The sequence below is a fragment of the Paenibacillus sp. JZ16 genome (assembly GCF_015326965.1).
Taxonomy (GTDB): domain Bacteria; phylum Bacillota; class Bacilli; order Paenibacillales; family Paenibacillaceae; genus Paenibacillus_AQ.
The window spans coordinates 576,715-1,038,087 of sequence record NZ_CP017659.1 but is presented as its reverse complement, the minus strand read 5'-3'; the positions used below and the strand labels follow the sequence as shown (position 1 = coordinate 1,038,087).

Sequence of the window (461,373 nt, the reverse complement as noted above, 5' to 3'; positions counted from 1 at the left end):
GCGTCGGCCAGTGATCCCCGGGGGTGGTTCTATACGGGAGCAGGCCGCTATTTTTATATTGTAGATCCGTTCACTCCAGCATTTGTTGGACAGCACCGGATTCCTGAAGGGGAAGAGGAAGCGGGATTTGCGTTTGCCGTTAAAGGGGATGGACGGGTTTACGCCACAACGTACCCGGGAAGCTATCTGGTTGAGCTCGACGCTTCGTCAGATTCATCACGTACCTTATGCAGACTGGATTCCGAGAGGAAGTATGCCATGACGCTTGCATGCGGAAGCGACGGGAAGATCTATGCCGGACTAGGCACGACATCGTCGGCCATCGTCTGCTTCCATGAGGAAACCGGCGAGCTGGAGATATTGCTCGAGGGCCCCCGGATATGCCCGGGAGCGCTGCCGTTCTCCAGGGCTGCAACAGCTCTGTCTACGGCTGGCTGCCTTCAGGAGAGAATGGAGACGGACGATGGTACCGGCTGGGCGAGCACGGGGCGGAGCCAGTGTCGGCGGAGGAAGTCGGTCCATCCCTGTATAAGGGAGCAGGTTACAACAAGCTGCATCTGGACCTTGACGGTGGCCGAACACTGCTGAAATGGCAGCTGTCCGACAGACAGGTCGTCATCATGGAAGCGGACGGGAGCTTGAGCCGGATTCCGCTTTCCTACAAGGGAGGCGGAACATCGCTCTCCCCGCTGTACGGAGGCCCGGACGGCATTCTGTACGGCACCTCCAATCACCCGCTGCATTTGTTCACTTATGATACCACAGCCGGGCGTCTGACCGATTGGGGAGGCGATATCGTGGAGCGGGGAGGCGGCGGCAATATCGCCGCTTATGCGGCTCAAGGGAACATCATCGTGGGTGCGGCATATGCAGGCGGCTTGGTCCATCTGCTGGATACGGCAAAAGATTGGAATACGGAAGAAGGACCCTGCCGGAATCCTAGGCTGATCTATGAAAATGCCGCTGTCCACAGGCCGAGATGTGCGGCCGCGCATCCGGACGGACGTCATGTTCTGTATGGCGGATTTCCCGGTTATGGTGCCGCAGGCGGCGGGCTCGGCATCGTGGATGTGTTGGCTGGTCAGGTGGAGATGCTAGAGCACCTGGAAATTGTCAGCGGGCAGAGCACGATTTCACTGGCGGCACTGCCGGACGGCAGGGTATTCGGGGGCACCAGCATTGAAACACCTGGCGGTGGGATCAGCAAGGCGGGGGAAGCGGCGATGTATGAGTTGAGTTGGCCTGACCGGAAAGTGATTCGGCGCTGGGTGCCGATCCAAGGAGCCAAAGAGATTGCCCAGCTGGCTCCCGGCGTGAACGGCGTCCTGTATGGACTGACCTCGGAATCGATATTTTTCGTTTATGATGCTGATCTGCAACAAGTGGTTCACCGGAGCGATCTTTCTTCATGGGGCCGTATTGTCCGGCAGGGGCTGCTCATGACCGAGCGGGAGGGCCGTCCATTCCTCTTGGGTCTGCTGAGCAGGGCTTTGTTCACCGTGAATCCTGTAAACATGCAGCCAGAGCTGCTGGACCGGCTTCCGGCTGAAGCGACCAGCGGGATCGCCTGCCTGAACGGAGACGTGTATTTCGGTTCCTTTGCTGAGCTATGGCGGTATCGGCTGGAAGAGGAGGGGAATTACGTTTATGAATCGGTTTAATGGGGACATGATGCCGCTGTTAGAGGGAATACATACCCTTGATGCTTGGATGGAGAAGAAGTCCAGACTGAGAGAGCGCTGGCTGCAGCTGTTGGGGGAGCCTCCGGGGCCGGTTGATTACAAGCCGAGTGTGGCCGCAAACAGCGGTGGCTTCCGGGTGATATCAGAGCATGACGAGGAAGATCACACAAGACATAAGATCGTTTACCATTCCCCGGAAGGGGATCCAATCCATGCTTATCTTCTGCTTCCACATGGAAAGCCAGCTGAGGGAGGTTATCCCGCTGTTCTGGCTCTTCATCCGACAACCGAGAACGGAAAAGACGATGTATGTCTGCCTTCCGGTCGGGAGAATCGGCGGTATGGTCTGGAGCTGGTTCAGCGCGGATTTGCCGTGCTGGCACCGGACTCCATCACGTTCGGCGACCGGGTCTACCCAGGGGAAGAGCCTTTTCAAACCGCTCCGTTCTATCAAGAGCACCCCGCGTGGACTGCGGTTGGTAAAATGCTCTCCGATCACATCACGGCGGTCGATGTGCTGTCCTCGCTGCCGCAGGTAAACTCCCACCGGATCGGCGTCATCGGCCATTCGCTGGGCGGCTACAACGGCTGGTTTCTGGCCGGAATGGATAAACGCATCAAGGCTGTCGTCTCGAGCTGCGGGTTTACGATGTTCCGCGGTGATCCGGAGCCGAACCGCTGGGGGCAGCGGGAGTGGTTTTCCCATATCCCTTCCATAACGGACAGCCTGAGTAACGGCTCCCTTCCGTTCGAGTGGCATGAAATCGCGGCGCTTGCGGCCCCGGTGCCCATGTTTATGTGGTGCGGGACGCGAGATCCGATTTTTCCGAACTGGCGTGAGATTGCATCGGGTCTTGGGGAACTGGATGGCTTGTATGATTTTCTGGGCGCTTCATCTGCTTTCGAGTGCTGGATCGGTCATGAAGGGCATGACTTCCCGAGGGATATCCGGCAGCGTGCCTATGCTTTTCTTGAGAAGAAGCTTGCAGAGTAAAATATATACGCGTTCTTTAAGCGGAGTGCATGGAATCCTGATGTTCCTCATGATATACTGATTGTTATAGACATGTATAGGAGCGGTATATATTGTTGCGTAGAAGAAATGAATTTCATGAGCGTTATGAACGCTTTGTCCAGGAATTGAGAAATGAAATCGTCTCCGGCGTTCTTCAGCCGGGTGAATTTATTTTGCCGGAAAATACGCTTAGCCAGAAGTATGAAATGAGCCGGGTATCGATCCGGAAGGCGCTGGATGAGCTGGTGAACGAAGGACTGATCGAGAAGATTGCGGGCAAGGGCAACCGTGTGAAGGAGCCGGATGAGGACAGAACGCCTGTCGTGCTGAAACTCGCCTGGTTCTCCTCCTCCTATGAAATTCCGATTATCGAGAAAATGATCGAAGCGTTCGAACGGAAGCATCCGTTCGTTCAGGTGGAAATGGTGCTGTACGCCGAGGACTTCTACACCGAGACCATCATTCGGTCCATTGATGACGGTCAGGGCCCCGATCTGTTTATTATGTCGGATCAGCATTTCCGGGAATGGACCGAAAGCGGGCGAACGAATCTGCTGACAGGATATGTTCCTCCTCGTCTCATGGAGGAAGGGGTCAGCTATCCGAGGGTGTTCGACCTGTTCAACGATGAGGGCAGCATGCTTGCGGCGCCGTTTGTGTTCTCTCCGGTGGTCATCTGCTACAACCGTTCGATCTTCCGTCAGCACGGCCTGCCTTACCCTATCAGTCTTGGCGACTGGAAGGAGCTGCTGGCGGCGGCCAAAGCCTGCACATCGGCCCCGGACGAAGACGGAATGACCGATCATTACGGCTTCTGCTTCTCCTCGTCTCCGAACCGCTGGCCGGTCTTCCTGCTTCAAAATGACGGCAGCATTATGGCTGCAGACCGCAGCCGGAGCACGATGGCGGATCAGCGGAATATCGAAGCTTTGGAGTTTTGCGTATCGCTTATGTACAAGGAGCATGTGTCGCCGATTTTCTCCCATGGCAGCAGCCATTTAGCCGAGAGCCTCTTTATGAAGGAACGGGTTGCCATGATCATGTCCACCTATTACTTCATGAATGAATTCCGCGATCATTCCATCGACTGGGATGTAATGACCCTGCCGAACGGCACCAAGCCCGCAACGATGCTGCTTGGAGGGGGGCTGTCGATCAACGCTGCGAGCAGTCATCGGAATATCGCTGAGAAACTCGTGGATTTTATGACAGGTGAGGAGGCGCAGACGCTGTTGAAGAAGCACGGCTGCACCATTCCGGCTTTGCGGTCGGTGGCCGAAGATGACCGTCTGCTGAATCCGGACATTCATCCGCAGCACTATAACCGTTTTCTGGAGGTGCTGCCTCACGCTTATCCGCTTCATACCCTCAACCTGAGCCAATCTGAAATATCGACGCTCCTGGATGAGCTGAATCTGCTGTGGGCCGGCATGGAAACCCCGGCGGATACCTGCACCCGAATTGAGCAGCTGTTCAACAGCCGTCTGGGCCTGACGGGCGCCGGTACGGGAATGGAGAAGTGAACGAAACTCTTATTCCGTCTCATTACGTCAGGTAGTTTGAGCGGTAATTAAATGTATGAAGAAACTTCATGGCAGGACGCCGAAATTGTCAGATGACTCAGATGACAATGACATATGGATTTTGAAAGCCGCATAAATTGCGGCTTTTTTCAGTTTGTAGTATTAGTTTTTTTCCTAATTGAACGACAAGAGCTTAAGACGAAGCTTGTTACATAATCACTCCATATTGATCTTGTCTGCACCCGATCTTGATTTCTCTATTCTATGATTAGTCCCAATATAGATTAGAGTTGTGTCTCAGATGACTACGTTTGTTTAGTATTTGAAAAAGTGTTACGATCCAACTGAAGTACACACTGGTGAGTATGAGGGGCTAATGCTCATAAAACTTGAGAGGTTGTCACATGTCTAAAACAATATTGATTGTAGAAGATGAGCATATTTTACGAGAAATCATAAAAGATTATTTGCTTGAAGAAGGTTATGAAGTGCTCGAAGCGGATGATGGCAGAAAAGCTTTGGGGCTATTCCAGGAACATGAGCTGGATCTGATCATTCTGGATATCATGCTCCCTGAATTGGACGGATGGTCCGTATGCAAACGCATCCGAAAAGTATCTAACGTTCCGATTATCATGCTGACGGCCCGTTCGGATGAGGATGATACCTTGATGGGTTTTGAACTGGGAGCCGACGACTACGTAACCAAACCGTACAGCCCTCCAATCTTGCTGGCACGGGCGAAGCGGCTTTTGGAGAGCAGACAGACTCGGGAACAAGAAGACGATACATTGTCCAGCAACGGTATTTCCATCCACTTTCCATCCCGAACGGTGGCGGTGGATGGGGAAAACTGCAGTTTGACGCATACGGAATTTGAAATTTTGGCTTATCTGATGAAAAACAAAGGAATTATTATAACCAGAGAACAGCTGATTACAAAAATCTGGGGGTATGATTTTGTCGGTGATGAGCGTACGGTCAACAGTCATATCCGCAATCTGCGTTCCAAGCTGGGAGAGCACGCCAAGCATATTGCTACGATCGTTCGATCAGGTTACAAGTTCGAGGACAAGTTATGAAACAAGGCATTGTTCTTAAGCTGTTTCTATTTACGACGGGATTATGCTTATTCATTCTTGCTGTTATCTTTACCTTGCAGACCGTATTTTTCAAACAGTATTATGTTCATCAGAAAGTGAAGGACGTGAGCGCGGCGCTTCAGGCTTACGAACAAGACTACCTGAATCAAACAACGGACACGCAGGAGACGGCAAAGCTGGAGCAAGATTTTTATCAAAAGCATAACATCTGGGTTACGACTGTGGACACCCAAGGTAATTTAAAGTACACCGATGATTTCTTCATGAAAGTCAAGCTAAGACATTCGGAAGAAACCATGTTTTCCAATAAAACGATGACCATTCCTCTGTATAGTGTGATCGACGTAGAGGACTTCAGCAGTGATAATCCGTTCCTCACGCCTTGGATTAAAGAAGGGGAAGAGATCGCCATGGAAGGTTTGATTATGAATGGCCAGCCGGTGATCCAGCGGATGGGAAGGGGTAATTCTAACCTAAGAGACGAAAGCAGGCTGGAAAATTCGCAGATGATAAGAAAAGAGTACGAGGTCGTCACTCGATTTGCGAGTCCGAACCAATACTTTGAGAAATATCCCACATTTCTGGTCGAGGGAACCATTATGAAGGTCCAGTTACCGGAAGGCGCAGGGGTCTCGCGTTATACCAATCACTTGTTGCTGGACCGCATCCAGGCTTTCCAAGCGGATTTATTGTACGGCGACTGGAAGGATAGCAGGAACCCCAATCAGATCGTAGATTATAAAGAAAATGACGTGAATTACAAAATTATCGTGAATCGCATCCAAGATCGCGACGGAAATCCCGCATATCTGTTCGCGATGGCGTCACTCCAGCCGGTTAATGAAGCCGCAGGGATGATCAAGGAATACTATGTGTACATCATTATTGCTACTCTGCTTCTCGTGGTGCTGGCATCGTTCTATTATTCTCGACAGATCACACGGCCGCTGCTGCGCATCAACCGTACCACACGGCAAATGGCAGACCTTGATTTTTCGGAGAAAATCCCCATTACAACGAAGGATGAAATCGGGGACTTATCACGCAACATTAATGAGCTCTCCGAGCGCCTGCACTCTCATATTCTTCGGCTTGAGCAGGATATCGAGAAAGAAAAGCAGCTGGAGAATACGAGAAAAGAATTTATATCCGGCGTATCCCACGAGCTGAAAACTCCACTAAGCGTTATTCAGAGCTGTCTGGCCATTATGAAGGACGGGGTGGCAAGCCATAAAAGGGATTATTACTTTAAGGCGATGGAGGACGAGGTCAAAAGAATGGATCTGCTGATCGTGGATATGCTGGAATTGGCCAAGTATGAATCCGGAACGTATACCATGGACATGGATTCCTTTTATATCGACACCGTTATCGAGCGGGTATGTACAAAATTGGCTGCGGACATCGAAACAAAGCAGTTACATCTTGATATGTCACTGAAGCCAGTCGAAGTGCTGGCAAATGAGCGGCGAATGGAGCAGGTCGTTGTCAATTTCCTCAGCAACGCGATTCGCTATACACCGGAGCAGGAGTCCATTCTTGTCAGTATCTTGGAAGATGGGGACACCGTTAAAGTATGCATCGAAAATAAAGGAGTCCACATTCAAAGCGAACAGCTTGAGAAGATCTGGGACCGGTTTTATCGCGGCGAGCCTTCCCGAAAACGGTCGACTGGAGGGACCGGGCTGGGCCTTTCTATCTCCCAAAAGATTCTGGAAATGCATGGTGTCCGATATGGTGTAACCAACACTCCTGATGGAGTCCTATTCTATTTTCATTTGAATAAGAAAGCGTAGAACCCGGTTCTGCGCTTTTTTAATTGAAGAGTTGTTCTTGAAGGTTCTTATGGACCTGTCAGGAACAGCTCTTTTTTGTTTGCCGCCGCCAAAGCCTATTACTCTATGAAAGTTTGATATCATCTGCACCTTATCTTGATCTCTGGCTACTACACTTTTATCAGGAGGAGGAGAGAACGTATGAGAAAAGGCAGCTCGATTATAATCACTCTTATGTCTGCGCTGGTGATCGTTCTGCTGTGTCAACTTGTTTCGAGGGAAGGGACGGCAAGCGACCGCAAAGCCGGCATGGATGTCCGCTCGGATAAGATAAGAACGCTAGAATACCGGTCAGAAACACCTTATAAGGTCGTGATTGATTCAGGACATGGCGGTAAGGATAACGGCGCAACGGGAGCCAGTGGTAGTTTTGAGAAGGATTTTACGCTGCAGCTAGCGCTAAAGGTAGAAGAACTGGCAAAACAAGAGCCGCAGATTGAAGTGGTTCTCACTCGATCAGAGGATCGCTTTATATCTTCGATTGACCGGGAACGGCCGGAAATCGCCAATCGACTGGGTGCGGATATATTCATATCCATTCACGGAAATACGTACGAAGACGCTAGTGTTTCGGGTACAGAAACCTACTATTATCATGAAGATTCCCAGTTCTTGGCGGAAATTATGCAAAAGCATTTGGTTCAGACCAGCGGATTTCGGGACCGGGGAGTAAAAAAAGAGGATTTCTTTGTCTTGAAGGATTCGAACATGCCGGCCGCTCTAATCGAAATGGGTTATTTAACGAATCCACAAGAAGAGAATGAAATGCTGACGGAAGATTTCCAATACCGGATGGCAAGCTCTATTCTAGACGGAATTAAAGAAGCTTTAAATTTAAATTAAAGAGAAAGAGAGGAACATGAACATGAAAAAAATAGTTGCAACCCTACTCCTTGGGAGTATTGCACTTGTATTGGCAGCATGCGGAAACGAATCCTCAAGCTCGAGTCCGCAGCAACCGACCACTCAAAACCAAGGACAGGCAACGGAATCAAAAGACTCCGTAGAAACCGAGTATCAAGCACTTTTCCAGAACAGCGTTTTTGTGGGGGATTCCATTACGGAGGGTTTATCATTTCATGATGTGCTTAAAGAGGAGAATGTTCTGGCAGGCGCAGGAAAAACGGCGGAGTTTGCACTTCAAGATATGGCTGAGTTGACTAAGCGGGATCCGGAACATGTCTTTATCCACTTGGGATCGGATGACATTTTGTGGCCAACGGATAACCCCAAAACCTATTCCTTGAAAAACTATGCGAAGTTGATCGGGATGATCAAGGAAAAGCTTCCACAAGCGAAAATAACTCTTTTATCGGTAACCCCGGTAACGGCAGAAGCGGAAGAGCTGGAACCAAGATATAAAAATATCAATGATTATAACCAAGGCTTAAAAGAGTTGGCGGAGAAAGAGAACATTGGATATGTTGATTTGTCCCCGATATTTTCAAACGGCTCAAATAATCTGTACGATTCGGACGGGATTCATTTTAAACCGGAGTTTTACGCAAGCATGCTGGACCTGGTAAAAGATCAAGTGGAATAACATGTTATGGATCAATCAACATGGAGGTGTGAGTATTGGTCTTTAGCAGCCTAATATTCCTGTTCCTCTTTCTGCCGGTCACCATTCTGATCTATTACGTTTCTCCGATGAATTTTAGAAATGCTGTCCTCCTTGTTGTCAGCCTGATTTTTTATGCATGGGGAGAGCCCATATACATTTTCATCATGATTTTCTCCACGGTCTTCGATTATATCAACGGGCTGCTGATCGATAAGTATAGACATCGGAAGCTGATGGCCAGATCGATTTTTATCGGCTCGATGGTCGGCAGTCTGGGTATTCTCGGATTTTTCAAATATGCGGATTTTGTCGTGGACAACATCAATCTGTTGTTTCACATGAATATCCAAGCAGACGATTTGCCGCTGCCTGTGGGCATATCTTTCTATACCTTTCAAACGATGTCTTATGTCGTTGACGTATACTTGGATAAAGTATCGGTGCAGAAGAATTTCATCTCTTTTGGGGCATATGTGACCATGTTCCCGCAGCTTGTAGCGGGTCCCATCGTCAAATACGGCGATATCGCGGAACAGCTCGTTTCCCGTAAGGTGTCGCTGGACCGTTTTGGCGAAGGGGCGGAGCTGTTCATCAGGGGACTTGCCAAAAAAGTGCTGTTGGCCAATAATATCGGATTATTGTGGGCGAGTGTTAAAGCGACGCCGATCGAGGAATTGAGCGTACTCTCCGCCTGGCTTGGCATTACCGCATTTACTCTGCAAATCTATTTTGATTTCAGTGGTTACTCTGACATGGCACGGGGACTAGGGAAAATGTTCGGATTTGATTTCATGGAAAATTTCCGATACCCCTACATCTCAAAAAGCGTAACCGAATTTTGGCGCAGATGGCATATTTCGCTCGGCAGCTGGTTTCGGGAGTACGTTTATATACCGCTTGGCGGTAATAGGTCAGGCTTTATGAAGCAGCTCCGGAATTTACTGGTCGTATGGTTTTTAACCGGATTATGGCATGGAGCCAGCTGGAACTTTATCATGTGGGGTTTGTATTTAGGATTCTTTGTGATCATCGAGAAACGATTTCTTTTGCAAAGTCTTGGACGTTTACCCGCTTTTGTCGGCCATGTTTACACGCTTCTGGTCGTTGTGATCGGCTGGGTATTGTTCGAAATGGAGCAACTGGCTTCCGCTTGGCGTTTCATCGGCGTGATGTTCGGTTTCGGCGGGCATGCTTTTGCGGATCAGCAGGCGCTCTATGATTTGTCTGCGAATGGTGTATTGTTTGTCGTGTTGGCAATCTGTGTTACTCCGCTTCCAGGAAAGATGTTATCCTGCATGAGGGAAAAATGGAGAATCGCCGGCGTGATTACCGTTCCGCTTATCTATTTTTTATTCATGATCCTGTCGACGGCTTATTTGGTCAATGAAACCTACAATCCGTTTTTATATTTTCGATTTTAAAAGGGGACAGCCATGGGATATTACAAAAATTTAAAAAATAAATTGCTGGCCTTATTGCTGCTCCTATTTATTAGCGTAATCGCAGTTCTTCATCTTTTGGCGGTGGATCGTTCATTTTCGGAGTCGGAAAACCGGATGCTGAAGCAGCTGCCGCACTTGTCGCTGAAAGCATTGCTGTCAGGAGATTTCACAGCCGATTTCGAAAAATATGTGTCCGACCAATTTGTTTTCAGAGACTTTTGGATCGGGGCAAAAACCGATGCGGACCGGCTCTTGGGAAAAAAGGAGAGCAACGGAGTTTACCTAGGAACAAACGGGTATCTGATTCAGGATGTTATTTCCCCGGCGGAAGAGGACTTGAGGGAGAAGCTCGAAGCCATTCATTCGTTTGACCAGGCCACGACGGAAATGAATAAATATGTGATGCTGGTACCAACGGCAGCCGCTCTATATAAAGACAAGCTCCCGAAATATGCGATCATCGGCGATCAAGAAGCATACTTGAAAAAAGTAAAGCAATGGCTGAATCCCAATATACGTTTTATCGATGTTTTTCCAAGTTTATATGCTGCGCGTGATCAACCTATATATTATAAAACCGATCATCATTGGACGACGAAAGGCGCTTATATCGCTTACCTGGAACTTTGCAGACAAATGGGGCTGACACCACAGGAAGAGGAAGAGTTTAACATCCAGCAAGTAACCGATGTATTTTACGGCTCGCTTTATTCAAAAAGCGGTTTCAGACATGTACAGTCCGATCGTTTGGAGCTTTATATGTCAAAGGATCAAGAGAAATATACCGTAACGTATGTCGATGAAGAGAAGACCACGGATTCATTGTATGCGATGGAGCAGCTGCTCAGGAAGGATAAATATGCGGTGTTTCTTAACGGTAACCATGCACGAATCCATATTAAAACGGCTAATCCGAGCGATAGAAAGCTGCTGGTGGTCAAAGATTCGTACGCTAACAGCCTGATTCCTTTCTTAATTAAGCATTTTAGCGAAATACATGTGGTAGACCTTCGGTATTATGATGAGGATTTAGCGTCTTTCGTGAACGAGCAGGGGATCCAGGACATGCTATTGCTTTATAATGCGAATACGTTTTTCGAGGACCCATCCATCAAAAATGTAACGGAGTGATTAAATGAAGAAACAATGGAGCGGGAAAAGGAGTTTTTACCCCGTTATGCTTGCATTCATCGTCGTAATTGGCGTATTGTCCGGTTGCGCAGGCAAGGATGACAAGACTTCAGAACAATTGACTGCCACCGAAATCGGAAAAAGTATCGAGCAGGCAGTTAGCCTAAAAGACATGAAAAAGCAGGATCTGAATAAGCTGCAGAAATTGTACAAGATGGATGCAGACAGCATGGATGATTTTATTCTTTATACGTCTACATCGAATGTAAAAGCTGATGAATTGGCCATTATCAAGCTGAAGGATGAGAGTCAGGCAGAAAGCGTCAAAGTGAATATGGAGCAACGAATCGAAGCACAGAAAATGAAATTCAAGGACTATCGCCCCGATGAATATTTTCTGGTCGATAATCACGTGTTAAAGACGAAGGGGCGATTTATTTTCTTCGCGGTTTCTAAAGACGCCGAATCAATGGAACGCATGTTTGACAGTGCTTTTTAACAGAAGCCCAGCTCAAATCCTAATTTTCCAAATAAGAATATTTCTCCACCATTTTATATAAATACTTTCGAAACTCTTCCACGTATGATTCAGGTTCTACGATTTCCAGATTCGTGCCGAAACCTGCTAAAAATTGAAATCCAATATGGTTTTGAGGTACATAAATGGTTGCCAAGAAATATTCAGAATTATAGTTTGAAATACTCTTTCGACCGTACCTTTCAATGAATTGATCTTTTATGCTTGGCGAAATCAATGCCTTTATAGCGACAAGTCGCGGTTGATAACGGGTTGTTTCTTGTTCTAATGCATAATCTCTCGGTTTAAAGGTTTCTTCATTCATATTGAGATTATCGATCCTGGATAATTTAAATGCTCTATAGCTCTGACGATGTAAACAGAATCCCTTCAAATACCAACTCGTCTCGCTATAATGAAGCTGATACGGCTCGACGATTCGATTCGTTATCATGCCATTTTTATCTATATAATCAAATGAAATTATTTTATTCCCTGAGATCGATTCCTGGCATGTCTTCAAGGTTTGAAGAACCTCGGACCGACCCTCCCAATCATAAAATGACAGTCGGACTGAACCTTTCAGTGACGTGGGGTGAACCATGGCTTCTATTTTTTTAATGGTTACTTCAACTTCTTCGCTAATTAGAATTTGTTCCAATCCGCCGAGCGCAGTCAATATATTCTCTAAGTCGGAGCTGCTTAAAAGACGTTTATCCACCTTGTATTCATCCATAATACCGTATCCGCCATGAATTCCATGAACAGAATAGATGGGGATGTTGGATAAACTCAGTGTTTCCATATCGCGAAGAATCGTTCTTTTGGAAACGTTAAATAATTGTGCGAATTCTTTTGTTGAAACGATATCTTTTTTTAGCAGTATCATGATAATCGATATTAATCTTTCAACCTTCTCCATAGCTGCCCCTCTTTTGGTACAAATTTTTAAATGGTGACATGCGTCTGTCACCACTAATAAATTATACTTCATTTATCAAAAGAAGGAGGTACAACTTTATGTCAGCTATAGCATATTTGAATTTTGATGGAATCGCCGAAAAAGCGATTGAATTTTATTCGGAGGCTCTCAATGCGAACGAGGTAAAAAAAGTGAAATTTAGGGATTTTCCGCAGGATCCAAATTATCCATTGCCAGAAAATGAATTAAATATGATCATGGAGTCTTCAATAGAATTTGCAGGCGGAAAAATCATGATGTCGGATATTTTGCCTTCCATGAAGGCGGTAACGGGTGAGTTGGTAAAAGGAAATAACGTGCTTATTAGTGTAGTCATGGATGATAAACAAACATTGGAAGACTACTTTAGCCAATTGTCTGTTGGCGGTCATGTCGTAATGCCGTTATCCAATACCCCTTGGTCTTCGTGCTTTGGCATGCTGGTTGATCAATTCGGAATTGCCTGGAAATTTAATAGCGACGCAGATAAGTTTCTTGATCGTGTCATTTCCAACAAACAGTAACTCATTCAAAACATGGCCTTCCAATGAAAGGCCATGTTTTTATATTCTCATTAGAAAGGAGGAGGGTGGGTTATAGCTATGAAAATTGAGAATGTCATTCCAGCAAAAACGAGAGAGGATTTAAGAATTTGGCTGCAGAACCATGGCAAGACCGAGAAGTCTTGCTTGGTCTTGGTAAGTATGACACCAGCCCCTGATATGTTGTTATATTTGGACGTCGTTGAGGAAGCCTTATGCTTTGGATGGATTGACGGAGTCAAAAAGAAAGTGTCCGAAACCGGGCTGGCCCAGAGACTGTCTCCTAGAAGTAAAAAAAGCACATGGACCGAATTAAATAAAGAACGTGTCCGCCGCCTCGAAAAGTTGGGGTTCATGAGTGACGAAGGCAGGAGGGTTCTTCCTGACATGGATCCCGGTTCTTTCAGAATAGATGGGGGCATCGAACAAAGGCTTAAAGAGGAAAAGCAAGTATATGAGAATTTCATGGCATTTCCGGATCTTTATAAAAGAGTTCGGATCGACACGATACAAAGCTATAAGAATCAGCCGGAATTATTTAAGAGCAGATTAGACAAATTCATAACCAACACGAGAGAAAACAAGATGTACGGTCAATGGAACGATAATCGCCGTCTTATAGATTATTAATATTTCCTGGGTCGAAGGCCAACAACCGTATTCACTCAATTTCTTATAGCTTTTGATTATTATTCTTGACAGACTGTACCATATCCTTCTAAAGCGCAATGTGCATTCCATATTTCGATGTGTATCGAATAGTACTCGGTTTATACTATATACAAAAGTACACCAGAATGTAGATGGGGAGGGTTATGGTATGGACATGACAAAACAGCTTGAACAGCTTGCCGCCTTTAAAAAGCTTCATTCCGATTTCTTTATTTTGCCTAATGCATGGGATGTTGCAAGCGCGAAAACTTTTGAGAAGTGCGGCTTCAAGGCCATTGGCACGACAAGTGCAGGCATTGCGGTTTCCCATGGGTATGCGGATCGGAATATGCCCTTTGATAGGATGCTGGATACGGTACGCAGGATTGTGCAAACCGTGGATACTCCGGTTACCGTGGACATGGAAGACGGGTATGGACAAACACCCGATGAAGTCGCAGAGTCGGTTAAGCAGGTGATCAAGGCAGGCGCGACGGGAATTAACATTGAAGACAGCAGAATGGACCGACAAGCGCCGCTGCTTGATATTCCGGTCCAGCAAAAAAAAATAGCCGTCATCCGGGAGCTGGGGAACGCCATGGCTTATCCTCTCTTTATCAATGCCCGGATCGATTCTTACTGGATCAGGTCTATGCCGCCTGCTAGGAGGTTTGAAGAGACGATCAAGCGGGCCCATGCCTACCAGGAAGCCGGGGCAGATTGTATTTTTGTTCCCGGAATCCAGGATATCTCCGACATCCAAACATTGCGTCATGAAATAAGCTGTCCGATCAATGTATTGGCCGGGCCGGGAATGCCTTCCGCAAATGAACTTGAAGCACTAGGGATTCAGCGCATCAGCACCGGTTCAGGACCTTTTCGCGCCGCACTATCGCTGCTGCATCGCATGGGCCAAGAAATTCTGGAGAAGGGAACTTTTGAGCATATGACTTCGAGAGTCCTTTCTTACGATGATTTATCCAATACTGAAACACCTTAATGGAAAATTAGCTTTGGTAACAATCAAAGAAGGTAGCGTCTCACACACAGATCTTCATTCCCGCAACGCTATGGCTGCTGGTAAAACGGCAGAGCGATGGAGAACAGTTAAAATGTATCCCTGGAGAGTGGGCTTGCCCCACTCCTTTTTTTATGGGCAGGGATTATAATCCATCGTGACAGAGAAAAGTCTGGATGGAGGGGGGAGTGAACGTCAGAAAGCGGGCTGCTTGCTTCCGGTAAAATGTTAGCGCCTTCACAAAAAAACTAAGCAAGAATACAACCGGGCGAACAGAAGTTGCGCCGCCTTATTATCATGGGGTGGATAGATAATCTTGAGGAGGTATTTATGCTTACCATTACAAGAAAAGCAGTTAGTCTGTTGGTGGTGCTTGCCGTAATGATCACAGGATTCTCACCCCGAACTGCGGGTGCCGCAGAAATCGATAGCTATTCCATTTCTTCAATGGATATGATGGATGCCGCTGATCCGGCCACGATACAAAATTACCCGATGCCATCCATCTATACAGCATCCAGCGTGTTTTCATTGAAAGCGAATAACGAAGCGATTCCTGTAATCAGTTATCTGGCTGATTATGATTATGCTCAATTTTCTTTTTCCGGGACGGTCCGTATCGAAGTTACCAACAATGTGCCGATTACATCATTCTCCATCAGTCCTCAGGCCAAAAACATCGAAGGCACGGTCAACGGGAACAAGCTAACCTTCTTGCTTTCATCCTCAACCTATGTGATCGTGAAAATCAATGACCAGAGGAAAAAGATGGTCATCGCGGCAGATCCCTTGGAGACGGATATTCCCCCGTCCACAGGTGCCGGGATTTATAATGTGACGCAGTCGCCATACCATGCGGATAACACGGGCACATCGCTGGCATCGGGTCCGATTCAGCAGGCGATCGATGACGCCCATGAAGCCGGCGGCGGCGTTGTATTCATTCCGGCAGGTGTTTATAAGAGCGGGAACTTGACATTAAAAAGCAACGTAACCTTTTACCTGGCCGGCGGCGCCGTCATTGTCGGCACGGGCAAGGGGGAAGACTACGTGATTGATTTTCGCAAGGATTCACGAAACGCGGATGGAACGTATTTTATTCGTACTGCCGTAGATTCCACCAATATTACAATACGGGGACGGGGAACCATTGATGGAAAAGGCATTGCGATGCGAGAGCGAAAGATGCCGGCGCCGAATAAGAATGAAGGGTTCCTCAATAACCTGCTCGTTCCGATCGCAACATCCAATTTTACTTTTGACGGTTTAATATTGCGGGATGGCGGTTTCTGGTCGTTTATGGTGGTTCGTTCCGACAATGTGACCATAAACAACCTTAAGGGATTCCAGGATTTATACAAAATCGAGAATGACGTTATCGATATTAATGAAAGTCAGAACGTGCTTGTTCAGCATTCGATTGCCATCTCGGATGATGACACGTATTCCACTAAAACCTGGCTGCAAACGGGGATGTCCAAAGACTGGCCGGGCGAGCTTGAACATTTGGAGAACGTGGTCTTTGATGACGCTTTTGCATGGACAAGATGCGCGGCTTTCAAGATTGGCATGGGTGTAGCCCAGCCGCAAATCGGCGTAACCATCCGAAATTCGTATGTGTATCAAAGCGCCAGAGCACTGCTTATTGATCATGGATACCAACTGAATACGCTCCCGGAGGAAGGTTACGCCCAAAATATTACGTTTGAGAATATCGATATCGAACGCGTCGGTATCAATCAATTCGGGAACTATTGGCTTGGAGTGTCCACCAGCACTTCCGGCGATGTAAGCAATGTTGTAGTCAAGAACATCAATGTTCGCGAGACCGGCACCCAGAAATCCAGAATTTCCGGGAATGCCACGAAAGGCGGAAGGGTTAACGGCGTCACGTTCACGGATGTTTATGTCGGAGGCAAGCTTGCAACAACCCTGGACGACTTGAATGTTACCGTCAATAACAATGTAAATGGTATCGTTTTTTCCAATTCAAAACCTCCGCTATTCAGCGACAATTTCGAAGACGGTAACACGGCGGGCTGGACGTCGATGTCCGGTGGCTGGACCGTCCCGACAGTCGGCACGAATCACGTGCTGTCCAGCGGGAACCAGACAACCACCTCCCTGATTACCGCTAACAGCGGGGGTTCATGGACGGATTACGTTTATGAAGCCAGATTGAGAATGCCCATCACCAATGCCAACGCGGGCTTGGCCTTCAGGGTGCAGAATGCAAACAATTATTATATGTATCGCATTCATTCATCGAATCAACAGCTGGAGTTGTACAAATCCGTGAATGGACAATTGACACTTGTAAACAGTACACCCTTCACGGCCATTGAGAAACAGTGGTATAAGGTTAAGGCGGTTATACAAGGGAACACGATTTCCTGTTACGTGGATGGAGAATTAAAGATGGAATGGACCAATCCTGTAACCGAATTGACGGCTGGGGGGATCGGATTCCGGACCACTTCAGCGGGCGTCCACTTTGACGATGCCGTGGTTAGTCTCCTCAATAAAGCGCCTGAGGAGATTGCCCTTTCACACAACAGTGTTGTTGAAAACACGACGGCGGGAGGTGTGGTCGGAACCTTTTCCACCAGCGACCCTGATGCGGAGGAAACATTTGCTTACATGCTGATAGCAGGGGCAGGGGATATGGACAACAACAGCTTCAGCATTTCGGACAATAAGTTGTATCTAGCCGTAACGCCTGATTACGAAGCTAAGGATAACTACAGCATCCGGGTAAGGAGTACAGACTCAGGCGGGCTGTATGTTGAGAAGACCTTTACGATCCAAGTCACGGACGTGAATGAATCACCCGTGAATCCGGATCCTACGGTCATCCGATTCAGCGACGATTTCGAAGATGGAAATGCCGGAGGATGGACGTCTGCTTCAGGTTCCTGGGATGTAACAACGGACGGCACAAAAACCTTGATTCAGAATCAAGCTGCCACTGCAGTCATTGCTGCCGGCGATTCCTGGACGGATTATACGTACGAAGCCAAAGCGAAAATGCCCATCACCAATGCCAACGCAGGCATTCTCTTCAGGGTACAGGATGCGGGTAATTTCTATATGCTCCGAATCCATTCCGCAGTCCAAAAGCTGGAGTTGTACAAATCCGTGGACAACGTCATGACTCTTGTATCCAGTACTCCGTTTACAACTCAGGCGAACCAGTGGTATACGATGAAGGCTTCCATTGAAAGGAACACAATAAAAGGTTATGTGGATGGAGAATTAAAAGTGGAATGGACCAATCCCGAGACGGAATTGACAGCAGGAAAAATAGGATTTCGGACCACTTCGGCAGGCGTAGCTTTTGATGATGCTGTGGTACTGGCACCTGGTCCGATCTAACTAGTACGGCCCCCGTACCATGTCAATAAGAGCCGATCCACAGGTCGGTCAGCGTTAATGGGATCATACGAAGGAGCTGCCCCTAAAGCCATGAATGGCTGCTTTGGGACAGCTTCGTTTTTTTGCATTGTCGTACAGGGGATGCAGTGACATAATCAAAGAATAGAATGTAACGGAAGGCGTGAAAAGCTTGGAGTATCTCCGCAGGCAATCGTTCCGCAACAAACTCAAGATCGCTTTTCTGGCTGTCATCGTGCTTTCTGTCCTGATGACCGGAGGATTGTCTTATTATATCTCGGCTGCCACACTGGAAAAGAATGCGCTGAAGCTCACGCAGGACACGGTGGTCAGGTCCGCACAGATCGTGGATGAGAAGCTGAATAAACTGATGCTGATTATGATGACGTTTATGATCAGCCAGCCTTTCTACGACATGCTGAGAGATGCCGCCTCCGGGGATGCCAGCAGATATTATACGCATCTGAATGATCTTGATAACGTTTTCTCGCAGGCGCGGATCGCCGAGCCGCTTATCCAATCGATCTACGTATTTACGCCGATTGGCGAATTTTATCCTTCTTCTATGAACCGCAATCGGCTCACCGCATTCGAGGATACCGTTCTATATGAGCGCATCGAACAGGAGAAAAAGAACCTGTGGGTGGAAGGTCACGAGGATATGCTCTTCTCCGGGAAGGAACGCGTCATTTCGCTCATTCTGGAGCCGATCTTTGACACACCGGTCAGCGGTGTTTATATTGTCGTGAATATCCGGGAGGACGGCTTCCGCAAGCTCGTGCAGGGAAACACCGCGGAAGGAGCGTCCAGCTTCTTGCTTAACGATGATGGAGAGACGGTTTACCCCGTGAAGGAACAGCTGATCAGGCAGGCGGTGGAGACGGGAGATTTGAATGGCATGATGAACCGCTCGGAGGGAAGTCAGGCTTTTGATCTGGACGGCCAAACCTATCTGCTTAATTATGCCCGTCTCGGCATAGCGGATTGGACGATGACCACCATCCGTTCCCGGGCTGACGTGCTCCAGGACATGGTATTCGTCAAATGGCTGATCGCCGGGGTTACGCTGGCTGCTTTTACCGTGACCACGTTGATTTCGGGCGCATTTTCACGCTATTTGCTAAAGCCGCTGCAAGGGCTTCTGAAGGTGATGAAGCGGGTCGAGAACAACGATCTGACCGCCCGTTTTGAGAGTGGCAGCGGAGATGAACTGGCTCAAGTGGGATTTCGGTTTAACCGGATGCTGGAACAGATTGTGGTGTTGATTGATGAGGTAACGGAAGCGCAGACGCATAAGCGAACGGCAGAGATCAAGGCGCTGTCAGCGCAGATGGACCCGCATTTTCTGTACAACACGCTCAACACCATCTACTGGAAATTGAAATTGAAGCAGATCGAACCGTCGCAGCAAATGGTCATGTCGCTCTCCCGCCTGTTCCAACTCGGGCTGAACAATGGACAGGAAATCACGATAATGTCGAAAGAGCTGGAACATGTGCGCCAGTATTTGGAACTGCAGTTAAGCTGCTATGAAGACTTATTCACTTATGAGATCCATGTACGCGAACCGGAGGTGTCATCGCTTTCGATTCCGCGAATCATTTTGCAGCCGCTGGTGGAGAACAGCATTTTGCACGGTTTTCGCGACCTGAAGAACGGCGGCCTAATCGAAATTGAAATTAGCGGGGATGAGAAATGCTGGACGATTACCGTACGTGATAACGGCAGGGGCATGGATGAGACCCAAGTGCGCGCACTCTTTTTGCTGGAGTCGAAGAAGGGATATGCGGTGTCCAATTTGATTCGGCGGCTCAGGCTCTATTATGGGGACGGTGCGGAGTTTCACGTAGACAGTGCCCCGGAACGCGGAACCGAAATACGGATTTCATTGCCCAAGAAAGGGGAGCATTTGGATGAGCAATCCTGAAGCGATCAGTCTTTGCATTATCGACGACATTAAAAGCGTGGTTGACGGGCTGACCGCGATGAATTGGGAAGAGCAGGGGATTCGGGTTGCAGGTGTATCGAGCAATGGGGAAGAGGGGCTTAAGCTGATCAACGGGTTGCGTCCGGATCTGGTTATTACCGATATCCGGATGCCGATCATGGACGGGTTGAGCATGCTGCGTTTGTTGCTGGAAGAGAACCCCAACTGCAAGGTCATTCTGATTAGTGGCTACGCCGACTTTGAATATGCGCAGCAGGCGGTGCAGCTGGGGGCGTTTGATTTTGTGGTGAAGCCCTTCACCGAAGAAGATATGATGTCGGCTGTTCTGCGAGCCAAAGCAGAGGTTATGGAAGAGAGGTCCAAACGGATAAGTTTGAGGGAAATGGAGAACAAGCTTCGCGAGAGCATGCCGGCGCTGCGGCAGGAATACTTTACGCTGCTCGTAAGCCACCGCACTTCATGGGAAGAGGCATCGGAACGATGGGAGTTTCTGAATATTGAGCTTGATCCGCACGGCTTCGTGGTGATGCTGATTGAAATTGATCGTTTTCGGGAGCAGGTTGCCGAGCAGTCCGTGAAAGAGATGGAGCTGATCCGGTTCTCGCTGTTGAATATTATGCAGGAGACGCTTGCCCATTATGCGCACAGCGTTCTTTTCCGTGCCCGTCATGATCAGTACCTGGCCGTACTGAACGTTTCAGGACCGTCCAGTCCGATCGAAATTGCCGAGCAGTGCTGCCGGAATATTGAACGATTCACCAAGTTTACGGTCTCGATCGGGGTCGGCGGCAGAGTGGAGGAGATCAGCGGGCTCCCGGATTCCTATCGCCAGGCTCATCAAGCGCTCTCCCATCACCTGTTCACCGAAGGCAATGCTGCCATTATGCATGACGATATCCATCAGAGCGGAAGACAGGAGCCGCTGGCATTGGAGTACAAGGACGAGCTCCTGCTGGCTCTTCGTTCCGGCAATGCTGTCCGGACGGACGCGATTCTGTCCGAGATTTCGGAAGCGCTGCAGAAACGGATCTCCCGGCAAAATCCGGATTATCTCCTCAGCCTGTACGATGAGCTGGCCGCTTCAGCAATCCGCACGCTTTACGAAATGGTTCCATATTCGGAGATACAGCCGATGATTCAGAAATTCAGAACGGTACAAGGGACGGCGGGGCTGCCGCTGGCCTCTTTGCAGCGTCATCTGCATGCCTTGTGCACGGAGGGAGCCGAGCTGGTTCGCCGGAACAGCTTATCCGAAGGACAGAAGGTTATCTATAATGCCATAGGCTATATCAAGGGCCGCTTGTCCGAGGATATTACCGTTGGCGAATGTGCCGCGTATGTGCATCTCAGTGCCAGCTACTTTTCCAGCTTATTCAAGCAAGTGACAGGGATGACGGTCACGCAGTTTATCACCTCGGAACGCATTCAAAAAGCGAGACTGCTGCTGGTGGAGGGAGCGCAGGTGCAGGAGGTGGCTGCGGCGGTAGGGTATGAGGAGCGCAGATATTTCAGCGAGATGTTTAAGAAGATCACCGGCCAGACACCGTCGGATTTCAGGGCGGGCTATCACATGGACCGGTCGGAGGCATGAGGCGAGTGCTGCAGGAGACCATAGAATTCTATCCCTTGAGAGTGAATTTGCCTCACTCCTTTTCCGAGAACGGGATTCTATAATTAAAAACGAGCTCACAATACAAACGTTAATCAAAGGGGTAGAATGTATGCGAAAAAAATGGTTAAGTCTCGGCTTGAGCCTCATTCTGGCCGCCGGAATCGCAGGCTGCGGCGGGAGCGACAACAACAATGGCAATGGCGGTACGACGAATGGCAAGTCTGACGGAGGAACGGCAGCACCATCAACCGAGACGGGCCAACCCGTACAGCTTAAATACTGGACTGACGACCGTCATGACCAGGAGTATATCAAGGAATTAATCAACAAGTTCAATGAAACTAACGGCGATAACATCCAGGTGGAATTGACGGTCATGTCCGAGAATTACGCGCAAAGCGTCGACATTGCATTTTCCAGCAACCAGGCGCCGGATGTGCTGCGTCTAAAGAGCGCCAATACATCCGGATTTGTCAAAAAAGGGTATCTCGCGCCGATTGACGAGTATTTTACCGATGACTTGAAAGCGAAGTTCGGCAGCCTGCTGATCGACGATGTCAACCGTTTTGATGGCAAGGTGTACTCGCTCGCCAATACCGGCCTCACCATGCGCCTGGTCTACAACAAGGATCTCTTTGCCAAAGCGGGCATCGAGAATCCTCCGAAGTCGCTGCAGGAAATGGTGGAGGATGCCAAGAAAATTACAGAAGTCAGCAAGGCCGAGGGCATCTATGGTTTTGCGCTGAACTTCAAAAATCCGAAGCAAGCATTTGACCGTTCCGTCCGGGAGATTCTTTCTTTGAGCGGTCATCAGGGACTAGGCTTTGATCTGAAAACAGGCCAATTCGATTTTGAACCTTACTCGCAGGTCATTGAATATTTCAAGCAAATGCATAAAGACGGAAGCATTCTACCTGGCGCGGAAGCGCTGGACATCGACCCGCTGCGCGCACAATTCGCCGCAGGCAAAATCGGGATGTATCTATCCTTCTCGACGGAGCCAGGCGTGTACATGGACCAATTCCCGACCGAAATCAACTGGGGGGCGCGTTGGCTCCAACGCTGGATGGTCAGATTAAGGGAACTTCCGAAATTGTGTCAGCCGGAACGTGGCTCGGCATCAGCGCCCAATCGGCCAATAAGGAAGCGGCTTGGAAGTTCATGCAGTATATGTACGGCGATGAGGTTCTGAAGACCTATCATGAAAAAGGCTTCGGTATTGCCATTGTGCCCAGCATTGTAGAACAGGCAAAAGATCCGGACATCAATGGCATGGAAGGCTTCCTGGTCGGGGAACACGACTCGCTCTGGCCTGCTTCGCCAAACGTTACTCCGGAGGGATCCACCTATGCGGATGCATTCTTCAAATATATGCTTAGCGATGAAGACCTGAAAGCGATTACGGAGGATTTAAACACAAGATACAACGCCGCATTGTCCAAAGCGGTGGAGAAAGGCGAGGTCAAAGTAACACCGAACCCTGCCTTTAATCCAACCAAACCGCAGGGAGAATAACAGGCAAGGATGGGGCTGCCGCACGCTTTTTTGGTGGATGCCCCTTTTCTTTCCCCGAAGGAGGAAGCAATCGTGAGTATTAAATGGAAACGGCTGGAGGAGAATGCTCTGTTTCTGTCCCCGAGCATCATTTTGACGGTGGCTCTGGGCATCTATCCCTTGTTATGGATGCTGCGTTATATGTTTTATGACTATGCGGGATATGGAGATGCGCTGTTCGTTGGTCTGGACAATTTCCGTCGCCTGATGCGCGATGCACTGTTCTGGGAATCGGTTGGCAATACCTTTATCTATGCCGGAGGCAAGCTGCTGCTGACGCTGCCGTTGTCCCTCCTGCTGGCAGTCATCCTGAACGGCAAGCTGCGGGGCGGAAAACTGCTGCGCGGGATCTATTTTATGCCGACGATCATCAGCACTGCGGTTATATCCGTAGTGTTCTATACGATCTTTAATTCCTATAACGGGATGGTAAACACTGTACTGATGAAGCTTCATCTTGTCTCGCAGCCCATCGACTGGCTCGGCCCAAAGCATGCGATGCTTACGGTCATTCTTGTGGCGGTATGGGGCGCGGTTGGTAACTATATGCTGCTGTTTCTGGCTGGATTGCAGAGCATTCCGCAGGATTTGTACGAAAGTGCGGCCATGGACGGCGCGAATGCCGGAAGACGGTTCTGGAGCATCACGCTTCCGATGCTGGCTCCGGTTGCCCAATTGGTCATTATGCTCGCGATTATCGCATCCTTGAAAGGCTATGAGAGCATTATGCTCATCACGGAAGGCGGACCGATAGGCAAAACCGAGGTCATGTATCTCTATCTATACAAACTGTTGTTCCCGGTATCCACGGGTTCTCCAGTGGAGCAGCAGCTTGGATACGGCAGCGCGGTAGGCTTCGCAACCGCTGTTATTGTGGGTGCGATTACGGGCCTGTATTTCTTATTAAGCCGTAAAATGAACAAGCTTTATTAGAGTTTCTATAAAAAAGTCCACTTCACGTGGTTTGTGAACATGTATTATAAGCAACATTCGACGCCAATTTAGCGAAGGCCCTTACGATTTGACAACAACGCCGTAGATCGATTGATCATTAGGCGTGCAGGAGGCTCAGAAGATGAACGAACAGGTATTACCCGAACAGCCGGATGCGCGCGGCAAAATCACCGCCTGCCCGCCTTCCGGTCACACAGGCAGAATTGTGGGCCGTACGGTGATGTGGCTGTTCTTATTGATTACGGCGATACTGACATTATTTCCGCTGTTGATGACATTGTCCGGTTCGCTCAAGACCGGCGCCGAAATGATGACCGGCGGCAGCCTGCTGCCGGCCAAGCTGCAGTTCGTCAATTACGCCGAAGCCTGGAAGCAGGCTAATTTTGCCCGCTATACCTGGAACAGCGCTTTTGTCAGCATTATGGTTACCGCTGGCACCCTGCTGGTAGCTGCCATGGCGGCTTATGTGGTGGACCGTCGCCAATTTCGAGGCAAATCCCTGTATGTGACGACGCAGGCGTCGATGATGTTTATATCTGTCGGTGCTATCGTGCTGCGCCCGCAATTTGATTTGATGGTCGCGCTGAACCTGAATACCACGCTGTGGGGCGTGATCCTGATTCTGATCAGCGCCCATTCCAGCACATTTTTTATGCTGCTGGGTTTCTTCAAAGCGATTCCCCGAGAGCTTGACGAAGCGGCCATGGTGGACGGCTCCGGCTTTGTCCGAACCTTCTTCCGGATTATTCTCCCGCTCCTGACTCCAGGGCTTGGCGTGGCCGGGCTGTTTGCTTTCCGCCATGTCTGGAACGAATACATTCTGCCGCTGGTGTTCACGATGACGAATCCGCAGCTGCAGACGCTCACCGTCGGGCTGGCGAATCTCCGTTACGGTTCTTCCGCGGCCATGCAGATCCATTTGATGATGGCGGGAGCATGCCTGTCGATTTTGCCGATGCTTCTCGCTTATATTGTGGCGAACAAATCCTTTATTCAAGTGACGGCGGGTTCAGTCAAAGGTTAATTTCATAATTCCATATATAAGGAGTTTGATGCATATGAGCGATATTATAGTGGGACCTTTGTTTTCCAACCCGATCATGACCCGGCATTCCGCGAATCCGATTCTGACTCCGGGTGATGTGCCCTACGGTCCGGCGATGGTCTTTAATGCCGGAGTCACCAAATTTAAAGGCAAATATGTGATGGTTTTTCGCAATGACTACGGTGATGAACTTAAAGGGATTGTTGCCCCTCATCATACAACGAATCTTGGGCTGGCCTTCAGCGATGACGGCATAAAGTGGGATGTGCAGCCGGAACCGTGCTGGTTCTGGCATGATGAAGAGGTCATCCGCGTGTATGACCCGCGTCTAACGGTAATCGGCGAACAATGTTATATGTGCTTTGCGGTCGACACCAAGCACGGGCTCCGCGGCGGCATCGCCGTCACCGAAGATTTCAGATCCTTCGAGGTGCTAAGCCTATCGCTGCCGGATAACCGCAACATGGTATTGTTCCCGGAGCGGATCGGGGGCAAGTACGTCCGGCTGGAGCGTCCGATGCCTGTATACAGCCGGGGCGGGATAGACCGCTTCGACATGTGGATGAGCGACTCGCCTGACCTGAAATACTGGGGAAACTCCAAGCTGCTGCTGGCGGTTGAAGATGTAGCTTATGCCAATGACAAGGTAGGCCCAGGCGCTCCCCCCGTCAAAACGGACAAAGGCTGGCTGACCCTGTTCCATGCCGTGGACATCGATCCCAGCAGAGGCAAGAACGGCTGGGAGGACAGCTGGAAGAAGCGTTATACGTCCGGGATTTTACTGCTGGATCTTGCCGATCCCAGCCGGATCATCGGCAGAGCCGAGACGCCGCTGCTTGCTCCGGAAGCCGATTATGAGACCGATGGGGGCTTCCGCAATCATGTTATTTTTCCTGGGGGCATGATTTTGGAAGATACCGGGGAGGTCAAAATCTACTACGGCGCTGCCGATACCGTAGAATGCCTGGCAACAGCGCATGTAGATGAATTGCTGCATCTTTGTCTGAAAGGCACAGTCCATACGTAATGATGACATGTTAAAGCTATACAGAATGGGGAGGTTTCTATGAAAGGACATATTACGTTGCCATCTGCCAGTATTCCAGTTGCCCGCGAGGTGGATGTGCTTGTCATCGGCGGAGGCGCTTCCGGCATCGCCGCGGCCATTGCCGCTGCGAAAGGTGGAGCGCAAACGATGCTGGTGGAGCAGCGAGGGTTCCTCGGCGGTATGGGTACGGTTGCGCTCGTTCCGGCTTTCTGTCCCTTTACGGATAAGCGGAAGCCGATTATCCGCGGTCTCGGCCTTCAATTGATGGAACGGATGAAGCAGGCATGCGATCCTCAGTACCGTGAGGAATATCAAGAAATGCTGGATTGGGTGCCGATCGATCCCGAAGTGCTGAAACGGGTTTATGACGATGCCATTCTGGAAAGCGGTGTGACGCCGCTGTATCACACCTTTGTTTATGATGTTGTCCGGTCAGAGGATCACCGGAAGGTTGATGGTGTCGTTATTGTTAACAAAACAGGACGTTCTTTCATCCCCTGCAGGTATATTATCGATTGCTCGGGAGATGGCGATATTGCCGCACTGGCGGGAGTTCCTTTTCAGAAGGGCGGGGAAGCGGGCGAACTTCAGCCCGGCAGCATGTGCTATCTGCTTGCGAATGTGGACCGTCCAACGTTCAGACGTTACCTGGAGGAGAGCGGGGATACGGGCCAACTGCACAAGACGGTGGAGCTGGCGATCGAGGACGGTGCGCTGCCGGAGGGCCGTAAGTCGATCTCCGGCCTTGCCTGGGTCAGCGACGATTTGGTAGGCGTCAACTTCGGCCATGTATTCGGCGTGGACGGCACCCTTGCCGAGGATTTGACGCGGGGGGCGATTGAAGGACGCCGCACAGCGGAACGCCAGTTGCAGTTTTTCCGCCGCTATGTGCCCGGCTTTGAGCGCGCCCATATGGTAGCGAGCGGTGAGCAGCTCGGCATCCGGGAGACGCGGCGGATTGAAGGAGACTATATCCTGACGGTCGATGACTTCCTTGCTGCGCGTTCCTTCCCGGATGATATTGCCCGCAACGCATACTACATCGATATTCATCTCGCCAACAGCAAAAGCGAGATGACCTTTAACCATCTGCCGCCCGGGGTTTCACACGGCGTACCGTACCGGATCATGCTGCCGGTTGGCATCGACAATCTTTGGGTTGCCGGACGCTGCGTATCCTCGGACCGAGCAGTGCAAGGCTCCCTTCGGGTGATGCCGAACTGCTTCTCCATGGGCCAGGCCTCGGGAACGGCAGCGGCATTGGCGCTGCGGGACGGCACCGGTTCTCGCGGCATTTCCGTAACCGAGCTTCAGCAGCGGCTGCTGGAGCAGGATGTATGGCTGGGAGAAGATTTCATTCCGGCTGAGAAGCAGAAGCAAAGGGGTGCACCGTGAGGCAGCTTCCATTAACGGATGAGTGGTTTCACGGTGCCGTGTCGCTCGAGCACCGGGAGGATGGTATCAAGCCATGGCGGATTCCTTACATGGATTACGAGCTGTACCCGCCTGCGGGAATCGATGGCAAAGCCGAGATATGTGCCGGTGTTCGCCTGCGGCTGCGGACGGACTCCACCGAGGTGGCAGTTTCTTTTGCACCGCTTTCGGACGCCGCCGCCATGGATTGCATGGCAGACGGGGAATTATGCCAGACGCTCAGCCTGCCCGTTGGAGCCACAGAAGCCTTGTTCAGCGGACTTAAGGACGGAATCAAGGATTTGGAGATTTGGCTCCCTCAAAATATAGGAATAACCGTCTCCGGCCTACGGATTGATGCCCATGCCGTCGGAGTCACACTGCAGGATACCCGTCCCCGCTGGATTACGTACGGGAGCTCCATTACGCAGTGCGTCGGGGCTTCCAGCCCCTCCCGCGCTTGGCCTGCCATTGCCGCCGAAGCCTGCGGCTTCAGCTTGACCAATCTCGGCTTCTCCGGCAACTGTCACATGGAACCTATGATCGGGCGTCTGATTCGCGACTTGCCTGCCGATTTTATCTCGATATGTGTTGGCGTGAACATCTATGGCGGGGGCACCATAAGCCCTCGCATGTTCAAGCCGCTGCTGATTGGCCTGCTGGCGACGATACGCGACAAACACAGGGATACCCCGCTGCTTGTCATTTCTCCGATTTATGGCACCGTCCGCGAAACGCAGCTCAATTCGCAGGGCTTCACCCTGCCCCTCATGCGGGAATTGATCCGTGAGACCGTGGAGCTGCTAAGGGATCGGGGCGATCGCCAGTTATACTATCAGGATGGCTTGAACTGGTTCGGTCCGGAGGATGAAGCCTTTCTGACGGATGGTCTGCATCCTGGAGCCGAGGGGTATGAGCTGCTAGGGCAGCGTTTCCGCAATCTTCATGAATTTGCGTTACGGGCTGTACATCGAAACGCGGAGTGACGGGTTTCTATAAAATTTGGGATTACCAATGGGAATCATGGCGGATCATTTTTGGACTTTGTTTTGATTGGACGAAAAGAACTTGAAGACCTTAAAGCCGCATCCTATGCGGCTTTTTTGGTATGAAGTATATAAATTCTTCACTGCACTGATTAAAAGATTAACTACTGTCAGGTGCCTTTACAACTTATTAAGCAACGGACGCCCCTTTATGGAATATATGATTTATTTAAGTTGATGAATTGGTATGCTAAACTATTTTTTCGACTGTAAATGAACTATTATACGCGTAAATTAGCGACTTCATATAGCAGCTATTAAATACTCCTATATACCAGATAGAAAAACTGAATTTATAGTCTGGGGAGAGCTGTCGGATTTTAACCATTGGATAATTATAACATTGACATCTGTAGGTTTTTCCAAAATAATAGAATGTAATTGAATACTGGTACCTTTAATTCAGTCCAGAGAGGCTGGCAAGGGCAGCGGATTTTTTATAATCACGCGAGGATCAGTGTGTATTCCGTCAAGGGATGCTCTGCGTCTTCGCGCGGGTTATGATGTGAAGAAGAGGCTACTTGTCAGTTAAGACTTGACGAGTAGCCTCTTTTTTCTGCTTCTTTGGTATCAGAACACTTTAACCTGGAGGTATTCTGATGAGCAAACAAGATCAAGAGTTTTCGTGGCAAGCGGTGCCGAACACGCAGAGAAACCATTTTTGGAAGACGTTATCCGTCATGTTAGGGTTCACATTCTTTTCGGCAAGCATGCTGGCAGGGGGGACGCTCGGAGTCGGCTTAACGTTCATGGAGTTCATTGGAATCGTGCTCGCGGGCAATTTGGCACTCGGCATCTATACAGGAGCGCTGGCGCATATCGCTGCCAAAACAGGCCTCTCCACGCATTTGCTGGCAAAATATGCGTTCGGTGAGAAAGGGTCGTACCTGCCATCGTTCCTTCTTGGCTTCACGCAGGTCGGATGGTTCGGCGTCGGAGTAGCCATGTTCGCGATACCCGTCGCCAAAGCGATGGGTTGGAACGTTTACCTGTTGATCTTCTTGTTTGGTCTCGCCATGACGGCATCAGCCATCTACGGCATGAAGTCGCTTGTCATTCTGAGTTATATTGCGGTTCCGGCCATTGCCATTCTCGGCAGTTATTCCATGTTCGAAGGCGCAGGCTCGCTTGGCGGCCTTCAAGGCTTACTCGATTACACGCCGGAACAGAGCCTCACAGCGGCAGCAGCACTGACCATTTGTATCGGCTCATTCATTAGCGGCGGGACCTTGACGCCGGATTTTGCACGGTTCTCCCAGTCGTCCCGGCAGGCGGTGACCGCGACGGTCCTTGCCTTCTTTCTTGGAAACTCGCTCATGTTCCTGTTCGGCGCAGTCGGCGCAATGGCGTACAACCTGGCAGATATCTCGGAGGTCATGTTCCTGCAAGGGTTGATGATTCCCGCGATCATCGTACTCGGGCTGAACATTTGGACGACCAACGATAATGCGCTTTATGCTTCAGGACTGGGCTTTGCCAACATTACTAAAATTTCAAAGAAATTCTTCGTCATCGTAAACGGCATCGTGGGTACCGTATTGGCCATGTGGATGTACAACAATTTCGTTGGTTTCCTGAATGTGCTGGGTGCGGCGATCCCGTCCATCGGAGCCATCATCATCGCGGACTACTTCTTTGTGAAGCGCAGAAACTATAAACCGTTTGCCGACATGACTTTCAAGAAGGTAAACTGGATAGCGATGGCGGCTTGGGCTATCGGCGTTGCTTTTGCCCAGCTGGCTCCGGGAATAACGCCATTGAACGCACTGATCGGTACGGCAGTGGCCTACATCGTGTTAATGCTGATCGTTCCTGCCAAAGAATCCAATGAAATGGGGAAATCAAATGATTATACAGAACGCAAAATTGCGGGGTAAAGAAGGTTTATGGAATATCGTCGTGAAAGACGGGAAGTTTGGGCAAATCACGCAGTCTCTGGAAACAACTGCGAATGAGGAAGTCATTGATGTGGGGGGCTCGCTGGTCCTGCCACCGTTCATTGAACCTCACATTCACCTGGACACAACATTAACGGCGGGCGAGCCGGAGTGGAATTTGAGCGGAACGTTGTTCGAAGGCATCCAGCGTTGGTCCGAACGCAAGGCGTTCCTGACGCATGAAGACGTCAAAACGCGCTCTAAAACTGCACTGAAGTGGCAGATGGCGCAGGGCATCCAGCATGTGCGCACGCATGTGGACGTCACCGATCCAAGCTTGACCGCAGTTAAAGCGATGCTGGAAGTGAAAGAAGAAATGGCACCGTACATCGACATCCAGCTTGTAGCATTTCCACAGGAAGGCATTCACTCCTACCCGAACGGTGCGGAATTGCTGGAAGAGTCGCTGAAAATGGGTGTTGACGTGGTCGGCGGTATTCCTCACTTCGAATTCACGAGGGAGTATGGCGTCGATTCGCTGAAGGTTGCGTTTGACCTCGCCGAAAAATACGACCGTCTCATCGATATCCATTGCGATGAAATCGACGACGAGCAATCCCGTTTCGTGGAAGTCGTCGCCAAAGAAGCATACGAACGCGGGCTGGGCTCCCGCACGACGGCAAGCCACACGACGGCGATGGGTTCATACAATGATGCATATACGTACAAATTGTTCAGATTGCTGAAGATGGCGGACCTCAATTTCGTCTCCAACCCTTTGGTCAACATCCACCTGCAGGGACGCTTCGACACGTATCCGAAAAGAAGAGGGCTGACTCGCGTCAAAGAGCTGCAGGAAGCCGGTCTTAATGTGTGCTTCGGTCACGATGACATCTTTGATCCATGGTATCCGCTAGGCACGGGCAACATGCTTCAAGTGCTGCACATGGGCATCCATGCTTCGCAGTTGCTCGGTTACGATCAGATCGTGAACTCGATTGATCTCATTACGAAAAACAGTGCAAGAACGCTGCATATCGAGGATGTGTACGGTATTGAAGAAGGCAAGCCTGCCAACTTCATCGTTCTTGAAGCAGAGAACGAATATGAGGCCATTCGCAAACAAGCCGCAGTGCTTTATTCGTTCAGAGGCGGCCGCAAAATCGCCGAAACGAAGCCGCGGGACACGTCGATCGTTTTTGAGGGCGGTTCAGAGCAGGTCACTTTCAATAAATAGTCTATTATGCATTAAATCCGCGGAATTCGCGGATTTTTTTGTTTTAGAAACTTTAGATCTATATCATCTGAAGAAGGCTGCCGACAGCAATAAATCGGCGGCCTATTTATGATATTTTCATCGCTCCCTAAACAGTATCACTTTTTGACATGATTAAAGAATATGATAAACCCATCAAGTAAAAAGAAAATTTAAGAAGACGACAGAGAAATCGGTGCCCGAAGCAACCCGAGGTATTCAGTTTCCTAAAGGGGAATACCTCGTAGTAAAAGGGGAAGGGAAGACGGCTGATGAGTTGAGGAATATGCTTGCTGGTGTTGCCTTTGGTCAAGTATTGCCGGTAGCCAAGAATTTCGCCTATGTTTAGCGGGCCAAATGCAACGGTTGAGATGGGTCAGCGAGACGACCTAGTTTTTGGTGAAATGTGGATTCCCGTTGTCAGGAAATAAAGAGATTAGCGGATGCTTTCGAAGCATGTTTTGCACGGAGTAGCATCATAGAATTATAGCTCACAAAACATTCAGGAGGGATAACAATGTCCAATATCATTGATTTTAAAAATGTATCTACCGTTGGTTTAGAATCTTCACCCGTAGCAGAAGCGCTTGCTGGTTTACGAGCGAATGAAGCCCGTTACTTTATGAACAAGTATAAGCATGAATTTACGGTTGTACCCGCCAGCGAGAGCCAGGAGACCCTTGAATATGTGAATCGAATATTGAAAGAAGAACGACATATTGAGTTTGCGGCTAAACCTTTAGAAACGTCGCGTTTTCAAGTGGATAACATCCAATTTGCCTATGTCTTTTATGAGAATGGTCTTGGACTCAATGTCATGTATACGGTTGATGACCCTAAGAAGCGAGCCGTTGGTTTTAAACTTTCGGAGGGGATGGAGGTACCAGAAGAATTAGAAGGGAAGTTTAAGTTTGCTAGGCAGAAGTCAAAATTAGCCGGAACCATTCGGGGCTCGTTCTTTGTAATTAAGAAAAATTATACTGATGAGGTGGGAACCCATGAATAAAATGACCAGTGTGGAAACAACTATGAAAGTAAATGCCCGTCCTGTCGGAAAAAAGGTAACTTATTGGACAGTCACATTGCTGCTTGCGGCAGCTATTATGTTAAGTGGTATCGGACAACTGATGCAATTTGGAGGAAACCTCGAGTTGGTGACGAATCTGGGCTACCCATTATACGTCCTAACCATTCTCGGGATTTGGAAAGTGCTTGGAGCCATCGCTCTCGTCGTGCCAGGTTTACCTCGACTTAAAGAATGGGTTCACGCTGGTATCTTCTTTTTAATGACGGGTGCGGCATTATCCCATGCATTTGCTAACGATTACGGTGACTACGGGTTTAATCTGATCCTCCCGCTTTCATACGCTGCGTTAAACATCTTTTCGTGGGCGCTGCGGCCATCGAAGAGCCGCTTATAAGATTACAGAAAATGACGGCGTCATTATTCTGGAAGTAGAAAAGTCTATGACGGTAGCCGGATCGGCTGCCGTTATTGACGTACCAGGAGAATTTCGTTGTCCGTTGGGAATTCGACTGTGTCTCGACATCGATGAGAGCAGCTTGCCCTGGCAGCTGCTCTTCCTCTATATTTAAAAAGGAAATTTCTACTGAAAATCGATTCTTTTCATTATAGGGGGCATATCGATGGTCGGGACGATTATCATTTGTTTTTTGGTATTACACATCATCATGGCTGCCATCATGGCGGTTTTCGCTAGGGATGAAAGCATGAGAAATACCATCGGATTCCAAGCTTACACCTCCGAGCCAAAAACGGCTGGAGATTACATTTTTAATTTGCTGTTCTTTCTCCTTGCAGGTGGAGCTTATTATATGGAGTCGATCAATGAACGGATTGCGCAAAAGTTTTGGCTGGTCCGGATCGGCATCCGAATTGCGGTTCTATCCATTGCCATCATCGTTGTTTTTATCCTTGCCATCATCTTTTCATTTTGATTCATCCTTTGCCCTTAGGCTTGCTTTGTAAACACCCACATTTTTGATACATCTCGATAACCCATTTTTAGATATAAAGGATGTCCCATTTGACTAGCAACAAGAACGCTCTGGACAGCGCCTTCCTGCTGGGCATCACAAAGCATTTTTCGGCAAAGTGTTTTCGCTAATCCTTTACCTCTATGTTCTTTTGGTGTAAAGACATTATTCAAAAATGCGGTTTTATCTAGCAGTGCATAGCTTCCAAAAGATGCAGGATACCCGTTTTCCTCAGCAACGTAAAAATGCAGATTTGGATCATTGAATTTATTGATATCGATAACAGCCTTATTGAAATAATGATTGATACGTCGAGCTTCTGCCTCCGTTTTGACACACTTGATGATCTTGTTATCTGGTTCAAGAGACCAGTTATCCAGATATAAAATCATAAGAAACTCTGAACTTTTGATGTTATATCCCTCTGCCTCATAAATACGATGTTCTTCATCTGAAAACACGGTAAGCCAATAGTCTTTTTTTACATCTAGTTTATTTACGGTATCCATAACGTGTGCAAAATTAGAATTATATACGACAAACTCGTCCGTTCTGCCATCAACATGTGCACCAAAAGCAAGATGTTTTATAGAATCGTAATCATATACTTGGGATGCAGGTTGGCGACTACAGGTATATTCACCTCGAACGAAAAAATCAACAGCTTTTTTAAACTCCGTTTCTTTCCACATATAAAAATCCTCCAATTAGCAATATGGTCATTTTCATGCGCGAGATACTCAAGCTGACTATCCCGTTTATAATTGCCTTTAGACATCATTATAGGGATGGCATCAGATGAATAAAATGTATAATCCAATTGATAATTGTTTTATGCATAACACCGACTCACAGGTAAAAGCCGCGAGCCGCTTGATCAATGGGAGGATTAAACATGTGGGAGAATACTGGGCCTAATAAGTATAGAAGGAGGGAAAGAGCACTCTTCCATCGACTAATCGAAGGACAGGGCAGAACATATCCCTACTTCTCAACACGCCAATCTACCTTTTTTAAGATCAATATGATGGAAATCAGCGAAAAGAGCAAGAGTACAAGCGTGTTCCAGGCGACAGACCCGGACCAGCCCGAAATCAGCACCTCCCGCATAGCCTCGGCGGCGTAAGTGGTTGGGAAGAGATAAGAGAACCACTGCAGGATCGCAGGCAATTGATCCATATCCACCATGACTGGCGTCAAAAACGAGATGAACATCATCAGCGCCTGGACCAGCATGTTCGTCAATTGGTGGCTAGGTGACCAGAAGCCGATCAGCACACCTGCGCCAACCACGCTAAAGACGGTAAGCAGCAATACAGGGACAAGTCCCCAGCTGTAGTGGAATTGAATGCCGTAAGCCAGCTGACCTATCATCGCCAAGATGATAAAAGAGGGGGCGCTCATGATCAAACCGCGCAGCAGATTGGCAAAGATGAAGTTTACCTTCGCAATCGGCAGGGACGAATAGTACGTGAAGTGCCCTTGGTGCTTCTGATAAGATATCTCCTGAGCCATGGAATTGAGTCCCATGACAATTAAGCCGAAGAGCATATTCCCCGTAATAATACGGGTCATGACAGCCGGCGTTGGGTCGACCGTAAAGAATTTGAGAAACAGCAGCGTCGTTAATGGAAACATGCATGCCATGATGAAAATCCAAACCCATGCCTCGCGGATGATCGTGAATTGAATGCGGGCCAGGATCAGCCATTCTGTTATTCTGCGATGGATTACGCTCTGCTGCTCGTGCTCTTGAAGAAAGACCGCTTCTTGCAGTTGCAAGTCTTTGCTTTGCATAGATGGTTGAGTATTTTCCATGTTTAGATCACCTCCGTTTTGTCAGGATTATCCTGTTCGTCATCGATATGAAAATAGACATCTTCAAGATTCGGCGGGACTAAGGAATATTCTTCAATCGGTAAATGCTGCTTGGTTATGAAGTCAATCGCGTAGCTGGCGTCTTGCTTCTCGATCAGTGCCCGGATACGGTTTTCTCCCGTTTTGGTCCACTGTCCCAGCGCGATTAAGCTTCGGCATACATGATCGCTTTCACCAAAGGAAGTCGTAATTTCCAGCTTCATCCGCTGATCGACCCTTTGTTTTAATACGCTGACATGATCGATGGCGAGCAGCTTGCCGTGATTTACGACAGCTACTCTGTCCACGACCTGTTCGGCCTCCAGCACGTTGTGTGTCACCAAGATTACGGTTACTCCTTGCCGATTCCGTTCTTGAATCAGATCCCATACGAGTCTTCTCTTTTTCGGGTCCAGCTCGTTGGTCGGTTCATCCAGGATCATGACGGGGGAAAAGCCGATCAAGCAAGTTCCTATTCCGATTAAACGCTTCTGTCCACCGGAAACGTTCTTCAGCAGCTTATGACGAAGGTCCTGCATTCCAAAGCGTTCCAACAATTCCTCTGTTTGCTTTACGGCGGACTCTTTCGTCAACCCCCGCAATCTTCCCGTAAAATACAAAGCTTCCCACGTTTTTAAACTGGTCAGGGCGTGAGGCTCTTGCGAGTAGTAGGCTACCTCCTGGGCAACTTGCTTGGTTTGGGTCTTCACGCTGGTTCCTTTATAGCGTACTGTACCTGAGGTGGGAGCAAGGTGTCCTACCATCTGCTTGATTAGCGTGGATTTGCCTGCTCCATTCGGACCGAGCAAACCGAGAATTTCACCTTCTTGCACATCAAAGCTTATGTCATGATTGGCAACAACCTTTCCTTTTTTGTATGTTTTATTCACATGCTCTAATTGATAAATCAGCTTCATCCTTCTTGCCCCTTTCTGTTCGTACTTTGGTTTAAAGATATCGCATAGCTCTGCTAAGGAGTGACGGGCGGCAGAATGGTTTTCGTCTCCGTCTCAGGACGGAGACAGCATGCTGAGCTCCCATATCCAGGGCTTCGATCGGCGGAAAATCAGATCTGATAATAAAAAGTGAAGGGAAATAATTACACAAATAACATTTGCGTTTTGCAAATAATAAGTGTATAACTGAAGTAAGAGGTGAAGAGAACAAATGGAAAGCACACGTGAACTATTTCAGATTATGACACGCCGCTTCGGCTTATTGAACAAAAATTGCTGCACCGTAGGCGGTAACGACATTACGCCGGTTCAAAGCCATATCTTATTCGAAGTCGATCGTCAACATCATCCTTCTATTCAACAAATCGCAGACACATTGGGGACGGATATTACCACTTTTAGCAGGCAGGTACAGGCGTTAATCAAAATGAATCTAATTAAAAAGACACCAGATCCGACCGATCGCCGAGTTTATACACTTTCCTTAACCGCTGAAGGAAAATACGTTGCTACAACGATTGATCACCAGATGAATGCTTATTTTGACGATATTTTTTCGTCAATGACTGAGTTTGAGAAAGAAACCGTCCTGCGCTCAATCAGGTTGATGAATGAAGCCATGGCTAAATCGGATCATTGTTGCAAACCAATAATCGGGTAAAAAATTTTCTTCTCAATTACTTGCAAAATGCAAATAAATAGGGAGACTTGCTTAAAATAATGTCAATTGGCGCATCAGCGATTCGCTGTGAGTCATTAACATAAACAATTTTGAATGAAGGAGGATCCGGATGAATTACAATTATTACTATGCTGAGTACATGATGAAGGCACAAGAGATAGAGATACAAAAGAACGCTCGAGAAGCATGGAAATGGTCTACCGGTAAGTCCGATTCTAAACGGCATCGTATCTTAACCGGTTTTCGCCAACCAGAAGCAATACCGTGCTGTACGCAATCACTTCAGGCTTGCTGCTAAATCCGCAATGAATGCTGCTTGTATCGAAACCAATCCTAAGGAGTGTCTACCATGACAAAGTTAACGAATGATGAAATCCGCCAGAATGTACGAAGCCGATATAAGCAAGTGGCCGTTCAAGAAGCTAGTGCTGAATCGTGTTGCCATCCCAATATACAAGCAACCAGTTGCTGCACTACATCTTCTGATTTTAATACAATTTCAAGCGAATTAGGTTACTCAAATGAAGAATTAGACTCGGTACCTGATGGTGCAAATCTGGGGTTAGGGTGCGGCAATCCCCAAGCTATTGCATCGTTGAAGCCTGGTGAGGTGGTACTGGACTTAGGCAGCGGTGGTGGGTTTGACTGCTTTTTAGCGTCCCGGCAGGTGGGGGAGACAGGGTCAGTGATCGGTGTGGACATGACGCCTGAAATGGTTAGCCGGGCTCGTAGCAATGCAACTAAGGGGAATTTCGTGAATACAGATTTTCGTTTAGGGGAAATTGAGCATCTTCCGGTTGCCGATAACATGGTGGACGTCATCATCTCGAATTGTGTAGTGAATCTCTCGCCGGATAAGCAGCAGGTATTTCATGATTCCTTTCGCGTTCTTAAAAAAGGCGGCCGATTAGCGATATCTGATATTGTAACGACAGCAGAGCTTCCTCCAGAAATAAAGGACGATTTGAATGAACTGTATTCTGGCTGCATTTCAGGGGCATCATCAATCGACGAAATTGAGGCCATGCTCCGTCAAAGTGGATTTACAGATATCTCCGTTGAACCGAAGGATGAGTCCAAAGCTTTTATTAAAGATTGGATTAAGGGATCCAATATCGAGGATTACATCGTTTCAGCGGTAATCAAGGCAATTAAGCCTTAAATTAGGGTGCGGTTATGAGTATCTTAAGCCCCCCGTAACAGGCCGTATCCGCATCAATTATCCTAGGAGTTATATTTTGTTATCCATATGTGCGGGATCAGGGATCTTCACAGATTGGAGGATAACAAGATTTTATGGCGAATCATGGTAGAAGCAACAAAGTTGTATTACAGGAGGCTGTGACATGTTGAAACTGTTCGAGTATAACTGGCAAGTTCGCAAAGATTGGTTTGACTGGTGCGATACGGTGAGTGAGGAAGAACTGTTGAAAAGACGGACCGGGGGCATAGGAAGCATTCTCTATACACTCTATCACATCGTGACCGTTGAATATGCCTGGTTGTGCGGGGATTTACAAGGAAAAGAGCTGGACATCCCTTCGTTCGAGGATTGTGCCAGCGTACAGGGATTAAGAGATTATTCGGCACGATGCCATGCGGAAATTGCACCCTTCATCTACGCTTGGAATGATAGCTTGGAAGACCGCATCATGTATGATACAAACCAAAACGGAGAGCAGGAAAGCTTTACATTCGGTGAAGTGATGCGACACGTGATTGCCCACGAAATTCACCATATCGGTCAATTGTCAATATGGTCTCGAGAAATCGGAAAGACGCCGGTTACAGCAAACTTGATTCGTAGAGGGTTATTCGATAAGTCGCGGTAGAATGCTGAAACATGTCGCTATACAAGAATAAAGTACCATGCAAAGTCGCTAATTTAGCGGCTTTTTTTATGGTAACGATGTTTGTGCGCCGGAGTTGGAAAAGCAGATATGTATAGAATTGCTTTTCCAGGGAAATTTAATTCAATCCGTATGCGAAGGAGCTGAAGTAAAGAGTATGATCCATCCCAAAGACGACTATGGGGTATTAGGCAATAAAATCGAAGTGGATTCGGATGTGAACGAGGATCGTAATCGAGAAGAGCAGTTGGATGACTCCTTTGAGGCCTGGTATGGGGATATCAACGATCAGGTGAAGCAAAAGCTGGATCTCACGCGCGTTCCGCAAGACAGTGTTTTTGATTCTGCCGTTGGCATGGATGAGGATCCATCCCAGGATTAAGAGCTTAACCATGATAAACAGGGGCTGCCGCGGTTCCTTCTTCAAATAGACATCTTCCGGGTTTGATATGAACTGCAGTGCTTCATCAAAATGAAAGGTTCATCCACGTCATTATCGCCTCAGGAGCCGTGGTGACTAAGCATGTGCCGGACAACATGATGGTTGTTGGTGGTAATCCAGCGAAAGTGATTAAAGATTGAAGTATAAAAGATAGTAGTAAGGTCGAGGGACAAGTACATTGTCCCATTGAAAGTCGCTATATTAGCGGCTTTTTTTGCATTGAGGTACAAGATCTTGTTCAGAGGCTAGCTGGCAGAAGTAGAGGGCTTACTCAAGTGATCATGTGGGCAATCGCAGAAATGATTTGCAGCAAAAAAAGTGAAAAATTGCGCAAAAAAGATTGAATAATTTGCTAAATCAGTATAATATTTCAACAAAGGGGAGGTAAGCGCTTTCCAAAACTATAACAGACAGGTGTTATGCCGATATGAAAATAACTTTAAAAGACATTGCTGAGCATGCCAATGTATCTATTTCTTCGGTTTCGAGGGCTTTAAACAACGCAAACTCGCCAACACTTGTAAACGACAAACTCGTCTGCGAATTATTCAAGTTGCCAAGGACCTGGGTTACTATAAGTTTAAAAATAAACTGCAAAAAAACGAAAAATTTTCAGAGAATGAAAAGGTCCCAAAGAGAGTGGGACTTGTTTTATATGATGTAAAAGCTAAATACCAGGATCCATATTTTTCAGAAATTATATACGGAATCGAAAGTGAATTACTTGATCAAGAATGTATATTGGACTTTACATTTGAGGTGCAGGATATTTTCAATTTCAATTTATTTGGGGATATGAACGAGAGTGACTTAGGAGTTATTTGTATCGGACCGCTTAAGCATGATTTTATAAATGAGCTGAATAAGCGGGTTCCATTTGTTATATCGGTGGGCGGAATACCTAAGTTGGAAATGGATTATGTTACGGTGGATTTTCGTCATGCGGCAATGCAAGCAGTTCAATATTTGGTAGATCTCGGTCATCGAAATATTGCATTTATTGGCGGAAGCTCACAAGTTGGAATGCCGATTGACCAAGAAGAACGTTTCTATGGTTATAAAGAAGCGATGGAGTTGAACCATCTTAAAATTGTTCCGGAGTGGGTTCAAGACGGCTGCTTTGATCTGATCAAGAGCTATGAAGCCATGAAAAAAATTTTAAACACGCAGAGTCCGCCTTCGGCCGTATTCACAGCTAGCGACAAAATGGCATTCGGGGCGTATAAGGCAATTGGTGAATATGGGCTATCGATTCCCCATGATATATCTGTTGTTTCTTTTGATAATGTCGAAATGTCAGAATTCATTAACCCTCCGTTAACTACGGTACAGGTACACAAGGAGGAAATGGGGAGAATCGCAGTCAAATTACTGCTTCAGCGCATGGAAGGGGGGATACCTTTGCCATTGATCAGCTATTTGCCGACAAAACTTATTGTCCGCAGTAGCTGTACCGAGAAAAGCGAACTGAAAAAAATTTGAAGGTTTTGAGGAGGGGAAAATAATGAAAAAAGTAATGGCTTGTCTCAGTTTAGCAACTTGTATGCTTATCCCCCTGGTTGCTCCAGCGCACGCACAATCAGCACAAGGGGACACAAATGCATATGAAAAAAAACCAAAAGCAACCTTTCAAGTGATCAGTGACCTGCATATTAGGGATACATCGTTCTCTCATAACAAATTATTGAAAGCGCTTCAAGATCTTCATTCCGCTGATCCGCTGGTAGATGCTATGGTCATCAACGGAGATATAACGAATAACGGTTTTCCCGAAGAATATGCGAAGGCTCGCGAACTTCTTGATCAATCTCCTAAACCGAAGAATCTGTATATGACCATTGGGAATCATGAGTTTTTTAATGGAGAAGGAAATGAAGTGAACACAAGTCGGTTCGCAGACTTTATCGAAGAGGAGCATGTGTACTACGAGAAAATCGTGAAAGGCTATCCTTTTATATTTCTAGGCTCTGAAAGCTGGGGGCCCGTCGATTCTCCCACCAAAGACCATGCCTATCTGAGCGACGAGCAGTTGAATTGGCTGGAAGATACTTTGGAGAAGCGCAGTAATAGCGAGAAGCCTATGTTTGTTTTTCTTCATCAGCCTCTTTCCGCTGTACATGAAACAGCAGAAAAGCGTCTAACTGATCTCTTCTCGAAGTATCCGCAAGTTATTTTATTCACTGGCCATACTCATCGGGATATGCGACTTCCAAATATTAACCTAACGCAGAATAAATTTACGAGTATCAATACAGCTTCTGTTTATTATACAACCTTCGCACCAACAGTAAACTGGGATGAAAGCCAAGGATTGTATGTGCAAATTTACGATGACAGGGTCGTTGTCCAAGGACGCGACTTTTACCGTAAGCAATGGATTCCCGAAGTGCATTACACGATAGATGTTCAATCGGCAACAACTTTTTCTTATCGTAATAACTATGTTATTCCGGGTGAACCTACCCTATTAACCTCAACCTTTACAAATTATGGACAAAACACAATCGAGGCCATTCAATTGGACTTAACGGCCCCTGATGGTTGGAGCGTAGAGGCAGTAAATGATCCTCTGGTCACGAATCTTTCTCCTGGAAGTTCGATTGAAACGGATTGGCGTGTGACGCCCCCAGATACTGCTGAGCCTGGATTCGCAAATTTAAATGCCACCGTTTCATTTGAATATGGGGAAAATAATAAGCAATCAGAGTGGAGTGCCGACTCCATAGTCTGGATACCAGAACGGCTCCCAACTGAAGATTCTTATGTAAGTGGTGTGGAATGGATTCATTCCGCTAATCATTGGGGGCCCGTAGAACGGGATCAGAGTAACGGTGAAAAAGCAAAAGACGACGGAAAAACCATAACCATTGGCGGTGAAAAATATACGAAAGGCTTAGGTGTACATGCGAATGCTGAGATTGCTTATTATATAGGCGGCAACTTCTCAACGTTTGCCGCTGATATCGGAATCGATGATGAAGTGGGGAATAGAGGGTCGGTCGTATTTCAAATTTGGGCAGACGACGAGAAAGTATATGACAGCGGGCTTATTACCGGATCTGATTCCGTCAAAAAAGTTCATGCGGATATCTCCGGTGCAAACGTACTGAAGCTGGTCGTTACTGATGGCGGAGACGGCACTGGCTACGACCATGCGGATTGGGCAAATGCTCATATTGCTAGATCCGATGTAAACCGTTAGGAAGGCTAATATCCGCTGTTACAAAGGCTTAGTGCAAAACATATTTGAATTTGAACAACGGATAACAAGGATTTGACTATAATTGCCGGATACAAAACATGCTCCCGTTGAAAGTCGCTAATTTAGCGGCTTTTTTCCTTTAAGGGTGCAAGTTCTTGTCCCCATGGATTAACGGCAGGATAGTTGAAAACGTACAATCGACATCAGAACAAACGCTATTGACAATCCATCTACTGCGTGTTACTTTATAGCTGTAGTATGTATTACTTTATACCAGTGATACAGAATAGCAACGGGAAAAAATTAACGAGTTAAAGGAGATAAAATAATGAATTTTTGGGAGAAAATCACCGGCAGCGACATGACTAAGGAAATGAAAGCTTTTGAATTGAGAGCCAAAAAGTTACCACCTGATTATCAAGCGGCATGGGAAAAAATTAATGCGCATCTTTGGCCGCACTCAGATTTCACCGGTCGCAACCTCATGCCCATTCTTGACGGTGTGCTTGGCCTGCTCGAAGAAACGGCGGCAGACGGACAGAGTATCGAAGAGGTTTTGGGTGACGATATCAAAGGCTTCTGTTCAGCGCTGGCCGGCATCGATGAGGCAAAATCTTTTCGCGACAAGTGGCGCAAGCAACTCAACGACAATATCGCTAAAAAATTAGGTAAATAGGAGGATGAAAATGAGAATTCAAGATATCATTGAAGGCAAAAAAGAGTGGCGGGCGCACGTGGCGCGTGTCAAAGCGCTCCCGAAAGATTATCAGATTGTTTATAAAGAGATTCAAAAATATCTCTTTAAGGTCGGTCCTGTTGAGCTAACGGACGGGACGGGTTTGCTTTCGGGGATAATTGATCTTTTTGAAGAGGGTGCGGCCTTAAGGAAAGGCGTGCTCGAAGTGACGGGCAGTGACGTAGCGGCTTTCTGCGACGATCTAATCAAAGATTCAAAAACTTACGCTGACATCTATCAAGAATCTCTGGATCAAGAGGGTAACAAAGCCATAAAGAAGGATACGGATAAAACAAAGTAAAGTGGGATATCAGTCTGGAAACAGCAATTGAAGTGAAAGGTCATTTACAGATTTCCAACGGAAGAAGAATGTTCTTATCTTCTAACAGTATAATTCTATAATATGGTGTTCTGCTTACGAATCACATCGGGACATGAAACCGTCGAGTCGGTGAAGGAGGATTCTATGAATATTACGGGTATACAATCTGATTGGAAAGTGGAAAAGATCGAATTCGCCAAGTTAACGGGAGAACGAGCCAGAAGCGCGGGGGCCAATGGCAGGATCGGCATTCATGGCAAAAGCTGCACAGTGGATATCGCCAGAATAACGATCGATGGACAAACAGGGTACGGTAGCTCGATTCATATGACGCCGAAATGGGCCCAAGACATCATAGGCCGCCGATTGCTTGACTTATTCGATGACCGGGGCAGACTGCTCGAAGCGTATCGTTTGCAATTGGAATACCCAATGCTCGATTGGTTAGGAAAGAGACAAGACAAACCCGTGTATGACTTGGTGTCCGGTGGCCACATGGAAAGAGGAGTCCCATTGGTTGTTCCCTGCTATGATACCTCACTGTACTTCGACGATTTGCATTTGTCCGATGAGAGGACCGCTGTCGTGTTGATGCAGGAAGAAGCGATGCAAGGATATGCGAAGGGTCAACGTCATTTTAAGATTAAAGTTGGCCGTGGCGGACGCCATATGCCACTCTGGGAAGGGACGAAACGAGATATCGCAATTGTTCGGGGGATCTCGGAAGTGGCAGGTCCCGCAGGTAAGATCATGATCGATGCGAATAATGCATATAATTTGAACTTAACCAAAGAGGTCTTGGGGGCTTTAGCGGATGTAAATCTGTATTGGCTGGAAGAAGCGTTCCATGAGGATGATGCCTTGTACGAGGATCTGAAGGAGTGGCTCCGGCAACGTGGGCAGAATGTGCTTATCGCGGATGGGGAAGGGCTTGCCTCACCGCATCTAATTGAGTGGGCGACACGCGGCCTTGTCGATGTGCTGCAGTACGATATCATCAGACCCGGTTTCACGCATTGGATGGAATTAGGCGAGAAACTGGATGCCCATGGTTTGCGGACTGCGCCTCATTGTTACGGAAATGCCTATGGTATTTACGCGTCTGGACATTTGTCAGCCGCGGTGCAGAACTTCGAATTTGTGGAATATGACGACATTACAATCGAAGGAATGGATGTATCAGGCTATCGAATCGAAAACGGAGAGATTCATATTCCGGCCACGCCGGGTTTCGGAATCGTCTTCGACGATGAACTTGTAACTAACCTTATAAAGCGATCCGGCTGGTCCTGATGTCGAGGTACAACTGCATGGTTTTTATTGAAAGTCGCTATTTTAGCGGCTTTTTTATTTTATCGGTACAATTTCTTGTCTCGAGCCGGGGACAAGGAACTGTACCGATTACCGAAATGGACATAACTTATACGATTAGCTATCGAGTCATTACGTTCAGAATAGGGGGCCGGCGAATCCGTTTAAACGTGCTATGACGCCGATTTGACCGACATGGTACGACTCATGATCGAAAACATGATGGATAATCCATCGTAGCGTCGGCGGCGAAGGCGGTTCCCAACCGTCTGAAAAACGAGGGAGCTCTACAACTGGCTCGCGTTCATCGTATTCCATAAAGTCGAGTTTATGGTCTGTATGGTCTCGAATGTCGATATATGCCTGCAAAATTTGCTGAGGACGATCCAAGACTCGTTGAAGTCGTCGCTCTCCCTTAAGTACGATCACGTTAATCCATTCGTCTTCGCTGCGCGCGATGTGCTCAACGATCCAAGCGATCGAATTCGGATGATCTGGATGCCTTGCATGCCACTGTTCCTCAGTCAATTGATTTAAATAAGGGATCAATATCTTTCTTGCATCGTTTCGATAAGGAAAAAAGGTAGTGAGCTTCATAAAATCCTCCAAGAAAAATAGAGTTGTTACAGGTATTTACTACCATGTGTCATTGTAACTTATTTTTAGAGATGGGAACAACTGACGATTAAGTTTGGGGCAAAGCGCTAGAGTATTCGTGCTGGGTAGAGATGTCAAATATCACAAAATTGTTTTATAAATGATATATTTAGAAGGGGAAAGATGGGTTTTTGTTGAACATCCCATCTTAAGAAATAAAAGTTAATTCAATAGAGGAGAATGAGTTATGATTAAGAATTTATTTCAGCCAGAAACAAGAAAGAATTTAATGTGGTTAAATGAACCTGAACATTGGGAGTTTACAGCAGATGGCAGGCTAATCATTGATGCTCCAACGAATGCTGACTTTTTCAAAGACCCCGGAGGTAAACATGTTGCTCATTCTGCACCCTATCTGCACATCCAGGTGAATTCAACATTTCAGCTTATAACGCAGCTTCAGGTAGACATGAACGAATTGTATGATTCCGGGTGTCTGATGTTGATGGCAGATGAGAACAATTGGGCTAAGCTTTGTTTTGAGTTCAACGGTGAGTATGCTACGATCGTGTCTGTTGTTACGCAGAACGGTTTGTCCGATGATTGTAACTCTGAGCGTGTATTAGTAAGCAATCCTTATTTAAAAATAACGAAGAATGATCAACTTATTTCTTTTTATTACTCATCAGATGGTGAAGCTTGGAAATTGATTCGATACTTTGGAATGAACACCTCAGCACCGTTTACAGCGGGTGTGGTAGCCCAATCACCGAAGGGAGCAGGTTGTCGAGTCGAATTTCTGTCTTTGGTTTTATCCGAATCTGATGAAAGAAGCAGGTTTTAGAGTAAACGCATAATAAAGCAATCAGACAGTTCAGACTTAATCTAAAGCTTACTGTTCCTTCGCATAATTCAACCCTAAGTGATGAGCATGGTTAAGCAGCGTCTCATAATGCTTGGGATTGGATTCCAAGGTCTCGTATAAAAATTCAACCTTGGAATTGGATACACCGCAATAATCTGCAATTCCCACATTGAGCAAATGAGTCATCATTTCATCATAGTTACGCTTTTTCATCTGTTCTTTCGAAACGCCCGCCAAACCAATCCACAAGACATGCTGATGATGAAGCTGGTTCGAACCGTACGCAAACCCATTGTTCCATACACGGTCTATATAACCTTTTAGCATGGCAGGCAAATGCCACCACCAAATTGGAAAAATAAATGCCAAGGCATCGTGCTTCTTCATTCGCCTTATTTCCAGTTCTACTTCAGGGGAAAAGGACTGTTCCTCTGTTGACCAGTCAGGTTCATCTACTCCTTTTAAAACAGGGTCAAAACCAATCTCGTGTAAATCCAAGATCTCATAGTCGTGGCCCGCCGCAGTAAGACCTTTTACGAAATGATCGGCAACCTTAAAGGTCAGGGAATCTTTTCTTGGGTGGGAAACAACGCATAATACTCTCATACTTGTCTCTTCACTACCTTTCTCATTTCTCAACAGCTATCTTATAGCCACGATCAATGGCTGATGCTATTATAAACAGTAATAAAATTATCAGGAAGTACGCACTTTCAAGTTCTATAGGATGATACAGGTGCCCTAGAAACATCGAAGTGCCCTAGACAGTTGCCCTAGAAACTTACCTGAGTAACGGACTGAAATGAATCTTATGTTCCTAGAAAAACCAGGCTTTTAACGGGGGAATGAGAGATGACTGAGAAGAGGGAAAATAACGTTCAAAAGAAGTATAAAGTCGGAGTGGAGGCGGCATTAGAAGTAATGGGGGGGAAATGGAAGCCTTTAATCATCTATCATTTGATGACAGGACGGAAACGGACGTCTGAGCTTCGACGGTTAATGCCCGACATCACGCAAAAAATGCTGACCACTCAACTAAGAGGCCTGGAAAAGGACGGAATTGTTGCACGAAAGGTTTATAAAGAGATCCCACCTAAAGTGGAGTATGAGTTAACGGTCTACGGCTGGGGATTAAAACCCGCATTAGACCATTTATGCTATTGGGGAGAAGATCACCTGGAAAAGATTTATGGTGATAAATCCAAGGTTTTGGAGGAGTTTTAAGGCAATACACACAGGCAATTCATACACCTAAAAGAATGGGCATTTATCCTTTTAAGCTTCAATGATTGACTTGATTGTAGAGCTATCGTAAAATTTTGTTATGTCAATTATAGGTAATGCACTTACTTAAAAGTAAGGGGATGATTCAATAATGATTCATCAGCGCGAATGTCCAATTGAGACACTCATTGATGTTTTAGGCGGTAAATGGAAACCCATGATTTTATGGCACTTGATTGAATCCAAGAAGAGGTTCAACGATCTGGAAAAGCTTATACCTGATGCTTCACAAAAAATGCTTTCACAACATCTCCGAGATTTGGAACGAGAAGGCATAGTTGATAGAACGGTTCACCCGGTTATCCCTCCAAAAGTGGAATATTCTCTTAGTGAATACGGCAGAACATTGATTCCTGTAGCAGAAATTATGTGTTCTTGGGGAGAAAATCATAATAAGCGGAAATATGAAGAGCCAGCGTCATAAAGCCGGTTCATTGAACTTGTACACGAATTCAATCAACTCAAACAAAAAGCTGCCACGGGATTCCGGGCAGCTTTTTGTTTACCTACAGTGCACAATCCTGATATGAATGGATAACAATACTCCTATTACAGTAGAATTGCCGCCAAACTGTCTAAAATTCCCCCTTCCTCCCAACCTCCGCTAATATGTATCCCTTTCTGCATGCTTACTTTTAAGTAAGCACCCTACTTTAAAGTGGGTTCTTAACATCATTTTGAAGCGATGCTAAGCTTGAGTTATCCAAAATTTGGGACCCTAAAAGAGGAGGAACGAACAATGAGAATTATTGTTTTTGGAGCGACAGGGAATACAGGGAAAAGAGTGCTGGCACAAGGGATAAAAATGGGCCATGGAATGACCGCATTTGTGAGGAATTCCGAGAAGCTATATGATCAATTAGGTGAGCATTCCGCAAAGCATGTGAAGGTGATCGTAGACGATATAATGAACCCGGTAAGTGTCCGTCAGGCGCTCGTGAATCAAGACGCCGCTATGATTGCAGCAGGCCATGCAGGCCAGGGAGAAGAGTTTGTTCGTATCGTCGATAACATTATAAGCCAATGTCAATTGGAGCCTAGTTTCTCTGGGCGGGTATGGGTCATGGGAGGTGCCGGTTTACTGGATATTCCATATACCGAACTTATCGGCAACAATTTACCGGGGTTCCCACCTGAGTATAAAAATCACAACCGGAATTTCGAAAGGCTGCAACGGACTGGGCTCGATTGGTCCATGATGTGTCCGGGAACCATGATGGATTCAAGCGAGCATCCAGAGCCGGTTCATCTTCATGTAACAACGGATACCTTGCCCGTTCCGATGCCGGAGACGATTAAGGCATATTCCGAGGCAGAAATAGCCGGTCACTTGTTCAGCCGATTTCAAGAGCTGAATGTTGCTTATGACGATGTCGTAATGTGTATGTTGGACCATCTTGTGCTCGGAGGAGCGTTTAAGGGGAAAAGGGTCGGTCTAGCCTATCAAAGCAAGATATCGGTAAGCTGAGAAGAAGGGAGGGGCATGGATTTGTTTGGATTACTGCTCGTTTTGCATATATTAGCTTCGATCGCCATTATTGGCCCCGCTTTCGTGATGCCCATCATTCGAAGATCAGCAAGAACCGTCGGCCAGCTGCACTTTACTTTTGGTATATCGACCAAGCTTGCCATCATGCCAAAAATTGGCGGATTCGTACTTGTTAAGATCCTATCTGAAAGTCAAGAGCAGGGTAATGATATACCCGCCGAGTTCGGCCAGCTGATCAAAAAGATCGTACCCATCGAGACGGCAGCACAGCTGTTGATGATTGCCATATTGGTGCTCATGGTCGTTAAGCCATTTTAAAGAAGGCGATGGAGCGTCCTAACCCGCTTTTAGTCACATGATTGTGGTGCTATAATTAGGAAAATGCTGGGTCAAAGGAAAGTTGGTGATTGAAATAGGGATTTTAAAAGCGGGTTATGGTTTAGACCAAAATGGCTTTATTGTAAGCGATGTGAGTAAAGACAAAATTGCGGATGTCTATGCGACTTGCATTCATGAATCGATCGAGAGCCTTAAACATTTATTTCATCAACATTTGCATAGTGTTTATGTGTACGGTAGCGTAGCCAGAGGAGAAGCGATTGCAATTAAATCAGATTTAGACCTTATCGCTATGTTCAATACCAAATTAAGTTCTGATAAGTTAGCTGAATTAAAGAAACTTGCTGGAGAACTATCTAATAATTATCGTTTTATAGTTCGGGATGTTGGTATTGCTGTAGCCTATTATGAATATACGCTTGACCCCTCAAATTATTACGAAAATGCATTTCTTAAGGAACTCTGTGTTTGTGTATATGGAGAGGATCTAGGTGAACGATTTGGTCCTTATCAACTTACATCAGAGATAGCCATCCGTTTTAATGGTGATATTAATGAAGTTCTTAATCGGACGTTAACAAGGCTAACAACAGCTTCTGGAGAAGATTTCAAAAAAATTACACAAAGCTTCGCTCGTAAACTCATTCGAACATACTATTCAATGGTGATGGAGCGTTCTCAGATTTGGACGACACGACTTCACGAACAGTCTGAAGTCTTTCTTCATCACTTTCCAGAAAAAGAATCAATCGTTCGCACTCTGCTAAATTGGATAGATGAACCGCCTACAGACCATAAGGCTGTGTATGAGTTGTTTAAGATTGAGGGGGAATGGGCTGGCGCTAACTTTACAAATGAAGCCAACATTCCTTATAAAGCTAACGGGGGCTTTAGTTGAATAAGACAATACTACACAATAAAACTTCCAGATACTTGGAGGTTTTATTTTTTTTGTTTCTGCGAGAAGTGCTTGTTTATACAGGGCTATACGCGTCTTACCACTCGTTTGCCGACTTTGCACTTTCTTTAAAAATGCCGAAAAACGAGGCTTTTTTACTCTTCAAAAATGTCTCATTGCGGGAAAAGAAAGCGCTGCCGCATAATAAGGCCACACCGCTCGCGAGGTGATGAACGACATATGGAGGTGGAGAATGATGAAGCAAGCTACGGCTCAAAGGGATTTCCCGCAAACGTCCAAGCAGGTGGAGCACCGCACGAGCTTCGCGGCGAGGCTTCGCAGGGACAAATGGCTCTACCTGCTGCTGCTCCCAGGCTTGCTTTATTTTTTGGTTTTTAAATACGTGCCGATGTGGGGGGTCATGCTGGCATTCCAAAACTATCAGCCGTTTACCGGCTTTTTGAAAAGCGAATGGGTAGGCTTCGAGCATTTTCGGCTATTTTTTAACAATCCAGAGTTTTTAATGCTGCTGCGTAATACGCTGTTGCTATCGTTCTATAATCTCATCTTCTTTTTTCCCGCTCCGATTATACTGGCACTCTTGTTAAACGAAGTACGGCTTTCGTTCTTTAAGCGCACGATTCAAACGATGATTTACGTTCCGCATTTTATATCGATGGTAATCGTGGCAAGCCTGACGTACGTGTTCCTAACCACGGAAGGCGGCACCGTCAACGAACTGCTATTCCAATATACGGGGAACAAAATCCAATTTCTGTCCGATCCGTCTTGGTTCCGCCCCGTGATTATTTTGCAGACGATCTGGAAGGAATGCGGCTGGGGAACGATTATATTCCTGGCGGCGCTGGCGGCCGTCGATGTGGAACAGTACGAAGCGGCGACGATTGACGGGGCAAACCGTTGGAGACAAATCTGGCACATAACACTGCCGGCGATCCGCAGCACGATCGTAATTCTTTTGATTTTGCGGATGGGCAGCGTGCTGGACAACGGCTTCGAACAGATTTATCTAATGTTGAATCCGCTTAACCGCTCGGTAGGCGAAGTGTTCGACACATACGTATACGCGATGGGCATTACACAAGGCGCTTTTAGCTACAGTACGGCTGTCGGGCTGTTTAAATCGATTGTTGGCGTAACGCTGGTGCTCGGCACGAACTGGCTGGCGAAAAAGTTCGGCCAATCCGGGCTTTACTGATAAGCAAGAAAGGGGAATCAATCCATGGCCAAGCAATACAAATCCGCGGCCGGTGTCACGTTCGATGCTGCCAACTACATCGTGCTATCGTTGTTCGGGCTGGCTGCCGTGCTCCCTTTCGTCTACGTGATTGCGGGCTCTTTTGCCTCGGACGCGGAGCTTACGTCAAGAGCGGTATTTTTCATACCCAAAACATTTACATTAAACGCTTATAAGTTTATTTTTTCGACAGATACGATTATGAGAAGCATCGGCGTCTCCGTCTACATAACGGTCATCGGCACGCTCGTCAACCTGTTTTTCACGGTTACGATGGCCTATTCCTTAGCCAAGAGAGGGTTGTACGGCCGGAATCTGGTGCTGAATCTCGTCATCTTCTCCATGCTGTTTGGCGGTGGCATGATTCCGACTTATCTGGTCGTGAAGGAGCTGAACCTGCTCGATTCGCTCTGGGCTCTCATGCTGCCAGGGGCGATCAGCGCGTTTAATCTGATCATCGTCAAAAACTTTTTTCAGGAAATTCCGAAGGAGATCGAGGAGGCCGGCCGCATCGACGGCTGCTCCGAGCTTGGCCTCTTAGGGCGGATCGTGCTGCCGCTTTCAATGCCCGTCCTCGCTACGTTTACGTTGTTTTACGCCGTCGGGCATTGGAACGATTTCTTTGCGGCACTGCTGTATATTAACGATCCGGAAAAATGGCCGCTGCAGGTCATGCTGCGCCAGATCGTTCTGCTGTCGCAAGCGGCTGCAGGCGATTTGAACTCGATGGACCCTAATTTCGTGCAGCCGCCGGATCAATCGATCAAAATGGCCGTGATCGTTGTCGGCACGGTTCCGATCTTGTGTGTGTATCCGTTCCTGCAAAAGCATTTTGCCAAAGGCGTCCTGCTTGGCTCGGTCAAAGGCTAAAGTTTGTTATTCCAAATGTGTGATTCCGCTTAGGCTCTGTTGTTAATACCCGAGACACGCTGATTGATTTGCTTGGAGCTCATGCGGTTTGCAATATGATCTTAATGATAAAGGGAGGCTATTTAATGAAGAAAAAGACAATGAAGGCGAAACGTGCTTCCACATTTCTAATTCTAGGCACGGTTTGTATCGTACTGATGGCAAGCTGCTCGTCCGGTAAAAACAACGGTGGCACAGACTCTTCCAACAATTCGACGGCGGCTCCCCCTGCAAGCGCTTCCGCAGATACGCAAGAAGCGTTTAAGCTGAACATCATGCTCCCGATTTTTAAAACGAACTATCCGAAGGACGACAGTCCCGTAGCGGCTGAACTCGAGAAGCTGACCGGCACGGACATTCATTTCGAATGGGTGCCTAACGCTTCCTATGCGGATAAATTCAACATTACGCTTGCATCGGGCAATTTGCCGAAAATCATTTACGTGCCGGACTCAAAGGGCCCGAGTTTCGTTAGTGCGGTAAAATCGGGGGCGTTCTGGGATTTGACCGACAAACTCAAAAATTATCCGAACCTCAGCCAGGCCAGCGAAATCATTCTGAACAACTCCTCGATTAACGGCAAAACGTACGGCGTATATCGCGGGCGCGAGCTTGGCCGCAACGGCGTTTATTACCGCCAGGATTGGCTGGAGAACGTCGGACTTGAGCAACCGAAAACGATCGACGATTTTTACAACATGCTGAAAGCGTTCAAAGAGAAGGATCCGGACGGCAACGGTAAAGACGACACGTACGGACTGGTTATGGTCAAATGGACGGCCGGCTGGGGAGCGGGCTTCGACCAGATCAAACTGTGGTTTGGTGCACCTAACGTTTGGGGTGAAAGGGATGGCCAGCTCGTACCGGAGTTCGAATACGATGAATATCTCGAAGCGCTCAAGTTCATGAAAAAGCTGTATGACGAAAAACTCGTCAACCAAGATTTTGCCGTCATGGACTCGGCGAAGTGGACGGATCCGCTTGTTAACGGGCAAGCCGGCGTGATTATCGACGTCGTCGACGGAGCGGCTCGAGTCGACGACAAAATCAAGGCGGCGAACGCGGCGGCGGGCAATGATTCAAGGGAGCATTACATGGATGTGTTCGGTGCAGTAACCGGTGCGGATGGTCAAATTCGCACGCTGCCTACTTCCGGTTTTGCCGGCCTATTAGCCATTCCGAAGTCGAGTGTGAAGACTGAGGAGGAAGTCGACCGCATTCTGAAATTTCTAGATCAGCTGAACGAGCCTGACCTGCAAACGCTGACCAGCTTCGGCCTTGAAGGCGTGCATTATACCAAGATCGACGATACAACGCTGGAAAGAAGTACGGATTCCGTGCTGCTCGAGTCTGAAGTCGAAGGTCTTAACCAGATGGTACCTTACATTCCTGAAGGAAAAGGGCTGCAAGTGGCCCAGACACCGCTTCGCTTAAAACAAACAGAGGTTCAAATAAAAAACCGGGAAACCATCGTCGCCAATCCGGCGGAGCCGTTTATTTCTGAGGTGTATTCGCAAAAAGGACAACAGCTTGGCAATATTATTAATGATGCCCGCATTAAATTCATCGTCGGCCAAATCGACGAGCAAGGCTGGCGCGATGCAATCGAACTGTGGAAAAAATCCGGGGGCAACGATTACGTGAAGGAAATCAACGAGCTGTACGCAGCGTCCAAATCCTAGACGAAGTCAATTAGCAGTGATATTCAGCGGAAAAAAGAGGCCAACTGCCTCTTTTTTCTCTATCCGAATTTTTCTTCCGAGAGTCCCCACAAAGTGACGGTAGCTGCTCTGTAGCCAAGACTCCACGATGGCCGGTTTTTGGAATTCCTCTGTTTTTTAAACAATTTACTCTGAAAATATGCAGGTTTTATTAGTAGGACCGCGTTATGCTAATTAAGACAGTCGATTTTATTTCGCTGTTGCTATATTTGAATACGCTTACATATCTGAAAGGCAAAGGACCGCCTAACAAAGGAAGGCAAAACTAATTTTAGATATGGTTGGTGAGCTGACGATGAATGGATGGAAAATGTTATTGGCCCGCTTATCCGGCAGATCTGGCAGCTTCTATAGGAAAAGCTTAATCATGTTCCTGTTTGTTGCCGGAATTCCCGGCATTATTACCGGGGTTCTCGTATATTCGATGGCCGGTGGTAAGCTGGAAAAGGAGCTGCTGAAGCTCCATAACAACCAGATTGAGCAGCGGTCGCAGAACCTGAATAAACAGCTGTCCAATCTCGAAATGATGCTGGCGCATTGGGCGTTCGATACGAGCTTCGATTATTCGCTCGGCGAACGCGACTTCGTGCGTGATTTTGAGAAGACCCGCGATATTACGAATACGCTGCTCGTCATGCAGGGCTCCAATACGATGATTCGTAACGTCAGCCTCTATTTGCGCGGAAGCCAGCCGGTATTGTTTTATCCGGAATATTCCGCTTTACATGATGCAAGTGTCATCAAGTTATACAACCAACTGCTTGACGCAGGAAAAACGACGTATTGGACACAGCTAACGCTGGATCCCGATCAGCCGGGAAAACGGGAATTGACGTTTGTGCATCTCGTTCCCGGTGGCAGCCAAAAACCGATTGGAGCCTTGATCGTCCGCTTGGACAGCGATCAAGTCGCGGAAGCGCTGCAGACCATTACTCCTTATGCCGACGGCGAAAATTTTCTAACGGAGCCGAGCAGTCATCTATTCGTATCCGCCAACGGGAGCTCGATAGATTCGACGTTCGTAAAGGCAGTCAGAAGCGAGGTCGAGTCAAACGTGAATAAGGAAGGCTCGTTTCTTTATGAATGGAACGACAAGACCTATGCGGTCACGTACGGTTATTTCGCACGAATCATGGATAACTGGCTGTACGTGTCGGCTTCGCCGATCACCAATATAACTGCACCGGTCGTTTTTATATCCAAAGTCATTTTGACGGTCAGCTTGAGCGCTCTCTTGCTGGCAATAGGGCTTGCTTGGCTTGCATCGATCCGAATGTACTTACCTGTAAAAAGGCTAATGAAGGATTTGCTGCCAAGCGCCTCCTTATCGGGCGGAGGCCGGGAGGACGAGTTTACGCTCATCGAGCGGCAATGGCAGCATTTAAGCAGGGAGAGTCGGGAGCTGAACGCCAAGTGGCTCGAGCAGCTGCCGCATGTAAAGGAAAGCTTTCTCCATCAGCTCCTTCAGGGCTATTTGTACGCCTATACGGAGGAGGACCTGCGGTCACGGATGGAACGGTATAAATGGCAGGTGTGCGGCAAGCAATTTGTCGTGCTGTACGTACAGCTTACCGGGATCGCCAGCATGGAAGGGAAGTTCAAGTTTGGCGACGAGGGACTGGTTACCTTCGCATCCGTCAACATGATCGAAGAGCTGGCGGATTCGTATTTCGAGCAAAGCAGCACGATCAATTTCCATGATCTTGGATCAGGGGTGCTGCTCATCTTGCCGGAAGGGGAGCCATGTACAGAAACGATCAAATCGTTTTGCGAAAAGCTTGCGCAGACGGTTAACCGGTTGCTGAACATGGTGGTGACGGTGGCGATCAGCCGGGCTACCGGCCGTGTAAGCGACATACCGCTCGCATTTGAAGGCGTGAAACACGCAGCCAGCTTCCGCAAATTCGATAACGATAACCAGATTATCGAAATGGAGCAGCTGAATTTCGAGGATTCGTCCGAACCGCAGTATCCCTTTACGCTGGAAAGAGAATTTCTTCAGGCGCTTCGAACCGGACAGGAAGCGGACGCCAACGCCTTGCTCGTTGAATTCCAGAATGCGCTGTCCGTGCAGGAGGCAAAAGCGATAGATGTCCAGCAGGGGATGCTTCATTTGCTGGGTTCCGTCCAGCATGCGATTCTGGTATCCGGTATTCAGCCGAATCGTTTGTTCAAGGGCGCCAACCTGTATGAGCAGCTTTCCCAGATTAAAGAACCTGCTGGCGCCAAGGAATGGTTCCAAGTGAAGGTGATCGCCCCTTTCATGAAGGAGCTGACGACCCGAACGGATGGCCAGGTCAAACGGCTGATTGAGCATGCCATGAACTATATGCAGCAAAACTATATGCACGACATTTCGCTCGACAATTGTGCCGACCACATCGGCACGAACCCGTTTTTCCTGAGCAAATCATTCAAACAGGTCACCGGCAAAAACTTTATCGATTATTTGACCGAGCTGCGTATGGAAAAAGCGAAGGAGCTTCTTCGGGAATCGGAGATGAAAATTAACACGGTCGCCGAACAAGTCGGATATCGGCACAGCTATTTTAATCGGATCTTTAAAAAGCTCGAGGGCATGACTCCTACCCGTTATCGTGAACTTAGCCGGGCAGATTAGGAAGCAAGCTGCGATAAACAGATCGAAAGAAGCAGCCGGCAGCGGTTCATGATGTGACCGCTGCCGGCTTTATTGTGATGCGCAGGGCTGCGAAGCACCAGAAAAACCTTAACGTGCAATAAAGTGCAATTCTCGCGAAATCGTGCAATTTAGCCCGGCGGATGCCATCAAGAAAGTGCCATTGCCGGGAAAGCCGCAGCTGTCTACAATGAGGGCGTTGAAAGAACGGAAGCCAAGAAAACGTTTAGGAGATGATGCCATGAACGACACGCGAGTATCACTGCGTTGGTTAAAGGCAGCCGCTGATATTCCGGCCGGGCTGACTTGGGGAATGCCGTGGAAGGAGGGGGAGCTTTCACGGGACGACCGGCTGTCGCTGCACTTGGAGGGCGGGACTGCCCCTGCACTGCAAAGCTGGCCGACTGCATATTGGCCGGACGGCAGCGTCAAATGGACGGCGCATGCCGCCGCATTTCCGACTGGTGCCCCTCATGGGTATACCATCGTGAAGGGAGATTCCAAACATTCACCAACAGCGGCTTCATTGTCCGTACGTGAAGCAGAGGATGGCTTTACCATCGACACGGGCGTCATTTCCTTTCGGGTACCGAAAACAGGTAGCCAAATGATCGCTGATGTTCTACGAAACGGTGTCAGTATAAGCTCTTATGGCGAGTTGATCGCTATCAAGGAAAGCGTAAGCGAGCTGACCGGGAGCCGAACGATCCGGGAGGAACGTTATCAATCCCAAATCTACGAAGCGAAGGTGGAGCAAGCAGGTCCGGTACGAGCGGTCGTCAAGCTGACGGGCCGCCACCGTGCCGTGAACGGAACTGGTGAATGGCTTCCTTTTTCGCTTCGCCTGTATGCTTACGCGGGTCTGGAGTCGATCCGGATGGTGCATACGTTTTTTTATGACGGCAATCCGAACCAGGATTTCGTGAAAGGACTCGGCATCCGTTTCACCCTGCCGATTCGTGGGCCGCTGTACAACCGCCACATCCGATTTGCCGGTGATACCGGTTATTTAAGCGAATCGCCCAAAACGCTTCATTCGCGGCGCACAAAAGGCAGATATTTGGAGCTGTTCAAGCGTCAGCTCAATGGGGAAACACTGCCCGACGAAGAAATGGACGACGAGTACTTTATGAATCTGCTGCACGACTCCGCAAGCTGGGACGGCTTTAAGGTGACGCAGTTCTCAGCCGACCATTATCTGATGGCCAAGCGGACCAGGGCAGGCTGCAGCTGGATCAAATCCGGAGAAGGCCGGAGAGCGCGCGGTGTTGCATATGTCGGTGGGCCCGGCGGCGGACTGGCTCTTGCGATGCGCAATTTCTGGCAAAAGCATCCTTCGGGCATGGAGGCGCACGGCCTCACAGAGGACCAGGCGCAGCTGATCGCCTGGTTCTGGTCCCCGGAAGCGCCGGCCATGGACATGCGCCATTACGATACGTTAACGCATGTTGAATCTTCCTACGAAGGCGCGGAAGAGCTGCGGGCAACTCCGTACGGCGTCGGCAATACGAGCGAGCTGACGATTTGGTGCCGGGCGTTTACGCCGTCGCCAGTTGAGCTGGAGGCTTACGCGAGCTATAACGACTCGCCTCCGCAGCTTGTATGCGAGCCGGCTTATTTGCGGAGCCAAGGCGCTTTTGGCATTTGGAGCTTGCCGGACAGGGGAACGCCCGCCAAAGCCCGCCTCGAAGAGAAGCTGGACGGGATCATCGCCTTTTACCAAAGGGAGGTGGAGCAGAGGCGCTGGTACGGCTTCTGGGATTACGGCGATTTCATGCACAGCTACGACCCTGCGCGCCATGTCTGGAATTACGACCTCGGCGGCTGTGCTTGGCAAAATACGGAGCTGGTCCCGAACATGTGGCTGTGGCTGATGTACTTGCGCTCGGGACGTGAAGATATTTTCCGGATGGCGGAGGCGATGACGCGCCATACGAGCGAGGTCGACGTCTATCATTTCGGGGAATACGCCGGGCTCGGCTCCCGGCATAACGTCGTCCATTGGGGCTGCGGATGCAAGGAAGCCCGGATCGGGATGGCCGGGCTACATCGCTACTATTATTATTTAACGGGGGACGAGCGGATCGGGGATATGATGGACGAGGCGAAGGATGCCGACTATACGACCGTCCATATCGATCCGATGCGCGCCTATTTTCCCAAGGACGAGCATAAGACCCATATCCGGGTCGGCCCGGATTGGGCGGCTTTCAGCTCCAACTGGATGACCCGCTGGGAGCGCAAAGAGGATATGTTTTACCGCGATAAACTGCTTACCGGCATTCGATGCATTAAACAGGCGAATTACGGTCTGATCTCCGGTCCGACTTACGGTTATGATCCGAATACCGGCTTGCTGACGTCGATGGGTGACGACAACTGGGGGCGCCATCTGGCGTTATGCATGGGCGCGCCGCAGGTATGGTTCGAGCTGTCCGGCATGCTGAAGGATAAACAGTGGGACGACATGATGGCCGATTTCGGTGTTTTCTATAATCTTTCGCAGGAAGAAAAGGATCAAGTCACAGGCGGCGCCATCAGCACAAAGCGGTTTGAGCATCCAGTTCTGACGCTGGCCCTCGTCGCTTACGGCGCGTGGTACCGTAAGGACGGGCGTACAGCCGATGTTGCCTGGTCGACGCTGCTGGGACACCCTTTTGCAACCACAGACCTGGAAAAAGACGCCGTTGACGTTACGTACGTCGACAAGCTGAAGGAGATTGACTGGATGAATACGAATGAGGCGTCGCAATGGTCTTTGAACACGATCATCAGCCTGGAACTGATCCCAGATTCTTTACCTGACCATGTAGACTAAGGCCCGCCAGGAAGCTAATGTGTAATGCAGCTCGGTTATCGCTCGTCGCCCATGCGCGGTAACCCAGACATGGGAAGAAAGGAGCGTGAATACGATGACAACAGATCAACCAACCGAAACAGGGGTCGTGCATACTGCTAAAAGCCCGCTGATTCCCGAAAGTTGGCGTGCGATTTATGCAAACCCACTCTCCAAGCCCGAGCATGTCGCGGATTTTCGAATGGAGGGAGAAGGAGCCATCACGTTTCCTTTGGGACGTATGCGGCTCGAAAGCGTCCGCGACGAGGCGGAGGGGCAGCGAGCCAATTTCGTATTGTGGTGCCCGGAGAACTTTCCGGCGGACGCCGCCGTCTCATGGGATTTTTGGCCGGTACGCGAGCCGGGCCTGGCGATTATGTTTTTTAGCGCAAGCGGCACGGAAGGCCGGGATTTGCTCGATTCTTCCATCAAGCCACGGACTGGTGAATACGACCAGTATCATCACGGCGAAATGAACGCTTTCCACGTTTCTTACTTCCGGAGGAAGTGGGCGGAGGAGCGGAAGTTTCATACATGCAATTTGCGTAAAAGCTACGGTTTCCACCTGGTCGCGCAAGGTGCCGACCCGATTCCGGGTGTCATGGACGCAGTCGGACCATACCGGATGCTGATCGTTAAGAGCGGACATCGCATTACGTTTGCCGTTAACAATCTTCCGCTTTTCTCGTGGGAAGACGACGGCGTCACGTACGGGCTTCCAATCGCTGGCGGAAAGCTCGGTTTCCGCCAGATGGCGCCTCTCATTGGAGAATACGCGAATTTAACCGTATATGCCGAAAGTAAATCGTAGTAAACACCGTTAATTCCATAATTACTGTCAAAGCCTCTTCCATCTCAGTAGAGGCTTTGACCAAGGAGGCTTTGCAAATTGAAGTTAACTATTGCTAATGCCGATCTTAAGCAGGTTGTCGGGTGCGTTGCAGACTACACCTTCGGCATGGATCTCACTTGGGACTGGCCTTGCGGCGTCGCCTATTACGGGATCAGCCGTGCCTTTGAAGTGACTGGCGAGCAAGCATATTTGGAACGGATGATAGAGTGGTGCGATGAATATATCGAAGCAGGACTTCCGGGATGGACGGTCAACACATGCTCGATGGGACATATGCTGCTCACCCTTTACGAACAGACGAAGGATCAGAAATACCTCGATATCATCATGAGCAAGGTGGACTATCTGGAGAACAACGCCCTGCGTTTCGGTGACGGTGTGCTCCAGCACACGGTGTCGGCTAAAAACGATTTTCCGGAGCAATGCTGGGCGGACACTCTGTTTATGGCGGGATATTTCCTATTACGAGCAGGCGTGGTGCTTGGGGAGAAGCAGCTTATTGACGATGCACTTCATCAGTTTTATTGGCATATTAATTATTTGCAGGACGAGAATACCAGCCTGTGGTATCACGGATATAACCACCTTAATAAGGATCATATGTCAGGAATGTATTGGGCACGCGCCAACGCTTGGGCGGCCTATACGATGTCACGCGTGGGACATGTGCTGCCGCAAGCTTACCTGTACCCACCATTTATGCATATTATAAGCTCGCTGCGAGACCAGCTTGCCGCCATCAAAAAGCTGCAGAAGGATGACGGCCTCTGGGGCACCGTGCTCGACTACCCGGAAGCTTATGGCGAGGTGTCAGCCACGGCTGGCATTGCCGCGGCAATGGTGATGCAGAATAATCCGCTTCATGCCAAACATGTAGAGCGGGCGTTAAAGGGCGTGCTGGCTAATATTTCCGAACGAGGACGGGTGCTTAACGTATCCGGTGGAACCGCCGTCATGAACGACATCAGGGGTTATCTCGAAGTGGATAAAAAATGGGCCCAGGGCTGGGGGCAGGGACTTGCGCTTGCCTTACTTTCCGCAGTTATCGAAATGAACAACACGGGAGAACAGGATAACGGATAGATGTTCATATTAAGGAGGGGTGCCGATTTATGAAAACCGTCCATGAACAGCACAAGTTTGATGCACAGAAGACATCCGGGGTACAGATGGAATTTCTGGACCGGGGGTTGGTTGCAGCAGCGACAACAGAAGGAATTTTTCTCAGCTGGAGATTGCTCGGGAATGAAGTGACCGGTTATAGCGGTAACGGAATGATCGGCACCAATTTCAACCTGTATCGTAGTGGCGACTTTATCGCAGCTGTCCACGACACCACCAACTATTTGGACCCCAGCGGGACATTAACATCGGTTTATTATGTTTGTGCCGTTGTGGACGGACAGGAAGTCGACCGATGTGCCGATGTCACTCCCTGGGTCGGTCCGTACTATGAATTACCTCTTCGAAAACCGGCGGACGGCGTCACGCCAACTGGCCAAATCTATACATACGCGGCAAATGATATGAGCGTCGGGGATGTAGATGGCGACGGTGAGTACGAGTACTTTGTAAAATGGGATCCGTCCAATGCCAAGGATGTATCGCATTCCGGCTACACCGGTCCGGTATATATCGACTGCTATAAGCTGGACGGAACTCTCCTCTACCGGATTGAGCTTGGTGTGAACATTCGGGCGGGTGCTCACTATACACAATTTCTGGTCTATGATTTTGACGGAGACGGGAAAGCTGAGCTGATGTTCAAGACAGCGCCCGGTACGAAGGTCATAAGGTACGATCAGGAAGGTATAATGTCCTCCGAAACCTATATAACCATGCCTCCGGAGGATGTGGCTGCGGGGTATAGTCATCAGGACGACTATCGAATGTGCAGCGCGGACTACTATAGGCATATTGTCCATATGTTTATGAGCTGGCACTCGCATGAAGAGGTAGTGACCGGTCGTTGGCCCTCTACACTGGAAGAATGCTTCGGAATCGATCGTCGTTACAGTTATCCTTTGCTAAAGGAGGATGCGGAGCGGCTGGCCGATTATTTTCTTGACGTCTATGCTCCCAGCCGGAGCGGGCGCAACAACTTGCGATCATTCGAGGGCTTTATTCTTGAAGGGCCAGAATATTTAACTGTTTTCCAAGGACAAACAGGCGAAGAATTGGAGACGATCCCCTATAAGCCGGGGCGGCATGATGACGGTCTGATGTGGGGGGATTATGCTTGGAATCGCATCGAGCCCGGAAACCGCGTGGATCGATTCCTGGCAGGAGTTGCCTATTTGGACGGGAAAAAACCGTTTGCGATCTTTGCTCGCGGTTATTATACCCGGGCTGCCGTCGCAGCTTACTCCTGGGACGGAACGCACCTTAAGGAGCACTGGTTCGTTGACAGCGGTTGGGTTTCGATGAATAATCCTTTTCATGATACGCTCCGTCTGGAGGACGGCCGGAATGAGAACTTTGGCAGCCTCGCTAAACAAGGGGCGCATTCCTTAAGCATTGCAGATGTAGACGGGGACGGCTGCCATGAAATTATTTACGGGTCGGCGACCATCGATCATGACGGATCCATGTTATACAGCTCCCGAGGTGTAATGCCACCGGAAAGCAAGGCACCTGGAAAAATCGCCAAGCTGGGTCACGGCGATGCCCTTCATGTAGCGAACATTGATCCAGACCGGCAGGGATTGGAGATTTTCATGGTGCATGAAAGCGGTGACTCGGGACCTTACGGATTCACTCTGCGCGACGCGGCTACTGGCGAGGTATTGCACGGCGGTTTCGCCGTCGATGATGTAGGGCGCGGGATGATCGGACAGGTTGATCCGGCCCAAAAGGGGCTTCAAATATGGTGCAGCGAGGGTTATGAAAGCGATGAAGCATTCGGCTTGATGACATGTAGAGGAGACCAAATGGCAAAACAGATTCCGGGCACGAACATGAGCATCAAGTGGTCGGCCAACATGACAACACAGGTGATCAACGGAAGTTTCGACGAGCCTGTTACAATCGACGATTGGAAACAAGGCAGGCTGCTTACGGCAGAAGGTGCAGTTTCCAATAACGGAACGAAGGGAAATCCTTGCCTTGTCGCTGATGTTTTCGGAGATTGGAGAGAAGAGCTGCTAGTACGAACAAAGGATAGCTCGGCGATTCGGATCTACCTGAGCACCGAGGTAACCGACCGAAAATTGTATACGTTAATGCATGATGCCCAGTACAGAACCGGTGTCGCATGGCAGAATGTGGTCTATAACCAGCCCTGCTACACAAGCTTTTATTTTGCTTCCGATATCGATTGGGCGAAGGTCCCTACCCCAAATCTATATTTACCTCGTGTATGCATACGTGATCGCAACTGATGTTTCCGCGGGGGCCATCCATGTTTGTTGACTTTATTAATTGGGGCAAATGATCAGTTTAGTACTGGCCGCTTCTCAGTGAAACCAGGTTATCCGTCAGTTGCGCTCCGCTCATTGACGAAGGGAATTTGCAGTACGTCTGCTGTGGAGTATATACGCTAAGGAGGAAACAGGATGGCGAAAATTTTGATGTGCTTTCCGGAAGGGCGGCACAAAGCGTTAACGATGAGCTACGACGACGGCCGATTCGCCGATCGGCGGCTGGTAGACACGTTTAACCGAAATGGGCTTAAAGGAACTTTTCATATCAATTCCGGACTGGTCGGAACGCATGACAAGGTGGGTGCAGATGAGGTCAAAACGCTCTATACAGGTCACGAGGTGTCGGCACATACGCTGACTCACCCTACGATCGCTCGCTGCCCGAACGAGCAAATCGTGCACGAAATCATGGAAGATCGGCGAAATCTGGAACGTATCGTGGGTTATACGGTGCGTGGGATGTCGTATCCGAACGGCTCTTACAACCACAGAATCAAAGAGATGCTGCCAGGTCTCGGCATGGAGTATGCCAGAGTCGTTGACAGCACTGGACATTTCGGAATGCCGGACGATTTTCTGGAATGGAAGCCGACATGCCACCATAATCGTGACCTGATGAAGCATGCGGAAACCTTCGTCAGCTTGCACAAAAAGCAATATCTGTATCTGATGTACGTATGGGGCCACAGCTACGAGTTCGATAACGACGATAATTGGGAACTTATGGAAGAGTTTGGTGCCTATATTGGGGGCAATCCGGACATTTGGTATTGTACCAACATTGAGCTTGTCGATTACGCCAAGGCATTCGAAAGGTTGAAGTTTGCAGCTGACTTGGATTTTGTTTACAACCCTTCAGCGTTAAACGTCTGGTTGAACGTGGACGGAGAGATCGTCGAAGTGAAAGGCGGCGAGTTAATCAAGTTTTAATACGAAGAGAGGAATGGAGGGAAGTAGGATGAACCAAGGGATGACCAAAGAACCTATACTCATCGGCAAGCTGGATATACGGGCGGCAGGTCCACGCTGTAAAATGCTGCTCGGCGACTTAAACGGAGACGGCCGGATGGAGATGCTGCTCGTGCAGCCCGACAACCGCCAAGACGTGCGTTATATTCCCCATCAGGTGCAGTGCCTCACTGCGTTTGATCTAGAGGGGAATCTGCTCTGGCAAACGGGGAAGCCGGATCCGGGAGCAGGCAGCCAAGGGTCGGACTATCCGGCACAAATTGTCGATATCGACGGAGACGGCCGGTTGGAGGTGCTGTGCGTTATGGATAGCCGGCTCATCGTCATCAACGGGCACGACGGAAGCGTTAGGTCGTCCCATGAGCTTCCGGACCCTGAGGCGCACGACTGCATTATCATTGCGAATTTAGTAGGCAACCCGAATGGGCGAGATTTCATTCTTAAGGATCGTTATCATCGCATGTGGGCTATGGACCGGAACTTCAATTTGCTCTGGACCCACGAGGGCAACCCCGGCCATTTCCCTTGGGCATATGATTTGGACGGTGATGGATACGACGAAGTGATGGCCGGTTATACGCTGCTGGACCATGACGGCACGCCGTTATGGAGCTGCCGTGAATTGGATGATCACGCCGATTGCATTTGGATCGGTGATGTGAACGGCGACGGAGAGCCTGAGCTTGTGATCGGAGGGAGCGTAACGGTCATGTATGACCGTTACGGCAAGGAATTATGGCGCTACGAAGGCTCAATCGAGTCCCAGCATATAGCGCTCGGGCGCTTCCGAAGCGACTTGCCGGGAATGCAAATTGCCGGGCTGGATCGACTCGTGAGAGAGGACGACGGTAAGGGCTTAATTGGCAAGGACGCCTTGTTCCTGCTTGACAGCAGCGGACAAGAGGTGTGGAAGGAAGACCGGAAGACACCCGGCTGGCTTACGATTATCGAGCCTTTGAGCGGGTGGGCGGTTGGCGCGCCAGACTATATTTTGGCATACCGGCGCGGTGGGGGCATCTTCCCAACATTGTATGACGGTCATATGAACGCGGTCGTGGAGTTTCCTTCCGAGGGCTATGCCGTCCATGCTGACCTATGGGGCAGCCATACGGAGCAAGTCATTATATACAGCAGTGAAACCGCGTCCATATATTCGAGCATGCCTGCGGATCTGAGCGAGATCCCTTCGGGTATTCCGCTGTCGCAGCCGAAACGCTTGTCCTGCTCGACATTGTATCCGGGCGGGGAGGTTCCCCCAGCTATCTCATTAAGTTAACGCACAAGGATAGTTTAGTTATAAACGTACTTTCCAAAAAAAGTGTGGTAATCTATTCGAAATACGACACTTTAGAGGGTGATAAACTGTGGGAGAGTCTGTAGCTACGCAAGCAGAACGAATTGCAAGCGGTTTTCTTCATGAAGAAATAAAAACATCTTACCAGATCATAGGAAAAGGCATCGTAAATCAGGTTTTCGTAGTTGAAACCAAGAGTCGTAAAGTCGTAGTTCGCATGAACGACTCAGCTGCATTTCCAAGCTATGTGAAAGAAAAATGGTGTATTGAACAAGCTGCCGCGATTGGTATTCCCGGACCTGAGGTGTTGACCATTGGTGTAATTGATGAAACCGCATATATGATTCAAGCTTTCGTTGAGGGAGACAACGGGGTAGATAGTACGGCTCTCAAGACCGATGTTTGGAGGCAGCTTGGCAAATATGCCAAACTTATTCATTCGATCCCAGTGAAGGGATATGGGGAAAATCTAATAGATCCGGTCCATGGTGAGTTTCACTCCCCTTCTCATGCAGGATCGGACGGCAGTTGGCTAGGATATGTACAGTATAATATCAATAGTTTGACGGAGAATGATCGATTGATTGAGCTCGGAGTAATCAATCATACGAAATCGCAGAGAGTGCGAAAACTGTTTGAGAATTTGAAGAAAGAAAGGTTCCGTTTCGGTTTAAACCATGGAGACTTTTCATTGAAGAATACGATTATCAATCAGTCGGGACAAGTCATATTATTGGATTGGGGCAATGCAGAAGTAAGAACGGTACCGCATGGGGATATGATTTGGCTGATGCGGTGCCAAATGCTAGACGGAAATCCGAATACGGAAGAATTCAAAGCATTTCAAGACGGGTACGGCATAAGTGCAGAAAACCTAGCTGATATGAGACATTTGCAGCTATTAAGCGCGTTCGATAACCTTCGATGGGCCATTGATCGAAATCCGGATCTGATCGAATCCTATGCTGCGTTTGCAAAAAAAGTTGTTGATATGATGATGGACTAGCAGAGATTGAACGATGCTTATGTATCTCAGTTAAACAAGGTGAAGAAAATGATTGGATTAACGGGAAATGTTAGTTTAACAGATCGGAGCAGTTTGCCGGATGGTACAGGACTGCTAGACCAGATGATTCAACTTGAAATAAAGGAAGTGGATATCAATCAGAAACCTCGCCCCTACTTTGGTGTGGTTTTTTTTTTGCCTGGGGATGGTGGTATAGCCACGTATCCTCGCCTTCTATTGAATACAGAAGCCAATAACTCTGGCAATGAAAAACGAAAATCAATAAACATCAAAAAGGGGGTTGACAGCAAACGGATGATTGGATATATTTGTTACATACCAACCGAATGTATGAAAGGAGAGGGCAAGTGGCACGAAATAAATATCCGGAAGAAACCATCAACCAAATTCTAACCGTGGCGCTTAATCTGTTCATGCAAAAAGGATACGAGCAAACCTCCATTCAGGATATCATCAATGAACTGGGCGGGTTGACAAAAGGAGCGATTTATCATCACTTCAAGTCAAAGGAAGAGATCTGGCAGGCCGTCATCGATCACGCGTTCAAAGGCGTTGACGAGATGCTCTCCGGCATCCGGGATGACAATGGGCTGAACGGCCTGGAGAAGCTCCGGAAGATTTCCCAACTCTCTCTCGACAATGCTGCTCACAACGAACTGGCATCGGTGGCGCCGAACCTCTTGCGCAATCCGAAGCTGCTGGCGGCCCAGATCGAGAACATCTTTGAAAAAGCCGTACCCGTCTATATCCAGCCCATCATCGAACAGGGAATGCGAGATGGCTCGATTCGAACCGACTACCCAAGGGAGCTTAGCGAAGTCCTGGTGATTCTCACCAATATTTGGCTAAACCCGGAGGTCATTGAGGCTTCGCCCGAGATGATGCTTCATAAGGTAAGATTTTTCGATGAAATATTGAAAGGCCTGGGGCTTGATCTGTTCGATGAGCAAATGTATCAACGATACGAGGAATTGTTTCGAGTGTCAGCGAGAGATGTCAGCAAAGAAAACTAAACTGCCGAGAGGCAGCTTATTTTTACACCTATTCATACCAACGGTTGGTATGAATAGGTGATCCGGATTCAAAGTAATGGTGTTAGAAAACTAATTATAAGGGAGACGTGAATATTTATGAATCAAACCAAAACCTCTAACTCGCAGGAACGGCAAGTAGTGACAAACTTTAACGCAAGCAATCTGACGAAAAGCGACTTTGCAGGCGTTACGGCCCATAATGGACAGTTTAAAAGCAGCTCGCTCTCCGGTTCCGACTTTTCGGGCGCTGATTTGACCGGAAGTTCGTTTAAGAGCAGCGACGTACACGGTGCCCATTTTGACGGCACGAATCTGACGGACTGCAACCTGTCCACCCTTGACCTGGCCCATGCAAGCTTCAATAAAACGGTCCTTGTGCGCACCAACTTCAGTAAGTCGAGGTTGGCCGGCGCAAAATTCTTGGGCGCCAAACTGACCGACGTCAATCTGACGATGACCGATCTTAGAAACACCGTCTTTGAAAATTGTATGTTCGACGGGGTAGATTTCACAAATAGCGATCTGACTGGGCTGGTGTTTGACAGCCAAACCTTCATCGGCGTCAAGTTTGACAAAGCAGGGTTGAACGGCGTTTCGTTCAAGGGCGCGGTAATCAAGAATTCGTCTTTCCAAGGACCTTTGTTGTCCAAGAAGTATTACCGTGCCATCAAAACCATCTGCTTTGACGGCGCAACGATGGATAAGCTGACCTATGCGGCGCTTAAAGGCCTGGAGGCCGATTTGTCCAAGGTTACGGTTATTTAAGACAAATGGAAAACGCAAAGCCGGGCGAAAGTGTAGTTTAAAACAATGGGATTTACAAAAAAATTAAAGTGAGGGATATCAAATGAATAAGATTGCAATGGGACATAGCAACAAAGGATTCACTGAAAAAGGGTTGCGCAAAATGCACGACGTGCTGGCAAGGCATGTCGATTCCGGAAAGATTCCTGGGCTTGTCGCCCTAGTCAGCCGGAATGGTGAGACGCACGTCGAAGCGATTGGCACGATGCGCCATGACGGTGGCGCTCCTATGTGTCGGGACACGATCTTCCGGATGGCATCCACTACCAAGATGGTTGGGGCCGCGCCGGTGATGGTCCTGCTCGACGAGTGCAAGCTGCATCTGGATGACCCGGTAGATAAGTGGCTGCCCGAGCTCGCCAACCGGCAGGTGCTGAAGCGACCCGACGGCCCGCTGGACGAAACCGTGCCGGCACGGCGGCCGATCACCGTGCGGGATCTGTTGACCTCTACGTTCGGACTCGGAGTGGATATGACGTTAATGGGCTCCCCAATCCAAAACGCGATCTTCGAGAATGGTTTATTTGACACGCCAGGGCAGGAGATGCCGGAGCCGGATGAGTGGATGCGCCGCCTGGGTACGCTCCCGCTATGCTACCAGCCCGGAGAACGATGGCAGTACCACATGAGCAACGAAGTGCTCGGCGTACTCGTTGCGAGGGTTACCGGTCAGACATTCGAGACGTTCCTGCGCGAACGCATCTTTGAACCGCTGGGAATGAAAGATACCGGCTTCTACGTGCCCGAAAGCAAAATTGACCGGCTGCCTCCGGCCTACGTTCCCGATCCGCAGACCGGCGAGTTCATGGTATGGGATGAGGCGGCAGGCGGACGCTACAGTAAGCCGCCAGCGTTCCAAGCAGGCGGCGGTGGGTTGCTGTCAACCGTAGACGACTCTCATGCGTATTTACAGATGCTGCTAAACCAAGGGCTGCACGGGACCGAACGAATCCTGTCCCGGCCTGCTGTCCAGCTGATGACCACGAACCGCCTTACGCCCGAGCAGCAAGCATTCCGAGACGACTTGGCCAAAAACAATGTCCATTTGTCGCATGGCCAAGGGCAGCACGGCGGTTGGGGTTTCGGAATGGCGGTACGCACCTACCGCGGCGACTATGCTTCCATCGGCCAATTTGGCTGGGACGGCGGAAGCGGCACCTCGGCGTACGCCGACCCGGACAAACAGCTTACCGGAATCCTGCTCACTCAAGTCGGAATGTCCACCCCGGATTCGGCGCATCTTATCCACGACTTCTGGACTATGGTCTATCAGGCAATCGAAGACTGACTAGTACGTCTGCCATCACCCCACGACATCTAACGCTCAGCCGCCCTGGTGGCCGAACCGTCGATGTTTCCACCATTTCACAAAAATAAACTCGCTTAAAAAGCCGCGAAGCTGCGGCTTTTTGTGCTTTAACGATACATGTTCTTGTTAAAACCCATATACACTTAGTCGAAAATGATAAGAAGATATATGGTTAACCATAGACCTTTGGTACAATCGTAACAACAACAGACAAAAGCAGGGAGGAAGGCGGTAGAGAGGAATGACTGAGCAAGAATGGCCGGTAGTTCATAACGTCGGCGACATTATTATCCAGGCCGGTTTCATACTCGGCCCGAGAACCATTAACGATTACGAACTGGTTTACTTCCCCGACGGTTCTGGAACAGTCTATGAGATAGGCGGTCAAGCCTTTCTATTAGATGAGCCTTGTTTCATCTTCACTCGTCCAGGAGAACAGCATTCATATCGTTTCTGCTCGGAGAAAAATGTGCGGCATATGTTCGTCCACTTTGACTACGCAGCCCTTCGGGAAGAGAATGAAAGGTTCGAACCTCTTTTTAGCCAGGGCAATCGGTTTCTCTCCAACCAGCATACGCTTGTTGCTGGTATGATGCAGAAGATGCTTTGGATTGCGAATCACCAATCTTCTTATTGGCGGAGACGGCTGGCTGTGCTTGTTGCCGCTTCGCTTGAAGAATTGTCGTCTCATTCTGGATATACAGATGAAGGGAGCGTACTCTCCTTGCCAGTCCCGATTCAACGGGCACTGGAATTCATGGAGGAGCATCTGGCGGAGCCCATAACCATCGAAGAAATCGCGGCACGATCCGGATGGTCGCATGAGCATTTCACCCGCGTGTTCGTTGTGTCCCTGGGTATGACTCCGAAACGAATGCTGCTGGAAAGACGGCTGCGCCGCGCAGAGTTTTTGATGATGAGGGGAGCAGGTTCGGTCAAACAAATTGCCTTTTCGGTTGGCTTTGGGGATGAACACCATTTCTCCAAAATGTATAAACGGATTCGGGGGATTACGGCCTCTGATTATCTTAAACGCTGCAATGATCCATTATTTCGTCATACGGCCGACCTTTTGGATTCGCGCACGCCATACCCGGTTAATCGATATATCTTAGTCAAACCCTAGATCAAATAAACACATCGTTTTCCGGTTTCAGGCCATTGAGAGCACGATTCCAGCGCGGGTACAATGAATGTGCAGACATTCTTAATGACGGAGGGATTCAAATAATGGGTACATTTTATGTCCCGAAATCACGCGCAAGGGACAATCGTTATTTGGTTAGTGTGAAGGAGTATACGAACTATCACAAGGAAGGCTATCTGATTGTTAGAGGCTTGTTGTCAAAAGATGATATCGCCGAACTGTTTGAGCTGGCGGAGGATTCTAGGCTCAACCGTCTTAAGCCGGACAAGACGGCGGATGCTGACAGCACGGATCCACTCAAGGAAGAATTCGCGAAGGCGACACGGATTCATATGCTTTCCCGGGTGAATGTGGCGGCTGAGCGAGGTATGCTCCATCCACGTATTCTCGATGTGACTGAAGCACTGATCGGCCCCGACGTCTATGCTCTTCAGTCCATGCTCTTCCTGAACCCGCCCGGGAAGGGAGGACAGGGCTGGCACCAGGATTCCTGTTATATCAAGACGCACCCCGACACACTGATTGGAGCGTGGATTGCACTGGAGGAAGTGGATGAAGAGAATGGCTGCTTATGGGTCGTTCCGGGTTCGAACCACGAACCTGTGTATCCGCCTGATGGAATCGGTGGAGGGAACGTTCATGCAGTGGATGCGTTTGAGGATTTAAACAGCGTCCAGAACGTCAGCCATATAGACGATAATGTGAATACGCTTTCGAAGGTAGTCGCCGGCTATCCGCCGCCAATTCCTGTTATTTTGAGCCCGGGAGACGTGCTGTTTTTCCATTCACATCTGTTCCACCGCTCTTTTCCTAATCGAACTTCGGACCGTTACCGCCGATCTTATGTGTGTCATTACTGCAACGCCCGGTCATGGGTTCCTTGGGATCATGACGGATTCGAAGGAAACTCGGGTAATTACCGTCAAATTCTGGCGCGCGGAAGCACGCATCTGCCATATGCCGAGCCTGTATTCGGTACCGAGGTGTTTTTATCTGATGAGGAAGCAGAATCGAATAGCGTGACCATGATGGGAATGGACAATGGCATGATGATGCCGATGGGGATGACGAAGGACGATTAAATCTAGGGAGGATTATGATGGAGCTGCAATTATTTCATGCTTTTTGGGGCATGGAGGGGACATTAAGAGAGAAATTCGAGCGAGCTTATATGAACGGCTATCAAGGTATTGAAACAGGGCTTCCGAATGATGCTGACAAGAATGAATTTATGGAGCTGCTGCAAGAGTTCAAGCTGTTATATATCCCTCAGATATTCACTTATGGAAATCATAAGGAGGTTTATCACGAGCAATTGGAAAGTGCATTGGAGTTTTCGCCGATCTTCGTAAACTCCCATACCGGTAAAGATTACTTTTCTGAGGAAGAACAAGATTCACTTTTTGAGTTCGCTTTGAGCATGGAAAAGAAGCTGGGCGTTGACGTGGCGCATGTAACCCATAGAGGACGCGCCATGTTCACTCCTCGTGCAACCGTGAAGCTGCTGAAAAAATTCCCGGAATTGAAAATCACGGCGGATTTCAGCCACTTTACCTGTGTCTGCGAATCATTGCTGCATGATCAAGAAGAGGATATGGCCTTTATGATTAGGCGTACCCAGCATACTCATGGAAGAGTGGGATATGTTAACGGTACTCAGGTTCCTCATCCGGCAGCACCTGAATATGGGGAGGAACTGGCAAGATTCGAAGGCTGGTGGGAACAGATTTGGGCGCATTGCAGCCAAGCAGGCAAGCCGTACTTCACGGTAACCCCTGAGTTCGGTCCGGTCAGCTACATGCCTCGCATTCCATTTACAGGAGAACCTGTGGCCGATTTGTTTGAGATCAATCACTGGATCGCGGACCGCTTTAGGCAGAAATACAGCTAGACCAAGGGATTATGCAGTCAGAGAACTTTGAGACTTAATGGGCAGTGCGTGAACGGGGATCAGGTTAAAAATAGCCGCCAGGTTTAGACTGGCGGCTATTTTGTGTGTCATTTGACATTTTTGCTTGGGGTGCGGCATTATCCCATGCATTTGCTAATGATTATGGAGCGATCACGGATGTAAAGCTTTAATATGTGAAGCGAATAATATATCACTGATATGTATTTCTTGATATAGGAACACAGAATTGCGATTTAACATAGAATTTACGAGAATTTTACATATATATCATTGAATATGTCAGTGACATAACTTAACGTCAAATTAGATCCCTTGCGGATACGAGTCGACTCAATGATTTGAGGGATAATTTGATGAAAGATGTACGTTTGATTAAACAGAATCAATTATATCACCGGGTGGCTGATCAGGTGATCGAGATCATTAAGAGCCGCAGGCTGCGGCCCCATGATCCGGTTCCATCCGAAGGAGAGCTTGCCAAGCTGTTCGGCGTGAGCCGAATGACAAGCAAGCTGGCGCTTCAAAAGCTGGCCGAACAGGGATTGGTGTACCGCCTGCCCCGAAGAGGGACCTTCCTTGCCCAGCCTCAAGAAGGATTGATGGTCGATTCAGGGATTTCTACCCAGGGCACCGTGGCGGCGCCGGACGTGGAGAGGCCGTTCGGACAGATCGCGCTCATCTTGCCCCATTTGTCCGATTACACTTCCAGGATTATCGCCGCCGCCGAGGCTGAAGTGCGAAAGCACGGGTGCGACCTCATTCTGAAAATGACGAAGGATTGCGACGATGAGGATCTCTGTCTGGAGAGGTTGGCCGAAGGAGGAATTACCGGTATCATTCTGTTTCCCCAGGGGCGGAAGACCTGCAGCGATCAAGTATTGCGATTAAAGCTTCGCAAACTGCCGCTGGTGATCATCGACCGTATTTTTCATGAAGTGGAGATCGATTGCGTGTATCACGACCACTATATGGGCTCTTATCAAATGACCAAGTATTTGATCGAGAAGGGGCACCGGGAAGTCGGATACACTTCGAACGCGATCGATCATATCACAAGCAGGAAGGAGCGGTACCAAGGCTATATCCAAGCGCTGCTCGACCATAAAATTCCGGTCAAGTACCAGAACATTCATTTTCGAAGCGTCGCTTGCGATACCAGACGCATTAATGAGCTCGATCCGGAGCAGGAGCGGTTTATTCAGGACAACCCCCGGATGACGGCCATCATGTGCGGGGATGACCATGTCGCCATCTCGACCATTCATACCGCATTGCAGATGGATATTCCGGTTCCTGAAAAGCTGTCCATCGTCGGCTTCTCCGATATCCAGTTAGCGGCATATATTCCAACCCCGCTTACGACGGTTCGACAAGATACCGAGAAGCTTGCTCGATCGGCCGTTGATTTGCTGATGAAACGCGTTGGCAACTCCAACGAGAATCCAATCACCATTAAAATTCAAACATCGATTGTAGAACGACAATCCGTTCTGTCCAGGACCTAAAATGGATCACTACAGTTTGCATGGCAAGGAGAAATGACTTTGAAAATTCACTTTCTAGGAACCGCAGCCGCAGAGGGCTTTCCCAATGCATTTTGCCGCTGCGAGCATTGTACCAAGGCACGGGAGCTTGGTGGAAAAAATATCCGTACACGAACTTCGGCCATCATGGACGATGTCATCAAATTTGACTATTCCCCGGATTCCTATATGCAGGCGCTGCGGGACAATATCGATCTGGGGGCAATCGAGCACCTGCTCGTCACGCATTCGCATTCGGACCATTTCAATGCTGCGGATCTGGAATGCCGCAGGGAAGGGATTGCGCACGGCCTCCAGCATCCGATGCACATCTATGGGAATGGTACCGTGATGCATCACACGCGTGCCGCCATCGGCCGCTTTGAAGGTCAAAGGTATCAATTCCATCTGTTGCGCCCGTATGAGACCTTTGCTATGGGCGATGCAAGGGTAACGCCATTGTTGGCCGATCATGACCGGATGGAAACCTGTCTATTATACGTGATCGAAAAGGAAGGGAAAAAACTGCTGTACGGGCATGATTCGGGCTGGTTCCCGGATGCGACTTGGGCATGGTTAAAGGGCAAAAACCTGGATTGCGCCATCCTCGACTGCACGCATGGTTATACAGGGAATGCCCGCGACCGCAATCATATGTGCGTGGAAACGGTGCTGGAAGTCCAGCGCGAGTTCAAAAAAGAAAATATCCTGAAGCCTGAAGGCCAAATCATCGTCACACATTTCAGCCATAATTCCAAGCTGCTACATGAGGATTTTGTCCGTATCTTCAGCCCCGCCGGAATTGTACCGGCATATGACGGGTTGATCATCAACATTTAAACCAAACAAAATGACACGATCAAAGGAGAGTTAAGGGAATCATGAGAAAACTTTCAATGGCACTACTTCTCATTATGTGTGTGATTGTTTCGGCTTGCGGAGGCGGCAGCAATGCCGGCAATGCAAACGGTGGCACTTCGGAGTCCGGAGCGCCGGCCGGAACACCGGCTTCAACGGAATCGTCGTCTACGGAATCAGACCAGAATGAAAAGCTGATCGTGTACACGAACGCGAACTCTGACGGCCGCGGCGAATGGCTGATCGAGAAAGCGAAAGGTGCTGGATTTGACATCGAAATTGTCGGAGCGGGCGGCGCCGACTTGACGAACCGCTTGATTGCCGAGAAGAACAACCCGATCGCGGACGTCGTATACGGCTTGAATAATATGCTTTATGAGAATTTGAAAAAGGAAGACGCTCTGGCTAAGTTTGTTCCAAGCTGGGCCGGTGATGTTGAGCAGGGTTTAAATGATCCGGAAGGCTACTATCATGGTCTTGTGAAGCAAGCGATTCTCCTTGGTTATAACCCGAACGAATTCACGGCCGATACCGCGCCAAAAGACTGGACGGATCTTTATAAGAACGATGCGTACAAAGGGAAGTACGAAGCTCCTACGCTGCTTGGACAAAATACGCCTCGCCTTATTGTAGCGGGGATTCTGACCCGCTTCCAAGATCCGAATGGTGATCTCGGCATATCCGAGGAAGGCTGGAATGAAATTCAGCAATTGTATGACAACGGCGTCAGCGCAGTCGAGGGCGAAGATTTCTATGCCAATTTGGCCAGCGGTAAAACGCCGCTAGGAGCGCTCGTCTCCGGAACCCTGCAGCAGAAGGAAGAGCAATATAACGTGAAAGCAGGCATTGTCAGTCCGGAAATCGGCGTACCTATGGTCGTGGAACATGCGGCAATCGTGAACGGAACGAAGAAGCAGGCAACGGCGGAGCGGTTCGTGGAATGGCTCGGATCCAGCGAAGTTCAAGGGGGATTTGCGGCTGAGTTCAATGCCATGCCGGCAAATACGAAAGCGGTTGAGCAAGCCAATGAGTCCGTCAAGGAGCTGTTTACTTCATTAAAACCACAAGATTTCGATTGGGCTTTTATTGCTGAAAACATGGATCTGTGGGCGGAGAAAATCGAGTTGGAGATTATGCATTAAGTAACGGAATGGAGTCAAGCCGGCTGCATGTTGGGGATGCCAATATGCAGCCGTTCATTCAAGTACAACAAAAAGGAAGAGAATAATATGATTACATTCCAGAACGTTGATATTAAATTCGGTGAATTTCATGCGGTCAAAAACCTTAATTTGCATATTCGGGAGGGGGAATTCTTCACGTTCCTTGGTCCTTCGGGTTGCGGGAAGACGACGACCCTTCGCAGTCTGGTCGGGTTTATTATGCCTACGAGCGGACAGATCCTGCTGAAAGACGCCGACATTACCCGTTTGCCGATCGAAAAAAGAGAGATCGGGATGGTATTTCAAAGCTATGCGCTCTTTCCAACGATGAATGTGTACGAGAATATCGCTTTTGGCTTGCGAGTCAAGAAATTACCCAAGGCGGAATTGGATCAGAAGGTTCGGGACATTGCCCGGAAGGTTGATTTGAAAGATGATCAGCTGTTCAAGAAGGTATCGGAACTATCCGGCGGCCAGCAGCAGCGCGTTGCGATTGCCAGGGCGCTGGTTTTGAAGCCGAGCATCTTGGTACTGGACGAACCTTTATCCAACTTGGACGCCAAGCTGCGGGTACAGCTGCGCAATGAGCTGAAACAATTGCAGAAGAAATTCGGGATCACAACGATATATGTCACGCACGACCAGGAAGAAGCGTTAACGCTGTCCGACCGGATCGGAGTATTCAATCATGGAGTCCTGGAGCAAGTGGGCACGCCCATGGAAGTTTACAATCAATCCCAAACGGAGTTTGTGTGCAATTTCATCGGAGATATTAACCGGATCGATCCGCGAATGGTAGAGAACAGCCGGTTGAATGATGTTGTTCAGCCGGGGAATATCGCCTATATCCGCAACGAGAAGGTAAGTCTGCAGCCCCTGCAGGGTATCGATACGGTCCAATTGAAAGGCAAGATTGCGGACCGGGAATTTTACGGTTTATACAGCAAGTACGTATTGGAGATTGCCGGCGGCGGACGGTTAAAGACCATCGAAATAGAAAGCAGGCTCGTCCATCATGAGGTCGGCGACGATGTTGACATCTACCTCCCGACCCGCGATATTTTGCAATATCCGATGAGGGAGGGCGAAGCATGAATGCCCGGAACCTGAGCACCCGGCTGGCTTCCATAAACCCTGTCTCGATCCTTTTATACGGGTTGATTGTCTGGTTTGTCATTGCCTTTCTGATTTATCCGAACTTGAATATTTACGGCGAAATTTTCATGAAGGACGGCAAATTTACGCTGGAAGCGGCAGAGAAGCTGCTGTCGTCCGAACGCGCGATGCGAAGTTTATATAACAGCTTTATTCTCGCTTTTTCCCTAGTTATTACGGTAAATGTGGTGGGGATTACGCTGGTTTTGATTTCGGAATATTTCGATATCAAAGGCGCGAAGATTTTGCGATTGGGTTATTTTACGACCCTGATTTACAGCGGAGTCGTGCTGGTGTCCGGCTATAAATTCGTCTATGGCGAAGAGGGGTTTATGACCAAGCTCCTGGTTCAATTATTCCCTTCTTTTAATACGACATGGTTTCACGGCTACTGGGCGGTTCTATTCGTCATGACGTTCGCCTGCACGTCCAACCACTTCCTGTTCCTGAGCAATGCGATTCGCAAAATCGACTTTCAAACGGTGGAGGCCGCGAGAAATATGGGGGCGTCTACTTGGTATATCCTCCGGCGGGTCGTGCTCCCGGTCCTGAAACCTACGATCTATGCGCTGACGATTCTGACTTTTCTCACCGGCCTGGCTGCCACGTCCGCGCCGCTTATCCTCGGAGGCAAGGAATTCCAGACGATTACGCCGATGATTCTGACGTTCTCGAGAAGCATGACGTCAAGAGATTTGGCTGCGCTGCTGGCCCTTATTCTCGGAGTGGCCACACTGGTGTTGTTGACCGTGATGATCCGGTTCGAACGTAAAGGCAACTTCATGTCGGTCTCCAAAGTCAAATCGGAGCTGGTCAAACAAAATATCCGCAGCAAATCCGGGAATTTAGCCGCTCATATTTTGGCTTACGGCCTGTTTGTTCTCTACATCGTTCCGGTTGTGCTGATCATCATCTTTTCGTTCACCGATGCGGCCAGTATCTCTACCGCCACGTTGAATTTGAACAGCTTCACGTTGGATAATTACATTCAAGTATTTTCATCCATGTCGGCATTCAAGCCTTATCTCGTAAGTATTCTATATGCCGCAGCTGCCTCGGTCATTGTTGTCGCATTGGCGCTGGTTGCGTCAAGGATATTGCATAAATATAAGAACAAGTGGGCGCTTGCCCTGGAATACGCATTGCTGATTCCGTGGATTCTGCCGTCAACGCTGATTGCGATCGGACTGATCGTAACCTTTAACACGCCGAAGCTGATGATCGGGAATACGGTGCTGGTTGGCACGGTCTGGATGCTTCTGATTGCGTATGTCATCATCCATATTCCTTTTACCCTGCGAATGGTCAAGGCCTCCTTCTTCAGCTTGGACAGCAATTTGGAAGACGCTGCAAGGAATTTGGGTGCCAAACCGTTTTATACGTTCAGAAAAGTATTGCTGCCGATCATTCTGCCATCGACGCTAGCTGTTCTTGCCTTGAATTTCAACGGAATTTTGGCCGATTATGACGTAACCGTGTTCCTCTATCATCCTTTGTATCAGCCGTTAGGAATCGTCATCAAGAACAGCACGGATGCTCAGGCGCTAGCAGATACCAAAGCGTTGACCTTGGTTTATTCGGTGATATTGATGATCATGTCATCCGTTACTTTATATTTCGTATATGGAAGAAACAGCAGATCTTGAGTTGCCGGGTTAACGTGCCACATAGGGACTTGCCCGGCTTGCATTACCAAAAATAAACAAGGATCGAGTTGAATGACTTGGGAGCAGATGATGCCGCGGCAGCTGCTCCCTTTTCCATTAGAGGTAAGAGGGTAATAAATGAATATATCTATAGTTGGTGTATCATCGTTGTCTTCTTTTCAAATATGATGTTTGTGTATTATCTCTATGAATACATAACTAGGAGTGTGAGAAATGAATATTAAATCACTGCGCTCAGATCATATTTATCAAAAAGTTGCTCAAGCTTCGCCCGAGGAAAAGCTTGAAATGTTCAGAAACGAAATGATGGCTCCCTTTATGAAACAATGGCAGATTCAACAGATTCCTTTTAAAGCTGAAGAGGCGAATGGTTTTGACGTTCTTACGTTTAATAGTATGATGCATCGATCCCCAGATCAGATTACCCCTCAGATTTCGGCAGAGATCGAGCTGATTTCGTCCGAATCATTTTGGTTAGAGTGTGAGCATGCTGTGAAGAAAAGCTTGCATCTATTTGCAGAGCATGAAATTAACCTCCCTGTAACCGACTATTTGTTTACGATTCAACTAGGGAATCCGGAAAGCCGTGCTTTAGTAATAAACGAAGGTTATAGCGGCTTTGGGGGCATTCCCGGGTTTATCTGGGGTACACTCTTGCCAAATGAGTACACGATTCCTCGAATGAAGGCTTCGCTGGCGCACGAATGCAACCATAATGTACGTTATCAATTTATTCAGTGGGATCACACCGTTAATTTGGGCGAGCTCATTGTAAGTGAAGGATTAGCTGAGAACTATGCTACGTTCATGTTTGGAGAAGAATTGCTCGGTCCCTGGGTAACGAAAACTAACGCAGAAACGCTTAACACACGCATAAAACCTGTGCTTAGAGAGAAATTGCAATTAACGGGGTTTGATCAATTTGCTCCTTATCTTTACGGTGACGAGATCGCAAAACTTCAAAACTTTACACCGGTCAACATGCCTTATAGCGCCGGATACGCTTGCGGATATCATTTAATCCAATATTATTTACGAAAAACAGGAAGAACGATTTTCGAGGCCACAATAACGCCTGCTGCTCAAATCCTAGACGAAGTAAAAGAATTTTGGAATGAAGAAACCATGATTAGCTGTTAAAGATATTGTTCAAAATTTTAGCATTTAGCTTCAATACAATTCGTTATCCCATGCAACTGTCCGTATCAGGATGAATGGTTGAGAGATCAGCCACTAGAATGAGCGATACGATCAGCATATGCCATGATTCGTATTTCCAATACGTGATCAAGAGGATGTATGTAGGAGGGGGGATTTGATGGTTGATGTTTTTGCTGTAGCCGATGTCATTGTCAAACATATTAAGACCCATTACCCGCAAGATGTTGCGATTGTCGGATATTACGGATCCTATTTGCAGGGGAGGGCGACAGAGCGATCGGACTTAGACTTTTTCTTCATTCCGGCCACACCTAGAGGAAAACAAGTGGAATTACAGTTTATAATCGACGGTATTAGTTTTGATTTTTGGCCAATTGGATGGGATCGTGCTGAAAGAATGTCAGCTTCCGAAGATTGGAGTACGACCATTATTGCGGATTGTGAACTATTGTATGTGCGTTCCGATGAAGACCTGGCGAAATTCATGAAACTCCGTGAGACCATCTCTTCCATGGGGGAGCCGTCCAACACGTTAACATTGATCAATAGAGCTGAGGTTGTCGTGCGTGATTGTTTTACTAGCTTGATAAAGCTTCGTTTTGCCGGAGACTCCATGGATTTATCCTTTTGTCGGATACTGGCGCAAGAAATTGCCGCTACCATTTTTAAATCTCTTGCGTTGTTAAACCAAACGTACTATACACGCAGTTGGGGCCATTATCGCGAGCAAGTCAACAATCTTCCAATTAAGCCAGACCAACTGGATCTCTACCTTGATACAATGATGTTCAGCCATTCTAAAGATGAAATCATGACTGCTTGCGAGAAACTGACTGTAGACACCCTTCATATAATTTCAGAACGAAGAAACAAGCTCAAAGGATTACGTTCATACCATACTTGGATGAAGGGATACTATGAAGAGGAAAAAGGAATGCTTAACAAGCTCCTAACCGCTTGCGAAAAAGGCCACTATGAAACCGCGTTTTTCGTTGCTACAGGTCTACAAGATGGTTTGGCACGTATTTTGTACGCAGCCGAAACAGGACGCTGGCCTGCCATTTTCGATTTGGGGGAGTATCGGGAATATTATCATCGCTTCAGCTATCCGGATCTCACTGCGCTTCTGGATCCCGAGGATTTTGAACCATTGCGAATAGCTGTCCTGCAGCTGATCGAACAATTAGAGAATCATCTAAGAACAGAAGGTGTATCTTTGAACCAGTTCGACTCAGTTGCTGATTTCGAATCATTTTATGTAAGCAGAATTTGATTACTTGTCGTTTGTATGGTGTAAGTCATTCTCATGACAGCTTGATTTAATGGACGGACAGTTGAGCAGATCTCGACTGTCCGTTTATTTTGTGCGCCCCGCATGGACGATCGTCAATATGCGGCTTCTCTTTACGCTGTATATATTTTGACAAGAACATATAGACCATAACAACTGCAAGCAAGCATTTTTTTATTTTAAGTAATGGAGGAGCTGGGAGAACACATCCGATGCATTCTCCCGGCTCTACACAAACAAAGAAAGGATATGGAATAAAGCGCTTGCGCCATTCGTAATGTATATATTAAACATATTGAATGAAATGTGGTGATTCGGTTGAGCTCTACGGAAAGAATGCCGTTGTATCAGAGGGTTCAAGAGTATATACGCGACTTGATATCGTCGCAAGTATTGAAGGTTGGAGACCGTATTCCTACGGAAAAAGAACTCATGGAGCGTTTCGGAGTCAGCAAGATTACGGTCGTTAATGCCCTGGCCGGCTTGGTTAACGAAAAAATCATAACCAGAGTGCCCGGAAAGGGGACTTTTGTAAGTGAACCTGAATCTGAAATGTCGGCGACTTCTCCTATAAACGCCGTAAAGTCTATTCATAAAGCTGGCGGAGAAATGGGGACACGGTTAATAGGCCTGATTCTGCCCAGCATTTATGATTATTTTACGATTCGGCTTATACAAGGTATTCAGCAGGCACTCAACGAGAACGATTACCGCTGCGTCATCTATTTATCGGAGGGCAGCCTTGATAAGGAAAAAGAGGCAATCAAGACATGTTGTAAAATCGGAGTGGAAGGGTTACTGATTTTCCCGGTTGACGAGGAATTATTCAACGAGGAAATTCTAAGCATGAAATTTGCGGGGTTTCCGTTCGTTCTCATCGACCGTTACCTTCCAGGGGTCGAAACGCATTATATCGCATCAGACGGCAGGCTTGGCGTTAACATGGCTGTAAACTACCTGTGGGAGCTGGGGCATCGCGAAATCGCCATATGCTCCGATTCCCCCATACAAACCGTTACCGTTCAAGAGCGGATCGACGGATATATGAATGCCTTCAAGGAAAAGGGATCCCTCATTAATCCTGCCCACATCGTGACCGATTTTGAAATCGGAAGTTTGGAGCAAGCTGAAACCCATCCCCTGTACCGCTATATCCAAAATCGAATGGCAACCGCCTATATCACGCTAAATGGAAGTCTTGGCGTGAAAATCTACCAGATTGCGCGTCAAGCTGGATTGAAGGTGCCTGAGGACATTTCCATCATCAGTTTTGATGATCCGACTTCCATCATCGAAGGCTACAGCACGTTTACGCATGTTAAACAGTTTGAACGGGACATGGGCTACCGCGCGGCGTACACGCTGCTTGAAGTCATTAACAGTGATGACGGACAAGACGGAAAATACTTTAAAACCCTCGTGGAGCCGGAATTGGTGATTGGCGAGACGACGGGAAAAAACGTTCTCTTCACTTCATGATATTCCACACCCGCTTACCGCAACTTTCTCTCATGAAATCCTCCCATAATTATGTCCTACATCCATAACGAAATTCAGTAGAGGCTCTTCAAACCATTGTATAAATATATATTGAATATAATGTATCCTCGCCAAGGAATAAACGCCTCAAAAATATGGGCGGGAGAAGGGGGCTTACCCCGTTCATTTATAACCTAAAGAACATGAGCCTCCCCTAGGCTAACAGCAGCTTTCTTTTTCATGTACCCCCGATTCATTATTTTAAAGAAATCACCAATACTTTTTTTGACCCGAAGATTACTTTTATCCAAATGAAGAAATTATGGAATGATTCCTACAGTATATTGAATATATTTAAACTATCTTAATGAAACCGCTTGCAGTAAGGAGGGGGAGGCAGTCGATATATATCGTCGAAAATCGAAAACCGTTGGCAATGGCTCTGTACCTAGGCTATCGGGTATGGATTCGTAAAAATCCGATCCGACGATGATGGAGGAGGTGTTCGGAGAATGGTACCAAAAGGTGTTGTTATCCCTGGATTTGAGCAGTTAAAAAAGAATAAGAAATTAACGAAGATATGGCAATTTAGGCATATATATTTATTTTTGCTTCCTGCGATCATCTGGTTTCTAGTGTTTGCTTACTATCCGATGTACGGCATATTAATCGCATTCAAAGATTTCAAATTCAATCTGGGGATCTTGGGGAGTCCGTGGGCAGGCTTTAAATATTTCGAACAGTTTTTAAACGATTCCAGCTTTTACGATGTGCTCCGAAATACGTTATCCATCAGCGCCCTGAAACTAATTTTCGGATTTCCAGCTCCATTGATCCTGGCCTTAATGCTCAATGCCGTCATGCACAAGAGAATCAAAAGAGTGTTTCAGACGATTTCCTATCTGCCGCACTTCGTGTCGTGGGTCGTTGTCGTGACCTTGCTTCAAAAAATCCTGTCTCCGAACGTAGGGCTTATCAATGACATTCGGTACCAAATGGGTTTGGATCCGATCTTTTTCATGGGAAAACCGGAATTATTCTATCCATTGGTCATCATTTCCGACATCTGGAAAGGGGTAGGCTGGGGTTCGATCATTTATTTAGCCGCGTTAACGAATATCGATCCGCATTTGTATGAGGCAGCCGAAATCGACGGGGCTGGAAGGTGGAGCAAACTATTTAAGATCACGCTTCCATGCCTTACTCCAACGATCGGCATATTGCTTATCTTCTCCCTCAGCGGAATACTGAACGCGGGCTTTGATCAAATCTGGCTGATGCAGTCCCCAGCAACATTAAGCGTCTCGGAGATCTTGGACACCTATGTCTTAAAAACAGGCCTCCAACAGGGGCAATTAGCCTATTCCACGGCCATTGGATTATTCAAGTCAGCGATTTCGCTGCTGCTCATTGTTGCTGTCAATAATATATCCAGGCGTGTGAGTAACGTATCGTTATGGTAATCAGCTGGCACTCAAGATGAGGAGGTGTGTGTATGGATGCGAGAAGGCTGACGCCAGCAGATAAATTGTATATGACGCTCAACTATTCGGTGCTGCTTTTATTCTGCGCTACGGCACTTTATCCATTTATCTATTTTCTAGCCCTTTCTTTTAATGACGGCTACGATGCGATGAAGGGTGGAATCTATTTTTTTCCTAGAGTGTTTACACTAGAAAACTATGCAAAAGCTTTTAGCAACTCACTGATCTTAAATTCGTTTTATATTTCCGTAACCCGAACCCTTGTCGTTACGGTTGCCTCCGTATTTTTGACGGCCTTATTAGCCTACGCGCTTTCGCGGAAAGGACTGCCCGGAAGAAAATATATCGTATTCTTCTTTTTCTTTACCACCTTGTTCAGCGGAGGACTTATTCCTACATTTATCCTGTTCCGGCAAATCCACATTCTGGATACGTTTTGGGTGTTGGTGCTGCCGTCCCTATACAATTTCTTCAATGCGATTATCATGAAAACCTTTTTCGACGGGATCCCTGAAGGTCTGTCGGAATCGGCCCGAATCGACGGAGCCAGCGAGTTGTCGGTATTTGCAAGAATCATCCTGCCTCTTTCGATGCCGGTGCTTGCTACCATTGCCTTGTTTGTTGGGGTGGGCGTGTGGAATGACTGGTTTACCGGTCAGTTTTTCATACAGAATGAGAACCTGCAGCCTGCAGCCACGTTCCTGAACAAGATGATCAGCGAAGCGTCCTTCCAGTCGATGACGTCATCGTCGGGTAATAGCGGTTCTGCGATTCAAAACATGACCGAGACGCAGATGGAGCTGCGAGGCGTAACGCCGGAAGCCTTGAGGATGACGTTCGTTATTATTATTACGACCCCGATCATCTGTGTATATCCATTTCTTCAGAAGTATTTTGTAAAAGGCGTATTGGTAGGTTCTCTTAAGGAGTAGTTGGTATAAAAGGCTAAGCCTCTTATATAAAACTTCCAATGGAAGGGGATTGTAGGATGAGGAAGAACAAGCGCAGGAGTGTTCTTGGCATGATACTAATCGCTTTGCTGCTTTTCGTGACCATGACGGCATGCACGGGAACAGGCGGAGAAAAGGAGGCAGGCACGGTTGACACGGGTCCGAAGGAGTCAGGTACTGAAGAAATAAAACCGGTAACTTTGACTTTTCTCAGTGCTTGGAACGGTGGCGGAGCCGGTTTCCCTCAGGACCAGGAGAATAATCCCGTAGCCGGGCAGATCAGGGAGAAAACCGGGGTCACGTTAAAACTCGAATCCATCACAACAAGCGAAGTAGAAAAACTAAACACCATATTTGCTTCCGGTACGGTTCCGGATATCGTTAATGCACCTTTCTGGTCTACGACAGGAGGAGAAGGACAAGTCATCAAGAAGGCGGCCACGGAAGGACAACTTCTGGATTTAACCCCTTATCTCGATAAATACCCGAATGTTAAAAGACTTGTGACGACTGGGATTGCGAAGGATTTTGCCGAGTTCGATCTCAATAGTCCCGAATTTGAAGGCAAGACTTATCTCATTCCTACAGAAACCCCGGACGGAACCCCGGAGAGCATTCATAATTGGAATTACGGCCTTTTTGCCAGGGGAGATATCCTGAAAGCTTTAAATGTAAAAGCGGAGGATATTGATACGCAAGAAGAATTATATGATCTATTGGTCAAGATCCGAGACGGCGGTTTCAAGGATATTGGCGGAAAGCCGGTCATCCCGGCCGGAACCATGTGGAATGGATGGGATTACGGCCAATTCCTTGCCGGGTGGACGGATTACACGATTTCGGACTTCCGTGAAGTGGATGGAAAACTGATTCACTGGACGCAAACGAAGGATCATGAAGCCAGGTTGTTATACATGAGGAAGTTATTAACGGAAGGTTTGTTTGATCTTGAAGCCTTCAACAATACGAGTACAACAGCGAATGAAAAGCTGACGACGGGCAAGCTTGCCGTATTCGGAGCCCAGCCGATGTTAGCTGATTTACAAAAAACGCTGTATAAGACGAATCCGGAAATGCAATATGAACTGCTCGGGCCGATGAAGAATAAGAGCGGAAACATTCGAACGCAAGTGGAAAAGCCCGGTCGTTCCGGTTTCCCTGTCCTATTCTTAAGCGCGGACATCAAAGATCCGGATGCGGCATTGCGGTACATTGATTATGTCAACAGCGAAGAAGGCCGATTGCTTGCGAATTTCGGGATCGAAGGAACACACTACAACATGGAAAACGGGATACCCCAGTGGATTGCTGATGTAAAAAAACAATTTGATGACAACCCGGATCTGAAAAGAGACGCAGGACTCAATTATCTTCCGGGAAGGTTCATCGGCGCCTTCTCGTCTGAAGTCACCTGGCCTACGCCTGAAGATCAAAAAACGGAGTGGCAAAAGCTGGAGGAGAGTTTCTCGGCAAGAATGCCGATCAAAATCATAGACAAAGTAAGCGCAAGCTACCTTGCCAGAGAGTGGCCTAAATATCAGGAATATATCGATAAAACCAGCAGTTTGAATTTCGATGAAGAATTTAAGAAAGCATTTTTTGCAGCGTCCGACGAAGAGGCTCTAAATATGCTTCATAGTGTTCAAGAAAAATTTAGAGCGGCCGGCGTGGAGGAAATGGCGGAGTTCGTGGCTCAAAAAGCTGCAGAACGGGATGATGTAGGGTTCTAGTGAAGGAAGTTTGTGGGATGGTGTGGGTGATGTCACTCCATCCCCATTCATTTCTAACCTTATTTTTACCCACCTCCCTTTGAAGAGAACTCATATCTAGTGAAAAATATAATCGTTGGAGGGAAGACGCATGTTGAACGTTGCGATGTTAAGTAAGTGGCATGTGCATGCAGAGGATTACGCAAGAAAGCTGCAATCTCACGGTAACGTGAAGCTCACGGCCGTATGGGACGAACAGCCTGAACGCGGAAGCGAATGGGCTGCCCGCTTGGGAGTGGATTTTGAAGCAGATTTGGATGCGCTGCTGCAGCGGGAAGACATTGATGGCGTCGTGGTGGATGCCCCTACAAGCATGCACGCAGACGTCATGGTGGCTGCCGCTGAGGCCGGCAAACACATCTTTACCGAGAAAGCCATGGCTCTTACTGTTGAAGAATGCGATCGGATCTCTGCGGCGGTACGCAAAGCAGGCGTCAAGTTCTGCATTTCTTTTCCCGCCCGTACAAGGCCGCATCAATTGTTTTCGAAGCAGCTGATCGATGACCATGTATTAGGGGACATTACGCTGCTGCGTATTCGTAACGGTCACGACGGTGCTTTGAATAATTGGCTCCCCGATTACTGGTATGATGAGAAGCAAACCGGGGGCGGAGCCATGATGGATTTGGGCTGTCATCCGATGTACATCGCCAGTTGGCTGCTCGGTAAACCCAAAAGAATCACATCCATGTTTCATTACTTCACCAATCGGGCAGTGGAGGATAACGCACAATGCTCCATTGAGTTCGTCAACAATGCGGTCGCTCTGGTCGAAACCAGCCTTGTGACGTACAGAACCCCTTCTGCCCTTGAGATTTACGGTACGGAGGGCACTTTGATGATCTCAGACGATACCGTTCGAGTCATCTCGAAGAAGCTCGAGTTACCTTTTTCCGGATGGATCTCACCCGCTCAACTCCCTAAAGGGCAGCCCCTTCCGATTATCCAGTGGGCAGATGCATTGATTCACGACAAGCCGATGCCCTTCGGACTGGAGGACGGGACGAAATTGACGGAGCTATTGGAAGCGGCATACATCGCGCATAAGGAAAATCGAACGGTAGAGTTCAAATAACGCGGGGGAGGGAATACGATGAGGACCGTAAAAGTAGGGATTATCGGTTGCGGGATGATTGCGGGCGGGAAGCATATGCCGTGTTTGTCCAAGTTAGATAACGTACAGATGGTGGCCTTCTGCGATTTGAAGCCGGAACGAGCCGAAGAAGCCGCCCAAAAGTACGGCACGCCAGACGCAAAGGTATTTACAAATTATAAGGATCTGCTTGCCATGGAAGAGATTGAGGTTGTCCATGTGCTAACACCAAACAGCTCGCACGCAGCGATTTCCATTGATGCGCTTGAAAGCGGCAAACATGTCATGTGCGAAAAACCAATGGCCGTCACAGGTGCGGAGGCCAAAGCGATGTACGAAGCCCACTTGCGAACAGGCAAGAAGCTAACCGTCGGGTACCAGAATCGCTCCAACGCCAAGAGTCAACTGCTAAAAAAGATGATCGCCGATGGGGAGCTTGGAGATATCTATTTTGCAAAAGCGGTCGCTACCCGAAGACGAGGCGTGCCGACATGGGGCGTGTTTCTGGATAAAGAGAAGCAGGGAGGCGGTCCTATGATCGATATTGGAACCCACTCCTTGGATCTGATCCTATGGTTGATGGATAACTATGAACCGGAGAGTGTCGTCGGCAGTGTCTTCCATAAGCTGAAGTTTACCGAAAATGCCGCAAACGAATGGGGAGCTTGGGATCCAAACGAATTCGAGGTAGAAGATTCGGCGTTCGGGTATGTGAAATTTAAAAACGGAGCGACGGTCATCATTGAAACCAGTTGGGCCCTTAACATTGCGGAAGGTGGCGGCAACCTGCTGTGCGGAACGAAGGGCGGAGCGGATTTTGCTAAAAATGAACTGCGGATCAATGGCGAGCGGGACGGGAGTTTGTTCCTGAATAAAATCGAGGTGAATGCGAATGCGAGAGACCTTTTCAGGGGAGAAGAGATGACCGATTTCGAATATGAAGCCAAACAATGGATTCACAGTATCGTGAACAATACCGAACCCTTGGTTAAACCAAGAGAAGCGATGATTGTTTCACAAATATTAGAGGCGGTGTATATATCCGCAGATACAGGAAAAACCGTTTATTTTGATAAGGATTGAGGATGTGAAATAAAGAGCACTTTTCCGTGGTGCTTTCCCTTCATGATAGATAGTGAAAAAAAGAGTCCATCTGTCGGGGGACAAAAACATCTTCCCATTGAAAGTCGCTAATTAAGCGGCTTTTTTGTTTTATCCCGAAAAGGACGAGAACATGTTCCGAATACCGGATAGACGATATCTAACCATTCTCCAATCGCGATTTCATTAAGCTAGCTGGCAGGAAGAGGTAATAAATGAATAAATCCATAGTCCACCTTTCATCGTTGGCTTCTTTTCCAATATGATGATTATGCATAGGCGTTCCCATGTTAAAAAAACGATTGGAGGACTTCGTATTGAACGAAATAAAAGCTGAAACTCTAACACAGGTTTTAAACAAAATGCTCGGTACAAAAATAATCTGCACCGATTTCCAAACCAAACCGTTACATGGCGGTACAGTGGGTAATGTACAGCTTGTGACGGGTAATGTCAAAACCACTGACGGTGAGACATTACCCTATAAAATCGTATTAAAAACGCAGAAGAAATGGGAGCGCTACAACGATCCCGATTCATGGCGTAGGGAATATGATTTGTATAAATCCAATTTCGGCGCGCTGTTCTCTGAATCATTCCGTTGGCCTGAATGCTATCACGTCGAAATGAACGAAGAAGAAAACGAAACGCAGATATGGATGGAATATATCGACGGCATATCGGGTTTAGATTTGACCGGCGATATGTATGAACGCGCAGCCGAGGAATTAGGACGGTTCCAAGGCAAGTTATATGCCGAACAGCCAGCTGTCTTACAGAGCTTGACCAACCTGAGCAAAGCGGATTATATGAAAAATTTCTATCTTCATTATCGGTCATGGAATAGAGTGTACGATTATATACGCTCCGACGATTGCAAAATCCCGAAATACCTATGCCAAATGCTCATCGATATTGATGAAAACGCAGACGAAATATGGAGCCGTATTGAAAAGCTCCCCATCGTGCTGTGCCACAGGGATTTTTGGGTAGCAAACATATTCTATTCAGACGGCAAAACCATACTCATGGACTGGGATACCGCGGGGTGGGGCTATTTAGGTGAAGATATGGCAAGCCTTATCGCAGACGAAGCCGATGTTGAAGACATGGTTGAATACTACCGTAGATGTATCCCGGCGTATTATAAGGGCTTTTCGGAATATGCGGATATTTCACACATAACGGATAACTGCGTTTATGAGTTGATCCTACTTATGTTCGGGTACAGGCTTGTAGAGTGGTATATGGACGCAGGATCAGGTAACAAACTCCAAGAAACGGACGATGAAAGAACACTGCACATCCATACCCTGCAAAAAATCTTTGAGATAAGGAATGAACAGTGATTCCTCCGACAAAAATGTCGTAGGACAACAAAAGCACTTCATTGGTCGAACCAGGCGCTTAGACGGGAGCCGCAGCAAGAGCTGGCCTGGTATGTGCGGGTCAGCGTTTACTACGCTACGGATAAGGATCGGGCTTTCGAAGAAGCTCTGCAAGAGGCCTTACGAATAGATCCCTATGAGCCTTTTTATTATTATCTGCAAGCCAATATGCTGAACAAGAAGGGCAGGCCAAGCCAAGCGAAGACGGCACTTTCGCAAGCACTTGAACTGCGTCCGGAATCACCATTATATTTGGCTGTGTTAAGCTATACGGAAGCGTTGCTGAGAAACTTTGAGGATTCTGCTAGGCTGGAAAGACTCTCTCTCAAGCATAATATGGAATCGTCCGAAGTATATTTTTTCTCGGCTTGGCGGCTGGTCAGCGTGGGGAATACAAGCTTAAAGAGACGTATATACGGAATGCCGTTCGCTTAGATCCAGAGGACAAACAGTACCAGGATGAATTTCTAGAGGCGCTTCAGCATAACGAAATGTTATTTAAAATATTTTTGTGGCCAGTCAAATTTTTGCGGAAAATGAAGAATTGGCAGATTCTGCTCACCTGGGTTGTGGCAGTGCTCTTATTTAGGCCTTTGTTAATCCTGTTCATCGTGTTGTATGTGCTCTCGCATTGGGTAACCAAAGCCATCGTGCACGTCAAAGTCTTTGGCTGGGGACGTAGAGGCGTATAAGAATAGGGATAGAGGAAGATGAAATGAATAAAGACAAATTATGTTTGGAAATAAAAGAAGCAGAAGAATCCCAGTTGAGTTTCCTTGTTTCTCAGTTATCACCTGGTAATCCTATGTTTCAGTACAACCGATATGCTGCACAAAAGAGAGGTGAGGGACTATACTTAATCGCTTGGCATCATAACACCCCCGTTGGCCATTTCTTATTACGCTGGAGTGGTCCTAATGATGAACCTGTAACTAAATTAGTGGATATTATCCAAAGCGCTTTCTTAGAGGCTGGGTTAACAGTATATGAATATCGGAGACAAGGTATTGCAACGGCCATAATCCAAGAAGCCGAACGTTTAGCAAAAGAAAAGGGTTGTACGTGTATAGGATTAGAGGTGGGAATAAATAATCCGGAAGCCAAACGACTTTATGAAAAATTAGGCTATGTGGATTGGGGGCACGGGGATTTTTTAATCAGTTGGGAACAGATTGACGAAAATGGAAATAAAGGAATTGGAACAGAAGTTGTGATTTATATGCAAAAAAGTTTGATTAACTAAACGGGAAACGAACGCTCAATAATGAAAATAGATGGGGCTGTCTCGAAATTCATCAGTAGATGACGGAGGGATACCCTTTTTTTGTTATAAGCAGTCAAGTTCCTGACAACAGCTTTATTTAGGTAACGAGCAAAATGACAAGGAATGCAGCTGATATGATGCAGTCCTCATTTTTATATTGACTAAAGGTTCATTCAATAATAAAATAATACTAAAAATTCCAGTAGGCGCCTTCTATTATTGGGCCAGATTGGTTTGAGGATGATCAGAGATGGAAACACGTGTGAATCAAATTGAATTGAATGGACGCACTTTTCAATATCGAGAGAGTGGGGAACCTTCTGCACCGCCGATTGTTGCACTTCACGCGCTGGGAAAAAGCGCAGAATCATGGGATCAAGTCGCAGTTGTATTAGGAGAAAAATACCGCGTTTTAGCTTTAGATCAACGGGGTCACGGTGGGAGCGCAAGAATAGGTAAATACACTTTTGAACTGATGTGCGATGACTTGTTTCATTTTGCAAATGCTATGAATTTGGAACGATTTACGCTTCTTGGGCATTCCATGGGGGGAACAGTATCCTACCTTTTCTCGGAAACATATCCTTCGAGGATAGAAAAGTTGATCGTTGAAGACACTCCACCTCCCTTTCCGGATAAGCCGATCGAAGTTCCTGCCGAACCTTCTGATCCTATGCCGTTTGATTGGCTGGTAGTGCCTTCGATTTTACGGCAACTTAATGAACCTAATCCCGAATGGTGGCTGCGTCTTAACGACATCATCATGCCGACTCTTATTATAGGCGGTGGGTCCAGTCATATTCCTCAAAACAAATTGCAGGAAGTTTCTGAGCTTATTCCGAATTGCGAGTTGGTAATGATACAGGATGCTGGGCACTTTGTGCATGATGATAATTTACCAGCTTTCTTGTCTGCCGTAAAAAAGTTCCTTGATTTGTAAGTTTCCGAACGCTTCACATCCGATATGGCTATAGCGGATAGGAGACTGTGGGGGGAAATTAGCGTTGTGATATTGAAAGTCGCTATTTTAGCGGCTTTTTTGTTTTTTCGGTACAAGTTTGTGTCCTGAGTCTAGACGAATAACTTTTCATGGATGCGATTTCCTGAAAGGAAAAGACTCTTGCAAGTCACTCTTGCAAAGAGTCTTTTTTTGAAGATATAGTCACGCGTCGGCTCAGGCCGCTAAGACAAAGAGTATATTATTAAAGCTTGGTGAAGGGAGGGATTGTTATCTACAATAACCATGTCCAGAACATGATTACCAAGATCCCGGATGGAACGCTTGTCCACGATTCGGGCTCGGCTGTATTTTTGATTGAACACGGCCAAAAACGGCCCATTATGGATATCGACTCTTTTTATTTTTACAAACTGATGGCCAGGAAAATCATACCGCTTGAGGATATGCTGCTTAACCTGTATCCCCTTGGAGAAGGCGTGACGGTTACGGGACAGTGGGCGAAGTGCGCCCCGGCGACGCTATTCGTAAAGGGGGGTGGATCCGGGATCTTTTTGTGGATGGACAATTGTTTATTCCCGATCCAGTCTGGAGAAGTCTTCCAACGTTTGCGGTGTCAAATGGACGAAATCGTGCATGTCCCAGATTCCTTGGTTCAATCTTTGCAGATTGGACACACCATCGACGCCTCTTTTTTCTTCAGTACCCGGTGCTTAACGGACGCCTGTACAGCTCCCCGAGCGGTCATATTTATTACGGCGAACGACGAACGCTGCGAAAAGTGGAAGGTCCCTCCGTTTTTTCCTTCTTTCAATGGAGCGTACATCAGCTGATCTATTTAACCCAAAATGAATTTATAAAAAGTCCGATAGGAAAACCGGTACTTTCCTAACCGGGGTCAATACGCGGGTAGGAGGTTAAGATAACATGATACCGAAGGTAACGGTTATTATCCCTTTCTACAACTGTCTTTATGTTCAACAGGCCGTAGAGAGTGCTTTGGCGCAAACCTATCCCGAGATAGAGGTCATTGTGGTCGATGACGGGTCTACCGAACATATGGATCTCCTGAATCCTTATGTTGACCGCATCCGGTATATCCGAAAGATCAACGGGGGAACGGCTTCCGCCCTTAACGCCGGTATTCGAGAAGCTAAAGGGGATTATATTGCTTGGCTCAGTTCGGACGACTTTTATCTTCCCAACAAAACAGCAAGACAAATGTCGTTTATGCTGGAACGTGGGGCATGGATCAGCAGTACAAACTTCAACTTCGTCAACGATCGGAACTTAGTGCTCATGGAAGCCCCGAATTTTTCGTTTACTTCGAATCTGGAGCTGCTTGATCGATTGAAGAGGGAATGTCCAATTAATGGCTGTACCATCATGATGAAGCGGCAGCTCCTTGAACATGTCGGCATGTTCAATGAAGAGATTAAATACACGCAGGACTACGACATGTGGTGCCGGGTCGTGCTCGCCGGGTACGAATTTCATTATTTGCATGATATTCTTCTGCATTACCGATATCATCCGAACATGGGAACCTTAAAGCACAGAGACGCCCTTAAGCGGGAAATCGGGACCCTTCAGGCCATATACGGCGACAGACTGGAGCAGCGGAGACAGGTATTACTGACAGGAGGGTGGCAGCCTTGAAAATCTTGCTGGCTACCTTTTTTCAAATCCCGTACGTCGGTGGATTATGGAAATATATGTTGCAGGTGAAGCAGGGGCTTGAACGAGAGGGACATCAGGTGGATCTTTTTGGGAACGGACTGGATCGGTTTTATATTTTCAACAGTAATCAGGAGGTTCCGAAGGTTCATTTCAAGGAAATGTTCGATTACAAGATAACCCCTGCCACCGCGCCTTTGATTGCGGAGCATCCCTGGGTCAGGGAAGCGGAGACCGACAGGTATTGCATGGAGTTATCACTCGCCTTTATCGGTCTTGATCAATACGATATCATACACGCGCAAGACGTTCTTGCCGCCGCTGCCATAAAACGCATAAAACCAGGACAAATACCGTTAGTGACCTCCATTCACGCTTCTGCAGCTCTTACAGTACGGGATATGCTTGAGAACAACAAAACTTCTTCGGAAGACCCCACTAGCTCCTTGGTCTGGAAATACTATAAATCTATGGAATACTTGGGAAGTTCGGTAAGCGATAAAGTCCTTCTTGCTTCCGAATGGCTTAAAGAAGTGATGGTCCATCAATTTAGGGCTCCTTCCGATCGAATTGTCCTTATTCCTTACGCCCTCGACATCCCTTTTTTTCAAAGCAGCATGCGTAAGGTTTCCGGAAATCCGATCATGAAGCCCAAGGATAAAACCGTGATCATCAGCACATCGCGTCTTAGCTACGAGAAGGGGATTCACGTCTTGTTGAATGCCTTGTGCAGGCTGCACGTGGACCGCCAGGATTGGGAATGCTGGTTGGTCGGAGACGGTGATAAACGATATGAATACGAGGAGTTATGTCGCCAGATGGGTATTCAGTCGGCGGTTCGTTTCCTCGGAAGCCGGGAGGACGTCCCCTATTTGCTGAGTCAGGCCGAAATTTTCGCAATGCCCAGTTTGATGGAAACCCTGTCCTACTCCGTTATGGAAGCTCAGTTAGCAGGTCTGCCCATCGTATCATCCAGTGCAGGCGGATTAAAAGAAGCGGTACGGCATAATGTTGACGGATTGCTGTCTCCTCCGGGAGACGCGCATGTACTTTATCTGCATTTGGGTCAGCTGCTGTCGGATCCTTCCTTCCGGCGCAGGCTTGGGGACAATGCGCTGGAGTGGGCCTTAAAAAACCGGTCACTTCATACGATGATCAAACATTTGACAGGGGTTTATTCGGAGCAGTTGTCTCTAAAAAAACAATCCTAATTTAAAAAGGCGGTGTTTGTTATGAACATGCATCACGTTCCCGGGGATAGATACAACGGGTTGTTTTTAACCCAGCTTTCCCAGCCGCATATAGTTGTCAACCGACAGGTATGGGATCAGATTGCCGCCAAACTTCCTCAAGAGTACGCCATTCCAGATTTTCGCATCATCAATCTCATGATGAATGATGAACCATCGCCTCAACGAGAAGTGGGGTGGTAAGAACAATATGGGGACATCCAATTGGCAAAATATTTCGTATTGCGTGGAACTGCTCCGGCAGATATCGCCGTCCTCGGTACTTGATGTCGGCGTTGGATTTGGCCGCTGGGGCATGTTATGCCGCGAATTCCTCGATGTGTGGTCAGGGCGGGTATTTCGTAAGGATTGGAAGGTAAGGGTGGAGGGAATTGAAATATTCCCCAAAAACATTGACCGTTACCATGCGTATTTCTACGATAAAATTCACATCGCTGATGCTTTTGAATTTATTCCGTCAACTTCGCCCGGAGAATATGACGTCATGATTATGGGCGATGTTCTGGAGCATTTCGATAAGGATAAGGCGCTTACCCTGTTGAATGCCAGCATTGCTAGAGGCAAGCACGTTCTGCTTAACATTCCCATCGGATCGGAATGGCCGCAAGGCACGGTGTACGGCAATGAATTCGAGACCCACCGCAGCATCTGGACTACCGAGGAGCTTGATGCTTTCCCCGTTAAAGCCAAAAGGCATTTTAAAGACTATATTAACCGGGATTTTTCAACGTATTTATTTTCTTCGGAGTGATAAGGGTTTCGATGGAATAACAAATGTTTGCATTAGGCATTCATTTCCATCAACAGGCGTAGAGACAATAATGGTTGGGGTGTCCAGCAAATGCAGCAGCCGGGGTTATTCCCGGCTGTTTTTGTATTCAATTCATGACGGCACCAGGGACGGAGCCGACTGGCGTTAGACCATGAACGGCTGCCAACCGTATTTTGACGCTGCTGTCGGTCAGGCTCAGCTCGACCGCTGCCGCCAGAGCATATCCATATTGCAATCAGAAGCAGGAACCACCATGATAACATGTCTAAATCTCATAAGGGACTAGTGAGTCCACATGTTATTTACATGTATTTTACTTGTATACAAATAAAGGGATATGATAAGATGAGATCGTATTGAAAGCGTTTACTAAATGTGAAAAAAATTTATTCGTAAAGGGGAGAGTTTAGTGAGAAGAATGTGGAAGAGTCGGATTGCCGCAGTCCTAACGGTCATCATGATGTTCGCAATTATCCCGTGGGCCATGCCGATCACGTATGCCGCAGATGAAGAATTGACCAACGTTATGATCAACGGCGGCTTCGAGGATTCTGAAGTAAATGGACGTTTGCCGGGCTGGCAGCCCGATGAAGACAGAGCTGCCATTACCGTAAGTGAGTCCGTGTACGCAGATGGGAAACGAAGTCTTCAGGTGGAACGCCTGTCGCCCGATGCAGGCTCCGGAGCGGTCAGCGATGCATACGCCGTCCAGCCATTCGGCAATGTCATCATGACAGCAAGTGTGCTCTCGGATGAAGGTCAAGGCGGCAAAGCAGACCTCAGGTTTTATGATGCAGACGGAAAGCTTGTCTCCATGGTGAGCGGCCTGGTCGATGAACCATCGGTCCAATGGCAGAGTTTAAGAGTGGCTGCTGCGGCACCTAAAAATGCTGCAGAGGTCAAAGTCGCCTTCAAGTTTAATGGCGATCAAACCGGCAGGTATTTCGTTGACAGCGTCACATTGCAAACGCATGCGTCCTCACCGTACTTAACGAATTTGGGACCGCAATCGTCGAGTCTAACCCTGATGACGGCAGCCTTCGGTAAAGACAAGAATGGTCAGGATGCTTTGTTTACGGTCGCACAGGGTGATCCGGCACAATTCATCGTAATGGATGTTGCTTCGAAAGAAGTGAAATCCACTCATCCACTGGTTGCGCTTGACGGAAGCAACGTATCGGCAGCTTGGGCGATTGTGACAGCCTCCGACGGAAAGGTATACATCGGCAGTACGCCGAACGGGACGTTGTTTCAATATGATCCGGCAGAGGATACGTTGCGGACGATCGGCAAACCGGTTCCTACCGATACCGTGATCTGGACGCTTGTAGCCGGGGAAGATGGCAAAGTGTATGGCGGAACAGGATATTCCCAATCGCTGTTTGAATATGATCCCGCATCCGACCAGACCAGAATCCTTAAATCCTTCAAGACTTCTTCGAAAGAGTCTCATATCCGAAGCCTTGCTTACGATTCCGATCGTCAAGTGATCTATGTGGGGGGAGCCGATGTCGCCAAGCTTTATCAATACGATCTCGCAAGCGGAACATCCACCGCGCTTCATCCGCCTGAATTTAACGGCATGACTTCGGTTTATGATCTCCGGTATGCAGGGGGCAAACTTTTCGTGCGCGTGGATCCAGGACCCGTTATGTGTGTCTATGATCCCGATACCTCCAGCTGGATCGTAAATAAAAATACGGCCTATAATGCCCGGGGATTCTCACCAATATCGCCAGACGGCAAAACGGTGTTCTACACCTATTATGAGACTCTCCCGGGAGGCGGGCAGCAGTGGTCGCTTTATTCGTATGATGTGAATACGGGGGTTTACGGCTCGCTGGGCGTGGATGTCAAAGGAGCAGGCGTCGCTTTTGGTTATGTTCAGCTGGATCAGGCAAAGTATCCGGGCTGGACCTTGGTCGGATTGGCCGGAAATAGCGGCAGGGCATTTTATTACAATCTGGAAACCGGTTTGATTGAGACGCCGGAGCTTCCGTTTCCGGCACAGTTTGTGGAATTGTTTAATATCGGGAAGAGCACAGACGGGCAGATTCTGTCTTCGGGCTTCATTTCAGGCGGGGGAATGGGAATTTACTCGCCGACCCGTAACGAGACCAAGCATTATCCTCAAATCGGTCAAGTCGAAGGGTTCGGTTCATTGAACGGAAAGATGTATCTCGGCGTTTATCCTAGAGCGACCCTCTTTGAATACGATCCAGCCAAACCTTGGAACCGGACGGACCCATCAGAACCGAATAACCCGCTGCGGCTTGGTCAGTTGGGTTCGGAGCAAGACCGGCCCGTAGCCATGCTCGGGGTCGAGGAAGAAAACCTGTTATACATCGGTTCCTATCCAATTGCAGGCAAAACAGGCGGGGCACTTACCGTCTACAATCCTGTTACCGGAAAGTTTGATGTGAAGCGCGACATTATATCCGGTCATTCGATCAATTCGTTGCTTTACCAAAATGGAAAGCTGTTTATGGCCACCGGCGCGATGACCGGCGGAGAGGGGAAACTTGCCATTTACGATACAGCATCAGGCCGAGTAGAGCTGGAACAGGTACCTGTTCCGGGCAAAAAAGCAGTAACCTCTTTGATATGGGGCCCGGACGGTAACATATGGGGAATGGCGCTGGGGGCTCTGTTCATCTATGATACGGAACGCCAAGAGATTATTTACAGTGAGGATATGTTTCCTACAGCAGATTATGCACACAGCAATCCTCGATTGACCATTGGAACGGACGGCAATGTGTACGGTACCATTTATACGGGATATGTTGCTGACCATACTTATACGAGCAAGATGTTTAAGATTGACACAGCAAGCAAATCGCTGTCCATCTTGTTGGAGAGCAATGCGGAAAAGCTGGCGCAGGACGACTTTGGCAACTTCTATTTCAAATATGGCAGCGAGCTGATGAAGTATAGCGACCCGAATCTGGTCATGCCGCTGGACAAAGTACAGCTCGAGGCTGAATCGCTCCAGCTTCACCCCGGAGATGAGGTCGGTTATTCCTACGAAGTCTTCCTTGAGAGAGGAAGAACGACTAAGGAGTTATCCGGCGCTCACATTGAGTATTTGAGCAGCCGTCCGGATAAGGCGGTGATCGACCCCAAAGGAAAGATTATCGCCAAGCATCCGGGGCAAGCCGAGTTGTCGATTCGAATTACATTGAACGGGGTAACAGTTGAATCCAATAAAATCAAGGTGAAAATAACCGGACCTTTTTAAAACTGTTCATGACATATAGCAATATGAGGCCGTTGTCCTGGACAACGGCTCTTTATTTTATTATCCAGTGATCCATTAGACCGGGAACTTGAAGGATGGAATTACCAAGTGGGTTGAACTTATGAAAGTTTTCTGATCGGAAGCGAAATGTCCTTACCAGTTATAGATGGTAATTTAGTCCTGTTTGACAGGAGGCAAAAGTTATTGGACTTGATGATTCCTGCTGTCGCAATTAGGTCAATGGATATAGGAGTGAAGTTAAAAAATAGAACTATTTTCTTGATCAGCCATCATCTAATATCCAAGTAATTACAGAAAATCGCAGCCTTTCTTTTGAACAGAATAGCTTTAATACATAGTTAAGTGAAGTGTAGTGAAGGCGAGGAGTGGAAAAAATTAGTAAAGATTAACTATCACGACCTAGTGTTTCATGAGGGTTATCAATATCATCAAAACCATTCTTGAAAGACAATATTGAACAAAAGACCTATCGATTTTCATTTGGAAACAAGATACAGTAATTGTAAATCGAATACATAATATAATCATGGTTTACAATTTAAATACTATTTTTGTACGACAATAGCAAACCCACCGAAAGGTGGCGACGCAAAGCTATAGGGGCTAATGTGGGATCTACTGCGACCGCAATGCCAGCCAGTTGCCGAATACAACGGGAAACCTCCGTTTTATTCATTATTTTGAATTGAAGAAAGGGGTTTTTTTGACGTTCCAAAAAACAACGGTGGCTTCGCTATAAAAAACTAGTTTGGGGTTGAAGGGGGACATTACTTGATCGCAGAATGCGAAGAGGATTTTTCTGTTCGTTAACAATCAGACATTAATGAATCGATTATCCGGGAGGTTGATGGTCATGGAACAAACGACTTGTGATGTATCAATTGACGAATTGCCGAGGGGGGGATGGGCCGACGATGAAGGAAACCAGGTTCGTTTTTCCCTTGATTTTGCAACGACCCGAAAACTCCATGAACTTGCGTTCAATTTCGGAATAACTGTGGATATGGCACTTATGGCTTGTTATGCGATCCTGCTTGCCAAATATACCGGCGAGGATGATCCTGTAATTGGGTATCTGTTGGAAAGACAGATGTTTCCTATACGTTACTCTCCTACTGTACATAAGCCATTAGGTAAGTTTCTGATAGAAGTCAAGCATACCACGATGCAAGCACTCGAAGATCGGAATATGCGAAAGAATTTGAGCGGCAACCCGTTCATCAAAGCGGCGTTTACTTGGCAAAACGCCAATGCCACTCCTTATGAATCCGATCAGCTGGGGACGTTTGAGCTTGCTTTGACGGCTTTTAAGAAGGAATTTATCATGATACACCTTGAATATTCGGCCCGCTCCTACAGAAAAGAAACGATCGAGCAGATGAGCGGCCACTTGAGCCGAATCGTGCATGAAGTAGTTGATTTCCCCGAGAAGGTGATTGCCGACATACGTATGATGTCGGAAGAAGAGGAGAGACAGATTCAGGCTTTCAGCGGATCTAAGACGGACTATCCTTCCAGCCAAACGGTCCATTACTTGTTTGAGGAACAGGTCCGTTTAACCCCCGATCGCCCGGCGGTCATGACCGAGGACCATCAGATGTCCTATCGGGAATTGAACGAACGCGCGAATCAGCTTGCAAAAGCACTGCAGGATCACGGCATTAAGCCGGAGAGCGTCGTTGGGATTGTCGCGGATCGGTCTGTCAATATGATTGTCGGGCTTACAGCCATATTGAAAGCTGGCGGCGCTTATATGCCCATCGAAGCCGATTTTCCGTGCGAAAGAATCGAATATATGCTCAAGGACAGTCGAGCGGGATTTTTACTGGCTCCTTCCAGTTGGAAGCCTGACATAGCATTTGAGGGAAAAGTAATTTATTGGGACAACGCGCAGCTAAGCCTTGACAGCTGTCCCCATACGATATCTGCAGCAACCTCGCAAAGTCTAGCCTATATCATCTATACTTCCGGATCAACGGGGACACCGAAAGGAGTCATGGTTGAGCATCGTAACATCGTAAGACTGGTCAAGAATACCAATTATTTCAACTTTTCCAAGGAGCATCGAATTTTGCAAACCGGTACAATAACATTCGATGCGTCGACCTTTGAAATTTGGGGATCCCTTTTGAACGGATCTACTTTGTATTTGATGAAGGACACGGACCTATTTGACCTTTACAAATTGAAGGAAACCATCATCGGCCACCGCATTACGGCTTGGTTTCTGACTACGGCTCAATTCCATAATCTGGACGAACAGGACCCAGACGCCTTTCGTACGTTAGACATCTTGCTAATCGGCGGAGAAGCGTTATCGCCGAAGCACGTAAATGCCGTAAGGAAGAGGTGCCCCGATCTGCGGATGATCCATATGTACGGTCCAACGGAAAACACGACGTTCTCCACTTACTTCCCGATCGAACGTGATTTCGAATCGACCATTCCAATTGGCAGACCAATATGCAATTCATCCGCTTATATTCTTGATAAACAGTTGAAGCTTCAGCCGTTCGGAGTAGTAGGAGAGCTTTGCGTCGGAGGAGACGGTATCGCGCGGGGGTATGTGAATCAGCTGGAATTGACAGAAGCCAAGTTTGTGGAACATCCGCTCCTCGGGGAAAGGTTATATCGAACGGGGGATTTGGCCCTGTGGCTGCCGGATGGCAATATCGAAATGATCGGGCGAATCGACGATCAAGTAAAGATCCGAGGGTATCGAGTGGAACCGGGAGAAATCGAGACCCGGCTATTGGAACACAACGCAATCTCGAAAGCCGCGGTAGCCGTCAAAGCAGACGGAAGTGGAAATCCGATAATATGTGCGTATTTTGTTGCGAAACAGGTGTTGTCCGAAACGGAAGTCAAGGCGTATTTAGCCCGGAATTTGCCTGAATATTTCCTGCCTTCACTTGTGGTGCAGATGGAAAGTTTGCCGCTTACCCCTAACGGGAAAGTCGATAAAAAAGCTCTGCCGGACCCTGATCTTCTTCGTCCGATGCTCGTCAACTGAGACGAACCGCTAAACGAAACGCAGCAAATGCTTAAAAAGATCTGGCTGTACAAGGATGTGGAGCAAATCGAGACCGCATTTGACCCGATCTATCGATGTTTATCGTCCAGTCATCACCAATGATGGATGGGAGCACACTAATTTGGGTAGGGAGCAAGGAAGGAAAAAATTGAACAAAACAGATAAAGTGAAGTCAAGGCTAAAGTATGATGACGGCAAGCAGTCACCCTAAAACAAAGGTTGACTGCTTTTTCTTTTGTGAGGAGTTTAAACTTGCTGCTCCTTCCGCCACTGTCGGATTATCATCAAAATTATTCTAAAGTTACTTCAACCGACAGGGGATTGCCCCCCGTTGTATAATTCATTAATACAAAAGCATGTCCACATTACATAGGGGCGGGGTTATGATGCGCAAATCATGGTTTAAACGACTACTATTGTCCTACATGCCGGTATTTATGATTGTCATCACGTTTATTTTCTTTGTTTTCTTTCAAATGTTCAGTGAGCAAAGCCGTCGCGAGGCGCTGAATGCCAATAAGACGCTGTCCCTACAGGCGATGCGGATCGTGGATACCTCGCTCAAAGTGATCGATAATATGATCGTCCTCGAGAGTATCAACAGCGAGTCTTTGAACAATTTTTTTAAAGCAAACTCAGGAAGTGATGCCTACATCAACATCAGGGCCGTGCAAAAGCTTAAGGAATTGATCAATTACTATCCTTTGATCGATTCCATTTACTTGGTGCGATATTCGGACGGATATGTGTTGAGTGATGCAACCAACGCTTATATCGGTTCATATCCTGACCGCAAATTTATCGAAGAATATCAGGTGTCGAAGACTCCAAAGTGGACCGGTGGGCGCAGTTTCGAGCAATTCAAAATGATTGGCGGTAAACAGGTGGTCAGTCTGGTGCGGGGATCGCCATACATGAAAAATAATCTCGGCATGATCGTGGTTAACGTTTCGGCGGATTCGCTGAAAAAATTGACGGAGAATATGTACGAATCCAAGGTCAGCTTCATCCAGGTTAAAGATGCTTCCGGTCAGCTGTTGTTCGGGAGTGAGGCGAAAGTTAAAGAATCCGAGCTCTTCTCGGAATATACCTCGGACTACACCGGTTGGAAATATGGAAGCGGTCTCATCAATGGCGGATATGTCAACACGATTTCAGAACTCTATAATCTGTGGTTTGTGATCGGACTCCTCATGATCGCCGCCGGATTCATCTGGATGATCTATGTGACTCGGCGCAATGCCAGACCGATCGAGCGGATCGCCGAGCGATTCAGCGACTATTCCCTGCCTGTAAGGGGCGCGGGCTTATGGAAAGGCAGTCCCGATGAGTTCGCATTTATTGAGTCGGCGTTCGATCATATCCTGGAGCAGTCCAGGCAATACCAGGAAAAATACCAGGAAGATCTTCATCTGCGGACAAGGTATCTGTTCCATCAGCTGATTGAGGGACAAACCGATATGAGTCTGGAAGAGTGGCAGGAGGAAGCCGCCATACTGAATTTACCCGAGCCGCTGGACCGGTTTAGGTTACTCATCATTGAAATGGACAACTACGGAGAGTTCTGCCGGAAGTATACGGCGAGTGATCAGAATCTGCTGAAATTCGTCCTCCGGAACGTGGTGAACGAGATTGCGATGAAGGAGAGTATTCGTTTGTGGTCGGAATGGACGTCGCCCTCCTGCCTTGCCGTCATTTACTTTGAGGGGGACGAGACAGAGGAGAGAGAGGGAGAAGCTTTATCCCGTTTTGGCGCGAAAATGCGGGGCTGGACCGAGCAAAATTTGAAATTTACCGTTACGATTGGAAGCGGCGAGGAGGTTTATCGGATCCAAGACCTGTCCAAGTCGTATAAAAGCGCAGCCCAAGCGCTTAAATACAAAATCGTACTCGGGGAAAACCGTCTGATTCGTTGCGAGGATATCGCCGGCACCAGCCATGCCGAAGTGTACGCTCACCTAGGAGAAATCAGCTCGATTATTCAATCCTACCGAATGCTGAACATAGGGTGGGAGGAGGCATATGAGGCATGGTTCGCACAGTTAAAGGGCAGCCTTCTTACCAATGAAGAGATATTTAACCTGATGAATTATTTACTGTACAACGTCGGCCGGGAGCTTTCGGACATGAATAAGGATGTCTACCGCGAGTGGTCCCAGGTACGGCTTCCCCTACTTACGGAAATGCTGGACCATGGCAGTTCACTGGAGCAGCTGCGGATTGAAATCAAGCAAGTCATGACCAGTTTGTTCGAATCCGTGGGTCAGCTACAAGAAGGCAGGCAGTACGCAGCGCTTATCCGGGAGATCTGCAAGCTGATCGAACAGGACTATGCCAACCCGGATTTGTCGCTGGAGATGCTCGGGGATCGTTTTCAGCTGAATCCCAAATATATAAGCAAGTTGTTCAAGGGACATACCGGACAGAGGTTCGTCGATTTTCTTATCCAGGTACGGATGCGTGAAGCAGTGAAGCTGTTGTTGGAGACGGATGCCTCTGTACAAGAGATTGCGGAGCGGGTTGGCTATACCCACGCCATCTCGTTAACGCGAGTATTTAAACGGATTATGGGAACGGCACCGGGCGAATACCGCAGCAATCAGCTCCGCAAAACGAACAGTTGAAAACGGTTTCTTTGTAGAAAACGGTTAAGGTGGCGAGCTCATCGCTGCCTTTTTCGTTATAAATCATGCAGGCGAAAATGGTTAACCCGTTTATTCTTGTTTCTTGTTGATCGCAAGATCGGGCGTTTACAATGGCAATACATTCCGCCGCATCCAAAAGGGCGCTAACGATATCCGCAACATACAACGAAAAGGAGTTCATGCTGATGCGAAGTCTCAACAATAAGTTACATGGCGGTCCCGGGCTACCCGGTCCTGCTCAGGTCGGCACCCGCTCCCGCCCGCAAACGACGTGGATCCGGATCAGGCGCCACTGGCAGCTGTATCTGGTTCTCCTGCTCCCCTTTCTTTACTTGATTGTATTCAAATATGTGCCGATGGCCGGGATCGTGATTGCATTCAAGGACTACAGCGTCATTAAAGGGATTTGGGGAAGCCCTTGGGCTGGATTCAAATACTTTGAACAATTTTTTGAATCCCCAAACTTCTGGCTCTACATCAAAAATACGCTCGGGATCAGTTTCTATGGTCTGGCCGTCGGGTTTCCGGCACCGATTATTCTGGCGCTCGCCCTGAACGAAATCCGAAATGGGCTGTTCAAGAAGAGCGTACAAATGATAACTTACGCTCCTTACTTTATATCGACGGTTATCATGGTATCGATCATTATCGTCAATTTGACGCCCCAAGTGGGCATGGTCAGCAAGCTGTTCGAAATGATGGGAGTAACCAATACGAATTTTATGGGTATGCCTGATCTGTTCAAATCCATTTATGTCTGGTCCGATGTGTGGCAGTACACCGGATACGGGGCGATCATCTATATCGCTGCGCTCGCCGGAGTAAATCCTGAGCTGTATGAGTCGGCCAGGGTGGATGGGGCTTCCCGCATCCAGAAGATCCTCAAGATTGATATCCCCAGCCTGATTCCCGTGTCAGTGATCATGCTGATCCTGAATCTTGGCAACATTATGAAGCTGGGTTTCGAAAAAATCTATCTAATGCAAAACCCTCTCAATCTCGCCTCTTCCGAAGTCATATCTACTTATGTGTATAAAGTAGGTCTGCTTGGGTCGAGCTTCAGCTTCTCGGCGGCGATCGGCTTCTTCAACTCGGTGGTGAATTTGCTCCTGTTGATCGCCGTGAATTACATCGCACGAAAGCTGTCGAGCAGCAGTCTGTGGTGAGTCGAATGAATTCGTCGCCGAGGCCGACTGAAACCATACCTAAATGAAAAAGGTGCCAAGGAGGGAACAAAATGCCCAAAACAACAACCGCTATACGGGAATCCCGGGGGGACCGCATGTTTGTCGCTTTGATCTATGCTTTCCTGACCTTGATTCTTATCATCGTGGCCGTGCCATTGATTTATATTCTCAGCTCATCCGTAAGCTCGCCGCAGGCCGTCGTGTCCGGAAAGGTATGGCTCTTCCCAGTCGATTTTACATTGGATGGATACAAGGCGGTATTCCAGAACCCGCAGATCGGCGTCGGCTATATGAACTCCTTGTTCTATACGGTCGTAGGGACGGCGATCAACGTGTCACTGACAATCATGTTTGGATATCCGCTTGCCAAGCGGACGCTGTACGGCCGACATTTCTTTATGATTGTGCTGGTTATTACCATGATGTTCGACGGGGGGTTGATCCCGTACTATCTCCTGGTGAAGGATCTTCAGCTGCTCGACACCCGTTGGGCGATGATTCTGCCGGGAGCCATGGGCGTGATCCAGGTTATCGTTGCCCGCACCTTCTTCCAGACGACCATCCCGGATGAACTGTCCGAAGCGGCGGAGCTGGACGGATGCAGCGATATCCGGTTCATTCTCAGCATCGTCCTGCCTTTGTCCAAACCGATTATTGCCGTCATGACGCTCATGTACGCAGTTGGACATTGGAATGCATATTTTGACGCCTTGATCTTCCTGAGATCTCCGGACTTGTTCCCGCTGCAAATCATTCTGCGCAACGTCTTGATTCTGAACACGGTGGATCCGTCGATGATGGCCAATGTGGATCAGGTGCAGGCGCAGCAAGGACTGAAGGATCTATTAAAATATTCACTGATCGTGGTCGCGAGTGCACCGGTACTGATCATTTATCCGTTTGTTCAGAAGCACTTTGTCAAAGGAGTCATGATCGGTTCCTTGAAAGGATAAGTGGGAACCCAGCTTAAGGGAGGTGGTGCGGTCTTTTATTCAAGGAAGATACGGGTGATTGGAAGTTTACTGATTGTGATCAGGAATAACATGAAAAAGAATGGGGGAGTTGTTTTGATGCGCAAAGGGTGGACGAAGTCTTTAATCGCGTTGTTAATCAGTATGTTGACCTTGACGATGCTGCTGAGTGCCTGTGGAGGATCCTCCAATCCGGAGAACCCGGACGCTGCTGCTGGTGAGACAGGGGCGGAATCGCCTTCGGAACAAAGTGAATTGTTTACAGAGGTCGGCACCTATCCGATTGTGAAGCAGCCGATGACGATAAGAATGTTTGCGCCGCAGTTTCCGACCATCGAGGATATGAAAACCAATGCCTTTACCGTGTTCCTGGAAGAGAAAACGAACATCAAAATCGATTGGGATCTGGTTCCGAACAATGCCTTGAAGGATCGCAAACAGCTAATGCTCGCCAGTGGAGACTACCCGGAAGTCATCCTGCATGGGGACCTCTCCAAGGAAGAACAGATGAAGTATGGATCGCAAGGCGTGTTTATCCCGTTGAACGACCTGATCGAACAATACGCGCCGAATATAAAGAAGGCAATGCAGGATATCCCATATATGAAGGATTCGATAACGGCCCCCGATGGCAATATTTACGCCCTTCCTCAAGTAAATGAATGTTATCACTGCGATAACGCATTGAAAATGTGGATCAACAAGAAATGGCTCGATCAGCTGGGACTATCCGTTCCTACCACCACAGAAGAGTTTTACAATGTCCTGAAGGCTTTTAAGGAAAAGGACCCGAATGGAAACGGCAAGGTCGACGAACTCCCGCTTTCGGGATCAGATGAGATGTGGGCGGGAAACGTTTCGGCATTTCTGATGAACTCCTTTATTTTAGATGATTATACCGAGAAGAATGCGGGCACCTTCCTAAGGGTCATTGACGGCAAGGTTGATTTTACGGCAAATAAGGATGAATGGAAGCAAGGGTTGATTTACTTAAACAAGTTATACAAAGAGGGATTGATTGATCCGGCGGCCTTTACACAAAACGCTGACGCGGTTCAGCAAATGGCCAACCGGGAACCAGACAACGTTATGGGAGCTTTGTCTACCGCGCTGATCAGTTATGCCTACAGCATGGATGATAAAGCGCCGCGGCATAAGGATTACGTCGTGGTTCCACCTCTAAAAGGGCCCGGCGGCGTTCAGCAAACCCTGAATTTTGCCGGCATTGGTAATTCCCAGTTTGCCATTACGAATAAAGCGACCAACGACCAGCAGATTGCAGCGATCCGCCTCGCGGACTACCTTTACACCGAAGAAGCAATTCTGCTGCAGGAGAACGGACCGGAAGACAAAGGTTGGCGAAAGGCACAAGACGGAGAACTGGATATTAACGGAAATCAAGCGAAATATACGTCGATTCCGAAAACGGACAAGAAGCCAACGCATAATGACGGATGGGAACAGATCGGGCCTTCTTTAAGAACTTATGCGTATCGAGCTTCCTGGACCGCACCGCAAGATCCGCTGGCACCGGATGGATATGGGACGCGGCTGAATCAGGTATCCAAGGAATATGAGCCGTTCCATTCCAAGGAGCAATACCCAAATGGCGTTTTTATTGCGCTGGAAGACGCGGAGATCGCGGCGCAAATCAAGACTGCGTTGATCGATTACGTGAAGTCCAACATGGCTCAATTTATTACCGGATCTAAAGACATCAATAAGGAATGGGACGCCTACGTCAAGGGATTAGACGGACTCCAACTAACCCAATACCTTGAAATCTACCAAAAAGCTTTGGAAGCGAAAAAGTAAATGCTGAATCGTTAGGGGGTTCTCCGCAGTCGGCTATGCCGAGCGGGGCCCTTTTTTTCTTGTGAGATAGCATTTCGGCGCCAGACATTTCATTAAGCTAACGGGCAGGATAATGCGAGTATTAAACGAAAATATTTGTAACGGCTCCCTTGATGGCGCTGTCCATGCTCGGCTTTGTACTACAATGAATGTACATTAACATTGTCCAAGAAGATGCAACTAATTTGTGCACAAATAGTTGCGGTACGAAATTGTCGGGATATTATACTTTTGTCGAGAGGAGGAATCTGATGGAATGGCTTGAACGGATGAATCGGGCGATGGACTATATCGAATTAAACTTAGCTGGAGAGATTGAACTGAGTGAAGTTGCTCGTAGAGCATGCTGCTCATCTCATCAGTTCCAGAGGATGTTCTCATTCATTACTAATGTAACGCTGGCAGAGTATATTCGGCGCAGAAAGCTCACTCTTGCCGCGCTCGAATTGCAAAATAACAAAGCAATTAGAGTGATCGATATCGCCATAAAATACGGTTACGAGTCTCCGGTTTCATTCGCGCGGGCATTTCAATCGCTTCATGGGATCACGCCGGCAATGGCTCGCCAAGACGGAATTGCTCTTAAAGCCTATCCACGCCTCTCATTCCTGATTACGATTAAGGGGGTGGATGCGGTGAATTATCGTATTGAAACGAAGGAATCATTCGAAGTTTTCGGTATTGAACGAGTTTTTCAAAGTGATGAAAGTGGTGATACACCGAGCACGCCGGCACAATTCTGGCAGCAATCCCACGCCAATGGCGAAGTTGAGAGACTTGCTTGTAACGCCGGCGACTTGCCCCGTTTTGTAAGCCAAGATTCAAATAAAGTACATGGAATTTGCAGTTATAAAAAAACAGGAAACGACACGTTTCCTTATATGTTGTGTTCCTTTAAGAGCGCAACCAGCAACATAAAAGGGTATTCAACCATAACGATTCCCGCACAAACATGGGCCATCTTCCCTTCCGAACCGATTGCTTCGGATGCATTTGGTGAAACCATTGAGACGTTGTATCGACGATTTTATGCGGAATGGCTCCCGACGTCAGGCTATGAGCAGGTGGATGAAATGGAAATGCAACTTTGTGGTGAAAGAGGCGGCCTTCACACTGTTGAACTGTGGTTCGCCGTTAGAAAATCTAATGCCTGCATCCGACTTTGAACACGAATCCCGATATGCTAATAAAGGAGATGGGAAAGATGCTAAGAAAATTCAACCCTCCAGGTATGGTTTCCTCGGACATTTATCACCACGGAGTAGAGGTTACATCATTCCAACAAATGCTGTTCATCTCAGGTCAAGTAGGTGTAGGTCCGGATGGAATTCCCGGTGTAGGTATTCGGCAACAAACGGAATTGGCGATCCATAATTTATACAAAGTTCTTGCAGGTGCGAATATGGATGCCAACGACATCGTGAAATCCACAATCTATTTAACGGATGAAAATCAACTGGGTGCCTTCATGGAGGCTGGAGCAGGGGCCTTGCCGACTCCTCCCCCGGCGACGACGTTAGTTATTGTTAAAGCCCTTGCATCACCTGATTTGCTTGTTGAGATCGAAGCCGTTGCAGCGAAGTAATTTTGTTACTATAATTTTGATACCCAAGTTACGGGGAAGGATGATTACCAGGGAACAGAGAACAGACTCCTTTAGATAACACCATATGCCTTAACCCATCAATACGGCATGCGTGTTAAAGAGGAAGGCAGATAAGCTCATGGTCCCATTATATTAGAGTTTTTTATACACGAAGCAACAGTAAAAAGGGGCCGTTTCTCAAGATCTAAGATCGTTTGGGACGGCCCCTATTTACAATATGTTTTATTATAAAGGTTAAGAAAATGGTATGGATCTCTGAAACTTGTTGCCCTGGTGGGTGATTTACTCTTTAACCGACCCCAGCGTAATCCCGTGGATGAAGAAGCGCTGAAGGAAGGGATAAACGATAAGGACGGGCAGCATCGCGATGAAGATTTTGGCGGCATCGAGTGTCCGGTTGGACAACTCCGACAAGCGACGGTACTGGTCCTCGGACATCGTCGATGGATCGACCGAGACGACGAGCTGCTGGATATACGTCTGGAGTGGATAGAATTGCTCACGGGACATGAAGATCAGACCGTACAAGAATTCATTCCAGTGATACACGATACTGAACAGCGAGACGGTCGCCAGCACCGGCACGGCCAGAGGGATGTAGATCTTGAACAGGATGTACCATGGTCCCGCGCCGTCGACAAGGGCGGCTTCATCCAACTCCTTGGGCAGGTTGCGGAAGAAGTTCATCGTGAGGATAACATTGAAGACGAGTGTCTGCGCGCCGCCGACCAGGACAAGTGCCCAGATGCTGTTCAGCATGTTGAGCTCTTTGACCGTCAGATATAGGGGGATCAGACCGCCGTTGAACAACATCGTGAAAATGAGAATCCACATGAACACATTGCGCCCCTTGAATTCTCTCGCTGTCCGCGAGAGCGGGTAAGACATGAGCACAACCATGATAAAATTGAGAATAACCCCCAGCAGCACTCGCTCGGTCGATGTCCAGAAGGACCGGAAGAACTGATTGTCATTGAGAATCTGGTTATATGCGTTGAGATTGAAATCGACTGGCCATAGCCAGACCTTACCGGCCGCAGCGGCAGAGTTGGAGCTAAGCGAAAGGGAGAGCGTGTACCAGATCGGCAGGACGCATGACAAAGTAATGCCTATCAGGACTACAATCAGTATAATATCCGTCACACGGTTGCCGAACGTCCGGTCTCTGACCACGGTCAGCACCTCCTACTCAAGTTGGAATGGTATGAGTTTACATAGCTTTCATCAGGATGAATCCTTAGAATATGCGATAGTTAACAAAACGGTAAGCCAGATAATACGAGACGGATATCAGCAGGAAGCCCACAACGGACTTCAACAGGCCGACGGCGGTCGCAAGTTCATATTGGAGGTTGAGCAAACCTGTACGATAGACCCAGGTGTCAATAATATCACCTGTAGAATAGACGAGCGGGTTGTACAGATTGAAGATCTGGTCGAAGCCCGCGTTAAGCACATTACCCAAGCTGAGTACCGTAAGCAATACGGCTGTCGTGCGGATCCCGGGCAGCGTGATATGCCAGAGACTTCTCCAGCGTCCTGCGCCATCGATGTTGGCAGCTTCGTACAGTGCCGGGTTGATACCGGTAAGCGCGGCAAGATAGATAATGGTACCAAAACCGAATTCCTTCCAGACGTCACTGCCGACTACGAGGAACGGAAACAGCTGGGAATCGGCAAAGAACAGTTTGGGCTGGAATCCGAACAAAGCAGTCAGTTGATTAACGGGTCCATTATAGGAGAATAGATCTAGTACAATGCCCCCAGAATAACCCAGGATAAAAAGTGAGGCAGATAGACAATGGTCTGAATCCAGCGTCTGAGAATCATCAGACGCAGCTCATTGAGCATCAGTGCAAACAGCAGAGGCGCAATCAGATTGGCGACAATCTTCATGGACGCGATGACAAGCGTATTCATGAAGACTTCCTGTGTATCCTTCAGCAAAAACATATACTTGAAGTGCTCAAGTCCCGCCCAATCCGAGCCCAGGATTCCTTTGCCTGGATTAAAATATTGGAACGAAATGATGATACCGAACATCGGAACGATGCTGAAGACGAACAGCCATAGAAATCCCGGGATCAGCATCAGATAATAATGTTTGGCGAAACCTTTCATTCGCATGACAGCACTCCTTTCCCCGAATCCTACTTCGAATGTTCCAGAGCTCCTGACAGGTGCTGGGAGCTCTGGTTATATGGTTCGTAATATGCCATAAGATTACTTCACAAGTGCGTCCTTAACCTCCTGGGTAATCTGGTCGCCGCCTTGACGTTTCCAGTTCTCGACGAAGGAGTCGAATGTCTCCAGTGGAGCCGCGCCCATAATGATGCGCAGGAAGGTCTCATCCTCTAACTTTCGGAGATTCACCCAACGGCTCTCCATTAATGGCGTCTGCTCATACAGAAGACTGGGCACCTCCTCAAACTCGGTATCAACCAGCGGCCTTCCGCCCACCATCATGGAGTACGCTCGTGTCCATGCTCCCCAGTTCGCTTCAGGGTTCCATGTTGAAAGATCCATAGAATCGTAAGGCTCGTTTTTGATCGTCTTGATGCTTGCGATATCCGAAGGCAGCAATTTGTAAGCTTTGTTATCCGCAAAATCCTCTGCGGTTTTATTTCCAGCCAGCACATCACGGAGGGCTCTGACTGTAAATTCAATTTCATCGGATGGAGCGTACACCACGCGGAGCGGATAGTAACCAGGACCGCCTTTGCTTGGGTCAAAGGTGTTCTCTTGTTCGTTTTTAAACAAATTGTTTAGCAATTTCATCGGAACTTCCGGATGTTCGTAATCTTTCCGAACCACCACAAACTCAGTTGAAGGTGTAGCAGCATGTGGTCTAAATTCGCCATTTTGATTCAAAGGCAGGGCATAAGCTTGCCAGTTGGCTTCGGGATCATTTTTAACGGCATTGGTTAGCGGGCCGTAAGCCATCCACCATGGTGCAAAGAACATTCCGGATTTTCCGGCGATAATGGGCTCATCCGCTTTGTTACGAACACCCATCTCAGGATCAATAAGTCCCTTGGAATACAAATCTCTTAAACTAGCTAACGCCTCGCGAGTCTCCGGCAGAATTGAGCCGTACACAGGGCTGCCATCCTCGCCCTCGAGCCAGTATCCAGGGAACGAGTCGTGTGCGGAGAAAATGGCATCAAAACCGTACAAATTGTTCTTCGACTCCAGGAAGTTCGCATACAGCTTACCGCCACTCTCCGGACCAGTGATCCCAATCGTATCGCGCTGACCGTTGCTATCCGGATCATCTTCGACGAAAGCACGGGCGACGGCCTCAAGTTCTGCCATCGTGGTTGGCGGTTCAAGGTTCAGCTTATCCAGCCAGTCCTGACGGATCCACAGGAGGTGAATGCCGTCGGCATTTGCCTGCACACCCGGAAGGGCCATGATTTTGCCGTCGAATGTAACTGCCTCCAATGCAGCACCGTTGGTGTTTTCAATGATGGTCTTTATCTCCGGGGATGCATATTGCTCATACACCTCAGTAAGATCGGCAATTTGGTCGGCTTCGACCAGTTGGCGCAGCTCAACGGCATTGACGACCATAGCATCCGGCAAATCGTTACTTGCAATGGCGAGACTAATTCTCTGGCGAAGATTCTGGCCGGAGGCAGCGAATTGATGATCGACGTCCACATTAAGCGCTTCCTTAATCTGACGAGTATATTGATTGTCCAGCGGCGTGTCGCCAGGCGGCAATTCATTATCGGTGGGATCGATTTCAATGCTGATGCTGATCTGGACAGGTTCTTCGTAGCGGCCAAATGGATCAGCGGGTTCGCTTGATTCCGCGCTTTTCTCCGGTGCAGCCGGCGTGTTATTAGTTGTATTGCTGCAAGCACCTAGAACGAGAAAGCAGGCAAGTAATAGCGCTAACGTTTTTGACTTGTTTTTCATAATTACACCCCTTCTATCAGATTGAATGGAATAACTATCCCTATGGACCATTTAACTGTAACACAATGAAACCGCCTTCAAGGATAGAAGGTGGTTTCTAAATGAGGGGGTCATATGTACAAAAATTGACGGCTGTTCCGGGTGGCTGGACATTTCACCCACTAAGGAGAAGACATTTGTCTACCCTGTTTTTTTCCACTGAAAGATAACAGATCAGGCATCTGAATTATTGAAATCTTTGCTCAATAATCATTTTTATTTGTGTTATATTCTAGAAAGATTTTTCCCACCTGTTTCTATTTATGCACGTCTTAGACCTGATTCGAAGAGAGGAGGAGTCAATAATCGATGGGGATGCTAGCGTTGAAACCGGAAAAGAATTGGAAGTCCCGCCTGAAGCGATTGACCTTGAAAAATAGAATTCTTTTACTGTTCGCCGCAGCAACATTGATCCCTTTCATCTGCACCTGTTATCTTTCATACAACACCATTACATCCATTCTGAATACGAAGCTGCAATCCGGCATTCAAAGCAATTTAAAGCAGGTCAGATTGTCGCTTGAGAACACGCTGAACAATCTGAATCACGTATCCCAACAACTGTCCTTTAAAGGGAATGTCGGTAGGCAGCTTGAGATGTTTTTGATGGCGAAGCAGCCGTATGACCGGAGTTATCTGACGGACGAAATCAAAAATCAACTGAATCTCATCACATTCACGAATCCCAATGTCGGATTAACGCTGTATTATTTACGCGACGATCAGACCACTCTTTTTGAGAATACAGGCATGAAACAACCATTCAATGTCGATAACCTTCCAATCCTCGCAGAGTATTATGGCATCACCTATTTTGGACCGCATATCAGTAAAGATCGATTCAACAATCAATATGTGCTTTCCGCGTTGCGAAAGGTGGATTTGCCGGAGAGGGAGGATGCCTATGTCTACATTGAGTCCGGTTTCAAGCTGACGCAGAGCATTCTTGATTTGGATGAAGTCAGCAAGCATACCAATCATTTAATTCTGGACAACAACGGAAGAATATCATACAGCGAACTTCAAGATATCTTTCCTGAAAATTCATTTTTTTCGGACTCATTATCGCCGTCCCTGGTAACAGGTATGACTTCCGATTATTATTGGTATCGACAAGTCAGCAATCAGGGCTGGAGCGTGGTCTCGCTAATTGCGCAATCCGACTACAACCGCGAGAAAAATCGCTGGATGATGCAGATGCTGGGGCTGGCGCTGTTGTTCGCCGTAGTTAGTCTGACGATTGGCTGGCTTTTATGGAAAATGGTGTACCGGCCGCTGTCGCGCTTCCATAAGGAGATCAAATCGATTGCGGGGAGCAATTTTAATGCGGCTGCCACGCAATCGAGCATCCCGGAATTTGAAATGCTGTTAAACCAATTTCAACATATGAAGGTTCAGATTACGCAGCTGTATTCTGAAATCAAGGCCAAGGAGAAGCGCAGAGCGGATCTGGAGATCGAGAAGCTGCAGTATCAGATCAATCCGCATTTTCTGATGAATACGCTGGATACCGCTCACTGGCTTGCCGTTATGAACGGTCAGGAGGAGATCGACAGGCTTGTCACTTCGTTGAACAAACTGCTCTACTACAATCTCCGCAAAGGCAACAGTGTCGCGACAATCAGGGATGAGATTGATTCACTGAAACAATATCTTATTCTCCAGCAGATTCGATACAATTTTCAGTTCGATGTCAATATTCACGTAGACGATGCATTGCTCGAAGTGACAGTCCCTAGGTTCATTCTGCAGCCGTTGGTTGAAAATTCGCTATATCACGGGCTGGATGACAACGGCAGGATCGAGGTGGAGGTTAGAAAGAATGACAGACTAGAGATTGAAATTCGAGATAACGGTGGGGGATCCCTGAAGAAACAATTGAGGCGTTGCTTGAGCAAGAACAGACTGAACACCATCGAGTGGGGATGGGAATCGGACTGAATTATGTCAAACGAATGTTAGCATTTCACTATGAAGGGAAAGCGAGTCTGACGGTAACAAGCGAGCTTGGCAATGGTACCCGCATCATCATTTCGATACAAATTGGGGAGGGAAATTAAACGAAATGATCCATGTTCTCATCGTAGACGACGACAAGCTTGTACGTAAGGGACTGATGTCCTTTTTACCCTGGGAATCGTTCGGAATGAGAGTTGTAGGCGAAGCTGCCAACGGGGAGAAGGCGCTCGATTTTCTGAAGGCGAATCGGGTAGACCTGTTAATGACCGATCTGGCCATGCCCGTGATGTCGGGCATCGAATTAATTCGGGTTGTACGCAAGTTATATCCGCATATCGCGATCGCCGTGTTGACGCTTCATCAGGATTTTGAATACATTCAGGAAGCGCTGCGACTGGGTGCCATTGATTACATTGCCAAGGTAGAGCTAGAAAAAGACCAGTTCGAAGAAGTGTTTCGTCGCATCCACTCGCGCATTGTGGAAGAGAAGCAGAAGCACAAGAATGAGTCGCATACGATAGCAGAGGTTTGTTCTTCCGATACGGCCTATGCGCTATTGACATTCCCGGATGAGCCATTAACAAGCAGTATGGTTGCGGATTGTGTTTCCTTGGGCTGGATAGCCGAATCGGAAGGATCTATTCTGATGTGGTTGACGGATCTTGCCAAGGAGGTTCAGCCTCAAGACCATTACGAAGAAGACCCGTTGCCGCCGCTTCCAAACGGAACGCGCAGCTCCGGATGGCATATGGTGCGGTTACGGCATGCAGCCGGTTTATCTCCATCCGATCTGCACCAACGGATACGGGCTTACAGGAGCAGAGATTTTTTTTACGACTTCGACGGCAATGAGCCCTATCCGATTGAGAAGTCTGTCATGGAGCTGCTGGCAGAACATCCTGAACCGGGAGAAGAGGAGACGGACACTGTGAAGAATTTACTACACGCCTTCACTTGGGTCCATGACGATGAAGCCTTTGATAAGCTTTGTAGTCGATTAAAAGAACTGCGTATACCCGTCCCCAAGCTAATGCAATGGATCTATGGCTTTATGGTTGACTGGAACCGGCTCTATAGAGCGATACAACCTGATGATATTAAGCTCCCTGACACATTTACGTGCTGGCGGGAGGTTACGGACTGGCTGAAACATTTCAGGGAAAATGGGATTACGCGCTCAGGCAGCCTGCAGCTGAGCCCGGAAGTGAGCGGCAGCATTATGACCGCGGTAAAGATCGTGCACGATGAACTGGAGTTTCCGTTATACGCCATCGATGTCGCGAAGCGGGTCAATCTAAGCCGAAGCTACTTTTATCAATGTTTCAAAGAAATCGTAGGCTTTTCCTTCAATGAATATCTGCGCAAGGTACGAATCGATAAAGCGCGGGAATATCTGGAGCAGACGGCCAGGCCAATTGTCTGGATTGCCAAGCAAACCGGATACGAAGATGAGAAATATTTCAGCAGAACTTTTCGAGAGCAGACAGGTATGCTCCCGAGCGAATATAGACAGCAGTATAAGTCGAGGTTATAACAATGGAAAGTAAATTTCCTTTATTTATCGTAACAGGTGCAAGTGGGTCTGGGAAAACATATGTTATCAAGGAATTGCGGAGATTGATGCCTGATTTTGATATTTTTGACCCTGATAGTCTTATTGAATTTATCGGGCACGATTGGGAGAAAATGCGAAATATTTGGCTGCGGGTTGCACGCAATATCGCTGAAAATGGACGCATGATTATAATATGCGGAACAATGATGCCGTGGGATATTGAAAAATGTGCGGACTTTCCTTTTTTTAAGCATGTATATTACCTAAACCTGCATTGTGATGAGGAAACGCGCGAAAAACGTCTACGTGAAAGAAATTGGGCGGAGGAAGAGATTCAAAACCACAAAAACTTTGCAAAACGATTGCTTGAAATTGCCGATGAGGTCTATAACCCACCTATGCCTACTATTGATACAACGGTTACTGATGTAACCGAGGTTGCCTCTCGGATAAAAGAGTGGGTTCACCAATACGCTTGAAATAACGGGAAACGATAGGCAGCCGATCACATTGAGATCAGCTGCCTCTTGAATGTTGGAAAGAATTCTAGACCGATACTGTCACATTGAGGATAATTCTATTTCCGGACGAACCTTACTTTGATTTTTTCGTTTTATTCCTTGGAAAATCAGCATAAATCCCATTAAGAATAATAAAATATTGACTGAACTTAAAGACTGTTTTCCTAAAAAATCCTGAATTAATTATTACATTATAGATTTTACTCTAACAGCAATCACTCTAGATTGGCAGAAATTGAAAATTAGCTGCTTTTTTAGCCGAGTATGATGAGTGGAGCTAACCCGATGCAGGAGGGAGTAAACGATGTGAAGCCTGTAAGTGATGGATTTGAAACAATGTGAGGTTCTATTGAGGAACTTCATCTGATTCAGTTTTTTTGTAACTTTTTTGCTTTTTTGGTGTTTACTAAGTTGAGGGAAATAACCCCCATGCAAGAAAGGGGATCATCCATCATTTCGAGAAGTGCAAGTACATAGGGTTACACTACAGAAAATAAAAAATCGAAGGAGTAGTGGGATGTCTAAATATATAAAAGCCATGACTTTGAGCATGACTATAAACCTCAATAAGCCATGATTTTGAAATCATTCTTTGCTTTACTTCTTAGTATACCGTTTACGATTATAAATTTCAGTGCATACCTAAAAGGCAACGTACCTTCAACTATGAATTTAGTGAGTACTATTCTCTTTTTAATTTTGTGGATGTCATGGGGAGGTTATCCTAATTATAGGGACAAACGTAGCATGCGCTTTCTTAAGTTCAGCTCTTTTTACTGTCTTGTCTCTGTTGCATGTGTTTTTGTAATGTATCATATAGATGCAATACTTTTTTCAATACCAGTTGGAATCTTTATTATAGGACCGGTGTATGGGTTAAGGTATTTCTTCCCCTCGGTTTCATATGAAGGATTTGGATACATCTCTGTAATAATAGTCTATGCTTTCAGTTTGGCTGGTTCTTTTATAGGATATGTGGCAAGTAAAAAAGCAGTACGAGAGTAAACAGTAATGGGACTGACCCCATAACGTGAGACAAATTAAAAATACCTTCAAGAGAATGCAACCATGTCGTAAGATATGGAGACAACCTTGGAGGTTTTTTGCATGGTAAACAAGAGTCAACGATCTGGTCGAAGTGAAGAAGAAAGCCACTGTATCTGTCCCTGCTGAATGATGGAGAGGTGATAATACCAACTTACTTGAGCATAAAAAGTTGCGATACAAAGTCGCTGATATTCTATACTTCGATTGAGAGGAGGGAAAGAAATGGATTGGCTTACGAGGATGAATCGGGCATTGGATTATATTGAAACAAATTTATCCGGAGAAATCGACCTGACGAAGATAGCAAGCCAAGCTTGCTGTTCGTCTTATCAGTTTCAAAGAATGTTCTCCTTCGTTACGGATGTTACACTGGCGGAATATATACGACGCAGACGGCTTACTCTTGCAGCAATTGATTTGTTGAATAGCGATACGAAAGTGATTGATATCGCCATTAAGTATGGTTACGATTCACCGGTTTCTTTTGCAAGAGCTTTTCAATCGATGCATGGTGTCAATCCAACCACGGCTCGTCAAGAAGGTGTCGCGTTGAAAGCATATCCACGGCTTACCTTTCTTATTTCAATCAAAGGGGTTGAGGCGATGAATTATCGGATCGAAACCAAGGAATCTTTCCAAGTATTTGGCATTGAAAGAGTGTTTCAAACAAGCGGTGATGGCGATGGACTGAGTACACCAGGGGGATTATGGCAACAATGCCATGCCAATGGCGAAGTAGAGAGACTTACTGCCAATGCGGGTGAATTGCCTGTATATCTGAGTAAGGATATGTATAAAGTGCATGCAGTGTGCAGTTATCGAAAAACCGAAAATGATACGTTTCCGTATATGCTGTGTTCATTTAAGAGCGATTCCAGTAAAACAGATGGATACTTGGAAATAACGATCCCTTCACTCACTTGGGCAATATTCCCATCAGAGCTGTTTACATGGGATCAATTTAATGATTCCATCGAGTCGTTATACCACCGCTTTTATTCAGAATGGCTTCCAACAGCAGGATACGAGCAGGTGGATGGAATGGAATTCGAAGTCTATGGAGGCAGAAATGGCCTTAATTTTGTAGAATTGTGGTTCGCGGTACGAAAAACCTCCTGAATGATGAAGACATACAGAGCGCTGGATCATCCATAGAGGGATAAATACCGTCTTTGGTTCGGTATGAAGATATGGGAATTTCTGGATTAAGAATACTCTAAATGATATCTTTAGAATAGTTTGATAAATGAGATCGCAGATTCACTAGTTAAATAGAATATCAAAACATGAAAGGACAAAAACATGTCTCAATTCCCTACTTTAGAAACGGAAAGATTTATACTTAGACAGATTAAACAAGATGATTCACAAGAAATATTTCAATATTTCTCAATGGATGAAGTCACAAAATTTTATGATTTGGAGAGTTTTACGAATATTGAACAAGCAGAAGAACTAATTCGCAGATGGAATCAGAGATTTGAAAATAATCAAGGAATCCGCTGGGGAATCACCTTGCGGTCGGAAGACTGTGTAATTGGAACTTGTGGATTTCATGGTTGGGCGAAAAATCATTGCAAGATTGAAATCGGGTAAGGGGAAACTCAAAGGGCCTTCACTTTTGAAGATGTTCTCCTTATACTATTCCTACTTCCCGCTCCACCGGAAGAACCGTGTAGCAAGTACTACAGATACAATCGCAATGCCAATCAAAACAGCAGCTTCAAAACCATATTCCGTAATGGGTGCTTCTGTCCACGTCCCCCGCAGCAACTGAATGACGTAATAGAGCGGGAGTACTTTCGCTGCATATTGAAGAAACGTCGGCATCATCTCCAGCGGAAAAGTCGCTCCTGACAGGAACAGCATCAGGTTTAGAAATAATGAACTGATTGCGGATGCAGCCTGAGTGTTTTTTGCTAAGGAAGTCAGAAATAAAGCAAACGGGAAAAAGGCTAGGATGCTAATAAGCAATGAAAGCAGGGTGCTTCCGATATAGGCCGGCAGGGTTAAATCATAGAGCAGCATGCCAAAGACCATAAGAAGCATGGCGGATATAGCAAAGATGACGGTCCCTTGAAAGGTATGGGCGGCGAGGATTTTCCACGGCTGGAGCGGTGTTGATTGATATCTTCTTAATACGCCCGTTTCCCGGTAATTGGTTAAAACAGTTCCCAGTGTGAAAAAGGAAGTGGTTACGATATTGACGCCAATCCATGAAGGAACAAAATATTCCGCAAAAGCCTGTTGGCTCATGTTATCTCCAACAAACATGGAACCAAACAGCACAATCATCACTACTGGAAAGAGGAATGTCCAAAACATGCTTAAACGGTCTCTAAAGAACATTTTTGTTTCTAAACTGGCGAGTTTTACGATTGCGTTCATCCGATCTTCTCCTTTTCCAGGTACTGAACAAATAAATCATCAAGAGAGCCTTTCTCAAATCTGAAGCTGGACAATGGGATGCCTTTTCCCTGACAGTAACTGAAAATGTGATAAGCCGTTGTCTGCTGGTCATCACAAAACACCTTGAATTCGGCTTGATTCTTGTCAACGCGCTCCACACCGGGAAGCGAGCTTAAATATTCGGGACCGAGTTCTTCGCTGATAAAGGCAAGACAGCCAGCAGCACCTTCGTTTAATAATTCACGAGGGGAGTTCAAAGCTTGCAATTGGCCGCTGTAAATCATCGCTACCCTGTCGCACAGCTGCTCAGCTTCTTCCATATAATGCGTGGTTATCACAATGGTACTTCCACGGTCCCTTAACAGTCGGATCAATGACCACATGTCCCGTCTTGCTGAGGGATCAAGCCCCATGCTCGGCTCATCAAGAAATAAGATTTCAGGCTCATGCAGAGTGGCTAAAGCAAGAGTTACCCGCTGTTTCCATCCGCCGGATAAGTCATCGAACTTTACGTTCAGCTTTTCGCGTAAGCCAAGCAATTCTACTAAATAATCTTTTTGCGTGGCGTTATCGTAAAATGAAGAAAAGAGATCCAGCGCTTCTTTTACTTTCATTTTTTTCTGTATCGAAGTGGCCTGAAACTGGACTCCAATTCTCTTGTTTAACTCACGAAGCTGCTTATTGGGAACAAGTCCAAGAACTTCAACCGCTCCATGGCTTGGATCAGAGATTCCTTCCAGAATTTCGAGGGTGGTCGTTTTCCCCGCGCCGTTCGGCCCGATAATCCCGAAGATCTCACCTCTGTAAACATCAAAGGAAAGATTCTTTACTGCCTGGGTCCCGCCAAAGTTTTTCGATAGATTTTTAACTGTAATAACACTCTCCATGCTGATCCTCCTAATATTCAATGTCTTCTAAGATCTTTATTCAGCTTTTTCGATTCATTTTTAAAATAAAGATAAAACCCAATCCATCCGATGGCATAACCGAAAATAGAGATGACCAAGTATATCAAAAAGTTCCTTACACCAATCTGAATCCAGCCAATCCATAGGCCTAATATAAAGTAGACGATGGTGACTGTTAGAAAGTGCAGGGCTGTCTGCATGGGCAGGCGAAGTGAGCGGATCTTAAAATAGAGTGGTGTGACAGTAAACAGCCAGCCGCAAAAAATATAGCCAACTGCATCTTTAATAAAAAGCAGCCCGTCTATTGTCGATTGTCCACCAAAATAAATAAGCGCACTTGTAGTCATAACAGCAATAAAAGCCCCGAAGAATATGCCGATGATGCTTCTGAAAATAAATGCATTCATTTCGTTTCCCTCCGGTTCATTTTTAAAACTTCTTTAATTCGGCTAATGTAATGACGCGAAACATATTCTTTCTCACCTGATTTAAAGTGAACACAAAGGGTCCCGTTAAATGATGGTTCGAAATGGCTCATTGCATACAGGTTTGCAATGACGGACTTTGAGATCCTGATAAAGCGGTGGGAGGGAAGGGAGTTTTCGAGCTCATATAATTTTTCTTTCACTTTAAAGATTCCTTCTGAGGTGGCGGCTGTGACCACATCGCCTTCTGTACGAAAGTAGTGTATATCCTCGTGCTTAATTAAGTGCTGGTTCTCTCCATCTTTTCCGACGATCAAATCAGTGTCATTCTTGTTGAGGTACTCGAGGATCTCCTGGATGGCTGGGGTCATTTCTTTGCAGTGAATCGTCACCGTGGTTTCTTCGTTGCGCGGGTTGATGTCGAGTAGGATTTTCATGTAAAGACGGCTCCTCCATTCCATACGCTTTATGAGTTTAGTATAGATGGCGATTTTTCAATTGTCATTAGAACAAAGGCGACCCGCAGGACGCGGACAGTAAGATGCATGTATCGGCGTCCGTCCTGCAGGATAACAAGCGGCTTTTGACCTCGAGGGGGGAGGCAATTGTGATTGCATGACGACCATATAGTAAGTATGCTAATCCTATGCACACGATAACTAAATTGGACGGCTAAATATATGTTTAGGAGCGTGATTAATAGGTGACTTATGAAGAAATCATGCAGGCATTGGCTGGCATGGGCAGTGAGCAGACGAGAAGCACTTATATTCGCCATGGTGCGAAAGAGCCGTTCTTCGGCGTTAAAATCGGGGACATGAAGAAGCTCGTTAAGCATGTGAAAAAAAACCAAGCTCTCGCTCTGCAGCTCTATGAATCCGGTAACTACGATGCGATGTACCTGGCGGGGCTTAGCATCAATCCGAAGACCATCACCAAAGAACAGTTGCAGCATTGGGTGGCAGGAGCCAATTGGCATTCGCCTGCCGAGTATACGGTAGCGAGAGTAGCCGCGGAAAGTCCGCACGCGCATGACCTGGCGGTGGAGTGGATTGATTCGCCGGAGGAACTGGTCGCCGTAAGCGGATGGAGTACATATGCCAATTATGTATCGGTTGCGCCAGATGAAGCACTCGACATGGAGGAATTACGCAGTTATTTGACAAGAGTGCGCGACACCATCCACGACGAGCGCAACTGGGTCCGCTATGTTATGAATAATTTCGTTATTTCGGTCGGTGCATACGTTGAGCCATTAACGGAGGAAGCGAAGGCAGTCGCGGAGGTGGTCGGCAAAGTGCATGTGGATGTCGGCAATACGGCATGCAAAGTGCCGCTTGCAACGGAATATATCGGCAAAATCGAGGCGATGGGCCGAATCGGAAGCAAGAAAAAGACCTGCATTTGTTAGCCAAATAGCGGAGGCTGGTGTGCGATCTAGGCTCAAGAAGTTCCAAAATAGTATGCATTAAAATAGATGTTAAGTTCCAACATCGGTTGTTTAGCCTTGGATACAAAGATCCATCGATATAAACATGCCAACTATTGACATGTGTATATGATAAGTTGGTCTTAGCAAGGAGAGACTTGTTTATTGGAGGGGTAACCATGACTAAACATCCAAATACTATGAGGGCTGCAGTGCTTGATCGGTTTGGCGGTCCAGAAGAACTGATACATCGGGAGATTGGTGTGCCTGAAATCGGCCCCGAAGATGTATTGATTGAAGTTGCCTATGCGGGTGTTGGAGAGTGGGATGCATTCGAACGACAAGGCGGATATGCAGAAATGTTAAACATGAATCCAGAATTCCCTTATATTCTCGGTTCGGAAGGTTCAGGAATCGTGATTGCGCGGGGTGAGAAGGTGTCTAATGTAGATTTGGGAGATCAGGTCTATGCACCAGCCTTTCTGAATCCTAATGGCGGCTTCTATGCGGAATATGCGGCCATCAATGCCAAGTATGTCTCCCGAATTCCGGATGGATTAACCATGCAGGAGGCGGCGGTTATTTCTGGAGTCGGAATTACCGCATTGCGCGGGCTGGAGGGTGTACTGCAACTTCGACAAGGGGAGTCTATTCTGATTTTTGGAGCCAGCGGCGGGGTTGGACATATCGCCGTGCAGTTGGCGAAGGGAATGGGAGCCCGTGTATTTGCGATTGCTTCAGGTGAAGACGGAGTTGCCATAATGAAGAAACTTGGCTGTGATGCTACTGTAAACGGCAAAGATAAGGATATCTCTTCGATGGCAAGGAAATTTGCGCCGTCTGGATTCGATGCAGCCATAATTACCGCAGGGGGAGATGCGGCTAATGCTGCTGTCAACTGTCTCCGTAAAGATGGACGACTCGTATACCCTCACGGGATACAACCAGATTTACGGATACCCGTAGGAATCAAGGCTACAGGATATAACGGCGAACCCGAGCCCGAGATTATAGCCCGACTTCAACGTCATATTTCACAGTATAGGTTAACCGTTCATATCAGTCATATTTTTGATCTGAAGGACGCCAATAAGGCTCATGAGGCTCTCCAAAATCATTATTTGGGGAAAATTTGTCTGAGAGTGAATCCATAACGATTCCTATTTCCAAATGATCCAAACAATAACAATCTTAGATTTTAGACGAAAACATCCGCCTAATTAAAATTAGGCGGATGTTTTTTAATCAGGAATATACATGTAATCCACGAATTTCTCCTTCAAAAGCTTCTTCCAATATTCCGAACTTCTCAAGCACAGAAGCAAGCTCTTTCCAATCGCCTTCCATGGTTAGCGAATGACATAATCCAAGGAGTTCGGCTTGTTGTCTTTTTAGTTGAGATAGAGTTTCGTTTCGGTTCTCAAAATAATTAGCAAAATCATTGGCACGCTTTGCTCCCAGTTGGAAAACGAAAAATTTAAGGTTGCCAACTGCATCATCAGAGATTTCATTGCTGCGTAATTTTTCAACGAAGACTTCAATTGCTGCCTTTCCAGTTTTTGCTCCAATTTGTTTTCCGATTTCTCCTGTATTTTCATAAATATTTTGGAAAAAACGAATGGAAGCATCATAAATCTCATCCATGGAAGGATTACTTACTCTTCTAATGGAGTGCCAGTATTGATATCTGCCTCGACCATATGCAATATTCTCAGCTTTCCATGCCTTCTTGAGCATTTCAATAGGTAGTCGCACATACGGGAAGTTTGCTGGATCTTGAACGTAAACATACTTGTCATCCATGCGATAAGCTAATACATAATGGTCAGCACCTTGTTGAAATTGATGATTTGGCGAATAGGTTAAATATCCCATATCAATTGGTCCAAGCATAGCAGGTGACTTTTCTAAAAGCTTTTTCATCTCATCAATTGGACATTCAGCATCCGCTTTGGAAAATACTTCTGTGAAAGCAAATCCAGCAATCTCCATGGCTTTAGATATTGCAACATCTGGATCTGCCGTATTGTTATGTAAAAATAGATTTCCATTACCATACATCGTTACCCCTAGACCAACTCCTGATAGAACCTCAAGCAATGAAGGACGAACATCCTCCCCAACGCTTTTCATTAACATACTTGCCGAATTCGCATAACAATAAGCTCCGTTTCCAATATACAATACAATCTCCTCCTATTCGATGGGTATTAAATATTGAAGCATGTGTGTTGGTTCATTGGCTGTAAAATCTTCATCATAATACTCCAGGCTGAAATTTAGCGCTGGTTTAACATGAAGTGCAGGTAACTCATTTCGATAGATTTCTTCCATAGCAAATGGAATATTTTCAATTACATTATCCAATGGAATTGCTGCATACTTATGCGGCGGTATGTATTTCCCTATCCAGCTTTTAGGCAATTCTTCTAAACTTTCTACTTCAACCGCCGCAATATAGTAAGGCTCGTTATCTTGATCCAAAGATTCATAACCAAAGCATTTTTTTGTATGGGGGTCGATAGAAAGCTTGATTAATTCATCATAAAACTGATTCCAATGCTTTGATATGGTGTGGTTATTGACATTCTTTTCTAAAACAATACCTCCAATATAAAATCCTGAGATTTCGATTATGCATGTTTCATGACGAACAGGGTGCTTCCTTGTCCGTAAAATTTCCTCGGATAAAACATCCTTATATAAGTTATAATGATGTGCACCTTTTTTTCGATAACTTAATGGCGAAGTTCCCATGTAAGATGAAAAAGTTCGACTGAATGCTTCTTGCGAGGCGTAGCCATACTTGAGTGCTATTTGAATAAGAGATGTATCACTTTCTATCAATTCTTTCGCAGCCAATGTCAGCCGTCGCTTCCTAACGTATTCATTAAGTGTTTCCTTAGTTAAGGCTTTAAAAATTCGCATGAAATGATACTTTGAAAATGCTGCCTCACGCGAAAGTTCTTCCAATGTTATCTTTTGATTTATTCGACGTTCGATATATTCAGTTACCTTTAAGATACTAGTATCATAGGATTCCATCTTGCTCCCCCTTAAGTGGTTAACGTCATTATAGCAAAATTTATCAGGAGTTTTTTGATCGTAATTGCTATGTTTGACCGTGTCGTGCTTTGGGATGCCTGTCACTCTTTATGCATAACAGTTTTTGGAACCTCGAAACTACCAGAGTTGTATGGATAACAGGTCCAAGCTAAAATTAAACAGACAGTCAGCCTGGTCGGAGAACGCCATAATCTAGGTGCTCAAGAAAAGAAGACGCAACTATTGACGGGATTGTATACTTTTGTCGAGAGGAGGAATGCGTAGAAAACTTACTCTTGCCGCGCTCGAATTGCAAAATAACGAAGCGATTAGAGTGTCGATATCGCCATAAATACGGCTACGAGTCTTCGGTTTCATTCGCGTGGGCATTTCAGTCGCTTCATGGGATCACGCCGAATAGGGGAATGAGATAAGGGAGGGTGGACATGGAATTCATATTTATTCGCCATGGTCATGGAGAACATCTCAACGATTATCCAAATCGGTTAAATACTCTGCATCCTAGTCTTACAGAATACGGAAAATTTCAAGTAATGCAGCTACGAAATGAAATAATAATTGATCCTGATGATTTAGTTCTTGTAAGTCCAACTAAACGTACAATTGAGACGGCAACTATTATAAAAAATGATATGGACTTCATTATTTCTCCATTGGTTGGTCCGAGAATGTTTCCTCAGAACCTCGAACTTCCTTTTTTAGCTTGTGATCACATCCTTTCTAAAACTGAAATCACAAATCTATATGGAGATACTAAAATTCTTGATTTCAATTTGGATTGCTGGAAAGAAGGGATTAATAGGATCGAACAAGATACTTTTGAAGGGTATGCTAAGCGGTTATTAGATTGGATCGGGGAAAGCTATAAAAAAGTAATCATGATTTCACATGATGGCACGATAACGAATTATCGGATATTGCTTGGGGAAAAAGAATTGACCCGAGAAGATTTTCTCGGTGAGGCTGGGGTATATCGAATGAAGTTCTAGTCAGTTGGTCACTAGGTTAACGGGAAACTATTGATCCATAATCCCAAAGTAAACCCTTGACTGTCTGAACCGAAGACTAATCAAATGGTCGATATGTAAAAGAGTTGAGAGGCTCACGTAAGGTTCCGTGAGATTCTAAAAGTGAAACTCCATCTGGCTACTCGACGGAGAGGAAGGGAGCTAGCCGCCCCTCCAACTGGATTCATCCTTAATCATTTTAATGCTGCAATTTTCGGAAGACGCGATAGCTTCTTTGCGCACATTCGGAGATGGCAATGGGGTGGAAGCCACTGACATCGGCATACAACGTATCGTTTAGCGGAGAGATCCACTTCGCAGGAAGTGCTGCCGCTCCAAGCGATGCGCCAAGAATGGAACCGACGGTGGCGCCATTGCAATCGGTGTCCCAGCCTCCAAGTACGGCTGTCGTAATGCCTTTTTCAAAATCGCCTCCGGAATGAATGAGCGCAGCCGCGCATAAGGCAGCATTATTATTGGTATGAACAGGGTGATAATGCTTAAATGCTTCCCATATTTTACTCACTAAATCTAATGTGTCTTCCGTTTCCTCAGCAATGTTGACCGCTAATGCGATATCTTCTGCAAGGCGGCTGTGTTTCGGAATTTCACTCAATCCGATCTCAACAATTCGCTTCATATCACGTTCAACGAATGCGGCGGCAATCATAGCCGAGCAAAACATGGCGCCGTAAATACCATTCTTCACATGAGAGAAGGAAGCGTCCCGCCAAGCAAGCTCAGCAGCAAGCTGGGGCTGGCCGGCAGCACCGTATGCATATCCGTCCACACGGATTTGGGCGCCGATCCATTCGCGGTAAGGATTCAAATAAGAACGACCCCAATGGATATGTTTCTCCCAGTCATCTGGCTGATCGCCGCTAATATGTGAAGTGACACGAGCGAAATTAAGATAGGACTGCGCTTCAGCCGTGAATACCTGCCCGAAGGACAAATGACGATGCCACAGCTTGCCCACATCCCAGGAGTTGAAATCAAGTCCTCGCTCCTCAAGCATGAGCAGGCCAAGAACGGTATAACGAATATCATCGTCTGTTTCCATAAAGCGAATGTTATCCCGGCAGCTGGCCAAGCTGCTCCACCTTGCGATCTCGATACCGTACTCGGCTTCTGCAGTTGAATCCCCCGGTGTATAGTGGCAAATCGGCCATTGCCCTGCGCCTTCGAACCACAACTTGATATTGTGCCAGCCGGGCCTTCCGCCGGAGCCTTGCATGAAGGAAGGAGCTTCGAGAGGTTTTCCGAGCGCACAACCAGCCGAACGGCCAAGCCACGCACCATGAAATTTATCCTGCCATTTGAGTTCATCCCCGTTTCCGGGCAGGATTCTCGGTCCATCCGGACGTTCGGCGCGAATGGCTTCCAATTCCGACGGCTCGATATACTTGAAATCGGCACGTGGTTCAAGTGCCATTAAAGCCTGGTATACTTCCATTAACTTTGCATCGTCGGTGCTGGCTGCTTCGAGACCTTCGGTCACCCCCTCAACATAACAGCCTTCTTCTCCACGCTGTTTTATTTCGTCTCGAACTATTTCCCTCAGTCCAATCCATTTCGTCATCACGGTTGCCCTCCTGAAATCCATGTAATCTAAATATGCCTTGATTATAACCAGTCATGACGACAATGGCTTCTCAAATCATGAACGCGTTATTCTCATTTTTTGATCATTTTCGTAACCCCTATAGATTGCCGATAACGGACCGGAGACAGACCGACAGTCTCTTTAAAAACGCGGTAAAAGGTAGGCAAGCTTTGAAAACCGCATTCGAATGCAATATCAGCAACAGCTTTGTCCGTACCTGCCAATTCACGCTTGGCAGCCTGGACACGCAGCAAGGAAACATATTCCGAGAAACGATAACCGGTCGTTTCCAGAAACGCCCGACTCACGCGCGAGATGCTTAAACCAAGTTCATCAGCCAATTCCCCTAAGCTAACCGGCTCGCGGTAACGATGCTCGACCAAAGCGGCCAGTGATTGCGCCTGGCGAACGGAGTGTACCATATGATGACGCTCTTTATCGGTTAGCAAACCGTCGTAATGTCGAAGAAGACGGCCGCACAGCTGAATGAGCGCGCTTTTGGCCATTGCTAAATAACCTGGGGACCTCTCCCGCAGCTCTTCCGCTATAGCCAGCACCCAAGGCGTAAGCTGTTTGGCGAGCGGCGAGCCGCCCAAAATATGATTGCAAAAATGAGTGGAACGATAGGAAAACGGCAGCAGCAGACCGGGCTCCTCTGCTAGCAGCAGCGCGGGATCAAAGTTAACAAAAAGATAGCGGCTCGGGTCGTCTGGGGCAGATTGGGCAATATGCCGTTCTTCATTATTGACCAGGAATAGGTCGCCAGGATTCGCTGCATATTGTTTGTTGCCAAAGAAAAAATAGCCTTTGCCTGTTAAACAGAGGCCGATCTCCAGACTCGCGTGCATATGAGGCGGCTGCCGATACGTGGAAGGGGTCCATTCGAAAGCATTGATAGGAATGGGATGGTCATAAGCAATATGAAGTTTCATTATGATCCAATGCCTCCAGTCAATCATGAATTTATATGCTAAGTATATAGACAAGGGATGCCTTCGACCAGATACTGTTATTTACTTTCATACATACATTTTGAGGTGTTTCTAAATGAAAAATAACGCCACCGCTGCATACGTCAATTTCACGGTAATTATTTACTTTTTGCCTGGTGTCAAGAGGTGTATACGAAAGTAAAGACTAGTATATAGAACAGCGGGGAGCTTCTTTCTATACTGGAAATATGAAAGACTGCAGTACAATTTGCAGCAAAAACTAAACGAAATATACACGGAGGGGTAAATTTGAAGAGCAAAAAAGCACTTGTCATGATCTCCTTGACGCTTGCATTGGCGATTACAGGCTGCGGCTTCAAAACGTCGTCTGAGCCAAACCAACCACCTGGAAATTCCAAGGAGCCGATCCAGACGACAGGCACTGGAAACAGCAAGGATATTATTGAGGTTTCAACGGTTTCGCCAAGCGATCCTTACTTGAAATTTGACGAAGGTGAAGACTTCGACAAAAACTCCGTTTATGACGCTTATGAAAAAGATATCGGTGTCAAAATTACAAACAAGTGGATTGCAGATGTAAGCCAATTTAAAGAGAGAGTAAAAATTGCGATCGCATCCAACGATCTTCCGGATTTCTTGCTTGTAAACGCTGCACAGCTTAAAGAGCTAACGGAGGCGGATATGATTATGGATTTGACAGAGATTTATGATCAGCATGCTACGGAAGAGACAAAAAAGTTTCTGACCATGGACGGCGGCATGCAAATGAAAACAGCGATGATTGACGGGAAAATGATGGGGATTCCAAGCTCCTACAACCCGTTCAACTATCAATTCTTGTTCGTTCGTACCGACTGGCTGAAAGAACTTGGCTTGCCGGAGCCAAAAACAATGGAGGATTTCATTGAAATTGCCGAAGCGTTCAAAGCGAAGAATCCTGGCGGTACAAAACAAGCTTACGGTATTGCGGTCAGCAAGAATCCTTTTAGTAATGAAACAGGCGTTACCGGTCTGAGAGCGTTCTTGAACGGCTATCATGCTTATGAAAACATTTGGATGGAAGACGGAAACGGCGGTTTGATGAACAGTGATATTCAGCCCGAAATGAAACAAGCTCTTGCAGCGCTGCAAGACATGTTCAAAAAGGGGTTGATCGATCCAGAGTTTGCGGTTAAAGATTCGGAAAAAGCCGCAGAGCTCATCTACGACGGCAGCATCGGCATGGTATTTGGCGCTTCCTGGACACCGGCACAGCTTGTTCAAGGGGCTGTGAAAGATGGCAAGGTGGTTCAAGAATGGGGCGTGTTCCCTATCCCTTCAATCGATAACAAACCTACATTGAATCAAATTGGCCTTGGCGTTGACGAGTACTATGTGATCTCTAAAAAAGCCAAGCATCCGGAAGGCGTAATCGGTTTGCTGAACCAATGGATCGTTGTTGATAATACGATGAATCCGACAGATGAGCAAAAAATCTATCTGTATGGTAAAGACAAACAAGAAAAAGGCAACAACTACTGGCTGCTGAACCCGCTTCGCGTAGGCAAACAGATGGATAACAACGGCGAAATTCTGCCGAAAGCGATCGAAACGAAAGATCCTAGCATTCTTCAAACTGCAGACCAGAAGGGTCGTTATGAACGTGCGATGAAATTTATCGATGGTAGCGATATCAATATGTGGTGGGAAGTGCTGATTTCGGGGCCGAACGGAGCGGTATCGCATAACCCAAAAATCCAGCAAAACAAAGAATACCTGCAAAACAAATTCTACGGCGCACCTACGCCGACGATGGCAGACCGTCAAGAAATTTTAACGAAGAAACGTGATGAAATATTCATCAAAATCATAATGAACCAAGTATCCGTAGACGAATTCGATACATTCGTTGAAGAGTGGAAGAAGCTTGGCGGCGATGAAATCACGAAAGAAGTTAACGAGTGGTATCAATCGATGAAATAGGATCTGTAGCGCAAAGGAGGGATTGAATCTATGCAATCCCTCCTTTTTTCAAGAACAATCAGGTTCTTGAGCAAGGAATGCGCACAACATGAAAAGTGAATCAGCGAGGTGAAGATATGAATAGTCTGACGCGCATGTGGAAGAAGGAATGGCCGCTTCATTTGATGCTGCTGCCGGGTTTAGCTATGATTGTTATTTTTAGTTACATTCCTATGACAGGAATCATGATGGCTTTTCAAAAATATGTGCCGAATAAAGGGTTGTTCGGCTCCCCGTTTATCGGATGGAGGAACTTCCAGCTGTTAATGGATTATCCGGATATCGGCCGCATCTTCTTTAATACGGTATACATTGCTGTAATGAAAATCGTTGCCGGTTTGTTCGTGCCAATCACGATAGCAATTTTGCTTAATGAATTGCGTAGAGAATGGATGAAAAGAACGTTCCAAACCCTGGTCTATCTGCCCCATTTTCTATCCTGGGTGCTGCTGAGCGGGATTTTGGTCGATATTTTGTCTCCTTCCTCCGGCATATTGAACCAGTTGCTTGGATGGTTCGGCATGAAGCCGATTTTCTTTCTTGGCGATAATAACTGGTTCCCTTATGTCATGGTTATTTCCGATGTATGGAAAGAATTTGGATTTGGTACCATTGTTTATTTGGCCGCACTGACAGGAATTAATCCTACGCTTTATGAAGCCGCTCAAATCGATGGTGCGGGCCGCTGGAAACAAACGCTTCACGTGACGCTGCCGGGAATGATGCCGACCATCGTTCTTATGCTGACGCTTAATATCGGCAATGTGCTGAATGCAGGATTTGATCAAATCTTTAACCTGTACAGCGCACCGGTTTATGAAAGTGCCGATATCATTGATACTTTTGTCTACCGTATGGGGATCCAGCAAGCCCAGTTTGGATTTGCCACAGCTGTCGGCTTATTGAAATCCGTCGTATCCTTTATTTTCATTTCCGTATCCTACGTACTCGCATACCGACTAGCGAATTACCGTATTTTCTAATAGATGAAAAGTCGGTGATTCAGAAAGGAGACTGACCGTGGTTATTAAACCGTCATTCGGAAGAAGGGCTTTTCTAGTTTGCAACCTAGTCTTTCTAGCGTTTATATCTTTTTTGTGCTTAATGCCGATCCTTCATATTTTGGCGATTTCGTTTAGCTCGGGTTCGGCGGCGGCAGCCGGCAAGGTTGCGCTGTGGCCTGTAGAGTTTACAACGGCGGCTTATGATAACGTGTTCGGCAAGCCTGAGTATGTAAGAGCCTTTGGCATTTCGATTCAACGGGTTGTTGTCGGGACGGTATTAAGTATGTTGTTAACGATTATTACAGCTTATCCTTTATCCAAGGATCGCAATACGTTTCGTCTAAGAACCGTTTATGCCTGGATCTTCGTTTTTACGATTTTGTTCAACGGGGGACTTATTCCTACCTATTTGACAATTAAAAGCTTGGGACTTATTGATTCTCTAGGAGCGCTAGTGTTTCCTATGGCAATTAACGTGTTCAATGTCATCCTGTTGTTGAACTTTTACCGCAATTTGCCCAGGGAGCTTGAGGATGCTTCACGGATTGACGGAGCCGGGCATTTTTCAACACTTTGGAAAATATATGTTCCGCTATCGTTGCCCGCACTGGCAACAACGGGGCTGTTTACGATGGTAGGGCATTGGAATAGCTGGTTCGATGGCATGCTTTATATGAATCATCCGGAAAATTACCCGCTGCAAACCTTCTTGCAAACCGTTATTATTAAGATGGATTTCCGATTTCTTAAATCAGAAAATGTGGAACTCATGCTGCAGCTGTCTGACCGTACAAGCAGGGCGGCACAAATCTTCGTAGCGGCTTTCCCGATTCTTATCGTCTATCCATTCTTGCAGCGGTTTTTCATCAAGGGCATTGTAATGGGAAGTGTAAAAGAATAGACAAGGAAAGTCGTAGATCTCGGGCACAGGAGAACAAACGATGAAAAGTATATTCTTATTACAGGATTCCTCCATATTCAAAAAAATAATGGCTGCCTTTTTGGCAGCCTTACTGCCGCTTATGGCAATTACCTGGATGATGAATGAGCAAGGGGCCGATCATATCCGCAGTGAAATATCCGATTCGATTTTGAATACGACAAGGTTTTATTTAGAATCCCTGGATCAGGAAGCAGACCGGATCAGCCGATATTTGCCTAACTACGTTATGGACAGGGATTTGATGGAAGTGGCGGCGACAGGCGAGCAGATGAACTCCTATGAGCGGTCGTATAAAATATTGGATATTCAGCATCGCCTGGATTTAATGAAAAATTCCAGTCCGTTCATCCGCGAGGCGAAGGCGTACATCCCGCTTATCGAGCGCACGGTACTAAGCAACAGCTTTGAGACCAAGCTGAATGCGGAAGAATATGAAGCGATGCAGCCGGACAAGAAGCTTTATACGGAGCCCTTTATTTATTGGCAGGACCGGCTATTTATTACGATGCAGTACCCTGCAAGCAAAACGAACCCGCTCTATGTGGTAGGCGTAGAGCTCTCAACCGGCAAAATTAAAGAAACATTAGCGCAAATCGGCAACAGCAGGGGAGGCCAGACCGTATTGTTTAATCTGGAGCGCGGCTGGGAAATCCATAGCGGCTCAGACCTTGAATTGCGTGATCTGATGAAGCAGCTGGCTTTTGAGAAGCAGGCAGCGAAAATAGATGAAGGCTATGATACGATTCATTATAAAAACAAGCGATTTCTAACCGTATTCAAGTATTCCAGCCTCTGGAATTCATACACGGTAACGAGCATACCGGAAGAGATGATTCTCGGTTCATTGCAGGTATATAGGGCTTTGTTTTGGTGGGCTTGCGCGCTTGCTGTTTTTATTTTTTTATTCTTTACCTATTTTATCATCCGGTTAATATACCGTCCGTTGTTAAAGCTGGTGCGTACCTTCCGCCGCATGCAGCAAAACGAGCTGGAACCGATTTTGATCGATCGCAGGCAGGATGAGTTCGGCTATTTATACCAGGCTTTTAACGATACCGTGAAATCTTTGAAGACATTGATTGAGGAAAATTATGAGCAGCAAATTCGCAATCAGCGTTCGGAGCTGAAACGATTGCAATCGCAAATTAATCCTCATTTTTTATATAATTGCTTTTTCGTGCTTTGCCGCTTGATTAAATCCGATACGCAGAAGGAAAAAGCCTACCAGTTCTGTTTGTACATCGGGCAATATTTTCAGTTCATTACTCGCCATCATGATGACGACATTCTGCTGGATATGGAGCTTGAGCATTCCCGCACTTATGTGGAGATGCAGTCGATCTGTTACGGGGAACGAATCCAAGTGCTGTTTGAAGTCGAAGCCCAGCCGATTGAAGTCCCCCGATTGATTTTGCAGCCTATCATTGAAAATGCTTATAAGCATGCCCTCGGCAATATGCGCGGCACGGGCGAGCTATGGGTGCACAGCAAGCTGCGAAATGATGCTTTTTACATTTATGTAGAAGACAACGGCGAGTTCATGACGGACGAGGAGATCGATGCGCTTGGCAAGAAGCTGCGTTATTCAACCAACCAGATGGAGGAGACAACCGGCCTGCTGAATGTTCATCGCAGAATTCAGCTTCGTTATGGAGAAGCGTATGGGATTACCGTATCCCGCTCTGAGCTTGGCGGGCTTCAAGCTATTATTAAACTGAGCATGAGCTAAGGAGGAATCGCCATGTACAGGCTTTTAATCGTGGATGATCTGCCGATTATCGTAGATGGTCTTCTGGAGTTGTTCGAGAAGACGGAGCGCTTGCAGCTTGAAGTCATGAAGGCCTATTCCGGCGAAGAGGCGCTTGAGGTGCTGTCACATCACCGGATGGATATTGTGATTTCGGACATTAAGATGTCCGGAATAGAGGGCATTGAGCTGCTGCAGGAAATCAAATCGCAGTGGCCGAAGTGCAAAGTTATTTTATTGACAGGGTACAATGATTTTCACTATGCAAAGAACGCCCTTACGTTTGGCGCTTTTGATTATTTGCTGAAAGTGGAAAGCGACGAGAAGATCATTCATACCGTTGAACGGGCGATAGAGGAAATCGAAGAGGAACAGGATCAGGCGCAAATGATCCTGCGTGCCCAATCCAAAATGAGAATTGTGATGCCTTCCTTGCAGAAGGAATATATTTGGGGCTTATGTCAAGGCAAGACGATGACGGGGCAGCAGCTTCGGGACGCTTTTGCGGAAATGGACATCCCGCTCTACGCATCGCTGCCTGTCTATTTACTGATAGGCCGGATCGATGCCTGGAAGGAAATGTTCACGGCGCCGGACAAGGCTTTGCTCGCTTACGCTCTTCAAAATATCGGCGATGAGTATTTATCTGCGCATGTGCGCTGCTTCTCCGTCGTATTTGAGATGAACAAAATGGTATGGATCTTTCAGCCAAAAGCCAGCCCGGAGTTAACGACGGATACCGGTACGATGGAATGGACCAGGGCATACCGCTATGTGAGCGGCAATTTGGAGACGATCCAGGCGACCAGCAGAAAGCTGCTGAGCCTCTCCGTATCTTTTCTTATTGGCAGCGAGGCTGTCCCATGGAATCGGCTGTCGGATCGTTTTCATGGGATGAAATACGGTCTTATGCAGGGCCATGGCTTGTTCCATGAGGTCATCATGACAGATAAAGATATTCAGAAGTCCGAAGAAAATGAGAAGGCGAAAAGCTATCATGACAGCTTTTTTCACGCTCGCGTACAGCTGCTGATGAGCTGTCTTGAGAATAATCACCGCGAGCAGTTTAATCATCTGTTTGTTGAATTGACAGACATCTGGAACGATGCGAATACTCCTTATGAGCGCAAGGTTGAGTTGTACCATTTCCTATCTGCGGTATTTCTGGCGCATTTGCACAAAAATAAAGATTTGCGTGATTATATGAATACCCAGATTAATTTGGATAAACTGTTCCGCCAGGAGATGACCGCTTCATGGACGGAGCTCATTCCATACTATTGGCAAATGGCGGACTGCTTTTTTGAATGGAATGCGATTCGAGGAACAGAGCTGCCGGCGGAGGTCGTGGGTAAGGTGCATCGCTATATAGAGGAGCATATTGAGGATGATATATCCCTAACCGCTCTTGGGGATTATGTCAGCTTGAATCCATCCTATTTATCAAGGCTTTACAAGCAGATAACCGGAATCGGACTGTCTAAATACGTAAATGATTACCGCAATGTCATAGCTAAGGATATGCTGCTCAATACATCCATGAAGGTCAATGAAATCGCCGCCAAGCTCGGCTACAATTCAGCGCTTGCCTTTATCCGCTTTTTCAAGAAGCAAAATGATTTGACGCCGCAGGATTTTCGGACGGCCCGCACCGAAACGATGCAGCAAGGTCAATAATTGTATATGGAATGGAAGCAATGATCTATTTTGATGCGCGGAGTCACCCCTTACAATGAAATTAGGATGCAATTGTACATGCAAGGGGGACTAACATTGAGAACATTAACGGCTGTACTATTAGGCGCAGGCAGTAGAGGAAGATACATCTATGGACCGTATGCGGAAAAATTTCCGAATGAATTGAAGTTTGTTGCTGTAGCCGAGCCGGACGATGAACGCAGACAACGTTTTGCAGAGATTCATCAAATCGCTGAAGAGCATGTTTATCATTCTTGGGAACAAGCATTCGAGCAGGGGAAAATAGCCGACGTGATGATCATCTGCACGCTTGATCGGATGCATTATATACCAGCTATGAAAGCGATGGAGCTTGGTTACCATGTCATGCTGGAGAAGCCGATGTCACCGGATGTGCGGGAATGCATAGACATGGAGCAAGCATCCCTTAAGCATAAGCGTTTGCTGGTGGTCACGCATGTGCTTCGCTATTCCCCGTTCTGGTCGGGCATCAAGAGATGCATCGAGGATGGGGAGCTGGGTGCCATCGGCACCATTCAGCTGACCGAGAACGTCGGCTATCACCATATGGTTCATAGCTACGTACGCGGCAATTGGCGCAATTCCGAGGAAACCAGCCCGATGATTTTGGCCAAATCCTGCCATGATCTGGACCTCATCTCCTGGCTGATGGATGAACCGTGCACAGCGGTTAGCTCCTTTGGCTCATTGCTGCATTTTAAAGCCGAGAACGCGCCGGAGGGTGCAACGGACCGCTGCATCGATGGTTGCGAAGCCGAGAGGGAATGTGCCTTTTCAGCGATTAAAATGTATTTGGAGCAGCCTGCCGATCATTGGGCGCGCTATATGACGCACGATTTATCACAGGAAGGCATTATCCGGGCGCTTAAGGAAGGACCGTTCGGCCGCTGCGTCTATCGCTGCGATAACAATGTTGTCGACCATCAGGTCGTCAATATGGAATTTGCCAGCGGCGCCAACGCTAACTTTATTATGTCGGGATTGACCCAGAGCGCAACTCGCCGTGTGCAGATTATGGGCACGCAGGGAGAGATCATTGGCGACATGGATAAAGGCTCATTTATGCTGTACCGCTATGCGACGGGCGAAGAGATTGAAATTAGATGCAGCGTGCAGGGAGACGGCCACGGCGGAGGCGATGAGCGCATGGTGAGCTCTTTCCTCAAAAATGTACATAAGTACATAAGGTCGACCGCAACCCGTCTCAAGGGCTTACATCGGCTACAGCTTCCTTGCAAAGCCATTTGATTGCCTTTGCTTCCGAACGATCCCGTTTGCAGCAAGGCAGAAGCATAAAGCTGACAGACATGTATCAGAAGGAAGAAGCGGGCGTTTAACTGTAGAAATCTGCAGAATTTGATTTAAACCGCAAACTCGCCGTATGGGTCGAATGAACCTGCGACGGTGGACGGCGCCATTGCCGCTGCAAATGATGATCTGCCGGCAAATGGTTTACCGTCGGACTGATCTTCAAAAACATTTCGCGAGCACAGACAGCATGAAAACATTAGTAAACCGATTTGTAGAACAAAATCAATTTACGAATGCCGAAGCGCCACGTTCTTTGAACAATTATCTAGAGCTGATGAAACGCTACGAAGGAACAGATGCGACACAATTCGACAAGTGTCTGAGAGGATTTAACGCGAAACTTGATATTTTGTTGAACGATGGCGTTATAAAAGATTTCTCGGGCAAGCGGCAATTCGATAACAAACGGGATGCATGATAACTTGTAATTTCCAATAAAAGCCATGGGTTTAGCGTTATTTGCACGCTGAGACCTATGGCTTTTGCTTTTAAATCGGTGTCGATGTTATTTTGTAATCATCTCATCACTAACAGTAGTCTTTAATCAAGCGATATAGAAAATAGAGCGCTCGCATCTGAAATTTGATCGTTTTGTGCAGGTAAGTCTGGATACGTTCAGAAAGCTTCATCGCATGTTCGATGTTCTCTAGTTCTAAGCGTGCAATGGATTGTTTTAAGTTGACGGTATCCTCGGAATAAACAGAGCTCTGCAGGACCTGTATCATCCTAATTTTAAAGAGATGCGCTTCATTATAAAGACGGTATTCGTTATCAGGGTCTCGCTTAGCCGTGAATAGGCCGCTTTGCTCCCAGTAGCGGATAGCCGATTTAGTAACCCCCGTCCGTCTGGAGACCTCGTGGATGCTGAAATATTGGTTAAAATCGTGAGCTCGGCTACCTTCAGAATACGATTTCAACTCCCGTACCAGTTGATCCAAACTTGCTTTTTCCCGATGCAGCATGACCTCTCGATCCCTGACGATCCACAATGCGTCATCTAACTCGTTTCGTCCAAGACAATGCATTACCTCGCTCGTTACTTCCATACCGAATGCAGCAGACATGGCTTGAATACATGCCAGATAAGCTTCATGGTGTTCTGTATACATACGATATCCATTTGAAGATCGTTCAGCAGGAGGTATCAATCCCTTCGCTTCATAGTTCCGCAGGGTGCTGCTGCTTACCCCGTACTTTTCTGCCAGTTTTTTCGGTCGAAAGTCCATGTTATCTCACCTTCATAAAAAAATGCGCAAACATTAAATCCATTGTAATGTTATTCTAGGTACTTTCTTGATTACCTTCATCTTCATCTCCCAAACCTTCCAATTGGCTTTCATGTTGTATGATGGAGATAATCCAGTTCAAGGAGGAGTTTATATGACGTTAAAACCAGTATTTCGGTACGACATGACCATTGAGGAGATTGGCGTGGCAGGTAATCAGTATATCGAATCGGTGTGGAAAACATTATACGATTCGATGTTTGATGAGTTAACGATCGCTTTTCGTGAAATCGAGGATGCTGCCTATGGGCTTTATTTGGACCAATTGATGCCCGCACTATTTGATAGCCTTAAAGACGCCGGGTTCGAAGCAACGGAGCCCCTCAAGGAGCATGATTTCGTCATCGGGAAATGTTTGTTATTTCGCAATTCGCTTGAAAAATGGGGAACCGAGGAAGATAGGTCCAGAATTTTCTGGAACGTTATCCGTAGTACGAATGGTCAACAACCCATCGGAACTCTATTGACGGAAATCCCTCATTCTCATCTGAAATTCGACATTCCTAGGGCACCTGTATTATATTCGCTGAGCGAGCATGAGAGGGAACAAATTGCGCGAGGGATTCGACGAATCAAAGAATAATTTTACCTTCATCGTTTGGTTCCCTTTATAAAGTATATTCATACCGCCAATGGACAAGGCTAAAGGTTAAATAGTGCATAATCTTACGCGGGAGGACATCGCTTCTTGAAATTTGAATTTGGACGTTGCTTGCTGAATGAACGATTGATGGAATCCGGAAAGTCAGCGGAATGGCTTGCCAAAGACTTGCTTATTAAACCGGAACGAGTTTACGACTTTATCGAAAACAAAAGAGTGATGCCACTCAAAATTGCCATATCGATCGCTGATTCCATCGGTTGTGAAGTAGGTGCCTTGTATGAATTAATTCCGAACGAACATGAAGCAAAAAGAGAATAACGGAATAAATGGTAGGTGGCATTGAGGCTGTGAGGTGAAAATGCCAATAAAATGATGCCGATGGACATAAGCAAGGTCCCATTAAAAGTCGCTATTCGCGGCTTTTTTTGGCTGTGGGCAGCTAAAACGAAACGTGGAATGCGCCTAGAACCTGTAGAATACCGGGGAACCGGTGCAGCTATCGAGTAACCCTATCAGGGGACCAAACTAAGGGATATCATCTGCAACTTACGAAGTGGCTGCCGATCTAAAAACCAGGAGCTGCACAAATCTTCCCAACGCCGGCATAAAGCTGCGAATATCCATTGAACAACTCCAATGTTAGTCCCAAAGTCATGATAGGAAATCGAGTACTCAACTTTTCAGCAATGGGTTATAATTGTAGTAAATCCTGGATTGGCTGAGCCATTGAGAAGGGGAATCGACATGACGGTAAGTTATATGATAGATGGCATGCCGGTATTAAATAGCCATCATCTGGAATGGAAACACATTCAATACGTTAAGTGGAATAAAGTTGCCCCTCAGGAAAGCTACGTTGAATCCATGCCTTATTATTTGATTACCGTAAATTCAACCCCAGAACCAATTAAGGCGGTGTCTCGTTTCGAAGGGCGTGACAACGAGAGAGTGGCGAGAGTGGGTGAGACCGCTTTATTCATACCAGGCAATTTAGAATACTTTAGGTTGGAGAAAGTGGAGGCTTCTTTTAGTTGTATTATGCTGTCTCCTTCATTGGTTCATCAAGTGGCAACTCAAGCTGACTTGGAATTTGTAGGTCAAGATGAATTAACAAACAAAATATCTTTATATGATTCGAAACTATTTCAATTAAGTCAATGGTTAGAAGATGAAATCACTAACAACGGAGCAAGAGGGAAGTTATACGTCGAATCATTATCCAATCTGATGGCCCTTCACCTGTTGGAGATGAATAAAACTTCCCCTCATAAGCAGCTTTATGTTTCGAGAAAATTATCGGAACAACAGCTGGCAAGAGCCATTGAGTATATGAATGTCCATTTTGATCGGGATATTTCGCTTGAAGAATTGGCTAAACTGGTCAATTTAAGTCAGACACATTTGATTCGAATGTTTAAACAAACGACGGGACTAAGTCCTTATCAATACTTCTTACACTTAAGGATTGATAAAGCTAAGACGTTAATCAAGAGCCGTGAATTTACAGTAGGAGAGGTTGCAGTGATGCTCGGATTTACCGACCAAAGCCATCTGAATCGTCATTTTAAGCGAATTACAGGGTTTTCTCCAAGAGAATACATGTCAACTTGAATAGTTTAAGGATCATTAGCCACAATTCGTTGTGGTTATTTTCTTTTTCTACGAGTTACAGGATGGCAATTATGTACAAAAAGATGTTCGAATCTTACAATCCCGAAATCCGCAATTCCGCTATACTTTCAACAGGTGGTCAAATTGTATCACACAAAACAATTCAGGAGTTGATCGTATGAGAACATTTTTGATCCCTTTTTTCGGGAGTTAAAGGAGTGGTTTATGGTTGGTGAACATGGTCGGACAGCTCAAAAAGCTGTTGATAGACCGGTAAAATAAAGGGAGGGTACCTCATGACCATATTTTCGATTGTACTTCAAAGTTTATTGATCCTGTACTACCTCTTTTCAGGCTTTGCAAAAGTCATAGGCGCAAAATATTGGATCGATATTTTCAACACGCTTAGACTGCCTCAGTGGTTTCGTATCGTCGCCGGATTAGTCCAGTTAGTAGGTGCCATCGTGCTTATCATCGGCTACTGGGTTGAGGGGGCGGTCGCATGGGCCGGGATTTGGCTTGGAATTACGATGTTGGTAGCGGTCCTTGCGCATATAAGGGTTAAAGATCAGTTCGGCAAAACGGTGACACCCGTTGTGTTTCTTGTGTTCATCATCATATTAACCATGCTGAATGCAGACAATCTTTTGCTTTCCTTTGTATAAAATCATCATCCCATATTGTAAGCTTCTGAAAAAGAGTTTTGTGGTAGTGAAGACGGTAGTGGCGGGAGAGCGCATTCGCTGGCATCTATGAGGCTGATATTGCAATGAACCAAGCATTAAACCCACCATAGTTGGTGGGTTTTGTTTACACGAGATTATACTAATAAAGCGATGAGGTATTATTTCTTATCGCTTTTTGCTTTAGTGAAACGACAAGAGATTAGGGCAGTATAGCGAAAAAAGATTAGTAGGATGGATAATTTTGAAAGAAACTAAGGATAATTATGAATTTGAAAAAGACCATAGAAGCCGTTAATATTCATACAGAAGTGTGGTCGTTGATATTTCGTGCCCAAAAACTTGAAAATGAGGGGAGACGTACTCTCTCAGGTTTTGTCTTCATGGTCTCCACAGCCCTGAACATATTTATCTTGAAGATCATATGCTACTTTACGGATACTCCGAGTTTATTCAAATACTCTGAAATTACCTCAGCTTGTTTTACGGCGGCATTTATTTATATCGTTGTAGTAGGAATTGCAACCATTCCTTTTATCAAAAGAGACGGTACCTAATTGCTGAAGCTGGCCCTATTTGGAAATAGGACGAAAAGAAAATGGTAAAAAGCTACCCGGTCGATCTAACGAAAGGCACCATTTTGGTATTATATGGCAGAAGGCTTCGAGGAGAGAATCAGCTTCATAGTTCCATTGAAAGTCGCTATTTTAGCGGCTTTTTTGTATTATTTCGTTCTATCAATTGATCGTCGGTTTTCCGATCCTGATTCTGCTGGCGTTAGCCTTGAACGAGGTAAAGAGCGCATGGTTCAAAAATACCTACAACAGGCCACCGGCTCGGCCAAAAATCGACAAATCTCACTTACGCCGAGCGACGATCCGGACTTGTACAAGGCTTATTCCATGGGTAGACCGTTTCTCGCAGCCGGACTTGCTGAGGTTCGGACAGCAGGGGGTGATCATCACGCAGTACAACCTGATCGAAGAGCAAACCCCCACATTAAGGAAGCGCTGGAGAACAACGAATATTATAAGCCCATGACATCCCTAACCTGGGATCACAGCGAACGGACTTTTTGACTTTACTAGTAAGACGCGGAATGCGCCCCCATCATCTCCACAATACAAGATATCGCCTTCGCTGCCGCGGGGGAACATTTCTTAAAGGAAACTGATGCTAAAGCAATCGACCTCGAAGCTTCCGGGGATAGCGGACGGGCGACCAGACCTGAAGGAGCCGAGGCAAGGATCGTCTCCGGCAGGATGCTGACGCCGAGTCCGCTTCGAACGATCGCCATAATGGCGTGATCGTCCTCAATCTCGAACCGTACGCGGGGAACCGCGCGTTGTCCGTCAAACCATGCTCTCACAACTGTATCGCATCCTTTAGCGGGCATAATAAACGGTTCATCCGCAATATCCTGCAGCGATATCGCTGATTTCATGCTGTATTCATGACCAGCCGGTAAGATGCACATCAGCTGATCCCTTATGAGCATTGTGGTTTCCAGGCCATGTGAACAAGGCATATTCACGAATCCAAAATCTGCAGTCCCATCGGCGATCCAGCGCTCGATATCATGATAATGCCCGTCAAGCAGCCTGATTTCTATTAATGGGTACTTCTGCTGAAAACGGTTAAGAATATCCGGCAGCCAATGAAATATGCTCGTAAACGTGCCGATCGTAACGGTACCACTCATCAGCCCCTTGATCTGATCCGCTTCCTGCAGCATTTTTTTCTGTAAATGAAGCATTTCCTTCATATATTCCCAAAGCCGTTCTCCATCATGGGACAGCCGGACGCCTGACCGGCCCCGGGCGAGGATTTTGATACCCAATTCCTGCTCCAGACTAATGAGGGCACGGCTCACCGCCGACTGGGTTAAGTTCAGCTGCTCCGCCGCTCTGGTCAGATTCCCGGTCTCGACCACTTTCCCGAGAATTTCGTATTTCGCCAAGGTCATGTTGAGCACTCCTGTCATGAGAAATAATCATTATAACCATTTTAAACATTCATTTTATTTATTGTAAGAGGCTCGATATAATTCAAATTGAATTCATGATAAGGGGGAACAAGGATGGGAGCTATTGCAAAGACACCTGCACCGCCGTATTATGCGGTCATTTTCACTTCAGAAATGTCCGAAGGCGAGAACAGAGGGTACGGGAAGATGGGAGATAAAATGGTCGATCTGGCTTCGAAGCAGCCGGGTTTTCTTGGAGTCGAAAGCGTTCGGGGTACGGATGGAGTTGGGATTACTGTCTCTTATTGGGAATCGCTCGAGGCGATCAAGGCATGGAAGGAGAACTCCCTGCACAGGGTGGCTCAAGACAAAGGAAAGAGCGAGTGGTATGCAAGGTTCGGCTTGCGGGTGAGTAAGGTCGAAAGAGACGACTATATGAATATTTGACTCTCGTATAATTACATTGGCAAGTATTTAATTAACTTTTTAAAGGATGTGCGAATTTGTTTGATTTTCTAGACTATTCTCTTTTGCCTGCATTTATATTAGCGGCATTTATAGTTTGTATCACCCCGGGTCCGGATATGGCATTTGTTATCAGCCGGAGTATTTCACAGGGGCGCAGGCATGGGATTGCAACAGCAATTGGTATTCAAATGGGAACGTTAGTACATATCCTTTTAGCGGTTCTTGGCCTCTCAGCGATATTAATGACATCAGTTTGGGCCTTCTTAATAATTAAGTACATGGGTGCAATTTATTTACTCTATTTGGGCATTCAAACGCTGAGAAATAGAGAGGGAATTCATGTTACATCAAATAATATAAGAGTTAGTATATATAAAGCATTTTGGGAAGGAGCGTTAACGGATATTTTTAATCCTAAAGTGGCTTTATTCTTCTTAACATTCATTCCACAATTTATAAATCCGGATACTTCTAATATAAATAGTCAATTTATCATTTTAGGCATAATATTAGGCATTATTGGACTAACGGTTGATATTTCAGTAGCACTCATTGCAAGTTTGTTCGGTAATTTTTTATCCAGAAACAAAGTTGCTCTTTGGTGGCAGCAAACAATAAGTGGAGTTACACTGCTTGGATTAGGTACATGGCTAGCACTAGAAGGTAAAATGAATAAGTAGAAGGTGGCAGAAAAAATAGCAAAATCCCGCTCAATTACAGATTATTCGATGACTGTTAGTCTAGCTGAATCCACGTCTGTCGCTTATTTGAGCCCCGAAATGGAGACAAGAATTTGCAGTCATAAACGTCGAGATTGCTCATAAGTGATTCGATCTCGATGTTACAAATCAGAGCCCTGCATCGTTATATGTGCATAACGGAACAGGGAGTTGAGGAAGAATGAGCGGTTTGACATGAGTTGATTTCGGAGAGAGCTAGCATCTCTTACCTTGATACTGTCATCATCCTAATTTCAAGAGCAGGAAAATTTTCCAGAAAAACCAGGAGGGAATATAAATGGCAGATGTACTATTCATTAAAGCTAATGATCGTGATCAATCCGTCAGCATAAAGCTCTACGACGCTTTCGTAAATGCTTACCGGGCGAAAAACCCTGGCGACAATATTACGGAATTGGACCTGTTCGAAGTGGAGCTGCCTTATTACAATGGCGAAATGTTTTCGGGCATTATCAAGCTTGCCAGCGGCGGTGAACTAACGGCCGAGGAACAAAAAGCAGTCCAAATCGCTAATCGCTACACAGATCAATTTATCGCAGCAGATAAAGTCGTAATCGCGTTCCCGCTTTGGAATTTTACGATTCCGGCTCAATTGCTCACCTACCTGTCTTATCTTAGCCAACCGCGGAAAACATTCAAGTACACAGCACAAGGTCCGGTAGGATTGCAAAGTGAAAAGAAAGTGGTGCTCCTTAACGCACGTGGCAGCGTTTACTCTGAAGGCCCGCTGGCTGAAAAGGAGATGTCGGTTAATTACGTAAAAAGCATGCTCGGTTTTTGGGGAATCACAACGATTGAAACGGTTGTCGTAGAAGGCCACAATCAATTCCAAGACCGCGCCCAGCAAATCATTGAAACCGGATTGACTGAAGCAGCAAAAGTAGCATCTGGATTTTAATGCACTACAAGCATCACACTATACCGCCATCTCAGGCGGTATAGTGATCTATCGACCTAACCTACAAAGAATAGCAAAGGATGAGAAATATATATGATCTTAGTTACAGGTGCCACAGGCTCTGTAGGCCGTGAAGTGGTGCGGTTGCTGCACCAGGACGGTTATAGGGTGCGGGCGGTCAGCCGTGATCCCGAGAAGGCGAATTTTCCTGTAGAAGTTGAGGGGGTGGCCGGAGATCTAACGAAGCCGGAGTCACTTTTATCCGCATTTGACGGCGTGGAAAAAGTATTTTGGATGTTACCGCTAGCCGCCGACTTTAACTTCCCGCGGATCGCCCAGCAGTCCGGGGTTCGGCATATCGTATTGCTCTCAGCGGCAACCGTTGAAGTTGGGGTACAAAATGCCATTGCGCGACTTCACTTAAATGCCGAGCAGGCAGTCCGGGAATCGGGCGCATCCTGGACAATCCTGCGGCCGAGCGGCTTCATGACCGATGCGCTCCGATGGACAGATTCGATCAGGTCCGAGGGGGTTGTCCGGGTACCGTTTGGCGACCTCAGCATTCCAGTGATCGATTCGCGGGACACTGCTGCCGTCGCCGCAAAAGCGCTAAGCACTGACGGACATGAAGGGAAGGTTTATACGTTAACCGGACCAGAATCGCTAACTCGTCGGCAACAAATGCGAATACTTGGCGAGGTTTTGGGGCGAGAAATCGGGTTTGAATCGATCACAGACGATCTCGCACGTGAACAGTTACTTCGACATATGCCTCCGGAAATGGTGGAAGCTCTCTTTGATCTGTCTAAACAAGGTCAACGATTCTCTAAAGTGCTTCCTACAATGGAAGAAGTAACCGGCCGGGCACCTCGCACCTTCCAACAGTGGGTGACCGATCACTCCGAAGCTTTCCTGTAGTGGTGAGCCTGCGAGAAAATTCAGCAATGTTGCATGGGAAGCGGGCATTATTATTTGCAATCCGGAAAAGGTGAGAATGTGTATGGAGGAATTGTTTGATCAATATAAAGCGCTTCTGTTCACGCTGGCGTATCAATTGACAGGTTCTACAGCAGATGCTGAGGATGCGGTGCAGGATGTGTTTTTTAAGGCGTGCGACATTCAGCCCGAGCGATTGAAGGAGCCGAGAGCGTATTTGTGCAAAATGGTAACCAATCGCTGTCTTGATCTGCAGAAGTCGGCTCGGAGAAAGAGGGAAGTGTACGTCGGCCCCTGGCTTCCCGAACCGATTCGGACACCGGAGGAGGATATGGTCGATAAGGTCGTCCGTCGCGATATGCTATCGTATGCCATGCTAGTATTGCTTGAGCGGTTGACTCCGACGGAACGGGCGGCGTTCGTCTTGCGTGAGGCACTTGGATTCGAATATCCCGAAATAGCCGAACTACTCGGCAAGCGAGTAACGAATTGCCGTATGCTGGTGAGCCGGGCAAGAAGCAAGTTGGGAATATCCGAGGAAGAGCAGGTCGCCGCCGAAGCAGTCGATTTGGATTGGGTTAGCCGATTCCTCACATCCCTTGAGCAAGGGAACGTCGATCACGTACTGTCCCTACTGAGTGAAGATGTCATCCTCGTTACCGACGGAGGTGGAAAGGTAGTCGCGGCTACTTCTCCAATACAGACTCGCGATCAAGTGGCCCTAATCTTAGCCGGGGCGCTCCATGCGCTAAAGTCTCAGGGCAGCGTACACGCCGAGTTTAGCCCTTTGAACGGTGAGACAGGTATCGTACTACGCGCTGAGGGCAGAACAGCAGCCGTTATATTTTTACAACACCGACGTGGAAAGTTTGAGAGAATCTATGTCGTTAGAAACCCGGATAAGCTTACGCATGTTTAGCCGGTAGCTGTGTCTGCGGAGATAATATAACAATCCTTGAAAGTCGCACTCTATGCGGCTTAACTAAGCTAACGGGAGGACTATAGCTAATACAACGGCAGCCGGACAAGAGCGTGAATGCCTGCAAGCTGGCCCATTATTTCCTTTACTTAAGCGAGGATCGAGGCGTATAATTCGATAAGGCATCGGAGTGAGAAGAGGGGAACTAATTATGAACAGTGGGTTGGTTAACGCTATTATCGCGTATATCATGTGGGGAGTTCTCCCGCTTTATTGGAAGTTGTTTGACGATGTGCCGGCAGGCGAAATTCTATCACATCGGGTTGTCTGGTCATTCGTCTTCATGGGTATTCTCGTCGCCCTCCAGCGCCGCTGGGGTGACATAAAGAGGATTGCGGCTAGTCGTTCGCTCTTGATGTCGCTTGCCGCCAGCGGACTACTGATCGCTGCTAATTGGCTCATCTTCATCTGGGCGGTCAACAACGGTCATGTTGTCGAGACAAGTCTCGGCTATTATTTGAACCCGTTGCTCAACGTACTATTAGCGGTCGTTTTTCTTCGTGAGAAGCCAAACCGCGGCCAATGGTTAGCGATTGCCATCGCTGGTGCCGCGGTGCTCATCATCGCCATCGACTACGGTCGGTTCCCGTGGGTCGCTATTTCGCTGGCCGTGTCGTTTGGCTTGTACGGTCTCGCGAAGAAGAAGATCGCGCAAGACGCTTCTGTGGGCTTGTTGTCAGAGACGGCAGTAGTCCTGCCCGTCGCGCTCGGCTACTGGATCTATTTGGCCGTCGTGGGAAAGACGACGGCATGGACGCTGCCTGCGCCTATGTTCGTCGAGCTGCTTCTCTCCGGCGTGGTTACGGCACTGCCGCTGCTCTTCTTTGCGCGGGCGGCCGCCCGGATGACTCTGTCCACGCTTGGCTTCGTACAGTACATCGGGCCGACGATCATGCTGTTACTGAGCATATTCGTGTTCAAGGAATCGGTCTCGCCGGTTTTACTCATCGGCTTCGCACTCATTTGGACAGCGCTCGTCGTATACGCTACGGCATCGGTTCGCAGCACAAAAATTGCGAAGGCAAGCTGACGGCACAGGTACCTCGGTACCATCATACAGGCCATTTCCGTTCAATGCGACGGAAATGGCCGTTATCCGTTTGAGGTGTAATCTGGCATACTTGAGCTCAACAACTTTTTTGCGGCCATACCTATATTGAATTTAGCTAACGTGCAACGATAGCCCCATAAAACAGCGGCAGTTTTAGGACTTAATTTTCTCGTCCAAAGCTGCCGCTGTTTCTGTTTTGCCGTTAGTTTAATACTAGTTTTTGCGATGTTTGACGATTTTGTAATTCGAAAAGCTGATTGGAGCGGATTCTGCGGGCGGGAGCGGATAAGATCGGGATCAATACGGCAGCGGTTCTCTCCCTGGATATAAGGTTTTTCCTCTTCGGTGGCAAGTATGTCGATTTTGTGCGGTATGGCGTTCAGAAGCTCCGTCAACCCTCCGATATGATCCAAGTCATGGTGGGTTAAAATGATTTTTTTGAGTTTGTCCAAGGGGATCCCGGCTTGAGCCATTACTTCTTGAAAAACGGGCAACCGGTAGGGAATACCGGCGTCGATCAAGACAACCTCCCGATGGTCCCAACTGTTGGAACGTTTGGAGTACCAGCTCATTGTCATTTCGATAACTTGTTTGGTAGGCAATAACTTCATTATTGAACAAATCTTTTATGGCGGACAGATACAGCCAGAATTCCCCTACACGGTATTGCGTGATATCGGTAACCCATTTCTGGTTGGGCGCCTCTGCTTGGAAATCCCGTTTCAATAAATTTTTAGCTACGCGTCCTTCAGTAGAAAAAACGTAGTTACAACGATGCTTCCGTCGAATACGAGAGCGTATACCTAACACCTGCATGAGCCGAAGCACTTTCATATGATTCATCCAGACCCCATGGTCTTGCAGCAAGAACAACTGGAGCTGGCGGTAACCGTAAACACCATTGTAGTGCTTATAAACCTTCATCACGAGCGCTTTATCTTCTCGATCGCGATCTAGTTTCTTTCGCTTTAAAAAAGCGTAGTAGCCACTTCTGGAGACACCAAAGATCTTACAGAGTGTGCTGACCGGGTAGTCTTTGGCAGCCTTCTCTATCGTTAGATATCTATACGTTTCATCTCCTGCATCCAGATTTCCAAGCACTTTTTTAATATTTTGATCTCCCGTTCGAGCGCTTGTACGTATCTGTTCTGGTCGATATATTCCTTACGTCGCCCCCGCTGATCCACAAGTCCAAACTCGCCCAGTTCCTTATACTTCTTCATCCATACTTTTAGACGATGTCTGTCAGCAATCCCAAACCGCTCCATGATCTTGCGATAGGTACACCCTTCCATTAGGTGAAGGCGTACCGCCTCTAACTTCGTCTCATAAGTGACACGCGAAGCTGCCGGTGCCCGCTAAAGTCCCTGGTCCATTCCCAAACTGTGTCGGAAAAGACCAGAAATAAAAGGATCGACCTCTACTCCCTCTGGGCCGCCTTCCCTACAATAAGAGACAAGACAGAGAAAAGTAGGTGGAGATCGTGAACAAACGCAGCGGAGGAGAAGGAACCCTCCTAGACGCCGGCCGACGGCGTTGGAAGCTGATTAGAGGCAACTTGGATATGTATTTGCTGCTTATACCGGGTCTGATGTTTTTGTTATTGTTCAAATACACGCCGATGTACGGGATCATCATTGCCTTCCAGGATTTCAACATCTTCGGCGGCATATCCGGCAGCGAGTGGGTAGGGATGGCGCAGTTCGAAAGGTTGCTGCAATCGGATGAATTCCTGCAAGTGCTAGTTAATACGCTGCTCATCAGCTTGTACAAAATAACGATTTTATTCCCGATTCCGATCGTCATCGCGCTTATGCTCAATGAAGTACGGCGCATGTTCTTCAAGCGGGCAATCCAGACGATCATTTATTTGCCGCATTTTCTTTCCTGGGTCATTATTTCGGGGTTGTTCCTCAACATCCTGTCACCAAGCGGCGGCATCGTGAACGAAATCATCCGTTCGTTCGGTGGAGAGCCGATCTCGTTTTTTACTGACAACAGCCTGTTCCGCAGCTTGGTTGTCTTCACGGCCGGGTGGAAGGAAATCGGCTGGAACGCTATCGTATTTATCGCCGCGATCGCGGGCATCGAGCAGGAGCAATACGAAGCCGCAGCCATCGACGGAGCGGGGCGGATCAGACAGATGTGGTCGATCTCGCTGCCGGGCATGCTGCCTACCATCGTGTTGATGTTCATCCTGCGGATCGGCAGCCTGCTGGAGGCGGGGACGGAACAGATTTTGACCATGTATAATCCGCTCGTGTATGAGACCGGGGACGTCATCGGCACCTATGTGTACCGGATGGGACTCGGCCAGCAGGATTACAGCTTCAGTACGGCGGTTGGCCTATTCAATTCAGCGGTCGGATTCCTGCTAATCGTCATCGGCAACATGCTCAGCCGCAAATTCCTGAATCGCAGCATCTGGTAAAGGAGGAACGACCATGTATAGGAAAACCGTCAAAGATGTTATGCTGGATGGCTCTATCTACGTTGTGCTTATTGCGATGGGGCTTATTACACTGCTTCCGTTTGTAAACGTATTTTCCAAGTCGATCAGCGAGGAGTGGGCCATCCTGTCGGGCCAGGTCGGAATTTTCCCTGTCGGGTTTCAGCTCGACACGATGAAATTCGTTGTCACGAACAGCCAGTTTCTAAACTCGCTATGGATATCGGTGCTGATTACGGTCATCGGTACCCTCGCGTCGCTGCTCATTACGGCGCTGACCGCTTACCCGTTGTCCAAACGCGAGCTTCCCGGCATGGGCATCATCATCATTTTGTTCATCTTCACGATGATGTTTAACGGGGGAATCATCCCCAACTATCTGCTCATCCGCGAGCTGGGCCTCATTAACCATTTAGGCTCGCTCATTCTACCGGCGCTCATCAGCGTATTCAACATGCTGGTCATCAAGAGTTATTTCGAGAGCTTGCCGGCCAGCCTGGAGGAATCCGCCAAGATCGAAGGCGCGAGCAATTTGACGGTTCTGTTCCGTATCATTTTGCCGCTAAGCGGTCCCGTGCTTGCGACGATTGGTCTGTTTTATGCCGTTTATTATTGGAACGACTACTTCAACCCGATGCTGTACATCAACAGCTCGTCGCTGAAGCCGTTGCAATTGTACCTGCAGGACATCGTCATGAACGCCGATACATCTTCGGCGCTTGATAAGACGGCCGACGATCTGATGAACGTGCCCGCGGAAGGCGTCCGGTCAGCAACGGTCATCGCATCCACGATCCCGATTCTGCTCGTATATCCGTTCCTGCAGAAATATTTTATCAAAGGCGTGCTCATCGGTTCCGTTAAAGGTTGATTGCGGCCATGTAAGGCAGCTTCCGAAGGCATTAACTTTACCCGCAATGCGATGCACGTCATGGCATGACTTCAGGTACCGGAGTATCGCCCCGTCATCGGGACGTTGTGGGGAGATTAATGATATAGATTATACTAATTGCAGGAGGGTCTCATTATGAAAAAAGCATTGAAACTTATGACTGTCATGGCCATGTCTGCGCTTCTGGTTATGACGATGGCTGCTTGTTCCGGCAACGGAACGAACACGGGCAACGAAGCGACGACCAAACCGGATGCGGAGAAGCCAGTCTTAAAGCGACTGAACGTATGGCAGAACGAAGAATACAATGCATACCCGGTAGCCAAGCTGCTCGAAGAAAAAACGGGCTACAAAGTGCAATACGATATGCTGCCTCAAGACAAGTGGGCGGAGAAGCTGAACCTGATCATGTCCTCCGGCGAAGCGTATGACATCGTCACTTCCTATAACGACATGGCCTTGTATTCGGATTATGCGCAGAAGGGTGCGCTCGTCGACCTGACGCCGCTCATCGACGAATTCGGCCCAAATATTAAGGCGGCTATAAAGCCGGAATCATTGGAAGCGCTTAAGGTAAATGGCAAGCTATATGCACTCCCGGTAACCGTGACGTACGATATCAACAGCTCCATTCTCATCCGTACGGATTGGCTCGACAAGCTGGGTCTGTCCATGCCGACGACGACCGAAGAGCTGACGAACGTTCTAACGCAGTTCAAGGAGAAGGACCCAGGCGGCAACGGCGACCGCAATGTGCCGCTTACGATCAAGGGCGACCAATCGATGATTGACAACCTCGTAGGCGCGTTCGGCATCGCCAACACATGGAACGACGTAGACGGCAAGCTCGTGCCGCGTGTCATGGACCCGGCATTTAAGGATTATGTCTCTTACGTAGGCAACCTGTATGAGAAAGGATTGATCGACCGAGAATTCGTAGCCAACAAGGACGCTACGGCGAAGGAGAAATTCGCAAGCGGCGTGGCCGGCGCCATTGTCGTTCACTGGGCGGACATTCCGGCCATCTCGGATTCGCTTGCGAAGACCAAGCCGGAGGCCAAATTCGCTTTCGTGCCGGCGCTTAAGGGCCCTAACGGTGAAGCCGGCTTCGCGGCAAACGCCGGATTTGACCGTCTGACGTACATCCCGAAAGCATCAACGCATCCGGAAGATGCGATCAAATGGATCAATGCAAGCCTGGAGCCGGAAACGTTCAAAAATATGGCGATCGGCGTGGAAGGCACGCATTATAAAATAGTAGACGGAGCATACGAGCCAATCCAGCCGATCTTCACCGACGAGCGCAACCTGGCTAATAACTACATGGCGGGCACGGATGAAGAAAACTATCCGCAATACTGGCAAGCGCGCGTTCGCAAAAACCCGGTTATGTTCGAAGCGTTTAACTTCCTCAACAACGAGCAGCCTGCCGAAGTGAAAATCAAAAACGTTCTCGGTCTTGCTCCGTACATGCAGCAATATTCGAAGACGAATCAGCAATTGAGCACAATGGTTGGCGACTACACGGTCAAACTGATTGCCGGCGCGGAGTCCATCGACGGCCTTGCCGACTTTCAATCCAAATTTATGTCTGCGGGCGGGGAAGCGGCTTCAAAGGAAATTAATGACTGGTACGCAACGACTAAATAAAAACAGGATAAGCGGTGGTGATCCTTTTTTGCGCACACCGCTTCTTCTATCTAAGGGAGAGATCACTATGAATAATGCAGTGTATTCGTTCGAACGTCACGTGAAAACCCATACCAAGGCGGACGTCGTCGTCATCGGAGGCGGACCTGCGGGGACAGCCGCTGCCATTGGCGCGGCCAGACGCGGCAAACAAGTGATCTTGCTGGAGAAGTCCGCTCAGCTCGGCGGGATGGGGACGCTTGCCAACGTAAGCGTGTTTATGCCTGTCGGCAATGTGACCGGCATCTACCGCGAGATCGTCAAGGAGATGCTGGCCGACTATCTGCCCGCCGGCCACGACGAATCGATCGCGCCGCAATATTCGCCATTTTTGCTACGCCAATACTTGAATGACAAAATGAAAAAGGAAGGCGTATCGGTCTACTTCCATTGTGAATTCGTTGGCACGATACGCAGCGGCAGCGGGATCGGTGCGGTTATCGTATCGACGCGCGAAGGCCTAAGAGCGATAGAAGGTGATGTCATCATCGATTGCACGGGCGACGCGCGAGTAGCCATCGACGCGGGTGTGCCTTACCGCTCGGGCCGCGAGTCTGATGGACTCACGCAGCCGATGACACTTATGTTTACGATGCAGGATACGGGAAAGCCAGTAGAGAAGATACTTCCGGATGGCTGTTATTATTACGAGGAGGTATCCGACCTGCCGCAGGGGCGCAGGTTATATTGGAAGCAGCGCGACGACGGCGTGTTGCTGATTAACATGTCGCGCGTCAAGGCGAACGGAGCCGATATGGAGCAAGTCAATTACGCGGAGACCGAAGCGCTTAAGCAGGTGTTCTCCATTGCGCATTATTTGCAGAGAACGGGCTTCGAGACATATGCCATCGCACACATCGCTCCGCAGACAGGTGTTAGGGAGACCAATCAAATCGAAGGGTTATACACGTTGACCGAACAAGATGTTGTAAGCGGTACGCGTTTCCCGGATGTGGTCGCCCAAACAAATTACGAGATCGATATTCATAGCCCGGACGCGGGCAAGACAACCGACGAGCGCCGCGTCGACGGCTACGATATACCGTATCGCACGATGGTGCCTGTAGGCGATATCGATAACCTGCTCGTTGCGGGCAGATCGATCTCCGCAACGCATGTCGCCATGTCCTCGATGCGCGTCCAAGCGACTTGTTACGCGCTGGGTCAAGCAGCGGGCATTGCGGCCGCAATCTCCCTCGAAGACGGCGTGTCCGTTCGCGAAGTAGACATCGACAAGGTGCAAGCCGAGCTTGCCAATCAAGACGCTAGACTGTTAGGCCGATAAATTAGGAGAAGGGAGATGGCGGGCGATGTATCGATTGCTTATCGTGGATGACGAACCGGCGGTCCGGGCGGGCCTGCGCACTTATTTCGATTGGGCTGCTTACGGAATTGAAGTGGCGGGCGAAGCGGATGACGGAGACGTGGCTCTCGAGATGATCACCCGTGATCAGCCCGATCTTATACTCACGGATGTCCGGATGCCGACCATGGACGGCATTACAATGTCGCAGTGTATCTCGGCCGAATATCCTTCCATTAAGATCATATTCGTCAGCGGGCACGACGACGCCGATTATCTCAAGTCGGCAATGAAGGTCAGCGCGGTCGACTATATATTCAAGCCGGTTAATTTGCAGGAGCTGAGTACGGTCATTGAACGCGTCGTTGCCGATCTGGACGCGGAGAGCTCCGAACGGATTCATAAGCAGGAGCTGCTTGTTAAACTAAAGGAAGGTATGCCGCTCCTGCGTGAGAAGTTCCTGCTCTCCATGATCAGTGAGGGTGCGCCGAAGTCGGAATTGGCGGAGCGGGTATCGTTTCTGGGACTGAATTTGCCCGTGGACGCCTCCTATTGGGTGATGGTTGTCTCCGTGGATGATCTTGCCGATGTGATGGCCAGCCGTTCCGAGCGCGACCGCCAGCTGCTGTGGTATTCGGTGCTGAACGTCTACGAGGAGCTGCTGGATACGCATATGCGAGGGTATGCCTTCGAGCATCGTACCGGCGAATTTGTAGGCGTCCTGCAGGGATCGGAGCCCGGCGGCGATTCAGCAACCGAAGCGGCGGAGGCATTGTTTGCGCTGGCCGGCGATCTTCGCTCCAATCTGGAGCGCTGGCTCAAGATCGGCGTGACGATCGGCATTAGCGATCTGGCAGGCGGCTTATCCGGACTGGCGCCAGCTTACAAGCAAGCCCGCGAAGCGGCCGATTACAAGTGGTACCTCGGCAAAAACCGTATCATCACAATGGACAGTCTGGAGGGGGCGGTGCCGGAGGACGGCGCCATGCGCAGATACGATTTTGAGCTTAACGAGAAGCTGATCTCCGCACTTAAGGCGGACGATGAGGACAAGATTAGCGAAGCCGTGGAGATGATTTTTTCCAGCTTGTCCTACACCCGCCCGGACGGCCTGAAGTACGGCCGCAATCTGTGCATGCAGCTGGTGCTTGGGATTGGACAGCTGCTCATGGAGCTTGGCGCGGGGGACCCCGATCTGGAAATCATGGAAGCAGAGCTAACGGAGGCGTTGTACGCGAAGGAGACGTTAAAGGATTTGCGGGGGCTGATCGAATCGTATCTGGCGACTGTCAGCGAACACATCCGGGAGAAGCGGACTGGCAAGGTGGCAAACGTCATTGAGCGAGTACGCGGGTATATCGATCAGAACTACGCTAACGGCGGGCTTACCGTGGCCGATATCGGCAAGGCGGTCTATTTGTCTTCCACGTACGTCAGTCTCCTGTTTAAGCAAGAGACGGGACAAACCGTCGGCGAATATTTAACCCAGGTGCGAGTGGACAAAGCGAAGAATCTGCTGCGCGATCCGCAGTACAAGTTCTATGATATTTGCTACGCGATCGGATATACCGACCCCAGTTACTTCACAAAGCTGTTCAAAAAGGTGACGGGTGTTACACCTAGCGCGTACCGGGATTCTCATGCGTAGAGCCTGGAACGTTGTAACAGGCCTGCTTTCGCCGCTGTGCCAGCCAGCGGCGATTCGCCGTTTCTCGATCCCCCGTTCTTGGTTAATCGCGTATCTGCTGCTCATTGTGCTTCCGGCGGGCATTTTCTTGTATGGCTATTACGCGCGTTCTGCGGATATTCTGAGGGGCGAGGTCATCCGGACGATGCAGCAAGCGCTTAAGCAGGCCGGGAGCAATCTCTCCTACCGGCTGGAGCGCATCGAGGATATAAGCGACGCCGCTTTCATGAACGCAAACCTGCATTCGTACTTATCGATTAATTCGGATGATCAGTCCATCGGTACACAGATCAAGGTGATTGAGGATTTGAGGTATTTGGTCGAGACCGTACAGTCTAATGCTGACGTGTTCCATGTTCGGGTGTTCGTGGACAAATCTAAGTTGTATGCGGAAGAGAGAATCAATTTCTTCACGCTGGATAGCTTGATGGTTAGACCGTGGTTTCATTCCATCATCGATGGAAACGGCGGAATCGTATGGACGGGCGTTTATGAGGAGTCGTATCTCGGTGCGCCCAATGAGACGATATTATCTGCTGCGCGTATGCTGCGGGATCCCGATGATTATGACAAAGTGTCCGGTGTGCTCATGATCGACGTCCGTCAAGACATCCTCTCCACTATTCTATCTGAGCTGCAGTTCGCCCCGGGCACAGCGGTATACCTTGTTGCTGAGGATGGCGCAATCGTTTATCACCCTGATGCGGCGCTTATCGGCACGGCGGTTGAACCTCACATGCTGGATGCGCTGAACGAGGGGGCGGAAGGAACAGAGTCGCTTCTGCTGAACAATGTACAAAGCGATGTGTTGTATACGACGCTTGACCCGACGGGCTGGAAGCTTGTCGCCCAGGGAACGGAATCCCAGCTGTCGCCGGCTACGCAGCGACTGACAAAGCGGTCAGAGTGGCGCTCGCTGATCGAATATGTCGCGTTGTTCCTGATCCTTCCGTTTGTCCTTCTGGCGATTATCGTGAGGGGAATGAATCGGCGCGTCAACCACGTGATCACTGTCATCCGGAAGGAAGGCAAGGAGGGCAAGGATGCGATTGACGGTCTACATGAGTTACCGGCGGTTAATGGTGACTTCCATATGCTGGAGCGAAGCGTCGACCACCTGATCCTGCGTGTGCGTACGCTCGTCGAAGAAAACTACACAGCCGAGATTCGCGAACGGGAAGCCCAACTGTCGGCGCTGCAGGCGCAGATCAACCCACACTTCCTTTACAATACGCTGGATACGATCAACTGGATCGCCATCGGTAAGGGCGCGACCGACATCAGCATGATGATTGACAGTCTCGCGAAGTATTTCCGCCTGAGTCTCAATAAAGGCAATACCATCGTAAGCGTGACGGACGAGCTAAGGCTGGCAGAGGTATATCTCGAAATTCAGCAGAGCCGCTTCTTCGGCTCGTTCGACTTCAAAGTGGCAGCGGGGGATGAGTTGGAAGCATATCGTATGCCTAAGCTTATTTTGCAGCCGATTGTCGAGAACGCATTGCTGCACGGCATACGTAAGGCGAAGGACCGGAAGGGACTTATCAATATTACTGTGGAGTTGGATCAAGGTGACATCGTTTTCGTGATTTCGGATAACGGCATCGGCATGGACGAGGAGCTGTCCCGCCGTCTGCTGACGGAGGAGCGAGTCGGCTCTGGCGATCATTCGGGCAACGGAAACTCCTACGGCTTGTTTAACGTGAACGAGCGGATCAAGCTGTACTCTGGCGAGGGGTATGGCCTGAGCGTCTCGTCGAAGCTCTGTGTAGGTACCTCCGTCACCGTCCGGATGAAAGCAGAGCTTGCGACCTCCCGGAATTCATGAAGTTTAGCTGCACAAAGTATCCCAGGCTAAAAAGAGGCTGAATCATGAAGTCGCTATGAAAATGACTTACGAGATTGATACTAGTAGAGATGTAGAAGGCTGGTTCGGAGCCATTCCGTATTAATTTTTGGACTGATTTTTATTATGTTCGGCTCAATATGGACTAATTGTGATGTCGGTGTACATAAACATGGTCCTTTTGAAAGTCGCTATTTTAGCGGCTTTTTTGTTTTATCGGTATAAGTTCTTGTCCCGATTGCCGTAAAGGCCGGTTACCGGATAGATAAGTAAAAGTTGATTTCGCTAATTTGGAGTTGAATGTTGTTGTTTCGCTCTCACTATTATATAATGAGTGAAATTTCATTCATTAAAAAAGGGGGGAACTGTTTGCCACGCAGCAAGGAACAGTTTGAAGAAATGCGCAATGTTACTAGGGAAAAAATCCATTCAGCCGCGATGCAGTTATTTGTTAATCAAGGTTTTGGCTCGACGAATGTTCAAGATATTGCGGATACAGCTGGCATTAGCATTGGGCTGCTGTATCGTCATTACAAAAACAAGGATCAGTTATTTAACGAGTTGGTTGCTTACGCGGTTGCAGGATTGAAACGCAATATTACATTCTTTGAATCCGACCAATCCCCTAAAAAGTTGATGGCACAGTTTGTCGACGAAGTCTACACGGACATGATCAGCGGGGAGGAACTAACCCATCTACTGATCCTTATTAATCAATCTCTATTAGCTGGAGCCGCCACAGCCTCGAAACATTATGAACAGATCCTCCAGGTAAATGCCAGGCTGCTTGATTCTACGGCACAGCTCATTCGAAAGGGGCAAGAGCGCGGGGAATTTCACTCGGGTGATGCGCAGGAAATGGCAGCTCTTTTTTATGCGTCAATTCAGGGATTGGCTCAGATGAAAGTATTACTAAAGAGCAACTTTACCATGCCCTCTCCATCTATCCTCACCGCATTTCTATTTAAGGAAAGGGAGTGACCAAACCATGATTAACGTGGTTAAAGCTGATCAGGCCGAGTTTGATGTGAGGCGAGGGATATCTGAAATATTCGCAGAGGGATTCACACAATGGCTAGGGTTTTTCTCCAAGGATCCTAAGAAGATTGCTGCAGCGTTCGCTCATATGTTCGCTCTGGATCAATTTTATGTGGCTTTATACAAGGGACAAGTGATCGGGATGGCTTCTTGCACGGATGGAACTTCACTCTCGGTTAAACTTGATACAAAGGAGCTTCGCAAACATTTAGGCATTTATAAAGGAAGTTTAGCTGGTATTTTCCTGAAAAAAGAATTTGAAACTCCCTTTGTTAATCCTTCACCTGGTGTAGGCTCAATCGAATTCGTAGGAACAGCTGCCGAATTCAGGGGGCAAGGTATTGCTTCTCAAATGATTCGTCATATCCTTGAGGATACACCTTATGAGGCTTACTTGATTGAAGAAGTTGCTGATACCAATATCCCAGCCATGAAACTCTATTCTAAATTAGGTTTTGAAGAATATAAACGCAGGCAAATACCTATGAAAAGGGCAAAGAAGATCGGGATCAACTACCTTATATCATTGAAATATTCGAAATAATGCAGATTAGAAAAAGCCGAAAATAAATCATGATATAATATGTTAAAATATTGGAGGCCAGAAATATGGATATATCTATCCGAAACGCTCACCAAGATGACTACGAGTCTTTGTTACCTTTGTTTAGGCAGGTTCATGATCTCCACGTTTTTGAAAGACCCGATTTGTATAAAGAAAACTCAACACCAGTCGGGAAGGAATTTTTCTTAAGCCAGCTAATTGATCACAAACAGCATATTTTTGTTGCTACCATAGGCTTAGAGATAATCGGACTAGTAGTGACGAAGGAAGAAGACATAACGGAAAATTCATTTGTAAATGCGAGAAAGCTATTATATGTAAATAGTTTGTGTGTTTCCGAAACGTATAGAAATAAGGGAGTGGGAAAGAGACGTATGCAATATGTTATTGATTTCGGAGGAAGCCTGAAAGTCGATAGTATTGAATTAGGGGTATCGGAGAACAATGCTTCTGCATATTCGTTTTATACATCATTTGGAATGACAACGAAGAGTAGAAAAATGGAGTTTAGGTTGAACTAACGGACGGGTGACCTTAGCTTGATAAATAACTACAACGCGGCTGCCGGATGGATCGGAAGCCGCGTTTTGCTAACAATAACGCAACGGACAGAAGCTGACTGCGTCTAATAGCTGTTTGGAGAAAAATGAAAGGAGTTGAATGAGAAAGATGACAGCATCATTTTCACATAAGCCCGAAGGATACGAATGTCCATTTTGTCGTATTTGGGGTATCGAGCGACCTAATCAGGGAACAAAACAAAGGGAAATCATCTATCAGAATGAAAAGGTAACGGCATTTATCGCGAGCAAATGGTGGCCAAACAATAAAGGGCATGTTCTTGTTGTTCCTAATCAACATTTCGAGAACATCTTTGAACTCCCTATGGATTACGCTGTGGAAATTCACCGCGCGGCTCAGCTTACAGCATTTGCAATGAAAAGTACATATGGATGTGATGGAATATCTACGCGGCAACATAATGAACCTGCTGGCAATCAAGACGTGTGGCATTATCATCTCCATGTTTACCCTAGATATGAGAATGATCAACTTTATCTGACAATGGGTTCTCAGTCCGATCCAGATGAACGCTCTTTCTATGCAGATAAGTTGCGTTCTTGGATAAAGGAAAACACTTAAGGTCTAGGAGTAGCGGATGATAACCCTAGTAGGAGATGAACCTGTCAACGATTTCACCGAAGGAGTTGGGGAACATACTATTGTTAATCTTAGCATTTTTATGGTTTATTTGGTTTTTGATTGTTATTCTGTATTATATATGGACATCCTTATTCTGGTCGATGATATTTCGTGCCCAAAAACTTGAAAATGAGGGAAAACGTACACTCTCAGGGTTTGTGGCTTTGGTCTCCATAGCCTTGAACATATCTATCTTGAAATTGATTTGCTACTTTACGGATACTCCGAGTTTGTTCCAATACTCTAAAATTACCTCAACTTGTTTTACGATTGCATCTATTTATATCGTCGTATTAGGAATTGCAACCATTCCTTTTATCAAAAAAGACGGAGCCTATTTGCTGAAGCTAGCCCTATTTGGAAATAAGAAAAAGAAATGGTAAAAAAACGATCCAATCGTTTTACCGAAAGGACCATTTTAGAATTATATGTTCAATCCCGAACAAGAGATAGAGATTTTCATATCATTTATCATTAAAAATAAAAGGAGATAGGTAGTGGAGCAGGATTAGGCGGACGCATCCGCTCCGACTAACCGCATCGCGGCCGGCCCTGTCGGAGAAGTTGTGAGATCCAATACATGTGCACTCCATTCACTTTTTCTTTTTTTTGAAGAAATCGAATTTGATCACAAAATCAAAAAGAGAAGTGATTACAACAGCTCCAAGTGGAATCATTGCGTAAGCCCAAGGCGGATTATTTGGAGCTTCACCAGGGGGTGCATCAATTAAAATCTCAAAAAGAACAACACAGTAAATTATGGCCAATAGAATACCTGTTACGTTCCTATCTTTTTTACGCATAGCTATTTTTCACCACCCTTAACATGAACAACCCTTGAAATTAAATCCTCTTATGAAAGTTCATAATCATTATATTGTATTAATTGTATTTAAACCATTTTCAATGCGAATAACTTAAATGGCGATTAGAGGCTCTATTCATATCTAAAAAGAAGATTATATATGGCAGCCTATTGTCATATTATTCTTTTTATTAATAGGTTATCGGATTGCTTTTTTATTTATGGAATGGGAATACGACTATGTGGACGAATACATGATGGTAACCATATCCTCTGGAGGAATATGGGAAGACCTATTGACGCGTCAACAAACATTCAAGTTGAGAACTGAAAATATAAAATATTTTACGGATCAGCGAAGCCTCGACCTCAATCATGAAGTCGGGGCTTTGTCATGTACAAAATTGCATAAGGGTAAACAGCGGAGAAGTGATGTAAAGAGTTGAGGCTTGTTGGAACAAAGGGAGGTCGGTGATAATGAAAGCGTAACCAAGTACAGGTGATGAATCCATTGGAACGGGGGATGCAAATGCAAAAAAGGAAATCAGTATGGCGAAGAGCGATATCCGTATTATTCATGGCGTCACTCCTGCTCTCGGCCTGCGGAGGCAGCGGGTCCGGCAGCGGCAGCTCGAACGAAACGGCCAAGACCGATCCAAGCACCGTAGCGAATGACGGCCCTTTCGGCAAATATGATCCGCCAATCGAGGTATCGTTCGTAAGGGATCTTAGCGACGTCGTGGAAAATAACGTGCTGGGCGTGCTTAAAGACGAAACGATCGACAACAATCGATGGACACAATTGTATGAGCAGGAGCTTGGCATCAAAGTCAAGTACAAATGGGTGGTCAAAGGCAGTCCAACCTCCGACCAATACCTGCAGAAAATTAACGTGACGCTGGCTTCGGGCGACCTTCCGGACGTGATTCCGGTCAACGCCACCCAGCTCAAGCAATTGGCGGATTCGGACCAAATCATGGATATGACGGAACTTTACGAAACGTACGCTTCCCCGATGACGAAGGAAGTGCTGCTTCAAGAAGGGACGAGTGCTTTTGACGCCGCGACGTTCGACGGAAAACTGATGGCAATTCCTCAACTGGAATCCTCGATCGAGCGTTCCATGTACATCTGGATCCGGACGGACTGGCTGGAGAAGCTGGGACTTGCGCCGCCGAAAACGATGGCTGACGTGCTGGCCATATCGAAAGCGTTTACGGAGAACGATCCGGACGGGAATGGTGTGCAGGATACGTACGGACTTGGCGTTACGAAGGATTTATGGGGGGGCGCGATGGGGCTTGAGGGATTTATGGCCGGCTATAATGCCTACCCTAACATTTGGATCGAGGATGACTCCGGCAAGCTCGTCTTTGGGAGCATCCAGCCGGAAGTGAAAAAGGCGCTTCAGGTTTTGCAAGAGATGTCCAAAAACGGACAGATCGACCAAGAGTTCGGTATCAAAGACGGAGGCAAGGTTTCGGAGCAAATCTCGGCCGGCAAGATCGGTATGGAGTACGGCGAGCAGTGGAATTCCATCTGGCCGCTTCAGCTGAACCGCGATAACGATCCGAATGCGCAGTGGCAAGCGTTCCCGATCGTATCCGAATCGGGGGAAGCACCGAAGGTGCCGCTCAAATTCAGCACCACCCGATTCTTCGCCGTCAAGAAGGATGCGGCACATCCGGAAGCCGTCATCAAAATGTTCAATCTGCATCTCGAGAAAAACTGGGGGGAAACCGCCGAATTCGATAAATACTTTGCGCCGCCGGAAGCCGAAAGCGTATGGCAGCTGTCTCCGGTCACGCCGTATCCGGTCATGAAGAACGTGGATGCGTTCCGGGAAATCGATGCGGCGCGCAAGGCCGGCGACTTCTCGAAGTTAACCGGAGAGGCCAAGACGATCCAGGAAAAACTGGAGGCTTACGAATCGGGCTCATCCGAAGGCTTTGCGCTATGGGGCTGGGAACGGATTTACGGGGAACAGGGCTCCATGGGAATCGCCGACCAATACGATAAAAACGACCAATTCCTGCAGGAAAAATTCGTCGGCGCTCCGACCCCGACGATGGTCGAGCGCAAGACGACGCTCGAAAAAATGCAAAACGAGGTTTTCGTCAAGATTATTTTAGGCGAATCCATCGACACCTTCGACCGGTTCGTAGAGGATTGGAAAAAGCTCGGCGGGGATCAAATCACGCAAGAAGTCAACGAGTGGTACGAACAGGCGAAGCGATAATCCGGGGCCGGAGGGAGAACCTTGTCGTTACTCCCTCCGAATCTGTTACCTAGGAATTGGAGGTTCACGAATGAAAGCGAAATGGCGAAGAGAGCTGCCGCTCCATGTGATGATATTGCCGGGATTGATTTTGATCGTTTTATTTTCGTACATTCCGATGGCCGGCATCACGATCGCATTTCAGAGGTTTATCCCTGCCAAAGGCCTCTTCGGCGATCAGCAATGGGTCGGCTGGGACAATTTCAAGTATGTGATGAGCCTGCCGAATTTTACGCAGGTTTTGTGGAATACGCTGTTTATTTCGAGCTTCAAGCTCATTCTAGGGCTCATCGTTCCAATCGTGTTTGCCGTCCTGTTGAACGAACTCAAAAACAATGTGATCAAGCGATCGGTCCAAACGGCCATTTACTTGCCTTATTTCCTGTCCTGGGTCGTGCTTGGCGGCATCCTGATCGATATCCTTTCCCCGTCGGGAGGCATCGTCAACGGGTTTCTCGGCCTGCTTGGCATCCCCAAGATCTTTTTCCTGGGCGATAACGAATGGTTTCCGTTCACGCTCATTGCTTCCGACGTGTGGAAAAACTTCGGGTACGGCACGATCGTGTACTTGGCCGCGATTACGGGGATCGATCCGGGGTTATACGAGGCGGCAACGATCGACGGGGCGAACCGCTGGCGGAAAATATGGCATATCACGATTCCGGGCATGCGGATGGTAATTGTCCTGTTGTCGGTGTTAAGCCTGGGACAGCTGCTGAATGCCGGCTTCGATCAGGTGTTTAATTTATACAGCCCGCAAGTGTACGAAAGCGGAGACATTCTGGATACGTTCGTGTATCGGATCGGTTTGCTTGATGCCCAGTACGGGGTGGCGACGGCGGTCGGATTTTTTAAATCGGTCATATCGCTCACGCTGATATCGGGCTCCTACTTTTTGGCTTATCGATTTGCGAAATACCGGATATTTTAAGGGGGGGAAACGATGCAGCAACGATTGGTGCCATCTTCGGCTGAAGGGGGCCGTATCCGGCAAAAAAGGCGGTTTGAGTGGTTTTCCCTAATCAATGCCATTTTCTTGATTTTGATCTCGCTGATTTGCGTTCTTCCTTTGATTCACATCATTGCGGTTTCCTTTAGTTCCAGCGCGGCGGCTTCGGCGGGATATGTGAAGCTGTGGCCTGTCGACGTGACGCTGGCTTCCTACATGTATACGGCAAGCCGCCACGAGTTTTGGGATTCGATGCTGGTGTCGCTCACCCGGATCGGTTTGGGGACTCCGCTTAATTTGCTGCTGACCGTGTTGATTGCCTACCCGTTATCGAAAGAGACACGTTCTTTTCGGCTTCGGAGCGCGTACGCTTGGATCTTTTTCATCACGATGCTGTTTAATGGCGGCCTGATTCCTTGGTATTCAACGATAAAAGAATACGGCATGCTGGATACGATATGGGCATTGATTTTGCCGAGCGCGGTTCCCGTGTTCAGCGTCGTTCTGCTGCTTAATTTTTTCAGGGAAATTCCGAAGGAGCTTGAAGAGGCGGCGCTCATCGACGGAGCAAGCCACTGGCGGACCATGTGGTCGATATTTGTCCCAATATCCAAGCCTGCGCTTGCCACGCTTGCTTTGTTTTCCATGGTTGAGCACTGGAACAGCTGGTTCGACGGACTGCTGTTGATGGGAGACCCGTCCAATTATCCGCTGCAAAGCTATATTCAAACGATCGTAATCCAGCAAAACCTGTCGAATATGTCGAGGGACGATATGCTGAATTTGGCGCTGATTTCGGATCGGACATTGAAATCGTCGCAGATCTTTCTCGGCTCGCTTCCGATTATTTTGGCATACCCGTTCTTGCAGAAATATTTCGTAAAGGGGATCGTTCTCGGAAGCGTGAAGGGCTAAGGCTAAGGACACAGCGCAAGTCGATGTTGCCCGACATAAGTCTGGCTGTCCTGACGAAATGTAGGCTATAATCGAATAAAAAATGCTGGGGGCAATGCCATTGATGTTCCGATGGGACTTTTCGCTGCGCAATACGATATTTCTCCGGTTGATCGTGACGTTTCTGCTCATTATGGTGCCGATTCTGTTATTTGCCGTGTATCTTTACCATTGGAACGTGCAAACGGCCAGCTCCGACATTACCAAGACGGCAGCGGCGCAATCCGAATTCTACCTGACCGATCTGGAAAACGAAATCGAACGCATGAAAATGCTGCAGTACAGCCTGCTGGAGGATGATAACCTGAATGAACTTGTCCTGACCTGGGAGACGATGGCGACGATCGCCCGTACCGAGAACATGAATTCGTTGATCAAGCGGCTGTATACCGTTCAGAACAGCAGCATGTATATCAAGGATGTCAGTGTTCATATTGCGGCGATCGGCCGCACGATTTCAGCCGGCGATGGGGTGCGTGAATTCAGGACCGAACGCTTCAGGGAAATCCGTTCCGTCTTTGGCAGCGGCTCTCAGCTCATTGAATGGAACGGAGGCTTGTTCCTTGGCGCCATGAAACAGCGGGGAATCAAAGGGGCAGAGCCGCTGTTCACGGTCGAGATCGAGCTGGACGAGCAGCGGCTGCAAGAAGCGCTCGCTCAATTCAATACGTACCCCGGCAGCGGAACGCTGCTCCTGTCGGACAGCGCCAAGGTTGCCGTCGCGAACGGGACAGGGGAGCTGACTAACGTCAGCCTCCCCCTTTTCCTGCGGGAAATCCCGGGGCTCCTGAAGGACACTCCTTCGCGGCTGACGGTAAACGGGAACCAGTACTATGCCGTGCAGGCGCACTCGCCGGAGCTAGCGCTGTCGATCTATCGTTTCATTCCCGAGAAGGTCGTACAGAAGCCGCTGAGCAAGTTCTATAAATGGGCATGGGGATTTGCCGCAGCCGCGCTGGGGATATTTGGCGTTTTTGCGCTGTCTACCTATAAATTCATCCACAAACCTATGCTGGCTTTAGTTAAAGGCTTCAGAAGGATCGAGCACGGGGATCTGAGCATCCATATCGCCCATGAATCCAAAGACGAGTTCAGGTACTTATACGGCAGGTTTAACCAGATGGTGGACAATTTGCGCTCTTTGATCGATCAAGTCTACAAGCAGAAAATCATGACGCAGCGGGCGGAGCTGAAGCAGCTGCAATCGCAAATCAACCCGCACTTTTTATACAACAGCTTTTTTATCCTGAATACGATGGCCAAGACGGGAGATACGGAACGGATCGAACAGTTTACGACGCTGCTCGGGGAGTATTTCGAATTCGTGACGAGGAATGCATCGGATTTGGTTGCATTGGAACAGGAAGTTCATCATGCGAGAATGTATGCGGAAATTCAGGAGTTACGTTTTTCGAGAAGGATTCAGGTACGCTTCGATCCGCTGCCGGATGAGCTGCGGCAACTTCGCGTGCCGCGGTTGATCGTTCAACCGATCATTGAAAACGCCTTCAAGCACAGCCTAGAAAAAAAGACGAAGAATGGTTTGATTGTGGTGCGATTCGAAGGGGCGGACGGCCAGGCTCGCGTCATCGTGGAGGATAACGGAGACCGGTTGACGGACGAGGCGCTGGAGCTGATCCGGAAGTCCTTGTACGAGGAACAGGACCAGGCCGAAACGACAGGGATGGTGAACATTCATCGCCGGATCCGCATCACATTCGGGGAGCATGCCGGATTACGGACAGAACGTAGCGAGCTTGGGGGGCTTTCCGTAACGATTCTTCTTGGCGATGGAGGTGAACCGTCAAGTGTACAGAATGTTGATCGTTGACGACGAAGAAATTATCACCGATGGGCTGGCGGATATTTTCGGAAAATTGAACCTTGACCTGGACATCTATAAAGCCTATTCGGGGCAAGAGGCGCTGGAACTGTTGAACCGGACGCGGGTCGATGTCGTACTATCCGACATCTGCATGCCGGGCATGGATGGCCTGGAGCTGATGGAAACGATACGTCTCAATTGGCCGCAGTGCAAAATCGTGTTCCTGACAGGGCATAACGACTTCAATTATGTCTATCAAGCGATTCAAGCGCCGGACGTGCAATACGTGCTCAAAAACGAAGGCTACCCGAAATTGATCGCGGCCGTCGAGCGAGCGCTCAAGGAACTGGAAGAGACGCTGCGGGCGAATGATCTGATCCGGCGGTCGAAAGAGCAGCTGGATACGCTGGAGACGCTTGCTCACGGGGACTATTTTCGAAATTTGTTATTCCACGACGTGCTCTTCGAACGGGAATTGGAGGAAGACTTCAGGCGCCTGCAAATTCCGCTGGATGCGTCCATGCCGATTCTGATCGGGCTGGGCAGCGTAACGTCTGGCGGTTCCGCGGGAAGATCCCCCACGTATGTCGACCGTCGGGAGACGGCGCTTGCGGTTAAGTTTCTGGCAGAGGCTTTCTTGGCAGAGCGGACGAGCAGCAATGGATTCATCGATCGATACGGGGATCTGATCTGGCTCATCCAGCCCAAGCGGTGGAGCGGATCGGAATGGACGGACGCTTTCGCACTTACAGTCATGTTTCTGGAGGGAACGTTTGAGCTGATTCAGCAATCCTGCCTGGAATCGCTTGACGCGTCGGTTGCCGTGACACTATGCGGTGAGGCATTCGCCTGGGAAGGACTGCCTGCCATGTACGATAAAATGAGACGGCACCAGCATGATCGGACCGGTGACGGAACGCGGATGGTCCAGAAGGTGTTTCCAAGCAAGGAATCCGCGTCGTCCGCTATGATCCTTAACAGATCCTTGCGCGATAAGTTCGAGGCGCTGGCCGTCCATTTGGAAGCAGGCAGAAAAGAGGAGTTCATGGGGCTGTTCGATGACTTGACCGAACCGGCAGCTTACGAACTCGAGCGGGGAGACCCCAATATGACGGAGCTTTGCTATACGGTTGCGCTTGTGCTTCTGTCTTACATCAATCGGTGGGAAATCCGTGAGATCGGTTCGTTCGGCCTGATGAAACTGGAAGACTATCGTTCGTGGAGGGAAGCCTTCGGTTATTTGAAAGGCGTTGCTGACGTTTTGTTTTCCCTCCGGAAAAGCGGAGAGCAGAAGAGGGCTGCCGGCGTCATTGAAAAAATTTGTTCATTCATTGAACAAAACCTCAGCGAGGATCTGTCCCTTGTCAGGCTGGCGGCTGAATTTCATTTCAATCCATCTTACTTATCAAGGCTGTTCAAGCAGGAAAGGGGCGTGAATCTATCGGATTATATGGACGAACTCAGGATCCGCAAAGCGAAGGAGCTTCTGAAGAGGGAAGAACTGAAGATAGCCGAGGTCGGTGGTTTGATCGGATACGAAATGCCGCAATCGTTTACCCGTTTTTTTAAAAAATGGACCGGCATGACGCCGCAGGAATACCGAACCGTCAGGCTAAGCCGGGATGGAACGCTGTGAATGAAGCGATCTGGCGAATGGTCAGGCAGCAGTCCTTGGATAACCCAAGGACTTATTTGCATTGGCCTGGCATATTAGGAGGCGACCATCTTACGATATTCGTTGGCGCTTACGCCGGTATAGGATTTAAATCGCTTATAAAACCAGTCGATTTCGGTATAGCCCACCTCATTCGCAATTTCGTAAATCTTCAGATCCGTTTGCTCCAGCAGCATTTTCGCTCTTTCCATGCGCTGATTGAACAAATATTCGTTAAAGCTCATATTTTCATGGTTTTTGAACTTTTGGCCAAGATAGGAGCGGTTGAAATGGAATTTGCTTGAAATGTCTTTGAGTGTAATATTTTCGTGCAGCTTTTTTTCCACATATTCCTTGACTCTGTGAATCACGTCATCCTCAGTGCGGCGATGGTTCGCGTTAACAGCAGCTACGCTCTTCACCAGTTCCTCAGCCGGCAACGTGCTGGGTACGTAATCGCTTACCTGCAGGTGCAGCGCTTTGCGGATGAAGGCAAATTCCATGGTATCCTCGACAACAATGATGGGCAAACGGCTTATCCTCCGGATCCGACCGCACAGCTCCAGCCCTTTCTTGGGGCTGCCGTTCATGTTGATAACCGCCAGTGAATAGCCGTTCTCCTCAATCCGATGCAGCAGCGATGCCTCAGAATCATCATCGCAGATTTCCATGTTCATCCCGCATTTGCCCCAATCCTGCAGGCGAAGCGTATCATCGGAGCAGCAGCCCAGATTGATATACAGTAACTTAGACATGATGACTCCCTCCCCATATATTGCGATAAGCGGAATATCCAACAAAATGTTTACGCTTACATTATGTTGTCCGGAGCCCCTTTTCCACAATGTGCTTTTCTTTGCATTGCTAACCGTTCTTTACTTCTTGCAAAGCTTTGGTTGAAAAAGATCGGCGGACAAGCCGTTGCAGGAGGCGTCCTTCTAGCGTTTCAGGGGTAGAATATCTCGATTCCCCCAGGTTGTTGCATGGAAATGTAAGCGCTAAACTTTGGATGAATCTGGACCAAACATCAAACGTTGAGGGGGATTAAAGATGCGTGTTCGCAAATTATTGGTTCTGTTATTAGGATTGGTTCTGCTGCTTGCAGCCTGCAGCGGTGGCTCGGGCAACCCGAGCAGCGGCACCCAAGAAACCGTGGAATCGGAGACGAATAGCGGCACCGACAAAGGTACGTTGAAGGAACCTGGTGGGACGGAAAACAGCGGAGTGGAGGAAGAGGAAGTTTACAGAACGCCGGAAATGGATTTCGATTTAGGGGGTAAGACGATTAAAATCGTCTCTTGGTGGGATATGACGATTCCGGAGGATACCCCGGACAATATCCAGCGCAAGAAGAACCTTGAAGACCTGATGCAAAAGCATAATTTTAAAGTGGAGTACGTGGCCATCGACTACGGCGAGTACCAAGAGAAAGTTACCGCTTCCCTGCTCGCTGGCGAGCCGATCGGTGATATCGTTCGCCTTGGCAAAACCTATACGGTGCCTACCTTGGTTAAACAGGATCTGCTCTGGCCGATTGACGAATACACCAAAAATCCCGTTGCCTTTAACCAAAAGGTTACGAACGAATACTACACGTATGAAGGCAGGGGGTACGGATTCACCGAAAATCAAGCAAATCTGGTTCAAGGCATCTTTTACAATCGTACACTTATGAACCAGCTTGGCTTAAAGCCGCTTCAAGAGTACGTGAACGAAGATAACTGGAATTGGGAAACATTCATACAAGTGGCTAAAGAAGCCAACAAAGATACGAACAACGATGGCAAGCTGGACACTTGGGGGCTAGCAAACTCCTCGCTTATGGATCATGCATTGTATTCCAACAATACGGGTCTGACCAAAGAAGATAAGCAAAATCTCGATGATCCTGCAACACTGGATGCACTTAATTTCATTTCCCGTATTGCTACCGAGAAAATAGCAAGACCGACCGAGGGCGGCGACTGGACGGAGCCTGGCCAATTTTTCCGTCAAGGCAATACATTAATGTACGCAGGTGCCCTCCATGAGATGAGCGGCATGCAGACGGATATGCCGGATTACGACATCGGTTTCGTACCTTTTCCAAAAGGGCCGAACGCAACAGAGTACCACTCTGCCGAAGCACTCTTCCAGGCGCTTACCATTCCGAAAGCAGTCGAAAATCCGGAACAGCTGCTTTATATCTGGGAGAAAATCAACGACATTGATTCCGTATACGACTATCCGGACCAAGCCTCGTACGAAACGTTATTTTCGAGCGAAGACGACTTGAATAACGCCAAAATGGTGGCGCCAAACATGATGATTCTTGACCACAATACATTCCCGAATTTGAAGTACTACGATTTCGTCGGCGAGCTGAATGAGGGGATATCCGTTTCCACCGTTGTTGAGAAATACAAGTCAACGTTCCAAGCAGCTATCGACGAAGTATATGGTAAGTAACCTTGAACATTAGCCGAAGAACCGATCGTCCCTGCGCAGCGCATTGCTGCGGCAGGGACTGTCATTGGATGGATTAACCGTATGGGAGGGAGAGAAATTGAACACCAGGAAGAAGCGTTTCGGTAGCGCCATACTTGTCATCGTCCTATTTTTTTTGTCTCTATGGGCCTTCTACCCTTCGAAATCGACAAACCAAGGCTTCGTTCAAGCGATCTCCGACTTTGAAGCGGTCATTGAAACGGAAGGGCAGGACGGGTACAGCCAGTATTTAGACGCCCATGCATCGGCCAGCCGCCCGGACCGCATCGTCCGCATCGAAGGCGAGTCCTTTGTATCAGCCTCCGGGGAGGGATTCGAGATCGCGGAGAAATTACACGGCTCCGAAGGGAAATCCGTGATCACGCCAGAGGCAGGCTCCATCTCATGGGACGTGAACGTGGAAGAACCGGGCTTATACCATGTCCGGATCCGATATTATCCGATTGAAGGGAAGAGCTCGGCGATCGAAAGGCAATTCTCTATCAATGACAAGGTGCCCTTCAAGGGAGCGGATATCGTGCTATTCGACAGAGTATGGGGAAACCGGGACGAGGAAATCAGGCAGGATAACCGCGGAAACGATCTGCGGCCAAGGCAGATCGAGCAGCCTTCCTGGCAGCTTGCGCCGCTCTCGGATCGGTACGGCTACTATGATGAGCCGTATTCCTTTTATTTTGACAAGGGCAAGCAGAAGCTTATGCTAACGTCCTTGCGGGAGCCAATGGCCATTGATTATATCGAGCTGTACCAGGATCATGCCTTGAAAACATACGAGGAGCTGGCGAATGAATATGAGTCCGGGGGCTTGGAACCGACCCGGGATCAGTACATTCTGATTCAGGCGGAGGATGCCAAGCGGAAATCGTCGCCGACCTTGTATCCTACATCCGACAGATCCAGCCCGACCGTTGAGCCGTACGACGTTTCCAAAATCAGAATCAACACCATCGGAGGCGTTAACTGGAAGCTGCCGGGGCAATGGATCGAATGGGAGTTCGAGGTGGAAGAAGACGGTTTGTACCAAATCGTCTTGAAGCAGAAGCAGGACCAGCTCCGGGGCGTATTTGCCACACGTAGCCTTATGATCGACGGGGAGTTTCCCTTTGAGGAAATGAAACGAATCCGCTTTCATTATGACCGCGATTGGCAAATGAACGTGCTGGGCGAGGAAGAACCTTATTTATTCCATTTCACCAAAGGGACGCATCGGATCCGAATGATGGTGTCTCTCGGGGAGATCGCGCCGCTCTTGCAGACGATTGAATCCAGCGTGCTGGAACTGAACGAAATGTACCGCAAAATACTAATGATCACCTCCAATACGCCGGATCCGTTCCGGGATTATCAATTGGAGAAGCGGATTCCGGATATGGTGGAGGTGTTCACCGAGCAGGCCGAAATCATTCAAAGCGTGGCCGATTATCTGGAAGAAGCGACAGGCGAGCGAAGCGACAAGGTGGCCGTTCTGCATTCAATGGTGCACCAGCTGAACGAGCTCGCCGAAAATCCCGAAACCGTCGCCAAACGCTTGGACACGTATAAGGTGAACGTGGGCGGTCTCGGAACCTGGATGCTGCAGATTAAAGAGCAGCCCATCTCGCTTGATTATCTGATCGTTCATTCGCCGGATCGCAAGCTGCCCAAACCGGACGCGTCGTTTTTCGAGGTCGCGGGCCATGAGTTAGGCGCTTACGCAGCTTCGTATACGGAAGATTATGACACCATCGGAAACGCCGGCGATGAAGAAGATGCCATTACCGTGTGGATAACGACCGGACGCGATCAGGCGCAAGTACTGAAAGCATTGATCGACGACACGTTTACGCCTGAGTCGGGTATTCCGGTGCATCTCCGGCTTGTTCCGGGAAACATCCTTCTGCCAGCCACGCTTGCCGGTGAAGGTCCGGATGTCGCCATGCAAATCGGCGAGGACGTGCCGGTCAACTACGCGATGAGGGGGGCTGCAGCCGATTTAACGAAATTCGATGATTTCGAAGAGGTGGTCACCCGATTCCGCGACAGCGGGCTGGAGCCTTACAAATATAACGGCGGGGTGTACGCCTTGCCTGAACAGCAGACCTTCCCGATGTTGTTCTATCGCAAGGATATTTTGGAGGAGCTCGGCTTGAAGCCGCCAGCGACCTGGCAAGAAATCTATGACATGATTTCCGTGCTTCAGAAGCACAACATGCAATTTTATTTGCCGCTGGAAGCCACCAACGCAAGCCTGGTCCCGAATGCGACGTTCGCGATGCTGCTGTACCAGAACGGCGGGCAGTTTTACCGCGATAACGATACGAAGAGTGCACTCGACTCGGACATCTCCATGGAGGCATTCAAGAAGTGGACGCAGTTTTATACCAGCTACAAGTTCCCGCTGCAGGCGGACTTCCCGAACCGTTTCCGGACCGGGGAAATGCCGATCGGGATTGCGGATTACACGACGTACAACATGCTGACGGTCATGGCCCCCGAGATTAAGGGGCTGTGGGATTTCACGATTGTGCCGGGGACTGAACGCGAGGACGGCATCGTGAACCACGAAGTTGCCAGCCATACGACCGCCGTCATGCTGCTTCAAAATTCGAAGAGCAAAGCGGCCGCTTGGGAATTTCTGAAGTGGTGGACCGACAAAGAGACGCAAATTGCGTATGGCCGAGAGATGGAAGGTTTGATGGGAGAGGCTGCCCGCTATCCGACGGCCAACATCGAAGCGCTGGAGGAGCTGCCATGGCCGGTGAAGGATTATCGGAATTTGGATAACCAATGGCGGTGGGTACGAGGCATTCCGCAGGTGCCCGGAGGATATTTCACGGGCCGGCATTTGGACAATGCTTTCAGGAAAGTGGTAAATGCCAGCGAAAATCCGCGCGAAGCCTTATCCGATTATATTTTGTACATTAACGATGAAATCGAGATCAAGCGGAAGGAGTTCAATTTGCCATATTAACAGGGGAGGTGCGGTAGTCAATGCAAGGAGAACCAGTAATTCAAACCGTAAAGAGCCCCAAAGCGAATGTGCAGAAGAACAGCCGTTGGGTCTCTTTCATAAAAGAGTTGAAGCGCAGCAAGCACTATTATTTGCTGATGAGTCCGTATATGATTATTTTCTTTCTGTTTACGGTCATTCCGGTTGTCTTTTCCTTTGCCCTAAGTTTCTTCTATTTTAACATGCTGGAATTTCCGAGGTTCGTCGGTTGGCAAAATTATTCGAGGCTGTTTCTGAATGATGATATCTTTATGATCGCCTTGAAAAATACGCTGATGTTCGCCGTCATTACCGGTCCCGTCAGTTATATCGCCTGTTTTGTATTCGCATGGATCATTAATGAATTGTCGCCCAAAGTGCGGGCGTTCATGACGCTGGTCTTTTATGCGCCATCGATATCGGGCAACGTTTACTTCATTTGGCTCATCATCTTCTCAGGTGACAGCTATGGGTATTTAAACGGGTTTCTGATGAAGGCCGGCTTTATCCTGGAACCGATTCAATGGCTCCTGAATGAAAACTATATTCTATGGATCGTGATTATCGTGCAGCTTTGGCTGAGCCTGGGCACCAGTTTCTTGGCGTTTATCGCCGGCCTGCAAACGATCGACAAGTCGCTGATCGAAGCGGGGGCGATGGACGGCATCAAGAATCGCTGGCAGGAGCTCTGGTATATTACGCTGCCGTCCATGAGGCCGCAGCTGATGTTCGGGGCCGTGATGCAGATCACAACCGCATTCGCGGTCGCGGATATCTCGATCGCGCTCGCCGGGTTTCCGAGCGTTAACTATGCGGCGCACACCATTGTTACCCATCTGATGGACTTCGGCACGATCCGCTTCGAACTCGGCTACGCATCGGCCATTGCGACGTTCCTGTTCTTGCTGATGGTCGGGACCAACAAATTAACGCAAAAAATGTTGAGAAAGATAGGTGAGTAACGTTGGCTGCGAAAATGATTCGATATTTCCGGCTGCCGAGAACGCTGAACCGCTCTTTGCCCGTTAGCATTTTGCTGTTTGCGCTGCTCGCCTTGTTCGGAGCCTTCATGGCATTGCCCTTGATTTACGCGGTGAACAACGCATTCAAACCGCTGGACGAATTGTTCATATTCCCTCCGCGGTTCTTTGTGAACAATCCGACGATGGATAATTTCCTGGATTTGATGGTGTTGATGGGGAATTCGTGGGTGCCCTTATCTCGTTATTTCGCAAACACGCTGTTGATCACCATCATTGGCACGGCCGGACATATCCTGCTGGCGTCTGCAGCAGCCTATCCGCTGGCCAAATACCGGTTTCCCGGCTCGAGGGCGCTGTTTTCCATTGTGGTGCTCGCCTTGATGTTTTCGCCCCATGTTACGGCGATTCCCAACTATATGGTCATGTCTTGGCTGGGTTGGATCAATACGCATGCCTCCATCATCGTGCCTTCCTTGGCATTTCCGCTCGGGCTGTTTCTGATGAAGCAATTCATGGAGCAGATTCCCGATGCCCTGCTTGAGGCAGCCAAAATCGACGGGGCCAGCGAATATCGGATTTACTGGTCCATTGTGATGCCGAACGTGAAGCCTGCCTGGCTGACGCTGATGATTTTACAATTTCCGGCACTTTGGGGCAGCGATGGGGGCAGCTTCATTTACAGCGAGCATCTGAAGACGTTACATTTCGCGCTCGGACAGATCACGGAAGGCGGAATCGCAAGAGCCGGAGTCGGCGCGGCCGTTGCACTCCTCTTGATGATCGTTCCCATTACGCTCTTTATCATCTCCCAGAGCAGTGTCATGCAGACGATGGCCACTTCAGGGATGAAGGACTAGAAAGGAGGCATGTCAGATTGATGAACAGCTTGCGCAAACTGAAAACGCCTCTCCTCATCATGATCTGCTGCTTATTGGGGGTTGGGGCAGGAGCGGGGAACGTAAGCGCCGAGAGCGCCTCGGACTCCTATATTTATTCCTATTGGGGCGATGTTGCGGCAGCGCCGGCCGCTTATGTGGCGACTGAATGGATAAGCGGCTCGGATCTGGGGACGGATGCTTTCCAAGAGCCGAGCGATCTTCACGTCACCGCCGACAATCGCGTATACGTGCTGGATTCCGGCAACAATCGGATCGTTGTGCTGGACCATGATCTAAAGCTGGTAACCACCGTGGATTCCTTCACAAGAGAGGGCGAGCCGGATACATTCCTACAACCGCAAGGAATCTTCGTGACCGATGACGGCGAGGTGCTCGTAGCGGACACTGGAAACAAACGGGTGGTTCACTTGGATTCGGATTTTCAACTGATCAAGATCATCGATTCGCCGGAGTCGGAGCTACTGCAGGATTCGTTTAAATTCGAACCCGTCCGGGTCGTCATGGACCATGCGCAGCGAATTTACGTCATGGCTGCCGGCGTGTTTGACGGGTTCATGGAATTCGATGCCGGAGGGGCGTTTACTTCCTTCATCGGCGCGAATCGCGTTTATATCGATCCGATCGAATATTTCTGGAAGCAGATCTCGACCAAGGCGCAGCGCAGCCAGATGGTCATGTTTACGCCTACGGAGTTTACGAATCTGGATATTGACTCGGAAGGGTTCATCTATGCCACGAACGGGGACCAGTGGGGGAATAACATTAAGAAGCTTAATGCGCAAGGCAGCGATATTTTAAGAAGAACGGGGTATTCCGACCCGCAGGGCGACATTCTTTACCTCAGCAGCGAAGGTCCTTCTAAGCTGATCGACATCGATGTTGCCGACAGCGAGATTTACTCCGTTCTCGATGGCAAGCGGGGACGGGTGTTCACTTACAATGGGGATGGACATCTGATGTACGTGTTCGGCGGGCTGGGGAACCAAATGGGCCAATTTCATACGCCGGCCGCCATCGACCGAATCGGCGAGGATTTTCTTGTGCTGGATAAAGCGCTTGGCGAAATTACCGTCTTCCGAACGACCGAATACGGTCGAACGCTGAATGAAGCCGTCAAAAGCTATTATCGTGGCGAGGAAGAGACCGCTTTTGCGTTGTTTAATCGAACGATCGCCATGAATGCCAATCTGGAATTCGCCTATGCGGGGATCGGCAAAGCCTTGCTTCGTCAAGGCGATTATAAGGGTGCCATGATGCATTTCAAACGCAGCTTGGATCAGAAAAACTATTCGAAAGCATTCCTGCTATACCGCAAAGCGGTCATGAGGGAACATTTTCCGTTGATCATGACCATGCTGTGCTTGGCCGGAATCGGGATATTTGCCGCATCCAGGCTTCGGAAAGTGAAGGAACGAAGAAAGGGGGCTTCCGCATGAGCAGGGAATGGATTCGGTTTCCCCTAAATCTCATGGTTCATCCCTTTGAGGGCTATTGGGACCTGAAATACGATCGCAATCGAAAATTCACGTTGATCATCTCGTTTTGCGTATTGTTTCTGGTTGCCGTTACGAACATTTTGGGGAGCCAGTACAGCGGTTTTCTAGTCCATGTGTACAATCCCGAGAGCATGAACAGCGTCATGGAAATCGTATATGTGATCGTGCCGATCTTGTTCTGGTGCGTGGCTAACTGGTCGCTTACGACCTTGATGGACGGCGAGGGCAAATTCGTCGAAATTTTTACGTCGACCTGCTTCGCGCTCCTGCCGCTCGTGATCATACAGTTTCCATGGATCTGGCTCAGCAATCTCGTGTCGCTGCAAGAGACCGCATTCTATTATTTTTCAAACTCCGTTGCGGTTCTCTGGTTCGTTTACCTGCTGTTTGTCGGCAATATGACGGTACATCAGTTTTCCCCGTCCAAAACGATCGGAATTATGCTGCTCACCCTGGTCGCCATGGGGTTTATGGCTTTTATCAGTTTGCTGTTTTTCAGCTTGGTCCAACAGATCGTGGCCTTTATTTCCGTCATCTATCAAGAATTGGTCATGAGAACTTAAGGAGGAGGAAGGATGGGCAATTTCGCTAAATACATGCTGCTTGCTGCCAGTGTGCTGACAGCGCTGATTATGGCCGGTTGTACGGATAAAGGACCGGAAAAGGCAGCTGGCGATGAAGGCAACGGGCCCGCCAACAGCTTTACGCCGGGAGCAGTTCTCAAGTCATCGTTCGTCAATCCGAACGTCAAAGGCATGAAAGGCATTGTCGAGAACGATCAGCTCCAGCTGCTAGCGGACGATCAGACGGGGGCGATCGCCGTCGTGCATAAGGCAAGCGGCGAAATTTGGCACAGCAATCCCCCCGGCCATCAGTCGGATCCGCTGGCCGCGGGCGTGAACAAAAGCTTGTTGTCCTCTCAGTTGAAGCTTGACTTTTATAACAGCTTCGGACAGATAAATTCGGTCAATTCGCACGCCGACAGCGCGGCTTACAAGCAAATCGGCATGGAGGAAATCCCAAACGGCGTTCGCGTTAACTACCGGTTCGGCACGGACAAAAAAACGATTGACGACATGCCCAAGAAGATCAGCAAGTCCCGCTTTGAACAGAACCTGTTAAGCAAGCTGGACAGCGCCGGCCAGCGAACGCTGAAAATCGCGTACACGGAAGATGCCGAGCAAGGGGTGTATGTCCGGTCCGACGGCGCGCTCAAAGGTCTGCAGCTGGAGCGTGCACTTAAAGCCTTTGAGGATGCCGGATATACCGAGGACGATTTGCTGGTGGACATCGAGGAGAACCATTTGGATCAGACCAAGCCTGAACCGCGGGTATTTCACGCCTCGATCGAATATACGCTGGACGGCGACAGTCTGATCGCCAAGCTTCCGGTTTCCAGCATCGATTTCCCCGCTGAATATCCGGTGAACACGATCTCGTTCCTGAGCTTCTTCGGTGCAGGGGGGGCGGAGGATAAGGGCTCAATCCTCGTTCCGGACGGATCGGGAGCGCTGATCCATTTTAATAACGGCAAGACGCGGTACCCTTCCTACCAGCAGAGCGTGTACGGAATGGACCGAACGATGAGCGGGGTCGAAACGGCTGATAGCAGCCAGGACGTCAGGCTGCCGGTGTTCGGCATCATCCGTGAAGGCGGGGCATTTATCGGCATCATCGAGGAAGGGGCTCCGGCCGCGACGATCAATGCCGACGTCAGCGGCAGGCTGAACAGCTATAACTACGTCTACCCGACGTTCACGGTAATCAACAAAGGCGACTTAAGCCTGGATGCGAACGGCCAGCAGCGCTCGCTCCCGAAGTTCCAGGAGGATCCGATGCGAAGCGATTTTTCGGTCCGGTATGCGTTCGTGGGCAAGCAGTCGGCTTCCTATCCGGGACTCGCCGCCTATTACAGGAATTACTTGGAGCAACAGGGAGGCCTCCCGGCAATTGCCGAGAGGAATGAAGAGAATATGCCGTTCTATCTTCAGCTCGTAGGAAGCATTTATAAGAAAAAGCATTTTGCAGGAATTCCGTATCGGGCGCTGGAGCCGCTCACAACGTTCGAACAAGCGCAAAGCATTCTGACAGAGATGGGCAAGCGAGGCATCCATGACATCAAATTGAAATATAGCGGCTGGTTCAACAAAGGGCTGGATCATGAGGTTCCAGGCAGCGTCTCCGTTGATCAACAGGTAGGGGGAGAGAAGGGACTACGGCGTCTGCTATCCTATGCGAACGAGAATGGGGTAACGCTGTATCCGGATGTCGCTATCCTTACCGCGTTGTCCGGTTCCGGGTTCAACGAGGCGAAGGAGGCGTCCAGAACGCTGCGAGGCATCCCCGCAGAGATCTATTCCTTCAATCCGGCGCTGAACCGACGGGATCGGACCGGTTCGCCTGCCTATGTCATATCGCCGCGGTTCATGAGTAGCTACACGGAAGCTTTCTTAAAGGATTATGGAAAATACGGCGCTATTGGCGTTTCGCTGAGTGATCTTGCCGCCGAGCTGGACAGCGATTTTCGCAAGCATCGTCAAATTGACCGTACGGAGTCCGAACAGTTGTCTCTGGATGCGCTGAACAAGGTTTCAGAAACCAATCTTCAGGTCATGGCTGACGGAGGAAACGCTTATGCGCTGCCTTTCTTAACCGATATCACCCATGCGCCGATGTCTAGCAGCAGCTTTAAAATCGAAGACGCGGCAATTCCGTTCTATCAAATGGTTGTCCGCGGGCATATCGATTACACGGGAGCGCCTTACAATCTGTCCGCGTATACCGATGCCAAACCTTATATTTTGAAGTGCCTGGAGTACGGTGCTGGCGTGTATTTTCAATGGTTCTATGAACCTAATCACAAAATAAAGGACACAGAGCATAACGAACTCTTCTCTGCCAACTACGCGTTATGGATCGACGAGGCCGCCCGCATCTATGAGGAAATCAATGCATTTCTGAAAAAGGTTCGCCATGAGCGGATCGTCGGGCATGACGAATTGGCTGACGGCGTGTTCAAGACGACATACGAGAGCGGCGTTTACGTCATCGTGAATTACAATCGTGCACCGGTGACGATAGACGGCGTAACCATTGAAGCCGAAAGCTATGTAACGGGTGGTGAAGCGCCATGAAATCCATAACCCAGCGATTGGGGCGAAAGCAGCGAAGCTATGGGAAACAGAAGGCATTATGGGGCATTGCTTATGTGATGCCTTGGCTGCTCGGTTTTATCTTTTTCTTCCTGATCCCTTTGCTGACTTCCCTGATCTACAGTTTTAGCACCGTAACGGCAAATTCCGAAGGAATCGGCATTACGTTTATGGGGATGAAAAATTACGTGACTGCCTTTACGGTCAACACCAGCTTTAACCGAATGCTGACCGAGGCGATCGTGAACATGGCGGTGAACGTGCCCCTGATCGTTATCTTCAGTCTGTTTCTGGCCGTCGTCCTGAATCAGAAGTTCCTTGGCCGTTCCTTTGCCCGATCGATATTCTTCCTGCCCGTCATTCTTGCTTCCGGGGTCATTCTGACCCTGGAAAGCAGCAGTCTTGTTCAGGCGATCAATGATCAGAATGCCGGTTCCGGGGGGCTGATTAACGCATTGGGAAGTTTTGAACTTGAGCGATTAATGCTTCAGGCCGGCGTAAGCGAGACGATCGTAAACTATTTAACCGGAGCCGTGGATCGTATTTATGAGATCGTAAGCCAATCCGGCGTACAGATCCTTATTTTCCTGGCAGGCATACAGACGATATCCCCCCAGCTGTACGAAGCGTCCAAGATGGAAGGAGCTACGGGTTATGAAGCCTTCTGGAAAATCACGTTTCCGATGGTCAGCCCGCTGATTCTGGTCAACATGATATATACGATTATCGACTCGTTCTCCCGAAATGAGCTGACAGACTTAATCAAGACCACGGGCTTCGTCCAATTCGATTTCGGCCTTAGCTCAGCAATGGCCTGGATTTACTTCCTGGCCATCTCCATCATCCTGTTGATTAGCACGTACTTTGTATCCAGGAAGGTCTTTTACCATGAATAGAAGAAGGTGAATGCAATGTCGGTTTCTCGGTGGCTATCGCTCGAAAGCTGGAAACGATGGCTCTGGTCTTTCATACGTTTAACATTGATCGCTGGCCTGTCCTTTGTCATTCTGTATCCGATTCTGCAAAAAATCTCGACGGCCATCAAAGACAAGGCCGATCTTTATTCACCGGTCGTCGTATGGATTCCGGAAAATTTCACAATGAGCAATTTCCTTGATGCGATCCGCATCATGGATTACTGGGAAACGCTGTTCAACACGTTTGCGCTGTCGGCGACGACGACGGTCTTGACGGCCGCTTCTTGCGCGCTGGCGGGTTACGGCTTTGCCCGTTTGAAGTTCAAAGGCAGCCAGCTTTTGTTCGCCTGTGTCGTCCTGACGATTCTGGTGCCCCCCACCACGATTCTCATCCCGATTTATTTGAATCTGAAGGATTTTACGCTGATGGGCCTGATTCCGCTCCTCACCGGCAAGTCCGTCAATCTGTTGAACAGCTATTGGCCGTTCATTCTGACTTCGCTGACCGCCAATTCGCTTAAAGCCGGTTTGTACATTTTTATTTTCCGGCAATTCTTCCGAGGCATTCCGAAGGAAGTGGAGGAGGCAGCTTATATTGACGGCGCGGGCGTCGGAACCACCTTTACCCGCATCATGATGCCGAACGCGATTCCTGCCATCATTACCACGACGTTGTTCTCCTTCGTCTGGCAGTGGAACGACAGCTTCTACACGACGACGTATCTGACTTCAAGCAAAGTCATGTCCACCCAGCTGTCATCGCTGCCGTACAACCTGTCCATTATGCTGGGCGGCGATCCGTCGAAGGCGGACCCATTTTATTTGAGCATGGTGCAGGATACCGGCATTTTGCTGGCGATCCTTCCCTTGATCGTCATCTATTTGTTCGTTCAGCGATATTTCGTGGAAAGTATCGAGCGTACGGGTATCGTAGGTTAACATTTCAAGTTGAAGACCGCCACCCCGAATCTAGGGGTTGGCGGTTTTTGTTTGCATACGAGCAACACGTAAATAACGGGATAGGAAGTAAAAAAATGTTTATTGTGGGCCGGGGCCTTTAAAGTATAATAATACAATTAATCGATAGGAAAGGGTGTTTTCTGTTGCTGATCATCGTAAAGAACTTCTCCAAAGTCATGCTAAGCGCTTTACTGTTTGGTTCAACACTGGCGTCATGTCACCAAAGCAGCGGTATCGACCACAATCGAGGGCCGGAAACACGCGGGGAGGGCGTATACAGCGATAAGTCATTACGCGCTTATCATCCGCCGATCGAAGTCACGTTTGTGAGAGAAATCGGCGACGGCTTGGAAGATATTCTGAAGGCATTGCCTGATGAAACGCTGGAGGACAATCGCTGGAGTCAGTTGTACGAACAAGTTCTGGGCATTCAAATCAAATACAAATGGGCTGTGAGAAGCGAACAATACCACAAAAAGCTGGATATTATGCTGGCTTCAGGGGACATTCCGGATATCGTCAAGGTCAATGCCCAGCAGCTCAGGCAGCTGAGCCACGCCGGTTTGATTCAAGATCTGACGCAGGTTTACAAGGAATATGCTTCACCGTTGACACAGCAAGTTCACCGCCAAGAAGGGAGCGGTACCTTGGAATCCGGCATGATCGACGGCAAGCTGATGGGCATCCCGGAGACCGATTCCTCCATTGAAAAGGCGATGTTTCTGTGGATTCGAACGGATTGGCTGGACCGATTGGAGCTGTTGCCACCGAAAACGATGGATGACGTTCTGGCAATTTCGAAAGCGTTTACAGAGGGGGATCCCGACGGAAATGGCCAACAAGACACCTATGGAATAGCGGCTACCCAATATTTGTGGGACCCCGTCATGGGCTTAACCGGATTCATGGCCGGTTATGGAGCTTACCCGAACATATGGCTTGAAGACGAGAGCGGCAAGCTCGTATACGGAGGTATTCAGCCTGAAGTGAAACAGGCGCTCAAGGCGCTTCAGGATATGTATCGCCATCATGAAATCGACAGTGAATTCATTTTTAAAAACGGAGGCAAAGCAAAACAGCTCGTTGCCGATGGGAGGATCGGCATGGTCTATGGCGAGCAATGGGGAGCATTCTTGCTTCAGTCCAGCCGCAGCGGCGATCCGGATGCGGAGTGGCAGGCTTTTCCCATTGTTGCTGACTCGGGCATAGCGCCAAAGGTTCCGCTTAAATTTACCACAAGTTCTTTTTACGCCGTAAGAAAGGATTTTGCTAACCCGGAAGCGATTCTGAAGATGTTCAATCTGCATCTTGAAAAAAATTGGGGCGAAACGGCAGAGTACGAAACTTACTACAACAATGTCATGCCTGTGTGGGGACTGTCTCCCGTGACTCCTTTCCCGGCTGATAAGAACCTCAAGGCGTACCGGCAAATCACCGAAGCGCGTCGTCAGGGCACGACGTCTCAGTTACAGGGCGAGCCCGGATTCATACAAGGGCGAATCGATCGATATTTGGATAAGAAAGAAGACGGCGAATCCGGCTGGGGTTGGGAGAAGATCTACGGGCCTTCCGGTGCGATGAGTATTCTCGACCAATACGAGGATAACCATCAGTTGTTGTTCGATGCTTTTGCCGGCGCGCCGACTGAAACGATGATTGAAAAACAAACGATTCTGGACAATCTTCAGCATGATTATTTTGCCAATATCATACTCGGCGAATCCGTAGAACAATTCGACCGGTTCGTGGAGGAATGGGATCGGCTTGGCGGTGCTGACATTACGGCTGAAGTGAATCAGTGGCATGAGGACAAAAAAAGCCGTCCATAAAAATGTGCCGCACCCGCACGGTTGGCTTTAAAGGCCGGCAGGCGGCCGATTAACATGCATATTCACACACATCGGAGGAGTTTAATTGCTTAAGTTACCCGTGAATTCCATTCGTAATACCATTTTTATTCGACTGGTCGCTACCTATCTCTTCGTCATTTTTCCGCTTATCATTCTCGGTGTTTATCTGTATAACTGGAGTTACCAATACGCTAGCCAGGAAGTATCCAAAAATTCGCAGGCGCAGCTTTCGGCTTACCTGGACGGGTTGAACCGGGAGATCGAATGGCTGGAAATCCAGCAATACGATATTTTGCAGGATGAGGAACTGAACAAAATGGTGCTGACATGGGATATGATGAGCACGGTCGAAAGAAAAGCAAGCCTGCATTATTTGCTGCCGCGGCTGGTCTCCATCAAAAACAGCAGTGTCTACATAAAAGACGTATTCATTCATATCCGCAGCATGGATAAAACGATTTCAGCCATGACCGCGATGAATGCATTCGACTCGAGACGGTACAACCATCTGTTTGCAGGAGAGGCGAACGGCAATCAAAGACTGCTGCAGATCGACGATACTTTCCATCTTGTGGCGGCCAAATACGGAGCTAGAAAAGGGGAAGAGCCGCTTCTGATCGTTCAGATCGAACTGGATGCGAGCAAACTCAGGGAATCCCTGATGCAAATCAGCGTGTATCCGGAAAGCGGGGCTTTTATCGTCTCCGAGCCGTCCGGCTTTGCCCTGGCCAGCCATGAGGAGGCGGATCGTTTAATGAAAGAGGCCGTGCAGGCCATCCAACATGCGAATCGTCAAATTCTGAATATCGGCACAGGCAGGTATTTGATCGACAAGGCGTATTCCGACAAGCTGGACCTATCCGTGTTCACGTACTTGCCCACTGAGGCGGTGAAACGGCCGTTAAGTAAATTTTATGTCTGGGCATGGCTGTTTGCAGGCACGACCCTCTTGGCGATTGCCATCTATGCGGTTTCGACGTACAAATTGGTTCATAAACCGCTGCTTCTGCTTGTCCAGAGCTTCAGAAAAATGGAGGATGGCATGTTTAATATCCGGATCAGGCACGGACAAAGGGACGAGTTCGGCTATTTGTACGATCGATTCAATCAGATGCTCATCAAGCTGCAGCATCTGATTGACCAGGATTTCAGGCACAAGCTCATGATGCAAAGGGCAGAGCTGAAACAGCTCCAATCCCAGATCAATCCCCACTTTTTATATAATAGCTTCTTCATCCTGAGCTCCCTGGCCAAAACGGGGGATGTCACGCAAATCGAGTTGTTCACGAACATGCTGGGAGAATACTTTCGATTCATTACCCGCAATGATGCGGACAACGTTCCTTTGCTGGAAGAAACGAGGCATTCCCGCATTTATACCGAGATTCAAAAGCTCAGATTTTCAAGGCGAATTCGCGTAGAATTCGGCGAGCTGCCGAAGGAAATGGAGGCGATCAAAGTACCGCGATTGATCATTCAGCCCATTATCGAAAATGCCTACGAGCACAGCCTCGAAAAGATGCAGGATGAAGGCTTGCTGCGTGTGTCGTTTCATCTGGATGACCAAGAAGCTTCCATCGTGATTGAAGAGAACGGGAACGGGTTGACGGATAACGATATCGACATGCTAAATAAGCGGCTTGAACGCACAGCCGAATCTGCCGAATCCCCTGAAGTGACGGGGCTTATCAACATTCATCGGCGAATTGCCCTGACGTACGGGGAAAGCAGCGGATTAGTCCTTTCAAGGAGTCCATTGAATGGACTGCGGGTCCAAATTCGAATCAGGCTGACGGAGGGGAATGAACATGTATAGACTGCTGGTCGTCGACGATGAAGAGATTATTACGAACAGTTTGTACGAAGTATTTCATCAGTGGATGCCCGAGAAGCTTGACGTTTGCCGGGCATACTCCGGCAAGGAAGCGCTGAATTGGATGTCGCGCACGAGAATCGACATCGTCCTGACGGACATACGCATGCCGGGCATGAGCGGATTGGAATTGACGGAGAGCATCCGGGCTCTCTGGCCAAGGTGCAGAATTATCTTTCTGACCGGTTACAGCGATTTCGATTACGCCTATCAAGCGATTCAGATGCCCAATGTCCGCTATTTGTTGAAGACGGAAGGCTTCGATAAGGTCATGGAGGTCGTGAAGGAAGTCATTCATGAAATCGAGAGCGGCAATCGCATGAATGAATGGCTCATGCAGTCCCGCGTGCAGATTGAAGCGCTGGAATGGATGGAGCAGGGAGAATACTTCCGGCAATTCGTCGCGGACAGCAGCCTGCTTGGACAGGACAAGGAAGCCATGCTGAGCGATTTCCGGACCTTGAACATCGGATTGGATCCGAAACTCCCTGTGCTGCTGGCTCTTGGCCGCGTAGCATACTCAGCAGGCAAAGCGTATGCAGAAAAGAAAAACAGCCATCGCTCGGTAAGGCTGATTTGGAATTCTTTTATGGATGAGCATGTCCGAAGCATCGGAGTCCTGGACAAACATGGGGATTTATTATGGATGCTTCAGCCGCGGTCCGAGAATCCATCCGGTGATCGTCTTGTCCTTTATTTGGAAGGGACGCTTGAACTGATCCAGGAAGCCTGCCTGGATTCACTGGGACTTGCCGTATCGTTCACCATAAGCGGCTTCCCCTGCCGGTGGGAGGATGTAACCCCTCAATATGAAAGGCTGCGGAGACTCCAGCAGTTAAAGATGGGCGACGGCATTCCGATGATCCTGAAGGATCAAGTCGACTCTTCCCAGGCGTCTCACTGCAAGGAAGGAGTGGAGACGAGCCATAAGGCAGGCGTCTTGGAAGCCCATTTGGAGGCCGGAAGGGAGAGCGAATTCATGAGTGAATTGGAGCAATTGTCGGAATTCGTGCTGAACGGAGACGATCATCATCAGCATGCTGCACAAGCCTATTATTCTATCGCTCTCGTGCTGTATGCGAAGCTGACCCGGCTTGGGCTTCAAGACCCCACCGGTGAACGGGGGAAGCTGCTGGACTTGGAAGGTCATGATTCCATGAAGGAAGCTTTTCGGTATTTGAGGCGAACGGCCGAAGATATATTCGATTTCAAGCGCATGGATGAACGAGGCAAAACGGCGCATGTCATTGATCGGGTATGCCAGTATATCGAGGAGCATCTGGATAAGGACATCACCCTTGTGCATCTAGCCGAACGCTATTTTTTTAATCCCTCCTATCTCTCGCGTTTGTTCAAGCAGGAACGGGGAATCAATCTCTCGGAATATATCGAAAAGTGCCGAATACGGAGAGCAAAGGAGCTGCTTAAGGAAGGGGATTTGAAGGTAAGGGACGTGGCGCCTCTAGTCGGATACGATGCCGCCCATTCCTTCACCCGCTTCTTCAAAAAGGCGACGGGTTTAACGCCGCAGGAGTACCGGGACCATCTTGTAAAATAGGCAGGCGACCTATCATTTGCCCGGTGTTTTCAGATGGAATGTCCGGTTGTTGTCCTGCTTACCAAAAGGTACACTTTTTACGAACAATTTCGTTCATGACGACCCGCATTGGGACTGACCAGATCGGAATGACAGGTCACCAAGTAACGATGAAGGAGGGCGTGTTCAGGGATGAAGCCCGGAAAGCCGTTACTGGTCATATCTACCGTATTTGCTTTCGTTTGCATAATTGTTGTTTTTGCAAACCTAGCGAGTCGTGGCCAAGACGATCCAAAAATGTTTAACCAGGAGCTGAGTGACAAGATGAGTGATGAAATCAAAGCCGGCAAAACAGGAACTGAAATGATGGGCCAGGGAAGCAGAGGCAATGTTGCGAGCCGGGATGCTGACAGAACCCGCAGGGAGGCTGCGGCCGCAATCGGCAAGATTCCGCCGAACGGGAATCCGGTGGTCTCCCATAAATTCGGCGCGGATCCCTATGCGCTGGCAGTTGACGGACGTGTTTATTTATATAACACGTACGACGCATTGGAGTATGACGGTGGCGGGAATGTCAAGGACAACAGCTACAGCACGATCAACAAGCTGTCCGTCATCTCTTCATCGGACCTGGTCAACTGGACCGATCACGGAGCAATCCAGGTCGCGGGACCGACCGGCGCTGCCGCATGGGCAACGCAATCGTGGGCGCCAGCGGCCGCGCATAAGGTGATTGACGGCGAGGACCGCTTCTTCTTGTATTTTGCCAACAATGCCAGCGGCATCGGCGTCCTGACGAGCGACAGCCCTGTTGGCCCGTGGACGGATCCGATCGGAAAGCCGCTGATCACAAGAAACACGCCGGGCGTGGAAGGTGTCACGTGGCTGTTTGATCCCGCCGTGCTCGTTGACGACGACGGGAAAGCCTATATCTACTTTGGCGGCGGCATTCCGGAAGGCGAAGCCGAAATGCCGAATACGGCTCGCGTCATGCAGCTTGGCGACGATATGATCAGCGTGCTTGGCGAAGCCGTCACGATTCCGGCTCCTTATATGTTCGAGGATTCAGGGATTAACAAATTTGACGGAAAGTATTACTATACGTACTGCTCCAATTTCTCGGAAGGAATGAGGCCGGAGAACAGCCCCCCTCCCGGCGAAATCGCCTATATGGTCAGTGAGCATCCGATGGGCCCATGGACGTATCAAGGGACCATATTGAAAAATCCCGGGCATTTCTTCGGGGTCGGAGGGAATAATCATCACGCCATCTTTCAGTTCCAACAAAACTGGTATATTGCCTATCACGCCCAAACGTTGTCAAAATCCATGGGAGTTCCGAAAGGCTATCGCTCAACCCATCTGAACCGCGTTTATTTCGAGACGGACGGTAGCATCCGGGAGATAGACGCTGACATGGAAGGCGTGAAGGGGGTCCAGCCGCACAATCCCTTCCAGCGAACGGAGGCAGTAACGATGGCATGGAATGCCGGAATTCAAATCAATCCGTCTACTGCTGCTGAAGACTCGCAGGACAGCCCGATATTGGCGGTCACGGACATCCACGACCGGGATTGGATCGCAGTGGCCAATGTTGATTTCGGAAAAGGAGCATCCGCGTTTACGGCTTGGGTCTCGGGAGTGGAAGGAGGAGGAAGCCTGGAGCTTCGGCTGGATCATCCGGAAGGAGAACGGATCGGCACAGTGAACGTACCGCCAGCATCCGGTGCGAAGCAGCGTCAGGAAATATCCATTGAAGTTTCAGGCGCATCCGGCATCCATCATCTTTACCTCGTATTTACCGGAAAGCAGGATCAGAAGTTATTTGATTTCGAAGCATGGCAATTTGAGTTGTGATTGCATATATACATCCCGTCCATTCATAACGTGACGATGGCAAGCTAAAAAGGCGCTCGCGTGTCAAGCAGCGCCTTTTTAGGTGCTTCAGGTAAAAATGTACGTACAAGTTAGTGCTGGCCAGAGGCAACGGGAACCGTACGGGATCCATGCAATTTTCTATACATGTTAGCGCTTACGCCGGCATAAGTCTTGAATTTTTTATAGAACCAATCCATATCGTTGTATCCCACCGCGTCAGCGATTTCGTATATCTTCATGTCGGTATGCGTCAGCAAGAATTTCGCTTTCTCCATTCGCTGCTGCAGCAGATATTCGTTAAACGTCATTTTCTCGTGGAACTTGAACTTCTGCACCAAGTAGGAATAGTTGAAATGCATCCGCTCGGCAATTTCTTTTAAGGTGATGTTTTGGTACATCGAATCCTTCAAGTATTCCTTGACCTCTTGAATGACCTGATCCTCCTTTTCCGCATGGACATGGGACAATCTATTATCCGGAAACCCGTCACCGGAATGGGTTGCCGGCGAGATCATCCGCAAGCAAGTGTTGAGGTCTTCGACCGTGAACGGTGCAGGCAGATAATCATGAACTTGCAGCTGCAAGGCTTTCCGGGTCCAATAAAAATCCGTGCTGCCTCCGGTAACAATGATGGGAACTTGGCTTACGCGCCGGATGTTTGCGCATAACTCCATACCTTCGGAATCTGAACCAAGCGCATGGATAATCACCAAGGTGTATGGCTCCAAAGCAATGAATTGCATGGCGGACGAGGAGGACCTGACGCAGCGGAGCCGCGAGCATCTCAACTCATTCCAATCCGGCCGGATTTCCGGTGTTGCTTCATCATGGGATTCCAGATCAACAAACAGAACATCGTGCACAAAAGCTTCCCCCCAACTTCGTTGTAATAACGCTTTCATACGGTTTGATAACATTATGGGGAATGGAAACCCGAATCACAATGTGCCGATTTTTATATTTCTAACCGATATTTACTTCTTATAGAAATATAAGGGGCCTGTGTACGCGGAAGAAACATTGGCAACCCGAGATTGGACGGGTGAACGATCCCAAATTTGGCAGGTTGTTTCAATAAAATGTAAGCGCTAATATGGAGTTATGATTTATTCGGGCCGGGTCCCATAGCGGGATCCCTATCACTTGCTCGAAGTGGAAAGGAGGTCATGCTTTGCTTCGAATGCCTAAACGTGGCCGATGGGCGGCCACGGCAGTGGCAGCTGCGGTAGCAGCGTCCGTCGTTGTCCTGTTAATCCTGCCCCAAATGGGCAGCCGTGACAAGCCCCCCGCCGAAAGTCAGGCCCCAGGAAAACCGGAGGAAGGAGCAGTGGAGATAACAGGGGATTCGGATGCGTCGAACGGAAAACTGAATGCCGAACCCCCTGCCGGCACTAATCAAACGGCGTCAACTGAGCCGCAGGCACAGCCGTCCGCATCGCAAGATATTCCCTCGCTGCATGAACTCTTTGAGGAGGATTTTCCGATCGGCGCCGCGATCGAACCGAATCAGACCAACGGTCCAACATCGGAATTGCTGAAGAAGCATGTCCGCTGGCTGGTGGCGGAGAATGTCATGAAGCCGGATGCGATCCAGCCGTCGGAAGGCCAATTTATATGGACAAATGCCGACCGGATCGTGGAATTTGCTAAGGAGAACAACATGCAGGTCCGTTTCCACACGCTGGTCTGGCATACCCAAGTCGGGGCATGGTTTTTCCAAGATGCGGAAGGCAAGCCGATGGTGGATGAGACAGATCCCAAGCGCCAGGAAGCGAACAAAAAATTGCTGCTTGAACGCCTGGATACCCACGTAAGGACGATCGTCGGCCGATATAAGGGCGAGATTACGTCTTGGGACGTAGTGAATGAAGTCATTGAACCGGGGGATCCGGACGGAATGCGCGCGAGCGAATGGTATAAAATAGCCGGTACCGATTACATCGCAACGGCATTTCGAGCTGCTCGGGAAGCCGGAGGACCCGAAGCAAAGCTATATATTAACGATTACGGCACGGATAACCCTGTGAAAAGGGACCTTTTGTTTCAGCTGGTGAAAGATTTGCTGGAGCAAGGTGTTCCGATCGACGGGGTTGGACATCAGACGCATATTGACATTTATGGTCCATCGGTGGATTCCATCATCGCCTCGATGCGAAAATTCGCGGAGCTGGGCCTCGACAATCTTGTCACCGAGCTCGATATGAGCATTTATGCGTGGAATGACCGCAGTGATTACGGCCAAGATCTTCCGCATGAAATCCTGAACCTGCAAGCCGATCGGTATGGCGAGTTGTTCAAGGCATTCCGTCAAAACAAGGACATCCTCAGCGGCGTCGTTTTTTGGGGCATCTCCGACGACCATACCTGGCTTCATGGTTTTCCGGTCGCACGTACCAATGCGCCTTTGCTGTTCGACCGACAGCATCAGCCCAAACCGGCGTTTTGGGCTGTTGTTAAGGCGGCAAGGACGGAGTGATAAACGGACATCTCCGTATAGCCGGGCTAACATTTATGGATTTAATGCCCATAGCTTTAAGTCGCTTACGAAATAACGTTGATAAGGAGAGACCGAGTGATGAGAAGAAGCATGGAACGGCTGCCCAAGCTCCATGAAGCTTACGGCAATAGTTTCAAGATCGGAGCTGCCGTGAATCCGATCACGATGGTGACCCAAAAGGATTTATTGGCACACCACTTCAACAGCGTTACGGCAGAAAATGAAATGAAATTCGAGCGATTGCACCCATCGGAAGAGGTGTATACATTCGAGCAAGCCGACCAGATCGTATCGTTTGCCAAATCGAACGGAATGTCGGTGAGAGGACATACCCTCGTATGGCATAATCAGACGCCGGAATGGGTGTTTCAAGACAGTTCCGGCCGGACAGCCGGCCGCGAGCTGCTGCTTGCTCGGATGAAATCGCACATCGATGAGGTCGTTGGCCGTTATCGCGGAGATATCTATGCTTGGGATGTCGTAAACGAAGCCGTTGCCGACAGTGGAAGCGATCTGCTTCGTTCCTCCCCGTGGCTCGCGTCGATCGGGGAGGATTTTATCGCAAAGGCTTTCGAATACGCGCACGAGGCAGATCCGCAAGCGCTGCTGTTTTATAACGATTACAACGAATCCGTGCCCGAGAAGCGGGAGAAGATTTACACGCTCCTTAAATCGTTAAAGGAGCAGGATGTGCCGATTCACGGCGTCGGGCTTCAGGCCCACTGGAATTTGGAGTTTCCGTCTCTTGACGATATCCGCAGGGCAATCGAGAGATATGCAAGCCTCGGCATGTTACTGCATGTAACGGAGCTTGACGTATCCGTGTTTGCGCATGAGGATAAGCGGACCGATCTGGCGGCGCCGACGGCAGAAATGCTTGAGCGCCAGGCGGAGCGTTACGGGCAATTGTTCCGGCTGCTTAAGGAGTACAGCGGCAGCATCGCTTCCGTGACCTTCTGGGGAGCGGCGGACGATTATACCTGGCTGGATCATTTTCCGGTAAGGGGCCGTAAAAATTGGCCGTTCGTCTTTGACGAGAATCATCTTCCGAAGGAATCCTATTGGAATCTGCTCAAGGAAGCTGAGCCTGAAAGAACATTCCAGGATGTACGTTCGTAAGTCGTTTCCAGCTGTCGCCATTGGTTGAAAGGAGAATTCATCAGATGAACAAGACGCAGGTCAAGAATCCGGTCATTTGGGCGGACGTGCCGGATGTGGATGCCATCCGGGTAGGGGACGTCTATTATATGGTCAGCACCAGCATGCATTCCATGCCGGGCTGTCCGATCATGAGGTCCGAGGATTTGATGCATTGGGAGATCGTTGGTTACGTATACGATACGTTCGAAGACAACGAGGCCCATCGTCTGGAAGGCGGCAGCAATATCTACGGGCAAGGTTCTTGGGCGGCCAGCCTCCGCCATTATCGGGGGAAATTTTATGTTTGCTTTTCCAGCAACGATACCGGACGGTTTTATGTGTACCGCACGGACGATGTCATTCAGGGGCCGTGGCAAAGATCCGTCATTGATGGACTGCGGCATGATCCGGGCCTGCTTTTTGAGAATGACCGGGTATTCGTGATCTACGGCAACGGGGACATTTACATCACCGAGCTGACCGCCGATGCAGACGCCCTTATGCCGAACGGAATTCACCAACGGCTCTTTGAAACGGAAACGGAGGGCATCGGCTTGCGCTGCGAAGGCTGCCATGCCTATCGAATCAACGGTTACTATTATTTGCTGTTCATTGAATGGCCGAAGGCAGGGTTCGGCAGCGGCCGGCGCAGACAAATCTGTTACCGGTCACGGGAATTGCTGGGCCCTTATGAACGAAAAATCGTATTGGATGACGATCTCGGCTACCATAACAAGGGAATCGCCCAAGGCGGGATGTTCGATACGCCGGATGGCAAGTGGTACGCGATGCTGTTCCAGGATCATGATGCCGTCGGGAGAATCCCTTGCCTGGTCCCGGTAGCCTGGGAGGAGGATTGGCCCGTCTTCGGCATCGGAGGCAAGGTGCCTGAACGGTTTGAGGTCGACTTGCCGCAAGCCGTTGCGAAGCCGCTCGTGATCAGCGATGAATTCGAATACGAATCGAATAAGCTGGCTCTGAATTGGCAATGGAACCACAACCCGGATTATCGGTTATGGTCCGTGACCGAACGTCCCGGTTTCCTAAGGCTGACAACAGGAAGCCTGGCACCGGCGGGCGTGCTGCAGGCCCGGAATACGCTGACGCAGCGCACGGAAGGGCCGGCATGCACGGGGACTGTCTTATTGGACACGGGGCATATGAAGCCCGGCGATCATGCAGGGATTGTTGCCCTGCAAAGCCATTTCGGCACCGTCGGCGTCAAGGTCGCGGAGAACGGCGACAAGTTCATAGCGATGAGCGTGAACGATGGGGACGGCAGGGAGAAGGAGCTGGAAACGGTTCGGTACCGCGGCAGGGAAGTACATTTGAGAATTGATTTTGATTTTGAGAACAGCAAAGATGTGGCCTCCTTTCATTATTCTGTCGACGGGGCTGATTGGATGCCGATCGGCGGTGAGCTGAACATGCGGTATACCTTGGATCATTTTATGGGTTATCGCATCGGGCTTTATTATTATGCGACCAGGCAAACCGGCGGCCATGCCGACTTCGATTATTTTCGTTACGAAAAAGCCGAGCGTTAGAGCGCGTAACCGAAGAGAAGAGGAGCTGATCGATGTATGAAAAAAACAGGATGGACGCTAAAGCTGCTATTGGCCGTGCTGCTCCTGCTGCCGGCAATGCTGGAGCTCCATAATGGCGCGGCCGACGCATGGTCGGGCATGCCGATGTCCAAGCTTCGCGTCAGCGGCAATCAGCTGGTAAACAGCGAGGGGCAGCCCGTTGTCCTCAGCGGGTGGCACCAGCCCGGGGGCTCGTATTGGACGTATCAGGGAAGCGATCACTACCTGAACCGGAGCGGTGGGAATCGCCATGCTGCCATTTTGGCGTATTTAAAGGATATTACCGACACATTTTCCGATACCTCTCCGAAGTACGGCAACAGTCACGGCTGGTATATGAACCAGGTCAGGCTCTTTATCGACCGTGAAGACATGGGGGACGTGGCGGCCGGAACGTATAATTTTGCCGGTCTCCAGTCCTTTACGCAGAACGTCGTCGTGCCTTATATCCAGTATGCCAAGACCAAGGGAATCTACGTAACGCTAGGCCTCGACTTCACGCTCCAGGATAATCAGGCAACGACGCAAGCCAATCTCGAGAAATTCAATCAAATCTGGGGATATCTTGCGGCACAACCTGCGATCAAAAGCGCGGACAACGTCATGTTCGAGATCATCAATGAACCGGTGCTGTCTTATGCGAACGGTCGCTGGGGAGGACACCCGTCCGATCCCGAATTTCCGGCGTTTTGGGACTCGCTGCGCAATTTTCAAAATTCCATCATTTCCACGATCCGCAGTCAAGGGGCAGATAACGTGATATGGGCCGCCGGCCTTGGATGGGATCAATATTATCAGTTATGCGCCACGCGTCCGCTAACCGATCCGCTGAACAACTTCGGATATGCCGTGCATTGGTACCCGGGCTATGGAGCAAAGGATAACGGCTCGATACTCCAGCAGCAATGGGATACCAACATTAAGCCTTGCGCGGACAATTATCCGATCAATATTACGGAAACGACCTGGTTCAAACGGCTGCCGGGAGACTCGGAGTACTGGGAGCTGTTCAACGGCTCGAATGAAGGCTTTGGCAAAAACACCAAAGCCATATTTACGGCAGCCGGGAACGTCAGCATCGCGGTCCACATGAACGGTTTTCTTCTGCAGCCGGGGGCAAGAAGCACGTTTGCCGATCCGACGGCAGGGCTGCTCTTCGACGGTGATCCGGCACGGGACGGCATGGCCCGCTTCATCTTCGAATGGTATTACGAACGTGCGCAGCTTCATCCATGGAACGGCATATGGAACGGTATTTTATCGGGAGAAACCTATAAAATCGTGAACCGTGCCTCAGGGAAGGTGATCGACGTCCCGGGCGGACAAAACAGCAATTCGCTGCAGCTGCAGCAATGGCCGGACAATAACGCCACGGCCCAGCGATGGGTTGCGGACGATATGGGAGCATACAACAATGTATACCGGCTTCGCAGCGTCAGTTCGAGCGACGGCAAGGTGATGGATGTTAGAAACGGTTCCACAAACAACGGGGAAGCAATACAGCTCATGCAGGATTATGGGAATCAAGCACAGCGATTCCGCCTGATCAAGCTAAGCAACGGATACTGGAGCATCCTTAACGCGAACAGCAATAAAGCCGTCGAAGTGGCGGATGGTTCGTCCGCGGACGGAGCGAAGCTCCAGCAGAATCCTTATCGAGGGGATTTGCATCAGCAATGGCAGTTGATCAACGTAAATTGACGCTGCCGTACAGGTGGAGAGCGGCAAGGTGAGGAGGATGAAGAACGATGGCAGGCCATTTTACGCCAGCGGGAAATGAAACGGAAGGTCCAGTGGCGCCGCAGGATCCTGCAGTCAAACGCAGCGGACTGTACATCCTGTATGAGGCGATCATCGAAGCGACGACTCGTCCCGATGGGAAGTACGCGCAAGAGATATACCTGGACGGGAGTCAGCTCGTCGATAAAGCCCGATTTACCGGGGGTGTGACGGATGAAGCCATTCTTGAGCTGCTAAAGAGCAGCAGGGGTCTTCGCCGGCTGGTGGACAGTATCGGAATATCCGTTCATGCGCATGAACGGGACGTATCGAGCGTTCTGTTCACATTTTGGAATTGGGGAAATGCGAATCCATACGAAACGGGATCCCGGCAGAGTATAACCTGTCGAGCGAACGGCACGGAAACGCTCTTGGTTCTGGATAACGACGAAGATCGATATCCGGATGACGATGTTCCAGGCAAATTCGTCTTCGAGTTTGAACGAGAGGGCGTGTTGGCAACGGTCAGCATCGTATTCTATCTTCGTGACGGTTACCAAATCCCCGAGGCTGCAGTCGACCCCCCGGTCGATGTGGAATCACAAGCATATCAAGACATGATTAAGAAATCGCTCATAAGCCCGGGTCATAACAAACGATTAAAGGCGGCAATCGAAAAAGCGAAGCGGGGCGAGCCCGTAACCATCGCCTACATCGGCGGTTCCATTACCCAAGGGGCCGGCGCTGTCCCTCTCCATTCCCAATGCTACGCATACCAATCCTATGACCTGTTCAAGCGAAGATTTGCACCCGCCGGCGACAGCCCGATTCGTCTTGTCAAAGCTGGCGTAGGCGGTACGCCGTCGGAGCTCGGCATCGTCCGCTATGAGCGGGATGTGCTTCGAGAAGGGGAGGTACGGCCGGATATCGTGATCGTTGAGTTTGCCGTCAACGACGCAGGCGACGAAACGAAAGGAAATTGTTACGAGAGCCTGGTACTCAAGGCTCTTTGCGCCGATCACAAACCCGCGGTGATTTTGCTGTTCAGCGTATTCGTGAACGACTGGAATCTTCAAGACCGTCTGGCCCCGGTCGGTTGGCATTACAATCTTCCGATGGTCAGCGTGAAGGATGCGGTCACGGAGCAGTTCCGATGGACCAAGGAGCAAGGGAACGTGATTACGAAAAGACAGTTTTTCTACGACATTTATCATCCAACCAATGCTGGCCATCGGGTGATGGCCGATTGTTTGGACTGGTTATTCGAAGTAACCGATCGTTCCTCCCTCGACGAGGAGGACCTGACGGATGAACAGCCTCCGCTGATCGGAAATGACTTCGCTTTAACGAAGCTGCTCGATCGCAGGAATGGCGATCGCATCGCCCGCATTGATCCTGGCGGTTTTTCGGACACCGACACGGATCTGCAAATGGCGGAGCTGGACGATCATGCATACGGGACGCCGCAATTTCCGCACAACTGGATGCATACGGCCGATTCCGGCGAGCACAGCTTTAAGATGACTATCCAGAGCAAGCGTCTTATCCTTGTTTATAAAGATTCGGGAAGCCGGGCATTCGGGACCGCGAAGATATGGGTAGACGGGAAGCTGAAGAAGACCGCCGATCCGCATGAAGTCAATTGGACGCACTGCAGCGCCGTGATTTTGTACAATGAGTCGAAGTCAGGAGAACATGCGGTAGAGATCCAGATGGCGGAAGGCCACGAGGATAAGCGATTTACGATCCTGGGCTTCGGTTACGTCCCATAAAATTGCATTAGATAGCTTCACGCTCCATGGGTAAGTTTGATTGGACATCAAGCGGCGCTCAATCAAAAAGATGAAGGGGAGAGGAATATGAAGGAGACGGCACCGGCTGGATACGACGTTCCGCGGGAGATCGCCAGGGGGAAAATCGAAACGGTGGAATATGCATCCGAAACGGTAGGCAATGATCGAAAGGCGATGATTTACACGCCTCCGGGATATGCGGAAGACAACGTGTACAACGTTCTTTATTTGCTGCATGGCATCGGAGGTGATGAATCGGAATGGCACCGTCATGGCGATCCGCAGACGATTCTAGATAATCTATATGCGGACGGGAAACTCGCGCCCATGGTCGTCGTGTTTCCGAATGGCCGTGCGATGCCGAATGATCGGGCGGAAGGGGACCTGTTTGCTCCGGACAAAATAAAAGCGTTCGAGACGTTCGAAATCGATCTGCTAAGCGATCTGATTCCCTTTATCGAGTCACGATACTCGGTATCGACAGGCCGGGAAAACCGTGCGATTGCGGGGCTGTCCATGGGCGGGGGGCAATCCCTGAATATCGGCTTGAAGCATCTTGACCGCTTCGCATGGATTGGCGCTTTTTCCCCGGCTCCGAATACGAAATCTCCGGAGCAGCTCGTCCCGAATCCGGAAGAAACGTCGGCACGGCTCAAATTGCTGTGGCTGTCATGCGGCGACGAGGACAATCTGAAGCAGATAAGCGACCGGACGCACGCGTATTTGTCGGAGCATCGGGTTCCTCACGTTTGGTATGAGGAAAGCGGTGGACACGATTGGCCCGTATGGAAGAACGATTTGTATCATTTTTCCCACCTTCTTTTTAAAGATAACTGATGTTGAAGGAAGCCTTGCGCCATGTTGGCCGGGCTTTTTACTTTCAGCCAAAAACGAAAGGGTAAAATCATGACGTTATTGCCGAAGGACATTGTGTCCATTTTGGACCAAAACGGTATAAAAGCTGCTGATCTCCTGCACGGGATGGAGTGTGACCGGCTGCCGGACGGCGGTTTTTCAGAAAGCTATCTCGTATTGTCCCGAAAACACCTCCACATCTTTCGCGGCAGCGGCGTTACGAAGGAGAAGACGTTTTCGGGTTATGCAGCCGGCCGGTGCAAAGCTGCCGGCAAGCCGGAGCAAGAGGGTTCCGGCGATTGGGCTTGGGAACGCATTCCCCTCGAACGGCTCGAAGCCGTGACCATCGTTAATCTGGTCGCTTCCGGCATGGTTGTTGCCAAGGAGAAGGAGGAGCGAGTGATCGGTGCATTCACAAGCGGCCATATGAATCAGGCCGTCCGGTTTGCGCAAGCCTTCGATAAATTGAAGAACAACGAGCCGTTTGAAGCCTTCGAAATTGACGGAAAATCGGACGGGGTCTCATGCCCGACATGCGGATTGATGTACCCCGAAGAAGGCAGGCCATTCTGTCCGAAATGCATGAAGAGGCATGCGGTATTCGCACGTTTGCTGTCATTTGCGGGCAAGTATAGGCTGTCCATCTTTTTTATCGTGTTGTTTATGCTGCTGAACTCGGCGACCGGTCTCGTCATTCCTTATTTCCAGGGCACCGTGCTGTTTGACCAGGCGCTTGCCGGCAATGGCGCTTTTGCGGGGCGGATCGGTCTGGTCATCGTGATCATTCTCGCATTCCGAACGCTGTCGCTGTTGTTCGGCATCTTGTTCGGCACCATCATCGCAAAGCTGGCGGCAAAGGTTGCCTTCGATTTGAAAGCGGCGGTATTTACCTCGTTACAGCGGTTGTCGCTCGATTTTTTTATGCGCAGGCAGACCGGCCATCTTATGACTCGCGTGAACAACGATGCACAGGAATTGCAATATTTTTTCGTCGACGGGCTCTCCTACTTCATCGTGAATGCGATGAATATCATCGGCATCATTGCCGTGCTCCTGTGGATGGATTGGCGGCTTACGCTGATCTGCCTGCTGCCGATGCCGCTGGTCTTCTGGCTTGTCCGGACTGCGTTTCCGAAGCTGTGGCGCTTGTCATGGCGGAGGCACCGCAAGGTAAGCGCTCTGAATTCGATCATCAGCGATTCGGTTCGCGGCTCGCGGGTCGTCAAGGCATTCGGTAAAGAACAGGTAGAGATCGGCCGCTTTCAGCAGGCAAACGATGCATTCTCCGGAGCCGAGCAGCGCTTTAATAAATGGAGCGGAACCGTGTTTCCGATTCTCAATTTTCTAACGCAGGCGGGCGGAATATTGATCTGGGCGTTCGGCGGTTGGTACGTGATGCAAGGCCGGATGTCTTTTGGCTCAGTGCTTACGTTCGTCAACTATATGATGATGCTGTACGGGCCGATTCAGTTCATGAATAATATTATCGGCTGGTGGTCCAATTGCATGGCGGCTGCGCAGCGTATCTTCGAGATCCAGGACGCCGTACCTAGCGTAGCGGAGCGTCCCGGAGCCGTTTCATTAGTGACAATGAAAGGCGACATCGAGATCGACAACGTTTCGTTCGGCTATGAGCCGAACAAACCGATTTTGAAGCAGGTGTCCCTGCGCGCGAGACCCGGGCAAATGATCGGCGTCGTCGGCCATTCAGGGGCTGGGAAGTCGACGCTGGTCAATCTCGTGTCACGATTGTACGACGTAACCGCGGGAGAGATCCGGATCGACGGCGTCAATGTCAAGGAGCTTTCGGTTGCTTCACTGCGTCGTCATATCGGCATCGTCTCTCAGGATATCTATATTTTTACTGGCAGCATCGCAGAAAATATCGCGTACGCCGATCCCGATTGCCGGATGGAAGACATTCTGCATGCAGCCAAAATCGCGAACGCGCACGATTTCATTCAAAAGCTGCCGGACGGCTACGATACGGAGATCGGCTCCGGCGGCTACAGCTTGTCCGGCGGGGAGAAGCAGCGGCTGTCGATCGCGCGGGCCGTGCTGCACAACCCGAAGGTGCTCATTCTCGACGAGGCAACCGCTTCGCTCGATACCGAGACGGAGCTGCAAATCCAGAAGTCGCTTGATTCGCTCGTCAAAGGAAGGACCACGATCGCGATCGCCCACCGGCTGTCCACGCTAAGGCAAGCCGATTATCTGGTCGTGATGGACAAGGGCGCTGTCGTTGAAGCGGGCACGCATGACCAGCTGATGGCGATGGAGGGCGTCTACCGGGAGCTCGTTCGCAAACATGATGAAGCGCTTAAAATGAAAGGGGAAATCATCGCATGAGGATGGAAGAGCACCAGGGAATGGAGCTGGCGGATGCCGCGGGCATCCGTTATTTGACACCGAGCAATTCGGAATTTGCGGAGACGACGGGCCATCTGCTGTCCGTCTGGACCAAAGGCGAGGTGCACTCGCCGGTTTACGTTCATTGCTCCTTCCCGCATACGAACCAGCGCTCCTTCCTGTCGATTCGAACGGCGGACAACAAGGAGATCGGTATGATCCGCTATCTTGACGTTTTTCCGCAAAGCACGGCTTCTATCATTGAAAGGCAGCTGAAGATCCGTTATTTTACCCCGGAAATTACCAAGGTGATTGCCGTAAGCGAGGAGTTCGGCTATTCCTATTGGGAAGTTGAAACGACTGCCGGACGGTGCCGGTTCACGGTGCGAAACGGCAGCGGCAGCGTCAAGTTTGCAGCGGAGAACCGCCTGCTGATCATCGATGTCGACGGTAACCGGTTCGTCATCCCGCACGTGGATCAGCTTAGCGACAAGGAATACCGCATGATCGAAACGAGATTGTAGACGGCGGCAACGGAGGAATATCGATGAATTTAAACTTCACGCTTTCGGAGCAGAATTTCGCGGCAGCACGGCAAGTCATCGGAGAGGAGATCGACTATTGCGTCCCTGCCGACCTGTCGCTGGATGGGCGGCGGGTGGAGGGGTACCTGGCGATCGGCAGCGGCAGGTGGGCGCATGTGCAGGACGGCCAAGTGCGGGATCACGGGAACATCGCGGACGCCTGCGATTATCATCTGGTGCCGTTTGTTGGCAATGCGGTGCTTGAAGCCACGGAGAACGGGACGAAACGAATCATCGTCAGGGTGACGATGCAGCATGCGTCCAGGTACGGCTATATCGCCCAAATCCTGAACGATATGGCCGCCAATCGCCCCGTCCGGATTTATCGTGACGAAGGGGATCCGGTTTGCGCGGCATGCGGAAGCGCGCTCGTCCCGGGTACGCGGGTGTGTCCCAGATGCATGAGTAAGGCAGCTGCATTCAAACGACTGCTTCTCATATCCAAAAGACACTGGCGAAGCTTGATGCTTGGATTAGGTGTCCTTATCGCTGCCTCGGCGTTGGCGATGGCCGGGCCTTACTTCCAGAAGCTGCTGGTCAACGCGGCGCTGCTCCCCCCTGCCGGACAAGAGGCCAGCGTAAGGGTATTTTGGCTTGCACTCCTTGGGATGCTGTTCACCCTGGCTTTCGGGGAGCTGCTCGGTATTGCCAGAAACCGGATCATGGCCAGCGTCAGTACGGGCATTGCGGCCGACCTGCGCAAAACGGTGTTCGATCGGATTCAGAACATGTCGCTCGGATTTTTGACGTCCCAGCGAGCGGGAGACCTGATGAACAGAGTGACGGCCGATACGGACCGCATCCGCCACTTGATTCAGGAAATGTGCACGACGGCCATCCACCAACTGCTCATTCTGATCGCTTCAGCGACGCTGCTTTTTTCCGCCGATTGGCGGCTGGCGCTGATCGTGCTGCTTCCGGCTCCATTCGTTGGTTATTTGCACTACTATATTTGGAGGCATGTCCTAAACAAGCTGTTTCACAAGCAGTGGCGCATCTCCGACAAGGCAAACTCGTTTCTACACGATGTCCTCAGCGGCATTCGGGTCGTGAAGGCTTTCGGCCAGGAAGAGCGGGAGATTCGCAGATTCCGGACATATAACGGCGAATTCGCTGCTGCTGCGTTGAAAAGCGAGAAGTTGTACAGCATTTTATCGCCGATCTCGAATTATTTGATTCAGATCGGCCAATATCTCGTACTCCTGATCGGCTGCTACATGATTATCGGCCGGGAGATGAACGTAGGCGAGCTGATCCAGTTCAGCGCTTATGCCGCCATGATTTTCGGGCCGATTTCCTGGCTGATGTTCATGCCGCGCTGGATCGCGAATGCGGTCATTTCGATGCATCGCGTATTCTCGGTAATCGACGAGCAGCCGGAAGTCATGGATGCAAACAACGCGGTGGGCCACCGGATTCGGGGCTTGATCGAGTTCCGCGACGTTTTTTTTGGCTATCGGTCGTATGAGCCTGTTCTGAAGGAGATCAACCTCACCGTGAAGCCGGGGGAGATGATCGGACTCGTCGGCCATTCCGGATCGGGCAAATCGACGACGATCAATCTGATTTCCCGTTTCTATGATGCGAACGAAGGGGAGATTCGGATTGACGGTATCGATATCCGGGGGATCCGGCAGGAGGATTTGCGCTCGCAAATCGGCGTCGTGCTGCAGGAGACGTTCCTGTTCAGCGGGACGATCGCCGAGAATATTCAATACGCGAAGCCTGGCGCGAAGCCGGAAGAGATTATCGAGGCGGCCAAAATCGCCAACGCGCACGATTTTATCATCAGTTTGCCTGACGGTTACGACACGAGACTGGATGAAAACGGGAACAACCTGTCGGGAGGCGAGCGTCAGCGGATCGCCATCGCGAGGGCCGTGCTGAACGATCCGCGAATCCTCATTCTGGACGAGGCGACGGCTTCGCTTGATATCGAGACGGAAGCGGCCATCCAGGAGGCACTGAAACGGGTGACGAAGAATCGCACGACGATCGCTATCGCGCATCGTCTCTCTACGCTGCGTAATGCCGACCGGCTTATCGTCCTTGATAAGGGGCGGATCGCCGAAATCGGCACGCATCGAGAATTGATGAAAAAGCAGGGGATCTACTACAATCTGATCTCTGCCCAGCGCGGCATGTCCCGCAAGAGCGATCCTTCCGCGGTGGTATGACGCCGCCAGATGCTTACTGTGAAATAGACGATATGGAAAACACAAAGATGGATCTTTATGAACGTTGGAGAAATTAAGCCAAGTTTCCTATTCTGAGCTGCTGCCCGACATTGTAAAGATTACACTGAACTGTTCATCCGGGTGCCCCTAAGTCTGCAAGATAGCCTGGGAAAAAACACGCTGTCGACCGGAGACAGGCTGAAACGGTTTAAGGGAGGGCTGAGAGGATAACGGGCTGATTGAACCTATTTTCAATTCGGCCGATATTTACTTATTACCTCCAGCCAGCCGGGAGTGGTTGGATGATTATGAGAAAGTGGTGCCGGGTCATCGCACATTTCCCATTTGTTTGCGTTTTATCCGGGCGAAGGTATTAACGTGAATTCCACGCCAGAGCTGATTGCAGCGGCTCGAACGACATGGATCGCAGGCTGGCTAACGGCGTCGGACATACCGGCTGGAGCCGAGCGTGGTTCATCAACTTCTGGGTACAACCGTTGGATGCCGACAAAGCTTACGAAGACGTAAGAGCGATGCTCACTCCACGCTGGTTTGATCCATCTGCTGTCCGCTTTGCGTAACAGCTGGAGCGATGGGGAAGTTAGAGGGCTGCTGTCACGCTTATCCCGACTTTTCCCGGTTGGCAAATGGTGGTCGAATCCAACAGTTATTTGCCCTTGATTTTGCCAGCAGCGTTTAACATTTTATGAATAGGGCAGTTCATAGAACGATCCCCAAATCACTTGACGAAGCAGCTCTTGTTGACGGAGAAGGTTATTTTTACATTGTCAGGCATGTTATTTTTCCTTTATCCAAATCGGCTGTCATTGTGGTTGCGCTGTTTCAGTTTCTGGGTGTGTGGAACGATTTTTTGGGCCCGCTTGTTTACATCAACAAGGAATCTAAGTTCACGCTGGCGCTTGGCGCAATTTATTGGCTATTACACAGCTCAATGGGAGTTGTTGATGGCGGCGGCCACGATGGTTCTCTTTCCGCCTATTATGCTGTTTATATTAGGACAAAATACTTTATTAAAGGCATTGCGGTATCCGGGCTGAAAGATTAATAGCTCGTTCTGCCGACATATCGAAAGGAGGAACTTAATGAAAGCATTGAGAGGCAAACAGGTCATTTTGAAAGAGCAAGAACTGATTCGCAGGGAACGAGCGAACAGAAGCTATCTGATGAAGCTGGACAGCGGTCATCTGTTGTTTAATTATCATTTGGAGGCCGGAAGATTTCATGGAAGAACGATTCCCGAAGGTGCGCACGGCGGTTGGGAAACGCCGGTCTGCCAATTGCGCGGCCATTTTCTTGGTCATTGGTTGTCTGGTGCGGCGTTGCATTATGAAGAAAGCGGCGACATCGAATTAAAGGCCAAACTGGATGCTATTGTCCATGAATTGCATGAATGCCAACGCGATAACGGCGGTCAGTGGGTCGGTCCGATTCCCGAAAAATATCTGCACTGGATTGCAAGCGGAAAAAGCATCTGGGCGCCCCAATACAATTTGCACAAAATATTAATGGGGTTGGTCGATGCCTGGCAATATGCCGGTAATCGGCAGGCCCTGGATATCGTGGATCGGTTCGCGGACTGGTTTGTCGAATGGAGCGGCACATTCACAAGAGAGCAATTCGACGATATTCTCGATGTGGAGACAGGCGGAATGCTTGAGGTTTGGGCCGATCTGTTGCACATAACCGGAGCGGACAAATATCGTGTGCTGTTAGACCGGTATTATCGCAGTCGGCTGTTTCAACCCTTGCTGGAGGGCAAGGATCCGCTTACGAATATGCATGCTAACACTACGATACCGGAAGTGCTCGGCTGTGCGAGAGCTTATGAGGTTACCGGAGACGACAGGTGGCTGTCCATCGTCCAAGCGTATTGGAATTGCGCTGTAACGGAAAGGGGAAGCCTTGCGACAGGCGGTCAAACCGCTGGAGAGGTCTGGATGCCGAAGATGAAGATGAAGGCCCGCCTAGGTGACAAAAATCAGGAGCATTGTACTGTCTATAACATGATCCGACTAGCAGATTTCTTATTTCGTCAATCTGGCGACCCTACCTACGCGCAATATATCGAGTACAATCTATACAATGGCATTATGGCGCAAGCCTATTATCAGGAATATGGTTTGACTGGTAGTCAGCATAATTATCCCAGAACCGGCCTGCTGACCTATTTCCTCCCCATGAAGGCCGGTCTGCGCAAGGAGTGGAGCACGGAAACCGACAGCTTCTTCTGCTGCCACGGCACGATGGTTCAGGCGAATGCGGCCTGGAACATGGGAATTTATTATCAGGACGGGGATATCGTCTATATCAGTCAATATTTCGATTCCGAGTTGCACACAAGTATCGCTGGAACCCTCATACGGATCGTACAGACGCAGGACAAAATGAGCGGGAGCCTCCTATCCTCGTCTAACACGGCCGGGTACCAAGCTATTAATGATACAGCGTCGACAAATGAAAATATACCTACTTTTCGCAAATACGATTTCATTGTATCTGCTGCCGCACCGACAACGTTCACGCTCCGCTTACGCATACCTGAGTGGATCATGGCGGGAGCATCCGTGTACGTCAATGACGTTCTGCAGGGGACGACTCTGGACAGCGAGAACTTCTATGACATTCACAGAGCATGGAAGGAAGGCGATACCGTCTCGATTATGCTGCCAATCGGCATTCGGTTTGTTCCGCTACCGGACGACGAACGAACAGGTGCCTTCCGATACGGGCCAGAAGTGCTGGCAGGCTTGTGCGAATCAGAACAGCAGCTCTATATGAGGGATGAGGATATTGCGTCCGCTATCGAGAACGAAAATGAACGTGAATGGGGGAGTTGGCGGTATTTCTTCAAGACAGTCAACCAGGAACCTGTCATCACGTTCAAACGAATTCGGGATATCGGGTACGAACCTTATCAAATTTACTTCAAAGTAACGCGTACAAAATTATAGTGAAGAGAGAAAAATAAATATTCTGTGTGTCCAGCCGATCAACATATCCATTCCTGCGATAGATCTAGGCTGAGGACTAGTACGATCAAACAGGCGGATACTGAGATCGGCAAAATTGCCATTTCCGTAATGGAGATTTGAGAGTTGTAAGCTGTCGGAGGTCTCATATAACGTTCCTGTTCGGCGGGACGATCGGAGTGAATATTCATTACTCGAAGCCGAGTGCAAAGCTGGAAGAGATTATTCTTGAAAAGCCTTATCCGTTAGGAGGGAAGAAGCAGCGTATGGATAATGAATTTCACAGCGTTCTCTGCTATACGAGAGAACCGCTTGAACCGGAAATCTATTCCCCGAAGCTTGCATATAGTATGCATCTCGCTTACACCGATGACGGGATGAGTTATCGGGAGCTTAATCACAACTCGGGGGTGCTGTTCGCTAAAGCCGCCGAGCTCTCAAACGGCACGCTGTCCGCCAAGAGTTTGAAGAATCCGTACCTGTTCCACATGGCTGACGGAAACTTTGGCGTACTGGCCATTCGGACGGAAGCGGACGGTTCTCCCGATCAGCAGAGCAAGGGCTCGGTGCTTTTGTTCACTTCCCCGGACTTGCTGCAGTATCGGGAGCTCGGTCTGTTGAACCTAACGAAAGGGCTTCGTGTACAAGATATCATGTGCGAATATGAACATGCTTCCCGAAGGTATGTCCTTCGTTGGCGTGAAGAAGACGGAAGGTATTATCAAAGGGAAATGGCGGACGTGACATGCCCGGACGACGCTGCCAAGCCGAATCCGTGCGAAGCTTTCACGCTAAGCCCGAGACGCGTCGACATTGAAGGAGCAGTGCCCCGCAATGCGATACGTGTATCGCGAGGCGTGGCTCAGAGGCTGATTCATAAGCTTACGGTACCGGTTCATGTGCGTAATGAACTCCCGGAGCGTGTGGCCGTTTCGTCCAAAGAACAGTTACAAGCGGTTAAAGTGACGGCGATATACAGTGACGGCACCACCGCGATCAAGCCGATTGAGTGGGATGCGTCCGAGATCGATTGGAGCCGTCCCGGAACTTATCGCATTTCTGGAAGCATTCGGCAGGATCGCTATACGTTTCCGATGGCGACGAACCGTGCCGACCCTTGCATTGCGCAGTGGGACGGAAGGTATTATTTTGTCGCAACCAATGATGCCGACGGCAACCATACGATATCGATCCGGGAGGCGGATTCCATATTCGGTCTGGTCTCGGCAGAAGAAACCAAAATCCTGGATACAGGCATGCATGATCATCTGAAGCGATTTCTGTGGGCGCCTGAACTTCATGGCATCGGCGGCGATCTGTATATTTTTCTTGCCGGCAGCAGCGGCGAATTCAAAGACATTCAATCGCATGTTATGCGGTTAAAGAATGGCGGCAATCCGAGAATGGCTGCGGATTGGGGGACCCCGATCCGGGTCGCCAGGCATGACGGAAGCCCGCTGTTTCAAGCCGGCATAACGCTGGACATGACCGTATTAGAGCGGAAAGGCCGTTTATATGTGCTCTGGGCGCAAAGGGAATTGGTACCGCATGACTTGGGCTCGTGGATCTATATCGCCGAGGCGGATCCGAGGGAACCGTGGAGACTGATATCGGAGCCTGTCCTGCTGTCCAAGCCCGATTACGGCTGGGCGAACAATCAAACGTTCGTGGAAGAAGGGCCCTTTGCACTCATGACAGACCGGAAGATCTTCGTGACGATATCCGGAGCTCTGGTCGATGCCACGTATTGCGTCGGCATGCTCAGCGTCAATTCTGACGCTGATTTGCTTGACCCGAACCAATGGACGAAGCGAAATTACCCGCTGCTAACCTCCAGAAGCGTGCCGGGCGAATACGGGCCAGGACACAATTCTTATGTGAAGGACGAGGAAGGAACGATCTGGAGCGTATATCACGCTCGTCCAGGCATCGGAGAGCCCCGCTGCTCGGGTCTCCGTCGCGTACATTTCGACGTTGACGGTGAACCGATGCTGGGCTTGACGGAAGAGAAGGACCTGAATCCAGCGCTTGCGTCCGTACACCTGAATGTGCAGGTGGAAGCATTGGTGGAAGGCTGACGGAACAACAACTTTTCTGGGTTTGTGCGAATTGTTGAACATGAAGAACAAAAGAAGCGCCGTGTTCCCGTGTGCGGGTACGCAGCGCTTCTTTTGCGTTTTGACGACGTGAACCCGAGGTTAATCCTTTCCAATGATGGATTTAGATTGGGCACACCGTCTAGCCGACGCTCATGCGCTTTCCACTTTCCGGCCCTTTGCGTTGCCCAGAGCATCAACACTTTTAGTAATTACAAATCGTGTTTAGTTTCTCTATGGTTCGTTTTCGCAAGCAGTTATATGATCTTGGTGAGCATCAAAATGAAAGCGCTGCATATTCATGCAGCCAAAAATTAAGGGGGGAAATAACGCATGTGGATGCGAAAGATCAGCCTGCTGTTCTGCAGTCTGATTCTAGTGATCATGACGGCATGCAGCAGCGGCTCGGGCAGCGACGTGAAGACCGTCGAGCCCGGCAAAGTGAATGAAGCCGTCAACGCGCCTGCGGAAGCAAAAAACGAGGAGCCGGCAGACGAATCAAACGGCCAGGAAGAAACAACCGGCACGCCGGAATTGGATTTTGATATGGGCGGACGCACCATCAAATGGGTGTCCTGGTATGATGAGTCGATCCAGGAAGACAATCCTGACAACATTAAACGGAAACAGAATTTGGAAGAGCTGATGAAGAAGCATAATTTTAAAATGGAATATGTGATCGTGGATTTCGGCGAGTACCAGGATAAGGTGACAGCCTCGCTGGTGGCGGGCGAACCGATCGGCGACATCATCCGGGTCGCGAGGCCATGGATGATTCCGACGCTGGTCAATCAAGGTTTGTTCGCGCCCGTGGATGAATACACCAAGAACGAGAAGGTATTCATCCAGCAGTACACGAACGAGTACTCCCAATACGAAGGAAGGGGCTACGGGTTCAGGACGGGCATCAACGGCGCGTCATCTGGCATTTTCTATAACCGCACGTTAATGAATCAATTGGGCATGAAGCCGTTGCAGGAATACGTGAACGAAGACAAATGGAATTGGGATACGTTCATTCAAGTCGCGAAAGAAGCGAACAAAGATTCAAATAACGACGGCAAGTTGGATATTTGGGGTCTTGCAACCGCTTCCTTGCTGGTTCCTGCAATGGCCTCGAACGAAGCGAATCTGGTCATTCTCGATAAGCAAGGCCTTGAGGATCCAAAAACCTTGGAAGTGCTGAACTTCTTGTCGCGCCTCGCAACCGAGTCGGTCGGGAGGCCAACGGAAGGGGGAGACTGGACCGAGCCGGGCCAATTCTTCCGCCAAGGCAACACATTGATGGTTGCAGGCAGCGATTATGAAATGGAAAACTTCAAACAGGACATGCCGGATTACGATATCGGATTCCTCCCATTTCCGAAAGGGCCAAGCGCATCAAGTTATCATTCGCATAATACGATCCCGAATTACCTGACGATTCCAAGCGCCGTGGAGCATCCCGAACGTCTGATTTATATTTACGAGAGAATCAACGATATCGACTCGATCTACGACTATCCGAAACAATCTACGCTGGAGACTTTATTCAGCAACGAGGACGATATTCAGAATGCCAAGATGGCCGGTGAGAGCATTAAAGTGATCGATACCGAGAGCGGATACCCATCGATGCCATATTACGAATTTATAGGGGAAATCATGGAAGGCATCCCGGTATCGACGGTCGTCGAGAAATACAAAGGGCCGTTCCAGGCAGCGATTGATGCGGTTTGGAAAAAGTAACCGTGGTTCCAAAAGGAATCTCAGCCAGTCCTCCCGTCATTTTGAAGGGGGAGTCAGGTACGGCGTTACATATGGAAGCGATTTCAAGTCAATGCTTCTTAACGGCAGACGGTGGATAGCCTTTCGCTTCCTTGAACACTTTGCTGAAATAGGAAAGATCTTGAAAGCCGCTGGATTCGGCGGCTTCCGTCACGGTAACGCCGCCGGCCATCAGCATGATTTCAGCGTTATTCACGCGTATCCGCTGCAGGTATTCCTTGTAGGTCGAACCGGTATTCTTTTTGAATAGTTTCCCTAAATAAACGGGATGGAGGTTGAACTGCTCGGCGAAGTCGTTAAACGACAAGTCTTCCGCATAGTGTTCTTCGATGATGGCGGTCAGCTTCTTGATCCGCGGGTCCATATGCATGATCGTTTGGCGATGCATGCCGTGAAGCAGCCGGTGGAGAATGAGTTCGAACAATGCACGGGCATGGATCCTATAAAACGGTTGTTTATTCATCCACACGTGGTTGAACTCCCGGATGTAGGCAAGTATCTCCTTGGTGATCAATTTCTTCGTTACAACGCCAAACGGAAGCCGGATATGATTGTGCGGCTCGGCCCAGAAAAAATTGAACGGATACGCATGCATGGGAGATTCCTTGCACGTATGGGCTTCCCGTACGCTTCCCCCCGGAACGTAGACCAGGTCGCCCGCCTCAACTGCAAATTTTTTGCCGTCAATGTAGTAGTTTGCCCGGCCATCAACGACGAACGTCAAATCGTGAAATCCGATGCGGGCCTTCTGAATTCTCCAATCCGGATAACATCTGCGGTCCACGAACAGAAAAATATTCGGTACAAGATGAGGGTGATACTCGAGCTCCATGCGGATATCGCCTCCTTTTTAAACAAATTGTAATGTTCTCATGAACATTTACAACCTGTGGTTGGATGGTCTTTTCCCAATGTATCGCCGCTTGATCATGTGAAATCATCCGCCGTTAAGAAAGGAAGGGTCCAATGATTACGTTAACCGGATTTGCAGACGAGATATCCCCGGATTTGGATGTACAGCTGGATGTCCTAGAATCCGAAAGCATCCGTTATCTTGAGCTTCGAGGCGTTTGGGGGAAAAATGTGCTGCAGCTGACGAAAAAGGAAGCGTTGACCGTGAAAGAACGATTAGCGGAGCGGAGGGTCGGAGTCTCCTCGATCGGATCGCCGATCGGGAAAATCCAAATCACCGACGACTTTGAAACCCATCTCGAAGACGCTCGGCGTGCCGTTCGTCTAGCTAAGTTTTTCCATGCGCCTTTTGTACGCGTGTTCTCCTTTTACATTCCGGACGGGGACTACGAGAAGCATCGGCCTGAGGTGTTACGGCGCATGCAACGACTCGCTCAATTGGCTGAACGCGAAGGCGTGGTTCTGCTTCATGAGAATGAAAGCCATATTTATGGAGACACCGGCGAGCGATGTTTGGATCTGCTTCAAACGGTTTCATCCTGCCATTTGCGGGCAGCCTTTGATCCGGCGAATTTCGTGCAGTGCGGCGTGAAGCCCGTTAATGAGGCCTATCCACTGATAGGCGACTATACGTCGTATGTTCATGTGAAAGACGCCATCATGGGGAAGGGGACAGTCGTACCTGCAGGGGATGGCGACGGCGAGCTCCGCGAGCTCATTCATGAGCTCAGCCGCAGGCGATTTTCAGGGTTTATGTCGTTGGAGCCGCATCTGCGCGCCGCCGGAATATTCGAGGGATTCACGAATCCGGGGCTTTTCGTTGTGGCATCCAAAGCGATAAAGCGATTGTTAGCGGAGCAAGCAATGGAATGGAATTGACCGGCTGAATATTGATTCAACGCGTGACCTTGGTTTGAGGAGCCAAAAAATTCGAGAGGAGCAGTCTCATGAATTTACGATTTAAGAAATTCTTATGCGTATGTTTGTCTCTTGCCATCGCTTTGTCCATTCTGGTTGCACCTGGAAATATTGCCGCAGCCAGCGATGCCGTCATCAATGTTTCCTCGGAGAAGCAAGTGATTCGCGGCTTCGGAGGCATCAACCACCCGGCATGGATCGGCGATTTGACGGCAGCACAGAGAGATATCGCATTCGGAAACGGGGCGAATCAGTTAGGTTTCTCAATATTAAGAATCTACGTGCATGAAGACCGAAATCAGTGGCATCGTGAGCTGGAGACGGCCAAACGGGCCATTGCCCTTGGAGCCATCGTATTTGCTTCCCCTTGGAATCCGCCGGCCGATATGGTCGAGACCTTCAACCATAACGGCGATACAACGGCAAAGCGGCTTCGTTACGACAAATATGCCGCGTATGCCCAGCATCTTAACGATTTCGTGACGTACATGAGAAACAATGGCGTCGATCTGTATGCGATATCCGTCCAAAACGAGCCCGATTATGCACATGACTGGACGTGGTGGACACCGCAGGAAATGCTTCGGTTTATGAAAGAAAATGCCGGATCGATCAACACGAGAGTCATCGCGCCGGAATCGTTCCAGTATCTGAAAAATATGTCGGATCCGATTTTGAATGATCCCCAGGCGCTTGCCAATATGGATATTCTCGGGGCTCATCTGTACGGGACCCCGATTAGCAATTTCGCTTATCCGCTATTCAAACAAAAAGGAGCGGGAAAAGATCTCTGGATGACGGAGGTATACTATCCGAACAGCGACAACAACTCGGCGGATCGCTGGCCCGAAGCCCTGGATGTGTCTTACCATATCCACAACGCGATGGTGGAGGGCGATTTTCAAGCCTACGTGTGGTGGTATATCCGCAGATCTTACGGTCCGATGAAGGAGGACGGCACGATCAGCAAACGCGGCTACAATATGGCTCATTTCTCCAAATTTGTCCGCCCCGGCTATGTCAGGGTGGATGCCACGAAAAATCCTGAATCCAACGTTTACGTATCAGCCTATAAAGGTGACAACAAAATCGTTATCGTTGCGATTAACCGGAGCAGCGCCGGGGTCAATCAGAACTTTGTGCTGCAGAACGGATCGGTTTCGCAGGTATCAAGGTGGATCACGAGCAGCAGCAGCAATCTTCAACCCGGAACGACACTCAATGTAACGGGGAGCAACTACTGGGCCCATCTTCCCGCGCAGAGCGTTACGACCTTTGTAGGCGAACTCGGGCGGTAACTCACCGTCAACGGTACTGGTAGTTATCACAAAGGTAAATCATTTTAACAAAGAGCTGTCTCCAGGTCATACAGGCGACTTGGAAGGGCAGCTCTTTGTTTTGGGCTGGAATTGATCCGAAATTTCAGCAGATTATAGTTGGATGCATGAAAGGGAGCAAAGCGCAGTCCTGGGTTCCCCCTATGCCCTAGGCGATTACTCCGGTTTATCCTATTGCCTTGTAAAGGAGTTTTGCGGCCATTCTTCACCTAGCCGGTAGCCATATCGTAAGCAAATTGTACCCCGAGGAAGGAATTGTACCTTTTTCTTGCGAACAGTCAAGTGTATCATCGTATTGCCTTACTTTGAGAACGCTTTCTATTGAGGAGGGTACGTATGCAGCGTTTATGGTCCAAGTTCTCCCCGGTGTTCCGCAGATTTCTGATTTCCTACTTGATTGTTCTCTTGATCCCCCAAATTGCGGGCTATGCATCGTACAGGACTTCGATTGAAGTGGCGAAAGCAAGCTCAATTGAAAACAGTCTGAGTTCCTTGAATCTGGGAAAAGAGATCATCGAGCGTCATCTGGTGGAGGTGGAAACCTTCACGAAGCAGCTTGCGATCAATCAGGATCTATATCGTCTGATCGCTGATCCCAAGCCGCTCGACAGCAACAACGTTTACGGCTTGGGACGCATGCAGCGCAGCCTGTCCATGTACAGCAGCACGAATGATTACCTCTCCGATTTCTTCATCTACATACGTAATTACAACGCCATTATTACGCCGAATACCGTCTATTACCGGCCCGAGCATTATTACGAGGCGAATCGGCTTGAAGGGTTGACGTTCGAGGAGTGGGAGGAGGCCGTATTGAAGAAACCGCATCTAAACGAGATGATGCCGCTTAAGAAATATAGGCGGGAAATCCGCGACACGGTGTTTGTCGAGACGCCGGCCGTCACGTTTCTGCAATCGATCCCGCTTAACAGCTTTAACAACCCGCAGGCGATGATCGGCGTATTGATCGATGAAGATCATATGGGCAGCCTGCTGCAAAATATCGTGGACCAATACGGGGGCTGGGCGTTGGTTGCTGACCGGGAAGGCAGCTTGATCTTGTCCAAGGGCATCGGAGAAGAGGAGGCCAAGCGCTTCACCGAAGCTTCTTCCGATGAGAACGGCGAGGTCATCCCCACGGGAGACGGACGGCTGTTGATCTCCATCCGGTCCGATCTGAACGGCTGGACCTATATGGCCGGAATACCGGAGCAGGCGCTGATGACGAAGGCCGATATAATTCAGCGGGTCACGACGACGTTTACGCTGACTGCGCTGTTCATTGGCTTGTTGATTGGACTTGTCCTCGCTTACCGGCACAGTGCAAAGGTCCAGTCGCTCCTGTCCGTGTTTCGCGAACAAAACCACATTTCCCGGGAGAAGATCGGCAACGAGTACGATTTCCTGGCTGGCAATATCGCGGCTTTGATCGCTAACAACAAATTGCTGGAGTCCTCACTGAACGATCAGCTCCCGCTGCTTAGGGATGCGTTTATCAAACGGTTGCTGACTGGCGACTTCTATACGCTGCGCGAACTCGAAGCGGTCTCCAGTCAGACGGGAGTCCCGCTCCGCGGCGAGCAAGGACGCGCAGGCATTCTGAAAGTCGCCGGATATGGCAGTGCCGACAGCGAAGAAATCATCCAGGAACTCAGCGTTGCCCGGTTGATCGTCCGGCAGGCTTTGAGCCGGCTGGAACCCGATGTGCTGGTTACGGACTGGGGTTCGGACCAGATCGCTTTCGTGCATCCGATTGCCGAAGAGGCGCTGGACGTCTTTACTCGTCGCCTGGATGCCGGTTTGCTTGAACTGATCGATACCGTATATCGGCATCATCGATTGTCGATCACGATCGGGCTGGGTTCGGCGTTCGAAGCGTGGAACGGCGTGGCCGACTCTTTCAACGAAGCGCAGCAAGCGCTGGAATATGCCGTTCACACCGGGGCAGTCGGCATCACCCGGTTTGAGGACGCGATGAAGGCTACGGAGCTGTACTATTATCCGATTGAATCCGAACAACGCTTGCTCAATACGCTTAAGGCGGGTGAACTTGAGGAAACAAGCCGCCTTCTTGACCAGCTGTTCAGCCGGAACTTTGAAGAGAGGGAGCTGTCATATGATATGACGCAGCAGTTCGTAATGGAGCTCAAGGGAACCTTTCTGAAGCTGGCCGAACAAAGAATATTCCACGACGAGCCGCTCACCGACCATATCAAAGAGCAGATCGCTGCAGTTGCGACGACGGACGGGGTCGATCAGCTCAGGGAGCGATTCGGGCAGCTCATTCATGAGATCTGCATGGATGTCCGGAAGAAAAAATGCGACATGCACGCCGAAACGGTGGGTGAGATTATCCGCTACATCCACGAGCGTTATTCCGACGCCGAGCTGACGCTTTATCGTATCGCGGAGCATATTGGGAAGCCCGAGAAATATATCTCCCAAATGTTCAAGGAGCACACGGGAACGAATCCTTCGGACTACGTTGAACTGGTGAGGATCGGCAAGGCGGCCGAGCTGCTGCAGCAGAACCTTTTGACGATTGACGAGATCGCCGCGCAGGTGGGGTATAATAGCGCGCATTCGTTCCGGAGGGCCTTCAAGCGGGTTCGTGGCGTGTCACCGAGCACATTTCGGCAAATGGCCGATTAAGGAGACGGGGGGTTCGCCAATCTTTTTGTGGAAAAGAGGAAGGTCAGCCGCCTGCTTAAACGAATGGATCGAACGTCTTGGCGGATGTTTTTTAATCGAACCCGCCTAATGAAAAACCGAGCGAAATCAAGGCCTGGAGAGCATCTGTTTCCGAAATTGTACGGTAAGGGAGAAAGTGTGCCTTTACGAAGCCGAGCTTGCAATTTTATGATTACGCACAAGAAAGCGCTGCCAAATAAGTTCTGGCTTCATTGGCAGTTACTCATCGAAGGAGGGATGGAACTGAGTACTCTATTTTCCAAGTCCAAAACGGTCAGAGCCCCGAGCAATACACGCTCGGAAATCGGGAGATTTGCCTCCCGAAGCTTCAGAAGACATTGGCAGCTGTATCTGCTGATCATTCCGCCGGTCTTGTATTTCATCATCTTCAAGTACTTGCCTATGGCAAACGCCGTGCTTGCCTTCAAGAATTATAACGTGGTGAAAGGAATTTGGGGCAGCCCATGGGTCGGTACGCAGTATTTCGAAATGTTTTTTCGCAACCCGGCGTTCGCGACGCTGATCAAAAATACGCTGTACATTTCGTTCTATCAATTGATCGTCGGGTTTCCGATCCCGATTCTGCTAGCGCTGGCCTTAAACGAGGTGAAGAGTGCAAGGTTCAAAAAAACCGTGCAGATGGTCACCTATGCGCCATATTTCATCTCCACGGTGGTCATGGTGTCCATCATCATGCTGTTCTTGTCCCCGCGTCTTGGGATCGTGAATACGATTACTGGCGCGCTTGGTTTTGAAGCGGTCAATTATCTTGGAGAGCCTGGCATGTTCCGCACGATCTACGTGCTGTCCGACGTATGGCAAACCATGGGCTATTCCGCCGTCATTTATCTTGCTGCCCTGGCGGGCGTGGACCCGTCCTTATATGAAGCGGCCAAGGTGGACGGCGCCAATCGGTTCCAGAAGATCCTGAATGTCGATCTTCCTGGGATCTTGCCGGCAGCGGTCATCATTTTGATTCTCAGCGTAGGCAACATCATGGCGCTCGGCTTCGAAAAAATGTACTTGCTGCAGAATCCGCTGAACCTGTCCACGTCCGAGATCATTTCCACGTATGTGTACAAAATCGGATTGCTGAACGCGAACTACAGCTTCGCCACGGCGGTCGGATTGTTCAATTCTTTGATCAATCTGGTGCTGCTCCTTGTCGTCAACGCCATTGCCAAGCGGGCTTCCAATACAAGCCTTTGGTAGATATGAAAAAAGGGAGTGAGTGACATGAACGCATTGCGGTCCAGTTCCGGAAGCCGCCGGAGCGTGAGGATCAAGGAGTCGCTGGGAGACCGCATCTTTCTGACCGTGACCTATATCTTGCTGACCTTGGTTCTAATTGCCGTCCTGTATCCGCTTATTTACATCGTAAGCTCATCACTGAGCAGTCCGAGCGCCGTCTCTGCAGGCAAGGTATGGCTGTGGCCGGTCGACGTATCCTTTGCAGGGTACGAGGCGGTGTTCCGAAACGGCCAGGTGCTGACGGGTTATGCCAATTCGCTGTTTTATACCGTTGCAGGCACGTTCATCAGCGTATCCCTGACGATTATGGTTGCATACCCCCTGTCGAAGAAGTCGTTTTTCGGCCGCACGCCGCTTATGGTATTCATTACTTTCACCATGATGTTCTCCGGCGGATTGATCCCGACCTATCTGGTCGTCAAATCGATGGGCATGATCGATACGCGCTGGGCGCTGCTCATTCCGAATGCCGTGTGGGTGTGGCAGGTCATTATCGCCAGAACCTTCTTTCAGACCTCGATCCCGGATGAGCTCTCCGAAGCGGCGGATATCGACGGGTGCAGCGACATCCGATACATTTTCAGCGTCGTTCTTCCGCTTGCCAAACCGATCATCGCCGTGCTCTCGCTTATGTACGCGGTGGGGCAGTGGAACGCTTATTTCGATGCCCTGATTTACTTGAAATCGCAATCGCTCTATCCGCTTCAGCTCATTCTCCGCAGCATTCTCATCTTGGGCAGCGGAACGGGCAACATGGACGCCGGGGAGATGGTGAAGCAGCAGCAAATGGCCGAGCTGATGAAATACTCGCTCATTGTGGTGGCAAGCCTCCCGGTGCTGGTGATCTATCCGTTCGTACAGCGTTATTTTGTGCAGGGCATGCTGATTGGCTCCGTGAAGGGCTGATCCCGGGCTGCTCTCATTGTGTTGCTTGACCAATTCGTGAGGAGGAGATTGATTTGAGAAAAACAGGAACCCGTCTGCTTGTACTCATACTGATGCTTGGTTTGGTGCTTGCCGGATGCTCCGGCGGAAACGACAACGAAGGAAGCGAAGGGACAGAAGGCGGCTTACAGGATTCCGGTGAGAAGGTTACGATCAACGTATTTGCCCATCAAAGCTCGGATGTGGATTTGAAAACCAATAAGTTTACGAAAAAAATGGAAGAGCAATTCGGCATCAAGTTCAACTGGACAACCGTTCCGTTCGATGGTGCGGCCGAAAAACGTCAAATTTCGCTTGCGTCCGGCGACTATCCGGATTTGTATATGCTTATTCCTTGGGTGGACCGTTTCTCGCAGACGGACTTGCTGAAGTTCGGGCAGCAGGGGGTGATCGTTCCGCTTAACGACCTGATCGAAGAGCATGCTCCCCACATTAAGGAGGTACTGGAGAACAACGAATATTATAAAGCCATGAACACGGCTCCTGACGGCAAGATTTACGGATTGACCGGCTTAAACGAATGCTTCCACTGCTCATACCCGAATAAAATATGGATCAATACAAAGTGGCTTGATCAGCTCGGACTTGCCAAACCGACGACGCCGGAAGAATTCAAAGCGGTCCTTGAAGCCTTCAAGACGCAGGATCCGAACGGAAACGGCAAGGCGGACGAAGTGCCGCTCAGCGGATCCGTCGAAAATTTCGGCGTTCACGTGATTCCGTATCTCATGAACGGCTTTATTTACAACGACGACAGAACGTATCTCATCATGAAGGAGAGCAAGATCGACACCGCGGCGAACAAACCGGAATGGCGGGAAGCGCTGGCCTACATCAAATCGCTGTATGACGGCGGACTCATTGACCCGGGGGCGTTTACGCAAAATGCGGGTGCGTACAAAAAAATCGGGGATAACGCCGACGCACAGCTTTTGGGTGCCGGAGCAGGCATGCATCCCGCGCTATTCTTAACCACAGGAGAAGATGCACCCTACAGCAAGGACTACAACCCGCTTGCGCCTCTGCAAGGACCGCACGCCAATTATGCAACGTTCAACTATCCGATCGATCCGGGCGCATCCTTCGTTCTGACGAATAAAGCGAGCAAAGAGACGCAGATCGCCGCCATTAAAATGCTGGATTATTTCTATACGCAAGAAGGGGCAATGCTCTCTTATCTCGGTGAAGAGGGCAAGAGCTGGCGCAAGCCGCAGGATGGGGAAATTGCACTCAACGATAAAGTGGAGCCTCTCTATAAATCGATCCCGCTCGAATCCGGGGAGCAGCCCCGCAATGACAGCTGGGGAGCACTCACCCAATATAACCATCACCGGGCATACCGCGATGCCGAGGTTCAGGGCACGGATATTTACGCGAACGATGGTTACGAACGCCGCCTGTACGAGGCAACGTTACTGATGGAAGGCAATGAGCCGAAAGAAATATTCCCTCACTGGGCGCTATGGGTCGACCCGTTGGTCGCCGATGAAGCCAGCATGATGCAGACCAACATCAAAGACTATGTCGACCAGAACGCTCTGCTGTTCATTACCGGCGCCAAGAGTCTGGATAAAGATTGGGAGGATTACGTGAAAGGACTGGAGGGTTTGAACATACAGCGTTATCTAGAAATCATGCAGGCTGCCTACGATTCATCGACGATATCGAAGTAGGCTGCGGCGCGGTAAGCTCGGATTCTTGGGGGCAGGGGTCCAGCGCGCAGGAAGCGGAGTGAACACAGCTGGCTACTGCCGGAATCGAAGAAGATCAAGGCTTTGGTGGTGCTGGAGGAGTCAAGTCTAGAAACTCCCGCAATATTGAACTAGTGAAGCACAAGATAGGACGAGAAAAAGGAGGGAAATCTAGTTATACTGAACTTGCATACGCATACTAACATTAAATTGGGAGTGGTAAATTACATGGCGAATTTATTGCGCATCGGAACGCTGGTTGGCGGCGGAGATGCTGCACGCGTAATTCCTCAGATTGCGCCTCACGGCTTTGAATCGTTCAGCCTTACCTTCTGGCAGACGACCGGTGCTACCGATCTTGTGGAGACGGCCAAGCGAGTTCGTGAGCTGCAAGCTGAACACGGTTTTATCGTGTCAACGCTTGGGATCTTCGGCAATCCGCTGACCGGAGAAGGCGGTAATGCTGATACTTTGGCGAGCTGGGAGCGTCTGATCGATCATGCCCATCTGTTCGGCACCGATATCATTTCCGGTTTTACCGGACGATTGACGGGCGAATCCATCGACGCCTCGATTCCGCAATATGCGAAGGTGTTCGGCGAGCTGTCCAAAAGAGCGGCAGATCAAGGCGTCCGCATTGCGTTCGAGAACTGCGATATGGGCGGGACATGGGAGACGGGGGATTGGAACATTGCCCATAATCCGACGGCATGGGAGATGATGTTCAACGCCATCCCGTCGGACCATATCGGTCTGCAGTGGGAGCCTTGCCACCAGATGGTCTCTTTGATCGATCCGATTCCGCAGCTGCGAAAATGGGTGGATAAAGTATTCCACGTCCATGGCAAGGATGCGACGATTGCTTGGGACATCGTGAGGGAATATGGCATTCACGGGCCGAAGCCTTATGTATGGCACCGTACGCCCGGATTCGGCGACATCGACTGGACCGACATCATCACGATTTTGCGGCAGGGCAACTATGAGGGAACGATCGATATTGAAGGCTGGCATGATCCCGTATATAACGGGGAGCTTGAGATGACGGGACAGGTTCATGCGCTTCATTATTTGAAGCGATGTCGAGGTGGAGATTACATACCGAATCCGGTATGATTTCTACTACTTTAATTTTTGTCGGGTGACAAAAACATTGTAACATTCTCGATATGATTTCTTCGCCGCGGTAGACGTCCTATCATTAAACTAACGGGCAGGATAGTTATAAACAAAAAATCACCTGTGGTTGGTGTTTTTTAGTGTCGGCTATATTCAATTGAAACTGGTGTAAACGATTTTCTCCGACGCAACAATTTCACTGTATACAAATTTAACCCACATGATGTCGCCGTCAGAAGGTTTCTGGCTGTTGTGAAAGACACCGCCCGGCCGAAGAAATCTGCTTTTGCAACATGGACCTATTGCCGATTCGATAAGTTCCTTACAAACGTACTACCGACCCAAGTGTTGGATCGGTAGTACGTGAAGTGTATTTATGGGAAGTTAACTGCCTCGAATTTGGCTCCACATGGTCACCATGTCGATCCAGCCTCGATGCTCGGCGATCTTGCCGTCCTCCACACGATATTGACGGTACAGCGTGACATCAATCGTATTGCCCGTGGGCGCGGTTCCAAAGAACATGCCTTCATGTGTGCCTTTCACAGTCATTCTCACGAGCACCTTATCCCCTTGACCGATGATCTCTTCCACCGTGTATTGTTTATCAGGAAATGCCTCCAAGATCGTTGCAGCGAATTTTTTCAGACCTTCCTTGGATTGGTAAGAAAACTCTTGATAATCGTTGGACAGAAATCGATCTACGGAGTCCAATTCACTCTGATTCCAAAATGCCTCGATAAATTGGTTTACTGTTTCCACATTTTTTTGTTCCATCGTTTTCATTCTCAAACATCTCCTTATGAATGGGTTATTAGGAATTAGTTAACGGCGAAATGTCGTGCTTTAACAGCGGTTATTGAGTCTGGATTTGAGGCAAAAGCGTAGCCGTATCGAACCAGCCGCGGTGATCTGCGATGTCTCCGTCGATGACCCGGAATTCGCGGAACTGTGTTACCTTCACGTTTTTTCCCGTAGGTGCATTTCCGGCAAAATGGCCAGCATGCACAGCCGTCATGAAAATTCTAGCGATGACCTTCTCGCCTTGGGCCAGGATTTCTTCCACGGTAAACCGCCGATCCGTAAAAGCCTCCACGATTTGCGGGGCAAAGAATTGATCGGTCTTTTCCAACATGCCCTGATTTGCAATGTCCTCGATAAACGCGGTTACCACTTCTGCATTTTTTTGTTCCATCGTTTTCATATAAAACATCTCCTTATTTAATGTTTATTGAAACCAGTTGTACTGGGTCAAACCAAATCAGATTTTATAAACAGGGACAATGGAATACAATCGGCTAATGCTTTGAATCCGGCATCGCTAGGATGAAGATGATCGCCGAAATCATAGACGGGAAGCAGCTGTTCGGGATGCTCCGGATCAGCCAGCGCAGTGTTAAAGTCGATAATACCGTCAAATACTTCGTTGGTCAGGATCCAGCGGTTCACTTCTTGCCGGATGAGCTCCTTCTCATTGGAGTAGTACGGAGCGCCGCCAAACGGTGGGAGGGTAGCAGCAAAAATGCGCAGTCCGTTCTCATGTACTTGGGCTGCCAATTCCCTCATTCCGTCAATAATCTGATTTGCGGTCGCATTTCCGAGTCCAATATCATTGATTCCTTCGAGAAAGATCACATCGGTAACTCCTGAATGTGAAAACAGGTCACGATCCAGGCGAGAAAGCACGCTTTCTCCACCTATTGGCAGACCAACCGCTGGCCCCTTTTTCAATATTTGATTGCCAACGATTCCCGCATTGAGAACGGAGATCGGATAGGAGGGATGTTCCAGGCGGAGTCGTTCAAAGAAAATATCCGGCCAACGATGGTTAGCATCTGGAGTAGATGTACTCCCCTCTGTAATGGAATCACCAAGTGCGACAATGACACGTAAAGGCTCACCTTGTGTTAAAACCTCCATACCGGATAACCAGTAATAAGAATGAATTTTCTTTCGAAAAAAATCCGCGCTACTATCGTCGGCATGATTCCCCTCGGCGACATAAGTCGACCTAGGAGGCGAAAAATGCCATGTCGAGGTTCGTGACTCAGGAACATAAACGCTGACAGCTACGTCAACATGTTCATTTACTTGGAGATCGACAGGGTCCGAATAAACTTCTTCCCCTGCAGGAATGACGATGGAGAATTGACCATTCAAGGCAACTTGCCGACTAGTACCGGGAACGGTTTCCCCATCTTTTGCGGCTAATGCTGCTGTTACTGTGCCGAAGACCGCAGGCTCGGAACCGTAAAGATTTGAAAACTTCAGGCGGATCTTTGAACCGAAGGCATGCGGATGTATAATCATTCGGATGGTCTGATCCTCGAATCGCTCTTCGGCAAAGTTCCCATCAAAGTACGTTTGACTTGCAAACCAAGATCCCATCCAATGGCCGTCAGAATACTTATGTTCAAGAAACATCTCCTTTGGTATCATGTTACCATTTGGTAACCTAATGATGATAAGAAAAACGTCTATCGACGTACTTCAAAGAAGACACACCGCGTTAAGCTGTAGCTTTTCTTGCGAGATAAGGGTGGGTGTTAAACTACGGAAGTTTATACTTTCTGATCTCTTAAAAAAGGGATTGTGCTGTTAGTTTGCTGCCGCTGCTATCGGTGTTAGCTTACGGGTCAGATCCACGAAACTGCTCACCGCATCTCGTACCCGGTCTTTCATACCCTCATCTATCGGAGCGCCGTCGGGACCAAACGTGTTCGATCCATATCCGATCGAAATCCACTGCGAACAGTTAATTCCGTGCAAATTGCGTACAATAGTCTGCAAATGCGACAGCGAGCTAACTCCGAGCGGACCGCCTGCGGAACTTACGGAAAGCACTGCCTTGCCCGCAACCTGGTTTCCGGTTATATAGTCTAGGGCGTTTTTAAGCGCTCCTGATACGGAGCCATGGTATTCCGGCGTTGCAAGGATCAAACCGTCTGCCTCTGCGATTGCTTCCAATACATGCTTAACGTTAGGATGGAAATCCCAGTTGTCGGGTGAAAAAAGCGGCAGCTGCAGCTCCGATAAATCAACGAATTGGACTGATATGTTCTGGGCTTTTAAAAGGCTGTCAATATACCGAAGTAGGTTCGTACTGCTTGCGTTTGTGCGGTTACTGCCTGCAATCAAGGTTACTTTCATCTTCAACATCACCTTTCATTTTCAAATGGTTGTCAGAATGGATATGCAAGTCACCGGCTGACAAACAGATCCGTTTGTGATATCATGTGACCATTAAGTCACCTGTTATGTTTTTATAATACGTTACCATAAGGTAACGTGTCAAGCGGTACAAATGAAATTTTTTTCAAATCGACAGGAAGGCGGTGTTTTGATGGAGATTGACATATTCAAAGCGCTTGCGGATCCCAGCCGCCGTAAGCTTTTAGATTTGCTTCACGCTTCTAACGGGCGGACTCTGAGTGATCTCTGCGAGCCCCTCGACATGTCCCGGTTCGGCGTCATGAAGCATCTGAATATATTGGAGGAAGCCGGACTCATTACAACGAGAAAAGTAGGTCGTGAAAAGCTTCATTACTTGAATGCGGTGCCCATTCGTCATATTTATGAGCGATGGGTGAGTAAATACGCCGAACCATGGGTGATCGGATTAACATCTCTTCAAAACGAATTGGAGCGTGATACAAATATGGATATGAAACCCCGGAATATAAACCAGATAGCGATTAAAGCAAAGCCAGAACAAGTGTGGCAAGCTCTCACGGACCCGGCCAAAACGTCGAAGTTTTGGTTCAACTGCGCCATCCGCACCACCTGGGAAATCGAATCTCCATTCGAACTATGGAACGGGGAAGAGAAGAAAGCAGAAGGGATCATTCTTGAGATGGATCCTCCAAAAAAACTTATGATGAGCTGGCGGTTTGTTTCGTTTCCGGGCACGGAGATGGACACCCCGTCGCGCATTACGTGGGAGATCGGTTCGCATACCGAGCTCCATGGTGTGACTCTTGTAACGGTGGTACATGATGAATTCGAAAAAGCAATGAGCACTGCAAAGATTCTTGAAAATGGGTTGCCGATTGTTCTTTCAGGTATGAAGACGTTGCTTGAAACCGGGGAAGCGCTCGCTGGCGAATAAAAGAAGGTACTCGCAAAATATAAGGGCATAGGAAAGTACTCATCCATTGATGCCAATACAAAAGAGGCAGCCTCGTAAAGCTTTAAATTTATGCGGGGCTGTCTCTTCGTGTTTACGGGTTTTGATTTGAGTTAATTTTTTATATATGTTGACATGTATATACGTCATTGTGTATATTGAGTTCATGAGATCAGCAACAATTCAGTTAAAGCCTCGATGCCGGACCGTTCCAGGAGCCGGATGAATGGTTTGATTCTTTCAGAATTCTATTGGAAGAGCGTCTCGACAAACTCGAGGAGTAAATGCTGGACTACAAGAATAAGAAGGAGGACTTATGGCAGGTATCAACAGTTTTATCTAGAGGCAGAGCCACATATGACGTAGTAGAGGCATCGGGCAAACTAGTGTACTTAGACACTTTTTCCGACAGCGATTGGAATATCGTTTCGGATAGCGAAATGTACACAACCGTGTTGTTCGAGGAGAAAAGCGGGGGGACGCGGATTAGCATCGTGACGCGATTCGCTACCAACGAACAATTGGACCGCGCTGAAGCGATAGGCATGATTGAAGGATTCACCGATGCTTATGATCGACTGGAAGAATACTTAGAAACGTTAATGGGAGGCAAAAACACAATGGAAACCGTTATTTCAAAAGATGGGACACAAATCGCTTATACCAAACAAGGGACTGGCCCTGCAATCATCCTCATATCATCGGCAGCGGCTGATTATCAGGATGCTTCTCCGTTAGCCGAGCACTTGTCGGTCAACTTCACCGTATACAATTACGATCGTCGCGGTCGAGGCCGCAGTACGGATACCTCACCTTACGAGATCGCACGTGAAGTGGAAGACATTGAGGCTTTAATTACAGTCGCCGGAGGGCAAGCTTACTTGTTCGGAAGCTCATCCGGGGCCGTGTTGGCGCTTGAGGCCGCGAACTTGTTAGGAGATTCAGTCGCAAAGCTCTTCTTGTATGAACCGCCATTCATAATTAACGACAGCCGTAAGCCGGTACCTAGTGATTACGTCGAACATTTGAATGGACTAATCAAAGCCGAGAAAAGGTCTGAAGCAGTCGAATATTTCGCATCCGAGGCTCTAGGCATTCCCGGGGAATATATCGACTATATGAAAGCCGATCCTTCTTGGAACAAGATGGAGTCCCTGGCGCATACTCTTGCTTATGATGGCATCATTATGGGAACGACGCAATCCGGGAACCCGCTGCCAACCGGCAGATGGAACGTTACGATTCCTACTTTGGTTATGACAGGGGAAAACAGCGAACCGCTTTTCCATGACGCGGCACGCGCACTTGTCGAACTTCTTCCAAAGGCTGCTGCACATTCGCTTGCCGGTCAAGATCATTCCGCTGTTATCATGGCTCCTGATGTTGTAGCAAAAGCCATAGCGGATTCCGAACAAGTTAGGAGAGTGGGAGCATGACGAATATTCAAACGTTGGACCGACTAGTTGGTACTTGGCAAATCAGCGGCGGAGCAGAAGGAACGGTAACCTACGAGTGGATGGAAGGCGGGCACTTTTTGATACAGCACGTCCATCTTTCCCAGAACGGACAAGAAGTGAAAGGGATCGAGATGATTGGGCATTTAAAACCCTTCGGCGAAAGCAAGAGTCCGGATATTCGGTCCCGTTATTATGATACGTTAGGCAATACCTTCGATTATGTGTATGAATTGGAAGGGGACTCACTCGTCATTTGGGCTGGAGACAAAGGATCGCCTTCCTATTATAAAGGGGCATTCCGCTCTGACGGAGATACCCATTCGGGGGCATGGCATTACCCCGGCGGGGGAGGTTATGAAACGATGATGACGAGAGTCTCGCCAGCAGGAGGGATGGGCATTGGTTAAGCAGTTGGTTATAGCAAAACCTTTAACGGTGACGGCTTCCAGATTCGCGCTAGCGTCAATTTTCTCAGGTGCATTGTTCGTGCTTCTCCTATGCAGCCTGCATCTGCTGCAGCCCGAATTTGATCCGACATGGCGTTTTATCAGCGAATATGCACTTGGCGACTTTGGTTGGATGATGCACCTGGCTTTTGGATTGCTGGCATTTGCTCAAATCAGCGTAGCAATTACGATATTCCCGCATATACGTACGGTTACGGGTTACATCGGACTTGTAATTCTTGGAATCAGTGCAATAGGCGTAATAATCGCAGGCATTTTCGTGACCGATCCCATCTCCGTTAGTCCGGATGATGCAACGTTTAGCGGCAGCATGCACTCATTTGGAGCGATGCTGGACTACACGCCGGTAGCCGCATTACTGATTAGTCTTTCATTATGTCGACTTGATGTTTGGCGTCCTGTGAAGAGAGTGCTGCTCACAAGTGCGAGTATTGCAATCGTCGCGATGCTGGTATTTGTGTTTCAAATTCCGCAAGACGGGCATTTCGGACCGGAGGTTTTGGCCGGTATGTTCGGACGGTTCTTAATCTTGGCGGAGATTACGTGGCTGATTATTGTAGGGATTCATGGAGCCAAGCTCGGAGCTTCTAAATATATGTAATCGAGGTAAACGCAGAAGAAAAAATACATGTATTGTTATTGCAGGGGAAAAACAGAGATGCCATGATTGGAGAGAAAAGAGTCCGATCTTATCATTATTGGAGTGGTTGTTCGAGAACTCCAGACAATCCAGAAAATTGCTTGAATTTTTACGTTCCAATTATATTGATTACATCTCAAAATAGTGTCTATGAGTAACATTCCCACAAATAATACAGTATAAAAACACCTGTTCTGATACGCTTCAGGTCTGCTTTATGACTTGAATTGCGTTACAGAACAGGTTTTTTCCGAGCTTACTTAAAATACGATTTCGAAGGATTAACTACAACGATTCTACTTGAAGTATAGCTCCAGGCGGCAATACGGCTTCAACTCTATCTCTGACATGCTGATTGAGCAAAATTTCCGCATCCAAGATGGCTGCAATCCCTTGATCCGTCGATGAGCGAATGAGTCTACCTAATCCTTGCCGTAAGCGAAGCAGCATATATGGCAGGTCTACTTCTTCGAATGCTGAATCAGCGGCTTCCCGTTTAGCCATAAATACAGGATCTTCCGGGGGATAAGGCAGTGACCAAATCATAACATTGGATAATGAAGGTCCCGGAACATCCAACCCCTCCCATAGGCTTGACGCACAGAGCACGCTTTCCTCTGTATTTTGGAACTCAGCTATGAGGCTGCTAATCTCACGGTCACCTTCATACAGCATGGTATAGGATGCGAAATCTGGATGGTGCGAAGCGGCTTGCTTAAACTCGCGAAGCTCATTCATAGTTCTAAATAACAATAAAGCTCGTCCTTCGGTACGTTTGATCAGCTTGGCCGCCAGGGCCAGCTTCTTCGCAGCAGCAACCTCACTCCGAATCTCTCCATCTTGCAAAAGTTCACGCGGTGCTAAAAGCTTCATCTGCTTCTCGTAATCGTACGGAGAGTTCACGGAAAAAGATAAAAAATCGCTAATTCCGAGACTTCCTGCTACATAATCAAAAGATCCATCTACCGACAAGGTTGCTGATGAGAATACAATCGGCATCTGAAGCCCGAATACCCGTTCCTTCAGCACTTCCTTGACCGTTTGCGGCATAATGGCAAGTGTTGCAGCCCCATCCTCATTTTCTTCCGCCCAGCAAATGAAAGTATCTGGATCACGGAACAGATGAAGAGCCGTTTGGATCATCTCCAGATGCTCCTCAACGATACGCAGCTTATATTCATCAAGCGTATGCAAGCCACTCTCAAAGACCAGCTCTTCATCAATAGCTTCGATCGTACCTTTCCAGCGATTCAGTTCTTGAAGAAGCTTCTCATCCATTCGGATTTGTTTTCGATCAGAACCGGGTATCGCAGTACTTTGCTCCGCTACCAGAGAAAACACAAGCTGACTCTGATCAATGGAATCTTCAATTCGTTCGGCTAGCGTTTCCCTGATCTCTCCATCTAGAAGACGAGTAATAATCTCTTCATATGCACTATGCTTCAGCTTATAACTGAGGGCATGTTGTGCTGCCGATTCGAGTAAATGTCCTTCGTCAAAGACGACTGAACTATGTTCCGGGAGCAGTGGAAGCTGACCTTCTCTTTTTCTTCCCTCATAGGTCCACACATGTTCCATGTAGTAATCATGGGAACAGATAATAAGATCTGTAGATTTTCGATAATGGTCCCGAGATAAGGTCATGCCGCAGCGATGTCTTTGATCACATACAAAACAATCCTGAAATGAATCCCAGTTGATCTTATTCCACTGTTCATCATTCAGATGAGGGTATTCCTTACGATCCCCGTAAGGGTAAAAAGATTGCATCGTTCCTGGGGAATGAACAAAATCAGGAAGATTTTCATACACGTCTTCAATAACCGCTGCATCTTCATCCTGAAGACGAACGCCGTCTATTTTTTTAAGACATAAATATTGATCAGGGGATTTACCGAGCCGCGCATCAATTTGTAAGTCCAAATAACGGGCAAGCTTAGCTATGTCTCCTTCCTGTTTTACAAGTTGCTCAATGAGCGACTCATCTGCACAGGCAATCACTGCAGGCTTGCGTGTATATCTTGCATAGTTAACTGCATAAAGCAGATACACGAGTGTTTTTCCCGTACCTACCCCAGCTTCAGCGAAAATTGTTTTCTTACTGGCATAGGCTCTTTCCAATTGGTAAGCCATAAATATTTGTTCATCCCGGACATCAAATCCATGTTCAGGCAACACATCATAAAAAACATCCGCAACCCAATCGCCGACCTGCTTGACGAACGGTTCTGACGGATCATAGGAGAAAGGATATCGCTGCACGCTTACGCCTCCGACATGATCATATTCTTATTAGGAAAACTAAAATTATCTCATGATTGACGAGGTTTGGCAACCTGTTTTTCTCATTGTCTCAAAGAGACAGGAAGTGAACACTATGTCCAAAACGATAATAATTAAAAAAACAAAGCTGCATTTCAATGAGATTGTAGCTTGTTTTACTTGTATTATACGTTTTATCCAATCGTTTCCGATCGCGGTCTGCCAAGGTTTGGTATAATTATCTTAAATCCGTGTTTTTATTCTATTTCTCTTGAGCAGGGAGGTATTTTCCATCCGTAACGATGAGCCGAATGATACCAAAACATCCGCCGATCCGGTAAATGATACTGATATCCCACTTGAATGGGAAGAAGAATTTTGGAACCTGGAAGATGACAATGAAGAAGATGAGTTGAATCCACCACCCAAAAGAACATGGATCAAAAAAACAATTATTATTATGTTGGCCATTCTTCTACTCGGTAATCTAATTGCTTTTATACCACAGATTTATAATCTACCGACACTACGGTTTTTGAAAAAGGATTCACAGTTATCACAAGATGAACAGATCCAGCAATATAAGCAAGCCGTTGTCAACGTTAGTATTGATGGTCGGAAAGGTACAGGGTTTAATATCGCTCCAAACGGACTCATTATAACGAATCAACATGTTATGGATAATGACAAGGCTTGCATCATCCAATTCTTTAATGGAAAAACATATTTGGCAGATGTTATCGTAAGTGACAGCGAGATCGATATCTCCATACTAAAAATTAGAGACAATGCGAACAACCTACCTACACTCCAATTGGAAACAGAGATAGCCTATCAAGAAGGCGACCCTATTCATGTCATCGGAAATCCGCTAGCATTCTCTCGAATCGCCACTGAAGGCACAGTGCTAGGATTTACCCCATTAGAGAGTCCACAGCTCCCCATGCTCATGATACAGGCTCCAATTCATAACGGAAACAGCGGCAGCCCTGTTATTAACAATAAGGGAAATGTGATTGCAGTTGTGTATGCCACAACAACTACATCACAGGGAGGCCTCTCTATCCCCATAGGTCTTGCTATTCCAATCGATTATTTGGAGAAATATGAAAAGATTATGTTTCAATAGTAGTAGGCAGCCGATCCATATGGATCGGCTGTTTAAAGGATAGAGAATGATCTTGCTGCGATAACAAAAGGATAACGATTTACAAAATGTAACCATTAGGTCAGTCCAGTCGCTGTTATAGCGGCTTTTTTTTATTTTATCGGTACAATTTCGTATCCCGAGCCGAAGACAGGAAATTATACCGATTGCCGTAAAGGACAAGAAGATGGTCCGATTACCGATTAGATAGTTATCTATGACTCCACAACACTTGGAGATAATAGTGGCCATGGCATGTTACAAATATACCCAAAAGTACTATTTCATCTGATTCAATTTTTTCTATGTAACTTTGTTTCCTTTATTAGTGTTTACTAAGTTGAAGGAAACAAGAAAGTGGAAAGAAAGGGACGGAACGATTACAGAGTAAGTGTGAGAAAGGAGTGAAAAATGTGAGGGTGTATTCTAAAGGCATCAGAAAATTGATTGGTCTGGTTATTATTGTTTGTGTAGTAGGAGGTGTACTGGGGTACCAAAGCTCATTTGCTAAAAGCACGAACAATCAAAGCTCCGAACATTCTCCTAACTATCCTGAAAATGAAAACGGGCAGACATACGGTTCATCCTCAGATGCTGCTTCTCCAGAAACAGAACCCGAATTAATTAGCGCAATAGGCATAGATGGCACTACAGGATATGTGCTGAAAAAAGATTTAGACGGTGAACAACCAAAGTCACCCCAAGATGCCATCGCGATACAGAACAATAGTTCACCAGATGGTCGTGATATCCCTCTTTATGAAGTTGAAGGTACAACCGTAATTGGTGTGTTTCGTGTTGGAGGAAAATAACAATAAAGTATGCCCAGTGTTAAACTAAGGGCAGGGGAGTTCTATAATTTACGAATACTCTACATATGGAATCATTTACGAAGTTGGTAGAAAAGACGTTATACTAAATTTTTGCAAATCCTATTTAACTGAGGAAGAGATCATGAGAAGTAGAATAATCGGAATAGCAGTACTTATTGCTTTGGTAGTTATATTTATTTATATGGAAATTATCAAAGATCTTTTCCGACTCCATTAGGAGCTATAATAACAGTAGTAGGAAGTGTCGGGGGACAAGATCATGGTCCCATTGAAAGTCGCTAATTTAGCGGCTTTTTTTGTATTAGCGGTACAAGTTCTTATCCCGAGTCGAGGACAAGAACTTGTACCGCTTGCCGATTAGATGAGTGTCTAATGTTATGGACAGGTTATTAGCATGATTGGTTAGTGGAGGCCTTCACCGCCGAATGCCGTGATGCCATGCTGGACAATACAATCACGGCAATGATGGCAATGAGTACGCCGAGTACCCCGAACCAGGTAATGGATGCCAAAGAAACACGGTTAACGATCAGCCCGCCGATTCCTGCGCCGACAGCCATGGCAAGTTGCATCATGGAACTGTTCAAGCTCAGCATGACGCCCGAGGATTCAGGAACAAGCGAAACCAAGTTAAATTGCTGCGCCGGAGCGGATGACCAGGCGGCAAAAGACCAGAGGATCAAAATGGCGAATACGGCAATGACCGACTGTCCGACTAAGGATAGTAAAATCAACGAAATGACGTGAAGCACCATCCCTGAAACGAGCGTGTATTTAATACCCCGTTTATCAGCGCTGTAGCCGCCGACTTTCGAGCCAATCAAACTGGCAATGCCGAACACGAACAGTGCTGCGCTAATCAATGAATCATTTAAATGAGTCACCTCTAGCAGAAAAGGGGAGATGTAGGTATAGGCGAGGGAATATCCTCCCAACCAGAAAAAAGTAATCGCTAAAGCAACCAAAACTTGAGGTTTTTTTAACAAAGCAAATTGTTTGATCAAAGGGACAGGCTTGTCGCCCTGTATACGTGGAAAAACCGCAGCAATGACAAGCATGGCGATGACACCGACAATGGCGATGGCCAGAAATACCGCTTTCCAGCCAAAAGCCGAGGCTACCATTCTGCCGAGGGGGACGCCGATGATGAGCGATGCGGTAATGCCCATGGTAACGTTGGCGATGGCGCTAGCCTGCTTGCCTGGCGAAGCGATTTTGGAGGCGATGCTGAGCGCGTTAACGGTGACCACCCCCGCGCCTAACGCCGTAATGATTCTCGCGGCAATGAAGAGACCGAAGCCGGACAATATAAATGTCAGTAGATTTGCGGCAATAAAGAGACCCAGTGAATAAAGGAGGAGCTTACGCCGGTCCATTTTGGCCGTCAGCGCCATAAAAATAGGCGTGCCGACCGCATAGGCCAGAGAATAAACCGTAATGAGCTGGCCTGCTGCCGCAACGCTTGTTCCCAACGTCTCTGCGATCCGGTCCAATATCCCGGAAATGATGTAATTGGATGTTCCAACTAAAAAGCTGACCAAGGCTAGAACGTAAACTTTCCATGTGCTCTTCATAATTCACTCTCCTGATGTTATAAATATAAATCAATAAAACAAAGTACTATGATCGCAGTTTGGATACATATGTAAAACTCCGAAATTCGTGCATATATGATCAATCACTCATATATTAATTATTTGTATTCATCAATCAAAGAACCCCCAGCTTGTTGACTGACTCTAATATAGCTGTACGACGCCTTGATAGAATCTGATGTTTATAACCTGTAAAAGATCTTAGCTCGCCGCTGTTTATTCGGGTCCCACAATCTTTTACATTTTGTTATCCTTAGGCATTTCATTAATGAAAGTTACATCATCGACTGCCAGCCTCACCCGTGGAATGCACCGACTTTGCCGCCTTGCTAATGGCCATCAGCATAATCGGAAGTTAGTAGCGGCTGAAGGGGCCAGCGTGATTTGCCGTAATGTTTCGGTCAATTCCTTCAGCGAAATCTTGAGCTCGGGATCCGCCGACCGGAGCTCTCGAATACATCAAAAAAAATTGGTACTCCATCATTAGTGATGGTGTAAAATCGTCATGGGTTCTCTCCTCCTTCTAGAAATGTGGCATTTTGCATTTTGCAATACAACGTTAGTTGTTTGAACAACACTTGTTGTATTAATATGCTATAATACCAACCGAATGGTGTGCAATCATCAATAACCATAAACCGTTGTATAGACAACACGATTTCTATAATGTCGTTTTATTAGGGGAGATTTTAACCATGACAATCAAAAAGAATGAAGCTGATCCTCGTGTGATACGTACACGGCGACTACTTCAAGACGCTTTTGCTTCATTAATTCAAGAAAAAGACTTTGAATCGATAACCGTTAGGGATATTGCAGAGAGGGCTACTGTTAACAGAGCGACTTTTTATGCGCACTTTGTAGATAAATTCGAAATTCTTGAGGCCAGACTAATGGAATCCTTTATGACAATCATAAATCGTAGAATAAGCGGTCACGAAGTATTAAATGAAGAAACCATTCAGAGTATTTTTCTAGGTATATGCGATTTTCACAAGGGTCTAAGCACTATGTGCAAAAGAAGGTATACCTCACTTGGAGCTGTATTCGAACTTCAAATAAAGGAAAAAATTCAAACGATACTGCTTTCCTTTATAGACAAAGAAAAGATGCTATCGACTCCAAACGCGCAATTCTTAATAAATACAGCTTCTATCATGCTAAGTTGGGGGATGTATGGGGCTGCTTACGTTTGGAACAATGAGGGGCGACTCATAAGTGCGGAATCATTCGTTAAACAGACTATGCCCTTAGTGATGAACGGAGCCAAAGAATTGCTGGGATAGGTCTTGTCATTATTTGCTGCGGATGAAACAAGATACAATGCGGAGAAGTTGCGAGTCCTTAATCAAACCATGTTCGATTTTCTTTTGCGGTTACAACAATGTAGTACCCCGGGAGATAAGCAGTTTGAAGCGATGTTTGAAAATTCCGTGCATCAGAATCATTATGGGCTCCTTCTCAAACGGTTAAATGAAGTGGATCGCAGGACTTTATTTGATCGGATGCTTGCTTCTATCTTTAAGTGCTTGCAGCTAAGGACGCATAATTTTACCGATGAATATTCTGACGGAGAAAATGTTGCATGGACAAACGGGTTATGGAGAAGAAGGGGGACTATATCGGTCGTAACGGAGGGTGTCACCGCAATGAACATTTCGACAATTGCAAAAAACAAGTACCGGTTATTTTTTCGACCGATACTGAGGAAGATTTTCGTTATATGATAGAGCATAATGAAAATAAATTTGGATGACGACTGTCAAATGACATGAAATTACCATGTTGTAGGAATTGACACAATAATCTACATTTTCAACGGGAAACAACAACTCAATAAGGCAGCCGGCGAGAATGCTCGGCTGTTTTTTATTGAGCTATCGGGCAGGTGAGTGAAACAAAAAACAAAGTGTCTAAAACTCTTTCTATATGTCGCTAGTTTCATTATAGCCGTGTTACTTACATCCGTATCAGCCGTTTGCTTACAAAGGGCATAAATCTCCGGCAAGCTCTAGATAGGTGCGGACCGAGCAAACCGAATCACGGGATACCCCGTATCATGTGCATTGACGGCATTTCCCTTGTCTCCGGTAATAGTAGCAAATGGTTGCTACCCCCAGAGCAATCCCCCAGATTGGCATAAGTAGAAGCGGCGTTGTGCCTCCCCAATTCTGAAAATCACCGCTCATCGTAAACTCAAGAGTGACTTGGATGCCGGTAACCGTTAACAGGATCGCAACGAATCCGGCAGGTAGGACGGCTAAAGCAGGAGGGACACGTTGACCACCCAAAATCGGAAACCAACGGGGGAAGCTTTCCCCCCAAGGCTTGATAAGTCCATGTGTGAGAAAGGCACCTCCGATCGAGACCAAGGCAAGTCCAGCTCCGGCCCAATCCGCCCCAGAAGCCTGCAGGCTGTATAGCATTTCATTGGTGATTCCAAAAGGAATTCCGAACAGCCAAGCTATACGAGTGATATCATAATAAAGTGGGGCTAGAATCGCTGCATAGGTTGCCCATCTTCCCAAACGAGCCACTGCGTTCATCCGCCGTAACGTATGACCCTTGCTTCGTCCGCAATACCTGCAAGCATCGCGGGTGTGGCGCTGGTAGGTCAAAGCCGTTGCGGCCCATAACAAACCACCGATGAGACAGATATATTGGTTCACGACCGGCCATGTGAAGAAATCGAGATAGTTTAATGACTGTCCGAATAAGGCTCCGATCAAGGATACTGGGGCATATGCCATCCCCATCAGTGCGCGGGGATCCGGGATCGCAAAGCAAAGGACGATGGCTGCGCTCCAAGCGTATAGCAGCATGATTGCTCGGGTGATCCCGCGGGGTTTCCGATTTAATAAGAGTATAGTCCCTGCTCCCAGTAAACACAGGCAAGCGATGAACAGCCCGCCGTTTGCGGCTGCTGCTTGCCGGAACAGGGATTGAGCCGCACCTGGATCATTAACCGAGCCTAGCGGGAAGCCCGGGCCCCCTGCCCACCAATATAGTCCAAGCGCGCCGTAAGTGATCGTCCAAATAAACGTCGCGTAAGGGACCCACTCCGGCCAACGCTTCCACCAATGCAGCGTTGGAGTTTCCGATTGATCCGGCAAGGCTGAGGATACATTCTTTTCATTTGCGGGATTCATAGATCACGCCTCCTTATACATCGTTACGATCAGTATAAGAAGCCTGGGTAAACATGAGGTAAACGGGAACAAAACTTCACCCTAATTGTGCTCTGCCTGCAGCCTGATCATAATGGAAGTCCCTTCACCAAGAGAGCTTTGGACAGTTATTTTCCCGCCGTTCGCCTCGATAAATTTCTTAGCGATGGATAATCCAAGCCCCGCATGTTCGTTTGTTGATTGAATCGTATCACGCTCCGCAAGCTGGTTGAATCCGACCCCGTTATCTTTGATGCGAATCTCCGCAATCCGAGGATCGAGCAGCTTAATTCGAACCTCAATCTGGGTATTTTCCGGATTATGGACGACGGCATTGACAAGCAAATTCCGAATAGCACGTGTCATGAGTTTCGGGTCGCAGCTTATCGATAATTGTTCTGGTTCCGACTCCATGACAAATGCATATCCGACAGCCCAAGGAGCACTGCTGACATCCGCTACCGTTCTGCGCACAAGTTCAACGATATCCGTATGCTCTGCATTTAGAGGAATCGGACCATTAACCGTTTCATTAAGGTCCTCAACGAGTTCTTGCAAATGCGCGGCTTTCTGCTGAATAACCGACAGGAATTCGATTTGCTCCGTTTCGCTCCACCGATAATCAGGGTGAACTAACATCGCGGAATAACCGGAGATATAGGTTAACGGTGTTTTCAAATCGTGAGAGATCCCTCGAATCCATTCCTGCTTCGATTGTTCCGCTTCGCGGAGCGCCTTCTCGTTGTTTTGGAGCGTGCTGCCAAGCATTCGTAGGTGCTCGAACACTTCCTTGTAAATCGAATACGGAATTTTCAGCGTGCCTTTGTGATCGGAGCGGAGGTCTTTCCAGCCCGGGGGCGGATCGAACCGTCCACTAACCAGGCGCCTGATCCAGACGATCATGATGTAAATCGGCTTCCCTAGATACCATCCGATCAAAAGCAAGGTAACAACAAAGAGAACGCTGCACAAGACGACCACGAAGATTTCGTAATGATTCGAAGTGCTACCGGTCCGAATCAGATCCGGCCAGAATAACCAGGCAACCCCGATGATGATCACTTGAATACAAATCAATAGAAAAACGAAAGCCGCCAGCAGCTGAAGAGCGATGCGTAGCATAAAATTCATGATATTAGCCTCCCGACGGCGGAACGAACTTGTATCCGATTCCTCTTAACGTAACGATAACCTTAGGAGTAGACGGATCGACTTCCAGCTTCTTGCGTAATCTTGAAATATGAATGACAACAGTCTTCTCATCACCATGAACCATCGAGCCCCATATTTGCTCGTATAGCTGCTGGGCTGTAAATACTCGGTTGGGGTGCTTGCAGAAATAGAGGAGAAGTTCAAATTCCTTTGCCGGACAAGGCGTATCCTTTTGATTGATAATGAGCTGGCCCGTTGACCGGTTCACGGTAAACGTCTTGAATCGATAAAGTTCTTCGGCGTTTTGATGATTGGATTCAACCATCATACTCCGCCTTAAATGTGCCTGAATCCGCGCGATAACCTCTAGAGGGTTAAATGGTTTGGTTACATAATCGTCCCCGCCCAAGAACAGGCCACGAAGTTTATCCAGGTCGCTGGAACGGGCAGTCAGAAACAAAACCGGAGTCGTGATGGTTTTGCGCAATTCCGTGCACAGCGAAAATCCATCCATGTCCGGAAGCATGACGTCAAGAACGATCATATCGAATCGTCTTGTTTGCACGGCATGGAGCGCTTCAGCTGCGGAACCGGCTTTTACGATATCGATAAATCCTTCTTTTTGAAGCAGATTTTCAAGCATGACCAAAATACCTTCCTCATCATCCACTAACAATATAGCTTCGCTCCGCATATCGTAGGTCTCCTTTTAAATAGTGATGCCGTTGGATTATCAATCCGACCTATATTAAGTACGGCAATCTAGATAAATATCCTGCATGCTCGGAAAAGTGTATTGCCTGATGACATAGAAGCTGCTCATAAGGAAATGAAGGTTTTTTTACTCCTCATAGTCCCAGTATCAAAAAGTATCCTACCTTACAAAATTGATCGGATCAAACAATAAAGTGCGTACTACTCAAGCATAAAAGAACCTGATAACCTACATATAGAACGATCATTCCATATTTCAATGAGCGTTACGATCGTTTAAAAAATGGTTAGGAGAGGTGCGAGAAAATGAATAAATATCAACTCGATTTAAAGGATAAGCAAATCGTATGGGGGAAGGCAATCGATATTGAGCCTCTTATTGGCAAGTATCCGAACGACTCCATCAGATTGGGCACGAACGAGGCATTGGATTGGAATTTGCCTGCCGGTATATATCGGGCAAAGGATATCGTTATGGAGCTAGACAAAATGCTTGAAGCGATGCTGGTCCAGCTTGGGGAACCGGTAAACGGTGATCCGACAGTGCTGTTGAACAGCCTTCAGGCCAACTTGGCGATTACCGGACGTGTGTCAGCCCTCCCGCTTGGCCCCCTGGCGCTAGAAGATAAAGCCGGCCTTGAGCTCACAGCTCAAGCGGTGCTTATAGGCGAACAATTGGTAAGCTGGGCGAGGGATATAAATTCAGAAAAGCGGGCGCTTGCACAATATGGTTCAGAAGCCCTTGGCAAGCTGGAATTTCGAAGCCATTGTTATGGTCATCCCCTGATCCCGGAAGCCACCGCTCAAGTATGGGGACCATATGGCGGCCCGAGGATCATGCAAATTTATAATGAATACTTGCACCAATTCGTTTTGCTGCGGGACGCTTTGCTTCCGTTCGCAAATTGGGAGGAAGTTCCGTTTGAAGTCAAGGAATATACGGAGTTTAAAGGGCTGCGTTTTCTGGAGCCGATCCGGGAGGTATTTTTAACAAAGCTACTCGGAAAAAAACTCACGCACAAATCGATTGTTCAGTATGCGCAAGGTGTGGTCAGCTCGGGTTTGAACGTAGCCGGTTACGGCTTCCAATACCGTCTGGGAACCGTCTTGCCGGCAGGCTTGGGTGAATCGGCCCGGACTGCGGCCCTTTATCTGCTGAAGTGGCATCCGGTACAAACGATAGCCGCAAATGAAACACAATATGTGATTGCGGTCTCGTTCGATTATGAATATGACGACTATTATGCTGCGCCGCGTGTCGAAGCAGGTAAAGGTACACCGTTAAAAGATGACATATTTTCGTTTTCTGGGGAGAATAACGATGAACCAATCATTGCCCGGTTGCTGCCAAATTACGGTACCGATCGAACGACCCTGCGATTCAGCATAGAAATGGATGAACACGAGTTTTCGGTAGATCTCGGTCAGCTTTTTAGGGGGCAGCGCTTTATGTATCGGCCGCATAGAAGCGGCAATGCAGGCACTTCATTTCCGCAGAGGAATACCATCAGCTCGCACTTTGCAGCAGACATCCTCTCCCACTCTGGATTGGTGACGAATAAAGACGACATCCATTTCATTGCAACCGGCGGAAATGAACTGGTCTTATGGGCTTTGTTAGGCAAACTGTATCCCGAAAATGTGGTTTTATTGGACAAAGGGGATCCGGAGGAGCTGGAAGCGGCTTATGTTTCAGGCAAAGGCTACGGTACACAATTTTTATTGCTGTAAGTCGTAAGAAATGAGATTTACATTCTGAATAGGAGAGGAAAGAGAAATATATTGACTAAACAACAAAAGTTCCTGACTATGAATTTATTTTTATTGACTTTTGTCCTGGGAACCAGTGAATTTGTGATGGTCGGCTTATTATCCGAAGTGGCCTTGGATATGAAGATTACCATATCGGCCGCAGGCTCCCTTGTGACGTTTTTCGCTCTGTCTTTTGCCATAGGTACTCCGGTTTTCACGGCGTTATTCAGTCGATTTTCTAAGTATCCGCTCATTCTCACTTTGATCGGCGTATTTATTGTTGGAAATATAATCACGGCTATATCAGGATCGTATGGTTTGCTTATGGTGTCCAGAGTGATCACGGCCGTGGTTACCGGTGTCTTGATTGCACTTGCAATGGCGGTGGCCAGCGAAACGATGCCTATTGATAAAAGAGGTCCGGTGATCTCCATTATTTTTACGGGTTTCACCGTGGCCAGCGTGCTCGGCGTCCCCCTTGGCACTTTCATCGGACAATGGGGTGGGTGGTCTATGGCTTATTGGTTTACCACGACACTGGGGATCGTTTCACTAATAGCTAGCTTCGCAACCATTCCAAGAGGACTAAAGGGGACGCGGAGTTCACTAAAAAAACAACTCAAATTATTCGCCTATCCTAGAATTGTGCTTGCTTTCTTTATTCCTGCGTTAAGCATTGCAGCAACCTATAGCGTCTATACGTATTTAGCTCCTTTACTTGAAAATGTGCTTTTTGTTCCGGCACGCTACATTAGTCTTGTCTTTTTACTGTATGGCATCGTGTCCATCTTCAGCACATTAATCGGAGGTAAGCTGGCTGTCTATGACGGGATGGGAAAAATTCGCTATGTATTTCTGGCTCAGGCCGTCATTTTAGCATCACTTTACTTTACCTCCGGATTGCTTGTAGGGGGACTCGTCAGCATCTCATTCATGGCTCTTGTTGTTTACCTTATGAACTCGACGATGCAGCTGTATTTCATTGATTGGGCAGATCAGCATGTTCCGGAAGCAAGAGACCTAGCTTCGTCCTTAACCTCTGTATCCGTCAATGTTGGTATTGCGATGGGATCCGCCTTGGGCGGATATGTCACGACGAACATGGAGCTCATTGATATTTCTTGGGTAGGAGGGATTGTGGCCGTATTAGCTGCGGTGCTGGCTTTAATCAACTATGGACTGGAACGTGGGGCCCGCAGCAGCACGTTAAAAGAGGAAAATGGACAGCACGGCCAATACGAAGGAAGCTTGTGAATACGAAATACAAAGCTAAGAGGTACCCTTTTTGGGTACCTCTTAATGTTCTATTTATGGCGTGTAACGATTAAAGGACAGCGAGTTGTGTTCAGCTCATTTTTTCTCATGCATGCTTTTGATTGGTGTGCGATACTTCATCGGGAAAGCTCTCGATATAAGTCGAGCCAAAATCACATAACATCAGGAGCATGGGAGCCAACTGTTCGCCCAACTCGGATAAATCGTATTCCACTTTAGGCGGTGAAACTGGATAAACTTTGCGACTAATGAGTCCGTCTTGTTCAAGCGTTCTTAGCTGCATCGTAAGCATTCGTTGTGTCGTGTCCGGAAGGAGCCGCTGCAGCTCATTAAATCGGATCGGACCCTTTGCCAACTGGTTTAAAATAGCTATTTTCCACTTGCCGCTAACTAAACTGAGAACAATTTCGGAGGTGCAACGATATGTTTTGTCTCTAAACGTTATCATCTTTTAAACACATCCCTATCCGTAATATAGGAGACCAGTTCGTCTCTAACTTATGAAGAATTATGGATCGATTATTCCATATATTAATTCTAATCTTGATCGTTTGTCAAGAACTTGTGGATCGATTAGTATAAAAGTATTAAAGGAGGTCATCTGATGCCACGAAGTGGACGCCCACGCGCATTTAACCGTGAAGAGGCAGTTACTGCCGCGATGAATCTTTTTTGGGAGCACGGCTTTGAATCCACTTCACTCTCGCAGCTGCGCACTGCGATGGGAAATATTTCAGCGGCGAGTTTTTACGCGGCGTTTGATTCCAAGGAAGCATTGTTCCGCGAAGCGGTGGATCGATATATATCCATTTATGGACAGGTGTCGAATAGTTTTAGGGATACGAGCCTAACATCAAAAGCAGCTATAGAGCAGGGGTTGCGGCAATCGGCGAGGATGCAGACAGAGAATTCTCATCCTTTGGGCTGTCTGTTGGTTTTGTCCGCTGTCAACTGTTCTCCTGAGCAGCTGCACATTAAAGAGATACTCGCGAAGGAACGGGAAAAGGTTCACGGTTGGTTGAAAAATTGCATCGAACGGGCTGTTGCCAATGGGGAGTTGCCGGGTTCAACCGATATCCCCATGCTGCTGACGTTATTCGAAACATTTCTCCGAGGGATTTCGATTCAAGCCCGAGACGGTGTTCCATACGAAACGATGGATGCTGCCATCACTCAACTGATGAACGTATGGGAAGCAATATAAATTATTAATCACATTAAGCCGCGATTAAAGCAACTCATATGTTTGTATCTCGGACAACTTTTGGTTTAATTTCAATCTTAGTCGGTGGTGCTGATGTGTCATGGTTTCGAAGCGGAGCTCACTTCCATCATCTAGGCTGTAAAAACAAATGCTTGTGCCGCCTCAATTATCACATTTTGGTGACTATATCACAAAAAAGTGGGTACTGTTTTTCTTGTAACTTTTCCTCCATACTATCGTTCATAGGAAGTTCATGAGGTAGACAGAGCATCCTATACAATATAAAAACTTATAAAAGGAGTTTAATAGAATGGGGAAATTTGACGGAAAGGTAGCAGTTGTAACCGGAGGTACAAGCGGCATCGGTCTCGCGTCGGCACAACAGTTCGTACAAGAAGGGGCTTACGTTTTTATCACGGGACGCAGACAATGTGAACTGGATGAAGCAGTAAAGCAGATCGGTAAGAATGTTACAGGTGTCCGAGGTGACATTTCAAAGTCGGAAGATCTAGATAAATTGTTTGAAACAGTAGAGCGAGAGAAGGGACACTTGGACATTCTCTTTGCAAATGCCGGACTAGGTTCATTGCTTCCATTAGGAGAAATTACAGAAGCACAATACTACACGACTTTCGATGTCAACGTGAAAGGAACCATCTTTACAGTACAAAAGGCATTACCTTTGTTTCCCAATAAAAGAGGTTCAATTATTCTAACGGGATCCACTGCTGGCTCGACGGGGATACCAGCGTTTAGTATCTATGGTGCCTCAAAGGCAGCGATCAGACAGCTCGTCCGCGGCTGGATTCTAGATATGAAAGGGACCGAAGTTCGTATTAATGTCCTTAGTCCAGGAACAGTCGTAACGCCGGCGTACGATGAGTTATTTGGCTCCCAACTAGATCATTTCCTGGAACAGGCAAAAAATGATATTCCGCTCGGCAGAGTGGGACAGGTTGAAGAGATCTCAAATGCTGTCATGTTCCTAGCCTCTAATGAAAGCAGTTATTTGAACGGCGTTGAATTATTCGTAGATGGCGGAGTGGCTCAAGTTTAACCAGGACATAATAATTCTTAAACAACAGGGATTTTTAAATCAACTAAACGCGCTTGTATTATCCCCTCCTTGTTACGTTCAATTTTTCCTTCAGTGATTCTGAAGGATCGAACAATACATGAAGGGGATATTCTCAGGTCGGAGATGGTGCATTGATATGAAAACTTTTTACTGTGAACTGGAAGTTACACTAGAGGTTATCGGAGGAAAGTGGAAGGGGCTTGTGCTGTACTATTTAATAAAAGGACCTAAACGGACGGGGGAGCTTAAGCGACTCGTTAATAATATTTCGCAAAAGATGCTGATTCAAACACTTCGGGAACTGGAAACAGACGGATTAATTCGCAGAAAAATGTACAATCAAGTACCGCCTAAGGTGGAATATTCAACCACGGAACTGGGTCAATCACTTGAACCCATTTTGAGATCGCTTTGTGATTGGGGAGGGAATTACGCAGAGCAATCCTACGCTCCGGGCGAGATTGAGATTCTGTATCTGGATTAAGTCTCTCGGATCGCGGATGAATGAGGCGCTCGTCTGCCGTCTGCATGTCGCCCAGTTTCCCTACTGGGCAGAGCTATCCCTGCGACGAATCGACCCGGCAGGAGAACTCTGTCTTCCGACTAGGCGACGAATTTTCGGTTCCGAAAGAGGAGATTGACGTGATCCAGAGATGGTGCTATTGAAATAATCAAATATATAGATGATAGTCTAAGAAAGGAAGTGAATAACGCTATTCGGAAGCCGAATGGATCACGAACTCCAGCCCTGCACGTCCGAAAGACGTAATAAAGCGGCTGCGTTCTAACCGCTCCATGGACGCCGGATTATCCTTATACCGGAAGGGTTGAGGTTATTTATCTAATGTATTCATTGATTACACGATGTTGTTTGGTGGAAGTCTCCTTCATGCAAGCGTAAATCAGCATTAAGATTCCGTTCAAGCAATGCTCCGACCCGCCACGCCATAAAGGAAGGAGGGAGAGGCCTTCCATTCTTGAACCACCATTCCACTACCCCTACGATAGCCGCTCCTAGAAATTGAATATCAACATTCACACCGTCCGCTAACCCTTGATTGCTCACTTCAGACATATTGTTCTCTTTCTCTAACTCTTGGATAAAAAACGCAAGGAATCGATTGCGGAAAAAAAGGGTCCCCTTACTCGCGAGCAATGCGGAGAAGAATAAAGAATGGTTCTCGAAATACTCGAACCATAACAACCCAGCATCCCTATAATCGGCGTCATCGTCTGTCAATTCGCAGATATTCCGCAGATCATCAATATGCTCCTCAATAAGCTTATCCAGAAGATCAAATTTGTCCATGTAGTGAAGATAGATCGTTCTTCGGCTAACATCTGCCCTGTCGGAAATATCTTGGATCGTAATCTGATCAAATTCTTTTTCGATCATCAGTTCAATTACAGCCATTTTTATGGCTTCTTGGGTTTTTCGTATCCTTCGATCCAGCTTTAACAATGAGCATCACCAGCTTCTCTGAAAAATAAATACACAATTCTAAAGGATTTGTGAACTAATGCACGGAACCTGCCTTTTTAATAATTGTAGACTTTCAACTTCTGTTTACAATTATACATAGTTGTTTCTTAGTATACTATTGTTCAATTTTGTGTGTTTATGAGGATGAAGTCAATCATGATCATCAGTCGAAGGGGACCATTTAATGAAAATTGCGATTATTGGAGCCACAGGGGGAACTGGAAGGAAAGTTATGGAGCGGGCGCTTGAATTGGGACATGAGGTTGTAGCCGTGGCTCGCCGGCCGGATGTCATTCCCCCTGCAGAGCGTCTGATCATCCGGCAGGGGGATGTATTCGACGCGCCTGGGATGGCTAAAGTCATTGCCGATACAGATGCGGTAATCAGCTGTATCGGTCCACCCAGTAACTTCTCGCCGGGTACCGCAAAGAAGGGATTCCTGAATATCATGGCAGCAAAGAGTGTCATGGCGGCAAACTTCTCACCGGGTACCGTCATGTCGGAGGGAATACCGAATATCCTTGCGGCCTGTCAGCGGACTGGCATTAAGCGTCTAGTCATGCAGAGCGGCATTAATTTGAGCAATGGAAAAGAACTTTCTGTTGTAAATCGCTGGGCAGTAAGCATGATGCGCCGCATCTATTGGAAGGCGATCGAGGATAAGGCGATTGCTGAGCATGCGGTAATACAGAGCGAACTGGATTGGGTCATTGTACGAGCGTCAGTGCTCAAATACGCAGACGGCACTCTAAAATATACAGCAGGCCCATCAGCTCGCATCGCCCCACTCCGGCCGCTACCCTTTATGGACTGTGCCGACTGCCTATTGCGGGCGGCGACGAGTGAGCAAGCATGGGTCAGGAAGATCGTCAATGTTGGACGATGACATGTTGATTGGATTAGCAGCATGGGCAGCATAGCTTGGAGCTGAATGCGAATCTAACACGAATAAGGAGGAATGATTATGGCAGAAAAGGGAATGGACCTATGATCATATCCCCAACCAGAGTGGTCGGGTACAAAGAAGCGGTGGAATTTTTTTCGCCGAATATTAATGCCTTTAACTTCAAAACCAGCATCGGAAGGCGGCCTCTCCATTCATCGTGCACTTATTCGCAGTTCTTGCATACGGATTGTAGTTTACTGTTCAGCAAGTAATGCTTTTACACCTCAGGAAGGAATGAAAAAATCATGTTTTATTTGTTCCTCTTTTTCGTCGTCGTCACTCTTATCGGTTTATTGTTTATAAGCATACACCCAACCTTTGGCGGCAACGCAATGAAAAAACAAAAAACGGCGTATAGTAAGTTTGATAATTTTTCCAATGGGAAATTTGTCAATCAGGTTCCTACAAAGATGAGCATGAGTGCTATGGATCTCCTCTCCATGATAAAGGATTTTATTGCTGGAAGAAAAGATCGTAGCCCTAGCGGGCCCATTCAGGAATCAGTCATGGATTGGAACAAAATAAACAGCGAAAAAGATAGTTTAACGTGGTTCGGGCACTCTGCTTTCCTATTGAGTATTGATAATAAAAAGTTATTGGTGGACCCTATGTTAGGACCCGTTGCTTCACCGGTTTCCTTCGCGGGCAGCAAACGATACGGAAATAATATGCTGCATATTATTGATGAAATGACATTTTTAGACGCTGTTTTTATTACACATGACCATTATGATCATTTGGATTATTCTTCCATCCAAAGACTGAAAAGTAAGGTAGGTCATTTTTTTGTTCCTCATGGAGTAGGTGCCCATCTTAATCGATGGGGAGTTGCAAAGGAAAAAGTTATAGAACTCAATTGGTGGGATGAGATTGCGTTTCAAGGTTTAACGGTTGCTTTAACTCCTTCGAAACATTTCTCCGGTAGAGGAATTTTCAATCGCGATACTACCTTATGGGGTGGATGGGTTATTCTTGGGAAGAACACACGGGTCTATACCAGCGGAGATGGAGGATACGATTCACATTTTAAGGAGATAGGCAAGAAATACGGACCATTTCATATGACCTTAATTGAAGGCGGTCAATATGACAAACGATGGGCTTGGGTACATATGACACCAGAAGAAGCTGTTCAGGCTCATTTAGACGTAAATGGGAAGAATATGATGTTAATTCATTGGGGGGCTTTTACCCTTGCTTATCATGCTTGGACTGAACCGGTGGAACGAGCATTACAAAAGGCAAACGAAGCAAATGTTAATTTAATTACTCCTAAAATTGGCGAAACTGTTTCATTAACTGGAGAGGTTACTGTTCCTTTTTCAGCTTGGTGGGGAAGTTAAGTTGAGGAGACTTTGCCGATCGACGGATGTCGCACCAACTTCTGTTGCAGTCGGTTAAAAATGAAGTAGGGGCGATCAATGTTACGTTGTCAGTGTGGAAAGTCGCACCCCCTCAAACGACAATTTCTTTAAGGCATTATTATAGGTCAACCAGTGTTTACTGGTTGAACTCTTTACTGTTCGTTTCACGATGGCAGAGGTATTTATACAATAAATTGCTAAATAATATAAAAAATCGAATTTTTTATTGTATAATCACAGCAAAAAAGACGGAGGCAACAATGTATAAAAATCCAAATGTTTTCAAGTTTGTTGCGATGTTTATCCTGGTGGTGTTTATAATGATTTCGACAGGATGTGTAGACAAGAACACTAAAATAACGCTAAAAGGAGAAAGCATTCACTGGAAAGGCGAGTTAAACTCAAGTATAACAGGTCAAGACGAATCAGGAATGTATACCTTGTTTTATAAAGATGAAGACTGGGATGATGTTCAAGTATATAAGATCGACATTAATGATGGTAAAGTAATATTAGAAGAAACAGGGCTTACAACCAGAACAATAGAAATTCCAATGAATCGAACAAAGAGTTCTGTGACTAGTAATGAACCACAAACAGTTAATATTATTTGGAACGATTCAAGAGGAAATGAGTACGAAGAAAATATACTTTTGAAACCAATTGGCTAGCATTATACATAATAAAGGGCAATTTCGAAAAGATTTACCAGATTCACCTGCACATAGGTTGTATTAGACAGTGAAATATTAATTTATAGTCAGCTAGATTCCCTCTTGGAATTCTATCATAAGTAACAGTAAAATAAGCAAATACACCTCGACTCGAAGTATTCCCCTGTTCTTATAAGTTGGAAAAACATTAATAGAAATCCCTCTGCATTAATGACATCGTGATTAGCAATCCGTAAGAAACAACCCATGTAGAAATGTCCTATAATGTAGTTAATGTAGATATCTCTTATGAACAAAGGAGTACTAAAGATGAGAAAACTCGTTCTATTTTTGCACGCATCGCTTGACGGCTTTGTAGAAGGGCCTAACGGTGAAATGGACATTGGCTGGGTTTCCTACGATGCTGATTTGGAGAAACACGCAAAAGAAATTCTGAGTACTGCCGACACTGTCATTTGGGGCCGTGGGACTTATCAGATGATGCACAGTTACTGGCCATCTGTGCCTTCGAACCCATCAGCTTCGCAGCATGAACGGAATCATGCCGAGTGGATCGAAAAGACTGCCAAAATCGTTTTTTCCACGACGCTGGAGAAAGTCGAATGGAACAATTCCAGACTGGTGAAAGAAGATGTCGAGGAAGAGATCAAGAACCTCAAACAGCAGCCAGGCGCGGATATGGTCATCCTCGGTAGTCCTAGATTCGCACACTACCTTATGCAGCTTGATTTAATAGATGAGTATAAAATTACGGTTTCTCCCGTCCTAATCGGCAGCGGGTTGCCGTTATTCCAAGGTCTCAAGGAGAAGATCAATCTAAAACTTATCGAAAACAAGACTTTTGATTCTGGAGCCATAGGCCTCGTTTACCAGACGGTTAGATGACCTTTCATTTAGATATCGTGTCCCCTTAGCACAATCTACTTTTGGAGACAAAAACATTGAAGGCAGCCGACCTCAAATCGGCTGCTTTTTTCGTTGTATTCTATCGGGTTGTGCACATTAGCAATCCATGAGAAACCGGTCATGTTGTTGGATGATAAAATGTAGACCTAGAGGAGGCTGCATTGATGATGAATGTGCGAGAAAACCAGGAAGGAGAGTCAGTCGCATGGCAAAGATTGTTTTTGCGTTAAACCAGTCTCTGGACGGGTTCGTCGACCATATGGCATTTCAGCCCGACCCCGTGCTATTCCGTCATTTCATCGAAGACGTGCGCGGTCTAACGGGTTGCCTGTACGGGCGCCGCATGTACGAGACCATGCGGTATTGGGACGGGGACGGAGACCATTTTGAATGGGATGAGCCGGAACGGGAATACGCAGCTGCGTGGCAAAGCAAACCAAAGTGGGTGGTGTCGAGGACGTTAAAGTCCGTCGGTCCGAACGCTTCTCTGATCGAGGGCGACCTCTCGGCGGCCATACGTGGGCTGAAGGCTCAGCATGAAGGGGAGATTGAAGTTGCCGGGCCAGAGTTGGCGCACAGTCTAACGGAGCTCGGTCTCGTTGATGAGTATCGACTCTATCTCCATCCAGTCGTGCTGGGTGACGGCAAGCCGTTATTCGTCGGTCCACGGCCGCCGCTGCGACTCGTGGCAAGCGATCGAATTGGCGAGCAGGTGATCAGGTTGACCTACGTTCCAGCCTAGTTTTGCGGTTGACCCAGCGACCTAAAGGGGCGTAGTTCAATAAAACAGTGGCAATCAATGACTTTATTTTTTCATTCTTGCCGCTGTTTGGGTTACTGTGTGTTAGTCTAGAACTTATTTTTTAAATGCTGACGACTTTCCAACTCTATAACGGCGTCATATCAACAACCTCAGTCTCACACTTTATTTTCTTCGAACAGAAAGATAGATTATACGTCCAACATGTACCTTCATCCCAGTGGAGAATTCAATTTGTGCTATTAAATTTGTTTGAAAGAGTATGGTATTGCTAATCAATTTACGATGAATTAAACAGAATCGGGTTTGTTGCTGTCGGGGGACAAGAGCATAATCCCATTGAGAGTCGCTATTTTAGCGGCTTTTTGTTTTATCGGGCCAAGATCTTGTCCCGATAGCCGATTAGACAGAAATATTTCGTTTTGTAATAATAAAAAGAAAAGTATGACCCCTCCTGAAAATATGTTGTTTGAATTCGGCTGCATAACCAAACTTTTTTCATCAATACTTTTATTATTGGTAGGTACGTGCACAATGTTGAATATTTGAATAAGATTACCTTGAAAAATCTTGCAACTCATACCTCAGGATTACCGATATTGGCAACAATTCACATTTTGTCTAACAACAGATACAATACTTATTCAAATTTTACTGGTGATGATTTATCTGCCTTTTTATCTTATGCTGACTACACGGATAGCATTGATTCGTTTATATATAACGAGCCCATTAAAGATGGGTGAGACAGCCGTTATCCTTGATTCAGTACAGAAAAGCAGATTATTGAACGGACACACTTCTACTGGGAAAAGAGTCCCTCTTTGGGATCATTAAGTGCAGTAATGTTGTCAGGTACCGGCACGGCGATAGGCGGAATAACGTTTACAGGCTCATTAATCTTCCGTAACATAATAACTATGACGGAAGTTGTCACTATCATAATCTATAATAATTTTAGATTCTCGTTCATCTTACTACCCATAACTAAAATAATGGAGTGAATGGGAAAAAGGGATTTATTACCGCGTTATTTCGAAAAAGGTAATATGGGATTAGAAGCATAAATTTTCTGAGATCATGCAGGAAACTTATTCGAGTTGTATCATGAAATTCCAATGGAGTAGGGGGTGTATTGAATGAGTACTATAAATTATGAAGAATTTGTCCAATTAGTAGAAAAATATAAGATTCTTCCGTTCGCAGCATTTATACCAGATTATCCATCGCTGACAACTGCAGCAGATAATAACGATTGGCATTCAGGAACCGGTTCGGATCCGTGGTTGTGGCGCATTCGGATTGTCCAAGACGGTGTTGCTGCATATGGAAAGTTTTTTAGTGATAAGGCCTGTTTCATTCAAACCGATTTTTTTCCCACAGTCAGGTCCATCCTGTCATCCGGCAAAACCATTGAGGTACGATATAATGACGGTCAGATATCAAGAACTGCGTATCATATCTATAATGTCTTGTGCGAGCATGGAAATATCGATTCGCGGAATTTGCGGAAATTGATCGGTTTGGATAAAAAAGAGAACAAAAAAGAATACGAAAAGTCACTGGTTGAACTACAGAATTATGGTGATGTCGTCATCACTGGAGCAGCAAAACAAAATGAAGATGATTCAGGCTGGAACAGTATGTGCTACCAACCTTCGGAATTATGGTTGAGCTCGATTCAGGCAAGAAGTGACGATGTGCTCGTCGATGATGCGAGGATTCGGTTGAAATCGGAATTGTCCGAAATTTGCTCTGAGAAATCTTTTAAATTCTTTGCAAAGAGACTAGCTCTCTGAACATGCTCCCCATGAGAGTTCTTCCGTGTGGAGGTTTTCGTATCTACTGTAAGTAGAGAACAAATATATATTCTTTTTTCACCACCTCGCAATCACACGTCCAATCGAACTTGCACTACGATAAGGACACGTCGATGTCGGGGGGCAAGAACATGGACGCTTTGAAAGTCGCTATTAGCGGCTTTTTTTGTTTTATCAGTACAAGTTCTTTGTCCCAAGTCAAGGACAAGTTCTTGGTCCGATAGCCGATTAGACAGAAATCTAATTAATTTTCATCAGCAACTCTGCGTCCATGGAAGTATCACTTATTCATTTAGAGTCGTAACAGAGAAAAAAATGGGAGCGCAACTTTGTATCAGTTATAAGCGTAATTATCATTTGACACCAGTAGAAGAGGGGATAGAAACAAAATGAATAAGGTTTTATCAGGGCTAGTATTAGTTTTGGTAATGATGATTAGCTTGCCAGGAAAAGCATATATGGAGCAGGCTCCCCTGGATGTAAGCTTTCAGGACGAGCAGTTGGAGCAAGCAATAAAGCAGATTTTAAAAAAAGATGAAAGTGCAGCCGTTACACAGAAAGATATGCAATCATTAACCTTGGTTGATCTTTCAAATCGAGGAATTAAAAGCATTCAAGGCTTGCAATATGCTTCCAATGTGAAATATCTTGACTTGTCCAATAATGAAATTGACGATATTATGCCACTCAAGCCATTGACTAAGATTCGCGAACTTGATATTGCGGACAATCAGATCGCTTCAATTCAGGATTTGTCCGCCATGACGGATTTGGAAATGTTGATCGTAAACCGGAACCAAATTTCGTCGATTGATGTGATCAAGCAGCTTGGGCGTCTGCATACATTCGAAGCGAACGATAATCAAATCTCGAACATTACGCCATTATCGTCGGCCACAGAATTAACATGGTTACAACTGAACGGGAACCAGATCGCGAAAATTCAGCCCTTGAGCAGATTACCCAAGCTAAAGAATTTGGAACTAGCGAGCAATCGATTCTCGGATCTGAGCCCACTTAAGCCGCTGGCCAAAAGTTTAATGAGCCTTAACATCGGAAGCAATCGAATTTCGGATCTCCGTGCGCTTGAAGGGATGACGCTAATGAGGGCTCTTTCCGCGGAAAACAATCAGATCAAGAAACTAGATCCATTGAAAAAAATGTCTAACCTGTCTTCCTTGAATTTAAACTCTAATTTGGTTTACAATCTTGAACCTTTGAAATCCCTAAGCGAACTTCATTATTTACATCTAGCGGATAACCGTGTATGGAATTTGGATCCCATTCGAAATCATACGTTCGATCCTCCTCATTTTGACACGGGAGCAATTAGATACGCGTTGGATTTAAGCGGTAACTATTTGGATTTAAGAAGTACGACCCAAACGTATCAACTTCTCAATAAGCTCGGTGGAGATGGATCCCACCAACTGAAAGCCCAGCAATTAGTGATAGGGAGTAGAACTGCTTACGTAGGAGATAGTTCCTTTAAGTTAAGCGAAGCCCCGTTTATTGCATCGAGCCGCACTTATGTCCCGATTCGATTTGTATCCGAGCGATTGGGTTCGAAGGTAGGGTGGAACCAAAGCAAACAAGAGGTAACGATCAGCAAAGACAACACGACGATCCGTTGGAAAGTGAATGATAAGAAGGCAATCGTGAATGGAAGAACCGTTTCATTTGATGCGCCGTTACTGTTGAAGAAGAATAGTTCGTTTATACCCGTACGCTTCGTGTCCGAGCTGTTAGGATCTCCCGTAGAATACATGGCGAATCCCAAAACTATAATCATATTTGAGCAAAAATAGCTTCATTACGTACTGCCTGATCCCTCCGGCATCATTTGCTGGAGGGTTTTATTTTAAAAAAACAAGGATTGAGTTAGGTCAAGGATATAATCGAACCGCGGGAGGAATCATCTATGAAAAAAACAATAATCGCACTAACTCTTTCTTTAGTGTGCACCTTACTAATCGGTAGTCCAGCGATAAGCTTCGCCAATAATGTTTCGAACACGATTGACAATGGAAAAATCGAAAATGGACGAATGCTGATTCCATTACGTGCTGTTTCAGAGAGATTCAATTCAGAAGTAACTTGGAACCAGGCAAAAAAAGCATTACGATTATTCGTGGCAAACGAGAGCTAGTGCTGCGTGTGAATTCTCGAACAGCTTTATTAAATAACGCCGCTTTCAGCCTTGATGTGCCAGCAAAAATCGATAATGGAACAACTTATGTACCCGCACGTGTTTTTGCTGAAGCTTTTGGCGGAACAGCACTGTGGTCCGGCGTGGGCAGACAAATTATAGAGCCATAATACGGACAGCTACACCAATGCTTTTGCCTTTAGATGCTGAAATGAACAAAAAACAAAATGCTGCCGATTTCAAATTTCAAGCATATAAATTCATGAAAGCAGGGAAGTAAATGAAATGCGTGGAATAAATATACAAATTATCATTATTAGGAGGTTAAGAAATGTCGTTTCCTACACATATTGTATTGGCAGGCGAAAGTGTAGAAGCTGGACACTACGGTAGGCTGCCATAATGCTCAGCTGCTGCTTCTCATTGATATAACGGGCAGGACTATTGAGAAATGGAAACGAATAGATATTTCCAAAACATGTTAATTTAATGTGATTTCACATTCGAATAATGTATGAATCATAAATTTAAAAGGAGTAACTTTTACAATGGAGGATTTAGAAATTATTGTTTCAGATTACACGAAAGATAAGAAACATTTACATCTTGTTATCGGGATTATTAGGGAGAAAGATATTGAATACCATTCATTTAGTAATAATAAAAAGAAAAGTATGATCCCTCCTGAAAATATGTTGTTTGAAATCGGCTCCATAACCAAAGTTTTCACATCCATACTTCTATTAGAAATGGAACGGGAAAAACTGCTTTCCTCGGATGACATGGTTGGTAAGTTCGTGCAAAACGTTGAAAACGATTATTTGAATAAGATTACCTTGAAAAGTCTTGCTACTCATACCTCAGGATTACCTATATTAGCAACAAACCACATATTGGCTAAAAAAAGATCGAATCCTTATTCAATGTATACCGAGGAAGATTTAACTGCTTTTTTATCTGATGCTGACTACACGGATAGCATTGGTTCGTTTGGATATTCCAATATCGGTGTGGCCATACTGGGAAACATTCTATGTAAGGTGTCAGGAAGCAAGTATGACAAACTATTAAAAAAATATATTACGAGCCCATTAAAGATGAATGAGACAGCCGTTATGCTTGATTCAGAATAGGATGGCAGGTTTCTGAATGGACATGCTTCAACTGGTAAAAGAGTCCCTCATTGGGATCTTTCTATACATGAAGGAGCTGGGGGTATTAAGTCATCTGTTAGCGATTTGAGTTTATTTGTCCAAGCCAATCTAGTTGATGATAATCCGATAGCCTCTACGCTACAAAAAAGTCATCTCCCTATATGGAACGGAAATTCAAACCATTATTTTGGCTGGGGTGAGGATAAACTTCTAGATAAAGGTATCCTCTGGCATAACGGGGGTTCAGCTGGTTTTAATAGTTATCTGGCTTTCAACAAGGAACTCCGTGTAGGAGTTGTATTGCTATCAAATTATTCTTTTTTCTCGAATTCTCTTATGGATTATTATTTTGCTCAATTCATAAAATGGATTACTAAAAAAGAGCCTTCTCAGGGAACTATGATAGACTCTACAGGTAAAAAAATATTTGAAGCAATCATGTGTAGAGAAAAGTCATTAAAGTAACGGGAAACGTTAGCTTAATGAAGACATTTGAAGGCAGCCGACCCCAAAGCCGGCTGCTTTTTCCTCAATTAACGGGCAGGGTAGTTCAATGGTTTTCGCGAATACCCTACATATGGTTTATTTACGAAGTTCGTGAATAAGACGTTAGGCGAAAGTATAGAAATTTTCATAAAAGGAGGTCAAAACATGATTGGCCCGGTATTTCTAAGAGGTGAATTAATAAATAAGTTTAAAGAGCATCTCATCAACACTGAATATCATTATGTAGTTCATAGCGGTATAGCAAATATAAATAGTATAGCTGAGAGATTTGAATTCGAAAAATTGGACGATCTACTCGATAAATTCATTGGCTCAGACTATCCTATAGTGTGCAAATCAGGAAGTAAAAGTGCAATTCCATTTTGGGATTACCACGTTGCTGTAAACAGTTCTAGGTATGATAAAGAGGTTGTCGTAACTGAATTGTTAATTCGAGAACCAAAGGACAGTAACATGACAAAAGGAGTTTTAATGGCTTTCTATATGTTGATTAATGACCGGTACAAATATGAAAGATTAATAGTACCTATAAAAATGACTGAAATTATTGGATATGAAGATATAGGGATTGATTCAAAAAATGATGAGACTATTTTATTTAGAAAGCATTCGTGAGTGTACTCGTGGAAGTCTATACCCTTCGCCTAACACAATATTCACGCGTCGGACATTCCTCCTCGGTCCGGCGTTCGCCGGACACCCAGCATTCGCGGGGTCGTGAATACAGGAACGTTATAAGAAATCACCGCAAAACATAAAAACCAAATCGATGAGAGTGATTATTTGAATGGGGAATAATAAATTTCTATTTATACTTTTAATTCTTCTTATTCTAGTTGGATGTAATGGAGAAACATTTGAACCTGAACAAGTGACTGAAGAGAGCAAAACAATTGAATTCATTAACGATGACCATGATATTTATGTTTATGGGAGATTATCAGAACATGGTGATAAGATTTCAGATTTTGTTATTAGATATAATAAGGGTGAAGTTGGCCCGTTTCAATGGATCCAAAGTTCGTTGAGAGATCCGATAATTTACATTGAAGATATTAATCAAGATAATCAAAATGAAATCGTCTTTATCAACATTTTAGATCATGGAACTGGAATTATACTTTCGGAAGCGCATGTAATATCAATCAATTCGGTCGAAGCCATCGTTGAACCTATACAAGATATTATCAAAGAGAATGTAACATTTTCAGGAAGAAAAGTTTATTTAGGAGATAGCTTGATATATGAATCATCAAAGTATGGTGACTTAAAGGCATATTATGACGATTGGATAAACTATAAAGTGGTCGATAGGAAGTTAATTGGTGGTGTGAGAATTGGTGATGGCAGAACAGAACAATATGCCGGTTATTTGGAAGTGGAGTATGCTTTTCGCGAGGGGAAATATATTGCACAAGAAATTAGACACATTGATGACGACAAGATGCAAACCGAAGGAACACCGTTACAATTTACAAAACGAAAGAACTAGTGAGTAAGGCTTCGAGGGCGAAGTCATCTTATAACACCATGTTCACGCATCAGGCATTCGCCCTCAGTCCGGCACGAAGTTAGAAGCGGAATTAGCCGGACACACCTGTTCCACCTAACCGCATCGCGGCCGCCCCTTTCGGGGCTTAAGGTAGTGAGGGTTCGTGAATGCCTGAACGTTAGCCGAAAGCTGAATAGAGCATAAAGTAGAGGACCTGAATAAATCTAAAAATATCATAACTATATTAGCAGTTGTAGTTATAATTCTAGTTGTTTTTCTAATATATTCTATGAATTTACAATTGAACAGTAAAGAGATTTTAAAATACAAACAAAACATCATTGATATGTACAAATTATGATGAATTTACTCAATAATATCGTACGGTCCCGTCATCCGGATCGGCCGCTTAGCATCCCCGTCTCCCTAAGCGAGAGAGACAATTCGTGGTGTCCGACAAGGCCAGGCCTACCACTGCCGGAACAGGAAGATCATCTTCGAGCGGTTCATCCGCAGCGATAACAAGAAGCACATCGCGGCCTGGCCTTGGCCATACGTTCAGCAGGTTGCTGGCGCAAGCTTAAGGCAGGCAGCTAACGCTTAGGGGAAGCTCGGAACAAGGAAGCGTATTTGTTCTTTCGCTTCCGACTATTGTATAGAGGGGATTGTGGCAGGCATTAGACCCGGTTCGTTTTCCGGTAAGCGGAAGGACTGACTTTCATTAGCTTTGTGAACACGCGGCTGAGGTAGAAGCCATTGTTGAAGCCGCAAGCCAATGCGATCTGCTCTAAATTCAGCTGGGTATCGACGAGCAAGGACTTTGCTTGCTCCAGCCTAATATGGCTTAAATAGCGCGAAGGAGTCATCCCCACGATTCGGGAGAATCTGCGGGTGAGCTGAACGGGACTGATGCCCAGCTCGTTCGCAAGCACCAGCATGCTCATGTCCTTATAGGCGTTCTGCAGGATATAGAGCCGTGCCTGTTCCATCAGAGGATCGGCAGGTTCTTTGTCTTCGTCAACCACGCCGGCCGCTATCGACTGCAAACAAAACAGCCAAATATCGTTCAGCGCATGGTTTTGCCAATAGCTCCGCTGATCGATATCCGCGGCAGCTTCGTCCTGCCTCTTGAAATATCTCAAATTATCGGCAAACCTCTCTTTATGAGTCACGACAGGCTTGTAGGCAGAAGCCGCCAAACGAAGGTGGACGTTCTGCTCTGCCTCTTGCGCTGCAACCGCCTCTCTCGATATGGAACCTAACGAAAATCCGATGAAATGAAAGGATGGCGCATGGATAACGTCGCGATGAAAATCGACGCCCGGTGGGCAAACGATGACGTCGCCCATCTGCGCCACTCCCTCGCTATCGCCGATTCCATAACGGAAGCTGCCGCCCTCCACAGCAAATAGAACCCAATGTCCGTAGGTGTCCATGCTGTATTGAAATTTCTTCTTACGATTCCAAAAAACATGATGCATTAGGCTAGGATATAGGATGGAGCTTCGATTCGACATCATCACCGCAATCAGCCTCCAGAATGAAATAAAGTATATGCCAATATGATAGCGCAGTGCATGTTAAATAACGACCCCCTCAATTAAAATGATAGTAATTCTAGACCTTGGGGGATTCGATTGAAGTTTGAATTAGTAAAATCCGATATTACCGTTATTGGCGGAGGCTTGGCCGGCGTATGTGCTGCCGTTGCAGCCGCACGTCTCGGCCAAACTGTGTCGCTCGTGAACAACAGACCCGTACTCGGAGGCAATTCTAGCAGCGAGGTACGGGTGTGGGTATGCGGCGCTACGGCGCATGGCACGCAGCGTTACGCGAGAGAAACCGGCATCATGGGAGAAATGTTCGTCGAGAACCAATTCCGGAACCCGGATGGAAATTCGTATTTATGGGATCTCGTAGTACTCGAGACGGTCCGAGCAGAGCCGAACATTGCCTTGTTTCTCAATACGGATGTGCACGAGGTCGAAGCGGAGGGCGCTGAGGAGGAGCGCATTATTAAGTCGGTTACAGGCTGGATGATGGGCTCCGAGCGGAAAATCCGGTTTGAAAGCGATATGTACATAGATTGTACAGGAGATGGCCTTGCGGGTTTTCTGGCAGGCGCTAAATACCGGATCGGCCGCGAGGCAGCAGAGGAATACAACGAGGACTGGGCGCCGGAGACGGCGGACGATATTACGCTTGGCAGCACGCTCCTGTTCTATACGAAGGAGGCCGATCGGCCGGTCAAATACATTCCGCCGAGCTTTGCGAAGGACATTACCCAAACGGCGATCCCGATGAAGCGGGTTATTCGCAGCGGCGACTCAGGCTGCCACTATTGGTGGATCGAATGGGGCGGCGAGCTGGATACGGTACATGATAATGAACGAATACGCGATGAGCTCTGGTCGGTCATTTACGGGGTATGGGATTATATCAAAAACTCAGGCAATTTTGATGCCGATCGCATGACGCTGGAATGGGTCGGATCGATCCCTGGCAAACGGGAGTACCGCCGATTCACAGGAGATTATATGTTGAACCAAAACGATATTATCGCACAGGAGCCCTTCACCGATCGCATCGCCTTCGGAGGTTGGTCAATTGATCTTCATCCGCCGCAAGGCATGTATTCGACGGAAAGCGGTTCGAAGCATTTATATTCGGACGGCATCTATCATATCCCTTTTCGGTGTCTGTACTCCAGCAACGTCAGCAATCTGATGTTCGCAGGCCGCGATATCAGTGCAACTCACGTCGCATTCGGTACGACGAGGGTCATGGCAACCTGTGCCGTCATCGGCGAAGCAGCCGGAAGCGGCGCCGCACTGTGCGTGCAGAAAGGGATATCGCCGCGTGCCCTGCACCGTGACCATATGAACGACCTGCAGCAGACGATGCTCAGGCAGGATGCGTCGATTATCGGGATCGCGGCAGACGACCCTTACGATCACGCCAAGTCGGCCCGTATTACGGCATCCAGTACAACGACCAAAGTTTCGCTGACGGACTCAACCTTTACACACCCGCTGGACAAAGAACTGGGCATCCTGTTTCCAGTGAATCCCTCGCTTGAATCAGTGGCGCTGCTGATCGATGCGGTAAAGGCTGCTACTCTTGAAGTGGAGCTGTGGCATACTGATAAAGGTGAAAACTACGTGCCGAAGCAGATGGTGGCTGAAGCATCGGTGTCAGTAGCCGAAGGTACCGCGCAGTGGGTAAAGCTGGACCTCGTTTGGCAGCCCGATGCAGCCTGCAATGCATTCCTTATTATTAAGGCAAACGAAGCGATTCAGCTTCACGGATCGAATCGTCCGATGACCGGCGTGCTGTGCTTTGAGAAGGGACCAAAGCCGATCGTCTCTACTCTTTTAGAGGATCGTCAGCCTGATCAGCCGGTCGTACAGTGGAGCATGCGCCGTTGGAACCGCAAGCCTCTATGTCTGCAGGTTACGCCAAATACGGAAGCGTACGCTCCCGCTGCGGTGACGGACGGGTATATTCGGCCGTTCGCCGGTCCGCATTTGTGGATGTCCGAGCCGATGTCTCCAGGCAATCCGGAATGGCTGCAGCTGGAGTGGGCTGAAGTACAATCGATCGCCGAGGTCCACATCACCTTTAACGACGACGTTAATGAAGACTTAATAAATTTGCACCATCATCGCACCGCTTTCGAAGCGATTCCCGAGCTCGTCCGAGCTTATCGGATTGAGGCGCTCATCGGTGAGGAATGGGTCACGCTGGCTGATGAGAAGCACAACCATAAGCGCAAAAAAGTGCATAAGCTCAACGATTCCATCATGTCACATACGATTAGACTATGGATCGATGAAACGAACGGAGGACCACGCGCGGAGGTTGCCGAAATAAGAGTCTATGCTCTATAATGGAATAAAATAAATGACAGCGCTTTCATTTATGGGCATTAAAGGAGAGGATATCATGGCCATTAAGCCGCTTGGCGTATTGATCGTCGAAGATGAAATTCCTCTGCGGCAAGAGCTTCGGATATTTCCATGGGAGGCGTGCGGAGCCGAATGGATAGGGGAAGCAAGCAACGGCTCGGAAGCGATGCAGTTATGTGCTGAACGCACGCCAGATGTCGTGATAACGGATATTACGATGCCGGTTATGGACGGCATTGCTCTCATTCGGGAACTCCGGAAGCGGCACCCGAACGTCCAGATCATATTGTTAACCTGTCACAGCGATTTTCATTACGTACAAGAAGCGCTCCGTCTCGGAGCGCTTGAATATATTTTGAAGGTGTCACTGGAGGAAGAAGAGCTTAAGCAGGCGATGGATAAAGTGAGAGCTGCGGTCGTCAAGGAGCGCATGCTGCAGGAGCATGCGAGAAGGGAGCAGAGGCAGCTGCAAGCCGACTTATTCGGCAAGCTGCTTCACGGGCACGAGCCAACCGGCTCCGATTGGCAGTCGATGACGCTAAGCGTAGATCGTCCAATTCGACTGGCAAGACTTCAGCTAGATATTACTCCATCAGCCTATCTACCTGTGAAAGACACGGTTCAACAGCGGCTGACCGAGCAGGAAAACAGGGATCCAAATTGGCTGACTTGGCTGACGGTACGGGAGCGGGAATATTTTGTTCTGCTTGAAGGCAGAACTCCTCCCAATGCTGTTCTTGAGTCACTCCGCACGGTCGTTCAACATTTGACGGAGCTGTTGAATCGGGAAGAGACCAAGCAGGAGAGCTTGGCGACAGTACATGCCATTTTTAGCAAACCGGTCACATCGAAGGAAGGAGTTGCATCGGCGCTCGCCTATTCGAACGAGTGGAAAGATGCGCTGTTTTTCGACCGATGTCCCGAGGAAAGCGCTGTGTACGCTCAGCATTCGTTGCCTCTATCGGATCTGACGGAAAAGAAAACGAAGGAATTAAACGAGCTGCTGAGAAAAGCATCCTTGTCTCCTGCGAGCTTGAAGGAATGCTTGCTTGGCGAGTTCAGGGACTGGTGCATTGCAGAGCGTGTGAAGCCTAGTCAACTGAAGGAGTGGATACTCAATTGGCAGGTTGATTGGCACAGGCAGCAAGAGGGCGCTGAGCTGAGCGCAGCCCGTATGAGGTTATTAATGGACGCAGGAACGTTAGCTGAGATGCTCGCCAATATTGTTCAGAATATAGAAGCTGCCGAGCTAGGGAAGTCGCATTCGCGCTTTGAGATTCGTTTGGCCGTGCAATGGATCAAAGACCATCTCAAGGAGCCGATCTCGCTGGCTGTTATTTCGAAGCAGGTAGGGCTGAGCCCACATTATATCAGCAAATTGTTTCGTGAGGAAACGGGGAGTACGGTCAATCAGTATATTACCCGTCTTCGTATGGAGAAGGCGATCGAGCTTCTTAGGCATTCGAATAAGAAGGTATATGAAGTCGCGGAAGAGGTCGGCATTCCGAGCTACCGTTATTTCACTGTTACGTTTCGAAATTGGACCGGGGTATCGCCGACGGACTATAAACGGAAAGGCTGAAAGCACGGGAGAGTGAGAACGAGCGCGAAGGAAGGGTGGAAATGACGAAACTGTTTCATTGGTATGCCAGCCTTGGTCTCGCTACCAAGCAGTTTATTTATTTGTTCATCGTGACGCTGCTACTCGTTCAAGTGCTTGCATGGCGAAACCTCCACGAGGCTGAAAGTCTGCTTCGGAATCAAGTCATTCGCGATGCAGAGCTGCTCGTCAGCCGGACGAATCAATATATCGATGCAAGTTTGGACAGTGTGGAAAATATGCTGCTACTACTCTCGACCCGCGCTGATTTGCTGGAGGAAGGGAATGAGGAGGCAGCCGTTGAGACGCTGCGCAAGTTCGCGGGGATTAACAACTCCATTGCCAGAACGTTGTACATGATTCGAGCTGACGGCGAAGTATTTTCAAGCTCGCAGGTCGTTCATGACATCATAGGCAATCCAAAGCTGAATCAGCTCTATGAGCTGGCGCTTATTAACTACGGGGCTATTAATGTGAGCGAACCTTATGATTCGCCAATGTCGGGGCGAACGCTTGCTTACGTCTTACCTATTGCGGGTGCAGGAAATAAGGTGAAGGGTGTCGTAGTCGCCGAACTTAATCTCGATTTGCTCACGGAGCGTATTGCGCCGATGATCTATCAATCTTATATACTGTTCACGAAGGAAGGCAGTGTCATTAATCGGCTGGATTCCCGCGATAAGCTGCTCCCCTTCCAAGCGGCCTCGTATCCGCCGAAGCTGGAGGAGAGCTTTCGCGGGCAGCTCGCCTTACTCAAAGTCGGCGTCAGCGGCATAGAAGGGGATTCCTTGAATCCACTCGTTGCCGTGAAGTCGACCAAAAACCGTCTAGGCTGGTCGCTCGCAGCGTTCATCGAAGAGGATTATTTCTATCAGGACCTGCAGAGACTGAACAACAACTACCGGACCGCGAGTATCGTATGGATCATTATGCTTCTGATCAGCGCATATCTGCTCAGCCGATCGTTCACGCATCCGATTCGCCGATTTGTCGAGAAGATGGACCGTCTTAACAACTTTGAGGTCGTGGCGAAGCTGCCTGTCACGAGAATGGACGAAATCGGCAGGCTAACGCAGAGCTACAATGCCATGCTCGAGAGGATTCAGAGCTTGCTCCTGAAGACGAAAAATGCGGAGGAGCAGAAGAAGGAATACGAGCTGAAGATGCTGCGAAGCCAGATTGCGCCCCATTTTCTGTACAATACCCTTGCCTGCATAAGCAGCTTGGCAAAGCAGCAGCGTATCGACGAGCTTCGCGATACGATTCGTTCGCTGGTCAAGCTATTAAGCTTCAGCTTCGACAAGCAATCGGAATACGTATCGCTTGAGGAGGAGCTGGAAGGGCTGCGAATGTACATGCATATTCAGCAGGTGCGCTATGGGGAACAATATCAGTTTAGGATTGATATCAATCCTGACCTTCTGCAGTATCGCATACTTAAGCTTACGCTGCAGCCGCTCGTAGAAAATGCACTCTTCCATGGACTAACGCCAAATCACGGCGGGCTTATCATCGTGAAAGGCGGGCTGATGAAGGGGATTCTGAGACTCTATGTGCGCGATAACGGGATAGGCATCAAGCGGGAGAAGCGGAGCAGGCTGCTGTTGGAAAATCAGGATGGTGGGCAGCGCTCCATGTACCGGTTTACGGGCATCGGGCTGCGGAACGTGCATGAGCGGATTCGGATCCATCACGGCGAGACGTACGGCTTGCGGATCGGAGGCGCGGAGGGGGCCGGAACTGTTGTCCGCGTCGATATGCCCGTCCTGAAGGAATACGACGAACGATTAGGTATTTGGCGTTAACCAAAAACGATACCCAGGCTGTCACGTGGTTTCTTCAGACCATTCGTGACAGCCTTTACTATTAATCGTTGATAGATTCGTTTACCGTATGGCGAGATTTTTGCCAGAAGGCGTCCCTGATCAGATTCAGTCGCTGGCGGCCGCAAACTATCAGCAAATTGCTGAGTTCGGCGTTACAACAATAACCATCAACTCATTTCAATTTCAAATTATGGATATTGATGCAGATGAATCAAATTTCGAGGCTAATGATTATGAACGAAATGCGTACATTTTTTACGTTTCTGTGTATATCGAGGAGGCGTCAGGACCTTTATACTTACCTTATTGGAAGCGCATTCAAACTATGGAGGGATACAATGGAAGCCAATCATAGCCTAACGCCAGCCCCTCGGATACGGCCTTCTCCGCGGACAAAGCTGCTCATGATTTTAAAATTGGCATGGCGGTTTAAAGCCTTTTACGTCATGCTGCTGCCCGGCATTATTTATTTTGTCATATTTCGGTACTTCCCGATGTACGGAGTCATTATCGCCTTCAAAGATTTTGCGATCCTGGACGGCATAACGGGCAGCTCGTGGGTCGATCCGTGGTATAAGCATTTTCAGAGCTTTTACGAGTCGCCTTACTTCAGCCAGCTGTTGACCAATACACTGTTGATCAGCCTCTACAAACTGTTATGGGGGACGCTGCCACCGATCATGCTGGCCGTGCTGCTGAACGAATGCCGCGTTCGCTGGCTGAAGTCGATCGTACAAACGCTGACTTACATGCCGCACTTCTTGTCTTGGGTTATTATTTTCGGCATTCTTTTGACACTCTTCTCCCAGAACGGCGGTCTTATAAACCGCTGGATTGTGGAAGCGGGGGGAAGCTCGATCCCGTTTTTGACCTCGACGGAATATTTCCGCAGCATACTGGTCGGATCGGAGGTATGGCAAAATCTCGGCTGGGGTGCGATTATCTATTTAGCCGCGATGGCGGGCATCGATCCGACACTTTACGAGGCGGCGAAGGTGGATGGTGCCAGCCGTATGCGAATGATTTGGCATATTACGCTTCCTGGCATTAGAAGCATTATCGTCCTGCTGTTCGTTCTGAAGCTTGGCCATCTGCTTGATGCAGGCTTTGATCAAATTTACATTCTGTACAATATTCAGGTATACCCGGTTGCGGACATCATCGACACATGGGTTTACCGAACAGGTCTGCAGCAGCTTAATTTCAGCTTGGCATCGGCAGTCGGATTGTTCAAATCGGTGATCGGACTCATCCTTGTGCTAGGTGCTAATCGCGTGGCGAAGAAATGGGGTGAGGGCATATGGTAAGAGGCCTCGATGATAAAATTTTTAACACAATCATATACGTCATACTCGGAATATGCGGACTTGTCGCCATTCTGCCGATCCTTTATGTCGTGTCCGTATCCATCACTCCGTTCGGAGAAGTGCTGCGCAACGGCGGATTCATATTGTTCCCGAAGGAAATTACGTTTTCCGCTTACCGCACGCTGCTGACGGAGTCCAATATTCCGAAGGCGTTCCAAATTACCGTTCTCATTACGGTGATCGGAACAGCGGTCAATCTCGTCTTGACGGGACTGATGGCGTACCCGCTCAGCCGCCGGAATTTGCCGGGAAGAAACTTTTTTCTGCTCATGATCGTATTTACCTTGTTGTTCAGCGGAGGGCTTATTCCGACCTATCTGGTCGTTAAGTCGATGGGGCTGCTCGATTCTATCTGGGCGATGATTCTGCCAAATGCAGTCTGGAGCTTTAACGTTCTTATTATGAAAAGCTTTTTTGAAGGGCTGCCGGAGGAGCTGTTTGAGTCGGCCCGAATGGATGGAGCCAAAGAGTTCCGTATCCTGCTGCAAATCGTTACGCCGCTTTCCGTTCCTGTCTTGTTGACGGTTGGATTGTTTTACCTGGTCGGCCATTGGAACGAGTTTTTTCAAGCGATTTTTTATGTGACCGATCGCACGCTGTATCCGCTGCAGGTCGTCGTCCGGGAAATTCTGATGCAAAGCCAGCAGCCGCTAGAGAACGCAGAAAATATGATGCCGACGCAAACGATGCAAATGGCATCCGTCATGATTGCGAGCTTGCCGGTCATCGTGATCTATCCGTTTCTTCAAAAGCATTTTACAAAAGGGATGCTGCTTGGTTCGATTAAAGGTTGACCGATGAAACCATTCAGAGAGGGGTTAAGATCATGAAGAAATTAGGGACTTTGCTAGTAGCCGTTTCATTAGCGGGGGCTATGCTTTCTGCTTGTTCGGGGGGAAACAGCAGCGAGAATCCGGGAAACCCTTCGGGCGCTACCGCCAAGCCCGGAACGGAAACGATGGAGCAGCCTAACGGCAAACCGGTTAAGCTCGACATTATCGAGACGGGGAACAATCTTCCGACGCCCGATAAAGATATAATTAAGCAGGAATTGGATAAGGCGCTGAATATCGACCTGAACCTGACAGTGTATCCAGCAGCGGACGATTACAACAATCAACTAAACGTTCGGATGTCTTCGGGGAACTTTCCCGACCTGTTCATGGTCGACCGGCAGCAGCTCATTCAATTTTCCAAGCAAGGGCTGCTTCTCGATCTGACGCCGTATATGGATAAATTGGAGCAAACGGTAGCGTTCATCGGAGAGGACAGCGTCAAGAAGGGGATGGTCGACGGGAAAGTATATGGCATCTCCAAATCTCCGCAAATCCCTTACAACACCTTATGGATCCGAAAGGATTGGCTCGACAAGCTGAAGCTGGAGGTGCCGACGACCGTAGAGCAGTTGGCTTCCGTAGCGGAAGCGTTCACTAAGAATGATCCGGATGGAAATGGCAAGCCGGACACCTTCGGTCTGACGGGCAGCAAGCTGAGTGCATTCTCGACCGTTTTCGGAGCCTTCGGCGTCGGAATGCCAGGCAACTTCTACGAGAAGGACGGTAAAGTCGTCAGTGCGCTGCATGAACCGGCAATGAAGGATGCTTTGGCCTTTATTAAGGACATGATTGAATCCGGATCGGTTGATCCGGAGCTGCTCGCCAATAGCGGATTGCAGCATCAAGAGAAGGCGATCAAAGGGCAGGCGGGCATCGTCTATATCGATTGGCCTAACATGACGAAGGAGCAGTTCGTGGAACAGATCAAAACCGTTAATCCGAATGCGGAATGGCTGCAAATCGCCGCTCCATCGGGTACAGGAGGACAATTCGACGGTTCGTGGGATATCGGTGCAGCGCCTGGTAGATATGCCATTCCGAAAGCGCTTGAGAAAGACCCGGAGAAGCTGCAGCGGGTGTTCGATCTCCTCAACTATATTTCGAATCCGGACGGAGGCTCGTTGCTCGTGCAGTTCGGGGTGAAGGATACACACTTCACACTTGAGGACGGCAAGCCGTTGATGACGGACAAAGCGGGCGAGGTTGGCCATTCTTGGCTGTACCAATTCACCGGCAGACCGGAAATGGAATATTTGCAAGCGAAGTTCGCCGCACAATCGGCTGCAATCGAATTCGCGAACGATCAACCCCGTATTGAAGCGTTGAACGGATTCGTCGACAATCCGGAGGGGTATAACCCTGCCGATGCGACTCGATACATGGAAGAGGAGATCGCGAAGTTTATTTACGATAAACGTCCATTGACCGAATACGATGACTTTATCAAGACGCTGGAAACGTCTATGAACTACAAAGCGTTAGTGGACAGCGCTATGGATCAGCTCAAGGCGCTCGGTTACGGGGACTAAATAACGGGAATGAAAGGCCGACCTCATTCGATGCAGGTCGGTCTTTTCTATCATACGCTATGAGTTTTTCGGTACAACGAAGGATTGACCCCGCACAGTTTTTTGAAGCTCTTGCTTAAATGATGTTCGTCGGTAAATCCGCAATGCTCGGCGATTTGGACAAGGGTAAGCGAAGAGTATACAAGGAGCTGCTTCACCTTGTCCATTCTAAGGTTAGTTGCGTAGGCGCTTGGCGTTATGCGGAACTCGCGTGTAAACAGTCTTGTCAGCTGCACCTGGGTTAGACCAAGCTCCACAGCGATCGACTTCAACGAAAGGCCGAATTCTGCTTGCTGCTGAAGCAGATGCAGGGCTCGGCCAAGGGTCGGATCCTCGCTGAACAAGGTCATCGTATGCTGCTCGGATTGCTCGATCTGAAGCAAATAGAGCAGATCCCTGAGAAGATGTTTCTTGTACATATGACCAATCCCTGCATGCAAGTATTGGGCTTCGCGAAATTGAGAAAGGGTGGATTGGAAGCGTTTGTTGTTCAACAGCCGAAGCTTGCCGAAAGTCGGGAAATCCGCCACACGCGGCGGCTCCTCTAGGGAATTGATCCATTGAAACCCCATAAGATGGAACGATAAACCGTCCGTTTGCCGGTAAAAAGTTAGATCGGGCGGGCATAATACGATGTCATCCTTGACCGCCCTTCCGCTTTGGCTGCCCATTCTGTAATTAAAAGCGCCTTCTTCGACGATGAACAACGCCCAATGATCATACGTATCATGCGTTTTCTGAAATTGAGGGGTATCCTTCACGTAGACATGGTATTGCAGATCGGGTTCCAGAAATCGACTGAACTCCATTGCATGACAACCCCCTTTCGTAAGTTGAAATTATTTACAAGGAAAATCATTTTTTCTTACATTATAACATGATGGTTTGCCAAATATAATTAAATTAAATACAAGTAGGAGGTATAAAGGATGAAGACAGCCAAGTTGGAAATACCGAAATTAATGGAGCAATTTCATGAACAGGGGTATTTGGTTATACCAGATATTTTGTCGCAGGAACAGGTGAGCCGGCTGAATGCCGCGATCGACGAAATTGTCTTGGCGGAACCAGAAACGCTTTCGCATAATATTTATAACAGCGTAGAACGCCATGCCGAGATCGCTGCATTAATCGATCAGCCTGCCATTCTTCCGTTAATCGTTAATTTGCTTGGCCACAACATTCAGCTTCACATCTCCCACCTCACGATCAGACAACCGAATCCAAGCGAAGCCCAAACGGCCACGCACAGCTTTATCGATTGGCATCAAGACGGTCCGCATCCGCAATTTCCTGTCATTAACGGCATGACGGCAACCTATTATATTAAGGTTTGTTATATTTTGAGCGATATGTCGGAGCCGGATCGCGGCAATACGAAAGTGATTCCGGGCAGTCACAAGCAGCCGTACAACCCGAATCACAAGGATGTGCGCCAGCAGCTTGACGGAGAGGTACAAGTGTGCGGAAAACCAGGTGACGTCTTCGTGTTCGCCCAAAACTTGTGGCATGCTGGCTCTCCGAATCGCTCCGCATTCACAAGAAGGCAGCTGTTCCTCGGCTACAGCCCGATCTGGATGCGTCCTATCGACTATCATTCGGCGTCTGTGAGCCTGTTGAAGGACGCCGATCCGATACGCCGCCAGCTGCTTGGGCAGATCAGCGACAACAAATTCAATTATTACGTTCCGGAGGATTCGATGGTGCCTCTCAAATCCATGTTGATCCATCCATCCTCGCAGTAGCCTCGCAGTAGCTATCACCATCCGTTCGAATGGGCTACTGATTGATCATGGTAAGGTGCTGCTGTTGATTGGCGAAAACGTCCAGTCAAATTGAGGCTGCGGTGCGTAAAGTGACGGGGGGCTGCCTATTATCGGCTGTGAAGGTCTGGCCGAGGCAGTGTCGCAGGCGCACAAGCTGGCCTCGCCGTAAATTTGAAGAGCGCGGGCGTCACTTTGTAGAACTGGTCGGGGCGCAGCTCCGGTCAGAGGGAAAAGATTAAACAAGATATGAGGGTTCGCTGGGAGAACCTTTTTGCCCTGATGTATTTTCATTTATAGATTGTTCTTAAAGGGAACCGATCGAATCATTCATTACGCTAATTGGGAACGATAGTTGAAAATAGCAAGGAGCAGTTTGCCGGCTGGCAGCTGCTCCTTTTCTTTAAGCTAACGGGCAGTTTAGTGGAATATTTTATCCATTTATGGTTGATGAATTTCATGCTAGAGTAAATTTTTAAATGTGTACGAAAGCAGGACTGTAATAACTGACTTATTACAATCAAATTGACGACTTCAATTAAATTTTCAAAAAGGAAGAACACTTTGCCCAAGCACATAAAGATCTACGCACTAATACTTATTATTTTCATATTAATAAACGCTGCGATGTACAGACATTTGGAAAACCAATCATCTGTAAAATACAATGACCTCTATTCACTATATCAGCAGAAGAACGACTCGGCATTTGTCTATTTAGTAAAGCACGCTTCTGAAACAATTCCGCTTGCTGACACCTTAATGGCAATTAGTGAGTCGAAGGAAAATGAAGATCCTGCTAAGATTCGGCAATTGATCGATAAGGCGAAGATCCAAGCGTAAGAAATCGATAATCAAATATCAATATTCATTGAATTTAGCGATACCTACAGTAACAATGCTGTTCCTAAGTATTTTGTTAATAATGCGGCAATGACAACGGATGAGCAGCTGGACATGTTTATTCTTGCTCGTGAGGCGAGAATATGGTGGTCATTATACGATATAAGCTATTCGTATTGGAAGTCTAATCCTAAAACGATAGACACCAAGACTAGAGAAACCTTGCGCTCGCTTGCAACGGAGCTCTATGAGCTAAATAAGACGATTACGTCGTTTAAAGATAACGACGCAGCTCACATGTTTTATCTAGCGGAGAATTATAAAGCGTTGATGCTAGGGAAGTTGAAACCACACCTTGAAAGACTGAAAAAGATCCAAGATCATTTTTCAGGACATAAATAAGTGGAATGCGTGGAATGAGTTCATCAGGAACCTATCGGAAGTAGACCTCATTGCCGAAAAGCTGTAAGTGAAGAAATCCCTGATGTTCATCTTTGTATAATCGGAGAAGAGGATGATTTTGTACTGGCTTCTCCCTTTAGATGATTAAGTTAAGCGATATAAAATACCTAATAATAATGTTACATTCGTATGGATTTAATGAATGAATCCTAAAATAAAATTCGATCCATGTTAGAATATCTCACCAGCCGTTGAGTAGATTGGCAGCCATTTTTTTGTGAAGTATGACCTTTAGATGCCCAATCTTTATGTGGATTCATAAGGGTGTTTTTTCAACACATCCGTTACTGTGGGATACTTTTTGGTTAAAATGCGGTAGAGTATGTTATTATCGCAGTAAAGCAATACGTCATTTAAAGCTGAGATACTATTTGGAGGGAGCACTCATTAATAACATCGCAATGAAAGAAGCAATGTCCATGTTAAAGAAAACGAGCCGCACTTTTTTTATACCAATAAGTTATTTGGATTCAGGATTAAGGGAAGCTGTTGCATCAGGCTATTTATGTATGCGGGCCATAGATGAAATCGAGGACCACAATGAACTCGCTGACGAACTGAAGGTGGAACTACTTCTTGAGATTTATGAAACATTTAAAACTCAGGATGTTATGGAAACCCAATTCATACTATCTCCTCATCGGACGGTATTACCGGCAGTTACGATGCAAATAGGTAAATGGGCGCTTCTATGTCCGTCTTCCAGTGCCGATATCGTATATCGGTACATCTCAAAGATGGCGTTACATATGGCTGAATGGGTTCAAAACGGGTGGAGCATTCATACAGAAGAGGATCTGGATCGATATACCTATAGCGTGGCAGGTATGGTTGGAGAGATGTTATCGGAGCTTTGGTATTGGTATGACGGAACTCGATCAGATCTAACGAAAGCGATTGCTTTCGGACGAGGTCTACAAGCGGTAAATATCCTCCGTAATAGAGAAGAGGATCTTAAACGTGGCGTTGACTTCTTTCCTGATGGTTGGGGATATAAGGAGATGCAACAGTACACACACCGCAATCTACAGATTGCCGACTCTTATATCGCAGAGCTGAAGGATGGCCCAGCATTAAAGTTTTGCAAGATTCCATTAGCGTTAGCCCATGCTACAGTCAACCTCATCGCTTCAGGTGGAAATAAATTAACGAGGGATGCGGTTCTAAAAATTGTGAATCGTGTGACTGGATAAATTTAATTGTCCATATTTATTACTGTTCATCGTTTGTCGGGCGATACGATCATGGTCCCATTGAAAGTCGCTAATTTAGCGGCTTTTTTGTTTTATCGGTACAAGTTCAGCGATGTCCGGGTAATATTACCGCATTTGGGAGCCTTACCTGATCCTGGCACTCATTTATTTTTTCTCACCTACAGCCTCAGCAAGCAGCTGAATTATGCGCCCAAGCCAGTCAAAGTTTCCTTTATTATTGGGCAGCAGAGAACTTTCGGGAGATTTCCCGATATGCTGTTGGTGACATGCCTTTTTTAGCCGTAAATTGTTTAATGAAGTAAGTGTCATACTCAAATCCGGTAGCACGTGCAATTTCATTTAAGGTCATGTCTGTATGGGTCAGAAGATTCCCCGCAACCTTCAAGCGGTGCGACAGTAAGTAACCCATTGCGGTGCACCCGCATCTTTCCTGAAACATCTTATTGAGAGAAACGCGGTTCAAGTACGCGCATTTTGTTAAATCTTCCAGGATGATTTTGTCCGGATAATTTGTGTGTATATATTCCAGAACTAAATCCACAGGTGACAGTTCGCTGTGACGGTTTAAGTCTTCAAGCACCCCCATTATTTGTATAAAATATTTTTTTATTCTACATGCCCAGAGTGCATCGCTTTGCGCATACACTTCTGTGCCAAGCACAAAAAACCACTCGAATAATTGTGGATATGCCTTCTCGGTTATGCGAGGTATCCCCGTTCGTTCAGGAGACTTACGAAACAGCGAAAGACCTGTTTCTATTTTCAAATCGGTCGGAAAATAAGTTTGTGTTTCAGAATGGGGGGTCGAGTTAAGAAAATCCGGATGAAAACTAAATGATGATGCAGAAGCGTTGTGCTTATCAAAAACTTGTATCGTATCCTCTTCAGACAAACAAAGAATAGCGGGTGCTGAAATGGTGATCGGGCGTTCGTTCAATATCCCTTTTATACTTCCATTCGTAACAAAAACAAGCGTAAACCGCTCCGGGTAGGGGAAATGTGCAAAATCTTCGGCAGCTACAAATTCGATATCTACCGTTCTGTTTTTATGGCGATCAATTTGTGGCATGGTTCTCACCTGACAAATAGTATAGTTAAATGCTTCACATATAACAGTGTATCACAAAAATTCAAGGGATATAATTTGGATATTGACAGAAAGGTGGTTATGATGATGGCAATTAACATCGCAATTAACGGTTTTGGCAGAATTGGCAGACTTGCATTTCGGCAGCTTTTTGATACAGAAGGATATAGAGTTGCAGCCATCAATGATCTTACAAGTCCGCAGATGCTTGCGCACTTGCTGAAGCATGACACCACGCAAGGGCGTTATGATGCCAAGATTGGTTATAACGAAAACAGCTTGAACGTGAACGGTGTGGATATTCCGATCTATGCCGAAAAAGACCCAGGAAAGCTCCCGTGGAAAGAACTGCAAATTGACGTTGTTCTGGAATGCACTGGCTTCTTGGCATCGAAAAAAGCGTCAGCAGCACATATTGAAGCAGGTGCCAAAAAGGTGCTGATCTCCACCACAGCCGGGAAGGATGTTCCCACTATTGTTTTCGGTATCAATGAACATACGTTGGCTAAGAACGATACCATTGTTTCGGCAGCTTCCTGTACGACGAACTGCCTCGCGCCAATGGCGTATTTCTTGAACGAGCTTGCACCACTCAAAAAGGGCTTTATGACCACCATACACGCTTACACAAACGACCAGAACACCTTGGATGGCCCCCATCCCAAGATCGACCTACGGCGGGCGCGTTCTGCGGCGGGCAACATCATCCCGACCTCGACCGGAGCAGCAAAAGCAATCGGGCTAGTGATCCCGTCTTTGGATGGCAAGCTGGATGGAACATCGCAAAGAGTGCCGGTCATGGCGGGCTCACTGACAGAATTAACCGCAGTGGTAGGCGGCTCCGTGACAGTAGAGCAGGTCAACAAGAAGATGGAACAGTCCCAGTCAAAAGAATATGGGTATACAGATGAACAGCTTGTTTCGTCTGATATTATCGGCATGACTTACGGCAGTTTGTTTGACGCCACACAGACAAAGGTAACAGAGCTAGGAACAGATACATTAGTGAAAATTGCTGCGTGGTATGATAACGAGAACTCCTTTACCAGCCAGTTAATACGCACCGCAAAATACCTAGCAAAATTATAAGGTTTTACGGGAAAAGGGGCTGTCCGCAAATTGTTCGCATGACTTGGGAACATAACATAACATCGAAAACATAGAAATATTTCAACAAATAAAGAATGGGAGCGAGCTTGCCATTCTTTATTTTTATATTTGCCTTTCATCCAAAGGTTACATGACTAATCCATGATAAAATATTAGGAGACTATACTCGGTAAAAGTTTTATTAGGAGTTGAGAACAGCATGAATTACTACAAAGGAGCAGTACCTGGATCAGATAACTTCATTTATTTTAAAAGCGAAGTCAAATTGAAGGAAAGTGATGTTGTGGTTTTAGATGATAAGAAGTACTTCATTGAGAGTATCGATAACGGATTGTTGATTCTTCAGAGGGTTGGATCAATTATATCAGTGAGTGTGTAAATAGGCATACAGCTATGAACTATGCAATGGAGTACAGAAATCTTGGCTCTATCGAACCTACTGATTAAATTAGAAATAAATCAGTGTTCAGTTTTATTATTTGAGATGATCAATAGGTGTTTATGCCATTCGTGAGTTAGCCGTGAATGAAATCAAGGGCTTGCCAAGAGACCACAATTATCAATTGCTTTGAATTCCGCTAAATCATAACTTCACATATTATCACAAAAAGAGTGGTAAGTTGGTTGGGATGAATGCGGTTGATCATGAGCATTTTCATATCAAAGATGGGAGAGACATGCATTAGTTCGTTTTGATTAGACACCGACCGGTGTTGTGGCCATCTATAAAATGCAGAAAAACGGGCCGGAATTATACCTTTCAGCCCGTTTTTTGCTCATCATTTCAAAGTATAATGTAAATCACGAATCTATTTTCCTGCTAAGCTCCTTCCACCATATCCCGTCTGCGATATCCCAAATAGCCCATAATCATCAAAGCAACACTGATCACTGAGATCGTAATAAAGGTTGCTGCATCAAACGAATCTACCGGCATCCGCGGAATCCAACTTTGAACGGCTGTTTTCGAGAACCATTCCGGCAAATCGAGAATGCCGCCGAAATAGTTTAATGCAAAAGAATAGCCAAGATACGCATATACGGCTTTGCCTAGTCTTGGTGCCCAACCTAAAGCCAAAGCGGCAAGTGCAATAAAGAACAACACGGAAGGCAGGAAGTTATAGCCAGCAGCCAAAAAATCCCTCATATTCATGGACGAGCCGTCACCCAGGGCAGAAATGGCCGTCCCGCCAAGTCCGCTTGAAGCTAGCAAAATGCCAACGATTCCAGCAACAATCGCCAAAATGACACTCGTCCAATAGAGCTGAGCTCGAGTCACTTTTGTTGCATAAAGCTGGCTTAAATGCTGTCGCGCTTCTTCCGAGAAAAGTTTGTTCACGATCGCAATCGGCAAAATGGAAACCAATCCAATCATGACCATCATAATGGTCCCAGTGAAGGCTTCTTCGATGGAAACGCCGGATATCGTAAACATTTGACTCATGATTTCATTGCTTTCAAGGAACGTCTGCATATCTCCATAAATCGAACCATAGGCTGCTCCCATGACGACGAAAGCAATCAACCAACTGATCATTACGCCTTTGTTCAGCTTTGTAAACAGGCCGGGTACGGACAGCAATGATTTTTTTGCCGACTCCCGGCCATCTCTTTCTGGTAAATAACCGGCACCCATATCTCGACCGCCTTCAAGGACAAAAGCGATGATCACGACAATAACGCTGAAGACTATAGCCAAAATCAGAGGGACCCCATTGTTTTCTGTAAATGGATAAGTCAGATAAGTCCAACCCATCGGATTGATCATGGAAAAATCAACATTCGACACATCCGTTCCGGCTCGGATAATATAGAGCAAGCCTACAATTCCGAGCGATGAACCGGTTGCACCGGATGAAGTCGGCATAATTTGCGCCATAACTAAGGCAATTACGGCTCCCAAGATCCCGGCCATTCCAATGGATGCGCCAAACAAAAAGGATCCTTCGGCCGAAATCGTATCTACGCCAAAGCTAGTCATCATTCCGCCAATAACGAGCGCTAATAGAATATTGATCATGACGACTTCGGCAATCACCGCAAACGAATTGGCTTGACGGCCTACTTGAAAGGAGCGTACGAGTTCAGTAAGCCCAAGATCTTCTTCTTTGCGAGTATGGCTTACCACATGCAAAGCAGCGATAATCATCGCAAACAAACCGCAGAATAACAACATTTCGTGCGCATACATTGCACCCAAAGTATAATCCGCTGCGTTCTCAATCGGTGTAGGACCAACCATGGAAATCATAGCAGGATTTTGCAAGGTTTCATACATTCCCTGCAACCCTTGGCCCTTGCCCATTTCTTCAAAAGCCGGAACAAATCCGGCTGAAAACAAGCCTAAACCTAAAACCCAGATGATGATTTTTTTCCAATCACGTTTCAGGTATTGGACGAATAGTACTCGCGAACGCGCAAATTTTTCTTGCATTATAATCTCCTCCGTTTCCGCTCTTAGACTTCATAATGACGCATGAATAAGTCTTCTAGCGTAGGCGGCACGGACTCAAACTTCTTGACCCCCAATTTTGCCGCTTCGGACAAAATCTCATTGATAAATTCGTTATCCGCAAAGAATGTCGCTTGATTGCCGGATTGCTTGAAATCATGAACACCGTTAACCGATGCCATTATAGCCACATTGCCTTGCGTTACTATAGTTACTGTAGAACGCGTTAAATGACGCAGCTCATCCAATGTTCCGGTTTCAACCACTTTGCCTTGGCGAATGATAACTACTTTATCGGCCAGTCGTTCCACTTCGCTTAAAATATGAGAGGACAGCAAGATGGCTTTTCCCGCAAGCTTGATTTTTTCGACCTCATCCTGGAAGACGGCTTCCATTAACGGATCAAGGCCGGAAGTCGGTTCGTCGAAAATATACAAATCGGAGTCAACGGATAAAGCCGCGATCAAGCCGACTTTTTGCCGATTTCCTTTGGAATAGCCCTTGGCTTTCTTCTTAGGATCCAATTCAAACCGTTTAATCAAATAGTCGCGTTTATTTTTGTCTCCGCCGCCATGCAATTTCATAAATAAATCAATGATTTCGCCGCCTGTTAAGCTGCCCCAAAGAGCCACGTCCCCCGGTACATAAGAAATTCGTTTATGAATCTCAAGGCTATCTTTCCATACATCCTTGCCGAAGATTTTTGCATCTCCGGCATCCCGATGGATGATTCCGAGCAAAATGCGAATCGTTGTGGATTTCCCCGCGCCATTCGGTCCGATAAAGCCGACTACTTCCCCGGCATTTACCGCAAATGACACGTCATGCAGCGCTTTGAATTTCCCGAATCTTTTTTGTAAGCCTTGCACTTCTACAATGTTTGTCATAGCACTAAAACTCCTTCTAGACCAGTTTTAGTAACGTGCTTTCCAGTTTAAAGCAAAGCTGATAAATAGCGAACTAATAATCGATATAGAGTTCGTAAGTTCTAACTATTTACTTTGTTTTAAACCAAAGTTCATTTACAATTTCAGTTATACACCCGATTATCCGCATAGTCAACGCAAAAATATATAAGTTTAGAACTAGTATATGTTTGATAATTCATAATTATCGCTATATAATAAATAGGAAGGGGAAATACGAACTAAATCCTTCTTAAAATATTTTTTTAGTCATAATAAGTTAGAAAGCAGGAATAAGGAATGAACGGCTTTGAAAAGAGGACGCAAGAGAAGAAGAATCAAGTTCTAGAAGCAACTTTTAAATTGATTAATACCGAAATCGGCATCGAAAATGTAACAGTCGATGAGATTGCTAGACATGCCAATGTCGGTAAAACGACGATTTTTAAGTATTTTGGGAGCAAAGAAAACCTGGTCCATGAGGTTTTTAAGTATTTTTTAACTCAAATGGGGGAAACCGCCCGAGAAATCATGGCCGAAAATAAACCTTTCGAAGAAACGATCATTGCTATGAGTCAGAACAAAATCAATTATCTAGAAAAAATCAACAAACAATTTTATTTGGATTTAATGGATTATTTTACAAAGAAAGATGATGATGGGTTATCTCTGATGATGCAGCAATACGTCAAGGAAAGCTACAGTCTTATGTTGGATTTGTTTCACCGCGGGCGTAAAGAAGGCAAGGTTGATCTGAAATATTCGGATGAATTTCTTCTGATTTATTTCCAGGCCCTGGTTGAAGGGATCTCCAGCCCGCATATCTACCCAAAGATTCTCCCATATACCGCACAATGGACGGAATTGCTGATAAAAGGTATTGCGCCAAGCAAATAAAGCACATAAATATTCCTGCATGAAAGAGATCTTTCGTCCGAGCGGTCAAACCATTGAAAACCTTCATGTTGCCTGCTAATTTCCGGTGGCGCTGCAAGAGGTTAAAGGATATACCGTTGTACGGAAGTAAATTGACCTGCGTAAGTTGAGGCCGAGACTCCAGGTTTGAGTGCATCTTTTCGTTGATAATCTTTACGAGGATATAACTATGAAGATGGTTTTGGATCGTCTGTCCATGCACCCCGGAACATTTTATCGGTATTTTGAAGACAAAGATGACCTTTATTGTCTCTTAATACGTAATGTGACTCAGAAAAGAGTTGCGTATTTTAATAACAGTAATGAAGATTCCCTTTTCCAGTTTTTCCTTACTGGCTTATTTGGTAACGTTAATGGCATTATGACCGAGCCACTGAATGAGTTGGAAATCAAACTCACTGAAACACCTTTATACATTCCTGAGAACATTTTGCTTAAAATATATCTGAATGTGCTAAAGGGCGAGTCATTCCCCTTAATCAAGGACATCTTACGCCGAATGAGGGTTGATGGATATCTCCGACCTGATTTTGACGACGACCTGATTTTTTTTATGTTTGAGTCAATGCAGTTTAATTTAGTCCTGTTTTTTAGGGAATTCGATATTAAAGACTCTAAGCTGCAACATAAGATTAGCAAGTACTTTGCTGACTTTATGGGTCATGGGCTGCTTGAAGATCATAAACATTCTGAAATTGTTAGCGATCTCAAGAAAGCCAAGGAGTAGATATGATTTACTGTATTTCACATTCGCCACTTTTATTAATTAAGGGGGAAGAAGAAAATGAAAACTTATGACGCATTTCCAGAACCAATCGGCAGCTATACTGTCGGTCGAACCCAGATGGATTTTGAGTATACGGCATCAGATCATTCAAAAAGAGAACTGACGGCGTTTGTGTACTATCCGTCCGACAGTAGCGAAGGTAAGACTACATCAACGTACATGTTTCCTGAAGTTTACGAAATGCTTGATGAGCAGCCACTTCTCACTGCGTTGAAGGATGCTTACTCTATAGATATCAAGACCCAGTGTTACGACGACCTTGCTCTCTCCGGGAAGGAAAAGCGCTATCCGGTGTTATTCTATGTTTGCGGCGGGGGCGGTTCTCCAGAATGGGGTACCGTGATCAGTACAGACTTGGCAAGTTTAGGATATGTCGTGGTAAGCATCGGCCATCAGAATAGCACGATGTATAAGCGTAAGGATGGGCGCCTGTTTAATGTATCAAAGGGTTTTTCGGATGTCATTATGGCGTTTTCTGAAGATCCGGAGATGGTGGCGTTGGCTGGTAAGATGGAGATGCGGCCTGACGAAGAAACTGCCATCGAGATGTGCCACAAGGTGCTTACACTGCCGGTACTTGCCAAGATAACAGAGTATAGTGAATTACAGGCAGAGGATGTAAGGTATGTAGCCGATTATCTTTACAAAATGGACTCTGGAGAGCTGAATTCCATCTTCAAGGGCAGATTGTTGCTTGACATCGGCATGGGCATAGTCGGACATTCTTATGGAGGGCCTACGACGGCGATTGTTTGTCGGGACGACGACCGGTTTGCCTGCGGGATTGGCCTGGATAGCGCTGCGTTCGGCCTTCAGGGCAGCGACCTTAATAAACCCTTCTTGCTGCTTTATTGTGAACCTAACTATAACATGAATGCGATAATTGGCGCTAACAATAGCATGCAAACCTATTATTTCTCTGTTGATCGTGTTGCGCATTTAGATTACTGCGACATCGTGTTTACTAGTGTTAATGAGGAACTCAGAGGCGAACGGGATGCTATGGAGATGCGAAATCTTGTTACAGACTATACGAAGAACTTTTTTGATCAATACATACTGCAGAAGGCTGCAAGTGTGGAAAGTCTGGCATACGATGGCGTGGACTTGGTCAAGAAGACCAGCAACAAGTGACATAACCGAGAGGTTGCTGATAAACGCATGTCAAAGAGCTAGCCGTACAGATACAGAGCCGATAACCCTATTACGCGGTTATCGGCTCTCTCATATTTCAGGCATTGTTTTCTATTTGAGATGATAAGCGGTGTTTTCCCATAATCAGCTGCTTTTTGTTCAACTAGCAGGAAGGGTTACACAATAGAATTATAGAATTCCTTATATGGTTTTTATGTTACAATCACTTATTTACTATGGAGAGGAGAGTTACAGCAATGAAGCGCACAAGAACTTGTACCGATTGCCGAAAGGGACACGAACTTAATCCGTTTACCGATGAATACATATCTAATTAAAATTCTGCAGCTATTTCATTAAGCTAACGGGCAGGAAAGAGGAGATAAACATAATAAGGACATATGTAGTCAATTGTCTTTCTCAGCTATCGGGTGCTGGGCAGGTTGGATTTAGGTCTTGGAATGCCCAGGAGTTCTTCGTTTAATGGAACCTCATGATTTAAGTAGTCGTCCATTTCTTTCGATATTGATGCGGTGTGATTCCCATTTGTGACTTAAAAAATTTGCAAAAATAAGAGCTATTCGTTAATCCGATCTCCTCCGCAATAAGTGAGATCGGTTTTTTTGTGGTCGCTAAGAGTTGTATGGATTGATGAATCCTTCGGGCTGCTATGTATTCCGTGATGCTGATCCCTGTCGCTTCTTTAAAGAGATGTGACAAATGGTAGGGAGATAGATGCAGCGACTTCGCCATATCGTCCAATCGGAAAGGAATCGTATAATTCGCTTCAATCCAGGTTAAGATGTGCTCCACCCGATGATTTTTACGGGTTTGGTAAGTTGAACTCCTTGCTTTCCGCTTATCCCAGATTGGTTTCAAGGAGCGAAAAAGTGCGACAAGAAACAGCGAAATTTCTTCATATTTTTCCGAGTCGGACAGCGTCGGGAATCGATCGTTCATGCTCTTGTACGCAACGTCCAGGTAAGGGTCCTCGACTTCATAAAGGCAGGGGAAAGGGAGATTGCCCAAATATATAAAATTGTAAAATTCGTGGAGTGCGGGCCATTGTTTAAAATATGCCTCGTACACGGTCGGTTCAAAAATCGCAATGGATCGTTCGAAACACTGATGATCGTCGTATTCAAGCTTTAGGTGGTGGAGTTGACAGGGCTGAAATATACAAATCATCCCCGGCTTAATCTCATAGCTGCTGTTATTTACGATCATAGTTCCTCTTCCTTGATGAATGAACAACACTTCAAGGCCAAGATGGGAATGAAAGGTCTCTTTATGCTCGTAATTTTCGCTTTTACGTCTATAGGCAAAGTACAAGGGAGAGATACTGTAGTTGCTTGCAACAAACGACAATTTGCTTGCCTCCTTCTTCCTCGTCTTCGTACTTGCATTGAATATACCATACAAACCGCAATTTAGCGTTATTTTTCCCCCATAGCAAAACACATTTACAAGGCTGCACCGGATACAATTTTATTATGAGAAGTAAAGTTAGGAGGCGAAAATTACGTATGTTAAAGGTAGCGATTATAGGTTCGGGGGCAATTTCGTCCAGTCATATCGAAGCATACTTGCAGTTCAAGGACCGCTGTAAAATTGTTGCTTTATGCGAGCTCTACCCCGAGAAGGCGGAAGCGAGGCGGAAGCAGTACGGACTGGACGCTAAAATCGTACACGATTATAAGGAGCTGCTTCAAGACAGTATCGATCTCGTTTCCGTCTGTATACCTCCGTATGTTCATGCGCAGGTTACGATCGATTTCCTGAACGCAGGAAGCCATGTCGTTGTAGAAAAGCCTATGGCAGCGTCACTTAAAGAATGTGACGATATGATCGAAGCGGCACAGAATAGCGGTAAGTTGTTGTCCGTGATCGCCCAGAATCGATTCAGAAACCCGATTATGAAGCTGAAGCAAGTGTTGGATAGCGGCATGGCGGGCAACATTCTGCATGCCCAAGTGGATTCTTTCTGGTGGCGGGGCCATTGTTATTACGACTTATGGTGGCGCGGTACTTGGGAGAAAGAGGGGGAGGCCCCACGCTTAATCATGCCGTTCATCATATTGATGGTTTGCTGTGGATGCTTGGTCGTCCTTGCCACGTACAAGCTTACATGGGTAACGTCGCGCATGACAATGCCGAGGTTGAGGATTTATCCATCGCGATGATGAAATATCCGAATGGAGCCTTGGGGCAACTTACCAGCTCGGTCATCCATCACGGCGAAGAGCAGCAATACGTGTTCCAAGGACAGTTTGCACGAATTTCTGCACCATGGCGGGTAACGGCTTCCACTTCCTTGCCGAACGGATTCCCTGAACGCGATTTGGAACTGGAAGAAAAAATCCGGAAATACTATGACGAATTGCCGGATTTGCCGTATGAAGGCCATGCCGGTCAGATCGACAATGTGCTGAGCGCGATCGAGCATGGAAAGCCATTACTCATCGACGGAGAAAGCGGCCGCAGCACATTAGAGATGATCATGGGCATATACAAATCGGCAAGCATGGGTGAGAATGTCCAACTCCCGCTGCGCAAGGACGATCCCTTCTATACGCAAGAGGGTGCTCAACAGAACGTTCCCTATTTTTATCAGAAGGGCAAGAGCGTTGAAAATTTTACGGATGTGAAAATCACGACAGGAAGCAATTACGGCGAAAAAAAATGATCATTGTGGAGGATAATGCGGGCGGAGGGAAACAGAAAGGGAGCTTACAATGGCATATCGTTCCATTGGAAGTCGCTAATTTGGCGGCTTCTTTTGTGTTTTAGCGACTATTTTGTTTTATCGGTACAAGTTCTTGTCCCGAGTCAAGGACAAGAACTTGATTGCCGAAAAGGACAAGAAACTTTTATGCAGGTATCACACTTCAAATTTAATTCGTTTACCATAGCTGCAGCCTTGCTTCCAAAATTCTAGCCATCTGTTCAACCATCTCTTCTGGCGTATATGGCATAGATTGGACGACCCACCACTCAATCAACCCCGTAATGGAAACGGATAAGAATTGCGCCAATACATCCTTGTGGATACCGGTTTCTAGCTTCATTTGGTTTACCACCAAGGTGATATTCGCTTCAATCATCTGTGTCATACGGTGTCTGAACGTCGGAATACCTTTATTGGTAATCAAAACGCCATAGATTTCTGCATGCTCTTTCAGATACGTGAACGCACGAATCAGCAGGTCCCGGGACAGTTCATTGGTTGGCCCATCCTCCGGCACACAACTGTCAGCAAGCATCATCAGATACGTTTCCACGCTCTGTTCCAGCAGGTCATATTTGTCTGTAAAATGCAAATAGATCGTTCCGCGATTGACATTGGCCCGATCCGCTATACCTTGAATGGTGATCCTCTCAAATTCCTGTTCTCCCAACAGCCCAATGAACGCTTGCATAATCATTTGTCTTGATCTCACGATGCGCCGATCCATGGTTTTCCCCTCTTTCCTGAACACATCCAGCATTCGTTGTTCATTTCTCAACAGAAACGAAAGCAATTAGCCATTGCACCTGCATCCGTTCCAATGATATCTTGATTGTAATCCACAGATGTTATATATTCAACAACTGTTAATTATATAAGGAGGGATAATATTGAATATACTTGTGTACGGTGCAGGTGTGCAGGGAAGCTATCTGGCACATGTCCTAGTAGCGGGCGGTCATGACGTGACTGTGTTGGCAAGAGGAAAGCGAGCGGAGGAACTGGAAAAGGAGGGACTGGTCATTCGGCATTACCTTCAGCGCAAGACAACTGTTGATCGGGTTCGTGTAATTCGTAGACTAGAGTCAGGTGACGCGTATGACTTGATCTTCGTCATGATGAAATATTCGGATTTCGGGGATGTGCTACCGATCCTCGCAGACAACGTTAGCCGTCATATCGTATTGGTCGGCAACAATATGAATACCTACGCCATGCAGGACTATTTGAGTAAACATGGACAGTCGCCTAAACAGGTCGCTTTTGGATTCCAAGCTACCGCAGGTACACGTACCGACGGACGAGTCATATGCATTCGTGGCGGCCATGGGGAGATGGTCATCGGGGGTCTGGACGGGCCCGTACCGTTTCGCTCCCTGCTGGAGCAGGCATTCATGCCAACCAAGTACAAGCTCAGTTACCATGATCAGATCGATGCCTGGCTAAAAAACCACATGGTGCTGGTCGTGCCTATGAACATGGTCATTCTGTTCCACAGCTTCCAGATGAAACAGGTTGTCCGTGACGATAGGCGAATGCGTCAGTTAGTGGCGGCGATGGGAGAGGGCTTCCGTGTACTTGAATCAATGGGGTACCCGTTAACCCCTGCGAAGCAGGCGTCTTGGATTACCGGCTATCCAAACTTAATCCGCTGGGCGTTGAAGATTTTCTTCATGCTTCCGGTTAGCGGGTTGATTGATGGGACAGCAGTTGAGCTCGCAGCCTTGAATGAGGGCTTTGCCGAATGGAGGGCAAGGTCGGAAGTGCCTACGCCAAACTGGAATGCGTTAGAGACAGATTGGCTTATTCAATCATAGTCACTGCTGCAAGCCGTGTGATATATCGTGAAGAGTGATGTCGGGAAGTGTTAAAGCACTTACAGGGCCGTACTTACGGCCTGTCTTTCCGTTAGAGAGTAAGAAGAACATTGTACTATTGCCGAAAAGGACAAGAACATCTTCCCAATGAAAGTCGCTGTTTAAGCGGCTTTTTCGTTTTATCGGTACAAGTCCTTGTCCCGAGTCGACGGACAAGAACATGAGCCGATTACCGATTAGATAGATATCTAACTAAGTTTCCATGCAATTTATTAAGCTAACGGGCAGTAATACCGCGCAGCGGGCGGAAGCGGGCTCGGACTTGCGATCGTTAAACGTGTGGTTGAATTATACAACGGTTCGGTCGAGATTGACAGCGCAGCAGAAAAAGGAATGAAGGTGGCCGTCATTTTACAGGCCGTATCGCCGCGTAATTCAATTATTCGTGTGGTTAAGAGGTGGACGATTCCGTTCATCTCTTTTTTGCTTGCTGATCCACCACTTTTTCCCATTCGCTTCATGTTCTGTTCATATTGAGCATGTAGTATCGATTGCATATTGCATCGTGAAATCCACTGAGGAGGTTGATGGAAGTGAAGCAAAGCATCCGAAGCAAGCTTATCGAAACCATGCTGCACATGAGCGGTAGAAAACAGAATTTTGCAGACAAAGCGAGGTTTGCGAAATTTCTTGATCAAAAACGAATAGCGAATGCGGAACCTTATAGGTTGCCTGAAGAACTCAAACAGAAATGGGATATTGTGATGGATCCCTCTTATGGGAAAGATTGCTACGTTCTAAGCGGCAATCAGCATGCAGGACATAAATATATCATTTATTTGTTAGGTGGAGGGCATATTAACCGGCCGCTGCCTATGAACTGGAAATTTGTTAGAAAAATAGCGGATATGACCGGTTATCAAGTTATCGTACCCGTCTACCCTAAAGCACCTCATCATCAGCATCATGAATCCTATGAACAGGTGCTCTTCGTTTATGAACAGCTGTTGAAGAAAACTTCATCGCAGCACATCGTATTGATGGGAGAATCGGCAGGAGGCGGGTTTGCGTTAGGGCTCGCTCAATTACTGAAGGAAAAAGCAATGCCCCAGCCGAGTCGGATCATTCTTATCTCGCCTTGGCTAGACATCACGTTGTCTAATCCGGATATCCCGGCATTCGAGAAAAAAGACCCCCTCCTCGGATCGCCTATGTCGGAAAATTGTATGCCGGCGATACGGACCTGAATGACTATCGATTAAGTCCGATTAACGGTAACCTACGAGGGTTGGGCAAAGTTTCCCTGTTCTTCGGCACTCATGACCTCATGGCCGCAGACGCACGGAAGCTCAGAAACAAAGCCCGGAAGGAAGGCGTCACAATCGATTACTACGAATATCCGAAGATGATACATATCTTCACTTTGTTTCCGTTACCGGAAGCGAAGAAAGCAATGGAACGAATCGTTGATTTGATCACGAATCGAGCTGGCAAAGGTTTTGTCCAATAAAACAGGATGGTACGACTGTTCGAGCTTGCCGGAGAGAAGCGCGGAGTGATTATCGTCTCCGATCTGTTATCTGCGATTAACGCCATCCTGATAATAATCCCTTACGCTTCCGTCTATTTCATACTGAAAGAGCTACTGGTGTTGAAAGATTTCTATGTACTTTACTAATGAAAAAGATCATGTAAGAGATGATTCAGGAAGCCAGGGACTTCCAATAACACAATACACGCTTCGGGTATAAAGGAAAAATAGATATTGATAACCGTAATAACATAACTACAAGGACAATTGGCGAAATTATTAAATTTAGCGGAATGGAAGCACGTGAGAAGGAAAGCACCCAATTGTGCAAGAAGGATATGATTGAGGTAGCCAAATCGGGAAAATGAAATATTGAACTAACGGGAAATGACAGCTCAAGAAAATTAACAAAGCAGCTGACCAACGTGATCGGCTGTTTTTTTCAACTAACGGGCTTGATAATCAACAGTACTTTGAAGTACACGAAAAAAGCACCTGATACTTTCAGGTGCTTTTTGTTGTACCACTTTTTGTTTGTAACGAAATCGCCTAGTCACTTCAATATTTTAGGTATTTTTAATATTTCCCCACTTTTTTCTTAAGCAATCTCATCTATTCTAAATGCATTGGGAAGCGTAACAGGCCAGGATGGAGGTTTAAACTTTACTGAGAAAGGAAGGATCAGTCAATCATGAAAAAATGGCTCCGTCAGGATGCTTCGGCGGCCATGTTTTTTCTCGTGCCAAGCGGTATCGGATTTACACTCTTTTATCTTATCCCGTTTGCCATGGGTATGTATTATTCCTTTATGAGCCAATCGGTGGGCGGCGAATTTGTGGGATTCGATAATTACCTGGAACTGCTTGAAAGTAGTTCCTTCCGCAAGGCGGTATCCAACACGTCTTACTTCAGTGCGGTCAGTGTTCCGCTTATGGTCATGCTGTCACTCGGGTTAGCGATGCTGCTGAATAAAAATACATATATTCAAAAATGGCTACGTACAGCTTATGTTATGCCGCTTGTTGTGCCCGTCGCCTCCATCATCATGATCTGGCAGCTGCTGTTTGATTGGAACGGCTCCCTGAATGCCTGGCTGAACAGCTTCGGATATGAACGGGTGGACTGGATGAAGACGGAATCGGCACGTTGGGTCGTAATCATTGTGTACCTATGGAAGAACATCGGTTACAACGTCATTTTATTCCTGGCGGGACTACAGCAAATTCCGAAGGGTTACTACGAAACGGCCCGGATTGAGGGGGCTGGTCGTTTACGGCAATTCCGAAGTATTACTCTGGTCTATCTGACTTCCACAATGTTTTTTGTTGTGATCATGTCCATTATCAATTCATTCAAAGTGTTTCGTGAGACGTATCTGATCGCAGGTGATTACCCCCATGACAGTATTTATATGATGCAGCATTATATGAACAATATGTTCGTGTCACTCGACATTCAGAAGCTGACTGCGGCGGCAACCCTGATGTTTCTCTGTATTTTACTGATTGTACTAGTGCTGTTTGCGATTGAGCGCCGGCATCGGCAGTACATGGAATAGGAGGTGGAGAGAAGTCTGTGCGAGTAGCCTACATATTGAAAAAAAGTGCTTTAACGTTTGTCATGGGTGTTATCGCCATGATCTTAATATCTCCTATTGTGATTACATTCACAAATTCATTGATGACAGAACTGGAGATCCAGATCAATTACGGTCTCATCGGTCAAATGAAAGAAATGATTCCTGGTAGAGATGGTTCTTTTGCAAATCTGAAACTGATTCCGGACAAGGTGTCTTTTGCACAGTATGGGAAGGTTTTCATTGACAACCCGAAGTATCTGACGATGTTCTGGAACTCCGTGTTCATGGTGATGCCGATTATTGTGGGTCAGACACTCGTCGCAGCACTGGCTGCTTATGCATTCTCCAAGCTGAAATTCCGCGGCAGGGATACGATGTTTTTGGTCTATGTCATGACGATGCTCATGCCATTCCAAGTCACGCTGGTACCCAATTATATTATGGTCGATAAGCTTGGCATGCTGAATAGTACGGGCGCCATCATTGTTCCTGGTATTTTCGCAGCTTTTGGCGTATTTATGCTCAGACAGTTCATGCTGGACATTCCCTATGCCTACATTGAAGCTGCCAAAATAGACGGTGCCGGACATTTGCGGATTTTTATAACGATGATTGTTCCGATGATCATGCCGGGATTGGCCGCACTTGTGATCTTGCTGTTCGTTGATTATTGGAACATGGTGGAGCAGCCGCTTATTTTTTTGGACGACCCGTTCAAGCAGCCGCTGTCCGTCTTTTTATCCAGGATTAATGATAGCGACCGGGGGATTGCCTTTGCAGCATCCATGCTCTATATGGCCCCGATGGTAATGTTATTTCTGTATGCGGAGTCGTATTTCATAGAGGGCATTCAATTGTCAGGTGTTAAGGGTTAGCTTATTAGGACGTTTTTTTAGGAGGAGAAGAAAGGATATGGAGCTTGGAAAAGGGTTAGCTGACCAAAGACGAAAGCGAATCCTTCAAATCGTGTTCATGGGTTTTATGGGGGTGCTGCTGCTGTTTACATTGTTCAGTAACACGCTGCAGTCGTTGACCTTGCCCAAGGTGACCACGGAACAGCCGAAACAGGGAGGCATTGAGCTATCGATCGCGGGAAGCGGAATACTTCAGCCGATCGCCGAAGCCAAACTATCCAGTTCAAACGACTGGAAGGCTCAGCAGATTTACGTAAAAGAAGGTGAACGTGTTAAGAAGGGACAGAAACTTATCGCTTATGACAACGTAGCGGCAAGACAAGAAATCGAACTTGAAGTAACGAATTTGGAAAAGCAGAGGATTGAGCAGCAAAATCTTCAGGATCAGTTTATTCAATCTTCCATTGAGGAAGATGAGCTTAAACTGCGCAGCGCGAAACGTGAAATTGAAAAAGGGAAACTCGATATCGCTGCGCAAGAACGCAAGATCAACGAGATGAAAGAACGACTGGCAAAAGAACAGATGCTTACCGCTCCCTTTAACGGTATTGTAACGAAGCTGAATGCGGTTGAAGGACTTGCATCTGCGGGCGAGCCGGATGTCATTGTCGCGAATAGCAGTCAGGGTTATAGGTTTGACGTTGATGCGGATGCAGAACGATTGTCTAGTATTGGGATATCCGTTGGAGAGCGGATCGAGGTAGAGGTCCACACAGATAAAGAGCAGCAAACCAGTGTCATAGAAGGTGTAATTGAAGAAATCACCAATGCGGAACCGATAATTGAGGGGGCAACCGAAGGAACGGGATCGCTAACCGTCCCTCAAAAGAGAATTCGTATTAAACTCATCGATGCCAAGCTGAAGGGAGGTGAGCAGGCTCGTATTAACATCGAGAAAAGCTCTCTCGATCATGGGCTGCTTGTTTCTAATGAAGCTGTTCATCAGGACCGGGAAGGCATGTACGTTTTTGTAGTCGAAGAGCAGCCGGGTGCACTCGGTAACGTTTTTGTTGCCCGAAAAGTCAACATCAAGTTCAGCGAGCGGAATGACAAAGAAACGATGATCCAAACGGATAGCATTTATGAACAAGATAAGATCATTCTGAAGAGCAGCGAGCCTCTGCAGGATGGCAACCGAGTTCGCTTGGAATAGGCGTTGTAAACAGAACATATCAGGAGGAAATTATACGATGAAAAAATGGCATTTACTTATTTCTATGGGAGCTTTAATCGCGAGTTTAACCGCTTGCGGGTCAGGAGAAGGCGGGAACGCGGATAAGCCCGCAACGAAAGAGGGAAAAACGGTGCTTACCCTGTCACTGACAGAGTCGACTCCGTTCTATCAAACGCTGGAAAAAAAGTTCGAAGAGAAATACCCGGATATCGACCTGCAGATCCATGCATATAAAAGCATGGGTGAACAATGGGGACCTGGGGAATTCGAGAAGTATCGTACTGCAACGAATACAGCCATGTTATCAGGAAACGGGATGGATATCATTGAAGTTGGCGGCTTGCCTGTTAAAGAATATGTGAGCAAAGGCTTCCTACTCAATATGAATGGTTTGCTGGAGCAAGATCAGACACTCCATAAAGATGATTTGCAAATGAATATTTTGGACGGTCTGAAACTGAATGACGGGGTGTATACCATCCCTTTGGGATACTCCTTGAGAGTATTGGTTGGTAATGGGGACATGCTGGGCAAAGCTAATGTGACGTTCGATGATAAAACCTGGGATTGGAAGGAGTTCCAGAAGGTTTCGAAAGAAGTGATCCGGAAGGCTAAGGAGAGCGGCGCCGACGAGATGTATGCATTAGCATCCTATCCGCCGGAATACCTCTTCCAAGAGATGCTCTATGAAAACTACGCTGCATTTGTTGAAACTTCCGCCAAAAAGGCATTGTTCGATTCTCCGGAATTTGTAGATTTGCTTCAGCAAGCGATGAAAATGAATGATGAGAAGATCATCACGTCCGACGAGGCAAAGCCGGGCAATCAATTGTTCAGCTCCACACCGATTATGTCGCCGCTTCATTTTGTCGAAGGCCCTTATATGTTGTTTGATCATCCAAAGATCATGCTGTTACCTAGAGCGGGAGAAACCGCAGGTCAAAAAGGTGCGAGAGTATTTACATCATCCGGGTTCGCTATCCATGCCAAATCGCCAGCACAAGAAGAAGCTTGGAAGTTTATTTCCTTCCTATTGTCTGAAGAAGCACAATTACTGCAGGAAAGAGAAGGGTTCTCGATGCTTAAATCCGTGAATGAAAAGCTGATCAGTGACCTTCAGGAAAAGGTGGGGAGCGGCGACTATAAGCTTCCGAATGGGCAGCCGGCCAAAGTACCCGACGAACAATTCAACGTGTTTAAACAAATGGTTCAGTCCGCGGATCAATACGTGGATCTGGACAGTAAAGTGATATCGATTGCGGGTGAAGAGTCCATGGCGTACTTCAGCGGGCAGAAAACTGCAGAAGAAGTGGCAAAGCTGATCCAGAACCGAGTCACCACCTATTTAAACGAATAGGTAGATCATCCAGGAAGCAGCTCACTTTTGTGCGCTGCTTCCTATTTCACAGAAAGAGAGAAAGCCAAATACAGGGAGGTACATTTATGCACAGGCAAAAAAAGACATGCATAGCAATGATGCTATGCGCTGCGATGTTAAGTCAATCGTTTGTCTTTGACGCATACGGGACATCCGCAGCTGATTCGTCTGTTTCCAAATCAGCTTCAGGCGCATCTATGTTCACACTGGATAAACTCGGCTCGGTCACATTGAAGCAGAGCGTTAGTGTGAAGCTGACGGATATGAATATTTCTGTTCATCCTGACGGGAATATTCTCACGTATACACTTCGTTACAGTAATAATAGTGGCAGTAGAGTAGATCTATTCGATTATTTTTCCAAGCTTTCAACCCCGAGTGGCGCCATCATAAAAGGAAAAGTTGTTACGAGTGATGCTGGTAAAAGAACGTTGCCTGCGAATAGCAGTCAATCCGTGACGTACTATGTGAACATTGGACGATCGGCACAGGTAAACGGAATGAAGGTTTCCATGTTCGGATGGGATTTTAGCAGCGTCACTTATGAGAAGAAGCTGGGAGGTTTCACGATTCCGGCTCAGTACTCATCTGTAGTCCCTGTAGGCAAGAGCAAGAAGATGAAGATGAATAATATTTCAGTTACGGCCAAGGCAGATACGGTACAGAGGTATAAAATCAACGGAAAAGTATATATAAAGTTGGGCATGAAGCTCTCGAATGGAGGAACCAAGGTGCTTAGCGATCCAGGATATAAAGCATATCTAAAATCGGCTGGCGGCTCGATATTTGAACTCTTGCCTGAATCGTCTAGCACTGGCTACAAGCTCCAGCCTCAGGAAAGCAGAACCATCTACTACTGGACGGAAATTCCTTCCACGATGAAGACCCGTGGCATGACGCTGCAGCTGGCTCAGGAAGACGAAACCTTGAAAATGCATCTTCCGGTGCAATCGTTCAAACTTCCTGCGGCAGCTTCGGATATCGCCGTGGCTAAGGGCAAAAGCGCAAGATGGATGATGAAACAGCAGCTTGTTACGGTCAAGGCAGAAAAAATGCAGCAAATGAAACATAATGGGAAAGTGTATTTAAGAGTGGGGGTCAATTATGCAAACGGAGGTAAGAAGGTGCTAAGTGATCCTGGATATAAAGTGCAACTGAAGTCTGCCGGCGGCTCGGTATTCGACCTTGTGCCTGAGGACGAAACAGGAGTCAGCTTCAAGATTCAGCCAGGGCAGAAGCGAACCATTTATTATCTGGCAGAGGTTCCGTCCAAACTCAAAACCGACAATATGACGATGCAATTCATGCAGGAAGATGAAGCTTTAAAAATGACGCTGCCAGTAAAAACCTTCAAGCTGCCTTTCGTTACGGCTGATGTGCCTGCGGCGGATTATGCCGTCAAAAAAATATCCGTTAATCACCTTATGATTGAAACGCAGTTGAAAAGTGCTTCCGTATATGCTGAGAACGATACCGGGAAATGGAGCCTACAATTCCGAGTTAAAAATCTTGGCGAAAAATCATTGAAGCTGCCGGCTTATGAGCTTTCCATCCAGACGAATGAAGGCTACAGCATCCCGGTGAATGCGAAGGCACTTGCCAATGTTACGCTGAAGCCGTTAGAAGAAAAGCTGATTGATCTCCGTGCAGATGTACCATTGCACATGAAACAGAATATGTTGCAGCTGCAATTAACGGAGCCTGCGGTGGAGGGGAAGATCAGCTTCCCGACAGCCCGCTATAATATCCCCTATGCTCAGGAAGGCAGAAGCCATCTGGGTTCAGAGAATATCATCGAGAACGATCATGGCACATTCGGTGTAAAGCTGAGTTCATACCAGCGGCTGCCTTGGGGAGATGGGGATCAGATTGCAGCTCGAATCAGCATTCGTAACACCAAAGCGTTAACCGTACAGCTGCCGGAACTCAAAGCCCAAGTTAAGGCTGATATGCGAGACCTCAGCAGTACAGCTCAAATCGTGATACCGAATGATCAGACGACGCTGGCGCCTAATGAAACCGTAGAGCTGTATGTACTTGCCAATGTGCCCTATTCCTATAATTTCAATCAATTACGCATTGAGCTTCAAGAAAGTTCAGGAGAGGACGTCACGAGATTTCTGTCGCTAAATACCCGAGCGGTCAACAATGTGGTGAACCAGGTTGCTGCAGGTGATTCTTATCTGATCCATACGCCGGGCAAGAAAGCGGAGGTCCGTGAACGAATGAGTACCGTGTATCAGGACAGCAGCTCCAATTTGTTATACACGGAACTGGAGATGGCCAGTCAGGAAACACGTCAATCCATGCAGGCGCAGCTGGTGGCTTATTACAAAACATCGGACAACGAGTATTATGAGGCAGAGGTCAATCAATCGTCCGTCAAGACAAGCCCGAAAGGAAAAAATCTGGTGACCGTTTGGAGCAAGCTTCCGCTGAATGTGAATACTTCACAGCTTGTATTGTATGTCGGCGAAGGTGTATCAGGCGGAAAGCTGACCGATCTGGAGGAAGTATCAACGGAAGTTATTGGATCGATCAATACAGTGGGATTAGCGCTTAGCCCTAGAGCTATCCAACCAGCAACGAATCTAGGGAATGTGGAATTGTTTCCTTATAAACTCTCCATTACGAGAGGAGAAGCTAGACTTAGTGAAGGAAAAGACATGCTCAATACCGTTATTCATTATAATCTCATAAGGAATGGCGATTACGAGACAGGTGAATATGAACATAAACTCATTATGGAGATGATTGACCCGACCGGACAATCTACGGAGAAGACATTAACACTCGGCACCGATTTGTCCATCGGCAGCAATAAATCATACTCCATTACAGTGAATAACAATTTCCGTAAAAATGTAAGCGGAGGGGGAGTTCGCATCAATCTGTATGATGAGTTCCAAGGGCGGAGAATGCTGATCGGAAGCCAGTCGTATCCGATTATTTATGAAGAGAATCAGGCGAACAAGTCGGATAGCGATTAAATACGATCTAGACACAGGTAGATAGAGGGTAGCACCCCTGAAGAAGGAAGTCTATATTCGGGGGTGTTTTTGAACCCTTTCTTTCAGTTTGCAACTGTAACTTTAATAACTCTTTAAGAATTCTAAAAGGATTCTTAAGATATTCCGCTTAGACTGGTATAGTCGGGAGGTGCTTTACAAGCTGTTGGATTGAATTACTGAACCCTCTTGCTTGTAGTCTCAAGTTTCAATAATGTTGCAAAGTGAACGAAGAGGATGGATACCATGAAGCGGATTACAATTCTTATTGCGGACGATGAGCCGGAAATTGCGGACCTGATTGAGCTTCACTTAAAAAAAGAAGGCTATGATGTCCTTAAAGCGGCGGACGGGCAGGAGGCGGTACAAGCAGCTCAAACGCATTCCATCGATCTGGCGATACTGGATATTATGATGCCCAAGCTGGATGGTTATGAAGTCATCAGGCAAATTCGGGAACAGAATCACATGCCGATTATATTTTTGAGCGCCAAAACGTCCGATCTTGATAAAATTGCCGGGCTGGTGAGAGGCGCAGACGATTATATGACCAAGCCCTTCAACCCGATGGAGCTGATCGCGCGCGTGAATGCCCACCTTCGCCGTTATATGCAAATGAGCCAACCGATGATTTCCGGCAAACCCGCGCTGGAAGCGGGAGGGGTGGTCATTTACCCCGATCAGCGGATGGTGACCCTGTACGGCGAAACGATCGAGCTGACGCCCAAAGAATTTGACATATTGCTCTTACTGGCCAGTTACCCAAAAAAGGTGTTTAGTACGGAAAATATATTCCAGCACGTATGGGGCGAGGCCTACTTTGAAACAAGCAATACGGTTATGGTGCATATTCGGACCTTGCGGAAAAAGCTGCATGAAGATACGAACAAAAACAAGCTGATCAAAACGGTTTGGGGGTAGGCTATACGTTTAATGGCTAATTTGATACAAAGCTTCCGCTCCAAAATGATTGCGCTCTTTGGCTTAAGCATGCTCTTATCCGGCATCATCATGTTCGCACTATACAAAATTCTGCAATATTATTACCGAACTCAGGTTAAATTCGAGGATCCGCTGGCTTATGTCCGTTTGTTCATAAGAACGGTCGGGGACATTAATTTTTTCCTGATATTTTTTATCCCGTTGGCGGTCTTTTTTTTCTTTCTGCTTACGAAGCCTTATGTGGCTTATTTTAATGAAATTTCTGCGGGGATTCGGCATCTCGCCAACGGCGATTTTGACAAGCGGGTTTCGATTGCGACCCGGGACGAATTCGGGGATATCGCAGCGGATATCAATCTGACCGGGGAGATGCTCAAGCAAGCGGTGGCGAGGGGAGATTTTGCCGAGAGCAGCAAAGATCAACTGATACTGAATTTGGCCCATGATTTGCGTACGCCGCTCACTTCCGTTATCGGTTATCTGGATTTCATTCTTAGGGACGAGTTATTGACCAAAGAACAGGTTCGGCATTATACGGGCATTGCTTTCGCGAAGTCGAAGCGCCTGGAGAAGCTGATCGACGAATTGTTCGAAATCACGAGAATGAATTACGGTATGCTGCCAGTCGAAAAACGACCCATCGATTTAAGCGAGCTGCTGACGCAGTTAAGCGAAGAATTACTTCCGGTTTTTGAGAAAAACAAACTGAAGGCCCGATTGCACGTTACTCCGCATCTGATCATTTCGGGCGATGGCGACTTGCTGGCACGCGTGTTTGAGAATTTGCTGACCAATGCGATTCGTTACGGCAACGACGGTCAATTTGTAGATATTCATGCTTTCCTTGAAGCTGAAGTAGCGGTAGTTCAGGTGATCAACTTTGGCGACCGCATCCATCCGAACGAACTGCCGCATCTATTCGACATGTTTTATACCGGCGATAAATCCCGGATTCATCGGGAGGGCAGCACAGGCCTTGGCTTATTTATCTCGAAAAATATCGTGATGCAGCATCATGGAACGATCACGGCAGACAGCAGCTTGATTCGTACAGTTTTTGAAGTACGACTGCCGCGAGGCATGCAAATACCTGAATAAAAAATGGTATGACCGACTATGGAAGGGGGCATAGAGGGCGATTTGCGAAAATATGTATGGGTATGGATATGGTTCGGTTTGTTAGCTGTGATCGGTTTGGCCGCTTACGGCGCAAGCTCCTCGATTGACTTCCTGTCATCCGGGAAATTTGAGATTAACGGTAAAACCGTCCGGCTTCCTGTAATTAACTACAACGGAAACATCTACGTCCCGCTTCGCCTGGTAGGGGAAGAAATGCATTCCGAAGTTTATTATGATGAGAACAAGGAATTAATCTCGATCAAGCAGCAAAGCTTAGCATTCGATGAACAAATAGAGGCACCCGTTCCGTCCATTGCTTATGAGAACGAGTACAAGGATGGTACCGTATGGATGCAGGAGATACCGCTGCTGCAGGGAAGCTCTTGCTGGAATGGATGCCTGGAAGTAAACGATCCGGTAGATCAATGGGTGTCTGAAGCCCGGTATCCGCCCGTTAGCGTGAAGCCTGGCTCAAATATTGTCATAACTTATCCGGCTGGATTGGAGCCTGACGGATTGAAAATATTCAACGTCTTAGATTCGGGCAACGGCACAGAGCAGTATGTTGAAATGATGATGGTTAATCATCGAGTACAGCTGCCAACGGAACTGGGGGTATATACCATCTTGGTTAATTCGGACTGGGAGACAGGATATACCTCGTATGCTTTTGTTATACATATTACTGACCGCGATGATCTAGGCGATTAATCTCGAACAAGAAACTTCAGCCAATACGTCGGAGAGTTATGTTTCAAAATTAAAAGTCTAAAACCCCCGTCATGTTTTTATGACGGAGGTTTATTCATTTAAGAGTATGATTATGATAGGAATCGATTGTGGCAAACACGCTATTGTGACAGATGCCGAGGGACAAGAACATATCCGATTACCGATTAGATAAGTAGGGGAGGAAGGGTATGCAACCGCAAGCATCATAGTGCTTTGCTTGATTCGGGATGATCAATATGTTTGGATTGGCGTATTACTTACTCTAATGTTCAAAAGTTCACAAAAATATATTATTTCACTATCGATGATGGCTTTATCTATATCATTGTTGAAACCGCCCTTTTATTAAACTAACGGGCAGATTACATAGACGTCAGAATTTTGCATAGGAGTGTAGACTACCATCAAATACTAATCATATGGAAAAGAGTCTAAATAAACAATATACTAGCTATAAAGTATTAGTTGAGGTGAATTTTAAATGGATGAAGTCGATGAATCAAAACAAATGGTATTACAAATCGGCGGTGCCTTGAAAAAGTACAGAAAAGAAAAAAACATGACCTTAGACGACTTAGCGGAATTAACTGGTGTAAGCAAACTTACGCTGGGAAATATCGAACGTGGCGAGACAAATCCGACTTTGGCAATTATATGGAAAATTTCAAAAGGCATATCTTTACCGCTATTGGCTTTGTTCAGATCAGATAACCCTGTTAGTTTGTATCGAGCAAGCGAAGGATTACGGTTTTCTAATGATGAAAAAAATTGGGTCATTGAACCAGTCTTTAAAAGCAACGATATTGAAATGTGTCGGGCATACCTACAGCCAAATAGTTCGTATCACCCCGAAGGTCATCATGTGAATACAACTGAAATCGCGACAGTAATGACTGGCTCCATTGAAATTCAAGTCAATGAAGAGATTTATACATTGAATCAATATGATACGATCAGTTTTCGTGCAGATTGTCCTCACTCTTATACCAATCGTACGAATAGCGAAACAGTGCTCCATATATCCTTAAAATATGGTTTCTAACAGTCGAAAAATCCACTTAATAAATACAACTCCGAATCCATGGCGGGAATTCAGAGTTGTATTTTTATTGTTTAGACGATACTTAGTATATTTTAAAATATTTATTGTTAAATTTAATATATTATAATATACTTTTATTGTTCGCGCGGATGTTATTCTCATATAGAAACAAATCATTAGTATGAATTCTGGAAGGAGAAAAGAAGAATGCCGAAAAAACATAATAAAAAATTCGTGCAATCCTCTATAGGGCTGATCATTCTCGGCATTATTGTTATTGCAGCTAATTTACGTACTCCCTTAACCTCAGTCGGTCCTTTAGTGAGTCTTATAAGGGATGACGTTCATATTTCAAATACATTAGCAGGCCTGATCACAACGGTACCCTTGCTCGCCTTTGCTTTATTATCGTCTCTTGTACCAAAATTAGGACGAAGATATGGGGTAGAGCGTATCATTTTGATTGCCCTAATCTTTCTGACTGCAGGTATTGTAATACGTTCATTATCTGGCGCAGTTAATCTGTTTATTGGGACAGCAGTTCTTGGATTCGCAATTGCCGTATGTAATGTATTATTGCCAAGTATAATCAAAAGGGACTTCCCAGATAAAATTGGCTCCATGACAGGTGTTTACTCCATTTCAATGAATTTATGTGGAGCAATCGCATCGGGAATCAGTGTTCCTCTAGCCGTGAACGCAGGTCTAAAATGGCAGGGAGCATTGGGAATATGGGGGATTTTAAGCTTTGTATCGATCCTCTGTTGGCTACCCCAATTAAGAAATCAAGCGAAGGAAACAGCCACGACAAGTCAAAGGATGGTCAGCTACGATGTGAATGTTTGGCGATCCCCGCTTGCCTGGCAAGTAACCTTGTTTATGGGTATACAGTCCATGGTTTTCTATGTGTTGATCGCTTGGTTGCCTGAAATTTTAAAGCAGCAAGGAATTGACTCCAACCAATCAGGATGGTACCTCTCGATCATGCAGTTAGCGATGCTTCCATTTACCTTTATTGTTCCCGTTATTGCCGGGCGCATGTCTAGTCAACGTTTGTTAGTGGTCATCACAACCATTTTGCTATTGACGGGAACGCTCGGACTTCTTTACGGAAGCTCCAATATCATTCTGTTGTGGATCATCCTACTTGGAATTGGTGGAGGTTTCGCCTTTAGTTTGTCGATGATGTTTTTCGGGTTACGTACTGAAAATGCGCATCAAGCAGCGGAACTATCTGGCATGGCCCAATCGATCGGATATCTTCTTGCCGCAATCGGTCCTGCCCTTATAGGATATCTGCATGATGCGACAAATAGTTGGAATCTGCCACTTTTCATTCTGCTTGGCGCTTCGGTCTTACTCTTTTTAGTTGGTATAGGAGCAGCAAGAAACCGTTTTGTAGGTAGCCGCACTAGTTACGAGCTGCCACGGAAAGGATGATAAATATGTTTGACAAAATTATGGTGGCCATTGATAAAGCTGAAATAACAACCAAACTCCTCGATGCAACCGTTGAAATAGTCCGAAACAAACAAACTCAAGTTACCTTGGTTAATGTCATCCAGGAATATGTGCTGAATGGCATGACATATGTACCAGAGAATTTCTTGGAAGATATATTGAACGAAATGGAGAAAGCTAGTTTGGAACAATTGCGACAAGCCAAATCTAAATTACAATCTGCAGGGATTAACTCGGAAACAGTTCATCTTAAGGGAGATCCTGCACATGAAATATTAAAGTATGCAAGGGATGCCGAACAGCAACTTATTATTATCGGAAGTCGTGGGCTAACGGGCATAAAAGAAATGATGCTTGGTAGTGTCAGCCACAAGGTTTCACAGCTATCAAGTTGCCCAGTCCTCATTGTACATTAACTCCTTCGGAACTGCAGAGATGATGCATTGTTATAATAACGGGATACGTGCAGCGGCATTTTAGGATATTTGTGTCCTACAATGCCGCTGTTTCTATATCCCTTTAGCTGCTCAAATGCTGACGGCACCAGATATGATCGAAATGCTGGCATGCTTAGCCTTGATTCACCGTAGAAGGCCAAATGTCCACATTTGTATATGGAATGTAAACACATGTATATCGATGCTTCATTGCCCTCTACTTATAATGAAGTTGCCGCAGCAAATAGCATGGAAGGTCATGCGGGTTGCATGTGGTAATTCGTGCAAATTAAACGGGAGGGATATTCGTGGGTTTACGGCAGAGGGTTATTTTTTTAGTCATTTTTGTTACCGCTTTCATAATGGTGACCACCCTTTGGGAGATGTCCAATGCCGCAACAGGGAATTTGGCTCTAGGGAAAACGGCTTATTCGTCGTCGAACGAAGTGGATTATTTCGGGCCTGAGAAAGCGGTCGATGGGGGCACCGAAAATGCAAGCCGCTGGTCTTCGGAAAGAACGGACGATCAGTGGTTTTACGTTGATCTGGGCGATCCTGTTGAAATCGGAAGAGTCATCATCAACTGGCAGACTCCGGCGGAGCAATATCAAATTCTCGTATCCGACGATGCGGTATCCTGGCGGAACGTATTCGCGGACAACCGCGTGCTCGCCGCGTCCGGGCCGGGTGAAGATACGATCGATTTCGAGCCGACAGTGGCGCAATACGTCAAGTTTCAAGGGGAGACGCGACGTCCTATTGAGGGCATTTATTACGGATACTCCTTCTGGGAATTCGAGGTATACAAAGGCAGACCGCAACTGCAGCCAATCATGGACGCGGTGAAAAACAGCATCGTCGTCTCCGAAGGGGATACCCTGCTGAATCTGCCCGCTGTACCGGAAGGTTATACGCTGACGCTGGTGAACACGGACAGCTTGCCGGTGATCGACGTGCAGGGCAATATTCATGCGCCGCTTGTCGATACTCAGGTTCAGCTGCTGCTGCAAATCCAGAGCGACAGCGATCCGACATATCTCTTAACGGATAATGCGCTCGTCACCGTACCCGGTCTCTACGAGCAGACGAGCGATCGGAACCCGGAGCCGCGCGTCATTCCTTCTTTGCGTGAGTGGCTGGGCGCAGCCGGCGAGTTCCGCTTGTCGGACAAATCCAAAATCGTCATTCGCGCAGGTGATGAAGCGGCTCTGCGGGGGACAGCTGACATTTTGCAGCAGGACTTATTGGATTTAACGAAGTTGTCACTGACCGTTAAGGTTGGTTTTCCTCAAGAGGGAGATATCTATTTGATGCTGGATGCCGCGCAAGCGGGATTAGGGAAAGAGGGATATGAGCTGAATATCGGCGAGTATGCTTCTGTTGCTGCGTCCGAGCAGACGGGAGTCATGTTCGGCACGAGAACGATCTTGCAGCTGCTCGGCCACGCTGCCGATCATAAGGCGATGCCTAAGGGGCAATCGCGAGATTATCCGAAATACCCGGATCGGGGCTTTATGCTCGATGTGGGCCGCAAGTTTTATACGATCGAGTTTTTGCAGGACTATGTCAAGCTGATGTCCTACTATAAGATGAACCGGTTTCAGATTCACCTGAACGATGATGTCGGCGATGTCGGTTACTTCCGTCTGGAGAGCGAGAAATTTCCGGGAGTGACGAGCAAGGACGGCTATTATACGAAGCAGCAATTCAGAGACCTGCAGCTGCTTGGGATGGAATTCGGCGTAAACGTCGTGCCGGAAATTGATACGCCGGGCCACTCCGGCGCGTTCATCGCCTACGATTCCCGACTGGGCAGCAACAATCAGCTGGATATCAATCGTCCTGAGACGCTCGACTTCATTAAAACACTCTTTGACGAGTATCTCGACGGCAGCAATCCGACCTTCGTCGGCCCGGATGTGCATGTCGGCACGGATGAATATTTCGGCGACGACAAGGAGGCGTTCCGCAGGTACGTGGATATGCTCCTTAACCACATTAACAGCAAAGGCAAACGCGCCCGTCTATGGGGCAGTCTGTCCGCATACGACGGCACGACGCCGGTCAGCAACCATGCGACGATGGACATCTGGTATGAGCCGTACGGAAGCGCTCAGCAGGCCGTGGAGCTAGGCTACGATATTATCAATACCAATACGAATTTGCTCTACATCGTTCCGCAGCTGTACCGCAGCTATTTGAATTACGATTTTATTTACAACGAGTGGGAGCCTAACGATTGGCTGGAGACGAGGCTTCCTTATGCGCATCCGCAGGTCAAAGGCGGCATGTTCGCGCTCTGGAACGATGTATCCGTAGAGAAAGGCGTATCCATGGCGGACTCACATCAGCGGATCTTGCCTTCCATGCAAGTGCTGGCGGAGAAGCTGTGGAGAGGCAATCGCATCGATCGGAACTTCGCAAGCTTCCAGGCGGATGCCGCAAGGTACGTGGACCCGCCGGGAGTTCATCAGTCACACAAGCTTCAAATTGACAATGAGCGGCATCTCGTGCTGGATTATACCTTCGACGAAGGCTTCGCGGACCGTTCGGGGAACGGCTTTGACGGCAACGCGGTGAATGCAGGCACAGAGAAGGGAATCTTCGGTCAAGCCGTGAGGCTAAACGGCGGGGCCAGCTACGTGGAAACCCCGCTTCGCACGCTTGGTTTCGGCTGGACGATGTCCATGTGGATCAAACCGGACGCTGACAACCCGCAAGGAGTTGTGCTGCTGGAATCTCCGGACGGACAGCTGAAATACAACATTGGGGGCAGCGGCAAAATCGCCATCACAAAAGAAAATTACGTCAGCGAATTCAATTATAAGCTGCCGACCGATCGCTGGACCCATGTCATTATGATCGGCGACGACACGGGGACCTCCATCTTCATTAACGGCAGTGAATATACGGCGACTCTCAAAGACGGCTCCAAGCTGGAAACATTCGTTCTGCCGGTAGCCAAAATCGGCAGCGAAACGAATGCTTTTAAAGGCTTGATTGACGAACTCATCGTAAGGAACACCTACTTGGACCTGCATGGAAATCTGGCTTTGCATAAGCAAGCTGAATCCTCAGAGCCGGAATCCTCGTCCTACACGGCGGATAAAGCGGTGGACGGCAGAGGGGATACCAGATGGTCCAGCGACTGGGTGGACGATACCTGGTTCATGGTGGATCTAGGTGAAGTGAAGTACATTGATGCTGTATCTATTTTGTGGCAAACGGCTTATGGTTCGAAGTACCGCATTCTCGTGTCCGAGGACAAGGAGAACTGGACGAACGTTGTGAAAGACAACAACGGGGAGATTAACGGAAAGCCGGGACGAGTCGTGAGTACCTTCCAGAGCACGCCAGCCAGATACGTGAAGTTCGAAGGCGTGTCCAGAGCTACTATGTTCGGCTATTCCTTTGAGGAATTTGAAGTGTACGGCGAGGAAAATAAACTCGGCAATCTACGGCCGATTATCGACCTGTTGACGGCTATCGAGGCCGACAAGCTTGTGGAGGACAATTACTCTCCCGAGGGCTGGGCACAGCTTCAGCAAGCGATTGGGCAAGCGACTGCGGCTATTCAAACCGCCCAGCTGTCTCGTCCTGAGGCCGAACAGGCGTATGCAACGCTGAGCGTTGCGCGTGATCGTCTAACGATCGAAGACGTAATGGGTCTGATCGAGCTTAATGTAAACGGAAGTATCGCATCCAACCTTTACCTCCCGCAGAAAGGGCAGCTCGGTACGCGCATCGTCTGGAGCAGTTCAAAACCCGACTACCTGAATGCGAATGGACAGTTGTTGAAACGTCCGTCAAGCGGGTCAGGCGACATGGAGGTCGTGCTTACCGCGACGATCAGCAAGGGAGCTGCATCCGCGGAGAAAACGTTCAAGATCAAAATCAAAGCGCTGCCTAGCTCCGGTGGTGGAGGATGGGTTCCGACTCCAGTAACTCCAGGTCCGGAAAAAGGCCAAAACGGCGGTTCAAATCCGGGTGGCGGAGATCCAGGCAATGGCAATGAGAACGGGAGCGGCAATGAGAACGGCAGCGGCAATGGCGGGGAGTCCGGCAGATCGACAACCGTTCGGCTTAACGATATTGCGAGCCATTGGGCAGAAGCGTCCATCAAACGGGCGGTTGAGCTTGGATTCGTAGCGGGCTACACCGACAAGACGTTCAAGCCGAATAAGACGGTCAGCAGAGACGAATTCGTCGTCATGCTGGTCAAAGCGTTGAAGCTGCAAGGTGCGAACAGTTCGCTAGACTTCGCGGACGCAGGTTCGATTCAAACCTGGGCGAAGCCTTATATTGCGCAAGCCTTGGAATCCGGCCTGATCAGCGGCTATGCGGATGGGACATTCCGACCGAAGGCTTCGATCAGTCGAGCAGAACTGGCAGCAATGATTGTTCGCGGCTTGGGTCTGAAGACTGCGGAAGGGCATGAGCTCTCTTACGCAGACGCGGATCAAATCCCGGCTTGGGCGAAGCCTTACGTGGCAGCAGCCCAGGAGGCGGGAGTGATGAACGGTCGCGGGGACAACCGGTTCGCGCCGGCCGCCTCGACGACGAGAGCTGAAGCAGTGACCGTTATTCTGAATATGCTTGATGCGCTTGCGGAGTTGAAGGAACAGAAGCAGAACTAATTATGCATAGAAAGAGAGCGTGAGATTAGGTGAAAACTAGACGAAGTTTGACTGCTTTGCTGCTTGTCCCGGTCATGCTGTTATCGTTAATATCGTCTGTGAATGCGGAGGAGGCGGGCAGTGAAAGCGCCGGCTTTTATAATCTGGCCCAAGGGAAAACGTACACATGGTCTGAGCAGCCGGAGGGCGCTTTCCCGGATGACGGGACGAAGCTGACGGACGGCAATGCCGCCGACACCTCGCGTGACAGCGGCAACTGGGTGGGCCACCGCAGCAAGAAATCCCGTTCGGTTGTGTTTGATCTAGGCGAGCAAAAGTCGGTTCAGGAGGTGAGCGCGCGTTTCCTGCACGATTGGCCGAACAACGAAACGCTTGTGCCGCTCACCGTTTCGTTCTATGCGTCGGACGATGGGGTGAGCTGGGGCGTATTGTCTCATAATGCAACTCAGTTGTTATGGGGCGACCAGACCAATATCGAGACATTTGCATGGGACGGCAGCCCTGAAACTGGAGCTGTCAAGCGTGGCGATTATACCGAAGGTCTCGTATACGCTCGGTATGTGAAAGTAGTGTTCTCCATGCATCCGAGGGCATGGAGCATGATTGACGAGGTGACGATTACCGGTGCGGATGGCTTGATCGCCGGAGCGCAGCCGGTACAGCCTGAGCCTTACGCCCTCCTGCAGCCTGGAGATGCTACTGGCTGGATTCAAAACCTGGGCTTGCTGTATAACGGTCACTACGCGGACGGCACAGGAAATTGGACGAAGGAACGGATTATCCCTAATATCAGTTATGTGAACGAGCAGGGAGAGCCTGCCGATTGGCTGTTTGACGGCGTGCTGTATCTGGGCTTGACATCGGATAACGGCAGAGGCTTCGGAGCGACAGAAGCGGCCGGCAAAGCCAGAAAACAGGAATGGGAATGGTATTTGGATAAAACGTTTAACGCTGGCGGCGATATGAGCGCGTTGAACGAGGCGACGGCCTGGGCAGGCGTGAAGCTTGGCGAGCCTGACCATAAGACGAAGGTTGTTCTGATGATTCCAGAACCGGGCGAGTATCAGTCCGACTTCGGCAGCATTGACGGCGAGGATCTGAACTTCGATGCAGGTGCGGTCGGCGATGCCGCCTCGCTGGATAACCGGGCCAAAGCGATTCAGTGGTGGGTCGATGAAGTGCAAGACAGATGGACGGCTGCGGGCTACTCGAACCTGGAGCTCGTCGGCATGTATTGGTTGGAGGAACAAATCAGCACGCATGCGACCGGACCGGAGATGGTCAAGAGAGCGAGCGACATCGTTCATAACGCAGGCCTAAAGCTGTTCTGGATTCCTCATTTTATGGCCTATAAGGCATTCATGTGGAAGGATGTCGGCATGGATGCCGTATCTTTGCAGCCGAACTATTTCTTCGAGAAACTGGACCCTTCGCGTCTGGAGGATACAGCGGATATGGCGAAGCGGTACGGCATGTCGCTGGAGCTGGAATTCGACGACCGGATGATCAACGACGCCGTCTTCCGCGAGCGGTTCATCGAGTACTTGAACAGCGGCGTGGATACCGGTCTGATGCAGCAAGGATATAAAGCTTACTATCAAGGCAACAACGCTATATACAACGCGGCGAAAAGCGCAGACCCTGCTACCCGCGTGCTTTACGATTGGCTGTATCAATTCTCGAAAGGCACTTATCAGAAGCAAGACGCTGCTCCGCCTGATGTTGTAGCGCTCATGAACGGGCAGCCGATCTCGGAGCATACGATCGTGCCTGATACGACACAGGCCGCATTCACCTGGACCATTCCGGGAGATGACGGGAGCGGGATCGTTAAAGTTACGGCCAAGTATGACGGCAAGCCTTATACGGAAGGAACTGTTGTAGATCTGACGGGTAAGCCGGGTAAGCATGTGCTGGAGCTGACGGTGGCCGCTGCCAAATCCAAGACGGTTAAATTCGTAATAGAAGCTCGTTTGGGCGCTGAAGGGCTATTGGCTCTTGTTGATAAGTACGCGGACAACAAGCAGCTAAGCAATGCCGATACGGTACGCGCGTTGCGCAACGCCTTGATCATGATGGAGCGTACGCAAGAGAGCGACCCTGAGCAAGCCAGGGACTATTTGCTGGCGTTCAATGCGAAGCTGGAAGAAGCTAAAGGCCTTGAGTTTGTAACGGAAGGCGCTTATACGGCGCTGAAGGAAGGCGTGTATTACGAGGCTGGCAGCATCTCACAAGACAAAGAAGCAGAGGCATCCTCGACGGAGGCCGCAGGTCTGGAGCCTGCGAAGGCGTTGGACGGCGCACCGGCCACGCGTTGGGCGAGCGAAGTGCGCGATACGGCTTGGTTCCAGGTTGATCTGGACAGCCAGCAAACCTTCGATACGATCCGCATCGATTGGGAATATGCGCGCGCGGACCAATACCGTCTGAGCGTCTCGGATGATGAGCAAACGTGGGAGCCCTTGAAAGTCGGCAACAACGGCGTGGTTAAAGCTGCTGACGGCAAGAACACCCTGGTATTCCCGGCAACGACGGCAAGATACATCAAGTTTGAGGGATTGAATCGGGCAACGTTTTACGGTTATTCCTTCTATGAATTCGGCGTGTACGATCTTGCCCTGCAGCAAGAGCTAAAGACGTTGGAAGGCATACAAGCCGCTGTGGACGCTTCCACGAAGAAAGTCACGATTGACGGCCTGGTCATGAACGGCAAGAAAGAACATTTGTATGTGAAAGTGCTAGACCCAAAAGGCAACATTCAATATACCGGTCAGACGGGCACTGAGGAAGATGGAAGCTTCCACATCGACTTTACGTTGTCCGGAGAAGAGCAAGGGAAGTATACGGTCGAGCTTGAAACGGATCACATGACGACTCCCGAGCTGGTCACCTTCGAATACCGCAAGCCGCCTACGAGTGGTGGAGGCAATGGAGGCGGCGGTGGTGGCAACAGTGGTGGCAGCGGCGGAGGTAACGCTGGTGGCAGCGGTGGTAGCAACGGCGGAGGCAACGGTGGAGGCGGTCCGGCGCATAATCCGTATTCGTTGCAGGCGGACGGTTCAGTCAAAGCCGTGCTTGTCCCGACGATGAACGGTCAGCAGGCTGCCGCTGCGGTGGGGACGTCGGATCTGAATGCCGCCATTCAGAGGGCAGTGGCCGACAGCAAAGGTAATAAACATGTCCATCTTGAATTGAAGTCGTGGAATGCGGCTGGGAGCTATGCTTTGGAGCTTCCGGCGGCTAAACTGACGAACCATTCTAATCTGATTCTGCATATCTCCACGCCGTACGCTCAGCTTGTTTTGACTGGCGACATGCTGGCAGGAGTCAAGGAGAATGCCGGAAAGCTGCTCGTAATCGTAAGCGATTATGCGGGCGAGTATCGCAGTAACGAAGCGGTCGGGCGGATCGGCAACAGGCCAATCGTGGAAGTTGCATTGCAACTGGACGGTGAAGCTCTGTCTTGGAAAAATGCGAAGGCACCGATTTCGATTGCGATTCCGTATTCGCTTCAAGCGGGAGAGCAAGCTGTTGATCTGCAAGCTCTCGAACTGAGGGGAGACAGCGCGGCGGCAATTAATGGCGCGTCGTATGACAAAGACAAGGATATGCTGCGATTCTCCATCGACCATGTCGGCGTCTATGCGATCGGCGGCAAGAAACCGGCTGCATTTACCGACCTTAGCAAGCATGAATGGGCGCGCGAGGCGATCGAGATGCTGGCCGAAAGAGGCATCGTCAAAGGCACCTCGATCGAAAAGGGCACTTTCAGCCCAGCAAATCAGGTAACGCGAGCTGATTTTATCTTGATGCTGGTGAACATGCTTGACCTGCGTGCCGAAATCGCCTCGACGTTCGCCGATGTGAAGCCGAGTGATTATTACTACGATGCGGTGTCCATCGCCAAGCAATTGGGAATCGCTTCGGGAGTGAACGAAGTTAACTTCGCTCCTCGTGATTCAATCAGCCGCCAGGATGCTATGGTTATGCTGACCCGAGCGCTGCAAACGACAGGAACAATAAAGCCGTCCGCATCCGGTTCAACGCTTGAGGGCTTCCGTGATGCGAGCCAGATTGCGCCATATGCTGCGGACAGCGTGGCAACGATGTTCGAGTACGGGCTGGTTACGGGCTCTAACGGCTACATGAAGCCGAAGAGTACGACCAGCAGGGCTGAAACGGCGACGTTCTTGTATCGCGTTCTACAATTAATCGAGGGGCAGCAGCAGTAGTAGACGCGGAACAATTGATTTAAGCACATTCCGATTAGCGCGGCAACGCGCCCGGGATGTGCTTTTTCGACGATACAGAATAAAACTACGTAAATGGACGGATCTTACTAGTAACTTCTGTCGGTAGACAAGAACATAGACCCATTGAAAGTCGCTTTATTAGCGGCTTTTTTGTTTTATCGTACAAGTTTTTCAAGTCCAAGCGAACAGGCAACCGAGTTAGAGGCTGATAAAGTTCCATTGCTTTTAAAAATAAACATGATCAACGGTAATCTAATAACTTTAGAACCAGCGTATAACTGTAAGGGTCGTCTTATCAAGACATGCACTCCCGTTGATGGTGAAATTGTACTTACAAAGAACAAAAATAAAATCCGATTTACCTCGCAAGAGCTTTATGATTGGATCAATGTAGGCTGGAAGTATGAACCTGTTGGACCAACTTAAGAAGAACTTCTGGAGGAAACATTGTTTACAAGATACTTTTCTGTAATCGAGAAGGATTTTCCTGATTTTATAATGTGTCCAAGGATAGATAGCGTTGAGCGAATTAAAGGCGATAAGCGAAGACATTTAGTTATTGCAAGTGCATTAAACAAACTGGAAACGATAGTTGAATAAAGAAGAGAAGGCAGCTGGTCAGAGCGATCAGTTGTCTCTTTAAGCTAACGGGGCAGGATAGTTCAAAAGCTTAGAGAATACCCTACATATAGAATGATTTGCGAAGTACGTGAATAAGACGTTAACAGAAATCCCCGAGAGTTCAAGAGCAATGTGAAATACAAATTAATAAAGTATTTATAGTAGAGTACTTTAAGCAACCACAAGGATAGGGGAGAATTTCAATGAATAAGAGTGTTGTAGAGTACACAAAATTGAAAATTAGAGACAATTCAAAGTTTTATGAGCTAGTATTGTTGTTTAATGTAGAGTTTGAATCGCCGAATCCGAATTATGTAAATTTAGATAATATTGAAAAACTATTGAAAAATCCAAACTTTGTCTGCTTTGTGGCAACCATCGATGGCAAAGTTGTAGGAGGATTAACTGGATTCGAATTAGAGATGTATGACCGTGAGGGATCTTCGATGTATATTTATGATCTAGCGGTCATTAATAAATGTCAAAGAAAAGGAATTGGTAGTAGGTTAGTATATGAAATGATTGAATATTGCAAATCAAAATCCATTAAGGAATTGTTTGTTCAAGCGGATAGCGTTGATCAACATGCTATAAAATTCTATAAAAAAATCGGAGGAGAACAAACTAAAACATTTCATTTTTCGTTTGACACTTCAAATTACTGAAACCTAAATTGTGCTATTAAATATTTCAGGAAATGGGTTTTCGTGTAAATATTATGAGTGATTTCGAAAGAAGTCGGGGTATCAATTATTGTAGTATAATGCCCTATTAAGAAATGCTTAATTAAAACAAAGCAGTGAAGGCAAATTGAATTTTCAATTAAACTAGCGGAAACGATAGCACGATCAAAATAAGAAAGCAGCTGATCAATGTGATCAGCTGCTTTTGTTGAAGTAACGGGCAGAATTGTACACTTTCCATTATTTGGTGTATTATATGAACGAAAAGGACCGGACAAACGGTTACGGAGTAAAGAGTGAGAATGTACTCTAAAAGATTTACAAGAAAAAAGATAAATTATTGAGCTGAAAGGTGGAAAACGGTGAGACTAAAAAAAAGAAGAAACCGTATGTTCTTTGTATTTATCAGTGTATTGTTTATCCTCACTACTGCAGGTTGTTTTGCATCACAGGAGACTCACCAGCTTGAACAAGTGAAAGAGCAGGAGCAGAAGCAGGAGTATGACCAAGGAAGTGGAATGAAATTTTCCAGCCTTTCTGAACAGAAGATCGAGGATTTTGCTAAGCTCAGTAAGGTATGGGGAGTGGTGAAATATTACCATCCTAAGGTTGTATCTGGGGATCTAAATTGGGACTATGAGCTATTTCGGGTGATGCCTTCTATTTTAGAAGAAAATTCGGATGTGAATTCAATTCTCTATGATTGGGTTCATACGCTAGGTAATGAGAGCATTACCGGGGATCTTGAACACCAATACCAGTTTTCCGAAGATTCCATACAACTCAGTCCAACCACAGATTGGTCCAAGGATGAGGAATATCTTGGAACAGATCTGAGTCTTGAATTATCAAAGATTTTAGATTCTAACATTTCAGAACGGAAAAATGCATACGTTAGCTTTAATGATGAATCACCCTTAGGGATTATGCATAATGAAAACGCTTATACTAATATGAAATTTGATGACACCGGCTACAGGTTGCTTGGTTTATTCCGCTATTGGAATATTATCGAATACTATTTTCCTTATAAAGATGTCATAGGAGAGGAATGGGATCAAGTGCTTCTAGAGTTTATTCCTAAAATGATAGATGGGTCTGATTATGATTCCTATTTCATGACCTTAGCAGAACTAACAACTAGAGTACATGATTCTCATGTTTATTTGGGTGGCAAAAATAGAGAATCCATTACTGAGTATTTTGGAATATATCGGCTTCCCGTAAACTTTGTCGAAATTAACAATCAGATTGTTATAAGTACAGTCTATAACAAATGTGGACTTGAGGTCGGAGACATAGTATTAAAAGTAGGTGACAATAATATTGATGAATTATTAGAAGATAGAAGAAAATACATCTCACAATCACGAGAAGACACGTCAGGTCATTTCTTTAATGCATTATTCCGAACTCATCAAAAGAATATGGACGTTACTGTAATTCGACAGGGAAAAACGATGAACATAAGTGCGACGAGCAGCCTACAAGAGATTAATTACTTTGTTTATACGAAATCACAAGCAATGGAGAACGGAGAGATCTACTATATTAATGCCGGTCTGTTGGTAGATGGCGAGATTGATAGCATCATGAAAAGATGGTGGGACACTAAAGGTCTGATTGTTGATCTTAGAAACTACCCTTCTAGCTCAGTTGACTATAAATTGGCCCAATATCTGATCCCTTCTGAGGAAGAGTTTGCCAAAGCGTCACTTCCTAATCGTGCAGTACCAGGTGAATATTATTTTGAACCACTTACCTCAGGGGAGCCTCTACGGACAGATGACGAGGTTTATAAAGGGAAAGTTGTGATTTTAATCAATGAACATACTATGAGTAACGGTGAGTTTACAACGATGTTGCTGAGAAAAACAGAAAATTCAATAGTTCTTGGGAGGCCAACTGCTGGAGCGGATGGCAATTTATTTAGAATTACTCTCCCAGGAAATATAAAAACTGGCATAAGTGGAATCGGTATATTTTATCCAGATAAAAAACCAACGCAAAGAATAGGAGTGCAGCCTGATATTCGTCTTGATCCAACCATTGAAGGAATTACGGAAGGTAGGGACGAGTATGTTGAGAAAGCCGTTGAAATAATTAAAAATGGTTATTAAACACTTTTCTCCTACATAGACAAGAAATTTATCGTTTGAACTATAAGTTAAAAAATTGAATTTTTAAACCCGGTTTGATGGAACCATTGAAAGTCGCTAATTTAGCGGCTTTTTTGTTTTATCGGTACAAGAAACGTTGGGCTCAGTGGAAAAAACCTCATCTTCCAGTTGGTGGAGGAATCTCAAGTGTCTGTGCTAAGATGAGGGTAAATGATGATTCAAGCTGGGGAACAAGGCTAGAAGGGGTGCACATTGAAGAAAATACTTGTCATTGACGATGAAGTCGCAATCAGAGATTTAATTGAGCTCGTACTGAGAAGAGAAAACTACGTCGTTCAAACGGCTGAAAACGGTAAAATAGCCCTGCAGCTGCTGGATGCTTTTGGGCCGGACCTGGTGGTGCTTGACTTGATGCTGCCTGACTGCTCCGGATATGACCTGTGCAAGGAAATCACCGGGAAACGTGCCGTTCCTGTGATCATGCTCTCTGCCAAAAATGAGGTAATCGACAAGGTGTTGGGACTAGAGCTAGGGGCGGAAGATTACATGACCAAACCCTTTGACAATCGTGAATTGCTCGCTCGGATCAAGGTGATTCTGAGAAGAAACGAGAGCAAGGAGGAATCAAGTGAAGGAACAGAAGTGAAATCTACACGCATCATTCATGAAGAGCTGACATTTGATCTGGAAAGCCGAAGGGTGCTGAAAAACGATGTACCCGTGTCTTTAACGGCCAAAGAGTTTAAAATTCTGGAAACGTTACTCAAAAGGCCAGACAAAATCTTCACCCGGGATGAGCTGCTGCAGATCGGATGGGGATATGACTTTATGGGAGACAGTCGCAGTGTGGATATGACCATCATGCGATTACGGAAGAAGCTGGAGGATAACGCGGACGAACCGAAGTATGTCAGGACGATCTATGGATTTGGCTATCAACTTGGAGGTGGCGAGGCCTGAAGTATTCAACCCGGTTACTGCTGAATTATTTATTTTTCTCCGTGCTGTCCTTTGGCATCATTATTTTTGCGGTGAATAAAGCCATCGATTACTACAGCTTCATTACCATTGAAAAACAGATGAGGGAGAAGGCGGATCTGTCCGAGTTGTCCTTCCGTGAGGTGTTGGCACAGCATAGATCATCGACAGGAGAGCCGCAGACAAAAGAAATCGTCAGACTTGCTCTGGAGAAGCTGAAAGCTTCAGGCAAGGAAGTACGTATCTATGATAGCTCCAAGCAGTTGCTGGGCTTGGCTGCGGATGGCATCATCATTAATGATGGCAAACCTCTTATTTTTGAAAAGAATATTGAGAAAGCCCTGAGCGGCAGTTATGCCTACACCGTAACGGAAGATCATCTGCTTTATTTTGCCACTCCCATTCAGGATCAATACTACCAAAACGCTTATGTGTATGAGTTCGTGGAGGACATTTCCTACTTTTATGCGATTATGGATCAAATTCGTTATATCCTGTTTGCGGGTGCAGGCGGATTTATTGTACTGATTACGTTATCCAGTCTGTGGATTGCCCGCAACACAACCAAGCCGATTAAGCTGTTGCTTGGGGCTGCGCAAAGTTTCTCTAGACAGGAGTTTCGGAGAGTTCATCTAAACCGGAAGGATGAGCTGGGCATGCTGGCAGATGGGCTGGATTCCATGGGGCGGCAGCTTCATGATTACATTCAGTACCAGAAACAATTCGTCTCCAACGTATCTCATGAGTTAAAAACACCACTGGCAGCAATTCGTGGTTTCTCTCAATACTTGTATGAAGGGGAGAACGAGAACAAGGAGCTGCAAAAAATCTATGCTCATCTGCTGCAGGAATCGGACCGGCTGACGCGCTTGATTAATGAACTGTTGTTGCTATCCCGATTCGACAAGGCTGATTCTAACGAACTGGAAGTCCGGAAGACGGAAATGAACGAACTGATTCAGCAAGTCGCAACGAGTATGGGTGGCAAGGCCAAAGATAAAGGAATCGAGATTATGTTCAGGGAGGCGGAAGCGGAACCGGAGGATAAGCTTCTGACGAGAGTCCACGCCAACGTGAATCCAATGCTGATGTCCCATGCGATCGCCAACCTTGTGGACAATGCCATCAAATATTCAGGCAGTCCATCGCTAATCGAATTGAAGCTTACACATACGCCAAGCGAGGTAGTTATACGGATACGTGATCAAGGTATCGGTATCGCGGGCGATGAGCTGGAGAGAGTGCAGGAACGCTTTTACCGGGCGAAAAATGCAAGCACAGCGAACGGTTCAGGTCTTGGACTTTCTATTTGCAAAGAGATTGTAGAGCGGTTCAATGGATATATCGACATGGAAAGTCAAATCGGGGAAGGAACGACCGTTACGATTGTGTTACCCCGTGCGTAAACACGCGCGTAAATAGTTACGTTACAAGATTAATACAATTCTGTTATGAGACTAACAAATGCTTTTTTTATAATCACTTCATAAGAAGAAATCACACATTTATGGAGGGATCACGATGAAATTGATTAACAAAGCGACAGCTGTTATCCTGCTGAGTATTTTACTCACGATGGCACTGACGGGCTGTCAGTCTAATGGTGCCAAGACGCCAGAAGCGGCGCAGAACTCGGCTGAAAAAAACACGCCCGACGAACAGGCCAAAGGCGAAGGAGCATCAAATCCTACTGCGCCTGCTTCAGAAAATTCAGAAGGACAGAGTGCTGAAGCTATTAAGGAAGGTTCGATGGAGAAGGAAGGCAATGTGGTGCTGAAGGAACTTGCTTTTGTCTATAATGAGCACACCATTGCGATTTCGGATACAGCGAATGAAGATCAGATGGAACAGATGCTGGGCAAACCGGATAAGCTGAAATCTCATACGTACAGTGCCGGCGATGGAACAAACATGGATACGTTAATCGGTTTTACAGAAAAGGTTTATACGTATCCTGGTCTGGAGATTAAAACAATCAGTATACCGGAGGGGAAACAAGACTCCATCTTTCATATCGAAATTACAGATCCTAAGTACGCGACAGTGCGAAACATTAAAGCAGGAGATAGCCTGGATACACTCAAAAACGCCTACCCTGAGGGGAAACTGCTTGGTGATGGAGCCCCTAATGAGGAGGATGACTTCCGTTACGAGCCATCCAATTATGTGGATGTGATGTCGTTTCATATCAAGGATGCCAAGGTGGAGAGCATTCAGATCTACAGCCTTCTGGACTAATATTTAAACACCGTCAGTATTACTGGCGGTGTTTTATTACGTTTTGATCCTGCTTTTCTTTTAGCAAGCATTGGTACTACAGATTGAATGTGTATATCAATGTAATTAAAGTTTGATCGCCAAGTAAATCCAAAACATAACTCCTTGGAAGACCAGGAAAAGGAAAACAATAATAACAAGTCGAAATATAATCGAATACTGCATTAAAAGGACTGATAATCATATGAAATTGATTCGAAGGGGTAATTATGAACTACCCAAAACACTGATTATGCTCCGTGAATTGGAAGAAGAAATTAGAGAAGAAAGAGGTAAAGAATTTGCGGACTTAGTAGGCCTAAGCTTTTCCTATTCTCACGAAGAAAATGATTTCTTTACCTATGCAAATGCGCCAATTGATATGGTGTTATTGACGTTCACAAGAGTAGACAGCTATTGTGGATTTATTACAGAGTTTAGCACGATAGAAGATCTTGAATACGCTCCTATTGCACTTTTCGAACGACTGGGCTTTTGTGATTCCGATTACAGCGTTAAAATTATTGCCAATAACATTCGGGATTTTCTAAGATTGCTGATCACGGTTAAAACATATTCAGCCTCGATCAGGAAGACGATGAAAAGCATGAAGGCCAGACTCCTGATGAAGACTACTTCTATAGAAAGATCATAGAGAAATTTGATGTAGAGCCATTCGAAAGTGTTCAACAGTATAAGCAAGAAACAATGGAAAGTCGAGCACGAGAAGTTGGGGTTATGACTAAAAATGGAATCGGAGTCATGCCAATTAGTGATGATGGTCCCCACAAAATCTTTGAACTTAGAGGAATGGGATAATCCATTAGATGAAATTAAACGTTTTTTTGAAGATGCAAGCTTGGAAAGCAAACTCGCATGTATTCGTAATATTCAGGAACAGTTCTCACTTGAGCATGGAGTTGACCTACTAGACTTTTTGATTGATGAAATGACGAAACTGGGATTTGTCAATGAAGTTAAGAAGTTAAGTTCATTTACTTTGTAGTGTACCGCAAACAGCTTTGGGATACGAAACTGACGTGGGACAAGAACATGCTCCCATAGATAGTCGCTAGTTTAGCGGCTTTTTTATGTCGAGGGACAAAAACATGATCCCATATAAAGCCGCTATTTTAGCGGCTCTTTTTTTATCGGTACAAGTTCTTGTCCCGAGTCGAGGATAAGAACTTGTACCGACTGCCGTAAAGGACAAGAACATAAGCCGATTACCGATTAGATAAGTATCTAACTATGTTTTACATGCAATTTCATTAAGCTAACGGGCAGTATAGTTTGATAACTGTAAGGGCAAAATAGCCAAAAATAATGGAGGATATTTCTCATGTGGGGGAGATGTATTATTTTGATTTGGGCCATAGGGGTTATCAACTTTACAATATTGGATGGTGTTGATGCATACAGCGATGAGTCGCCAACTATGAATAATGTCGATATTCAACATAAGAGATTGGAAGAAGTTCTTATTTTTGAACTTCGTCCAAAGATCATGGACGTACTTAGGAAAGAGTATGCTAGTAACTTTCTCATCGATAGACAGCATATCTTACCATTGAGGAAATCGAACTCTTATCCTCAACATGAGTTCATACTAGAAGGACGAGTTACTACAAATTCTTACTCGGATATAGTTCAAATTACTTTTAAAGCTAATTTTGACGGATACAAAGTGAGTGGTTTTCATGTTGTTAATCATTCATTGAACTAACGGGAAACGATAGCTCAAATAAAAGGAACCATGAGGCTGCAGCATAATTGAACGGCAACCTCGCTAAACGGGCAGCCGGTCATTGAATAATAAATAGAAATGAACGAGTAAATCGAAAACAATTTCAGTTACCACGCACCAAAGCCCGGACAACCGGAAATTTATCATGAGATCCGCAAGAAGGCCAAGGAGTTGACATACCCGCTTGATTAGAAGGCACCAGACAGCCGGGAGAAGACGCAATGATGTCAAGGACAAGAAGTTTATCCCATTGAAAGTCGCTATTTTAGCGACTTTTTTATTTTATCGGTATAAGTTCTTGTCCCGAGCCATGGACAAGAACTTGATCCGATTACCGATTATATACATTTGTTGGTGCTCAGATTGCATGTGAATTAGCTGAAACATTTGAGATTCATTTGTCAGCAAGTCACAAAATTAACTATAAACCTTTGCATATTATGGGTCGGAGTATGTTTTGGTATTTTAACGCATTTGGAGTTATTACAGCTAAACGATATAGTATTCTAGGGAAATGGTTGTATAAACAACCAGAGAGGGTTTACCGAAATACATTAAAACCACTCATTGATGCTAGGAAAATAAAATTACACTCTAAAACAATTATAATACAGGATTGGTTAAACCCCCGAAAACTGGACACTGTACCTCTTTCAGTCTAGCGCAATAAGGGGTGTACTGCCCAACTTGCTAGGGGGCTAAATAGTTAGCGATAACTCAAATACGTTTAGCACGTTATTGAAAATACAAAATATGGAATTTAAGGAAAAATCAACAGAAGAAATTGCAAAAGTTTATACACAAAATTTTGATTTGCTGTTTCATGAAGTGCCTGTGCAAATCAATAGAGAAATCATTCTTTATGAAAATGCATTTTCGGTAATAGGACTTATATCTTATTGGATTAATCTAACTTTATGTACTCAGCACAGTATATGACTGAACAAATGTTAAAGATAGCAGTCTTTAAACATAGTAGTAAATGTTAATCGAGCCCTGCACATACTTGGCACCAAGCAAATCGTATATTGCAAACGATGTGTCAGGGCCGGTACGCCAGGCCCAGTTACAGAGTTTGAGAATCTACTTGACAGGGACATCTCTAAATCGATATTGCCTTGGTGTCATGCCAACAAACTTTTTGAATTGGCGCATGAAGTGAGTGTCATTTTCGTAACCACAGGTACTAGCAATTTGATTTATTGACATCTCGCTGTGATCTAAAAGATATTTGGCGTGCTCTAGCCTCCCGTTAATCATATCGGTCATTACAGAGCAACCAAATAACTGCTTGTAGATATGTTGGAAATAAGATTTACTCAAACTTAAACGTGCAGCCAGTTCAGTTACAGAAACGTTCTGGTGAGGAGAGCGATAGAGTTCATTACGTAATTCGTTAAATCGGATGTAATAATGATTCAGTTGATGAGGAGCCGTTCGTTCCCGCAAATCACTTAATTTCATGAAAAAGGACCGAAGATCGCAGTCTATGATACGCTCACGCAACGTTCCGTTAAGCCGGTTCACATTCTGTAGTTCCTTGATGGACCTGGAAATCAGTAGCGGATCAGATGCTTCAATTGGAGTGTCCAGAGGGAAGTTTAGTTCTGTAAGAAATTCATTCATATTTTCGCCATAACAATGAAACCAGTCATTAATGAATGGGCTCTTTATTTCGCAGTAAGCATGGGGAGTCTCGGGTTGAAAAAAGACAAAAGTATTCTTTTCGACGATCATCGTTTGCCCATTCAACTTCAACTCTGCATTGCTATTAAAGAATACAAAAGTGTAATGACCAGAACCTTTCGGACGATTTCTAATAATTCCTTCATGGTGGATGGTATGAAAACCGCATGAAATTAATTTCAGCATCCGTTCACGCTCCCAGCACAATAGGTCAGTTTTTGATGATTATAGTTTATTGTGGGGGATTATACAACGACCTATACTAATATAAACTACATCTTGATGAAAGGGGAACACATGGGGGACGATAGGAAGTATTGGGTGGATACCTTAGTTCGAATTACGCAGCCTGTTCTACATTCATTATCGGAACGTCGGATGGTGTTGGATATGCCTATCGAAGCGAGAGAAGGTGATCGGTCCAATTACACATACTTGGAAGCATTAGGACGTACCTTAGCCGGAATGGCACCATGGCTCGAACGTGGAACACGTTCTGGAGAGGAAGGAGAAATTCGATCTAACATGGCCGTTATGGCGAGGCAAGCCATCGAGGCGGCTACTGATCCAACTTCCCCGGATTATATGAATTTCACAAAAGGTGGACAGCCTTTAGTTGACGCAGCCTTCCTTGCCAACGCCGTTCTCCGTGCTCCAAACGAACTGTATGCAGTGCTTGATGATAAAGTGAAAGCAAATCTGATTTCAGCTTTGAGATCTACGCGTGTGATCCGTCCGGTTTTTAGCAATTGGCTCTTATTTAGTGCCATGATTGAAGCCGCTCTGTTCCGAATGGGCGTAGAAGATTGGGATCGTATGCGTGTAGATTATGCTTTAAGACAACATCAGCAATGGTACAAAGGGGACGGTATGTACGGAGATGGGCCTTCGTTCCACTGGGATTATTACAACAGCTTTGTCATTCAACCCATGTTGGTCGATATATTGGATGCAATAGGAGATCAATTTGAAGATTGGGCTGCACTACAAGTCAAGGTGTTGAAAAGAGCAGTACGTTATGCAGCCATTTTGGAACGGTTAATATCACCTGAAGGGACCTTCCCGCCACTGGGCAGATCACTTGCTTATCGTTTCGGGGCATTCCAGCATCTGTCTTTAATGTCTCTTAGGGAGGAGCTCCCGGAAGGACTGTTACCAGCTCAAGTCCGTTGCGCACTTACGGCCGTCATCAGGAAGCAGATTCAGATGCCGGGTACATTCGATGATTCCGGCTGGCTTCGCATTGGCTTTGCCGGCAGTCAACCTGAAATTGGAGAAGGGTATATTTCGACAGGCAGTTTATATCTGTGTACGACGGTATTTCTAGCGTTGGGGCTATCACCGGAAGCTGAATTCTGGCAAGGAGAGGCAGAGTGGACTGCGCTGAAAGCATGGTCTGGTGGAACAATTCAAATAGATAAAGCAATCTCGGGAGAAATGTAGGCGTTTACAATAGGAGGGGAGAGATTAAGGATGACGGTCGAATCAAATTGGGTGCAAGAAGCATGGAATCAAACGAAGGCAAAAGTGAAGCATGTTCATCAGCGTATCGGAGATGGATTCCCACATGCAAGTCAAAATGGAGAATACCGATTGGAACCAGCCTCCTGGTGGACTGCTGGCTTCTGGCCTGGATTGCTGTGGCTTATTTATCAGGATACGCAAGATGAGGATTTGAAAGCATCCGCAGAATCATGCGAACGCCAGCTGGATGTATTATTAACCGATTCGAATAAAATAGATCACGATATTGGTTTCATGTGGACTTTAACAAGCGTAGCAAGATATAAAATTTTAGGATCAGATGATTCGAAACGAAGGGCTTTACTTGCCGCCAACCTTCTCGCTGCGCGTTTTAACGTCCAAGGGAAATTCATCCGTGCGTGGAATGGTAAAGATGTTGCAGGTTGGGCCATTATCGACTGTCTGATGAATCTGCCACTGCTGTATTGGGCGTCAAACACAACACGAGATCCGCGATACAAGCACGTCGCAACCAATCATGCGGATACCGTGTTAAAGCATTTTTATCGGACTGATGGATCGGTTGCCCATATTGTATCTTTTGACCCTGAAACCGGAGAAAAGCTTGAAGTGAAGGGAGGACAAGGCTACTCACCTGAATCAGCATGGTCACGTGGAGCAGCATGGGCGATCTATGGAATGAGCCTGAGCTACCATTACACAGGCAACCAACAATACTTGAATGGCGCCAAAAAAACAGCTCAATTTTTCTTAGCCAATCTACCACAAGATTATGTTCCTGTTTGGGATTTCCGTTCGTCTGAAGAGGGCCGTACGGTCCGTGACTCATCGGCTGGAGCCTGCGCAGCTTGTGGGCTTCTGCTTTTAGCAGAACAGGTTGACGGAGATGAGGCAAGGATCTATAGGGAAAGCGCGAAAAAAATACTTCATTCATTGTATACAAATTATGGAGCCTGGGAATCGGAAACGGAGGAAGGGCTTATTTTACACGGAACGAGTCATTACCCCGAAAAACAAAATGTCGATGTCCCATTGATTTACGGGGATTATTACTTTACGGAAGGAATCTCCTTATTGATGGGTAACCGAGATCGCTTCTGGTAAAGCAAATAAATAGGCTTGTGTTGGTTTCTGCTGAGAAGCAAAGCCAACATGAGTTTTTTTATTGCTCATTTTCGATCATCGAGAAGTTCCCGTTCTACTGGCCCGTTAAGGCCGCACCTCTAACTACCGGCGCTTTCGCTCCTGTTGTTGTTCCTGAGCATCTCGTAATGACGCTACTGTTCATGCCGTTAGTCAAATGCAGCCGGCCATTCGTATGGCCGCGGAAGAATCTGCTGTGGATTTCAGACTGGCTTACATGATGAAAGATAATGCTAGAATTTTATTTCCGATGCCTGTCGTAACGTTTACCGCGTCAATGAGTACTGGCTTCGTGCTGTCACTTAAATGAAGAAAGCCAAAAGCTTTATATGGGCACCTTAGAGGTGAAAAGATGCCGTAATCCGCGTCGTTGAGCGAATTGATTGCGCTTGCAAGAAAAGTCAATTCCCGGAAATTCTTATCAGGTCAGCTTATTTTTTGAACTTTTCCTTCTTGGTTTTCTTTAGCGCACACAACATATGATACGCCTTTACTTCGTTAAATAGATTGCTGCAAAAAGCGTTGATTGCCGGAAATTGCCCCAGCCCCTATGCTGACATTAACCGCTCCCGAGCAGACCGGAACACGGATGATCCGGGTGAACGGTAAACCAGCAGATGGAGGTGTGGGGGATGGCTTCCCGAATGGACACAGCCGGCCATAGAAAAATAGAAAGCGATTACAAGATGAGCCAGGCTACGGAACGAAGACGAAGTATCTGGAAAGGCGTAAAGCGCGATCGCTTTTTGTATCTGCTTGCGCTACCGGGCATCGTGTTCTTTATCCTATTTAAGTATGTGCCAATGTGGGGAATCTTGATCTCGTTTCAAGATTATTCGCCTTATCAGGGGATGTGGGCAAGTCCGTGGATCGGTTTCGAACATTACATCCGTTTCTTTTCGAATCCCGACTTTCTGATCTTGTTCCGAAACACGATGGCGATCAATTTGCTGTCACTCATCTTTTTCTTCCCGCTGCCCATTTTGTTATCGGTCATGATGAATGAGCTGCGCGGCAACAAGTTCCGCAAAACGATTCAGTCGATTGTTTATCTGCCGCATTTTCTGTCTTGGGTCATTATCGTCGGTATTACGTTTCTTCTTCTGTCTACCGGCGAAGGCATCGTCAATCAGCTTCTAGTGGCAGCCGGTCTGAACAAGATCGACTTTTTGACCAATCCCAATTACTTCTGGGTTCTGTTGACCGTCCAGTCGATATGGAAAGATGCAGGCTGGGGTACGGTATTGTTCCTTGCTGCGATGGCCGGGATCGATCCGCAGTTGAACGAAGCAGCGAAGATGGACGGAGCGGGACGCTTGCGGCAGATCTGGCATATTACTCTGCCGGGCATCCGTTCGGTCGTCATCATCCTTCTTATTCTGCGGATTGGACATATTATGGACGTCGGCTTCGAGCAAGTCTTCCTGATGATGAACGGTGCCGTATCCGAAGTCGCAGATGTATTCGATACTTATGTGTATAGGCTAGGTATCAAGCAGGGACAACTCAGTTTCAGTACTGCTGTCGGCGTGTTCAAATCGTTGGTAGGCCTGATCCTCGTTATCGGAGCGAACAAGCTAGCCAAGAAATTCGGCGAAGACGGTGTTTATTAAAAGGAAGGTTCATAGGTTCCAACCGGAGTAAAGAAAAGAAAGGAGGGCGGGTTTCCTATGCTCCAGTCCAAAATGGATCGTCTATTCAATGCAACTAATCTGTTTTTTCTAACTGTAATCGGTCTGGTCACGTTGTTTCCTTTGTATTACGTGCTGGTCGTGTCGTTCAGCGACCCGGCAGAATTCATTCGCAACAAAGCGACGCTTTTCCCGAAAAAGTGGAGTCTCGATTCTTACCGGTATTTGTTGTCCACCAATTCTTTTATGCATGCAATGGGCAACAGTGCGTTTCTGGCTACCGTCGGCACGATGCTCAGCTTATTTGTAACATCCTGTCTTTCTTATGCCCTGTCTCGGAGACGACTGCAGGGACGGCGGGTGATGCTGCTGCTGATTCTGCTGACAACGCTCTTCAATCCCGGTATTATTCCACCGTACCTGTTAATCCGCGATCTCCATTTGATCAACAGTACCTGGTCGTTGATTCTGCCGGTGCTAACGAGCGGGTGGTATGTATTATTGATGAAAGGTTTCTTTGACAGTATCCCGTCCAGCCTGGAAGAAGCGGCCCGTATTGACGGCTGCAACGATATCGGAGTCTGGTGGCGTATCATTTTGCCGCTGTCACTGCCGTCGCTGGCGGCATTTGGCCTGTTTTACGCTGTAGCGTACTGGAACACCTTCTTCACCGCGCTGCTCTATATCAACGACTTCAACAAGCAGCCTCTTCAAGTCCTACTGCAAAACATGCTGATCGACTCGTCGACGGCTTCAGGAGGAACCGCAGCGGTCGAGATAACCGCGGAGCAGCAGATTCCGTCGGAAACATTGAAAATGGCCGCCGTTGTAATCGCAACTGTTCCGATCCTTATGGTATATCCATTTTTGCAAAAACATTTCGCAAAAGGCGCGATGGTCGGTTCGGTGAAAGAGTAAGCGCAGGTACAGGCAAGCTGATTTATATATCCGAATAAAAGGGGAGATTCAAGTGAGAAAAAAAATAGGAGCGAAATTGGGGTTTGCATCCATTATGGCTCTGTCTCTGGTTACAGCGGCCTGCAGCAGTCAAAACGCGGAAAACGGCGTGCCGGAAGATGGAAAGCCGATGCCGGTCAGTATCATGTCGATGTATTTTACACCTGAACCGCCCGGAGAAGACAATGTGATCATTCAAGAGATCGAGAAGAGAACGAATACCGATCTCAATATCACGTGGGTATCACCAAACAGCTATGGCGACAAGGTAAACGTTACGCTGGCGTCGGGTGAGATTCCCGATCTGATGCTGGTCGATGATCCTTTCTCGGCTCAGGTACGTACTATGGTGAAGCAGGGTGCGTTCTGGGATCTGACGCCTTATCTTCAAGACTACCCTAACCTCTCTGGGTTTCCGAAAGAGTCCTGGATCAACACCAAGCAGGCCGACGGCAAAAATTATGGGATTCCTCGGGTGCGTCCGGTCGAAGGAGGCCCATTCCTGTTCCTACGTAAAGACTGGCTAGACAATCTGGGCATGGAGATTCCGGAAACGACAGACGAATTTTACGAAGTGCTCAAAGCATTTACGAAAAACGACCCGGACGGCAATGGTAAAGACGATACGATGGGATTCACAGGATTGGTCAATCAAAGTAATATGGGCAGCTATGGGGCAATCGTCAGCGCATTCACGCAAAATACCGGAGATTGGAAAGATGTCGACGGCAAGCTGGTCAACGTTAACCTGTTGCCGGAAATGCGCGATGCTCTGGAATGGTTAAGCAAAGCTTATGCTGAAGGGTTGATCTCGGAAGATCTCGCTGTTCTGAAAGAGAGCCAGACCAAGGATCAGCTGAATGCGGGCCGTGCAGGCGCCGCCGTTAACACGGTCGAAGCGGCGTGGGAGCCAATGGAAGCGAATCTGAAGAGCAACCCGGACGCGGATTTTCTGCCGCTTGTCTCCATGAACGGCTGGACCAACAAAGACGGCGGATTCTTCGGGATGTTTGTGATTCCCAAAACGGTATCGGAAGAAAAAATGAAAAAACTGCTTGAACTGATGGACTATGGCGCGTCGGAAGAAGGCGGAACGCTGGCCAGCTACGGTCTGGAAGGTGTTCATTATACTGAAGAGAACGGAATCAAGATGGCGACGGATAAGGCCAAGACCGATATCGTCGGCTCGCAGGCGCTTGGTCAAATCTTCATGAATTATGACAAATATATGCGCGCGTATCGGGGCGGTATGCCACTGGAGATTTTTGAGCGGAACAAAAAGATCATCGACGAGCGTGCAGAAATAAGTGTTCCTGACAGAGCGATTGGATTGTATTCGGAAACGAATATTTCGGTGGGACCTGAGCTGGCGAAGAATATTCAGGATATGAAAACCAAGATTATACTCGGCAAGCTGTCGCTGTCGGACTGGGACAAATTTGTTGAGAAATTGAAAAATGATTCAGATCTGCAAAAAATTACGGACGAGCTGAATCAGGCTTATGCCGACCGTCAAGCGGAGCAATAAGCGGCTGGCTGAATTGTTCCGAAAAAGGTGCATGTAAACAGGGGAGTCTCCGGAAGCGGGGGCTCTATTGTATATGTTCCCTTTCTTATAAAATGATGTAGTATGTAGACTGTTAATAGTGTATAGAGAAAAGGGGGAGCAGGAGTGACTGATGTTCGAAGCTGGCTAAATTTTCGGTGGACGAGTCGAAGCCGGGAAGGAAGAGGACGCTTTTATCGTTACAGCCTGATCCTGGCACTGTGCATGTCGAGTATTCCAACAGCGGTTATCGGCTTCTCGTCTTATGTGCTCGGTACGCAGCACATCGAACGCGAGGTGATGAGCAGCCACCGGGCACTCGTTAAACGCTCGGCAGAAAGCATGGACGAACTGTTCGTGCAGGTGGAACAGTCTGCGGCCCGTTGGGCGCTAGATCCGAGACTTGACGGTGATCTTAGAAGAGCAAATCTTCGTATGGAATACCAGAGAACCCAGGAGCTGTATCGCTTTCTGGGACTGATGAAAGCGTCTTATCCGGAGCTGAAAGACGCAAAGCTGCTGCTTGCTCGTAACGAACCGCTTTTGCTGTCGGATACGGAAGGGTTAAGGAAAATCTCGATCGCAGAAGATAGTAAGCGGTTTCAGAGTATTGTTGATGCCCCGTCCGCTTTGTATTGGCTGGATAATTTTCGGTGGACGGCTTCCGAGAACGGAGAGGTTGTATTAGTCCGGAAGCTGCCTGCTTACGGAGATCCTTATGGAGCTCTTCTATTGAACATGGACAGAGATAAAATTGAAGAACGGATGCGCCAGGTATCGTTCGATGATAAAGGCGCTTCGTTTCTATATGCAAGTTCCGGACCACCCATAATCCGCATGTCGGATGTGCCGTCGGATGATCCGATGCGAACCCCGACTTTCGAATCCGCGCTGCGTGAGGAGCTTCGAACTCAGGTCTCGGACACACCGGACTCTTATCTGTTCAAATGGCAGGGCAAAACCTACTCCGTTTCCCATAGCCAATTACATCGTCCGGGGGTCGAATGGACTTATGTGACGGTGTCGCCTTTAGAAACGCTAACTCGTCCTGTCGTGCTGCTCTCGCGTTCGCTGCTCGCCGTGAGTTTTGCCGGTATGCTGCTGGCGCTGCTGATCGCCTGGTTGGCTTCGCATCGATTGCACCGGCCGATAGGTCGATTGGTACAAATCCTTAACAGCCAGTTTTCACCGGCGCTCGGTCAGCCTTCAGGGGACAGGGCCGTCGGGACGGCAGAAACACCTGAACAAGAAAAAGGCCTGAGCGGACTGCTGCGGAAAATCAGCATAAGCCAGCGTTCCAAAAACGGACCTGACGGTACCGGAATAGAGAACAATATGCATCCCTACGACGAGCTGGACTATATCGAGACGAGTTGGCGCGGTCTATCCGATGCCAAAAGAGAAGCCGAAGCCCGGCTCGAACACACGTATCCCGAATTGAGATCGGCCTTTTTGATGCAGCTGATGCAGGGACATTATCAGACATTGAGCGAGCGAGAACTGCTGTCGCGAATGGAAAGATTCGGATGGTCGATCCATCCCGACGAGCGGATGTTAGTTTTCTTGCTGCAGGTCGGCGTGCTATCGCCGCCGGAATCGAAGTTCCGCGAAGAAGATGAACTTCTGATGACGTTCGCTGCCGCCAACGTAGCCCGTGAATTTGTGGAGCAGCGTACAAAACGTGCAATCGTTGTAAATTTTCAGGATTCGACCGCTGCCGTGCTGATTCCTTATTCCATGGGTGAAAGCGGCGTGACAGCCGAGACGGATCGAGAACATACGTACGATTTGCAAAGTTCAGCCGATAAGATCCAAGGTGATACTGCAAATGAAGAGGGCGATGTACAGCGGTTGAACGTACTGGGGAAAGCGCTGGCGGGAGAGTTGGCAGGTACGATACGCTCTGTGCTGCGGCTGCAGACCCTAGTGTGCACAGGCAGTGCTTCCGGAATTCTGGAAGTGCCGGAGCTGCTTCATTCTCTGCGAGCTGCGCTGCGTCATATTCAGCATGACGAAGATTGTCGGGTTCTGCATCTGGATGAATGGATGCCGGATCTTGATGAGCAGAGCACTTATCCATTCGAGCTCGAACGTGAGCTTCTCCGCAGTGTCAAGCTTGGCCAAATCGAGGAAGCGGCCCGGCTGACGGATGAATTTATCGATGAGCTGGCACGCCGAGCGGCCTCGAAGCCAGAAATGCGTAATCTGACTTTGCATCTGCTCGGCAGTCTGCTCCACACGATGATGGAGAACGGTGCTCCATCCGAGCACGTCGACTTTATGGGTCTGTATGAACGTCTTGCCACTATACGCCAGCCCAAAGCAATGGCCGCCTTTATGCGTACACAGGTATTGGAACCTTATGGCCGCGAGATCGATGGTAGCGATCGGCTGTATACTGATCGTCTCGCCGAAAGAGTCAAGGAGGAGATCGAACGTGATTATACGGCAGATTTCTCTCTGGAGAGCTGTGCGGAACGTTTTGGCGTCAGTTCTTATACGCTCAGCCGCTCATTCAAGCAAGCCCACGGGAAAAACTTCGTCGATTATGTCATGGAACTTCGTCTTGAACGGGGCTGTGAGCTGCTGTGCACGACCGATCTCAAAGTGAACGAGATCGCCGAGTCGGTCGGTTATCATCCCTCGTATTTTATCCGGCTATTCCGCAAGCAGAAAGGCATGACGCCCGGGCAATACCGAATGAAGAAAAACGGATAAGTAAAGCGTCGTGCTGGAACACGACTCCTAAGCAGAATAACTGCATAAAGAGCAGTCGGCCACAGAAGTTAGTACGAGAAATAAGACCGTTACCTTAGTGCGGGCGGTCTATTTCTTTTCATGTAGGCGAGCAAATGAAATACCATTAAAATACTATAAATATCTAGTATACATACGAAAAGTATATGAGAATGTAAGAGGCAATAGATGGAGCAATTTGTGTCGAGGGACAAGAACTCGGCCCCATAGAAAGTCGCTAATTTAGCGGCTTTTTTGTTTTATCGGTACAAGTTCTTGTACCGAGTCGAGGACAAGAACTTGTACCGATTACCGATTAGATAAGTATTGAACTATTAATTAAATTTATTAAGCTAACAGGCAGGGGAGTTTATTGATTTCGCGAATACTCTACAAATGAAGTTATTTACGAAGTTCGTAGATAAGACCTCAGTCGAAAGAAGTTCTTAGTTTAGGAGGAGTCTAAATGATATTAGAAAAAGTTATAAATAGAATTGTAATACAAAGTGAATATAAGGATTTTGTTGATAAGTATATAGATAATATACTTACCGAATTTAAAGGTAAGATTCATAGCATTTATATGTGTGGCTCGATTCCAAAAGGAACGGCTAAACCTTTTAAGTCAGATGCAGACTTTACTATTGTATGTGTAAATCCCAAAGATATTGATTACGAAAGATTGTCAAATATTAAAGACAGGCTTTTAAAAGAATATCCAGTATTAACTAAGATTGATACGACAATTTGCTCGATTGACGATGTATTAAGTAAACCAAATGAGTGGGGTTTTTGGGTTAAGATAATTTGTGTTTGCATATATGGTGATGACGTTGGTGAAAAAGTACCACCGATAATTATTTCTCCAGCGTTCATTTTAGACTTAAATACAGAGACCAAGGAGGAAGTAGATCGTATATATCGTTTACTTTCTAATGCTAGTGATAACACAATGAAAACTAGATATATTAAAGGTTACTCTAAGAGATTAATTCGTGCATTATACTCTTTGGTTTTAGAAGATACAGGTGTATGGCAAGATGACATTATTAAGATGAAGAATGCCATATTAAACTATTGTGAGATTGACTCCGCTTTAGTTGATTATCTGTATGCTTGTTACTTGGATGGTAATAATGTACTTGTTGAAGAGTTTCTGGGAATTGCAGATGAAGTATATAGCTATTTTGAGAACACCTTAAATGCAATGGCTGCTTCCAGAACTTCCTCCGGCTAACACCAGGTACGTTAGTTGAATATCGGAGACAGCATAAAAGCTGTCTCTTTTTTACCAAATGGGGGACATCTGTCGAGGGACAAGATCATGTCCCATAGAATGTCGCTAATTTAGCGGCTTTTTTGTTTTATCGGTACAAGTTCTTGTCCCGAGAAGAGGACAAGAACTTGTACCGATTACCAATTAGATAAGTATCTAATTAGATTTTCATACAATTTCATTAAGCTAACGGGCAGCATGCAGCGAAACCTGATATTATTTGTTTGTTGTTTAGTTACCTTTTTTCGAATGAGCTGGAAGACGGTTTATTTCTTGAGAAGGGGAATATCCTGAAGCGAAGTAGGAGGGAGTTTATTTGCTTTCGGTGTATATTGGTTTCTCAGTGTTAGGAGGTATTCATGATTAATTTATTTAGGAACAGAAAGAGCCAATCAGTTAGACCAGCCTCTTTTATATAAAACTCTATTTACGAACGATAAAATTGTATTAATTGGAAACTAATTTTTATATTGTGTTAATCTGTCTAATAGTGGACTCCATTTAGAGAGAGGGATGTTACTTGAAAAGAAACGTACTCTACATTGAAGACAATGAGAAAATTGGCAGTTGGGTAAAAGAAGAATTGGAACAGCGAGGGTTTTCAGTTCAGTGGCTGCTAACTGGTGAAGGAGCCGAAAGAGAAGTGAATCAGCATGAAATCGTTATTTTGGATATCATGTTACCCGGTTTAGACGGATTTACTGTGGGAAGACGATTAAAGAAGGCAGCTCCTGCTATTCCTATTTTGCTGTTAACTGCTCGAACATCGATAGATGATAAAGTAGATGGTTTACAATTTGCTGATGACTACTTAACGAAACCATTCCATACGGATGAATTAGTTGCAAGATTAGAAGTATTATTCCGTCGTAATGGTGGAACAAAATCCGAACGCATTTCATTAGGAAATCAGATTGAAGTAGATCCAGAAGGTCAAATGATATTTGACAAACGCACAGGAGAAGAAATTATATTAACAGGGAAACAGCATCAAATCTTAATGTACTTCTTACGCCACCCTAATCAAGTTTTACCAAAAGAACAAATTTATGAAGCTATTTGGGAAGAAGCTTATATAACAGGTGATAAAACATTAATGGTGCATATCCATCGACTGCGTCAAAAGCTGGAACGTCATCCGGATTCCCCAGAGATTATTGAAACGTTGAAGGGAATAGGCTATCGGGTGAAACTATGAAGCAGACTAGGTCATTATTTCGTCGTTTTCTAAAAGTGCATTTTCTATTTATCTTTTTACCTCCCATTGTGCTTGTTTTCGTCAGCGCGTTTTTTGGGATTTCAGATAACAATGGAAAAAATCTGAATACGTTAAATCTGTTTTACGTTACCGTGCTATTGTTTGGGTTTATTATTGTCGCATTTGTTATTTTATCTTGGCTGTTCTTCTTGAAACTTCAAAAACGTCTCGCCCGCTTACAGGAAGCCATGTCATTTTCAGCTAAAAATAATTCATTTCCTAAACCCATATCTGTTCAATCGGATCGTATGGATGAGATAGACCAGTTAGGAATGTCTTTTAATTGGATGATTCAGCAGCTTGAAGACAGTCGCAAGCGAGCATTTGAAGAAGAGTTATTACGACATCGACTCATTGCGAATTTATCACACGACTTACGAACGCCACTTACCATTTTGAGAGGACATGTCACCCGTTTAAATAAAGAGTCCATGAGTTTAGAAGGACAACACTCGTTAACAGAGATCAACCATACGATTACAAGAGTCGGAGATCTAATGGATGATTTACTGTCCTATACATTGCTTACATCAGGGAAACATCCTTTTGGGCCCGTTTCAACAGATATTGTACGTTTAGTAAGAGCATCTGTTGCTGCGTGGTATCCTGTGTTTGAAGAAAAAGAAATTCAGCTCGATGTTGATTTACCGGCAGAGGAGACTTTTTATTGGCAAGCAGATCCTAATTGGATAACACGGGTTTTGGATAATTTATTTCAGAATATTCTTCGCCATGCAGCAGAGGGGAAATATGCAAACATTGTAGTTGATGTAGAAAAAGAACAGATCATTGTTGCAGACAGAGGTCCCGGTTTGGATCACTCTTCCTATGAGCGTGGGGCGGGGATTGGTTTATCGACTTGTCATTATATGTTGAAAAAAATGAATCTGAAAGCGAACTTTACATCAAATGAAAATGGCACAAGAGTAGCTATTGCTAGGGCTTAACCTAAAGGTAATCCAGAATTAAACCACATGATATCTGTGATGTAACTTTGCTTCTATATAATTGGAACCATAACAGAAAGGAAGTGTTATGGTTGCTTACCATTAATAACTTAGTCAAATATCGCGGAACTCAACAAATCTTATCAGGTATCAGTTTTAAAGCAAGACCTGGTAGAGTGACTGGTTTTTTAGGTCCGAATGGGGCTGGGAAAAGTTCTACACTACGCATCCTGCTTGGATTAGATCGTGCCACCTCAGGGAGTGCACTCATTAATGGCAAGCCATTCGCAGAATTACATAATCCTCTAGCAACAGTAGGTGCCGCACTGGATGGATCTGGAGCTCATCGCAGGCGAACAGGAAGGGCCCATTTACGTTGGATTGCTCGTGCCGCAGGATTGCCTCGTTCACGTGTTGAGGAAGTTCTGGAAATCGTAGGTCTTAGTAATGCAGCTGACAAAAGAGTTGGGAATTATTCGCTTGGTATGGGGAGAAGACTTGGAATGGCGGCTGCACTACTGGGTAATCCCCCAATATTGGTTCTAGATGAACCCGTAAATGGGCTCGACCCCGAAGGAATTCGTTGGATCCGGACATTTTTACGTGAACGTGCTGAGTCAGGTAACACGGTGTTACTATCCAGTCATCTAATAGGAGAGCTTGCAGAGACGGTTGATGATGTGGTCATTATTAAGCATGGAACAATCGTTGCAGATGGAACATTGGATGAAGTAATAGGTAACCATTCCACGCTGGAGAAAGCTTTTTTTGCCCGGACATCTGAACATGCAGGTGATGTTGTATGAGAGCATTCAACGCGGAACTATCTAAATTGTTCTCCCTGCCGGGCATTTGGCTTGCCTTTCTTATTGGAGCATTTGCCCCTGCGGTCATAGCTGCCTTAGACAGCATAGCACAAAAAGAGGATATTATAGCTGGAATTAGCACACGGCTATTGGAAGTTGGCTATATTGGATTAGCTCTTGGTGTACAAGGTGTCATCATTCTTGGTGTGCTTGCTGTCAGTAGCGAGTATTTGACAGAGAGCAGTGAATCTGGTGGAGGACAACAGATTACAACAAGTTTAACGGTTATTTCATCAAGGCTGCATTTTTTGCTGGCAAAAGCAGGCGCTGTGACAGTAATCAGTATACTGCTTTGTATTGTTGCTATAATGACAACTGTGTCAGCCACGCATCTTGTTCTTGGTCAGTATACCCCTGCATTTGAATGGTCTAAACTGCTCGGTGCAGTTTGTTACTGGACATTCACTGCTCTTTTAGCATTTGGGATTACTGTTCTAACTAAGAATGGCACTATTCCGCTTGCCGTGCTCATCATAAATACATCCGTTGTATCATTTAGTTTCTTGCTTTCTAAGGTTACAAAGTTAGCGTTATACTTACCGGATCGGGCTGGCCTTGAAATGTTTATGTTTCTGGGCGACAGATTTCTCACCCCGTTCACAGGCGGCTTAGTCATGTCTGCCTGGGTAGTCGTTTCTTTCATTGCTGCAGCTATTGTATTCCATAGGAGGGATGTTGCAGGATGAGTGTCCCTTCTAGTAGACAGATTACACAAATCATTCGTGCTGAACTGGATAAATTAGTTACATTACCATTGATATGGCTCACTCTTATGGGTACAATCATTCTTAATTTACTATTAGCAGCAGCTTTTACTTCTATTGGTCTACAAGGGGCAGCAGGGAACCAAAGTATACTGAATATAGGGCTAGCTTCTATGGGATATCTTCAAGCAGGATTCATTATTCTTGGGATCATAGCTACTTGTTCGGAGTATACCGGTGGACAGATTCGAACGACGTTAGCTACGATACCTTGGCGTGGGATTCAATTATCCATGAAGCATTTGGCATTGGCAATCATAACCGTTCCCGCGGCCTTTATTATTGCTGCATCCGGTGTCCTATATACTTTTATGATGATGAGAGACACAGCAGCAGTGATTGATATAGACACAACGATAGAAGCATTAGCAGGTGCAACAGGCTATCTAGCGTTAACCACACTGCTGAGTGCAGCTATAGGTGCTTTATTAAGACGAACCACTCCTGCTTTAGTGGTACTGCTTGGTTATTATTTCATTGTCAGTCCATTGTCGAGAGATTTTCTACCTGGTATTAAAAATTATTTTCCCGATACGGCAGGATATTATATGTATACGCCGCCTTCCTCTGATGAAATAACTGTCCTTACACCAATGCAAGGGACAGGGATTATAATGATATGGACACTGATTTTTATTACAGTAGCTATTGTATTTTACCGTAAACGAGATGCCTAAGTTTAGGTTTCATCAATTCAAACATATAATCTTAAGCGAGTAAAGATGCACCAAAGAAGAATGGCACCTGATGGGGGTGCCTTTTTGATTTCTCTCTATAGATGTTAAAGTGTCACGTTTTACGCTCCGAAAACGTCTTGTTCGTAAATAACATGAGGTGAGGTGGCTAACATGGGACATTACGATGTCGCCATCATCGGCGGCGGACTTACCGGATTAACCGCGTCGATTTATTTGGCAAGAGCAGGCCTATCGGTCATTGTATTGGATAAGGCAAATCAACTTGGCGGTCGTGCGCAGTCTGTTAACAAAAAGGGAGTATCACTCAATCTGGGTGTACATGCGTTTTATCAAGACGGGGCAGCGGAGGGAATTTTGCGCGAATTGGGCGTGAGGCCGAAAGGCGCTAACCCGCCTGCCTCGGCAGGTGTGATGTGGAATGACCGGATTTATACGCTGCCGACAAAACCATTTCAGCTGATCGCATCCAAACTGTTTTCATTTTCGGAAAAGATGGAGCTTACCCGGTTCATGCTCAATCTGGGCAAGATCGACCCCAATCGAATCGAACGAATCAGTTTAAAGGAGTGGGCAGAGCTGGAAATTCGCCATCCGATGCTTAGACACGTGATATATTCGGTGAGCCGAGCGAATTCTTTCGTTCCTCACCCAGAGCTTCATCTTGCGGGTCCGGCAGTACGGCAGCTTCAAAGAACATTTAGCGGAAAAGCCTTCTACATCGAGGGGGGATGGGGCAGGCTAATCGACGATTTAAGGGATCAGGCTATTCGCGCAGGCGTCACGATAATGAATCAGAAAAAAGCAGTCGAAATCGTACATGACGGAACGGTTCGACGTATCCGCCTTAAAGATGGCGAGCTTATTGACGCTCCTAATGTTGTTATCGCTGCGGGTCCGAAAGAAGCATACGATCTGGTCAAGAATTTGGATAGCACATCTCTTGAAAAATGGAAAGATAACATAAAACCGATTCACGCAGCGTGTCTTGATCTCATCCTGCGCCGACTTCCTGATGGCGGCTCCAATTTCATTGCAGGATTTTGGCTGGATCAACCGATCTTCTATAACTCACCGTCCACTGTAACAAAGCTCAGTGAAGATGGCTCTGTCGTCATTCATCTGGTCAAACACCTAGGAATGAATGAAAGTCGCCCCGAGACGGATCTGTTGCAGTTGGAAAAAGCAATGGATCTCGTTCAACCCGGCTGGCGGAAAGAGGAAATAGCCAGACAGTTTTTACCTAACTTGACCGTCGCACATGATTTTATCACGGTGGACAAAAGTGGCAAATTCCCCAGCCCCTCGGTTCAGGGAATAAAAGGACTTTATGTAGCGGGAGATTGGACGGGACATGGCGAATTATTAGCTGATGCTGCATTTGCCAGCGCCAAGCGAGCGGCGCAAGCGATCATATCCAAGCAATATTCGTTTAAGGGGAGAATGTTGGACAGGGGAACGTTATATAACGAATTGAAACCTTTGCTTGTGTCATTAGCATATCATACGATGGGAAGCATCGCTGAAGCGGAAGATATTGTTCACGATGTGTTCCTCTCGTGGGAAGAGAAACCGCCGCATCAAGTATGCGATGCCAAAGCCTATTTGTGCAAGATGGTTCATAATCGCTGTGTTGATTATATTCGATCGCTCCGTAGAGACAGGGAAAGATACGTCGGACTTATGGCTGCCCGAGCCCATTGATACAACCTATGTTCAAGAGTACGATTCAATGGAGAGTATCGTATGGAAAGAATCCCTTTCAACAGCTGGCTTGTTATTACTGCAGCAGCTCTCCGCGACTGAGCGGATTGTATTCCTGCTTCATGAAGTGTTTCATTACCGTTTTGATGAAATAGCCGAGATCGTCGACAAAAGTACGGTGAATTGCCGTCAAATTTTTCACCGAGCGAAGAAGAGCCTCGGCAATTTGCCTGAACGAAGCCCGGAACTTATTGAGAAAAAAGCGGCACTAGCTGAACGATTTGCCGAGGCGCTCATGACCGCAAATATTGAATTGCTTATTGAACTTTTATCGTCGGAAACTGTACTATACCAGGATGGAGGCGGCAAAGTAAAAGCTGCACTCCGGCCAATAAAGGGTTCAGACTTAATTATCCGTTTTTTTGTCGCCGTTGCACCCGAATTTCCGCCTGGATATCGATGTGTAACTTGTGAAATCAACGGTATGCCTGGAATACGGCTAATAATAGGTGAAATGACTTTTGCAGTGGTTACTTTTGATTATTTGCAGAATCAGCTTTCAAACGTTTATGTCGTGATGAATCCGGAAAAGCTGTCGCATTATAATAGGATGAAGTAATCGATCTTCAAGGCAATTGATGCTAAAAGAGAATAACGCATAAAAACGCCTCAGGGCTAACCTTTAAAAGTTAGATAGCCCCGGGGCGTTTAGCTTTCTATTTTGATATGGTTTTATGGTTTGTCTTGCAGCATGCGAACCAGGATCACGACGGCTTCTGCTACTGTAAGTGATAGGGCGAAGTTTTTCTGTTAGCAGGCGGACAAAGATACTGCAAATGATTATCCCCTAGAGATGGATTCTAGGGGGATTTTCCATGGCGTTACGTCCGAAAAGCCACAGACTCTAATGGACGAGAGGCGAGATGAAAATGTTCTATATCGTTGATTGAAGTAGTAGAGCTAATTCGTTATATAATCCAAGAAAGTACAGGGCGTCAGCCCTATACTTTCTTAATAGATGGAGATATACGCCTAATGATTGTGTTTCAGCGGAGGTTTACAGATCGACTCTCCAGTTGCCCATCATCTTGGCGACTTCTGGGTCGCGGTACGATAAGAAGAGACTTTCCCGAGTATCGAGGGTCGAAATTTGTTCCATGTCGTCCGTGCTTAACTCAAAGTCGAAAATATCGAAGTTTTCTACGATCCGCTCTTTGCGTACCGATTTTGGAATGACAACGACTTCGCGCTGAACAAGCCAGCGCAACACGACTTGGGCGACGGACTTGTTATGTTTAACAGCAATTGAGGTCAGCAGTTTGTTGTCGAACATGTTGCCCCGTCCTTCAGCGAACGGCGCCCACGACTGGTGTTGAACTCCCTGCTCTTTCATAAAAGCGGTGGTCTCCATCTGCTGGTAGAATGGGTGCGTTTCAATCTGGTTGACGGCGGGCACGATTTCATTATGCACGATGAGGTCCATCAGACGGTCGGGCAGGAAGTTGCTGACCCCGATAGCTTTAATTTTGCCTTCGCGGTACAGCTCTTCCATTGCGCGCCAAGCACCATAGTAATCGCCGAACGGCTGATGAATAAGGTACAGATCGAGATAGTCGAGTTGCAGCTTCTTCAAGGATTTAGCAAACGCCAGCTTGGCACTCTCGTAGCTGGCATCCTGAACCCAAAGTTTGGTCGTGATGAACAGCTCCTCACGCGGTACGTCGCTGCGCTTAATCGCGCGTCCGACCGCTTCCTCGTTCAGATAACCGGCGGCCGTGTCGATCAGGCGGTAACCGTTCATTAGTGCTTCATATACTGCGCGCTCGCATTCCTCGGCATCAGGAATCTGGTAGACACCAAAGCCGATGATCGGCATTTTCACTCCGTTGTTCAACGTTACGGTTTGCATTGTGATTCCTCCTATTGTTCAAATGAATAACAGCAAATGGCTGCGAATCCCGGGGACGGTACTGCAGAACGGAGATTCCGTTTATAGCCGAATTGCATTACAATCAGCTTATAACCTTCGTGTTACACGAAGTCAAGCTGTCTTTTTAACAATTGTATTTCTAGGAGGATTTCACATGCATACGGTTAAAGAAGCCGCCCAGATAACAGGACTTACCGAGCATGCCGTGCGCTTTTACACAGATAAAGGTCTGGTGCCAAGCGTACAGCGCAATCAGAATAATATCCGGATGTTCGATGAAGAATCGATCAACTGGCTGCATGGCATTAAATGCCTCAAGCAATCCGGAATGCCAATTGAACTCATTAAAAGGTACGTCGATTTATGCCTCGAAGGGGATTCGACCATTCCTCAGCGCTACAAACTCATGATGGAGCATAAAGAGGCGGCGCTTGCTAAGCTCGAGGAAGCGAAACTGCACGTTGCCCATTTGGAGGAAAAAACAACCCTATATCAGGACATTCTAGAACACCGCTCTCAAGACACAACGAATCCCGGCAACTGGGACAGAATTCTGCATATGCATAGTGACGTATTTTATTCGCCATCTATTCGGAAAGTTTGAGGGAAATACAATGGGTGATGGAGTAGAAGGAACATGTATAACGGACAGGTGCTCATCTGACCTGATTGAAATGAAGATGTATGACAGACCATTGTCATATGTCTTCTTTTATTATATTGGGAGATCGGTGTTGCGCTCCCCACTCACATAATCCTTCTAGAATAGGGAGTAAGGCTTTAGCTTTATCTGTAAGTCGGTACTCAACCTTAGGGGGATTTGGGGATATTCTTTCCGTTCGACCCTTTATTGTTTGCCATTATCTTATACTAACCATATTTTGAAAGGAGAATAAAAATGAGGGTAGCAAAAACGTTTGATCACGGTGTTGCAAGGGAGGAAGGGAGCGGCATATCCCAGGGTTATTCGATTAACGGCACGATCTATGTCTCGGGTCAATTTTCCCTCGATATGCAGAACACAATCGTCGGTGCGGGAGACATCGAGGCGCAAACTGGGTAGATGCTTGAAAATCTAGATCGCGTACTGGCGGGGTTCGGTGTCACGAAGTCAAACCTTGCATTTGTTGAGATTTACCTGACAGACGTAAAGGAGCATTTCGAGCCTTGCATCCAGTTGTTTAAAGAATATATGGGACAGCACCGCACCGCCGGCAGTCTCATTGGCGTGACAGCGCTGGCGTCCCCTGAGCAATTGATTGAAATCAGCGCTGTCGCTCACACGAACGAATGAACGAGGGCAATGCTGACGGATTGAGCCTGCTTGAGAGGTGAGAGAATTGTTCGGATAGCGGAGAAAGATACCGTATATATTTATCCCCTTAGAGATGGATTCTAGGGGGATTTTTTGTGATGGTATTGTTTTCCTAAAACAGTATCATAAATTGACATGATTAGTGATTATGATAAACACATCAAATAGGAAGAGGCATTTGACCAAATCAAAAAAGGAGTGTTTATGATGAAAATGAGTGCGACCATTGGAAATGAAAAAAACAAGAAGGTAGAATCCCGCTCAATTGGACGGAAGGCCGCTTATTGGACTGTTACCATTATTCTTGCATTCTCAATGGCATTAAGCGGGATCGGACAGCTGATGCGCTATGGGGGAAATGTTGATTTAGTGACCAATATTGGTTTCCCGTTATATGTCACGAACATTCTTGGAGCTTGGAAGTTGCTTGGAGTCATTGCGATTATAATGCCAGGTTTGCCCCGGCTTAAGGAATGGGCCTATAGCGGTATCTTTTTTCTCATGACGGGTGCGGCTTTATCTCATGCGTTTGCTAATGATTACGGCGATTACGGATTCCATATCATTCTTCCGCTTGTCTATGCTGCGCTTGGCATCGCTTCCTGGGCGTTGCGTCCGAAAAGCCGCAGACTCTGATGGCATAAAGAGATTAGAGGCGATATGATAATATTCTATAAAATGTTGATTGAAGTAGTAGAACTAGCTGGTTTACGTGCCAATGATACCGCTGATTAGCGGTATACTTTAACTATAATTAGGTATTATCTGTCTATTCCATTATTTCTTTGATACCCTGTTAAATATGTGATGGTAACACCGAGGAGGTAGCGACTCATGGTTAAGAAAATGCACGTCGACGAAAAGGAACTAGATGAAGCGCTCGTTCGTCGTCTGCTTGTTGCACAGTTTCCCCATTGGGCGGATCTATCCCTGCGACGGATCGAGCCGGCTGGCACAGTGAACGCCATCTTTCGGCTAGGCAACGAATATTCAGTTCGGCTCGCGCGGCGGGAAGGGCCTACGACACCAGAAAGTCGTGAGTTTACTTGGCTGCCTAAGCTTGCTCCATTGGTTCCGCTTGAAGCTCCTGTACCAGTCGCTCTAGGGCACCCGAATAGCGAATATCCGTGGTTTTGGTATATACACACATGGGTTGAGGGCGAGACGGTGCCGATAGAGGAGATTGACGCGATTCAGGCCGCTCGTGATCTTGCGGAGTTCGTTGCAGCGCTGCAACAAATCGATTCATCGGGTGGGCCGCAGGGACGCGGCATTCCATTGGCTCAAAGGGATGAGGGGTTCCGATACTGGTTGGCACAGTTCGATGGCGATGTTGCTGCGGTGTCTGATGTATGGGAATCGGCACTTGCCGCGCCTCAGTGGAGCGGCCCACCTGTTTGGCATCACGGCGACCTTGACATGCGTAACTGGCTTGTGCGAAATAAAAGAATCACCGGTGTGATTGATTGGGATACAATGGGCGTTGGCGATCCTGCATGCGATGTCATGGTCGCATGGAAGTTACACTCGCCGGCAGCACGTGACGCGTTCCGGAAATATCTTCCTACGGATGACGCTACTTGGGCAAGAGCCCGCGGATGGGTCGTATCGCAGGCGGTGGCAGTGCTGGCTTACTACACGCCAGAAAACAATCCAGTTCTGTACCATGAGGCGAAATCCTGGCTCGACCTAGTATTGTCAGAATGATGCTTGATAATCTTGCTGTTGAGTATCAATGGTGTCATGGAGATCGAATCCGATAGTTGAATAATTATAAAGGTAAGCAAAAAAGGATGTCTCGATTAGGAGACATCCTTTTTGCACCGATCTTATTTTGTATAGTTATCGAAGTAACATTGGATATAGACCATGGGTGTTCCTTTATCTCCACTACCAGAAGTCAAATCTGATAATGATCCAATTAGATCTGTTAATCTTTGAGGTGTAGTACCTTGTGCTTCCATCGCACCTACTAGGTCTTCGTTTTTATTCTGGATGTAATCATAAAAGTTATAATATGAAATATGAGTTGCATAGTTCAAACAATATATTGAGACTATGTTAAATTCAGAGTCAAATCACCAAATTATCCGCTTTTTTAGCCCGAATATGCGATGGATATTCTTTAGAGCCCCCCACCATTCAACTCTATACTCTATTGTGTAGCATGTTCTACAAATGCTATTAAACGACAGTTATAGTTTCGTATACATATAAGTTACAATTGAATGTTCCAGGTTTCAAATCGAGATCATGTTTGATCACTACATCTGATAGTTCTGTTTTTTCATCAAGCTATGGCTAACACGAAACCTAAGGTTTTGCCCAAAAGGGCAATCAAACATACCCATTTAGGCGATGTAGTGAATGGATTATAGTACTATAATTAGATTGCATGCAACTTTACCCAAGAAAATTTGTAATTTAGATGATGGTTTTGAGCTTGTCGCAGGAGTAATCAAGCATGTACAGGAAGCCATCCTAACATTGAATTTGTACATTATAATGAAAATGTTAACAATCAAGTCCTGGATAACTTCGAGCAACTGAAGGCAAGCTTACTGGGTACTGGATTGTTTCATTAAGTAAGTGTATCTTTGCTAATATATGTAAAGAGATTAAGATGATAAAACTTGGACTGGGGTTATTATGGTGACTAATAAGAAGAATAAACTTGAGACTATACATGAATTATTTGAAACAAGAAAGCCCATTCTCATTTGGTTGATCTTTGTATACGCAGGATCTGTTACACTTCAGTTTTTGGATGATCCTAGAGTTATCAGTAGTTTGGTATTTACGGGGCTGTTTGTTCTCCACGCCGCGTTGCATTGGATTTCATATCGGGTTAGCCAAAGACATTTTTGGTTTTACTTTGGAATACAAGGGATCTTAATTTACCTGTGCGCTATACTTTTCCCCGGAAGTTATCAGGCAGTGTTGGTGGGGTTGCTCCCCGTATTAATTGCTCAAAGTTTAGGTTTTTCTTTTCGGATTAGCAGGGTGATACTTATAGCTTTGATTAGTATTATCATATTTTTCGACTCTTCCTTAACAGTCGGAGGTACAAAGGAATTGCTGGTATTCATTCCGATTTTTGTGATGATGCTAATTATCGTAATAGCTTATGGAGTACTATTTTTTCATCAAGTTCATGAGCGAGTCAGGCTGCAAAAGTTTTTGAATGAACTGCAAGCGGCTCATCAAAAGGTCGAAGAACTTACATTGTCCAATGAACGGCAGCGAATGGCTAGGGACTTACATGATACTCTTGCCCAAGGAGTCGCAGGTTTAATTATGCAATTGGAAGCGTCCAACGCGCACATTATGCAGGGGAATACGGAAAAGGCTCATAACATTATAATTCAATCCATGCAGCAAGCACGTAGAACACTGGCTGAAGCACGCAGGGCAATAGATGACCTTAGAATTAAATCAGCACCTGATATCGATTTTAAGGAAGCTGTCGAAGATGAAGTAAGGCACTTCAGACATTCAACGGGTATTCAGGTAGACTGGAATATACAACTGAATCAACTACTATCAAGAGTTGTGATGGAACATAGTCTTCATATCGTCAGAGAGGTGTTGACGAATGTTGCGCGCCATGCCAATGCCAATGTAGTAAAAGTCAGTGTTATCGTCTCGAACAATCAACTTCAGATAGAAATATCAGATAATGGAAAAGGTTTTAATCCAGATGCGATCGGAAAGGAACCTGGTCACTATGGGTTACTTGGAATCCGTGAACGAGCAAGATTGATTGGTGGACACATCAAGATCGATAGCAGCTCAGAAGGTACAACCATAACGATGTCGGTGACAATTAATGAAGGAGGTCAACATGAGCCCTTATAAAATTATGTTGGTGGACGATCATTTTGTAGTTCGTGAAGGACTCAAGCTCATATTAGAGACCAGCGAAAAATATCAAGTCGTAGGGGAAGCTGTAAATGGACAGGATGCGCTTGAGAAGGTTGAAAAGCTTGAGCCTGACATAATTCTAATGGATCTGAATATGCCTGTTCTGAGTGGACTCGAAACGATGAAGGAATTCAAGAAGAAAGGCCTTACGATCCCTATTATTATCCTGACCACGTATAACGAGGATGAACTGATGATTAACGGGTTGGCTTTGGGAGCCAAAGGGTATTTGTTAAAAGATACAAGCAGAGAAAGCTTGTTCAGAAGCATTGATTCTGCAATGCAGGGGGAAATGCTCTTATCTGAGGAGATGCTAGAGCGAGTAATGGCTGCTAAATTAAAATCGCAACAAGAAGTCAAACAAGAAGTCAAACAAGATGTCAACCTTTTGAGTGATAAAGAAAACTACATTTTGCAATGCGTGGCTAAAGGGTATAAAAGCAAAGAAATAGCATTTGACATGAATATCGGAGAACGAACAGTCAAGGCTCATCTAACGAACATATACAATAAACTTGGGGTAGATTCGCGGTCACAAGCAGTAGCAACTGCACTAGATCGAGGTATTCTGAAACTATAATTATTGATCAACGGAAAAAGCATGCAGGTCGGTACCCTGCATGCTTTTTCCGTTGGTATAGATTTGATGACATTCAGTACATATATTGTAGATTAGATCCATAAAAGAGAATATTCCCTTGATATAGCATTCCCCAAAGGGCAGATTCAAATGCCCATTGGGACGATGTTGCTGTCTAAAACTAATTATAAAATAAGATTATATTTAAGATATAGAGCAGAGGAGACGATACTGAAATGGCAAAAATGTTATACAGACTGGGGTTTTGGTCTGCCAAGAACCGCATGAAGGTAATCATCGGATCAATTATGGTCATGTTGATTACCTCAATGGTGGCAATGGGAATGGGACCGAAACTTAGTGAAGAAACTACGATACCCGGGTTAGAGTCCATTGAAACGATGGGGCAGATGTACCAGGAGTTTCCGTCTATGATAGATACCAGTAAAGAAATTCAGCTGGTTCTCAAAGCACCTGCTAACGAAACATTATCATCTGAAAAGATAAAACAACTGATTGAAACACAACTTCAGAGCATATCAAAAGATCCTGCTGTTACTGAAGTCTCCGGCCCATTTAATAACAAATCGTTGAACGCGGATGGCACAATCGCTTATGCGTCAATCTCTTATAACAAGGCTGATGGTGATGTTAAAGAAACTTCTAAAGAGTACGTAATTCATGCCGCAGAAGCTTTACGGAATGCCGGACTCCAAGCGGAACTCACTGGATCTGGTTATGTGAAGATGGAGATCGGAGGTGCTACAGAAGGAATTGGTATTCTAATTGCACTTGTTATACTTTCCACTGCTTTCGGATCCCTACTCACTGGAATCATCCCGATTCTAACAGCAGTCATTGGTCTTGGGACCGGCGTAATGCTGATCATCCTGGGGTCTAATTTCTTAGATACACCTTCATTTGCCTTATCATTGGCAAGTATGATTGGACTTGCAGTAGGTATTGATTACGCACTATTCATTATTTCAAGATACCGTCAAGAGCGTGCGCGAGGTTTTGAGAAAAGAGAAGCTATTGCAATAGCTAACGGTACAGCAGGCAGTGCAGTTGTTTTTGCAGGTGTAACCGTAATTATTGGTCTTGCAGGTATGGCAGTCGTAGGAATTCCTTTCCTTACAGCAATGGGGTTAGCTGCTGCGCTTTGTATTTTTGTAGCTGTTTTAATTGCAATAATCACAGTACCGGCCGTCCTTGACGCAATGGGTAGCAAGATAAAGGTTAAGCCGATAAAGAACTCTGGGAGATTGAATCGGACAACATCCCGAGGAAATCTGTGGGGGAGATTAGTGACAGGACGACCTTGGATCACAGTGGTTCTCGGAGTGGCACTACTCTCGACATTATCGGTACCATTCTTACACATGGAAACAGGTACTATGGATGATGGATTAAAGTCAACCAGTATGACGGAACGACGAGCATACGATTTGTTGTCTGAAGCATACGGTGTGGGTTACCATAACCCTCTGATGATTCTTGCAAAAACGGATGGAAGTGCTGAAGCTGATGTTAATTTAGCGAAAACAGTAGAACAACTTAAAACCTATCCAAACATTGGGATGGTTGCCGATCCGGTTAAAGGATCATCTGGAAAAGTCTCTTTGATTAACATTATACCGGCTACAGGTCATGCTGATGTGGAAACGGTAGAACTAGTAAAAACGATTCGCAGTCATATTCCTGAGATCGAAAGTCAGAACCATGTGCAACTTAAAATAACGGGCAGTACAGCAATCAATATTGATATTTCTCAAAAACTGAACGAAGCCTTACCTGAGTTCTGTGTCATAATTGTTAGTTTGGCTTTTCTCCTATTAATGATGGTATTTCGTTCTATCTTGGTTCCAATTAAAGCAGTGCTCGGTTTTATTCTCTCGCTTGGAGCTACAATGGGATTTATTACCTACGTTGTCCAGGACGGACATTTCCAAAATCTTTTCGGCTTCAGTGGACAGTCACTTGTACTTAATTTTCTTCCGATAATGGTTGTTGGGATCCTGTTTGGATTGGCTATGGACTATGAGGTATTTCTGGTTAGCCGCATGCGTGAGGACTTCAAAAAGAACGGTGATGCCAAACAATCCGTACTGGCGGGAATCCGGAACAGTGGGGGCGTAGTTACAGCTGCAGGATTGATCATGATATCCGTATTTGCAGGGTTTATGATGACGAATGATCCAAGTATCAAGGTAATGAGTTTTGCACTTCTCTTTGGGGTATTGTTTGATGCATTTGTTGTCCGTCTATTGATTGTCCCAGGTGTGATGATACTTATGGGTAAATCGGCGTGGTACTTGCCGAAATGGTTAGATCGACTTCTGCCGAACTTGGATGTAGAGGGTGAGAAGGTAATGGAAATCGTTGAAAAACGGCACCAAACACGTACGAATTCACACGATCTCTTTCCAGAACCCATAAATAGAGGATAGACGTAAATTGAAGATGGCAGGTTTCATGATGAAACCTGTCATCCAATTTTTTAACAAGCGGTTAAAATTGTTTTTCTATTTAATTCTCGTACAGATGGAATCCTTTCAATTTTTTTGATTGACCTCAAAATGGATGGTCAAGAGATCACTCCTAATTTAAATCAGCTAATTAAGACAATACGTATTTCCCTCATTTCTATTCTAATGCTGGACAGGGGACAACCTCGGATGCCGAGATCGTCGTAAATACATCCTTTTATGTACCAAGAATGAACCAGCAACTTCATCAAAATATATGGATAAACAACTGCCAAGTCTACCACATTTACTTAAGGAAAATGGATATTTCACAGCGACGTTCCATACCAAATGTTTCCCATCGTTTGTTCCTCTGAAATGAACTAAGCCCTTTGTGTGGTTGATAGACCTATTGTATCAATTTTAAATAGACATGAAATGGGATGTAATGAGATATTCAGCAATTGAAGTATATGCCCAAAGGTACAATGCTCTCTGCCCCAAGGTACATTACGCTAATTTCTAATTAAAGATAAAATGGGTACATACCATCTACTAAATTGTTTTAAAGGAGACATAAAAAATTGATTATACATACAGATATAGGGAAGATAAATGTTTTAGAGCAGGCGATTACAACAATTGTTTCCGTAGTTGCAAGGTTAGAATCTGGAATCATACTGTTGTCAACAGGAGCCGTAGATAGCTTGATTAAACACGTGAGTGGGAAAAAAATGCATAAAGGAGTATCTGTTACATTCTCAAACTCAAAATTAATCATCGAGCTTAGAATTGTTGTACCTTACGGGGTGAAAATCCAATATGTCAGCCGTGAATTACAGTCCAGCATATTTGAAGCGGTGAATAATATGACGGGTATTTCTCCAGATCAAGTCCACATACGTGTTGAGGGAATTAAACTGGCCGAAACGAGACAGTGAGAACGCAGTTGGAATCTAGGGCGTGTCTGAAAACTCTGAAGGACGCGGTTTTGCCAAATTTTCGTTCTAAGCCAGAAAGTTTTCTGCAGGCGTGCCGGGGCACGTCAAGGGAAACTGACGCAGCAGAGGGCGAAAAGGCGGTGAAAGATGCACTTCAGCGAGTTTTGAGACATGTCCTAAAAACATGGTTATTTCGAGAACTACTCCGACAGCATGAGGAGCTGAATACAGTATAATGTTTAGTGATACGTTATTAGAACTTGTTACTCAGTATGGATATGTATTCTTTTTTCTAGCTTTTTCACTAGGTCCGTTTGGCATTCCTGTACCTAACGAAATTATTATTGTATCTGGATCGATATTAAGCCATACAGGTGTCGTCAATTATTGGGCAACTTACAGCTCCATTCTAACAGGCTTATTGACGGCAATCACAATTTCCTATACCATAGGAAGATTTTTTGGTCATAAATTCAAAAAAAGATGGTTAGACAATCGTTATTTCTTAAAAGCGGAATCTATGTTGAAGAGAAAGGGCGATTTAGCAATGTTCATAGGAACGTTCATTCCGGTGGTGCGCTATATCTTGCCCTTACTGATAGGAATGAGCGAGATTCATTTCAAGAAATTTGCTATCTTTACGTATTCAAGTGCTGTGACCTGGACAATAACCTATTTTGCTTTAGGCATTTATTTTAAAGAACCTGTTTTATCAATGATGCAAATCTTGGGATATTGATATATGATAAAATTGGTTTTAATCCGAAAAGCTAGGTTTCCATTTAATATCTGGAGTTAATGAGTGTATATGCTCTGCCGTATTCAATCCTATGGCGGGGCTTTTGTTCAAAAAATCGTAAGTCCTTTCTTATTAAAGAAAGACTTTGCTAACTTTAAAATGATAAAGAAGGAGATGATTTGTAATTAAAGAAACTTACATGCAGATCCGAGAAAAATGCGCTCCATACTGGAACAAAGTAATGCAAATTGTCGTACCTGAGTTACGTTTACTCCCCGGGCATCTAACTCTTTTTTTCGTATTATCTCTTATTCCAATCTTGATTTTGATCAGTTACACATCATCATGAGATGGCCTGTAGTTTTAATGTTTTTATTTTTTACAATTAAAATTGTTTATATGGTTACTCCTAGATATCGATTTCCGGGAAAGTATGGAGCGCTTTTTACGAGCACAGTATGGGTAGTTTCAACATTTGCATACTCGTATTATCTTAATCATTTTAACAACCAATACAGCGATTTGTACGGGGATTTTGCAAATGTCATTGTTTTAATTATGTGGATGTACATTTTATCTTATGTATTTACTTTAGGTATTTCTATAAACGCTTATCATTATCGGATCAAACAAGCAAGCTGAATATTGAAATATGAATTAAGTGCACTATATTTGGAACAAATGAGCGGGGGATATAACTGGAATAATGCATTATTTTAGTGATGATCAGAATACATTCATAAAACATATACGGGAAGCGTCCATTGCTGGATACTTCCCGTATATGTGTTTTCTGCTTGCTGAACAATTCTGAACTTGTAGTTCGCAGTTCCTAATAAGTGTTATTGGTGTTCTCATAAACACGTGGGTCACTTGGTCCAGGATTCAATAACTTTTAAGCTGTTACCCTCCTCGGCAAAGTGTAAAAACTGCATTATGTCGCCAGCGGTTTTTTTCCCTGTTTTCGTGTCCTCATTGGTAATTCTATAGTGAATGGCGGCCCAGTCACCGCTGATAAGCATATTATCAAAACGAATACGCTTTACATCGGTCGATTCCGCATCTTTCTTCACGAAATCCTTATACTCCGGGAGAGTCATTGTCTCTGAATTTGTATGATATTGCAGGTCGCTGTCATAATACGTATCGGCCCAGTCACTCCAAGCATCAAAGCCCTGATTCCATTTATCAAAGTCGCTCAATATGGTGCTTTTAATTTTCTTAGCCATATCGGTATTAATAGGCGTAGGATAAGTAACAGGATATTTGGTTTCGAGATCTGTAGTATCAGGGATCTTTGCATTGACGATTTCATCCAATGCAGCTTGCTGTGCCGCCTTCGCCTCATCGGTTTGGAAACTTGTCAACCCGTCAAAATCCATCCCCTTTGTACCAGCCCAGCCTTCAACAACCCGAGTTCCCAGCGGATCACCATAGTCCTTGAAATGGACGAACTCCATCACGCTTCCATCGGAAGATTGTTGGCTCCCTCTGGCAGTCGAAGAGATGTCATATCGAATAGCTGCCCAATCGTCATTAATGATCATATTGTTGAAGTTACCCATCTGAATATCGGTAGACTTCAGCTGCTCATTCATGGCAGCTTGATATTCTTTCAGAGTGAGTTTCACGCCGTGGACATTATAGAGGGAGTCCTCTGTATATAGAATGTCGCCCCAGGCTTCCCAGGCTTCATAACCTCGATTCCAGTTTTCAAAGCCGTTCAGGAGTCTATTCTGTATATTCTTTTCCATCTCAGTCTCGATTGGTGTAGGGTTAATGATTGGGAAAGTAGCCGCAAGCTCTTCGGTATTATCGTAAGAGTCAGAAATACTGACCGTAGATTCGCCCGAATTCAAATTCTCCTCAACTTTGGAAGGGCTCGAATTTGTATTACTTGTACAACCCACAGCAACTGTCATAATGGCCAAAGCTGTCAGACTTGCCGTCAACATTCTTATCGTAGTATTCTTCATAATCATTCTCCTCTCAATAGTTGAATAAACATCGTGCTTCGCTATACCAAAGTAAAATTAATAGCTTATACATATACTACAACTGAAAAAAAATTGTAACATCGTTCTAAAAGGCAGATTTATTCTGCCCTTTCGGGCATTATGTATAACCTACCCCGAGCAAAGTAAATGAATTCAGGCATGAAATATAAAATATGGTACTTACTACATAAGGAAAATTGATAAATTAAAAATGAAGTATTCCATGAACGACGCGTCTTTTAGATGTTCATTTTATTCATAGATACCCGAAAGGGAAGGAACATTCGCCCTTATGTACGATGTTGTACATTCGTAAAGAATATAGACTTGAAGCATAAAGGAAAGGGAATCTATTGAGAGGGAGCATTCCAGTGATGAAACCAAAAATGATTGTAAACCCCGTTTCAGGGCAGCATACAGCATATAAAACGAAGGCTTCAGTTATAGAGTATATGAAAAAGAAATACGCTTTAAATGATAATGATATCTTCTACACAAGTAAGGAGAATAATGATTTAGGAACTTCATTTTTTGAAGATTGTGATTCACTGGTTGTTGCAGGTGGTGACGGAACCCTGCATTACGCCATTAACACCATTAAAAATCTAGGTCTAGACTTACCTCTAGCTTACCTACCGACAGGTACAGTCAATGATTTTGGAAATGCTTTGAAATTACCACGATCATATGAAGGTTTCACTAGAATGCTCGAAAAAGGAATGACCAAGAAGATAGATATCGGGTTGGCTGGAAATGAGTATTTTCATTACGTTTTGGCTGGTGGTGCAATGAATTCAATCAGTTACACCACCAACCAAACCCTAAAAAAAGTTATAGGGGATAAGGCTTATTATTTGTCCGCTTTACCTATACTTCCCAAAATATTATCGGGAACACATATTAAAATTGAATGTGATCATTTAGAACAAGAACATGATGCACTTCTTTACTTAGTATCAAAATCAGCGATTATTGGCGGAATTGAGGGCATTATTCCGGATGCTAAGATGGATGACGGTCAACTTCATGTACTTGTAATTCAAAAAAAATCATTGTTTAATACCTTTCAACTTCTTTTAGATATAAAAAATGGAACCCATCTTGACCGCTCAGATGTCTTGTATTTTAAGACAAAACGTTTAAGAATTACTCAATATGGTGATAACATAGCAAAAGTGGGGATTGACGGTGAGATGCACACTACTGGGCTAATGGACATTGAAGTTATCCCGCGCGGATTAACTATGTTAGTCCCGTGCAGTTCGGATGTGGCGTAGATGAGCAGAGGTAATACTAACGAGTACTATATTTAATATTGTACTCGACCTAGAAAGTTCTGAATGGATAAAGGGTAGCTGTAACATGAACAGGTGAAATTTCTGCATAGTGAATTAGAATGTTGAACTTCTAGAGGAATTTATCCCTCATTAAGCTAGCGGGCAGGTTAGTGGAATAAGAAGGTTTTAAAAATAGGGTGCTCGAGAGTTTTGATTACGGATAATCATTGGTTAACAACATGCCAATTAATTGCTCGTGAACATCAGCTTCCATTTCTATGAACATCCAGCAGATTCCAGCACATAGTCCTTGAATTTGCCAGAAACATTTTGGGACTTTCTGAAGCGGATCATGCGGAAGAAAATCCTTCTGCCTCCGTGATGTTGGTTGCTCCTATTACATGCTCTGTGAGCGAAAAAACGCACACTTTCATACTCACACCGCGTTCAAAGGTGGCAACGATTTATGGTAAAGACGAAATCAATGAACAATACGGGATTTGCAATTAACGCTCTGCTTTTAATAAAATCGAAAATCTGAAAACATGTTAAAATAGAAACAAAAACATAGATGAGGGAAGACATGAGTAATCGTAAGCAGTTGCTTTTAGAATCGGCGCTGGCCCTATTTATCCAACACGGGTTAGCCAACACAACCATCCAGATGATTCTTGACCACTCCGGCGTATCTAAAGGGACCTTTTACAAATTTTTTAGTTCCAAGGAGGAATGCTTCCACGCCATCTTTGAGAAGCGGATGCAGGAAGATATAGAGATTCGCAAAAACTTGGAGTATCAGGATTATGCCTCCGATTTTGAACGACTCGTCGATCAAATTGCCATACCCATGACATTGCCGGATAAAGAGCGGGTTTGGGAGCTGTTTTGGACGGGCTTTTATTCCGGAGAGATTAATTCGACGTACTTGGCAAGCATGCAATTAAGATGGCTGTCCGAAAGGATCACGCAACTGTTTGGCGAAGACATCCGGCCATACGCCAGCGAAGGATCCATTCTCTGCTACGGCATGCTGCATCAAATCGCGAATATGTGGAGAAGCTTTCATTCCCAACAACCCGATTGGCATGAACTTGTACCGAAGGTATTGACTTATGTAGAGGTATTGCTTCGTACAATGCACGAAAGAAATGAGCATATCTTTGATTTCAGAACGCTGTCGATGATCCACGATAGCGCAGGCGCAAGTGAGGCAAGCTTAAATCGGGAAGTCATCATCGAGGAGCTTCAAGATTTTAACAGAATGGTTGAAAAGTCAAAAGAATCCATAACGTTAAAGGAACTTACCAAAGGTATTCTTGAACTATTTCATGTTGGAGATAAGTTGAACGTCACCATGATTGAAGTGGCATTGCATGCGCTTCATAAGGAGTCCGCTGGAAGTAAATTCAGCAGGGAGGGGCAAAGAATTACCCGGTCTTGCTGGTGGTATTTGGAACAATTGAAAACAAGTTAGTTCTATGATCACGGCTCGGCGCTCATGCCAAGCCGTTTTTTGTCGATTGTTTTGTCGACCGGCAAAAAAATGAACTAGTCGTGTAGTATAGAAGTCTTTATTGATCATGTATTTTATAATAGTAATATTGTTGGATTACTAAAATTATACTAATGGTATAAAATTAGTCGAGGACATTTCTTGTGAAAATGTTCAAGTAATTAAAGGAGGGACAAGTGGTGTCAGCAAACGAGCAGCAGAATGCCGTTTCATCAAAAGTCGATTTTTTAGACGCAGCGTTTATTCGGAATCCCTATCCCGTTTATGCCGAAGCACGCAAACAAGACCCTGTCACCCGTATTTTATTGCCAAATGGCGAATTCGCTTGGGTAGTTACGACGTTTGAAGATGTTACAGCCGTTTTAACGGATGCACGTTTTGCTACCAGCCTATCGCATGAAAAAGCTTTATTAGAGGATGTTCCGCCTCATAAGGCGATTGTGTACCGCAATTTGAGTAGCGTGGATCCTGCCGATCATCGCAGACTAAGGAGACTGGTGCAGAAGGCCTTTACCCCGCGAATGGTTGAAGGTCTCCGGGGGCGAATCGAGGATATTGCGAGTGGACTGATCGACAGGATTGAGGAGAAGGGGGAAATGAAGCTTATCGACGACTTTGCGTTTCCCTTGCCGATCAATGTCATTTGCGAAATGCTCGGCGTTCCAAGCGAAGACCAAAACCTCTTCCGCGAATGGTCGGACACAATTATGGAAGGCGTTCATCATCCCGAGTTGGCGGAGAAAAGCGATCAGACCTTAATCGATTTTGTGGAGTATTTGAAACGACTGGTGGCGCGGAAGCGGAGCGACTTGCGCGACGATTTAATCAGCGAATTGATCCGCGTTGAAGATCAGGGAGATACGCTGACGGAACATGAACTGTACGCGATGGTGTTTGTCCTGATCGTGGCCGGCCATGAAACGACTGTGAATCTGATCGGGAACGGAATCCTTGCCCTTCTTGAGCATCCGGATCAGAAGGAATTGTTGCAGAACAACCCTGAACTTATCCGCAGCGCCATCGAAGAAATTTTGCGCTATGACGGACCGGTTGAAGTGACCAATGCAAGATGGGCCACGGAGGATCTGATTTTACAAGGAAAGCACATCAAGAAAGGCGATATGGTATTTACGGCTCTTTCTTCGGCGAACCGGGATCAACTTTTGTTTCCCGAACCGGATCGGTTTGATATCACGAGGGATGTCAATAACCATCTTGCCTTTGGCAAAGGGGTCCATTTCTGTTTGGGGGCTCCCCTTGCCCGTCTGGAAGGAGAAATTGCCATCAGTATGCTGTTGCGGCGATTGCCGAACCTTCGTTTGAAAACGGATCGTGGGAACATGGACTGGCGAAGAGGCATGATCATTCGTGGCCTAAAAGAAATACCGCTCTTGTTCTAATGTGACGGATTAAACAATAGCTGAGGAGGCATAGATTCCAATGAGTAAAGAAGTTATTGCCGTAGCCGATATTACGCGATTCCAATCGAGGGCGGAAGAGTTTTTTCCTGTTCATTGGTATAAGAAAATGCTGAACGAACATCCGGTTTATTATCATCCCGAGACGGATACTTGGAATGTTTTTCGCTATGAGGACGTCAAGACGGTGCTGAGCGATCATGAGTTTTTTTCTGCGGAAGGCACGAGGACGACGCTGATCGTTGGGGCCAATAACAGCGAAGGTGCAATCCCGGAGAAGGTAAGTATTTCCAGCATGGATCCGCCACGGCATCAAAAATACAGATCGCTGATATCGGCCGCCTTTACGCCGCGCAGCTTGAAAAATTGGGAGCCTAGGATTCAGCAAGTCGCGCAAGATCTCGTCAATGCGATGCCGGCAAACGGCGTGGTTGATATAACTCAGTCACTGGCAGGTCCGCTGCCTGCAATGGTTATGTCCAATTTGCTGGGAGTTCCGCAGGAAGATAGCCATCTATTTAAAAATTGGGTAGATATTCTGTTTCAACCCTACAGCATGGAAGAGCAGCAGGAGCTTCAGTCCAAAAAGGAGGCAGCTGCCCGGGATTATTTCCAATATCTCTATCCGATTGTCGTTCATAAGCGATCCCATCCTGACGAGGACATCATTTCGGATTTGCTCACGGTCGAGCTGGAAAATGAGCGGTTTACCGACGATGAAGTCGTTCGCACCACGATGCTTCTGTTGGGGGCGGGAATCGAAACGACAAGCCATATGCTCTCCAGCACGTTTTACTCGCTGTTATATGACGATGCGACGCTGTACGGACAATTAAGAGACAATCCTGGTCTTGTAACCAATGCAGTGGAAGAAATGCTCCGCTACCGGTTTCATATCTCGAAACGGCATCGCACGGTGAAACGGGACAACAATCTTCTAGGAGTCGATTTGAAAAAAGGGGATGTGGTCATTGCATGGATGAGCGCAGCGAATGTGGACGAAGACATATTTGAAGCCCCGTTCGAAATCAATATCCATCGCAAAAACAACAGGAAAAATCTTACCTTCGGAATCGGCCCCCATTTCTGTTTAGGAGCGCCATTGGCCAGATTGGAATTAAACACTGCGTTATCGGTCTTCCTGCAAAGATTCTCGCGTATTGATCCGGTTCCAGGCTTTGAACTGGAACACAATTTAGCAACATCCGCACCAGGTCAATCCCTTACTCACCTTCCCTTAAAAGTCATCGAGTGAAGAACAACGACAGTTTAACTATTCATTCTAAAAGGGAGTCGATTCGGATTGTTTTGCGAGGCTATGTTTAAAGGAGAGAAACCAATGGATGATATAACGGATCTTCTTGTCATCGGAGGGGGGCCGGTCGGCCTGTTCGCCTGCTTTTATGGGGGAATGCGAAAGGCTAGTCTTAAACTGATCGAGAGCATGCCGCAACTGGGGGGACAGTTATCGGCATTGTATCCCGAAAAATATATTTACGATGTAGCCGGCTTTCCGAAAGTAACGGCACAGGCGCTTGTTGAGCGCCTTATCGAGCAAATCAAGCCCTTTTCACAAGAAGTTTGCTTGGGTCAGAGAGTCCTAAGCGTAAAGAAACTGGGGGAGCAATTCTTTGAGGTTGTTACGGATCAGGAGATTCATTATGCGAAGTCCGTGATTCTGACGGCCGGGGCGGGCGCTTTTCAACCGCGACGGCTTGATCTGCCTAATGCGGCTCAATACGAGAATGAGAACCTCCATTATTTTGTCAATGATCTAGATCAATTCAAAGGGAAACGAGTGGTCATCAGCGGCGGCGGCGATTCGGCGGTCGATTGGGCCTTGATGCTGGAACCTGTGGCCGAGAAGGTGACGATTGTCCATCGCCGGGATAAATTCCGTGCGCATGAGCATAGCGTGGAGCAGCTAAGACATTCAAGCGTGGACATTCGCACACCATGGGAAATCGTTTCTTTGACCGGGAATGGTCGCATTCGTCAGATTCAGCTGGGGCATTGCGTTACCGGCACCATCGAAGATATTGAGGTCGATGAGGTACTGGTTAATTTCGGTTTCGTTTCATCGCTCGGCCCAATTTTGGAATGGGGGCTCGCGATCGAACAGAACAGTATATTGGTAGATAGCCGCATGCATACGAATATCCCGGGTATTTTTGCCGCCGGGGATATTTCGAAATATGCGGGCAAGGTGAGGTTGATCGCCGTCGGTTTCGGCGAAGCCGCGACGGCAATCAACAACGCAATGACCTATATCGATCCGAATGCCAAATTATCGCCGGGGCATAGCAGCCATTTGAAGATTCCGCAAAATTCTTGAATAGGGAGGTGTGCGTAGAGATGGCCAAGTATGCGCTGGTTGAAAAGGCCACCTGCATCGCATGTGGCGCATGCGGAGAGGCAGCGCCGGACATTTTCGACTTTAATACGGACGGGTTTGCCGAAGTTGTATTTGACGGTGACGGAAACAGAGGGGCAACCGCCATTGAGAAAGTAGAGCTCATCCAAGATCTGATCGATGCGCAAGACGGATGCCCGACGGATTCGATCAAAGTCAGTGATCAACCCTTCTGTTAGAGAATCATGATCAGTCTGAAGATTCTCTGCTAGTAAACGGGGGATTGATTTCAATCTCCGCTTTTTTAATGAAGCGATTTACTACTCATCAGCTGTTTCAAAGCTCGATGATCCTGTTCCTGGCGGGTACCCTGGTATCTGGTGTAGCTGCCAGTTTCCCGATATTGCTGACCGGCTGGGTGATTCAAGCAGCCGGAGCCGGCATTATTATGCCACTGCTCTTTAACGTCGTTCTAAAGTTATACCCGCCAGCGAAGATAGGCGCCATTATGGGGATGGTATCGTTCGCGATCCTGTTTGCTCCTGCAATCGTTCCTACCCTGGCTGGTTATATTCTGGATATATTTCCTTGGCAGGTTATGTTTTATGGTCTGCTTCCTCTTGTGGTCATTGTGAGCCTGAGCTGTCATTTTTATTTGAAAAATGTATCGGAACCATCCAAGGCAAAGGTGGATTTGAACAGCGCGCTGCTGTCAACCGTTGGTTTTGCTGGTGTCCTGTACGGCTTCAGCGCGGCCGGCAATAGCGGCTAGCTTAGTCTGGAAGTCATCATTACGCTGATGCTCAGCGTAATCAGCCTCGGCCTATTTGCTTGGCGACAGCTGGTTTCCGAAGATCCTTTTCTGGATCTGAGAACCTTTAAATATGGGACATTTGCCCTGACGAACATTATCAATATCGGGATAACCATTATCATGTATGCGGATATGATATTGCTGCCCCTGTATCTGCAGAATTCGAGGGGTTACACGGCAATGGAATCCGGATTGATGATGCTGCCCGGGGCCGTTTTGATGGGCTTGCTCAGTCCGGTAGCGGGAAAATCCTTTGACCGGTACGGGGCAAAGTGGATTACAATCATTGGTTTGTTCATCACGATAGTAACAACCATACCCTTCTCATTATTAACAGAGTCAACCAGCTATACATTTCTTCTTTTGATGTCAACCGGCCGGCGGATCGGAATGGCTCTTCTTATTACGCCAATTCAAACGGCTGGCTTAAATCAAGTACCGACCAGCCTTAGCGCACATGGTTCGGCGATTTGGAACACCATAAGGCAGGTTGCGGGAGCCGTCGGGACTTCTCTATTAGTAACCGTTATGGCCAACAGCTCCATATTTCTTTCCATCCTACTTAATTGTTACTCCAGATGATAATACAAATCTGGCGACACGACACATAATCTTTTGAGCAAAACGCTGAATTTAGGTAAATTAATGAATCTTTGGAGGTTCAGACTTCATCGTATCGTTAAGGTGGGTCACAAAAACACCTTCGTTCGGGCCGGGGTTATTTCGAAACATTTTTGCTTCTTCGACCAGAACTTCGTCTGTGTCCGTACCAAGTACCCTTATCGTCGCATCAATAAATGACGAAAGTGGCATCGCACGCGGTTCATCGTTGTTGCTTTGAACCCACGGTGGCACAATTTCTATCACTCTTACCGAAGTGTCCTTAAGCATGTATCTTTGGGACAGCGTATAGGTATGAAGCGCTGCCTTCGTTGCGGAATATATAGCAGTTGCGGCTAACGGTACAAAACCAAGGATCGAAGTCGTGTTGATGACAGTAGCTTCTTCTTTGGACTTCAAATGAACGATTAATGCAGAAGTCAACCGAATTGGGCCTAACAAGTTTGTCTCGACCGTCGAAATCAAAACATCCTCATCGATCACACCCGCCGCGTTATCGGGCTGTATGATGCCGGCGTTGTTAATCAAGACATTCAAGTCCGGGAATTCTTCGATTAGCTGCTTGGCAACCACCTCTATGCTGGCAGGATCTTGTACATTCAATTCCACTGCGGACATACCGGGATTCGCATTGATTGTCTCATCCAATCGCTCTTTACGTCGATCGAGATCTAATGCATAAACATTTTAGGTCCTATCGTTTTTCGGGAGTTTCAAAATTGTCGAATTAATAACTTTCAAGGATAAGCCTCCTCTTGAATTAATTAGAATGGTGGATTATCCGTTCGATGCCGTATCCGCCATCCGTCATGGTTGAACAATTTTGGAATTTGCTGAACGGAGTTGTGGAAGGACAAGAACATCGATCCATTGGAAGTCGCTAATTTGGCGGCTTCTTTTGTGTTTTCTTATGTTTGAGAATAGGAGGTGATAATTGATATGTCGTATTAGGTTATTTGTCTGGGGACAAGAACTTGTACCGATTGCCTTTAAGGACAAGAACTTAGTCCGATTACCGATTAGAAGAATATCTAAGTAATCCCAATGCTACTTCATTAAGCTAACGGGCAGGTTAGTTTTTATTAAGGGGTTCAAAAACCATTAAGATAATATTCATCTAAATAGTTTTTTGTTTGAATTTTTTGTACGATTGTACTAAAATAAAAACATGAGTAAAAAAAATAAACCAATTAACCAAAAGCAAATGTCATTCATCGAAAAAGCCCGTAGAGCTCAAATTGTGGAATGTGCGATTGAGACAATCGCAGAAGTAGGTTACACCAAAGCCTCTTTGGGAGAAATTGCAAAACGTGCGAAAATCAGTAAGGGGGTTATTTCTTATCACTTTGAAAATAAAGAGGAATTATTGGAGCAAGTAGCTATCGAATACTATATGGCTTGGCAATCATATATTGCTCCACGAGTAGAAGCTCAAAAATCTCCTAAAGAAATGCTTCGAGTGTATATTGAATCCAATCTTACATTCGTAGATGAAAATCGGCAGCATGTTTTCGCTGTTATTGAATTGCTTTCTAATAGGATAACTGCTAATGGTAAACTTCAGTTTGCAGCAGACCATGATGAAGCTGTTTTACTTCCAATTGAAAATATTCTGACCCTAGGGATGCAAGAAGGAATTTTCCGAGAATTTACCAAGCCATCGGCAAGGGTGATGGCGCTAACAATAAGAAATGCCATTGACGGGTTTACCATTGAATTAATGAGAAAGCCTCATTTAGATGTTCAGGAATATACGAGAGAACTGGTTACAATCTTCGATATATCAACTAAGAATTGATGTGTCACCAAGGAGGTTGCCAATGTTTTACTATGATGTACTTTGCTATAATTGTAAAAAAACATTCAGGGTATACGAAGGTTCACTAAAATATAAACAAGCTAAGGAAAGAAAGGTTAAGGTTTTTTGTTGCGAAGATTGTGCTGATAAAATACGCATTGAAGCAATTTTGAATTTTATGCGCGGGATTAATCGTTTTTAATTTTTGATTTTCTCAACGATTATCTTCAAATATTGCACTAAAACGTCGCGGCACAATTAAACCGAGTAACTCCGTCTTTACGAATTTTTCTTATGAGGGATTAAGCTAACGGGAAACATTAGTTGAATAAAGACAATAAGGCAGCCGGTCATTGTTATCGGCTGCCCTTGTTCAAGCAGTTTAGTTCCAATATGTGGTATTATCTGTTTATTAACTTAATGACCGCGTTACTTTAATATCAGTAGGGATGGGGGCGTGAAACATTAAACAGAAAAATTTTGTTGGATTGTTCACATCAATATTTCTCATTCTCTATGGTATATGGAAACTAAATAATTTTTTTGAACCAAAAGTTGGTCCAATAGGTAACGGTCTTAACCATATGGAAAAGCTGCTATCAGCGGCTTTTTTGTTTTGTCGTCAAGGACAAGAACATGAGCCGATTACCGATTAAATAAGTATCTAACTATGTACCCATGCAATCTCATTAAGCTAACGGGCAGGTTAGTTCAAAGAAAATCATATTCGTACGCTTTTAATGATAACAGTGGATTCACTTATCAGCCTGATAGATTTTGAAGGCGGATTGTTTGTCGTCACTCCCACACTTCATCGTATGTTGGAGCCGACAGGAGAAGCATTTTGGTTGAACATCGCAAATTGAATTAATGCAAGATGACAAGAACATACACGATTAAAAGCCGCGTAACAGCGGCTTTGTTTGTTTTAACGATATATGTTCTTGTCCAAACCCGACGACAAGAACATACATCGTTTGCCGAAAAAGACATGAACATATATGATTAACCGTGGTTGGTAAGGAACTCATTACAAATGTAGTTTTTAACATTTTATAATACGTGGCGGAGCAGGGTCGAAAGAAGAACCGAGTGCGTAAAGCTGATGCCCGCATAAACGAAGTTATAAAGTGTTCGAGGCTGCGAATGTTGAGTTATTTATTGGCAACGATCGCAAACATCGGTCTGTGTCGATTCAGAACTTGTTCACCTATATGATACAGTTCCACATCGAATCCTTGATGAATTTGGATTTGGGCAAAGCCAATTGAACGAAGCATTTCGCTGTCCCATTCAGGTCTTCTTACATAGCTCAATGGCAAAGTAAGCGCCAGTTGGTCTCCTTCTTCGACATCCTTCTCTTGGCGGTACGGCACGTACCCTTTTGCGGCAGCCTCCTCCTTGTCTTTTTGAAAAAGCTCTGCCTCCTTCGGATCAGTTAAAAATAAATTCCAATTCGCATCAAAAATAATAACCTGGCCTCCGTCATTAAGCATTCCATGCCAATTTTGATATGTAGCTACAGGATTGTACAGGAACCAGGTCACATTTCGTGAAATGATGATATCATATTTTTCTTCTGTCTTATATTCTATAATATCTGTCTCAATAACCTGGACACTGCAATTATATTTATGGGCGTTTTGATTAGCCTTTGCCACCATCTCCGGAGAAGAATCAATAGCAGTAACCTGATGCCCCATCTGGCTGAGCAGAACCGCAAAGAAACCAGGCCCCGTACCTACATCGAGCACTTTTAAATTACTTTTCCCGGACAAAAAATGACTCAGAATTCCCTTCCATTGATCATATCGGTTGGACGTAAATTCGGCATCCACAATTTCATCATAGACAGCTGCTCCTTTGTCCCAATAATCCCGATATTGTTGTACAAGTTTATGCTTACTCACTAACATCGACTCCTTGTTATATAAAAAATTCCTTGCTAAACGTAATGATTACGATTAATAATATACAAAGATTGTTCATCTAGCAAGTATTCATGAGAATAACAGCTATGCAATCATAAACAGCTTAAAAGAGGAATAGGAGGAGTAGGGATGTTTGGAAGATCTGGATTTGGAGTAATTGCTGTTGTCTTATTGTTGTTCGTTATGGGGTGTTCACAACATGTGAGCTCACCCTCTGCAGCAGAGGAGGACAAAAACATTGTGGTCGCAGTCACGCAGGATACTGAAGCAGACAAGCTTGACGCCTCGACTTACAATGGTTCCAGACATACGCATGCGGCTATATATGATGCCCTTGTAGACTATAAAGGAAAAGGTGAATTTGCGCCCAGCCTGGCGGAGTCATGGGAGATATCTGATGATGGCAGGACTTATATTTTACATCTGCAAAATCAGGTCATGTTCTCGGATGGCAGTCCACTGAATTCAGCAGCCGTGAAGTTTTCTTTAGAAAGAGCGGTAAGCAGGGAAGAGAATGCTTCGCTTGAAATATCCCGTTTATTGCAAAAAGTTGAAGCACCTGATGATCAAACAGTCGTACTTTCCTTTAAGGATACAGCAACGCAAGTGTTGTACGAGCTTAGTCAGGCAAGACCATATCGAATTATGGGTCCGAACTCGGTAACCCCTAAGGGAGATGTGAATGGTACTTTTCAAAAAGCGATCGGAACGGGTGCCTGGGAAATAGGAGAGTATCAACCAGGGATTCAGACTGTTCTAATCCCGAATGATCATTATTGGTTAGAACAACCATCCGACTATTCACTTGTTTTCAAAGTCATTACAGATCCTCAGGCGAGGGTAATGGCATTGCAATCTGGAGAGGTGGATCTTGCGGGTGGGGAACTTGGAAATATCCCCATGGAAAGTCTCCCTGTATTTCAGAACAACGACAACTACGTAATCGAAACCGGAAGCAGTACAATGTCCTACTTTATGGTTATCAACCAACACAATACTTCTCTAGCTGATAAGAATATCCGCCAAGCTATCAATTATGGCAATGATACGAGAAAGTATGCAGGTGGTAGCGGGGAGCCAGTCAGAGGATTGTTCCAAGAGAAGGTTGCATTTATATCCGACAGTAATCAGCCTTCCTATCCGTATAATCCCGAAAAAGCCAAACAGCTGATTGAAGCGTCGGGCTACCAATGGAATAAGAACAAGCAGCTCTATGAAAAAGATGGACGAGTATTGCAACTTCGTCTGGTCATTCAATCAGAGGAATATCCGGAATGGAAAGAGATGGCTGAAATTTTTCAAGACAACATGAAACAGATCGGCATTCAAATCCATATTGTGAATCAGGAACGAGCAGCTTACTACGATACCCTGTGGAGTACGAAGGAATATGATCTGCTTATGTATCGGACATACACTGATGCTCAATTACCTTATCGATTCCTGTCCTCCTTATTCTATGATTCGCCATTCTCACCGGGAGTTGCGTATCAGGACAAGCCTTTATCCGATTTGCTGGATCAAATCGCGGCTACGGTTTCCACTCAGCAGCAGCAAAAGCTGTTCAATCAGGTGTTCCTCCGTATGCATGAGGAAGCCATGTCTGTTCCGATATACTACCCCAAGCAAACCTTTGTTCATTCAAGCCAAGTGGTTGATTTTAGGTTCAATGCTATTGAGGACGACCCGTTGAAGTGGCATTACCTGAAGAAAGAAGCGAAGTAATGCTCCGCTCTATGATTCATCGTCTGTTCATGTTGATAGTCACGTTTGTTTTATTTTCCTTGTTTGTTTTTACATTAATGCGTTTGGCGCCGGGTGATCCGGCGTCGATGCTGCTACTGGAAATCGGAGCCGTACCGGAGCAATCCATCGTAGCTGATTTACAGAAACAATGGGGACTGGATCAATCGTTCATTCAGCAATATTTAGCATGGGCACATCACGTATTTCAAGGAGAGTTAGGGCATTCCTTTTCTTCCGGAGAACCCGTATTAAGTGAAATGATTGAACGTTTAGGCTCAACGTCGAAACTCATTGCAAGCTCTTTTTTATTAACCCTCTTCATATCCATACCGATTGGAATCTGGATGGGATTGAATGAAGGCACAATGGCAGATCGAGTGGTTTATTCAATGACCATTTTGGGGTTGTCGATCCCTTTATATTGGCTTGCTATTCTTCTTATGTATGCCTTAGGGGTGATATGGCCCGTCCTGCCTGTTGTAGGCAGTTCGACCACACGGCATTATATTTTGCCGGTAACAGCCATGACGCTGGTGCAAAGTGTTTACTTTATTCGGATGGTTCGATCCTATACGATCCAGTACAGCAAGTTCTCGTACATTGAGGCTGCAAAAGCTAGGGGATTGCGGCCGAGCATCTTTTATCCGTCTTATTTACTGCGCTCCATGTTCATCCCAATCCTGACATTAATCACGACGAGTCTACCCAGCTTTTTTGGGGCTTCGATTATCACCGAGACGATTTTCAGTTTTCCGGGATTCAGTAAATACATGCTTGAAGCTATTTTTCGCCGTGATTTTCCAGTCATTCAAGGGAGCGCACTCTTCGTGGCAGCATTTATTTTTGTTTTTAATTTTATGACCGACCTGTTGTATTTCCTTGCGGACCCGCGTGTTCATCTTGACAAACAGAGGTGGGAAGTTTGATCAGTATCATCCGAGTGAATAAACTGCCAACGGCAGCGTTGTTATATATCATCCTACTTATTATTACAGGACTTGCGGCCCCGTGGATTTCACCTTATGATCCGTTCGATACGAATCATCAACAGAAGCTTCTTCCTCCCAGCGTTGCTCATCCATTTGGAACGGATTATTTGGGAAGAGACCTGTTAAGCCGGGTCATACACGGGATTAGTGAATCGGTATTTCCTGTTTTTATTGTACTTAGTGTTGTGATGTTGATTGGTCTTCTGGTGGGGACATGGAGTGCTTTTTTGGGGAACAAGCTGGACATGCTTATGATGAGCCTAACCGACATTTTCACAGCATTACCGAGTATGCTACTTACCATTGTGGTCGTTGGCTTCCTTGGCTTTGGCATGGAAAATGTATATTTTGCGGTGATCCTCTCCTGGTGGGCCAAGTACGTACGAATCATCAGAGGGCTAATTCATGATGTGAAAAAGGAACCTTATATTACCGCCAGCAGGGTAAGCGGGGCATTTGGACTTAGAATAATAACCAGACATATGATTCCGAATATCACGCCTCAGATTGGAACGATGCTCATTCTGGACGTGAGTAAGGTGATCCTGACTTTATCCGGTTTATCCTTTTTGGGTATTGGTGCACAGCCTCCTTCTCCAGAATGGGGTGTCATGCTATTGGACGGAAAGAATTATTTGCAGGTCGCCCCATGGATGGGCTTCTTTCCAGGCTTTATGATATTTCTGACTGCTGCTTCGTTCCAAATTATAGGTGAGCGACTGAGGAGGGAACGCTAGATGACGACTTTGCTCGAAGTCAAAAATCTAAATATCAGAAATAAGGAAGGTCAATCGCTTGTGCATGATAGCAGCTTTTCTCTGGACACTGGGAAAACATATGCATTGATTGGAGAAAGCGGCAGCGGTAAAACGCTGACAAGTAAGGCTATCTTGGGTATGCTGCCTGCTCATCTGCACATGTCAGGTGACATCGTGTTACAGGGTGAACATCTGCAGCAATTATCAAAGAAGCGCTGGCGCAGCATCAGAGGGGGCCAGATCGGTGTCATCTTCCAGCATCCGGAACAGGCCGTGCATCCATCGATTCCGATTGGTAGGCAATTCGTTGATCTGATGCGCAGTCACTTGCCTGTTTCAAGATATGAGGCTGAGAAGCAAGCAAAAAAAATGTTGTCCCAAGTTCTCTTAAAGGACACGTCCCATGTGATGAGCAGTTATGCTCATGAGTTAAGCGGTGGAATGAATCAACGAGTCATGATTGCGATGGCGCTTCTGTTAAAGCCGAAAATCCTGATAGCCGACGAGCCAACGAGTGCACTTGATGTCAAAACACAGGCTGAGATCATATTCCTTTTGAAAGAGCTCATCCTGGACACGGATATGAGCATGTTGTTTATTACCCACGACATACTTATATCCGGCTATCTTGCGGACACGATTGGTGTTATGCGGGAAGGGAAAATAATAGAGCAGGGCAGTAAGGAGAACATTTTAAGCGCACCTGAACATAAATACACCCAAGAGTTATGCAGGCATTGCTCTCAAAGGTTGCTTGGAAAAGGAGAGATATCTTATGCTTGAAATCCAGCGACTGTATAAGGAAATTCACGGAAGACCCATTCTGGAAGATATTCATTTTGAAATAGAAGATGGAGGATCTCTGGCCATTGTGGGGGAGAGTGGTAGTGGTAAATCCACGCTTGCCCAGCTTATCATGGCTTTAAAACAACCAACCTCCGGCCATATTTTCTTTGACGGGCGGCCCTTGCCCAACAAAGGAATATTATCATATAGAGAATGGTATCGCGATATACAGATTGTTTTTCAGAATACTGGCTCCACATTAAATCCCGCAATGAGCTTGTTTCAGTGCCTGGAAGAACCTTTAATTAATTTTACCCGTTATAATAGAGCCGAGCGCAAGCATAAAGTCCTTGAATATTGGGGAAAAGTAGGCCTGAATGAGAACCTTCTTCGAAATCGCCCCGGAAAACTGAGTGGTGGGCAGTATCAAAGAGCTTGTCTCGCCAAAGCTTTGTTAACTCGTCCCAAACTGTTAATCTGTGACGAAATGGTCTCCAACCTCGACGTCTTATTACAACAGCAGATGATTGAGCTGCTCATATCCATTCAGAAGGAACAAGGCTTAACTCTTCTGTTCATTACTCATGACCTCACGCTGTTACCAGGACTATGTTCGAATATTATGGTTTTGAAAGAGGGAAAACAGGTTGAACTTTTCAGTACTTCTGCGCTCTATGACGAAGCAGAGAGGGATCCATATACCGTTACGTTATTAAACTCAAGTAAGATGTTTGAAACAGCATGGACGAATAGGTCGATGGAATGGAATTTGAAGTTACAAGAGACTTAATTTCGTTGAGCTATGGTTTGCAGTAAAGAAAACAACTCTTTGGTGTGATTGTCTAAAAACATCTTCTTTGATCATATTCAAGTTGCAATAAATAACCTTCTCTGTACATGCTGGAAGGCTATACTTCCGGATGAAAAATGTGTTAACTAATCTAAATCGACAAACCTTTCTTGCTTCACTAGAAGGGCTTGAATCCAGTGAAGGAGCTTGTTGACGCAGGCAACGAGGGCAACCGGGTAAGGCTTTCCGGTTTCGCGTTTCTTATCGTAATATTCACGTAACCTCTTGTTTTCCGGTCTTTTTTAGTCCCCATAGTACAGCGAGATATAGGGCATGACGCAGCTTCTTAGACCCGCGTTTGGCAATGCGATTGGTTGTCGCTGTGAACTTACCAGCTTACCAGAAGAGTAGACGCTAGGGTCAATTCCTGAGAAAGCTATTAGCGCAGCAACGAAACTTTTGAATAAAGGTCACCGAAAACACCTCTATAATCCGGAAAGACTTGATCTAGAACGGCCTGAAACTGAAGCTTAACCTGTACATACATTTGTGTGAGCAAGTCAAACTGACGCATTAGATGCCTAAGAATTAGTAGTTGAACCCCTCGTTGCATATGGTCTTCAAATTCAGCTTTGTAGTACAGCTTGCAGTGCCGATAGGCATCGACTGCATCTGTTTTCACTTTCTGTAGACTTGACTTTTTGGCTTGATGTGAAATGAGAGGATTCACAACTAAGAATAGGATACCGTGTTCTTCTAGAACTGAATTACAGCTTGATGGTAATGTCCTGTCGATTCCAGAATCACAACTGGGGCTTTGCCTGCTGTATCCTGTGCAGTTGAAACGATATCTAACAGTTGGCTAAGACCAGACCTGGACGGGAATTGTCGAGGGACAAGAACATGGTACCCCACTCAAAATTTCAGTATCATCCTTCATGGGATATCTGAAGGGGAGAAGTGCGCTAATGATCTTTGAGAAGCATACGCAATTAAAGTATAAATATGGGAATCCAAAATTTTGGACAGAGGGATATTATGTCAGCACAGTGGGTTTGAACGAAGCAAGCGTAGCAAAATACATTCGTGAAAAAGAAGCACATGACCAAGCGATAGATAAACGGAGTGTAAAAGAGTATGAAGATCCATTCAGCAACATTTGGAGCAAAAAGAAGCATCGTAAGCTTGAAGGTTATAGATGGGGGCTAGTCCCTTTTTTGGGCTAAGGACGTCAAAATAGGATGCAAAATGATCAAAGCAAGAGCTGAAACCCTCCCTATTACTTGATCCCGTAATGGATCTGGATGCACTCAAGCAGGGAATATACACTTGCCGGACAGCGAAAAGAGCTTGTACCCTTTCGCTTCTAGAATTATACTGGCTAGACTTGGAGCTCAATTAACAACAGAAGAGCTACCTGTTAAAGAGAAGATGGTTATTTCGTTCTGGAAGAGATGCAAGGTCCGATTCGAATCGTGGACATGGGGGAGCCATACCGAAATAATAAAGCAACTCAATAGATAGCTCAGTGCTGAATTGGAGGAATGTTATTTGAAGATGGTTGAGAAACCCGCAATTCAAGGTTCTCATCTATTGATGCGTAAAATATTTCCTCCTTTTTGATTCCTTTGGCACGCAGACGATCTTCCAGCCAAGCTTTATCCTTGTTAAGGTACGACAATACTTTTTCGGAAATAGTTCCATCAAGGATCAAGGGGTACGCTATGCCCTTAGGGGGTATCGACAGTCCCAGATCCTCCACGGTTACAGCCGTTTTCATGGGGTTCTTGTAAACCGTCAACTTGCCGTTTGCCTCTAATACAGCAAGCTCGACCTCGTCCAAATGAAATATGTCTTTTTCGCGCAGCATCTGAAGGATGTTGTCAATGGAATAACGGACTTTACGAAGATTTTGAACGAGTAAGTTTCCATTCGAAACAACTACCGTTGGTTCAAAGGTAATCAATTTTCCGAATTTCCTATATTTTATTGCCAATATGGAGACGATTCTCTGAATGAATCCGATTAAGATGATCGCAAAGCCCGTATGAATATGCTCAATCTTTGGATCGGCAATATCAGCACCAACAACGGCACCTAAGGCAATAACAACCAGAAAATCAAAAACGGGCAGCTCTCCGATCGATCTTTTTCCCATGAAAAGTGCTATCGCCAGCAGTAGGGGAAAGATGGTTACAATTCGTCCTGTAACTAGAAGAAGATCTTTAACTAATTCCAACGGTGCTCAACCTGCCTTTTAGATTTGATTTCTGACGCCTATAAACAGCTTAATACTACTATATCCAATAGGGATGACAGATAAACTGTGGTCTGTGCTGTGCGATCTCGATTTTTCTGTTACTTACTGAATTGTGTAGTGAAAAGGAAAATTCCATGAGGCAACGTTTCGAAAACGAATGGTTGGTTAAAGTGACATCGGGCAGCTCGCCACGAAATCGAGAGCAACGACGACATGGCCGGAAAACGTAATAAGCTACAGCGACCACGGTATAAGCCGAAACAGCAGGATAAATGTAAGAGGTGCGAGTGGGGTAAATGGACAGGCACGAAGCAGTTTTGTTCTCGACCTAAGTGCCATAAAGAGGTAAAATCCTCCCTGATGTCGAAATTGATTATTTCTGAGCAATCTATCATCCTCTAGGAAAATTATCAGGTAGGATTGGGGGTTCTCAAATGTTCCACGAGCGGCATTTTACTCTTAGGCAGGGTCTCTCACATACTCTGGTTAAGTTAACTCAGGTTTCAGAAAATTCGTACAGGTGTCACAAATGTGATGGTGAAGTTAAGCAAGATCAACCCAATCCATTCTATTGGTCATGTGATGCATGTAAAGCGGAATATATGGGACCTGTATTGGAGAAATAGCATCCATTGGGGTGCTTTTTCTTTTACTCTCAAACCACGAAATCTAAGCCCATTTAAGGCGTTGTTTATTGATCGTGGACGAATAGAGGAACGGGGCAGGAATACAGCAGAGAAAGGGCATAACGTTGGCGTGTGTCGTACATCCATTATAGAAACCAACTCAACTCAATAATTGGCTTTTATGAATAACGCCGGTTTCTGTGCATATGCTTCATAACTCCACTCTTGTATAGTATTGTCTTCTTCTCAAGCTCCGTGACTGCAGCGGGTAAAGTGTGGATCGCAGGGGTTGGCCGCTTCCTAACTAAGATCATGGTCCATGAGCAAGGGCTTACAGAGTTGGCCGTTCGAGTCGAGGACAAGAACATGAGTCGATTACCGATGTATCTAACTATGTATCCATACAATTTCATTGAGCTAACGTGCAGATAGTTCAAATACCCCATAAATTAGGTTTATTATTTTTTACAATGAGTTAATAGTGATCTTATATAATATATGTACTCGTCTATAATTGATAGTCAAGGAAGTGGTACATATAAAAAAAATTAAAAGAATAATTATTCCTTTAGTTATTGTTCTCATTGTCTTAGTTGGAATATCCATATTGGAATTTTTTGCGTTACATTTGCTGGGTTTACATTATAAATCAACGGGTGCATTAATATTATTCTTTGTTCTGTATCTATTTCTGGAAATACCTCTTTCATTGATAACAGATGCCTTGCCTAAAGCGTTAAGATCTGTTGGTATAATTAAAACCAGTAAGGGATGGTTACCAATTGTTTTGGATACAGGATTACAATTTGTTTTAATCATTTTACTTGATGCCTTGATAAGGGATATTTCGATAACATGGCAAGGAGCTATTGTATTCTCGTTAATTACTGGACTCATCAGTAGAAAATTGAAAGAGAGAGAAAGGGAGCCTCTCGTCATGGATAGTAATGAACTCAAAAAAGTGAAAAGCGCAATGAAGACTAAGAAAAATGATCAACGAAGTACGTCTGAATTTTAGAGATTTGTCAAAAGCTGAACGAATTAAATATATATACTTGTCGCGGGACTAGATCTTGTTCCCATTAAGAGTCGCTATTTTAGCGGCTTTTTTAGGTATCGGTACAAGTTCTTGTCCCGAGTCGAGGACAAGAACTTGTACCGATTACCGTAATGGACAAAAACATGGTACCATTCAGGGAATTGCAAGTTGGGTTTGATTTCGTATGTAAACCTGTATGTAATAGGCGATACAAAAGGACATTAAAAAGACACTGGCACCCCTTTGGGTGCCGCTTGAGCGTGTTATGGTTTTAATAACTGTTATATTTTATCCGAGGGATTATGTCTTTAACACCCTCGACGCTGAGTTTAAGGCTCAATTTCTCAACACCGCCAGATCAAGCTGGCGTACGCGTTCTGGATCGGAGATCAGGTCGACCTCGGCAATCTTCCCGTGACTCATCGTAAATTTGAGTACATAGAGCAATTTTCCTTGTGGGGCCGCAATGATTCCTACGGTTCCATTCACCAAGGCTAGTTGGGCTGCTTTCTGTGCACGTCTCGATACTTGTTTTGCTAAAGCGATCGCTCCTCGCGTTACTCTTGAAGATTCAGTTAGACGATCGTCACGAAGTATAACGTCCGGATCAAGCACAGCTATTAGCGTATCGAAATCGCCTGCATGCGCTGCAGCAAGAAAAGCTTGAACAACTTTGCGTTGATGAGCAATGTCGACTTCCGATGCTTTCACCCCACGAACCCGGTGACGTGCTCTGCTCGCAAGTTGCCTTGTCGCGGCTTCCGATTTTCCTACAATAGGAGCAATTTCATTAAAAGGCATGGCGAAAACATCGTGCAGCACGAACGTAATGCGTTCCGCAGGTTTCAAATTATCGAGCACGACTAATAGTGCAACACCGATAGAATCAGCTAATATGGCCTCTTGTTCAGGGTCGCTTATATTCTCTTGGCTGTTGAAAGAATCGGGCAAATGAGCTTCGATCGATTCTTCGCGCCTAGATTTACGCGATCGTAACATATCGAGACATACACGCGAAACAACGGTGGTCAACCATCCTCCCAAGTTCTCAATGCCTCTTGCATCCACGCGACTAAGACGCAACCAAGACTCCTGTACCGCGTCTTCCGCCTCGCTAAATGATCCAAGCATTCGATAAGCAACAACTTGAAGGTTCTTCCGATGCGTTTCGAATGTATTTGCCAACCAATCCTGTTCACTCATTCTACAAACTCCCTCGTACTAAAATAACTAACCACTATAAGTACTGACGAATGAACGCTGAACAATGTGACAAGACGTCGCATTCAACTGATTTTTACATTTCTCAAGAAATATTGTCACACATCCCAAGGTCCGATCCGTCAGCATATTGGAGAACCAAAACCGGTTCTAATCTTAATTAAAGGAGTGTTTCATTTGAAATCAAGAATGGATAGCCCTGCTATGATCGTACCCGATGCGACTCAAGCCTTACAAGCCCTTGGCAAAGCGCTGTTTGTATCCGCAGAGCAAACAGGTATTCCAAAGCGCACGCTTTTTCTCGGATATCTTCGGGCAAGCCAAATTAATGGGGATAGCGTATGCGTCGAACTTCATTCGCGTAATGCATTGGCGACAGGTGAATCTGTAGAGCGACTGTTGGCAGTGTCGGCATGGCGTGAGACGCAATACTTCAATGACTCCGAGCGTTCTACACTTGCGCTCAGTGAAGCTGTTACCCGACTCAATGACCGAGTGGACCCAGTGTCGGATGAGATCTTTAACGAGGCAGCCCGACACTTCGATGTGCAGGCATTGGCCACGCTGATCGCCGGGATTGCTACGGCCAATCTCTGGAATAGACTAAACGTCTCTACAAGGCAGATCGTAACAGTTTCCGAGGGCAAATATTGAAGGAGGGTATTGTCATCATGGCAACAGTTTTGTATATTACGGCAAATCCACACGATCATGAAAAATCATACAGCATGTTAGTAGGTAATGAGTTTGTACAGGCTTATCGATCTGCCAATTTGAATGATGAGGTAATTCATCTTGATCTATATAAAATGGCTATACCACAACTTGATACTGATGTTTTTAACGGATGGGACAAACTGAAGGCGGGCACTACATTTGAAAAATTGACCGAAGCAGAGAAAACGAAACTGAGCCGAATCAATGAATTGGCTGATCAATTTGTTGCTGCAGATAAATATGTATTTGTTACTCCAGTTTGGAATTATTCGTATCCACCCGTTATGAAGTCATACATTGACTCCATTTGTATAGCAGGCAAGACTTTCAAATATTCACCAAATATTGGCCGGATCGGCTTGTTGAGTAATAAAAAAGCCGTCCATATCCAAGCTAGCGGTAGCTTCTTGTCACCAGGCTCAGATGATGCAGACCTAGAAATGGGTCATCGCCACCTGAAAGTCATTATGGATTTCGTTGGGATTTCTAGTTTTGAGGGGATTTTTGTTGAGGGAATGGCTGAAAAAACCGATCAGGAACCTGAGATTAAAGTAAAGGCGATACAACAAGCGTGCGAAATCGCTTTAAATTTCTAAGTTTGCCTTAAATATATCATAAAGCAGACAGCAGGAAATGATACATTCTCATCGATAGACAGCATATCTTACCTTTGAGGAATCGAACTCTTATCCTCAAGAAGAGTTCATACTAGAGGAGCGAGAACGGGGGACGATAGCTCAATGAGACTATATGAAGCAGCCGGCTTTATGATCGGCTGCTTTTTCTCAACTTACGGGCAGGATAGAGGAATACACCGGCAAATACATATGTGAATTCTGTAAGGAGGTTCACTATGTCTTTGGGAGCCAACACCCAGATTTCATTGCTCTCTTTCACCTGAACGGGTTGGAGGCGTGATTGAGTATTGCAGGGAAGAAAAGTCAAGAAACTAGTGTTCCTAGCTGGGACCATTGTCTAATGACACAAAAGTATCTACATTAATTAGTTTAGAAAAGCTTGATTTACAGGCTTTTTTATTTTTATGTAGATTAATTTGTGTCATCAAAAAATGCACAAAAGTGGCCACATTGTGGGATTATGAGTGTTAAAAGATGAGTGGTGGGGGGTATACCCCAAGTGCAAACCATCCGCCTCAACAGGTGGTAAAGATCAATCAACGGGCAGTTCAACGCAAGTTTACTCCCGATTCGTCTAAAAAGTCTTTCTAAACTTTCTTGATAGAAGTTCGCTTACTTTTTTAGGGAAACCAGTGCTTAGGTAAAAAGGAAAAAGGGTTGAATGGAAAGTGGCAGTTTATTAATTCACATTGAATATAAACTCTATTGTTGAGTGATCTAAAAAAGTTGAAGCAGCGATAATTACATAGTGAATTTATTAAAGGCTGCTCCAAATTGAACTATTAATTATTTTACATATAGCCCCAAGGAGGCATTTTAATCTATTTATAATTGAGAGAAAATAAGAAAACAATCGATTGGAACTGAAAAGTATGGGTATGGAGGGCAAGATGAGAAAAAGTCTTGGTAAATATGTGAGCGCATTAATTCTAGTTGGATTACTGACAGCATGTGGCAGTGAAAATACTAAAGAGCACTCAGCAACAACTGAGAATTCGATACCATCGGTTTACAAACAAAACTGTTTGTCCTGCCACGGAAGCCAGCTCGAAGGAAAGTACGGACCCAGTTTGCAAACAGTAGGAAGCCAACTTACCGAGGAAGAAATCACGACCATTATTTCCAAGGGGCAAGGAGGCATGCCAGCCTTCGGTAAGCGTTTAGATGAAGACGAGATTGCATCCATTTCTGTATGGTTGTCGGAACAAATATAAAAGGAAGTAGCTTAATGATATTCTTCCATCACCCGCTCCAGCTAAAGGAATGTCGTAGGAAACTTCATGAATAAATAAGAACAGCAGCAGGACTTAGGAATCCCGCTGCTGTTCTTTTAATAATATCTTGATATCTGTCAGAATTTGTTCATTCTCCATATCTTCACCCATCCGGTAGATCTGGCGCACACGCTGCTTACCATCGATTAACAGCAATGAGGTGATGGAATGCGCAAACAACCCATCATCGAGGCGCACAATCGATAGATTATACTGAGAAGCCAAATCCTTTACTTTGTTTTCATCTCCTCGCAGCAACGTCCATCCTCTCTGATCAATTCCCATCCGCTCCGCATATTGTTGCAATACCTCAGGTGTATCGTTCTTAGGATCGAATGTAATGGAAACCAACTCGACTTCATTACCAAACTGTCCTTGCTTCTGAAGCTCACTTTGGAGTGCAACCATATTAGCGGTTGTAGCAGGGCAAATATCCGGACATCGGGTGAAAATAAATGACGTTAATCGTATTTTCCCGTCAAATTGTGCTTCAGTTACAGTCTCTCCATGTAAATCAGATAAAGAAAAAGCTGGGGAATTCATTTTAACTGGCAGAGCAGGTTTGTAAAAGGAGGCAAATAACCAGTAACCGATGGCAATGATAATAATGATTATAGCTAAAATAATATACGAGCGCTTTGAAGCATTGCGAACAGGGATCATACTTTTTCTCCTTCTTTATATATTGGTAAATTGCGGTTTTTATTGTATCGAATATCAGGGATGGTTTCTATGACTCTATTGAGCTATGTCATGCATTTGATTACCGTGATCTTTCACTTCTACATCTTCAGCAATCATAGAGTATATCTCGTTTTCTTCTGCATGTCACAAATCTGTCGATTTTCAACCTTTGAAATGGCTCCCTAGAGTTATAGGACAGAAGCATTTAAATTGCTAAAATGTGAAAGACTGACAACCGGGTTGGAGGGAGTGAGGGAATGAAGCAAAAATTGGTTTCATTTATGGCAGTGGTTATCCTTTTGGGTATCGTAACGGCATGTTCAGGCGAGGAATCCGTCGATTTGGAAGCTGTAGAAGTAGAGCTGTCTACAAAACCTGAAACCGTTATAGCGGGAAGCCAGGTCGATTTACAAGCTTTGTTCACTGGAATGAATGTATCTGGCAAGGCACAGGCTACCTTTGATTTCCGGATTGGGGATAAACCGATACTCATTGAAGCTGTGAATGAAGGGGATGGTGTATTTAGCGGTTCGTTTACTTTTGCTGAAAAGGGGAACCAGACGATTTTTATACACTTGTATGAGGACGATATCCATATTACTAAGAAGAAACAGGTAGAAGTGCAATGACAGTCAGAAGAAGCATGATGCCCCTTTTTTTACTCTGGTTTTTTTTGGCGTTATTGAATAGCAGTCCAGTAAGAGCAGAAGACAAATGGCTTAATTTGCAAGCTTTATTGGACCAAGCCAAGCCAGGAGATACGCTTATATTGAAATCCGGCAATTACCATGGCCCGATTACCATTAACAAGCAGTTGACGATACGACCGGAAGAAGGTGGCACGATAGAACTGAGAAATATGAGTGACCTACCGGCCATCACGATAGAAGCTGACAATACAACGATTGCCGGACTCCGCATCACCGATGTCATGGTCAAGGAAACGCCGACTGTGCTCGTCAAGGGTCATCGAGCTGTCGTGGATAGGCTGCATATCCAGACTGGTGGAGATGGAATATCAGTACGTGACGCAAACGAAGGTAGCTTGACGAATAATACAATCGATTGGATGGCAGATGGCGTGAAAATGGCCGACAAAGGCAATGGCGTAGATATATTCAATGGGCATCGTTGGAAAATAACCGACAATACGATTCGTGATGTACATGACGGCATTTATATGGAAAGCAGCGATGATATCCTCGTCTCAGGTAATGTAATCGAACGCTCTCGTTATGGCGTTCACTGCATGTACACAAATCGGACCATCATCGAGCGGAACATAGGCAACCTAAATGTGACAGGGGCCATGGTGATGACTGCTCGACAAGTATCTGTTGTCGGGAATGTGTTCACGAAGCAAAGCCAGAACGTAAATTCGCAAGGAATTCTGCTATATGACACACACGAGACGACCGTGACAAATAATACGGTTGATGGCAATCGGGTTGGCCTGTATGTGGAACTATCAACCGGAAATATCTTGAAGAACAACAGAGTAAGTTACAATTTTGTCGGTATGCAGTTGCTGGAGTCAAGTGCCAATTCTATCAAAGGCAACCAATTTATTAGTAATGTGTCGGATGCACAGGCACGAGGCAGTGAGGAAAATCGGATTACAGAGAATTATTGGGACAATTTTCGGGGTATCGATGCGGATGGAGACGGGATCAGCGATATAACATATGGAATGAATCCGTTTTTCCAGGGACTCACAAAAAAGCGACCAGCATTTCAATTGTTTTTTCAATCACCGGGCATGGTATTCCTGGAAGGACTCTACCAGACGGATCGAGATCGCTGGACTATGGATAAGGCCCCGCTAATGGTTCCGCCCGGTAACGATGATCGAGGCGGAGACCAGGGAGGTTTAATAAAGACCGGACTTATGGGGTTCATACTGCTAGGCTGTACAGCCATTTTAATTTTATCGATGAGGAGACGAAATACATGAGAAAAGGGATTCAACTAACCTTAATTATGGTTGCTATCTTGATGATACTATCTGCTTGCGGAGGAGAGAAGTATGAGCCGCAGGCTATCAACGAAAATACGGATGTATGTGTCATTTGCAAGATGGCCGTCAAAGACGACCAATATGCGACTCAAATTATAACAAAGGACGGTCAATCTCTCAAATTTGATGATATCGGCTGTTTAAATACGTGGAAGAAAGAGAACGGAACCGATACGATCGGCGCAGAATTCGTCCGAGATTTTAACAGCAAACAATGGCTCCGTTATGAAAAAGCATACTATGCCTATGATCCTTCATATCAAACACCAATGGCTTATGGAATCGTCTCGTTTGAACAAGAGGCGGATGCCACAGCTTATATTGAAGAACAAGGCAAAGGTAAACTCATGACGGCAGAAGATCTCGCCAATCACTCGTGGGAAGTCAATCGGGATATGATGGATATGGGAGGGGAGCACGGTCATGATCATGCACCGGATCAGGAGCCTGGTGATGATATGCCTGACCACAGCGCCGATGAGCAACCAGCAACCGGAGGACACGGCTTGTGAGTGAAATGGGTTATGTAGCTGTAAGAGAAATGAAAATTGGCTTTCGAAATCCATGGGCCTATTCATTCATGGCCCTTTTCGCCATGTTTATGGTAAGTTTATTGATTATTAACTCGCAAGGTTATGTAAGCGGATATTCCGGCACTAGCGGCACCATGTTAAACCTGGCGTTATATTTGCTTCCTTTGATGGCGCTGATGTTGGGCTCTTTTTCCTTAACAGGCGAGAAGGAAGAGGGCAACTGGGAGCTTCTCTCAACTTATCCGCTGGGTACCTGGTCTTTTCTGGCTGGCAAGTATATCGGGCTTTCCATCGTCTTGTTATCCATTGTTTCCTTTGGATTTGGATTGTCGGGAGCAGCCAGCTGGCTTTCGGGTAGTGGTTTTGATTTTTTGACTTATCAGCAGCTTCTGGTCTTTTCAATAGGTTTATCCCTGTTTTTCCTCGGATTGGCCATGCTGATCGGTACACTCGCCCGCAATCGTTGGCAAGCACTTACGATCGCGGTGGGTGTCTGGTTTTTTGCCATCATTGCATGGCCATCTATTCTCATTGCATTGCTCGGCATGATGCCATATCCCTGGATCAAACCGGCCGTCACTACATTGACATTTCTTAATCCTGCAGAATTGACGCGTCTGCTTACCGTCGTCAAATTAGGTGGAGGCTCGACGCTCGGGCCGGAGTATTACGATTGGATGGTATGGATTCGTTCCACTTGGGGTACCCCGGTGTTTATTGGCGTGATGTTGCTCTGGATCGGCACCATGTTGACCATCTCTTTTGGATTATGGGAAAGGGGAAGAAGTCGTGGATAATCATCTGGTTCGGTTCGATGGGGTTCACAAATCGTTTAAGGGAAAGACGGTCATTGAGGATTTACAGCTGCATATCAGACAAGGGGAGGCCGTTGCTCTGTGCGGGGGGAACGGTGCGGGAAAAAGCACGTTGCTTCGCATGGTGGCCGGTATTCTACGTCCGACGAGGGGATCCATCTCCGTAAACGGTCACGATTGGCAGGAAAACAGACAAAATTATGCTCGGCAAATTGGATATATGCCGGATGATTATCGGTTTAGTCCAGGATTAACAGCCATGGAGACTATGCTGTTTTGGGCAAGGCTTCGCGGTCTTGGGAATACTCGCGCCAAAGAGGTGCTCTCGATGGTCGGCTTATCGGATACAGGCAGTAAACCCGTAGCTTCCTTCTCCAAGGGCATGAGGCAGCGGGTGTTGTTTGCACAAGCGCTGTTAGCAGAACCACCACTGGTGGTTCTGGATGAACCCACCAACGGTCTGGACCCTTACTGGATGAACACCTTCATAACGCTTGTGCGTCAAGCAGTATCTAATGGGCAAACGCTTCTCTTTTCAACGCATCAATTGGAAATTGCGGAAGCATTGGCGGATCGCATCGTTTTTTTACGGGATGGGAACGTGATTCTAGACAGAAAGAGGGATGACATCCACCTAACAAACGAAACCGAGGGGATGCAGGAAGTATTTAGAGAGTTGTTTGGGATCTCTGGAGGATTCTCCAGACACGAAGAAAAATTATAGTAGTGACAATTCCACTTTTTCTAAGGCTTTATATTAGGAGATAAAAGTTCAAGGAGTTTGTCTACATAGTGGGCGAGGAGTTTATATTGAATATTATAATACGCAGAATCATTCAGTATTTGTTATTGGTTGTTATCCTACTCGGTGGAGTATATGCAGTATTCCGATTCCAAGACGCTCCCCAAAGTCATGCCGGTGTGGGGGATATCGCACCGCCGTTTTCCTCAATGGATCTTGAGGGGAAACAAGTACGATTAACGGATTATAAAGGTAAACGCGTATTAATCAATTTCTGGGCATCTTGGTGTAATCCTTGTGTCAATGAACTGCCGCTACTGAACGAGGCATATAAGCTTGCAGGCGTTGATATGCTTGCAGTTAACGTTGGTGAGAAATCAGGAGCAGTTCAAAAATTCGTTGAACGATATGAACTCGAATTTCCTATCGTCATGGACAGCGACCTCAAAATTAAACAAGCATATCAAGTGGTCGGCATGCCGCTAACACTGCTGATCGATGAGGAGGGTACAATTATTGACAGACATGAAGGTGAACTGACCGAAATGGAGGATATTTTGAATTTAATGAATCGGATCAAATAGGAGCAAGGTAACAAAAACCTGTAGATTATCAAGCATAGCTTCTTAGCGGAATTTTGGGTTGTGTTGAAACATATAGAGCAACCATAGGAGGGGCAGTAGAATGTAAAACATCTTGGAATTGGAAGCTGATATAAAATCATGAAACAAAAAAGGAAGAACCTTTGCTAGGCTAAGGTTCGCCAAAGACAAGAACTTGTACCGATTGCCGTAATGGACAAGAATATGAGCCTATTACCGATTAGATAAGTATCTAACTATGTTTCCATGCAATTTCATTAAGCTAACGGGCAGGATAATTGAAGATCAAACTCGTTGAGCCTTACTACATGTGAAGGCGAAACTTTCTGCTTCACCTTATCTAGAAAAGGCAGGAGCATGAGTTGCCTTTATCCTGCCTTCTTGCGTGTTAAGGTATTGGATTCTACTGTACTAAACGATCCAAATCCGGCTGCAATTTGTTCCGCAAAACATACAGCATGATGGCGCCGACAAGGAATGCGACGGCATCCGCAATGACGAGCGACCAGATCACCCCGTGGAAGCCGTTCATCCAATTGGCGATATAGAGCACAGGAATCAGAGTAACTCCTTGAATAACGGACATAATAAACGCGGCCGTTCCTTGCGCTGTTGCTTGGAAAATCCCCGTAAACAACGTGGTCATTCCTGTAATGAACAAGGATAAGAATGTCACATGCAAAATGTAGCTGCCCATTTCAATTAATTGCGGGTCATTCGTAAATAAACCGATTAAGTGGTCGGAAATCAGATAGACGATGACACCGAATACGATGGCTAACGCCACAATCGTTTTGATTGTAAATCCAATGGTTTGCTTCATCCGTAATTTATTCGCTGTAAAGGAAAAGGCAATGAGCGGCACGACTCCCTCGCATAAGCCCATCAAAACAAACTCAGGAAATTGCAATAAACGTGATGAAATTCCGTAAGCCGCTACGGCCGGATCTCCATATTCAATAAGAAAACGATTTAAGATGAGCGACATTGCACCCAAAAAGATACTCATAATAAAGACGGGAACTCCGATTTTGAATACATTGCTCAGAATCTCCTTGGAAGCCTTGAACCATTTTACGGAGACGGTTAAGAACTGGCTCTTGTATCCAATATGGAAGGCGTAGAATGCACTCGCAACCAAGTTGGAAATGACCGTAGCAGACGCAACGCCAATCACATCCCAATGAAACACGAAGATGACGAACGAATCGAGAATAATATTGACGACCACACTGAGAATCATACCGATCATCGATGTGATCGCTGCACCCTCCGAGCGCACGATATTCTCGAGCGTGAAGAATAATACGACGATTGGTGAACCGATAAGCATAATCGTGACATAGTCCTTCGTGAATCCAAAGGAGTCAAGCGTTGCCCCCAGGCCATAAATGATAGGATCGAGCAACGGAAGACCGACGGCCATCACAATTAGACCGAGAACCAAACTGCTGTAAAAAGCGAATGAAGATACTTGCTTTACATCATCATATTTTTTCTCACCGAGCAAACGGGAGATGAATGTACCGCTACCCATGCCAATCAAGGTGCCTAGCGCCATAATAATTGCGAATAACGGCAAGGTTAACGCGAGTGCGGTTAACATGGCGGTATTGTGAAGTGTACCAAGGAAATAGGCATTCAAGATGGAATAGATGACACTCATTGACGTGCCTAGCATCATAGGTACAGCGAAATGAGCTACGGCTTTTGCGACCGGGGCTTTTTCAAAGTAATGGAGGTTTTCTGCATCCATGCGGGTCACTACTTTCTTTATTTATTTTGGGTTCAATCTTACAGTGTTAGATTGAACCTTACAGTGTTAGATGATATCATGATCCTATGAACCTGTAAAGTATAAACTTACACTGTTAGATAAAGGGCGGATAACGATGAAAAAACAGCAACCTCAGATTTCGGAGGATAGGATTTTGGAAGCCTCGTGGGAGTTACTTGGTGAGGAGGGGATCGAGAAATTCAGCATGAGACGATTGGCCGTTAGGCTAGGGATTCAGGCTCCATCTATATACTGGTACTTTAAGAGCAAGCAGAATCTCTACCAGCGACTGGCCAACCAGGTATCGAAAATCATTCTGGATGAGTACCGCTCCGAGGGGGACTGGAAGGAGCAGCTGAAGGGACTTGCGGTAACGGTCCGAAGCGTGCTCAGCCGGTATCCCTGCTCCACGCAGCTCATGATGTCGACGCTGCCCCACGAACCGGACATCATCCGGTTCACCAACCGAATGCTGCTCTGCGTGGAATCGACGCCGCTTGAGCAAGAGCAAAAAATACAAACGGTACTTACGATTATGAATTATGTCTTCAACTTCGTTCTGGATGATTATGAGCACCAGCGCAATGTCTCCGCGATTCTTAAGGACCATGGAGCGGGGGCGCTTCCGGGTGAGGAAATGACTCGCCTTCTGGATTCTATGAGCGAGACGGATGCGGGACTGTTCCGGAGAATGTTCACGAACGGGCTGTTCGAACTGATGGGGACCGACAAGGCGTTCGAGTTCGGCTTGAAGTTGATTCTGCTCGGGATTGAGCAGGTGATAAAGGAGCAGGAGAAGTAGGAACTAAGAACCGCCCATCCGGTGATCGGATGGGCGGTTTCGAATAGGCTTACCGTTTAGTCGCACCAAACTGCGCTATAGATGATACGGGGAACCTTACCAGAAGTAGGGCAAAATTTTTGTTCAGTGGGGTGGAGAGAAAGATTTATGCCGGGGGACAGGATCATGTTCCCATTGAAAGTCGCTAATATAAAACAAGGGTATAATACACAAAATACTGGAGGGAATGTCTTGTTTAAACGGTTTGTTCCTCTAATTTTCATCTACTTTGGCCTTTGTAATCAACTATGAACCACTCATCGCTACAGCTACATCTATGCTTTTGCCTTCAAATGCTGAACAAAATGCTAATAGAACAAGATGTCTTAAGCATTGATATTCGAAATCGAACTAGTACAGAAAGAACTATTGCTGAGGATTTTAAAAATACTAATTATTTGGGGAACTGAATCTTCTGCCATGCGCGATAATTGAACATTAGTGGAACCGATCCCCGGATAAATAAAGCTCCTTTGCAGTCTGGAGGAACAGTTTCACCCCGTGTGAAGCCTCCTTTAATGAAGGAACTGCCAAGTGAATGTCTCTATAGGGCTGCGGATTAATGGTCCGGATGCGGACATTAGGTGGCAGTGTAGATAGCGACAAAGAAGTTTTCGATACGATCGAGATTCCCAAGCCTTCTTGAATCATGCTCAACGCTGTGTTTATGTTGTGACCGTTATATTTGGCGTACAACGTGGTTCGGAATTGCTTAAATAGCTCAAAAATCGGCGTTACAAACCCGCCTTTGCACACAATCATAGGTTCATTATCCAGATCCGTAATATGAATGGTTTGGCGGCTTTGCAAGGGATGATCATCCCGATGGACCAGGCATAATTCATCTCGAAAGAACGGAATCGTTTCAAGCTCGTTGCCCGGCGGTATAATCCAACCGACATCGATTATTCTGGATTCTAGCCATTTTTTAATCTCTTCGATGGTTCCTTCAAACAGTTCAAATGTCAGCCCCGGATGCTTCTCCCCAATGATTCGCAATAATTTCGGCAAGAAGTGCGCGGACACAATCGGGAACACCCCGACACGAACGGTGCCAACTTCAAACCCTTTTTCAGCGGTTACCTCCTGCTCTACCTTATTGTATCCATGCAAAATCTCTCTGAATATGGCAAGCAAGCGCAAGCCGATATCGGTGAGGATAACCCCGCTTTTTCGTTCACGAATCATGAGAGTGACTCCTAATTCCGATTCAAGCGTTGAGATGGCTCGGCTGACGGCAGGTTGTGTCATATTTAATTGCTCACCGGCTTTGGTAAAGCTACCAGTCTCGACTATTTTCACAAACAACATCAATTGCGAATGTGTCATAACAATTATGATATCTCCTTCATAATAAACATGCATTTTATTTATAAGTTGATCTATTGTACCATGGTAATCACCATTACACAAAGGAGCGCTGAAGATAAATGCAACTTTCGCGAACACTTACTGTTATCCTGTTAACCTTTTTAGTCGCAATGTGGGGAGTGAACTGGCCGTTGTCCAAATATGCACTCGAGTTTGCACCCCCATTGCTTTTTGCCGGCTTGAGGATCGCGATCGGAGGTCTCATTCTGCTTCTTTTCGCTTTGCCGCGTTATAGATATCTTAATTTGAAGCATACTTGGCATATTTGCCTAATCTCCGGATTACTGAATATCATTCTCTTTTTCGGTTTTCAAACGTTCGGATTGAATATGATGCCTGCCGGTCTATTTTCGACGATCGTGTTCATGCAGCCCGTTCTTCTCGGAATCGGAGCTTGGTTGTGGTTAGGCGAATCCATGAACGCTTTCAAAATAGTCGGCTTGGTTCTAGGCTTTATAGGAGTCGCTGTTATCAGCATAAACGATGGCTCTGGAAATATTTCGACCGTTGGTATCTTGCTTGGTTTAGCCAGCACGATTACTTGGACATTCGGTACGATTTATATGAAGAAAACATCTACTAAAGTCGATGCAATCTGGTTGACTACCCTTCAGATGATTTTTGGTGGAATTGTATTGTTGATAGCGGGTACTACCGTTGAAAACTGGACGGATATCGCTTGGAACCAAACGTTTATCTCGACTTTATCGGTAATTGCAATCTTCTGTACGGCCTTGACCTGGCTCGTTTTCTTTCTGCTTGTTAGATCGGGCGAAGCCGGCAAAATCGGATCGTTTAATTTTCTGGTCCCGCTCATTGCGATCGTGATCAGCGTTCTCTTTTTGGGAGAAACGATTACGACCAAGATGGTGGTGGGACTTATTCTAATTATCATAGGTATTGCACTTGTAAACCTCAAGATGAAATCACTGCAAAAGCGCGGCAATATGCAAAAGGTGGATATGTAGGCAAGGTAGGGGTAACGCAATATCGTTATTACTCATGATATTGATTAATGATCTATTGGCTTAACCAAATGAATTACGGTTTATTGAATTATCAGGAAAAGATACCCCTAAAGAAGCAAAGGCAGTCGACCAAGAGATGGGCTGCCTTTGCTTCTTGAACTAAGGATAGAATAGTTGGAATAGAGTGGATCATAGGAAGCATAGCTGACACTATCCTTAGACACACAATATGGTCGTATTCGTTCGGCAACAGCTCTAGTTTCACGGATTGTCTTTGCTGCTATTACTTGCGATCAGATATTCTGACCACCCGAAACTTCGATTCTCTGTGCATTAATCCAGCGATTGTCGGATCCAAGTAGGTTAGCGACTGCAGGACCAATGTCCTCGGGTACGCCGACTCGACCAAGGGCAGTCATCGAGGCAAACGTGTCATTGTAAGCAGGTATGTCGCGTACAGAACCTCCTAGAAAATCGGTTTCGATTGCACCAGGTGCAATAGTATTGGCGGTTATACCTCGGTGACCAAGTTCTTTGGCCAAATAGATGGTTAGAATCTCGACCGCACCCTTTGCGGCGGAATAGGCAGAGAAGCCAGGATAAGAAACGCGAGTGAGTCCCGATGAGAAGTTCACGATACGACCACCATCTGCAAGAAGCGGCAGAAGAGCCTGGGTCAAGAAAAATACGCCTTTGACATGCACATTGAACAGGCCGTCGAACTGAGCTTCAGTAGTTTAGGCATAGTCTATCATTTCTCCGTGGCCGGCATTATTCACTAAATGATCGAAAGTGTCACTATCCCACGTTGACCGCAGGGTCGAACGTACTGTCTCAGCAAAGGCCGCAAAGCTGGCAATATTTCCAACATCAAGTTGTAATGCCACTGCTTTACGACCCAAAGATTCGATCTCAGCAACAACAGACTTTGCTTCTTCTGCTTGGCTACGATAGGTCAAGATGACGTCACCGCCATGACGGGCAATACTGATGGCAGTATTGCGACCAAGTCCACGGCTACCACCAGTGACGATTGAGATATTATTCATTGTAACTTCATCCTTCCAGAACTCATTTTTTAATTGCATTGTTATCATAGATGATAAAGTTTACTTTAAGTCAAGACATTTTCACTGAAAAAATTAGTGTATAATTGAACCAGTGAAATATTTGATTTCATCATATTTTTCTCTTCTTTTTACAGCGTCAATTTGGTTTTTAATTAGATTTGCCAAAAAATCAATTAAAGTTTACTTTAATAGGAGGTGATGAGTTTTATTTATGTTGACAATAAAGAAAGTGACTGAATTGACAGGAATAGCGGCTCCCACACTTCGATATTACGAAAAGGAGGGGCTGCTTCCGCATGTGAAGAGAAATGAAAATGGGAAGCGGTTATATGACGAAAATGATTTAAGCTGGATTCACTTCGTTACTGCGCTTAGAGCAACAGGAATGCCGATTGCTCAAATTCAGAAGTATGTCTACTTGTATAAAGAAGGAGATTCGACGATTTCGGAACGAAAAATGATGATGCTCCATCATAAAAAAGAAATTGAGAAAAGCATAAGAGAGCTATATTTTAATTTAGATAAAATAAACTATAAACTTGCTCTATATGATGTAATAGAATCTCAGATTGAACGAACTAACATCAAAATTTGATTATGCCCAAATACAAAGTCGCTAAATTAGTGACTTTGTATTTTATATAATTGTATTTGAGTCAAATATACATTACTGACATGATACTGTTAAGGCAGTGGGTTGAACGTCGAATATGAAATCGCGACAAGTTTATTCATTTACAGAGGGCCTCAAACTATGGAATTATGAAATTTTATGTAAAAATGACGAAATATGAGTTGCATTTCAGAGAAAGAAGACATAAAATAGTCAACATGTTAGTGATTGATCAATTACTGAATATCCATATTCAAATATCGACAAGCGACTTATCTTGAGGTGCGTGTCGTTTAGATTCTCTTAATCTCACTGACTAGATTTACGGGTTCTTTAAGTCATCAGACAAGACTTGAGGGGAGGCGAGGGGAGTCTTGTCGTCCATGTATTGGAGCAGGTGGTATTACAGATGTACAGATCGAGGTATGTGCTGTTTTTATGTAAATGTAATTGATCAATCAATAATCATCACAATTTGAAGCGCTAAATGAGAGGAGATATCCCTATGAACCATTTGATCGTGTATGCCCATCCGAGAAAAGTAAGCTTTAACCATGCTATTTTGGAAACTACCGTTCGAAGCCTCCGTCAAAAAGGACATGAGATTATCGTACGCGATTTATATGCGATGGAGTTCCAGCCCGTCATTAGCAGTAGCGAGATACTAGGCGGCGTAGGTGAAGACATTGAGCAGGAGCAGGAGTATCTGAAATGGGCTGACGTGATTACCTTCATCTATCCGATCTGGTGGACCGGACTGCCTGCAATCGTCAAAGGTTTTATTGAGCGGGTTTTTACTTACGGATTTGCCTATCGTTATGTGAATGGGGAGCAGAAAGGATTGCTGAAAGGCAAAAAAGCCATAATCATCAACACGCTAGGGAAATCACATGCCCAATATGCAGCTAGCGGTATGGACAAAGCGTTAATATTGACATCCGACAAAGGAATATTTGAATATTGCGGTATGGAGGTGTTGCACCATGTATTTTTCGAGTCCGTACCGAGCTCCGACGAGGCGACGCGTACGACGTGGCTGAAACAAATCGAGGAGGTAGCGGGCAAAGCGTAAACAATATGGTATTAGACATTATAATTAAACAACGCATCTCTTGATGCATTCACTGTTTGATCCAATATGTCAATGGAACAATGGATATGGTTGTAGACAGTCCTGTCGAGGGACAAAAACATGTTCCGATTGTCGATTTGAGATTGCTCTAGGCATTAAAAGAGATAAGACAACTATCATTTCAATAGTTGTCTTATCTCTTTCGTATTAATTTTCACCAAGAATATTAGTTGGATCAAGCCCTGGAGGGAATATTTCTTCAAAATGGTCCTTTTTCTCATATAAATTATACCAAGCTTCAGCAATAACATCGGGGTCCCCTTCTGTTCCGGGTTGTATCATGGCTCCGATTGAAAGATGTCCGACAAACACACCTTTTTCTTTCAACTCATTGTGCAGGTTTGCGGCATAATTACGAATACCAGCCCCAACGATTCCGGCATTCCCGGCATAAGGTAAAGGGAACATAGTTGATACGCCTGTTGTAAATAAAATTGCACCAGAACCGTTATTTATCATATCCGGTAGAACCTCATTAACGGAAAGAACGCCGGCCAGCAAATAACTTTTCATTATATCTAATACACTTTGAGGCGTAGTTTCCAGCACGTTTGTGAACTTATCCTCCCTGGCATAAGGGCTAAATTCTAGTACATCAATCGAACCAAACTCTTGTTTAGCTGCTTGAATGGCTTGTTTTAAAGCAGCTAAGTCCGTAACATCCGCTACAAAAGATTGCGTTTCAATATTTAGTCCTCTTAGTTCACGTTCGATAATTGCTAATTTCTCAGGGTTACGTGCAATCACTGCTACCCTAAATCCATTCTTTCCGAATTTTTTGGCTAGAGACAAACCTAATCCAAGACCTGCACCAACGATGACAATAGTTTTCATTATTCGTTAGCTCCTTATCTATGATATATTAAAAGAAACATATGTTGCTTTAATGAAAACTATACAGCCAAAGGTTTAATGCAACAATCAACAACCCTGTGCGAATGTTGCTATAGCCACAAGAATAATAAATTGTTGGGTTAGAGGTGAAGGATATGGCGACAAAAGCAAGGAATATACGAATGACTCAAACAAAACAATCATTGATTAATGCTTTTTTCAATTTGGCTTCTAAAAAGGATTTTGAAAAAATTACAATAGCGGATATAACAAGGGGAGCGCAGGTTAATCGGGCTACATTCTATGCACACTTTAATGATAAATACGATTTAATCGATTTTATTATGGGGGATTTCGCCTCAGCTTCTATCAAAAACCATACTTCAGGTGTTGTGAAATTCGATCAGGACAGTATATATCAACTCATTTTAGCGGTATCTGATTTCTATCAACAACCGAACATTGAATGTCGCAGCAGCTATGGTGGCTTGGTCTTACCTCAAATGCAAGAAAAAATACTAAATGAATTGAAGGCTTTTTTGTCGAAAAGTTTGAAACAAATGTATAACGATAACGAAAAGAACATGTTTGTGCCTATTTTTGCACAAATCATTCATGAAGGTGCCTTGCAATGGGCCAAAGGTAGCGTCACCACGAATAAAGAGGAAGTCGCCAAGAAGATTGCTTTATTTGTAGTAGCTGGATCTCAGTCTTTCGAGGGAGCACTACACTAACGGGCAGCGTAGTGCTAAATATAGTCGTCTTATTTTTCTTTATTAATGGTCCAATTAGTTGTACCTACAGATTCTCCGGCTGGATAGTTACAAATTGTTTGAAATGGAAGGGGATTCATATTGAACGTTAAGGATACGGGATGCTATCGAGACGGGTTCCGATTCAAAGAGCAAGAGAGTCCGGTCTGTTCGGAAAACGGCGAGCTTGTGCAAATGTTGAAGGTCGGCATAGCTGTCCGTGGTGTAATGGACCTGATAAGGAGAGGACGAGCGGAACATGAATGTGGAAGTGTATACGTTAAATGCGTTTGCAAAAGGGGAGCGTGGCGGTAATCCAGCAGGCGTTGTCTTGGAAGATGGCCTTTCACTGGATGCTGCCGAAATGCAACTCATAGCGAAGGAATTGGGCTTTTCGGAGACGGCCTTCATGGAAAAATCCTTGCTTGCGGATTACAAAATCCGCTATCTCACCCCCGCCAGCGAAGTTGATCTGTGCGGACACGCCACGATTGCTGCATTTGGACTAATGCATTCGCTGGGTTTGGCAAAGGAAGGGACCTCCTATACGATAGAAACCAAGGCAGGGATTTTGGATGTCGCTATTAGCTCCGAGGGTTTTGTTTATTTGTCACAGGTTTTACCACATTTTCTTGAAAGGATATCCTGTGAGGAAATCGCCCCATCTTTGGGGATGGATGCCGAGGATCTGGAATCCGGGTTGCCCATCCAGATTGTTTCCACGGGGCTGCGGGACATTTTGATTCCGATTCGCAGCAGGAAGCTCTTGAATGAGGTTAAGCCAAATTTTGACGCTATAACCGCCATAAGCGAAAAATATGATGTGGTTGGATATCATCTGTTCACGCTGGATACGCCAGACGATGCTGCTGCGGAGTGCCGGAATTTTGCGCCGCTGTACGATATTCCCGAGGAGAGCGCGACAGGAACATCCAACGGTGCCCTGCTCAGCTATTTGTACCAACATGGCCAACGATCTTTGCGGGAAGTGGAGAACGTCAAGTTCAGGCAAGGGTATTCGATGGATTGTCCTTCTGAAATCAAGGTAGGATTGCGCCTGAGCGATAGCGGTGAAATCAACCAGGTACGGGTTGGCGGTGCTGTGGTTGGCATTGAACGAAGACATATCACGATCTAAGCGGATTCAAAAAGCCTGTTTGCAACCACCGTATCGTAGGGGCAAACAGGCTTTTTATATACATTAGATCTTGTAAAGAGACTGGCGATTGCCCCGACTGGCTTGCTGACTGCCACTTTAGGTCAACAAGCAGCAACCAGGTCCCGGCGCTGCTTGTATATTGGATTTTTACGAATAGCTGGGCATGGGTCCTGTAAGGCTCATCGTTCAAAAGGAGATCGCTGCGGCAATCTCTTTTTTCGGAATAACCAAAATTCATATTCATTGATTTAATGTTTGCTTCGGTATTCGAGAGGACTCATTTCATAAATCTCTTTAAAAGCAGCTCCGAATTTACTCTGACTTTTGTATCCCACCGCCAGAGCAATATCCCCGATACTTTTTTGAGTCTTATGTAACATAGAAGCTGCCTGCCTGATACGATACTCTTTCATATATGCCGCGATGGAGACGCCATATACTCCTTTGAAAGTGGTCTTGAGTACAGTAGGACTGATACAGTATTGCTGTGCTAGTTCTTCAATCGTAAATCTTTGTTCAAGATTTTGGATCATTTTCTTTTTAATCTGTTTGATAATATCAACTTGCTGTCGGGCATAAATGGTCTTTTGTTTCTCGCTGACGACATCAAAATAATAAAGATATATTAAAATCTCGAGTACTTTAAGGCGGAAATAAGTGGTTCTGGCCTCTATAGGAACCGAATACATACCACAGAAGATATGCTGGATCTCTTCCTTTGCTTGAATAAAAAAGCACGCATCGTTTAAAAAAAAGCGATGAGCTATTTCTGGAACATCAATTGGAAAATCAGGCAGATATTCCGATAAGTGTCCTGCAAACTTTTCCAAATCAATCGTAATGTTTATCCCTTTATAGTAACCCAATGGAAGTTCAATACATTGACTGTGGTTGCTCATTGTGTTCATGAACAAATCACCTTCGCCTATATATTGCAGGCACCCGTCGTTCATTTTACACTCGGCTCGTCCTTCTTTACAGTGATTTAATTCCAGTATGTTGCGCTTGGAGTGAATGGTTGGTATATACCGACTCGTCTGAAAGTTTAAGCTAATCACTTCAACACCAGGCATTACAGCATGAACGGAGGCAGTACCTTGCCCATGCTTAGGAGCCAACTGGTAAACATTATGATCATGGTTCCGTGCTACAATCGTTCCTGTACTGATATGTGAAAGAGCAAATTCCTCCATAGGTTTGTTTCTCCCCCGATTTAATTTCTATTTTCACCATCTTAATATACACGAATTCAAATTGACAAATTCCAAGAAACTGGGCTTCAATCAGAAATCAACCGGTTCGTGTGAGTTCGTTCACACCCAATATCGATAGAGTTATTCCATTCCGTCGAACTTTTAGTCCAAACGGATTCACTTTCCAAATTCTATTGAAAAAAATAATGAAGAGGATCATACTTTTAATCAATCAAACGATCATTTGATTGATGTATCGTTTGATTGAATGGAAAAAGTTTGATATTTGAAGGGAGTAGTTTTTATGAAAAAGACCTATAAGCTGAGAAATCTGGATTGTGCGAATTGTGCAGCGAAGATCGAAAATGGTATTCGCAAGTTGACTGATGTTACTGAGGTTAAAGTTAACTTTATGGGACAAAGGATGATTTTGGAGGCTCCAGAGGATAAATTCAACGCCGTTCTTGAAGAATCCAAGAAGATCATAAAAAAACTCGAACCGGATGTATCCATTGATGCTTAGGTAGAAATTGCGCTATTTGAGACAGCAGTGATTGTGATAAATACAGCCGCTGCATTTTCAAATAGGAGGAGGAGAGAGACATGTCAAAAAAGGAAGTAAAACAGTTAGTACGTATCCTTATTGCATCTGTTGGTTTCGTAGCGGCACTACTGCTAAAGTTAGAGGGCATCGCTGAATTCCTGCTATATTTCGCCACATATCTCATCGTTGGAGGAGACATCATTTGGAAAGCGGTGAGAAACATTTCGCGAGGACAAGTCTTCGACGAGAACTTCTTGATGTCAGTGGCCACGATCGGAGCATTTTGTCTTGGTGAGTATTCGGAAGGTATTGCCGTTATGCTGTTTTATCAGGTGGGCGAACTGTTCCAATCCTATGCCGTTTCAAAATCCCGCAGGTCCATCTCCGAACTGATGGATATTCGTCCCGACTATGCCAATGTGCTAAGAAATGGGGAAATGATACAGGTCGACCCAGAAGAAGTACAAGTTAATGAAATCGTTGTTGTGAAGCCTGGCGAGCGAATTCCTCTGGATGGAGTTGTTACTGACGGTTTTTCCGCAATCGACACTTCAGCTCTTACGGGTGAGTCAGTTCCGCGGGAAGTACATGCTGGAGAACATGTGATTAGCGGCTGCATCAACCAAACCGGTAAACTGACCATTCAAGTGAACAAAGTATACAGCCAGTCCACGGTAGCAAAAATACTGGAGCTGGTTGAGAATTCTTCCGACAAAAAGAGCAAAAGTGAAAACTTTATTACAAAATTCGCTCGATATTATACCCCGATCGTTGTTTTCGCGGCGGTCATTTTGGCCACCATTCCACCGCTTATCACGGGTCAGTCATTCGGTATGTGGGTTGAACGAGCGCTGACCTTCCTTGTCATTTCCTGTCCCTGTGCTTTGGTTATCTCGGTACCTCTCAGCTTTTTCGGCGGAATCGGCGGGGCATCCAAATCCGGCGTTTTGGTGAAGGGCAGCAACTATCTTGAGGCTTTGGCTAGAACAGAGATGGTCGTATTTGATAAAACCGGTACGCTGACAAAAGGCAGCTTCGTCGTCAGTGAGATGCATTCCGATAAAATGACCGATCAGGAGTTATTGGAATTGGCGGCATATGCGGAGGATTACTCCAACCATCCCATCGCACAGAGCATCAAGAAGACATTTGGCAGAACCATTGATTCCTCCCGCATCAAAGATATCGAAGAAATCGCCGGCCATGGCGTGAAATCTGTGATCGATGGCAAAGTCGTGTTGGCGGGCAACGCCAAGCTCATGAAACGTGAACGTATATTCTACAAAGATAAGAAACTTGTAGGTACCGTAGTTCATCTGGCTGTAAACAATGAGTACATGGGATATATCCTCATTGAGGATGAAATTAAGGAGGACGCCCCGCACGCTATCGCAGCTTTGAGATCGGCAGGAATCAAGCAGACCATCATGCTGACCGGTGATGCCGATGCCGTAGGGAAAAAGGTTGCCGCTACGCTCAAACTGGACAAAGCATATACTGAACTATTGCCTGCGGATAAAGTTGAACGAATGGAAGAATTAATGAAGGAGAAGAGCACCCACGGAAAACTGGCCTTTGTCGGTGACGGCATCAATGACGCACCCGTTCTTGCTCGCGCCGATATCGGCATAGCCATGGGCGGCTTGGGTTCCGATGCGGCGATCGAAGCTGCGGATGTTGTGATCATGACCGATGAGCCATCCAAAATCGCCACAGTGATGAAGATAAGCAAAAAGACGCTCCGTATCGTCAAACAAAACATCATTTTTGCTCTGGGTGTCAAAGGCATTGTACTGGTTCTGGGAGCGCTTGGCATTACAACCATGTGGGGAGCCGTATTCGCTGATGTTGGAGTATCCGTCATTGCAATTATCAACGCAATCCGAGCACTCAACGTTAAAAAACTCAATACGCGAAAAACAGCAGTCCGAGAACAAGATGAAAGAGTGCTGGCTTAATGTCGAGGGGGGTGTTATCGGATAAATTCCGTGAGTAACACGCCTCCTTTTTATCGATTGAGGTTGTGATCTGCAAGTCCTTTTTTCGGACAAGTCATTTGAAAAAAATCATCGATCATTTGATGAACCATACGTGCCCTTTCATTGTCGGCAAGAGAATAATAAACTTCTTTCCCCGCACGTCTGCTTTTGATGAGACCATGGAGCTTCAGCAATTTCAAGTGATGAGAAACAGACGCGGCACTCATGCCAAGAGCGGCTGAAATATTGTTTCCACACTCCTCGCAATGACAGAGTAACCAAAGGATTCGCAAACGTGAGCCATCGCATAGCTGTTGAAAGACAGTGGCTCCGTCCAGAAAATATTCCACATCAGGCATTTGCTTTAAAGCATGGCTTAAATCTTGTCCATGGTCGTGAAGTATTTCCTTATCTTTTTTCATGGATACTCCTTCAATTAACTCAGTTTTCATTTGATGAAACCATCATGTTGCTCATTCTATTTTAGCCTATGCATTACCTGATATCTAGTCAAGGAACCCGGGACTTTTGCTTTCCATGACCGGTATCTCCACGGTATTTTCTCAAATTATTGTTGACAATGAGAATCATTATCACTTATTATGTTTACTAGTAAACAAAATAGAGATGATTGGAGATGACCACCGAGATTTAGAAAAGTGAAAATACGATGATATGGACAAGTATCTGATCGGTAGTTTTTGTAAGAATACGATTGAAAGACGCATACGAAAAGGAGTGGCGATGAAATGACAGTGAGACTTGCGATTGAACAATTGAAGGCGGCAGTAGAAGGGAAAGAAATCTTGAAAGGTCTGAGCCTTACGGTAAATGGCGGAGAAATTCATGTCGTGATGGGACCGAATGGAACAGGGAAGAGTACATTGGCCTCGGCTTTGATGGGGCACCCCAAGTATGAAGTGACGGAGGGGATTGTTACGCTGAACGGAGAAGATCTGTTAGAGATGGAAGTGGATGAAAGGGCACGCGCGGGATTGTTTCTGGCCATGCAATATCCGAGTGAGATCACGGGGGTAACAAATTCCGATTTCATGCGTAGTGCGATCAATGTAAAGCGTGAAGAAGGCCAGGAAATCTCGTTGATCAAATTTGTGCGGATGATGGAAGCAAGCATGCAGACGCTGGAGATGAATCCGGAATTTATGCATCGTTACTTGAACGAGGGCTTTTCCGGAGGGGAGAAAAAGCGAAATGAAATTTTGCAAATGATGATGCTTGAGCCTTCTATGGTCATTCTGGATGAAATCGACTCCGGTCTGGATATTGATGCATTGCGCATCGTTGCTGAAGGGGTCAATGCTTTACGCAGTGCAGACCGCGGATTTTTAATTATTACGCACTATCAGCGCCTGCTTAATTATATCAAGCCTGACTTCGTACACGTGATGATGCAAGGAACCATCGTAAAGTCCGGGGGGCCCGAATTAGCGGAGCGGTTAGAAGCGGACGGATATGAGTGGATCAAAGAAGAGCTGGGTATTACAGAGGAAGCTGCGGCGCCGGACAAAGAAGAGTCGTTTCAAATTCCGATGCAAACCAAATCACCGCGTATCTGAAAGGGGAGAGCCGTAACATGACAATGTACAGTGCAGAGAACCAGGGTTCAGGGCAACTACCATATGAAGCGGAACCGGATTGGCTGACCATCTTGAGGAAGAGAGGATTGGATGCCGCCGGCAACTTGCAGCTGCCCAAGCTTGAAAAGACGAATCTGCAGCGTTGGCCTTTACAGCAGCAAGGTATTTGCCGTATGCCAGAGCTGGCGATGTCTCTAGATGAACTGCCGAAATCCATAAAAAAATGGGTGTATTCGGACAATCTGCTGGTACAGCGGAATTCAGGCCCATTAATCAAGCACCTGTCAGAAGGGTTACAGAAGCAAGGAATGATTCTGACCGATTTGGAAACAGCGGCACAGCAGTATCCGGAACTTGTAAAGCCTTATTTCATGCAAGCCGTGCAGACAGAAGAGAATCTTCTTACGGCGCAGCATGCCGCGCACTGGAGGGGCGGAGCTTTTATTTACATTCCTGAGGGGGTACATGTAGAGACCCCGCTGCAGACGCTATTTTATGTAGACGAATCCGATACGCTCTTTATGCCGCATGTTTTAGTGATAGCCGAGGATCACAGTTCCGTAACGCTGGTGGAGAATACAATGTCCTCACTAGATAAGAGTGTGGCGGTGAATCAAGCCATTATGGAAGTATTCGTAGGCGAAGGTGCAACCGTCAATGTGGTGTCATTGCACCAACTGGAAAGAGACTCGATCGACCTGACTTATCGGCGTGCAATCGTTGAACAAGACGGAAGAGTGAACTGGTTGATTGGCGAAATGAACTGGGGCAAGTCGATGAGCGATACAGCATCGGTACTCAAAGGCGAAGGGGCTGGTTCGGATATAAAGTCAATCCTGGTGGGATCCGGCAGTCAGACGATGAATATCACAGCCCGGACGGTTCATTTTGGTAAGAATTCTCCAAGCGATATGGTAATCAGGGGGGTGATGAGAGAGCAGTCAACGGCGATATTGAATGGAATCACCAAAATTGAGAAGGGGGCAAGCGGGGCGAACGGTCAGCAGACAGAAAAAATATTGATGCTGCATCCCGAAGCGCGCGGCGACGCCAATCCGATCCTGTTGATTGATGAAGACGATGTGAAAGCCGGTCACGCCGCCAGTGTCGGACAAGTCAATTCGGAACAACTGTATTATATGATGTCCAGAGGCATAAGCCGCGTAGAAGCCGAGCGGTTAATCGTGTATGGTTTCCTCGCTCCCGTCGTGGCCGAAGTACCGCTGGAAGGTGTAGCCACTCAGATGCAAGCGCTGGTGGAACAAAAGCTGGGGCAAATCAAGGAATAGATCGAGCAAGCTATCTGAATAAGGAGGATGATAACATATGGCCAAGGAAATGGTGGAGCTGGGAGAATATCAGTATGGCTTCAAAGATGCGCATCAAGCGGTGTTTCAATCCGGCAAGGGACTAACTCGTGAGATTGTTGCCACCATATCGGAGATGAAGGGTGAACCCGGCTGGATGCTCGACTTTCGACTGAAGTCGCTAGATTTGTTTCAAAGTATGCCGATGCCTGCATGGGGCGGCGATCTGCGAGCACTGGATTTCAATGATATCCAATATTATGTCAAGCCTTCCGAGAAGCAGGGAAAAACCTGGGAGGAAGTGCCGATTGAGATTAAGCAAACCTTTGACAAGCTTGGTATACCGGAAGCGGAGCAGAAGTTTCTTGCCGGAGTGTCGGCCCAGTATGAATCCGAAGTCGTCTATCACAGCATCCAGAAAGAACTGGAGGAACAAGGGGTCATCTTCACAGACACGGATACGGCTCTTCGCGAGCACCCGGATCTGCTGCGCCAATATTTTGGCACCATTATTCCCCCGAGCGATAATAAATTTGCTGCACTTAACAGTGCGGTATGGTCAGGAGGAAGCTTTGTCTATGTCCCGAAAGGGATAAAATGCGAGGTCCCTTTGCAAGCTTATTTCCGCATCAATTCGGAGAACATGGGACAATTTGAAAGGACACTCATTATTACAGAAGAAGACAGCTTTGTGCATTATGTAGAAGGCTGCACGGCACCGATTTACAGCACGAACTCGCTCCATAGTGCCGTTGTGGAAATTATCTGTAAGAGAAATTCCCGTGCGCGATATACAACCATTCAAAATTGGGCTCCCAACATTTATAACATGGTGACAAAGCGGGCGGTAGCCGAAGAAAACGCAACAATGGAATGGGTGGACGGCAATATTGGCTCCAAGCTAACGATGAAATACCCTTCCGTATTGTTAAAAGGACGTGGCGCCAAAGGTTCTGTGCTCTCGATTGCGGTAGCCGGCAAAGGACAGCATCAAGACGCCGGGGCTAAAATGATTCACCTGGCTCCGGATACAACATCGACTATCATATCGAAATCAATCAGCAAGCACGGTGGTAAAGTCACGTACCGCGGTCTGGCTTCTTTCGGACGAAAAGCTTCCGGAGCTAAGTCGAACATCAAATGCGACACGCTCATTCTCGATAATGAGTCCACGTCAGATACGATCCCCTATAACGAGATCATGAACGACAATGTCACGCTTGAACACGAAGCAACCGTCTCCAAGGTATCCGAGGACCAGCTCTTCTACTTGATGAGCCGCGGCCTGTCCGAAGACGAAGCGACCCAGATGATTGTAATGGGTTTCATCGAGCCGTTCACGAAAGAACTGCCCATGGAATATGCGGTTGAGATGAACAGACTCATCAAGCTGGAGATGGAAGGCAGTATAGGGTAAGTTCTATCATCTGTCCAGAATTATGGGGTTCCAACCGAGTTCATCAGGAAGGATGGGAGACAGATGCATAAATTGGTTTTTGATTAGACATGGAGAAAGTCTGTGGAACAAAGCAAATTTATTTACAGGCTGGATGGATGTAAACTTGTCGGATAAAGGAATTCAAGAGGCTTTACATGCCGGCAGATTACTTAAGGAAGAACAGTTCGTATTACGGAAAGCCTCAAGGAAACGGTTGTTCGGGTTAGGGATTATTGGGATAAGGAAATTGCACCGCAGATCAAATCGGGTAAAAATGTCATTATCGCCGCACATGGCAATAGTCTACGGGCATTAATCATGTTTCTGGAAAATAGCAGCTCAAAAGAGATTATTGATTTGAACGTCCCAACGGGTATTCCGCTTGTATATAATCTTGATGACCGACTACATCCGGTTCAGAGATATTATCTAGGAAGCGAGAAGCATATCAAAAGTAAGATCAATCAGGTTGCCGAGCCAGATAAGATTATGGAATAAGGGCAAGAATTGGATTGAAACTGTCGCTGACGCGTGTGGATCTATTATTTTAGTTAACTAGTAAACAATGTAAGTGGAGGGGCGGTGGAACCTGCTATGAAACAATCGAATGTAATGAACACGCAAGAGCAACAAACTCAGCAGCCCCTAAAGCTTATACCATTAATTGTAGCGATTTTCATGGGAAACTTCCTTTCGCTGTTGAATAGCAATACGATTAATATAGCTCTGCCGGTCTTGCAAAAAGAATTTGCAACCAACTTAAGCGTCGTGCAATGGACATTGACAGGCTTTATGTTGGCGCTTGGCACGTTCGCGCCTACAGCTGGCTATTTCGGCGAACGCTTCAGTTACAAGCGATTGTATATTTTCGCCTTGTTCGGCGTGACGGTTGCCTCTGTTCTGTGTGCCTTGTCTTGGAACGCGCCGATGCTGATCACATTTCGCATAATTCAGGGTGCATTCTGCGGTATTATTGTGCCCGCGTCGATGACTATGATATTCCAGATCATACCGAGACACCAACAGTCTGTCGCCATGAGTATCTGGATTGCCTCTTCGATCATGGCGCCAGCCATTGGACCTAGTTATGCAGGTTGGCTTATCCAGCACGGATCCTGGACATGGATTTTCTGGACCAATGTACCGCTCGGGTTGCTTGCAATCGTTGTTGCCGTTTTCTTCATTCCTTACTATCGTCTGAAAGTCCCGAAGGGTTTCGATGTATGGGGGCTTCTGACAGTGATCGCTGCAAGCTCACTGCTGCTAATCACGTTGTCGCAAGGCTCAGTTTGGGGATGGGGATCGGCCAATACGCTGCTTTGTCTGGGAGGCGGACTGTTGGCGCTTTCGCTGTTTCTCTGGCGTGAGATGTCCATCGAGTCGCCACTACTACAGCTCAAAGTATTTCTGAACCGGCGCTTCACGTTGACGGTCATATTGTTGTGTATCGTAATGATCAACTTTTTTTCGGGCATGCTCCTCGTTCCCGTCTACCTGCAAAATGTTCAGGGACATTCGCCGCTTGATACAGGGATCATTCTGTTACCTTCTACACTAGCCATGGCTATTATGTCCTTGGTTGTCGGTAGACTGTATAAAGTGGTTGGCCCCAAGCCACTACTATTTGTTGGTGTACTGTTGATGATCGTAGGAAATCTGCCGCTGGCGTGGCTTCAAGTCGACAGCTCATCTGCTTATACGCTCTTATGGATGACGATCCGCAGTTTAGGTTTGGCTCTAGTGCTTATGCCTGCGACGACGGCTGGGATGGAGGAGATTACCCACGAGTACATCGGCCATGCCTCCTCCATTCAGAACTGGCTTCGGAATGTATTCGTATCGTTCGGTGTAGCTCTTTTCACCACGCTGCTATCTTCACGTACTGCAGTTCACGCCGCTAGGTTGAAAGAGGACGCCGGACCGAACTTGGTCCACCTGTCCACCACGATGGGCATCAACGATTTGAACATTTTATCAACGCTTATTGTCGTTCTGGCTCTACCATTTGTTTTTGCAATTCGCTCAAAGCGGAAGAAGGAACGGGCAATGGACGGTGCTTTGAGCGATCCCTTACGATAAACATCTCGTAACTTTGGTAGAGGAACGTTGCTCTCCGGTATTGGAACATGATACGATTGTTTCTCGGTTAAGTATAATTTTTTTGTGTTACGAAAGGTGCGAGATGATGAATACATTGGAGACGATCAAATGGCTGGTCCATGATCAGGTTGTTCATTTTGTGCATCTGAGCGAGCAAAGGATCGAATCGGAGCAGGACAAGATTTTTCGTTATGCGCAGGAGCAGCAATTGGAGTCGATCCCACGTCATTTGACTAGCGTGCACGTGATCGACTGTATCGGCAACAACGAGCCGATCAACAATACGACGCTTGCAGAGAAGATGAACTTGTCCAAGGCCGGAATTACCAAAATCAGCGGGAAGCTGTTGGAGGAAGGTTATATCCATCGAAGGCAACTGAATGATAATAAGAAGGAAGTCTACTTCAGTCTGACGGTGAAGGGAAAACAAGTTTTTGAGCTCCATAAACAGCTTCACAAGCTGGAGGAGAAGAGGTTTATGCAGTTGCTTGATTCGTTTAAGGAAGCGGAATTACACGTTATTCTGCGATTTTTGCAAAGTGTATCCACGCATTGGGCTAAGGAAGAACCGGAGTAAGCGAGCGGCCTGATGTTGGTGTCGGGTGACAAAAGAGCAATTACCGACGATGTGGATCGTCTTGTTGAGTTTTATAAAAAAATCATGGGTGTTTCGGCGGAACGTCCCGTGGCTGCCTTGGCCGAACTCGTTGTGCCATCGTGATCGGTCACTCCCAGCCGGTGACCGAGGAAGCGATCAAACGTTTCAGCGGTAGGGGGGACTCATGGAGACATAACCGAACACCATCCCACAGAATAAATGACGTTTAACAAAATCATCAAGTTGAATTAATTGACCTGAACATAACGCACCTTACAACAACAGCAGCCAATTACTTACCGGCTGCTGTTGTAAAAATATGCACCATTTAGGTTATAACAGTTGCAGTTTTATAGTAAACTGGTGTAAAAATGTCGGAGGATATGAACTTGTACCTATTACCGTAATGGACAAGAACTTGGTCCGATTACCGATTTAACACATAACTAATTAAATTTCGATGGCTATTTCATTAAGCTAACGGGCAAGAATAGCGCCCTTTTTATTCCATCAAAAGTACATTTGTCAGGAATGCGTGTCAGAAATCATGGGTATCGTAAATGAGGTGAACGTGGCCAAAGAGTAGGAGACTTGGTTGTTAAAGCGCAAGGCCAAAAGGATCTCCAATTGGGAGATGCTTTTATCCCACTTGTTAAATTATAACTACTGGTTGGCCTAATAAGATTGTATTTCAGACATTACTGCTTTTAATCTGCCTAGACTATCAATTTTAAATAGTTTTTCTCTAAAAGAAATAAACTCATTAGCCGCCTACAAGTAGAAGAGGGCAAAATTGTGTCAATAATGAGGGTAACTTTGTGTCAACTGTCGGGGGACAAGAACATGGTCCCATGGAAAGTCGCTAATTTAGCGGCTTTTTTGTTTTATCGGTACAAGTTCTTGTCCCGAGTCGAGGACTTCTGTATCCAACTTCCCTCCCCGTATAAATTCGATTTGGCTTTTTTAAGTGTTCGACCTGCGCTTTCAGGCAAGCGTTCTCTTCTTCAACGCTGCTAAAATGCTTTTTATTCCAGCGTCCACGCTAATCCTCAAAGGTTTCTCCATTCTGAAACTTACAGACCCAAGTGAGAATTTGAGATTCACTTTTAGTCCCAAACTTCTCCTCCATAATCATGGAGTAGCGCCTGGTTTCATTTGAATCTCAAACGTACAGCTTCCTTATTGACTTCTTCGCTATAACCCGTCAGCTTTTGCCCTTTCTTTGGTACATCAAAAATCCCCTCCGGTCTACAGTTTTAAGTTCATCATATCATAAACTTTTTTTTTACTGTCTACCATGAAGGGATAATACCATTGCCAAATGGCGGGAGGCTTCTTGCTTTAAACAGGGGAGTTTTACACTTTTTAACCGCTTTCATTTGTGCTAGACTACGATACAACCAAGCAGGGCAAGGTCCCGGGGAGAACACGGAGCACGGAGAGGAAGGGTGGTTAATATGTGGAAAATGCTAGTTGTGGACGACGATAAATTCGAACGGGACGGCGTTAAGTTCCTGGTTGATAAATACGGCCTGCAGTTGGAACTCATAGAAGCGGACAGCGGCGAAGAAGCGCTTGTTTACCTCGAGGAGCATGAGATCGACATTTTATTTACCGACATTCGGATGAATGGGATGGACGGTCTGGAACTGGCGGAACAGGTCAGAGCGATGGGCAGGCCGATCAAAGTCGTTTTCATGAGCGCCTATGGTGAATTCGAGTATGCGCAGCGGGCGATCGATTTGAACGCGATTCGCTATATTTTAAAACCGGTGGAGGTTAGCGAGTTTCTAAAGGTGATCTCCCAAGTCATTCTTTTGTGCGAGGAAGAACGGCAAGACAGGAATCGGCGCGATAAGTTGGAAGCGGCCTACAGCCGTGATATTCGCTATGAAAAGCAGAAAAGAGTTACGGAGCTTATTCACGGTAAAATCGGCGAGGACGCAGCAGCGTGTTATCCAGCACCGCAGGTAACGGCCATTCCTTTTGTCGGCGGAGACAAGGCCGTGCATATGATCATGCTGGATACGCGCAGCCGCTTTTTCGATTTGCACGACCTGGAGTTGGAACGCGGCTTGAAAGACTTAATCGTTGTCCCTTTTGAACTGGTGCATCTGAACGAGTTTCAAAGTTTGCTGCTGGTAGCGGACAAGGAAGAAAATACGCCCGCCGAAGACGGAGAAGGGGCTATCGATTCTGTCGGTCTGCGTCGGCTTGGCCAGTCTTTAGTCCGTTGGTTTCGGGACGCGCATGAGAGGGAGATGACGGTCGTTCTCGGCGGTTTGCTGGACGGGAAGGTCCCGTTTGACGAGCGGTTCAGCGAAATGGAAGAGGTTTTGGAAACGAAGTTTTTCTACGATGAGGGCGTCGTGCTGCCGACTGTAAAACCGGCTTCGGAGACGGAGAACGGCAATGAAATGTATGATATCGAGAAGGCGCTTTCAGTCTTGTCGGAACATATTCATCGAGGCAGGTACGACTTGGCAAAGCCGCGACTTGCAGGATTAATCGACGAGATGCAGAACAGTGACCGCTACCCGGTGATGTACATCAAATATGTTTGTGTGGAAATCGTCAAAACGCTATTTGACGCTTCATCCCGTAAGGAGCCGAACCGCTTCAAGCAGCATCTCGATCTCATCTACAAGACGGCCAAACTGAGTGATTTAAAGGCCATTATGCTCAGCGTTGTGGAGGGAAGCGAGCCGGAGGCAGGTGCCGGCGGTTCCGACTCCGCGCGCAAAGCGATCGAGGACGTAGTCCGCATGATCGAAAGCGAGTACGGCACCGATCTGTCGCTCGATTCGTTGGCGGAGCGGGTCTATTTGTCGCCCAGTTATTTAAGCCATCTGTTCAGCCGGCATAAAGGCATCAGCATCAACAAATATATGACCCAGTACCGGATGGAGCGAGCGCGCCAATTGCTGTTGACGACTAATCGCAAAATCATCCAAATCAGCCGCGATGTCGGCTATGCCAACGTGCCGTACTTCAGTTCGCTGTTTAAGGCGCATTATGGCCGAACGCCAACGCAGTACCGAGAAGGAGCCGGTACATGAGAAGGATGGTCGACGGTCTGTTCAATCGGTTACGTTTTAATCAAAAGCTGTTTCTTTCCTACTTGACAGTCATTATTATCCCGATCCTTATGCTGGGTCTGTATGCCTTCCGACAATCGGAGGAAATGCTGCGCATTCAAGCGACGCAGAGTATTGAAAAAAATTTGACGGCCATCTCGCAATCTCTCAACGGCACGCTGGAGCAGTACGACCATACGATTCGCTCGGTTGTATATAACAAGACGTTTCAGCGGATTGTCGCAAATGACTACATCGATCTCGTCAATTTGTCGCGAGATTTGAATGAGTATTTGACGCCTTATTTCAATATGATGATGACGCTCAACAGCGATATTAAGCAGGTCACTTTTTATACACAGAGCGATGTTCCCGAATACGGCTTGTCCGTGCAGTCGCATGAGCGCGTGAAGGACAAGAGTTGGTACCACAAGACGATTGTGGGCAGCGGTAATCAGTGGTCGATGAATGAGAGCGGTGATTTGTTCGTGGCAGGACCGTTCCCGCGATTTTTCTCGGATAGCGACACCAATGTGCTCTTCATGGAAATCAATAGCGACGGCCTGTTTAAAAATATCACCAGTTTAGCAAAAGGGTATGACGTCGTCATCGCGGATCGAAACGGTACACTGCTCTACGCAAATTCCGATGCGGCGGCGAGCCGAGCTGCAGAGTTTACGAAAGTTAAGGATCGGCCGGATTCGGTGATCGACGCCAGCGGTGAACGGCTATACACGGTGGCGAAGACGATTGCGCAGACGGGATGGACGATCCGCTGTTTCGTTCCGGCGAAGCAGATGTCCCTCAATGCGGACTCGATCTTGAACGCGACGCTTATCGTCATCGGTTCCTGCATTGCCTTCTTGCTCATCATCATCTCGATCTTTTCCCGCACGATGATCAGACGGATATACAAGTTGAACGCGCTGATGCGGCGCGTGGAGAACGGGGAGTTGTCGCTCCAAGTTCAAAGCGCGTCGCGCGACGAAATCGGCGAACTGACGAACCGGTTCGGCAATATGATTGTACGGCTCAATGCGCTGGTGAAAGAAGCCTATACGAACAAAATTGTGCAGAAGGAGGCGGAGCTGAAGGCGCTTCAATCGCAAATCAATCCGCATTTTTTGTATAATACGCTCTCTTTCATCAATTGGGAAGCGGTCAAAAGCGAACAGCATAAAATCAGCCATGTCGTGACAGCCTTATCGCGGTTTTACCGCACGTCGCTGAACAAGGGGGATAACATTATTCCGGTGCGGGACGAATTGGACAACATTAAATCGTATCTCGATATTATGCTGATGATGAGCGATTACGAATTCGACGTTTACTATGACATCGATGAAGAGGTGTACGGCTACCGGATGCTGAATCTTATTTTGCAGCCGATTGCAGAGAACGCGGTGAAGCATGGCATCAACCAGAAGAAAGGCGGACGAGGATGGCTTAAAATCAGCGCGAAGCGAATGTCCCAGGCAATCGTGTTCACCGTCGAGGACAACGGTCCGGGTATGGATGAGGAAACGATAAGGCGACTGCTGCTTCAGCAATCTTCCGGCTACGGATTAAAAAATGTCAATGAACGGCTGAAGCTGTTTTTCGGCGCGGACAGCGGGATCGGGATTGAAAGCAATCCCGGCAGAGGAACGGCGATGAGCGTGACGATCCCACCTTATAACAATGCCATAAAAAAGTGAAGTATTTCGAAAATATTTAATAATTCTTTTTCGTAGCGGCCGTGCTATCCTGTTATCAATCCAATGTATGCGCATACAAAATAGGAGGGAACAGCGATGGAGGAGACGGCTCCGCCGGCGCGGAGCGGCTATGAACCAAAGAGCAAGAAGGGCACATGGCGCAAAGTAAAACAATACCGTGTCCTGCTGCTTATGCTAGTACCGGGTATGCTTTACTATCTTGTTTTTCATTATTTGCCGATGTACGGCGTCATCTTGGCGTTTAAAGATTTTAAAATTACGCGTGGTATTATAGACAGTCCTTGGGTGGGATTTGAGGTTTTCGAAAAAGTGTTTGCGGACGGCTATTTTTATACCGTTCTGCAAAATACGCTGGTTATTAGCGTATACAAACTAGTTTTCGGGTTTCCCGTACCGATCTTTTTCGCCCTGCTGCTAAGCGAGATTTCCAGCATGCGATTCAAAAAAGTCGTGCAAACGGTTTCGTATTTGCCGCATTTTATATCCTGGGTTGTTTTGGCGGGCATTTTTTTCACGATGTTCTCTCTGGAAGGACCAATTAATACGGTGATGCAATGGTTCGGCATGGAACCGATATTGTATCTGGCAGATGACCGATATTTTCGAACGATTTTGGTCGTGACGAGCATTTTTCAGGGGTTCGGCTGGGGCTCCATCATTTATTTTGCGGCCATTTCCGGCATCGACCCGCAAATGTACGAAGCTGCCGTCATCGACGGTGCGGGACGGTTCAAACGAATGTTCTACATCTCAATCCCGATGCTGGCGCCGGTTATTGCGATTATGCTCATTTTGTCGATGTCTGGTATTTTGGATGCGGGCTTCGATCAGATATTCAACATGTATAATCCGAGAGTAATGGAAGTTTCGGACATTATCGACACGTATGTGTACCGCAAAGGGTTGGTTGAGATGAACTACAGCTATGCGACAGCGGTGGGGTTGTTCAAGTCGCTTGTAGCCCTCATTCTGATTATCAGTGTCAACCGGATCGTAAAGCTGGTGGGGGGACGGGATCATGCGTTATGGTAGCGGCAAGACGCGCAGGGGGTGTTTGACATCATTCAAGTAAAAAAATCGGCCGGCGACAAAATCGTGGATGGCGTTCTCTATATCGCCGCGGCGATCATTATGCTGGCAACCATCTATCCGTTTTGGACGCAAATCGTCATTTCGCTCGACGGTACGGGGGCGGACGGTGCAGCTTATGCCTCGGGCTTTATTTTGCTGCCGGAGCAGTTGTCCTTCGAAAGCTACAAGCTGGCATTCAAGTTCGATGCGCTGTGGCAAGGGTATTGGAATACAATCGTCCGTACCGTTATCGGTGTCATATTGGCGGTGCTGCTCACTTCCATCACTGCCTATCCGCTGGCCAAGAGGGATCTGCCCTGGAATCGCGTATTTACGGGTATTATTCTGTTCACGATGCTGTTTGGCGGAGGTACGATTCCAAACTACTTGCTGATCAAGGAATTGGGGATGTACAACACGATATGGGCGCTTGTCATTCCCGGGATGGTCGGCGCGTTCAATGTGCTTATAATGCGGAATTTCTTTCGGGAGATTCCTGCCGAGGTAGAGGAATCGGCCCGGGTCGACGGAGCGGGCTATCTGCGAATCTACACCCAAATCGTGCTCCCGCTCAGCAAGCCAGTCCTAGCGACGGTTGCGCTTTGGGTCGGCGTAGGGCATTGGAATGCCTGGTTCGACAGCATGATTTATATGTCCGATCCCGACAAGCAGGTGCTGCAAGTCGTGCTGCGCAAAATCGTCATTCAGAACAATATGACCGATATTAGCGCTGTCATGCAACATATCGGCAACCAGACGACCTTTTCGGGCCGGCAGTTGCAGGCGACGGTCATTATGTTCTCGATCATTCCGATGGTGATTGTATATCCGTTTATTCAAAAATACTTTGTCAAAGGTGTCATGGTCGGCGCAGTTAAAGGGTGATTCCGAATTGGAACTTCTGGAAAATAGAAGGGGATGAGAACATGTTCGTGAATAAAAAACGTTGGGTGAGCAGCGCGCTCGCCGCAATGATGGCGGTGACGTTGCTGGCCGGCTGCGGCAACGGGTCGTCGGATCAGGCATCACAACCGGGCAACGGGTCGACGGTGTCCGAGGAGGGCGGCGAAAATGCTATGGGCAAGCCGAAGCTGATGTTTTGGAACCTGGACGGAAACGCCGAAGCAGATTCTTACGGAGTTACGGCGCTCAAGGAAAAATTCGACATCGACGTTGAATTTGTTTCTGTCGGCCGCGAAGCGTTCAAAGAGAAGCTGAACTTGATGATTGCTTCCGGCGAAATCCCCGATTGGTGGAAAGAGCCGTCCTTCCCGGAATACGACAAGTTTTTGCAGCAAGAGGTGGCAGCTGAAGTTCCGCAAGATCTGATCGAGGAGCATATGCCGAAATACGTGGCTTGGCTAAAGCGGTATTTGGGCGACGATCCTTTCCGATACGTTCGCCGGGACGGCAAAATTTACGGCCTTCCGGTGCTTTGGGATATCGGCATCGACGGCATGCAGCTCGGCTTCCGGGAAGATTGGCTGAAAAAAGTGGGCATTGCCAAAAAGCCGGAAACGCTCGAAGAGATGGAAGCGGCGCTAACGGCTTTCCGCAACAACGATCCGGACGGCAATGGCAAGAAGGATACCTACGGCATCACTTCGAGCGCAGAAAGCATCGGAAGCTTGTACAGCTCGGTATTCGGTGCTTTTGACGTCTATCCCAGCATTTTTGTAGAGAAGGAGGGCAAAGTAGTGCGGGGAGAAATTGAACCAGGCGCGAAGCAGGCGCTGGAAGTACTGCATCGCTGGTACAAGAACGAACTGATCGATCCTGAGTTTGTCGTCAACAAAGCGAGCAATGTGGAAGACAAGGTACTGACCGATAAAGTTGGCGCAATCGAATATTATTGGTGGGCTTTCGTACCGGGCAATGCGTTCCTCGGGGGCGAGCAATGGTATGACAAGCTGAAGCAGAAAAAGGCAGATTTTAACTGGGCGGTTTCTCCCGGCGTTAAAGGTCCGGAAGGAAAATACGGCATGGCCCAGTACCATCCAAGCTTCGCTTCCGGCGTCATGTTCGGCAAGCAGTTGAACGACAACCGCGAGAAGTTGATCAAATATTTGCAAGTGTTCGAAACAACGCAGTTTGATCCGGAAATGTACGAGAAGCTGAATTTCGGCGAGAAAGGAAAAACGTGGAATATCGGCGAAAAAGGGACGGTCCAGTTCATCCCGCCTTACAACGACGAGAAAGAGCGTAAGCGGGCGGGTATAGGCGGCTACTCGATGTCCGGCTCCTTCAACGACTACGATTTCCAAACCACCTATACCTCGGAAGAAAGCCTGCGGCAGCTGGCTAAGGACACGCGGGCGCAAGGAACGCGCAACATCGATATTTTGGCGCCGTTCAACAAGCCGATTTATAACGAGTATCAGGATAAACTGAGCCAGTTTACACTGCAGCAATATGTGGACTTTATTACAGGACGCCAATCGCTCAGCGAGTTTGACAACTACGTGGCCAAATGGAAGAGCATGGGCGGCGACAAGGTGCTGGAAGAGGCGCAGAAAGTATACGAAGAGAATTTCAAAAATTAAGGAGCGAAGCGGGCATGTTAGGGTTGTTTGGAATGCGATTGAAGCATATGGAGCTGCAAATGGACGGTCTCGGCCGTCTGATCGGGTTGCAATGTGCCGCGACGGGAAAGTGTTATCTTGCCGGAGAAGCAGGCTCTCCTCTTGTGCGAATAGCGGTACACGGGCAGATTTTGGAGCCGGAACGGCTTCAATGCGTCACAAGCAGCGTTGGGCACGATGACGGCAGCCGTTTCCTGATGGTATTTGACTTCTTGGACGGGGCTGTGCGGTTGGAAGTGGAAGCGTACGCAAAGGGAGACTATGCGACGTTCGAGATTGTGCGCATTGTTGGCACGGAGCCGGACGTCCTGCTCTGGGGCCCTTACGAAACGGTGATTTCTGGCTCGATCGGGGAGTCGGTCGGGGTCGTGCATGACGGCGAATATGCTTTGGGCTTTCAGGCCTTAAACGAGAAGACGCTCGGCGGCTTCCCGGTGGACCTGAGACTGGACCGCTTTGCCGACCTTCCTTACCCGGACGCGAAGGTCGGGTATGACGTCTGCGCAGCCTGGCCGACAGCCGATGGCAGCTTGCTGCAAGCGTTTACGCGTAACCGGACGCGAGATGAACGGCGGACGGTATGGGGAACGCCCGACATCCCGGTCACCCCTATGGATGGCCCGGATGCAGCGCTGACCGGGTCAAAAATTGCGCTGTTTGGTTGTCCGGCCGATCTTATCCTGCAAATAATCGAAGCGATCGAACTGGGCGAAGGGCTGCCACATCCAACGATTGACGGTGCTTGGGCTAAGTCGTCGCCGGATGCGAAGCAGTCGTATCTGATTACCGACTTTAATGAAGGTGCCATTGGAGATGCGGTAGCTTTCGCGAAGGAAGCCGGCCTCTGCGGTATTTATCATCCCGATCCGTTCGCGAACTGGGGACATTTCGAGCTGAAACCGTCAGCCTTTCCAAATGGAGATGCCGGGATGAAAGCTTGCGTTGAGGCGGCGGAGAAAGAAGGGATAATTGTTGGCGTCCATACGTTGACCAATTTTACGACACTCAACGATCCCTATGTCACGCCCAAACCGGATAAACGGCTGCAGCTTGTGGGAAGGGGGCTGCTGACTGCACCTGTCGGGATAGAAGCGACAGAGATCGAGGTTGACGATCCGCGTCCGTTTCAGGTTAGCTTGTTCCGGCGAACGGCCGTTATTGAAAACGAACTGATTGAATACGACGCAGTATCGGAGGAAGCGCCGTGGAGGCTACTCGGCTGCCGTCGCGGGGCGAACGGGACGGAGATTTCCGCCCACGAGACGGGAACGGCTGTCGGCCGGTTGTGGGACCACCCGTACGATGTGTTTTTTCCGAATTTGGAATTGCAGGATGCGTACTGTGACCGGATTACGTCCTTGTTTCAAGCAACGGGATTGCGGCAAATTTCGTTTGACGGTCTGGAAGGCGTCTATGCGACCGGCCATGAGGATTACGCGACAAACCGCTTTGTCAAACGCTGCTATGACGGATGGGAAGGCGAAGTGATCAATGATGCCAGCATCGTAGTTTCCAATTACGCCTGGCATATCCATACACGCTTCAACTGGGGCGAGCCGTGGGGAGCCGCGACGCGGGAAGGGCAGTTGGATTGGCGGCTCCATAATCAGCGCTTTTTTGCCCGAAACTTTATTCCGGCGATGCTCGGCTGGTTTATGCTCCGCTCCGTTTCGAACCAGTTCGAAGCGACGACGCAGGACGAGATCGAATGGGTGCTCTCCAAGGCGGCCGGTTTCGACGCCGGATTCGCATTGTTTGCCGACATGGCCGTGTTAAAGCGAAACGGCAATATCGGCGAATTGCTGGCGCTTGTTCGCGAGTGGGAGGCCGCCAGACGGTCGAATGCGTTCAGCGAGTCGCAGCGCCAACAGATGCAAGACCCTGCCCGCGACTGGCATCTGGAACCGGCGGGGGAAGGCCGCTGGAGGCTGTATCCTGTGGACATATCGGATGAATTGCTGTGCAATCCGGAAGAGCAGCAACCGGGTCAGCCGGGCGGCTCGGACTGGGCGTTCTACAATCGGCAAGAGGAGCAGCCGCTCCGATTCATTCTGCGCGCGGTGCCGTCCTATGGCAATACGCGGGGAATGGTTAAGCGGCCGACGTTTTACGCCGGCGGCAGCTACATGACATTTGAGACGGAGATCGGCGCCGGGCAGTATCTCGTGTGCGAGGGCGACCGGATAGGCCGTGTCTACGACGCTAACTGGAACTTGTTGAAGACGGTGGAGGCTGTGTCGGAAGCTCCGTTGCTAAAAAGAGGAGGGCAAACCGTCTCGTTCAGTTGCCGCTTAGAAGGCGATCCAAAGCCGCGCGTATCCGTTAAGCTGTTCACGCGCGGCGTGCCGGAAGTGGTGGCAGCGCGGCCGGGCGAATGAATTTAAATGCAGAGAAAGCGATTCGACGACTGTTGATATGCTTTCTCTTTTTTTATTTTTAATATTGGTTGCCGGGTTTTATGATTGGGGAGCCGTCGATGAGATTGTAAATAGTCTTGCAGCTGGTATGGAGCCATCAAGTAACGAAGCTGGTGAGCGTAAGCTTATTGAAGCCGTGCATAGTGGAAAGCTGTCGGGGGACAAGAACATAGTCCCATAGAAAGTCGCTGATTTAACGGCTTTTTTGTTTTATCGGTACAAGTATCTAACTAAGAAGTTTCAGTGAGGCTTGAAGGAATTTTCTCCGTTGTGACGAAAATCGTTTCAGGAGGTGTTGGTTATGGACGTTAAAATTGACTTAGAATTCACCCCAAGATCGCCACTTCCCGGCGCAACATATACGGAATCTAGTTTTGTACGTTCGTATCCCAATTCACTTTTCGATCTGAAGAGATTGGAATCGCACTCGTGAATCTGTGGAAATTTGGGTGGGAGGACGGTCCTGTTGTTGATTCCTTAGGTGGGGAGTTAAGTACGTAAAGAGGAACTTCTCATGCACGAAGGAAGAAAAAATCATTCTGAATAAACTAACGCCATTAGTACGTTCACTGCGGCAACGGGACATCCAGATTTTCCATTGTAACCATGCTCTGTTTTTGAACCATTACCCCCCAGTGGTACGAATCGACGACCGAGGAGGAACGGGCTCATTTAAACGATCTTAAGGATTACCATGAGATCGGCAAGGAAGAAAAGTTAACTTCATTTCCTGAATTCGAATGGAGGGAAGTCTGGAGGGCCAGACACAGAGACGATGTGTTTCATGCCCAATGGATGAATGAGCAAGAAAATGTGTACGATCAAATCAAGATACCCGTGGAAATCGAGCCACAAGATGGAGATCTTCTCATTTACTACAAAGAACAATTCGATCGTATACTACAGCATTCAATGATTGAACTAACGGGATACGTTAGTTGAACTTTGCTCAGCTGATGATTTACAAAAGCGAGCCCCTTGTAGAGAAAGAGAGGGCCCGCTTTTTTATGGCAACGAACATATACGCATAAATGTCCTCATAAATAGCGGGCCTTTTGATTTATGAATATAAGCTTTTGTCCAAAGCCTGTGATAAGGAATTTTATCCTTAACTTCGGCAGATTTTCTTATAAGGCATCTTGGTTTAACAATAACGCCAGCGGATATGCCGATATGCAGAAATAAATCATTTTCCGGTCACAGCTGAATACTTGTCCTATATTTTGAAATAATTCGAACGATATCAATAAATATTACCAATATATACTGTAAGACCGAAGGGGGAGGTGGCAGATGAATCATCAATCTGAATATGCAAGGCTTATTTCGCTTACGCTGGCCGGGAGCCGTGATGCGTTTGGTGAGTTATATGAAGCAACCATTAAGGACGTGTACAATACTGTTTATTTCCTTATTCGGGAACCATCAGATGCAGAGGATGTCGTTCAGGAGATTTATATTCAAGTATACCGGTCTCTTGAAAAGTTTGACGTAAGCAGGCCGTTTCGGCCTTGGTTAATGGGAGTGGTCATGCGGCAAGTTCAGGCTTACCGCAGAAAGAGTTGGACACATGTGCGGATCATCAAAAAAGCTGAACGGATTGACCAAGCCGTGGTCTACGATTTCTCAAGTGAGGTGGTCAACAAAGTATCGAATCAATCGCTACTTGCATGCGTAAATCGACTTCCTTATAAGCTGAAGCTAGTAGTTATTCTGCATTATATGAATGATTACACGCAAGAAGAAATTGCAGCCACATTAGAAATCCCTCTTGGTACGGTAAAATCGCGGATTAATGCTGCTCTGCAAAAGATGCGCAAAAAAAGAAAAATAGCATTCTGGCTATGGGAAAGGTGGAGGAGCTAAATGAGTCTCGATGAAAGATTGAAAACTGCTTTTAAGGAAGAGACCAAAGAATGGAACGCACCAACGGAGCTCAAGGAAAAAATATTAAACAAAGTCGTACACATTCAAGGAGGAAGGCAAATGAAAAAATGGGTCGTTGTATGTATTTTGGCCGCTACATTGTTAATCCCAACAGGTGCTTTTGCCGGTTATAGCTACATAGCTGATTCCATCTATGGTTCGAGGGAAAATATCGGAGTAACTCAAAAACAATATGATGGGCTGGAGGCAAAGCTGCAGACCGCTAAACAAAACCTAAGTGAAGAGGAGTTTACAAAATGGATGTCCTTACTAAAAGAATTGGGCACCCTTAATTTGAAAGTTGCCGATGCAAATGGGGATTTTCATATCGAGAGATTGAGTGTAGGAGAGCAAAAAATCTATAGAAGGTTAACCGCAGAGCTAGAGCCACTCTTTCGCAAATTAAATGAAGTTCAATCAACGAAGGGAGAAGCTAAACCTATAGATAGCGCTACTTTTTGGAATGGAGTGCTAGATGAAGCAGGGCAAATATTAAGCAAAGAAGAGTTTGATGAGTTTCAAAAATTAGTAAATGAATTAATGGCTTATGACGCCAAAACACTTGATCCGGATGGTAGTGTTCATATTGAACGGCTATCAAAGGAAGATCAAACGAATATAGAGCAAGTGGAACAGCAGTTGCAACCATTTTTTAAGAAGTTGGGCATTACAATTAAGCCGAAAGATTGATCTCCACTTGTCGAGGAACAAGAACATGTACGCTTAAAAGTCCGCATAAATAGCGGGCTTTTTTGATTAGCGGCTTTAGCCAGTTGAGATCGCGAAGCGTGCGAAACAAAGACTTAAGCGGAACAAATGAAAAAATGTCGAGTGTTGGGGGACAAGAACATAGTCCGATTACCGATAGATGATCATCTAAATAATAAGCATATGTAGTTAAAACCTTCAATAACACCATGATGCATGACAGTTTTTTCACATTGTTATGGAACAACTCTTTGATCGGGTGTATGGGAGCGGACTTTGATCGCCCACTGGCTTCTCCAGACAAATGAAGATGGAAGATCCGTCTAACATCACCATGCAAGTATATCGCTGGGCCAGCAAGCTGCTGGAAGAGCATTGGGATGGCTTGCCGGGCTTTTTTTTATGTAGAATAATTTGTGTCATCAAAAAATGCAGAAAAGTGGCCACACTATAGGATTTTGACTCAAATGTGACTACATTATAGAGTAGCCTTCATAGAATCTAACCAGGTCGCAAAATTGGCAAGATCTTTGGTGTTGAAGGATTTCTATCTGTTGATGATTATCATAATCTCGATCGGTCTTTTCGACTTTGCCATTGTAAACTCCATTTCTTGTATTTATGACAAGTTTTGTCACTATTGTACGATAAGATGCTAATGAAGTCCAAATAACAAATTGGACAATTTCAAGTAAAAGGAGCTGTTTATATGTCAATGCGCTCAACACCATTTATTATGCTGGATGGACAAGCTGCGGAAGCGATTGAGTTTTACCGGGAAGCGTTGAACTCGAAATTACTGTTCAAAACTACGTACGGGGAAGGCACGGATGCCGATGGTTTGCCTGATGAAGTGAAGACTCGTATTTCCCATGCTGTGTTGCAAACCGGTGAAAATGATTTGATGGTCGCTGACATCTTTCCGGGGAAATCTATTGTAATCGGAGATCAGGTAAATATTTGCATTACAGCTACGCAACAAATCGAGATTGAAGAAATGTATAAAAAATTCAGTGAAAAAGGACAAGTTATATTCCCGTTGCAAGAAACTGAATTCAGTCCCTGCTTCGGAATAGTGAAAGATCATTTTAACATTACATTTCAGTTCTTCATGAATGATACAACAAGCAGTTGGAGCTGAAAATAAAAGGCCTTGACCGGGGAGGGGAACCGCCCCCTTAATGTAAGACAAATTAAAACACCTTCAAGAAAATGCAACCATGTCGTAGGGCATGGAGATCATCTTGGAGGTGTTTTTTTGTCGGCAACTAGAGTTAGCTATCCTGTTGAAGTGAAAATGAAAGCTATTGGTATGAGGGTAGCCAGCATTCCGGGAAAAGAAGCCATTGTCAGTGCTTTTTTATTCTGAATTGGGTTCTTGTTGTTGTTCATCCAGGACTAATCTCATAGTCGAGTTAAACTTGTTTAAAAAAGTCACATATTGAATCAACTGCAAGTCCGTATATTCTCTGAGCATTGAATCTACGTGGTTAGCGAGAGGTCCAAAAAACTGTGCAGTATGCGCTTGGACATTAGGACCGCTATGTAGAGTAACCATCCGTCGATCGGTAGCTTCGCGAGTACGATATATGTGCCCAGCACGTTCAAGACGGTTGAGCAATGCAGTGGTTGCTCCCGACGATAACGAAATACGCTCACTTAACCGTGCAGGCGATAGTGGAGAACCAATATCCTCCGCGTAGAAAATCTCTATTAATGCAATAGCGTCAGTAGAATGTAAATTAAGCGAAGTTGCAAATCGGTGTGAAAGCTCGGCGTAATTCGCACCAAACCGTCGAAGTTCATTTACAATTTGCTCGCGGTGTTCAGTGACGTCTCTAAGTTCTGGATTATCCATGGATACTTTCTCCTTGATTAATATCAATATATCATCTCTAGATTATCACACTAGCTTAATCACCACTATCTTAATGTACTTCAAAGCGACTGTAAAGGCGTAAACGGATATGTTGTATTGGTTATATTGAATGGAAATATTCCCTTGACAATATAATTCGATAATGTTGTATAATAATAAAGCTTTATCATAAAGATACTTTACAGTGGAGGTATTTAAATTGAAAAGTCGATTAGTAAGTCCCCGTTCACAACTAATTTCTCTAGTTGTCGTCTTAGTTGCGGTTTTCATGGAATTGCTTGATGCAACGATTGTCAGTGTAGCTGCTCCTTCGATATCCATATCGTTAGGAGCCAGCGAAGCAGAGCTCCAATGGACGGTGGCAGGGTACACACTTGCGTTAGCAGCTGGATTAATAACGGGCGGACGAATAGGTGACCAGTTTGGACGGAGACGTGCTTTCTTAATAGGACTTATGGGGTTTACCTTAGCCTCGTTATTATGTGCGCTTGCTACTAGTCCGGCTTTCTTAATCGCTGCACGTGTTGCGCAAGGGTTAACTGGAAGTTTAATGATACCCCAGGTTTTTGGCATTATTCGCACAGCGTTTACGCCATCTCAACGAGCTAAGGCATTCGGAGCCTATGGTGCTGTTTTAGGTCTAGCTAGCCTGGCGGGGCCACTGCTTGGAGGAATACTTGTTAATGCTGATCTTTTGGGATTGGGTTGGCGCACCATTTTTGGGGTGAACGTACCAGTCGGTATCGTCGGTCTTATTCTTGGATTCAGGTATATACCTGAATCCCGTGGAGCTGGTTCAATGAAACTTGACTTGGGTGGCGCAGTACTAATTTCATTTGCGATGATATTAATTTTGTTACCTATAGTACAGGGACGTGAGTGGGGGTGGCCATGGTGGGGCTTCGTAATGCTTGCCTTATCCATCCCATTGATAGCGCTCTTTTTTATGAGAGAAAGCCGCTTGGCCGCAGGCGGCGATCAACCAATACTTGATCCGGCGCTTTTGCGTATAAGAGCATTTACAAGTGGTCTTTCCGCTTCCCTGTTATTCTTTGGGGGTATAGGCTCATTTTTCTTCCTATTTGCCCTTTACCTTCAATTCGGCACCGGACGGGATGCGCTTGAAACGGGTATGGCCATTCTTCCTTACGCGATAGGGTCTATCATTACATCTGGCATCGGTGTCCAATTTGCAAACCGGGCCGGTCGCGCCATGCTTGTGTTCGGCAGTTTACTTCTTGCGATCTCTCAGGGAATTCTATTGCTAAATGTCAGAGATGGTGTTGATCCATCTTATTGGGCGCTCGCCTTGCCAATGTTTATCGGCGGATTAGGGATCGGTTTTACTGCGCCTATTCTGGTGAATGTCATTATTGCTGGGGTCCCTGGCAAAGATGCTGGTTCTGCCGGTGCCGTTCTTACTACGATTGGTCAAATAGGCAACTCCATCGGAATTGCGATCCTGGGTGTCCTTTTCTTCTCTAGGTTAAACTCTTCATTTACCGTTGAAGAAAATCAATTGATTGCTTATGGCGATGCATTGACTTTTATTCTTCCCTGGCTAATTGCATGTTATGTTATAGCGGCTGCTCTCATGCTTTTGCTGCCAGCAAAAGCAGCCTCTGAGGAACTTCATCACTGATATCAGGGACAGCAAACAATTCGCCACCAATTATTCTGTATAAATATGCCATTAATCTTCAGACGTGGGACGAATAAGAACCTGTACTTGGTAGTAGCGCTCGAAATCCAAATCGTCGATGTAGCCACGCTGAAAAACACAAGTTACGTCAAACTCATGAAGCAGTTCATCATTTTGGATTCAGTCATTTTTAGTAAAATCACAATTTTTACCGGTGTGTCCGGGTCTGGTAAATCGTCGATTGTCTTTGATACCATCGCTGCAGAAGCGCAGGCGCTGTTGAACGATAACTTCAGTTTGCACTTAATTTCCTGCCTCGCAACCGCGCCGACAATATCGAAAGCCTGAGCATGGCGATTGTGGTCGACCAGAAGCGGCTTGGAGGAGGCATGCAATCGACACTCGGCACGGTCAGCGATATTGCTCCGATGTTACGCTTGTTATTCGAGCGTGTGGGCCAGCCGTAAGTAGGCAATGTCGACCATTTCTCCTTCAATACTACACAAGGGATGTGCCCGGTATGCAACGGAGTCGGTCGGAAAGTGGGTGTCGATCTGGAGGCTGCCATAGACCAAAGCAAATCTCTGGGGTAGGTTTATCGGAACAAGTTCTTGTTCCGAGTCGAGGACAAGAACTTGTTCCGATTACCGATTAGATAAGTATCTAATTATGTTTCCATGCAACTTCATTAGCTAACGGGCAGGTTAATGCAACTGAAGGAATTCCGGGAAATATGGGGAATTCTATTTTTACCCCCTATGGGAGATATCAGTAAAGTGAGGGAGATACAATGAGTCAAACCGCAAATAAATTTGAAAAAGAAATAACTAAAAGAGTGCGGATGAAATACCTCTTACATTTGCCAGATCAACATGAAAAAGAGTCCTCAAATAAGTGGCCTTTAATCTTGTTTCTTCACGGGGCAGGTGAACGTGGAGATGATCTGGAGTTGGTAAAAGCACATGGAATTCCTATGATAGCAGAACGCGATCCTTCTTTTCCATTCATTACGATTTCCCCTCAATGCCCGGAGGATTCTTTTTGGAATGCTGAACAAGACGGATTGATGGCATTAGTAGATGAGATCATTGCAAACTATAACGTTGATCCAGATCGGATATACTTGACGGGGCTAAGCATGGGTGGTTATGGGACGTGGCACTTAGCAGCAGAATATCCAGGAAGGTTCGCAGCTATCGCTCCGATATGTGGTGGAGGTAACCCCAACCGGGTACATGAACTAGTAGGAACACCCATCTGGGCATTCCATGGCGCGAAGGATGATATAGTGTCCATTTCTGAATCAGAAAAAATGGTAGACGCACTTCGCGAAAACGGTGGAAATGTCTCTTTCACAATTTATCCTGAGACGAATCACAACTCCTGGACAGAAACATACGATAATCCGGAATTATATAGCTGGTTTTTAGGTCATTCTTTAATGGTAAGGAAATGAAGTTGTTTTACATTAAGTTAAAATATCATGGAGCAGTTCGCCTGTTGGCAGCTGCTCCTTTTTTTTAGCTAACGGAAGATATAGAAAAAACAGAAAATCATTGAATTACAAACTACCAAAATCCTTTTGTGATTTGGTATCACAGTTTAGCAATGGTTCAGTTCTGTACATGATTCAAGAAGTTAGTGCAGTAGGAGATAGAAACAAGAAAAACTTATCGAATCAGAGACTTTCATTATAAAGTATGACGAGCGTTGAGACTCATAAAATGATTAATATTAGAGAGGGTGGATCAGTGGAAATAGGGCCATTTAATCCCGTTTTCTCTAGATCGTAAGCGAAATGCCTGGTGTTTTATTGCGAACCAGATGAAGAATGAAGAATACAAAGTTGCTTATTTCGATAGTCGCAACCCCAAATTGTATGGAATCATGGATTTCAAAGGGACCATGTTCTTGCCCTCGGACATTCGTTCATCCCTTCTCCTAGAGACGCACTCAATTTCCAACGTTTGATTGAACGTGAGGTGTTATGAAAAATCTCGTCGTAATTAGTATTTATTCCAACCTTATTCCATAGAAATCACGTTATAGTCATACAAGGTTCTAATAAATTCCTCTCTATTGTTTATCAAAACCTTTAACCACTGATTGAAATTGAGGATTTTGCTAATTCAGAATTAATGAATCGGTATCTATCGGGCGAGGATATCGAGCTGCAAGAAGCATGGGAAAAATCGAGGATCTTAACTGGGAAAACTGCTCTGCAATTGTTAATGGCAAAGGTTCAAAGCAGAGAGAAGTTTATTTCACGACAGAGTGTAAAGTGTGGCTCAAGAAGTATCTGGCCGGCCGTGAAGACAACTGTAAAGCCTTATTCGTAACCGATACACATCCGAGTAGACGGATGGCCATTCCTACGATCCGGTGGGCGTTGAAACGGCTTGCAGGCCGAGGAGAGATTGAAGTAAATCTATATCCGCATCGATTTCGTCATACCTATGCGTGCCAACTCCTCGATAATGGAGCACCTTTAGATTTCATTCAAGGCATGCTAGGGCATGAAAAAGCATCGACCACTCAAATATATGCTCAGCTGCGCGGCGAACGACGACGAGAACTTTATCGTCGATTTTTTTAGCATTTTGAATAACAGCAGATTCCCCTTAAAGTCCGCCTTTATTCAACTAACGGGCAGGATAGTGCAGCAGATCATAGAATAAATTATGTTATATCCTCGGATCTGGATGTGATTCCCAATGAGATACATGGAGTATTTGAATATATCGACGGTTCATCCGGCCAAGTCAATCGCCTGCCGTATTAAGGAGGTACTATGAACTCGAAAAATGATAATAAATTGCGCGAATCATTCGAACAAGCCGCGAATATTTATCAGCAGTCGCGTCCGGATTACCCTGATGAATTGTTCGATGACTTAATCTTTGCTACAAATTTGAATCCAGGCGATCGTTTGTTGGAAGTGGGTTGTGCTACAGGAAAGGCTACTCTCCCATTAGCCAAGCGCGGATTTAAAATCACGTGCGTAGAACTTGGAGCCGAGCTCGCTGCAGTTGCCCGTCATAACCTTGTCGGAATGGACGTTGACATAATCAACAGTAATTTCGAAGACTGGCAACCGGAGGCGGGGAATAGTTTTGATCTGGTATTCGCTGCAACCGCTTGGAAATGGGTTGATCCCGAAGTTCGGTACATGAAGGCATGGCAGGCACTTCGTCCTGGCGGACACCTAGCATTTTGGAACGCAGATCACGTTTTTCCAGACGATGAAGACCCATTCTTCCGTGAAATTCAAACCGTTTACTATGAGATCGGCGAAGGTAAATCGGTAGACAACAACGATTGGCCAAGGCCAGGGGAACTTCACGTGCAAAGAGATGAGATTGAGAAAAGCGGCCTTTTTGAGGTTGTTCGCATACGACATTTCGATTGGGAGCGCATTTATCGTGTTAACGCTTATATTAAACTCCTCGAAACCTTCTCCGGGCACATACTTATGGAGGAATGGAAACGCGAAAAACTCTTCAACGAAATCCGAGTTCGCCTTAATAGTCGCCCAGAAAAGTCGGTTCGCCGCCACTGGGGCGCTGTTCTCCATGTCGCCCGTCGAAAAGATTGACAATGGAGACAAAAGCTTCTCATCGTTATGCTAACGGGGAACGTTAGTTCAATAAAAGACAAGTAGGCAGCCGTTAACGAGATCGGCTGCCTTTGTTCAACTAACGGGCAGATTAGCGTTGAACTGAGCGGTTAGCCTGAAAGACACTTTCCAGGTGTTGACATAGAAATTCATCATGTGTTAGCATTGCAATAATTGATAAGAGCGGAGGGGTTACGTGTGTTAAACTAATTCTTCGATATTCTTTGCACAAATGAATTTAAATAGTGGTTTAAGGCTATTTGTTTTGCGTGCATCGTAATCGAAGATTGGTTTACCTTCCACGGTAACCTAGTTTAGTACTATGCGATTGGAGACAGGGGTAACTCTAAGCTCATGTCGTATAGGCTGGATTTAAAGAAAATGTAATGAACCCTTTTAATCTATCCGGTGAGGGGACTGCGAGTCTATCATAGGGTAATCATCTAATTACGTTCATTTTCAATTTCTTTATTCGATTACTGCATGCACAGGCCGATAGCCTGTGTTTTTTTTATTTCTACATTAATATTGGAGGAATTTACATGAACGAACGATTAATAAAAGTAAATGGGATTGAAATATGTACCGACAGTTTCGGAATACAAGGTAACCCGGCAATATTACTGATTATGGGTGCCCAATCCTCAATGATTTGGTGGGAAGAAGAATTTTGCCGGCGCCTGGCAGATACAGGACGTTTTGTCATTCGTTATGATAACCGCGATGTTGGACGTTCAACAACTTACGAACCTGGTCAACCGGGCTATACTTTCGAAGATATGGCAGATGATGCTGTTCGAGTATTGGATGCTTATAAAATTCAGCAGGCACACATCGTAGGCTTGTCCATGGGTGGTTTGCTGACTCAAATGATAGCTCTGCGGCATCCAGAGAGAGTTTTAACCATTACCCTCTTATCAACGTCCAATTTTGCTCCGGATCTCCCCCGATGGAGGAAAGGATTATGGATTTTTTCTCGAATGTGGGGGCAATAGATTGGAATAACGAACAATCGGTAGTCGAATTTGCAATAGATAGATCAAGAATCCTAGTGGGTTCAAAGCATCCTTTTGATGAGAAAAAAGTTTATCATTTGGCACAAGAAGAAATAAAAAGAAGCAAAAATATGGCCAGCATCCATAATCATGGCATGCTCACAGGTGGAGAATCCTATTTGTCTAGGACGGGTGAAATAAACGTGCCCGCTTTGGTTATACATGGCACTGAAGATCCGATTATCCCTTATGAACATGGAAAAAATCTTGCTAACGAAATTCCAGGTGCGGTTTTACTGACATTGGAAGGTACTGGGCATGAGCTTCACTATGGCGACTGGGATATAATAATCGATTCTATTTCAAATCACACTGCGATACCAAATCAGTTCAGCTAACGATCAATAATAGACACGAAGGCAGCCTGCCCGAACGTTCGGCTGCCTTTTCCAAGCTAATTGAACAAACAGGATTGTTTTACGGTTAAAAGAAAGTCATATCAGGGAGGAATATTTTTAATGTCAAACCATGAAAATGAAGTAATACTACCAGGAGGGAATGTCTCTAAAGTGTATCGTTCGGGAGATACTGTACGACGCGAATTAAAACCAGATAGTTACAAAATTCATAAGCTATTAAAGCATTTGGAGAACAAAGGTTTCAGTTATGCACCTAAATTTTTAGGTATTGATGAAAAAGGAAGAGAGATATTATCATTTATTGAAGGAGAAGCTGGTAATTATCCTTTAAAGGAATACATGTGGTCTGATGATGTCTTAATAGAAATAGCGAAAATGCTCAGGTTTTATCATGATTCTGTGAGTGATTTTTCATTTGATGAGAGCTGGAAATCGATAGATAACACCCCTCTACAGTTTGAAGTATTGTGCCATAATGATTTTGCAATATACAATATTATTTTTAATCAAGAAAGACCAATAGGTATTATTGATTTTGATGTTGCTGGACCTGGTCCAAGACTTTGGGACATAGCATATACGCTTTATACTTGCGTCCCTTTAAGCAGATGTTATCTTTCCGAAACAGGTGAAATTATTTATTATAATTCATTACAGCATGCTAACCGTATAAAACAAAGAGTTAAATTGTTTTTTGAATCGTACGGTGAAGGAAAGGAAGAAGATTACTTGGAAATGGTATTGCTACGATTAGAAGGGTTATGTAAAACAATTATAAGGAAAGGCAGTGAAGGTGACATTGCTTTTCAAAAGATGATGGATGAGGGGCATCTTGAACATTATCAAAACGATATTAAATTCATTCGAGAACATGGAAAAGAGTGGATTTAAGGTTAGCTTATGCTCAACTAACGGGAAACGATAGCTCACTAAAGATAAAACTGCAGCCGACCAGTTGATCGACTGCGGTTTCTTTACGCTAACGGGCAGGATAGTTCAATAAATTCACGAATACTCTACATATGGAATTATTTACGAAGTTCGTAGATAAGACGTTATCGGAAAACAGCGTGTAAAAAAATATAAAAACAGAGAGCTTACTCTTCAGAGGGGAATATAACATGCTGGTACATACAGGGACGACTACATTAAAAACCAGTAGGTTAGTTATACGGCAGTTTAACCTAAATGATGTCCAGGTGTCGCAGGACAAGATCTTGTTCCCATTGAGAGTCGCTATTTTAGCGGTTTTTTTGTTTTATCGGTACAAGTTCTTGTCCCGAGTCGAGGACAAGAACTTGTACCGATTGCCGTAAAGGACAAGAACGTGAGCCGATTACCGATTAGATAAATATCTAATTATGTTTCCATGCAATTATTAAGCTAACGGGCAGGATAGTTCCAATTTATGGTGTTATGTATTGGAAATATTATTACTTTGAATGGGAATGGAGACTTATGGGATGAGAATGTATACAGACCCTAAAGGTGAAGCTTACGAGCAGGTAATAGATTTGGCAATACGGAACTCGGAATGTTTTGTACTTGGGGAGAAAATTCCGGGTGATGTGGTAAGGAGCCACTACACAAGCGTATTGGAAGCGTTGGAACCTTATCTGGTGAAAACAATCATAATCCAAGGTGATAATAGGGATGAGTTTACACAAATAAGAAATACCTATCGCAGTAATGCCTTTTATACTGCAGGAACCTACTATTTTTATAGATGCTGCGAAGAAAGCGGGTACTTGCTGAAGCAAATGGCAAACCGCCTGTCGGATTGGATTTACCCTAGCCTGCCGGAAGACTTGTGTTTCTTGAAAGAAGGTGGCGGAGACTACCTTTACTCGGTTGTCCATGAACATATGTATGGTATGGAATTAACTGAGGAAGAAGCAATCGAACTGATGGATCGAATTACAGGGCTTTTTTTGGAATTAAAGTCTCACCGGGACCTGAATCGTCTGCTAGATGATGCCATTAAGCATAAAACCGACCGGCTGTATATAAGCGGACATGGGCTGACAGAGCTGCCTGAGCGAATCCGGGAGCTTACAGAGATGCGTGATTTAGAAATATTTGAACAGGATCTTTATCGTCTACCCGAAGGGCTGTTCGAATTAAGCAAGCTTGAACGCTTGAAAATCATGACGGCTGATTTGGAGAGTATTCCCGCATCAATAGCCAGACTGAAGAACCTGAGAGAGCTTTGCATCCAATGTGCGAGCTCGGATCGGCCAGCTCCCGGGTATCGGGTTAAGCCGAAGGAAGAGATCAGCCTAAACAGCATCCCACCGGAGATTGGAAAGTTGGAACAACTGGAGCAGCTTACGATTCAATACACCTCGATCCATGAGCTACCCCTCGAGCTAGAGAAGCTGAAGCACCTGCGAATCTTGGACTTAGGAATGAGCATGATCAATCGGAAGCCAGATTTCCTCTATGGTATGAAGCAATTGAAATATTTAAATGTGTCACGGGATTCGTTATGGGAAACGATTGAATCAGAACAGTAGCGTAATGCATTACGCTAACGGGACACGAGAGTGGAAGATCATGCAACGTTGAGCTGCCTCTTGTTTATTGAAGTAACGGGCAGATTAACGTAACCAAACTTCTCATCAGTCGTTTATAAAGATATAGGACATCCGTATACAAGGAGGTATATGATGAGAAAATTTGTATTGTTGTTTATTTTTGCTTTCGCATTGGTTGCTTGTGGTAATTCTGATGAAGATCTACCTGTTACCCAAGGTAATCAGGAAATGGATCTTCAAGCTGAAAACGAGCACCTTAAAGCTGAATTAGAAGCGGCTCAGTATACTTCGAGTGAAATGGACATGGGGCCAATTACAGGTCCTTTGAATGCAGCATTCAGAGTAATTGACGCCATGAATAAAAAAGATTACGAAGCCTTAGCAACATTATCTGTCCCTAAAGTGGAGTGGGATGAACAGGGCGAAACGTATACTTTACAAGATGATGATTCCAAGCGAAATGTTTCTCTCTTATCACCAATTGAGTTTGGGAACTTAGAGTATCGCGGTTTTGAACCAGTGAGTGAGAATGAGGTTCAAGTATTTTTGGCAAAAGTAGATGATGGAAATGTTGCCGTCTATATGGATTTTGTGAAAACTGGGGATCAATGGCTCTATAAAGGTCATTTAACCAATTAAACAAGAGAAATAACTTATCAAATTTCAGGGAAATCATTCAACTAACGGGAGACGTTAGTTAAATAGAAGACAAGAGAAGGCACCCGTTTACGAGTTCGGCTGCCTTTGTTCAACTAATGGGCAGGATGGAGGGATACAACGGCGAATACATATGTGAATTCAGTAAGGAGGTTCACTATGTCTTTTCCATTTGATTGCATTAGTGATTTTATGTTTTTCGAAACGGAGATCGGACACGCAGATGTTATTTTAATCCCAGGCGCGAGTCAACCTCAGTTAATGGAAAGAGCCGCAACGTTATATCATCAAGGGCTCTCTTCCTTTATATTACCTTCTGGAGGTTCCACCCCATATGTAGAAACAACCGAATGGCAATATCTACAAAATTTGGGTGTGTCGTTAGGGGTTAATCCTAAAGCAATACTTAAAGAAGATAGAGCAACGAATACCTTTGAGAATGCTCGCTTCTCTTTGGAAGTATTGCAGCAACAAGGGATTTACCCTAAAAAAATTTTATTGGTCTGTAAAAATTATCATGCACGAAGAGCACTACTAACTTATCAATTTCATTTTCCTAGAGAGACTGTTTTTTATGTTAGTCCAATAATTGATAAATCAGGGACAACTAAAGAGAACTGGTTTCTAGAAGACGATAAAATAAAGCGCGTTATGGATGAGTTAGAGAAGGTTGGGAAGTATTTTAGGCGACAAATACCGAAGTGGGTTGAGTAGCTATTTATTCAACTAACGGGAAACGATAGTTAAAAAATATAGAAAAGCAGCTGGCCATGATCAGCTGCTTTTTGTTAAACTAACGGGCAGGAAAGTGCGAGGAGGATATGGAATGAATATACAAATGTTACTGCATAATGAGGTCGTAATATGACATTTCCAAATGACACAACCCATAAAGATGTCGAGGGACAAGAACATGGTCCCATTGAAGTCGCTAATTTAGCGGCTTTTTTATGTTATCGGTACAAGTACTTGTCCCGAGTCAAGGACAAGAACTTGTACCGATTGCCGGAATGGACAAGAACATAGTCCGATTACCGATTAGATGATTATCTAAACATTGATCACATGCACTTAAAACTTCATTAAGTACCATACCATAATTCATGGAAATGTTCACATTGTTATGGGACAACTGACACGATGAAAGGATAAACACTCTTGAAATAGGAAATGTAGTTTTCATAAGCGTTTGTTTTCGTTCCTAGTGGAAGGATTGTAGTATATACACGAAACCCGGAAATGTATATGAGTAATGATTGCTTCATACCCAGATTAAATTACCACTAATTGGGCGTTAAAACATAAACTTATATGTGATAAATTTAACAAGCTTTAAATTTACATATTGGAGAGTGCTAAAGAAGTGTCTAAAAGAATATTTATTTTGATTTGCTGTTTTACTATAGTGTTGGGGAGTTTTCCTTTCCATACGATGGCAAAGGGGAATGACAAGTATAATATTGAGCTTGCGTTAAACCCAAAAGAAACAGACTCATTTCTATGGAGTAAGGCCCTAAAAGAAGGTAATAAACACTTTCTTAATGATGATTTCAAAAATTCGGATAAAACAGACGGATCTGCAAAATTGAAGTTTTCTATTGATGAAATAGATGAAACTTCAGTACATATTATTGGGGAAGGCAAGATTAAAGTTAAATCGATTGAAAAATTTAAGTTTTTAATGGATGGAGAACTTACGAAGTATACCGTAAATGATCAAACTGTCTATTTTGGTCCTGTTATTGCAGAGGCTAAAAATGAAAAAAACATAGATATCGATACGCACTTACAGTGTACATTAATCCTCAAACAGAGGAAGTATATGTAACTGAGACCTATGGAACATTACAAAGTGACAACGGCGTTGGCATTTTGGCCTTTGGAGAGATGCCCTCAAGTTACTTGGAATTAAAAGATCAAATTATTTCAGATATGGAACACGCTAATGAACAAAAGGTAGCATCATCTACTAAATTTAATCTGAACAGCTTTTTCGGATTAGGAGTGGCAAATGCTGAAACTACTTCTCAATTATAGAAAAGATACAAGTTATCCTTTAGATAGTACGCCAGTTAAAGCATTACAAATTCCAATCTTAAAGGGATATTTGAAAAAATCCTATAATCTATTGGCTACTACTTGGGCTGCTTATCAAAATGCAACATTAGGGGTAACTACTACCACGATAGATTCTAATGTGATGAGTAGTTGGAAGGCCTATGCTGAACGCAAAATAAGAAGTACGACAGGGAGCGGTGCAATTGCCAAAAAGGCCGATCTTCCGAGTAAGACTGCTGGGGTAACTTCATCCGCAGATTTAAATGGAGGTACTGCTGCATACTTCTTCTTTGAAGAGCAAACAGACGGGACAAATAAAATGTTCATTAAAGCTAAGGCAGTATACCTATGTAATATTGGAAAATCACTAGCTTTCTTCGTAACGCCAAAAATTGAGACATATTATAATCATGAGTTTTAGTCAGTATTTTCTCATTAGAGCGACTTCATTAATTCAACCAAAATTTCAACGAGGTGTTCACTTGAAAAGAAAGATCATATATATCTTAGGCATTTTAATCGTTATCTGTGGTTTAGCTTACGTTGTCCAAGAAAAATTCCAGGATAAACAAAACGATAACCCACATACTTTATATTTATTGAACGGAGTAATGTGGCAAACTCAATTACGAATAAGTGATACGTTGACCTACGCGGTAGAGAATAATAAACTTGAAACAGAATTTGTTCGTTCATTGCTGACACTTAACGGTTACGAATCTGATGCCTTGTATGTTGCTCTTGAAAGAAAGTATCAACATCTATTAAATGGCCCGAATACGAGTGACTATATTTATGTAAAAATCAAAGAAAATAACCCTACTGCGCAACAAATGGATCTCTTAAAAAAATTATCTATTCTCTATAAAGACCTTTCATTACAGCAGAGTCAATTAATCAATGAAGATGGAATATTTAATGAGAAGATCTGGGGAAATATTTTGTCGATAGATAATGAAATAAATACGCTAGTTTCGCTTAAATAAGTCTAGTCGCTTATAATATTACTAGATAGCATCTAAGGTTCTGGGTATTTGTCAATAAATGCACTTGGGCAGATTATTTACAACCTATAACCGGTAGGAGTAAAAGATGAAAGGTAATGTAGAGAGTTTTCTGTGATACTGACTATTTAAGTTCATGACCGGCAGCAAAGCTGATCAATGTGATCGGCTGTTTTTGTTTAACTAACGATTGGTTAAAAGCAAGTTGATTAATGTAAAAGCTGCTATCAGCGGCTTTTTTTTCGTTTAAAAGAGAAGGAGAGTGATAAGTTGATTGAGGCAATCACGCCAATTGTGACACAACTCGGATGTCGGGGGACAAGAACATAGTCCCATAGAAAGTCGCTAAATCGACATTACTTAAAGGATTTTGCCAATGCAGGCAAGTACAGTCGCATGGCTCGGACAATTCATAGGAAGCTTTAAAGATTATTCGAATATTGGCTACGTCTCTCAAAAAGCCAACAGTTTTAACGGGTTTTCCTGCACTGTTGAGGAGTGGTTAGGAAGTAATTAGTGTAAAAAGGGATGGTATCGTGTTTAAGACAATGGACCGTTATTTGTACTAAATCGGTCTCATAGCAAGTCTACATGCATAAGGCTATGGAATCTTAAGGCGAACGAATATTTTTAAGTCTGCGATGTCAACTGGCGCAGTCCTCTAATTTGTATAGAAAATTCCATGGAAGAATTTGTTGACTATTTTTTGATGACATGCTATATTTTTTTCGGATTAAATAGTAATGATTACAATTAAGTTGCACTGAGTAAAAATGGGAAGAGATAGGGGGATCAATGAGGGTCTGGTCTGGGAAAGAAATTCATTAGCAGTACATTAATTATTTTTGGGAGGGAAAGCGTGAACAGAATTCTTAAGGTTTGTATGTACATTATCACGGTTGCACTGATAGCAGGGTGTGGTGAAGCAACTCAGGGTAAGAATGGTGAGTCGGCAATCCAAGATGAAATTATCTATGCAACAGCCAAAGATATTCATGACATGAATCCTCATTTGTACACGGGTTCCATGCCAGCTCAGGGGATGGTGTACGAGTCTTTGGTAGAGAACACAGAAGAAGGCATCAAACCATTGTTAGCTGAAAAATGGGACGTTTCGGAAGATGGAAAAGTGTATACCTTTTATTTAAGGGAAAATGTGAAGTTTCATGACGGAGAGCCGTTTAATGCCGAAGCGGTCAAGCAAAATATCGATGCCGTCCAGCGTAATGCCGAGAAGCACGCTTGGATAAAACTATCGTCCAAAATAGAAAGTGTAGCCGTTCTGGATGAATACACCGTCCAAATCAATTTGAGTGAATCATATTATCCTGCACTGGTCGAACTGTCCATGTCACGACCCTATGTATTTATTTCCCCCAAAGACTTCATTCAAGGTGAGACGAAGAATGGCGTGAGCGGGTCCAACGGCACAGGTCCTTACATATTCAAGGAACATCAGATCGACCAGTATGCATCCTTCACCGCTAATGAGGAGTATTGGGGAGGAACTCCAAAAATCAAAAAAATTACTGCAAAAGTGCTTCCGGCCGGTGAAACCACGTTCCTCGCTTTGCAAAAAGGAGAAGTGAATTTCGTATTCACTGATGACCGGGGAGCGGACAGCCTCGATGTACAAGCGATGAACCGCTTGGTCGATACGGGGAATTACCAAATAGTCCGAAGTGACGCCATGAATACAAAAATGATCGTTGCCAACAGCAGCCAATCGGAAAGCCCGATAAGCGAAACCGCCGTCCGGGAAGCTATCTGGTATGCAATAGATCGGGAAACCATCAGCAAGGACATATTTGAAGGCACAGAAGCGGAAGCGGATCGATTGTTCTCATCCAACGTCAATTATGCAGACGTCCAATTAAAGGAGCGGGGTTATGATGTAGAAGCGTCCGAGCTCTTACTGGACCAAGCCGGATGGAAATTAGCCAGTGGCAATGACGTCAGAAGTAAATCGGGTCAAAGACTGGCCATGAATTTATATTACGACAGCAACTCCTCCTCACAAAAAACACAGGCTGAATTTATTCAAAATGCATTAAAATCAATTGGATTACAACTGGATATTATCGGCGAAGAATCCACTTCCATTGCGAATCGCCGATCTACAGGGGATTATGACTTATTGTTCAATCAAACTTGGGGATTGGCGTATGATCCTCAAAGCACCATCTCGGCCTTCACCTCGGAAGCTTCTTATCTCCACACTACCAAGGGAATCGAGGAAGCAGATGACCTCTACAACCTTATTCAGAAGGTAATGGTCTCTACCGATGAAGATAACCGGACAAATTTGTACGCGGAGATCATGCGGATCGTGCATGATGAGGCCGTATTTATCCCGATTTCGAATGGCAGTGTTACGGTGCTCGCACCTAAGGCATTAAAAGGGATTGCTTTCAAACAAACGCAATTCGAGCTCCCGTTCGAAAGCATGTATTTTGAATAGGACAGACCATCATTCGATAAGGAGAGATTTATGGGAAGTTATATTATTAAACGTCTATTATTGTCCGTTCCAATTCTGGTCGTCATATCGTTTTTGACTTTCCTATTGATTAATCTGTCTCCGATGGACCCTGTGGAAGTAGTGCTTCGCGCCCAAGAGGTCCCTGAAATCACGGACGAGCTGGTTGCCAAAACGAGGGAGGAACTGGGAATGAATCAGCCATTCCTTAAACAGTATGCAGACTGGGTGTTAGCCAGTCTTCGACTGGATTTTGGAGAGTCCTATGTAACAGGGCAATCGGTTTGGTCATTAATAGGCCCCGCGTTTCTTAATACGTTAAAGCTTACTTTAATTTCATCGTTCTTCATTATCTTGCTATCTATCATCTTGGGGGTTGTTTGTGCACTCAATGAAGGTAAGTTATTGGATCGGTCAATCAGAGGGTGGTCCTTCCTTCTGACCGCAATGCCTTCCTATTGGCTGGCCTCGCTTATGATCTGGTATTTTTCCGTCCATTTGGACCTATTACCGACAAGTGGGATGGATTCTTATCAAAGCTACATTCTACCGGTGACGGTCATATCAGTGGCTTATGTAGGCATTTACTTCAGAAACGTAAGAAGCTCCATGCTCTTTCAATTACACGAAGATTATGTTGTCTATGGGAGAGCTTGCGGTTTGCCTGAGAGGAAGATCACCATTCATATTCTACGAAATTCCTTGCAGGTCGCCGTATCCATATTTTGCATGGCCATTCCGATTATATTGGGAAGTACGGTCGTTATCGAAAATGTATTTGCATGGCCGGGACTCGGTCGGTTAAGCATAAAGTCGATTCTGAGCAGGGACTTCCCAGTCATACAGGCTTATGTCCTTATTATGGCCGTAGCTTTTGTATTGTTTAACACCCTGGCTGACCTGATTAATGCGGCATTCAATCCGAAGCTAAGGAAGGAAATCTGATGAGAGTCCTAAAAAATTTAAGCAATGACAAGCTAGCCAGCCTGTCTCTGATTGTTATTGCAGCAATCCTAATCGTTGGTGTCGCAGCCCCCGTGTTCGCTCCGCATGATCCTAACGAAGTTAATATGGATCTTCGGTATGAAGGGATTTCCTGGTCTCATTGGCTTGGTAACGATCATTTAGGGAGAGATATTCTATCCCGGCTGATTTACGGTATTCGCCCCAGCATACTTTGGGTTTTAGTTGCACTCATGGCATCAGTAGGCGTGGGGGCGATTGTAGGCTTTATCTCAGGATACTTTCGCGGGAAAACAGATAAGGTATTCATGAGACTATGTGATATTATGCTATCCTTTCCGGGATATGTCATGACCTTAGCGGTCGTGGGCATTCTGGGGGCGGGTCTCGAGAACATATTGATTGCATTCGTTGCTATGAAATGGGCGTGGTTTGCCCGCGTCATCAGGACATCGGTCATGCAGTATTCCGAGATGGATTATGTCAAGTTTTCAAAGGCAGCGGGCATCAACAATCGCAAGATCATCCTTCAACATATTGTTCCCGTGACATTTTCCGATATTGCAGTTACCGCAAGCGGTTCGATGTGTTCCATGATTCTGCAAATTTCAGGATTATCGTTTCTTGGATTGGGAATAAAGGCCCCGCACGCCGAGTGGGGAATGATGCTGAATGAGGCGAGAGAGGTAATGTTCTCCCGTCCGGAACTCATGCTTGCGCCTGGGCTGGCCATTGTAATTGCCGTCTTAGCGTTTAATTTTTTGGCGGATGGACTTCGGGATGCGCTGGATCCGAAACGAATGAACTCGGGAAGAATGCAAAGAAATGCAGAGGTGGAGAAACCGGCCTATGAATATGCTTGAGGTAAATCAACTGAGGGTTTGGAACGCGAAAGACGGTAAAGATATCATCCATAACAGCTCGTTTCAGCTAAAGTCGGGCACCTGTCTGGCCATCGTAGGAGAAAGCGGAAGCGGCAAATCCATGACATGCAGGTCGATTATCCGATTACACAAGCCAGGTATTCGCCAATCCGGGAATATCTTGTTTAAAGGGGATGATTTAACCCTACTCCCGGAGAAGGAAATGAGAAAAAGACGTGGCAAATACATTTGCATGATCATGCAGAATGGAATGAGCGCATTCGATCCATCATGCGTAGTCGGCGTGCATTTCAAGGAGACACTGAAGCAGCATTTCGGCTGGGGTAAAAGCGAGGCGGAATCCATCATGATAAATGCCATGAAGAGCGTCATGCTTCATGATCCACAGGAGATCATGAATAAATACCCTTACCAATTGTCGGGCGGGATGCTGCAGCGATTAATGATTGCATTGGCATTGGTCCTTGAACCCGACGTTATCATCGCGGACGAACCGACAACGGCACTGGATACGATTTCTCAATATGAAGTGATCGAGCAATTAATTCAGCTTCGCGAACGCACAGGCAGTTCTATGATATTTGTCTCCCACGATCTGGGGGTTGTGAGGAAGATTGCGGACGAAGTCATTGTGATGAGAAACGGAGAGATTGTTGAAAGGGGCATAACCGAAACGGTATTTACAGATGCGAACCACGCATACACCCAATACTTGGTTTCTACTCGCCTCGAGCTGAGCAACCATTTCAATTCCATCATGAAGGGAGAGTAATCCGTGCTGAAAGTCGAAGGCGTCGATAAATCCTACCGCATTGGCGGATGGATGACGGGTAAACGTCAAAACATTCTCAGGAACGTAAGCTTTGAATGCGGGAAGGGCGAGTGTCTTGGTATTATTGGAGAAAGCGGCAGCGGAAAATCAACGCTTGGACGTCTCATCTTGGGCATCGAGAAGCCAGATAGTGGAAGGATCGTTTTCGAAGGTAACAACGTGACGCACCGACAAACCAGATTGGGCAATATCAGTGCAGTATTTCAAGATTATACATCTTCCATTAACCCGTACTTTACGGTTGAAGAAGCCATCATGGAACCATTGAGAGCTTTAAGGGGACCCGGAAAAGATCTTCGAGGCAAAATCGACGTTCTGTTGGGTCGAGTCGGGTTGGATTCCTCGTACAAAAAAAAGTATCCTCATGAGCTGTCCGGGGGGAAGTGCAAAGGGTATGCATCGCAAGAGCCGTTTCAACGGAGCCAAAGTGCATTGTACTCGATGAAGCCGTGAGTTCCTTGGATGTATCTGTTCAGATTCAAGTTCTACGATTATTAAAGGAACTAAAAGAAATCTATCAGATGAGTTATGTCTTTATTACCCATGATATACAAGCAGCAGCTTACCTTTGCAATCGGATCCTTATTTTTAAAAGTGGTCAGGTTGAGGAGATAGTTCACGTCGAGCAATTAAAGCAGGTCCAATCGGACTATGCCAAGCGACTGATCGATCACTTGATTACATTTTGACATTTTCAACGCAGGAGGATTGAATGATGAGTGGAGCGATGTCTTGGCCATTTCTGCGTTTATACTTGCTCACACTGCTATATTTCAGCGCCAATGCCATTCTGAACGTCATCATACCGCTCCAGGGAGCTGCATGGGGAGCAAGCGGCACAACGATCGGCATTATTATGGGCGCCTACATGTTTACAACTATGTTTTTTCGGCCGTGGGCCGGCCAATGGATCCAAAAGTACGGGCCAATTAGGATCCTTCGCATTATTCTCTTGGTCAACGCTGCTGCTTTAATACTGTATTCATTCACCGGGTTAAGTGGGTATTTGGTTGCACGAATACTGCAAGGTGTTTCAACAGCATTTTTTTCGATGGCCCTACAGATTGGCATTATTGACGCTTTGCCAGAGAAAGATCGTTCTCAAGGCATCTCCTTTTACTCTTTATTTTCATATATTCCGGGCATTATCGGTCCTGTTTTTGCTATAGGTTTCTGGCAAACGAACGGGATGGACTCCATATCGATCATCTTAATCCTGATTGCTATCAGTACTGGTCTTTTCGGATACGCAGTCAAAATGGACCCGGCATCGGGATCTTCCGATGCGCCCACCACGAATTCAGGGGTATTTCAGTCCTTTGGACAGATCATAAAAAATCCACTCATGTTCAAATGCAGTGTACTGATGCTCTCGTCGTCAATCGTGTTTGGAGCGGTAACCACGTTTATGCCGCTCTACGGCTCTCAGTTGGAGAGCGGCCATGCCGGCATCTATTTGATGCTCCAAGCCGCTGTTGTAGTCGCTGCTCGTTTCACGCTAAGAAAAAGAATCCCTTCCGATGGCAGATGGCATTCGTGGTTTGTCATGGGAATCATGTTTCTCATTGCCCTCGCTTCCCTATGCATCAGTATTTCTCAACTATGGGGTTCTCTATTTCTGTACGCAGGAGCCATAGTTATGGGCATTGCGCAGGCACTCCTGTATCCGACACTAACAACCTATTTATCTTTTGTATTGCCTCAACAAAGCCGCAATGTATTGATAGGCTTGTTTATCGCAATGGCCGATCTCGGTGTATCTTTGGGCGGTGTCGTTATGGGACCGATCGCCGATGTTCTATCTTACTCCTCCATGTACTTGATCTGTGCTGCCTTGGGGCTGATTATGATTGTTTTTGCATATGGGCGCAGTGATAGGAAGGCTTCGAGAAGTTTGGCCAGTGAAGAAGATAATGTACAGAGTACATAGCTTCATCTGTATTAATCGTAATAATTACACTGAATTAAAGGAGATGTAACCCATGCGCAAACGACTAGGTATCATATTTTTGATAATTGCAGCACTCATTTCTGGCTGCAGCAGTGTTCCCCAAGACCCGCCTCAAGAAACGGGGACTGAAAATGCAACGGACAGAGCGGATCCAAATGTTGAAAAAGCAACGCCAAGTGCTGAAGAGGCAGCGTCAAATGAGGAAGGAAAAAACTCCGAAGCGACATTCAAGGATGTAACCGGCACGGAGATATCCGTTGACCTGCCGGTGGAGAAGGTGGCGTGTTTAACAGAGATCTGCGTAGATGCCCTGGTTGAGCTGGGATTGAAACCCGCTGCGGTAACTGCAGGAGGACTAGCGCCTGAACCAGAATTTTATGGTGAGGAAGCCGCAAGCCTTGGACAAATCGGAGGAAGCTTCTTTGAACCCAATTTGGAGGATATTTCGTTAGCGGGGCCGGATCTTGTCATCGGATTGGAAGGAACCCATGAAGGTTTACGGGAAGGCTTAGCCGGCATTGCTCCGCTGTACATCGTCCAGCCCAAAAGTATGCTAGAATCGATCGAGTTCTTACAGCATATGGGCCAGCTGACCGGAAAAGTAGCAGAAGCCGAAGCGGCCGAGAAGCGCCTGCTGGATAAATTCAACTACTACAAAGAACACAGTCCGAAGGATAAAACCGCGCTGGTGATGTACGGGTCCGATGTAAACTTCGGGATCGATACGGCCGGGTCACTCGTAGGCTCGGTGCTGGCGGAAGTGACGCAATACCCATGGCCCGCACCCGAGGCAGATGGCGGCCATCAAGCAGGGGGGATGGCTTATTCGTTGGAAAAGGTGCTTGAGAACGATCCGGATTATATTTTTGTCGAGACCTTCACGTTCAGCCCAGATGCACAGCCATTATCCGAGCAATTCAAGAGGAACCCGCTGTGGTCCAGACTCAGCGCGGTAAAGAATGGACAGGTTCATGAGATGCGCACGTCCGTATGGGCGAGCGGCAGAGGAACACGTTCGCTCGGCATCATATTAGACGAAGCGATGAGCATCATGTATCCCGAGCTTTATAAGAAAGCGGTGGAATAGCATTGCAGAGTACCGATTCCACCATAGTCAAGAGAGCAAATATAGGGGGTGCGCCCCTTTTTTTTGCCTTGTTTATCATGCTGGCTGCTGCTATGGCGATAGGCATGAAGTACGGCTACCCGGAAATATCCTGGTCAGGCTTGCGGCAGCTGCTGTTCTTAAACGGGGGAACCGAACTTGAGAGGGTGTCCGTTCTGGAGATCAGGCTCCCTCGAATCGTACTAGGATGCATTGCCGGAGCGATGCTGGGGTTATGCGGCGTTCTTTTGCAGGATGGACTACGAAATTCATTAGCAGGTCCGGAGTTGTTAGGTGTTTCTTCGGGAGCTTCGTTTATGATGGCCCTTATTACGGTTTTACATGTTCCCATTTCCTATGTCATGCAGCCGTGGTTTGCCCTTATTGGAGGACTTATAGGCGGGGCTGTTGTTATTTTGGCAGCTGGGGGAAGGAATGGAGGCATACATATTATCCTTATCGGCGCTGCAGTAACTGCGATCATGAACGGATTGGTGGTATGGGTGATTACGATGGGGTCATCCAATAGTGCAAGCCTCTTGTTTACGTTCCTGATGGGAAATTTGGCGAACCGCAATTGGACTCATGTCGGTTATCTTTTGCCCTGGGCGCTCGTTACGATTCCCCTTTCCCTTAGCTTCGCCAGATCTTTGAACGTTCTGCGCTTGGGGAGCGAGACTGCCGAAGGACTGGGACTTCATGTCATGCGGGTGCGTATTTATCTGCTCATCGTATGCTGCGCGATGACGGCTGCGGTTGTATCCCAGTGCGGACCTATTGGCTATATTGCCTTGATCGCTCCTCACCTTATACGGAGCTTATCACAGCAATATGACGCAAAGTTCGTTCTTCCATTCTCGGCAATGCTCGGAGCCGTACTATTAACAACAGCCGATATCCTGGCACGAACCGTATTTATGCCCAGGGAAGTGCCTGTCGGGCTTTGGACGACTCTAATCGGCGGACCTGTCATTATCGCATTGTTTTTGCGTAAGCTTGGGGGGCGGTCTTCAGAATGAACAAGCTGATCCGGAATCGTAATCCCTATGAGATGACATATAAGATCGGACTCATGGTAGCCTTGCTGCTTATCCTGATTCTGTGTGTCATGCATGTCGCATTTGGCAAAGTGGTTATTTCACCGCAACATATTCTGCGTGCATTAGCAAACGCGCATGAAGAGGCACACCATCGACAAATCATATGGCAGCTTCGACTGCCAAGGACCTTGATTGCGCTTGTAGCAGGTGCCATGCTGGGTCTGGCAGGAGCGATTCTTCAGTCCATAACCCGGAACCCATTGGCAGAGCCGGGGTTGCTCGGCGTATCGGCAGGCTCGGTGTTGATGATCGTCATTTGGATCACTTTTGCTGACGGGTTAGGGGATGCGACAAAATATCTTCCTTTGGTTGCATGGACGGGCGGCATCGGCACTGTGCTTTTTGTAAACGCATTAAGCTTGGGTAAGGGAATGGATATCACCAGGCTTGCATTAGTCGGAATACTGACGGGCAGCGTATTGCAATCCTGCACCTCGTTAATCCTGCTCAGGCATACGGAAGCGGTCGGCAGCATCTTGTTATGGATGATCGGATCCCTTAATGGCCGGGTATGGGTACATTGGGATATGCTTTGGCCTTGGGCTTTACTCATCATTCCTCTGGGTCTGCTTAGCGCAGGAGCTGCGAATGCCTTGCAATTGGGGCAGTCTACGGCAGCTAGTCTGGGCGTACAAGTTCGTCGAATGAGATGGATGATGCTCATCCTGGCGGCAATGCTGACCGCCGGAGCGGTTGCAGCCGTTGGCGCAATCGGATTTATCGGTCTTATCGGCCCTCATATTGCAAGGAGACTGGTAGGCCAAGATGCAAGAAGATTATTCCCTTTCAGTACGGTTGTCACAGGTCTGCTGCTGCTCGGCGCCGATGTCATTGCCCAGGCCGTATCGTTCGAGCTGCGTGTATTCGGTTTAAGCTCGCAAGTTTCCCTTCCGGTAGGGGCAGTTACTGCCTTTATGGGGGCTCCTTTTTTTCTGTATCTCATTAAGCAAAAAAGAAAATCACATTAAATGTTTCAACGAACAAGGAGACAGAGACGAAGATGAAAGAAGATCAATCCCAAAAACCCTTGCTGGAAGCTCAGAAAATAGAGCTGCGATATAACGACAAACCCATCCTCAAAGAGATGTCCATGGATATCCTATCGGGTGGTGTGACCGCGCTCTTGGGCACCAACGGATCCGGCAAATCCACGCTGCTTAAAACCATGGCACGGCTGCTTATGCCGCAGAAAGGGTGTGTATATCTGGATGGGCATGCCATTGCAAAAGAATCTCCGAGGGCCTTGGCAAGGAAAATGGCGATACTCCCTCAGTCACCGGAGGTTCCGATGGCCATAACGGTCAGAGAGCTGGTAGAACAGGGACGGTATCCTCACGTAGGTCCGCTGCGGATGTTGAAAAAGCAGGATCATGCTGCAATCGAAGAGGCGCTTGAGGTTACCGGAATGCAAGCTTTCGAGCAGCGGCCGCTGGATTCCCTTTCGGGGGAGAAAGGCAGCGAGCGTGGATTGCCATGGCGATCGCTCAGTCGACTCCCGTGTTAATGCTGGATGAGCCCACGACATTCCTGGATGTTCGACATCAGTTGGAGATATTGGAGCTCGTTAGAAGGCTGAATCAAGAGAGAGGGACTACGATTATTGTTGTGCTTCATGATTTGAATCAGGCGGCGAGATACGCAGATCGAATGGTTGTTCTAAAGGATGGGCGGGTTGTACGGGATGGTACGCCGGATCGAGTGCTGACTGAAGCTGTGCTGCAGGAAGTGTTCGGAATACACGCTACGGTGTTGAAGGATCCTGTGGCGGGAACGCCTATCTTCCTGCCCCATTCAATCGTTCATCGCGAAGGATAAGGTATTGCTCAACGCTTGCAAAATCAAGGGCTGGTAGACCAGGGATCCATGATCATCTTTGGTCTATTCGCTGTGGTTTTTTTGGAGCCAAGATAATTTGTGATTCTAAGGACGTGATGTATCGAAATATAGACGTTTGACATTTTGAATAAAAGGAATTATATTAGGTTTGTCATAGATCGTAATCATTACGAATAAGATGGATTAGTCCATTTTAAGTCCAATATCAAGTCACAAGGAGAAGAATGCAATGACACAACAACAAATCCCCGTAACGGTACTCAGCGGGTATCTAGGTTCGGGAAAAACAACGGTATTAAATCACGTTTTGAATAACCGGCAAGGCCTGAAGGTCGCTGTCATTGTAAATGACATGAGCGAGATTAACATTGATGCAGCGCTGGTTAAGGGAGAGGCGTCCTTATCCCGCACGGAAGAGAAGCTGGTCGAGATGTCCAACGGATGCATATGCTGCACGCTGCGAGATGATTTAATGGAGGAAATTGAAAAACTCGCCAATGAACAACGGTTTGATTACATTCTGATTGAATCCACAGGCATCAGCGAACCGATCCCGGTCGCTCAGACATTTACATATGCCGACGAAGAGACAGGGATTGATTTAACGAATCTGGCTAAACTCGATTGTTTGGTCACCGTCGTGGACGCTAATCGATTCTGGCAGGATTTCGCATCCGGTCAGAGCCTTCTGGACCGCAATCAGGGCGCAGGAAGCGAAGATGATCGTGATGTCGTGGATTTGCTTATCGATCAGATCGAAACTTGCAATGTACTGCTGCTAAATAAATGTGATCTCGTGGATGACGAGGAATTGAACAAGCTGGAAGCTGTCCTTCGGAAGCTGCAGCCGAGCGCCAAGATCATTCGTACCCGGAATGGGCAAGTCGATCCGTCTGAGATCTTAAATACGGGATTGTTTGATTTTGAACGGGTAAGCATGTCAGCCGGATGGATCCAGGAATTGCAAAAAGAAACGCATGTCCCGGAGACCGAAGAGTATGGAATAAGCTCCTTCGTGTATCGTCGCAGAAGGCCCTTTCATCCTTCCCGGTTGGCTGAATTCATGGGGGAATGGCCTGAACAGGTAGTGCGTGCGAAAGGACTGGTGTGGTTGGCTGCCGATGGAGATGTTGCGGCAAGCTTAAGCCAAGCCGGCCCCTCGATTCAGTTTGGACCAGCTGGATATTGGGTTGCCGCTCTTCCTGCAGCCGAAAGAGAAGAGATTTTACGAACCGAGGCGGATGTTCGGGCGAAATGGGACACCGATTGGGGAGATCGGCAAACCGAGTTGGTGATGATCGGGATCGACATGGATCGAGAGAATGTTGAGGATGCGTTGGATCAGTGTCTGCTTACCGATGAGGAAATGAGCTTGAATTGGGCGCGCTTTGAGAATCCATTGCCTTGGATTGCATAGCTGATAGAGCGGCTATTGATTTAAAATTACGTGAACAGCGCGCTAGAAGAATAAACCGAGGAATAGGAGGTATTTTAGCGTGGACCCATTTACGTACAAAAGGATCTGTGCAATTCTTGAGGGTTACATTGCCGTGAAAGTACCTGCGGATCTTAGAGCGTCTGTTCGGCTAACATATCGGACTCTTGAAGATACCGTCATCCTTTCGGAAGAAAGACCCGATTGGGATCGACGGGAATGGATGTCTACCGAGCTAGTGCAATTTCATTTCCACAAAGGTACATGGAGAGTCTATGCCAAGCCGAACGGCAATGAATGGATTCCAGTTTCGTCTATTAATCCCAGCAATGATTTTGAAGAGGTGCTGGAGCAGGTAGAAATTGATGCCCAAGAGGTTATATGGGTTACTTAAACCGGGTTACATACATCTATATACACACTGAAGGAGCTACAACTATCGATGAGCAAAAGTAATACGAGTCAGCGTCTTCCTCGTGCGAAGGGAATTGACATGGCAAGCCTATATTCTCCCAAGGACTGTGCCAAAAAGGCAAAGCATCTCTTTTTGCCAGAAATCAATCAAAGAATTGTGAATGAATTTGTTGAAATTTTAGGGATGAGGGAGGAGTTTGAACAGCATGGCGTGCCGGTTCCAAACAAGATTGTCATGTACGGCCCTCCAGGAACAGGAAAGACCTTAACGGCTTTTTACATGGCTAAGGTCCTTGAACTTCCACTTGTCTTGGTTCGCTTGGACGCGATCATCCACAGTCATTTGGGGGAAACCGGAAGCAATATCCGTAAAATATTCGATTATGCCGACACATTTTCGTGTGTTCTGTTCCTGGATGAATTCGATGCCATTGCCCGGACTCGAGATAACAACGATGAAGTCAAGGAGATGGCGCGTGCTGTAAATACGTTGCTCCAATGCTTGGATGACTTTGGAGACCGGAGCATTATTATGGCGGCCACCAATTTAGAAAAGGATCTGGATCAGGCTATATGGCGCCGATTCGATACGAAGTTAATCTATACCGTGCCTGAGCTGGAGCAAAGGAAGTTATACATTGAAATTCTCATTGGCGAATTTGAATATGATCCGTCAATTCTCACTGAAACTTGCGAGCAGCTTGCAAGGTGCAGCTTTGCTGATATTGAACAAATTGTACTAAAAGCAAAACGAAAAGCGATTATTGAGCGAATGCCTCTTCAGATGAAGCATATGCAGAACGCTATTGAAGAGTATAATCCAATAACCGTCGCTGCTCATTGATAGATGTCATAAATCCGATAGATGGGTTGACAAAAGATACACATAGAGGGTAGTATTACTAATCGTAAACATTACTAATAAGGAGGATGCAAAATATGAGAGTCATCGTTACATTGGCATGCACCGAAACGGGAGATCGCAATTACACGACAACCAAAAATAAGAAAAATCATCCAGAGCGTTTGGAAATGCGCAAGTATTGCCCTAGATTGAAAAGATATACGTTACATCGTGAGACACGTTAATATAAGCAGCGTCATTAATCGTAATTATTACGCAAGACAGTGTTGAATGTTCTGTCATGAGGAAGGAAGATAGAAATGATTATGTCCTCCATGCGCGACGTCGTGTTTGGATACGGAGATCGAACCGTCATCGAGAACCTGTCACTGGATATCCATACCGGGCAATTTATCGTTATTTCAGGCCCCAATGGTGCAGCGAAATCGACCTTGCTTAAATTGATGCTGGGTTTGATCAAGCCTTGGAGCGGAACGATTGAAATGAATCGTGTATCGGAGGACGGATCACCAATAACGGTTGGTTATGTTCCTCAACTTGTGGCTTCGTTTAACGCCGGTTTCCCCAGTAAAGTCATCGAACTCGTTCGTTCAGGCCGTTATCATCGTCTCGGGTTGTTCAAACGGTTTGCAGCCAGCGATCATGAGGCCGTCAAGCAAAGCTTGATTGAAGTGGGGATGTGGGAATATCGCAACCATAAGATTGGCGAATTGTCAGGGGGTCAGAAGCAACGGGTTTGTATTGCCAGAGCATTGGCTCAGGAGCCGGAGGCGCTGATCCTTGATGAACCAACAACCGGGATGGATGAAGCGAGCCGTAAAGAGTTATACGAGCTGCTGGATCACTATGTGAAACATAGAGGCAAAACGGTTATCATGGTTACCCATTCATTGGAGGAAATCGATCCTTACCTGGACCGGGTCGTCCATCTGGAACGAAAGGAGGATACGGGATGGCGATGCTCGGTTACGAATTCATGCAGCGCGCGTTTTGGGCAGGAGGCCTGATCGGTGTAATCGCTCCGATCCTCGGCGTATATTTAATGCTTCGTCGGCAGGTGCTTATGGCTGACACCCTCTCCCATGTATCGTTGGCAGGGGTGGCATTAGGATCGTTCCTGCAATTCAATCCGACGATAAGCGGATTTGTGATCGCCATTATCGGAGCTCTTGTCATTGAACAGCTTCGAAGGGTATACCGCACCTACACCGAGGTGCCGGTAGCCATTATCATGACCTCCGGACTGGCAGTGGCCGTCGTCCTGATGAGTTTGAATGCGCATTTGAACAAAAGCTTCAGTTCCTACCTTTTTGGATCCATCGTTGCGGTCAGTGATACACAACTAGGACTGATTGCCATCGTAACCGCATTAGGGCTGGTGTTTTTTGTTGCCTTACGCCGGCCCCTGTATAACTTCGCCTTTGATGAGGAAACTGCTGCAATTTCAGGAACTCGGGTTTCGATTCTATCGTTTTCATTCGCCGTGTTCACAGGCATGACGGTCGCTGCTTCCATGCCGATCGTTGGTGTATTGCTAGTATCGGCACTTATTGTACTTCCAGCCTCGATAGCGCTCCGGATTGCTCCCGGATTTTTAGCTGCCATGGGAGTAGCCGTCCTTACAGGATTGTTTGGCGTTTTCTCGGGGTTAACCGCCTCCTACTATTTGAATTCGCCACCCGGTGGCACGATTGCACTCATTTTGTTAGGGTTCTTGCTCATAGCCGTATTCATTCAGAAGCTGCTGCAATTGCGAAATCGAAGAGCTGTACAAATAAACAAACCGAAAGTAAGAGGAGTTATTAATCATGATTAAGAGTTATAAACGAATCTTTGCCGCTTTTTCATTATCCGCAGCATTGGCTGTCGCGGGCTGCGGCTCTGCCAAGCCAAGTGAATCCAATGGAAGCATGAATACAACAGATAGCCAAGTAACAGATACATCGACAGCAACAAAATTAAAGATTAAAACAAGCTTCTATCCGATGTATGAATTTACGCGCCAAGTTGCCGGCGATTTGGCGGATGTTGAGAATTTGGTACCGGCAGGGGTTGAACCGCATGACTGGGAACCTACGCCGCAGGATATGGCAGGCATTGCTGATGCTGACGTGATTGTGTATAACGGTGCAGGTATGGAGAGTTGGATTGATCAGGTACTGGATAGCGTCAAAGATCGTGATCTAAAGGTAATTGAGGCTAGTCAAGGAATAGAGATCATGGAAGGCGAAGGGCATTCCCATGCCCACGACCATGGCGCAGAAGGCGAACACAGCCATGAAGAGGAGCATGCCCATGGCCACGGCACAGAGGGCGAACATAGCCACGAGGATGAACATGCGCACGACCATGGGGCAGAGGGTGCACATAGCCACGAAGATGAACATGCCCATGACCATGGTGCAGAGGATGAACACAGCCACGAAGATGAACATGCCCATGATCATGGCGAAGAAGGTGGGCATCATCATGATCACGGTGGACTTGACCCACATGTGTGGCTTTCGCCTGCTCTTGCTATTCAGCAAGTGCGTAATATTGAACAAGGCCTGGCGGAAGCAGATCCTGAGCATAAGGATGCCTACAAAGCGAATGCAGATGCCTACGTAAGCAAGCTGGAGGCGTTGGATCAGGAGTTTAACGAAGGATTGAAGGATTCCAAGAGAAAAGACTTCATCACCCAGCATGCTGCTTTCGGGTATTTAGCCCATGAATATGGTTTAACCCAGGTACCGATCGCGGGGTTGTCTCCGGATCAAGAGCCGTCGGCTTCGCAAATGGCGAAGATCATTGAATTTGCCAAGGAGAACAATGTAAAAACTATATTTTTTGAAACGCTCGTCGCCTCAAACGTTGCAGAGACGATCGCAACTGAAATCGGAGCATCCACAGCCGTGCTGAATCCGATTGAAGGCTTGACAGAGGAAGATATCGCAAAAGAACTTGATTACATTGCAATCATGCATCAAAATCTCCAAGCCTTGCAAGCTGCTTTAAATGAATAAATCTTAAGAATAGAGGAGGATTGTTTTAGATGGCAAAAAAGTCCAAAGTCATTAAAGAACGAAAAAGACAGCAAGTCGTGGCCAAATATGCTGAAAAACGCAGGGAGCTAAAAGAAAAAGGGGACTATGAGGGACTGCAGAAGCTTCCTCGTGACTCCTCCCCGACACGACTTCACAATCGCTGCGCGGTTAGCGGCAGACCAAGAGGCTATATTAGCAAGTTTGGCGTGTCACGGATCGTCTTTCGCGAGCTAGCCCACAAAGGACAAATTCCAGGCGTGAAAAAGTCCAGTTGGTAAGACGCAACATCTGGGTATAGGATCGTGGGCTGTGTACTAAAGTTGTCTAACATAAATCATATCATGATAGTAGCAGGCAGGTGATCAGGTTGAATCCTGGCATGCAGCTCGATAAAATGATTGACTACCTGGTTGAGCATGGCGTGCGAATTACAACGCAGCGAAGATTCCTTGTTGATCTGATTTTAGGATTAAACCGTCCATTCTCAGCCATAGAGATATACCAAGCCATGGAGAAAACCTTTCATGGATTGAGTTACGGTACAGTATATCGGAATCTTGAGCTTTTTAGGCAATTGCGGATCGTTGAGATTTTCGTGTTGGATAATGAATTGCGGTATCGCATAATCGATCATGTTCAGCCGCAGCTTTATTTTATATGCATGGATTGTAAACAAACCATTCCGATGAGCTTTGATCCAGAGGAGATGGAGTTACCCAAGCCCCAGCAGTTTCGATCACTGAAATACAAAATTGATATTTTCGGTTACTGCACGGATTGTGAAAGTTCATTAGAAACACATGCTCCCGCTAGACCGGAATGGAATGACTGAGCAAGCATCATGGCCGACAGGGAGGACAGAGATGGCGGACAGGGTTAGGATCTTCGATCAAGAAGCAGAACGAGTGATAAGTACGCATAGCAAAGATCAGTGGAACCGCCGGGAGATGGAATTGGGGAAATGGGCGAAGCTGTCCAAGCAGCGAATGCGGGAAAAGCAGACAGTCTGGTTAGGTAACATAGAACTTGACGCAGAACTTCTTCCTGCGTATATATATTTCAAACGAGCAGGGATACAGACAGAGTATTCCTGCGCGGGAGTCAGCCTCTTGGATGAGCCGGAAGACCACTCGCTCTATGCGTATGTCACCTTCATCTCCTCGGTGCAGGCAAAGTCATTTATCGAGTTCGCAATGGAGCGAATGAAACACCGTTTGCTTGTTACTTACGAGCCATCCAGGAACCGCTATGATCTGTCCTCCTTTTTTATTCGGCACAATCGGAGATTCTGTACTTTAATGAATCATTATGCCAAAGAATTCTGCATTAATACGGTAAGCAAATAAGCATCTTCTATAATCGTAAAAATTACATTCTACATAGAATGTCGTTACTAGCTGCTAAATCAAAGGATTTAGTCATAAGGGGAGAACGAGTCCATGTCTTTGCAATTAAGCAAGAAAAAAACACATTACATCTTGACGATCTGTATTATCGTCGTATTCGCACTTGTTGCGTCAGCGTGCAATGGAACCGAAACTTCAGGCAGCCAGGAGACAGAAGCTCATGACCAAAAAGAACTGAAGTCATCGGAAACAGAAACCGAGCCCCCAGCAGTCAACGAAGCTTATATCACTTTCCAAGACGCGACGAATCGTACGATTACGCTCGAACAGCGTCCGGAACGAATCGTCGTGCTGTCACCCGAATTCCTTGAGCTGCTGTATGCTGTGGGAGGACAAGCGGTAGGGCGGATGGAAGCCCTGGGCGTTTCGATCCCTGAAGAAGCAGAAGCGGTAGCGTCTGTCGGAACCGTAAGTCAGATTAGCTTGGAGCAGGTGGTGGCTTTAAAACCGGATCTGGTCATCGGGCAAGCACGTTTTCATAAGGAGCTTGTAAAGTCGCTGGAGAGCAGTGGCATTGACGTGGCGCTAATGAGCATGTCCAGCTACGAGGATATGAAGTCAAAGGCGGAATGGATGGCGAAGATTGCCGGGACGGAAGAACAGCTGCAGGAAAAGCTGAAGACATTAGATGACCGGGTGAATGAAGTTCTGCAGCAATTGCCGGGAGATCATCGTACCTTTATCAATCTAAACGTCACCCCCGGTGGAATTTCCATTCAGAAGGACGGAACAACAGGACTGGAGATAGCCAAAATGCTTGGCCTGAGCAACATGGCAGAGACTCTAGCATCATCGCCTGACAGTCCAACCACGTCCCCTTACAGCATGGAGACGCTTGCGAAGCAGAATCCGGATTATATCTTTATGATCATCCACGGACAAAAGGCTGTGGGGGATAAGAAAATTAAGGAGGAACTCGAGAGCAATCCTGCATGGGCTTCTATAGGAGCTGTCAAAGAACAGCGAGTGATTGTCGTACCATCCGATTTATTCCTCACGAATCCAGGCCTTCACTATGATGAATCGCTGAAGTATTTAGCCAAGCTGGTGTATCCGGAGATCTTCGGTGATGCCGAATAAATCCATTCGCTCTGTGTCCGTGATCATCATATTCATGGTTTTAGCGATAGCAGCTTCCCTTTTTAGCATAGCCACCGGCGCTGTTATGGTTCCGCTTCGAGATATTGCTGCGGCCGTATTGCAACATGATCTGCCCGGAGTGAACCGGGAGATTATCTGGAATATCCGACTGCCACGAACGCTTGTTGCAATGCTTGTTGGAGCGAACCTTGCCGTTTCAGGAGCTTTGCTGCAAGGAATTATGCGGAATCCGCTGGCAGATCCCCATATAATTGGGGTCTCTAGCGGGGCCGGGCTGTTCGGAATTTTCCTGCTTGTCGTTATGCCGCAATATGATTATCTGTTGACGCCTGCCGCATTCATCGGAGCGACGCTTGCCGCATTCATCATCTATCTGCTGTCTTGGAAAGACGGAGTAAACCCGCTCAGAATTGTCCTTGCAGGTGTGGCAGTCTCCGCCTTTTTGGGATCCGGGATATCAGCAATGCTTACCTTTTACAGCGACAGGGTGCAAGGGGCCTTGCTCTTTATGGTAGGCGGACTTGCAGCTAAAAGCTGGCCCGACCTATCGACCATCCTCCCATACTCTTTAATCGGTCTAGCTCTCTCGATGCTCTTCTCCAAGCAAATGAACATTATGATGCTCGGAGATGCCACGGCTCGGAGTTTAGGGATACGGGTGGAACTTTCCCGATTATGGATAACTGCGATCGCAACGCTGCTTGCAGCCAGTGCCGTCAGCATCGCAGGCCTTCTGGGATTCGTCGGGCTGATCATACCGCACGTCGCCCGGCTGCTTGTCGGAGGGGATTACCGGTTTCTGATTCCTTCCACAGCGCTGTTAGGGGCTGCCGTTCTGACGATTTGCGACACGCTGGCAAGAATTATGTTCTCCCCGATGGAGCTACCGGTCGGAATCATCATGGGTGTGCTGGGAGCGCCCTTTTTCCTGTATCTGTTAAGGAGGAAAAAGGCATGAATCGGATTGAGACACAGGACCTTTCGCCAACGTGTCACGGCCCGAGTATCGGGATTAATGAAGCCATAAGGAGTTGTGATGTTTGAAAGACGTAGAGCAGCAATATCCATTTACAGCCATTGTAGGTCAATCGAGAATGAAACTGGCGCTCATTTTGAACGTCGTAAATCCGAAGCTTGGGGGGTTTTGATCCGAGGTGAGAAAGGAACGGCAAAATCTACAGCTGTACGGGCATTGGCTGGGCTCATGCCTGATCTAAAAGTCATTAACTTGCCTGTAAGTGCAACGGAAGACCGCGTCGTTGGTGCTCTCGATATTGAGCACGCAATCAAGACAGGAGAGAAGAAATTCGAACCGGGTCTGCTGGCAGCGGCACATGGTCATATTTTATATATCGATGAGATCAATCTGTTGGACGATCATATTGTCGATGTATTGCTGGATGCGGCTGCAATGGGAATCAACACGGTAGAGCGAGAAGGGATATCCTATTCTCATCCGTCGCGATTTCTGTTGGTGGGGACGATGAACCCGGAAGAAGGTGACCTGCGGCCGCAGCTACTGGACCGTTTCGCGCTGTCGGTCGACATCGGCGGAGAGAAGGATGTTCGCGAGCGTGCCCTTGTCATCCGCAGACGTATGGATTTTGAGCGTGACCCTGCATCATTTTCAGCGCATTATGAGGCCGAACAGGAGCGCGTTCTGAATCAGATCCTTCAGGCAAGGGAGCGATTGGATCAGATTGACGTTACAGACGACATGCTGGAGCTGGCAGCAAAAATCGGAATTGCGCTGGAAGTTGAGGGGCATCGATCCGACATTACCCTGATCAAAACAGCGCTCACCCTGGCAGCATGGCGGGGCCAAGATTCAATTAGCCATGAACATATGCAGGAAGCCGCATACCTGGTCTTGCCTCATCGGATGAGACGGCAGCCGTTTGAAGAGTCCGGCGGTATCGAACAGCGATTACATGCGTTACTGCGTTCAACAGCAATGGTACAGGCATGATGAAGGTGGGGGAAATGGAGCAGCTTTCAGTATATCCATTCAGCGGAATCGTTGGACAAGAGAAAGCGAAGCGGGCGCTTCTGCTATATGCTGTGAATCCTGCGATTGGCGGAGTTCTTATTCATGGTTCTAGAGGATCAGGTAAAAGTCATCTGCTGCATGCAGTTTCTTCGATGATCCCTGACCGTCTGAAAATATCCGTACCTGTCAACATCACAGCGGATCGGCTTCTCGGCTCATTCGATATGACGGCCGCCATCGACCGCGGCAGGCTCGTACGTTCCCCGGGTTTGTTAGAAATTGCCGATGGTCAACTGCTGCTGGCCGATCATATGAATCTAGTGCCCGAAGTGCTCATCAGAGAGATTGTCAATACACGCTCGAGCGGCTGGGTTTATCTGCAGCGAGAAGGGATATCAGAAATTCGAGAAAGCCGATTTATGCTGCTTGCGGCAATGGATTTGGGAGACGGCGTTCTTTCGCCTTCACTGCTGGATCACTTTGGATTCTGCGTAACGTTGACCGAGTTGATAGATCACAAGGATCGAGCCGAGGTCATACGCCGAAGATTACAATTCGAGCAGGACCCCTATGCCTTCCGTAGCCGATATCAGCGTCAGGAAGATGCACTCCGGTTGCAAATCCAAGCGGCAGGACAATTGATTCCTCACATACAGGTAAGCGCTGAAATGATTCAGCTAGCCTCCTCAATCGCATATGAAGCGGGGATTGCGAGCGCCCGTGCCGAGCTCTCTCTTGTTGAAGGGGCTAAAGCGGCAGCCGCCTGGGATGGGCGCACCAAAGTAACCATGGAGGATATCCGAGAGATCGCCGAGTATGTTCTTCCTCATCGAATGCGAATTGCATTCGAGAACCCCCACGCCCCTGGGAGTCATCCACTTGAACCGGATGCAGGCGATCAGACGAATCCATCACCCGATCAAACGAATTCTTCCCACTCCCCTGCAGAGCATCCCGATCACGGGGATGGGAGGACCAATACGAATGAGGCGAAAGACGCCTTCAAACAAAGCAGAACAGAAATGCCGGTTGTGGAGGATCCTAATGATCCTCAGAATGTATCCAGTGATCGAATGGATGATCAGGTGCTGTTTCCTGACGAGGCGTATCCAATCGAGCCCTTGAAGTTGAACATGAAGCGTAAGTTAGAATATGAGGGCTCGGGAAAGCGACATGATCTGCGTTCGGTTCAGAAGAGAGGCAGATCGGTAGGGGCTGTATACCCGAACAGGAAGCAGCGAACCGATGTGGCTTTTGATGCTACGATCCGCGCAGCGGCTCCCTATCAGTTGATCCGTACCAAAAAGGACGGCGTCGCGTTTGCCATTGAACTCGATGATTTGCGTCTCAAGAAAAGAGAGAATCGCGTTGGGTCTACGTTATTGTTTGTGGTTGATGCCAGCGGTTCGATGCTGGCCCGAAAGCGCATGACAGCGGTCAAAGGAGGCATCCTTCATCTGCTCCGGGATTCTTATGTGAAGCGAGACCGAATTGGCATGATCGCGTTCAGACGGGACGAGGCTGAGCTTGTGCTTCCGGTTACACGCAGCATCGATACAGCGTCAAAGCATCTCCGCGATATTCCGACTGGAGGAAGGACGCCTCTGGCAGCCGGGCTTAACCTGGCCTATAAGGTGCTTCAAGCGGAGAAACGAAGAAATCATGATACGATACCGACGTTGATATTCGTTACGGATGGCCGAGCGAACCAAAGTCCTTCAGGATTGTCGGTTTATTCGGACATTTGGAATGAATGCCTGGAGGCCGCAAGCTGGATCCGGCTTGCCGGGATCTCCTGTCTGGTCATTGATACGGAGCAGGGCTTTGTTAAATTGGGACGCTCTAAAGAATTGGCTGAAGCATTGGGTGCTGAGTATCGAGTACTCGAACACTTGAACGAAGATGGATTTACTGGCACGGTTCGAACCATATTGGGTTAGATAACCCTAATCAAGCATGATTCTATCGTTCTTGGATAGGAGGAGGAAAACAGAATGAAGATCACGGTCTTAACGACATCCCATGCGGCCATGAAGGATTTATCGTTCATATATAAGAAGAAGTGGGATGCATCTTTGCGCAGTCGCCTTTCATTATCTGTATTTAATATAGAAGGAACCTTGTCGGAGGCACAGTGGAGCTGGCTCGAGACAGCCGTAAATCAAGCGGATTTTATCATCCACGATCCGCACGGCAGCCCTGCCCGGACCGTTTCCCGTATTCATGACCTTTGTATCGGTCTTAAAGCGGAGCAAGTGATTGTAGGAGGGGAAGGGGAGCGGCTTAAGGATTTATATAGGCTGGGTTCATTGAGGTATCACGATCTTGCCGGCGCAGGCCATCGTGGACATCCGTCAACAACCTCAAGTGGACATCCTTCTACATCTTCAATATCGACCGAGCAGCAAGATAATCTCAGGCATCACCGGACCTTGGTCGCATATTGGAGAAATGCAGGGGTTCCCAATTTACACCATATGCTTGGCTACATTGCCACCTGCTTCGGAAAGGAAACGGATTGGCCGCCGGTCGAGCCGCCCTTTGCCCTGAAGTCGCTGAGCATCTATGATCCCTCTAACCCGCAGTCATTTGAATCCTTGGAGGCCTTTCGGGCGTCCATGCCGGCCCGTGAGGATGATCCAACAGTTGCCATACTTTTTATGGGTCACAGCTACCCGCTCCACACCGGAGATATCGTCAGCAGCATGATGCAGAGCATTCGAGAGTTTGCCAATGTTCTTCCTGTCGTATTCACTTCTTTGTCGGATGTTGAACC

The 461,373-nt window shown here is 46.7% G+C and carries 390 protein-coding genes, 29 pseudogenes and 1 riboswitch (2 of these 420 cut by a window edge); of the genes and pseudogenes, 356 read left to right on the top strand and 63 right to left on the bottom strand.

All coding sequences use genetic code 11. The features are described 5' to 3' along the window. The 11 genes from BJP58_RS33520 to BJP58_RS04530 form a co-directional block, all read left to right on the top strand. Window positions 1-64, top strand: partial view of a hypothetical protein gene (locus BJP58_RS33520; protein WP_233354959.1) — the 3' portion only. The gene continues 245 nt to the left of window position 1, outside the view; only the last 64 of its 309 coding nucleotides appear in the window; its start codon lies off the left edge, out of view; its stop codon occupies window positions 62-64. Window positions 65-380: 316 nt separating this feature from the next. Next, the gene (locus tag BJP58_RS04575; RefSeq protein ID WP_233354958.1) at window positions 381-1,661 is read left to right on the top strand and encodes a hypothetical protein; all 1,281 of its coding nucleotides are present in this window, start codon (window positions 381-383) and stop codon (window positions 1,659-1,661) included. Further along, complete coding sequence (locus tag BJP58_RS04570; RefSeq protein ID WP_194542981.1) at window positions 1,648-2,676, top strand: alpha/beta hydrolase family protein; 1,029 nt, start codon at window positions 1,648-1,650, stop codon at window positions 2,674-2,676. The genes BJP58_RS04575 and BJP58_RS04570 overlap by 14 nt, the downstream gene beginning before the upstream one ends. Before the next feature lie 92 nt (window positions 2,677-2,768). After that, window positions 2,769-4,220, top strand: a complete 1,452-nt coding sequence (locus BJP58_RS04565; RefSeq protein ID WP_194542980.1) for an extracellular solute-binding protein — start codon at window positions 2,769-2,771, stop codon at window positions 4,218-4,220. A 404-nt stretch (window positions 4,221-4,624) separates the two neighbouring features. Further along, window positions 4,625-5,302, top strand: a complete 678-nt coding sequence (locus BJP58_RS04560) for a response regulator transcription factor (RefSeq protein WP_194542979.1) — start codon at window positions 4,625-4,627, stop codon at window positions 5,300-5,302. Beyond that, entirely contained in the window at window positions 5,299-7,119 is a 1,821-nt protein-coding gene (locus tag BJP58_RS04555) for a sensor histidine kinase (RefSeq protein WP_194542978.1), read from the top strand. Before BJP58_RS04560 ends, BJP58_RS04555 begins: the two co-directional genes overlap by 4 nt. Before the next feature lie 180 nt (window positions 7,120-7,299). Then, window positions 7,300-8,001: an N-acetylmuramoyl-L-alanine amidase family protein gene (locus BJP58_RS04550; RefSeq protein WP_194542977.1), complete on the top strand. Its 702-nt coding sequence runs from the start codon at window positions 7,300-7,302 to the stop codon at window positions 7,999-8,001. Between the two features lie 22 nt (window positions 8,002-8,023). Next, window positions 8,024-8,701: a GDSL-type esterase/lipase family protein gene (locus BJP58_RS04545; RefSeq protein ID WP_442953950.1), complete on the top strand. Its 678-nt coding sequence runs from the start codon at window positions 8,024-8,026 to the stop codon at window positions 8,699-8,701. A 35-nt stretch (window positions 8,702-8,736) separates the two neighbouring features. Continuing rightward, window positions 8,737-10,143 (top strand): MBOAT family O-acyltransferase, encoded by a 1,407-nt coding sequence (locus BJP58_RS04540; protein ID WP_194542975.1) that lies wholly within the window; start codon window positions 8,737-8,739, stop codon window positions 10,141-10,143. A gap of 12 nt (window positions 10,144-10,155) precedes the next feature. Continuing rightward, complete coding sequence (locus BJP58_RS04535) at window positions 10,156-11,295, top strand: DHHW family protein (protein WP_194542974.1); 1,140 nt, start codon at window positions 10,156-10,158, stop codon at window positions 11,293-11,295. Window positions 11,296-11,299: 4 nt separating this feature from the next. Then, window positions 11,300-11,794, top strand: coding sequence for a DUF4358 domain-containing protein (locus tag BJP58_RS04530; RefSeq protein ID WP_194542973.1), 495 nt, complete (start codon window positions 11,300-11,302; stop codon window positions 11,792-11,794). A gap of 19 nt (window positions 11,795-11,813) precedes the next feature. Here BJP58_RS04530 and BJP58_RS04525 read toward each other — a convergent pair whose 3' ends face one another. After that, window positions 11,814-12,734, bottom strand: coding sequence for a helix-turn-helix transcriptional regulator (locus tag BJP58_RS04525; protein WP_194542972.1), 921 nt, complete (start codon window positions 12,732-12,734; stop codon window positions 11,814-11,816). A 98-nt stretch (window positions 12,735-12,832) separates the two neighbouring features. Between BJP58_RS04525 and BJP58_RS04520 the strand changes: the two genes are divergently transcribed. From BJP58_RS04520 to BJP58_RS04435, 19 genes and pseudogenes are all read left to right on the top strand, one after another. Continuing rightward, entirely contained in the window at window positions 12,833-13,297 is a 465-nt protein-coding gene (locus BJP58_RS04520; RefSeq protein ID WP_194542971.1) for a VOC family protein, read from the top strand. A gap of 78 nt (window positions 13,298-13,375) precedes the next feature. Next, a complete protein-coding gene (locus BJP58_RS04515) occupies window positions 13,376-13,945 on the top strand; it encodes a YdeI/OmpD-associated family protein (RefSeq protein WP_194542970.1) in 570 nt (189 codons plus the stop codon). A gap of 190 nt (window positions 13,946-14,135) precedes the next feature. Continuing rightward, a complete protein-coding gene (locus tag BJP58_RS04510) occupies window positions 14,136-14,966 on the top strand; it encodes an isocitrate lyase/PEP mutase family protein (RefSeq protein ID WP_194542969.1) in 831 nt (276 codons plus the stop codon). Window positions 14,967-15,314: 348 nt separating this feature from the next. Further along, window positions 15,315-18,359 (top strand): 3-keto-alpha-glucoside-1,2-lyase-like domain-containing protein, encoded by a 3,045-nt coding sequence (locus tag BJP58_RS04505; RefSeq protein ID WP_194542968.1) that lies wholly within the window; start codon window positions 15,315-15,317, stop codon window positions 18,357-18,359. A gap of 181 nt (window positions 18,360-18,540) precedes the next feature. Then, window positions 18,541-20,304: a cache domain-containing sensor histidine kinase gene (locus tag BJP58_RS04500; protein ID WP_233354957.1), complete on the top strand. Its 1,764-nt coding sequence runs from the start codon at window positions 18,541-18,543 to the stop codon at window positions 20,302-20,304. Further along, a complete protein-coding gene (locus tag BJP58_RS04495) occupies window positions 20,291-21,916 on the top strand; it encodes a response regulator (protein ID WP_194542967.1) in 1,626 nt (541 codons plus the stop codon). Before BJP58_RS04500 ends, BJP58_RS04495 begins: the two co-directional genes overlap by 14 nt. Before the next feature lie 130 nt (window positions 21,917-22,046). Further along, a pseudogene (locus tag BJP58_RS04490) lies at window positions 22,047-23,452 on the top strand (ABC transporter substrate-binding protein). Window positions 23,453-23,524: 72 nt separating this feature from the next. After that, a complete protein-coding gene (locus BJP58_RS04485; RefSeq protein ID WP_194542966.1) occupies window positions 23,525-24,424 on the top strand; it encodes a carbohydrate ABC transporter permease in 900 nt (299 codons plus the stop codon). A gap of 142 nt (window positions 24,425-24,566) precedes the next feature. Then, complete coding sequence (locus BJP58_RS04480) at window positions 24,567-25,469, top strand: carbohydrate ABC transporter permease (RefSeq protein ID WP_194542965.1); 903 nt, start codon at window positions 24,567-24,569, stop codon at window positions 25,467-25,469. Between the two features lie 34 nt (window positions 25,470-25,503). Then, entirely contained in the window at window positions 25,504-26,517 is a 1,014-nt protein-coding gene (locus BJP58_RS04475) for a glycoside hydrolase family 130 protein (protein WP_194542964.1), read from the top strand. Between the two features lie 39 nt (window positions 26,518-26,556). Next, window positions 26,557-27,933 carry an FAD-dependent oxidoreductase gene (locus BJP58_RS04470; RefSeq protein ID WP_194542963.1) on the top strand — a complete coding sequence of 459 codons (1,377 nt, stop codon included), beginning with the start codon at window positions 26,557-26,559 and terminating at the stop codon, window positions 27,931-27,933. Further along, entirely contained in the window at window positions 27,930-28,937 is a 1,008-nt protein-coding gene (locus tag BJP58_RS04465; RefSeq protein ID WP_194542962.1) for an SGNH/GDSL hydrolase family protein, read from the top strand. Before BJP58_RS04470 ends, BJP58_RS04465 begins: the two co-directional genes overlap by 4 nt. A 659-nt stretch (window positions 28,938-29,596) precedes the next feature. Next, window positions 29,597-30,874 (top strand): cytosine permease, encoded by a 1,278-nt coding sequence (codB, locus tag BJP58_RS04460; RefSeq protein ID WP_194542961.1) that lies wholly within the window; start codon window positions 29,597-29,599, stop codon window positions 30,872-30,874. Further along, window positions 30,843-32,111, top strand: coding sequence for a cytosine deaminase (locus BJP58_RS04455; RefSeq protein ID WP_194542960.1), 1,269 nt, complete (start codon window positions 30,843-30,845; stop codon window positions 32,109-32,111). Before codB ends, BJP58_RS04455 begins: the two co-directional genes overlap by 32 nt. Before the next feature lie 226 nt (window positions 32,112-32,337). Continuing rightward, a pseudogene (locus tag BJP58_RS04450) lies at window positions 32,338-32,560 on the top strand (effector binding domain-containing protein); the annotation flags it as partial. An 86-nt stretch (window positions 32,561-32,646) separates the two neighbouring features. Further along, window positions 32,647-33,135: a phage tail protein gene (locus BJP58_RS04445; RefSeq protein ID WP_194542959.1), complete on the top strand. Its 489-nt coding sequence runs from the start codon at window positions 32,647-32,649 to the stop codon at window positions 33,133-33,135. Continuing rightward, the gene (locus tag BJP58_RS04440; RefSeq protein ID WP_194542958.1) at window positions 33,128-33,550 is read left to right on the top strand and encodes a DoxX family protein; all 423 of its coding nucleotides are present in this window, start codon (window positions 33,128-33,130) and stop codon (window positions 33,548-33,550) included. The genes BJP58_RS04445 and BJP58_RS04440 overlap by 8 nt, the downstream gene beginning before the upstream one ends. A 46-nt stretch (window positions 33,551-33,596) precedes the next feature. After that, window positions 33,597-33,725 (top strand): hypothetical protein, encoded by a 129-nt coding sequence (locus BJP58_RS33855; RefSeq protein WP_267907867.1) that lies wholly within the window; start codon window positions 33,597-33,599, stop codon window positions 33,723-33,725. 51 nt (window positions 33,726-33,776) lie between these two features. Beyond that, on the top strand, window positions 33,777-34,088 hold the full coding sequence (locus BJP58_RS04435; RefSeq protein ID WP_194542957.1) for a hypothetical protein: 312 nt from the start codon (window positions 33,777-33,779) through the stop codon (window positions 34,086-34,088). Between the two features lie 14 nt (window positions 34,089-34,102). Here BJP58_RS04435 and BJP58_RS04430 read toward each other — a convergent pair whose 3' ends face one another. The 3 genes from BJP58_RS04430 to BJP58_RS04420 form a co-directional block, all read right to left on the bottom strand. Further along, window positions 34,103-34,819: a GNAT family N-acetyltransferase gene (locus BJP58_RS04430; RefSeq protein ID WP_194542956.1), complete on the bottom strand. Its 717-nt coding sequence runs from the start codon at window positions 34,817-34,819 to the stop codon at window positions 34,103-34,105. 292 nt (window positions 34,820-35,111) lie between these two features. Beyond that, window positions 35,112-35,945, bottom strand: coding sequence for an ABC transporter permease (locus BJP58_RS04425; protein WP_194542955.1), 834 nt, complete (start codon window positions 35,943-35,945; stop codon window positions 35,112-35,114). 2 nt (window positions 35,946-35,947) lie between these two features. Continuing rightward, window positions 35,948-36,901: an ABC transporter ATP-binding protein gene (locus BJP58_RS04420; RefSeq protein WP_194542954.1), complete on the bottom strand. Its 954-nt coding sequence runs from the start codon at window positions 36,899-36,901 to the stop codon at window positions 35,948-35,950. Between the two features lie 250 nt (window positions 36,902-37,151). On the opposite strand from BJP58_RS04420, the gene BJP58_RS04415 reads away from it, so the two are divergent. The 11 genes and pseudogenes from BJP58_RS04415 to BJP58_RS04365 all read left to right on the top strand — a co-directional run bounded on the left by BJP58_RS04415 (window position 37,152) and on the right by BJP58_RS04365 (window position 45,467). Next, window positions 37,152-37,601, top strand: coding sequence for a MarR family winged helix-turn-helix transcriptional regulator (locus BJP58_RS04415; protein WP_194542953.1), 450 nt, complete (start codon window positions 37,152-37,154; stop codon window positions 37,599-37,601). 370 nt (window positions 37,602-37,971) lie between these two features. Then, window positions 37,972-38,784 carry an arsenite methyltransferase gene (locus BJP58_RS04410; RefSeq protein ID WP_194542952.1) on the top strand — a complete coding sequence of 271 codons (813 nt, stop codon included), beginning with the start codon at window positions 37,972-37,974 and terminating at the stop codon, window positions 38,782-38,784. A 184-nt stretch (window positions 38,785-38,968) separates the two neighbouring features. Further along, window positions 38,969-39,454: a DinB family protein gene (locus tag BJP58_RS04405; protein WP_194542951.1), complete on the top strand. Its 486-nt coding sequence runs from the start codon at window positions 38,969-38,971 to the stop codon at window positions 39,452-39,454. A 175-nt stretch (window positions 39,455-39,629) separates the two neighbouring features. Next, the gene (locus BJP58_RS04400) at window positions 39,630-39,854 is read left to right on the top strand and encodes a hypothetical protein (protein WP_194542950.1); all 225 of its coding nucleotides are present in this window, start codon (window positions 39,630-39,632) and stop codon (window positions 39,852-39,854) included. 104 nt (window positions 39,855-39,958) lie between these two features. Beyond that, window positions 39,959-40,054, top strand: a pseudogene (locus tag BJP58_RS04395) (acetyltransferase); the annotation flags it as partial. Between the two features lie 287 nt (window positions 40,055-40,341). After that, window positions 40,342-40,578 (top strand): LacI family DNA-binding transcriptional regulator, encoded by a 237-nt coding sequence (locus BJP58_RS34220; protein WP_194542949.1) that lies wholly within the window; start codon window positions 40,342-40,344, stop codon window positions 40,576-40,578. Continuing rightward, the gene (locus BJP58_RS04385; protein ID WP_194542948.1) at window positions 40,554-41,396 is read left to right on the top strand and encodes a substrate-binding domain-containing protein; all 843 of its coding nucleotides are present in this window, start codon (window positions 40,554-40,556) and stop codon (window positions 41,394-41,396) included. The genes BJP58_RS34220 and BJP58_RS04385 overlap by 25 nt, the downstream gene beginning before the upstream one ends. A gap of 22 nt (window positions 41,397-41,418) precedes the next feature. Beyond that, on the top strand, window positions 41,419-43,116 hold the full coding sequence (locus tag BJP58_RS04380; protein WP_194542947.1) for an NPCBM/NEW2 domain-containing protein: 1,698 nt from the start codon (window positions 41,419-41,421) through the stop codon (window positions 43,114-43,116). A 328-nt stretch (window positions 43,117-43,444) separates the two neighbouring features. Beyond that, window positions 43,445-43,792: a DUF1048 domain-containing protein gene (locus tag BJP58_RS04375; RefSeq protein ID WP_194542946.1), complete on the top strand. Its 348-nt coding sequence runs from the start codon at window positions 43,445-43,447 to the stop codon at window positions 43,790-43,792. Window positions 43,793-43,802: 10 nt separating this feature from the next. Continuing rightward, window positions 43,803-44,153 carry a DUF1048 domain-containing protein gene (locus BJP58_RS04370; protein WP_071218998.1) on the top strand — a complete coding sequence of 117 codons (351 nt, stop codon included), beginning with the start codon at window positions 43,803-43,805 and terminating at the stop codon, window positions 44,151-44,153. A 165-nt stretch (window positions 44,154-44,318) separates the two neighbouring features. Continuing rightward, window positions 44,319-45,467 (top strand): enolase C-terminal domain-like protein, encoded by a 1,149-nt coding sequence (locus tag BJP58_RS04365; RefSeq protein ID WP_194542945.1) that lies wholly within the window; start codon window positions 44,319-44,321, stop codon window positions 45,465-45,467. 156 nt (window positions 45,468-45,623) lie between these two features. On the opposite strand, the gene BJP58_RS04360 is transcribed toward BJP58_RS04365, so the two are convergent. Next, complete coding sequence (locus BJP58_RS04360) at window positions 45,624-46,082, bottom strand: DinB family protein (RefSeq protein ID WP_194542944.1); 459 nt, start codon at window positions 46,080-46,082, stop codon at window positions 45,624-45,626. Window positions 46,083-46,329: 247 nt separating this feature from the next. On the opposite strand from BJP58_RS04360, the gene BJP58_RS04355 reads away from it, so the two are divergent. Then, complete coding sequence (locus BJP58_RS04355; RefSeq protein ID WP_194542943.1) at window positions 46,330-46,926, top strand: DUF1349 domain-containing protein; 597 nt, start codon at window positions 46,330-46,332, stop codon at window positions 46,924-46,926. A 48-nt stretch (window positions 46,927-46,974) separates the two neighbouring features. On the opposite strand, the gene BJP58_RS04350 is transcribed toward BJP58_RS04355, so the two are convergent. Then, a complete protein-coding gene (locus BJP58_RS04350; RefSeq protein WP_194544814.1) occupies window positions 46,975-47,553 on the bottom strand; it encodes an NAD(P)H oxidoreductase in 579 nt (192 codons plus the stop codon). Between the two features lie 246 nt (window positions 47,554-47,799). Between BJP58_RS04350 and BJP58_RS04345 the strand changes: the two genes are divergently transcribed. From BJP58_RS04345 to BJP58_RS04120, 46 genes are all read left to right on the top strand, one after another. Next, a complete protein-coding gene (locus BJP58_RS04345) occupies window positions 47,800-48,171 on the top strand; it encodes a winged helix-turn-helix transcriptional regulator (RefSeq protein ID WP_194542942.1) in 372 nt (123 codons plus the stop codon). A 151-nt stretch (window positions 48,172-48,322) separates the two neighbouring features. Further along, on the top strand, window positions 48,323-48,655 hold the full coding sequence (locus tag BJP58_RS04340; protein ID WP_194542941.1) for a winged helix-turn-helix transcriptional regulator: 333 nt from the start codon (window positions 48,323-48,325) through the stop codon (window positions 48,653-48,655). Between the two features lie 315 nt (window positions 48,656-48,970). Then, window positions 48,971-49,699, top strand: a complete 729-nt coding sequence (locus BJP58_RS04335; RefSeq protein ID WP_194542940.1) for an NAD(P)-dependent oxidoreductase — start codon at window positions 48,971-48,973, stop codon at window positions 49,697-49,699. 15 nt (window positions 49,700-49,714) lie between these two features. Next, window positions 49,715-50,038 (top strand): hypothetical protein, encoded by a 324-nt coding sequence (locus tag BJP58_RS04330; RefSeq protein WP_194542939.1) that lies wholly within the window; start codon window positions 49,715-49,717, stop codon window positions 50,036-50,038. 85 nt (window positions 50,039-50,123) lie between these two features. Then, window positions 50,124-50,957, top strand: coding sequence for a nucleotidyltransferase domain-containing protein (locus BJP58_RS04325; protein ID WP_233355113.1), 834 nt, complete (start codon window positions 50,124-50,126; stop codon window positions 50,955-50,957). Window positions 50,958-51,213: 256 nt separating this feature from the next. Next, on the top strand, window positions 51,214-52,176 hold the full coding sequence (locus tag BJP58_RS04320) for an ABC transporter permease (protein ID WP_194544812.1): 963 nt from the start codon (window positions 51,214-51,216) through the stop codon (window positions 52,174-52,176). Between the two features lie 24 nt (window positions 52,177-52,200). After that, on the top strand, window positions 52,201-53,085 hold the full coding sequence (locus tag BJP58_RS04315; protein WP_071219006.1) for a carbohydrate ABC transporter permease: 885 nt from the start codon (window positions 52,201-52,203) through the stop codon (window positions 53,083-53,085). 125 nt (window positions 53,086-53,210) lie between these two features. Then, complete coding sequence (locus BJP58_RS04310; protein WP_194542938.1) at window positions 53,211-54,806, top strand: extracellular solute-binding protein; 1,596 nt, start codon at window positions 53,211-53,213, stop codon at window positions 54,804-54,806. A gap of 334 nt (window positions 54,807-55,140) precedes the next feature. Further along, a complete protein-coding gene (locus BJP58_RS04305; RefSeq protein ID WP_194542937.1) occupies window positions 55,141-57,465 on the top strand; it encodes a helix-turn-helix transcriptional regulator in 2,325 nt (774 codons plus the stop codon). Window positions 57,466-57,724: 259 nt separating this feature from the next. Further along, entirely contained in the window at window positions 57,725-60,301 is a 2,577-nt protein-coding gene (locus tag BJP58_RS04300; protein WP_194542936.1) for an exo-rhamnogalacturonan lyase family protein, read from the top strand. Window positions 60,302-60,395: 94 nt separating this feature from the next. Next, window positions 60,396-61,130 (top strand): DUF1961 family protein, encoded by a 735-nt coding sequence (locus BJP58_RS04295; protein WP_194542935.1) that lies wholly within the window; start codon window positions 60,396-60,398, stop codon window positions 61,128-61,130. Window positions 61,131-61,208: 78 nt separating this feature from the next. Beyond that, window positions 61,209-62,255, top strand: a complete 1,047-nt coding sequence (locus BJP58_RS04290) for a glycoside hydrolase family 88/105 protein (protein WP_442953949.1) — start codon at window positions 61,209-61,211, stop codon at window positions 62,253-62,255. Between the two features lie 29 nt (window positions 62,256-62,284). After that, window positions 62,285-64,552 (top strand): rhamnogalacturonan lyase, encoded by a 2,268-nt coding sequence (locus BJP58_RS04285; RefSeq protein ID WP_194542934.1) that lies wholly within the window; start codon window positions 62,285-62,287, stop codon window positions 64,550-64,552. A gap of 174 nt (window positions 64,553-64,726) precedes the next feature. After that, the gene (locus tag BJP58_RS04280; RefSeq protein ID WP_194542933.1) at window positions 64,727-65,524 is read left to right on the top strand and encodes a polysaccharide deacetylase family protein; all 798 of its coding nucleotides are present in this window, start codon (window positions 64,727-64,729) and stop codon (window positions 65,522-65,524) included. 28 nt (window positions 65,525-65,552) lie between these two features. After that, complete coding sequence (locus tag BJP58_RS04275) at window positions 65,553-66,839, top strand: FG-GAP-like repeat-containing protein (RefSeq protein WP_233354956.1); 1,287 nt, start codon at window positions 65,553-65,555, stop codon at window positions 66,837-66,839. Between the two features lie 88 nt (window positions 66,840-66,927). Continuing rightward, the gene (locus BJP58_RS04270; protein WP_194542931.1) at window positions 66,928-67,863 is read left to right on the top strand and encodes a phosphotransferase family protein; all 936 of its coding nucleotides are present in this window, start codon (window positions 66,928-66,930) and stop codon (window positions 67,861-67,863) included. Window positions 67,864-67,869: 6 nt separating this feature from the next. Beyond that, window positions 67,870-68,277 carry a hypothetical protein gene (locus BJP58_RS04265; protein ID WP_194542930.1) on the top strand — a complete coding sequence of 136 codons (408 nt, stop codon included), beginning with the start codon at window positions 67,870-67,872 and terminating at the stop codon, window positions 68,275-68,277. Beyond that, on the top strand, window positions 68,232-68,897 hold the full coding sequence (locus tag BJP58_RS04260) for a TetR/AcrR family transcriptional regulator (RefSeq protein ID WP_194542929.1): 666 nt from the start codon (window positions 68,232-68,234) through the stop codon (window positions 68,895-68,897). The genes BJP58_RS04265 and BJP58_RS04260 overlap by 46 nt, the downstream gene beginning before the upstream one ends. 117 nt (window positions 68,898-69,014) lie before the next feature. Further along, entirely contained in the window at window positions 69,015-69,683 is a 669-nt protein-coding gene (locus tag BJP58_RS04255) for a pentapeptide repeat-containing protein (RefSeq protein ID WP_194542928.1), read from the top strand. Window positions 69,684-69,780: 97 nt separating this feature from the next. Then, a complete protein-coding gene (locus BJP58_RS04250; protein ID WP_194544810.1) occupies window positions 69,781-71,010 on the top strand; it encodes a serine hydrolase domain-containing protein in 1,230 nt (409 codons plus the stop codon). A 262-nt stretch (window positions 71,011-71,272) separates the two neighbouring features. After that, window positions 71,273-72,157 carry an AraC family transcriptional regulator gene (locus tag BJP58_RS04245; RefSeq protein ID WP_194542927.1) on the top strand — a complete coding sequence of 295 codons (885 nt, stop codon included), beginning with the start codon at window positions 71,273-71,275 and terminating at the stop codon, window positions 72,155-72,157. A gap of 104 nt (window positions 72,158-72,261) precedes the next feature. Next, on the top strand, window positions 72,262-73,260 hold the full coding sequence (locus BJP58_RS04240; RefSeq protein WP_194542926.1) for a phytanoyl-CoA dioxygenase family protein: 999 nt from the start codon (window positions 72,262-72,264) through the stop codon (window positions 73,258-73,260). A 14-nt stretch (window positions 73,261-73,274) separates the two neighbouring features. Beyond that, entirely contained in the window at window positions 73,275-74,069 is a 795-nt protein-coding gene (locus BJP58_RS04235) for a sugar phosphate isomerase/epimerase (RefSeq protein ID WP_233354955.1), read from the top strand. Window positions 74,070-74,443: 374 nt separating this feature from the next. Continuing rightward, window positions 74,444-75,595, top strand: a complete 1,152-nt coding sequence (locus tag BJP58_RS04230; RefSeq protein ID WP_194542925.1) for a GntR family transcriptional regulator — start codon at window positions 74,444-74,446, stop codon at window positions 75,593-75,595. A 39-nt stretch (window positions 75,596-75,634) separates the two neighbouring features. After that, window positions 75,635-76,453: an MBL fold metallo-hydrolase gene (locus tag BJP58_RS04225; protein ID WP_194542924.1), complete on the top strand. Its 819-nt coding sequence runs from the start codon at window positions 75,635-75,637 to the stop codon at window positions 76,451-76,453. A 41-nt stretch (window positions 76,454-76,494) separates the two neighbouring features. After that, window positions 76,495-77,613 (top strand): extracellular solute-binding protein, encoded by a 1,119-nt coding sequence (locus tag BJP58_RS04220; protein ID WP_194542923.1) that lies wholly within the window; start codon window positions 76,495-76,497, stop codon window positions 77,611-77,613. 87 nt (window positions 77,614-77,700) lie between these two features. Next, window positions 77,701-78,729, top strand: a complete 1,029-nt coding sequence (locus BJP58_RS04215; protein WP_194542922.1) for an ABC transporter ATP-binding protein — start codon at window positions 77,701-77,703, stop codon at window positions 78,727-78,729. Continuing rightward, a complete protein-coding gene (locus BJP58_RS04210; protein ID WP_194542921.1) occupies window positions 78,726-80,435 on the top strand; it encodes an ABC transporter permease in 1,710 nt (569 codons plus the stop codon). Before BJP58_RS04215 ends, BJP58_RS04210 begins: the two co-directional genes overlap by 4 nt. Window positions 80,436-80,669: 234 nt before the next feature. Continuing rightward, window positions 80,670-81,596 (top strand): DUF2268 domain-containing putative Zn-dependent protease, encoded by a 927-nt coding sequence (locus BJP58_RS04205; RefSeq protein ID WP_194542920.1) that lies wholly within the window; start codon window positions 80,670-80,672, stop codon window positions 81,594-81,596. A 178-nt stretch (window positions 81,597-81,774) separates the two neighbouring features. Next, window positions 81,775-82,890, top strand: a complete 1,116-nt coding sequence (locus BJP58_RS04200; protein WP_194544808.1) for a hypothetical protein — start codon at window positions 81,775-81,777, stop codon at window positions 82,888-82,890. A 354-nt stretch (window positions 82,891-83,244) separates the two neighbouring features. Beyond that, a complete protein-coding gene (locus BJP58_RS04195; protein WP_194542919.1) occupies window positions 83,245-84,387 on the top strand; it encodes a GntR family transcriptional regulator in 1,143 nt (380 codons plus the stop codon). Window positions 84,388-84,899: 512 nt separating this feature from the next. Further along, window positions 84,900-85,850 (top strand): ABC transporter permease, encoded by a 951-nt coding sequence (locus BJP58_RS04190; RefSeq protein WP_113059358.1) that lies wholly within the window; start codon window positions 84,900-84,902, stop codon window positions 85,848-85,850. 32 nt (window positions 85,851-85,882) lie between these two features. Then, entirely contained in the window at window positions 85,883-86,803 is a 921-nt protein-coding gene (locus BJP58_RS04185; RefSeq protein WP_194542918.1) for a carbohydrate ABC transporter permease, read from the top strand. 56 nt (window positions 86,804-86,859) lie between these two features. After that, window positions 86,860-88,551, top strand: coding sequence for an extracellular solute-binding protein (locus tag BJP58_RS04180; RefSeq protein ID WP_233354954.1), 1,692 nt, complete (start codon window positions 86,860-86,862; stop codon window positions 88,549-88,551). Between the two features lie 130 nt (window positions 88,552-88,681). Next, window positions 88,682-89,665: a Gfo/Idh/MocA family protein gene (locus BJP58_RS04175; protein ID WP_194542917.1), complete on the top strand. Its 984-nt coding sequence runs from the start codon at window positions 88,682-88,684 to the stop codon at window positions 89,663-89,665. Window positions 89,666-89,683: 18 nt separating this feature from the next. After that, window positions 89,684-90,766, top strand: a complete 1,083-nt coding sequence (locus BJP58_RS04170; protein ID WP_194542916.1) for a Gfo/Idh/MocA family protein — start codon at window positions 89,684-89,686, stop codon at window positions 90,764-90,766. 380 nt (window positions 90,767-91,146) lie between these two features. Beyond that, window positions 91,147-92,133, top strand: coding sequence for an aminoglycoside phosphotransferase family protein (locus BJP58_RS04165; RefSeq protein WP_233355111.1), 987 nt, complete (start codon window positions 91,147-91,149; stop codon window positions 92,131-92,133). 93 nt (window positions 92,134-92,226) lie between these two features. Next, window positions 92,227-92,607, top strand: a complete 381-nt coding sequence (locus BJP58_RS04160; protein ID WP_194542914.1) for a hypothetical protein — start codon at window positions 92,227-92,229, stop codon at window positions 92,605-92,607. A gap of 56 nt (window positions 92,608-92,663) precedes the next feature. Next, window positions 92,664-92,864, top strand: coding sequence for a hypothetical protein (locus BJP58_RS04155; protein ID WP_194542913.1), 201 nt, complete (start codon window positions 92,664-92,666; stop codon window positions 92,862-92,864). Between the two features lie 23 nt (window positions 92,865-92,887). Next, a complete protein-coding gene (locus tag BJP58_RS04150; protein WP_194542912.1) occupies window positions 92,888-93,415 on the top strand; it encodes a GNAT family N-acetyltransferase in 528 nt (175 codons plus the stop codon). A gap of 271 nt (window positions 93,416-93,686) precedes the next feature. After that, window positions 93,687-94,376, top strand: coding sequence for an alpha/beta fold hydrolase (locus BJP58_RS04145; protein ID WP_194542911.1), 690 nt, complete (start codon window positions 93,687-93,689; stop codon window positions 94,374-94,376). Window positions 94,377-94,690: 314 nt separating this feature from the next. Further along, complete coding sequence (locus BJP58_RS04140; RefSeq protein ID WP_194542910.1) at window positions 94,691-95,227, top strand: hypothetical protein; 537 nt, start codon at window positions 94,691-94,693, stop codon at window positions 95,225-95,227. A 94-nt stretch (window positions 95,228-95,321) separates the two neighbouring features. Continuing rightward, the gene (locus BJP58_RS04135) at window positions 95,322-96,053 is read left to right on the top strand and encodes a glycosyltransferase (RefSeq protein WP_194542909.1); all 732 of its coding nucleotides are present in this window, start codon (window positions 95,322-95,324) and stop codon (window positions 96,051-96,053) included. After that, the gene (locus BJP58_RS04130) at window positions 96,050-97,282 is read left to right on the top strand and encodes a glycosyltransferase family 4 protein (protein WP_194542908.1); all 1,233 of its coding nucleotides are present in this window, start codon (window positions 96,050-96,052) and stop codon (window positions 97,280-97,282) included. Before BJP58_RS04135 ends, BJP58_RS04130 begins: the two co-directional genes overlap by 4 nt. A gap of 21 nt (window positions 97,283-97,303) precedes the next feature. Continuing rightward, window positions 97,304-97,504, top strand: coding sequence for a hypothetical protein (locus BJP58_RS04125; protein WP_194542907.1), 201 nt, complete (start codon window positions 97,304-97,306; stop codon window positions 97,502-97,504). Between the two features lie 7 nt (window positions 97,505-97,511). Continuing rightward, entirely contained in the window at window positions 97,512-98,072 is a 561-nt protein-coding gene (locus tag BJP58_RS04120) for a methyltransferase domain-containing protein (RefSeq protein ID WP_194542906.1), read from the top strand. Window positions 98,073-98,199: 127 nt separating this feature from the next. Here BJP58_RS04120 and BJP58_RS33850 read toward each other — a convergent pair whose 3' ends face one another. Next, on the bottom strand, window positions 98,200-98,328 hold the full coding sequence (locus BJP58_RS33850) for a hypothetical protein (protein ID WP_267907866.1): 129 nt from the start codon (window positions 98,326-98,328) through the stop codon (window positions 98,200-98,202). A gap of 183 nt (window positions 98,329-98,511) precedes the next feature. Between BJP58_RS33850 and BJP58_RS04115 the strand changes: the two genes are divergently transcribed. From BJP58_RS04115 to BJP58_RS04080, 8 genes are all read left to right on the top strand, one after another. Continuing rightward, window positions 98,512-101,334: a hypothetical protein gene (locus BJP58_RS04115; RefSeq protein ID WP_233355110.1), complete on the top strand. Its 2,823-nt coding sequence runs from the start codon at window positions 98,512-98,514 to the stop codon at window positions 101,332-101,334. A gap of 574 nt (window positions 101,335-101,908) precedes the next feature. Continuing rightward, a riboswitch (cyclic di-GMP riboswitch) is annotated at window positions 101,909-102,003 on the top strand. A 205-nt stretch (window positions 102,004-102,208) separates the two neighbouring features. Next, window positions 102,209-104,368 (top strand): non-ribosomal peptide synthetase, encoded by a 2,160-nt coding sequence (locus BJP58_RS04110; protein WP_194542904.1) that lies wholly within the window; start codon window positions 102,209-102,211, stop codon window positions 104,366-104,368. A 404-nt stretch (window positions 104,369-104,772) separates the two neighbouring features. After that, entirely contained in the window at window positions 104,773-107,013 is a 2,241-nt protein-coding gene (locus BJP58_RS04105; protein WP_233354953.1) for an AraC family transcriptional regulator, read from the top strand. 206 nt (window positions 107,014-107,219) lie between these two features. Next, entirely contained in the window at window positions 107,220-108,200 is a 981-nt protein-coding gene (locus tag BJP58_RS04100) for an ABC transporter permease (protein WP_071219042.1), read from the top strand. Between the two features lie 71 nt (window positions 108,201-108,271). Beyond that, complete coding sequence (locus tag BJP58_RS04095; protein ID WP_194542903.1) at window positions 108,272-109,174, top strand: carbohydrate ABC transporter permease; 903 nt, start codon at window positions 108,272-108,274, stop codon at window positions 109,172-109,174. A 90-nt stretch (window positions 109,175-109,264) separates the two neighbouring features. Then, window positions 109,265-111,007 (top strand): ABC transporter substrate-binding protein, encoded by a 1,743-nt coding sequence (locus tag BJP58_RS04090; protein ID WP_233354952.1) that lies wholly within the window; start codon window positions 109,265-109,267, stop codon window positions 111,005-111,007. Window positions 111,008-111,297: 290 nt separating this feature from the next. Beyond that, entirely contained in the window at window positions 111,298-112,212 is a 915-nt protein-coding gene (locus BJP58_RS04085; protein ID WP_194542902.1) for an AraC family transcriptional regulator, read from the top strand. A gap of 38 nt (window positions 112,213-112,250) precedes the next feature. Further along, window positions 112,251-112,631 (top strand): RidA family protein, encoded by a 381-nt coding sequence (locus BJP58_RS04080; RefSeq protein WP_194542901.1) that lies wholly within the window; start codon window positions 112,251-112,253, stop codon window positions 112,629-112,631. A 303-nt stretch (window positions 112,632-112,934) separates the two neighbouring features. On the opposite strand, the gene BJP58_RS04075 is transcribed toward BJP58_RS04080, so the two are convergent. From BJP58_RS04075 to BJP58_RS04065, 3 genes and pseudogenes are all read right to left on the bottom strand, one after another. After that, a complete protein-coding gene (locus BJP58_RS04075; RefSeq protein WP_194542900.1) occupies window positions 112,935-113,825 on the bottom strand; it encodes a carbohydrate ABC transporter permease in 891 nt (296 codons plus the stop codon). Between the two features lie 64 nt (window positions 113,826-113,889). Further along, window positions 113,890-114,779: pseudogene (locus BJP58_RS04070) on the bottom strand (ABC transporter permease). A gap of 96 nt (window positions 114,780-114,875) precedes the next feature. Continuing rightward, window positions 114,876-116,576: an extracellular solute-binding protein gene (locus BJP58_RS04065; RefSeq protein ID WP_194542899.1), complete on the bottom strand. Its 1,701-nt coding sequence runs from the start codon at window positions 116,574-116,576 to the stop codon at window positions 114,876-114,878. Window positions 116,577-116,930: 354 nt separating this feature from the next. On the opposite strand from BJP58_RS04065, the pseudogene BJP58_RS04060 reads away from it, so the two are divergent. The 5 genes and pseudogenes from BJP58_RS04060 (at window position 116,931) to BJP58_RS04040 (ending at window position 123,293) form a co-directional block, all read left to right on the top strand. Continuing rightward, window positions 116,931-118,675 (top strand): annotated as a pseudogene (locus tag BJP58_RS04060) (sensor histidine kinase). Between the two features lie 5 nt (window positions 118,676-118,680). Then, window positions 118,681-120,108, top strand: a complete 1,428-nt coding sequence (locus BJP58_RS04055) for a response regulator (protein ID WP_194542898.1) — start codon at window positions 118,681-118,683, stop codon at window positions 120,106-120,108. Window positions 120,109-120,110: 2 nt separating this feature from the next. Beyond that, the gene (locus BJP58_RS04050; RefSeq protein WP_233354951.1) at window positions 120,111-120,608 is read left to right on the top strand and encodes an AAA family ATPase; all 498 of its coding nucleotides are present in this window, start codon (window positions 120,111-120,113) and stop codon (window positions 120,606-120,608) included. A gap of 1,311 nt (window positions 120,609-121,919) precedes the next feature. Continuing rightward, window positions 121,920-122,816: an AraC family transcriptional regulator gene (locus BJP58_RS04045; RefSeq protein WP_194542897.1), complete on the top strand. Its 897-nt coding sequence runs from the start codon at window positions 121,920-121,922 to the stop codon at window positions 122,814-122,816. Between the two features lie 183 nt (window positions 122,817-122,999). Next, on the top strand, window positions 123,000-123,293 hold the full coding sequence (locus tag BJP58_RS04040) for a GNAT family N-acetyltransferase (protein ID WP_194542896.1): 294 nt from the start codon (window positions 123,000-123,002) through the stop codon (window positions 123,291-123,293). 51 nt (window positions 123,294-123,344) lie between these two features. Here the strand turns inward: BJP58_RS04040 and BJP58_RS04035 are convergent, their stop codons facing one another. Genes BJP58_RS04035 through BJP58_RS04020 form a run of 4 tightly spaced genes read right to left on the bottom strand, consistent with a single transcriptional unit; the run spans window position 123,345 to window position 125,876 of the window. After that, complete coding sequence (locus BJP58_RS04035; RefSeq protein ID WP_194542895.1) at window positions 123,345-124,085, bottom strand: ABC transporter permease; 741 nt, start codon at window positions 124,083-124,085, stop codon at window positions 123,345-123,347. Then, the gene (locus BJP58_RS04030; protein ID WP_194542894.1) at window positions 124,082-124,993 is read right to left on the bottom strand and encodes an ABC transporter ATP-binding protein; all 912 of its coding nucleotides are present in this window, start codon (window positions 124,991-124,993) and stop codon (window positions 124,082-124,084) included. The genes BJP58_RS04035 and BJP58_RS04030 overlap by 4 nt, the downstream gene beginning before the upstream one ends. 17 nt (window positions 124,994-125,010) lie before the next feature. Continuing rightward, on the bottom strand, window positions 125,011-125,421 hold the full coding sequence (locus tag BJP58_RS04025) for a DUF3021 domain-containing protein (RefSeq protein WP_194542893.1): 411 nt from the start codon (window positions 125,419-125,421) through the stop codon (window positions 125,011-125,013). Continuing rightward, a complete protein-coding gene (locus BJP58_RS04020; RefSeq protein ID WP_071219056.1) occupies window positions 125,418-125,876 on the bottom strand; it encodes a LytTR family DNA-binding domain-containing protein in 459 nt (152 codons plus the stop codon). The genes BJP58_RS04025 and BJP58_RS04020 overlap by 4 nt, the downstream gene beginning before the upstream one ends. 266 nt (window positions 125,877-126,142) lie before the next feature. Here BJP58_RS04020 and BJP58_RS04015 point away from each other — a divergent pair, with 266 nt between their 5' ends. Further along, a complete protein-coding gene (locus BJP58_RS04015; RefSeq protein ID WP_194542892.1) occupies window positions 126,143-126,850 on the top strand; it encodes a DNA alkylation repair protein in 708 nt (235 codons plus the stop codon). Window positions 126,851-127,047: 197 nt separating this feature from the next. Then, window positions 127,048-128,022 carry a quinone oxidoreductase family protein gene (locus BJP58_RS04010; protein ID WP_194542891.1) on the top strand — a complete coding sequence of 325 codons (975 nt, stop codon included), beginning with the start codon at window positions 127,048-127,050 and terminating at the stop codon, window positions 128,020-128,022. 91 nt (window positions 128,023-128,113) lie between these two features. Here BJP58_RS04010 and BJP58_RS04005 read toward each other — a convergent pair whose 3' ends face one another. Together BJP58_RS04005 and BJP58_RS04000 are read right to left on the bottom strand one after the other, a co-directional pair. Further along, window positions 128,114-129,052 (bottom strand): hypothetical protein, encoded by a 939-nt coding sequence (locus tag BJP58_RS04005; protein ID WP_194542890.1) that lies wholly within the window; start codon window positions 129,050-129,052, stop codon window positions 128,114-128,116. A gap of 12 nt (window positions 129,053-129,064) precedes the next feature. Beyond that, window positions 129,065-129,913: an AraC family transcriptional regulator gene (locus BJP58_RS04000; RefSeq protein WP_194542889.1), complete on the bottom strand. Its 849-nt coding sequence runs from the start codon at window positions 129,911-129,913 to the stop codon at window positions 129,065-129,067. A 446-nt stretch (window positions 129,914-130,359) separates the two neighbouring features. Between BJP58_RS04000 and BJP58_RS03995 the strand changes: the two genes are divergently transcribed. After that, window positions 130,360-130,923: a histidine phosphatase family protein gene (locus BJP58_RS03995; protein ID WP_194542888.1), complete on the top strand. Its 564-nt coding sequence runs from the start codon at window positions 130,360-130,362 to the stop codon at window positions 130,921-130,923. A 217-nt stretch (window positions 130,924-131,140) separates the two neighbouring features. On the opposite strand, the gene BJP58_RS03990 is transcribed toward BJP58_RS03995, so the two are convergent. Then, window positions 131,141-132,523: an ADP-ribosylglycohydrolase family protein gene (locus BJP58_RS03990; protein WP_194542887.1), complete on the bottom strand. Its 1,383-nt coding sequence runs from the start codon at window positions 132,521-132,523 to the stop codon at window positions 131,141-131,143. Window positions 132,524-132,618: 95 nt separating this feature from the next. Beyond that, the gene (locus BJP58_RS03985) at window positions 132,619-133,479 is read right to left on the bottom strand and encodes a helix-turn-helix transcriptional regulator (protein WP_194542886.1); all 861 of its coding nucleotides are present in this window, start codon (window positions 133,477-133,479) and stop codon (window positions 132,619-132,621) included. A gap of 309 nt (window positions 133,480-133,788) precedes the next feature. Here BJP58_RS03985 and BJP58_RS03980 point away from each other — a divergent pair, with 309 nt between their 5' ends. From BJP58_RS03980 to BJP58_RS03950, 7 genes and pseudogenes are all read left to right on the top strand, one after another. Beyond that, window positions 133,789-135,462: an extracellular solute-binding protein gene (locus BJP58_RS03980; protein WP_194542885.1), complete on the top strand. Its 1,674-nt coding sequence runs from the start codon at window positions 133,789-133,791 to the stop codon at window positions 135,460-135,462. A gap of 116 nt (window positions 135,463-135,578) precedes the next feature. Beyond that, a complete protein-coding gene (locus BJP58_RS03975) occupies window positions 135,579-136,484 on the top strand; it encodes an ABC transporter permease (protein ID WP_194542884.1) in 906 nt (301 codons plus the stop codon). Between the two features lie 37 nt (window positions 136,485-136,521). Beyond that, window positions 136,522-137,406 (top strand): carbohydrate ABC transporter permease, encoded by an 885-nt coding sequence (locus BJP58_RS03970; RefSeq protein ID WP_194542883.1) that lies wholly within the window; start codon window positions 136,522-136,524, stop codon window positions 137,404-137,406. Window positions 137,407-137,446: 40 nt separating this feature from the next. Further along, window positions 137,447-139,177, top strand: coding sequence for a sensor histidine kinase (locus BJP58_RS03965; RefSeq protein ID WP_194542882.1), 1,731 nt, complete (start codon window positions 137,447-137,449; stop codon window positions 139,175-139,177). A gap of 12 nt (window positions 139,178-139,189) precedes the next feature. Beyond that, a complete protein-coding gene (locus BJP58_RS03960; protein ID WP_194542881.1) occupies window positions 139,190-140,872 on the top strand; it encodes a response regulator in 1,683 nt (560 codons plus the stop codon). Between the two features lie 96 nt (window positions 140,873-140,968). Further along, window positions 140,969-142,251 (top strand): annotated as a pseudogene (locus BJP58_RS03955) (Gfo/Idh/MocA family protein). Between the two features lie 44 nt (window positions 142,252-142,295). After that, entirely contained in the window at window positions 142,296-142,643 is a 348-nt protein-coding gene (locus BJP58_RS03950) for an FIMAH domain-containing protein (RefSeq protein WP_194542880.1), read from the top strand. A 109-nt stretch (window positions 142,644-142,752) separates the two neighbouring features. Here the strand turns inward: BJP58_RS03950 and BJP58_RS03945 are convergent, their stop codons facing one another. Next, entirely contained in the window at window positions 142,753-143,451 is a 699-nt protein-coding gene (locus BJP58_RS03945) for a MerR family transcriptional regulator (RefSeq protein WP_194542879.1), read from the bottom strand. Window positions 143,452-143,605: 154 nt separating this feature from the next. Between BJP58_RS03945 and BJP58_RS03940 the strand changes: the two genes are divergently transcribed. The 6 genes and pseudogenes from BJP58_RS03940 to BJP58_RS34215 all read left to right on the top strand — a co-directional run. After that, window positions 143,606-144,094, top strand: coding sequence for a DUF6022 family protein (locus tag BJP58_RS03940; RefSeq protein ID WP_194542878.1), 489 nt, complete (start codon window positions 143,606-143,608; stop codon window positions 144,092-144,094). Between the two features lie 105 nt (window positions 144,095-144,199). Next, a complete protein-coding gene (locus BJP58_RS03935) occupies window positions 144,200-144,433 on the top strand; it encodes an XRE family transcriptional regulator (protein WP_194542877.1) in 234 nt (77 codons plus the stop codon). 426 nt (window positions 144,434-144,859) lie between these two features. Beyond that, the gene (locus BJP58_RS03930; RefSeq protein WP_199341199.1) at window positions 144,860-145,726 is read left to right on the top strand and encodes a helix-turn-helix domain-containing protein; all 867 of its coding nucleotides are present in this window, start codon (window positions 144,860-144,862) and stop codon (window positions 145,724-145,726) included. A gap of 296 nt (window positions 145,727-146,022) precedes the next feature. Then, complete coding sequence (locus BJP58_RS03925; protein WP_194542876.1) at window positions 146,023-146,391, top strand: DoxX family protein; 369 nt, start codon at window positions 146,023-146,025, stop codon at window positions 146,389-146,391. A gap of 284 nt (window positions 146,392-146,675) precedes the next feature. Beyond that, window positions 146,676-146,966, top strand: a complete 291-nt coding sequence (locus BJP58_RS03920) for a hypothetical protein (protein WP_194542875.1) — start codon at window positions 146,676-146,678, stop codon at window positions 146,964-146,966. Between the two features lie 169 nt (window positions 146,967-147,135). Then, window positions 147,136-147,228: pseudogene (locus BJP58_RS34215) on the top strand (sugar ABC transporter permease); the annotation flags it as partial. Window positions 147,229-147,493: 265 nt separating this feature from the next. Here BJP58_RS34215 and BJP58_RS03910 read toward each other — a convergent pair. Then, window positions 147,494-148,375 carry a LysR family transcriptional regulator gene (locus tag BJP58_RS03910; protein WP_194542873.1) on the bottom strand — a complete coding sequence of 294 codons (882 nt, stop codon included), beginning with the start codon at window positions 148,373-148,375 and terminating at the stop codon, window positions 147,494-147,496. Window positions 148,376-148,489: 114 nt separating this feature from the next. On the opposite strand from BJP58_RS03910, the gene BJP58_RS03905 reads away from it, so the two are divergent. From BJP58_RS03905 to rarD, 6 genes are all read left to right on the top strand, one after another. Continuing rightward, window positions 148,490-148,822, top strand: a complete 333-nt coding sequence (locus BJP58_RS03905; RefSeq protein WP_113059786.1) for an antibiotic biosynthesis monooxygenase family protein — start codon at window positions 148,490-148,492, stop codon at window positions 148,820-148,822. A gap of 56 nt (window positions 148,823-148,878) precedes the next feature. Continuing rightward, entirely contained in the window at window positions 148,879-149,523 is a 645-nt protein-coding gene (locus BJP58_RS03900) for a LysE family translocator (RefSeq protein WP_113059787.1), read from the top strand. Window positions 149,524-149,860: 337 nt separating this feature from the next. Next, window positions 149,861-150,481, top strand: coding sequence for an FMN-dependent NADH-azoreductase (locus BJP58_RS03895; RefSeq protein WP_113059788.1), 621 nt, complete (start codon window positions 149,861-149,863; stop codon window positions 150,479-150,481). Window positions 150,482-150,574: 93 nt separating this feature from the next. After that, the gene (locus BJP58_RS03890) at window positions 150,575-151,399 is read left to right on the top strand and encodes an SDR family oxidoreductase (RefSeq protein WP_194542872.1); all 825 of its coding nucleotides are present in this window, start codon (window positions 150,575-150,577) and stop codon (window positions 151,397-151,399) included. 82 nt (window positions 151,400-151,481) lie between these two features. Then, complete coding sequence (gene sigJ, locus BJP58_RS03885) at window positions 151,482-152,336, top strand: RNA polymerase sigma factor SigJ (protein WP_194542871.1); 855 nt, start codon at window positions 151,482-151,484, stop codon at window positions 152,334-152,336. A 211-nt stretch (window positions 152,337-152,547) separates the two neighbouring features. Beyond that, on the top strand, window positions 152,548-153,426 hold the full coding sequence (rarD, locus tag BJP58_RS03880; protein ID WP_113059791.1) for an EamA family transporter RarD: 879 nt from the start codon (window positions 152,548-152,550) through the stop codon (window positions 153,424-153,426). Window positions 153,427-153,488: 62 nt separating this feature from the next. Here rarD and BJP58_RS03875 read toward each other — a convergent pair whose 3' ends face one another. The 3 genes and pseudogenes from BJP58_RS03875 to BJP58_RS03865 all read right to left on the bottom strand — a co-directional run. Next, entirely contained in the window at window positions 153,489-154,019 is a 531-nt protein-coding gene (locus BJP58_RS03875) for an MBL fold metallo-hydrolase (RefSeq protein WP_336245462.1), read from the bottom strand. Continuing rightward, a pseudogene (locus BJP58_RS03870) lies at window positions 154,003-154,548 on the bottom strand (IS3 family transposase); the annotation flags it as partial. The pseudogene BJP58_RS03870 and the gene BJP58_RS03875, both read right to left, overlap by 17 nt. Beyond that, window positions 154,503-154,757, bottom strand: a pseudogene (locus tag BJP58_RS03865) (helix-turn-helix domain-containing protein); the annotation flags it as partial. The pseudogenes BJP58_RS03865 and BJP58_RS03870, both read right to left, overlap by 46 nt. A 173-nt stretch (window positions 154,758-154,930) precedes the next feature. Between BJP58_RS03865 and BJP58_RS03860 the strand changes: the two are divergent. The 10 genes from BJP58_RS03860 to BJP58_RS03815 all read left to right on the top strand — a co-directional run bounded on the left by BJP58_RS03860 (window position 154,931) and on the right by BJP58_RS03815 (window position 166,059). Then, entirely contained in the window at window positions 154,931-155,878 is a 948-nt protein-coding gene (locus BJP58_RS03860) for an ABC transporter permease (RefSeq protein ID WP_194542867.1), read from the top strand. A gap of 13 nt (window positions 155,879-155,891) precedes the next feature. Then, entirely contained in the window at window positions 155,892-156,767 is an 876-nt protein-coding gene (locus BJP58_RS03855) for a carbohydrate ABC transporter permease (protein ID WP_113059795.1), read from the top strand. Window positions 156,768-156,923: 156 nt separating this feature from the next. Next, a complete protein-coding gene (locus BJP58_RS03850) occupies window positions 156,924-158,438 on the top strand; it encodes an extracellular solute-binding protein (RefSeq protein ID WP_194542866.1) in 1,515 nt (504 codons plus the stop codon). 67 nt (window positions 158,439-158,505) lie between these two features. After that, on the top strand, window positions 158,506-159,762 hold the full coding sequence (locus tag BJP58_RS03845; protein ID WP_194542865.1) for an FAD-dependent oxidoreductase: 1,257 nt from the start codon (window positions 158,506-158,508) through the stop codon (window positions 159,760-159,762). Between the two features lie 25 nt (window positions 159,763-159,787). Next, complete coding sequence (locus BJP58_RS03840) at window positions 159,788-161,428, top strand: response regulator (RefSeq protein WP_194542864.1); 1,641 nt, start codon at window positions 159,788-159,790, stop codon at window positions 161,426-161,428. Beyond that, window positions 161,421-163,295 carry a cache domain-containing sensor histidine kinase gene (locus BJP58_RS03835; protein ID WP_194542863.1) on the top strand — a complete coding sequence of 625 codons (1,875 nt, stop codon included), beginning with the start codon at window positions 161,421-161,423 and terminating at the stop codon, window positions 163,293-163,295. Before BJP58_RS03840 ends, BJP58_RS03835 begins: the two co-directional genes overlap by 8 nt. A gap of 387 nt (window positions 163,296-163,682) precedes the next feature. Beyond that, window positions 163,683-164,294, top strand: coding sequence for a TetR/AcrR family transcriptional regulator (locus BJP58_RS03830; protein WP_194542862.1), 612 nt, complete (start codon window positions 163,683-163,685; stop codon window positions 164,292-164,294). Between the two features lie 7 nt (window positions 164,295-164,301). Further along, a complete protein-coding gene (locus tag BJP58_RS03825; protein ID WP_194542861.1) occupies window positions 164,302-164,895 on the top strand; it encodes a GNAT family N-acetyltransferase in 594 nt (197 codons plus the stop codon). A 65-nt stretch (window positions 164,896-164,960) separates the two neighbouring features. After that, complete coding sequence (locus BJP58_RS03820) at window positions 164,961-165,437, top strand: GNAT family N-acetyltransferase (RefSeq protein ID WP_194542860.1); 477 nt, start codon at window positions 164,961-164,963, stop codon at window positions 165,435-165,437. Between the two features lie 148 nt (window positions 165,438-165,585). Next, window positions 165,586-166,059: an HIT family protein gene (locus tag BJP58_RS03815; protein WP_113059803.1), complete on the top strand. Its 474-nt coding sequence runs from the start codon at window positions 165,586-165,588 to the stop codon at window positions 166,057-166,059. A gap of 653 nt (window positions 166,060-166,712) precedes the next feature. On the opposite strand, the gene BJP58_RS03810 is transcribed toward BJP58_RS03815, so the two are convergent. Next, window positions 166,713-166,922, bottom strand: a complete 210-nt coding sequence (locus BJP58_RS03810; RefSeq protein ID WP_071219080.1) for a hypothetical protein — start codon at window positions 166,920-166,922, stop codon at window positions 166,713-166,715. Between the two features lie 531 nt (window positions 166,923-167,453). Here BJP58_RS03810 and BJP58_RS03805 point away from each other — a divergent pair. The 5 genes from BJP58_RS03805 to BJP58_RS03785 all read left to right on the top strand — a co-directional run bounded on the left by BJP58_RS03805 (window position 167,454) and on the right by BJP58_RS03785 (window position 174,566). Then, window positions 167,454-169,163, top strand: coding sequence for an extracellular solute-binding protein (locus BJP58_RS03805; protein WP_194542859.1), 1,710 nt, complete (start codon window positions 167,454-167,456; stop codon window positions 169,161-169,163). Between the two features lie 70 nt (window positions 169,164-169,233). Further along, on the top strand, window positions 169,234-170,133 hold the full coding sequence (locus BJP58_RS03800) for an ABC transporter permease (protein ID WP_194542858.1): 900 nt from the start codon (window positions 169,234-169,236) through the stop codon (window positions 170,131-170,133). A 12-nt stretch (window positions 170,134-170,145) separates the two neighbouring features. Further along, window positions 170,146-171,066 carry a carbohydrate ABC transporter permease gene (locus tag BJP58_RS03795; RefSeq protein ID WP_007130200.1) on the top strand — a complete coding sequence of 307 codons (921 nt, stop codon included), beginning with the start codon at window positions 170,146-170,148 and terminating at the stop codon, window positions 171,064-171,066. Between the two features lie 103 nt (window positions 171,067-171,169). Continuing rightward, entirely contained in the window at window positions 171,170-172,936 is a 1,767-nt protein-coding gene (locus BJP58_RS03790; protein ID WP_194544803.1) for a sensor histidine kinase, read from the top strand. Then, a complete protein-coding gene (locus tag BJP58_RS03785) occupies window positions 172,923-174,566 on the top strand; it encodes a response regulator transcription factor (RefSeq protein ID WP_233355109.1) in 1,644 nt (547 codons plus the stop codon). Before BJP58_RS03790 ends, BJP58_RS03785 begins: the two co-directional genes overlap by 14 nt. 74 nt (window positions 174,567-174,640) lie before the next feature. On the opposite strand, the gene BJP58_RS03780 is transcribed toward BJP58_RS03785, so the two are convergent. Continuing rightward, window positions 174,641-175,339, bottom strand: a complete 699-nt coding sequence (locus BJP58_RS03780) for a helix-turn-helix domain-containing protein (protein WP_194542856.1) — start codon at window positions 175,337-175,339, stop codon at window positions 174,641-174,643. A gap of 295 nt (window positions 175,340-175,634) precedes the next feature. On the opposite strand from BJP58_RS03780, the gene BJP58_RS03775 reads away from it, so the two are divergent. From BJP58_RS03775 to BJP58_RS03715, 13 genes are all read left to right on the top strand, one after another. Then, window positions 175,635-177,032 carry an ABC transporter substrate-binding protein gene (locus BJP58_RS03775; RefSeq protein WP_194542855.1) on the top strand — a complete coding sequence of 466 codons (1,398 nt, stop codon included), beginning with the start codon at window positions 175,635-175,637 and terminating at the stop codon, window positions 177,030-177,032. 97 nt (window positions 177,033-177,129) lie between these two features. Then, on the top strand, window positions 177,130-180,021 hold the full coding sequence (locus tag BJP58_RS03770) for an extracellular solute-binding protein (protein ID WP_194542854.1): 2,892 nt from the start codon (window positions 177,130-177,132) through the stop codon (window positions 180,019-180,021). A gap of 20 nt (window positions 180,022-180,041) precedes the next feature. Beyond that, a complete protein-coding gene (locus BJP58_RS03765) occupies window positions 180,042-181,001 on the top strand; it encodes a carbohydrate ABC transporter permease (protein WP_099479745.1) in 960 nt (319 codons plus the stop codon). A gap of 14 nt (window positions 181,002-181,015) precedes the next feature. Next, complete coding sequence (locus BJP58_RS03760; RefSeq protein ID WP_181469880.1) at window positions 181,016-181,879, top strand: carbohydrate ABC transporter permease; 864 nt, start codon at window positions 181,016-181,018, stop codon at window positions 181,877-181,879. Window positions 181,880-181,896: 17 nt separating this feature from the next. Further along, complete coding sequence (locus BJP58_RS03755; protein ID WP_194542853.1) at window positions 181,897-183,357, top strand: NHL repeat-containing protein; 1,461 nt, start codon at window positions 181,897-181,899, stop codon at window positions 183,355-183,357. Further along, a complete protein-coding gene (locus tag BJP58_RS03750; protein WP_194542852.1) occupies window positions 183,354-183,980 on the top strand; it encodes a Yip1 family protein in 627 nt (208 codons plus the stop codon). The genes BJP58_RS03755 and BJP58_RS03750 overlap by 4 nt, the downstream gene beginning before the upstream one ends. Window positions 183,981-183,992: 12 nt before the next feature. After that, window positions 183,993-186,551 (top strand): DUF5696 domain-containing protein, encoded by a 2,559-nt coding sequence (locus BJP58_RS03745; RefSeq protein WP_194542851.1) that lies wholly within the window; start codon window positions 183,993-183,995, stop codon window positions 186,549-186,551. Further along, complete coding sequence (locus tag BJP58_RS03740) at window positions 186,548-187,465, top strand: carbohydrate ABC transporter permease (protein ID WP_194542850.1); 918 nt, start codon at window positions 186,548-186,550, stop codon at window positions 187,463-187,465. The genes BJP58_RS03745 and BJP58_RS03740 overlap by 4 nt, the downstream gene beginning before the upstream one ends. A 15-nt stretch (window positions 187,466-187,480) precedes the next feature. Continuing rightward, the gene (locus tag BJP58_RS03735; RefSeq protein WP_007130188.1) at window positions 187,481-188,425 is read left to right on the top strand and encodes a carbohydrate ABC transporter permease; all 945 of its coding nucleotides are present in this window, start codon (window positions 187,481-187,483) and stop codon (window positions 188,423-188,425) included. Between the two features lie 164 nt (window positions 188,426-188,589). After that, window positions 188,590-190,275, top strand: coding sequence for an extracellular solute-binding protein (locus tag BJP58_RS03730; protein WP_194542849.1), 1,686 nt, complete (start codon window positions 188,590-188,592; stop codon window positions 190,273-190,275). A gap of 85 nt (window positions 190,276-190,360) precedes the next feature. Next, window positions 190,361-192,112, top strand: a complete 1,752-nt coding sequence (locus BJP58_RS03725) for a sensor histidine kinase (protein ID WP_194542848.1) — start codon at window positions 190,361-190,363, stop codon at window positions 192,110-192,112. Beyond that, window positions 192,105-193,727 carry a response regulator gene (locus tag BJP58_RS03720; RefSeq protein WP_007130185.1) on the top strand — a complete coding sequence of 541 codons (1,623 nt, stop codon included), beginning with the start codon at window positions 192,105-192,107 and terminating at the stop codon, window positions 193,725-193,727. The genes BJP58_RS03725 and BJP58_RS03720 overlap by 8 nt, the downstream gene beginning before the upstream one ends. A 171-nt stretch (window positions 193,728-193,898) precedes the next feature. Beyond that, complete coding sequence (locus tag BJP58_RS03715) at window positions 193,899-195,563, top strand: glycoside hydrolase family 43 protein (protein WP_194542847.1); 1,665 nt, start codon at window positions 193,899-193,901, stop codon at window positions 195,561-195,563. Between the two features lie 110 nt (window positions 195,564-195,673). Here BJP58_RS03715 and BJP58_RS03710 read toward each other — a convergent pair whose 3' ends face one another. Continuing rightward, window positions 195,674-196,447 carry a helix-turn-helix domain-containing protein gene (locus BJP58_RS03710; protein WP_194542846.1) on the bottom strand — a complete coding sequence of 258 codons (774 nt, stop codon included), beginning with the start codon at window positions 196,445-196,447 and terminating at the stop codon, window positions 195,674-195,676. A 308-nt stretch (window positions 196,448-196,755) separates the two neighbouring features. Between BJP58_RS03710 and BJP58_RS03705 the strand changes: the two genes are divergently transcribed. From BJP58_RS03705 to BJP58_RS03640, 14 genes and pseudogenes are all read left to right on the top strand, one after another. Next, a complete protein-coding gene (locus tag BJP58_RS03705) occupies window positions 196,756-198,060 on the top strand; it encodes an endo-1,4-beta-xylanase (protein ID WP_194542845.1) in 1,305 nt (434 codons plus the stop codon). 99 nt (window positions 198,061-198,159) lie between these two features. After that, window positions 198,160-199,200: an endo-1,4-beta-xylanase gene (locus BJP58_RS03700; RefSeq protein ID WP_194542844.1), complete on the top strand. Its 1,041-nt coding sequence runs from the start codon at window positions 198,160-198,162 to the stop codon at window positions 199,198-199,200. Between the two features lie 44 nt (window positions 199,201-199,244). Then, window positions 199,245-200,768 (top strand): glycoside hydrolase family 43 protein, encoded by a 1,524-nt coding sequence (locus BJP58_RS03695; RefSeq protein WP_194542843.1) that lies wholly within the window; start codon window positions 199,245-199,247, stop codon window positions 200,766-200,768. Between the two features lie 36 nt (window positions 200,769-200,804). After that, on the top strand, window positions 200,805-202,508 hold the full coding sequence (locus BJP58_RS03690; protein WP_194542842.1) for an RICIN domain-containing protein: 1,704 nt from the start codon (window positions 200,805-200,807) through the stop codon (window positions 202,506-202,508). A 47-nt stretch (window positions 202,509-202,555) separates the two neighbouring features. Next, window positions 202,556-204,298, top strand: a complete 1,743-nt coding sequence (locus BJP58_RS03685) for an SGNH/GDSL hydrolase family protein (RefSeq protein WP_194542841.1) — start codon at window positions 202,556-202,558, stop codon at window positions 204,296-204,298. 87 nt (window positions 204,299-204,385) lie between these two features. Beyond that, window positions 204,386-205,156, top strand: a complete 771-nt coding sequence (locus tag BJP58_RS03680; protein WP_194542840.1) for an alpha/beta hydrolase — start codon at window positions 204,386-204,388, stop codon at window positions 205,154-205,156. Window positions 205,157-205,249: 93 nt separating this feature from the next. Beyond that, window positions 205,250-207,523, top strand: a complete 2,274-nt coding sequence (locus tag BJP58_RS03675) for an ABC transporter ATP-binding protein (RefSeq protein ID WP_233354950.1) — start codon at window positions 205,250-205,252, stop codon at window positions 207,521-207,523. Beyond that, a complete protein-coding gene (locus tag BJP58_RS03670; RefSeq protein ID WP_194542838.1) occupies window positions 207,520-208,047 on the top strand; it encodes a DUF1854 domain-containing protein in 528 nt (175 codons plus the stop codon). Before BJP58_RS03675 ends, BJP58_RS03670 begins: the two co-directional genes overlap by 4 nt. 23 nt (window positions 208,048-208,070) lie before the next feature. Then, entirely contained in the window at window positions 208,071-210,284 is a 2,214-nt protein-coding gene (locus BJP58_RS03665) for an ABC transporter ATP-binding protein (RefSeq protein ID WP_194542837.1), read from the top strand. A gap of 378 nt (window positions 210,285-210,662) precedes the next feature. Then, window positions 210,663-210,865: pseudogene (locus BJP58_RS03660) on the top strand (glycosyl hydrolase family 95 catalytic domain-containing protein). 125 nt (window positions 210,866-210,990) lie between these two features. Then, on the top strand, window positions 210,991-211,350 hold the full coding sequence (locus tag BJP58_RS03655; protein ID WP_233354949.1) for an ABC transporter permease subunit: 360 nt from the start codon (window positions 210,991-210,993) through the stop codon (window positions 211,348-211,350). 37 nt (window positions 211,351-211,387) lie between these two features. Beyond that, the gene (locus BJP58_RS03650; RefSeq protein ID WP_194542836.1) at window positions 211,388-213,256 is read left to right on the top strand and encodes a beta-L-arabinofuranosidase domain-containing protein; all 1,869 of its coding nucleotides are present in this window, start codon (window positions 211,388-211,390) and stop codon (window positions 213,254-213,256) included. A 197-nt stretch (window positions 213,257-213,453) separates the two neighbouring features. Continuing rightward, window positions 213,454-215,352, top strand: a complete 1,899-nt coding sequence (locus BJP58_RS03645; RefSeq protein WP_233354948.1) for a family 43 glycosylhydrolase — start codon at window positions 213,454-213,456, stop codon at window positions 215,350-215,352. A 351-nt stretch (window positions 215,353-215,703) separates the two neighbouring features. After that, window positions 215,704-217,098 (top strand): ABC transporter substrate-binding protein, encoded by a 1,395-nt coding sequence (locus BJP58_RS03640; RefSeq protein WP_194542835.1) that lies wholly within the window; start codon window positions 215,704-215,706, stop codon window positions 217,096-217,098. Between the two features lie 88 nt (window positions 217,099-217,186). Here BJP58_RS03640 and BJP58_RS03635 read toward each other — a convergent pair whose 3' ends face one another. Continuing rightward, window positions 217,187-217,969 carry a helix-turn-helix transcriptional regulator gene (locus BJP58_RS03635; protein ID WP_194542834.1) on the bottom strand — a complete coding sequence of 261 codons (783 nt, stop codon included), beginning with the start codon at window positions 217,967-217,969 and terminating at the stop codon, window positions 217,187-217,189. A gap of 134 nt (window positions 217,970-218,103) precedes the next feature. Between BJP58_RS03635 and BJP58_RS03630 the strand changes: the two genes are divergently transcribed. From BJP58_RS03630 to BJP58_RS03600, 7 genes are all read left to right on the top strand, one after another. Further along, on the top strand, window positions 218,104-218,928 hold the full coding sequence (locus tag BJP58_RS03630; RefSeq protein WP_194542833.1) for a sugar phosphate isomerase/epimerase family protein: 825 nt from the start codon (window positions 218,104-218,106) through the stop codon (window positions 218,926-218,928). Window positions 218,929-218,996: 68 nt separating this feature from the next. Beyond that, window positions 218,997-220,265 (top strand): glucuronoarabinoxylan endo-1,4-beta-xylanase XynC, encoded by a 1,269-nt coding sequence (locus BJP58_RS03625; RefSeq protein WP_194542832.1) that lies wholly within the window; start codon window positions 218,997-218,999, stop codon window positions 220,263-220,265. 375 nt (window positions 220,266-220,640) lie between these two features. Continuing rightward, window positions 220,641-222,956, top strand: a complete 2,316-nt coding sequence (locus BJP58_RS03620) for a helix-turn-helix domain-containing protein (RefSeq protein ID WP_194542831.1) — start codon at window positions 220,641-220,643, stop codon at window positions 222,954-222,956. 396 nt (window positions 222,957-223,352) lie between these two features. Further along, window positions 223,353-224,207: an ABC transporter permease gene (locus BJP58_RS03615; protein WP_194544801.1), complete on the top strand. Its 855-nt coding sequence runs from the start codon at window positions 223,353-223,355 to the stop codon at window positions 224,205-224,207. Window positions 224,208-224,231: 24 nt separating this feature from the next. Then, on the top strand, window positions 224,232-225,152 hold the full coding sequence (locus BJP58_RS03610) for a carbohydrate ABC transporter permease (protein WP_194542830.1): 921 nt from the start codon (window positions 224,232-224,234) through the stop codon (window positions 225,150-225,152). A 53-nt stretch (window positions 225,153-225,205) separates the two neighbouring features. Beyond that, complete coding sequence (locus BJP58_RS03605; protein ID WP_194542829.1) at window positions 225,206-226,864, top strand: ABC transporter substrate-binding protein; 1,659 nt, start codon at window positions 225,206-225,208, stop codon at window positions 226,862-226,864. A gap of 246 nt (window positions 226,865-227,110) precedes the next feature. Further along, window positions 227,111-227,998, top strand: a complete 888-nt coding sequence (locus BJP58_RS03600; RefSeq protein WP_194542828.1) for a sugar phosphate isomerase/epimerase family protein — start codon at window positions 227,111-227,113, stop codon at window positions 227,996-227,998. A 387-nt stretch (window positions 227,999-228,385) separates the two neighbouring features. Here BJP58_RS03600 and BJP58_RS03595 read toward each other — a convergent pair whose 3' ends face one another. From BJP58_RS03595 to BJP58_RS03580, 4 genes are all read right to left on the bottom strand, one after another. Beyond that, the gene (locus BJP58_RS03595; protein ID WP_194542827.1) at window positions 228,386-228,787 is read right to left on the bottom strand and encodes an ester cyclase; all 402 of its coding nucleotides are present in this window, start codon (window positions 228,785-228,787) and stop codon (window positions 228,386-228,388) included. 70 nt (window positions 228,788-228,857) lie between these two features. Further along, window positions 228,858-229,205: an ester cyclase gene (locus tag BJP58_RS03590; protein WP_113059839.1), complete on the bottom strand. Its 348-nt coding sequence runs from the start codon at window positions 229,203-229,205 to the stop codon at window positions 228,858-228,860. A gap of 47 nt (window positions 229,206-229,252) precedes the next feature. Further along, complete coding sequence (locus BJP58_RS03585; RefSeq protein ID WP_194542826.1) at window positions 229,253-230,425, bottom strand: SGNH/GDSL hydrolase family protein; 1,173 nt, start codon at window positions 230,423-230,425, stop codon at window positions 229,253-229,255. A 174-nt stretch (window positions 230,426-230,599) separates the two neighbouring features. After that, the gene (locus BJP58_RS03580) at window positions 230,600-231,151 is read right to left on the bottom strand and encodes an NADPH-dependent FMN reductase (protein ID WP_194542825.1); all 552 of its coding nucleotides are present in this window, start codon (window positions 231,149-231,151) and stop codon (window positions 230,600-230,602) included. Window positions 231,152-231,344: 193 nt separating this feature from the next. Between BJP58_RS03580 and BJP58_RS03575 the strand changes: the two genes are divergently transcribed. The 4 genes from BJP58_RS03575 (at window position 231,345) to BJP58_RS03560 (ending at window position 234,652) form a co-directional block, all read left to right on the top strand. Next, entirely contained in the window at window positions 231,345-232,109 is a 765-nt protein-coding gene (locus BJP58_RS03575) for an ArsR/SmtB family transcription factor (RefSeq protein WP_194542824.1), read from the top strand. Between the two features lie 302 nt (window positions 232,110-232,411). After that, on the top strand, window positions 232,412-233,563 hold the full coding sequence (locus tag BJP58_RS03570; RefSeq protein WP_194542823.1) for an alpha/beta fold hydrolase: 1,152 nt from the start codon (window positions 232,412-232,414) through the stop codon (window positions 233,561-233,563). After that, entirely contained in the window at window positions 233,560-233,991 is a 432-nt protein-coding gene (locus BJP58_RS03565) for a hypothetical protein (RefSeq protein WP_194542822.1), read from the top strand. The genes BJP58_RS03570 and BJP58_RS03565 overlap by 4 nt, the downstream gene beginning before the upstream one ends. After that, window positions 233,984-234,652, top strand: coding sequence for a DUF998 domain-containing protein (locus BJP58_RS03560; RefSeq protein WP_113059844.1), 669 nt, complete (start codon window positions 233,984-233,986; stop codon window positions 234,650-234,652). The genes BJP58_RS03565 and BJP58_RS03560 overlap by 8 nt, the downstream gene beginning before the upstream one ends. Before the next feature lie 324 nt (window positions 234,653-234,976). Here BJP58_RS03560 and BJP58_RS03555 read toward each other — a convergent pair whose 3' ends face one another. After that, complete coding sequence (locus BJP58_RS03555; protein ID WP_194542821.1) at window positions 234,977-236,953, bottom strand: ATP-dependent DNA helicase; 1,977 nt, start codon at window positions 236,951-236,953, stop codon at window positions 234,977-234,979. 271 nt (window positions 236,954-237,224) lie between these two features. Here BJP58_RS03555 and BJP58_RS03550 point away from each other — a divergent pair, with 271 nt between their 5' ends. Both BJP58_RS03550 and BJP58_RS03545 read left to right on the top strand, forming a co-directional pair. After that, a complete protein-coding gene (locus tag BJP58_RS03550; protein WP_233354945.1) occupies window positions 237,225-238,082 on the top strand; it encodes a S1C family serine protease in 858 nt (285 codons plus the stop codon). Window positions 238,083-238,504: 422 nt separating this feature from the next. Then, window positions 238,505-238,912, top strand: a complete 408-nt coding sequence (locus tag BJP58_RS03545) for a peptidase M56 BlaR1 (RefSeq protein WP_194542820.1) — start codon at window positions 238,505-238,507, stop codon at window positions 238,910-238,912. Window positions 238,913-239,322: 410 nt separating this feature from the next. Here BJP58_RS03545 and BJP58_RS03540 read toward each other — a convergent pair whose 3' ends face one another. Continuing rightward, entirely contained in the window at window positions 239,323-240,507 is a 1,185-nt protein-coding gene (locus BJP58_RS03540) for an MFS transporter (RefSeq protein WP_194542819.1), read from the bottom strand. 716 nt (window positions 240,508-241,223) lie between these two features. Here BJP58_RS03540 and BJP58_RS03535 point away from each other — a divergent pair. Further along, window positions 241,224-241,814: a TetR/AcrR family transcriptional regulator gene (locus BJP58_RS03535; protein WP_194542818.1), complete on the top strand. Its 591-nt coding sequence runs from the start codon at window positions 241,224-241,226 to the stop codon at window positions 241,812-241,814. Between the two features lie 299 nt (window positions 241,815-242,113). Further along, window positions 242,114-242,284 (top strand): hypothetical protein, encoded by a 171-nt coding sequence (locus tag BJP58_RS03530; protein WP_194542817.1) that lies wholly within the window; start codon window positions 242,114-242,116, stop codon window positions 242,282-242,284. 301 nt (window positions 242,285-242,585) lie between these two features. Here BJP58_RS03530 and BJP58_RS03525 read toward each other — a convergent pair whose 3' ends face one another. The 3 genes from BJP58_RS03525 to BJP58_RS03515 form a co-directional block, all read right to left on the bottom strand. Next, window positions 242,586-243,677, bottom strand: a complete 1,092-nt coding sequence (locus BJP58_RS03525; RefSeq protein WP_194542816.1) for a hypothetical protein — start codon at window positions 243,675-243,677, stop codon at window positions 242,586-242,588. A gap of 81 nt (window positions 243,678-243,758) precedes the next feature. Continuing rightward, entirely contained in the window at window positions 243,759-244,826 is a 1,068-nt protein-coding gene (locus BJP58_RS03520) for a sensor histidine kinase (RefSeq protein WP_194542815.1), read from the bottom strand. Between the two features lie 4 nt (window positions 244,827-244,830). Further along, the gene (locus tag BJP58_RS03515) at window positions 244,831-245,541 is read right to left on the bottom strand and encodes a response regulator transcription factor (protein ID WP_194542814.1); all 711 of its coding nucleotides are present in this window, start codon (window positions 245,539-245,541) and stop codon (window positions 244,831-244,833) included. Between the two features lie 326 nt (window positions 245,542-245,867). Here BJP58_RS03515 and BJP58_RS03510 point away from each other — a divergent pair, with 326 nt between their 5' ends. Together BJP58_RS03510 and BJP58_RS03505 are read left to right on the top strand one after the other, a co-directional pair. Continuing rightward, a complete protein-coding gene (locus tag BJP58_RS03510; protein ID WP_194542813.1) occupies window positions 245,868-247,292 on the top strand; it encodes a hypothetical protein in 1,425 nt (474 codons plus the stop codon). 51 nt (window positions 247,293-247,343) lie between these two features. Next, complete coding sequence (locus BJP58_RS03505) at window positions 247,344-248,567, top strand: MFS transporter (protein ID WP_194542812.1); 1,224 nt, start codon at window positions 247,344-247,346, stop codon at window positions 248,565-248,567. Between the two features lie 106 nt (window positions 248,568-248,673). Here the strand turns inward: BJP58_RS03505 and BJP58_RS03500 are convergent, their stop codons facing one another. Beyond that, entirely contained in the window at window positions 248,674-249,036 is a 363-nt protein-coding gene (locus BJP58_RS03500) for a winged helix-turn-helix transcriptional regulator (protein WP_194542811.1), read from the bottom strand. 156 nt (window positions 249,037-249,192) lie between these two features. Here BJP58_RS03500 and BJP58_RS03495 point away from each other — a divergent pair, with 156 nt between their 5' ends. From BJP58_RS03495 to BJP58_RS03485, 3 genes are all read left to right on the top strand, one after another. After that, entirely contained in the window at window positions 249,193-249,792 is a 600-nt protein-coding gene (locus BJP58_RS03495; RefSeq protein WP_194542810.1) for a TetR/AcrR family transcriptional regulator, read from the top strand. Between the two features lie 310 nt (window positions 249,793-250,102). After that, on the top strand, window positions 250,103-250,849 hold the full coding sequence (locus BJP58_RS03490) for an SDR family NAD(P)-dependent oxidoreductase (RefSeq protein WP_194542809.1): 747 nt from the start codon (window positions 250,103-250,105) through the stop codon (window positions 250,847-250,849). 157 nt (window positions 250,850-251,006) lie between these two features. Continuing rightward, the gene (locus BJP58_RS03485; protein ID WP_194542808.1) at window positions 251,007-251,354 is read left to right on the top strand and encodes a winged helix-turn-helix transcriptional regulator; all 348 of its coding nucleotides are present in this window, start codon (window positions 251,007-251,009) and stop codon (window positions 251,352-251,354) included. A gap of 366 nt (window positions 251,355-251,720) precedes the next feature. Here BJP58_RS03485 and BJP58_RS03480 read toward each other — a convergent pair whose 3' ends face one another. After that, entirely contained in the window at window positions 251,721-252,332 is a 612-nt protein-coding gene (locus BJP58_RS03480) for a TetR/AcrR family transcriptional regulator (protein ID WP_194542807.1), read from the bottom strand. A 205-nt stretch (window positions 252,333-252,537) separates the two neighbouring features. On the opposite strand from BJP58_RS03480, the gene BJP58_RS03475 reads away from it, so the two are divergent. The 12 genes and pseudogenes from BJP58_RS03475 (at window position 252,538) to BJP58_RS03420 (ending at window position 264,125) form a co-directional block, all read left to right on the top strand. Then, the gene (locus tag BJP58_RS03475) at window positions 252,538-253,239 is read left to right on the top strand and encodes an NAD(P)-dependent oxidoreductase (RefSeq protein ID WP_194542806.1); all 702 of its coding nucleotides are present in this window, start codon (window positions 252,538-252,540) and stop codon (window positions 253,237-253,239) included. A 305-nt stretch (window positions 253,240-253,544) separates the two neighbouring features. Next, window positions 253,545-254,642 carry an MBL fold metallo-hydrolase gene (locus BJP58_RS03470; RefSeq protein ID WP_194542805.1) on the top strand — a complete coding sequence of 366 codons (1,098 nt, stop codon included), beginning with the start codon at window positions 253,545-253,547 and terminating at the stop codon, window positions 254,640-254,642. Window positions 254,643-254,923: 281 nt separating this feature from the next. Further along, window positions 254,924-255,334 (top strand): hypothetical protein, encoded by a 411-nt coding sequence (locus BJP58_RS03465; RefSeq protein ID WP_194542804.1) that lies wholly within the window; start codon window positions 254,924-254,926, stop codon window positions 255,332-255,334. A 312-nt stretch (window positions 255,335-255,646) separates the two neighbouring features. Beyond that, complete coding sequence (locus BJP58_RS03460; RefSeq protein ID WP_113059855.1) at window positions 255,647-256,222, top strand: dihydrofolate reductase family protein; 576 nt, start codon at window positions 255,647-255,649, stop codon at window positions 256,220-256,222. Window positions 256,223-256,448: 226 nt separating this feature from the next. Further along, entirely contained in the window at window positions 256,449-256,985 is a 537-nt protein-coding gene (locus tag BJP58_RS03455) for a dihydrofolate reductase family protein (RefSeq protein ID WP_194544799.1), read from the top strand. A 1,157-nt stretch (window positions 256,986-258,142) separates the two neighbouring features. Beyond that, on the top strand, window positions 258,143-258,802 hold the full coding sequence (locus tag BJP58_RS03450) for an AlkZ-related protein (RefSeq protein ID WP_194542803.1): 660 nt from the start codon (window positions 258,143-258,145) through the stop codon (window positions 258,800-258,802). 410 nt (window positions 258,803-259,212) lie between these two features. Next, window positions 259,213-260,631, top strand: a complete 1,419-nt coding sequence (locus BJP58_RS03445; RefSeq protein WP_194542802.1) for a stalk domain-containing protein — start codon at window positions 259,213-259,215, stop codon at window positions 260,629-260,631. Between the two features lie 113 nt (window positions 260,632-260,744). Next, window positions 260,745-260,972 carry a stalk domain-containing protein gene (locus BJP58_RS33505; RefSeq protein WP_233354943.1) on the top strand — a complete coding sequence of 76 codons (228 nt, stop codon included), beginning with the start codon at window positions 260,745-260,747 and terminating at the stop codon, window positions 260,970-260,972. Next, window positions 260,921-261,142 (top strand): copper amine oxidase N-terminal domain-containing protein, encoded by a 222-nt coding sequence (locus tag BJP58_RS33500; RefSeq protein WP_233354942.1) that lies wholly within the window; start codon window positions 260,921-260,923, stop codon window positions 261,140-261,142. Before BJP58_RS33505 ends, BJP58_RS33500 begins: the two co-directional genes overlap by 52 nt. Window positions 261,143-261,520: 378 nt before the next feature. Then, a pseudogene (locus tag BJP58_RS33495) lies at window positions 261,521-262,591 on the top strand (serine hydrolase domain-containing protein). A gap of 186 nt (window positions 262,592-262,777) precedes the next feature. Beyond that, window positions 262,778-263,248: a hypothetical protein gene (locus tag BJP58_RS03425; protein ID WP_194542800.1), complete on the top strand. Its 471-nt coding sequence runs from the start codon at window positions 262,778-262,780 to the stop codon at window positions 263,246-263,248. 172 nt (window positions 263,249-263,420) lie between these two features. Beyond that, window positions 263,421-264,125 carry a hypothetical protein gene (locus BJP58_RS03420; protein WP_194542799.1) on the top strand — a complete coding sequence of 235 codons (705 nt, stop codon included), beginning with the start codon at window positions 263,421-263,423 and terminating at the stop codon, window positions 264,123-264,125. 677 nt (window positions 264,126-264,802) lie between these two features. Here BJP58_RS03420 and BJP58_RS03415 read toward each other — a convergent pair. Beyond that, window positions 264,803-265,645, bottom strand: coding sequence for an AraC family transcriptional regulator (locus BJP58_RS03415; protein WP_194542798.1), 843 nt, complete (start codon window positions 265,643-265,645; stop codon window positions 264,803-264,805). A gap of 117 nt (window positions 265,646-265,762) precedes the next feature. Here BJP58_RS03415 and BJP58_RS03410 point away from each other — a divergent pair, with 117 nt between their 5' ends. The 7 genes from BJP58_RS03410 (at window position 265,763) to BJP58_RS03380 (ending at window position 275,191) form a co-directional block, all read left to right on the top strand. Further along, complete coding sequence (locus tag BJP58_RS03410) at window positions 265,763-268,015, top strand: FAD-dependent oxidoreductase (protein ID WP_194542797.1); 2,253 nt, start codon at window positions 265,763-265,765, stop codon at window positions 268,013-268,015. Window positions 268,016-268,070: 55 nt separating this feature from the next. Continuing rightward, entirely contained in the window at window positions 268,071-269,615 is a 1,545-nt protein-coding gene (locus BJP58_RS03405) for a response regulator (protein ID WP_194542796.1), read from the top strand. A gap of 41 nt (window positions 269,616-269,656) precedes the next feature. Beyond that, a complete protein-coding gene (locus tag BJP58_RS03400; RefSeq protein WP_194542795.1) occupies window positions 269,657-271,438 on the top strand; it encodes a sensor histidine kinase in 1,782 nt (593 codons plus the stop codon). Window positions 271,439-271,538: 100 nt separating this feature from the next. After that, the gene (locus tag BJP58_RS03395; protein WP_194542794.1) at window positions 271,539-271,814 is read left to right on the top strand and encodes a hypothetical protein; all 276 of its coding nucleotides are present in this window, start codon (window positions 271,539-271,541) and stop codon (window positions 271,812-271,814) included. 49 nt (window positions 271,815-271,863) lie between these two features. Next, entirely contained in the window at window positions 271,864-272,766 is a 903-nt protein-coding gene (locus BJP58_RS03390; RefSeq protein WP_372238808.1) for an ABC transporter permease, read from the top strand. Further along, window positions 272,760-273,620, top strand: a complete 861-nt coding sequence (locus BJP58_RS03385; RefSeq protein WP_194542792.1) for a carbohydrate ABC transporter permease — start codon at window positions 272,760-272,762, stop codon at window positions 273,618-273,620. Before BJP58_RS03390 ends, BJP58_RS03385 begins: the two co-directional genes overlap by 7 nt. Before the next feature lie 32 nt (window positions 273,621-273,652). Next, window positions 273,653-275,191 (top strand): extracellular solute-binding protein, encoded by a 1,539-nt coding sequence (locus BJP58_RS03380; RefSeq protein WP_194542791.1) that lies wholly within the window; start codon window positions 273,653-273,655, stop codon window positions 275,189-275,191. A gap of 50 nt (window positions 275,192-275,241) precedes the next feature. Here BJP58_RS03380 and BJP58_RS03375 read toward each other — a convergent pair whose 3' ends face one another. Further along, a complete protein-coding gene (locus tag BJP58_RS03375) occupies window positions 275,242-276,039 on the bottom strand; it encodes an AraC family transcriptional regulator (protein ID WP_194542790.1) in 798 nt (265 codons plus the stop codon). Between the two features lie 120 nt (window positions 276,040-276,159). On the opposite strand from BJP58_RS03375, the gene BJP58_RS03370 reads away from it, so the two are divergent. The 4 genes from BJP58_RS03370 to BJP58_RS03355 all read left to right on the top strand — a co-directional run bounded on the left by BJP58_RS03370 (window position 276,160) and on the right by BJP58_RS03355 (window position 279,491). After that, window positions 276,160-276,975, top strand: coding sequence for a phytanoyl-CoA dioxygenase family protein (locus tag BJP58_RS03370; RefSeq protein WP_194542789.1), 816 nt, complete (start codon window positions 276,160-276,162; stop codon window positions 276,973-276,975). A gap of 68 nt (window positions 276,976-277,043) precedes the next feature. Beyond that, window positions 277,044-277,235 (top strand): hypothetical protein, encoded by a 192-nt coding sequence (locus BJP58_RS03365; RefSeq protein WP_194542788.1) that lies wholly within the window; start codon window positions 277,044-277,046, stop codon window positions 277,233-277,235. Window positions 277,236-277,926: 691 nt separating this feature from the next. Continuing rightward, entirely contained in the window at window positions 277,927-278,238 is a 312-nt protein-coding gene (locus BJP58_RS33490) for a hypothetical protein (RefSeq protein WP_233354941.1), read from the top strand. A gap of 461 nt (window positions 278,239-278,699) precedes the next feature. Continuing rightward, window positions 278,700-279,491, top strand: a complete 792-nt coding sequence (locus tag BJP58_RS03355) for a squalene/phytoene synthase family protein (protein ID WP_233354940.1) — start codon at window positions 278,700-278,702, stop codon at window positions 279,489-279,491. A gap of 235 nt (window positions 279,492-279,726) precedes the next feature. Here the strand turns inward: BJP58_RS03355 and BJP58_RS03350 are convergent, their stop codons facing one another. After that, window positions 279,727-280,581: a helix-turn-helix domain-containing protein gene (locus BJP58_RS03350; RefSeq protein WP_194542787.1), complete on the bottom strand. Its 855-nt coding sequence runs from the start codon at window positions 280,579-280,581 to the stop codon at window positions 279,727-279,729. A gap of 105 nt (window positions 280,582-280,686) precedes the next feature. On the opposite strand from BJP58_RS03350, the gene gap reads away from it, so the two are divergent. Both gap and BJP58_RS03340 read left to right on the top strand, forming a co-directional pair. Then, complete coding sequence (gene gap, locus BJP58_RS03345) at window positions 280,687-281,688, top strand: type I glyceraldehyde-3-phosphate dehydrogenase (protein WP_194544796.1); 1,002 nt, start codon at window positions 280,687-280,689, stop codon at window positions 281,686-281,688. 220 nt (window positions 281,689-281,908) lie between these two features. After that, a complete protein-coding gene (locus tag BJP58_RS03340; protein ID WP_194542786.1) occupies window positions 281,909-282,088 on the top strand; it encodes a hypothetical protein in 180 nt (59 codons plus the stop codon). Window positions 282,089-282,529: 441 nt separating this feature from the next. Here BJP58_RS03340 and BJP58_RS03335 read toward each other — a convergent pair whose 3' ends face one another. Together BJP58_RS03335 and BJP58_RS03330 are read right to left on the bottom strand one after the other, a co-directional pair. Next, window positions 282,530-284,143 (bottom strand): ABC transporter permease, encoded by a 1,614-nt coding sequence (locus tag BJP58_RS03335; protein WP_194542785.1) that lies wholly within the window; start codon window positions 284,141-284,143, stop codon window positions 282,530-282,532. Between the two features lie 23 nt (window positions 284,144-284,166). After that, window positions 284,167-285,048 carry an ABC transporter ATP-binding protein gene (locus tag BJP58_RS03330; protein ID WP_194542784.1) on the bottom strand — a complete coding sequence of 294 codons (882 nt, stop codon included), beginning with the start codon at window positions 285,046-285,048 and terminating at the stop codon, window positions 284,167-284,169. A gap of 318 nt (window positions 285,049-285,366) precedes the next feature. Here BJP58_RS03330 and BJP58_RS03325 point away from each other — a divergent pair, with 318 nt between their 5' ends. The 3 genes from BJP58_RS03325 to BJP58_RS03315 all read left to right on the top strand — a co-directional run bounded on the left by BJP58_RS03325 (window position 285,367) and on the right by BJP58_RS03315 (window position 287,923). Beyond that, a complete protein-coding gene (locus BJP58_RS03325) occupies window positions 285,367-285,963 on the top strand; it encodes a TetR/AcrR family transcriptional regulator (protein ID WP_194542783.1) in 597 nt (198 codons plus the stop codon). A 169-nt stretch (window positions 285,964-286,132) separates the two neighbouring features. Further along, the gene (locus BJP58_RS03320) at window positions 286,133-286,729 is read left to right on the top strand and encodes a TetR/AcrR family transcriptional regulator (protein WP_267907861.1); all 597 of its coding nucleotides are present in this window, start codon (window positions 286,133-286,135) and stop codon (window positions 286,727-286,729) included. 57 nt (window positions 286,730-286,786) lie between these two features. Beyond that, window positions 286,787-287,923, top strand: a complete 1,137-nt coding sequence (locus tag BJP58_RS03315) for an alpha/beta hydrolase (RefSeq protein ID WP_194542782.1) — start codon at window positions 286,787-286,789, stop codon at window positions 287,921-287,923. Between the two features lie 498 nt (window positions 287,924-288,421). Here the strand turns inward: BJP58_RS03315 and BJP58_RS03310 are convergent, their stop codons facing one another. Beyond that, entirely contained in the window at window positions 288,422-289,291 is an 870-nt protein-coding gene (locus tag BJP58_RS03310) for an AraC family transcriptional regulator (RefSeq protein ID WP_194542781.1), read from the bottom strand. Between the two features lie 158 nt (window positions 289,292-289,449). Here BJP58_RS03310 and BJP58_RS03305 point away from each other — a divergent pair. Then, window positions 289,450-290,609, top strand: a pseudogene (locus BJP58_RS03305) (Gfo/Idh/MocA family protein). Window positions 290,610-290,826: 217 nt separating this feature from the next. Here the strand turns inward: BJP58_RS03305 and BJP58_RS03300 are convergent. Then, entirely contained in the window at window positions 290,827-291,378 is a 552-nt protein-coding gene (locus BJP58_RS03300; RefSeq protein WP_194544795.1) for a TetR/AcrR family transcriptional regulator, read from the bottom strand. 163 nt (window positions 291,379-291,541) lie between these two features. On the opposite strand from BJP58_RS03300, the gene BJP58_RS03295 reads away from it, so the two are divergent. The 26 genes and pseudogenes from BJP58_RS03295 to BJP58_RS03165 all read left to right on the top strand — a co-directional run bounded on the left by BJP58_RS03295 (window position 291,542) and on the right by BJP58_RS03165 (window position 326,019). After that, on the top strand, window positions 291,542-292,468 hold the full coding sequence (locus tag BJP58_RS03295; RefSeq protein ID WP_194542780.1) for a ketopantoate reductase family protein: 927 nt from the start codon (window positions 291,542-291,544) through the stop codon (window positions 292,466-292,468). A 309-nt stretch (window positions 292,469-292,777) separates the two neighbouring features. After that, window positions 292,778-293,005: pseudogene (locus BJP58_RS33845) on the top strand (hypothetical protein); the annotation flags it as partial. Window positions 293,006-293,055: 50 nt separating this feature from the next. After that, a pseudogene (locus BJP58_RS34095) lies at window positions 293,056-293,978 on the top strand (alpha/beta hydrolase fold domain-containing protein). 6 nt (window positions 293,979-293,984) lie between these two features. Beyond that, on the top strand, window positions 293,985-294,146 hold the full coding sequence (locus tag BJP58_RS03275) for a hypothetical protein (RefSeq protein ID WP_194542777.1): 162 nt from the start codon (window positions 293,985-293,987) through the stop codon (window positions 294,144-294,146). A gap of 544 nt (window positions 294,147-294,690) precedes the next feature. After that, window positions 294,691-295,557, top strand: coding sequence for a carbohydrate ABC transporter permease (locus BJP58_RS03270; RefSeq protein ID WP_194542776.1), 867 nt, complete (start codon window positions 294,691-294,693; stop codon window positions 295,555-295,557). Between the two features lie 17 nt (window positions 295,558-295,574). Then, window positions 295,575-296,453, top strand: a complete 879-nt coding sequence (locus BJP58_RS03265; protein WP_194542775.1) for a carbohydrate ABC transporter permease — start codon at window positions 295,575-295,577, stop codon at window positions 296,451-296,453. A gap of 37 nt (window positions 296,454-296,490) precedes the next feature. Further along, on the top strand, window positions 296,491-297,645 hold the full coding sequence (locus BJP58_RS03260; RefSeq protein ID WP_194542774.1) for an efflux RND transporter periplasmic adaptor subunit: 1,155 nt from the start codon (window positions 296,491-296,493) through the stop codon (window positions 297,643-297,645). 37 nt (window positions 297,646-297,682) lie between these two features. Next, complete coding sequence (locus tag BJP58_RS03255) at window positions 297,683-299,023, top strand: ABC transporter substrate-binding protein (protein WP_194542773.1); 1,341 nt, start codon at window positions 297,683-297,685, stop codon at window positions 299,021-299,023. Window positions 299,024-299,109: 86 nt separating this feature from the next. Further along, entirely contained in the window at window positions 299,110-302,034 is a 2,925-nt protein-coding gene (locus BJP58_RS03250; RefSeq protein WP_194542772.1) for a hypothetical protein, read from the top strand. A 264-nt stretch (window positions 302,035-302,298) separates the two neighbouring features. Beyond that, window positions 302,299-302,993: pseudogene (locus BJP58_RS03245) on the top strand (response regulator transcription factor). Next, window positions 302,986-304,092 (top strand): sensor histidine kinase, encoded by a 1,107-nt coding sequence (locus BJP58_RS03240; RefSeq protein WP_194542771.1) that lies wholly within the window; start codon window positions 302,986-302,988, stop codon window positions 304,090-304,092. Before BJP58_RS03245 ends, BJP58_RS03240 begins: the two are co-directional and overlap by 8 nt. Window positions 304,093-304,134: 42 nt before the next feature. After that, entirely contained in the window at window positions 304,135-304,824 is a 690-nt protein-coding gene (locus BJP58_RS03235) for a copper amine oxidase N-terminal domain-containing protein (RefSeq protein ID WP_233354938.1), read from the top strand. Between the two features lie 502 nt (window positions 304,825-305,326). After that, a complete protein-coding gene (locus BJP58_RS03230; RefSeq protein ID WP_194542769.1) occupies window positions 305,327-305,887 on the top strand; it encodes a helix-turn-helix domain-containing protein in 561 nt (186 codons plus the stop codon). A 207-nt stretch (window positions 305,888-306,094) separates the two neighbouring features. After that, the gene (locus tag BJP58_RS03225; protein WP_194542768.1) at window positions 306,095-307,327 is read left to right on the top strand and encodes a CynX/NimT family MFS transporter; all 1,233 of its coding nucleotides are present in this window, start codon (window positions 306,095-306,097) and stop codon (window positions 307,325-307,327) included. Between the two features lie 5 nt (window positions 307,328-307,332). Further along, window positions 307,333-307,764 (top strand): universal stress protein, encoded by a 432-nt coding sequence (locus BJP58_RS03220; RefSeq protein WP_194542767.1) that lies wholly within the window; start codon window positions 307,333-307,335, stop codon window positions 307,762-307,764. A 329-nt stretch (window positions 307,765-308,093) separates the two neighbouring features. Continuing rightward, the gene (locus tag BJP58_RS03215) at window positions 308,094-312,422 is read left to right on the top strand and encodes an S-layer homology domain-containing protein (protein ID WP_194542766.1); all 4,329 of its coding nucleotides are present in this window, start codon (window positions 308,094-308,096) and stop codon (window positions 312,420-312,422) included. Window positions 312,423-312,451: 29 nt separating this feature from the next. Further along, the gene (locus BJP58_RS03210) at window positions 312,452-316,654 is read left to right on the top strand and encodes a DUF4855 domain-containing protein (RefSeq protein ID WP_194542765.1); all 4,203 of its coding nucleotides are present in this window, start codon (window positions 312,452-312,454) and stop codon (window positions 316,652-316,654) included. 144 nt (window positions 316,655-316,798) lie between these two features. After that, window positions 316,799-317,101 carry a hypothetical protein gene (locus BJP58_RS03205; RefSeq protein WP_194542764.1) on the top strand — a complete coding sequence of 101 codons (303 nt, stop codon included), beginning with the start codon at window positions 316,799-316,801 and terminating at the stop codon, window positions 317,099-317,101. Between the two features lie 398 nt (window positions 317,102-317,499). After that, window positions 317,500-317,961: a GNAT family N-acetyltransferase gene (locus BJP58_RS03200; RefSeq protein WP_194542763.1), complete on the top strand. Its 462-nt coding sequence runs from the start codon at window positions 317,500-317,502 to the stop codon at window positions 317,959-317,961. A 380-nt stretch (window positions 317,962-318,341) separates the two neighbouring features. Then, complete coding sequence (locus BJP58_RS03195) at window positions 318,342-320,099, top strand: S41 family peptidase (RefSeq protein WP_194542762.1); 1,758 nt, start codon at window positions 318,342-318,344, stop codon at window positions 320,097-320,099. Between the two features lie 252 nt (window positions 320,100-320,351). Then, window positions 320,352-321,059, top strand: coding sequence for a response regulator transcription factor (locus BJP58_RS03190; RefSeq protein WP_113061273.1), 708 nt, complete (start codon window positions 320,352-320,354; stop codon window positions 321,057-321,059). A 71-nt stretch (window positions 321,060-321,130) separates the two neighbouring features. Continuing rightward, window positions 321,131-322,483 (top strand): sensor histidine kinase, encoded by a 1,353-nt coding sequence (locus BJP58_RS03185; RefSeq protein WP_233354937.1) that lies wholly within the window; start codon window positions 321,131-321,133, stop codon window positions 322,481-322,483. Between the two features lie 115 nt (window positions 322,484-322,598). Continuing rightward, window positions 322,599-323,315: a hypothetical protein gene (locus BJP58_RS03180; RefSeq protein WP_194542760.1), complete on the top strand. Its 717-nt coding sequence runs from the start codon at window positions 322,599-322,601 to the stop codon at window positions 323,313-323,315. A 223-nt stretch (window positions 323,316-323,538) separates the two neighbouring features. Further along, on the top strand, window positions 323,539-323,988 hold the full coding sequence (locus BJP58_RS03175) for a hypothetical protein (protein ID WP_194542759.1): 450 nt from the start codon (window positions 323,539-323,541) through the stop codon (window positions 323,986-323,988). A 141-nt stretch (window positions 323,989-324,129) separates the two neighbouring features. Continuing rightward, on the top strand, window positions 324,130-324,339 hold the full coding sequence (locus BJP58_RS03170; RefSeq protein ID WP_194542758.1) for a hypothetical protein: 210 nt from the start codon (window positions 324,130-324,132) through the stop codon (window positions 324,337-324,339). Between the two features lie 1,479 nt (window positions 324,340-325,818). After that, a complete protein-coding gene (locus tag BJP58_RS03165; RefSeq protein WP_194542757.1) occupies window positions 325,819-326,019 on the top strand; it encodes a hypothetical protein in 201 nt (66 codons plus the stop codon). A 144-nt stretch (window positions 326,020-326,163) separates the two neighbouring features. Here the strand turns inward: BJP58_RS03165 and BJP58_RS03160 are convergent, their stop codons facing one another. Continuing rightward, window positions 326,164-326,952 carry a helix-turn-helix transcriptional regulator gene (locus BJP58_RS03160; protein WP_194542756.1) on the bottom strand — a complete coding sequence of 263 codons (789 nt, stop codon included), beginning with the start codon at window positions 326,950-326,952 and terminating at the stop codon, window positions 326,164-326,166. Between the two features lie 111 nt (window positions 326,953-327,063). On the opposite strand from BJP58_RS03160, the gene BJP58_RS03155 reads away from it, so the two are divergent. From BJP58_RS03155 to BJP58_RS03090, 14 genes are all read left to right on the top strand, one after another. Next, a complete protein-coding gene (locus BJP58_RS03155; protein WP_194544794.1) occupies window positions 327,064-328,209 on the top strand; it encodes a DUF2264 domain-containing protein in 1,146 nt (381 codons plus the stop codon). Window positions 328,210-328,239: 30 nt separating this feature from the next. After that, window positions 328,240-329,355 carry a glycoside hydrolase family 88 protein gene (locus tag BJP58_RS03150; protein WP_194542755.1) on the top strand — a complete coding sequence of 372 codons (1,116 nt, stop codon included), beginning with the start codon at window positions 328,240-328,242 and terminating at the stop codon, window positions 329,353-329,355. A gap of 725 nt (window positions 329,356-330,080) precedes the next feature. Further along, entirely contained in the window at window positions 330,081-331,007 is a 927-nt protein-coding gene (locus BJP58_RS03145; protein ID WP_233355106.1) for an ABC transporter permease, read from the top strand. Window positions 331,008-331,064: 57 nt separating this feature from the next. Continuing rightward, complete coding sequence (locus BJP58_RS03140; RefSeq protein ID WP_194542754.1) at window positions 331,065-331,943, top strand: carbohydrate ABC transporter permease; 879 nt, start codon at window positions 331,065-331,067, stop codon at window positions 331,941-331,943. A gap of 52 nt (window positions 331,944-331,995) precedes the next feature. After that, window positions 331,996-333,510 (top strand): extracellular solute-binding protein, encoded by a 1,515-nt coding sequence (locus BJP58_RS03135; protein WP_233354936.1) that lies wholly within the window; start codon window positions 331,996-331,998, stop codon window positions 333,508-333,510. Between the two features lie 144 nt (window positions 333,511-333,654). Further along, the gene (locus BJP58_RS03130) at window positions 333,655-336,246 is read left to right on the top strand and encodes a helix-turn-helix transcriptional regulator (protein ID WP_194542753.1); all 2,592 of its coding nucleotides are present in this window, start codon (window positions 333,655-333,657) and stop codon (window positions 336,244-336,246) included. 484 nt (window positions 336,247-336,730) lie between these two features. Then, the gene (locus BJP58_RS03125; protein WP_194542752.1) at window positions 336,731-337,501 is read left to right on the top strand and encodes a nucleotidyltransferase domain-containing protein; all 771 of its coding nucleotides are present in this window, start codon (window positions 336,731-336,733) and stop codon (window positions 337,499-337,501) included. A gap of 559 nt (window positions 337,502-338,060) precedes the next feature. Beyond that, entirely contained in the window at window positions 338,061-338,738 is a 678-nt protein-coding gene (locus BJP58_RS03120; RefSeq protein WP_194542751.1) for a response regulator transcription factor, read from the top strand. Further along, a complete protein-coding gene (locus tag BJP58_RS03115; protein ID WP_194542750.1) occupies window positions 338,735-339,745 on the top strand; it encodes a HAMP domain-containing sensor histidine kinase in 1,011 nt (336 codons plus the stop codon). Before BJP58_RS03120 ends, BJP58_RS03115 begins: the two co-directional genes overlap by 4 nt. A 92-nt stretch (window positions 339,746-339,837) precedes the next feature. Beyond that, a complete protein-coding gene (locus BJP58_RS03110) occupies window positions 339,838-340,551 on the top strand; it encodes an ABC transporter ATP-binding protein (RefSeq protein ID WP_194542749.1) in 714 nt (237 codons plus the stop codon). Further along, window positions 340,548-341,297 carry an ABC transporter permease gene (locus tag BJP58_RS03105; RefSeq protein ID WP_194542748.1) on the top strand — a complete coding sequence of 250 codons (750 nt, stop codon included), beginning with the start codon at window positions 340,548-340,550 and terminating at the stop codon, window positions 341,295-341,297. Before BJP58_RS03110 ends, BJP58_RS03105 begins: the two co-directional genes overlap by 4 nt. After that, window positions 341,294-342,052, top strand: a complete 759-nt coding sequence (locus BJP58_RS03100; protein WP_194542747.1) for an ABC transporter permease — start codon at window positions 341,294-341,296, stop codon at window positions 342,050-342,052. The genes BJP58_RS03105 and BJP58_RS03100 overlap by 4 nt, the downstream gene beginning before the upstream one ends. Before the next feature lie 171 nt (window positions 342,053-342,223). Beyond that, the gene (locus tag BJP58_RS03095) at window positions 342,224-343,774 is read left to right on the top strand and encodes an FAD-dependent oxidoreductase (protein WP_194542746.1); all 1,551 of its coding nucleotides are present in this window, start codon (window positions 342,224-342,226) and stop codon (window positions 343,772-343,774) included. A 28-nt stretch (window positions 343,775-343,802) separates the two neighbouring features. Beyond that, window positions 343,803-344,393 (top strand): sigma factor-like helix-turn-helix DNA-binding protein, encoded by a 591-nt coding sequence (locus BJP58_RS03090; RefSeq protein ID WP_194542745.1) that lies wholly within the window; start codon window positions 343,803-343,805, stop codon window positions 344,391-344,393. Between the two features lie 438 nt (window positions 344,394-344,831). Here the strand turns inward: BJP58_RS03090 and BJP58_RS03085 are convergent, their stop codons facing one another. After that, entirely contained in the window at window positions 344,832-345,683 is an 852-nt protein-coding gene (locus tag BJP58_RS03085) for an aldo/keto reductase (protein ID WP_194542744.1), read from the bottom strand. A gap of 175 nt (window positions 345,684-345,858) precedes the next feature. On the opposite strand from BJP58_RS03085, the gene BJP58_RS03080 reads away from it, so the two are divergent. After that, window positions 345,859-346,308 carry a MerR family transcriptional regulator gene (locus BJP58_RS03080; RefSeq protein WP_194542743.1) on the top strand — a complete coding sequence of 150 codons (450 nt, stop codon included), beginning with the start codon at window positions 345,859-345,861 and terminating at the stop codon, window positions 346,306-346,308. Between the two features lie 94 nt (window positions 346,309-346,402). Here BJP58_RS03080 and BJP58_RS03075 read toward each other — a convergent pair. Next, window positions 346,403-346,548 (bottom strand): annotated as a pseudogene (locus BJP58_RS03075) (winged helix-turn-helix transcriptional regulator); the annotation flags it as partial. 54 nt (window positions 346,549-346,602) lie between these two features. Between BJP58_RS03075 and BJP58_RS03070 the strand changes: the two are divergent. From BJP58_RS03070 to BJP58_RS03060, 3 genes and pseudogenes are all read left to right on the top strand, one after another. After that, window positions 346,603-346,998, top strand: a pseudogene (locus BJP58_RS03070) (RidA family protein). A 234-nt stretch (window positions 346,999-347,232) separates the two neighbouring features. Then, on the top strand, window positions 347,233-347,655 hold the full coding sequence (locus tag BJP58_RS03065; protein WP_259445689.1) for a DoxX family protein: 423 nt from the start codon (window positions 347,233-347,235) through the stop codon (window positions 347,653-347,655). Between the two features lie 210 nt (window positions 347,656-347,865). Further along, the gene (locus tag BJP58_RS03060; RefSeq protein ID WP_233354935.1) at window positions 347,866-348,726 is read left to right on the top strand and encodes an aminoglycoside phosphotransferase family protein; all 861 of its coding nucleotides are present in this window, start codon (window positions 347,866-347,868) and stop codon (window positions 348,724-348,726) included. A 122-nt stretch (window positions 348,727-348,848) separates the two neighbouring features. Here the strand turns inward: BJP58_RS03060 and BJP58_RS03055 are convergent. Next, window positions 348,849-349,082 (bottom strand): annotated as a pseudogene (locus tag BJP58_RS03055) (coenzyme F420-0:L-glutamate ligase); the annotation flags it as partial. Between the two features lie 586 nt (window positions 349,083-349,668). Here BJP58_RS03055 and BJP58_RS03050 point away from each other — a divergent pair. The 7 genes and pseudogenes from BJP58_RS03050 (at window position 349,669) to BJP58_RS34210 (ending at window position 356,313) form a co-directional block, all read left to right on the top strand. Continuing rightward, the gene (locus BJP58_RS03050; protein ID WP_194542741.1) at window positions 349,669-350,877 is read left to right on the top strand and encodes a sensor histidine kinase; all 1,209 of its coding nucleotides are present in this window, start codon (window positions 349,669-349,671) and stop codon (window positions 350,875-350,877) included. Next, window positions 350,864-351,523 (top strand): response regulator, encoded by a 660-nt coding sequence (locus BJP58_RS03045; protein ID WP_194542740.1) that lies wholly within the window; start codon window positions 350,864-350,866, stop codon window positions 351,521-351,523. Before BJP58_RS03050 ends, BJP58_RS03045 begins: the two co-directional genes overlap by 14 nt. Window positions 351,524-351,759: 236 nt before the next feature. Next, window positions 351,760-353,973 carry an MMPL family transporter gene (locus BJP58_RS03040; RefSeq protein ID WP_194542739.1) on the top strand — a complete coding sequence of 738 codons (2,214 nt, stop codon included), beginning with the start codon at window positions 351,760-351,762 and terminating at the stop codon, window positions 353,971-353,973. 79 nt (window positions 353,974-354,052) lie between these two features. Further along, window positions 354,053-354,340 (top strand): annotated as a pseudogene (locus tag BJP58_RS33480) (sulfatase-like hydrolase/transferase); the annotation flags it as partial. 235 nt (window positions 354,341-354,575) lie between these two features. After that, window positions 354,576-354,932: an Asp23/Gls24 family envelope stress response protein gene (locus BJP58_RS03035; RefSeq protein ID WP_194542738.1), complete on the top strand. Its 357-nt coding sequence runs from the start codon at window positions 354,576-354,578 to the stop codon at window positions 354,930-354,932. 235 nt (window positions 354,933-355,167) lie between these two features. Further along, window positions 355,168-355,671: a DedA family protein gene (locus tag BJP58_RS03030; RefSeq protein ID WP_194542737.1), complete on the top strand. Its 504-nt coding sequence runs from the start codon at window positions 355,168-355,170 to the stop codon at window positions 355,669-355,671. 300 nt (window positions 355,672-355,971) lie between these two features. Beyond that, window positions 355,972-356,313 (top strand): YihY/virulence factor BrkB family protein, encoded by a 342-nt coding sequence (locus BJP58_RS34210; protein ID WP_442953963.1) that lies wholly within the window; start codon window positions 355,972-355,974, stop codon window positions 356,311-356,313. Between the two features lie 227 nt (window positions 356,314-356,540). Here BJP58_RS34210 and BJP58_RS03020 read toward each other — a convergent pair whose 3' ends face one another. Next, window positions 356,541-357,647: a nuclear transport factor 2 family protein gene (locus BJP58_RS03020; protein ID WP_194542735.1), complete on the bottom strand. Its 1,107-nt coding sequence runs from the start codon at window positions 357,645-357,647 to the stop codon at window positions 356,541-356,543. 395 nt (window positions 357,648-358,042) lie between these two features. On the opposite strand from BJP58_RS03020, the gene BJP58_RS03015 reads away from it, so the two are divergent. From BJP58_RS03015 to BJP58_RS02985, 7 genes and pseudogenes are all read left to right on the top strand, one after another. Then, on the top strand, window positions 358,043-358,945 hold the full coding sequence (locus BJP58_RS03015; protein ID WP_194542734.1) for a diacylglycerol/lipid kinase family protein: 903 nt from the start codon (window positions 358,043-358,045) through the stop codon (window positions 358,943-358,945). A 583-nt stretch (window positions 358,946-359,528) separates the two neighbouring features. Then, the gene (locus BJP58_RS03010) at window positions 359,529-360,419 is read left to right on the top strand and encodes a TetR/AcrR family transcriptional regulator (protein WP_194542733.1); all 891 of its coding nucleotides are present in this window, start codon (window positions 359,529-359,531) and stop codon (window positions 360,417-360,419) included. 218 nt (window positions 360,420-360,637) lie between these two features. Next, window positions 360,638-361,858: a cytochrome P450 family protein gene (locus BJP58_RS03005; protein ID WP_194542732.1), complete on the top strand. Its 1,221-nt coding sequence runs from the start codon at window positions 360,638-360,640 to the stop codon at window positions 361,856-361,858. Window positions 361,859-361,898: 40 nt separating this feature from the next. Further along, the gene (locus BJP58_RS03000; protein ID WP_194542731.1) at window positions 361,899-363,131 is read left to right on the top strand and encodes a cytochrome P450; all 1,233 of its coding nucleotides are present in this window, start codon (window positions 361,899-361,901) and stop codon (window positions 363,129-363,131) included. Between the two features lie 84 nt (window positions 363,132-363,215). Next, window positions 363,216-364,211, top strand: coding sequence for an NAD(P)/FAD-dependent oxidoreductase (locus tag BJP58_RS02995; protein WP_233354933.1), 996 nt, complete (start codon window positions 363,216-363,218; stop codon window positions 364,209-364,211). Window positions 364,212-364,231: 20 nt separating this feature from the next. Continuing rightward, the gene (locus tag BJP58_RS02990; protein WP_194542729.1) at window positions 364,232-364,468 is read left to right on the top strand and encodes a ferredoxin; all 237 of its coding nucleotides are present in this window, start codon (window positions 364,232-364,234) and stop codon (window positions 364,466-364,468) included. 26 nt (window positions 364,469-364,494) lie between these two features. After that, a pseudogene (locus tag BJP58_RS02985) lies at window positions 364,495-365,586 on the top strand (DHA2 family efflux MFS transporter permease subunit); the annotation flags it as partial. Between the two features lie 99 nt (window positions 365,587-365,685). Here BJP58_RS02985 and BJP58_RS02980 read toward each other — a convergent pair. Then, window positions 365,686-366,336 (bottom strand): annotated as a pseudogene (locus BJP58_RS02980) (SDR family oxidoreductase); the annotation flags it as partial. Between the two features lie 92 nt (window positions 366,337-366,428). Between BJP58_RS02980 and BJP58_RS33475 the strand changes: the two are divergent. From BJP58_RS33475 to BJP58_RS34085, 3 genes and pseudogenes are all read left to right on the top strand, one after another. After that, window positions 366,429-366,548 (top strand): annotated as a pseudogene (locus tag BJP58_RS33475) (TetR-like C-terminal domain-containing protein); the annotation flags it as partial. Window positions 366,549-366,832: 284 nt separating this feature from the next. Beyond that, on the top strand, window positions 366,833-367,462 hold the full coding sequence (locus BJP58_RS02975) for a TetR/AcrR family transcriptional regulator (protein ID WP_194542728.1): 630 nt from the start codon (window positions 366,833-366,835) through the stop codon (window positions 367,460-367,462). Next, entirely contained in the window at window positions 367,404-367,664 is a 261-nt protein-coding gene (locus tag BJP58_RS34085) for a hypothetical protein (protein WP_442953948.1), read from the top strand. The genes BJP58_RS02975 and BJP58_RS34085 overlap by 59 nt, the downstream gene beginning before the upstream one ends. A gap of 952 nt (window positions 367,665-368,616) precedes the next feature. On the opposite strand, the gene BJP58_RS02970 is transcribed toward BJP58_RS34085, so the two are convergent. Beyond that, window positions 368,617-369,372, bottom strand: coding sequence for a class I SAM-dependent methyltransferase (locus BJP58_RS02970; RefSeq protein WP_194542727.1), 756 nt, complete (start codon window positions 369,370-369,372; stop codon window positions 368,617-368,619). 150 nt (window positions 369,373-369,522) lie between these two features. Here BJP58_RS02970 and BJP58_RS02965 point away from each other — a divergent pair, with 150 nt between their 5' ends. The 5 genes from BJP58_RS02965 to BJP58_RS02945 are packed head-to-tail and all read left to right on the top strand — an operon-like array spanning window position 369,523 to window position 374,462. Then, window positions 369,523-371,118, top strand: coding sequence for an ABC transporter substrate-binding protein (locus BJP58_RS02965; RefSeq protein ID WP_194542726.1), 1,596 nt, complete (start codon window positions 369,523-369,525; stop codon window positions 371,116-371,118). After that, complete coding sequence (locus BJP58_RS02960) at window positions 371,118-372,065, top strand: ABC transporter permease (RefSeq protein ID WP_336245440.1); 948 nt, start codon at window positions 371,118-371,120, stop codon at window positions 372,063-372,065. The genes BJP58_RS02965 and BJP58_RS02960 overlap by 1 nt, the downstream gene beginning before the upstream one ends. 14 nt (window positions 372,066-372,079) lie before the next feature. Further along, complete coding sequence (locus tag BJP58_RS02955) at window positions 372,080-372,865, top strand: ABC transporter permease (RefSeq protein WP_194542724.1); 786 nt, start codon at window positions 372,080-372,082, stop codon at window positions 372,863-372,865. Continuing rightward, window positions 372,866-373,669: an ABC transporter ATP-binding protein gene (locus BJP58_RS02950; protein ID WP_194542723.1), complete on the top strand. Its 804-nt coding sequence runs from the start codon at window positions 372,866-372,868 to the stop codon at window positions 373,667-373,669. Then, the gene (locus BJP58_RS02945) at window positions 373,662-374,462 is read left to right on the top strand and encodes an ABC transporter ATP-binding protein (RefSeq protein ID WP_194542722.1); all 801 of its coding nucleotides are present in this window, start codon (window positions 373,662-373,664) and stop codon (window positions 374,460-374,462) included. Before BJP58_RS02950 ends, BJP58_RS02945 begins: the two co-directional genes overlap by 8 nt. Before the next feature lie 146 nt (window positions 374,463-374,608). On the opposite strand, the pseudogene BJP58_RS33470 reads toward BJP58_RS02945, so the two are convergent. Then, a pseudogene (locus tag BJP58_RS33470) lies at window positions 374,609-375,332 on the bottom strand (IS110 family transposase); the annotation flags it as partial. Window positions 375,333-375,373: 41 nt separating this feature from the next. Between BJP58_RS33470 and tnpA the strand changes: the two are divergent. Next, a pseudogene (tnpA, locus tag BJP58_RS02935) lies at window positions 375,374-375,688 on the top strand (IS200/IS605 family transposase); the annotation flags it as partial. Window positions 375,689-375,987: 299 nt separating this feature from the next. On the opposite strand, the gene BJP58_RS02930 reads toward tnpA, so the two are convergent. After that, the gene (locus BJP58_RS02930) at window positions 375,988-376,701 is read right to left on the bottom strand and encodes a DUF421 domain-containing protein (RefSeq protein ID WP_194542720.1); all 714 of its coding nucleotides are present in this window, start codon (window positions 376,699-376,701) and stop codon (window positions 375,988-375,990) included. Window positions 376,702-377,862: 1,161 nt separating this feature from the next. Between BJP58_RS02930 and BJP58_RS02925 the strand changes: the two genes are divergently transcribed. Then, the gene (locus BJP58_RS02925) at window positions 377,863-378,366 is read left to right on the top strand and encodes a YrvL family regulatory protein (protein WP_194542719.1); all 504 of its coding nucleotides are present in this window, start codon (window positions 377,863-377,865) and stop codon (window positions 378,364-378,366) included. Between the two features lie 357 nt (window positions 378,367-378,723). Here BJP58_RS02925 and BJP58_RS02920 read toward each other — a convergent pair whose 3' ends face one another. Beyond that, window positions 378,724-379,590 (bottom strand): sigma-70 family RNA polymerase sigma factor, encoded by an 867-nt coding sequence (locus tag BJP58_RS02920; RefSeq protein ID WP_194542718.1) that lies wholly within the window; start codon window positions 379,588-379,590, stop codon window positions 378,724-378,726. A gap of 195 nt (window positions 379,591-379,785) precedes the next feature. On the opposite strand from BJP58_RS02920, the gene BJP58_RS02915 reads away from it, so the two are divergent. The 3 genes from BJP58_RS02915 (at window position 379,786) to BJP58_RS02905 (ending at window position 382,177) form a co-directional block, all read left to right on the top strand. Continuing rightward, window positions 379,786-380,262 (top strand): carboxymuconolactone decarboxylase family protein, encoded by a 477-nt coding sequence (locus BJP58_RS02915; protein ID WP_194542717.1) that lies wholly within the window; start codon window positions 379,786-379,788, stop codon window positions 380,260-380,262. A 17-nt stretch (window positions 380,263-380,279) separates the two neighbouring features. Then, on the top strand, window positions 380,280-380,921 hold the full coding sequence (locus tag BJP58_RS02910; protein ID WP_194542716.1) for an NAD(P)H-dependent oxidoreductase: 642 nt from the start codon (window positions 380,280-380,282) through the stop codon (window positions 380,919-380,921). A gap of 932 nt (window positions 380,922-381,853) precedes the next feature. Beyond that, entirely contained in the window at window positions 381,854-382,177 is a 324-nt protein-coding gene (locus BJP58_RS02905) for a c-type cytochrome (protein ID WP_194542715.1), read from the top strand. Between the two features lie 93 nt (window positions 382,178-382,270). Here the strand turns inward: BJP58_RS02905 and BJP58_RS02900 are convergent, their stop codons facing one another. After that, window positions 382,271-382,900 (bottom strand): SCO family protein, encoded by a 630-nt coding sequence (locus BJP58_RS02900; protein WP_194542714.1) that lies wholly within the window; start codon window positions 382,898-382,900, stop codon window positions 382,271-382,273. Window positions 382,901-383,178: 278 nt separating this feature from the next. Between BJP58_RS02900 and BJP58_RS02895 the strand changes: the two genes are divergently transcribed. The 6 genes from BJP58_RS02895 to BJP58_RS02870 all read left to right on the top strand — a co-directional run bounded on the left by BJP58_RS02895 (window position 383,179) and on the right by BJP58_RS02870 (window position 387,612). Next, window positions 383,179-383,550 (top strand): Ig-like domain repeat protein, encoded by a 372-nt coding sequence (locus BJP58_RS02895; RefSeq protein ID WP_113060841.1) that lies wholly within the window; start codon window positions 383,179-383,181, stop codon window positions 383,548-383,550. Window positions 383,551-383,594: 44 nt separating this feature from the next. Further along, window positions 383,595-384,875 (top strand): right-handed parallel beta-helix repeat-containing protein, encoded by a 1,281-nt coding sequence (locus BJP58_RS02890; RefSeq protein WP_233354910.1) that lies wholly within the window; start codon window positions 383,595-383,597, stop codon window positions 384,873-384,875. Then, window positions 384,872-385,450: a nitrous oxide reductase accessory protein NosL gene (locus BJP58_RS02885; RefSeq protein WP_113060843.1), complete on the top strand. Its 579-nt coding sequence runs from the start codon at window positions 384,872-384,874 to the stop codon at window positions 385,448-385,450. Before BJP58_RS02890 ends, BJP58_RS02885 begins: the two co-directional genes overlap by 4 nt. Next, window positions 385,447-386,268: an ABC transporter permease gene (locus BJP58_RS02880; protein WP_194542713.1), complete on the top strand. Its 822-nt coding sequence runs from the start codon at window positions 385,447-385,449 to the stop codon at window positions 386,266-386,268. Before BJP58_RS02885 ends, BJP58_RS02880 begins: the two co-directional genes overlap by 4 nt. Further along, window positions 386,261-387,010 carry an ABC transporter ATP-binding protein gene (locus BJP58_RS02875; RefSeq protein WP_194542712.1) on the top strand — a complete coding sequence of 250 codons (750 nt, stop codon included), beginning with the start codon at window positions 386,261-386,263 and terminating at the stop codon, window positions 387,008-387,010. The genes BJP58_RS02880 and BJP58_RS02875 overlap by 8 nt, the downstream gene beginning before the upstream one ends. A gap of 68 nt (window positions 387,011-387,078) precedes the next feature. Then, window positions 387,079-387,612 carry a redoxin domain-containing protein gene (locus BJP58_RS02870; RefSeq protein ID WP_233354902.1) on the top strand — a complete coding sequence of 178 codons (534 nt, stop codon included), beginning with the start codon at window positions 387,079-387,081 and terminating at the stop codon, window positions 387,610-387,612. 421 nt (window positions 387,613-388,033) lie between these two features. Here BJP58_RS02870 and BJP58_RS02865 read toward each other — a convergent pair whose 3' ends face one another. Next, window positions 388,034-389,386, bottom strand: a complete 1,353-nt coding sequence (locus tag BJP58_RS02865; RefSeq protein ID WP_194542711.1) for an MATE family efflux transporter — start codon at window positions 389,384-389,386, stop codon at window positions 388,034-388,036. A gap of 136 nt (window positions 389,387-389,522) precedes the next feature. Here BJP58_RS02865 and BJP58_RS02860 point away from each other — a divergent pair, with 136 nt between their 5' ends. After that, window positions 389,523-390,209 carry a TetR/AcrR family transcriptional regulator gene (locus BJP58_RS02860; protein WP_194542710.1) on the top strand — a complete coding sequence of 229 codons (687 nt, stop codon included), beginning with the start codon at window positions 389,523-389,525 and terminating at the stop codon, window positions 390,207-390,209. 477 nt (window positions 390,210-390,686) lie between these two features. Here the strand turns inward: BJP58_RS02860 and BJP58_RS02855 are convergent, their stop codons facing one another. Next, window positions 390,687-391,577 carry a LysR family transcriptional regulator gene (locus tag BJP58_RS02855; protein ID WP_113061842.1) on the bottom strand — a complete coding sequence of 297 codons (891 nt, stop codon included), beginning with the start codon at window positions 391,575-391,577 and terminating at the stop codon, window positions 390,687-390,689. Window positions 391,578-391,678: 101 nt separating this feature from the next. On the opposite strand from BJP58_RS02855, the gene BJP58_RS02850 reads away from it, so the two are divergent. After that, window positions 391,679-392,587: a DMT family transporter gene (locus BJP58_RS02850; protein ID WP_194542709.1), complete on the top strand. Its 909-nt coding sequence runs from the start codon at window positions 391,679-391,681 to the stop codon at window positions 392,585-392,587. Window positions 392,588-392,880: 293 nt separating this feature from the next. On the opposite strand, the pseudogene BJP58_RS02845 reads toward BJP58_RS02850, so the two are convergent. Then, window positions 392,881-393,636, bottom strand: a pseudogene (locus BJP58_RS02845) (SDR family NAD(P)-dependent oxidoreductase). A gap of 232 nt (window positions 393,637-393,868) precedes the next feature. Here BJP58_RS02845 and BJP58_RS02840 point away from each other — a divergent pair. Continuing rightward, on the top strand, window positions 393,869-394,252 hold the full coding sequence (locus tag BJP58_RS02840; RefSeq protein WP_194542708.1) for a MerR family transcriptional regulator: 384 nt from the start codon (window positions 393,869-393,871) through the stop codon (window positions 394,250-394,252). 523 nt (window positions 394,253-394,775) lie between these two features. Next, window positions 394,776-395,342, top strand: coding sequence for an NAD(P)H-dependent oxidoreductase (locus BJP58_RS02835; RefSeq protein ID WP_194542707.1), 567 nt, complete (start codon window positions 394,776-394,778; stop codon window positions 395,340-395,342). Between the two features lie 207 nt (window positions 395,343-395,549). On the opposite strand, the gene BJP58_RS02830 is transcribed toward BJP58_RS02835, so the two are convergent. Then, complete coding sequence (locus tag BJP58_RS02830; RefSeq protein ID WP_194542706.1) at window positions 395,550-396,236, bottom strand: SDR family NAD(P)-dependent oxidoreductase; 687 nt, start codon at window positions 396,234-396,236, stop codon at window positions 395,550-395,552. Window positions 396,237-396,418: 182 nt separating this feature from the next. Between BJP58_RS02830 and BJP58_RS02825 the strand changes: the two genes are divergently transcribed. Together BJP58_RS02825 and BJP58_RS02820 are read left to right on the top strand one after the other, a co-directional pair. Continuing rightward, window positions 396,419-396,970, top strand: a complete 552-nt coding sequence (locus tag BJP58_RS02825) for a TetR/AcrR family transcriptional regulator (RefSeq protein ID WP_233354900.1) — start codon at window positions 396,419-396,421, stop codon at window positions 396,968-396,970. A gap of 277 nt (window positions 396,971-397,247) precedes the next feature. Then, the gene (locus BJP58_RS02820) at window positions 397,248-398,126 is read left to right on the top strand and encodes a PhzF family phenazine biosynthesis protein (protein ID WP_194542704.1); all 879 of its coding nucleotides are present in this window, start codon (window positions 397,248-397,250) and stop codon (window positions 398,124-398,126) included. A 269-nt stretch (window positions 398,127-398,395) separates the two neighbouring features. Here the strand turns inward: BJP58_RS02820 and BJP58_RS02815 are convergent, their stop codons facing one another. After that, window positions 398,396-399,340: a helix-turn-helix domain-containing protein gene (locus BJP58_RS02815; RefSeq protein WP_194542703.1), complete on the bottom strand. Its 945-nt coding sequence runs from the start codon at window positions 399,338-399,340 to the stop codon at window positions 398,396-398,398. Between the two features lie 304 nt (window positions 399,341-399,644). Here BJP58_RS02815 and BJP58_RS34205 point away from each other — a divergent pair, with 304 nt between their 5' ends. Both BJP58_RS34205 and BJP58_RS02805 read left to right on the top strand, forming a co-directional pair. Next, entirely contained in the window at window positions 399,645-399,863 is a 219-nt protein-coding gene (locus BJP58_RS34205) for a cation transporter (protein WP_194542702.1), read from the top strand. 80 nt (window positions 399,864-399,943) lie between these two features. Further along, on the top strand, window positions 399,944-401,842 hold the full coding sequence (locus BJP58_RS02805) for a heavy metal translocating P-type ATPase (RefSeq protein ID WP_194542701.1): 1,899 nt from the start codon (window positions 399,944-399,946) through the stop codon (window positions 401,840-401,842). A gap of 50 nt (window positions 401,843-401,892) precedes the next feature. Here BJP58_RS02805 and BJP58_RS02800 read toward each other — a convergent pair whose 3' ends face one another. Further along, window positions 401,893-402,285 carry an ArsR/SmtB family transcription factor gene (locus BJP58_RS02800; protein WP_194542700.1) on the bottom strand — a complete coding sequence of 131 codons (393 nt, stop codon included), beginning with the start codon at window positions 402,283-402,285 and terminating at the stop codon, window positions 401,893-401,895. A gap of 327 nt (window positions 402,286-402,612) precedes the next feature. On the opposite strand from BJP58_RS02800, the gene sufC reads away from it, so the two are divergent. The 17 genes and pseudogenes from sufC to BJP58_RS02720 all read left to right on the top strand — a co-directional run bounded on the left by sufC (window position 402,613) and on the right by BJP58_RS02720 (window position 423,544). Then, window positions 402,613-403,440, top strand: coding sequence for a Fe-S cluster assembly ATPase SufC (gene sufC / locus BJP58_RS02795; RefSeq protein WP_194542699.1), 828 nt, complete (start codon window positions 402,613-402,615; stop codon window positions 403,438-403,440). Between the two features lie 17 nt (window positions 403,441-403,457). After that, window positions 403,458-404,750, top strand: coding sequence for a Fe-S cluster assembly protein SufD (gene sufD / locus BJP58_RS02790; RefSeq protein WP_194542698.1), 1,293 nt, complete (start codon window positions 403,458-403,460; stop codon window positions 404,748-404,750). 37 nt (window positions 404,751-404,787) lie between these two features. After that, window positions 404,788-406,185, top strand: a complete 1,398-nt coding sequence (gene sufB / locus BJP58_RS02785) for a Fe-S cluster assembly protein SufB (RefSeq protein WP_113061828.1) — start codon at window positions 404,788-404,790, stop codon at window positions 406,183-406,185. 52 nt (window positions 406,186-406,237) lie between these two features. Then, window positions 406,238-406,704, top strand: a pseudogene (locus BJP58_RS02780) (2,3-bisphosphoglycerate-dependent phosphoglycerate mutase). Between the two features lie 96 nt (window positions 406,705-406,800). Further along, window positions 406,801-408,285 carry an MDR family MFS transporter gene (locus tag BJP58_RS02775; protein ID WP_336245439.1) on the top strand — a complete coding sequence of 495 codons (1,485 nt, stop codon included), beginning with the start codon at window positions 406,801-406,803 and terminating at the stop codon, window positions 408,283-408,285. A 103-nt stretch (window positions 408,286-408,388) separates the two neighbouring features. After that, window positions 408,389-408,883 carry a MarR family transcriptional regulator gene (locus BJP58_RS02770; RefSeq protein ID WP_336245438.1) on the top strand — a complete coding sequence of 165 codons (495 nt, stop codon included), beginning with the start codon at window positions 408,389-408,391 and terminating at the stop codon, window positions 408,881-408,883. Window positions 408,884-408,895: 12 nt separating this feature from the next. Further along, window positions 408,896-409,027: a hypothetical protein gene (locus BJP58_RS33840; protein ID WP_267907920.1), complete on the top strand. Its 132-nt coding sequence runs from the start codon at window positions 408,896-408,898 to the stop codon at window positions 409,025-409,027. Window positions 409,028-410,361: 1,334 nt separating this feature from the next. Next, window positions 410,362-411,963: a response regulator transcription factor gene (locus BJP58_RS02760; protein ID WP_194542696.1), complete on the top strand. Its 1,602-nt coding sequence runs from the start codon at window positions 410,362-410,364 to the stop codon at window positions 411,961-411,963. Then, window positions 411,960-413,678, top strand: coding sequence for a sensor histidine kinase (locus BJP58_RS02755; protein ID WP_194542695.1), 1,719 nt, complete (start codon window positions 411,960-411,962; stop codon window positions 413,676-413,678). The genes BJP58_RS02760 and BJP58_RS02755 overlap by 4 nt, the downstream gene beginning before the upstream one ends. 96 nt (window positions 413,679-413,774) lie before the next feature. After that, window positions 413,775-414,731 (top strand): ABC transporter permease, encoded by a 957-nt coding sequence (locus BJP58_RS02750; protein WP_113061833.1) that lies wholly within the window; start codon window positions 413,775-413,777, stop codon window positions 414,729-414,731. 18 nt (window positions 414,732-414,749) lie between these two features. After that, on the top strand, window positions 414,750-415,655 hold the full coding sequence (locus tag BJP58_RS02745; RefSeq protein ID WP_194542694.1) for a carbohydrate ABC transporter permease: 906 nt from the start codon (window positions 414,750-414,752) through the stop codon (window positions 415,653-415,655). A gap of 41 nt (window positions 415,656-415,696) precedes the next feature. After that, on the top strand, window positions 415,697-417,313 hold the full coding sequence (locus BJP58_RS02740; RefSeq protein ID WP_194542693.1) for an extracellular solute-binding protein: 1,617 nt from the start codon (window positions 415,697-415,699) through the stop codon (window positions 417,311-417,313). A gap of 14 nt (window positions 417,314-417,327) precedes the next feature. Next, window positions 417,328-419,730 (top strand): hypothetical protein, encoded by a 2,403-nt coding sequence (locus BJP58_RS02735; RefSeq protein ID WP_194542692.1) that lies wholly within the window; start codon window positions 417,328-417,330, stop codon window positions 419,728-419,730. A gap of 1,332 nt (window positions 419,731-421,062) precedes the next feature. Continuing rightward, a complete protein-coding gene (locus tag BJP58_RS02730; RefSeq protein ID WP_194542691.1) occupies window positions 421,063-421,635 on the top strand; it encodes a sigma-70 family RNA polymerase sigma factor in 573 nt (190 codons plus the stop codon). Beyond that, on the top strand, window positions 421,636-422,385 hold the full coding sequence (locus tag BJP58_RS02725; protein WP_194542689.1) for a DUF3600 domain-containing protein: 750 nt from the start codon (window positions 421,636-421,638) through the stop codon (window positions 422,383-422,385). Between the two features lie 322 nt (window positions 422,386-422,707). Next, the gene (locus BJP58_RS34080) at window positions 422,708-422,857 is read left to right on the top strand and encodes a hypothetical protein (protein WP_336245437.1); all 150 of its coding nucleotides are present in this window, start codon (window positions 422,708-422,710) and stop codon (window positions 422,855-422,857) included. Between the two features lie 255 nt (window positions 422,858-423,112). After that, window positions 423,113-423,544 (top strand): VOC family protein, encoded by a 432-nt coding sequence (locus BJP58_RS02720; protein ID WP_194542688.1) that lies wholly within the window; start codon window positions 423,113-423,115, stop codon window positions 423,542-423,544. Window positions 423,545-423,763: 219 nt separating this feature from the next. Here BJP58_RS02720 and BJP58_RS02715 read toward each other — a convergent pair whose 3' ends face one another. Next, on the bottom strand, window positions 423,764-424,261 hold the full coding sequence (locus BJP58_RS02715) for a MarR family winged helix-turn-helix transcriptional regulator (protein WP_194542687.1): 498 nt from the start codon (window positions 424,259-424,261) through the stop codon (window positions 423,764-423,766). 220 nt (window positions 424,262-424,481) lie between these two features. Here BJP58_RS02715 and BJP58_RS02710 point away from each other — a divergent pair, with 220 nt between their 5' ends. The 40 genes and pseudogenes from BJP58_RS02710 to BJP58_RS02520 all read left to right on the top strand — a co-directional run. Next, entirely contained in the window at window positions 424,482-425,924 is a 1,443-nt protein-coding gene (locus tag BJP58_RS02710; RefSeq protein ID WP_199341198.1) for an MFS transporter, read from the top strand. Window positions 425,925-426,119: 195 nt separating this feature from the next. Then, window positions 426,120-426,511 (top strand): annotated as a pseudogene (locus tag BJP58_RS02705) (excinuclease ABC subunit UvrA); the annotation flags it as partial. A gap of 203 nt (window positions 426,512-426,714) precedes the next feature. Then, the gene (locus tag BJP58_RS02700; RefSeq protein WP_006210636.1) at window positions 426,715-427,380 is read left to right on the top strand and encodes a carboxylesterase family protein; all 666 of its coding nucleotides are present in this window, start codon (window positions 426,715-426,717) and stop codon (window positions 427,378-427,380) included. 726 nt (window positions 427,381-428,106) lie between these two features. Then, window positions 428,107-428,520, top strand: a complete 414-nt coding sequence (locus BJP58_RS02695; protein ID WP_113059955.1) for a tyrosine-type recombinase/integrase — start codon at window positions 428,107-428,109, stop codon at window positions 428,518-428,520. 195 nt (window positions 428,521-428,715) lie between these two features. Continuing rightward, window positions 428,716-429,519, top strand: a complete 804-nt coding sequence (locus BJP58_RS02690) for a class I SAM-dependent methyltransferase (protein ID WP_194542686.1) — start codon at window positions 428,716-428,718, stop codon at window positions 429,517-429,519. A 563-nt stretch (window positions 429,520-430,082) separates the two neighbouring features. After that, window positions 430,083-430,933: pseudogene (locus BJP58_RS02685) on the top strand (alpha/beta fold hydrolase). Between the two features lie 120 nt (window positions 430,934-431,053). Beyond that, window positions 431,054-431,845, top strand: a complete 792-nt coding sequence (locus BJP58_RS02680; protein ID WP_194542685.1) for a phosphotransferase — start codon at window positions 431,054-431,056, stop codon at window positions 431,843-431,845. 869 nt (window positions 431,846-432,714) lie between these two features. After that, window positions 432,715-433,470, top strand: coding sequence for a leucine-rich repeat domain-containing protein (locus tag BJP58_RS02675; protein WP_194542684.1), 756 nt, complete (start codon window positions 432,715-432,717; stop codon window positions 433,468-433,470). 150 nt (window positions 433,471-433,620) lie between these two features. Continuing rightward, entirely contained in the window at window positions 433,621-434,130 is a 510-nt protein-coding gene (locus tag BJP58_RS02670; RefSeq protein WP_194542683.1) for a hypothetical protein, read from the top strand. Window positions 434,131-434,307: 177 nt separating this feature from the next. Then, window positions 434,308-434,862 (top strand): YdcF family protein, encoded by a 555-nt coding sequence (locus BJP58_RS02665; RefSeq protein ID WP_194542682.1) that lies wholly within the window; start codon window positions 434,308-434,310, stop codon window positions 434,860-434,862. Between the two features lie 718 nt (window positions 434,863-435,580). Continuing rightward, a complete protein-coding gene (locus BJP58_RS02660) occupies window positions 435,581-435,976 on the top strand; it encodes a hypothetical protein (protein WP_194542681.1) in 396 nt (131 codons plus the stop codon). Next, window positions 435,940-436,185 carry a hypothetical protein gene (locus tag BJP58_RS02655; protein WP_194542680.1) on the top strand — a complete coding sequence of 82 codons (246 nt, stop codon included), beginning with the start codon at window positions 435,940-435,942 and terminating at the stop codon, window positions 436,183-436,185. Before BJP58_RS02660 ends, BJP58_RS02655 begins: the two co-directional genes overlap by 37 nt. Then, on the top strand, window positions 436,160-436,627 hold the full coding sequence (locus BJP58_RS02650) for a hypothetical protein (protein WP_194542679.1): 468 nt from the start codon (window positions 436,160-436,162) through the stop codon (window positions 436,625-436,627). Before BJP58_RS02655 ends, BJP58_RS02650 begins: the two co-directional genes overlap by 26 nt. A gap of 61 nt (window positions 436,628-436,688) precedes the next feature. Further along, the gene (locus tag BJP58_RS02645; protein ID WP_194542678.1) at window positions 436,689-437,192 is read left to right on the top strand and encodes a hypothetical protein; all 504 of its coding nucleotides are present in this window, start codon (window positions 436,689-436,691) and stop codon (window positions 437,190-437,192) included. A gap of 901 nt (window positions 437,193-438,093) precedes the next feature. After that, a complete protein-coding gene (gene cntA, locus BJP58_RS02640; protein ID WP_269468911.1) occupies window positions 438,094-439,671 on the top strand; it encodes a staphylopine-dependent metal ABC transporter substrate-binding lipoprotein in 1,578 nt (525 codons plus the stop codon). A gap of 30 nt (window positions 439,672-439,701) precedes the next feature. Further along, window positions 439,702-440,634: a nickel/cobalt ABC transporter permease gene (opp1B, locus tag BJP58_RS02635; RefSeq protein WP_194542676.1), complete on the top strand. Its 933-nt coding sequence runs from the start codon at window positions 439,702-439,704 to the stop codon at window positions 440,632-440,634. Beyond that, on the top strand, window positions 440,634-441,515 hold the full coding sequence (gene cntC, locus BJP58_RS02630; RefSeq protein WP_194542675.1) for a staphylopine uptake ABC transporter permease subunit CntC: 882 nt from the start codon (window positions 440,634-440,636) through the stop codon (window positions 441,513-441,515). The genes opp1B and cntC overlap by 1 nt, the downstream gene beginning before the upstream one ends. After that, window positions 441,502-442,308: a staphylopine uptake ABC transporter ATP-binding protein CntD gene (cntD, locus tag BJP58_RS02625; RefSeq protein ID WP_194542674.1), complete on the top strand. Its 807-nt coding sequence runs from the start codon at window positions 441,502-441,504 to the stop codon at window positions 442,306-442,308. Before cntC ends, cntD begins: the two co-directional genes overlap by 14 nt. Before the next feature lie 3 nt (window positions 442,309-442,311). Further along, window positions 442,312-443,057: pseudogene (locus tag BJP58_RS02620) on the top strand (ABC transporter ATP-binding protein). A gap of 26 nt (window positions 443,058-443,083) precedes the next feature. Continuing rightward, on the top strand, window positions 443,084-444,298 hold the full coding sequence (gene cntE / locus BJP58_RS02615) for a staphylopine family metallophore export MFS transporter CntE (protein ID WP_194544787.1): 1,215 nt from the start codon (window positions 443,084-443,086) through the stop codon (window positions 444,296-444,298). A gap of 52 nt (window positions 444,299-444,350) precedes the next feature. Beyond that, complete coding sequence (locus BJP58_RS02610) at window positions 444,351-445,406, top strand: ABC transporter substrate-binding protein (RefSeq protein WP_194542673.1); 1,056 nt, start codon at window positions 444,351-444,353, stop codon at window positions 445,404-445,406. Between the two features lie 77 nt (window positions 445,407-445,483). Next, a complete protein-coding gene (locus BJP58_RS02605; protein ID WP_233354896.1) occupies window positions 445,484-446,443 on the top strand; it encodes a FecCD family ABC transporter permease in 960 nt (319 codons plus the stop codon). After that, window positions 446,440-447,492 (top strand): FecCD family ABC transporter permease, encoded by a 1,053-nt coding sequence (locus BJP58_RS02600; RefSeq protein ID WP_194542671.1) that lies wholly within the window; start codon window positions 446,440-446,442, stop codon window positions 447,490-447,492. The genes BJP58_RS02605 and BJP58_RS02600 overlap by 4 nt, the downstream gene beginning before the upstream one ends. A gap of 32 nt (window positions 447,493-447,524) precedes the next feature. Next, window positions 447,525-448,028 (top strand): ABC transporter ATP-binding protein, encoded by a 504-nt coding sequence (locus BJP58_RS33460; RefSeq protein WP_233354894.1) that lies wholly within the window; start codon window positions 447,525-447,527, stop codon window positions 448,026-448,028. Further along, a complete protein-coding gene (locus BJP58_RS33455) occupies window positions 447,998-448,339 on the top strand; it encodes an ABC transporter ATP-binding protein (RefSeq protein WP_233354892.1) in 342 nt (113 codons plus the stop codon). Before BJP58_RS33460 ends, BJP58_RS33455 begins: the two co-directional genes overlap by 31 nt. 250 nt (window positions 448,340-448,589) lie before the next feature. Beyond that, the gene (locus BJP58_RS02590; RefSeq protein WP_194542670.1) at window positions 448,590-449,777 is read left to right on the top strand and encodes a GTP-binding protein; all 1,188 of its coding nucleotides are present in this window, start codon (window positions 448,590-448,592) and stop codon (window positions 449,775-449,777) included. Between the two features lie 79 nt (window positions 449,778-449,856). Continuing rightward, window positions 449,857-450,189 (top strand): DUF3024 domain-containing protein, encoded by a 333-nt coding sequence (locus BJP58_RS02585; protein ID WP_194542669.1) that lies wholly within the window; start codon window positions 449,857-449,859, stop codon window positions 450,187-450,189. 48 nt (window positions 450,190-450,237) lie between these two features. Beyond that, window positions 450,238-451,053 (top strand): AAA family ATPase, encoded by an 816-nt coding sequence (locus tag BJP58_RS02580; protein WP_194542668.1) that lies wholly within the window; start codon window positions 450,238-450,240, stop codon window positions 451,051-451,053. 95 nt (window positions 451,054-451,148) lie between these two features. Beyond that, a complete protein-coding gene (gene rpmG / locus BJP58_RS02575; RefSeq protein ID WP_007127873.1) occupies window positions 451,149-451,298 on the top strand; it encodes a 50S ribosomal protein L33 in 150 nt (49 codons plus the stop codon). Between the two features lie 75 nt (window positions 451,299-451,373). Further along, window positions 451,374-452,081 (top strand): metal ABC transporter ATP-binding protein, encoded by a 708-nt coding sequence (locus BJP58_RS02570; RefSeq protein ID WP_194542667.1) that lies wholly within the window; start codon window positions 451,374-451,376, stop codon window positions 452,079-452,081. Beyond that, window positions 452,027-452,890 carry a metal ABC transporter permease gene (locus BJP58_RS02565; RefSeq protein WP_194542666.1) on the top strand — a complete coding sequence of 288 codons (864 nt, stop codon included), beginning with the start codon at window positions 452,027-452,029 and terminating at the stop codon, window positions 452,888-452,890. The genes BJP58_RS02570 and BJP58_RS02565 overlap by 55 nt, the downstream gene beginning before the upstream one ends. Beyond that, complete coding sequence (locus BJP58_RS02560; RefSeq protein ID WP_194542665.1) at window positions 452,883-454,079, top strand: metal ABC transporter substrate-binding protein; 1,197 nt, start codon at window positions 452,883-452,885, stop codon at window positions 454,077-454,079. Before BJP58_RS02565 ends, BJP58_RS02560 begins: the two co-directional genes overlap by 8 nt. 29 nt (window positions 454,080-454,108) lie before the next feature. Next, on the top strand, window positions 454,109-454,378 hold the full coding sequence (rpsN, locus tag BJP58_RS02555; protein ID WP_113059885.1) for a 30S ribosomal protein S14: 270 nt from the start codon (window positions 454,109-454,111) through the stop codon (window positions 454,376-454,378). 101 nt (window positions 454,379-454,479) lie between these two features. Next, window positions 454,480-454,932 (top strand): Fur family transcriptional regulator, encoded by a 453-nt coding sequence (locus tag BJP58_RS02550; protein WP_194542664.1) that lies wholly within the window; start codon window positions 454,480-454,482, stop codon window positions 454,930-454,932. A 73-nt stretch (window positions 454,933-455,005) separates the two neighbouring features. Beyond that, complete coding sequence (locus BJP58_RS02545; protein WP_233354890.1) at window positions 455,006-455,446, top strand: hypothetical protein; 441 nt, start codon at window positions 455,006-455,008, stop codon at window positions 455,444-455,446. A 93-nt stretch (window positions 455,447-455,539) separates the two neighbouring features. Further along, window positions 455,540-456,586 carry an ABC transporter substrate-binding protein gene (locus BJP58_RS02540; protein ID WP_194542662.1) on the top strand — a complete coding sequence of 349 codons (1,047 nt, stop codon included), beginning with the start codon at window positions 455,540-455,542 and terminating at the stop codon, window positions 456,584-456,586. 34 nt (window positions 456,587-456,620) lie between these two features. Further along, complete coding sequence (locus BJP58_RS02535; RefSeq protein ID WP_233354888.1) at window positions 456,621-457,565, top strand: FecCD family ABC transporter permease; 945 nt, start codon at window positions 456,621-456,623, stop codon at window positions 457,563-457,565. A gap of 186 nt (window positions 457,566-457,751) precedes the next feature. Further along, window positions 457,752-458,576 (top strand): magnesium chelatase ATPase subunit I, encoded by an 825-nt coding sequence (locus BJP58_RS02530; protein ID WP_233354881.1) that lies wholly within the window; start codon window positions 457,752-457,754, stop codon window positions 458,574-458,576. Window positions 458,577-458,590: 14 nt separating this feature from the next. Then, window positions 458,591-460,537: a VWA domain-containing protein gene (locus BJP58_RS02525; protein WP_233354879.1), complete on the top strand. Its 1,947-nt coding sequence runs from the start codon at window positions 458,591-458,593 to the stop codon at window positions 460,535-460,537. Window positions 460,538-460,591: 54 nt separating this feature from the next. Next, a protein-coding gene (locus tag BJP58_RS02520) for a cobaltochelatase subunit CobN (RefSeq protein ID WP_194542659.1) crosses the window boundary here: on the top strand, window positions 460,592-461,373 show its 5' portion. Its footprint extends 2,956 nt past the window's final position; only the first 782 of its 3,738 coding nucleotides appear in the window; the start codon lies at window positions 460,592-460,594; the stop codon falls past the right edge of the window.

Bases quoted from the DNA above. Each gene is read 5' to 3' on its own strand.
- BJP58_RS04575 (WP_233354958.1), top strand. From the start codon at position 381: ATGCCCGGGAGCGCTGCCGTTCTCCAGGGCTGCAACAGCTCTGTCTAC.
- BJP58_RS04570 (WP_194542981.1), top strand. From the start codon at position 1,648: ATGAATCGGTTTAATGGGGACATGATGCCGCTGTTAGAGGGAATACAT.
- BJP58_RS04560 (WP_194542979.1), top strand. From the start codon at position 4,625: ATGTCTAAAACAATATTGATTGTAGAAGATGAGCATATTTTACGAGAA.
- BJP58_RS04555 (WP_194542978.1), top strand. From the start codon at position 5,299: ATGAAACAAGGCATTGTTCTTAAGCTGTTTCTATTTACGACGGGATTA.
- BJP58_RS04550 (WP_194542977.1), top strand. From the start codon at position 7,300: ATGAGAAAAGGCAGCTCGATTATAATCACTCTTATGTCTGCGCTGGTG.
- BJP58_RS04545 (WP_442953950.1), top strand. From the start codon at position 8,024: ATGAAAAAAATAGTTGCAACCCTACTCCTTGGGAGTATTGCACTTGTA.
- BJP58_RS04535 (WP_194542974.1), top strand. From the start codon at position 10,156: ATGGGATATTACAAAAATTTAAAAAATAAATTGCTGGCCTTATTGCTG.
- BJP58_RS04530 (WP_194542973.1), top strand. From the start codon at position 11,300: ATGAAGAAACAATGGAGCGGGAAAAGGAGTTTTTACCCCGTTATGCTT.
- BJP58_RS04525 (WP_194542972.1), bottom strand. From the start codon at position 12,734: ATGGAGAAGGTTGAAAGATTAATATCGATTATCATGATACTGCTAAAA.
- BJP58_RS04520 (WP_194542971.1), top strand. From the start codon at position 12,833: ATGTCAGCTATAGCATATTTGAATTTTGATGGAATCGCCGAAAAAGCG.
- BJP58_RS04515 (WP_194542970.1), top strand. From the start codon at position 13,376: ATGAAAATTGAGAATGTCATTCCAGCAAAAACGAGAGAGGATTTAAGA.
- BJP58_RS04510 (WP_194542969.1), top strand. From the start codon at position 14,136: ATGGACATGACAAAACAGCTTGAACAGCTTGCCGCCTTTAAAAAGCTT.
- BJP58_RS04505 (WP_194542968.1), top strand. From the start codon at position 15,315: ATGCTTACCATTACAAGAAAAGCAGTTAGTCTGTTGGTGGTGCTTGCC.
- BJP58_RS04495 (WP_194542967.1), top strand. From the start codon at position 20,291: ATGAGCAATCCTGAAGCGATCAGTCTTTGCATTATCGACGACATTAAA.
- BJP58_RS04480 (WP_194542965.1), top strand. From the start codon at position 24,567: ATGAACGAACAGGTATTACCCGAACAGCCGGATGCGCGCGGCAAAATC.
- BJP58_RS04475 (WP_194542964.1), top strand. From the start codon at position 25,504: ATGAGCGATATTATAGTGGGACCTTTGTTTTCCAACCCGATCATGACC.
- BJP58_RS04470 (WP_194542963.1), top strand. From the start codon at position 26,557: ATGAAAGGACATATTACGTTGCCATCTGCCAGTATTCCAGTTGCCCGC.
- codB (WP_194542961.1), top strand. From the start codon at position 29,597: ATGAGCAAACAAGATCAAGAGTTTTCGTGGCAAGCGGTGCCGAACACG.
- BJP58_RS04455 (WP_194542960.1), top strand. From the start codon at position 30,843: ATGATTATACAGAACGCAAAATTGCGGGGTAAAGAAGGTTTATGGAAT.
- BJP58_RS04445 (WP_194542959.1), top strand. From the start codon at position 32,647: ATGTCCAATATCATTGATTTTAAAAATGTATCTACCGTTGGTTTAGAA.
- BJP58_RS04440 (WP_194542958.1), top strand. From the start codon at position 33,128: ATGAATAAAATGACCAGTGTGGAAACAACTATGAAAGTAAATGCCCGT.
- BJP58_RS33855 (WP_267907867.1), top strand. From the start codon at position 33,597: ATGACGGTAGCCGGATCGGCTGCCGTTATTGACGTACCAGGAGAATTT.
- BJP58_RS04435 (WP_194542957.1), top strand. From the start codon at position 33,777: ATGGTCGGGACGATTATCATTTGTTTTTTGGTATTACACATCATCATG.
- BJP58_RS04430 (WP_194542956.1), bottom strand. From the start codon at position 34,819: ATGTGGAAAGAAACGGAGTTTAAAAAAGCTGTTGATTTTTTCGTTCGA.
- BJP58_RS04425 (WP_194542955.1), bottom strand. From the start codon at position 35,945: ATGGAAAATACTCAACCATCTATGCAAAGCAAAGACTTGCAACTGCAA.
- BJP58_RS04420 (WP_194542954.1), bottom strand. From the start codon at position 36,901: ATGAAGCTGATTTATCAATTAGAGCATGTGAATAAAACATACAAAAAA.
- BJP58_RS04415 (WP_194542953.1), top strand. From the start codon at position 37,152: ATGGAAAGCACACGTGAACTATTTCAGATTATGACACGCCGCTTCGGC.
- BJP58_RS04410 (WP_194542952.1), top strand. From the start codon at position 37,972: ATGACAAAGTTAACGAATGATGAAATCCGCCAGAATGTACGAAGCCGA.
- BJP58_RS04405 (WP_194542951.1), top strand. From the start codon at position 38,969: ATGTTGAAACTGTTCGAGTATAACTGGCAAGTTCGCAAAGATTGGTTT.
- BJP58_RS04400 (WP_194542950.1), top strand. From the start codon at position 39,630: ATGATCCATCCCAAAGACGACTATGGGGTATTAGGCAATAAAATCGAA.
- BJP58_RS34220 (WP_194542949.1), top strand. From the start codon at position 40,342: ATGAAAATAACTTTAAAAGACATTGCTGAGCATGCCAATGTATCTATT.
- BJP58_RS04380 (WP_194542947.1), top strand. From the start codon at position 41,419: ATGAAAAAAGTAATGGCTTGTCTCAGTTTAGCAACTTGTATGCTTATC.
- BJP58_RS04375 (WP_194542946.1), top strand. From the start codon at position 43,445: ATGAATTTTTGGGAGAAAATCACCGGCAGCGACATGACTAAGGAAATG.
- BJP58_RS04370 (WP_071218998.1), top strand. From the start codon at position 43,803: ATGAGAATTCAAGATATCATTGAAGGCAAAAAAGAGTGGCGGGCGCAC.
- BJP58_RS04365 (WP_194542945.1), top strand. From the start codon at position 44,319: ATGAATATTACGGGTATACAATCTGATTGGAAAGTGGAAAAGATCGAA.
- BJP58_RS04360 (WP_194542944.1), bottom strand. From the start codon at position 46,082: ATGAAGCTCACTACCTTTTTTCCTTATCGAAACGATGCAAGAAAGATA.
- BJP58_RS04355 (WP_194542943.1), top strand. From the start codon at position 46,330: ATGATTAAGAATTTATTTCAGCCAGAAACAAGAAAGAATTTAATGTGG.
- BJP58_RS04350 (WP_194544814.1), bottom strand. From the start codon at position 47,553: ATGAGAGTATTATGCGTTGTTTCCCACCCAAGAAAAGATTCCCTGACC.
- BJP58_RS04345 (WP_194542942.1), top strand. From the start codon at position 47,800: ATGACTGAGAAGAGGGAAAATAACGTTCAAAAGAAGTATAAAGTCGGA.
- BJP58_RS04340 (WP_194542941.1), top strand. From the start codon at position 48,323: ATGATTCATCAGCGCGAATGTCCAATTGAGACACTCATTGATGTTTTA.
- BJP58_RS04335 (WP_194542940.1), top strand. From the start codon at position 48,971: ATGAGAATTATTGTTTTTGGAGCGACAGGGAATACAGGGAAAAGAGTG.
- BJP58_RS04330 (WP_194542939.1), top strand. From the start codon at position 49,715: ATGGATTTGTTTGGATTACTGCTCGTTTTGCATATATTAGCTTCGATC.
- BJP58_RS04320 (WP_194544812.1), top strand. From the start codon at position 51,214: ATGAAGCAAGCTACGGCTCAAAGGGATTTCCCGCAAACGTCCAAGCAG.
- BJP58_RS04315 (WP_071219006.1), top strand. From the start codon at position 52,201: ATGGCCAAGCAATACAAATCCGCGGCCGGTGTCACGTTCGATGCTGCC.
- BJP58_RS04310 (WP_194542938.1), top strand. From the start codon at position 53,211: ATGAAGAAAAAGACAATGAAGGCGAAACGTGCTTCCACATTTCTAATT.
- BJP58_RS04305 (WP_194542937.1), top strand. From the start codon at position 55,141: ATGAATGGATGGAAAATGTTATTGGCCCGCTTATCCGGCAGATCTGGC.
- BJP58_RS04300 (WP_194542936.1), top strand. From the start codon at position 57,725: ATGAACGACACGCGAGTATCACTGCGTTGGTTAAAGGCAGCCGCTGAT.
- BJP58_RS04295 (WP_194542935.1), top strand. From the start codon at position 60,396: ATGACAACAGATCAACCAACCGAAACAGGGGTCGTGCATACTGCTAAA.
- BJP58_RS04285 (WP_194542934.1), top strand. From the start codon at position 62,285: ATGAAAACCGTCCATGAACAGCACAAGTTTGATGCACAGAAGACATCC.
- BJP58_RS04280 (WP_194542933.1), top strand. From the start codon at position 64,727: ATGGCGAAAATTTTGATGTGCTTTCCGGAAGGGCGGCACAAAGCGTTA.
- BJP58_RS04275 (WP_233354956.1), top strand. From the start codon at position 65,553: ATGAACCAAGGGATGACCAAAGAACCTATACTCATCGGCAAGCTGGAT.
- BJP58_RS04255 (WP_194542928.1), top strand. From the start codon at position 69,015: ATGAATCAAACCAAAACCTCTAACTCGCAGGAACGGCAAGTAGTGACA.
- BJP58_RS04250 (WP_194544810.1), top strand. From the start codon at position 69,781: ATGGGACATAGCAACAAAGGATTCACTGAAAAAGGGTTGCGCAAAATG.
- BJP58_RS04245 (WP_194542927.1), top strand. From the start codon at position 71,273: ATGACTGAGCAAGAATGGCCGGTAGTTCATAACGTCGGCGACATTATT.
- BJP58_RS04240 (WP_194542926.1), top strand. From the start codon at position 72,262: ATGGGTACATTTTATGTCCCGAAATCACGCGCAAGGGACAATCGTTAT.
- BJP58_RS04235 (WP_233354955.1), top strand. From the start codon at position 73,275: ATGATGGAGCTGCAATTATTTCATGCTTTTTGGGGCATGGAGGGGACA.
- BJP58_RS04230 (WP_194542925.1), top strand. From the start codon at position 74,444: ATGAAAGATGTACGTTTGATTAAACAGAATCAATTATATCACCGGGTG.
- BJP58_RS04220 (WP_194542923.1), top strand. From the start codon at position 76,495: ATGAGAAAACTTTCAATGGCACTACTTCTCATTATGTGTGTGATTGTT.
- BJP58_RS04215 (WP_194542922.1), top strand. From the start codon at position 77,701: ATGATTACATTCCAGAACGTTGATATTAAATTCGGTGAATTTCATGCG.
- BJP58_RS04210 (WP_194542921.1), top strand. From the start codon at position 78,726: ATGAATGCCCGGAACCTGAGCACCCGGCTGGCTTCCATAAACCCTGTC.
- BJP58_RS04205 (WP_194542920.1), top strand. From the start codon at position 80,670: ATGAATATTAAATCACTGCGCTCAGATCATATTTATCAAAAAGTTGCT.
- BJP58_RS04200 (WP_194544808.1), top strand. From the start codon at position 81,775: ATGGTTGATGTTTTTGCTGTAGCCGATGTCATTGTCAAACATATTAAG.
- BJP58_RS04195 (WP_194542919.1), top strand. From the start codon at position 83,245: ATGCCGTTGTATCAGAGGGTTCAAGAGTATATACGCGACTTGATATCG.
- BJP58_RS04190 (WP_113059358.1), top strand. From the start codon at position 84,900: ATGGTACCAAAAGGTGTTGTTATCCCTGGATTTGAGCAGTTAAAAAAG.
- BJP58_RS04185 (WP_194542918.1), top strand. From the start codon at position 85,883: ATGGATGCGAGAAGGCTGACGCCAGCAGATAAATTGTATATGACGCTC.
- BJP58_RS04180 (WP_233354954.1), top strand. From the start codon at position 86,860: ATGAGGAAGAACAAGCGCAGGAGTGTTCTTGGCATGATACTAATCGCT.
- BJP58_RS04175 (WP_194542917.1), top strand. From the start codon at position 88,682: ATGTTGAACGTTGCGATGTTAAGTAAGTGGCATGTGCATGCAGAGGAT.
- BJP58_RS04170 (WP_194542916.1), top strand. From the start codon at position 89,684: ATGAGGACCGTAAAAGTAGGGATTATCGGTTGCGGGATGATTGCGGGC.
- BJP58_RS04165 (WP_233355111.1), top strand. From the start codon at position 91,147: ATGCTCGGTACAAAAATAATCTGCACCGATTTCCAAACCAAACCGTTA.
- BJP58_RS04155 (WP_194542913.1), top strand. From the start codon at position 92,664: ATGTTATTTAAAATATTTTTGTGGCCAGTCAAATTTTTGCGGAAAATG.
- BJP58_RS04150 (WP_194542912.1), top strand. From the start codon at position 92,888: ATGAATAAAGACAAATTATGTTTGGAAATAAAAGAAGCAGAAGAATCC.
- BJP58_RS04145 (WP_194542911.1), top strand. From the start codon at position 93,687: ATGGAAACACGTGTGAATCAAATTGAATTGAATGGACGCACTTTTCAA.
- BJP58_RS04140 (WP_194542910.1), top strand. From the start codon at position 94,691: ATGATTACCAAGATCCCGGATGGAACGCTTGTCCACGATTCGGGCTCG.
- BJP58_RS04135 (WP_194542909.1), top strand. From the start codon at position 95,322: ATGATACCGAAGGTAACGGTTATTATCCCTTTCTACAACTGTCTTTAT.
- BJP58_RS04125 (WP_194542907.1), top strand. From the start codon at position 97,304: ATGAACATGCATCACGTTCCCGGGGATAGATACAACGGGTTGTTTTTA.
- BJP58_RS04120 (WP_194542906.1), top strand. From the start codon at position 97,512: ATGGGGACATCCAATTGGCAAAATATTTCGTATTGCGTGGAACTGCTC.
- BJP58_RS04115 (WP_233355110.1), top strand. From the start codon at position 98,512: ATGTGGAAGAGTCGGATTGCCGCAGTCCTAACGGTCATCATGATGTTC.
- BJP58_RS04110 (WP_194542904.1), top strand. From the start codon at position 102,209: ATGGAACAAACGACTTGTGATGTATCAATTGACGAATTGCCGAGGGGG.
- BJP58_RS04105 (WP_233354953.1), top strand. From the start codon at position 104,773: ATGATGCGCAAATCATGGTTTAAACGACTACTATTGTCCTACATGCCG.
- BJP58_RS04100 (WP_071219042.1), top strand. From the start codon at position 107,220: ATGCGAAGTCTCAACAATAAGTTACATGGCGGTCCCGGGCTACCCGGT.
- BJP58_RS04095 (WP_194542903.1), top strand. From the start codon at position 108,272: ATGCCCAAAACAACAACCGCTATACGGGAATCCCGGGGGGACCGCATG.
- BJP58_RS04090 (WP_233354952.1), top strand. From the start codon at position 109,265: ATGAAAAAGAATGGGGGAGTTGTTTTGATGCGCAAAGGGTGGACGAAG.
- BJP58_RS04085 (WP_194542902.1), top strand. From the start codon at position 111,298: ATGGAATGGCTTGAACGGATGAATCGGGCGATGGACTATATCGAATTA.
- BJP58_RS04080 (WP_194542901.1), top strand. From the start codon at position 112,251: ATGCTAAGAAAATTCAACCCTCCAGGTATGGTTTCCTCGGACATTTAT.
- BJP58_RS04065 (WP_194542899.1), bottom strand. From the start codon at position 116,576: ATGAAAAACAAGTCAAAAACGTTAGCGCTATTACTTGCCTGCTTTCTC.
- BJP58_RS04055 (WP_194542898.1), top strand. From the start codon at position 118,681: ATGATCCATGTTCTCATCGTAGACGACGACAAGCTTGTACGTAAGGGA.
- BJP58_RS04050 (WP_233354951.1), top strand. From the start codon at position 120,111: ATGGAAAGTAAATTTCCTTTATTTATCGTAACAGGTGCAAGTGGGTCT.
- BJP58_RS04045 (WP_194542897.1), top strand. From the start codon at position 121,920: ATGGATTGGCTTACGAGGATGAATCGGGCATTGGATTATATTGAAACA.
- BJP58_RS04040 (WP_194542896.1), top strand. From the start codon at position 123,000: ATGTCTCAATTCCCTACTTTAGAAACGGAAAGATTTATACTTAGACAG.
- BJP58_RS04035 (WP_194542895.1), bottom strand. From the start codon at position 124,085: ATGAACGCAATCGTAAAACTCGCCAGTTTAGAAACAAAAATGTTCTTT.
- BJP58_RS04030 (WP_194542894.1), bottom strand. From the start codon at position 124,993: ATGGAGAGTGTTATTACAGTTAAAAATCTATCGAAAAACTTTGGCGGG.
- BJP58_RS04025 (WP_194542893.1), bottom strand. From the start codon at position 125,421: ATGAATGCATTTATTTTCAGAAGCATCATCGGCATATTCTTCGGGGCT.
- BJP58_RS04020 (WP_071219056.1), bottom strand. From the start codon at position 125,876: ATGAAAATCCTACTCGACATCAACCCGCGCAACGAAGAAACCACGGTG.
- BJP58_RS04010 (WP_194542891.1), top strand. From the start codon at position 127,048: ATGACTAAACATCCAAATACTATGAGGGCTGCAGTGCTTGATCGGTTT.
- BJP58_RS04000 (WP_194542889.1), bottom strand. From the start codon at position 129,913: ATGGAATCCTATGATACTAGTATCTTAAAGGTAACTGAATATATCGAA.
- BJP58_RS03995 (WP_194542888.1), top strand. From the start codon at position 130,360: ATGGAATTCATATTTATTCGCCATGGTCATGGAGAACATCTCAACGAT.
- BJP58_RS03990 (WP_194542887.1), bottom strand. From the start codon at position 132,523: ATGACGAAATGGATTGGACTGAGGGAAATAGTTCGAGACGAAATAAAA.
- BJP58_RS03985 (WP_194542886.1), bottom strand. From the start codon at position 133,479: ATGAAACTTCATATTGCTTATGACCATCCCATTCCTATCAATGCTTTC.
- BJP58_RS03975 (WP_194542884.1), top strand. From the start codon at position 135,579: ATGAATAGTCTGACGCGCATGTGGAAGAAGGAATGGCCGCTTCATTTG.
- BJP58_RS03965 (WP_194542882.1), top strand. From the start codon at position 137,447: ATGAAAAGTATATTCTTATTACAGGATTCCTCCATATTCAAAAAAATA.
- BJP58_RS03960 (WP_194542881.1), top strand. From the start codon at position 139,190: ATGTACAGGCTTTTAATCGTGGATGATCTGCCGATTATCGTAGATGGT.
- BJP58_RS03950 (WP_194542880.1), top strand. From the start codon at position 142,296: ATGGGTCGAATGAACCTGCGACGGTGGACGGCGCCATTGCCGCTGCAA.
- BJP58_RS03945 (WP_194542879.1), bottom strand. From the start codon at position 143,451: ATGGACTTTCGACCGAAAAAACTGGCAGAAAAGTACGGGGTAAGCAGC.
- BJP58_RS03940 (WP_194542878.1), top strand. From the start codon at position 143,606: ATGACGTTAAAACCAGTATTTCGGTACGACATGACCATTGAGGAGATT.
- BJP58_RS03930 (WP_199341199.1), top strand. From the start codon at position 144,860: ATGACGGTAAGTTATATGATAGATGGCATGCCGGTATTAAATAGCCAT.
- BJP58_RS03925 (WP_194542876.1), top strand. From the start codon at position 146,023: ATGACCATATTTTCGATTGTACTTCAAAGTTTATTGATCCTGTACTAC.
- BJP58_RS03920 (WP_194542875.1), top strand. From the start codon at position 146,676: ATGAATTTGAAAAAGACCATAGAAGCCGTTAATATTCATACAGAAGTG.
- BJP58_RS03910 (WP_194542873.1), bottom strand. From the start codon at position 148,375: ATGACCTTGGCGAAATACGAAATTCTCGGGAAAGTGGTCGAGACCGGG.
- BJP58_RS03905 (WP_113059786.1), top strand. From the start codon at position 148,490: ATGGGAGCTATTGCAAAGACACCTGCACCGCCGTATTATGCGGTCATT.
- BJP58_RS03895 (WP_113059788.1), top strand. From the start codon at position 149,861: ATGGCAGATGTACTATTCATTAAAGCTAATGATCGTGATCAATCCGTC.
- BJP58_RS03890 (WP_194542872.1), top strand. From the start codon at position 150,575: ATGATCTTAGTTACAGGTGCCACAGGCTCTGTAGGCCGTGAAGTGGTG.
- sigJ (WP_194542871.1), top strand. From the start codon at position 151,482: ATGGAGGAATTGTTTGATCAATATAAAGCGCTTCTGTTCACGCTGGCG.
- rarD (WP_113059791.1), top strand. From the start codon at position 152,548: ATGAACAGTGGGTTGGTTAACGCTATTATCGCGTATATCATGTGGGGA.
- BJP58_RS03875 (WP_336245462.1), bottom strand. From the start codon at position 154,019: ATGAGCTGGTACTCCAAACGTTCCAACAGTTGGGACCATCGGGAGGTT.
- BJP58_RS03855 (WP_113059795.1), top strand. From the start codon at position 155,892: ATGTATAGGAAAACCGTCAAAGATGTTATGCTGGATGGCTCTATCTAC.
- BJP58_RS03850 (WP_194542866.1), top strand. From the start codon at position 156,924: ATGAAAAAAGCATTGAAACTTATGACTGTCATGGCCATGTCTGCGCTT.
- BJP58_RS03845 (WP_194542865.1), top strand. From the start codon at position 158,506: ATGAATAATGCAGTGTATTCGTTCGAACGTCACGTGAAAACCCATACC.
- BJP58_RS03840 (WP_194542864.1), top strand. From the start codon at position 159,788: ATGTATCGATTGCTTATCGTGGATGACGAACCGGCGGTCCGGGCGGGC.
- BJP58_RS03835 (WP_194542863.1), top strand. From the start codon at position 161,421: ATGCGTAGAGCCTGGAACGTTGTAACAGGCCTGCTTTCGCCGCTGTGC.
- BJP58_RS03825 (WP_194542861.1), top strand. From the start codon at position 164,302: ATGATTAACGTGGTTAAAGCTGATCAGGCCGAGTTTGATGTGAGGCGA.
- BJP58_RS03820 (WP_194542860.1), top strand. From the start codon at position 164,961: ATGGATATATCTATCCGAAACGCTCACCAAGATGACTACGAGTCTTTG.
- BJP58_RS03815 (WP_113059803.1), top strand. From the start codon at position 165,586: ATGACAGCATCATTTTCACATAAGCCCGAAGGATACGAATGTCCATTT.
- BJP58_RS03810 (WP_071219080.1), bottom strand. From the start codon at position 166,922: ATGCGTAAAAAAGATAGGAACGTAACAGGTATTCTATTGGCCATAATT.
- BJP58_RS03805 (WP_194542859.1), top strand. From the start codon at position 167,454: ATGCAAAAAAGGAAATCAGTATGGCGAAGAGCGATATCCGTATTATTC.
- BJP58_RS03800 (WP_194542858.1), top strand. From the start codon at position 169,234: ATGAAAGCGAAATGGCGAAGAGAGCTGCCGCTCCATGTGATGATATTG.
- BJP58_RS03795 (WP_007130200.1), top strand. From the start codon at position 170,146: ATGCAGCAACGATTGGTGCCATCTTCGGCTGAAGGGGGCCGTATCCGG.
- BJP58_RS03790 (WP_194544803.1), top strand. From the start codon at position 171,170: ATGTTCCGATGGGACTTTTCGCTGCGCAATACGATATTTCTCCGGTTG.
- BJP58_RS03785 (WP_233355109.1), top strand. From the start codon at position 172,923: ATGTTGATCGTTGACGACGAAGAAATTATCACCGATGGGCTGGCGGAT.
- BJP58_RS03780 (WP_194542856.1), bottom strand. From the start codon at position 175,339: ATGTCTAAGTTACTGTATATCAATCTGGGCTGCTGCTCCGATGATACG.
- BJP58_RS03775 (WP_194542855.1), top strand. From the start codon at position 175,635: ATGCGTGTTCGCAAATTATTGGTTCTGTTATTAGGATTGGTTCTGCTG.
- BJP58_RS03765 (WP_099479745.1), top strand. From the start codon at position 180,042: ATGCAAGGAGAACCAGTAATTCAAACCGTAAAGAGCCCCAAAGCGAAT.
- BJP58_RS03760 (WP_181469880.1), top strand. From the start codon at position 181,016: ATGATTCGATATTTCCGGCTGCCGAGAACGCTGAACCGCTCTTTGCCC.
- BJP58_RS03750 (WP_194542852.1), top strand. From the start codon at position 183,354: ATGAGCAGGGAATGGATTCGGTTTCCCCTAAATCTCATGGTTCATCCC.
- BJP58_RS03745 (WP_194542851.1), top strand. From the start codon at position 183,993: ATGGGCAATTTCGCTAAATACATGCTGCTTGCTGCCAGTGTGCTGACA.
- BJP58_RS03740 (WP_194542850.1), top strand. From the start codon at position 186,548: ATGAAATCCATAACCCAGCGATTGGGGCGAAAGCAGCGAAGCTATGGG.
- BJP58_RS03735 (WP_007130188.1), top strand. From the start codon at position 187,481: ATGTCGGTTTCTCGGTGGCTATCGCTCGAAAGCTGGAAACGATGGCTC.
- BJP58_RS03720 (WP_007130185.1), top strand. From the start codon at position 192,105: ATGTATAGACTGCTGGTCGTCGACGATGAAGAGATTATTACGAACAGT.
- BJP58_RS03715 (WP_194542847.1), top strand. From the start codon at position 193,899: ATGAAGCCCGGAAAGCCGTTACTGGTCATATCTACCGTATTTGCTTTC.
- BJP58_RS03700 (WP_194542844.1), top strand. From the start codon at position 198,160: ATGAGAAGAAGCATGGAACGGCTGCCCAAGCTCCATGAAGCTTACGGC.
- BJP58_RS03695 (WP_194542843.1), top strand. From the start codon at position 199,245: ATGAACAAGACGCAGGTCAAGAATCCGGTCATTTGGGCGGACGTGCCG.
- BJP58_RS03690 (WP_194542842.1), top strand. From the start codon at position 200,805: ATGAAAAAAACAGGATGGACGCTAAAGCTGCTATTGGCCGTGCTGCTC.
- BJP58_RS03685 (WP_194542841.1), top strand. From the start codon at position 202,556: ATGGCAGGCCATTTTACGCCAGCGGGAAATGAAACGGAAGGTCCAGTG.
- BJP58_RS03680 (WP_194542840.1), top strand. From the start codon at position 204,386: ATGAAGGAGACGGCACCGGCTGGATACGACGTTCCGCGGGAGATCGCC.
- BJP58_RS03670 (WP_194542838.1), top strand. From the start codon at position 207,520: ATGAGGATGGAAGAGCACCAGGGAATGGAGCTGGCGGATGCCGCGGGC.
- BJP58_RS03665 (WP_194542837.1), top strand. From the start codon at position 208,071: ATGAATTTAAACTTCACGCTTTCGGAGCAGAATTTCGCGGCAGCACGG.
- BJP58_RS03655 (WP_233354949.1), top strand. From the start codon at position 210,991: ATGAATAGGGCAGTTCATAGAACGATCCCCAAATCACTTGACGAAGCA.
- BJP58_RS03650 (WP_194542836.1), top strand. From the start codon at position 211,388: ATGAAAGCATTGAGAGGCAAACAGGTCATTTTGAAAGAGCAAGAACTG.
- BJP58_RS03640 (WP_194542835.1), top strand. From the start codon at position 215,704: ATGTGGATGCGAAAGATCAGCCTGCTGTTCTGCAGTCTGATTCTAGTG.
- BJP58_RS03635 (WP_194542834.1), bottom strand. From the start codon at position 217,969: ATGGAGCTCGAGTATCACCCTCATCTTGTACCGAATATTTTTCTGTTC.
- BJP58_RS03630 (WP_194542833.1), top strand. From the start codon at position 218,104: ATGATTACGTTAACCGGATTTGCAGACGAGATATCCCCGGATTTGGAT.
- BJP58_RS03625 (WP_194542832.1), top strand. From the start codon at position 218,997: ATGAATTTACGATTTAAGAAATTCTTATGCGTATGTTTGTCTCTTGCC.
- BJP58_RS03620 (WP_194542831.1), top strand. From the start codon at position 220,641: ATGCAGCGTTTATGGTCCAAGTTCTCCCCGGTGTTCCGCAGATTTCTG.
- BJP58_RS03610 (WP_194542830.1), top strand. From the start codon at position 224,232: ATGAACGCATTGCGGTCCAGTTCCGGAAGCCGCCGGAGCGTGAGGATC.
- BJP58_RS03600 (WP_194542828.1), top strand. From the start codon at position 227,111: ATGGCGAATTTATTGCGCATCGGAACGCTGGTTGGCGGCGGAGATGCT.
- BJP58_RS03595 (WP_194542827.1), bottom strand. From the start codon at position 228,787: ATGAAAACGATGGAACAAAAAAATGTGGAAACAGTAAACCAATTTATC.
- BJP58_RS03590 (WP_113059839.1), bottom strand. From the start codon at position 229,205: ATGAAAACGATGGAACAAAAAAATGCAGAAGTGGTAACCGCGTTTATC.
- BJP58_RS03585 (WP_194542826.1), bottom strand. From the start codon at position 230,425: ATGTTTCTTGAACATAAGTATTCTGACGGCCATTGGATGGGATCTTGG.
- BJP58_RS03580 (WP_194542825.1), bottom strand. From the start codon at position 231,151: ATGAAAGTAACCTTGATTGCAGGCAGTAACCGCACAAACGCAAGCAGT.
- BJP58_RS03575 (WP_194542824.1), top strand. From the start codon at position 231,345: ATGGAGATTGACATATTCAAAGCGCTTGCGGATCCCAGCCGCCGTAAG.
- BJP58_RS03570 (WP_194542823.1), top strand. From the start codon at position 232,412: ATGCTGGACTACAAGAATAAGAAGGAGGACTTATGGCAGGTATCAACA.
- BJP58_RS03565 (WP_194542822.1), top strand. From the start codon at position 233,560: ATGACGAATATTCAAACGTTGGACCGACTAGTTGGTACTTGGCAAATC.
- BJP58_RS03540 (WP_194542819.1), bottom strand. From the start codon at position 240,507: ATGAAGAGCACATGGAAAGTTTACGTTCTAGCCTTGGTCAGCTTTTTA.
- BJP58_RS03535 (WP_194542818.1), top strand. From the start codon at position 241,224: ATGACAATCAAAAAGAATGAAGCTGATCCTCGTGTGATACGTACACGG.
- BJP58_RS03530 (WP_194542817.1), top strand. From the start codon at position 242,114: ATGGACAAACGGGTTATGGAGAAGAAGGGGGACTATATCGGTCGTAAC.
- BJP58_RS03525 (WP_194542816.1), bottom strand. From the start codon at position 243,677: ATGAATCCCGCAAATGAAAAGAATGTATCCTCAGCCTTGCCGGATCAA.
- BJP58_RS03520 (WP_194542815.1), bottom strand. From the start codon at position 244,826: ATGAATTTTATGCTACGCATCGCTCTTCAGCTGCTGGCGGCTTTCGTT.
- BJP58_RS03515 (WP_194542814.1), bottom strand. From the start codon at position 245,541: ATGCGGAGCGAAGCTATATTGTTAGTGGATGATGAGGAAGGTATTTTG.
- BJP58_RS03510 (WP_194542813.1), top strand. From the start codon at position 245,868: ATGAATAAATATCAACTCGATTTAAAGGATAAGCAAATCGTATGGGGG.
- BJP58_RS03500 (WP_194542811.1), bottom strand. From the start codon at position 249,036: ATGATAACGTTTAGAGACAAAACATATCGTTGCACCTCCGAAATTGTT.
- BJP58_RS03495 (WP_194542810.1), top strand. From the start codon at position 249,193: ATGCCACGAAGTGGACGCCCACGCGCATTTAACCGTGAAGAGGCAGTT.
- BJP58_RS03490 (WP_194542809.1), top strand. From the start codon at position 250,103: ATGGGGAAATTTGACGGAAAGGTAGCAGTTGTAACCGGAGGTACAAGC.
- BJP58_RS03485 (WP_194542808.1), top strand. From the start codon at position 251,007: ATGAAAACTTTTTACTGTGAACTGGAAGTTACACTAGAGGTTATCGGA.
- BJP58_RS03475 (WP_194542806.1), top strand. From the start codon at position 252,538: ATGAAAATTGCGATTATTGGAGCCACAGGGGGAACTGGAAGGAAAGTT.
- BJP58_RS03470 (WP_194542805.1), top strand. From the start codon at position 253,545: ATGTTTTATTTGTTCCTCTTTTTCGTCGTCGTCACTCTTATCGGTTTA.
- BJP58_RS03465 (WP_194542804.1), top strand. From the start codon at position 254,924: ATGTATAAAAATCCAAATGTTTTCAAGTTTGTTGCGATGTTTATCCTG.
- BJP58_RS03460 (WP_113059855.1), top strand. From the start codon at position 255,647: ATGAGAAAACTCGTTCTATTTTTGCACGCATCGCTTGACGGCTTTGTA.
- BJP58_RS03455 (WP_194544799.1), top strand. From the start codon at position 256,449: ATGGCAAAGATTGTTTTTGCGTTAAACCAGTCTCTGGACGGGTTCGTC.
- BJP58_RS03450 (WP_194542803.1), top strand. From the start codon at position 258,143: ATGAGTACTATAAATTATGAAGAATTTGTCCAATTAGTAGAAAAATAT.
- BJP58_RS03445 (WP_194542802.1), top strand. From the start codon at position 259,213: ATGAATAAGGTTTTATCAGGGCTAGTATTAGTTTTGGTAATGATGATT.
- BJP58_RS33505 (WP_233354943.1), top strand. From the start codon at position 260,745: ATGAAAAAAACAATAATCGCACTAACTCTTTCTTTAGTGTGCACCTTA.
- BJP58_RS03425 (WP_194542800.1), top strand. From the start codon at position 262,778: ATGATTGGCCCGGTATTTCTAAGAGGTGAATTAATAAATAAGTTTAAA.
- BJP58_RS03420 (WP_194542799.1), top strand. From the start codon at position 263,421: ATGGGGAATAATAAATTTCTATTTATACTTTTAATTCTTCTTATTCTA.
- BJP58_RS03415 (WP_194542798.1), bottom strand. From the start codon at position 265,645: ATGATGTCGAATCGAAGCTCCATCCTATATCCTAGCCTAATGCATCAT.
- BJP58_RS03405 (WP_194542796.1), top strand. From the start codon at position 268,071: ATGGCCATTAAGCCGCTTGGCGTATTGATCGTCGAAGATGAAATTCCT.
- BJP58_RS03400 (WP_194542795.1), top strand. From the start codon at position 269,657: ATGACGAAACTGTTTCATTGGTATGCCAGCCTTGGTCTCGCTACCAAG.
- BJP58_RS03390 (WP_372238808.1), top strand. From the start codon at position 271,864: ATGATTTTAAAATTGGCATGGCGGTTTAAAGCCTTTTACGTCATGCTG.
- BJP58_RS03385 (WP_194542792.1), top strand. From the start codon at position 272,760: ATGGTAAGAGGCCTCGATGATAAAATTTTTAACACAATCATATACGTC.
- BJP58_RS03380 (WP_194542791.1), top strand. From the start codon at position 273,653: ATGAAGAAATTAGGGACTTTGCTAGTAGCCGTTTCATTAGCGGGGGCT.
- BJP58_RS03375 (WP_194542790.1), bottom strand. From the start codon at position 276,039: ATGGAGTTCAGTCGATTTCTGGAACCCGATCTGCAATACCATGTCTAC.
- BJP58_RS03370 (WP_194542789.1), top strand. From the start codon at position 276,160: ATGAAGACAGCCAAGTTGGAAATACCGAAATTAATGGAGCAATTTCAT.
- BJP58_RS33490 (WP_233354941.1), top strand. From the start codon at position 277,927: ATGACAACGGATGAGCAGCTGGACATGTTTATTCTTGCTCGTGAGGCG.
- BJP58_RS03355 (WP_233354940.1), top strand. From the start codon at position 278,700: ATGAAAGAAGCAATGTCCATGTTAAAGAAAACGAGCCGCACTTTTTTT.
- BJP58_RS03350 (WP_194542787.1), bottom strand. From the start codon at position 280,581: ATGCCACAAATTGATCGCCATAAAAACAGAACGGTAGATATCGAATTT.
- gap (WP_194544796.1), top strand. From the start codon at position 280,687: ATGGCAATTAACATCGCAATTAACGGTTTTGGCAGAATTGGCAGACTT.
- BJP58_RS03340 (WP_194542786.1), top strand. From the start codon at position 281,909: ATGAATTACTACAAAGGAGCAGTACCTGGATCAGATAACTTCATTTAT.
- BJP58_RS03335 (WP_194542785.1), bottom strand. From the start codon at position 284,143: ATGCAAGAAAAATTTGCGCGTTCGCGAGTACTATTCGTCCAATACCTG.
- BJP58_RS03330 (WP_194542784.1), bottom strand. From the start codon at position 285,048: ATGACAAACATTGTAGAAGTGCAAGGCTTACAAAAAAGATTCGGGAAA.
- BJP58_RS03325 (WP_194542783.1), top strand. From the start codon at position 285,367: ATGAACGGCTTTGAAAAGAGGACGCAAGAGAAGAAGAATCAAGTTCTA.
- BJP58_RS03315 (WP_194542782.1), top strand. From the start codon at position 286,787: ATGAAAACTTATGACGCATTTCCAGAACCAATCGGCAGCTATACTGTC.
- BJP58_RS03300 (WP_194544795.1), bottom strand. From the start codon at position 291,378: ATGGATCGGCGCATCGTGAGATCAAGACAAATGATTATGCAAGCGTTC.
- BJP58_RS03275 (WP_194542777.1), top strand. From the start codon at position 293,985: ATGGTACGACTGTTCGAGCTTGCCGGAGAGAAGCGCGGAGTGATTATC.
- BJP58_RS03270 (WP_194542776.1), top strand. From the start codon at position 294,691: ATGAAAAAATGGCTCCGTCAGGATGCTTCGGCGGCCATGTTTTTTCTC.
- BJP58_RS03260 (WP_194542774.1), top strand. From the start codon at position 296,491: ATGGAGCTTGGAAAAGGGTTAGCTGACCAAAGACGAAAGCGAATCCTT.
- BJP58_RS03255 (WP_194542773.1), top strand. From the start codon at position 297,683: ATGAAAAAATGGCATTTACTTATTTCTATGGGAGCTTTAATCGCGAGT.
- BJP58_RS03250 (WP_194542772.1), top strand. From the start codon at position 299,110: ATGCACAGGCAAAAAAAGACATGCATAGCAATGATGCTATGCGCTGCG.
- BJP58_RS03240 (WP_194542771.1), top strand. From the start codon at position 302,986: ATGGCTAATTTGATACAAAGCTTCCGCTCCAAAATGATTGCGCTCTTT.
- BJP58_RS03230 (WP_194542769.1), top strand. From the start codon at position 305,327: ATGGATGAAGTCGATGAATCAAAACAAATGGTATTACAAATCGGCGGT.
- BJP58_RS03225 (WP_194542768.1), top strand. From the start codon at position 306,095: ATGCCGAAAAAACATAATAAAAAATTCGTGCAATCCTCTATAGGGCTG.
- BJP58_RS03220 (WP_194542767.1), top strand. From the start codon at position 307,333: ATGTTTGACAAAATTATGGTGGCCATTGATAAAGCTGAAATAACAACC.
- BJP58_RS03200 (WP_194542763.1), top strand. From the start codon at position 317,500: ATGAATAAGAGTGTTGTAGAGTACACAAAATTGAAAATTAGAGACAAT.
- BJP58_RS03180 (WP_194542760.1), top strand. From the start codon at position 322,599: ATGAAATTGATTAACAAAGCGACAGCTGTTATCCTGCTGAGTATTTTA.
- BJP58_RS03175 (WP_194542759.1), top strand. From the start codon at position 323,539: ATGAAATTGATTCGAAGGGGTAATTATGAACTACCCAAAACACTGATT.
- BJP58_RS03160 (WP_194542756.1), bottom strand. From the start codon at position 326,952: ATGCTGAAATTAATTTCATGCGGTTTTCATACCATCCACCATGAAGGA.
- BJP58_RS03155 (WP_194544794.1), top strand. From the start codon at position 327,064: ATGGGGGACGATAGGAAGTATTGGGTGGATACCTTAGTTCGAATTACG.
- BJP58_RS03150 (WP_194542755.1), top strand. From the start codon at position 328,240: ATGACGGTCGAATCAAATTGGGTGCAAGAAGCATGGAATCAAACGAAG.
- BJP58_RS03145 (WP_233355106.1), top strand. From the start codon at position 330,081: ATGAGCCAGGCTACGGAACGAAGACGAAGTATCTGGAAAGGCGTAAAG.
- BJP58_RS03140 (WP_194542754.1), top strand. From the start codon at position 331,065: ATGCTCCAGTCCAAAATGGATCGTCTATTCAATGCAACTAATCTGTTT.
- BJP58_RS03125 (WP_194542752.1), top strand. From the start codon at position 336,731: ATGATATTAGAAAAAGTTATAAATAGAATTGTAATACAAAGTGAATAT.
- BJP58_RS03115 (WP_194542750.1), top strand. From the start codon at position 338,735: ATGAAGCAGACTAGGTCATTATTTCGTCGTTTTCTAAAAGTGCATTTT.
- BJP58_RS03105 (WP_194542748.1), top strand. From the start codon at position 340,548: ATGAGAGCATTCAACGCGGAACTATCTAAATTGTTCTCCCTGCCGGGC.
- BJP58_RS03100 (WP_194542747.1), top strand. From the start codon at position 341,294: ATGAGTGTCCCTTCTAGTAGACAGATTACACAAATCATTCGTGCTGAA.
- BJP58_RS03095 (WP_194542746.1), top strand. From the start codon at position 342,224: ATGGGACATTACGATGTCGCCATCATCGGCGGCGGACTTACCGGATTA.
- BJP58_RS03090 (WP_194542745.1), top strand. From the start codon at position 343,803: ATGGAGAGTATCGTATGGAAAGAATCCCTTTCAACAGCTGGCTTGTTA.
- BJP58_RS03085 (WP_194542744.1), bottom strand. From the start codon at position 345,683: ATGCAAACCGTAACGTTGAACAACGGAGTGAAAATGCCGATCATCGGC.
- BJP58_RS03080 (WP_194542743.1), top strand. From the start codon at position 345,859: ATGCATACGGTTAAAGAAGCCGCCCAGATAACAGGACTTACCGAGCAT.
- BJP58_RS03065 (WP_259445689.1), top strand. From the start codon at position 347,233: ATGAGTGCGACCATTGGAAATGAAAAAAACAAGAAGGTAGAATCCCGC.
- BJP58_RS03060 (WP_233354935.1), top strand. From the start codon at position 347,866: ATGCACGTCGACGAAAAGGAACTAGATGAAGCGCTCGTTCGTCGTCTG.
- BJP58_RS03050 (WP_194542741.1), top strand. From the start codon at position 349,669: ATGGTGACTAATAAGAAGAATAAACTTGAGACTATACATGAATTATTT.
- BJP58_RS03045 (WP_194542740.1), top strand. From the start codon at position 350,864: ATGAGCCCTTATAAAATTATGTTGGTGGACGATCATTTTGTAGTTCGT.
- BJP58_RS03040 (WP_194542739.1), top strand. From the start codon at position 351,760: ATGGCAAAAATGTTATACAGACTGGGGTTTTGGTCTGCCAAGAACCGC.
- BJP58_RS03030 (WP_194542737.1), top strand. From the start codon at position 355,168: ATGTTTAGTGATACGTTATTAGAACTTGTTACTCAGTATGGATATGTA.
- BJP58_RS03020 (WP_194542735.1), bottom strand. From the start codon at position 357,647: ATGAAGAATACTACGATAAGAATGTTGACGGCAAGTCTGACAGCTTTG.
- BJP58_RS03015 (WP_194542734.1), top strand. From the start codon at position 358,043: ATGAAACCAAAAATGATTGTAAACCCCGTTTCAGGGCAGCATACAGCA.
- BJP58_RS03010 (WP_194542733.1), top strand. From the start codon at position 359,529: ATGAGTAATCGTAAGCAGTTGCTTTTAGAATCGGCGCTGGCCCTATTT.
- BJP58_RS03000 (WP_194542731.1), top strand. From the start codon at position 361,899: ATGAGTAAAGAAGTTATTGCCGTAGCCGATATTACGCGATTCCAATCG.
- BJP58_RS02995 (WP_233354933.1), top strand. From the start codon at position 363,216: ATGGATGATATAACGGATCTTCTTGTCATCGGAGGGGGGCCGGTCGGC.
- BJP58_RS02990 (WP_194542729.1), top strand. From the start codon at position 364,232: ATGGCCAAGTATGCGCTGGTTGAAAAGGCCACCTGCATCGCATGTGGC.
- BJP58_RS02975 (WP_194542728.1), top strand. From the start codon at position 366,833: ATGAGTAAAAAAAATAAACCAATTAACCAAAAGCAAATGTCATTCATC.
- BJP58_RS34085 (WP_442953948.1), top strand. From the start codon at position 367,404: ATGTTCAGGAATATACGAGAGAACTGGTTACAATCTTCGATATATCAA.
- BJP58_RS02965 (WP_194542726.1), top strand. From the start codon at position 369,523: ATGTTTGGAAGATCTGGATTTGGAGTAATTGCTGTTGTCTTATTGTTG.
- BJP58_RS02960 (WP_336245440.1), top strand. From the start codon at position 371,118: ATGCTCCGCTCTATGATTCATCGTCTGTTCATGTTGATAGTCACGTTT.
- BJP58_RS02950 (WP_194542723.1), top strand. From the start codon at position 372,866: ATGACGACTTTGCTCGAAGTCAAAAATCTAAATATCAGAAATAAGGAA.
- BJP58_RS02945 (WP_194542722.1), top strand. From the start codon at position 373,662: ATGCTTGAAATCCAGCGACTGTATAAGGAAATTCACGGAAGACCCATT.
- BJP58_RS02920 (WP_194542718.1), bottom strand. From the start codon at position 379,590: ATGAGTGAACAGGATTGGTTGGCAAATACATTCGAAACGCATCGGAAG.
- BJP58_RS02910 (WP_194542716.1), top strand. From the start codon at position 380,280: ATGGCAACAGTTTTGTATATTACGGCAAATCCACACGATCATGAAAAA.
- BJP58_RS02905 (WP_194542715.1), top strand. From the start codon at position 381,854: ATGAGAAAAAGTCTTGGTAAATATGTGAGCGCATTAATTCTAGTTGGA.
- BJP58_RS02900 (WP_194542714.1), bottom strand. From the start codon at position 382,900: ATGATCCCTGTTCGCAATGCTTCAAAGCGCTCGTATATTATTTTAGCT.
- BJP58_RS02895 (WP_113060841.1), top strand. From the start codon at position 383,179: ATGAAGCAAAAATTGGTTTCATTTATGGCAGTGGTTATCCTTTTGGGT.
- BJP58_RS02885 (WP_113060843.1), top strand. From the start codon at position 384,872: ATGAGAAAAGGGATTCAACTAACCTTAATTATGGTTGCTATCTTGATG.
- BJP58_RS02865 (WP_194542711.1), bottom strand. From the start codon at position 389,386: ATGGATGCAGAAAACCTCCATTACTTTGAAAAAGCCCCGGTCGCAAAA.
- BJP58_RS02860 (WP_194542710.1), top strand. From the start codon at position 389,523: ATGAAAAAACAGCAACCTCAGATTTCGGAGGATAGGATTTTGGAAGCC.
- BJP58_RS02855 (WP_113061842.1), bottom strand. From the start codon at position 391,577: ATGACACATTCGCAATTGATGTTGTTTGTGAAAATAGTCGAGACTGGT.
- BJP58_RS02850 (WP_194542709.1), top strand. From the start codon at position 391,679: ATGCAACTTTCGCGAACACTTACTGTTATCCTGTTAACCTTTTTAGTC.
- BJP58_RS02840 (WP_194542708.1), top strand. From the start codon at position 393,869: ATGTTGACAATAAAGAAAGTGACTGAATTGACAGGAATAGCGGCTCCC.
- BJP58_RS02835 (WP_194542707.1), top strand. From the start codon at position 394,776: ATGAACCATTTGATCGTGTATGCCCATCCGAGAAAAGTAAGCTTTAAC.
- BJP58_RS02830 (WP_194542706.1), bottom strand. From the start codon at position 396,236: ATGAAAACTATTGTCATCGTTGGTGCAGGTCTTGGATTAGGTTTGTCT.
- BJP58_RS02825 (WP_233354900.1), top strand. From the start codon at position 396,419: ATGACTCAAACAAAACAATCATTGATTAATGCTTTTTTCAATTTGGCT.
- BJP58_RS02820 (WP_194542704.1), top strand. From the start codon at position 397,248: ATGAATGTGGAAGTGTATACGTTAAATGCGTTTGCAAAAGGGGAGCGT.
- BJP58_RS02815 (WP_194542703.1), bottom strand. From the start codon at position 399,340: ATGGAGGAATTTGCTCTTTCACATATCAGTACAGGAACGATTGTAGCA.
- BJP58_RS34205 (WP_194542702.1), top strand. From the start codon at position 399,645: ATGAAAAAGACCTATAAGCTGAGAAATCTGGATTGTGCGAATTGTGCA.
- BJP58_RS02805 (WP_194542701.1), top strand. From the start codon at position 399,944: ATGTCAAAAAAGGAAGTAAAACAGTTAGTACGTATCCTTATTGCATCT.
- BJP58_RS02800 (WP_194542700.1), bottom strand. From the start codon at position 402,285: ATGAAAAAAGATAAGGAAATACTTCACGACCATGGACAAGATTTAAGC.
- sufC (WP_194542699.1), top strand. From the start codon at position 402,613: ATGACAGTGAGACTTGCGATTGAACAATTGAAGGCGGCAGTAGAAGGG.
- sufD (WP_194542698.1), top strand. From the start codon at position 403,458: ATGACAATGTACAGTGCAGAGAACCAGGGTTCAGGGCAACTACCATAT.
- sufB (WP_113061828.1), top strand. From the start codon at position 404,788: ATGGCCAAGGAAATGGTGGAGCTGGGAGAATATCAGTATGGCTTCAAA.
- BJP58_RS02775 (WP_336245439.1), top strand. From the start codon at position 406,801: ATGAAACAATCGAATGTAATGAACACGCAAGAGCAACAAACTCAGCAG.
- BJP58_RS02770 (WP_336245438.1), top strand. From the start codon at position 408,389: ATGATGAATACATTGGAGACGATCAAATGGCTGGTCCATGATCAGGTT.
- BJP58_RS33840 (WP_267907920.1), top strand. From the start codon at position 408,896: ATGTTGGTGTCGGGTGACAAAAGAGCAATTACCGACGATGTGGATCGT.
- BJP58_RS02760 (WP_194542696.1), top strand. From the start codon at position 410,362: ATGTGGAAAATGCTAGTTGTGGACGACGATAAATTCGAACGGGACGGC.
- BJP58_RS02755 (WP_194542695.1), top strand. From the start codon at position 411,960: ATGAGAAGGATGGTCGACGGTCTGTTCAATCGGTTACGTTTTAATCAA.
- BJP58_RS02750 (WP_113061833.1), top strand. From the start codon at position 413,775: ATGGAGGAGACGGCTCCGCCGGCGCGGAGCGGCTATGAACCAAAGAGC.
- BJP58_RS02740 (WP_194542693.1), top strand. From the start codon at position 415,697: ATGTTCGTGAATAAAAAACGTTGGGTGAGCAGCGCGCTCGCCGCAATG.
- BJP58_RS02735 (WP_194542692.1), top strand. From the start codon at position 417,328: ATGTTAGGGTTGTTTGGAATGCGATTGAAGCATATGGAGCTGCAAATG.
- BJP58_RS02730 (WP_194542691.1), top strand. From the start codon at position 421,063: ATGAATCATCAATCTGAATATGCAAGGCTTATTTCGCTTACGCTGGCC.
- BJP58_RS02725 (WP_194542689.1), top strand. From the start codon at position 421,636: ATGAGTCTCGATGAAAGATTGAAAACTGCTTTTAAGGAAGAGACCAAA.
- BJP58_RS34080 (WP_336245437.1), top strand. From the start codon at position 422,708: ATGAAGATGGAAGATCCGTCTAACATCACCATGCAAGTATATCGCTGG.
- BJP58_RS02720 (WP_194542688.1), top strand. From the start codon at position 423,113: ATGTCAATGCGCTCAACACCATTTATTATGCTGGATGGACAAGCTGCG.
- BJP58_RS02715 (WP_194542687.1), bottom strand. From the start codon at position 424,261: ATGGATAATCCAGAACTTAGAGACGTCACTGAACACCGCGAGCAAATT.
- BJP58_RS02700 (WP_006210636.1), top strand. From the start codon at position 426,715: ATGAGTCAAACCGCAAATAAATTTGAAAAAGAAATAACTAAAAGAGTG.
- BJP58_RS02695 (WP_113059955.1), top strand. From the start codon at position 428,107: ATGGGAAAAATCGAGGATCTTAACTGGGAAAACTGCTCTGCAATTGTT.
- BJP58_RS02690 (WP_194542686.1), top strand. From the start codon at position 428,716: ATGAACTCGAAAAATGATAATAAATTGCGCGAATCATTCGAACAAGCC.
- BJP58_RS02680 (WP_194542685.1), top strand. From the start codon at position 431,054: ATGTCAAACCATGAAAATGAAGTAATACTACCAGGAGGGAATGTCTCT.
- BJP58_RS02675 (WP_194542684.1), top strand. From the start codon at position 432,715: ATGGCAAACCGCCTGTCGGATTGGATTTACCCTAGCCTGCCGGAAGAC.
- BJP58_RS02670 (WP_194542683.1), top strand. From the start codon at position 433,621: ATGATGAGAAAATTTGTATTGTTGTTTATTTTTGCTTTCGCATTGGTT.
- BJP58_RS02665 (WP_194542682.1), top strand. From the start codon at position 434,308: ATGTCTTTTCCATTTGATTGCATTAGTGATTTTATGTTTTTCGAAACG.
- BJP58_RS02660 (WP_194542681.1), top strand. From the start codon at position 435,581: ATGGCAAAGGGGAATGACAAGTATAATATTGAGCTTGCGTTAAACCCA.
- BJP58_RS02650 (WP_194542679.1), top strand. From the start codon at position 436,160: ATGCTGAAACTACTTCTCAATTATAGAAAAGATACAAGTTATCCTTTA.
- cntA (WP_269468911.1), top strand. From the start codon at position 438,094: ATGTACATTATCACGGTTGCACTGATAGCAGGGTGTGGTGAAGCAACT.
- opp1B (WP_194542676.1), top strand. From the start codon at position 439,702: ATGGGAAGTTATATTATTAAACGTCTATTATTGTCCGTTCCAATTCTG.
- cntC (WP_194542675.1), top strand. From the start codon at position 440,634: ATGAGAGTCCTAAAAAATTTAAGCAATGACAAGCTAGCCAGCCTGTCT.
- cntD (WP_194542674.1), top strand. From the start codon at position 441,502: ATGAATATGCTTGAGGTAAATCAACTGAGGGTTTGGAACGCGAAAGAC.
- cntE (WP_194544787.1), top strand. From the start codon at position 443,084: ATGAGTGGAGCGATGTCTTGGCCATTTCTGCGTTTATACTTGCTCACA.
- BJP58_RS02610 (WP_194542673.1), top strand. From the start codon at position 444,351: ATGCGCAAACGACTAGGTATCATATTTTTGATAATTGCAGCACTCATT.
- BJP58_RS02605 (WP_233354896.1), top strand. From the start codon at position 445,484: ATGCTGGCTGCTGCTATGGCGATAGGCATGAAGTACGGCTACCCGGAA.
- BJP58_RS02600 (WP_194542671.1), top strand. From the start codon at position 446,440: ATGAACAAGCTGATCCGGAATCGTAATCCCTATGAGATGACATATAAG.
- BJP58_RS33460 (WP_233354894.1), top strand. From the start codon at position 447,525: ATGAAAGAAGATCAATCCCAAAAACCCTTGCTGGAAGCTCAGAAAATA.
- BJP58_RS33455 (WP_233354892.1), top strand. From the start codon at position 447,998: ATGGCGATCGCTCAGTCGACTCCCGTGTTAATGCTGGATGAGCCCACG.
- BJP58_RS02590 (WP_194542670.1), top strand. From the start codon at position 448,590: ATGACACAACAACAAATCCCCGTAACGGTACTCAGCGGGTATCTAGGT.
- BJP58_RS02580 (WP_194542668.1), top strand. From the start codon at position 450,238: ATGAGCAAAAGTAATACGAGTCAGCGTCTTCCTCGTGCGAAGGGAATT.
- rpmG (WP_007127873.1), top strand. From the start codon at position 451,149: ATGAGAGTCATCGTTACATTGGCATGCACCGAAACGGGAGATCGCAAT.
- BJP58_RS02570 (WP_194542667.1), top strand. From the start codon at position 451,374: ATGATTATGTCCTCCATGCGCGACGTCGTGTTTGGATACGGAGATCGA.
- BJP58_RS02565 (WP_194542666.1), top strand. From the start codon at position 452,027: ATGGCGATGCTCGGTTACGAATTCATGCAGCGCGCGTTTTGGGCAGGA.
- BJP58_RS02560 (WP_194542665.1), top strand. From the start codon at position 452,883: ATGATTAAGAGTTATAAACGAATCTTTGCCGCTTTTTCATTATCCGCA.
- rpsN (WP_113059885.1), top strand. From the start codon at position 454,109: ATGGCAAAAAAGTCCAAAGTCATTAAAGAACGAAAAAGACAGCAAGTC.
- BJP58_RS02550 (WP_194542664.1), top strand. From the start codon at position 454,480: ATGCAGCTCGATAAAATGATTGACTACCTGGTTGAGCATGGCGTGCGA.
- BJP58_RS02540 (WP_194542662.1), top strand. From the start codon at position 455,540: ATGTCTTTGCAATTAAGCAAGAAAAAAACACATTACATCTTGACGATC.
- BJP58_RS02535 (WP_233354888.1), top strand. From the start codon at position 456,621: ATGGTTTTAGCGATAGCAGCTTCCCTTTTTAGCATAGCCACCGGCGCT.
- BJP58_RS02525 (WP_233354879.1), top strand. From the start codon at position 458,591: ATGGAGCAGCTTTCAGTATATCCATTCAGCGGAATCGTTGGACAAGAG.